Origin of the sequence: Roseibium algicola (assembly GCF_001999245.1) — a bacterium.
In the GTDB taxonomy this organism is placed as follows: domain Bacteria; phylum Pseudomonadota; class Alphaproteobacteria; order Rhizobiales; family Stappiaceae; genus Roseibium; species Roseibium algicola.
Map to the genome: position 1 here is coordinate 2,643,073 of NZ_CP019630.1, position 445,538 is coordinate 3,088,610.

At 60.2% G+C, this 445,538-nt stretch carries 435 protein-coding genes, 4 tRNA genes and 1 pseudogene (1 of these 440 running past the window's edge); 201 read left to right on the forward strand and 239 right to left on the reverse strand.

The features are described from left to right. The 5 genes from mnmE to B0E33_RS12330 form a co-directional block, all read left to right on the forward strand. On the forward strand, positions 1–1,188 hold the 3' portion of the coding sequence (gene mnmE / locus B0E33_RS12310; protein WP_077291368.1) for a tRNA uridine-5-carboxymethylaminomethyl(34) synthesis GTPase MnmE. It extends 162 nt beyond the left edge of the window; only the last 1,188 of its 1,350 coding nucleotides appear in the window; its start codon lies off the left edge, out of view; it ends in the stop codon at positions 1,186–1,188. A 298-nt stretch (positions 1,189–1,486) separates the two neighbouring features. Then, positions 1,487–3,373, forward strand: a complete 1,887-nt coding sequence (mnmG, locus tag B0E33_RS12315; protein ID WP_077291369.1) for a tRNA uridine-5-carboxymethylaminomethyl(34) synthesis enzyme MnmG — start codon at positions 1,487–1,489, stop codon at positions 3,371–3,373. 14 nt (positions 3,374–3,387) lie between these two features. After that, on the forward strand, positions 3,388–4,029 hold the full coding sequence (gene rsmG, locus B0E33_RS12320) for a 16S rRNA (guanine(527)-N(7))-methyltransferase RsmG (protein ID WP_055660551.1): 642 nt from the start codon (positions 3,388–3,390) through the stop codon (positions 4,027–4,029). 19 nt (positions 4,030–4,048) lie between these two features. After that, on the forward strand, positions 4,049–4,873 hold the full coding sequence (locus B0E33_RS12325) for a ParA family protein (RefSeq protein WP_023002468.1): 825 nt from the start codon (positions 4,049–4,051) through the stop codon (positions 4,871–4,873). A 106-nt stretch (positions 4,874–4,979) separates the two neighbouring features. Further along, positions 4,980–5,885, forward strand: coding sequence for a ParB/RepB/Spo0J family partition protein (locus tag B0E33_RS12330; RefSeq protein ID WP_077291370.1), 906 nt, complete (start codon positions 4,980–4,982; stop codon positions 5,883–5,885). 258 nt (positions 5,886–6,143) lie between these two features. Here the strand turns inward: B0E33_RS12330 and holA are convergent, their stop codons facing one another. The 4 genes from holA to B0E33_RS12350 all read right to left on the reverse strand — a co-directional run bounded on the left by holA (position 6,144) and on the right by B0E33_RS12350 (position 11,252). Beyond that, positions 6,144–7,184, reverse strand: a complete 1,041-nt coding sequence (holA, locus tag B0E33_RS12335; RefSeq protein ID WP_075282741.1) for a DNA polymerase III subunit delta — start codon at positions 7,182–7,184, stop codon at positions 6,144–6,146. A gap of 24 nt (positions 7,185–7,208) precedes the next feature. After that, entirely contained in the window at positions 7,209–7,784 is a 576-nt protein-coding gene (locus B0E33_RS12340; protein WP_031269989.1) for a hypothetical protein, read from the reverse strand. Beyond that, on the reverse strand, positions 7,771–10,392 hold the full coding sequence (leuS, locus tag B0E33_RS12345) for a leucine--tRNA ligase (RefSeq protein ID WP_055660550.1): 2,622 nt from the start codon (positions 10,390–10,392) through the stop codon (positions 7,771–7,773). The genes B0E33_RS12340 and leuS overlap by 14 nt, the downstream gene beginning before the upstream one ends. Positions 10,393–10,544: 152 nt before the next feature. Then, entirely contained in the window at positions 10,545–11,252 is a 708-nt protein-coding gene (locus B0E33_RS12350) for a substrate-binding periplasmic protein (RefSeq protein ID WP_023002473.1), read from the reverse strand. Positions 11,253–11,509: 257 nt separating this feature from the next. Here B0E33_RS12350 and B0E33_RS12355 point away from each other — a divergent pair, with 257 nt between their 5' ends. Continuing rightward, the gene (locus B0E33_RS12355; protein ID WP_077293261.1) at positions 11,510–12,181 is read left to right on the forward strand and encodes a YggS family pyridoxal phosphate-dependent enzyme; all 672 of its coding nucleotides are present in this window, start codon (positions 11,510–11,512) and stop codon (positions 12,179–12,181) included. 417 nt (positions 12,182–12,598) lie between these two features. Further along, on the forward strand, positions 12,599–12,829 hold the full coding sequence (locus B0E33_RS12360) for an EF-hand domain-containing protein (protein WP_023002475.1): 231 nt from the start codon (positions 12,599–12,601) through the stop codon (positions 12,827–12,829). Between the two features lie 159 nt (positions 12,830–12,988). Here B0E33_RS12360 and B0E33_RS12365 read toward each other — a convergent pair whose 3' ends face one another. Next, complete coding sequence (locus B0E33_RS12365) at positions 12,989–14,428, reverse strand: TrkH family potassium uptake protein (protein WP_031269993.1); 1,440 nt, start codon at positions 14,426–14,428, stop codon at positions 12,989–12,991. A 252-nt stretch (positions 14,429–14,680) separates the two neighbouring features. Here B0E33_RS12365 and B0E33_RS12370 point away from each other — a divergent pair, with 252 nt between their 5' ends. The 9 genes from B0E33_RS12370 to rimM all read left to right on the forward strand — a co-directional run bounded on the left by B0E33_RS12370 (position 14,681) and on the right by rimM (position 22,459). Further along, positions 14,681–15,673: a TRAP transporter substrate-binding protein gene (locus B0E33_RS12370; RefSeq protein WP_023002477.1), complete on the forward strand. Its 993-nt coding sequence runs from the start codon at positions 14,681–14,683 to the stop codon at positions 15,671–15,673. A 149-nt stretch (positions 15,674–15,822) separates the two neighbouring features. Next, positions 15,823–16,317, forward strand: coding sequence for a TRAP transporter small permease (locus tag B0E33_RS12375; RefSeq protein ID WP_023014458.1), 495 nt, complete (start codon positions 15,823–15,825; stop codon positions 16,315–16,317). Beyond that, a complete protein-coding gene (locus B0E33_RS12380) occupies positions 16,314–17,588 on the forward strand; it encodes a TRAP transporter large permease (protein WP_023002479.1) in 1,275 nt (424 codons plus the stop codon). The genes B0E33_RS12375 and B0E33_RS12380 overlap by 4 nt, the downstream gene beginning before the upstream one ends. Before the next feature lie 10 nt (positions 17,589–17,598). Further along, a complete protein-coding gene (locus B0E33_RS12385) occupies positions 17,599–18,471 on the forward strand; it encodes an isocitrate lyase/PEP mutase family protein (RefSeq protein ID WP_055660232.1) in 873 nt (290 codons plus the stop codon). 134 nt (positions 18,472–18,605) lie between these two features. Beyond that, positions 18,606–19,220 (forward strand): exopolysaccharide biosynthesis protein, encoded by a 615-nt coding sequence (locus B0E33_RS12390; RefSeq protein ID WP_023002481.1) that lies wholly within the window; start codon positions 18,606–18,608, stop codon positions 19,218–19,220. A 354-nt stretch (positions 19,221–19,574) separates the two neighbouring features. Continuing rightward, the gene (gene ffh / locus B0E33_RS12395; protein WP_023002482.1) at positions 19,575–21,116 is read left to right on the forward strand and encodes a signal recognition particle protein; all 1,542 of its coding nucleotides are present in this window, start codon (positions 19,575–19,577) and stop codon (positions 21,114–21,116) included. After that, the gene (locus tag B0E33_RS12400; protein WP_055660229.1) at positions 21,113–21,436 is read left to right on the forward strand and encodes a chorismate mutase; all 324 of its coding nucleotides are present in this window, start codon (positions 21,113–21,115) and stop codon (positions 21,434–21,436) included. The genes ffh and B0E33_RS12400 overlap by 4 nt, the downstream gene beginning before the upstream one ends. A gap of 19 nt (positions 21,437–21,455) precedes the next feature. After that, positions 21,456–21,854, forward strand: a complete 399-nt coding sequence (rpsP, locus tag B0E33_RS12405) for a 30S ribosomal protein S16 (protein WP_023014459.1) — start codon at positions 21,456–21,458, stop codon at positions 21,852–21,854. A gap of 50 nt (positions 21,855–21,904) precedes the next feature. Beyond that, the gene (gene rimM, locus B0E33_RS12410; RefSeq protein ID WP_077291372.1) at positions 21,905–22,459 is read left to right on the forward strand and encodes a ribosome maturation factor RimM; all 555 of its coding nucleotides are present in this window, start codon (positions 21,905–21,907) and stop codon (positions 22,457–22,459) included. Here the strand turns inward: rimM and B0E33_RS12415 are convergent. Beyond that, on the reverse strand, positions 22,408–22,941 hold the full coding sequence (locus B0E33_RS12415) for a VanZ family protein (RefSeq protein WP_077291373.1): 534 nt from the start codon (positions 22,939–22,941) through the stop codon (positions 22,408–22,410). The genes rimM and B0E33_RS12415 overlap by 52 nt on opposite strands. A gap of 181 nt (positions 22,942–23,122) precedes the next feature. Between B0E33_RS12415 and trmD the strand changes: the two genes are divergently transcribed. The 6 genes from trmD (at position 23,123) to B0E33_RS12445 (ending at position 30,408) form a co-directional block, all read left to right on the forward strand. After that, on the forward strand, positions 23,123–23,833 hold the full coding sequence (gene trmD, locus B0E33_RS12420) for a tRNA (guanosine(37)-N1)-methyltransferase TrmD (protein ID WP_077291374.1): 711 nt from the start codon (positions 23,123–23,125) through the stop codon (positions 23,831–23,833). 223 nt (positions 23,834–24,056) lie between these two features. Further along, positions 24,057–24,527 carry a 50S ribosomal protein L19 gene (gene rplS, locus B0E33_RS12425; RefSeq protein WP_023002488.1) on the forward strand — a complete coding sequence of 157 codons (471 nt, stop codon included), beginning with the start codon at positions 24,057–24,059 and terminating at the stop codon, positions 24,525–24,527. A 304-nt stretch (positions 24,528–24,831) separates the two neighbouring features. Continuing rightward, positions 24,832–26,244, forward strand: coding sequence for a 3-isopropylmalate dehydratase large subunit (gene leuC, locus B0E33_RS12430; protein WP_062486044.1), 1,413 nt, complete (start codon positions 24,832–24,834; stop codon positions 26,242–26,244). Between the two features lie 383 nt (positions 26,245–26,627). Next, positions 26,628–27,185, forward strand: a complete 558-nt coding sequence (locus B0E33_RS12435) for an HNH endonuclease (protein ID WP_006936861.1) — start codon at positions 26,628–26,630, stop codon at positions 27,183–27,185. A gap of 310 nt (positions 27,186–27,495) precedes the next feature. Beyond that, complete coding sequence (locus B0E33_RS12440) at positions 27,496–28,833, forward strand: TadE/TadG family type IV pilus assembly protein (protein WP_062486048.1); 1,338 nt, start codon at positions 27,496–27,498, stop codon at positions 28,831–28,833. Between the two features lie 150 nt (positions 28,834–28,983). After that, complete coding sequence (locus B0E33_RS12445) at positions 28,984–30,408, forward strand: TadE/TadG family type IV pilus assembly protein (protein WP_205838622.1); 1,425 nt, start codon at positions 28,984–28,986, stop codon at positions 30,406–30,408. Between the two features lie 91 nt (positions 30,409–30,499). Here the strand turns inward: B0E33_RS12445 and acs are convergent, their stop codons facing one another. Further along, positions 30,500–32,437, reverse strand: coding sequence for an acetate--CoA ligase (acs, locus tag B0E33_RS12450; protein WP_077291376.1), 1,938 nt, complete (start codon positions 32,435–32,437; stop codon positions 30,500–30,502). A gap of 205 nt (positions 32,438–32,642) precedes the next feature. Further along, positions 32,643–33,041 (reverse strand): DUF1761 domain-containing protein, encoded by a 399-nt coding sequence (locus tag B0E33_RS12455; RefSeq protein WP_075282736.1) that lies wholly within the window; start codon positions 33,039–33,041, stop codon positions 32,643–32,645. Positions 33,042–33,199: 158 nt separating this feature from the next. On the opposite strand from B0E33_RS12455, the gene B0E33_RS12460 reads away from it, so the two are divergent. Further along, the gene (locus B0E33_RS12460) at positions 33,200–35,203 is read left to right on the forward strand and encodes a vWA domain-containing protein (protein WP_077291377.1); all 2,004 of its coding nucleotides are present in this window, start codon (positions 33,200–33,202) and stop codon (positions 35,201–35,203) included. A gap of 67 nt (positions 35,204–35,270) precedes the next feature. On the opposite strand, the gene B0E33_RS12465 is transcribed toward B0E33_RS12460, so the two are convergent. From B0E33_RS12465 to B0E33_RS12515, 11 genes are read right to left on the reverse strand one after another with little or no spacing between them, the layout of a single operon-like run. Further along, complete coding sequence (locus tag B0E33_RS12465; protein ID WP_077291378.1) at positions 35,271–35,975, reverse strand: hypothetical protein; 705 nt, start codon at positions 35,973–35,975, stop codon at positions 35,271–35,273. A gap of 21 nt (positions 35,976–35,996) precedes the next feature. Beyond that, positions 35,997–36,614, reverse strand: a complete 618-nt coding sequence (ureG, locus tag B0E33_RS12470) for an urease accessory protein UreG (RefSeq protein ID WP_077291379.1) — start codon at positions 36,612–36,614, stop codon at positions 35,997–35,999. Next, positions 36,611–37,444 (reverse strand): urease accessory protein UreF, encoded by an 834-nt coding sequence (locus B0E33_RS12475; RefSeq protein ID WP_322853561.1) that lies wholly within the window; start codon positions 37,442–37,444, stop codon positions 36,611–36,613. The genes ureG and B0E33_RS12475 overlap by 4 nt, the downstream gene beginning before the upstream one ends. Next, on the reverse strand, positions 37,335–37,871 hold the full coding sequence (locus tag B0E33_RS12480; RefSeq protein WP_077291381.1) for an urease accessory protein UreE: 537 nt from the start codon (positions 37,869–37,871) through the stop codon (positions 37,335–37,337). Before B0E33_RS12480 ends, B0E33_RS12475 begins: the two co-directional genes overlap by 110 nt. Beyond that, positions 37,868–38,473, reverse strand: coding sequence for a glutathione S-transferase family protein (locus tag B0E33_RS12485; protein ID WP_077291382.1), 606 nt, complete (start codon positions 38,471–38,473; stop codon positions 37,868–37,870). Before B0E33_RS12485 ends, B0E33_RS12480 begins: the two co-directional genes overlap by 4 nt. 33 nt (positions 38,474–38,506) lie before the next feature. After that, positions 38,507–40,219, reverse strand: a complete 1,713-nt coding sequence (gene ureC, locus B0E33_RS12490) for an urease subunit alpha (protein WP_023002501.1) — start codon at positions 40,217–40,219, stop codon at positions 38,507–38,509. A 36-nt stretch (positions 40,220–40,255) separates the two neighbouring features. Further along, complete coding sequence (locus tag B0E33_RS12495) at positions 40,256–40,687, reverse strand: lysozyme inhibitor LprI family protein (protein ID WP_077291383.1); 432 nt, start codon at positions 40,685–40,687, stop codon at positions 40,256–40,258. Further along, the gene (locus B0E33_RS12500) at positions 40,687–41,109 is read right to left on the reverse strand and encodes a lysozyme inhibitor LprI family protein (protein WP_055660200.1); all 423 of its coding nucleotides are present in this window, start codon (positions 41,107–41,109) and stop codon (positions 40,687–40,689) included. Before B0E33_RS12500 ends, B0E33_RS12495 begins: the two co-directional genes overlap by 1 nt. Next, the gene (locus B0E33_RS12505) at positions 41,106–41,411 is read right to left on the reverse strand and encodes an urease subunit beta (protein ID WP_023002504.1); all 306 of its coding nucleotides are present in this window, start codon (positions 41,409–41,411) and stop codon (positions 41,106–41,108) included. Before B0E33_RS12505 ends, B0E33_RS12500 begins: the two co-directional genes overlap by 4 nt. A gap of 23 nt (positions 41,412–41,434) precedes the next feature. Then, positions 41,435–41,737 (reverse strand): urease subunit gamma, encoded by a 303-nt coding sequence (locus tag B0E33_RS12510; protein WP_006936842.1) that lies wholly within the window; start codon positions 41,735–41,737, stop codon positions 41,435–41,437. Between the two features lie 18 nt (positions 41,738–41,755). Next, positions 41,756–42,610 (reverse strand): urease accessory protein UreD, encoded by an 855-nt coding sequence (locus B0E33_RS12515; protein WP_023002505.1) that lies wholly within the window; start codon positions 42,608–42,610, stop codon positions 41,756–41,758. 446 nt (positions 42,611–43,056) lie between these two features. Here B0E33_RS12515 and B0E33_RS12520 point away from each other — a divergent pair, with 446 nt between their 5' ends. From B0E33_RS12520 to B0E33_RS12530, 3 genes are all read left to right on the forward strand, one after another. Further along, positions 43,057–44,418 carry a D-alanyl-D-alanine carboxypeptidase family protein gene (locus B0E33_RS12520; protein ID WP_208984651.1) on the forward strand — a complete coding sequence of 454 codons (1,362 nt, stop codon included), beginning with the start codon at positions 43,057–43,059 and terminating at the stop codon, positions 44,416–44,418. 182 nt (positions 44,419–44,600) lie between these two features. Then, positions 44,601–44,966 carry a hypothetical protein gene (locus B0E33_RS12525; protein WP_077291384.1) on the forward strand — a complete coding sequence of 122 codons (366 nt, stop codon included), beginning with the start codon at positions 44,601–44,603 and terminating at the stop codon, positions 44,964–44,966. A 144-nt stretch (positions 44,967–45,110) separates the two neighbouring features. Then, positions 45,111–46,328: a CobW family GTP-binding protein gene (locus B0E33_RS12530; RefSeq protein WP_077291385.1), complete on the forward strand. Its 1,218-nt coding sequence runs from the start codon at positions 45,111–45,113 to the stop codon at positions 46,326–46,328. A 199-nt stretch (positions 46,329–46,527) separates the two neighbouring features. Here B0E33_RS12530 and tesB read toward each other — a convergent pair whose 3' ends face one another. After that, the gene (gene tesB / locus B0E33_RS12535; protein WP_023002509.1) at positions 46,528–47,394 is read right to left on the reverse strand and encodes an acyl-CoA thioesterase II; all 867 of its coding nucleotides are present in this window, start codon (positions 47,392–47,394) and stop codon (positions 46,528–46,530) included. A 134-nt stretch (positions 47,395–47,528) separates the two neighbouring features. Here tesB and B0E33_RS12540 point away from each other — a divergent pair, with 134 nt between their 5' ends. Genes B0E33_RS12540 through B0E33_RS12560 form a run of 5 tightly spaced genes read left to right on the forward strand, consistent with a single transcriptional unit; the run spans position 47,529 to position 51,277 of the window. Then, positions 47,529–48,767, forward strand: a complete 1,239-nt coding sequence (locus B0E33_RS12540; RefSeq protein ID WP_077291386.1) for a ubiquinone biosynthesis hydroxylase — start codon at positions 47,529–47,531, stop codon at positions 48,765–48,767. A 46-nt stretch (positions 48,768–48,813) separates the two neighbouring features. Then, positions 48,814–49,686: an SDR family oxidoreductase gene (locus B0E33_RS12545; protein WP_077291387.1), complete on the forward strand. Its 873-nt coding sequence runs from the start codon at positions 48,814–48,816 to the stop codon at positions 49,684–49,686. Positions 49,687–49,738: 52 nt separating this feature from the next. Then, the gene (locus tag B0E33_RS12550; protein ID WP_023002512.1) at positions 49,739–49,936 is read left to right on the forward strand and encodes a twin transmembrane helix small protein; all 198 of its coding nucleotides are present in this window, start codon (positions 49,739–49,741) and stop codon (positions 49,934–49,936) included. Positions 49,937–49,976: 40 nt separating this feature from the next. Continuing rightward, the gene (locus B0E33_RS12555; RefSeq protein ID WP_023002513.1) at positions 49,977–50,552 is read left to right on the forward strand and encodes a cob(I)yrinic acid a,c-diamide adenosyltransferase; all 576 of its coding nucleotides are present in this window, start codon (positions 49,977–49,979) and stop codon (positions 50,550–50,552) included. Positions 50,553–50,584: 32 nt separating this feature from the next. Further along, positions 50,585–51,277, forward strand: a complete 693-nt coding sequence (locus tag B0E33_RS12560; protein ID WP_077291388.1) for a rhomboid family intramembrane serine protease — start codon at positions 50,585–50,587, stop codon at positions 51,275–51,277. A gap of 37 nt (positions 51,278–51,314) precedes the next feature. Here B0E33_RS12560 and B0E33_RS12565 read toward each other — a convergent pair whose 3' ends face one another. Beyond that, a complete protein-coding gene (locus B0E33_RS12565; RefSeq protein ID WP_055660543.1) occupies positions 51,315–51,647 on the reverse strand; it encodes an RT0821/Lpp0805 family surface protein in 333 nt (110 codons plus the stop codon). 99 nt (positions 51,648–51,746) lie between these two features. After that, positions 51,747–52,508 (reverse strand): hypothetical protein, encoded by a 762-nt coding sequence (locus tag B0E33_RS30905; RefSeq protein ID WP_156912394.1) that lies wholly within the window; start codon positions 52,506–52,508, stop codon positions 51,747–51,749. Positions 52,509–52,641: 133 nt separating this feature from the next. Here B0E33_RS30905 and B0E33_RS12575 point away from each other — a divergent pair, with 133 nt between their 5' ends. The 9 genes from B0E33_RS12575 to B0E33_RS12615 all read left to right on the forward strand — a co-directional run bounded on the left by B0E33_RS12575 (position 52,642) and on the right by B0E33_RS12615 (position 59,603). Next, positions 52,642–53,154, forward strand: coding sequence for an RNA polymerase sigma factor (locus tag B0E33_RS12575; protein ID WP_023002517.1), 513 nt, complete (start codon positions 52,642–52,644; stop codon positions 53,152–53,154). Next, positions 53,154–53,852, forward strand: a complete 699-nt coding sequence (locus B0E33_RS12580) for a hypothetical protein (RefSeq protein ID WP_077291389.1) — start codon at positions 53,154–53,156, stop codon at positions 53,850–53,852. Before B0E33_RS12575 ends, B0E33_RS12580 begins: the two co-directional genes overlap by 1 nt. A gap of 324 nt (positions 53,853–54,176) precedes the next feature. After that, positions 54,177–54,926, forward strand: a complete 750-nt coding sequence (locus B0E33_RS12585) for an electron transfer flavoprotein subunit beta/FixA family protein (protein ID WP_023002519.1) — start codon at positions 54,177–54,179, stop codon at positions 54,924–54,926. A gap of 23 nt (positions 54,927–54,949) precedes the next feature. Then, positions 54,950–55,882 (forward strand): electron transfer flavoprotein subunit alpha/FixB family protein, encoded by a 933-nt coding sequence (locus B0E33_RS12590; protein WP_055660182.1) that lies wholly within the window; start codon positions 54,950–54,952, stop codon positions 55,880–55,882. Between the two features lie 138 nt (positions 55,883–56,020). Further along, entirely contained in the window at positions 56,021–56,902 is an 882-nt protein-coding gene (locus B0E33_RS12595) for a 3-hydroxybutyryl-CoA dehydrogenase (RefSeq protein ID WP_023002521.1), read from the forward strand. A 35-nt stretch (positions 56,903–56,937) separates the two neighbouring features. Beyond that, a complete protein-coding gene (locus B0E33_RS12600) occupies positions 56,938–58,428 on the forward strand; it encodes a class I adenylate-forming enzyme family protein (protein ID WP_077291390.1) in 1,491 nt (496 codons plus the stop codon). A gap of 58 nt (positions 58,429–58,486) precedes the next feature. Then, on the forward strand, positions 58,487–58,693 hold the full coding sequence (locus B0E33_RS12605; protein WP_023002523.1) for a hypothetical protein: 207 nt from the start codon (positions 58,487–58,489) through the stop codon (positions 58,691–58,693). Positions 58,694–58,993: 300 nt separating this feature from the next. Continuing rightward, positions 58,994–59,254: a hypothetical protein gene (locus B0E33_RS12610; RefSeq protein ID WP_023002524.1), complete on the forward strand. Its 261-nt coding sequence runs from the start codon at positions 58,994–58,996 to the stop codon at positions 59,252–59,254. A 136-nt stretch (positions 59,255–59,390) separates the two neighbouring features. Beyond that, positions 59,391–59,603, forward strand: a complete 213-nt coding sequence (locus B0E33_RS12615; RefSeq protein WP_055660176.1) for a hypothetical protein — start codon at positions 59,391–59,393, stop codon at positions 59,601–59,603. Between the two features lie 71 nt (positions 59,604–59,674). Here the strand turns inward: B0E33_RS12615 and tlpA are convergent, their stop codons facing one another. Then, on the reverse strand, positions 59,675–60,337 hold the full coding sequence (tlpA, locus tag B0E33_RS12620) for a thiol:disulfide interchange protein TlpA (protein ID WP_062486097.1): 663 nt from the start codon (positions 60,335–60,337) through the stop codon (positions 59,675–59,677). 42 nt (positions 60,338–60,379) lie between these two features. On the opposite strand from tlpA, the gene argH reads away from it, so the two are divergent. The 4 genes from argH to B0E33_RS12640 all read left to right on the forward strand — a co-directional run bounded on the left by argH (position 60,380) and on the right by B0E33_RS12640 (position 66,281). Further along, a complete protein-coding gene (gene argH, locus B0E33_RS12625; protein WP_023002527.1) occupies positions 60,380–61,765 on the forward strand; it encodes an argininosuccinate lyase in 1,386 nt (461 codons plus the stop codon). A 163-nt stretch (positions 61,766–61,928) separates the two neighbouring features. Further along, positions 61,929–62,129 carry an LPS translocon maturation chaperone LptM gene (gene lptM, locus B0E33_RS12630; protein ID WP_156912395.1) on the forward strand — a complete coding sequence of 67 codons (201 nt, stop codon included), beginning with the start codon at positions 61,929–61,931 and terminating at the stop codon, positions 62,127–62,129. Between the two features lie 156 nt (positions 62,130–62,285). Next, positions 62,286–63,560 carry a diaminopimelate decarboxylase gene (gene lysA / locus B0E33_RS12635; RefSeq protein WP_077291392.1) on the forward strand — a complete coding sequence of 425 codons (1,275 nt, stop codon included), beginning with the start codon at positions 62,286–62,288 and terminating at the stop codon, positions 63,558–63,560. A 138-nt stretch (positions 63,561–63,698) separates the two neighbouring features. Then, positions 63,699–66,281 (forward strand): TIGR02302 family protein, encoded by a 2,583-nt coding sequence (locus tag B0E33_RS12640; protein ID WP_208997806.1) that lies wholly within the window; start codon positions 63,699–63,701, stop codon positions 66,279–66,281. Positions 66,282–66,633: 352 nt separating this feature from the next. On the opposite strand, the gene B0E33_RS12645 is transcribed toward B0E33_RS12640, so the two are convergent. Genes B0E33_RS12645 through B0E33_RS12655 form a run of 3 tightly spaced genes read right to left on the reverse strand, consistent with a single transcriptional unit; the run spans position 66,634 to position 68,539 of the window. Further along, a complete protein-coding gene (locus tag B0E33_RS12645) occupies positions 66,634–67,029 on the reverse strand; it encodes a response regulator (RefSeq protein WP_023002531.1) in 396 nt (131 codons plus the stop codon). A 2-nt stretch (positions 67,030–67,031) separates the two neighbouring features. Beyond that, complete coding sequence (gene hpt, locus B0E33_RS12650) at positions 67,032–67,595, reverse strand: hypoxanthine phosphoribosyltransferase (RefSeq protein WP_035907880.1); 564 nt, start codon at positions 67,593–67,595, stop codon at positions 67,032–67,034. A gap of 2 nt (positions 67,596–67,597) precedes the next feature. Further along, positions 67,598–68,539, reverse strand: a complete 942-nt coding sequence (locus B0E33_RS12655; RefSeq protein WP_077291393.1) for a zinc-ribbon domain-containing protein — start codon at positions 68,537–68,539, stop codon at positions 67,598–67,600. Positions 68,540–68,733: 194 nt separating this feature from the next. On the opposite strand from B0E33_RS12655, the gene ftsE reads away from it, so the two are divergent. The 4 genes from ftsE to B0E33_RS12675 are packed head-to-tail and all read left to right on the forward strand — an operon-like array spanning position 68,734 to position 72,066. Beyond that, complete coding sequence (ftsE, locus tag B0E33_RS12660; RefSeq protein WP_031270017.1) at positions 68,734–69,393, forward strand: cell division ATP-binding protein FtsE; 660 nt, start codon at positions 68,734–68,736, stop codon at positions 69,391–69,393. A gap of 8 nt (positions 69,394–69,401) precedes the next feature. Continuing rightward, positions 69,402–70,454 carry a cell division protein FtsX gene (locus B0E33_RS12665; RefSeq protein ID WP_077293267.1) on the forward strand — a complete coding sequence of 351 codons (1,053 nt, stop codon included), beginning with the start codon at positions 69,402–69,404 and terminating at the stop codon, positions 70,452–70,454. A 52-nt stretch (positions 70,455–70,506) separates the two neighbouring features. Continuing rightward, entirely contained in the window at positions 70,507–71,232 is a 726-nt protein-coding gene (locus B0E33_RS12670) for a YdcF family protein (RefSeq protein ID WP_023002536.1), read from the forward strand. 57 nt (positions 71,233–71,289) lie between these two features. Further along, on the forward strand, positions 71,290–72,066 hold the full coding sequence (locus tag B0E33_RS12675) for a lysophospholipid acyltransferase family protein (RefSeq protein ID WP_023002537.1): 777 nt from the start codon (positions 71,290–71,292) through the stop codon (positions 72,064–72,066). An 89-nt stretch (positions 72,067–72,155) separates the two neighbouring features. Here the strand turns inward: B0E33_RS12675 and B0E33_RS12680 are convergent, their stop codons facing one another. Next, positions 72,156–73,616: an NCS1 family nucleobase:cation symporter-1 gene (locus B0E33_RS12680; protein WP_088665215.1), complete on the reverse strand. Its 1,461-nt coding sequence runs from the start codon at positions 73,614–73,616 to the stop codon at positions 72,156–72,158. A gap of 199 nt (positions 73,617–73,815) precedes the next feature. Here B0E33_RS12680 and B0E33_RS12685 point away from each other — a divergent pair, with 199 nt between their 5' ends. Then, positions 73,816–74,523 carry a GntR family transcriptional regulator gene (locus B0E33_RS12685; RefSeq protein ID WP_228148090.1) on the forward strand — a complete coding sequence of 236 codons (708 nt, stop codon included), beginning with the start codon at positions 73,816–73,818 and terminating at the stop codon, positions 74,521–74,523. Between the two features lie 45 nt (positions 74,524–74,568). Here B0E33_RS12685 and B0E33_RS30910 read toward each other — a convergent pair whose 3' ends face one another. Further along, positions 74,569–75,087: a gamma-glutamylcyclotransferase gene (locus B0E33_RS30910; protein WP_023002540.1), complete on the reverse strand. Its 519-nt coding sequence runs from the start codon at positions 75,085–75,087 to the stop codon at positions 74,569–74,571. Positions 75,088–75,237: 150 nt separating this feature from the next. On the opposite strand from B0E33_RS30910, the gene B0E33_RS12690 reads away from it, so the two are divergent. After that, positions 75,238–76,287: a DUF2125 domain-containing protein gene (locus B0E33_RS12690; RefSeq protein ID WP_167579535.1), complete on the forward strand. Its 1,050-nt coding sequence runs from the start codon at positions 75,238–75,240 to the stop codon at positions 76,285–76,287. 72 nt (positions 76,288–76,359) lie between these two features. Here the strand turns inward: B0E33_RS12690 and B0E33_RS12695 are convergent, their stop codons facing one another. Next, positions 76,360–76,821: a GNAT family N-acetyltransferase gene (locus B0E33_RS12695; RefSeq protein WP_077293271.1), complete on the reverse strand. Its 462-nt coding sequence runs from the start codon at positions 76,819–76,821 to the stop codon at positions 76,360–76,362. A 203-nt stretch (positions 76,822–77,024) separates the two neighbouring features. Here B0E33_RS12695 and yddG point away from each other — a divergent pair, with 203 nt between their 5' ends. The 3 genes from yddG to B0E33_RS12710 all read left to right on the forward strand — a co-directional run bounded on the left by yddG (position 77,025) and on the right by B0E33_RS12710 (position 79,184). Continuing rightward, the gene (yddG, locus tag B0E33_RS12700; protein ID WP_077291395.1) at positions 77,025–77,942 is read left to right on the forward strand and encodes an aromatic amino acid exporter YddG; all 918 of its coding nucleotides are present in this window, start codon (positions 77,025–77,027) and stop codon (positions 77,940–77,942) included. 133 nt (positions 77,943–78,075) lie between these two features. Next, positions 78,076–78,960, forward strand: coding sequence for an HpcH/HpaI aldolase/citrate lyase family protein (locus B0E33_RS12705; RefSeq protein WP_077291396.1), 885 nt, complete (start codon positions 78,076–78,078; stop codon positions 78,958–78,960). Positions 78,961–78,977: 17 nt separating this feature from the next. Beyond that, complete coding sequence (locus B0E33_RS12710) at positions 78,978–79,184, forward strand: DUF1737 domain-containing protein (RefSeq protein WP_023002545.1); 207 nt, start codon at positions 78,978–78,980, stop codon at positions 79,182–79,184. 108 nt (positions 79,185–79,292) lie between these two features. On the opposite strand, the gene B0E33_RS12715 is transcribed toward B0E33_RS12710, so the two are convergent. The 4 genes from B0E33_RS12715 to B0E33_RS12730 all read right to left on the reverse strand — a co-directional run bounded on the left by B0E33_RS12715 (position 79,293) and on the right by B0E33_RS12730 (position 82,497). Beyond that, positions 79,293–80,879 carry an arylsulfatase gene (locus B0E33_RS12715; RefSeq protein WP_077291397.1) on the reverse strand — a complete coding sequence of 529 codons (1,587 nt, stop codon included), beginning with the start codon at positions 80,877–80,879 and terminating at the stop codon, positions 79,293–79,295. Between the two features lie 172 nt (positions 80,880–81,051). Continuing rightward, positions 81,052–81,585: a helix-turn-helix transcriptional regulator gene (locus B0E33_RS12720; RefSeq protein WP_077291398.1), complete on the reverse strand. Its 534-nt coding sequence runs from the start codon at positions 81,583–81,585 to the stop codon at positions 81,052–81,054. After that, positions 81,582–82,166 (reverse strand): cytochrome b/b6 domain-containing protein, encoded by a 585-nt coding sequence (locus tag B0E33_RS12725; protein ID WP_265733558.1) that lies wholly within the window; start codon positions 82,164–82,166, stop codon positions 81,582–81,584. Before B0E33_RS12725 ends, B0E33_RS12720 begins: the two co-directional genes overlap by 4 nt. Before the next feature lie 70 nt (positions 82,167–82,236). Beyond that, a complete protein-coding gene (locus tag B0E33_RS12730; RefSeq protein WP_208997808.1) occupies positions 82,237–82,497 on the reverse strand; it encodes a PepSY domain-containing protein in 261 nt (86 codons plus the stop codon). A gap of 279 nt (positions 82,498–82,776) precedes the next feature. Here B0E33_RS12730 and B0E33_RS12735 point away from each other — a divergent pair, with 279 nt between their 5' ends. Further along, positions 82,777–83,388: an NAD(P)H-dependent oxidoreductase gene (locus tag B0E33_RS12735; protein ID WP_228148091.1), complete on the forward strand. Its 612-nt coding sequence runs from the start codon at positions 82,777–82,779 to the stop codon at positions 83,386–83,388. Here B0E33_RS12735 and B0E33_RS12740 read toward each other — a convergent pair whose 3' ends face one another. The 5 genes from B0E33_RS12740 to B0E33_RS12760 form a co-directional block, all read right to left on the reverse strand. After that, a complete protein-coding gene (locus B0E33_RS12740) occupies positions 83,389–84,384 on the reverse strand; it encodes an LLM class flavin-dependent oxidoreductase (RefSeq protein WP_077291401.1) in 996 nt (331 codons plus the stop codon). A gap of 129 nt (positions 84,385–84,513) precedes the next feature. Next, a complete protein-coding gene (locus tag B0E33_RS12745) occupies positions 84,514–85,476 on the reverse strand; it encodes an ATP-dependent carboxylate-amine ligase (RefSeq protein WP_167579536.1) in 963 nt (320 codons plus the stop codon). A 19-nt stretch (positions 85,477–85,495) separates the two neighbouring features. After that, a complete protein-coding gene (locus B0E33_RS12750; protein WP_023002553.1) occupies positions 85,496–86,143 on the reverse strand; it encodes an outer membrane lipoprotein carrier protein LolA in 648 nt (215 codons plus the stop codon). A gap of 84 nt (positions 86,144–86,227) precedes the next feature. After that, on the reverse strand, positions 86,228–88,972 hold the full coding sequence (locus B0E33_RS12755) for a DNA translocase FtsK (protein ID WP_077291403.1): 2,745 nt from the start codon (positions 88,970–88,972) through the stop codon (positions 86,228–86,230). Next, a complete protein-coding gene (locus B0E33_RS12760) occupies positions 88,969–90,204 on the reverse strand; it encodes an aminotransferase class I/II-fold pyridoxal phosphate-dependent enzyme (protein WP_062486136.1) in 1,236 nt (411 codons plus the stop codon). The genes B0E33_RS12755 and B0E33_RS12760 overlap by 4 nt, the downstream gene beginning before the upstream one ends. Before the next feature lie 311 nt (positions 90,205–90,515). On the opposite strand from B0E33_RS12760, the gene B0E33_RS12765 reads away from it, so the two are divergent. Continuing rightward, on the forward strand, positions 90,516–91,172 hold the full coding sequence (locus B0E33_RS12765) for an SGNH/GDSL hydrolase family protein (protein WP_077291404.1): 657 nt from the start codon (positions 90,516–90,518) through the stop codon (positions 91,170–91,172). Between the two features lie 67 nt (positions 91,173–91,239). Here the strand turns inward: B0E33_RS12765 and B0E33_RS12770 are convergent, their stop codons facing one another. Beyond that, positions 91,240–91,503: a DUF1674 domain-containing protein gene (locus tag B0E33_RS12770; protein ID WP_206051434.1), complete on the reverse strand. Its 264-nt coding sequence runs from the start codon at positions 91,501–91,503 to the stop codon at positions 91,240–91,242. A gap of 156 nt (positions 91,504–91,659) precedes the next feature. Between B0E33_RS12770 and htpX the strand changes: the two genes are divergently transcribed. The 5 genes from htpX to B0E33_RS12795 all read left to right on the forward strand — a co-directional run bounded on the left by htpX (position 91,660) and on the right by B0E33_RS12795 (position 100,097). Further along, entirely contained in the window at positions 91,660–92,637 is a 978-nt protein-coding gene (gene htpX / locus B0E33_RS12775; protein WP_062491241.1) for a zinc metalloprotease HtpX, read from the forward strand. A gap of 164 nt (positions 92,638–92,801) precedes the next feature. After that, a complete protein-coding gene (locus tag B0E33_RS12780; RefSeq protein ID WP_077291405.1) occupies positions 92,802–94,178 on the forward strand; it encodes an RsmB/NOP family class I SAM-dependent RNA methyltransferase in 1,377 nt (458 codons plus the stop codon). A gap of 209 nt (positions 94,179–94,387) precedes the next feature. Continuing rightward, a complete protein-coding gene (locus tag B0E33_RS12785) occupies positions 94,388–96,064 on the forward strand; it encodes a heparinase II/III family protein (RefSeq protein WP_055660141.1) in 1,677 nt (558 codons plus the stop codon). A 75-nt stretch (positions 96,065–96,139) separates the two neighbouring features. Continuing rightward, positions 96,140–97,756: a bifunctional phosphoribosylaminoimidazolecarboxamide formyltransferase/IMP cyclohydrolase gene (gene purH / locus B0E33_RS12790; RefSeq protein WP_077291406.1), complete on the forward strand. Its 1,617-nt coding sequence runs from the start codon at positions 96,140–96,142 to the stop codon at positions 97,754–97,756. Between the two features lie 229 nt (positions 97,757–97,985). Beyond that, positions 97,986–100,097, forward strand: a complete 2,112-nt coding sequence (locus B0E33_RS12795) for a methyl-accepting chemotaxis protein (RefSeq protein WP_055660526.1) — start codon at positions 97,986–97,988, stop codon at positions 100,095–100,097. Between the two features lie 96 nt (positions 100,098–100,193). Here the strand turns inward: B0E33_RS12795 and B0E33_RS12800 are convergent, their stop codons facing one another. Together B0E33_RS12800 and B0E33_RS12805 are read right to left on the reverse strand one after the other, a co-directional pair. Beyond that, entirely contained in the window at positions 100,194–101,564 is a 1,371-nt protein-coding gene (locus tag B0E33_RS12800) for an MFS transporter (RefSeq protein ID WP_077291407.1), read from the reverse strand. Between the two features lie 427 nt (positions 101,565–101,991). Next, entirely contained in the window at positions 101,992–106,803 is a 4,812-nt protein-coding gene (locus tag B0E33_RS12805; RefSeq protein ID WP_075284645.1) for an NAD-glutamate dehydrogenase, read from the reverse strand. A gap of 107 nt (positions 106,804–106,910) precedes the next feature. Here B0E33_RS12805 and B0E33_RS12810 point away from each other — a divergent pair, with 107 nt between their 5' ends. From B0E33_RS12810 to msrQ, 4 genes are all read left to right on the forward strand, one after another. Continuing rightward, positions 106,911–107,477, forward strand: coding sequence for a peroxidase-related enzyme (locus tag B0E33_RS12810; RefSeq protein ID WP_031270047.1), 567 nt, complete (start codon positions 106,911–106,913; stop codon positions 107,475–107,477). Positions 107,478–107,616: 139 nt separating this feature from the next. Then, positions 107,617–108,567, forward strand: coding sequence for an N-acetyl-gamma-glutamyl-phosphate reductase (argC, locus tag B0E33_RS12815; protein WP_023002567.1), 951 nt, complete (start codon positions 107,617–107,619; stop codon positions 108,565–108,567). Positions 108,568–108,605: 38 nt separating this feature from the next. Continuing rightward, positions 108,606–109,211, forward strand: a complete 606-nt coding sequence (gene leuD, locus B0E33_RS12820) for a 3-isopropylmalate dehydratase small subunit (protein ID WP_023002568.1) — start codon at positions 108,606–108,608, stop codon at positions 109,209–109,211. A 1,132-nt stretch (positions 109,212–110,343) separates the two neighbouring features. Further along, positions 110,344–111,216, forward strand: a complete 873-nt coding sequence (gene msrQ, locus B0E33_RS12830; protein WP_077291409.1) for a protein-methionine-sulfoxide reductase heme-binding subunit MsrQ — start codon at positions 110,344–110,346, stop codon at positions 111,214–111,216. A gap of 243 nt (positions 111,217–111,459) precedes the next feature. On the opposite strand, the gene B0E33_RS12835 is transcribed toward msrQ, so the two are convergent. Further along, positions 111,460–111,966 (reverse strand): Crp/Fnr family transcriptional regulator, encoded by a 507-nt coding sequence (locus B0E33_RS12835; protein WP_077291410.1) that lies wholly within the window; start codon positions 111,964–111,966, stop codon positions 111,460–111,462. A gap of 25 nt (positions 111,967–111,991) precedes the next feature. Then, positions 111,992–112,675, reverse strand: coding sequence for a response regulator transcription factor (locus tag B0E33_RS12840; RefSeq protein ID WP_023002571.1), 684 nt, complete (start codon positions 112,673–112,675; stop codon positions 111,992–111,994). A 192-nt stretch (positions 112,676–112,867) separates the two neighbouring features. On the opposite strand from B0E33_RS12840, the gene B0E33_RS12845 reads away from it, so the two are divergent. Continuing rightward, positions 112,868–113,407 (forward strand): L,D-transpeptidase family protein, encoded by a 540-nt coding sequence (locus B0E33_RS12845; RefSeq protein ID WP_077291411.1) that lies wholly within the window; start codon positions 112,868–112,870, stop codon positions 113,405–113,407. Positions 113,408–113,424: 17 nt separating this feature from the next. Here the strand turns inward: B0E33_RS12845 and B0E33_RS12850 are convergent, their stop codons facing one another. Further along, positions 113,425–113,910: a hypothetical protein gene (locus B0E33_RS12850; protein ID WP_077291412.1), complete on the reverse strand. Its 486-nt coding sequence runs from the start codon at positions 113,908–113,910 to the stop codon at positions 113,425–113,427. A 221-nt stretch (positions 113,911–114,131) separates the two neighbouring features. On the opposite strand from B0E33_RS12850, the gene ypfJ reads away from it, so the two are divergent. The 5 genes from ypfJ to B0E33_RS12875 all read left to right on the forward strand — a co-directional run bounded on the left by ypfJ (position 114,132) and on the right by B0E33_RS12875 (position 120,830). Next, entirely contained in the window at positions 114,132–115,022 is an 891-nt protein-coding gene (gene ypfJ, locus B0E33_RS12855) for a KPN_02809 family neutral zinc metallopeptidase (RefSeq protein WP_077291413.1), read from the forward strand. Positions 115,023–115,309: 287 nt separating this feature from the next. Further along, complete coding sequence (gene dapF, locus B0E33_RS12860; RefSeq protein ID WP_077291414.1) at positions 115,310–116,221, forward strand: diaminopimelate epimerase; 912 nt, start codon at positions 115,310–115,312, stop codon at positions 116,219–116,221. After that, complete coding sequence (gene mtaB, locus B0E33_RS12865; RefSeq protein ID WP_023002577.1) at positions 116,218–117,486, forward strand: tRNA (N(6)-L-threonylcarbamoyladenosine(37)-C(2))-methylthiotransferase MtaB; 1,269 nt, start codon at positions 116,218–116,220, stop codon at positions 117,484–117,486. Before dapF ends, mtaB begins: the two co-directional genes overlap by 4 nt. Positions 117,487–117,936: 450 nt before the next feature. Beyond that, positions 117,937–119,274, forward strand: coding sequence for a signal recognition particle-docking protein FtsY (gene ftsY, locus B0E33_RS12870; protein WP_439126691.1), 1,338 nt, complete (start codon positions 117,937–117,939; stop codon positions 119,272–119,274). A 170-nt stretch (positions 119,275–119,444) separates the two neighbouring features. After that, the gene (locus B0E33_RS12875) at positions 119,445–120,830 is read left to right on the forward strand and encodes a mechanosensitive ion channel family protein (RefSeq protein ID WP_228148093.1); all 1,386 of its coding nucleotides are present in this window, start codon (positions 119,445–119,447) and stop codon (positions 120,828–120,830) included. Between the two features lie 44 nt (positions 120,831–120,874). Here the strand turns inward: B0E33_RS12875 and B0E33_RS12880 are convergent, their stop codons facing one another. The 4 genes from B0E33_RS12880 to gloB form a co-directional block, all read right to left on the reverse strand. Then, a complete protein-coding gene (locus tag B0E33_RS12880; protein WP_077291417.1) occupies positions 120,875–121,663 on the reverse strand; it encodes a DUF1206 domain-containing protein in 789 nt (262 codons plus the stop codon). Positions 121,664–122,174: 511 nt separating this feature from the next. Continuing rightward, positions 122,175–122,618: a cupin domain-containing protein gene (locus B0E33_RS12885; protein ID WP_077293277.1), complete on the reverse strand. Its 444-nt coding sequence runs from the start codon at positions 122,616–122,618 to the stop codon at positions 122,175–122,177. A 44-nt stretch (positions 122,619–122,662) separates the two neighbouring features. Further along, complete coding sequence (locus tag B0E33_RS12890; protein WP_023002583.1) at positions 122,663–122,878, reverse strand: hypothetical protein; 216 nt, start codon at positions 122,876–122,878, stop codon at positions 122,663–122,665. A gap of 125 nt (positions 122,879–123,003) precedes the next feature. After that, positions 123,004–123,786 (reverse strand): hydroxyacylglutathione hydrolase, encoded by a 783-nt coding sequence (gene gloB, locus B0E33_RS12895; RefSeq protein WP_062486192.1) that lies wholly within the window; start codon positions 123,784–123,786, stop codon positions 123,004–123,006. Positions 123,787–123,924: 138 nt separating this feature from the next. On the opposite strand from gloB, the gene B0E33_RS12900 reads away from it, so the two are divergent. Then, a complete protein-coding gene (locus B0E33_RS12900) occupies positions 123,925–124,707 on the forward strand; it encodes a class I SAM-dependent methyltransferase (RefSeq protein ID WP_077291418.1) in 783 nt (260 codons plus the stop codon). A gap of 295 nt (positions 124,708–125,002) precedes the next feature. Further along, positions 125,003–125,803, forward strand: a complete 801-nt coding sequence (locus B0E33_RS12905; RefSeq protein WP_077291419.1) for a DUF3800 domain-containing protein — start codon at positions 125,003–125,005, stop codon at positions 125,801–125,803. A 244-nt stretch (positions 125,804–126,047) separates the two neighbouring features. On the opposite strand, the gene B0E33_RS31390 is transcribed toward B0E33_RS12905, so the two are convergent. The 3 genes from B0E33_RS31390 to metX form a co-directional block, all read right to left on the reverse strand. Then, entirely contained in the window at positions 126,048–126,215 is a 168-nt protein-coding gene (locus tag B0E33_RS31390) for a DUF6471 domain-containing protein (protein WP_228148094.1), read from the reverse strand. A gap of 93 nt (positions 126,216–126,308) precedes the next feature. Beyond that, positions 126,309–126,941 carry a methionine biosynthesis protein MetW gene (metW, locus tag B0E33_RS12910; RefSeq protein ID WP_023002586.1) on the reverse strand — a complete coding sequence of 211 codons (633 nt, stop codon included), beginning with the start codon at positions 126,939–126,941 and terminating at the stop codon, positions 126,309–126,311. Between the two features lie 4 nt (positions 126,942–126,945). After that, positions 126,946–128,148: a homoserine O-acetyltransferase MetX gene (metX, locus tag B0E33_RS12915; protein ID WP_075282223.1), complete on the reverse strand. Its 1,203-nt coding sequence runs from the start codon at positions 128,146–128,148 to the stop codon at positions 126,946–126,948. 217 nt (positions 128,149–128,365) lie between these two features. On the opposite strand from metX, the gene B0E33_RS12920 reads away from it, so the two are divergent. The 3 genes from B0E33_RS12920 to B0E33_RS12930 are packed head-to-tail and all read left to right on the forward strand — an operon-like array spanning position 128,366 to position 131,322. Beyond that, a complete protein-coding gene (locus B0E33_RS12920; RefSeq protein ID WP_055660523.1) occupies positions 128,366–129,238 on the forward strand; it encodes a chorismate mutase in 873 nt (290 codons plus the stop codon). Beyond that, positions 129,235–130,371, forward strand: coding sequence for a histidinol-phosphate transaminase (hisC, locus tag B0E33_RS12925; RefSeq protein ID WP_077291421.1), 1,137 nt, complete (start codon positions 129,235–129,237; stop codon positions 130,369–130,371). The genes B0E33_RS12920 and hisC overlap by 4 nt, the downstream gene beginning before the upstream one ends. Before the next feature lie 6 nt (positions 130,372–130,377). Beyond that, positions 130,378–131,322: a prephenate/arogenate dehydrogenase family protein gene (locus tag B0E33_RS12930; protein WP_206051435.1), complete on the forward strand. Its 945-nt coding sequence runs from the start codon at positions 130,378–130,380 to the stop codon at positions 131,320–131,322. 107 nt (positions 131,323–131,429) lie between these two features. Here B0E33_RS12930 and B0E33_RS12935 read toward each other — a convergent pair whose 3' ends face one another. Further along, positions 131,430–132,335, reverse strand: a complete 906-nt coding sequence (locus B0E33_RS12935) for a polyprenyl synthetase family protein (RefSeq protein WP_077291422.1) — start codon at positions 132,333–132,335, stop codon at positions 131,430–131,432. A 145-nt stretch (positions 132,336–132,480) separates the two neighbouring features. On the opposite strand from B0E33_RS12935, the gene B0E33_RS12940 reads away from it, so the two are divergent. The 4 genes from B0E33_RS12940 to B0E33_RS12955 all read left to right on the forward strand — a co-directional run bounded on the left by B0E33_RS12940 (position 132,481) and on the right by B0E33_RS12955 (position 135,409). After that, the gene (locus B0E33_RS12940) at positions 132,481–133,695 is read left to right on the forward strand and encodes an SAM-dependent methyltransferase (protein ID WP_077291423.1); all 1,215 of its coding nucleotides are present in this window, start codon (positions 132,481–132,483) and stop codon (positions 133,693–133,695) included. Then, positions 133,688–134,431 carry a monofunctional biosynthetic peptidoglycan transglycosylase gene (gene mtgA / locus B0E33_RS12945; RefSeq protein WP_062486202.1) on the forward strand — a complete coding sequence of 248 codons (744 nt, stop codon included), beginning with the start codon at positions 133,688–133,690 and terminating at the stop codon, positions 134,429–134,431. The genes B0E33_RS12940 and mtgA overlap by 8 nt, the downstream gene beginning before the upstream one ends. A gap of 181 nt (positions 134,432–134,612) precedes the next feature. Next, on the forward strand, positions 134,613–134,798 hold the full coding sequence (gene rpmF, locus B0E33_RS12950; protein WP_006936667.1) for a 50S ribosomal protein L32: 186 nt from the start codon (positions 134,613–134,615) through the stop codon (positions 134,796–134,798). Between the two features lie 188 nt (positions 134,799–134,986). Then, a complete protein-coding gene (locus B0E33_RS12955; RefSeq protein WP_023002594.1) occupies positions 134,987–135,409 on the forward strand; it encodes a hypothetical protein in 423 nt (140 codons plus the stop codon). A gap of 209 nt (positions 135,410–135,618) precedes the next feature. On the opposite strand, the gene B0E33_RS12960 is transcribed toward B0E33_RS12955, so the two are convergent. Further along, complete coding sequence (locus tag B0E33_RS12960) at positions 135,619–136,260, reverse strand: septation protein A (RefSeq protein ID WP_023002595.1); 642 nt, start codon at positions 136,258–136,260, stop codon at positions 135,619–135,621. Between the two features lie 139 nt (positions 136,261–136,399). Here B0E33_RS12960 and B0E33_RS12965 point away from each other — a divergent pair, with 139 nt between their 5' ends. Next, positions 136,400–137,143, forward strand: a complete 744-nt coding sequence (locus B0E33_RS12965; RefSeq protein WP_167579537.1) for a DUF3299 domain-containing protein — start codon at positions 136,400–136,402, stop codon at positions 137,141–137,143. 47 nt (positions 137,144–137,190) lie between these two features. Here the strand turns inward: B0E33_RS12965 and phbB are convergent, their stop codons facing one another. Further along, positions 137,191–137,919 carry an acetoacetyl-CoA reductase gene (phbB, locus tag B0E33_RS12970; protein ID WP_077291425.1) on the reverse strand — a complete coding sequence of 243 codons (729 nt, stop codon included), beginning with the start codon at positions 137,917–137,919 and terminating at the stop codon, positions 137,191–137,193. A gap of 120 nt (positions 137,920–138,039) precedes the next feature. Then, positions 138,040–139,221 carry an acetyl-CoA C-acetyltransferase gene (locus B0E33_RS12975; RefSeq protein WP_077291426.1) on the reverse strand — a complete coding sequence of 394 codons (1,182 nt, stop codon included), beginning with the start codon at positions 139,219–139,221 and terminating at the stop codon, positions 138,040–138,042. A gap of 295 nt (positions 139,222–139,516) precedes the next feature. Here B0E33_RS12975 and phaR point away from each other — a divergent pair, with 295 nt between their 5' ends. Further along, complete coding sequence (phaR, locus tag B0E33_RS12980; protein ID WP_023002599.1) at positions 139,517–140,107, forward strand: polyhydroxyalkanoate synthesis repressor PhaR; 591 nt, start codon at positions 139,517–139,519, stop codon at positions 140,105–140,107. A gap of 19 nt (positions 140,108–140,126) precedes the next feature. Then, complete coding sequence (locus tag B0E33_RS12985; protein WP_077291427.1) at positions 140,127–140,627, forward strand: GNAT family N-acetyltransferase; 501 nt, start codon at positions 140,127–140,129, stop codon at positions 140,625–140,627. Between the two features lie 190 nt (positions 140,628–140,817). Here B0E33_RS12985 and B0E33_RS12990 read toward each other — a convergent pair whose 3' ends face one another. After that, the gene (locus B0E33_RS12990) at positions 140,818–141,249 is read right to left on the reverse strand and encodes a GlcG/HbpS family heme-binding protein (RefSeq protein WP_023002601.1); all 432 of its coding nucleotides are present in this window, start codon (positions 141,247–141,249) and stop codon (positions 140,818–140,820) included. Positions 141,250–141,383: 134 nt separating this feature from the next. Here B0E33_RS12990 and ggt (B0E33_RS12995) point away from each other — a divergent pair, with 134 nt between their 5' ends. Both ggt (B0E33_RS12995) and B0E33_RS13000 read left to right on the forward strand, forming a co-directional pair. Beyond that, a complete protein-coding gene (gene ggt / locus B0E33_RS12995) occupies positions 141,384–142,979 on the forward strand; it encodes a gamma-glutamyltransferase (RefSeq protein WP_077291428.1) in 1,596 nt (531 codons plus the stop codon). Between the two features lie 107 nt (positions 142,980–143,086). Beyond that, positions 143,087–144,472 carry a multicopper oxidase family protein gene (locus tag B0E33_RS13000; RefSeq protein ID WP_077291429.1) on the forward strand — a complete coding sequence of 462 codons (1,386 nt, stop codon included), beginning with the start codon at positions 143,087–143,089 and terminating at the stop codon, positions 144,470–144,472. A gap of 15 nt (positions 144,473–144,487) precedes the next feature. Here B0E33_RS13000 and B0E33_RS13005 read toward each other — a convergent pair whose 3' ends face one another. The 8 genes from B0E33_RS13005 to B0E33_RS13045 all read right to left on the reverse strand — a co-directional run bounded on the left by B0E33_RS13005 (position 144,488) and on the right by B0E33_RS13045 (position 150,226). Next, positions 144,488–144,808, reverse strand: a complete 321-nt coding sequence (locus tag B0E33_RS13005) for a hypothetical protein (protein WP_139314091.1) — start codon at positions 144,806–144,808, stop codon at positions 144,488–144,490. Positions 144,809–145,156: 348 nt separating this feature from the next. Beyond that, complete coding sequence (locus tag B0E33_RS13010) at positions 145,157–145,429, reverse strand: hypothetical protein (protein ID WP_031270062.1); 273 nt, start codon at positions 145,427–145,429, stop codon at positions 145,157–145,159. A 325-nt stretch (positions 145,430–145,754) separates the two neighbouring features. Further along, positions 145,755–146,411 carry a 3'-5' exonuclease gene (locus B0E33_RS13015; protein ID WP_077291430.1) on the reverse strand — a complete coding sequence of 219 codons (657 nt, stop codon included), beginning with the start codon at positions 146,409–146,411 and terminating at the stop codon, positions 145,755–145,757. Positions 146,412–146,430: 19 nt separating this feature from the next. Then, positions 146,431–146,958, reverse strand: a complete 528-nt coding sequence (locus B0E33_RS13020; protein WP_208997809.1) for an MAPEG family protein — start codon at positions 146,956–146,958, stop codon at positions 146,431–146,433. Between the two features lie 144 nt (positions 146,959–147,102). Next, positions 147,103–148,533 carry an alanine/glycine:cation symporter family protein gene (locus B0E33_RS13025; RefSeq protein WP_023002608.1) on the reverse strand — a complete coding sequence of 477 codons (1,431 nt, stop codon included), beginning with the start codon at positions 148,531–148,533 and terminating at the stop codon, positions 147,103–147,105. 210 nt (positions 148,534–148,743) lie between these two features. Then, on the reverse strand, positions 148,744–149,103 hold the full coding sequence (gene rplT, locus B0E33_RS13030; protein ID WP_023002609.1) for a 50S ribosomal protein L20: 360 nt from the start codon (positions 149,101–149,103) through the stop codon (positions 148,744–148,746). 26 nt (positions 149,104–149,129) lie between these two features. Next, the gene (rpmI, locus tag B0E33_RS13035; RefSeq protein ID WP_023002610.1) at positions 149,130–149,327 is read right to left on the reverse strand and encodes a 50S ribosomal protein L35; all 198 of its coding nucleotides are present in this window, start codon (positions 149,325–149,327) and stop codon (positions 149,130–149,132) included. A gap of 284 nt (positions 149,328–149,611) precedes the next feature. After that, a complete protein-coding gene (locus tag B0E33_RS13045) occupies positions 149,612–150,226 on the reverse strand; it encodes an FMN-dependent NADH-azoreductase (protein ID WP_023002612.1) in 615 nt (204 codons plus the stop codon). A 98-nt stretch (positions 150,227–150,324) separates the two neighbouring features. On the opposite strand from B0E33_RS13045, the gene B0E33_RS13050 reads away from it, so the two are divergent. Together B0E33_RS13050 and B0E33_RS13055 are read left to right on the forward strand one after the other, a co-directional pair. After that, complete coding sequence (locus B0E33_RS13050) at positions 150,325–151,230, forward strand: LysR family transcriptional regulator (protein ID WP_077291431.1); 906 nt, start codon at positions 150,325–150,327, stop codon at positions 151,228–151,230. A 520-nt stretch (positions 151,231–151,750) separates the two neighbouring features. Next, positions 151,751–152,143, forward strand: coding sequence for a hypothetical protein (locus B0E33_RS13055; protein WP_077291432.1), 393 nt, complete (start codon positions 151,751–151,753; stop codon positions 152,141–152,143). Positions 152,144–152,213: 70 nt separating this feature from the next. Here B0E33_RS13055 and acuI read toward each other — a convergent pair whose 3' ends face one another. From acuI to B0E33_RS13070, 3 genes are read right to left on the reverse strand one after another with little or no spacing between them, the layout of a single operon-like run. Then, on the reverse strand, positions 152,214–153,206 hold the full coding sequence (gene acuI / locus B0E33_RS13060) for an acryloyl-CoA reductase (protein ID WP_077291433.1): 993 nt from the start codon (positions 153,204–153,206) through the stop codon (positions 152,214–152,216). Positions 153,207–153,231: 25 nt separating this feature from the next. Continuing rightward, positions 153,232–153,858 (reverse strand): DUF1326 domain-containing protein, encoded by a 627-nt coding sequence (locus B0E33_RS13065; RefSeq protein WP_023002616.1) that lies wholly within the window; start codon positions 153,856–153,858, stop codon positions 153,232–153,234. Positions 153,859–153,868: 10 nt separating this feature from the next. Then, positions 153,869–154,684 carry a DUF2182 domain-containing protein gene (locus tag B0E33_RS13070; protein WP_208997810.1) on the reverse strand — a complete coding sequence of 272 codons (816 nt, stop codon included), beginning with the start codon at positions 154,682–154,684 and terminating at the stop codon, positions 153,869–153,871. 149 nt (positions 154,685–154,833) lie between these two features. Between B0E33_RS13070 and B0E33_RS13075 the strand changes: the two genes are divergently transcribed. After that, complete coding sequence (locus B0E33_RS13075) at positions 154,834–155,565, forward strand: FadR/GntR family transcriptional regulator (protein WP_077291434.1); 732 nt, start codon at positions 154,834–154,836, stop codon at positions 155,563–155,565. A gap of 332 nt (positions 155,566–155,897) precedes the next feature. After that, positions 155,898–156,044: a hypothetical protein gene (locus B0E33_RS30915; protein ID WP_023002620.1), complete on the forward strand. Its 147-nt coding sequence runs from the start codon at positions 155,898–155,900 to the stop codon at positions 156,042–156,044. 55 nt (positions 156,045–156,099) lie between these two features. Here the strand turns inward: B0E33_RS30915 and B0E33_RS13080 are convergent, their stop codons facing one another. Continuing rightward, complete coding sequence (locus B0E33_RS13080) at positions 156,100–156,300, reverse strand: hypothetical protein (RefSeq protein WP_062486229.1); 201 nt, start codon at positions 156,298–156,300, stop codon at positions 156,100–156,102. 167 nt (positions 156,301–156,467) lie between these two features. Then, positions 156,468–156,544: transfer RNA gene (locus B0E33_RS13085), tRNA-Arg, on the reverse strand. A 382-nt stretch (positions 156,545–156,926) separates the two neighbouring features. Between B0E33_RS13085 and B0E33_RS13090 the strand changes: the two genes are divergently transcribed. Further along, entirely contained in the window at positions 156,927–157,826 is a 900-nt protein-coding gene (locus B0E33_RS13090; RefSeq protein WP_156912397.1) for a hypothetical protein, read from the forward strand. Continuing rightward, complete coding sequence (locus B0E33_RS13095) at positions 157,786–159,312, forward strand: M48 family metalloprotease (RefSeq protein WP_208992226.1); 1,527 nt, start codon at positions 157,786–157,788, stop codon at positions 159,310–159,312. The genes B0E33_RS13090 and B0E33_RS13095 overlap by 41 nt, the downstream gene beginning before the upstream one ends. Before the next feature lie 111 nt (positions 159,313–159,423). On the opposite strand, the gene B0E33_RS13100 is transcribed toward B0E33_RS13095, so the two are convergent. From B0E33_RS13100 to B0E33_RS13120, 5 genes are all read right to left on the reverse strand, one after another. Continuing rightward, positions 159,424–160,287, reverse strand: coding sequence for an RNA polymerase factor sigma-32 (locus B0E33_RS13100; RefSeq protein WP_055660074.1), 864 nt, complete (start codon positions 160,285–160,287; stop codon positions 159,424–159,426). Between the two features lie 190 nt (positions 160,288–160,477). Further along, entirely contained in the window at positions 160,478–161,062 is a 585-nt protein-coding gene (locus tag B0E33_RS13105) for a CarD family transcriptional regulator (RefSeq protein ID WP_023002626.1), read from the reverse strand. Positions 161,063–161,518: 456 nt separating this feature from the next. After that, positions 161,519–161,851: a ferredoxin FdxA gene (gene fdxA / locus B0E33_RS13110; RefSeq protein ID WP_031270075.1), complete on the reverse strand. Its 333-nt coding sequence runs from the start codon at positions 161,849–161,851 to the stop codon at positions 161,519–161,521. Positions 161,852–162,066: 215 nt separating this feature from the next. Next, positions 162,067–162,468: an RNA-binding S4 domain-containing protein gene (locus B0E33_RS13115; RefSeq protein ID WP_055660072.1), complete on the reverse strand. Its 402-nt coding sequence runs from the start codon at positions 162,466–162,468 to the stop codon at positions 162,067–162,069. Next, entirely contained in the window at positions 162,468–165,614 is a 3,147-nt protein-coding gene (locus tag B0E33_RS13120) for a DEAD/DEAH box helicase (RefSeq protein WP_077291436.1), read from the reverse strand. Before B0E33_RS13120 ends, B0E33_RS13115 begins: the two co-directional genes overlap by 1 nt. A gap of 799 nt (positions 165,615–166,413) precedes the next feature. On the opposite strand from B0E33_RS13120, the gene pyc reads away from it, so the two are divergent. Further along, positions 166,414–169,854, forward strand: coding sequence for a pyruvate carboxylase (pyc, locus tag B0E33_RS13125; protein ID WP_031270079.1), 3,441 nt, complete (start codon positions 166,414–166,416; stop codon positions 169,852–169,854). Between the two features lie 262 nt (positions 169,855–170,116). On the opposite strand, the gene B0E33_RS13130 is transcribed toward pyc, so the two are convergent. The 3 genes from B0E33_RS13130 to B0E33_RS13140 form a co-directional block, all read right to left on the reverse strand. Further along, the gene (locus B0E33_RS13130; RefSeq protein WP_077291437.1) at positions 170,117–170,632 is read right to left on the reverse strand and encodes a DUF1697 domain-containing protein; all 516 of its coding nucleotides are present in this window, start codon (positions 170,630–170,632) and stop codon (positions 170,117–170,119) included. A gap of 340 nt (positions 170,633–170,972) precedes the next feature. Then, a complete protein-coding gene (locus tag B0E33_RS13135) occupies positions 170,973–171,728 on the reverse strand; it encodes a glutamine amidotransferase (RefSeq protein WP_077293285.1) in 756 nt (251 codons plus the stop codon). A gap of 94 nt (positions 171,729–171,822) precedes the next feature. Then, positions 171,823–172,299 (reverse strand): tellurite resistance TerB family protein, encoded by a 477-nt coding sequence (locus B0E33_RS13140; RefSeq protein WP_023002633.1) that lies wholly within the window; start codon positions 172,297–172,299, stop codon positions 171,823–171,825. A 308-nt stretch (positions 172,300–172,607) separates the two neighbouring features. On the opposite strand from B0E33_RS13140, the gene B0E33_RS13145 reads away from it, so the two are divergent. The 5 genes from B0E33_RS13145 to B0E33_RS13165 all read left to right on the forward strand — a co-directional run bounded on the left by B0E33_RS13145 (position 172,608) and on the right by B0E33_RS13165 (position 180,889). Beyond that, entirely contained in the window at positions 172,608–173,870 is a 1,263-nt protein-coding gene (locus tag B0E33_RS13145) for an imelysin family protein (protein WP_077291438.1), read from the forward strand. 82 nt (positions 173,871–173,952) lie between these two features. Then, positions 173,953–175,482: a di-heme oxidoreductase family protein gene (locus B0E33_RS13150; RefSeq protein ID WP_077291439.1), complete on the forward strand. Its 1,530-nt coding sequence runs from the start codon at positions 173,953–173,955 to the stop codon at positions 175,480–175,482. Then, positions 175,482–176,561: an imelysin family protein gene (locus tag B0E33_RS13155; RefSeq protein ID WP_077291440.1), complete on the forward strand. Its 1,080-nt coding sequence runs from the start codon at positions 175,482–175,484 to the stop codon at positions 176,559–176,561. Before B0E33_RS13150 ends, B0E33_RS13155 begins: the two co-directional genes overlap by 1 nt. After that, a complete protein-coding gene (locus B0E33_RS13160; RefSeq protein ID WP_077293287.1) occupies positions 176,551–177,693 on the forward strand; it encodes a DUF1513 domain-containing protein in 1,143 nt (380 codons plus the stop codon). Before B0E33_RS13155 ends, B0E33_RS13160 begins: the two co-directional genes overlap by 11 nt. A gap of 283 nt (positions 177,694–177,976) precedes the next feature. Beyond that, the gene (locus B0E33_RS13165; protein ID WP_077291441.1) at positions 177,977–180,889 is read left to right on the forward strand and encodes an AsmA family protein; all 2,913 of its coding nucleotides are present in this window, start codon (positions 177,977–177,979) and stop codon (positions 180,887–180,889) included. Positions 180,890–181,003: 114 nt separating this feature from the next. Here the strand turns inward: B0E33_RS13165 and B0E33_RS13170 are convergent, their stop codons facing one another. The 3 genes from B0E33_RS13170 to B0E33_RS13180 form a co-directional block, all read right to left on the reverse strand. Then, positions 181,004–182,056, reverse strand: coding sequence for an adenylate/guanylate cyclase domain-containing protein (locus B0E33_RS13170; RefSeq protein WP_075282205.1), 1,053 nt, complete (start codon positions 182,054–182,056; stop codon positions 181,004–181,006). Then, positions 182,053–182,421 (reverse strand): group I truncated hemoglobin, encoded by a 369-nt coding sequence (locus B0E33_RS13175; RefSeq protein ID WP_075282204.1) that lies wholly within the window; start codon positions 182,419–182,421, stop codon positions 182,053–182,055. Before B0E33_RS13175 ends, B0E33_RS13170 begins: the two co-directional genes overlap by 4 nt. Before the next feature lie 262 nt (positions 182,422–182,683). Beyond that, positions 182,684–183,055, reverse strand: a complete 372-nt coding sequence (locus B0E33_RS13180; RefSeq protein ID WP_077291442.1) for a VOC family protein — start codon at positions 183,053–183,055, stop codon at positions 182,684–182,686. Positions 183,056–183,101: 46 nt separating this feature from the next. Between B0E33_RS13180 and B0E33_RS13185 the strand changes: the two genes are divergently transcribed. Together B0E33_RS13185 and B0E33_RS13190 are read left to right on the forward strand one after the other, a co-directional pair. Next, on the forward strand, positions 183,102–183,635 hold the full coding sequence (locus B0E33_RS13185; protein ID WP_208992225.1) for a winged helix-turn-helix transcriptional regulator: 534 nt from the start codon (positions 183,102–183,104) through the stop codon (positions 183,633–183,635). Between the two features lie 220 nt (positions 183,636–183,855). After that, a complete protein-coding gene (locus tag B0E33_RS13190; protein ID WP_023002643.1) occupies positions 183,856–184,206 on the forward strand; it encodes a hypothetical protein in 351 nt (116 codons plus the stop codon). Between the two features lie 18 nt (positions 184,207–184,224). Here the strand turns inward: B0E33_RS13190 and phnN are convergent, their stop codons facing one another. The 10 genes from phnN to phnG all read right to left on the reverse strand — a co-directional run bounded on the left by phnN (position 184,225) and on the right by phnG (position 191,922). Continuing rightward, the gene (phnN, locus tag B0E33_RS13195; RefSeq protein WP_077291443.1) at positions 184,225–184,782 is read right to left on the reverse strand and encodes a phosphonate metabolism protein/1,5-bisphosphokinase (PRPP-forming) PhnN; all 558 of its coding nucleotides are present in this window, start codon (positions 184,780–184,782) and stop codon (positions 184,225–184,227) included. 13 nt (positions 184,783–184,795) lie between these two features. Further along, positions 184,796–185,941: an alpha-D-ribose 1-methylphosphonate 5-triphosphate diphosphatase gene (locus tag B0E33_RS13200; RefSeq protein WP_077291444.1), complete on the reverse strand. Its 1,146-nt coding sequence runs from the start codon at positions 185,939–185,941 to the stop codon at positions 184,796–184,798. Next, positions 185,938–186,687, reverse strand: a complete 750-nt coding sequence (locus B0E33_RS13205; RefSeq protein WP_077293289.1) for a DUF1045 domain-containing protein — start codon at positions 186,685–186,687, stop codon at positions 185,938–185,940. Before B0E33_RS13205 ends, B0E33_RS13200 begins: the two co-directional genes overlap by 4 nt. Positions 186,688–186,833: 146 nt before the next feature. Next, positions 186,834–187,538 carry a phosphonate C-P lyase system protein PhnL gene (phnL, locus tag B0E33_RS13210; protein WP_077291445.1) on the reverse strand — a complete coding sequence of 235 codons (705 nt, stop codon included), beginning with the start codon at positions 187,536–187,538 and terminating at the stop codon, positions 186,834–186,836. Between the two features lie 8 nt (positions 187,539–187,546). Then, positions 187,547–188,335: a phosphonate C-P lyase system protein PhnK gene (gene phnK, locus B0E33_RS13215; protein ID WP_055660045.1), complete on the reverse strand. Its 789-nt coding sequence runs from the start codon at positions 188,333–188,335 to the stop codon at positions 187,547–187,549. Then, entirely contained in the window at positions 188,332–189,261 is a 930-nt protein-coding gene (locus B0E33_RS13220) for an alpha-D-ribose 1-methylphosphonate 5-phosphate C-P-lyase PhnJ (protein WP_077291446.1), read from the reverse strand. Before B0E33_RS13220 ends, phnK begins: the two co-directional genes overlap by 4 nt. Next, positions 189,258–189,686 carry a FosX/FosE/FosI family fosfomycin resistance hydrolase gene (gene fosX / locus B0E33_RS13225; protein ID WP_077291447.1) on the reverse strand — a complete coding sequence of 143 codons (429 nt, stop codon included), beginning with the start codon at positions 189,684–189,686 and terminating at the stop codon, positions 189,258–189,260. The genes B0E33_RS13220 and fosX overlap by 4 nt, the downstream gene beginning before the upstream one ends. Further along, positions 189,683–190,807, reverse strand: a complete 1,125-nt coding sequence (locus tag B0E33_RS13230) for a carbon-phosphorus lyase complex subunit (RefSeq protein ID WP_077291448.1) — start codon at positions 190,805–190,807, stop codon at positions 189,683–189,685. The genes fosX and B0E33_RS13230 overlap by 4 nt, the downstream gene beginning before the upstream one ends. A 3-nt stretch (positions 190,808–190,810) precedes the next feature. Then, positions 190,811–191,437 carry a phosphonate C-P lyase system protein PhnH gene (gene phnH, locus B0E33_RS13235; protein ID WP_077291449.1) on the reverse strand — a complete coding sequence of 209 codons (627 nt, stop codon included), beginning with the start codon at positions 191,435–191,437 and terminating at the stop codon, positions 190,811–190,813. Further along, positions 191,437–191,922, reverse strand: a complete 486-nt coding sequence (gene phnG / locus B0E33_RS13240) for a phosphonate C-P lyase system protein PhnG (protein WP_077291450.1) — start codon at positions 191,920–191,922, stop codon at positions 191,437–191,439. Before phnG ends, phnH begins: the two co-directional genes overlap by 1 nt. Positions 191,923–192,054: 132 nt before the next feature. Here phnG and phnF point away from each other — a divergent pair, with 132 nt between their 5' ends. Next, on the forward strand, positions 192,055–192,795 hold the full coding sequence (phnF, locus tag B0E33_RS13245; protein WP_023002654.1) for a phosphonate metabolism transcriptional regulator PhnF: 741 nt from the start codon (positions 192,055–192,057) through the stop codon (positions 192,793–192,795). Between the two features lie 60 nt (positions 192,796–192,855). Here the strand turns inward: phnF and B0E33_RS13250 are convergent, their stop codons facing one another. Further along, the gene (locus B0E33_RS13250) at positions 192,856–193,911 is read right to left on the reverse strand and encodes an AraC family transcriptional regulator (protein WP_167579538.1); all 1,056 of its coding nucleotides are present in this window, start codon (positions 193,909–193,911) and stop codon (positions 192,856–192,858) included. Between the two features lie 56 nt (positions 193,912–193,967). On the opposite strand from B0E33_RS13250, the gene B0E33_RS13255 reads away from it, so the two are divergent. Beyond that, the gene (locus B0E33_RS13255) at positions 193,968–194,276 is read left to right on the forward strand and encodes a DUF1330 domain-containing protein (protein WP_023002656.1); all 309 of its coding nucleotides are present in this window, start codon (positions 193,968–193,970) and stop codon (positions 194,274–194,276) included. A 40-nt stretch (positions 194,277–194,316) separates the two neighbouring features. On the opposite strand, the gene B0E33_RS13260 is transcribed toward B0E33_RS13255, so the two are convergent. From B0E33_RS13260 to B0E33_RS13295, 8 genes are all read right to left on the reverse strand, one after another. Then, positions 194,317–194,850, reverse strand: a complete 534-nt coding sequence (locus tag B0E33_RS13260) for a hypothetical protein (RefSeq protein ID WP_077291452.1) — start codon at positions 194,848–194,850, stop codon at positions 194,317–194,319. A gap of 284 nt (positions 194,851–195,134) precedes the next feature. Further along, positions 195,135–196,058, reverse strand: a complete 924-nt coding sequence (locus tag B0E33_RS13265) for an alpha/beta fold hydrolase (RefSeq protein WP_197923177.1) — start codon at positions 196,056–196,058, stop codon at positions 195,135–195,137. Positions 196,059–196,110: 52 nt separating this feature from the next. After that, the gene (locus B0E33_RS13270; RefSeq protein ID WP_167579539.1) at positions 196,111–196,665 is read right to left on the reverse strand and encodes a TetR/AcrR family transcriptional regulator; all 555 of its coding nucleotides are present in this window, start codon (positions 196,663–196,665) and stop codon (positions 196,111–196,113) included. Positions 196,666–196,843: 178 nt separating this feature from the next. Further along, entirely contained in the window at positions 196,844–197,674 is an 831-nt protein-coding gene (locus B0E33_RS13275) for a metallophosphoesterase family protein (RefSeq protein WP_077291455.1), read from the reverse strand. Then, positions 197,671–198,039: a cupin domain-containing protein gene (locus tag B0E33_RS13280; protein ID WP_077291456.1), complete on the reverse strand. Its 369-nt coding sequence runs from the start codon at positions 198,037–198,039 to the stop codon at positions 197,671–197,673. Before B0E33_RS13280 ends, B0E33_RS13275 begins: the two co-directional genes overlap by 4 nt. Before the next feature lie 106 nt (positions 198,040–198,145). Next, the gene (locus B0E33_RS13285) at positions 198,146–199,009 is read right to left on the reverse strand and encodes an alpha/beta fold hydrolase (protein ID WP_077291457.1); all 864 of its coding nucleotides are present in this window, start codon (positions 199,007–199,009) and stop codon (positions 198,146–198,148) included. Between the two features lie 51 nt (positions 199,010–199,060). After that, entirely contained in the window at positions 199,061–199,528 is a 468-nt protein-coding gene (locus B0E33_RS13290; protein WP_062486318.1) for an SRPBCC family protein, read from the reverse strand. Then, positions 199,525–199,887: an ArsR/SmtB family transcription factor gene (locus B0E33_RS13295; protein ID WP_208993430.1), complete on the reverse strand. Its 363-nt coding sequence runs from the start codon at positions 199,885–199,887 to the stop codon at positions 199,525–199,527. Before B0E33_RS13295 ends, B0E33_RS13290 begins: the two co-directional genes overlap by 4 nt. 237 nt (positions 199,888–200,124) lie before the next feature. On the opposite strand from B0E33_RS13295, the gene B0E33_RS13300 reads away from it, so the two are divergent. Then, positions 200,125–200,859, forward strand: a complete 735-nt coding sequence (locus B0E33_RS13300; RefSeq protein ID WP_167579540.1) for a Stf0 family sulfotransferase — start codon at positions 200,125–200,127, stop codon at positions 200,857–200,859. Positions 200,860–200,973: 114 nt separating this feature from the next. Here B0E33_RS13300 and B0E33_RS13305 read toward each other — a convergent pair whose 3' ends face one another. The 4 genes from B0E33_RS13305 to B0E33_RS13320 form a co-directional block, all read right to left on the reverse strand. Beyond that, positions 200,974–202,521 carry a hypothetical protein gene (locus B0E33_RS13305; RefSeq protein ID WP_077291459.1) on the reverse strand — a complete coding sequence of 516 codons (1,548 nt, stop codon included), beginning with the start codon at positions 202,519–202,521 and terminating at the stop codon, positions 200,974–200,976. Then, positions 202,518–203,309 carry an ABC transporter ATP-binding protein gene (locus B0E33_RS13310; RefSeq protein WP_055660022.1) on the reverse strand — a complete coding sequence of 264 codons (792 nt, stop codon included), beginning with the start codon at positions 203,307–203,309 and terminating at the stop codon, positions 202,518–202,520. Before B0E33_RS13310 ends, B0E33_RS13305 begins: the two co-directional genes overlap by 4 nt. Positions 203,310–203,434: 125 nt before the next feature. Next, positions 203,435–204,262, reverse strand: a complete 828-nt coding sequence (locus tag B0E33_RS13315; protein WP_077291460.1) for a hypothetical protein — start codon at positions 204,260–204,262, stop codon at positions 203,435–203,437. A gap of 71 nt (positions 204,263–204,333) precedes the next feature. After that, positions 204,334–205,182: a hypothetical protein gene (locus tag B0E33_RS13320; RefSeq protein WP_139314088.1), complete on the reverse strand. Its 849-nt coding sequence runs from the start codon at positions 205,180–205,182 to the stop codon at positions 204,334–204,336. 454 nt (positions 205,183–205,636) lie between these two features. Between B0E33_RS13320 and B0E33_RS13325 the strand changes: the two genes are divergently transcribed. Together B0E33_RS13325 and B0E33_RS13330 are read left to right on the forward strand one after the other, a co-directional pair. Further along, the gene (locus tag B0E33_RS13325) at positions 205,637–206,410 is read left to right on the forward strand and encodes a DUF3800 domain-containing protein (protein WP_077291462.1); all 774 of its coding nucleotides are present in this window, start codon (positions 205,637–205,639) and stop codon (positions 206,408–206,410) included. Between the two features lie 263 nt (positions 206,411–206,673). Beyond that, positions 206,674–207,606, forward strand: a complete 933-nt coding sequence (locus B0E33_RS13330) for a hypothetical protein (RefSeq protein WP_156912399.1) — start codon at positions 206,674–206,676, stop codon at positions 207,604–207,606. A 103-nt stretch (positions 207,607–207,709) separates the two neighbouring features. On the opposite strand, the gene B0E33_RS13335 is transcribed toward B0E33_RS13330, so the two are convergent. From B0E33_RS13335 to B0E33_RS13350, 4 genes are all read right to left on the reverse strand, one after another. Then, positions 207,710–209,197, reverse strand: a complete 1,488-nt coding sequence (locus B0E33_RS13335) for a gamma-glutamylcyclotransferase family protein (RefSeq protein ID WP_077293293.1) — start codon at positions 209,195–209,197, stop codon at positions 207,710–207,712. 356 nt (positions 209,198–209,553) lie between these two features. Next, positions 209,554–210,621: a linear amide C-N hydrolase gene (locus B0E33_RS13340; protein ID WP_077291464.1), complete on the reverse strand. Its 1,068-nt coding sequence runs from the start codon at positions 210,619–210,621 to the stop codon at positions 209,554–209,556. A gap of 199 nt (positions 210,622–210,820) precedes the next feature. Beyond that, positions 210,821–211,201, reverse strand: coding sequence for a hypothetical protein (locus B0E33_RS13345; protein WP_077291465.1), 381 nt, complete (start codon positions 211,199–211,201; stop codon positions 210,821–210,823). Between the two features lie 140 nt (positions 211,202–211,341). Beyond that, entirely contained in the window at positions 211,342–212,505 is a 1,164-nt protein-coding gene (locus tag B0E33_RS13350) for a pyridoxal phosphate-dependent aminotransferase (RefSeq protein ID WP_077291466.1), read from the reverse strand. Positions 212,506–212,614: 109 nt separating this feature from the next. On the opposite strand from B0E33_RS13350, the gene B0E33_RS13355 reads away from it, so the two are divergent. Then, the gene (locus B0E33_RS13355) at positions 212,615–213,280 is read left to right on the forward strand and encodes a GntR family transcriptional regulator (RefSeq protein ID WP_077291467.1); all 666 of its coding nucleotides are present in this window, start codon (positions 212,615–212,617) and stop codon (positions 213,278–213,280) included. Between the two features lie 51 nt (positions 213,281–213,331). After that, positions 213,332–213,781, forward strand: a complete 450-nt coding sequence (locus B0E33_RS13360) for a GNAT family N-acetyltransferase (protein ID WP_077291468.1) — start codon at positions 213,332–213,334, stop codon at positions 213,779–213,781. Positions 213,782–213,865: 84 nt separating this feature from the next. Here B0E33_RS13360 and B0E33_RS13365 read toward each other — a convergent pair whose 3' ends face one another. Further along, positions 213,866–216,244 carry an arylsulfatase gene (locus B0E33_RS13365; RefSeq protein WP_077291469.1) on the reverse strand — a complete coding sequence of 793 codons (2,379 nt, stop codon included), beginning with the start codon at positions 216,242–216,244 and terminating at the stop codon, positions 213,866–213,868. Between the two features lie 242 nt (positions 216,245–216,486). Further along, entirely contained in the window at positions 216,487–217,347 is an 861-nt protein-coding gene (locus B0E33_RS13370; RefSeq protein ID WP_077291470.1) for a LysR family transcriptional regulator, read from the reverse strand. A gap of 111 nt (positions 217,348–217,458) precedes the next feature. Here B0E33_RS13370 and B0E33_RS13375 point away from each other — a divergent pair, with 111 nt between their 5' ends. Continuing rightward, complete coding sequence (locus B0E33_RS13375; RefSeq protein ID WP_062486380.1) at positions 217,459–218,778, forward strand: aspartate aminotransferase family protein; 1,320 nt, start codon at positions 217,459–217,461, stop codon at positions 218,776–218,778. A 92-nt stretch (positions 218,779–218,870) separates the two neighbouring features. On the opposite strand, the gene B0E33_RS13380 is transcribed toward B0E33_RS13375, so the two are convergent. After that, entirely contained in the window at positions 218,871–219,518 is a 648-nt protein-coding gene (locus B0E33_RS13380; RefSeq protein WP_077291471.1) for a pyridoxamine 5'-phosphate oxidase family protein, read from the reverse strand. A gap of 261 nt (positions 219,519–219,779) precedes the next feature. Next, positions 219,780–220,625: an NHL repeat-containing protein gene (locus B0E33_RS13385; RefSeq protein WP_077291472.1), complete on the reverse strand. Its 846-nt coding sequence runs from the start codon at positions 220,623–220,625 to the stop codon at positions 219,780–219,782. A 120-nt stretch (positions 220,626–220,745) separates the two neighbouring features. On the opposite strand from B0E33_RS13385, the gene B0E33_RS13390 reads away from it, so the two are divergent. Continuing rightward, positions 220,746–221,486: a helix-turn-helix domain-containing protein gene (locus B0E33_RS13390; protein WP_023002679.1), complete on the forward strand. Its 741-nt coding sequence runs from the start codon at positions 220,746–220,748 to the stop codon at positions 221,484–221,486. 6 nt (positions 221,487–221,492) lie between these two features. Here the strand turns inward: B0E33_RS13390 and B0E33_RS13395 are convergent, their stop codons facing one another. Then, positions 221,493–223,058, reverse strand: a complete 1,566-nt coding sequence (locus B0E33_RS13395) for a CYTH and CHAD domain-containing protein (RefSeq protein WP_077291473.1) — start codon at positions 223,056–223,058, stop codon at positions 221,493–221,495. 144 nt (positions 223,059–223,202) lie between these two features. Further along, positions 223,203–223,697: a cupin domain-containing protein gene (locus B0E33_RS13400; protein WP_055659979.1), complete on the reverse strand. Its 495-nt coding sequence runs from the start codon at positions 223,695–223,697 to the stop codon at positions 223,203–223,205. 256 nt (positions 223,698–223,953) lie between these two features. Between B0E33_RS13400 and B0E33_RS13405 the strand changes: the two genes are divergently transcribed. Beyond that, positions 223,954–224,038, forward strand: a tRNA-Leu gene (locus tag B0E33_RS13405). Positions 224,039–224,114: 76 nt separating this feature from the next. Here the strand turns inward: B0E33_RS13405 and B0E33_RS13410 are convergent. Further along, entirely contained in the window at positions 224,115–224,792 is a 678-nt protein-coding gene (locus B0E33_RS13410) for a hypothetical protein (RefSeq protein ID WP_077291474.1), read from the reverse strand. A 209-nt stretch (positions 224,793–225,001) separates the two neighbouring features. On the opposite strand from B0E33_RS13410, the gene B0E33_RS13415 reads away from it, so the two are divergent. Genes B0E33_RS13415 through B0E33_RS13430 form a run of 4 tightly spaced genes read left to right on the forward strand, consistent with a single transcriptional unit; the run spans position 225,002 to position 226,845 of the window. After that, the gene (locus B0E33_RS13415; RefSeq protein ID WP_055659975.1) at positions 225,002–225,580 is read left to right on the forward strand and encodes a YqaA family protein; all 579 of its coding nucleotides are present in this window, start codon (positions 225,002–225,004) and stop codon (positions 225,578–225,580) included. A gap of 15 nt (positions 225,581–225,595) precedes the next feature. Next, positions 225,596–226,120 (forward strand): disulfide bond formation protein B, encoded by a 525-nt coding sequence (locus tag B0E33_RS13420; RefSeq protein WP_062486397.1) that lies wholly within the window; start codon positions 225,596–225,598, stop codon positions 226,118–226,120. Next, on the forward strand, positions 226,117–226,383 hold the full coding sequence (locus B0E33_RS13425; protein WP_023002685.1) for a hypothetical protein: 267 nt from the start codon (positions 226,117–226,119) through the stop codon (positions 226,381–226,383). The genes B0E33_RS13420 and B0E33_RS13425 overlap by 4 nt, the downstream gene beginning before the upstream one ends. 27 nt (positions 226,384–226,410) lie before the next feature. Next, positions 226,411–226,845 carry a metallopeptidase family protein gene (locus B0E33_RS13430; protein ID WP_031270101.1) on the forward strand — a complete coding sequence of 145 codons (435 nt, stop codon included), beginning with the start codon at positions 226,411–226,413 and terminating at the stop codon, positions 226,843–226,845. An 80-nt stretch (positions 226,846–226,925) separates the two neighbouring features. Here the strand turns inward: B0E33_RS13430 and ppa are convergent, their stop codons facing one another. Beyond that, positions 226,926–227,465 (reverse strand): inorganic diphosphatase, encoded by a 540-nt coding sequence (gene ppa, locus B0E33_RS13435; RefSeq protein ID WP_077291475.1) that lies wholly within the window; start codon positions 227,463–227,465, stop codon positions 226,926–226,928. Positions 227,466–227,599: 134 nt separating this feature from the next. Here ppa and B0E33_RS13440 point away from each other — a divergent pair, with 134 nt between their 5' ends. After that, a complete protein-coding gene (locus B0E33_RS13440; RefSeq protein WP_077291476.1) occupies positions 227,600–228,166 on the forward strand; it encodes a hypothetical protein in 567 nt (188 codons plus the stop codon). A 16-nt stretch (positions 228,167–228,182) separates the two neighbouring features. On the opposite strand, the gene B0E33_RS13445 is transcribed toward B0E33_RS13440, so the two are convergent. From B0E33_RS13445 to dctP, 5 genes are all read right to left on the reverse strand, one after another. Next, on the reverse strand, positions 228,183–228,719 hold the full coding sequence (locus B0E33_RS13445) for a GNAT family N-acetyltransferase (RefSeq protein ID WP_208984635.1): 537 nt from the start codon (positions 228,717–228,719) through the stop codon (positions 228,183–228,185). A gap of 148 nt (positions 228,720–228,867) precedes the next feature. Beyond that, positions 228,868–230,151 carry a hydroxymethylglutaryl-CoA reductase, degradative gene (locus B0E33_RS13450; protein WP_023002690.1) on the reverse strand — a complete coding sequence of 428 codons (1,284 nt, stop codon included), beginning with the start codon at positions 230,149–230,151 and terminating at the stop codon, positions 228,868–228,870. Positions 230,152–230,168: 17 nt separating this feature from the next. Then, a complete protein-coding gene (locus tag B0E33_RS13455) occupies positions 230,169–231,482 on the reverse strand; it encodes a TRAP transporter large permease (protein ID WP_031270102.1) in 1,314 nt (437 codons plus the stop codon). Then, complete coding sequence (locus B0E33_RS13460; RefSeq protein WP_208997811.1) at positions 231,479–231,985, reverse strand: TRAP transporter small permease subunit; 507 nt, start codon at positions 231,983–231,985, stop codon at positions 231,479–231,481. The genes B0E33_RS13455 and B0E33_RS13460 overlap by 4 nt, the downstream gene beginning before the upstream one ends. An 83-nt stretch (positions 231,986–232,068) precedes the next feature. Further along, positions 232,069–233,100 carry a TRAP transporter substrate-binding protein DctP gene (gene dctP, locus B0E33_RS13465; protein ID WP_023002693.1) on the reverse strand — a complete coding sequence of 344 codons (1,032 nt, stop codon included), beginning with the start codon at positions 233,098–233,100 and terminating at the stop codon, positions 232,069–232,071. Between the two features lie 127 nt (positions 233,101–233,227). On the opposite strand from dctP, the gene B0E33_RS13470 reads away from it, so the two are divergent. Then, entirely contained in the window at positions 233,228–234,625 is a 1,398-nt protein-coding gene (locus B0E33_RS13470; protein WP_077291478.1) for an aminotransferase-like domain-containing protein, read from the forward strand. A 464-nt stretch (positions 234,626–235,089) separates the two neighbouring features. Beyond that, positions 235,090–235,479 carry a DUF2794 domain-containing protein gene (locus B0E33_RS13475; RefSeq protein WP_023002696.1) on the forward strand — a complete coding sequence of 130 codons (390 nt, stop codon included), beginning with the start codon at positions 235,090–235,092 and terminating at the stop codon, positions 235,477–235,479. 315 nt (positions 235,480–235,794) lie between these two features. Here B0E33_RS13475 and B0E33_RS13480 read toward each other — a convergent pair whose 3' ends face one another. The 4 genes from B0E33_RS13480 to B0E33_RS13495 all read right to left on the reverse strand — a co-directional run bounded on the left by B0E33_RS13480 (position 235,795) and on the right by B0E33_RS13495 (position 241,152). Continuing rightward, complete coding sequence (locus B0E33_RS13480; protein ID WP_023002698.1) at positions 235,795–236,577, reverse strand: Bax inhibitor-1/YccA family protein; 783 nt, start codon at positions 236,575–236,577, stop codon at positions 235,795–235,797. 182 nt (positions 236,578–236,759) lie between these two features. Then, positions 236,760–237,533: a hypothetical protein gene (locus B0E33_RS13485; protein WP_077291479.1), complete on the reverse strand. Its 774-nt coding sequence runs from the start codon at positions 237,531–237,533 to the stop codon at positions 236,760–236,762. A gap of 329 nt (positions 237,534–237,862) precedes the next feature. Next, positions 237,863–240,445, reverse strand: a complete 2,583-nt coding sequence (locus B0E33_RS13490; RefSeq protein ID WP_208997812.1) for an ABC transporter permease — start codon at positions 240,443–240,445, stop codon at positions 237,863–237,865. Next, on the reverse strand, positions 240,442–241,152 hold the full coding sequence (locus B0E33_RS13495; RefSeq protein ID WP_077291480.1) for an ABC transporter ATP-binding protein: 711 nt from the start codon (positions 241,150–241,152) through the stop codon (positions 240,442–240,444). The genes B0E33_RS13490 and B0E33_RS13495 overlap by 4 nt, the downstream gene beginning before the upstream one ends. A 123-nt stretch (positions 241,153–241,275) precedes the next feature. On the opposite strand from B0E33_RS13495, the gene B0E33_RS13500 reads away from it, so the two are divergent. The 4 genes from B0E33_RS13500 (at position 241,276) to B0E33_RS13515 (ending at position 246,166) form a co-directional block, all read left to right on the forward strand. Next, a complete protein-coding gene (locus tag B0E33_RS13500; RefSeq protein WP_077293297.1) occupies positions 241,276–241,902 on the forward strand; it encodes an arylesterase in 627 nt (208 codons plus the stop codon). A gap of 78 nt (positions 241,903–241,980) precedes the next feature. Continuing rightward, positions 241,981–243,033: an NADP(H)-dependent aldo-keto reductase gene (locus tag B0E33_RS13505; protein WP_077291481.1), complete on the forward strand. Its 1,053-nt coding sequence runs from the start codon at positions 241,981–241,983 to the stop codon at positions 243,031–243,033. 200 nt (positions 243,034–243,233) lie between these two features. After that, positions 243,234–243,770, forward strand: coding sequence for an RNA 2',3'-cyclic phosphodiesterase (gene thpR / locus B0E33_RS13510; protein ID WP_023002705.1), 537 nt, complete (start codon positions 243,234–243,236; stop codon positions 243,768–243,770). Between the two features lie 431 nt (positions 243,771–244,201). Continuing rightward, positions 244,202–246,166 carry a methyl-accepting chemotaxis protein gene (locus B0E33_RS13515; RefSeq protein ID WP_077291482.1) on the forward strand — a complete coding sequence of 655 codons (1,965 nt, stop codon included), beginning with the start codon at positions 244,202–244,204 and terminating at the stop codon, positions 246,164–246,166. A gap of 2 nt (positions 246,167–246,168) precedes the next feature. On the opposite strand, the gene B0E33_RS13520 is transcribed toward B0E33_RS13515, so the two are convergent. Continuing rightward, positions 246,169–247,344: a glycosyltransferase family 4 protein gene (locus B0E33_RS13520; protein ID WP_322853563.1), complete on the reverse strand. Its 1,176-nt coding sequence runs from the start codon at positions 247,342–247,344 to the stop codon at positions 246,169–246,171. An 86-nt stretch (positions 247,345–247,430) separates the two neighbouring features. On the opposite strand from B0E33_RS13520, the gene B0E33_RS13525 reads away from it, so the two are divergent. Continuing rightward, a complete protein-coding gene (locus B0E33_RS13525; RefSeq protein ID WP_077293301.1) occupies positions 247,431–248,216 on the forward strand; it encodes an alpha/beta hydrolase in 786 nt (261 codons plus the stop codon). Positions 248,217–248,224: 8 nt separating this feature from the next. Here the strand turns inward: B0E33_RS13525 and B0E33_RS13530 are convergent, their stop codons facing one another. After that, the gene (locus tag B0E33_RS13530) at positions 248,225–248,866 is read right to left on the reverse strand and encodes a DNA-3-methyladenine glycosylase family protein (protein ID WP_077291483.1); all 642 of its coding nucleotides are present in this window, start codon (positions 248,864–248,866) and stop codon (positions 248,225–248,227) included. Between the two features lie 127 nt (positions 248,867–248,993). Here B0E33_RS13530 and gluQRS point away from each other — a divergent pair, with 127 nt between their 5' ends. Next, positions 248,994–249,878, forward strand: coding sequence for a tRNA glutamyl-Q(34) synthetase GluQRS (gene gluQRS, locus B0E33_RS13535; RefSeq protein ID WP_077291484.1), 885 nt, complete (start codon positions 248,994–248,996; stop codon positions 249,876–249,878). A 12-nt stretch (positions 249,879–249,890) separates the two neighbouring features. Here the strand turns inward: gluQRS and B0E33_RS13540 are convergent, their stop codons facing one another. Further along, entirely contained in the window at positions 249,891–250,865 is a 975-nt protein-coding gene (locus tag B0E33_RS13540) for an AEC family transporter (protein ID WP_023002711.1), read from the reverse strand. A gap of 176 nt (positions 250,866–251,041) precedes the next feature. Here B0E33_RS13540 and B0E33_RS13545 point away from each other — a divergent pair, with 176 nt between their 5' ends. Beyond that, a complete protein-coding gene (locus B0E33_RS13545; protein WP_062486430.1) occupies positions 251,042–252,205 on the forward strand; it encodes a hybrid sensor histidine kinase/response regulator in 1,164 nt (387 codons plus the stop codon). Between the two features lie 19 nt (positions 252,206–252,224). Here the strand turns inward: B0E33_RS13545 and map are convergent, their stop codons facing one another. The 3 genes from map to B0E33_RS13560 all read right to left on the reverse strand — a co-directional run bounded on the left by map (position 252,225) and on the right by B0E33_RS13560 (position 253,923). Further along, the gene (gene map, locus B0E33_RS13550) at positions 252,225–252,995 is read right to left on the reverse strand and encodes a type I methionyl aminopeptidase (protein ID WP_055659942.1); all 771 of its coding nucleotides are present in this window, start codon (positions 252,993–252,995) and stop codon (positions 252,225–252,227) included. A gap of 1 nt (position 252,996) precedes the next feature. Next, complete coding sequence (locus B0E33_RS13555; RefSeq protein ID WP_055659940.1) at positions 252,997–253,203, reverse strand: ParD-like family protein; 207 nt, start codon at positions 253,201–253,203, stop codon at positions 252,997–252,999. Between the two features lie 117 nt (positions 253,204–253,320). Continuing rightward, complete coding sequence (locus B0E33_RS13560; RefSeq protein ID WP_265733562.1) at positions 253,321–253,923, reverse strand: 2-hydroxychromene-2-carboxylate isomerase; 603 nt, start codon at positions 253,921–253,923, stop codon at positions 253,321–253,323. 156 nt (positions 253,924–254,079) lie between these two features. On the opposite strand from B0E33_RS13560, the gene B0E33_RS13565 reads away from it, so the two are divergent. Further along, positions 254,080–254,940, forward strand: a complete 861-nt coding sequence (locus B0E33_RS13565) for a phosphatase PAP2 family protein (RefSeq protein WP_208997814.1) — start codon at positions 254,080–254,082, stop codon at positions 254,938–254,940. Positions 254,941–254,948: 8 nt separating this feature from the next. Here B0E33_RS13565 and B0E33_RS13570 read toward each other — a convergent pair whose 3' ends face one another. Further along, positions 254,949–255,209 (reverse strand): hypothetical protein, encoded by a 261-nt coding sequence (locus B0E33_RS13570; protein ID WP_023002717.1) that lies wholly within the window; start codon positions 255,207–255,209, stop codon positions 254,949–254,951. 120 nt (positions 255,210–255,329) lie between these two features. Next, positions 255,330–255,788, reverse strand: a complete 459-nt coding sequence (locus B0E33_RS13575) for a low molecular weight protein-tyrosine-phosphatase (RefSeq protein WP_206051438.1) — start codon at positions 255,786–255,788, stop codon at positions 255,330–255,332. A 134-nt stretch (positions 255,789–255,922) separates the two neighbouring features. Here B0E33_RS13575 and B0E33_RS13580 point away from each other — a divergent pair, with 134 nt between their 5' ends. Continuing rightward, the gene (locus B0E33_RS13580; RefSeq protein ID WP_077291487.1) at positions 255,923–256,222 is read left to right on the forward strand and encodes a 4a-hydroxytetrahydrobiopterin dehydratase; all 300 of its coding nucleotides are present in this window, start codon (positions 255,923–255,925) and stop codon (positions 256,220–256,222) included. Positions 256,223–256,254: 32 nt separating this feature from the next. On the opposite strand, the gene B0E33_RS13585 is transcribed toward B0E33_RS13580, so the two are convergent. Next, positions 256,255–256,488, reverse strand: coding sequence for a sulfurtransferase TusA family protein (locus tag B0E33_RS13585; protein WP_055660494.1), 234 nt, complete (start codon positions 256,486–256,488; stop codon positions 256,255–256,257). Positions 256,489–256,774: 286 nt separating this feature from the next. On the opposite strand from B0E33_RS13585, the gene B0E33_RS13590 reads away from it, so the two are divergent. Both B0E33_RS13590 and B0E33_RS13595 read left to right on the forward strand, forming a co-directional pair. Further along, complete coding sequence (locus B0E33_RS13590; protein ID WP_167579541.1) at positions 256,775–257,572, forward strand: substrate-binding periplasmic protein; 798 nt, start codon at positions 256,775–256,777, stop codon at positions 257,570–257,572. Positions 257,573–257,628: 56 nt separating this feature from the next. Further along, entirely contained in the window at positions 257,629–258,180 is a 552-nt protein-coding gene (locus B0E33_RS13595) for a DUF924 family protein (RefSeq protein ID WP_077291489.1), read from the forward strand. Positions 258,181–258,280: 100 nt separating this feature from the next. On the opposite strand, the gene B0E33_RS13600 is transcribed toward B0E33_RS13595, so the two are convergent. Further along, positions 258,281–260,092, reverse strand: a complete 1,812-nt coding sequence (locus B0E33_RS13600) for an amidohydrolase (protein WP_077291490.1) — start codon at positions 260,090–260,092, stop codon at positions 258,281–258,283. 677 nt (positions 260,093–260,769) lie between these two features. On the opposite strand from B0E33_RS13600, the gene B0E33_RS13605 reads away from it, so the two are divergent. The 3 genes from B0E33_RS13605 to B0E33_RS13615 all read left to right on the forward strand — a co-directional run bounded on the left by B0E33_RS13605 (position 260,770) and on the right by B0E33_RS13615 (position 264,022). Next, complete coding sequence (locus B0E33_RS13605; protein WP_006938248.1) at positions 260,770–261,108, forward strand: P-II family nitrogen regulator; 339 nt, start codon at positions 260,770–260,772, stop codon at positions 261,106–261,108. Between the two features lie 20 nt (positions 261,109–261,128). After that, complete coding sequence (locus B0E33_RS13610; protein ID WP_055659930.1) at positions 261,129–262,493, forward strand: ammonium transporter family protein; 1,365 nt, start codon at positions 261,129–261,131, stop codon at positions 262,491–262,493. Positions 262,494–262,801: 308 nt separating this feature from the next. Then, complete coding sequence (locus tag B0E33_RS13615; protein WP_055660490.1) at positions 262,802–264,022, forward strand: ammonium transporter; 1,221 nt, start codon at positions 262,802–262,804, stop codon at positions 264,020–264,022. 86 nt (positions 264,023–264,108) lie between these two features. Here B0E33_RS13615 and B0E33_RS13620 read toward each other — a convergent pair whose 3' ends face one another. Together B0E33_RS13620 and B0E33_RS13625 are read right to left on the reverse strand one after the other, a co-directional pair. Next, on the reverse strand, positions 264,109–264,792 hold the full coding sequence (locus B0E33_RS13620) for an HAD family hydrolase (protein ID WP_077291491.1): 684 nt from the start codon (positions 264,790–264,792) through the stop codon (positions 264,109–264,111). A 70-nt stretch (positions 264,793–264,862) separates the two neighbouring features. Further along, positions 264,863–265,687 carry a carbohydrate ABC transporter permease gene (locus B0E33_RS13625; RefSeq protein WP_077291492.1) on the reverse strand — a complete coding sequence of 275 codons (825 nt, stop codon included), beginning with the start codon at positions 265,685–265,687 and terminating at the stop codon, positions 264,863–264,865. A 447-nt stretch (positions 265,688–266,134) separates the two neighbouring features. Here B0E33_RS13625 and B0E33_RS13630 point away from each other — a divergent pair, with 447 nt between their 5' ends. Continuing rightward, the gene (locus B0E33_RS13630) at positions 266,135–266,620 is read left to right on the forward strand and encodes a hypothetical protein (protein WP_077291493.1); all 486 of its coding nucleotides are present in this window, start codon (positions 266,135–266,137) and stop codon (positions 266,618–266,620) included. 24 nt (positions 266,621–266,644) lie between these two features. Here B0E33_RS13630 and B0E33_RS13635 read toward each other — a convergent pair whose 3' ends face one another. Together B0E33_RS13635 and B0E33_RS13640 are read right to left on the reverse strand one after the other, a co-directional pair. Beyond that, positions 266,645–267,532, reverse strand: a complete 888-nt coding sequence (locus B0E33_RS13635; RefSeq protein WP_077293305.1) for a cation diffusion facilitator family transporter — start codon at positions 267,530–267,532, stop codon at positions 266,645–266,647. 228 nt (positions 267,533–267,760) lie between these two features. Continuing rightward, entirely contained in the window at positions 267,761–268,534 is a 774-nt protein-coding gene (locus B0E33_RS13640; RefSeq protein WP_208997817.1) for a DUF1223 domain-containing protein, read from the reverse strand. A gap of 327 nt (positions 268,535–268,861) precedes the next feature. Between B0E33_RS13640 and B0E33_RS13645 the strand changes: the two genes are divergently transcribed. Further along, the gene (locus B0E33_RS13645; protein ID WP_206051439.1) at positions 268,862–270,028 is read left to right on the forward strand and encodes a hypothetical protein; all 1,167 of its coding nucleotides are present in this window, start codon (positions 268,862–268,864) and stop codon (positions 270,026–270,028) included. A 15-nt stretch (positions 270,029–270,043) separates the two neighbouring features. On the opposite strand, the gene B0E33_RS13650 is transcribed toward B0E33_RS13645, so the two are convergent. From B0E33_RS13650 to acnA, 23 genes are all read right to left on the reverse strand, one after another. Further along, positions 270,044–270,976 carry a diacylglycerol/lipid kinase family protein gene (locus B0E33_RS13650; protein WP_077291495.1) on the reverse strand — a complete coding sequence of 311 codons (933 nt, stop codon included), beginning with the start codon at positions 270,974–270,976 and terminating at the stop codon, positions 270,044–270,046. A 3-nt stretch (positions 270,977–270,979) separates the two neighbouring features. After that, positions 270,980–272,197: a glycosyltransferase gene (locus B0E33_RS13655; RefSeq protein WP_077291496.1), complete on the reverse strand. Its 1,218-nt coding sequence runs from the start codon at positions 272,195–272,197 to the stop codon at positions 270,980–270,982. Then, positions 272,194–273,426 carry an SAM-dependent methyltransferase gene (locus tag B0E33_RS13660; protein WP_023002735.1) on the reverse strand — a complete coding sequence of 411 codons (1,233 nt, stop codon included), beginning with the start codon at positions 273,424–273,426 and terminating at the stop codon, positions 272,194–272,196. The genes B0E33_RS13655 and B0E33_RS13660 overlap by 4 nt, the downstream gene beginning before the upstream one ends. Positions 273,427–273,442: 16 nt before the next feature. Then, positions 273,443–274,378 carry a fatty acid desaturase family protein gene (locus B0E33_RS13665; RefSeq protein WP_055659916.1) on the reverse strand — a complete coding sequence of 312 codons (936 nt, stop codon included), beginning with the start codon at positions 274,376–274,378 and terminating at the stop codon, positions 273,443–273,445. 57 nt (positions 274,379–274,435) lie between these two features. Next, positions 274,436–275,575 carry a cyclic nucleotide-binding domain-containing protein gene (locus B0E33_RS13670; RefSeq protein ID WP_077291497.1) on the reverse strand — a complete coding sequence of 380 codons (1,140 nt, stop codon included), beginning with the start codon at positions 275,573–275,575 and terminating at the stop codon, positions 274,436–274,438. 9 nt (positions 275,576–275,584) lie between these two features. Further along, a complete protein-coding gene (locus B0E33_RS13675; protein WP_145915707.1) occupies positions 275,585–276,214 on the reverse strand; it encodes a DUF6962 family protein in 630 nt (209 codons plus the stop codon). Positions 276,215–276,356: 142 nt separating this feature from the next. Continuing rightward, positions 276,357–277,475, reverse strand: a complete 1,119-nt coding sequence (locus B0E33_RS13680) for an acyltransferase family protein (protein WP_077291498.1) — start codon at positions 277,473–277,475, stop codon at positions 276,357–276,359. A gap of 158 nt (positions 277,476–277,633) precedes the next feature. Continuing rightward, complete coding sequence (locus B0E33_RS13685; RefSeq protein WP_077291499.1) at positions 277,634–278,554, reverse strand: NAD-dependent epimerase/dehydratase family protein; 921 nt, start codon at positions 278,552–278,554, stop codon at positions 277,634–277,636. A gap of 163 nt (positions 278,555–278,717) precedes the next feature. Beyond that, a complete protein-coding gene (locus tag B0E33_RS13690) occupies positions 278,718–279,338 on the reverse strand; it encodes a DsbE family thiol:disulfide interchange protein (protein WP_023002741.1) in 621 nt (206 codons plus the stop codon). Further along, positions 279,335–279,517: a heme exporter protein CcmD gene (gene ccmD, locus B0E33_RS13695; protein ID WP_023002742.1), complete on the reverse strand. Its 183-nt coding sequence runs from the start codon at positions 279,515–279,517 to the stop codon at positions 279,335–279,337. Before ccmD ends, B0E33_RS13690 begins: the two co-directional genes overlap by 4 nt. Positions 279,518–279,522: 5 nt before the next feature. Beyond that, complete coding sequence (locus tag B0E33_RS13700) at positions 279,523–280,290, reverse strand: heme ABC transporter permease (RefSeq protein ID WP_023002743.1); 768 nt, start codon at positions 280,288–280,290, stop codon at positions 279,523–279,525. An 80-nt stretch (positions 280,291–280,370) separates the two neighbouring features. After that, the gene (ccmB, locus tag B0E33_RS13705) at positions 280,371–281,042 is read right to left on the reverse strand and encodes a heme exporter protein CcmB (RefSeq protein WP_023002744.1); all 672 of its coding nucleotides are present in this window, start codon (positions 281,040–281,042) and stop codon (positions 280,371–280,373) included. Next, complete coding sequence (gene ccmA, locus B0E33_RS13710) at positions 281,039–281,701, reverse strand: heme ABC exporter ATP-binding protein CcmA (RefSeq protein WP_077291500.1); 663 nt, start codon at positions 281,699–281,701, stop codon at positions 281,039–281,041. The genes ccmB and ccmA overlap by 4 nt, the downstream gene beginning before the upstream one ends. Positions 281,702–281,892: 191 nt before the next feature. Continuing rightward, positions 281,893–282,675, reverse strand: coding sequence for a hypothetical protein (locus tag B0E33_RS13715; protein WP_023002746.1), 783 nt, complete (start codon positions 282,673–282,675; stop codon positions 281,893–281,895). 267 nt (positions 282,676–282,942) lie between these two features. Continuing rightward, positions 282,943–283,833: a hypothetical protein gene (locus tag B0E33_RS13720; protein ID WP_023002747.1), complete on the reverse strand. Its 891-nt coding sequence runs from the start codon at positions 283,831–283,833 to the stop codon at positions 282,943–282,945. Between the two features lie 45 nt (positions 283,834–283,878). After that, complete coding sequence (locus tag B0E33_RS13725) at positions 283,879–284,802, reverse strand: RDD family protein (RefSeq protein ID WP_055659898.1); 924 nt, start codon at positions 284,800–284,802, stop codon at positions 283,879–283,881. Then, positions 284,799–285,794 (reverse strand): stage II sporulation protein M, encoded by a 996-nt coding sequence (locus B0E33_RS13730; RefSeq protein WP_023002749.1) that lies wholly within the window; start codon positions 285,792–285,794, stop codon positions 284,799–284,801. Before B0E33_RS13730 ends, B0E33_RS13725 begins: the two co-directional genes overlap by 4 nt. Then, positions 285,794–287,035 (reverse strand): DUF58 domain-containing protein, encoded by a 1,242-nt coding sequence (locus B0E33_RS13735; protein WP_077293307.1) that lies wholly within the window; start codon positions 287,033–287,035, stop codon positions 285,794–285,796. Before B0E33_RS13735 ends, B0E33_RS13730 begins: the two co-directional genes overlap by 1 nt. Positions 287,036–287,088: 53 nt before the next feature. Then, complete coding sequence (locus B0E33_RS13740; RefSeq protein WP_023002751.1) at positions 287,089–288,045, reverse strand: AAA family ATPase; 957 nt, start codon at positions 288,043–288,045, stop codon at positions 287,089–287,091. After that, positions 288,035–289,357: a hypothetical protein gene (locus B0E33_RS13745; RefSeq protein WP_077291501.1), complete on the reverse strand. Its 1,323-nt coding sequence runs from the start codon at positions 289,355–289,357 to the stop codon at positions 288,035–288,037. Before B0E33_RS13745 ends, B0E33_RS13740 begins: the two co-directional genes overlap by 11 nt. Then, positions 289,354–290,010, reverse strand: a complete 657-nt coding sequence (locus B0E33_RS13750) for a DUF4129 domain-containing protein (protein WP_062486494.1) — start codon at positions 290,008–290,010, stop codon at positions 289,354–289,356. Before B0E33_RS13750 ends, B0E33_RS13745 begins: the two co-directional genes overlap by 4 nt. Before the next feature lie 142 nt (positions 290,011–290,152). Beyond that, positions 290,153–290,542, reverse strand: coding sequence for a bleomycin resistance protein (locus B0E33_RS13755; RefSeq protein WP_023002754.1), 390 nt, complete (start codon positions 290,540–290,542; stop codon positions 290,153–290,155). Positions 290,543–290,907: 365 nt separating this feature from the next. Continuing rightward, positions 290,908–293,583 carry an aconitate hydratase AcnA gene (gene acnA / locus B0E33_RS13760; protein WP_023002755.1) on the reverse strand — a complete coding sequence of 892 codons (2,676 nt, stop codon included), beginning with the start codon at positions 293,581–293,583 and terminating at the stop codon, positions 290,908–290,910. A gap of 489 nt (positions 293,584–294,072) precedes the next feature. On the opposite strand from acnA, the gene B0E33_RS13765 reads away from it, so the two are divergent. Together B0E33_RS13765 and B0E33_RS13770 are read left to right on the forward strand one after the other, a co-directional pair. Then, positions 294,073–296,865 carry a bifunctional aconitate hydratase 2/2-methylisocitrate dehydratase gene (locus tag B0E33_RS13765; RefSeq protein ID WP_077291503.1) on the forward strand — a complete coding sequence of 931 codons (2,793 nt, stop codon included), beginning with the start codon at positions 294,073–294,075 and terminating at the stop codon, positions 296,863–296,865. 143 nt (positions 296,866–297,008) lie between these two features. Then, positions 297,009–297,665: a hypothetical protein gene (locus B0E33_RS13770; protein ID WP_167579542.1), complete on the forward strand. Its 657-nt coding sequence runs from the start codon at positions 297,009–297,011 to the stop codon at positions 297,663–297,665. A gap of 370 nt (positions 297,666–298,035) precedes the next feature. Here B0E33_RS13770 and queF read toward each other — a convergent pair whose 3' ends face one another. From queF to ispG, 7 genes are all read right to left on the reverse strand, one after another. Then, positions 298,036–298,503 (reverse strand): preQ(1) synthase, encoded by a 468-nt coding sequence (gene queF, locus B0E33_RS13775; RefSeq protein WP_077291505.1) that lies wholly within the window; start codon positions 298,501–298,503, stop codon positions 298,036–298,038. A 382-nt stretch (positions 298,504–298,885) separates the two neighbouring features. Next, positions 298,886–299,614 (reverse strand): 7-carboxy-7-deazaguanine synthase QueE, encoded by a 729-nt coding sequence (gene queE, locus B0E33_RS13780; protein ID WP_077291506.1) that lies wholly within the window; start codon positions 299,612–299,614, stop codon positions 298,886–298,888. Then, complete coding sequence (gene queD / locus B0E33_RS13785; RefSeq protein WP_023002759.1) at positions 299,611–299,994, reverse strand: 6-carboxytetrahydropterin synthase QueD; 384 nt, start codon at positions 299,992–299,994, stop codon at positions 299,611–299,613. The genes queE and queD overlap by 4 nt, the downstream gene beginning before the upstream one ends. Next, positions 299,987–300,676 (reverse strand): 7-cyano-7-deazaguanine synthase QueC, encoded by a 690-nt coding sequence (queC, locus tag B0E33_RS13790; protein ID WP_077291507.1) that lies wholly within the window; start codon positions 300,674–300,676, stop codon positions 299,987–299,989. Before queC ends, queD begins: the two co-directional genes overlap by 8 nt. 160 nt (positions 300,677–300,836) lie before the next feature. Continuing rightward, on the reverse strand, positions 300,837–301,574 hold the full coding sequence (locus B0E33_RS13795; protein WP_077291508.1) for a DUF429 domain-containing protein: 738 nt from the start codon (positions 301,572–301,574) through the stop codon (positions 300,837–300,839). After that, the gene (gene pdxY / locus B0E33_RS13800; protein WP_077291509.1) at positions 301,567–302,463 is read right to left on the reverse strand and encodes a pyridoxal kinase; all 897 of its coding nucleotides are present in this window, start codon (positions 302,461–302,463) and stop codon (positions 301,567–301,569) included. Before pdxY ends, B0E33_RS13795 begins: the two co-directional genes overlap by 8 nt. Before the next feature lie 21 nt (positions 302,464–302,484). Next, positions 302,485–303,744, reverse strand: coding sequence for a flavodoxin-dependent (E)-4-hydroxy-3-methylbut-2-enyl-diphosphate synthase (gene ispG / locus B0E33_RS13805; protein WP_075284112.1), 1,260 nt, complete (start codon positions 303,742–303,744; stop codon positions 302,485–302,487). Between the two features lie 223 nt (positions 303,745–303,967). On the opposite strand from ispG, the gene B0E33_RS13810 reads away from it, so the two are divergent. The 6 genes from B0E33_RS13810 (at position 303,968) to B0E33_RS13835 (ending at position 309,912) form a co-directional block, all read left to right on the forward strand. Continuing rightward, positions 303,968–304,744, forward strand: a complete 777-nt coding sequence (locus tag B0E33_RS13810; RefSeq protein WP_077291510.1) for a hypothetical protein — start codon at positions 303,968–303,970, stop codon at positions 304,742–304,744. A 426-nt stretch (positions 304,745–305,170) separates the two neighbouring features. Then, positions 305,171–305,584, forward strand: a complete 414-nt coding sequence (locus B0E33_RS13815) for a hypothetical protein (protein WP_156912403.1) — start codon at positions 305,171–305,173, stop codon at positions 305,582–305,584. A gap of 104 nt (positions 305,585–305,688) precedes the next feature. Further along, on the forward strand, positions 305,689–306,576 hold the full coding sequence (locus B0E33_RS13820; RefSeq protein WP_077291512.1) for a 4-hydroxy-3-methylbut-2-en-1-yl diphosphate synthase: 888 nt from the start codon (positions 305,689–305,691) through the stop codon (positions 306,574–306,576). Between the two features lie 198 nt (positions 306,577–306,774). Beyond that, positions 306,775–307,557, forward strand: a complete 783-nt coding sequence (locus B0E33_RS13825; RefSeq protein ID WP_023002766.1) for a 3-hydroxybutyrate dehydrogenase — start codon at positions 306,775–306,777, stop codon at positions 307,555–307,557. 72 nt (positions 307,558–307,629) lie between these two features. Further along, on the forward strand, positions 307,630–308,643 hold the full coding sequence (locus B0E33_RS13830) for a patatin-like phospholipase family protein (protein ID WP_031270129.1): 1,014 nt from the start codon (positions 307,630–307,632) through the stop codon (positions 308,641–308,643). Positions 308,644–309,081: 438 nt separating this feature from the next. Next, positions 309,082–309,912, forward strand: a complete 831-nt coding sequence (locus B0E33_RS13835; protein WP_075284116.1) for a pentapeptide repeat-containing protein — start codon at positions 309,082–309,084, stop codon at positions 309,910–309,912. 259 nt (positions 309,913–310,171) lie between these two features. Here B0E33_RS13835 and B0E33_RS13840 read toward each other — a convergent pair whose 3' ends face one another. After that, positions 310,172–310,972, reverse strand: a complete 801-nt coding sequence (locus tag B0E33_RS13840; protein WP_023002769.1) for a MipA/OmpV family protein — start codon at positions 310,970–310,972, stop codon at positions 310,172–310,174. A 228-nt stretch (positions 310,973–311,200) separates the two neighbouring features. On the opposite strand from B0E33_RS13840, the gene B0E33_RS13845 reads away from it, so the two are divergent. Continuing rightward, a complete protein-coding gene (locus tag B0E33_RS13845) occupies positions 311,201–311,497 on the forward strand; it encodes a YggT family protein (protein ID WP_023002770.1) in 297 nt (98 codons plus the stop codon). Between the two features lie 488 nt (positions 311,498–311,985). Here the strand turns inward: B0E33_RS13845 and B0E33_RS13850 are convergent, their stop codons facing one another. Then, the gene (locus tag B0E33_RS13850; RefSeq protein WP_062486532.1) at positions 311,986–312,876 is read right to left on the reverse strand and encodes a LysR family transcriptional regulator; all 891 of its coding nucleotides are present in this window, start codon (positions 312,874–312,876) and stop codon (positions 311,986–311,988) included. A gap of 89 nt (positions 312,877–312,965) precedes the next feature. Here B0E33_RS13850 and B0E33_RS13855 point away from each other — a divergent pair, with 89 nt between their 5' ends. From B0E33_RS13855 to B0E33_RS13865, 3 genes are all read left to right on the forward strand, one after another. Then, positions 312,966–313,949 carry an aldo/keto reductase gene (locus B0E33_RS13855; RefSeq protein WP_062486536.1) on the forward strand — a complete coding sequence of 328 codons (984 nt, stop codon included), beginning with the start codon at positions 312,966–312,968 and terminating at the stop codon, positions 313,947–313,949. Continuing rightward, the gene (locus B0E33_RS13860; RefSeq protein ID WP_077291513.1) at positions 313,946–314,833 is read left to right on the forward strand and encodes a DMT family transporter; all 888 of its coding nucleotides are present in this window, start codon (positions 313,946–313,948) and stop codon (positions 314,831–314,833) included. Before B0E33_RS13855 ends, B0E33_RS13860 begins: the two co-directional genes overlap by 4 nt. Positions 314,834–315,166: 333 nt before the next feature. Beyond that, on the forward strand, positions 315,167–315,754 hold the full coding sequence (locus B0E33_RS13865) for a glutathione S-transferase family protein (protein ID WP_077293309.1): 588 nt from the start codon (positions 315,167–315,169) through the stop codon (positions 315,752–315,754). Between the two features lie 231 nt (positions 315,755–315,985). On the opposite strand, the gene B0E33_RS13870 is transcribed toward B0E33_RS13865, so the two are convergent. The 5 genes from B0E33_RS13870 to B0E33_RS13890 form a co-directional block, all read right to left on the reverse strand. Further along, entirely contained in the window at positions 315,986–317,365 is a 1,380-nt protein-coding gene (locus B0E33_RS13870) for a DUF5624 domain-containing protein (RefSeq protein WP_077291514.1), read from the reverse strand. Between the two features lie 362 nt (positions 317,366–317,727). Beyond that, positions 317,728–317,919, reverse strand: coding sequence for a Trm112 family protein (locus tag B0E33_RS13875; RefSeq protein WP_031270137.1), 192 nt, complete (start codon positions 317,917–317,919; stop codon positions 317,728–317,730). A 41-nt stretch (positions 317,920–317,960) separates the two neighbouring features. Then, positions 317,961–318,638, reverse strand: a complete 678-nt coding sequence (locus B0E33_RS13880; RefSeq protein WP_023002780.1) for an LON peptidase substrate-binding domain-containing protein — start codon at positions 318,636–318,638, stop codon at positions 317,961–317,963. A gap of 84 nt (positions 318,639–318,722) precedes the next feature. Beyond that, positions 318,723–319,724 carry a thioredoxin gene (trxA, locus tag B0E33_RS13885; protein WP_023002781.1) on the reverse strand — a complete coding sequence of 334 codons (1,002 nt, stop codon included), beginning with the start codon at positions 319,722–319,724 and terminating at the stop codon, positions 318,723–318,725. A 139-nt stretch (positions 319,725–319,863) separates the two neighbouring features. Then, positions 319,864–320,385, reverse strand: a complete 522-nt coding sequence (locus tag B0E33_RS13890) for a prolyl-tRNA synthetase associated domain-containing protein (RefSeq protein WP_023002782.1) — start codon at positions 320,383–320,385, stop codon at positions 319,864–319,866. A gap of 244 nt (positions 320,386–320,629) precedes the next feature. On the opposite strand from B0E33_RS13890, the gene B0E33_RS13895 reads away from it, so the two are divergent. Both B0E33_RS13895 and B0E33_RS13905 read left to right on the forward strand, forming a co-directional pair. After that, positions 320,630–320,704: transfer RNA gene (locus tag B0E33_RS13895), tRNA-Gly, on the forward strand. A gap of 495 nt (positions 320,705–321,199) precedes the next feature. After that, positions 321,200–322,231 carry an urea transporter gene (locus B0E33_RS13905; RefSeq protein WP_077293311.1) on the forward strand — a complete coding sequence of 344 codons (1,032 nt, stop codon included), beginning with the start codon at positions 321,200–321,202 and terminating at the stop codon, positions 322,229–322,231. A 289-nt stretch (positions 322,232–322,520) separates the two neighbouring features. Here B0E33_RS13905 and B0E33_RS13910 read toward each other — a convergent pair whose 3' ends face one another. After that, positions 322,521–323,537 carry a Gfo/Idh/MocA family protein gene (locus tag B0E33_RS13910; RefSeq protein ID WP_265733573.1) on the reverse strand — a complete coding sequence of 339 codons (1,017 nt, stop codon included), beginning with the start codon at positions 323,535–323,537 and terminating at the stop codon, positions 322,521–322,523. 121 nt (positions 323,538–323,658) lie between these two features. Continuing rightward, on the reverse strand, positions 323,659–324,444 hold the full coding sequence (locus B0E33_RS13915) for a ThuA domain-containing protein (protein WP_077291517.1): 786 nt from the start codon (positions 324,442–324,444) through the stop codon (positions 323,659–323,661). Between the two features lie 366 nt (positions 324,445–324,810). Between B0E33_RS13915 and B0E33_RS13920 the strand changes: the two genes are divergently transcribed. Together B0E33_RS13920 and B0E33_RS13925 are read left to right on the forward strand one after the other, a co-directional pair. Further along, positions 324,811–325,191: a hypothetical protein gene (locus tag B0E33_RS13920; RefSeq protein ID WP_077291518.1), complete on the forward strand. Its 381-nt coding sequence runs from the start codon at positions 324,811–324,813 to the stop codon at positions 325,189–325,191. 169 nt (positions 325,192–325,360) lie between these two features. Further along, complete coding sequence (locus B0E33_RS13925; RefSeq protein ID WP_228148097.1) at positions 325,361–325,750, forward strand: hypothetical protein; 390 nt, start codon at positions 325,361–325,363, stop codon at positions 325,748–325,750. A 72-nt stretch (positions 325,751–325,822) separates the two neighbouring features. Here the strand turns inward: B0E33_RS13925 and ggt (B0E33_RS13930) are convergent, their stop codons facing one another. Beyond that, positions 325,823–327,568: a gamma-glutamyltransferase gene (ggt, locus tag B0E33_RS13930; RefSeq protein ID WP_077291520.1), complete on the reverse strand. Its 1,746-nt coding sequence runs from the start codon at positions 327,566–327,568 to the stop codon at positions 325,823–325,825. A 188-nt stretch (positions 327,569–327,756) separates the two neighbouring features. Between ggt (B0E33_RS13930) and B0E33_RS13935 the strand changes: the two genes are divergently transcribed. Continuing rightward, a complete protein-coding gene (locus B0E33_RS13935; RefSeq protein ID WP_228148098.1) occupies positions 327,757–328,122 on the forward strand; it encodes a c-type cytochrome in 366 nt (121 codons plus the stop codon). 69 nt (positions 328,123–328,191) lie between these two features. Here B0E33_RS13935 and B0E33_RS13940 read toward each other — a convergent pair whose 3' ends face one another. Next, on the reverse strand, positions 328,192–329,163 hold the full coding sequence (locus B0E33_RS13940) for an endonuclease/exonuclease/phosphatase family protein (protein ID WP_077291521.1): 972 nt from the start codon (positions 329,161–329,163) through the stop codon (positions 328,192–328,194). 109 nt (positions 329,164–329,272) lie between these two features. Between B0E33_RS13940 and B0E33_RS13945 the strand changes: the two genes are divergently transcribed. From B0E33_RS13945 to B0E33_RS13955, 3 genes are all read left to right on the forward strand, one after another. Next, positions 329,273–329,671 carry a YchJ family protein gene (locus B0E33_RS13945; RefSeq protein WP_077291522.1) on the forward strand — a complete coding sequence of 133 codons (399 nt, stop codon included), beginning with the start codon at positions 329,273–329,275 and terminating at the stop codon, positions 329,669–329,671. Positions 329,672–330,100: 429 nt separating this feature from the next. Continuing rightward, positions 330,101–331,522, forward strand: coding sequence for a lipopolysaccharide biosynthesis protein (locus B0E33_RS13950; protein WP_208997818.1), 1,422 nt, complete (start codon positions 330,101–330,103; stop codon positions 331,520–331,522). Next, complete coding sequence (locus tag B0E33_RS13955) at positions 331,512–332,630, forward strand: GNAT family N-acetyltransferase (RefSeq protein ID WP_156912404.1); 1,119 nt, start codon at positions 331,512–331,514, stop codon at positions 332,628–332,630. Before B0E33_RS13950 ends, B0E33_RS13955 begins: the two co-directional genes overlap by 11 nt. Positions 332,631–332,644: 14 nt before the next feature. Here the strand turns inward: B0E33_RS13955 and B0E33_RS13960 are convergent, their stop codons facing one another. Then, on the reverse strand, positions 332,645–334,273 hold the full coding sequence (locus tag B0E33_RS13960; protein WP_077291524.1) for an AMP-binding protein: 1,629 nt from the start codon (positions 334,271–334,273) through the stop codon (positions 332,645–332,647). Positions 334,274–334,686: 413 nt separating this feature from the next. On the opposite strand from B0E33_RS13960, the gene B0E33_RS13965 reads away from it, so the two are divergent. Then, on the forward strand, positions 334,687–336,693 hold the full coding sequence (locus B0E33_RS13965; RefSeq protein ID WP_077291525.1) for a methyl-accepting chemotaxis protein: 2,007 nt from the start codon (positions 334,687–334,689) through the stop codon (positions 336,691–336,693). 86 nt (positions 336,694–336,779) lie between these two features. Here the strand turns inward: B0E33_RS13965 and xerD are convergent, their stop codons facing one another. After that, positions 336,780–337,703, reverse strand: coding sequence for a site-specific tyrosine recombinase XerD (gene xerD / locus B0E33_RS13970; protein ID WP_055659832.1), 924 nt, complete (start codon positions 337,701–337,703; stop codon positions 336,780–336,782). 65 nt (positions 337,704–337,768) lie between these two features. Then, positions 337,769–337,912 (reverse strand): hypothetical protein, encoded by a 144-nt coding sequence (locus tag B0E33_RS31115; RefSeq protein WP_167579543.1) that lies wholly within the window; start codon positions 337,910–337,912, stop codon positions 337,769–337,771. Between the two features lie 157 nt (positions 337,913–338,069). Here B0E33_RS31115 and B0E33_RS13975 point away from each other — a divergent pair, with 157 nt between their 5' ends. From B0E33_RS13975 to B0E33_RS13985, 3 genes are read left to right on the forward strand one after another with little or no spacing between them, the layout of a single operon-like run. Further along, complete coding sequence (locus B0E33_RS13975; protein WP_206051440.1) at positions 338,070–338,717, forward strand: shikimate kinase; 648 nt, start codon at positions 338,070–338,072, stop codon at positions 338,715–338,717. Positions 338,718–338,735: 18 nt separating this feature from the next. After that, positions 338,736–339,884, forward strand: a complete 1,149-nt coding sequence (gene aroB / locus B0E33_RS13980) for a 3-dehydroquinate synthase (RefSeq protein ID WP_077291526.1) — start codon at positions 338,736–338,738, stop codon at positions 339,882–339,884. Next, the gene (locus tag B0E33_RS13985) at positions 339,881–341,221 is read left to right on the forward strand and encodes an HlyC/CorC family transporter (protein WP_055659829.1); all 1,341 of its coding nucleotides are present in this window, start codon (positions 339,881–339,883) and stop codon (positions 341,219–341,221) included. Before aroB ends, B0E33_RS13985 begins: the two co-directional genes overlap by 4 nt. A gap of 518 nt (positions 341,222–341,739) precedes the next feature. On the opposite strand, the gene B0E33_RS13995 is transcribed toward B0E33_RS13985, so the two are convergent. Beyond that, complete coding sequence (locus B0E33_RS13995; RefSeq protein ID WP_023002803.1) at positions 341,740–342,003, reverse strand: BolA family protein; 264 nt, start codon at positions 342,001–342,003, stop codon at positions 341,740–341,742. 179 nt (positions 342,004–342,182) lie between these two features. Between B0E33_RS13995 and B0E33_RS14000 the strand changes: the two genes are divergently transcribed. The 4 genes from B0E33_RS14000 (at position 342,183) to B0E33_RS14015 (ending at position 346,805) form a co-directional block, all read left to right on the forward strand. Next, positions 342,183–342,773: a DnaJ domain-containing protein gene (locus tag B0E33_RS14000; protein ID WP_023002804.1), complete on the forward strand. Its 591-nt coding sequence runs from the start codon at positions 342,183–342,185 to the stop codon at positions 342,771–342,773. A gap of 67 nt (positions 342,774–342,840) precedes the next feature. Next, complete coding sequence (cobS, locus tag B0E33_RS14005; RefSeq protein WP_023002805.1) at positions 342,841–343,827, forward strand: cobaltochelatase subunit CobS; 987 nt, start codon at positions 342,841–342,843, stop codon at positions 343,825–343,827. Positions 343,828–343,834: 7 nt separating this feature from the next. Next, positions 343,835–345,745 carry a cobaltochelatase subunit CobT gene (gene cobT, locus B0E33_RS14010; RefSeq protein ID WP_023002806.1) on the forward strand — a complete coding sequence of 637 codons (1,911 nt, stop codon included), beginning with the start codon at positions 343,835–343,837 and terminating at the stop codon, positions 345,743–345,745. Between the two features lie 19 nt (positions 345,746–345,764). Further along, a complete protein-coding gene (locus tag B0E33_RS14015) occupies positions 345,765–346,805 on the forward strand; it encodes an esterase-like activity of phytase family protein (protein WP_077293317.1) in 1,041 nt (346 codons plus the stop codon). A 70-nt stretch (positions 346,806–346,875) separates the two neighbouring features. Here B0E33_RS14015 and B0E33_RS14020 read toward each other — a convergent pair whose 3' ends face one another. Both B0E33_RS14020 and rpmB read right to left on the reverse strand, forming a co-directional pair. Further along, entirely contained in the window at positions 346,876–347,541 is a 666-nt protein-coding gene (locus B0E33_RS14020) for a VUT family protein (RefSeq protein ID WP_023002808.1), read from the reverse strand. Between the two features lie 116 nt (positions 347,542–347,657). Beyond that, positions 347,658–347,954 (reverse strand): 50S ribosomal protein L28, encoded by a 297-nt coding sequence (rpmB, locus tag B0E33_RS14025; RefSeq protein ID WP_023002809.1) that lies wholly within the window; start codon positions 347,952–347,954, stop codon positions 347,658–347,660. A 340-nt stretch (positions 347,955–348,294) separates the two neighbouring features. On the opposite strand from rpmB, the gene B0E33_RS14030 reads away from it, so the two are divergent. The 3 genes from B0E33_RS14030 to B0E33_RS14040 all read left to right on the forward strand — a co-directional run bounded on the left by B0E33_RS14030 (position 348,295) and on the right by B0E33_RS14040 (position 352,034). Next, on the forward strand, positions 348,295–349,128 hold the full coding sequence (locus tag B0E33_RS14030) for a DUF3108 domain-containing protein (RefSeq protein ID WP_208984624.1): 834 nt from the start codon (positions 348,295–348,297) through the stop codon (positions 349,126–349,128). Positions 349,129–349,458: 330 nt separating this feature from the next. Next, positions 349,459–350,418 (forward strand): acetyl-CoA carboxylase carboxyltransferase subunit alpha, encoded by a 960-nt coding sequence (locus tag B0E33_RS14035; protein WP_023002811.1) that lies wholly within the window; start codon positions 349,459–349,461, stop codon positions 350,416–350,418. A 344-nt stretch (positions 350,419–350,762) separates the two neighbouring features. Continuing rightward, positions 350,763–352,034: a L,D-transpeptidase family protein gene (locus tag B0E33_RS14040; RefSeq protein WP_077293319.1), complete on the forward strand. Its 1,272-nt coding sequence runs from the start codon at positions 350,763–350,765 to the stop codon at positions 352,032–352,034. 210 nt (positions 352,035–352,244) lie between these two features. Here B0E33_RS14040 and B0E33_RS14045 read toward each other — a convergent pair whose 3' ends face one another. The 10 genes and pseudogenes from B0E33_RS14045 to typA all read right to left on the reverse strand — a co-directional run bounded on the left by B0E33_RS14045 (position 352,245) and on the right by typA (position 362,456). After that, positions 352,245–352,829: a class I SAM-dependent methyltransferase gene (locus tag B0E33_RS14045; protein WP_077291528.1), complete on the reverse strand. Its 585-nt coding sequence runs from the start codon at positions 352,827–352,829 to the stop codon at positions 352,245–352,247. A gap of 204 nt (positions 352,830–353,033) precedes the next feature. Further along, entirely contained in the window at positions 353,034–353,465 is a 432-nt protein-coding gene (nudI, locus tag B0E33_RS14050) for a nucleoside triphosphatase NudI (protein ID WP_075284550.1), read from the reverse strand. A 195-nt stretch (positions 353,466–353,660) separates the two neighbouring features. Further along, positions 353,661–354,262 (reverse strand): annotated as a pseudogene (locus B0E33_RS14055) (HD domain-containing protein). Positions 354,263–354,351: 89 nt separating this feature from the next. Continuing rightward, a complete protein-coding gene (iaaH, locus tag B0E33_RS14060; protein WP_077291529.1) occupies positions 354,352–355,833 on the reverse strand; it encodes an indoleacetamide hydrolase in 1,482 nt (493 codons plus the stop codon). Positions 355,834–355,918: 85 nt separating this feature from the next. After that, complete coding sequence (locus B0E33_RS14065) at positions 355,919–356,692, reverse strand: helix-turn-helix transcriptional regulator (RefSeq protein WP_077291530.1); 774 nt, start codon at positions 356,690–356,692, stop codon at positions 355,919–355,921. 76 nt (positions 356,693–356,768) lie between these two features. Then, positions 356,769–357,821, reverse strand: a complete 1,053-nt coding sequence (locus B0E33_RS14070) for a MaoC family dehydratase (protein ID WP_077291531.1) — start codon at positions 357,819–357,821, stop codon at positions 356,769–356,771. A gap of 157 nt (positions 357,822–357,978) precedes the next feature. Further along, positions 357,979–358,155, reverse strand: a complete 177-nt coding sequence (locus B0E33_RS31120; protein ID WP_167579544.1) for a hypothetical protein — start codon at positions 358,153–358,155, stop codon at positions 357,979–357,981. Then, positions 358,152–359,282 (reverse strand): YeeE/YedE family protein, encoded by a 1,131-nt coding sequence (locus B0E33_RS14075; RefSeq protein WP_167579545.1) that lies wholly within the window; start codon positions 359,280–359,282, stop codon positions 358,152–358,154. Before B0E33_RS14075 ends, B0E33_RS31120 begins: the two co-directional genes overlap by 4 nt. 1 nt (position 359,283) lies before the next feature. Beyond that, positions 359,284–360,207, reverse strand: a complete 924-nt coding sequence (locus B0E33_RS14080) for a sulfurtransferase (RefSeq protein ID WP_208997819.1) — start codon at positions 360,205–360,207, stop codon at positions 359,284–359,286. Positions 360,208–360,632: 425 nt separating this feature from the next. Continuing rightward, positions 360,633–362,456 (reverse strand): translational GTPase TypA, encoded by a 1,824-nt coding sequence (typA, locus tag B0E33_RS14085; RefSeq protein WP_023002822.1) that lies wholly within the window; start codon positions 362,454–362,456, stop codon positions 360,633–360,635. A 204-nt stretch (positions 362,457–362,660) separates the two neighbouring features. Between typA and B0E33_RS14090 the strand changes: the two genes are divergently transcribed. Then, positions 362,661–363,122 carry a MarR family winged helix-turn-helix transcriptional regulator gene (locus B0E33_RS14090; RefSeq protein WP_023002823.1) on the forward strand — a complete coding sequence of 154 codons (462 nt, stop codon included), beginning with the start codon at positions 362,661–362,663 and terminating at the stop codon, positions 363,120–363,122. Further along, positions 363,119–364,330, forward strand: coding sequence for a multidrug effflux MFS transporter (locus B0E33_RS14095; RefSeq protein WP_023002824.1), 1,212 nt, complete (start codon positions 363,119–363,121; stop codon positions 364,328–364,330). Before B0E33_RS14090 ends, B0E33_RS14095 begins: the two co-directional genes overlap by 4 nt. Positions 364,331–364,530: 200 nt before the next feature. Here the strand turns inward: B0E33_RS14095 and B0E33_RS14100 are convergent, their stop codons facing one another. Next, entirely contained in the window at positions 364,531–366,105 is a 1,575-nt protein-coding gene (locus B0E33_RS14100; protein ID WP_077291533.1) for an alkaline phosphatase D family protein, read from the reverse strand. Between the two features lie 294 nt (positions 366,106–366,399). Between B0E33_RS14100 and folP the strand changes: the two genes are divergently transcribed. The 3 genes from folP to B0E33_RS14115 all read left to right on the forward strand — a co-directional run bounded on the left by folP (position 366,400) and on the right by B0E33_RS14115 (position 369,274). After that, positions 366,400–367,236 carry a dihydropteroate synthase gene (folP, locus tag B0E33_RS14105; protein WP_167579642.1) on the forward strand — a complete coding sequence of 279 codons (837 nt, stop codon included), beginning with the start codon at positions 366,400–366,402 and terminating at the stop codon, positions 367,234–367,236. Further along, positions 367,233–367,748, forward strand: a complete 516-nt coding sequence (gene folK, locus B0E33_RS14110) for a 2-amino-4-hydroxy-6-hydroxymethyldihydropteridine diphosphokinase (RefSeq protein WP_077291535.1) — start codon at positions 367,233–367,235, stop codon at positions 367,746–367,748. Before folP ends, folK begins: the two co-directional genes overlap by 4 nt. A 110-nt stretch (positions 367,749–367,858) precedes the next feature. Beyond that, positions 367,859–369,274, forward strand: a complete 1,416-nt coding sequence (locus B0E33_RS14115) for a sulfatase-like hydrolase/transferase (protein WP_077291536.1) — start codon at positions 367,859–367,861, stop codon at positions 369,272–369,274. Positions 369,275–369,337: 63 nt separating this feature from the next. On the opposite strand, the gene B0E33_RS14120 is transcribed toward B0E33_RS14115, so the two are convergent. The 3 genes from B0E33_RS14120 to B0E33_RS14130 all read right to left on the reverse strand — a co-directional run bounded on the left by B0E33_RS14120 (position 369,338) and on the right by B0E33_RS14130 (position 372,048). After that, on the reverse strand, positions 369,338–370,030 hold the full coding sequence (locus B0E33_RS14120; protein WP_077291537.1) for a hypothetical protein: 693 nt from the start codon (positions 370,028–370,030) through the stop codon (positions 369,338–369,340). Positions 370,031–370,040: 10 nt separating this feature from the next. Beyond that, a complete protein-coding gene (locus B0E33_RS14125; protein WP_023002831.1) occupies positions 370,041–371,261 on the reverse strand; it encodes an argininosuccinate synthase in 1,221 nt (406 codons plus the stop codon). Positions 371,262–371,427: 166 nt separating this feature from the next. Further along, complete coding sequence (locus tag B0E33_RS14130) at positions 371,428–372,048, reverse strand: TetR/AcrR family transcriptional regulator (RefSeq protein WP_062486631.1); 621 nt, start codon at positions 372,046–372,048, stop codon at positions 371,428–371,430. Between the two features lie 181 nt (positions 372,049–372,229). Between B0E33_RS14130 and B0E33_RS14135 the strand changes: the two genes are divergently transcribed. The 3 genes from B0E33_RS14135 to B0E33_RS14145 all read left to right on the forward strand — a co-directional run bounded on the left by B0E33_RS14135 (position 372,230) and on the right by B0E33_RS14145 (position 377,321). Beyond that, a complete protein-coding gene (locus B0E33_RS14135) occupies positions 372,230–372,691 on the forward strand; it encodes a (2Fe-2S)-binding protein (RefSeq protein ID WP_023002833.1) in 462 nt (153 codons plus the stop codon). A 3-nt stretch (positions 372,692–372,694) separates the two neighbouring features. Continuing rightward, positions 372,695–374,881: a xanthine dehydrogenase family protein molybdopterin-binding subunit gene (locus B0E33_RS14140; protein ID WP_077291538.1), complete on the forward strand. Its 2,187-nt coding sequence runs from the start codon at positions 372,695–372,697 to the stop codon at positions 374,879–374,881. 298 nt (positions 374,882–375,179) lie between these two features. After that, positions 375,180–377,321: a methyl-accepting chemotaxis protein gene (locus B0E33_RS14145; RefSeq protein ID WP_167579546.1), complete on the forward strand. Its 2,142-nt coding sequence runs from the start codon at positions 375,180–375,182 to the stop codon at positions 377,319–377,321. A gap of 72 nt (positions 377,322–377,393) precedes the next feature. Here the strand turns inward: B0E33_RS14145 and rlmN are convergent, their stop codons facing one another. Together rlmN and B0E33_RS14155 are read right to left on the reverse strand one after the other, a co-directional pair. Then, a complete protein-coding gene (rlmN, locus tag B0E33_RS14150; protein ID WP_077291540.1) occupies positions 377,394–378,611 on the reverse strand; it encodes a dual-specificity RNA methyltransferase RlmN in 1,218 nt (405 codons plus the stop codon). A gap of 304 nt (positions 378,612–378,915) precedes the next feature. Continuing rightward, complete coding sequence (locus tag B0E33_RS14155) at positions 378,916–379,425, reverse strand: invasion associated locus B family protein (RefSeq protein ID WP_023002837.1); 510 nt, start codon at positions 379,423–379,425, stop codon at positions 378,916–378,918. A gap of 253 nt (positions 379,426–379,678) precedes the next feature. On the opposite strand from B0E33_RS14155, the gene B0E33_RS14160 reads away from it, so the two are divergent. Further along, positions 379,679–380,251 (forward strand): sigma-70 family RNA polymerase sigma factor, encoded by a 573-nt coding sequence (locus tag B0E33_RS14160; RefSeq protein ID WP_035907892.1) that lies wholly within the window; start codon positions 379,679–379,681, stop codon positions 380,249–380,251. A gap of 61 nt (positions 380,252–380,312) precedes the next feature. On the opposite strand, the gene B0E33_RS14165 is transcribed toward B0E33_RS14160, so the two are convergent. After that, positions 380,313–380,858, reverse strand: a complete 546-nt coding sequence (locus tag B0E33_RS14165) for an RNA methyltransferase (protein ID WP_031270178.1) — start codon at positions 380,856–380,858, stop codon at positions 380,313–380,315. Between the two features lie 164 nt (positions 380,859–381,022). On the opposite strand from B0E33_RS14165, the gene B0E33_RS14170 reads away from it, so the two are divergent. Next, complete coding sequence (locus B0E33_RS14170; RefSeq protein ID WP_077291541.1) at positions 381,023–381,997, forward strand: NADPH:quinone oxidoreductase family protein; 975 nt, start codon at positions 381,023–381,025, stop codon at positions 381,995–381,997. Between the two features lie 185 nt (positions 381,998–382,182). On the opposite strand, the gene xth is transcribed toward B0E33_RS14170, so the two are convergent. Together xth and B0E33_RS14180 are read right to left on the reverse strand one after the other, a co-directional pair. Beyond that, positions 382,183–382,992: an exodeoxyribonuclease III gene (gene xth, locus B0E33_RS14175; RefSeq protein WP_077291542.1), complete on the reverse strand. Its 810-nt coding sequence runs from the start codon at positions 382,990–382,992 to the stop codon at positions 382,183–382,185. 70 nt (positions 382,993–383,062) lie between these two features. Then, complete coding sequence (locus B0E33_RS14180) at positions 383,063–384,256, reverse strand: cation:proton antiporter (protein WP_208997820.1); 1,194 nt, start codon at positions 384,254–384,256, stop codon at positions 383,063–383,065. Between the two features lie 186 nt (positions 384,257–384,442). On the opposite strand from B0E33_RS14180, the gene B0E33_RS14185 reads away from it, so the two are divergent. Beyond that, positions 384,443–385,174, forward strand: coding sequence for a glycoside hydrolase family 25 protein (locus B0E33_RS14185; RefSeq protein WP_062491289.1), 732 nt, complete (start codon positions 384,443–384,445; stop codon positions 385,172–385,174). Positions 385,175–385,195: 21 nt separating this feature from the next. On the opposite strand, the gene B0E33_RS14190 is transcribed toward B0E33_RS14185, so the two are convergent. Continuing rightward, positions 385,196–385,687, reverse strand: a complete 492-nt coding sequence (locus tag B0E33_RS14190) for a hypothetical protein (protein WP_208984621.1) — start codon at positions 385,685–385,687, stop codon at positions 385,196–385,198. A gap of 200 nt (positions 385,688–385,887) precedes the next feature. On the opposite strand from B0E33_RS14190, the gene B0E33_RS14195 reads away from it, so the two are divergent. Continuing rightward, entirely contained in the window at positions 385,888–386,454 is a 567-nt protein-coding gene (locus B0E33_RS14195; RefSeq protein WP_077291544.1) for an SH3 domain-containing protein, read from the forward strand. Between the two features lie 10 nt (positions 386,455–386,464). On the opposite strand, the gene B0E33_RS14200 is transcribed toward B0E33_RS14195, so the two are convergent. Continuing rightward, complete coding sequence (locus B0E33_RS14200; protein ID WP_306355459.1) at positions 386,465–387,001, reverse strand: CAP domain-containing protein; 537 nt, start codon at positions 386,999–387,001, stop codon at positions 386,465–386,467. A 280-nt stretch (positions 387,002–387,281) separates the two neighbouring features. Between B0E33_RS14200 and B0E33_RS14205 the strand changes: the two genes are divergently transcribed. Beyond that, on the forward strand, positions 387,282–387,956 hold the full coding sequence (locus B0E33_RS14205; RefSeq protein WP_077291545.1) for a class I SAM-dependent methyltransferase: 675 nt from the start codon (positions 387,282–387,284) through the stop codon (positions 387,954–387,956). 138 nt (positions 387,957–388,094) lie between these two features. On the opposite strand, the gene ccrA is transcribed toward B0E33_RS14205, so the two are convergent. Further along, positions 388,095–389,390, reverse strand: a complete 1,296-nt coding sequence (gene ccrA, locus B0E33_RS14210) for a crotonyl-CoA carboxylase/reductase (RefSeq protein WP_023002848.1) — start codon at positions 389,388–389,390, stop codon at positions 388,095–388,097. A 276-nt stretch (positions 389,391–389,666) separates the two neighbouring features. Here ccrA and B0E33_RS14215 point away from each other — a divergent pair, with 276 nt between their 5' ends. From B0E33_RS14215 to B0E33_RS14235, 5 genes are all read left to right on the forward strand, one after another. Continuing rightward, positions 389,667–391,673 carry a methylmalonyl-CoA mutase family protein gene (locus B0E33_RS14215; RefSeq protein WP_439126688.1) on the forward strand — a complete coding sequence of 669 codons (2,007 nt, stop codon included), beginning with the start codon at positions 389,667–389,669 and terminating at the stop codon, positions 391,671–391,673. Between the two features lie 200 nt (positions 391,674–391,873). Continuing rightward, entirely contained in the window at positions 391,874–393,631 is a 1,758-nt protein-coding gene (locus tag B0E33_RS14220) for a sensor domain-containing diguanylate cyclase (protein WP_077291547.1), read from the forward strand. A 119-nt stretch (positions 393,632–393,750) separates the two neighbouring features. Continuing rightward, positions 393,751–394,128 carry a hypothetical protein gene (locus B0E33_RS14225; RefSeq protein WP_077291548.1) on the forward strand — a complete coding sequence of 126 codons (378 nt, stop codon included), beginning with the start codon at positions 393,751–393,753 and terminating at the stop codon, positions 394,126–394,128. Positions 394,129–394,334: 206 nt separating this feature from the next. Next, the gene (locus B0E33_RS14230; protein WP_023002852.1) at positions 394,335–394,994 is read left to right on the forward strand and encodes a carbonic anhydrase; all 660 of its coding nucleotides are present in this window, start codon (positions 394,335–394,337) and stop codon (positions 394,992–394,994) included. 22 nt (positions 394,995–395,016) lie between these two features. After that, positions 395,017–395,520 (forward strand): DinB family protein, encoded by a 504-nt coding sequence (locus B0E33_RS14235; protein WP_023002853.1) that lies wholly within the window; start codon positions 395,017–395,019, stop codon positions 395,518–395,520. Between the two features lie 13 nt (positions 395,521–395,533). On the opposite strand, the gene B0E33_RS14240 is transcribed toward B0E33_RS14235, so the two are convergent. Genes B0E33_RS14240 through mtnK form a run of 4 tightly spaced genes read right to left on the reverse strand, consistent with a single transcriptional unit; the run spans position 395,534 to position 399,579 of the window. Then, positions 395,534–396,202: a class II aldolase/adducin family protein gene (locus B0E33_RS14240; RefSeq protein WP_075283982.1), complete on the reverse strand. Its 669-nt coding sequence runs from the start codon at positions 396,200–396,202 to the stop codon at positions 395,534–395,536. Further along, complete coding sequence (locus B0E33_RS14245; RefSeq protein ID WP_077291549.1) at positions 396,195–397,214, reverse strand: sugar-binding transcriptional regulator; 1,020 nt, start codon at positions 397,212–397,214, stop codon at positions 396,195–396,197. Before B0E33_RS14245 ends, B0E33_RS14240 begins: the two co-directional genes overlap by 8 nt. Then, positions 397,211–398,320, reverse strand: a complete 1,110-nt coding sequence (gene mtnA / locus B0E33_RS14250; RefSeq protein WP_075283981.1) for an S-methyl-5-thioribose-1-phosphate isomerase — start codon at positions 398,318–398,320, stop codon at positions 397,211–397,213. Before mtnA ends, B0E33_RS14245 begins: the two co-directional genes overlap by 4 nt. Then, the gene (gene mtnK / locus B0E33_RS14255; RefSeq protein ID WP_077291550.1) at positions 398,317–399,579 is read right to left on the reverse strand and encodes an S-methyl-5-thioribose kinase; all 1,263 of its coding nucleotides are present in this window, start codon (positions 399,577–399,579) and stop codon (positions 398,317–398,319) included. The genes mtnA and mtnK overlap by 4 nt, the downstream gene beginning before the upstream one ends. 138 nt (positions 399,580–399,717) lie before the next feature. Here mtnK and B0E33_RS14260 point away from each other — a divergent pair, with 138 nt between their 5' ends. From B0E33_RS14260 to B0E33_RS14270, 3 genes are read left to right on the forward strand one after another with little or no spacing between them, the layout of a single operon-like run. After that, positions 399,718–401,256: a sugar ABC transporter ATP-binding protein gene (locus tag B0E33_RS14260; protein WP_208997821.1), complete on the forward strand. Its 1,539-nt coding sequence runs from the start codon at positions 399,718–399,720 to the stop codon at positions 401,254–401,256. Continuing rightward, positions 401,253–402,281: an ABC transporter permease gene (locus B0E33_RS14265; RefSeq protein ID WP_023002859.1), complete on the forward strand. Its 1,029-nt coding sequence runs from the start codon at positions 401,253–401,255 to the stop codon at positions 402,279–402,281. The genes B0E33_RS14260 and B0E33_RS14265 overlap by 4 nt, the downstream gene beginning before the upstream one ends. 56 nt (positions 402,282–402,337) lie before the next feature. Further along, positions 402,338–403,360 carry a substrate-binding domain-containing protein gene (locus tag B0E33_RS14270; RefSeq protein WP_228148124.1) on the forward strand — a complete coding sequence of 341 codons (1,023 nt, stop codon included), beginning with the start codon at positions 402,338–402,340 and terminating at the stop codon, positions 403,358–403,360. A gap of 102 nt (positions 403,361–403,462) precedes the next feature. Here the strand turns inward: B0E33_RS14270 and B0E33_RS14275 are convergent, their stop codons facing one another. The 3 genes from B0E33_RS14275 to B0E33_RS14285 all read right to left on the reverse strand — a co-directional run bounded on the left by B0E33_RS14275 (position 403,463) and on the right by B0E33_RS14285 (position 408,331). Beyond that, positions 403,463–404,920: a methyl-accepting chemotaxis protein gene (locus B0E33_RS14275; RefSeq protein ID WP_077291553.1), complete on the reverse strand. Its 1,458-nt coding sequence runs from the start codon at positions 404,918–404,920 to the stop codon at positions 403,463–403,465. A 206-nt stretch (positions 404,921–405,126) separates the two neighbouring features. Then, positions 405,127–405,969, reverse strand: coding sequence for an HD-GYP domain-containing protein (locus B0E33_RS14280; RefSeq protein ID WP_161633278.1), 843 nt, complete (start codon positions 405,967–405,969; stop codon positions 405,127–405,129). Positions 405,970–406,690: 721 nt separating this feature from the next. Beyond that, complete coding sequence (locus B0E33_RS14285; RefSeq protein ID WP_023002863.1) at positions 406,691–408,331, reverse strand: methyl-accepting chemotaxis protein; 1,641 nt, start codon at positions 408,329–408,331, stop codon at positions 406,691–406,693. A gap of 342 nt (positions 408,332–408,673) precedes the next feature. Between B0E33_RS14285 and B0E33_RS14290 the strand changes: the two genes are divergently transcribed. From B0E33_RS14290 to B0E33_RS14320, 7 genes are all read left to right on the forward strand, one after another. Then, positions 408,674–409,708, forward strand: a complete 1,035-nt coding sequence (locus B0E33_RS14290) for an iron ABC transporter substrate-binding protein (RefSeq protein WP_055659755.1) — start codon at positions 408,674–408,676, stop codon at positions 409,706–409,708. Next, positions 409,684–410,727 carry a FecCD family ABC transporter permease gene (locus B0E33_RS14295; RefSeq protein ID WP_062486666.1) on the forward strand — a complete coding sequence of 348 codons (1,044 nt, stop codon included), beginning with the start codon at positions 409,684–409,686 and terminating at the stop codon, positions 410,725–410,727. Before B0E33_RS14290 ends, B0E33_RS14295 begins: the two co-directional genes overlap by 25 nt. Then, the gene (locus B0E33_RS14300) at positions 410,724–411,518 is read left to right on the forward strand and encodes an ABC transporter ATP-binding protein (RefSeq protein ID WP_077293323.1); all 795 of its coding nucleotides are present in this window, start codon (positions 410,724–410,726) and stop codon (positions 411,516–411,518) included. The genes B0E33_RS14295 and B0E33_RS14300 overlap by 4 nt, the downstream gene beginning before the upstream one ends. A gap of 66 nt (positions 411,519–411,584) precedes the next feature. After that, positions 411,585–411,911, forward strand: coding sequence for an ArsR/SmtB family transcription factor (locus B0E33_RS14305; RefSeq protein ID WP_370201296.1), 327 nt, complete (start codon positions 411,585–411,587; stop codon positions 411,909–411,911). Further along, a complete protein-coding gene (locus tag B0E33_RS14310; RefSeq protein ID WP_023002868.1) occupies positions 411,908–412,336 on the forward strand; it encodes an SRPBCC family protein in 429 nt (142 codons plus the stop codon). Before B0E33_RS14305 ends, B0E33_RS14310 begins: the two co-directional genes overlap by 4 nt. A 20-nt stretch (positions 412,337–412,356) precedes the next feature. Continuing rightward, positions 412,357–412,770, forward strand: a complete 414-nt coding sequence (locus tag B0E33_RS14315; protein ID WP_077291554.1) for a DUF1801 domain-containing protein — start codon at positions 412,357–412,359, stop codon at positions 412,768–412,770. A 109-nt stretch (positions 412,771–412,879) separates the two neighbouring features. Next, positions 412,880–413,092, forward strand: coding sequence for a hypothetical protein (locus B0E33_RS14320; protein ID WP_077291555.1), 213 nt, complete (start codon positions 412,880–412,882; stop codon positions 413,090–413,092). 77 nt (positions 413,093–413,169) lie between these two features. Here B0E33_RS14320 and B0E33_RS14325 read toward each other — a convergent pair whose 3' ends face one another. Together B0E33_RS14325 and B0E33_RS14330 are read right to left on the reverse strand one after the other, a co-directional pair. Beyond that, positions 413,170–413,670, reverse strand: a complete 501-nt coding sequence (locus tag B0E33_RS14325; RefSeq protein WP_077291556.1) for a c-type cytochrome — start codon at positions 413,668–413,670, stop codon at positions 413,170–413,172. A gap of 9 nt (positions 413,671–413,679) precedes the next feature. Continuing rightward, the gene (locus tag B0E33_RS14330) at positions 413,680–414,138 is read right to left on the reverse strand and encodes a cupin domain-containing protein (protein WP_077291557.1); all 459 of its coding nucleotides are present in this window, start codon (positions 414,136–414,138) and stop codon (positions 413,680–413,682) included. A 111-nt stretch (positions 414,139–414,249) separates the two neighbouring features. Between B0E33_RS14330 and B0E33_RS14335 the strand changes: the two genes are divergently transcribed. Next, positions 414,250–415,242 carry a LysR family transcriptional regulator gene (locus B0E33_RS14335; protein ID WP_077291558.1) on the forward strand — a complete coding sequence of 331 codons (993 nt, stop codon included), beginning with the start codon at positions 414,250–414,252 and terminating at the stop codon, positions 415,240–415,242. Positions 415,243–415,732: 490 nt separating this feature from the next. Here the strand turns inward: B0E33_RS14335 and B0E33_RS14340 are convergent, their stop codons facing one another. The 7 genes from B0E33_RS14340 to B0E33_RS14365 form a co-directional block, all read right to left on the reverse strand. Continuing rightward, a complete protein-coding gene (locus B0E33_RS14340) occupies positions 415,733–416,626 on the reverse strand; it encodes a DMT family transporter (protein WP_023002874.1) in 894 nt (297 codons plus the stop codon). Between the two features lie 4 nt (positions 416,627–416,630). After that, a complete protein-coding gene (locus B0E33_RS14345; protein ID WP_077291559.1) occupies positions 416,631–417,371 on the reverse strand; it encodes a TenA family protein in 741 nt (246 codons plus the stop codon). Between the two features lie 349 nt (positions 417,372–417,720). Then, the gene (locus tag B0E33_RS14350) at positions 417,721–418,743 is read right to left on the reverse strand and encodes an aspartate-semialdehyde dehydrogenase (RefSeq protein ID WP_077291560.1); all 1,023 of its coding nucleotides are present in this window, start codon (positions 418,741–418,743) and stop codon (positions 417,721–417,723) included. Positions 418,744–418,853: 110 nt separating this feature from the next. Next, positions 418,854–418,991 (reverse strand): hypothetical protein, encoded by a 138-nt coding sequence (locus B0E33_RS30920; protein ID WP_006937785.1) that lies wholly within the window; start codon positions 418,989–418,991, stop codon positions 418,854–418,856. A 208-nt stretch (positions 418,992–419,199) separates the two neighbouring features. After that, positions 419,200–419,943, reverse strand: a complete 744-nt coding sequence (locus tag B0E33_RS14355) for a maleate cis-trans isomerase family protein (protein WP_077291561.1) — start codon at positions 419,941–419,943, stop codon at positions 419,200–419,202. Between the two features lie 18 nt (positions 419,944–419,961). Next, positions 419,962–421,104 carry a M24 family metallopeptidase gene (locus B0E33_RS14360; RefSeq protein ID WP_077291562.1) on the reverse strand — a complete coding sequence of 381 codons (1,143 nt, stop codon included), beginning with the start codon at positions 421,102–421,104 and terminating at the stop codon, positions 419,962–419,964. Next, positions 421,097–422,182 (reverse strand): pyridoxal-phosphate dependent enzyme, encoded by a 1,086-nt coding sequence (locus B0E33_RS14365; protein WP_208997822.1) that lies wholly within the window; start codon positions 422,180–422,182, stop codon positions 421,097–421,099. The genes B0E33_RS14360 and B0E33_RS14365 overlap by 8 nt, the downstream gene beginning before the upstream one ends. A gap of 162 nt (positions 422,183–422,344) precedes the next feature. Between B0E33_RS14365 and B0E33_RS14370 the strand changes: the two genes are divergently transcribed. Both B0E33_RS14370 and B0E33_RS14375 read left to right on the forward strand, forming a co-directional pair. Then, positions 422,345–422,683, forward strand: a complete 339-nt coding sequence (locus tag B0E33_RS14370; protein WP_077291564.1) for an ArsR/SmtB family transcription factor — start codon at positions 422,345–422,347, stop codon at positions 422,681–422,683. Positions 422,684–422,699: 16 nt separating this feature from the next. Further along, positions 422,700–423,209 (forward strand): arsenate reductase ArsC, encoded by a 510-nt coding sequence (locus B0E33_RS14375; protein ID WP_077291565.1) that lies wholly within the window; start codon positions 422,700–422,702, stop codon positions 423,207–423,209. 35 nt (positions 423,210–423,244) lie between these two features. Here B0E33_RS14375 and B0E33_RS14380 read toward each other — a convergent pair whose 3' ends face one another. Continuing rightward, on the reverse strand, positions 423,245–424,444 hold the full coding sequence (locus tag B0E33_RS14380) for a multidrug effflux MFS transporter (protein ID WP_055659725.1): 1,200 nt from the start codon (positions 424,442–424,444) through the stop codon (positions 423,245–423,247). A 227-nt stretch (positions 424,445–424,671) separates the two neighbouring features. Between B0E33_RS14380 and B0E33_RS14385 the strand changes: the two genes are divergently transcribed. After that, positions 424,672–426,891: an esterase-like activity of phytase family protein gene (locus B0E33_RS14385; protein WP_077291566.1), complete on the forward strand. Its 2,220-nt coding sequence runs from the start codon at positions 424,672–424,674 to the stop codon at positions 426,889–426,891. An 88-nt stretch (positions 426,892–426,979) separates the two neighbouring features. Here the strand turns inward: B0E33_RS14385 and B0E33_RS14390 are convergent, their stop codons facing one another. Together B0E33_RS14390 and B0E33_RS14395 are read right to left on the reverse strand one after the other, a co-directional pair. After that, entirely contained in the window at positions 426,980–427,471 is a 492-nt protein-coding gene (locus B0E33_RS14390) for a cytochrome b/b6 domain-containing protein (protein WP_077291567.1), read from the reverse strand. Continuing rightward, on the reverse strand, positions 427,471–427,869 hold the full coding sequence (locus tag B0E33_RS14395; protein ID WP_077291568.1) for an antibiotic biosynthesis monooxygenase family protein: 399 nt from the start codon (positions 427,867–427,869) through the stop codon (positions 427,471–427,473). Before B0E33_RS14395 ends, B0E33_RS14390 begins: the two co-directional genes overlap by 1 nt. 60 nt (positions 427,870–427,929) lie before the next feature. Here B0E33_RS14395 and B0E33_RS14400 point away from each other — a divergent pair, with 60 nt between their 5' ends. Beyond that, entirely contained in the window at positions 427,930–428,388 is a 459-nt protein-coding gene (locus B0E33_RS14400) for a MarR family winged helix-turn-helix transcriptional regulator (protein WP_077291569.1), read from the forward strand. Further along, the gene (locus B0E33_RS14405; RefSeq protein WP_077291570.1) at positions 428,385–428,816 is read left to right on the forward strand and encodes a YqaA family protein; all 432 of its coding nucleotides are present in this window, start codon (positions 428,385–428,387) and stop codon (positions 428,814–428,816) included. Before B0E33_RS14400 ends, B0E33_RS14405 begins: the two co-directional genes overlap by 4 nt. Positions 428,817–428,864: 48 nt before the next feature. Here the strand turns inward: B0E33_RS14405 and B0E33_RS14410 are convergent, their stop codons facing one another. The 13 genes from B0E33_RS14410 to tsaD form a co-directional block, all read right to left on the reverse strand. Then, a complete protein-coding gene (locus B0E33_RS14410) occupies positions 428,865–429,260 on the reverse strand; it encodes a VOC family protein (protein ID WP_077291571.1) in 396 nt (131 codons plus the stop codon). Between the two features lie 13 nt (positions 429,261–429,273). Beyond that, positions 429,274–429,693 carry a hypothetical protein gene (locus B0E33_RS14415; protein WP_077291572.1) on the reverse strand — a complete coding sequence of 140 codons (420 nt, stop codon included), beginning with the start codon at positions 429,691–429,693 and terminating at the stop codon, positions 429,274–429,276. 80 nt (positions 429,694–429,773) lie between these two features. After that, positions 429,774–430,886: a 3-isopropylmalate dehydrogenase gene (gene leuB / locus B0E33_RS14420; RefSeq protein WP_077291573.1), complete on the reverse strand. Its 1,113-nt coding sequence runs from the start codon at positions 430,884–430,886 to the stop codon at positions 429,774–429,776. 180 nt (positions 430,887–431,066) lie between these two features. Further along, positions 431,067–431,837 (reverse strand): sulfite exporter TauE/SafE family protein, encoded by a 771-nt coding sequence (locus B0E33_RS14425; RefSeq protein ID WP_077291574.1) that lies wholly within the window; start codon positions 431,835–431,837, stop codon positions 431,067–431,069. A gap of 1 nt (position 431,838) precedes the next feature. After that, positions 431,839–432,633 carry an AlbA family DNA-binding domain-containing protein gene (locus B0E33_RS14430; RefSeq protein WP_077291575.1) on the reverse strand — a complete coding sequence of 265 codons (795 nt, stop codon included), beginning with the start codon at positions 432,631–432,633 and terminating at the stop codon, positions 431,839–431,841. A gap of 136 nt (positions 432,634–432,769) precedes the next feature. Continuing rightward, the gene (locus B0E33_RS14435; RefSeq protein ID WP_055659708.1) at positions 432,770–433,942 is read right to left on the reverse strand and encodes a M20 aminoacylase family protein; all 1,173 of its coding nucleotides are present in this window, start codon (positions 433,940–433,942) and stop codon (positions 432,770–432,772) included. A gap of 143 nt (positions 433,943–434,085) precedes the next feature. Beyond that, the gene (locus B0E33_RS14440) at positions 434,086–434,757 is read right to left on the reverse strand and encodes a class I SAM-dependent methyltransferase (protein WP_077291576.1); all 672 of its coding nucleotides are present in this window, start codon (positions 434,755–434,757) and stop codon (positions 434,086–434,088) included. A 27-nt stretch (positions 434,758–434,784) separates the two neighbouring features. Then, positions 434,785–435,210, reverse strand: coding sequence for an EVE domain-containing protein (locus tag B0E33_RS14445; RefSeq protein WP_023002897.1), 426 nt, complete (start codon positions 435,208–435,210; stop codon positions 434,785–434,787). After that, entirely contained in the window at positions 435,211–435,501 is a 291-nt protein-coding gene (locus B0E33_RS14450; RefSeq protein ID WP_055659704.1) for a YciI-like protein, read from the reverse strand. Positions 435,502–435,979: 478 nt separating this feature from the next. Beyond that, complete coding sequence (locus tag B0E33_RS14455) at positions 435,980–436,987, reverse strand: NAD(P)H-dependent glycerol-3-phosphate dehydrogenase (RefSeq protein ID WP_077291577.1); 1,008 nt, start codon at positions 436,985–436,987, stop codon at positions 435,980–435,982. After that, positions 436,974–437,450, reverse strand: coding sequence for an NUDIX hydrolase (locus tag B0E33_RS14460; RefSeq protein ID WP_055659702.1), 477 nt, complete (start codon positions 437,448–437,450; stop codon positions 436,974–436,976). Before B0E33_RS14460 ends, B0E33_RS14455 begins: the two co-directional genes overlap by 14 nt. 26 nt (positions 437,451–437,476) lie before the next feature. Beyond that, positions 437,477–437,980 carry an NUDIX hydrolase gene (locus B0E33_RS14465; RefSeq protein ID WP_077291578.1) on the reverse strand — a complete coding sequence of 168 codons (504 nt, stop codon included), beginning with the start codon at positions 437,978–437,980 and terminating at the stop codon, positions 437,477–437,479. A gap of 103 nt (positions 437,981–438,083) precedes the next feature. Beyond that, positions 438,084–439,190: a tRNA (adenosine(37)-N6)-threonylcarbamoyltransferase complex transferase subunit TsaD gene (gene tsaD / locus B0E33_RS14470; RefSeq protein ID WP_077291579.1), complete on the reverse strand. Its 1,107-nt coding sequence runs from the start codon at positions 439,188–439,190 to the stop codon at positions 438,084–438,086. A 93-nt stretch (positions 439,191–439,283) separates the two neighbouring features. On the opposite strand from tsaD, the gene hemC reads away from it, so the two are divergent. The 5 genes from hemC (at position 439,284) to B0E33_RS14505 (ending at position 445,415) form a co-directional block, all read left to right on the forward strand. Next, on the forward strand, positions 439,284–440,210 hold the full coding sequence (gene hemC, locus B0E33_RS14475) for a hydroxymethylbilane synthase (RefSeq protein WP_077291580.1): 927 nt from the start codon (positions 439,284–439,286) through the stop codon (positions 440,208–440,210). Between the two features lie 7 nt (positions 440,211–440,217). Then, positions 440,218–440,934 carry a uroporphyrinogen-III synthase gene (locus B0E33_RS14480; RefSeq protein WP_077291581.1) on the forward strand — a complete coding sequence of 239 codons (717 nt, stop codon included), beginning with the start codon at positions 440,218–440,220 and terminating at the stop codon, positions 440,932–440,934. A gap of 120 nt (positions 440,935–441,054) precedes the next feature. Then, positions 441,055–443,019 (forward strand): hypothetical protein, encoded by a 1,965-nt coding sequence (locus B0E33_RS14495; RefSeq protein WP_208997630.1) that lies wholly within the window; start codon positions 441,055–441,057, stop codon positions 443,017–443,019. 77 nt (positions 443,020–443,096) lie between these two features. Next, the gene (locus B0E33_RS14500; protein WP_077291585.1) at positions 443,097–445,139 is read left to right on the forward strand and encodes a heme biosynthesis HemY N-terminal domain-containing protein; all 2,043 of its coding nucleotides are present in this window, start codon (positions 443,097–443,099) and stop codon (positions 445,137–445,139) included. Between the two features lie 200 nt (positions 445,140–445,339). After that, positions 445,340–445,415: transfer RNA gene (locus B0E33_RS14505), tRNA-Thr, on the forward strand. Positions 445,416–445,538 lie beyond the last annotated feature (123 nt).

The following is a 445,538-nucleotide window of genomic DNA, read 5'->3' on the forward strand; positions in this document are numbered from 1 at the left end:
AAGGACGTTCTCGACGAGGCCCTGGTACTCTACTTTGAAGGACCTTCCAGCTTCACGGGAGAGGACGTTGCCGAGTTCCAATGCCATGGTGGACGTGCCGTGGTCTCAAGCCTCCTGTCCGTACTTTCCCGGTTTTCCAATTGCCGTCCGGCCGAGGCAGGGGAGTTCACGCGCCGCGCTTTCGATCGTGGCCGCATGGACCTCACGGAAGTTGAGGGCCTGGCAGATCTCATCGCCGCAGAGACCGAGAGCCAGCGCAAGCAGGCAGTCCGTCAGATGGGTGGAGCCCTCGGCAAACTCTATGACGACTGGAGAAAGCGTCTCATCCATATGCGCGCAATGATCGAGGCCGACTTCGATTTCGCCGATGAAGAGGATGTTCCTGGCAGCGTGGCCGATGAAGTCTGGGCGGAAGCAACCCAGCTCCATTACGAGATTGCAGAGCACCTTGAGAAATCCCGCAGCGGCGAGCGTCTACGGTCCGGCTTGCAGGTGGTGCTGATGGGGGCACCCAATGCCGGCAAGTCCAGTCTCCTGAATGCCATCGCAGGACGGGAGGTCGCCATCGTCACGGAAGAAGCCGGAACGACCCGGGACGTGATCGAGGTTCATCTGGATCTTTCAGGGTATCCCGTGACGCTTGTCGATACCGCCGGCCTCCGGAAGACGGAGGGTGTGGTTGAGAAGGAAGGCATACGCCGGGCAGAGGAACGGGGCCGGGGAGCGGATCTCATCCTGTGGGCGGTGGAGCCTGGTGGGGTGGAACAGGACGATGTCGCCGCCGGCCTTCCGGAAGACCTTCGCCGTAGTGTGCCTGTCTGGACCGTTCGAACGAAGGCTGATCTTGAGACTCTTCCGGAACAAGACTCTTCCGGAACGATCCAGGCAATTGCTTGTTCCAGCAAAAGCGCTGAAGGTATGAACCCGCTTTTTTCCCGGCTTACCCGTTTTGCCGAGGAAACGATATCTGTCGGCGAAGCACCACTGGCCACCCGGGAACGGCACCGTCACTATCTCAAGGATTGTCTGTCCGGCCTGAGAGCTGCCGTGGATATGGTGCACCTGCCGGCGGAATTGCGCGCGGAAGACCTTCGCCGGGCTGCGGATGCTCTCGGGCGGATCACCGGGAGGTTCGATGTCGAGGATTTGCTTGATGTGATCTTCCGGGATTTCTGTATCGGCAAGTGACCTGTTTCACGTGAATCATCTCAGGTGAACTGCGGATCGATTCTCTACCGGAACATGTTTCACGTGAATCATTTTCTCTGCCGTAAGTGCAAAATGACCAGCGCCACCAGACGATCTGTCTGCTGACCTGAATTCCGCTTTGACCTACAGCCGCGTCACACGTATAAGTCTCGGCGAACAAGTGCCGGTTTGCGCGGCCTGTGATAGTCTGGCCTAGGCTGGAGAAAGATCCCGAAAACCGAACCGGAAAAACCCGGACCCGAGGCTCTGCTGTCGGGTTTCGTGAGCGGTAGAGACTATGAACGAACTGGACCTGACCTTCGATGTGGTGGTGATTGGTGGCGGTCATGCCGGCTGTGAAGCTGCGGCGGCATCGGCACGTGCTGGTGCCGCGACTGCTCTGGTCACGCATCGCTTCGATACCATCGGTGTGATGTCCTGTAACCCGGCTATTGGTGGTCTGGGGAAGGGGCACCTCGTTCGCGAGATCGATGCGCTTGATGGATTGATGGGGCGTGTTGCCGACAAGGGCGGGATCCAGTTCCGCATGCTTAACCGGCGCAAGGGACCGGCGGTGCGTGGTCCGCGCGCGCAGGCAGATCGCAAGCTCTACCGGGAAGCGATGCAGCGTGAGATTGCCGCTGTCGAAGGTCTGAGCGTCGTTGAAGGTGAAGCCCACAAGATCCGGTTTGCGGGTGACAGCGAGAAGCGTTCTGTCTCGGGTATTCAACTGGCCGATGGCCGGGTGATCAACTGCCGCGCCATCGTGTTGACGAGCGGTACATTTCTCCGGGGCCTCATTCATATCGGCGACAAGAAGATACCCGCGGGACGCTCCGGCGAAGCGCCGGCACTCGGGCTGTCTGAATCACTGGAGGAAATCGGCTTCGATCTTGGGCGTCTCAAGACAGGTACGCCCGCACGGCTGGACGGCCGGACGATCCACTGGGACAGGCTGGAAGAGCAGCCGGGCGATGACGACCCGATTCCGTTTTCCACCCTGACGGACAGGATCGAGACACCTCAGATCCCGTGCCACATCACACGCACGACGCCCGAGACCCATCGCATCATTCGTGAGAACCTTTCTCGCTCTGCTATGTATTCAGGCGAGATCAAGGGGCGGGGGCCACGCTATTGTCCATCCATCGAAGACAAGATCGTTCGCTTCGGCGACAGGGACGGGCACCAGATTTTCCTGGAGCCGGAAGGACTGGACGATCACACCGTCTATCCGAACGGCATTTCCACATCGTTGCCGGAAGATGCGCAGATAGCGTTTCTGAAGACCATTCCGGGTCTGGAAGATGTGGTGGTGCTGCAGCCAGGTTACGCGATCGAATATGACCATGTCGACCCGCGCGAGCTGCGTCCGACACTGGAAGCCAAGCGGTGCTCGGGTCTTTACCTGGCCGGCCAGATCAACGGTACGACCGGGTATGAGGAAGCTGGGGCACAGGGTCTTGTGGCCGGGCTCAACGCCGCTCTGAAGGCTGCTGGCAAGGCGCCGTTCGTGGTTGACCGGTCCGAGGGATATATCGGTGTCATGATCGATGACCTGATCACCAGGGGCATCACCGAACCCTATCGGATGTTCACATCGCGTGCAGAGTACCGGTTGTCCCTGCGGGCGGATAATGCGGACCAGCGCCTGACTCCTTTGGGTATCGGCATCGGGTGCGTCTCCTCCACACGTAGAGAAGCCTTTGAAGACAAGATGGCCAGGATCGCCATTGCGCGGGAACTTCTGACGAGACTGACCGTGACGCCTTCCGAAGCTCAGAAGAAGGGCCTGCCTGTAAACCAGGACGGCATCCGCCGGTCTGCCTTCGATCTGCTGTCCTATCCCAATGTCACCTTCGAAGGCCTGACGGACATCTGGCCCGAACTGAAAGATATTGATCCGGCGATCGCTGAGCAGGTTGCGACAGATGCGCTTTATGCCGTTTACCTCGATCGTCAGATGGCAGATATCGAAGCCTTGAAACGCGATGAAGCCTTGTCGATTCCCGATGGTTTCGACTACGAAGCGATCATTGGTCTTTCCAATGAAGTGCGCCAGAAACTGATCGACATTCGTCCGGCCACTCTTGGCCAGGCGTCTCGCATGGATGGCATGACACCCGCCGCGCTCACGCTGATCCTGTCGCATCTGAAGCGCCAGAGCCAGAAAGGGGCTGCCTGATGGGCCGCCCGGTGATGTTGAATACCTCTGGACAGGTTGTGCATAAGTTTGGGGATGTTTCACGTGAAACGTTGGATAGACTCCAGATCTATGTCGACCTCGTTCTGAAATGGCAGCCTGCGCAAAACCTCATTGCACCGTCGACCATCCCGGATATCTGGACCCGTCACGTGGCGGATAGCCTGCAAACCCAGTGGTGTAATCCGGAAGCAAGGACCTGGGTTGATATCGGCAGCGGCGGTGGGTTTCCCGGTGTGGTGACCGCAATCCTGCTCGCCGATGAGCCGGACGCACATGTGCACATGATCGAGAGCAACCAGCGCAAGGTGGCATTTCTCAGAACGGCCTTAAGGGAGACAGGGTCCAAGGGGACAGTGCATCCTGGCCGGATCGAATCGGTTGCGAAAGATTGGAAGCACGGCCGGGTGGACGCTGTTTCTGCGCGCGCTTTGGCGTCGCTGGATCTGCTTTTTCAGCTTTCAGAGCCGTTTACGGCAGCCGGCGCAAAGGCTGTTTTCCACAAAGGTCAGGATTTTCAGCGAGAAGTTAACGAAGCTACTGCCCGTTGGCAGTTCGACATGATAGAAAAAGACAGTCTTGTTGATCCAATGAGCCGGATGCTTCTTTTCTCGAATATTTCAGCCCGGCCGGAGTAGCCAGGAAGGTGTTGTAGCAATGAGCATGCTTCCCGAAATGCCGCGCGTTCTCGCGCTAGCGAATCAGAAGGGTGGGGTGGGCAAAACCACAACCGCCATTAACCTCGGCACGGCGCTTGCGGCGATTGGCGAAAAAGTTCTGGTGATTGACCTCGACCCGCAGGGTAACGCTTCAACGGGTCTGGGTATCGAGCATCGTGATCGTGGTCTGTCGACGTATGAAGTTCTGAGCGGTGATTGCTCCCTTGCAGAGGCCGTTCGCGAAACGGCGGTGCAGCGTCTTTGGGTGGCGCCGTCCACAATGGATCTGCTGGGCCTCGAACTGGAAATCGCCTCCACGGGTGACCGGGCGTTCCGCCTGCGCAGTGCCATCGAAAACCTGACCCATTCGCGTCTGTTCCAGGAGATCGGCTTTACCTATGTGCTGGTCGACTGCCCGCCGTCACTGAACCTGCTGACGATCAATGCCTTGTCTGCGTCGCACTCCATCCTGGTGCCGTTGCAATGCGAGTTCTTCGCGCTTGAAGGTCTCAGCCAGTTGCTCAGCACGGTTGAGCAGGTCAAGAACGCGCTTAATCCTGAACTCAGCATCCATGGCATCGTTCTGACCATGTATGACAGCCGCAACAATCTCTCCAGCCAGGTGGTCGCCGATGTGCGCGAAACCATGGGTGATGCGGTTTACGAAACGATCATTCCGCGCAACGTTCGTATTTCGGAAGCTCCGTCCTATGGTAAGCCGGCGCTGCTTTACGATTTGAAATGCGCCGGCAGCCAGGCCTATCTGCGGCTTGCGTCTGAAATCATCCAGCGTGAGCGCGAACTGCGACGCGTCGCGGCATAAAGCCCGATCGATTCGGCTCCGTTTTGGCGAGCCTTGATGCATGGCGGCGAAGAGGCACAGTCGCCATGCTATATCCTATTGAAATATAAGAAGAAAAAGGTGCGGTATGGCGGAAAGAGACGTCAAGAACAAGCGTTTGGGCCGTGGTTTGGCGGCGCTGATCGGGGATTCGGCTCCCGAAGCGGCCGCACCGCCGGAAAAGATCATTCGCGACTCCCGCAGGGTGCCGATCGAACATCTGGAGCCCAACCCGCGCAACCCGCGCAAGACCTTTACCGAGAAAGACCTGGCGGATCTTTCCGAGTCCCTGAAGGCAAAAGGCATCGTCCAGCCGATCCTGGTACGTCCGGCAGCAGGGAAGGCCAATCGTTTCGAGATCATCGCCGGCGAACGCCGTTGGCGGGCCGCACAGCGGGCCGGGCTGCACGAAGCACCGATCATCATTCGGGACGTGACCGATCAGGAAGCGCTTGAGCTCGCCATTATCGAGAACGTCCAGCGTGCCGATCTCAATCCGATCGAAGAAGCGATGGGCTATGAGCAGCTCACCGCGGAGTTCAGCTACAGCCAGGGCGAACTCGCCAAGGTGATCGGCAAGAGCCGTAGCCACGTGGCCAACACCATGCGCCTGCTGAAGCTGCCGAATTCGGTAAAGGACTATCTGCACGAAGGCCTGCTCACGGCCGGCCACGCCCGGGCGCTGATCACCATCGAGGACCCGAGGGTACTTGCCGATCTGATCGTCGAAAAAGGCCTCAGCGTCCGCGAGACCGAAAAGATCGCCCAGGACCCGGATGCTCTCGCCAAACTGATGGGCCAGAAGACCCCGACCGAGAAGGCCCCGAAGGACGCCGACACCAAGGCGCTGGAAAAGCGCCTCACCGACACGCTCGGTCTGAAAGTCACCGTCGGCCACAAGCCGGGCAAGGAATCGGGCGACCTGAAGATCAAGTACACGTCGCTGGAACAGCTCGACGAGATCTGCAAGAAGCTGGGCGTTGAGACGCGCTAAGATATTGAATTTATTTTAAATTTTAGAGCCGGAGCGATTATTGCTCCGGCTTTTTTGTTTTGATTTTGCCAGCCTGTAATCCCAACATCCCTCATCCTGAGGACTGTCATCAGGCCTGTCTTGCAGAATGGCCCACATGTCCCGGTGGTTGCCGCCCATCCTTCGAGACAGCGCTTGCGCGCTTCCTCACGATGAGGGAGGTGTGTGAGCGAACGCCAAGAATACAAAGAGACTCAGGGAGAGGAGCAGGTAACCTCGTTAGCGCCTCTGTTGCCGCGCTCTGGCGGCTCTGCCGAGCTTCAGGAGGGCTTCGGAGAGGACGGGTACACCAAGGGCATCGTTGAGGCGGGAAATGCGTGTAGCCTCGCTCAAAATGTCCATGGCGCGTTCCAGATCCGTCAGGGACCAGATCCGCAGCTGCTGGGTGAATTTCGGCTTGCGGGAGAAGAAGATAGGCGGTCGCTGTCCATCGACGACGGCCTGGGCGTTTTTGCCCTGTTCGATATCGATTCGCATCCGGTGCAAATGTTGAAAATGCTTCAATGTCTGGTTGGCGATCACCGAGGCCTTGGAGCCGGCTTCCGCAAGCCGTTCCAGCCCGTGGTCCAGCAAGGCAAGGTCTCCCGATGCTGCGGCATCAATCAGCTCCGACATTTCGAAGGCGGATGCATCGCCGATGATAGCCTCGACATCCTCGCTGTCGATCCGGCCCTTGTTGAGGGCATAGAGGCAGAGTTTTTTCAGCTCACCGCGGCTGGCCATGCGATCACCGCCCAGCAGGCTGTGCAGTGCTGCCCGGGCTTCCCGGGTAACCGAAAGACCGGCTTCGCGGGTTTCCTCGTCGATCAACTGGTCGATGCCCCGGTCATTGTCGGCATAACAGGGCAGCGCAACGGCGCGTTTGTGCGATTCGATCAGCTTTCTGAGGCCGACGCCCTTTTTGATGTCGCCGCCCTCAAGGACCACCAGCGTCTGCCAGTCGTCCAGCTTCAGAACGGGTTCGACTGCAGGATTGAGATTGCGGGAGGAAGCATCCTTCACCCAGACGATCCTGCGGCCACCAAAAAGCGGAACGGTCAGAACTTCGTCGATCAGCCGATTCGGATCCGAACCGAGATCGGACGCATCAAGCTTGACCAGATTGAACGGATCGCTTTCGCCTTCGGAGGCCTTGTTGACGAGGCGGGTAGCGCGTTCCGATACGAGTCCGGTATCCGGACCGAAGATCAGGACAACGCCGCCAGCCTCCGGGGGATTGGCGACGAAACGGTCAATCTCCGCGGCTTTGAGGACGGTCACGGCCGTTTGCCTCCAGGGTCAGTGTCACGACTGGCTGGCGAAATAGCCGGCAATCCGGGCTGCGATATCGTCAGCAACTGCCTTGGCAACACGTTCCTGCGCATCACGATAGGCACGGGTGTTGGCAAAACGCTGGTTGGAGAAGTCGTAGGAAGCGGATTTGAACGCCCGGCCGGTCATCAGGGTCTCGTCGGTCGCCAGATCGCTCAGGACGAAGGTCGAGTTCATCGTGGTCGTGTAGGCGGAAGGCACGTCGGAGAACTGTTCGACACCGACTTCCGAGCTGCCGATGTCCATCAATACCTTGAGACGATATTTCTTGGCACCAGAGCCGGCCCCACGTTCGAACCGGTAGGTCAGCTCGTTGTAGAGAACACGCGATGCATCGTCGTTGGCGTACTGGCTGGAGATGGATTCCAGGTCGATCGCCGCAAGTTCCGCCGCTACGGGAGAGGGCTGGGAACCGAAGTCGCCCGTGCTGCTGCCGTAAAGCGGGCGGACCTGACATCCGCCCAGAGCCATGGCAGCTGCCAGTCCGGCGCAAAGGGCAGCGCGCCGCAACGCGCCGCTGCTCTGGAAGAGGTTGTTAAACAACGACATTCACGATCCTTTGCGGTACCACGATAATCTTCTTCGGCGCCTTGCCTTCAAGAGCCTTCTTGACTGCGTCGAGGGCCAAGGTAGCCGCTTCGACCTCGTCTTTGGAAGCCTCTTTTGCAATCGTCAGTTCACCGCGTTTCTTTCCGTTGATCTGGATCGGGTAGGTGACGGTGTCGTCGGACAGCAGGGCCTCGTCGGCCTGCGGCCAGCTTGCTTCCGAAATCAGATTGTCGTGGCCGAGTGCAGACCAGCATTCTTCTGCCAGGTGCGGCATCATCGGAGCCATCATCTGCACGAGGTAGTCGGCTGCTTCACGTACGGCATATTCGGTGCCGGCATCGGCTTCGCCCTCGTTGAAGACCTTGCTGATGGTGTTGACCAGCTCATAGAGGCGGGCCACGGCCCGGTTGAAGCCGAGGCCTTCCAGATCGGCGGAAACGGCCGCCAGGGTCTTGTGGCTGGCCCGGCGCAGATCAAGCGCCTTGCCGTCGACTTCCGGTGCCTTGCCGCCACGAGGTTCGATCTTCTCGGCAATGTCGCCAATCAGGCGCCAGACGCGCTGGACAAAACGCCAGGCACCTTGCACGCCGTCCTCGGTCCAGATCACGTCCCGCTCCGGCGGGCTGTCGGACAGCATGAACCAGCGGGCGGTATCGGCGCCGTAGGTGTCGATGATGTCGGTCGGATCGACAGTGTTCTTCTTCGACTTCGACATCTTCTCGATGGAGCCGATGGCAACGTCTTCACCGGTTTCGACAAGAACCGCGCGGCGCTTGCCGTCGACATCCTCGATACGGATTTCGGACGGGGCAATCCAGCGCCCGTTCGCACCTTCGCCGACGCGATAGGTCTCGTGGGTGACCATGCCCTGTGTAAACAGGCCCTTGAACGGCTCCTTCAGATCAAGCGCACCGACCTTCTGCATCGCCCGCGTGAAGAAACGGGAATAGAGCAGGTGCAGGATGGCATGCTCGATACCGCCGATATACTGGTCCACCGGCAGCCAGCCGTTGGCGGCTTCCGGGTCGGTCGGCTGATCGCAGTCCGGCGCCGTGAAGCGGGCGAAGTACCAGGAACTGTCCACGAAGGTGTCCATGGTATCGGATTCGCGGCGGGCAGGCTTGCCGCATTTCGGGCAGGACGTGTTGCGCCAGGTCGGGTGACGGTCGAGCGGATTACCGGGCTTGTCGAAGTTGATGTCGTCCGGCAGCTGGACCGGCAGGTTCTCGTCCTTTTCCGGAACGACGCCGCAATCGTCGCAATGAATGACCGGGATCGGGCAGCCCCAGTAGCGCTGACGCGAAATGCCCCAGTCGCGCAGGCGGTAATTCACCTGGCGTTCTGCCTGGGACGCGCCGTCGACGGTGATTTCTTCCAGCTTCTTGGCCACCGCTTCCTTGGCGTCCGGAATGGAAAGGCCGTTGAGGAAGTCGGAGTTGAAGATGGTGCCGTCGTCGGTGAAAGCCTCGTCGGCTACATCAAAGGTTGCCGGATCGGCATCCTTCGGCAGCACGACGGGCGTGACAGGCAGGCCGTATTTGCGGGCGAAGTCCAGGTCGCGCTGGTCATGTGCCGGGCAGGCAAAGATGGCGCCGGTGCCATAGTCCATCAGGATGAAGTTGGCGACATACACCGGCAGCTCGATGGAGGCATCCAGCGGGTGCTTGACGCGCAGACCGGTATCGAGGCCTTTTTTCTCTGCCTTTTCAATTGCTTCTTCGGATGTACCGACCCGGCGGCACTCTTCGATGAAGGCTTTCAGCTCCGGATTGCTTTCCGCCAGCTTGGTCGAGATTGGATGATCCGGCGACAGGCCCATGAAGGACGCACCGAACAGCGTGTCCGGACGGGTGGTGAAGATTTCCAGCGTCTTGTCGCCGGTGGGCGCAGCCTCGGTGAACTCGAAGCGCACACGCAGGCCTTCGGAGCGGCCGATCCAGTTCTTCTGCATCAGGCGCACCTTGTCCGGCCAGCGGTCGAGCGTGTCGATCGCCTCCAGCAGGTCTTCCGAGTAATCGGAAATCTTGAAGAACCATTGGGTCAACTCGCGCTGCTCAACCAGAGCGCCGGAGCGCCAGCCGCGACCGTCGATCACCTGTTCGTTGGCCAGAACCGTCATGTCGACCGGGTCCCAGTTGACCTTGGCGTTCTTGCGGTAGACGAGGCCGGCCTCCAGGAACTTCAGGAACAGCCGCTGCTGCTGGGTGTAATAGGCGACGTCGCAAGTCGCGAATTCCCGGCTCCAGTCCAGCGACAGGCCCATGATCTTGAGCTGGTCGCGCATGGTGGCGATGTTTTCGTAGGTCCAGTCCTTGGGATGAACCTTGTTCTGCATGGCCGCGTTTTCCGCCGGCATGCCGAAAGCGTCCCAGCCCATCGGGTGCAGGACGTTGAAGCCCTTGGCGCGCTTGTAACGGGCAACAACATCGCCCATGGCGTAGTTGCGCACATGGCCCATGTGGATGCGGCCGGACGGATAGGGGAACATTTCAAGGACATAGTATTTGTCGCGGGGATCGTCGTTGTGGGTGACGAAGACGTCCTTGTCGTTCCAGACCTTTTGCCAGCGCGCTTCGACTTCGCGCGCATTGTACCGTTCCGTTGCCATCAAATGTGCCGTTTGTTCTTGCCGCCGGATCCGGCGGATTTCCTGAAAGATTGACTGCCGGACTGTCACCAGAAATCGCGTCCGGGGTCAACATGTGAGAAGAGATTGATCTTGCAGATGCCTGTTTATTTCGCAACGCCGCATTCGTAAAGCTATCGGATGGCCGCTTCCGGCGTTGTTTCGGGATCAGGCGGGCTTGAAGCTTCCCAGATTTCCAACAGGCGCCGCCCGTCCGGGTGTTTCCTGCTGAACATGGGATACATGGGCACTTCGAGGAAGGTGGGGGAGTGAACGAGCAGGCTTGCTTCGTCACCCAGGAACACGGCCTTCCGGATCATGCCGACTTCCGTGCTCTCCATATAGACATCGGCCCGTTCGTGCAGAAGCATCGACCAGGCAAGCTGTTCCGTCGACACATATTCAACAGTGACACCGGCAGCCTCCAGCATGTCTTCATACCAGTAGTTTCTGACCGCAACCACGGAGAGCCCTTCCTTGCGAAGATCATCGAAGCTCAGTGGCCCGATGCCGTCCGGAAACCGGTCTTTCTTGTAAAAATGTACGTAGGTTGCCAGTCCGACGGGTCGTTCGGGAAAATAGAATTCCTCGCTTCGTTCATCCGTGTAGGACCAGGAAAAGGTTGCCGCGTAAGTCCCGTTCCTGACCATCTGGTACGATCGCTGCCAGGGGAGAAAGTCGAATTTCGCCTGATGCCCGGCTTTTTCGATTACGCGCCTGACGATCTGGGTGTGGCTTCCGAAGCCCGGTGACTTCGCGCCAATAAAAGGCGGCCATTCGCCAACCGCGAACGTGAAGGTTTCACTCCGCGATGCAGGAACGTACAGAAAGCAGAACAACATCAGTATGCAGATAAATGAACCGAGTTGCCTCACACCGGGCCCTCCATCTTCATTTGATGCAAGCTGCGAGACACTATCGGCAAACCTCTAGGAAAAGGTGAACCTGATTGAATACCTGGCGTGAAAATTCACCGGCTGTGCAGTCATGTCAGGTTGCTTGGGTCTTTGCAAAGACCACTTGAGATCAAGGGGCGACCGGGCCTATGAGAAGGAACGCGCGATCCGGCAGAGCACCTGACAATTTGAAGGACCAACTGATGACCTCCGCAGCAGACCGACTGGCAAACGTCCAGGCAGATATCAGAAGTGCCGAAGCCGAGTTCGGCAGGCCGGAAGGGTCGGTAACGTTGATTGCGGTTTCCAAGACCTTCGAAGCGGACGAGATCCGCCCGGTACTTGAGGCAGGTCAGCAGGTTTTCGGCGAAAACAGGGTGCAGGAAGCCATGCACAAGTGGCCGGGGCTTCGCGAGGACTTTGAAGGTATCGAATTGCATCTGATCGGCCCGCTGCAATCCAACAAGGCCAAGGAAGCGGTCGCGACCTTTGATGTCGTCCATACGGTTGACCGGCCGAAAATCGCAAGGGCACTGAAAGCCGAGATGGAAAAGCAGGGCAGGGATCTGCCGTGTTTCATTCAGGTGAATACGGGTGAAGAGCCCCAGAAGGCAGGCATCGCACCGAAGGATGTCGATGCCTTCGTGAAAGAGTGCAAGGAAGATGTCGGGCTCAACATTGTCGGCCTGATGTGCATTCCGCCGGTCGACGAAGCACCGGGCGAACATTTCGCGCTTCTGGAAAAAATCGCCGCCCGCAATGGCCTCGAGCAGCTATCCATGGGCATGTCTTCCGACTATCCGGTCGCGGTCGGCTTTGGGGCCACGCACGTGCGTGTCGGATCCGCCATCTTCGGCTCGCGCGACTACACCTGATCAGAGCCTGCCGTTTCACGGAACGGCAATCAGACCGGGATTGGCATTGCTTCGGTTTGCAGGACTGGTCGCGAACCGAAGCATGGATAGCCGTTTCAACCAGTTTGTTTCGAATTTATAAATAAAATCAAATAGATATTCAGACTGGTTTTTCCAGCGGAAGCCCCAGAACTGCCTAAAATCGTTAAAAATGACGGTAGTTTGACCGACCTGTGGCTGATCTCCATGGCGGAACACAACATTGCCGCGAAGGTTTCAAAGAGCTGCCCTTTGCCCGTCGCGATCGGCCCGCAGTGTTTGTCTCGTTCCGGTTCGACGGGTCGCAGGGGCCTGGCGAACGGACGGAACGACAGGTGAGCCCAAAGCCGAATGGCACACGGGACACCTGACAAGACCCAAACCATTGGAGGTCATATCATGTCCAAACGTCTTACTGCTGCTCTTCTGATCGGTGCCTTTACCGCGTCTTCCGCAGCTCTTGCCCAGGGCATGTCGTTCGAGGCGGTGGATCTCGATCAGGACGGTTATGTCAGCTTCGAGGAAATCGCGGCAGCCGTCCCGACCCTTTCCGAAGATGCATTCAACGCGGCTGACAGCAATCAGGACAGCCTTCTGGATCCGGAAGAGTTCTCCTCCGTCCAGCCGTAACCGGGCTTCGGGCAATCAAACCCCCCGTCGGCTGCGTCAGCAGCCAGATTGCCCGAACAAGACCACCGTCGGTAAGGTCACGCCGGCGGTGGTTTTCCGTTTTGAAGGGGACTTCCGAATTTTTTCCGAAGAAATGAGCCAATCCGGCCGGGCCAGGCTTCAGTCCAGCCAGAAATCCGGCGTCAGGAGCAGGATACCTGCCAGGATTTCCAATCGACCGAGGATCATCTGAACCGCCAAGAACCATTTGGCGAGATCCGGCAGGGACTGGAACGTACCGGACGGACCAATGGTATCGCCAACGCCGGGACCGACATTCGCAAGGGCTGTGATGGAGGCGCTGAGCGCCGTCTCGAGATCAAGACCGAGCATCATGTAGACCAGCGAAAACGCCGCAAAAGCGCCCGCATAAAGAACGGCGAAGACAAGCACACCTTCCAGAACCGGATTTGACACGGCCCGTCCCTGGTATTTCGGCTCGACCACCCGGTGTGGTCGGATCATCCGTCGGAACAGGCCCTGGATGTAACTGCCCAGAATTGCGATCCGGAACATCTTGAAGCCTCCGGACGTGGAGCCGCTGCAGCCGCCGAAGAACGTCAGCACGAAGAAAATCGCGATCACAGGCGGACCGAACTGCAGGTAGTCGTTGGCGGCATAGCCGGTGGTGGTGATCACCGAAACCACGTTGAAGACCGCGAATGTGAACATCTGGAAGGGCGTGTCATGTCCGATGAACCGCTCGAACAGGAACACGCTGATCGAAGCTGCGGCGACAATGGCAAGCAGCAGCATGATCTGGACGTCTTTTACCCAATGCCGTCGCTCGATACTCCGGATCAGATAGAGGAACGGCACGGCGGATCCCAGCATGAACACCGAGGCGACCCAGTAAACGGCGAGGCCGTCGAATTGGCCGAAGGACTGGTCGGACGTGGAGAAGCCTCCCGTCGAGACGGTCGTCATGGAATGGATCACCGCTTCGAAAAAGGTCATTCCACACAGCAGGTAGAGCGTGGCGCAGGCAATCGACAGTCCGGCATAAAGGGCCAGCAGCCGGTAGACGAATGGGCCGACATGGCCATAGGGCTTGCTGGTATTTTCAGACGATTCCAGCGCGAAGAGCTGGCTGCCACCAACGCGCAAACCCGGCAGAAGCCAGATCCCGATGGCAACCACGCCAATGCCGCCAACCCATTGCAGCAGCGCTCGCCACAGCAAAATGCCCGGCGGCAGAGTGTCGAGACCCGTCAGGATTGTCGAACCGGTTGTGGTCAGGCCGGAGGCGGTCTCGAAGAAGGCGTCGGTGAAGCTGATGCCGAGGCCGCTGAAGTAGAAGGGTACGGCGCCGGCGAAGGAGAAGGTGAACCAGGCGGCGTTGACGAACAGGATCGCTTCGCGAAAGTGGCTCGGCGGCTGTTCTCCCTGGAAAGCCATGGTCATGAGCAAGCCTGCGGTTCCAAGAACCAGGGCCGATACCAGAAAGACCTGCCAGTCCGAGTTTCTGGCGAACACATCCGCGATACCCGGAACGATCATCAGAACTGAAATCAGGATGAGCAATCGTCCGATTGGCAAAGCAATGGCGCGATAATTCATAGACTGGACGTCCGCAACGGTCGGCTGTCAGGACAGCAGGCGTGTGTGTCAAAAGACAGTCGTTATCTGCCTGTGCACCGCAAAAAGCAAGGCCGTCGGGTTTTAGGCCTGCCAATCGCCTGGAATGACCGGCAGGGTAGCTGACCTGCGAGCGATCGGCAAAACTGCTTCTAAAACACACCTATACGCCAGTTCATGTTGACCGGACCGGGAGGCTTTGCCAGAGTGATTTCATAAATTTGGGAGGAAAACATGAAAGTACTTTCCTGGGCGCTTGGCGCGGCAATGGCGCTTGGCCTGGCAGCCGGTTCGGCACAAGCAGCAGACACAACCTTGCGCATTTCGCTGCAATTGCCTCTGACGAGCCACCTCGGCCAGAATCTGCAGCTCTTCAAGGAAGAAGTAGAGAAAAACTCCAACGGCGACATTGCCGTGGAGATCTACGATTCCGCTCAGCTCTACAAGGACAACGAAGTTCCGGCAGCCGTCGGCAGCGGCTCCATTGAAATGGGCGTTGCGTCGCTGACGCGTTATGTCGGCGACATTCCTGCCGTCGACGTTTTCTATCAGCCGTTCCTGTTCGACACGGAAGAAAAGGTTCGTGCGGCCGTAGCCAAGGGATCTCCCGTGCGTGGACCGCTGGATGAGGCAATCGCGGAAACCGGTTCCACCGTTCTGTGGTGGCAGGCTTATGGCGGCTCCATCATGCTGTCCAATGGCGGACCGCTGAAAACCCCGGAAGATCTGAAAGGCAAGAAGGTACGCGTCTTCGGCAAGACGCTTGGCGATTTTGTCACGGTTGCCGGGGGTGCGCCGACGCTGATTTCCGGTTCTGAACAGTATCTGGCCTACCAGCGCGGCACCGTGGATATCGGCATGACCGGTGTTTCCGGCGTGAAATCCCGCAAGCTCTGGGAAGTCATGGACACGATCACCGTGACCAACAATGCGGATATCGAGTTCATCGTCGTGGTGAACACCGATTTCTGGAACGGCCTGCCGGACGAGCACAAGAAGATCATCGAGGCTGCTGCCCTCAAGGCGGAAGCCGATGTGCGGGATCGGATGTCCCAGATCGAAGCCGAAGCTTACGAGATTTCGGAACAGAACGGCATGACCATCTACACGCCGACCGCAGAAGAAATGACTGCCTGGAAAAGCGTAAGCCAGCCGGTCTACGACAACTTCGTCGAAAAAGCGGGCCCTCTCGGCAAGCAGGTACTCGAAGCCGCTCAGAAATTCTGACGGCCCACGGATCCTGAACGACGGAAGCGGCCGCGGCCATGCTGGCCGCTTCCAGTCACGGATGCCGGAGTTCCGGTGTCTTTTCGCGGCCGGTTTTCACCGGCCGTCTTTTCCCGGCCTTGCCGATTGCTCGATCGACAGATGGTTTCATGAAAGCCTTCTATTTTCTTCTTCAGGCCTTTGCCTGGATCGCCGCGCTGCTGTTCGTCGCCGTGGGCTGCATGCTCACGTATGAAGTTCTGGCCCGGTATCTTTTCGTTGCACCGACCATCTGGGCGTCGGAGTTGTCTCAGCTGTGCCTGATCTGGGGCACCATGCTTGCCATGCCATGGCTGTTGAAAGCCGGTCGGCACATTGCGGTTGATGCGCTGACAGACCAGCTAAGCCCGGGCTGGCGCCGCGCCTGCCATGTGGTTGCCATGGGCTTTGTTGCGGTGTTCAGCATCCTGGTCGCCTGGAAGGGTGGCGGGATCTTCTACGATTCCTTCGAGCGAGGCCGCACCTCGGGCTCCATGCTGGACCTTCCCATGTGGATCTCCGAACTGTCCGTTCCGGTCGGGTTTGCGCTTCTGTTCGTGCAGGCCCTTATTGAGCTGGGCCAGAAGCCCAAGTCGGGCGATCATGAAGCGGTGGTGATGGAATGACGACGGTTCTCATTCTCGCTTCGCTGTTCACCTTGTTGCTGATCCGCGTGCCGGTGGCGTTCGCGCTGGGCGGTCTCGGCCTTGGAATGCTCATTCTCGGTGGTTTCTCGCCGCTGATGGCGCCCCAAGCGATCCTGTCGACGCTGGATGGCTTCATTCTTCTAGCGGTACCGCTGTTCCTGCTGATGTCCAACATCCTGCTGAAGGGCGGGGTCGGGCGGGATCTCTTTGCCGCTGTTCATGCCTGGGTCGGTCACTGGCCGGGTGGACTGGCCGTCGCGACCATCCTGTCCTGCGCCATTTTCGCAGCCATTTCCGGATCGTCGGTGGCAACGGCCGCCACCATCGGAACAGTTGCGATCCCGGAAATGATCCAGCGCGGCTACGAGCGGAAATTCGTCTACGGCCTGCTTGCCGCCGGTGGCACGCTCGGCATTCTGATCCCGCCATCTATCCCGATGATCGTCTATGGCTTCGTTACCGAACAATCGGTGATCGCGCTGTTCCTGGCGGGTGTTGGCCCGGGCCTTATGCTTGTGGTGTTCTTCATCGTTTTTTCCATGGTCTATGCCCGCTGGTTCGGCGGTTACACGCCGGAGCCGGCATCAAGCTGGGACGAGCGCATGCGGGCAACTGTGCGGGCATTTCCCTCGATCCTGTTGGCGCTAGTTGTTATCGGTGCCATCTACAGCGGCGCGGCGACACCGACGGAAGCCGCAGCCATCGGCTTTGCCGTGGCGCTGCTGATTACCGGGCCCATCCTGCGTACGCTTACCTGGCAGGGTCTGAAGGAAGCCGCGTTCGATGCCATGGTGACGACCGTTGCCATCGTCTTGATCATTGCCGGGGCCAAGGTGTTCGGCAAGGCGATCACGCTTTACCGGATCCCGCAGGATATCTCGGTCTTCATCGGCCAGACCATCGATACGCCGCTCGCATTCATCATCGTGGTGTCGATCGTGCTTCTGATCATGGGGCTGGTGTTCGAGGCGCTGTCCATGGTGTTGATCATGACGCCGGTGCTGCTGCCGGCAGCCATGGCATTGGGCTTCGATCCGATCTGGTTCGGCGTCTATATGGTCGTTATGGTGGAATGCGCCCTGATTACACCGCCGGTCGGGCTCAATCTCTATGTCATCCAGTCGGTCGCGCGATCGAAGCTGTCCGACGTCTCCCGTGGCGTGCTGCCATTCCTGGTGATCATGTTGATTTCGGTCGCGATCCTGTATGTCTGGACCGATCTCGCGCTCTATCTGCCATTCAAGTTCTGAGGTTTTTGTCATGCCGTCACCGGCAGCTACCCTTCGCGCGCTGCTGGAGCAGCCGAAACTTCACGTCATGCCTTGCTGTTATGATGCCTTGTCCGCCAAGCTGATCGAGCAGGCAGGGTTCGATCTCACCTTCATGTCCGGCTTTGCCGCCTCTGCATCGCGGATCGGGCAGCCGGATCTGGGGCTGATGTCCTATGGCGAAGTGCTCGATCAGGCGCGTAACATCACCGATGCGGTCCGGATTCCGCTGCTGGCGGATGGCGACACTGGTTACGGAAATGCCATGAACGTGCGCCGGACCGTGACCGGCATGGCCAAGGCAGGCGCTGCGGCGGTGATGATCGAGGACCAGGTGGCTCCGAAACGCTGCGGTCACACACCGGGCAAGGCGGTCGTTTCCCGCGAGGAAGCCTTTGACCGGATCCGGGCGGCGCAGGATGCCAAGGAGGCAGGGGCCGATATCCTGATCCTTGCCCGGACCGATGCCCGTCATGAGCACGGCCTTGCCGAGGCAATTGCCCGGGCGGCAAAGTTCAAGGAACTCGGCGCTGATATCCTGTTTGTCGAAGCGCCCAAGACGGTTGCCGAAATGCAGGAAATCTGCCGGGAACTGACGGGCCCGAAGATGGCCAACATCGTGGAAGGCGGCGAAACTCCCGACCTCTCGCATGAAGAGCTTCGGGACATCGGTTACGCCATTGCCGCCTATCCGTTGACCTTGATGGCCAGCGCCATGAAGGCAATGGTGGCGACGTTGCAGCAGCTGAAGAGCGACCAGGACCGCACGCCGGATCTCATGGACTTCAAGGAGCTGCGGGACCGGATCGGCTTCAACGACTATTATGAGGTTTCGGCCAAATACGAGACGTCCAAGCGGGATTGATGCCGCCGGACTGTCCGGAACCCGGTCGCTCTGCCGAACTGCAAAATACGCCAACCCGTGCTACTCGGCGTTGGATTTATTGCAGATGGAATGTTAGACCCTGCGCGACTCAGAAGCTGTAACGGAAATCTTGAATGCAGGGCGAAAGACGCCGAAGACCTTCGCTGTCGCTGCCGATCCTGCGGACATCGCGCGACCAGCACCGGGACGGCACACTGACGCTCGGCAATTTGCTGTTGGCGCTGGGCGAGACGTCGTTCGGCTGGGCGATCGTGCTGTTTTCCCTGCTGACACTTCTTCCGTTGCCTCCCGGCTCCTCGCTCGTCACCGGTCTGCCGGTGCTCGTCACCACTTTCCAGATGGTGCTCGGCTTTCCGCATGTGAAACTGCCCAGGCCGCTTGCACGCCTGTCGCTCAATCACAACAAGCTGCGGCGAACGATGGTGCGCCTGCGTCCCGTCACAATGCGGCTGGAGCGCGTGCTGGCCCACCGGTACGAAGGTCTGTTTGCGCGAAAACATGAGCGCTTGCTCGGGCTTGCGTTGTTCGTCATTGCGTTCACATTGTTTCTGCCAGTGCCGCTCAGCGGCTGGTTTCCGGCGGTCGCGCTGTTCATCGCCGGCGTCGGCATTGTCGAGCGCGACGGACTTGTCGTCATCTTCGGTCTGCTGCTGGGTCTGGCCGCGGTGCTCCTCACCATCGCCATCCTGACGTCGATTGCGATCAGCACCCAAGCGTTCATGGCCTGAACCGAAAACCAGGTGTCCGATAAGGCGAAACGGCGTGGATCCCATGGTCGAGCCACGGGATGACGGTGTAGAGACAGAAAACCGGATCAAGGAAAACGGGAATTTCCGCCGCTTCCTTGACTCTTGCCCGGGTTTCGGGCATATCCCCGCTAACTCCATATGAGTGATTGAAATTTCGATCCGCCGACCGGGACCCGCAAAGGTGTAAAGAGTTCCCGGAGGTTAACATCCGACAGCGCGTTGCGCCCTCGGGTGTCAAACTGCTTTGCGCGGATTGATCCGGTTGGAAATGACCGGCGGTTGCCCATATGGTTCGGGAGACTTCCCGAAACCGAGACTATTCAAGGACTACTGATGTTTGAAAGCCTGTCCGATCGATTAAGCGGTATTTTCGACAAGCTCACCGGCCGCGGTGCGCTGTCGGAAAACGACGTCAACGAGGCGCTGCGCGAAATCCGCCGCGCGCTGATCGAGGCCGACGTTGCGCTGCCGATCGTACGTTCCTTCACCGACAAGGTGCGCAACCGTGCCGTCGGTGCCGAGGTGGTCAAGTCCGTGACCCCGGGCCAGATGGTCGTGAAGATCGTTCATGACCAGCTGGTCGAGATGCTCGGTGAAGAAGCCCATCCGATCGACCTGAATGCTCCGGCACCGGTGGCGATCATGATGGTCGGTCTGCAGGGCTCCGGTAAAACCACCACCACGGCCAAGATTGCCCGCCGTCTGACCCAGCGCGACAAGCGCAAGGTGCTGATGGCATCGCTCGACACCCGCCGTCCGGCTGCCCAGGAGCAGCTGAAGGTTCTGGGTGAGCAGAACGACATCGACACGCTGCCGATCGTTGCCGGCCAGGGCCCGGTCGAAATCGCCAAGCGGGCCATGTCCGCCGCCAAGCTCGGCGGTTATGACGTGGTCATGCTCGACACCGCCGGCCGTATTCACATCGACGAGCCGCTGATGGTTGAAATGGCAGAGGTGAAAGCTGCTGCCCAGCCGCATGAAATCCTGCTGGTGGCGGATAGCCTGACCGGTCAGGATGCCGTCAACCTGGCGCAGAGTTTCGATGAGCGCGTCGGCATCACCGGTATCGCCCTGACCCGTATGGACGGCGACGGCCGTGGCGGTGCGGCGCTCTCTATGCAGGCGGTTACCGGCAAGCCGGTCAAGCTGATCGGTACCGGCGAAAAATCAGACGCACTTGAAGACTTCCACCCGCGCCGGATCGCAGACCGCATCCTCGGCATGGGCGACATCGTCTCGCTGGTGGAAAAGGCTGCAGAAGCCATCGACGCGGAACAGGCCGCGAAAATGGCGAAGAAGATGCAGAAGGGTCACTTCGACCTGGAAGATCTCGCCGAGCAGCTGCGCCAGATGGAAAAGCTGGGCGGCATGTCCGGCATGATGGGCATGTTGCCGGGCATCGGCAAGATGAAGAAGCAGATCGAGGCTTCGAACATCGACGACAAGATGTTCAAGCGTCAGGTCGCCATCATCGAATCGATGACACCGGCCGAGCGTCAGAAGCCCGAACTGCTCAAGGCCAGCCGCAAGAAGCGTATTGCAGCCGGGTCGGGCATGGATGTGGCCGACGTCAACAAGCTTCTGAAAATGCACCGCCAGATGGCGGACATGATGAAGAAGATGGGCAAGGGCAAAGGCATGCTGGGCAAGCTGATGGGCGGCCTTGGCGGCGGCGGAATGCCGGATGTCGATCCCAAGCAGCTTGAGGAAATGGCCAAGTCCGGCCAGTTGCCGGGCGGCATGGAAATGCCGAAAGGCCTGCCCGGCGGGTTGGGCGGCGGTCTGCCGCCAGGCATGGGCATGCCGGGTCTTCCAGGCCTTGGCGGTCCGAAACTTCCCGGGTTTCCGGGTATGGGCAAGGGCAAGAAACGATGAGCGAAGCGGAGAACAAGCTGGGTGAAAGCCCCGCCTTGAGCGAACTGAAGGCTCTTCGGGCGTCCATCGACAACATTGATGCGGCTCTTGTTCACATGCTCGCCGAACGGTTCAAGTGCACCCAGAAAGTGGGTGTGCTGAAAGCCACCAACGACCTGCCGCCGGCTGATCCGGCGCGGGAGAAAATTCAGATCGAACGGCTGCGCCAGCTTGCGGGCGACGCCAATCTCGATCCTGACTTTGCCGAGAAATTCCTGAACTTCATCGTCAAGGAAGTGATCCGGCACCACGAAGCCATTGCCGCTGAAGCCGGCAACTGAACAAACTGGAGACATAAAAATGGCTACGAAAATTCGCCTGGCACGTGGCGGTTCTAAGAAGCGCCCGTACTACCGCATCGTTGTTGCTGACATCCGCTCCCCGCGCGATGGCCGTTTCATCGAAAAGGTCGGTTCCTACGACCCGATGCTGCCGAAGGATTCCGAAAACCGCGTGACCCTGAACGTCGAGCGTATTCAGCATTGGCTGGACAGCGGCGCAAAGCCGACCGACCGCGTTCACCGTTTCCTGGATGCTGCCGGCCTCTTGAAGCGTGAGCCGCGCAACAACCCGAAGAAAGCCGAGCTGGGTGCAAAGGCGAAGGAACGCGTTGAAGCCAAGCGTCAGGCTGAAGAAGAAGCAGCTGCTGCTGCCGCTGAAGCTGCTGCCGCTCCGGCAGAAGAAGCAGCTGCCGAATAAGCAGATGCGCCAAGCCGCACCGGAAGACATTGGCCAGGGAGCCTTTTGAGATGACGTCCAAGGACGATCAGAAGGTACTGATGGCCAAGATCGGTGCGGCGCATGGCATTCGCGGGGAAGTGCGGGTCAAGCCTTACGGCGATGACCCGCTTTCCTTTGCCGATTACGGCATTCTGACCACCCGGGACGGCAAACGTTCCTTCGAGGTGGAACGGGCGCGGGTGCAGAAGACGGTGGTGATCACCAAGTTCAAGGGGATCGCGGACCGCAACCAGGCGGAAGAGCTGAACGGTGTCGATCTCTTTATCGACCGTGACCAGCTGCCCGAACCTGAAGAAGACGAATTCTACTATTCCGACCTGACCGGCCTCGATGTGCTCGACCAGACTGGCGAGACACTCGGGAAGATCATTGCGGTGCAGGATTTCGGAGCCGGCGACCTGCTGGAAGTCCGGCCAAAACGCGGCCGCAGCTTCTATGTTCCGTTCACGAAGGAATTCGTGCCGGAGATCGATCTGGAGAACGGCCGGATCAGCGCTTCGCTGCCGGAGGATTACTTCTCCGAAGGAGTTCCTGAGCCTTCGGAAGACGAGCCGGACAGGTAACGCGTTGGCACGGGCTGCAAGCCCATCTTGCGTAGGTTGAGCTCTTCGCGCTCCTCCGCGGGAACGTCCTGGCGGACAGCCTGCCGAACCTCGGAACGCTTCAGCGCAATCAGTGCGACGACCAGTGCAACCCCGATTCCGTTGGCGAAGGCATCCTGCAACGACATTTCGTGGTGGGGAATGAAGCCCTGCACCACTTCACCCGCGAGACCCATGCCGAAGGCGACGACGGCGGAAATGCGCAGCCGGCAGCAGAACAGCGCATGGATCGACAGGGTCAGAAGTGCGAAAAAGCCGATATGGATGACCTTGTCATAGGGGTGGCCGACGCCGGTGTTGAACACAAGGCCGGCCAGCACGCCGAAGGTCATCAAGGCGAACAGGGGCAGCACGCGGCTCAGGGAAATGTCGAGATAGTGGCGGTCGACATGCACCTGAATGAAACGGGGAAGCTTGAAACGCAGGACTGGAAATTTTGCCACGGCAATAAACCCGATTGAAACGCTCTTGCCACTTTATACTGCGAGCCTTAATCAGAGCTTTCTTTCCGGCGGCTACCCTGAAGAATTCGACAGGTTTTTAGGAAAGCGGTAAACGGCTCGTTAACCAATGAGCGGTTTTGGACCCGGGCATACCGGCCAATCAGCAGAACTGACAGGCGTAATGACGTTCAAGGCAACCATTCTGACGCTCTACCCGGACATGTTTCCAGGGCCCCTGGGCCACAGCCTTTCGGGCCGGGCGCTGGACAAGGGGCTTTGGCAGTTGGAAACCAGCCAGATCCGCGACTTCGCGACGGACAAGCACCGCTCCGTTGACGATACACCGGCCGGTGGCGGTGCCGGTATGGTGCTCAGGGCCGATATCCTGGCCAGGGCCATTGATGCGGCGGCCCCCGCTGTTGACCCGCGCCCGCGGCTCCTTATGAGCCCGCGCGGGACGCCCTTTACCCAGGACCGTGCGCATGAACTTGCCGAAGGCCCTGGCGCAGTCATCGTCTGTGGTCGGTTCGAAGGGGTCGACCAGCGGGTGATCGACGCGCGCGGCCTGGAGGAAGTCTCCGTCGGCGACTACATCCTGTCCGGCGGCGAAATCGGCGCGCTGACCATGCTGGACGCTGTTGTCCGGCTCATCCCTGGCGTCATGGGCAACATGGACAGTGCGGAAACCGAAAGTTTCGAGGGTGGCCTGCTGGAACACCCGCAATACACGCGGCCGGCCGAGTTCGAAGGCCTGACCATTCCCGAGGTTCTGACCTCGGGCAATCACCGGAAGATCCACGAATGGCGCATGGCCGAAGCCGAGCGCCTGACACGCGAGCGGCGGCCGGATCTCTGGGATGCCTATATGGCGGATGAAGACGACGTGGATTGAAGAATCCGCATGACAGTGGCGCAAATTTCCTGTATACGCGCGCCGAAGCTGGGTGAAGTTGTGTCTTTTCCTTGGAAAGACCTGCGTCCTGAACCGGACCAAAAGGACCGGAAAATCAGGAAAGTCCGGCCGACAAGCAACATGGCCCAAAGTCGGTGAACCCGTTTCCGGCCAAAACCGGAAAACGCTCTGACCGCTTTGTAATTCAAAAGGGAAATATGCCATGAACATCATCGAGCAGCTCAATGCTGAGGAAATGGCGAAAATCGAAGAGCAGCGCAAGCTGCCGGAATTTTCTCCTGGTGACACCGTTCGCGTCAACGTGAAGGTCACCGAAGGTACGCGTACCCGTACCCAGGCTTACGAAGGCGTCTGCATCGCCCGTTCCGGCGGCGGCATCAACGAGAGCTTCACGGTTCGCAAGATTTCTTACGGCGAAGGCGTCGAGCGCGTTTTCCCGGTCTACTCCCCGATGCTGGAAGGCGTTGAAGTGGTTCGCCGCGGTAAAGTCCGTCGCGCGAAGCTCTACTACCTGCGCGACCGTCGCGGCAAGTCTGCCCGTATCGTGGAAAACACCAATGCTCGTTCCAAGCGCCTCAACGAAGAAGTGCGTGCGGAAGTGGCTGCTGCCAAGGCAGCTGCTGCAGAAGCCAAGGCCGCTGCCAAGGAAGCTGCAGAGAACGCAGCCGAATAAGCCGGCCCGGCAAAACGTTTCGAAAAGGCGGTCGTTCGGGCCGCCTTTTTTGCATTTGCGCCAAACCCTGGCGCAGTCCGATGCAAATCCGGGGTTTTGCGCCCCGTTCTTCCTGCGCCGGTCAATCTGAGTTGAATTCAGCTCAACTCGGAACGCTTGACCTTCAGGCGGCGCTGCGTCATTCACTAGCTACGATAAACGAGGATAGACCCTTGCGGCTGGACGCGCCGCGACGGGCATCACCGGGCATTTCGCAAACTTTAGACCGTTTGACCGTTTGCTCGGATGGACCGAGGAGAGACCCATGGCCAACGCACGGACGCTTTACGACAAGATCTGGGACGACCACGTGGTCGACATGCAGCCGGACGGAACCGGTCTGCTCTACATCGATCGCCACCTGGTGCATGAAGTTACCAGCCCGCAGGCTTTCGAAGGCCTGCGCATGGCCGGCCGCCAGGTGCGCCAGCCGGAGAAGACGCTTGCCGTGGTCGACCACAACGTTCCGACCACCGATCGCCGTCACGGCATCGATGATCCGGAATCGGCCCTGCAGGTCGACACGCTGGCCAAGAACGCGGCAGAATTCGGCATCGAGTATTATTCCGAACTCGACATGCGTCAGGGCGTCGTTCACATCGTGGGTCCCGAGCAAGGCTTCACCCTGCCCGGCATGACCATTGTGTGCGGCGACAGCCACACCTCCACCCATGGCGCTTTCGGCTCCCTCGCCCACGGCATCGGCACGTCCGAAGTGGAACACGTTCTGGCCACCCAGACGCTGATCCAGAAGAAAGCCAAGAACATGCTGGTGAAGGTCGACGGCAAGATCCCTGCCGGCGTCACCGCGAAAGACATCGTTCTGGCCATCATCGGCAAGATCGGTACCGCAGGCGGCACCGGCTACGTGATCGAGTATGCCGGCGAAGCAATCCGTGCCCTGTCAATGGAAGGCCGCATGACGGTCTGCAACATGTCCATCGAGGCCGGTGCACGTGCAGGCCTGATTGCACCGGACGAAATCACCTACAAGTACATCGAAGGCCGCCCCAAGGCGCCCAAGGGCGAAGCCTGGGACATGGCTCTCGGCTACTGGAAGACCCTGCATTCGGATGCGGACGCCTATTTCGACAAGGTCATCGAGCTGGACGCCGCCAACCTGCCGCCGATCGTTTCCTGGGGCTCGTCTCCGGAAGACGTCATCTCGGTGGAAGGTGTCGTGCCGGATCCGGCCGAAATCGCTGATGAAAACCGCCGCGAGTCCAAGAAGCGCGCCCTGGAATACATGGGCCTGCAGCCGGGCACCAGGATCACCGACATCAAGATCGACCGTGCCTTCATCGGTTCGTGCACCAACGGCCGCATTGAAGACCTGCGTGCTGCGGCGGCCGTCATCGGCAATCACAAGGTGGCAGCAGGCGTCAGCGCCATGGTTGTCCCGGGCTCTGGTCTGGTGAAGGAACAGGCCGAAGAAGAAGGTCTGGACGTCATCTTCAAGGAAGCAGGCTTCGAATGGCGTGAGCCGGGCTGCTCCATGTGCCTTGCCATGAATGCGGACAAGCTGAAGCCGGGCGAGCGCTGTGCGTCGACGTCCAACCGCAACTTCGAAGGCCGTCAGGGTCACAAGGGCCGGACCCATCTGGTTTCGCCGGCCATGGCGGCAGCGGCGGCAATCGCCGGCCATTTTGTCGATATCCGCGAGTGGACGACTAATTGATTCGACCGCATTTCGGTTCGTGAGAAAGGGCGCCGCAAGGCGCCCTTTTTGCTTCTCCCCGTAAAACAGTCACAATGACGCAGGGGATTTTGCTTTTGCGTAAATAATTCATGTAGTTAAGAAAAATCCTTTGCCGGGTCTGATCTGGCGACAACTGCACTCAGAAATGATTTTCCCGGGCTTCACAAGACTGTCACCTCGGCACTACAATACTCCGGTCACAAAAGGACTGTTCCGCTGTCCGATTGACCGGATAACGGACATTCCGACAGGTCAACGCGCTGTCAGTTGGCACCTGATTGCTGGAAGTTGATCCAACGTAAGTCGTTAGAGCAACGCATCCGCGTGTGGATTCGGCATGCTCTGGGAATGAGGAGCGGAAGGTGACGATAGCGGTTTCGTCGGGCGCCCATCCGGCGTTGGTGCTCAATGCGGATTACCGGCCTTTGAGCTACTACCCCCTGTCGCTGTGGAGTTGGCAGGATACCATCAAGGCTGTGTTCCTGGACCGGGTGAACATTGTTGCCGAATACGATGCGGCGGTTCGAAGTCCGAGCTTCGAGTTCCGATTACCCAGTGTGGTCTCTCTCAAGACCTTCGTGAAACCCAGCCGATACCCTGCCTTTACCCGATTTAACGTCTTTCTCCGCGACAAATTCCAGTGTCAGTACTGCGGCTCCAAGGATGAGCTGACCTTCGACCACCTTGTGCCGCGTTCCAAGGGTGGTCTGACGACCTGGGACAATGTCATCACCGCCTGCTCCCCCTGCAATCTGCGCAAGTCCAACAAGTCGTGCCAGCAACTGAACATGTGGCCGATGCACATGCCGTTCCAGCCGACCATCCAGGACCTGCACAACAACGGCCGCGGTTTCCCGCCCAACTATCTGCACGATAGCTGGCTGGATTTCCTCTACTGGGATACCGAGCTGGAACCGTAGTCTCCGGTTCGTATTGCGAGCCTTCAGGCGGGGTCATCAAATGCCCTTGTGACGGTGACAACGCGTCTGCGTCGGAGCGCCTATTCCACGTTGCAGGCAACTGGCAGTTGACATCCAGTGGATGTATTTATGCCGTTGAATATTTGATTTTAACGAGGCTTTAACCTCGTTCCCAAAGTTCATTCACCGTTTTTTCTTAAAGTGTGTAGTAGCTGTCTTTATCTCCCTTGAGGCGGCGCCATACATGTCTCTTCTTTTCTGGAATTTCAAAATAAACAGACGATTTCTCACGCAACGTGAAGGGGCCGTTTTGCCCATCTTTGCGTTGATGGTGATTTTTCTGATCGTCGTCATGGGCGCAGCCGTGGACGTTTCGCGCACGGTCAACGCCCGTGAGAAGCTGTCTTATGCGATCGATGCGGCCGCACTGTCCGTGGCGGCGGATCTGTCCACATCGCTCATGACGGATGAACAGATCAAGCAGGCGCTGACGGATTCCTTCAAGTCCAACCTGGACGGCGCCGAGTTTCTGACCGAAGCCATCAAGAACCTGACCTTTGTGGTCGATGCGGAAAACGGAACCATCAAGGTCTCCTCGACGGCCAGCCTGCAGAATTACTTCATCGATTTCGGTGGCTACATGATGAAGAACCTGGGTCCGGAGACCTTTGCCTTCGGAACCAGTTCACAGGTCTCTTATTCCAAGTTCAACGTGGAGCTGGCCCTTGTGGTGGACGTCACCGGCTCGATGTCCTCCAGTGACATGAACACGCTGCGCAAAGCCTCGGCGGCGGTGGTCAACATCCTGCTGCCCGAGGACGTGGAAGAAGACGATGCCAAGGTGCGCATTTCGCTGGTTCCCTACAGCCAGGGCGTCAACCTCGGCACCTATGCAAAAAAGGTGAAGGGCGGCGATTTCTACAGCGTCAGCGGCAACTGCGTCACGGAACGTCAGGATTATTCCACCTATGAGGTCATGCTCACGGACGATCCCTATAACTACTACAAGAAGTCCAGCCCTCCTCCGGCACAGACCTTTTTTGGCGGGGGCAGCAGCAGTTGCTCGTCCACGTCCAAGCTGGTGCCGTTGACCAAGAGCCGCTCCACGTTGCTGCCGGCGATTTCCGCTCTCAACAACACTGGCGGTACGGCGGGTCAGACCGGGGTTGCCTGGGGCTGGTACAGCCTGTCGCCGAACTACGCCAACGTATGGCCTGCGGACAGCGCGCCTGCGGCCTATTCAGACGGCGATACGCTCAAGTTCGCGATCATCATGACTGACGGCGACAACAACCGGTATTACCAATATATCGAACAGGAGGAGCAGTGCGGCTGGGTCAAGAAAAACGGCAAGTCGACCTGGCAATGCAGCACAGTGGCCGTGAACGCCTGGCGGGAAACAGGTGAAAGCGAAAGCTACAACAACACCTCTTCCGTCCGCTCACGAGACATCTGTGCGGCCATGAAGGCTGCCAACATCCAGGTTTTCGGAGTTTACTTCGGAACCAGCAATACATCCGCAGGGGCAAAAAACATGCAGTCCTGCGCAAGCCAGGGAAACTATTATCAGGCTGCATCGTCCGATGAACTCATAGGAGCGTTCGCAAACATCGCGCGGAAGATCCAGTCGATCTACCTGTCCAAATAAGACCTGCCGGACGACCGGCCAGCGAAAAGCGTCAGTCTCGATTCTTTCCGATTGGTTTACCAAACGGAAACAACCCCCTATTTTCTACATTCCGTTTAAGGAATTAGGTACTTTTCTAGAGTAACTGTCTCACAAAATGACGAGGCAGTAATGCAGTATTTGAAGCGTCTCATTTGCCGACCCCTGCTTGCAGAGTTTACCGGCGATCGCAAAGCATCCATTTTGCCCATTTTCGGTATGCTGGTGATCCTGATCGTCGTGATCGCGGGGATTACCATCGACGTGTCCCGAACGGTGAATGCGCGCGAAAAACTGTCCTTTGCGATTGATGCCGCGGCACTTTCGGTCGCGGCAGACCTGTCGACCAGCGTCATGAGCGACGACCAGATCAAGCAAGCTCTGGCGGATTCCTTCAAGGCCAACCTGGCCGACGTCGAATTCCTGGACGAGGCAATCGACAATCTCGACTTCGTCGTCGATCCGGACAACGGCACCATCAAGGTAACGTCCACGGCCTCTCTCAAGAACTACTTCATCGACATGGGCGGTTACGGCAAGAGTGCCCTCGGCCCGGAAACATTCAGCTTCGGAACGAGCTCACAGGTCACCTACTCACGCTTTGACGTCGAACTGGCCCTCGTCGTCGACGTTACCGGGTCCATGCGCAACGACATGGATACGCTGCGGGATGCCTCCGAAGGCCTGGTGAACATCTTGATCCCGGATGGAACCGAAGAATCCGAAAGCAAGGTCCGTATCTCGCTGGTGCCATACAGCCAGGGGGTCAACCTGGGAGCTTACGCTTCCAAGGTGAAGGGCGGCCTCTTCGGCTATGCCGACAGCAGCAAATGCGTGACGGAACGCCAGGATTACGACGACGGCGAAGATCTCTACGAAGTTCGCTACACCGACAAGACCTACAATTACTACGACAAGACCGATCCGCCGCCGAAGGCCGTGTTTTACGGCGGTGGCAGCAACAATTGTTCCAGCACGTCGAAGATGATCCCGCTGACATCCGACCGGGACGAGTTGCTCGATGCGATCGCCGACCTGGATGATAACGGCGGTACGGCAGGCCAGACCGGCGTGGTCTGGGGCTGGAACAGCATCTCGCCGAACTATTCGGACGTATGGCCCCTTGCGAGCAAGCCGGAGCCTTATGACAACGAGGATGTTCTCAAGTTCGCGATCATCATGACCGACGGGGATAACAACCGGTACTACGAATACATCGGCGAACGGGAAGAATGCGACTGGGTTTATTCCAGACGCCATGGCTGGCAGTACAAGTGTGAGACGGTGACGGTCAATCAGTGGCAGGAACGCAGCGAAAGCGAGAGCTACAGCAACAATTCCTCAACGGCTCAGCGCGCGCTTTGCCAGGCCATGAAGGACGAAGGAATTTCGATCTTCGGCGTCTATTTCGGCACCAGCAACACCTCGGCCGGGTCGAGAAACATGCAGTCCTGCGCCAGCACGGGCAATTTCTACAAGGCAACGAGTTCGGACGAGCTGATCAACGCCTTTGCCAATATCGCCAAGAAGATCCAGCAGATCTACGTTTCGAGGTAACTGAACCCTTCCGGGATCGGATCGACAAAACTGAAAAAAAGGCTCGCCGGGTGGCGAGCCTTTTTGCATTTCACAGTCCGGAGTGTGCCGGTCAGCCGCGGTTCTGGCGGTTGTCGATCAGGTCGTCGACGACGGTCGGATCGGCCAGGGTCGATGTGTCGCCCAGGCTGTCGAAGCTGTCTTCGGCGATCTTGCGCAGGATACGGCGCATGATCTTGCCCGACCGGGTCTTCGGCAGGCCGGGTGCGAACTGGATCAGGTCCGGAGAGGCAATCGGCCCGATTTCCGAGCGGACATGCTTGACCAGTTCCTTCTTCAGCTCGTCGCTCGGCTCTTCGCCTTCCATCAGCGTGACATAGGCATAGATGCCCTGTCCCTTGATGTCGTGCGGATAGCCGACCACAGCGGCCTCGGAAACCTTCGGATGCGCCACAAGTGCGCTCTCGACTTCCGCCGTGCCCATGCGGTGACCGGAAACGTTGATGACGTCATCAACGCGGCCGGTGATCCAGTAGTAGCCGTCCTCGTCACGACGGCAGCCGTCACCAGTGAAATAGAGGCCCTTGTAGGTGGCGAAATAGGTCTGGACGAAGCGCTCATGGTCGCCATAGACCGTGCGCATCTGGCCTGGCCAGCTGTCCTTGATGACAAGGTTGCCTTCCGTTGCCCCTTCCAGGAACTTGCCTTCCGCGTCGACGATCGCCGGCTGGACGCCGAAGAACGGACGTGTGGCGGAACCTGGCTTCAGGTCGGTTGCGCCCGGCAGCGGGGTGATCAGGATGCCGCCGGTTTCGGTCTGCCACCAGGTGTCGACAATCGGGCAGCGCTTGTCGCCAACCACATTGTAGTACCAGGTCCAGGCTTCCGGATTGATCGGCTCGCCCACGGACCCCAGAAGACGCAGGGACTTGCGCGAGGTTTTGGTGACGTGTTCGTCGCCGGCGCCCATCAGGGCGCGGATCGCGGTGGGTGCCGTATAGAAGATGTTGACGTTGTGCTTGTCGCAGACTTCCCAGAAGCGGCCCGGACCGGGATAGGTCGGAACACCTTCGAACATCAGCGTGGTGGCGCCGTTGGCAAGCGGGCCGTAGACGATGTAGCTGTGACCGGTGACCCAGCCCACATCCGCCGTGCACCAGTAGACGTCGCCTTCGTGATAATCGAAGACATATTCATGGGTCATGGAGGCGTAGACCAGGTAGCCGCCGGTGGTGTGCATCACACCCTTGGGTTTGCCGGTCGACCCGGAAGTGTAGAGGATGAAGAGCGGATCTTCCGCGTTCATCTCCGCCGGTGCACAATGGTCGGACACACGGTCCGCCTCGTCGTGGTACCAGACGTCTCGGCCGGCCTGCATGGCAATGTCGCCGCCGGTGCGCTTGACCACGATGACGCTCTTTACCGGCGCTTTTTCAGCAGCCTTGTCGACATTGGCCTTCAACGGCACCTTGCGGCCACCGCGCAGGCCCTCGTCTGCCGTGATCACGCATTCAGAGGCGCAATCCTCGATACGCTGGGCAAGGCTGTCCGGTGAAAATCCGCCGAAGACGATGGAATGCACAGCGCCGATGCGGGCGCAGGCAAGCATTGCATAAGCTGCTTCCGGAATCATCGGCAGATAGATGGTGACGCGGTCGCCCTTCTTGACACCCTGGCCGTGCAGCACGTTGGCGAACTTGTTCACCTCGCGGTGCAGTTCCTTGTAGGTGATGACCTTGTGCTCGTTCGGGTCGTCACCTTCCCAGATGATCGCGGGCTGGTCGCCGCGCTTTTCCAGGTGGCGGTCAACGCAGTTGGCCGAAACGTTGAGCGTGCCGTCCTCGAACCATTTGATCGAAACGTTGTGATAGTCGTAGGAAGTGTTCTTCACCTTGGTGAAAGGCTTGATCCAGTCCACCCGTTTGCCGTGCTCACCCCAGAAGCCGTCGGGGTCTTCCACGGAACGCTGATACATTTCCTGATATTTGGCATTGTCGACATGCGCCCGCGCGGCAACCTCCGCGGGAACGGGAAATACGGACTCAGTCATGTGAAACCTCCCAGAAACCACAATTGGACCTGCGGTAAGCGAGTTCTCCCTTCCGCGGCCTTGTTTTGCCGGGGCCATTATGCGTATGGCCCCTCAAAGCGTCCAGAACCTAGACTTGGTACTTTAGTCGGCGAGTCTTTGGTCTATGGCAAGGCCTAAGACCTTCAATCTCGTACGGATTTACGCGTATTTCCCGGCGATCACGTCAGCTCAGCCATCCGATCACGATACCCTGCACAAGCAGTACCCCGAGCCAGTGACCGCCGTCGATCAGCGTCAGGTTCCAGGACAGCCCTTGAAAGCGGTGGTTGACGATCTGCGTGGTCATGACGATGCCGACCCAGATCATCAGCGCGGAGATGATGCCGTTCCTGATATCGGCTCCACCGGTGTGATAGATCACGCCCGCGAAGACGAATGCCATGATGATCTGGCAGAAAAAGGCCGTTGCAAAGACAACCGGGTTTGGCCTCGTCTGCTCCTTGGTCAGACCGGCGGCGTTCATCCAGGCCTTGCCGAGGATGCCGTACCAGAGCGCGCCGAACAGGAAAGACACAATGGCGGCCGCAGCAACTGCAATCAGGTTGATACCGTCGAACATCATTGCAGGTCTCCCAACGTCATTTTTTCCTTGGCAATTCTGTCTACTTGCGACTTTTATCACACTTCGGGATTGCAAGTGTCTCTAAATTCGGCCCGTCTCGCCTATCTCCTTTCCGGATAAGGCTTTTTCGAAAATTCATTACAGGAGCCCAAGGTTTCATGCTCTTTTCAAAGCGACCTGTGTTTCGACTTATGGGAGCCGCCCTCATCGGCGGCACGATGTTCATGTCCCCTGCAGGGGCACAGACGGATACACCTTCTGATCTTTTGTTCGTCCTGGATTCTTCCAATTCCATGTGGGGCCAGATCGACGGTACCGCAAAAGCGGAAATTGCGCGGTCTGCCTTCGAAGGCTTTGTTACCGGTCTTCCGGATGGAACCAGGGCTGGCGTGATGGCCTATGGTCACCGCCGCAAGGCCGATTGCGGCGATGTGGAAACGCTGGTGCCGGTGAGTGAGCTGGATCGCTCCAAACTGGTGCAAAGCGTCAAGGCGCTTACGCCGCGCGGCAAGACGCCGATTACCGAAACACTTCGGCAGGCCGCGGAACTTCTGGCGCAGAACGACCGCCCGGGACGGCTGATCCTGATCTCAGATGGTATCGAGACCTGCGGCGGGGATCCTTGCGCCCTCGCCGAGGCACTTGCCAAGTCCGGTGTCGATTTCAAGGCCCATGTCATCGGTTTCGACATCGCTTCCAAGGCGGATCAGGCCAAGATTGCCTGTATTGCGCATCTGACAGGCGGCACTTACTGGAACGCCAAGGACGCCGACGGCCTGACCGAAGCGCTGAAGGAAAGCGTCGCCGCGGTTGAGGAAAAAGCGTCGCTGCCTGTGACAGTCCTGACAGCAGCCGACAAGGAAAGCGGCCAGCCTGTTTCAGGCCCTGTGCAATGGACAGTGGCCACCGTCGACGACGAGACCGTGGTTGCGTCCGGCATGACAGGTGGCAGCGTCGAGGTCGAGCTCGAGCCGGGATCCTACGTCGTCAGTGCAGAACTTGGTGAAAAGGCAGGCGGTGCATCGCTTGAGGTGTCCGACAAGGGCGGACAGCAGACTGTTCTTCTCGACGGCAATCTTCCCGAGGCGCGTGTCACGCCCGCCTCCCCTGATGCACCTGCAACCTCGCTGCTGGAAGTTGCCTTTGAAGGCCCGGGCCTGGATGGTGATTTCCTGCGTGTCGTCACCCCGGACGGAAACAGGCTCGAACGGGATCTCTGGGTGTATGTGCGCGACGGTAACCCCGCCAAACTGGCCCTGCCAACCCAGCCGGGCGACTATGAAATCGTCTATGTCTGGGCCGATAGCGGTGAACGTGTTCTGGCAAAGGCGCCGATCAAGGTGACCGAAGTCCATGCAATCCTGACCTACGCCCCCGAAGTTGCCGCCGGTCAGCCGGTGGAGATTGCCTTTGAAGGTCCGAACGGGCCGGAGGACTGGATCGGGATCGTTCCGAAGGACGGCACGGTTGACGATTACCAGGGCCGCTGGACAGGCACTGCCGACGGGTCTCCCGTCACCCTTCAGGCACCGAGTGAAGCCGGCACCTATGACGTCATCTATGTCACCGGCATCGACCAGACGATCCTGACGCGCCAACCGCTAACCGTTGGCGAAAGCGCAGCAACGCTTCAGGCCGACAGCATGGTTGAGGCGGCCGGCAGACTGAACGTGACCTGGAGCGGACCGAAGGCGCCCGACGACTGGATCGGCATCGCGCCGGTCGGCTCCGACCCTTCGGCCTATGTGACCTACGAACGTCCCGATGGAGACAGTGTCTCGATCATCGCGCCGTTGGCTCGGGGCGATTACGAGCTGCGTTACATTCTCTCGACGTCCGACGGATCGAAGATCCTGGCCAGCCAACCTTTGAAGATCACGGATCCGAAGGTGACGCTGGAGGGCCCGTCCGAAGTTCCGGCTGCCAGCTATGTCAGCGTAAAGGCGAGCGGCCCGGCCAACAGCAGCAACTTCATCGGTTTTGCCGAACCGTCTCAGGATGCCTGGAGTACGGCGCCGGGCGCCTGGGAGATTGCGGACAACATCTCCAACGGCGTTGTGGAGGTGCGGACACCGGAAGAGCCGGGCACTTACGAGCTGCGCTTCGTGCTGTCCGCAGGTGACGCGGAAATCGTTGCGCGGCAGACCGTGACGGTGAAATAGCGCGACCGGTCATCAACGAAAATCGAAGCCCGCAGCTGAAAAGTTGCGGGCTTCGCTCTTGCCGGAGCTACTGTTTCAGCCAGACGGAAAGCAGTCCGCAAGGCTCGAAACCGAGTTGCCGATAGACCGGTAGCACGCTTGCATCATTTTCGTAGGTGCAAATCGACCGGTTCGGAAACGGTTCCAGAAGATCATGCAGAGCACTGTAGAGCCAGGTCTTGCGGCAGAAGACGTTTGAAAGGCCAAGGATATCCTTGCCGTCAAGCTTCGGACCGGTGTTGAAGACCGCCCCTGCCTTTACTTTGCCGTTCGTGATGATGGCGGCGAAATCGATGGTTTTGCGTTCCAGCAGTCTGGACGGGAAAACGGCATGGAGGCTTTCGTTCTCGTTCCAGCCGGCCAGCCACTTCTTCAGGCTTTCCGATGTCGCCACCTTGTGCCAATCGGAGCTGATCGAGGCACGTTTGGCACTTGGCGGCGGACGAAACAGCCAGGTACCGCTAAAAAGCCTCTGAAAGCCGTAAGGTGCCAGATCCAGACTGTCGAAACTGTCCTTTACCCCGGCCCCCTTCGGCAAATCGGGCAGCGCGGCATAAAAATCAGCTCCCTGCTTCGGCGACAGGGTGACAATGTTCGGATAGAGCGGCAGGGCCTTGTCCCGAGCGCACCAGAACCCTGCATGAAATTCGGTTTTCGCACCTGCGGTTTTCAGGACCGCATCGCACCAGAGCGCATTGTTATGCGCGCAGGCATCCTGTCTGCCAGCGATCATTCGGCCATCAACATCGAAGATTTAAGCGTTCAGCCCACCCTTTTGGACGATGAAGTCTACCACGGATTCGACGCCCTCTCCCGCCTTTGTATTGGCGAAAACAAAGGGTCGTTCCTTGCGCATCTTCTTTGCATCCCGGTCCATGACCTCCAGATTGACGCCGACATAGGGCGCAAGGTCTGTCTTGTTGATGATCAGGAGATCGGAGCGCGTGATGCCCGGCCCGCCCTTGCGCGGAATTTCCTCGCCGGCGGCAACATCGATCACGTAGATCGTCAGGTCGGCGAGCTCTGGCGAGAAGGTTGCGGCCAGGTTGTCACCGCCGGATTCGATCAGGATCAGGTCGAGATCCGGGATGCTTTTGGTCAGGTCCGCCACGGCTGCCAGATTGATGGAGGCGTCTTCACGGATTGCCGTATGTGGGCAGCCGCCGGTCTCGACACCGCGAATGCGGTCACGGGTCAAGGCCTGCGAGCGCATCAGGGCTTCGGCGTCCTCGCTTGTGTAGATGTCATTGGTGATGACGGCGAGCGAGTAGCGGTCGCGCATGGCCTTGCACAGCTTGTCGGTCAGCGTGGTCTTGCCGGAACCGACGGGACCGCCGATGCCGACGCGCAAGGGACCATTTTGGGAAGTCATGAACGGAACAACCTCGAATACTGGGTTTCATGTGCCATGGAGGCGATATCTGCAAGGAAGGTGGAGGTGCCGAGATCGTCAAGACCTGCCGCCTCGGCCTCTTCTGCAATTTCGAAGATCACCGGTTCCAGACCAGCCAGCACCTTCTGGCCGTCGCTCTGGCCAAGCGGCACCACCCGCACGGCGACGGAAATCAGATTGGCCGCGAAAGCATGCAGGAAACAGTGAAGCGCGGCATCCACCGGCAAGCCGTGAGCCGCAGCTGCAAGTCCCAGCACTACCGGGTAAGGCCAGGAGGTGTTTTCCTCGCCCGCGAATTCGTGAAACAGGCGTGCGGCCTCGGTGCCCGCTTTCGGCAACCAGCTGTTGCACACGGCTCTGAAAAAGGCGCTGCCCTGGGCACTGGATTCCAGATGCCGCTCCCTGGAGGGTTGCAGGGCCAGCCCCAGGTCACGCAGCTCGTCAACGGTCGCTCGATCTCCCGCAAGAGCGGCCCGGTAGGTTTCCTTCAGCAGGATGGCGTCGCTTCGTCCAGCGCCGAAGCGGAGGATTTCACGCAGCCAGACGCCAAGTTCCGCCGCACTTGCCACCCCGCCCTGCTCGATCACCTGTTCCAGCCCGTGGCTGTAAGTAAAGGCGCCGATCGGAAAGGCCGGTGAGAGAAAGGCCTGCAGCCGGTAGAGCGCCTGCGGTGACAGGGGGAGCCGGGGTGACACTGGCTCAGTCATGGGAATGTCCGGAACCGTGGTCGTGGCCGTGATCGTGGCTATGGTCATGGCTGTGCCCATGCGAATGCCCGTGTCCATGATCATGCCCGTGGGTGCGGCCATGGCCGTAGGCGCCGCCTTCCGGATCGAAGGGGGCAGACAGTTCGGTCAGGCGGCCACCGAGCCTTTCCACCATGTCTTCAATCACGTGGTCCCGCCGGATCCGCAGGGTGTTGCCCATGAGCTGCGTCGGCAGGTGCCGGTTGCCCAGGTGCCAGGCGATCTTCACCAGGTGGGCGGTGTCGTCGGCGTGAATTTCGACCACTTCCTCAGGTTCTGCGAGAACTTCGACGATCCGACCGTCTTCAAGTTCCAGCCCGTCGCCATGGCGCAAATGGATCGCCATCGGTTCATCCAGCAGGAAGGTCAACCCGGCTGCGCCGGTCAGGACTGCCCTGCGGCGATACCGGTCTTCCCGGTCAAGCGTGACCCGGTCGGTGACATCGCCGGTCCAAGTTTCGGCCTTGTGGATTTTCGCGACGCGGATCATGCGGCTTCCATAACCTTTGCCATCATGGCCTGGAAAGCGGGACGCTCCCTGAGGCGTTTGAAATAATCGTAGACCGGACCTTCTTTGGGCAGGTCGAACTTGGCGGCCAGTGCCCAGCCGGAGCAGTGCCCGACGATGATGTCGGCAATGGTGAAGGTTTCGCCCATGGCATAGGGGCCGTCACCGATCAGCGTTTCCAGCGTTTTCAGGCCTTGCTCGAATTCGCGCCGGCAGACGTCCTTGACCGCCGGAACACGGACATTTTCGGGATGGATGAAGGTGTTCTTCGCAGCGGTCCAGAGCGCGCCTTCCAGCACATCGACACCGAACTGGGTGATGCTGTCCTGACGGGCGCGATCAAGAGTTCCGGCGGGAAAGGTAAACCGGCCGTGCTTGTCGGCCAGATAGGTACAGATTGCGACGGAATCGGTGATGGCGGCGTCACCGTCGACCAGCACGGGCACCTTGCCGCTTGGATTGAGCGCCTTGACGGTATCCGACTGCGGCAGAGCCGGGTCAACCTCGTAGGGTTCGCCCAGTTCCTCAAGCAGCCACATTACCCGCATGGCGCGGGTCCGCGGAAATCCGACGATCTTATACATGCCCTTCCTCTCCCGAACGCGTTCTTGCGGAGCTTAGAACAGGAAGTAGCGCTGGGCCATCGGCAACACTTCGGCAGGTTCGCAGGTCAGCAGTTCGCCGTCGGCGCGCACCTCGTAGGTTTCCGGATGCACTTCGATCTTTGGCATCATGTTGTTGTGAATCATCGACTTTTTGGAGATTCCACCACGGGTGTTCTTGACCGGAAGCACCAGGCTGTCGAGACCGGCCTTGTGCTTGACGCCGGTGTCATAGGCCGCCTGGGACACGAAGGTGACACGGCTGTGCGTCAGCATCTTGCCGTAGGAGGCGAACATCGGCCGGTAATGCACCGGCTGCGGTGTCGGGATGGACCCGTTCGGATCGCCCATCGGAGCGGTCGCGATGGAGCCGAGCTTCAGCACCAGCGCCGGCTTGATGCCGAAAAATTTCGGATCCCAGAGCACGAGGTCGGCCAGCTTGCCAACCTCAACCGAGCCGATGTACTCGTCCAGGCCATGAGCGATGGCCGGGTTGATGGTGGTCTTGGCCATGTAGCGCTTGACCCGGAAATTGTCGTTCTCGCCGGTTTCATCCGAGAGGCGGCCGCGTTGCACCTTCATCTTGTGCGCGGTCTGCATGGTGCGGATGATGATTTCGCCGACGCGGCCCATGGCCTGGCTGTCGGAGGAGATGATCGAGAACGCACCCATGTCATGAAGAATGTCTTCCGCCGCAATGGTTTCCTTGCGGATGCGGCTTTCGGCAAAAGCAACGTCCTCCGGAATGTCCTTGTGCAGGTGGTGACAGACCATGAGCATGTCGAGATGCTCTTCCAGCGTGTTGACCGTGTAAGGCCGTGTCGGGTTGGTGGACGACGGAATGACGTTGGGTTCGCCAACCACCTTGATGATGTCCGGTGCGTGGCCGCCGCCGGCGCCTTCGGTGTGGAAGGCGTGGATGGTGCGGTTCTTGAACGCAGCGGTGGTGTTCTCGACAAAACCGGACTCGTTCAAGGTGTCGGTGTGGATCATCACCTGGACGTCGTATTCATCGGCCACCGACAGGCAGTTGTCGATGGTCGCCGGTGTGGAGCCCCAGTCTTCGTGGATCTTGAGGGCTGCGGCCCCCGCCATCACCTGCTCTTCCAGCGCGGCAGGCAGGGAGGCGTTGCCCTTGCCGGCGAAGATGAGGTTCATCGGGAAGCTGTCGGCAGCCTGAAGCATCCGGGTGATGTGCCACGGGCCGGGCGTACAGGTGGTCGCGTTGGTGCCCGTTGCCGGACCGGTGCCACCGCCGATCATGGTGGTCACGCCGGAGCACAGGGCTTCATCGATCTGCTGCGGGCAGATGTAGTGGATATGAGCATCGATCGAACCTGCGGTGAGGATCTTGCCCTCCCCGGCGATCGCTTCCGTGCCGGGACCGACGATGATGTCGACACCGTTCTGGACATCCGGGTTGCCGGCCTTGCCGATGCCGACGATCCGGCCGTCCTTCAGCCCGACATCGGCCTTGACGATACCCCAGTGGTCGATGATCAGCACATTGGTGATGACCGTGTCGACAGCACCGGCGGAACGGGGAGCCTGGGACTGACCCATGCCGTCACGGATAACCTTGCCGCCACCGAACTTCACCTCGTCGCCATAGGTGGTGAAATCCTTTTCCACCTCGATGATGAGATCGGTATCCGCAAGGCGCAGCCTGTCGCCGGTTGTCGGTCCGAACATGTCCGCATAAGCGGCGCGGGGCATCTTGTAGGCCATATCTAGTCTCCAATCGGCGATCAGAAATCGGTGTGTTTAATTCGCGTAGTCCTCAACCGTCGCATCCAGATCCTCTGTGCGTTTCATGGTGAGGACGATCAGGCAGTTCCGGTACAGTTCGTTGCCGCGTGTGCCGCCCTTGAAGGGGAAGCTGTAGGCGGTGCAATCCTTGTCGGCGTAGGTTTTCCAGGCGGCCTGGGCATCGTCGAGGCTGGCGGGGGCGCCCTTCAGCTCCTCCGGCAATTCCGCATCGATCTCGACCAGCCTAGTTCGCAGCCGGTCAAAGGCTTCCTTCATGCGCGTGTCAGCGTCTTCCAGGGCCTTGTCGGCACAAAAGCTGCGTTCGGCTTCGGTCAGCGGATAGCCGCAGTCGATGTTGTCGTTGACCTTCTCTTCCTCAGCAATCGCTGTGCCGGCGGTGGCCAGAAACAGGGCTAAAGCAGGAAGGGTCACACCGCGCACAGGCATCAATTCCCCAGACCTTCACTGAGCTGTCTCAACTCGTCGATGCGGTTGCGGGTCAGATCTGCGCGGCAGCCGTAGACGAGCATGGGTTCCATGGTTCCGCCGCGGGCCAGAAAGCCGTAGGCGTCGCAGGCCTTGTCGCGATAGGGGATCCAGGCACGCTGGGCTTCGCGCAATGTTTCGACCGCCCCCTTCAGCCCTTCCGGCAAATAAGCGTCGGTCTCGGTCATCTTTTCCATTGCGGATCTGTAGACCGCGTTCAGCTCCGCATCCGCCTTCAGCCAGTCGATGTTGGCACACTGGGTCATCTCCGACTGCGTCATGGCATTTTCGCAGTTGGGTGTTTCCTGCGCGGCGACAGGTCCGGCGAGCAGAAGACCGAGCCCGATCAGCGAAAACGAAAGAGATGATGCGGATCTGATCACAATTCGCCCATGACCTTCTGGTTGAAGCCGTAGACCGTGCGGCTGCCGCGATAAGGCACCAGTGTCACGGATCTGGACTGGCCGGGTTCGAAGCGCACGGCTGTGCCTGCCGGAATATCCAGGCGCATGCCGCGGGTCTTTTCCCGGTCGAAAGACAGGCCTTCATTGGTTTCGAAGAAGTGATAGTGGCTGCCGACCTGGATCGGCCGATCACCCGTGTTGGCGACTTCCACCGTCACGGTCTCAAGGCCTGTGTTCAGTTCGATCTCGCCTTCGGCGGGAAACAGTTCTCCGGGGATCATGCGCGTCTCCTTGGAAATTGCGGTCAGCGGATCGGTTCGTGCACGGTCACGAGCTTGGTGCCGTCAGGAAAGGTGGCCTCGACCTGAACATCGTGAATCATCTCGGACACGCCTTCCATCACCTGGTCGCGTGTCAGTACCTTGGCGCCCGCGGACATCAGGTCGGCAACGGTGCGCCCGTCACGGGCCCCCTCGACAACGAAATCGGTGATCAGGGCGACGGCTTCCGGATGGTTCAGCTTCACGCCCCGTTCCAGGCGGCGGCGGGCGACCATCGCGGCCATGGAAATGAGCAACTTGTCCTTTTCGCGGGGCGTCAGGTTCATGAAAGAAAGTCCTCCAAATCAGCAATACCAGACGCGCGGCAGCGCCGTCATTCGGTATCCGGTGAGAAACGACATCAGGGCCGTGCGCAAGCCGCGGCCATCATTGGACACAAACCGGGTTATCAGCAAGCCGTTCCAGGCGCTGGCGGCCGCCTGGGCGGTTCCATCCGGCAATGTTTCGATCAGCTCTCTTGCCCTGGCGAGCCTGTCTTCGGCATCGGCGGAGCAATCGACAAAGGTTGCGGCGGCCAGGGCGCCGGCGGCCGTAGCCGGGCCGGTCAGCGCGTCGGCCGGGTCGCCATCCAGCCGGATGTCGTCGGCAAACACCAGCTTCCCGTCCCGGCGGATGCGCCAGCTGTCGCGGTAGAATACGGACTTGACCTGCTCGCCCATCGCCTTTCGGCCAAGGACGAAGGATTCGACCATCATCAGCCTTGCGTCACCTTCCAGGTCCGCCTGCAGCGTGCGGCGAAGGCGCGAGGCGTTGAAAAGGATGGTTTCCTGGGGCAGCCATTCCAGGGTCGCACCGGGACCGACCGTGAAATGGCCGCTCACCTGGGCGGTGCCGCCCGGGCTGCGGTAGGCACGTTCGGCCGTCTGGCTGGTCACAATTACGTGTACACCGGCGTCAGCGCCGACTTCATAGTCGAGCTGGTCACCTCCGGTGAGACCGCCGGCGGTGTTGATGAGAACGGCTGTTGCAGGGGTATCATAGACCTTCGGCAGGCGAACCTTGGCCGACCCGCTCTGATACAGATCGGTCAGACGGGTTTTGCCATCCGGCGCCGAAAAACGCACCTTGCCGATGCCTTTCACGCGCTGCAGAACTACGGCTTTCCCGCCCGTTTCTGATGCCAGACCAGCATCATACATTGCTTGACCGCCCCCCCTGCGGGCTCATTCAGTCATTGTTATTTTTCACATCTGTTCAAATTGGTCCAGACCGTCGCCGGGCCGCAATGGGCAATATGCCCTCGGCAATCTTAGCAAGAGCCGGGCCAAGGCCGGCAAGTGGAAAGGCAAGACGACACCGGCGAAAAAAGTCCCTGTTTCCCGCAGCTTATCAATGCCTGCTCGCAAAAGTTGCTCAAAAATAAGGCAATTGCAAGAAAGATTGGCGTGGAGTGGATTTGAGGAAGGGGTTGCTCTCGCGCCGATGTTCCGGTTTTTTAAGAAGACAGCAGCTATTCATACTGCCATTGCCCAATTGCGACGTGTCATCCGCTGGATGACGAGCGAGGGAAACCGTGTTTTTGAGCCCGATTGGCCGCCTGACTTCCGTTTGTCTGACCGTAACCGCTCTTGTGATGAGTCTGGCCATGAGCCAGGCACGGGCGGATATAGGTGCCTATGTCCTGATCGATGCGAGTTCCGGCGCTGTGATCGAGCAGGAAAACGCCACGCGCAAGTGGTACCCGGCCTCACTCACCAAGCTCATGACGGCCTATGTCACCTTCAAGGCGATCCGCGAAGGACGCGCCTCGCTCGACAGCGCGGTGGTGCAATCCAAGAACTCCGCGGCCGAACCACCCAGCAAGATGGGGTTCAAGGTCGGGACGCGGTTCACTGTCGACACGGCGCTGAAGATCATTCTGATCAAGTCGGCCAACGATGTTGCGGTAGCGCTCGGCGAGTCGATCGCGGGATCTGAAGCCGGCTTCATCGCCATGATGAATGCGGAAGCTCAGCGCCTGGGAATGTCCAATACCCGGTTCTACAATCCGCATGGTCTGCCAGACAACCGGCAGGTGACCACGGCGCGGGACCTTGCCATTCTGGCCCTGGCGCTGCGCCGGGACTTTCCGGAATCCCGAAACTACTATGACCACCCGGGGATCCGCTTCGGCAAGAAGACCCTGCGGTCGGCCAATCGGGAATTCCTGCTGCGCGTGCCCGGCGCCAATGGCATGAAGACCGGCTACATCTGCAATTCCGGGTACAATGTTGCCGCCTCCGCGACGCGCGGCAACAAGACCTTGATCGCGATTATCCTTGGCGCGGGTTCCGGTCTGGAGCGCACCGCCTTTGCACGCCAGCTTTTTGACGAAGGGTTCCGCAAGCGCGGCGGCCGTAGCATCACGAGTCTTTCGGGCACCAGCGGCAATCCGCCGGCCGACGGTTACTGCCGGCGCAACAAGAGCCCGGGTCCCAAGGGCTACATGGCCCGGTTCGACATGGAAAAGGAAAAGCAGGGCGGGTTCCTGTTCTTCGCCAAGGCCAACAAGTCCGATGAGGACAAGCTCGACGACAGCGGTTTCAAACTGTCCAACGGCAAACCGGACTGGGCAAAGATCCTTGACCGTACCCTCGGCCCTCGCCGGATTGCCTACCGTCCGCTGGATGTCGGCCTCGGCAACCCGAAAGGGTCGCCTTCCGTCAGCCCGGGCACCGTTCCCGCCGGTGCCGCCAGTGAAGCGGTCGCAGCCATCGCGGGCGAGGATATTGCGGCGGAAGACGTACCGCTGCCGGTCGCCAATCCCGTGCGGCGGGCAGAAAACGAAATCCGGGCGAAGATGCAGCTGACGGCCAATGCCAAAACCGCAGGCGCAATTCCGCAGGGTGGCGATACCGTGTCACGCCCGGGAGCCGCGGTTGAACTTTCGAAATCCTCACCCGGATCGATCTTCCGCAAGGGTCTGGATTTCACCGTTCCGGTTCCTTCCCCAAGTCCTCGCAAGTAATTCGATTTCCAGATCTTTGACGGTGCCGATGATGTAGCGTTGCGGTTAACGGAGTTAACCTTTTATTTACGCTACTCCTTAACACTGCAGTAAGCATTTTTCTGGCAAAGGCGTGCTCCCTGCCGGACTTCGAAATGCCACTGCGGCACAGAATATGCCGGCACAACAGGTCGAGAGATCGCATGATGATTGAACCGAGATCCACCGCCACCATCAAGGCTCTGGCCAGCCTTGCGGAACTTTCCGCCAATCAACTGGAGGAAGGGGTTTCGGTCGACCATGTGATCGCCACCTTGCGAAAGGCGGCGGAGGCTGTCCGGCTCGTGGTTGATGTCGAGGCGGAAGAGGAACTGGACGACTTCGAGTTCGAAGCTGACAGCGACACAGACGTGGAAGCCGAACGGGAAGCGTCTGAAGCGGACATCGTCCAGGATCTGACCCCGATGGATCTGTCCGAGGATGAAGCCGACAGGAAAATTGTCGCCCTCGACAAGAAGGACGCCGAAGCGGCCTCCGAAGAAGACGACATCATCCTCAACGCGGGGTGATTCGGCGTCAGCCGGACGTTTTTCCAACTGAACAAGCCGACGTGGCGGGACCAGCATTTGCGCTGACCCGCCTTTCTGCCTATGTGTCTGCGGAAAGTCCGCCGGGTCCGATCAAGGACCGGCGAATGCATCTGGAGAGATACCATGGCCTCGCCGACACCGGTTGCCGAAGGACAAAAACCCAAGGGTCCGAAGCCCCCCATTCCCCTGTCAGTCCTGACCGGGTTTCTGGGGTCAGGCAAGACAACGCTCCTCAATCGGATCCTGAAGGATCCGTCGATGGCGGACACAGCGGTCATCATCAATGAATTCGGCGAGATCGGGCTCGATCACCTGTTTGTCGATCAGGCCGGCGACGGCATCGTGGAGCTTGCCTCCGGTTGCCTGTGCTGCACCATTCGCGGCGATCTTGTCACGACGCTCGAAAACCTGTTGCGCCGACTGGATAACGGCCGCATGGACAGGCTCAACCGGGTGATCATCGAGACGACGGGTCTGGCGGATCCGGCGCCCATCCTGCACACGGTCATGCTGCATCCCTATCTGGTGATGCGCTACCGGCTCGACAGCGTGATCACGCTTGTGGACGCGGTCAACGGTTTGTCGACCCTCGACAATCACGAGGAAGCGCGCAAGCAGGCCGCTGTTGCCGACCGGCTGGTCTTCACCAAGACCGATCTCGTTCAAGACGAAGAGGCGCGGGCCTCCTTCGACGCCCTCAAGCAGCGTTTGCAACAGCTCAATCCCGGCGCCCGCCGGCTGGACGCCCAGGCGGATGATGCAACTGTGGAAAATCTTTTCAACGCCGGTCTTTATGATCCGAAGAGCAAGATCCCGGACGTGGCTGCCTGGCTGAACGCGGAAGCCTACGAAGACCAGCAGCATGGCCACCATCACGGTCACGATCATGCACATGGCCATTCGCACGGGCATCACCACGGCCACGACCATGCCCATGCTCATGACGTGAACCGGCATAGTGATGCCATCCGGGCCTTTACCCTGTCGACTGATCGACCGGTGCCGGCGTCCGCGCTGGAAATGTTCCTCGATCTGCTGCGTTCGGCGCACGGGCCTAAACTGCTTCGGGTGAAGGGTATCGTTCAGCTGGCCGAGGATCCGGAAAGGCCGGTTGTCATCCACGGTGTCCAGCATGTCTTCCATCCACCCGCGACACTAGAGGCCTGGCCGGACGCAGATCACAGAACCCGCATGGTGTTCATCACCAAGGACCTGCCGGAAGGGTTCGTCAGGCGCATGTTCGAGGCCTTTTCGGGCGCCTTGCTGCCCGATACGCCGGATCACCAGGCCCTGACCGACAATCCGTTGGCGGTGTCGGGCTTTACCAGTCCGGTGAGGTAGGCGGCAGGTCTGCAATACCCCGGCGCTCTCCAATGGGATCCCTCATCCTGAGGAGCCGCGAAGCGGCGTCTCGAAGGATGGGCGGCACCCACAGGAACAAGTGGCCCATCCTTCGAGACGGGCCTTAAGGCCCTCCTCAGGATGAGGCTCTGAGGTTTTGAGTAGCAGCCAGCGGTGACTGCACCATCGTCTCGGAAACTCAATCTTTCTTGCGCAGGCGGATCAGTCCTTCCTGGGCGGTCGAGGCGATCAGGACCCCATCCCTGGTGAACAGTGATCCGCGGTTTATCCCGCGTGAGCCGGAAGATGAGGTGCTGTCGGTGGCGTAAAGCAGCCAGTCGTCGGCGCGGAAAGGACGGTGAAACCACATGGCATGGTCCAGGCTGGCGGCCTGGATCTTCGGGCTGAAGACGGACGTGCCATGGGGAAACAGCGAGGTGTCCAGCAACGTCATGTCGGAAGCATAGGCGAGGACACACTGGTGCATGCGTTCGTCGTCCGGCAGTGGGCCTGTCGCACGTACCCAGACATACTGCTGCGGTGGCAGGGGCTTCTTGCTGAAATAATGGGTCATGTCGACCGGGCGCATCTCGATCGGCCGCTCGCGTTCCCAGTAGCGGCGGATGTTTTCCGGGGCCATCGACAGGAATTTTTCCTTCAGTTCCTGTTCGCTGGGCAGATCTTCAGGCGTCGGAACGTCCGGCATGTCGATCTGGTGCTCCAGCCCCTCTTCATGCACCTGAAAGGAGGCGGACATGGAAAAGATAGCTTCGCCGTGCTGGATCGCGACAACGCGCCGTGTGGTGAAGCTGCCACCGTCGCGGATGCGGTCGACTTCGTAGATGATGGGGACTGACGGATCGCCGGGCCTGAGGAAGTAGCCATGCAGGGAATGGACGTGACGGTCTTCCACCACGGTGCGCGAGGCGGCAACCAGCGCCTGGCCGATCACCTGCCCGCCAAATACGCGTTGCCAGCCGACCTGCGGGCTGCGACCACGGAACAGGTTGCGTTCCAGCGGTTCCAGGTCGAGAATCTGGAGAAGATTATCAATGGCCGTGTTCATCGGCGCGATCCCTGTTAGATAGACGGCAGGTGATTTGGTTCGAGGCTTGGAGCCCCGGCACCGCACTCTTGGACGGCAGTTGACGTTAAAGTCAAGATGCCTTTAGGGAAACCGAAGGCAAGGAGAAGAAGACGATGGCGAGGAAAAAAAGCGTCCCGGACATGTTCGATGTCGTGATCGCAGGCGGCGGTTATGTCGGCCTGTCTCTGGCGGTGGCGTTGAAGCAGGGCGATGCCGGCCTCACCTGTGCCGTGGTCGATCCCAAGCCGATGGAAGACCTCCACAAGGATCCTCGCGCCTCAGCCATCGCGGCAGCTGCCTCACGCATGCTGTCGCAACTCGGTATCTGGCAGAAGATTGCGGGCGTAGCCCAGCCGATCAACGAAATGATCGTCACCGACAGCAAGCTTCGCGATGCGGTTCGCCCGGTCTTCCTGACGTTCGGCGGGGAGGCGACGGAGGGTGAACCCTTTGCCCACATGATGCCGAACGGCGTGATGATGCCTGCGCTCTACAAGGCGGCCAAGGCGCTTGGCGTGAGCTTTTTCGCACCGGGCACCGGGGAAACCTTTCGCACTCATCCAGACCACGTCGAACTGGCGCTGGAAGACGGGACCCTTCTGAAAAGCCGGCTGCTCGTTGCAGCCGACGGCGTGCGCTCCCGCCTGCGCGACCTTGCCGGTATCCGGACGGTCAACTGGGACTACGGCCAGTCCGGTATCGTCACAACAGTGAAGCATGAACGGCCTCACAACGGCCGGGCGGAAGAACATTTCCTGCCTGCCGGACCATTTGCGATCCTGCCCTTGCCGGGCAACCGGTCGTCGCTGGTCTGGACGGAAAAGACAGCGGACGCCGACCGGCTTGTGCGGTCTGACGGCTTTACTTTCGAACTGGAACTGGAACGCCGTTTCGGACATCACCTCGGCACACTGGAGCTGGACGGTCCGCGCCGGGCCTATCCGCTCGGGCTGAAGCTGGCGCGTGATTTCGTCAAGCCGCGCTTCGCCCTGATCGGCGATGCCGCCCATGGCATTCATCCGATTGCGGGCCAGGGGCTCAATCTGGGCTTCAAGGATGTCGCGGCACTGGCCGAAGTGCTGGTGGATGCCCGTCGTCTGGGGCAGGATCTCGGCGGTTTCGACGTTCTGGAACGCTACCAGCGCTGGCGCCGGTTCGATACGTTCCAGATGGGCGTTGTCACCGACGTACTGAACCGCCTGTTTTCCAATGACAATGACGTGTTGCGCGCCATGCGCGATTTCGGACTTGGTATTGTGGACAGGATGCCGGGCCTGAAAACGCAGTTCATCAAGGAAGCTGCCGGTTTTGCAGGGCCGGTACCGAAATTGCTTTCCGGCGAACCTATCTGATAGGAGTTGGATCGGACCGTCTTCCACTCCGCAGGATTTCCATTTGATGATTGCCAATCCGGAGAGTTTTTCCGCGCACCGGTCGATCCTGATTACGGGCTGTTCCTCTGGCATCGGCCTTTCGGCAGCCCACATCATGCGCGGGCGCAACTGGCGTGTTTTTCCGACTGCGCGGAGCCAGGCGGATGTTGACGGGTTGAGCGATCTTGGTTTCGAAGCCTTCCGCCTGGATTATGAGGATCCGGACAGCATCGAGGCGACGGCAAGCGAAGTTCTGCAGCGCACCGATGGTGCGTTGAGCGCGGTGTTCAACAATGGCGCCTATGCGGTTCCAGGTGCGCTGGAAGACCTGCCGACGGAAGCCCTGCGGTCGCTTTTCGAGGCGAACTTCATCGGCTGGCATGATCTTACCCGCCGGTTGGTGCCTTCAATGCGCGCCAACGGTTCCGGTCGGATCGTGCAGTGTTCGTCCGTACTGGGGTTTGTGGCACTCAAGTACCGCGGAGCCTACACCGCTTCCAAATTCGCGCTTGAAGCCTATTCGGACACGCTTCGCCAGGAACTGAAAGGCACCGGCATTCACGTCAGCCTGATCGAACCCGGTCCTATCGATACCCGGTTCACGCAAAACGCACTGGCGAATTTTCAGCGCTGGATCGGCGAGGATGGTCTGCAGGCGTCACGGCATCGTAAGACCTACGAAAAGCGCCGCATCCGAATGGAGGCGGGAGAGCCCGGGCCGTTCAAGCTGCCGCCGGAGGCCGTGGTCAAACGGCTGGTGCATGCGGTGGAAGCAAATCGGCCGAAAGCGCGCTATCATGTAACAATTCCGACCACCGTCATGGCGGTGGCCAAACGGGTGCTGCCGACCAGTCTGCTCGACCGGTTCTGCATCTGGGCTGCCGACGGCGAGGAATAGCTGCCTGCCGACCGGTGGCTGCGCCGGACAGTGGTGAAACAAGGAAAACGAAATGGCAGATCTGATCAACTTTCTCATTCCCGTCGGCCTCGCCGCGGTTGCACTCGTGTTGCTGCTCGGTATCTGGAACATGTTCCGTCACGGGCCGGCCAACCGCTCGCAACTCCTGATGCGCTGGCGTGTCGGTCTTCAGTTCCTGGTGATTGTCCTGGTGATGGGCGGTCTCTACTTTTTCGGCACCGGCCACTAAGACAAGATAACCGGACACTACCGGAGGAACTGGGGGCACAATGGTTGTTCTGAACAAGATCTATACGAAGACGGGTGACGACGGCACGACCGCGCTGGGTTCCGGAGAACGGCGCCGAAAGAGCGACCTCAGGATCGAGGCATACGGGACCGTCGACGAGACCAACTCCGTGGTTGGTCTGATTCGCCTTCAGACCGGGCAGTCTGCGCCGGAGGTCGACCAGTCGCTCGGCAGGATCCAGAACGACCTGTTCGACCTGGGGGCCGATCTTGCAACACCGGAAACGGGTGAGGACCTTGGGTACGAGCCGCTTCGGATCACCGACGCCCAGGTCACGGCGATCGAACAGGCGATTGACGTCCTCAATGCGGAGCTCAAGCCGCTGCGTTCCTTCGTGCTGCCGGGTGGCAGTCCTGCCGCTGCCTACCTGCATCTGGCCCGCACGGTCTCACGCCGGGCAGAACGTCTGATGGTGGAACTGGCAGCCCGCGAGCAGATCAATCCCGCTGCCGTGCGCTACATGAACCGCCTGTCGGACTATTTCTTCGTTGCCTCGCGGTACCTGAATGAAAAGGGTGAGCAGGACGTTCTTTGGGTGCCTGGACAGAACCGTTAGGTCAGTTCCCCTTGCCGGAGGCCTGGCGCTGAATGTTCATTCCCCTTCACGATCACAATCGGCTGGTCCATGTTCCCCGCCCCTTTGTGAACCTTTTCCTGATTGCCACCAACATCCTGATCTTTCTTCTGTATCAGGGTGCAGGGTCCCAGCAGGCGGTGGCCGCGTCCTCCTATTCCTTCGGCCTTATCCCGGTTGTCCTGTTCGATATCCGGGATCTGTCGCCGGAGCTGCAGATGCTGCCCGACTGGATGTCAGTGGTCACTTATGCCTTCCTCCATGGCGGCTACATGCACCTGATCGGCAATATGCTGTTCCTGTGGGTGTTCGGCGATAATGTCGAGGATGCCATGGGGCATCTGCGATACCTGGTCTTCTATCTGCTGTGTGCGATAGCCGGCGGGTTGGCCTATGCCTCCATCGACGTCAATTCAGATGTGCCGTTGATCGGGGCGTCCGGCGCCGTTTCAGGCGTTGTTGCCGCCTATCTGATGCTGCACCCGCGGGTGAAGGTGTGGGTGCTGGCACTGGGCCGGATACCCTTGCGCCTTTCCGCCGGATGGTTGCTTGGCGGCTGGATCCTTTATCAGATCGTCAATGCCGTGATTGCGTCCGACAGCGATGTCGCCTGGATCGCGCATATTGGCGGCATGGCGGCGGGTGCCGTGCTGATCGTGTTTTTCCGGCGCAGGGGTGTGCCCCTGTTCGACCGAAACATCGCCTAGGCACAGTTTTCAAAAAGAATGCGGACCGGTCAGGAAACTAGGCTGCTTTCCAGACGGCATCAGCAGTGCGGCAGGCGACTCCCCGGCGGCTGATCATTCGACCGTCAGCCAGCTTGATCCGTTCGCGGTAGGAGCGGCAGAAGTCGCCGGACGTATTTTTCCAGGTTTTCAAAGGCGTAATTGTGCCGCTCGCCCCACTCGACGGGTTTTTCCAGCTTCGGTCCTTGCCGGAAACAGACTTCTCCAGCGCAGCTTGAAGCGTGCTTTCAGCCCGGTATTTGTCTGATGCTTGCAGCTTTGAAGCCGGTTTGCGGGTTTCCGCCGCGGCGGGTTCCTGCAGGGAGACAAGCGTGTCCTGCACTGACGCCACGGAACAGCCTGTTAGGATATTTGCCAAGAAAAACAGAAAAAACGTCCCTTTCGGAACGTGAAACCCACGAAAAATCAAGTCCGATCCCGCCTCTTGGATCTATTGCCAGCCGTTGGAGATAGCCTCCCGTTCTTCCCGCGCGCTGAGGGACCCACCAGAAGGCTCGCTATCACCATTAAACTGACGCCCGCCAAAGATGCGATCTAAAAAACCGCCTGAACCGGACTTTTGTGTGGCAGAGCTAAAAGAAGTTCGTTCTGACGAACCGCCAGACGACGAACCGCCGGATGACGATCCACCCGACGAAGAGCGGGAGGAGGAAGGAGAAGAGGAGCCTCCGCTGCGACCGGAGTTGCCTTTGCTTTCCGAGCTTCTACCGGCCGATTTGTTTCCTGCCGAACTGTTACCGGTCGAGCTTTTTCCGCTCGAACTGTTACCAGTTGAGTCGCCGCCGCCCGAACGGCTGCCACCTGTGTCGCCGCCACCGGAACTGCTGCCACCGGTGCTGTCACCGCCGGAGCTTTTGCTACCGCTGTCACCACCGGAACTCTTGCTTCCGCTGTCACCGCCGCGGTCTCCACGTTCGCTGCGGCCTCCACGGTCACCACGATCGCTGCGACTGCCGCGATCACCATGCGAATCTGCGGCCGCGGCAATGCTGTCCTTCATGTCGAACAAGGGGCTGAAGTAGACAAGAGAGAACATCATTGCCGCAGCTGCAACACCCGGCAGTATGCGAAACATCGCAGAGAGGCGGTCTTGCAATGTAATCTGGCGGGCGCGTTTCATCTGATGCGATTCAATTCGTAATAAGGGGTTTTTGGCGGTCGACGAGAGCGGTTTTACGACCTTCGCACGCATAACACCTGGGCAATCTTTGTTCTTCCCGAAGATAGTCTAAAAAAAGTCGGGATCAAAAGGTCTCCTTACGTGTTGTCTCGCTGAGAGCGGTTTTGCGGAGAACTCCTTGCCTGAAGATACGTTAAAGACGGAGATGATCCGTCTGCTCCCGAAGCTGAGGAGTTTTGCTTTAAGGCTGTGCCGGAATCCGGATCAGGCAGACGATCTGGTGCAGATGACATGCGAACGTGCAATCCGATCGCTCGACCAGTTCGATCCGGCCACCCGGCTCGACAGCTGGATGTTCCGGATTTTGCAGAATCTGTACTTCAATTCGGTTCGCGACACCGCAAACCGGGCCAGGCTTTTCGACCTTGCCATGCTGGATTTCGAGGAAAGCTACGACGGCGCGAAAGCCGCCGCCGACAGCCTGGAACTTCAGAAAGTGCAGGATTTCATTGGCGAGCTGGAAGAAGACAACCGCGAGGTGCTTCTGAAGATCGCCGTTGAGGGCAGAAGCTACAAGGATGTGGCGGATGAACTCGGCGTTCCGATTGGAACGGTAACCAGCCGGCTTGCCCGCGCAAGACTGAAACTGCGCGAGTGGCTGGACACGAACGATGCCCCGCAGGGCGTCAGGCTGCGCAGCATGCCAGGGGGTATGTGATGACATTTGACGAAAAGCGCGAACAGATCCTGCTTGCAAAGGATATCGGCAAGATCCTGGACGAGGAAGGTTCGGAAGAGGAGCGTGCAACTCTGCTTCGCCGGGTCGACGCGACTGGTGGCGGACATGATCTGCTGGAGCAGATGTCCAAGGACAATACCATTCTGCAAAAAGCGGTTGCTGCGCCGGTGCCTGACGAATCAATGGCACGGTTCGAAGCACTCATCGAAAAGGAATTCGCCAAGCGCGAAGGTCCTGCGCCCCGTCATGCGCATGCGTCCTGGACAGGCGTGCTGATCCAGATCGCCGCCGCACTTGTGATGGTTGCCGGCACATTCGGCTTTACCACCTACTGGATGCAGACGCGGATGGACAGTGCCGTGTCTTCTCTTGCCGCACATATGGAAACTGAGCGGATGCTTTTGGCACAGACCGTCCAGGAAGCGCTGGAAACGAAAGTCAGCGGCGAGCCCGTGTTCGTTGGGCAGGAAGGCGACTGGCGCGAGATCCTGACGCCGATCAAGACCTACCGCAGCAAGAGCGGGCACTGGTGCCGCGAATACCTTCGCGAGACCACCTTCAGCAGGCTGGACCTTTCCATTCGTGGCACGGCCTGCCGGGACGAGAACGGCACCTGGGTAACCGTGTTCGCCGAACCGGTGTCCGACAAGTTCTCGCCGCAGACCCCCGGCATCTGACCGGAGACCGGGCCCAGGAAAACAGAGAAGTCGCCGCGTGTTGCCGTAACAGGTGCGCGCGGTTTCCTTTTTGCGGTGAGCCCCGGTTTTCCACGCATTGTTGCGTTGCCGAACTATCATCATTGCGACGCATGTTTTTCCAAGCCCGGCAAATTGCCGCCTTAGACCTTTTACCGCAATTGACAGGTGCCGTGTCGGTCAGTACCGTCCCCCGCCATGCGCCACGATTGGCTCAATTCTGCCGTTTGTAACCTAGCGTCATGAGGGCAGAGAGCCGGAGAATGCGGTGCGGTGAAAGCCGGCCCAGCAAGAGGTTGAGACCAAATGAAGATCCTCGTACCCGTAAAACGGGTCATCGACTACAACGTGAAGGTCCGTGTGAAGGCGGATGGTTCTGGCGTCGATCTTGCCAACGTCAAGATGTCCATGAACCCGTTTGACGAAATCTCCGTCGAAGAAGCCCTTCGGCTGAAGGAAGCGGGCAAGGCGAGTGAAGTGATCGTCGTGTCCGTCGGGCCGCAACAGGCCACCGAAACGCTGCGCACCGGCCTTGCCATGGGCGCCGACCGCGGCATTCTGGTGAAAACCGACGACACCACCGAGCCGCTGGCAGTCGCGAAGATCCTGAAAGCGATCGTCGAAGCCGAAGAGCCGGGTCTCGTGATCCTCGGCAAGCAGGCGATTGACGACGACTGCAACCAGACCGGTCAGATGCTGGCAGCCCTCCTCGGTTGGAGCCAGGGCACATTTGCCTCCAAGGTTGATCTGGGCGACGGCACTGTCGATGTCACCCGTGAAGTGGATGGCGGCCTGCAGACCGTGAAGCTGAAGCTGCCGGCCATCGTGACCACGGACCTGCGCCTCAATGAGCCGCGCTATGCGTCCCTGCCGAACATCATGAAAGCGAAGAAGAAGCCGATCGACGAAAAGTCTCCGGCCGATTTTGGTGTCGACACCACGCCGCGCCTCACCGTTGTCACCACCACCGAGCCGGCGTCGCGCCAGGCCGGTATCAAGGTCGGTTCCGTTTCCGAGCTGGTCGACAAACTCAAGAACGAAGCCGGCGTCCTTTAAGACCCGTCGCAGGAGGATAAAACATGACAACACTTCTTGTGGCCGAATACGCCGGTGGCGAACTGAGCGATGCCACGGCAAAGGCCCTGACGGCTGCCGTCGCTCTTGGTGCCGACGTTCACGTCCTGGTCGCCGGCAAGGGCGTTCAGGGCGTTGCGGATGCCGCGTCCAAGCTTTCCGGCGTCGCCAAGGTTCTGCTTGCTGAAAGCGATGCGCTGGAGCACCAGCTGGCCGAGCCGACCGCCGATCTGATCGTCGGCCTTGCAGGCGATTATGACGCGATCGTTGCCCCGGCAACCGCCAACGGCAAGAACACCCTGCCGCGCGTCGCAGCCCTTCTGGACGTGATGCAGATCTCAGACGTGACGGCTGTTGTCGACGCGGATACTTTCGAGCGTCCGATCTACGCGGGCAACGCGATCCAGACCGTGAAATCCGGCGATCCCAAGAAGGTGATCACCGTGCGGACCTCCACGTTCGCGGCAGCGGAAGCAGGCGGTTCTGCCGCTGTTGAAACCGTTGCGGGAACGGACGGTTCGGGTCTTTCGGAATTCGTCGGCGAGGAGCTTTCCAAGTCCGACCGTCCGGAACTGACGTCTGCCAAGATCATCATCTCCGGCGGCCGCGCGCTCGGTTCTTCCGAGAAGTTCCAGGAAGTCATCATGCCGGTGGCCGATGCTCTCGGCGCGGCGGTTGGCGCATCGCGCGCCGCCGTCGATGCGGGCTACGCCCCGAACGACTGGCAGGTCGGCCAGACCGGCAAGGTGGTTGCTCCGGATCTCTACATTGCCTGCGGCATTTCCGGTGCCATCCAACACCTTGCCGGCATGAAGGATTCCAAGGTGATCGTCGCGATCAACAAGGACGAGGAAGCTCCGATCTTCCAGGTCGCGGACTATGGCCTCGTGGCGGATCTCTTCGACGTGCTGCCGGAATTGAAGGCTGCCGTCGAGTAACACCTGCGGCAAATTGATCACGGACCCCGGGGCGAATAACAGTTTTCGCTCCGGGGTTCTTGCTGTTCGGCGCAAGACTTGCCAAAAATAGCCGCAACCCGTCCAATCGGGATGTTTTCTAAAGATCGGATTTTCAGGATGGCAGTCGAAATCAAGAAAGTCGGCGTAATCGGCGCTGGTCAGATGGGCAGCGGCATTGCGCATGTGTGTGCACTTGCGGGCTTCGACGTGGGATTGAGCGATCTCTCCATGGAACGGATCGAATCCGGCCTGGCTTCGATCAACGGCAACCTGGCGCGCCAGGTGTCCAAGTCCATGATCACCGAGGAAGAGCGCAACGCTGCGCTGGATCGCATCAAGGCAGCCGAAGATCTCGATCTTCTGCGTGATGCAGACCTGGTGATTGAATCGGCCGTCGAGAACGAGCAGGTCAAACGCAAGATCTTTTCGCAGCTTTGCCCGATCCTGAAGCCCGAAGCGATCCTGGCGACCAACACTTCGTCGATCTCGATCACGCGTCTTGCCGCTTCGACCGATCGTCCGGAACGCTTCATCGGCATCCACTTCATGAACCCGGTTCCGGTCATGGAGCTGGTCGAGCTGGTGCGCGGAATAGCCACAGAAGACGAGACTTTCGAAGCCTCGAAAGGGTTCTGCGTCCGTCTCGGCAAGCAGATTGCCGTCGCAGAGGATTTCCCGGCCTTCATGGTCAACCGTATCCTTCTGCCGATGATCAACGAAGCAATCTACACGCTCTATGAAGGCGTCGGTTCTGTTGATTCCATCGACAAGGCCATGCGTCTCGGGGCCAACCATCCGATGGGGCCGCTGCAGCTTGCGGATTTCATCGGCCTCGATACCTGCCTGTCGATCATGCAGGTGCTTTACGAAGGTCTGGCGGACACCAAGTATCGTCCGTGCCCGCTGCTCGTGAAATATGTTGAAGCAGGCTGGCTCGGCCGCAAGACCCAACGCGGGTTCTATGATTACCGCGGCGAACACCCGGTTCCGACCCGGTAATCGGTTCGCCAGCCACCGCAGAAGCCCCGGTAACGATGAACCTAGCCCGCTATTGCCTGACCAGCGCCACCCCGGACCCGGGCAAGACGGCGCTGGAACTGGTGGGGGCCGGTGGCGCCCTTCTGGAAACATGGAGCTATGGCTCGCTGACGCGGGTCGTTCTTTCGGTTGCCGCGGGTTTGCGCGCCACGGATCTTTCGCCCGGTGACCGTATCCTTCTCAGGATCGGTCACTCCAGTGATTTTCCGCTGGCGTTCTTCGGGGCGATTGCGGGTGGTTTCGTGCCGATCCCGACGTCTTCCCAACTTACTGCATCCGAAGCTGACGCGATCCTGGCCGATAGCGGGGCCCGGATGGTGCTGCACGACGGGCATACTGTGCTGCCGAACGCGGGCAGCGCGACGTTGCTGGGTCCAGAGGCCTTGGTCGAACTGAAGCAGGCAGAGCCGGGAGACTTTGCGGAGACCCACGCTGACGACCCGGCTTTTCTTGTCTATACGTCCGGTACCAGCGGCACGCCGAAGGGCGTCCTGCATGCGCAGCGCGCCGCCAGTGCGCGCCGGCCCATGTATTCCGGCTGGTATGGCATCGGCGCTTCCGACCGGCTGCTTCATGCCGGAGCATTCAACTGGACCTATACGCTGGGTGCCGGCTTGATGGACCCCTGGGCCAATGGTGCGACCAGTGTTGTTTATGACGGGCCTCGAGACCCGGACCTCTGGCCGGAACTGATGACAGACACAAGGGCGACGCTGTTTGCGGCCGTGCCCAGTCTCTTCCGGCGTATCCTGAAGTATGGCGCTGTTACGCCCGCCTCCTTTCCCGATCTTCGCCACGGCCTGACGGCCGGAGAAGCGCTTCCGGCAAGTCTTTATCGGGAGTGGAGGGAACGCACCGGCCGCGAACTTTATGAAGCGCTCGGCATGAGCGAGATCTCCACCTATCTCTCCAGCAGCCCCAGCGTTCCGGTAAAGCCGGGTTCCCCGGGCAAACCCCAGGAATGCCGGAAGGTTTCCATTCTCAGCGAGTTGGATGACACGCCGGTGCCGGTGTCCGGAACGGAGACAGGGCTTCTGGCTGTTCACAGGGATGAACCGGGACTGATGCTGGGATACTGGAACCGTGCCGAGGAAACGGCGGCCGCATTCAGGGGCGACTGGTTCCTGACCGGCGACAGGGCGCGTACGGATGAAGACGGCTATTTCTGGTACGAAGGCCGTGCTGACGATCTGATGAACGCTTTCGGCTACAGGGTCGCTCCGGAAGAAGTGGAGCGGGTGCTGGCAGCGGACCCGCAGGTGCAGGAAGTGGCCGTGACGGCGGTGCCTGCGCGCGAAGGTGTCAGCCTGATAACGGCCTTCGTGGTGCCGGCCCTCCCCGGACAGCTGGATGCCGACAGTCTTGCCGCTCATGCGGCAGAAAACCTGGCGGAATACAAGCGTCCCAAGGTCTACAAGGTGCTGGAACAGTTGCCACGCACACCGTCCGGCAAGGTCCGGCGCAGTGTCTTGCGGGAGGGGCACTGACATTCGTTAACGCCTGATTAAGGGTAGGGGGTTAGGGTGGCCACAACCTCAGGAGTTAATGATGGACAGCGTTGGCATTGCCACGACATTCGTGGCGCAGACCCAGGCACAGACAGCCCAGACGCTTCAGACAGAGATGATGAAGATGGCCGCCCAGCAAGACGCCAATCTGGTGGCGCTGCTGCAGCAAGGGGCTGACAATCTTCAGGCTCAACAGGCCACACCACCTCCCGGTCTCGGCGGACGGGTAGACGTCAGCGCCTGATCCCGTTCCTTTGCAGTTTTGTTAACGGCCCGTGCGGATTTGCCCCGCACGGGCCGTTTTTGTTGCTCCGCCGGGTGTCTTTTTTCGGGTGAAGCCTGAAAAGCGCCTCTCGAAAGATGCTTCTGAAAGTTCCTGTCTTTCAGATACTTATCCATAATTACGTAAAGTTTTAAGAAAAATATTCTGATCAATTCAGTAATTGAGTCAGCAACTCTGAGAGTTGTTTTGGAAATTTACCTTTGAATTCAGGTATTTCATACAAGATGAAGTTTAAAATCGTATCCAAGGATTGGAACGACCATGCCTGAAGCAATAGGATATGGAGCATCCCAGGCGTATCAGCCGAACCAGGCCAACACGCGTGCGGGCCAGGTTGCAGAACAAGCCGAAGCGTTCAAGACCAAACGCTCCGAAGCTGCAGCCGTGATTGCGCAACGCCAGGCGAGTTTCAGCACGAACCGGGCAGAATTCCTGAGCCGGCAAGCTGAGCAACTGGAAAATCGCGCGGAAACGCGTCGGCTGGAAGATGGTGTCGGATTACAGGTCAACATCCTGGCCTGATGTGACGCATCTTCCGGATAAGCCGACCGGAAGCATAAGACGAACGAACAAAAAGCCGAGTTGCCCGATTGCAAGGATGACGGGTGACCAACGGCTGCGGACAAGCCTCATCACCACGGCGAAGGAGTAACCCATCATGCCGAGTGCTATCGACAGTTCCTCTTCCTCGGCCGCCTACAGCGCTGCAAGTGTTCGCAGCGAACTTGCTGCCAATGCGGTAAGGGACCAGAACCAGCAGGAACGCCAGGTTGCCGAGCGGCTGGAGCAGGCCCAGGCAACCCAGGAGGAAGACCGGCGCGAGTCGCGCCGCATTCCAGGTCTGGGCAACGCGGTCGACATCAGCGTCTGAACCGGCGGAGGGTCACCTCCACTGGCTTCGAAAGGGTTGATGATCTTGATATTTCTGGCGGCAGCCGGACGTCAGGCGTCCGGGGCCGCCATTGCGTTTTTAATAAGCGCCTTGGCCTCGCCGGAGGCCCATTCGGCGGGGCCGTACATGGTGCCGATCTCGCAGCCCTTCGGGCTAACCAGAATGGTTGTCGGCAAACCGGTTGCCCGCGCAACCTTGCGCAGGTCCTTCAGAAGATCGTTCGAGCTGTCCTGATAGAAGGCGAGATTGCCGACGCCGATCTCGTTCAAAAAGTCTTTCGGCTTTTCCGGTCCGCCCCGGTCGAGATTGACCGCAACCACCTCGAAATTGTCGTCTCCCATCTCCGCTTGCAGTTCGTCCAGCGCCGGCATTTCCTTGCGGCACGGGGCGCACCATGTTGCCCAGAGATTGAGGAGCACTGTCTTGCCGCCGAAGTCCGACAACGTCATCTGCTGGTTGTCAGGCCCCTGGAAGGTCAGGTGCTGAAGGTCCAGCGGCGCGCTTGCCGGAAGGAAGGCGGCTACTTCTCCAGTGGCAAATGGCTTGGCCGCCGCCGCAAAATCGAGCGCAGCCGAACAGCTTTGCGCACCGGCGATGTTGCCATTCGGTCCAGCGATCACGTATAGAGCCGCTACGGCGGCCACTGCACCCGCAAGCCCGGCGGCAACAATGCCGCGTCTGTTGGTTTTCGCTGGTTCGGTTGGCTTTGTCATTCGTTCACACCCCGCAAGGGGGCGCCTTCTAAGGGACAGGACATGAGCAATCGCATGTGGGGAGGCCGGTTCGCTGAGGGACCGGACGCCATCATGGAGGAGATCAACGCCTCCATCGACTTCGACCGGAAGCTATATAAGCAGGACATCGACGGCTCGAAAGCCCATGTGCGCATGCTCGCGGAAAAAGACATTGTGACGCGGGACGATGCCGACAAGATCGTTCAAGGTCTAGACACAATCCTGTCAGAGATCGAAAGCGGCAAATTCAAGTTTTCCCGCGCGCTTGAAGACATCCACATGAACATCGAGGCGCGCCTTGCCGAGCTGATCGGCCCGGCTGCCGGACGCCTGCACACGGCGCGCTCACGCAACGACCAGGTGGCGACCGATTTCCGCCTGTGGGTGCGCGACACGCTCGATACGCTCGACGACCAGCTGGGTGAGCTGATGCAGGCCCTGGCGGAAAAGGCGGAAACCCATGCCGCCGACGTCATGCCCGGGTTCACGCACCTGCAGTCGGCCCAGCCGGTGACCTTCGGGCACCACATGCTGGCCTACGTCGAAATGTTCGGCCGCGACCGGGGCCGTGTGCGCGATGCGCGCAAGCGCATGAATGAGTGCCCTCTTGGTGCAGCGGCGCTAGCCGGCACGTCCTTCCCGATCGACCGGCACATGACCGCCAAGGCGCTCGGTTTCGACCGTCCGTCTGCCAATTCGCTCGATGCCGTTTCCGACCGTGATTTCGTCATCGAGGCGCTGGCGACGGCATCTCTCACCGCCATGCATCTGTCGCGCCTTGCCGAGGAAATCGTCATCTGGTGCTCGGCGCAGTTCGGATTCGTGAAACTGTCGGACAAGTTTTCGACCGGTTCGTCGATCATGCCGCAGAAGAAGAACCCGGATGCGGCGGAACTGGTGCGTGCCAAGTCGGGCCGCATCTACGGTTCACTGCAAGCGCTTCTGGTGATGATGAAGGGCCTGCCGCTTGCCTATTCCAAGGATATGCAGGAAGACAAGGAGCAGGCTTTCGACGGACTGGCCAGCGTTTCCCTGGCTCTTGCGGCCATGACCGGCATGATCCGCGATCTGGAGCCTGTCACCAAGGCGCTGAAGAAGGCCGCAGGCTCTGGCTATTCGACTGCAACGGACCTCGCCGACTGGCTGGTTCGTGTTCTCGGTCTGCCGTTCCGCGACGCCCACCACGTGACCGGGCGCATCGTGGCGATTGCCGTCGAGAAGGGCATCGAACTGCACAAGGTTTCGCTGGAAGAGATGCAGGCGGTGGAGCCGAAGATCACCAACGAGATCTTCCAGGTGCTCTCCGTCGACAAATCCGTACGCAGCCGAACCAGCTATGGCGGCACGTCGCCGGTAAACGTACGCAAGCAGGCACGCCGCTGGCTGAAAGAGCTGGCCAAGGCCTGATGGCCCATTGAAGGTCGGCTTTCCCCGCAACACACGGCGCGAACTGGTCTTGCCGAACGCGCCGTGTCATGCGAGGAGAAGGACCGGTATGTGACTTTGTAAGAACTCCCGTGTCCGCCCGGACGCTGGGCAGTCGATCCAAAAAGGCATGATGGTGATGACAATGCGGTTCAAAACCCTGGCTCTGGTCGGTCTTTGCCTGAGCGTGACCCTGGCAGGGTGTGGCCGCAAGGGCGGGCTGGAAAACCCGGGAGTGCCTGTGCAGCAGGCGGACGCCGCGGTTGATCCCGCTGTGGCAGCACCGGTTCAGCCGGAAGCGCCGCAAAGCGACAAGCCCTTTTTCCTGGATTTCATGATCCGATAAACCATGCGCGCAGCGGCAGAGCCGGCTGCGCATCGGAGCAAGCCGGCTCTGCCGAGGCAACCGATACGCTCCATTGTTTCAATGCCGATCAGCTTCCGCACGGTCTGGTAACGCCTACCGGCCCTGAACCTGATCCAGCCGCATGAGGGCCGTCCCTTGCATCACTTCGATTACAAGAATGGCGAGCTGTTTGCCGAAGACGTGGCGATCGAGACGATCGCGCGTGAAGTCGGCACGCCGTTCTACTGCTATTCCACGGCAACGCTCACCCGTCACTACCAGGTGTTTGCCGCCGCATTCAGCGATATCCCGTCGCTGGTCTGCTATGCGATGAAGGCAAATTCCAACCAGGCGGTCCTGAAGACGCTTGCACAGTTGGGCGCCGGCATGGACGTTGTGTCGGAAGGCGAATTGCGCCGTGCACGGGCAGCGGGCGTTCCCGCGTCGAAGATCGTCTTTTCCGGGGTCGGCAAGACCGAGGCCGAACAAGCCTACGCGCTTCAGGAAGATATCTTGTGTTTCAACGTGGAGTCCGAGCCCGAGTTGCGCCAACTTTCACGGGTTGCCACTGCAATGGGCAAGACCGCACGGGTGTCCATGCGCATCAACCCGGACGTCGATGCCAAGACCCATGCCAAGATTGCGACCGGCAAGGCCGAGAACAAGTTTGGTATTCCCTGGCAGCGTGCACGTGACGTTTATGCCGAGGCAGCGGCTCTGCCCGGTATCAAGGTCACCGGCATCGACATGCACATCGGATCGCAGATTACGGAGCTGGAGCCTTTCGACAACGCATTTGCGCGGCTGGGCGAGCTGATCACGGATCTGCGCTCGCAAGGCCACACGATCGACCATGTCGATCTCGGTGGCGGACTGGGCATCCCCTATATCACCGATAACAATCCGCCGCCGCATCCGGACGCTTATGCCCAGGTGGTCAAGAAGCATGTGCGCGAACTGGACTGCATGGTCATGTTCGAGCCGGGCCGCATGATTGCCGGCAACGCCGGCATCCTGGTCACCGAAGTCGTCTATGTGAAGGAAGGCGCCGACAAGAATTTCGTCATTGTCGATGCCGCCATGAACGACCTGATCCGTCCGACGCTTTACGAGGCCTATCACGAGGTTCGCCCGGTACGCGAACCGGGGAAAGAAACAGACCGAATCAAGGCCGATATCGTCGGTCCGGTGTGCGAAACCGGTGATTTTCTGGCCCAGAACCGGGATATGCCCAGGGTAGAAGCCGGGGAAATGCTGGCGGTCTATTCGGCCGGCGCCTATGGCGCAGTCCAGTCCTGCACCTACAATTCGCGGCTTCTGGTGCCCGAAGTGCTCGTAAATGCAGACCAATTTGCCGTTATCCGGCCCCGGACCAGCTACGAAGACCTGCTCGGTCTGGACCGGATTCCGGACTGGCTCAAGGGTTCGTGAACAGATCGGCTGACAATTAGTTGAACCGACAGGTTGCCGGACAGCCCGCTATGCCTCACCTTATTGTATGGTGGGCAGGTCCAGCGGGCTGCGTTTCCGGAGAAACGGGCAGTTCGGGGGGCAAAACCGGAGGTGCCATTGAGCCCGAGCGACAGCGATCCCGATCAAGAACGGCAGATTTCTTCCGAGACCTACGGCTGGCGGGCCTTGATCCGATCCCGGCTGGACAGCTTGGTGCGCCAAAGTCGCCGTGCCTTGTTCATCGAACGCCTGTGGCGTGCTTTGCTTCCGGTGCTGGTGGTACTCGGCCTGTTTGTCGGGGTGTCCTGGCTTGGTCTGTGGCTGGTTCTTCCTGCCTGGGCAGGCCCGCTCGGGCTTCTGGTATTCGCTGCCGCCACCTTTTGGGCGGCGCGGGATCTCTTCCACCTTGCCTGGCCGACGCGCGAGGATGCGCTCTCCCGGGTCGAGAAATCCTCAGGCCGTACCCACCGTCCACTGACAACGCTTGAAGACGAATTGTCGGTCGGTGCGAGCGATCGCGAAAGCCAGGCGATCTGGGCCCTGCATCAGCGCCGCACAGCCGAAGCAGTCGCCGCGATCCGTTCGAAAGCGCCGGATCCGCAGGCCTTCCGACGCGATCCCTGGGCGCTTCGCGTCCTGGCCGCCAGTGTACTTCTGATCGGGTTTTCGACAGCAAGTGGCGATCATTTCGGCCGACTGGTCTCGGCCTTTCAGAACCCGTTCAAGACAGTGGAACCACCCAGCCGTCTCGATGCCTGGGTCACGCCGCCGCTCTATACCAGCGAGCCACCGATTTACCTGACGGGCGAAAGCGCCCAGTTGCGCGACCCGGGTGCGCCGATCTCCGTGCCGGAAGGGTCGATTCTTGTGGTCCGCACGCAAGGCGCACGTGATCTCAAGATGACCTACGCCCGTGCGGAAGACACCGAGCCTCAGGTGATCGAACCTGAACTTGGGACAGAGACGGAAGATCCGGATCTTAAAACGCTTTTGCCGGTTGAACGCAGGCTCGAGCTGGAAACCACCGGCATCGTCGAACTGCTCAACGGCGAAGAGCCGATGCTGAGCTACGTCTTCGCGGTGAAGCCGGACGATGCACCGGACATCCGGTTGACGGACGATCCTGAAGAACAGCTCAGCGGCGCGCTCAAGTTTTCCTATCTAGTGAATGACGACTATGGCGTTGTGGCCGCCGAGGCTCGCATCGCCCCCCTGCCTAATCCGGACAACAACAACCGGGCTCCGCGTCCGCTTGTGGAAGCACCCCAGTTTCCGCTTTCACTGCCGCCGCGCGCCGGCACAGCCAAGACGGCGGAAACCATCCGGGATCTGACATCGCATCCCTGGGCCGGTTCTGAAGTCAATCTGTCGCTGCTGGCACGTGACCAGGCCGGTCAGGAAGGGCAATCGCCCGCGTACCGCATTACCCTGCCCCAGAGACGCTTCGGCAAGCCTCTGGCCCGCGCTGTCGTCGAACAGCGCCGTAATCTTGCGCTTGATGCCGAAAGCCAGGGCGAGGTCATCATCGCGTTCGACGCCCTGATGCTGGCGCCGGAAATGTTCGACTTCAAGCCGCGCAACTATCTGGGCATGCGTTTTGCCTACGGCTCTCTGGTGAACGCGAGGACCGACGAAGACCTGAAGGCCCTGTTGCCGCTTTTGTGGGACCTAGCCCTGTCGATCGAGGACGGTGACCTTTCCGCAGCCGAACGCAAGCTGCGTGATGCCCAGGAGGCCCTGCGCAAGGCGTTGGAAGAAGGGGCGAGCGACGAGGAAATCGCCAAGCTGACCCAGCAGCTGCGGGAAGCCCTGAACGAATACATGCAGGCACTGGCCGAGCAGATGCGCCAGAACCCGCAGGCCATGCAGCCTTTCGACGGCAATCAGCAGACGCTTAGCGAACAGGACCTGAGCGAAATGCTGGACCGGATCGAGGAACTGGCGCGTACCGGCTCCCGTGATGCCGCGCGCGAGCTGCTGGCACAGATGCAGCAGATGCTGGAAAACCTGCAAGCAGGCCGGCCGCAGATGATGCCCAACAGCATGTCCAGCGAAATGATGGAGATGCTCAACCAGCTGGGTGAAATGATCCAGCGGCAACAGCAGCTGATGGATGAAACCCACAAGTTCAACCAGGATCAGCAGCAGCAGCGCCGCGGTCAACAGCAGCAACCCGGTCAGCAACAAGAGGGACAGGGACAACAGCTGACCCAGGAGCAACTGGAACAGATGCTTCAGCAGCTTCAGGAGGGCCAGGGGGACCTGGCGCAGCGGCTGCAGGAACTCATGGACCAGCTTAGCCAGAACGGCATGGGCCAGAACCAGGCGCTGGGTGAAGCCGGCGAGTCCATGGGCGAGGCTCAGCAGTCCCTGGGGGATGGACAGGGTCAGCAGGCGCTCGGCGAGCAGGGCGACGCCCTGGATGCCCTTCGGCGCGGCGCGCAGGGCCTGACGGAGCAGATGATGGGTCAGGGCGAAGGCCCGGGATCGCCCAACGGCGCGTCGCCGATGGACGAAGACCCTCTTGGCCGTCCGCGGCGCACCGAGGGCCCGGACTTCAACAACCGGGTGCGCATCCCTGACGAAATCGATGTTCAGCGGGCGCGCCGGATCTTGGAAGAGCTCCGCCGCCGCTTCTCCGATCCTTCCCGGCCGCAGCTGGAGCTCGATTATCTGGAACGGCTCCTGAAGCGGTACTAGGCCCGTTTCTGACAAAGGTTCATGACCCCGCTTCGGCGGGGTCAATTGTTTTGGCGGTGATGTTTGTGTTTGTGGCCCATCCTTCGAGACGCGCACACGTGCGCTCCTCAGGATGAGGTTGTTTTTTGGGGTGAGGCCTTTTGTAGCCCCGTGGAGAGCCCAGCCACGTTCGGATATCTCTTTGCCGCAAGATCACCCTCATCCTGAGGAAGCGCGAAGCGCTGTCTCGAAGGATGGTCTGCTTGCTCAATTCTCTGTGTTCTGAAGGAATACGGTGACTACCGGCGTGATCAGCCCAAACAAAAACCCCGCCGAAGCGGGGTCTTGGGTTTCGGAATTGCGGCGGCAGGCCTTACGCGTAGCGGCGGGTCTCGCTCGGCAGATCGCCGGAAATGGCGTTGCGCACGGCCTTGCGGATATCGGCCAGCGAAAACGGCTTGGTGACCACGTCATGGACCAGGGATTCCAGGCCATTGGCCCGTTCACGCTGGTCGGCAAAGCCGGTCATGAGGAGGATCGGCAGTCGTGGATAGTCGCGCGCCGTATGCAGAGCCAGGGCGATGCCGTCCATGACGGGCATCTTGATGTCGGACAGCAGCAGGTCGAAGCTGCCCTTCTCGCGGGTCAGAACCTCGACGGCTTCGCCGCCATCCTCGGCCGCTTCAACGGAATGACCGTCAAGCTCCAGGGCACGCTTTACGAAGCTGCGGACAGCTTCATCGTCTTCAGTAAGAAGAATGCGAGCCATGCTCACTCTCCTGTGTTGCCGTCAGCCGCTCCGTCGTCCGGGGCGACAACGTATCCAATATAGGGCAACTGCCGCCAAGCGTGGCCCATATCCATACCATATCCGACGACAAACTTATCAGGACAGGCAAAACCGACATAATCGGCAGATATGGCAGCTTTACGGCGCTCGGGTTTATCCAGCAGAGCTGCGATCTTCACCGAGTGCGCGCCCCTGTTCAGCAGCCGCTCCCGCGCGAAGGCGAGTGTGCGACCGGATTCCAGGATATCATCCACTAAAATAATATCGCGCTCGTTAACGTCACTTTCAACATCGCGCAAAATCCGGATGGTGTCGGAGCCTTCAGTCCCGGCGCCATAAGAGGACAGGTGCATGAACTCCATTTCCGGCTGCAGCCCTGCCCGGTGCATTGCCCGCACAAGGTCGGCCGCAAAAATGAAGCTGCCTTTCAGAACCGCGACAACCAAAAGATTTTGCGGTTTGCCTTCGGCGATTTCCTCTGCGAGCGCGCCAACACGTTGGGCAATGGCGTCTTCATCGAACAGAGTATGGATATCTGATGTCATGGTCACTCTAGAACTACCTGGCGTTGGCCGCGTTCAACAAACCGGACCTGGATATCGGACGCGGTTTTCGGAGGGTCGGCTAATATCGTCCTGAACCGGGTTTCGTCCAGTGCGTTTAGCGATTTTGTTCTGGGCTCGACAGTCCAGGCATAAACTTCCTGCAGGTCTGCACCGCGGATCGAGAGGCGCACGGCGGGCACCGAGTTCAGTTCATCAAGCAGGTTGCGGATCGAGCCCTCGACCACGAGAACCTTCTTGCCGTCCTCGACCTCGGTGAAGGTGCGCAGGTTGCGGAATTCAAGTCCGCGCAGATTGACTTCAAACCCGATCATCCGAAACAGGCTTGCCAGGTCAGGAGACTGTTTGACGAGCGAGTCTCGCATGAGGACAAACAAAACACAGGCCGCAACCGCGACGCCGAACAGGGCAACACCGCCAATGCGCCGAAAATTTCGCCGCAGAATCCAGTTGAGGATCGCACCGATCTGGTCCCGCCGGAACTTGTTCGGATTGACGATGATCTTCGGCCGCTTGGCCATGGATTCGATGTCGGCCTTGTTTTCAGGCTCACCGGTCCTGGCGTCTTCCTTCAGATCCGCAGCGAATTTTGCCTCGTCGCTGGCCGTACGGGCGGCTGCGGGTTCGGGAGCGACGGCGGCTTCGGGCTCGTCGTCCTCGTCATCCGCTTCCGCGTCGAACGTTTCTTCTTCCGCGTCGGCTGCCCAATCGGCTTCGTCCTGTGCGGGATCTTCTTCAACGGAAGGAGGTGCAATTTCGTCGACGTCGTTCTTTGCGCTTAACGCAACATCGCCTTCTTCGTCATCGTCGGGCGAAACGAACCAGCGGTTGCCGCACTTGGCGCATTTGACGCTACGCCCTTCCGGGCCAAGCGCCTCTACCTTAATCTCGTAGGACGTACTGCAGTCCGGACATTTGATCTTCATGTGCGAAGACCTTTCGCCATGGCATGCTCTAGCAGTTCACTTTGGAACCGGGGGGTCGAAATCCGGCACGAAATATTGGACAAGGGCCAAGCAAATCCTATGACGGGCTTTCAGGTCCTTAATGGACCTTTATATGATTAATGCACCGTTAACGGCCAGGCTATAGCGTTCGGGCCATCAACAGGAGTAATTTTGTGATCCGCTTCGAAAATGTCGGATTGAGATACGGAATGGGATCGGAAATCCTGCGCGACCTGACTTTTCAGATCGAGCCGCAGTCGTTTCAGTTCCTGACCGGTCCCTCGGGGGCGGGCAAGACCAGCCTGATCCGGCTCCTGTTCATGTCCCTGCGCCCGACCCGAGGCCTGATAAAGGTTTTCAACCGCGACCTGAGCGTGATCGACAAGCAGGAATTGCCGAAGCTCCGGCGCAAGATCGGCGTGGTGTTTCAGGATTTTCGCCTGCTGGACCATCTGACAACCTATGAAAACGTGGCCCTGCCACTGCGCGTGGTGGGAAAGGACGAATCCGAATACCGCTCCGATGTGATTGATCTGTTGAAATGGGTCGGACTTGGGGATCGCATGCATGTGCTGCCGCCGGTGCTGTCGGGTGGGGAAAAGCAGCGTGCGGCCATTGCGCGGGCGCTGATCACCCGGCCGGAGGTGCTGCTCGCGGACGAGCCGACCGGTAACGTGGATCCGCCACTTGCACGTCGTCTGTTGCGCCTTTTCATCGAATTGAACAAACTCGGCACCTCTGTCGTCATCGCGACCCACGATATCGCGCTGCTGGAACAGGTGGACGCCCGGCGCATGGTGCTTGCCGACGGGCGCCTCTCAATTTTCGATTAGGCGGCATGATGGCTCAGTCCGACGACACAGACAAAAAACAGGCAAGCGCCGCCAGTGTTCGCCCGCCCAAGCGAGCCGAACGACCGAAGCGTGGCCGAAAACCGGGGCGCAAGGCCGCCCCCAGGCCGAAGAACGAAGCACCCCAGGGGGACGATGCCAAGTTGCGCCCCTCCGCGGCGATCGTTCCGCCGCAGGCAGTCGCCGGGCGGGCTCTCACGCTGGTGGTGGCCATCATGAGCTTTCTGGCCTGTCTGACAGTCGGTGCGGTGTCGGTTGTGTGGGACGCTGCCGATGCGTGGCAGAACGATCTGGTGCGTGAGATCACCATTCAGATCCGCCCGGCCGAAGGCGTCGACATGCTGCGGGAGATCGACAAGGCCGTTGCGCTTGCGCAGGAGTTTCCGGGCATCGATTCCGTACGGGCCCTGTCAGATGCCGAAACCAAGTCATTGCTGGAGCCCTGGCTGGGCGAAGGCCTTCAGCTTGACGGCCTGCCGGTGCCGCGGCTCATTCAGATCACGGTCGGGGATCCGGAACTTCTGAACCTGTCGCAATTGCGCTCGATGGTCTCGCAGAACGTGACGGGCGCGAGTGTCGACGATCATTCCGTCTGGACATCTCGTCTGTCGGCCATGGCAGGCGCGGTGGTGCTGGGCGGCTTTGCGATCATGGTGCTTGTGCTCGGCTCGATGGTCTTGAGCGTCGTCTTTGCCACCCAGGCAGCCATGGCCGGCAACAAGGACGTCGTATCCGTTCTGCATTTCGTTGGAGCGGAGGACGGTTTCATCGCTCGTGAATTCCAGCGCCACTTCTTGATGCTGGGCCTGAAGGGCGGTGTTTCCGGCGGTGTTGCGGCCATCCTGGCCTTTCTGACGGTTGACATGCTGACCCGGCAGAGTTCCGGCCAGGCGGGGTCGGACCAGATGTCGGCTCTCTTCGGCGGCATCTCCGTCAGCCTGCCCGGCTACCTCGGTGTATTCGGTGTGGTGTTCCTTGTCGCGATCCTGACAGCCCTGACTTCTGGCCTTGCCGTCAAGGCCCATTTGGCAAAAGTGGATTGATTTTATCGCACAATGCCGTGAAATTGGCCGAATCACTTATCATAGTCGCGCCATGACCCATGCTGACACAGTGTTAGACCCCGTTCTGGACGACGGTTCTTCCGTCGTTGGCGATCGGCGTGTGTCCGTTTCAAAGGACAAGGGCACAGCGCGCAGGAACGCCACAAGCGGCGATGCGCGCAAGAAACGCTTCGGTCTCAGGATCCTTTTCGTTGCCGTCATCACGGCTCTTGTTGCGGGAACCGTCGGGCAGTTTGCCATGTTCGCGCAGAAGGTTGCCAATGCCAGAGTGCCGGCTTCCGCAAATGCGGATGCCATTGTCGTGCTGACAGGCGGGCATGCCCGCGTCAACGAGGCAATCCGTCTCCTGGAAGAAGGCCGTGCCAACCGGTTGCTGATTTCGGGCGTTCATCCCGGCACCACGCGTGAACAGCTTGCCGCCGTTACTGCGTCCAGCATGCCGCTGGAAAAAAACAGCGTCGATCTTGACCGGGTCGCGCTCAATACAGCGGGCAATGCGGTGGAAACCGCCAACTGGGTCAAGAAGAACGGGTTCTCGTCCCTGCTGGTCGTGACCAGTGCCTACCACCTGCCGCGTGCCAAGGTGGAACTTGCCGGCGCCCTGCCGAATGTCGCCCTGATTGCCTATCCGGTCTTTTCCAAGGACCTGAAGCTGGACAGCTGGTACAGGGAACCGGCAACGATGCGGCTTCTCATGCGCGAATATGTGAAGTATATCCTCGCCCGACTTCGGATTACCGTGCAGGGTGTGCGCTGACAGCTGTCGGACCACGGCCGAGCGGTGGCTTCACCCACGACCAGTCTTTATGGTGCCATGGTTTTTCTGCGCTCTACCCTTTTCCAGATCCTGTTCTATCTCGTCACGTTCGTGCTGATGATCCTGTTCGCGCCAGTCATGCTGCTGCCGCGGCGCTGGGGCTGGTGGGTGGTGCCGACCTGGTCACGGGTGTTGCAGCTGCTGATGCGTGTCTTTGCGGGCATCAAGGTGGAAGTCCGGGGACGTGAAAACCTGCCTGACGGCGGTTTCATCGCCGCCATGAAGCACCAGTCCGCCTGGGAGACAGTGGCGCTGATCCCCCTCTTCAGAAGCCCGACCTTCATCCTGAAGCGCGAACTGCGCTGGATACCGATTTTCGGCTGGTACACAGCCAAGTTCAAGCAGATCCCGATCAACCGGGGCAAGCGGTCCGAAGCGCTGGCGGCAATGATGCTGGCTGCAAAGGAGGCGATTGCCGAGAAGCGCCAGATCCTGATCTTTCCGGAAGGCACCCGCCGGCCGGCCGGGGCAGAACCGAAATACAAGTTCGGTATCGCGCATCTCTACCGCGACCTGAAATGTCCGGTTGTCCCGATAGCTCACAACGCCGGCCTCTATTGGCCTCGCGCCTCGTGGAAGGTCTATCCGGGCACGGTGATTGTCGAGATTCTGCCGCCGATCGAGCCGGGCCTGGCGCCCAATGCCTTTTACGAAAGAATGGTTACGGATATCGAGACGGCCAGCGATCGGCTGATCGAGGAAGCCCGCACGGCCCGCAAGCCCTCGCCGGTGCTTGCAGAAGTCGACACGCGCCGCAAGGCACAGCCGGTCTGAAAAAAAAGACCGCCCCAATGCGTTGAGACGGTCTTTCAGTTTGAACGGGTTCAGGCGATATCATCGCCTGAACCTGTCTTCAGGCTGCCTTATTGTGCTGTCTTGCCGGCTTCGGTCGTCTGCAGGCGCATCAGGCCCAGATGCAGCACACCACCCAGAACCGCGCCGATGACCCAGCCGTAGCCGGAGAGTTCCGACAGGGCCGGAACCCAAACGGTTGCCACCGAGAACAGTGCGGCGATGGCAAAGGCAAAGATCGCCTTCATGTTCCAGCCGTTGTTGTAGTGGTAGCGGGCGTCCGGATCGGAGGAAAACAGCGCCTCGACATCGATGTTCTGCTTGCGAACCAGGTAGTAGTCCGCGACCAGAATGCCGTAGAGCGGTGCCAGGAAGGCGCCAAGCGTATCGACGAATGCGGCAATGCCGATGTTCGAGATGACCGACACCCACAGCGCGCCGATGAAGAAGGCAATGACAGCGGTGATGATGCCGCCGGTCTTGGCCGAGATCTTTTCCGGGTTGAGGTTGGCAATGTCATAGGCCGGCGGAATGAAGTTTGCCACCAGGTTGATGCCGACCGTTGCCGCAAAGAAGGTGACGGCAGCGATCAGCGTCAGCAGGACGTTGTCGACACGGTCGACGATATCAGCCGGGTTCACCAGTTTTTCTCCGAACAGCACAACGGTGCCTGCCGTCACGAACAGGGCGATGAAGGAGAAGAAGGCCATGGAAACCGGCAGGCCCCAGAAGTTGCCGCGCTTCATGGCGCGTTCATCCGACACGAAGCGGGAAAAGTCGCCGAAGTTGATCACGACGGCGGCGAAATAGGCGATCATCGTGCCGACCACCGCGACAAAGGCCGCAACAGGACCGCGCGGGTCGGTTGCTTCGCTGCCTTCGAAGATGGTGCCGAGAGCCGAGAAGATGCCGTTGCCGGCCTTCCACCAGATCACCAGGCACAGCGCGATCATGACGATGTAGACGAACGGACCTGCCCAGTTCAGGAATTTGCCGACCCAGTCGATGCCTTTCATGAACAGGGCAACCTGGAAGACGCAGACGATGAGATAGGAAATCCAGCCGACCGTTGTCATGCCGAGGAATTCCGCGCCGCCCTCAGTGCCGAGCAGCGTGTTGAACAGCAAGGCAACCGCCGTGGAGGCGAAGTAGGTCTGCACGCCATACCAGAAGATGGCGACGATGCCGCGTACCAGCGCCGGGAAACGGGCGCCGTAGACGCCCATCGAGGCGCGTGCGATCACCGGATAGGGCACGCCGTGCTTTACCGACGGGCGGCCGGTGAGATTGACCAGCACCATGACGAAGAAACCGGCCAGCACGATTGCCGCGAAAACCATCCAGCCGTTGAGGCCATAGGTGATGAACAGCGATGCGGCCAGCGTATAGCCGAACAGGCTCTGGATATCGTTGTTCCAGACGTTGAAGATTTCGAAGGCGCCCCACTTGCGCTCCGAAGCCGGGATCGGCGCCAGGTCCTCGTTGTAGAGGCCTCCGTCTCGCGGACCCGATTTGCCAGATAAATTCGCCATAGTCTCCTCCATGTGGCCGCATCCCCGGCGGCCTCGGTGTTTTTCCGGACATTCGCAGGTCTTCTTGCGTTCTCCCGGACGCAGGAAGCTCTTGGCTGTGCATTGCAAAAAGTTTGTGCTTGCATCTAACATTTTACAAAGCATGTTAGGTAACAGACTATTCGGAATTTCAAGCAGGTCCTTTCGGCTTTGCTTGGAAATGCCAGTGGCGACAACCTGCGATCATCCGGACCGGATCGACGGAGCTGCAATGAAGGACGCAAACAAGGGTGAATTGCTGAACGACAAGGCTTTTCAGGCGCTTGTCGAAGCCTTGCGGAGCGGTTCGCTGCGCAATGGCCAGTTCCTGTCGATGTCGCAGCTTGTCGACCAGCTGGACTATCCGATCGCGCCCGTGCGCGAAGCCGTCAAATACGCCAGCTCGCAGGGGTTCCTGACGACAGTGCCCAAACGCGGCCTGCAGGTTATGGAAGCTAGCCCGGACAACATTCGCGAATGTCTGGACGTGCGTCTGGTGCTGGACCAGGAAGGTGCGCGCCGGCGAATATCACAGGGAAATCTGGAGGGCCTCGACGCCTTGCGCCGGCGTCACGAGACCATGCGCGACGAGGTGCGGACGGGGCCTGCGGCCAGCCTGCCGCCCAAGGCGATCGAGGTGGACCTGTCCCTGCACACGTACCTTGGCGAGGGACTTGGAAATTCGCTGCTGTCGGCTGCCTATGCCGCAAACCGTATCCGGATCGCCGTCATCCAGCATGCGCGGCCGTTTCTTGCGGATCGGATCGCCTCGGCGATGGACGAGCATCTTGCGGTCATCGAGGCGCTGGAAACCCGGAACGAGGCCGCTGCGGTGCAAGCCTTGAAATATCATTGCGAGCAGACACTGCGCTGGTGGGGTGTTCCCTGAGCGTTAGCATCCTGCAAGACCTGTACCGCCGTCCCTGAGCCTGGCTCAGGCTTTCAGGCGCTCGGCCAGCCAGGCAAGACCCGTATCGGGAATGCCCATTTCCTGGAGGTGGGCGGCGGTGTTGATGACATAGTCCGGATTGGCGCCGGACTTGCCGACAGCGCCTCTTACGATTTCCAGCTGCTCTTCAAGCGGCAAGGAACCCGCATATTGGGCATGGCCGTGATCGACCATGTAGACCAGCGCTTCCACCTTCTCGCCGCTGTCGAGCTCGACGTGATGATGGTGCTCCTTGTAGACCATCGTCGTCTGTTCCCGGGCACGCAGATATTCCAGCACCTGCGGCCAGATATCCCCGGAGACCTGATAGGCGATGCCCCGGCATGCGCCGCCGTTGTCGAGGCCGAAGACGAGACCTGGTCTCTGCTGCGTGCCCCGATGTACCCAGGAATAGACGCAAAGCGAGCGATGTGCACCACGCAGCAGCGCCGGTTCGGCGCGCTGGTGATCAAATCCTGGGTTCCACATCAAAGAACCGTAGCCAAAGACCCAAAAATCGCTCATATCGACCTGTCTTGTGTTACCGCAGCTGCGGAGATAGCAAGCTGCACCGGTCGTTTCAATGGCACTCCGGCAGCGCCTGTCCTGCAGGTGGCCCTTGTCGGCAGTGTGACCGGTCCGGAAATCGCCCGAACAAGAAGAGAGTGTCTCCCAGTGTCCGATATCAAGACCAAGCCGCCGAAACCCACCAGACGCGGATATATCCTGCTGGCCGGAGCTGTCGTTCTGGTGATTGCTGGCTGGTCGGCCGCCTGGTTTTATGGGCAATCCGTCCTGCGGGAACAACTCGACCGGCAAATTGTCCGCATGGCGGACCAGGGCCTGGATGTGAGCTGCGCGGATCTTGCCATTGCCGGCTATCCGTTCCGCTATGAGGTCTCCTGCGCGGACATGCGTTCGGCCGATCGCTGGGGAACAGCCGCATCGCTCGGCGGGCTGAATGCCGTCGCCTTGATCTATAATCCGTGGCACGTGATCTTCGAGGCAAAGTCGCCTGCGGCCATGTCGGTGCCGGTGAACGGCCTCGAGGGTGGTCTGACGTGGCAGACGGCCCGCGCCAGCGTGAAGTTCAGCGACAATGCGCTCGGCTCGTTCGATGCGGTGATCGACAAACCGGAAGTGGCGTTCGACACCGCCCTCGCCCGGGGCCTGTTTGCGGCTGAAAAGTCCGAAGTGCATCTGCGCAAGCAACCCGAGAGCGCGGCGACACTGGAAAGTTTCGTCACGGTTCAGGACCTCAGCCTCAAATCTCTGCCGGAACTTCAGCAGACGATTTCCCTGCGCAGCCATGCCCGTATCGAAGGCGGCACAGCCCTGCTTGCAGGGGCAGACCTCGTTTCGCTTGTGCGGGCGCAGGGCGGAGAACTGCCGGTCGAACTGGTGCTTACCGAGATACTGCTCGGGGCCGGCAAGGCTACGGCAAGCGGCAATCTTGTGCTTTCGGGTGACGGCACCTTGAGCGGATCACTGGAGTTGAACCTCGGCAATTCGGACGCGCTTCTGGACAGCGTGAAGCCCTTGTTCCCGCCTGAAGACCAGACGTTTGCACTGCTGCAGAATGTGGTGAAGAGCCTGGAGCCTGCCGCCAAGGAAGTCGACGGTGTGCGGACCATCACGCTGCCGGTCTCGGTCGACCGCGGCGTGGTTCGCATCGGTTTTCTGCCGCTTGGCCAGATCCCGCCGTTGTTTCCTGCGGGATCCTGATCACTTGATGGCCTCAGTCCGAACCCTGAACAGCGGCATGCGGACTGAAACCTGCCTGAAGGCGAAGCCCGGTCAGTCGCCGGCGACGCGGTCGATCGGGATCAGGTAGCTCTTGCGATGATCGGGTTCTGCGATCTTTTCGTAGAGCGCAACCGCCGGGGTGTTCTTGCCCGGTACGAGCCAGCGCAAATGCAGCCATCCGCGGCTCTGGCCTTCACTGACCAGGGTTTCGATCATCTTGCGGCCGGTGCCCTTGTTGCGGTGATCGGGATGGACATAGATGTCATCCATCTGGCCGATCCTGAGACCCGTAATGAGTTCCGGCAGGTCGAAGAAAACAGCGAAGCCGACCAGCTTGTCACCTTCGAAGGCTCCCAGAACCTCGGCGGTCTTGTCCGACAGAATGCGTTCGGCGTAATAGGCGTCGGGACGACGCGGTGCACCGCGCCGCAGCGCCTGTGCATTTTCGGCAATAAGCGGCGCAAGCTTATGAGCATCATCCAGCCGAAGGGCCCTGATTTGCGTTGTCGTCATGATTTCCCCGGAAAGCAAATCGATTAAGAGTGTGACTTTGGCCCACCATGTCCCGAAACGGGTTCGCTGATCAAGGACTTCGATCAATTAATGGCTGCGGCATTGCTGACGGTCGGCTACGCAGGCCCTGTCCGGGGTCTGCGGCCTTTCGCTTGCGGCGATTTCGTGCCATGAGCGTTGCACGGAAAAGACGGGAACAGGAAATGGCGGACAAGCAAAAGTTGAGGGCGACGCTGATCGGACTTACAGCTGTGCTGATGTGGGCGACCCTCGGCCTGTTCGGTGCCGGTTCCGGCAATGTGCCTCCGTTCCTGTTGAACACCCTGTGTTTCGGCTTCTCAGGCATCATGGCGCTGATCTGGCTGATCGCGACAGGCAGGACCCGGTTGCTCAGGCAACCGCTTGGCGTCTGGGCATTCGGCACGTTCGGCCTGTTCGGCTTTCATTTTTTCTATTTCACTGCCATCCGTAACGCGCCGCCTGTGGAAGCAAATCTGATCAACTACACTTGGCCGCTCCTGATCGTGCTGTTTTCCGCCCTGTTGCCGGGGGAACGGCTGCGTCTGCATCATGTCATTGGAACGGTTCTGGGCCTGGCCGGCGCTGTGCTTCTGATCACCGGCGGGGAAGGTGTCGGTTTTTCCTCCGGCTCGATGCTCGGCTATGGGGCGGCGGTGGCCTCGTGTCTGTTCTGGTCCAGCTATTCCGTGCTTTCGCGCAGACTGGGTGCGGTGCCGACCGAAGCCGTTGCGGGGTTCTGTGTGATGACCGCAATCCTTTCGGGTGTCTGCCATCTGGCGCTGGAGGAAACGATCCTGCCTGCATCGTCGCTGGAATGGGCATCGGTGCTGGCGCTTGCCGCTTTCCCGGTGGGACTTGCGTTTTTCACCTGGGACATCGGCGTCAAGCATGGCGATATCCAGGTTCTGGGCGCAGCGGCCTATTCGGCGCCGCTCCTGTCCACCCTGTTGCTGATTGCCTTCGGCTTCGGGGCGCTGACACCTGCCGTTGGCATCGCCTGTGTGGCGATTACGCTGGGGGCGGTGATTGCCGCAAAGGACATGATCTTCAAACGCCGGCAGAAAGCGCCGGTGAGCATGCAGGTAGACGAACTTCCGTGATCGGCGGCAACGTCTGCGTTTGGCGGTACCCCGGTGCACGAACGCGGCCGTTCCCCCTTCGGCGAATTCCCCTGGCCGCCGCGATCCACTAGGTTAACCGGAAATCTGTTTTCCCGACTTGCAGGATCGACCCATGACAACACAGCCAAGACCCCGCCGTTCCGCTCTCTATATGCCCGGCTCCAACGCCCGGGCGCTGGAAAAGGCGGCAACGCTGGATGTGGACTGCCTGCTGCTGGACCTTGAAGACGCGGTTGCTCCCGATGCCAAGGACATGGCACGCACGCAGATCGTCGAAGCCGTTTCGGCCCGTCCCTACGGCAATCGCGAGGTGGTGATCCGCATCAACGGGCTGGAGACGCCCTGGGGCGAAGACGATCTGGCGGCAGCGGTGAAGGCCAATCCGGATGCCATTCTGGTGCCCAAGGTCAACGGCCCGGCCGACCTGCAGATGGTTGCGCACAAGCTATCGCTTCTGGGGGCGTCCGCGGACCTGAAACTCTGGGCCATGATGGAAACGCCGCTCGCCATGCTGAATGCCGCCGCCATCGGCGCCTGCGGTCTGGATCCGGCCGTGCGGCTGTCCTGTTTCGTGATGGGCACCAATGATCTGGCCAAGGAAACAAGGGCACGCCTCACGCCCGGCCGCGCCGCCATGACGCCCTGGCTGATGACCTGTGTTGCGGCAGCGCGTGCCGGTGGCATCGACATTCTGGACGGTGTCTACAATGCGTTTCAGGACGAGGAAGGTTTCGCCGCCGAATGCGCCCAGGGTGTCGACATGGGCATGGACGGCAAGACGCTGATCCACCCGAAACAGATCGCCCCCTGCCACGCAGCCTTCAGTCCGTCGGAAGAGGAAGTTGCCTGGGCACGCAAGATCAATTCTCTGTTCGATGAGCCTGAAAATGCGGGCAAGGGCGCAATCCAGGTGGACGGCAAGATGGTTGAAAGGCTACATGCGGACATGGGCAAGCGGGTGATCGCCATCGCCGACGCCATCGCTGCCCGGACCTGACACACAAGAGAGCTCTCATGAAACTCTACCGCTTCATCACCGGCATCGACGACAGCGAATTCTGCCACCGGGTTACCCAGGCTCTCAACAAGGGCTGGCAGCTGTCCGGTTCTCCTTCGCTCACCTACGACGCAACGCGTGGCGCGACCATTTGCGGCCAGGCAGTGACAAAGGAAGTCGAAGGCGTTGAATACTCCCGGGACATCAAGCTCGGCGACTACTGATCGCAGTCGGTTCCATGAATCAGGTTGCTCTGAGCGAGCGCTGAAAATTCAACGGCCCCGGAAAGTTCCGGGGCCGTTTCGCTTTGTCGGGTCATGAAGTTCGGGGCGCTACTGCATCCCCTTCGACAGGAAGTCCTCGACGATGTTCGACATGTTGAACGACGCCCCGCCCTGGACCGGGGGATAGTCTGCAAGGCTCTGCAGATGCTGACCCATGAGCACGCCCATCGGCTGGATAAGCCACGATACCTTCTGCATCAGGTGTCCGTAGCCATCGGTTGAATCGTAGCTTTCAAACGGATCCGCTCGGATGTTGAACACCAAAGGTGCTGTCCGCGGAACCAGGTTGGCGTAATAATCTTCCTTGGTCGAGAAGTGGAATTTCCACGGTCCCATCCTGATCGCCGTCAGCACGCTTTCGTAATAGTGGAAGATGTGGTTGCGATTGGAATTGGCCTGTTCGCCCTTCCAGTAAGCCAGGTTGTTGACGCCGTCGATGAACTGCTGCTTCTCGGCCATCACTTCAGCCTTGACGTCTTCAATGCCGGCTGCGGCTGCCAGGGTGGTGAACATGTCCTGGTGTGCCTGAATTCCGGTTAGCGTCTTGCCGGCTTCCAGTATGTTCGGCCAGCGAACCATGGAAATGACACGGACGCCGCCTTCATAGGTGGTCATCTTTTCGCCCCGGAACGGAGTGGTTGCGCCGTGGGGCCAGGAAGAATGCTCGGGTCCGTTGTCGGTCGAATACCAGACAATGGTGTTTTCGGTCAGGCCCTGTTGGTCGAGCCAGTCCAGCACCAGGCCAATATCATGGTCGTGCTGCAGCATGCCCGAGCCGTGGTAGTCGGCTTCGGTCGTATAGGTTTCTGCGGCGTAGCGCCACTCGTCGTTCAGCCGCGTATAGAGATGCATGCGGCTGGTGTTCAGCCAGACAAAGAACGGTTCGCCCGCTTCCTGGGCGTTTTTCATGAAGTCCTTGGCCAGAGGGATGACTTCACCCTCGTCGAAGTTCTTCATCCGTTCCTGGGTGAGCGGACCGGTGTCCTCAACGGTCTGCTTGCCTATGACACCAAACCTGGGCTGTTCGGTATCGTCGAAGGTTTCCGATGCAAAACTGTGTATGACGCCACGTGTTCCGAACTGCTTCTCGTATTCCTCAAGGCTGCCTGAAAAAGCTTCACCGAACCGCTGGTAGTCGCGCTGTTCGGCTTCTTCCTGCGTATTGAGATGATAGAGATTACCGAAGAATTCGTCGAAGCCATGGACGGTGGGCAGGTGTTCGTTCCGGTCACCCAGATGGTTCTTGCCGAAATGTCCCGTGCGGTATCCGATCTGTTTCAGTTCTTCCGCAAGCGTTGGCGATTCTGCTTTCAGACCAAGCGGAGACCCAGGTTGACCCACGGTGGTCATGCCGGACCTGATCGGGTACTGACCGGTCAGGAAGGCCGCGCGGCCTGCGGTGCAGCTCGGCTGGGCGTAGTGATCGGTGAAGCGGAGGCCTTCATTCGCCAGGCGGTCGATGTTGGGCGTGGTGTAACCCATGGTGCCCATGCCGTAGGCGGAAACATTCTGCCAACCGACATCGTCGCCCCAGATGACCAATATGTTTGGTGGTTTTGACTCTTGCGCCATGGACGTTGTGCACGTCATGAGAAGTGCGATGGGCAAGCCTGCAAGCAGATGTCGAAAAGACATGATCCTCGTCTCCCTTGAACACGCTCGGTGAGTTCCTCTGGGAGAGTAGACGCAACATGGCAATTAGCCAAGCTGTGATAGTACTTACGCTTAATGCACGGAGTGGTCGTATTCGGGATATATCCGGGATTTGCCCGGGGATTTGTTCGGGTTCTGGTGTCGCCAAACAGGCTCAGGCCTCAGCGGATACCGTGGCCCTGTCCGCAAGGCCGTCCTGAAGCAGATCCTCAACAAACCAGGCCGCAAACTGGTGACGGCCCGAAACGCCGGCCTTTGCGTAGATCCTGGTCAATTGGGCGCGCACGGTTCCCTGTGCCGCGCCCCGCAGCTGGGCGATTTCGGAAAGATCCAGGCCTTTCAGGGCCAGGAGGCCGACATCGCTTTCGGCAGGCGTCAGGCCCCATTCGGCAAACTGGACGTCAATAATCCGGGCAAGATCGCCGCGGGCGGCTCCAAGGGCGCGCTCCTGATTGCGCAGTCTTTCCAGGGTGAGCCGCAGCTGCCAGCCGGCCAGGAAAATGCCGACGATCAACACGAAGGCGACAAAGAATTCGAAAATGGAATGCGGGCTGCTGACGTCGGTCACAAGATCGGTAAAGGCATCTCCGACAAAGAAGATCGCGGCAACGGACTGCAACAGCATGAACGCGGCAAGGGCGGTCGTCTCCCGCCGCCCCTGTCGAAGGTTGATCCCTGTAAAAGTCATTTGTCCTTGATCCGGCCAACCAGCATGGGTCGGACCAGATTACGCCTCGTCGCGCGACTTTCAACTGCGACACCTGCGACATGGATCAGGGCCAGCACCAGCATCAGGTTGGCTGCGATTTCATGAACTTCCTTTGCAGCTTCCCCCAGCACCTTGCTGTCTTCGCCCTTTTCATCATCGTCGTCCTTGACGAGCACCGACCAGTCTCCAGCAGCAACCGCCGCCTTTTCCTCGGCAATCGTGATGGGGCTCTTGGCGCCGGTCATGTAAAGGCCGGTTCCGGTTACCACCACAAGGCAGGCCCAGAGCGCATAGACCATGATCGCTCCGGCGGGATTATGGGAGCGGTAGTGGCGCGGGCTACCGCGAACGAGATCGATCAGGTGAGACACCGCAGCGCGCGGATCAGGTGGAAAGGCGGAGAACCTGGCTTCCGCCGGTCCGAGAAATCCCCAGACAAAACGGAGCGCAAGCAGGGCGAGAACTCCCCAGCCAATCCAGATGTGAATGGTGCCACCCGGCTTGTTGAGGAGACCGTTGGCTATCACCGCGACTGCGATCAGCCAATGGCTGATACGCACCAGCGGATCCCACAATTCGGGGGGCTTTGTGCCCCCTCGTTCGATTGCGGGTTGTTTGAGGCACCCATGATCAGTCTTCGTTCTTGACGTTGGTGACCTTGCCGGATTTCGGGTCGATGTAGACTTCCCAAAGCTTGTTTTCCGCATCGGTGCATTTCGCTTCGATCTTGCCGTCCTCGGCTTCGAATTCCTTGACGGTGCAACCGGCCTTGGCCAGGGCTGCGGTGGCCTCCTCGGGATTGGTGCCGACCATGTCACCAACGGCGGGCATGGCCTGCGCGGCGACCGGAGCAAGGCAGAGGCAAAGTACGGCGAGAGATTTCTTCAGCATGATTGTGTCCTTCATCAGGTTTCTGCGACCGTTGCGGTCTTCGTCCTGATTGGCCGCAAACTCGGCTTCGGTCGATTGACGGACTGCTGACGCCGGGCATCATAAGCAGATGCTTACGCGCGGATTTCGATCCTTCAGCAGCCGTCCAGAAGGTCAAACCAGGCAAATGGTCTTGCCAGGGTTGAAACGGCTGAAATGAATTGCGAAGTCATGGGAACAGGAATTGCTCCGGCACATTTGCGAGCCGGTATTTTCAATTTGCATCAAGGAAACAGGCCGTTGCGCATCTTTTCCCTACTGGCGCACCCCAGGGACAACAGCTTCTGCCATGCGCTGTCAAAACAGGCGCGTGATGCTCTGGAGGCCGAGGGGCACCAGATAGATCACCACGATCTTTACGCCGAAGAGTTCGATCCCTGTCTGACAGCAGAGGAAGCCTACTCGATCGGCGATACCCTGGAAGAAGTGCTGTCCCGTTCAGAGGATGCCGTTGTTGCGCGGCACAGGGAAGGTATTTTGAACGCCGATGGTCTGCTGGTCGTCCATCCGAACTGGTGGGGCAAACCGCCGGCGATCCTTGCAGGCTGGATCGACCGTGTGCTTGTGCCGGGTGGTGCCTATCGGCTGCAGACTGCCGACGGTCTGCCGGAAGGGCTGCTGTCGATCCGCAAGGCCGTCGTCTTCAACACGTCCGACACCGAGGCGGAGCGAGAGCGGCTAGATCTTGGAGACCCGCTGGAGCTGATCTGGGGCCGGTGCGTGCTGCCATATTGTGGCGCTCTGGATTACGAGCGCCACGTCTTCAGGCCCGTTGTGGGCAGCTCCTATCCCCAGCGGCAAGACTGGCTGGAAGAAACCGCCCATATTTGTCGAAGCGCCTTTGATGGTTGACTAAGCTTTCACGAGATCCTTCAGGACGTCGGCCGCGAGCTGGAAGGATTTCACGCGGGCGCCGTGATCATGGATCATGCCGGTGATCATCAGTTCGTCGGGCTGGTAGCGGGTGATGATTGCCGACAGTTGGTCGCGGATCGTCGCCGGAGATCCCGTTGCCGAGCAGGACAGGGCGTGTTCGACCTGCGCCAGAACGGCGGGCGGAATTTCGGCGGGGACATTTTCCACCGGCAGGGGCAGTTTACCGGGGTTGCCCATGCGCAACCGGGCGAAAGCGAGCAACTGGGAAGAGCGCAGGTAATCTGCCTCTTCGTCGGTGTCGGCAGCAAATACGCCAGCTGCCACCATCACATGCGGTCTGGCGAGCTGCGGCGACGGCTGGAAGGTTGCCCGGTAGATCTCCAGCGCTTCTTCCAGCATGTCCGGTGCGAAATGGGAGGCAAAGGCATAGGGCAGCCCGAAGGCCGCCGCGAGTTGCGCCCCGTAAAGGCTCGAGCCAAGGATCCAGATCGGTACCTGCGTGCCTTCGCCCGGGATCGCGCGCACCCTGCTGGTTTCAGAAGCGGTTCTGAAATAGCCCATCAGCTCCTGGACATCCTGCGGAAAACTGTCCTCACCGGCCATGTGGCGACGCAGGGCCCTGGCCGTCGCCATGTCCGTGCCCGGGGCGCGGCCCAGGCCCAGGTCGATCCGGCCCGGGTACAGCGTTGCCAGCGTGCCGAATTGCTCGGCGATGATCAGCGGCGAGTGGTTGGGCAGCATGATACCGCCCGCGCCGACGCGCATGGTGGAGGTTGCTGCCGCCACCTGGCCGATGACAAGCGATGTAGCGGCGCTGGCGATGCCCGGCATGTTGTGATGCTCGGCCAGCCAGTAGCGATGGTAGCCTGCCTGTTCCGCGGACCGCGCCAGATCGACCGTGTTTGCTAGAGCCGCGGCCGCTGTCTGGCCTTCCGGCACAGGGGACAGATCGAGAAGGGAAAAATGCTGCATGGATATCTCCGTTGGAGCTCCATGTAGGATCTGAAAACCCACCCGCCAAGGTCAAGTTTTGTCGGCAGCCTGCTTTGGCGCAGCCTTCCCAGGTGCTTAGACGCGCAGGGCTCCCGGGGTCAGCGGGATCTATTCGGCGAATGTCGCTTCGAACACACGCTCGTAGATATGCTTCACCGCTTCGGTCTCTTCAGACCCCTGCCGGGCAAGGTTGCCGAGACCTGGCGCGGCGTTGACTTCCAGGACAACAGGTTCTGCGTTGGCCGCAGTTGGCAAGATCAGGTCAACGGCGGCATAGCGCAGAGACAGGGTCTGTGCGGCCTTGCGGGCAAGGGCTGCAAGGTCCGGGGCGAGCGAGCCGGTGACAATTCTGGCCGTGCCGCCTGCGGACAGATTGACCACGGGCAGAAGCGTGACCGTCTGGCCTGGCGCGGGAACCGTTTCCGGCATCAGCCCTTGTTGCTGCAGTTCGAGGACGAGGCGGGGGTCGGCAGCGTCGAAGCGCGGATCGGCGCCGATGATCTCGGCAATGTTGCGATGACCGTCGCCCGTGATCTGAGGCGGATGGCGTTCGATGACGCACAGCACATCGTCGTCCAGAACGATAATTCTCAGTTCCTGTCCGCGGATTTCAGGTTGCACCAGCAGCTGGTCGTTGCTCTTGGCGAGGGTTTGCAGGGCCGTTTGAAGGGTGTGACTGGTGTCGACCCGCACTACGTCCCGCCCTTCCCGGCCACAGTTCGGTTTGACGTAAAGCGGGAACCCCTGGTTCCCGGCAAAATCCAGAAGGTCTTGCGGCGCAGTTCGGCTCGTGCGGATGTCGTGTGCGAAAACCAGAAGTCCGTCCGGCACTGTCAGGCCTGCGGCCTTCAGAAAGGCCGCGGCATAGGCCTTGTCGGTGGCGATTTCCGCTGCGCCGAGCGTGTTGAGGTCGAACCTTGTGCCCTTGAAGAACCAGCGCTTGCCGGACGGGCTTTCGACCATGCCGGCATGGCCATGGCCGTCGCCCGCCGTCAGGCGGTAGCCTTTGCGGGCGCAATAGACTTCAAGCAGGTCAAAGACGAGTGCGCGCCGGCCGGCCGTTTCCGTCATGCTGGGGCCAGCCGGGCTGTCAGTTGTTTTTCTGGCGGGCGTTGGCCAGATAATCGATCTTGAAAAGGTCCGGATTGGTCGGGCCATTGGACACAACGTTATAGACCGCAACGGAGGTGTCGTAGCCCTGCTGGTCGGTAACGGTCCACTGCTTCAATGCGTAGTCCTTGGCATCGAAGATCAGCGTCAGCGTACCGGAGTTGAACTTGGTCTTGTCCAGGATCGTGACGGTGATCAGGTCTTCTTCCACCAGAACGTTGGTGACGTTGGTGTCCTTCTGCAGGTCGATGTCGTCGGACAGCAGGAAGCGCAGCGGCGTCTGGCCAAGAGGCCAGATGTCCTGGGTGTTCAGCTTGCGGTCGCGCACGGACACCGACTTGCCGTCGGCCACAATGTCGAGCACGGAAGGCTTGTTGTAGTAGAAGCGCACCTTGCCCGGGCGGGCCATGTAGAACTTGCCGTCGGACTGGTTTCCGTCAGGACCGAACTGGATGAAGTCGCCATGCATGGTCTTCACCGAGTTGAAATAGGAGTTGAGATCCCTGAGGGCATTTTGTTCCTGCTCGGTCAGCGCCGCGGCGGGCAGCAGTGCCGACAGGGACAGAGCCGCAGCAATGCCAGCTGCCAGCATAGGTTTGATCAGGCGGGAAGCGAAGCGTTTCAGCATGATGCAATGTCCTAAATCGTTCTCTGTGTGACACGTTTCCCCCTAGCTAGGGAGCGTGTGTGGCAAAGCTTTGGCAGTTTACCATCAAAAATCTTCTTCCACGCCGTTCTGCACGAGAATTTCGCGTTTTCCGGCATGGTTGGCGGCGCTGATCAGGCCTTCGTTTTCCATCCGCTCAATCAGCGAAGCAGCACGGTTGTAACCGATCGAAAGGCGCCGCTGCACATAGGAGGTCGACGCCTTCTTGTCGCGCAGCACGATGGCAACCGCCTTGTCGTACAGATCGTTGCCCTCGTCGCCGCCGGCAAGTCCGCCGCCACTGTCGTAGGGGCTTTCGGCTTCGTCATCTTCCTCGGTCACGGCTTCCAGATATTGCGGCGTGCCCTGAACCTTCAGGTGCTTGACGATATCCTCGACCTCGTCGTCGGAAACGAACGGCCCGTGCACACGCTGGATGCGCCCGCCGCCGGCCATGTAGAGCATGTCGCCCATGCCCAGAAGCTGTTCGGCGCCCATTTCACCCAGAATGGTGCGGCTGTCGATCTTCGACGTCACCTGGAAGGAGATACGGGTCGGGAAGTTGGCCTTGATGGTGCCGGTAATGACATCCACCGACGGCCGCTGCGTGGCCATGATCAGGTGAATGCCGGCGGCACGGGCCATCTGTGCCAGGCGCTGGATAGCACCTTCGATGTCCTTGCCGGCCACCATCATCAGGTCGGCCATCTCGTCGACGATGACGACGATATACGGCATCGCCTCGAGCGGCAGCTGCTCTTCTTCGTAGATCGGCTGGCCGGTGTCGCGGTCGAAGCCGGTTTGAACGGTGCGGGTGAATGTTTCGTTCTTTTCCAGCGCCTGCTTGATGCGGGTGTTGTAGCCGTCGATGTTGCGGACACCCATCTTGGACATCTTCTTGTAGCGGTCTTCCATCTCGCGGACGGTCCACTTCAAGGCGACGACGGCTTTCTTCGGATCGGTCACAACCGGTGTCAGCAGATGCGGAATGCCGTCGTAGATCGACAGTTCCAGCATCTTGGGGTCGATCATGATCATCTTGCACTGCTCGGGCGTCAACCGGTAGAGCAGCGACAGGATCATGGTGTTGATCGAGACCGACTTGCCCGAGCCGGTGGTACCGGCCACAAGCAGGTGAGGCATGCGGGCCAGATCCGCGACAACGCTTTCGCCATTGATGGTCTTGCCCAGGGCAAGTGCCAGCTTGGCCTTGGACTTTTCGAAGTCCTGGGCGGCCAGCAGTTCACGCAGGTAAACCGTCTCACGGCGGGCATTCGGCAGTTCGATACCGATGGCGTTCTTGCCCGGGATCACCGCCACACGGGCGGAAATCGCGCTCATGGAGCGGGCGATATCGTCGGCAAGTCCGATGACACGCGAGGACTTGATACCAGGTGCCGGTTCCAGTTCGTACAGGGTCACGACCGGACCGGGGCGAACCTCGATGATTTCGCCGCGCACACCGAAATCCTCAAGCACGCCTTCCAGGATGCGGGCATTCTGCTCCAGCGCATCGGCGGACAGACCCGGCACCTTGCCGGCAACCTTCGGCTCGGCCAGCAGCCGCAGCGGAGGCAATTCGTAATCTTCCGGGGCTCCGAGGAAGGATGGCTGTGCTTCCTCGATCGCACGTTTGCTCTGCTTCGGACGCGGTGCCTGCGGGATGACACGGCCGTTCGTTGCCGGTTGCGCAGGTGCCTGCTGAGCCTCCGGCGCGGCAATGCCGACCGGGACCGCAGGACGACCGTTGACGGGGCCCTTGTCGATCATCAGATCGTCCGGCTCGAAGGTGTCGCCTTCCTCGTCGTAGTATTCTTCCGCGTAGGGTTCGTCTCCGTCGTCCGCATGACGGCCACGCTGGTAGAAGTCGTCCAGGCCGTCGTCATCTTGCGGCATCAGCCGGCCGGCAAGGGCCTTGCGGAATGCCTTCAGACGGCTGCCCTGGCGGGTGTCTTCCGGCTCGTAGTCGGTGTCGTCCTCATCCTCGTCCCAGTATTCTTCTTCATCCTGGGCCTGGCTGCGCTTCAGGCCGGTCAACCGGCGCAGCTGTGCAGCAGCCTGAAGACCGAAATGCTCCATCTGGCCGACGAAGGCGCTCATGAAGATACCGATACGGGACTCGCCATCGTCGTCGTCAAAGTCGAGTTCATGCTCGGCGGCCTTGCCGTGACCGACAGGGCCGGCTACAGGCTCGATCCGTTCGGACGGAGCGCCGATGCTGCCCAGCCAACCGGCAGCTGCCAGCAGGCACAGGATAGCCGGTACGCCAAGACCAAGTACGCCGACGATCGTGGCGGCGCCGCTTGTCATGTTGTCGGTAACGAGTGCAGGCAAATGGTGAACGGTGTCGCCGAAAAAGCCGCCGAGACCGGTCGGCAGCGGCCAGCTTTCGGGAACCGGCAGCGACGCCAGGGCACCTGCGGCAAGGCTTGTGCCGATCAGCCAGTAGACCAGGCGCTTGCGGCCGATGCCAAGCGCGTGGCCGGTCAGAAGCCGCCAGCCCCACAGAACCAGAGGAATCAGGAACACGGCCGTCGCCAGGCCGATGGTCTGCATCAGAATGTCTGCGAGAACAGCGCCGGGTGTTCCCAGGGCGTTGCGCACCTGGCCACCGGTGGCATGATTGAAGCTCGGGTCGCTGACGGACCAGGTAGCAAGGCTTGCCGCGAGCATTGCCGCCAGCGCAATGATACCGAGACCCGCGGCCCCGACAAGATTGCGCCGGATGAACCGCTTCAGTGGGCTCTCGGTGTCCAGAAGGTCAACCGAAGATCTGCGGCCGTTGCCGCGAACTGCGCTGGCCCGCCTCATGCCTTGTCCCCCAACCATTTTGCCAGACGCTCCAGAGCGATCTCTGTCTGCTCAAGAGGAGCCGTCAGGCTGATGCGAATATAGTTCCGCCCCGGATTGCTGCCGTCCGACTGGTCCGAGGCAAGGTAGCTGCCCGGCAGCACCTTGAGCCCGATTTCGGTCCAGAGTGCCTTCGTGACCGCAACGGCGTCGCCCCAGCGGCTGATATCCAGCCACAGGAAGAACCCAGCGTCAGGCGTGACCGGCCCAAGGATCGGGCCGAGGTGTTTTTCGGCAGCTTCGAATTTTTCGTTGTAGAGCCTGCGGTTTTCAATGACGTGGGATTCGTCCTGATAGGCCCGGACGGCAACTGCTTGTGCCGGCAGCGGCACCTGCGGTGCGGCAAGGCCTCTGAACTTCGCCCATTTTTTCAGGAACTCGGGATCGCCTGCCGCAAAGCCGCAGCGCAGGCCCGCCAGGTTGGAGCGTTTGGACAGCGAATTGAGAACGATGATGTTGGCAAAGCCACCGCCCTGCTCTTCATTCAGATCCCTGGCCGCTTCCAGAATGCCGATTGGCGGCGTCTCGCGATAGATTTCCGAGTAGCATTCGTCTGCAAAGATATAGAAGCGATGCTTGCGGGCGAGACCGATCAGGCGCTGCCAATAGGCGGTGTCGGCCACAAACCCTTCCGGATTTGTGGGCGAGGCAACATAAAAGGCGACGGTCCTTTCCAGCAGCTCCGCATCGAGGCTGTCGAGATCCGGCAGAAAATTGTTTCCCGCTACCGCGTCGAGCAGCACGGCCTCCGCATCGGCGACATGCGCTGCGGCAGCATAGGTCTGGTAGAACGGGTTGGGCAGAATCACCACAGGGTGGTCCAGGCCCTTGTTCAGCTGATCACGCGCGGCAATGGCGCCGAAGGAAAGTCCTTCGCGGGACCCGTTCAGCGGCAGCACACCATGGTCGGCGTCGATCAACCCACCCAGATTGTATCGGCGATCCAGCCAGGATGCGACGGCCGAACGGAATTCAGGCGAGCCGTCGATCGGCGGATAACGGCGGAAACCGGCCATATTTTCAGCCAGAACTTCCGCGGTAAAATCAGGAATGGCGTGTTGCGGTTCGCCAATCGTCATGACAATCGGGTCGAGCCCCGGCGTCTCGCCGCTCAGGAGTTCGGCAAGGCGTTGAAACGGATTGGAGCTCGGCAGGGACACACCGCGCTGATAGGCTTTTTTGCTGGCAAGCATGAATGATCCGGCACTCGTTACGCATAACTTTGCTCAGACCCTATAGCCGGTGTGGTAAATCCCTTATTAACCAAGCGGGGCAGGGCACAGGAAATGCTGCAAATGGTTGCGGATTTTCCCGCACTGCCTGCCCGGGCGTCTGATCTGTCCATAGGGACAATTTCACCCCTCCGTCCTTGGTTGGCGGGAATTGCCCGGAAGTCCTTGATCGTCAACGAAGACTCTGTAGAAATTGAAGGCATCGGCGCGGTCGGCAGAAATGAAATATGCCCGACCTTTTTCAAAGTGCGCCTACCTGGACAGGTTCTACGATGTCGAAAACAACAAAAAATCCGATAAGCGTCGTTTGCTTCGGCGATTCTCTCACCTGGGGATTTAATCCGGTCGACAAATCCAGGTACGGCCACGACATCCGCTGGACCCGGCTTCTGCAGAAAGAACTGGGTGACGGGTTTTATGTGGCCGAAGAAGGCGTCAACGGCCGAACAACCGTGTTCGAGGATCCGGTCAAGGGCGACAAGAACGGTCTTACGCATCTGGCGACCGTTCGCAAGACGCATATGCCGATCGACATTCTGATCATCATGCTCGGCACCAACGACCTTCAGGCCCGGTTCTGCATGAACGCTGAAACGATCGCGATTGCCATGGGGCGCCTTCTGGATTTTGCCCGCAGGCCAACCGACGATGTCGAAGGCCGGGCGCCAAAGGTGCTGCTGATGTCACCGCCGCCGCTGGCACCACTGGCAGGCACACCCTTCGTGGCGCAGTTCAGCGAACAGAGCGTCACGGAATCCCATCGCCTGGCCGCCTGCTACCGGGAGAAAGCTGTTGAATATGGTGCAGCTTTCTTCGATGCAGGAACGGTGATTTCCGCCAGCCCGGTTGATGCCGTCCATTTCGATGCGGAGCCGCAGGCCGATCTCGCCAGGGCAGTGGCAGCGGAAGTGCGCAAGCTGGCAAACTGAATTGGCAGACTGGATTGCCTGCTGCGGTTAGAGGTGCCTCCGACAGGCAGACCGGCTGAACATTCCCTCAGAAATCCGAGGTCAGTCCCTTGATCTCCCAATCGTCGTAGCGGGTGGGCTCCAGGCCGCCGCGTCCGTTGACTTCTTCGGCCATGTTCTGCTGTCTTGCGTCGATTTCCTTGCGCCGTTCTTCGGCTTCCTTGAGGGCGCGCTGGGCTGCCGGTGGCAGGTCCTCGAATTTCCGCTTCGGAGTTTCCTCGACATTGGTCTTCAGGGAGGGAGCCTCGTTCTGGCTGTAGCGGCTCGTCGGGTTGTCCGGTGTTTCTGTCATGGCTCTTCGGGTCGTTCAGTTTGCAGTCTTGTCTGGCGTATATAGGGTAATCTTGCCAAGAATGGCAGCACTCCCCATCTGTTGGACGGATACAAAGGCCATTATGCGCCTTCTTGCAAGCAGTCGAAAACAGGACAGAAACGGAAACAAGCGGCGATGAACTACATTCGCACGGCAATGCTTCTGGCGGGGATGACCGCCTTGTTCATGGGGATCGGTTTCATGATCGGCGGTCAGTCGGGCATGCTGATCGCGCTGCTTATTGCAGCCGCCATGAACCTGTTCAGTTACTGGAACGCGGACAAGATGGTCCTGCGCATGCATCATGCCAGGGAAGTGGGTGAGCGCGAAGCGCCGGAGTTCTACCGGATGATACGGCAGCTGGCGCAGAATGCCGAGTTGCCGATGCCCAAGGTCTACATCATCGACAATCCGCAGCCGAATGCCTTTGCGACCGGCCGCAACCCGCAAAACGCTGCCGTCGCGGCAACGACGGGCCTGCTCGACATGCTGACGCCCGAGGAGATTGCCGGTGTGATGGCCCATGAGCTGGCCCATGTGAAGAACCACGACACGCTGATCATGACGATCACGGCGACAATCGCCGGTGCGATTTCCATGCTGGCCAACTTTGCCTTCTTCTTCGGCGGCAACCGCAACAATCCGCTGGGCATCGTCGGGGTTATCCTGATGATGGTCGTGGCGCCGCTGGCGGCAATGGTCGTGCAGATGGCGATCTCCCGGACGCGCGAATATGCGGCCGACCGGATGGGCGCACAGATCTGCGGCGAACCCATGTGGCTGGCTTCAGCACTTGCGAAGATCTCGCGCGGGGTGGAGCACATCCATAACCCGGACGCGGAAGCGAACCCGGCAACCGCACATATGTTCATCATGAACCCGCTGTCAGGCGAGCGGATGGACAATCTGTTCTCCACTCACCCGAACACCCAGAACCGGATTGACGAACTGCGTAAGCTGTCGGATGCAGGTCTGGGCACCGGTGGCAGGGGCGGCAGAAGCGGTCCCATGTCGTTTACCCGCCAGGCTCCACAGCAGGCCGGCCCGTGGAGCGGCGCCGGTCCGACGGGGCCGTCCTCCGCGCCTCGCCGTCCAAAAGGGCCGTGGGGATAGGCCACAGTCCCCCGGAACGTCAGCTTCTTTGACAAAAACAACTTTGCCGGATGACCACCCGGCTTTAGTATGACCAGATGCGCCGCGACCGGCAGACCGGTCTGCGGCGCTTGATTTTGATACCGGCCGTAACAGCAGGGCCGGGCGCGTGAATGGATTGAGCCTTGACCAAACGGCCGAACAACAAACAGAAGCCTTCAGGCAAACCGGCACCCGAACAGGCCGAAAAGCCGGGGTTTGCCGCACGCAAGGTGGCTGCCGATATTCTTGGCAATGTCGTTCACAAGAAACGGCCTCTCGATGGCGAGCTGGATATCACGTCCGGCCACTCCGGATTTCGGGCGCTGGCCGGCAACGATCGTTCGCTGGTTCGCGCAATCATTGGCGCAGCCTTGCGCCACCGGGGTGAAATCGCTGAAATCCTGGATCGGTTGCTTGATCGGCCGATCCCGGAAAAAACGGGCCGGATCCTGGATATCCTGCATGTGGCCATTGCCCAGATGCTGTTTCTCGACATTCCGGACCGTGCTGCCGTCTCTCTTGCTGTTGATCATGCCGGTCTCGACCGCCGGGCCCGCCCTTACAAGGGTCTGGTCAACGGTGTGTTGCGCCGGCTCGGGCGCGAGCGGGACGAAGTGACCGGTGATCTCGATCCGGCGGTGCTGAACACACCGGACTGGCTGATGGAAAGCTGGCAGGCAGCCTATGGCGTGGAGACAGCGCGCGAGATCGCGCGGGCTCACGAAAGCGAAGCGGCGCTGGATCTGTCGGTGAAAGCGGATCCGGAAGAGTGGGCCCGGAAACTGGACGGCCAGATTGTGGGTGCGGGCAGCATCCGCCTCGTGCGCAAGGGCGCTGTCGATGCACTTGAAGGCTATGGCGACGGCCAGTGGTGGGTGCAGGACGCCGCCGCGGCGCTTCCCGCCCGGCTTCTTGGTGACGTGAAGGGTTTGCGTGTTGCCGATCTTTGCGCTGCACCGGGCGGCAAGACCGCACAGTTGGCGGCCGCGGGTGCAAGCGTAACCGCGGTCGATATTTCAAAGGCGCGCCTGAAACGTCTTGAAGAAAACATGACGCGGCTTGGCCTCACAGTTGAAACGGTTGCGGCGAATTTGCGGGCCTTTGAGCCGGAGGTGCTTTTTGATGCGATCCTGCTTGATGCGCCCTGCAGCGCGACAGGCACGATCCGCCGGCACCCCGATGTGCCCTGGATCAAGAAGCCATACGACATTGAAAAGCTGACGGAAATCCAGAGCGAGTTGCTGGACAGGGTGATGGGCTGGGTCAAGCCGGGTGGGCTGGTCGTCTATTGTACCTGTTCGCTGGAGGCGGCCGAAGGCGAAGCCCAGGTGGCCGGTTTTCTGGAGAGGCAGGCTGGAAAAATCGAACTGGTTCCTGTCGAGGCCACAGAGGTGGGCGGCCTTGCCGAATGTGTCACAAATGAAGGCTATCTTCGCTGTCTGCCCTGCCATAGCGCCGCCGTGAATCCGGTGAGCAAGGGCATGGACGGCTTTTTTGCCGCAAGGTTCCGCCGGTTTTAACGCGGAATAAACTGTTCACTTGCAATGATTCTTTAAATGAAATGCTAACCTTAATGGTTCGTTTCCTGAATTAGACACCGGAGATTCCCCATAAACGCGCAGAAACCATCAGTTTTGGAGATGGTTTGGTGAATACTGCAAGCCTGAGTGAAAGAAGCCGCATCTGGCGGCTTGTGGCCCTGCATATTTGGCAACGCTCCTTGAAATGGATGCATGGCGGGCCGCTGTTCCGCATGCAGCCGTTTTCGGCTGTGCCTGCGCGCCTGCTCATCGCGCCGCAGGATCTGCGCACTGCCGACGCGACCAATGCCGCCGATATCTACGGTGGCCGCTTCTTGTTCTCCGGCCATCTGGTGGAGACGCAAGGCAGATCTCCGTTCGAGCTTCAGGCCGTTCACGAAGACTGGCAGCGTGAGCTTCACAGCTTCGGCTGGATGCGGGACCTGCGCGCCGCCGACAGCCAGATTTCCCGGCAAAATGCCCGGGCGCTGGTGGAGGACTGGATCAAGTTTTGCGGTCGTTGGCACGACATCGGCTGGGAAGCGTCGGTTGTGACCCGCCGCATTCTGTCCTGGCTGGCGCATTCGCCCTTCATTCTTCAGGACGGTGATCACGAGTTCTATCGCAGTTTCGTGCGGTCACTGGCTCGCCAGGTGCGTTACCTGCGCCAGACCATCAACGAAACGGAAGACGGCGTCGAGCGCCTGCATGCAGCCCTCGCCATGGCATCCGCCTGTATTTCCATGGCCGGACAGGGCCGCTTTGCTCGCCAGAGCATCCGGCGTCTCGACCAGGAGCTGACACGCCAGATCCTACCCGATGGCGGCCATATCTCGCGCAATCCGAAAGCGCTGATCGACATTCTCGCGGACCTGCTGCCGGTTCGCCAGGCCTTCGTAGCGCAAGGCCTGGAGGTTCCGCCGGCGATGGTGCAGTCGGTGGACCGGATGATGCCACTGCTGCGCTTCTTCCGTCATGGCGACGGGGCGCTTGCCCATTTCAACGGCATGGGCTCGACGCCGAGCGACCTTGTCGCCACCATCCTTGCCTATGACGATGCACGGGGTGCCCCACCGCAGAATGCGCCGCATTCGGGCTATCAGCGCTTAACCGGTGGCAATTCCGTTGTCCTGATCGACACCGGCCCTGCCCCGGCCATCGGCGTTTCCGGCGACGCTCATGCAGGCTGTCTTTCGTTCGAATTCTCCTCCGGCAACAACCGGATCGTCGTCAATTGCGGCGTCTCGCCCAAGTCCAATCCGGCCTGGCGCAGGGTCAGCCGCTCGACGCCTGCCCATTCCACGGCGGTGATCGAGGATACGTCCTCCTGCCGGTTCCTGTCGAACCGGCCGTTCGGACATATTCTGGGTGCTCCCATCCTGTCCGGTCCGGTCAGGGTGCCGGTTGAACGGGAAGACGATGCGGCCGGCAGCCGGATCACGGCCTCCCATGATGGCTACGCCAGCGAGTTCCATGTCCTGCATGAGCGCGACATTCGCCTTGCAGGCGACGGCACGGTGCTGGACGGCATCGACACGTTCTCGGCAATCGGTCCGGTGGACAGTGAAAACCGTTACGCAATCCGCTTTCACCTGCATCCGGGCCTGCGCAGCTCGCTCATCCGCGGCGGATCAGCGGTGCTTCTGGTGTGCCGGGACGGCGAAGCCTGGGAATTCGAAGCGCCCGGCACCGAGGTCATGCTGGAAGAGAGCATCTATCTTTCGGATGTCTACGGCCATCGCAAGACCGAGCAGATCGTGATCTCCGGTGCCGTGCTCGAGGCCCCCTCCGTGGGGTGGCAGTTCCGCAAGACGGCGACGGCCAAACTCAGCCGGCGCGGCACCAGCGATTTTGACGAGCCGGACGAACTGCCACTGGAAGAATAGAGACCTTCCGCTTTTGCTGAAGACGTGATAGGGCGACGGCAACTCCCGGACCGTCCCCAATTGCGAGGCAAATTCATGGCCATTGTGTCCAAAGCCGTACCCGTTCCCGAGCTGGTTCCCGTCAAGCGCGCCCTTCTGTCCGTCTTTGACAAGACCGGTCTTGTCGAGTTTGCAAAAGCGCTGTCCGAGCGCGGTGTCGAGCTGGTCTCCACCGGCGGTTCCTACAAGGCGCTGAAGGAAGCCGGGCTTGCGGTTCTGGACATTTCGGAAGTCACGGGCTTTCCGGAAATCATGGACGGCCGCGTGAAGACGCTGCATCCGAAGGTGCACGGCGGTCTGCTGTCGATCCGTGATGATGCCGACCACCAGCAGGCGATGAGCGAGCATGACATCGTCGGCATCGATCTCTTTTGCGGCAATCTCTATCCGTTCGAGGACGTTGTCGCCTCCGGCGCCGACTACGCAACCGGCATCGAGAACATCGACATTGGTGGACCGGCGATGACCCGTGCAGCCGCCAAGAACCATGCCTATGTTACCGTGGTCACCGACCCGGCCGACTACGATGCAGTGATTTCCGAGCTTGATGCCAACGGCGGCAAGGCCCCGCTGGCTCTGCGCAAGAAGCTGGCGCAAAAGGCCTTTGCCCGCACGGCTGCCTATGATGCCGCCGTCTCCAACTGGATGGCGGATCAGCTGGACGAAGCAACGCCCGCCCACCGTGCGGTTGGCGGTTCGCTTGCCGAAGTCATGCGCTACGGCGAAAACCCGCATCAGACGGCAGGTTTCTACACCACCGGTGAGCAGCGCCCGGGTGTTGCGACAGCCAGGCAGCTTCAGGGCAAGACCCTGTCCTACAACAACATCAACGACACCGATGCCGCGTTCGAGCTGGTGAGCGAGTTCGATCCGGCCCGCACCAGCGCAGTTGCCATCATCAAGCATGCCAACCCGTGCGGCGTGGCCGAAGGCGCAAGCCTGAAGGAAGCCTACGAGCTGGCCCTGCGCTGCGATCCGGTTTCGGCCTTCGGCGGCATCGTCGCCCTGAACCAGACGCTGGATGCCGCTGCGGCCGAGGAAATCGTCAAGATCTTCACGGAAGTGATCATCGCGCCGGATGCGGACGACGCGGCACGCGAAATCATCGCGGCGAAGAAGAACCTGCGCCTTCTGGTCACCGGCGGCCTCGCCGATGCACGCGCCAAGGGTCTCTTCGTCAAGTCCGTTGCCGGCGGCCTCCTGGTCCAGTCACGCGACAACGGTGTGGTCGATGACCTTGACCTCAAGGTCGTTACCAAGCGCGCGCCGAGCGAGCAGGAACTGGCCGATCTGAAATTCGCCTTCCGGGTCGCCAAACATGTGAAGTCCAATGCCATCGTCTACGCCAAGGACGGCGCCACCGTTGGTGTCGGGGCCGGTCAGATGAGCCGGGTGGATTCCGCACGTATCGCTGCCCGCAAGGCCCTGGACGCGACCGAGGCCGCCGGTCTTTCCGAACCGCTGACGAAGGGATGCGTGGTCGCCTCCGATGCGTTCTTCCCGTTTGCCGACGGTCTTCTGTCTGCCGCCGAAGCCGGAGCAACCGCCGTTATCCAGCCGGGTGGCTCGATGCGCGATGACGACGTGATTGCGGCAGCCGACGAAGCAGGCCTTGCCATGGTCATGACCGGCATGCGTCATTTCCGGCACTGATTTCGGGTATTCGCCGATGAATTGAAGTGCCGGTTTTCATTCGAACCGGCACTTCATCTGAGCTTGCAAAACATTAGCAAGCTAACGATCCAAAATTACTGTCAAAAATGACAGGGGTCATTAAGAAAAACCCTCCCACTGAAGACCTTGTTAACGCCCAACGGGTAGTCTGCAGCAAGCTTTGGCAGGTATTCGCCTGCCGTTTTATTGCGATTCGCGGAGATTGCCGGTGTTTAGAAGAGCGAAGGTCACAACAAAGCTCATTGGGGCCAGTGCGGCGACCCTGACGGTTGCCCTTGTGGTCGGCATCAGTTTTATCGGATGGGAAGCGTCCCGCATTACGGGTGATCTTGCACGGTCCGAGGCCGAGACAGTGGCACGCGAGCAGGCGCAATTCGTCCAGCGTGGTCTTGAAAACGGCCTGAAATCCGCACAGACGCTGGCAAGTTCCCTCGGCGGCATGAAGAAGGCCGGATCGGTCGACCGTGAAGCCTGGAACGCCGTCGTTGAAAACCTTACGCTCACCAACAAGGACCTTTCGGGCACCTGGGGCGTGGTTGCCGGAGACGAGCTCGACGGCAAGGATGCCGAGTTCAAGGGCGACGAGAAATGGGCCGAAGACGGCGAATGGCAGCCCTATTACTTCCGCAAGGCGGATGGGACGCTGGCCTACCGGCCCATCGAGAAGATCGCCGTCGGTGATCTGAGTGCAACCAGCGACCTCTGGTTCAATGGTGCCTATGTGTCCGGCAAGGACTACATGACCGAACCCTACAGCTGGGAAGCCGATGGCAAGACCGTAACCGGTGTGTCGTTCTCCTCGCCGATCCGAGACGGGTCCAAGGTGATTGGTGCTGCCGGTGGCGACATCCTTCTGACACCGTTGTCCGAAGTGCTCGGCCAGCAACGGCCACTGGACACGGGATCGGTTCACCTCCTGTCGCAGAACGGCGTCTGGATTGCCCACGCCGACCCTGCCGTTCTCGGCAAGCCATGGATGGAAGGCCAGTCCGAAGCCGACCTTGCCGTGCAGGACAAGCTTCTGGCGGCGGTCAAGAACGGCGAGCCATTTGCCTATGACGGATATTCCAACACGCTTGGCACGGAAGTGCACCGCATCGTCATGCCGGTGCATGTGACCGGTACCGATGCCAAGCTTGCCGTGGTGGTCAACGTGCCGCTGGCGACCCTCAATGCGGCTTCGTCTTCGATCACGACCATGATCGTCGGCGTCGGTGTCGTGTTGCTCATCGTCGTGGCTCTTTCCATCTATCTTGTCGGTAACACGATTGTTCGCCGTCCGCTGGAGCGCGCCGTGCGCAGCATCCAGGCGCTCATCGATCGCCGTTACGACGAGCCGATCCACGATACCGACCGCCAGGACGAAATCGGCGAGATCAGCAAGGCGCTGGAAGTCTTCCGCGACAAGGCCCGGCAGGCCGAGGCACTGGCCGCCGAGCAGGAAGAAGCGCAGCGTCAGCAGCTGGCGCGCGCAGGCCGGATCAGCGAGCTTTCGCAGGATTTCGACCGCCAAATCTCAGAGCTGACCCAGACGGTGATGCACCAGGTGCAGGACCTCAACGCGGCATCGATGACGCTGACGGCGGGCGCAGACGACACCAGCGAGAAGAGCACGGCAGTGGCTGCCGCTTCCGAGGAAGCGTCGTCGAACGTGGAAACGGTTGCGTCCGCGGCTGAAGAACTGATGGCATCGGTCGGTGAAATTTCCCGCCAGATGACCCAGTCCACCGAGATTGCCTCCCACGCCGTGGAACAGGCCCAGTCGACGAACCGCAAGATCGAGGGGCTCGCGGAAGCTGCCAACCGGATCAGCGAAGTGGTCAAGCTGATCACCGACATTGCCGAACAGACCAACCTGCTGGCGCTGAACGCCACCATCGAGGCGGCACGTGCCGGCGAAGCGGGCAAGGGCTTTGCCGTTGTTGCCGCCGAGGTGAAGGAGCTTGCCAACCAGACCGCCAAGGCGACCGAGGAAATCTCCCTGCAGATCCAGTCGGTGCAGACGGAAACCGCCGGATCGGTCGATGCCATCAAGGGCATTTCCGAAACCATCGAAAAGATGAACGAGATCTCCTCGTCCATCCAGGCTTCGGTCGAACAGCAGGGCCTTGCCACCGACGAGATCGCCCGCAACATCCAGGAAGCCTCCAACGGCACCCAGGAAGTGGCGCAGAACATCGTCAAGGTGGCAGCCTCTGCCGACGACACCGGCAATGCCGCCCGCCAGGTCTCGGCCTCCGCCAACGTCCTGCAGACTGAAGCCGACCGGCTCAAGCAGGAAGTCGAAGGTTTCCTTGCCAGCGTTCGTCAGGTCGCCTGAGGCGAGACTGGCAACATCTGAACATGAAGCGCGCCGGATTTTCCGGCGCGTTTTTGTTTGGGCAATGCCCGCACCCTTTCCTGGCAAAGGCGTCTGCTAGCGCTCCCGCACCCGCAACAACAACAGGAGGCCAACTCCGAAAAAGACCAGGATGACGGACATGCCGGCGGGTTGGCTGGCAGTCAGGGCGGTTACCACGCCGACGGTAAGCGGGGCCAGGAAGCTGGTGACCTTTCCGGAGAGCGCCAGAAGGCCGAAATACTGGGTCACGTGCTGCGGCGGGGCTATGCGGACCAGTAGACTGCGGCAGGAGGCCTGCAACGGGCCGGACACCGCGCCGATGACACCGCCGAGTGCAATGAACACCTGTTCCGGCAGCGATGCGAAGAGAGCACCCTCGGGGGCAGCGGCGGTCTTGATGACAAAGAACACCGTTGTCCGGTCGATGGAGATCATGCCGAGGCCGCAGATCATCAGAACGATGAGCGAGAAGACAATCACCGGCTTGGCCCCGAAACGATCATCCATTGGCCCGCCCAGCAGCAGGCCAAGTGTTCCGGTGATGGTCAGGATGATGCCGAAAGTACCGATCTCGATGGATCCCCAGCCAAGCTGGCCGGCGGCATAAATTCCGCCGAACGCGAAGAGGGCGACAAGACCATCCTTGAAGATCATGTTGGAGAGGAGAAACAGAAAGATATTCCTGTTGGTGCGTGCCTGGGCCAGGCTCATGCGCAAGTTTGCAAGGCCGGCGCGGATGGCCGGACCGATCTTTGCCTGGTGCGGCACGTCCGGCACGAAGAGGAACATCGGCAACACGAAAACGAGATACCAGAGCGCGGAGAACGGCCCGACGGCGCGATCGCCTTCCTGTGTCGCCGCATCAAGACCCAGAACCGGCTCGAAGCCCAGCAGGGTCTTGCCTGACTCGGGGCTGGCGGCGAAAAATCCGAGGGCGATCACCAGCGTGACCAGTCCACTGGCGTAGCCGAGTGCCCAGCCGAAACTGGACAGGCGTCCGATGCGTTCCGGCGGCACCAGCGAAGGCATCATGGCGTTGTTGAAGACGGTCGCGATTTCGATGGACAGTGTGCCGATGGCAAAGGCGATGAGCGCGATGGCGATGCCATTCGGGCTTCCCGGAGCGGCGTACCAGAATGCCCAGCAACAGATGACAAACGGCAACGAGAAGAGAAGGATCCAGCGTTTTCGCCGGCCTGTTGCGTCCGCGATCGAGCCCAGTACCGGTGCTGCAAAGGCAATGCACAGTCCGGCGGCCGCAGTTGCGTATCCCCAAAGCGATTGGCCTTCGGCCGGGGTCGCGGCCAGTGTCGAGGCAAAGTAAGGCGCAAAGACGAATGTGGTGATCAGCGTGAAAAAGGGCTGTGCTGCCCAGTCGAACAGGGCCCAGGAGAGGACGGCGCGCCTGTCGGTAGATTGCAACGGGATGTCTGAAACGGTTGTCATGGAAAAGGGCAACTCGCTGCCTGGGGGATCAAGACCGGGACGAGCCCAACTCATTCATGCATATCGCTTCCCGCTCCTGAAGCCCACAGGTGTTTGCGAATATCCGGTGTCTGTTGCAAAAGAGAGTTTCGGTTGGCGTATGCGGCCCATCCTTCGAGACGCCACTTGCGCGGCTCCTCAGGATGAGGGTGTGGGAAGGTGGGCCTCTCACCAGCCTGGCAACACATATCACCTCATCCCGGACGCAGCGCAGCGAAGATCCGGGATCGGTGAGCCAAAGACCATCTTGGGAAGGTACGCTTTGCCTTGGGTGCCGCTGGCTCTCCATTCCCCGCTCGCGCATAGCGTTGCCGGGGCGACGGCAATACCGCTGAAAAGCCAAGGCCGGCAGCAGAACTGCCGGCCCCATAACGCGATTTCCGCCCGGTTACGCAGTGCCGCAAATTTCCGCGAGCAGGCTTGCCGCCACGGAGAATTTCGACACGCTGAGACCGCCATCAAGGATTTCGGAAACCGAGCGTTTGCGCCGGCCCACTTCCGCCTCGTGTTCCTCCAGCCAGCTTGTAAAACCGCCGGCGCGAACCGCCGCGATGGCCAGGGCGCGCTGCGCGGAGACCAGCATGGCCCGTGCCCGGTCGAGTGCGAGGCCGTCGTAGTAGTCCCGGACGTCGAGATCGTTGGCGAGCTCGAGCATCGCACCGAGCTGGAAATGGTGAGCAACTTCGAAATAGGCCCTTGCCGCCGTATCCAGATCAGCCCCGGTTTCTTCCGACACGATGACGATATCGGGAATGGCCCGCTCGGCCGGCAGCCAGGCAATCCGCCGGGCGAGACTTTCCGGAACACCCTGCTCCACGAAGGCTGCGGTGCGCTCCGCCAGAACCGCGGCGGGTTCTTCCGGCAAGACCGCTTCCAGGCGGTCGCGCAGCGCGGCGATACCGGCACGGAACCGCTCGACAACTGCAAACAGGCCCTTGTCGAAGGACACGTTGCGCTTGAACCAGACGACCCGTTCCAGAAGCAGCGACTGGATTTCCGAATAGAGCTCCAGCTGCAGAGCGCCGTCGATCTTCGTGTCGAGCTGGTCGATCTCCGTGTTGAGATCGGTCAGGTCGTAGCTGTTGCGCACGGCAACGAAGCCCTGAGCGATTTCGGTCGCGGTTGCGTCGGTCTGGTCACGCAGACGGGTGATGAAGGTAGCCCCGCCCCGGTTGATCATCGAGTTGGCCAGCATCGTGGCGATGATTTCACGCCGCAGGCGGTGGCCGCTGATCTCGTCCTTGTAGGTGTCGGCCATCTGGTCCGGGAAATAGCGGAACAGTTCGCGCGCCAGATAATCGTCGTCCGGAACCGAGCTTTCCAGCAGCGCGTCGTAAAGCGTGATCTTGGCATAGGCCAGCAGCACGCCCAGTTCGGCGCGGGTCAGCAGCAGCCCGGCCTTGCGCATCTCGTCGAGTGTTGCCTCGTCCGGCAGCTGTTCAACCACCCGGTCCAGAAGGCCTGCCTGTTCCAGCTGGCGCATCATGCGCACCTGGTAGCCGAAGTCTTCCATGCCGCGCAGTTCGGTCATGGAGATGGCCAGGGTCTGCAGGTAGTTGTTCCGCAACACGAGTTCGGCGACCTCGTCGGTCATTTCGGCCAGAAGTTCGTTGCGCTGCTCGATGGTCAGCTTGCCGGATTTCACCGCGGCGCCGAGGGCGATCTTGATGTTGACCTCCATGTCCGAGGAGTTCACCCCGGCGGAATTGTCGATCGCATCGGAGTTGCAGCGTCCACCCTTCTTGTTGAACTCGATACGGGCGAGCTGGGTCAGGCCGAGGTTGGCACCTTCGCCGATCACCTTTGCGCCGATTTCCGATGCGGTGATGCGGATCGGGTCATTGGCGCGATCGCCCACATCGGCGTCCGTCTCGGACTTGGCGCGAATATAAGTGCCGATACCGCCGAACCACAGCAGGTCGACTTCCATCTTCAAGATGGCGGTCATCACTTCCTGCGGCGTTGCGCTGCCCTTGTTCAGGTTGAGCAGGGACTGCATTTCCGGTGAAAGCGGAATGGACTTCAGCTGGCGCGAGAAGATGCCGCCACCCTTGGAAATCAGGTCGGTGTTGTAGTCCTTCCAGGACGAGCGGCCGAGGTCGAACATCCGCTTGCGCTCTTCCCAGGTCTTTGCCGGGTCCGGATCCGGATCAATGAAGATGTCGCGGTGATCGAAGGCGGCGATCAGTCTGGTTGCCTTCGACAGCAACATGCCGTTGCCGAAGACGTCGCCGGACATGTCGCCGACACCGGCCGCCGTGAAGGGCTGGGTCTGGATATCCCGGTTCATCTCGCGGAAGTGCCGCTTGACCGCTTCCCAGGCGCCGCGTGCGGTGATGCCCATCTTCTTGTGATCGTAGCCGGCGGACCCGCCGGAGGCGAAGGCGTCGCCCAGCCAGAAGTGCCTTCCTTCCGAAATGCCGTTGGCCGTATCGGAGAAAGTGGCCGTGCCCTTGTCGGCTGCCACCACCAGATAGGGGTCGTCACCGTCATAGCGCTGCACGCGCTCCGGCGGCAGGATGTTGTCCTCGCCGAGGTTGTCGGTCACGTCCAGAAGGGCGTTGATGAAGATCTTGTAGCTTTCCGTGCCTTCCTTGAACCAGGCATCGCGATCGCTCATCGGCGGCAGGTTCTTGGGCACGAAACCACCCTTGGCACCGACCGGGACGATCACTGCGTTCTTCACCTGCTGTGCCTTCACCAGGCCGAGGACCTCGGTACGGAAGTCCTGCGGCCGGTCAGACCAGCGCAGGCCGCCACGGGCAACCATGCCGAAACGCAGGTGAACGCCTTCCACGCGGGGGCTGTAGACGAAGATTTCCCGGAACGGACGCGGTTGCGGCAGGTCGTCGATCTGGCGGCTGTCGATCTTGAAGGCAAAGGTCGGTTTGGGCTGCCCCTTCTTGTCGAGCTGGTAGAAGTTCGTGCGCAGGATCGATTCAATCGTGTTCTGGAACCGGCGCAGGATGCGGTCGTCGTCAAGGCTGGCGACGTCCTCCAGATCGGCGGTCAGTTCGCTTTCCAGCCGTTCCGTGCCGAGGTCCCTGTCTTTTTCGGTGACATCCGGGTTGAAGCGCAGGTGGAACAGTTCCACCAGTTTGGCCGCGATCTTCGGGTAGTTGTTGAGCGTGGACCACATATAGTCTTCGGAAAAGCGGATACCGGCCTGGCGCAGGTATCTCGACAGCGCGCGGATCACTGCCACGTCGCGCCAGGCAAGCTCCGCCGTCAGCACCAGGCGGTTATAGCCGTCGTCTTCCGCCAGCCCGGTCCAGACTGCCATGAACATGCTTTCCAGCCGGGGTTGCAGCTGATCGGAAAAGACGATGTCTTCGCCGCTGCGCGATTCCAGCGTCATTTCGTGCAGGTAGGACAAGGGGGCATCGGCCGGCGTGACGCGGTAGGTCCGCTCGTTGATCACGCGGAAGCCCATGTTTTCCAGGAGCGGCACGCGCGCGGACAGCGGGATCGGCGAACCGCGGTGATAGACCTTCAGCGACAGGCGGCTGTCCCTGGTGCCTGCCTGGCGGTGGAACGTGATGGTGGTGTCGTTCTTGTCGGACAGGGTTTCCAGCTTGACGATGTCGAACAGCGCGGACTGGGCGTTGTAGACTTCCTTGTAGCCGCCATGAAACGAAAGCGCGTAGCGGTCGGCCAGCTTGCGGGCCTGCGAGGGTGCGAATTCGTCCTTGAGCGCGTCGCGCACGCTGTCGGACCAGGTGCGCACCATGTCGGCAACGGCGGCCTCCAACTCTTCCTGCTGGGGCGTCGGCGTTTCCCCGCGATCGCGGCCGATGATGTAGTGAACCCGCGCCAGCGGACCTTCTGGATAGGTAACGTACCAGGCCGACACGCGTCCTTCATAGACCGAGGCCAGATAGGTGCCGACGTTCAGGCGAACTTCGGTGGAATAGCGGTCACGCGGGACGAAGACCAGAATGGAGACATAGCGGTCGAACTTGTCCGGGCGGGACAGCACGCGAATGCGCGGGCGCTCGTCCAGCTGCAGGATGGCGATGGAAAAGTCGAACAGGCGCTCCCGTTCGATCTGGAACAGCTCGTCACGCGGGAAAGCTTCCAGAACGTTGCGGAGGGCGCGACCGGAATGGCTTTCCGACCCGTAGCCGGCGCGGGCCAGAACGCTGGCAACCTTGCGGCGCAGGAACGGGATGGTGCTGGTCGGTTCGGTATAGGCGGTCGAGGCGAACAGGCCGACAATGCGCAGCTCGCCGTTCATGTTGCCTTCGTCGTCATAAAGCTTGGCGCCGACGTAATCCATGTGCACGCGCCGGTGCACGGTGCTTTTCACGTTGGCCTTGGCAATGATCAGCGGTTCGGGTTTCTTCAGGAACTCGCGAATTTCCGGCGTGATCTGCACGAACTCCGTGCCGCGGCGGAGAACGCGCACATCCGGGTCGGACAAGAGGCCGAGACCCGTACCCTCATGGGGGGAAAGCTCGCCCTCCTCGACGCCGCCTTCGAACATGTATTCGCGCATGCCGAGGAAAATGAAGTTGTCGTTCTCCATCCACTCCAGGAAGTGGATTGCTTCCCACAACTCGTCGCTGCTGCCGGGAATTTGCGTGGTCTTGTAGGTGTCGATGGCCTCCGCCAGGCGTTCCTGCATCGGCTTGAAGTCCGATACGACGGCGCGGACATCGGACAGAACCTTGTCGAGCCGCGCCTTGAGGGCTGCGCGGGCTTCGGGCGAATCAATCCGTGTCACGTGGATATGGATGAGGCTTTCCTGCCGGTCGGTCCGCTTCGGTGGTTTCTTGCGGGCCGTGGCGCTTGTCAGTTTGCCGTTGTCATCCCGTTCCACGATGAAGATCGGGTGCAGGACCAGATGCACTTCGATCTTGCTTTCCTGCAGCTCGTCCATGACGGAATCGACCAGGAAGGGCATGTTGTCGTTGACGATCTCGATAATCGAGACGCCCTTGACCTTGCTGCCCTGGGCCTTGAACGCCGGATCGGCGATGCTGACACGATGCGTGCCGAGTTCGTGGTTCTGGAAATCCTGCCAGGCGTCCCGGGCAAAGCCGGTCAGCTCTTCCGCGGTGTAGGCCACGAGGTCTTCCGCTGCGCCCCGGTCATAAAAGGCGCGGGAAAACTCGGCGAGAGCCGGATCTTCCTGATTCAAGGTTGCTTGGACCGCGTCGATGAGTTTGAGTTTCTCGACGTCGTGTTTGTCCGGCATTTTCCATCCCCTTAGGCGATCGTATGGTTTGGCTCTGTCGCTCGCTCGTTCTAAGACTTAAGTTCATATTTCAGCGACATAAACGGTTTCATGACGGGAGGAGCAAATTGTCAAGTAAAGTCACGGCCTTGCAAATCGATTCAAATGTAACATTGAGTGAAAAGACACAGGCTTATTTCGACTTGTGCCAGGAGAAGCTGGGTCTCGTTCCCAACGTCCTCAAGGCATATGCGTTCGACGAAACGAAGCTGCGCGCCTTCACCGACATGTACAACGACCTCATGCTGGGCGAATGTACACTCTCCAAGCTCGAGAGAGAGATGATTGCCGTTGCGGTATCAGCGGTCAACCGCTGTTTTTATTGTCTGACGGCTCATGGTGCTGCGGTGCGCGAGCTTTCCGGGGACCCCGTGCTGGGGGAACTGATGGTGATGAACTACCGCGTTGCGGATCTTTCGCCAAAGCAGCGGGCGATGCTCGACTTCGCCGTCAAGTTGACGGAGAAGCCGGCGGAAATCGTGGAAAGCGACCGGCAAGCCCTGCGTGATGTCGGGTTTACGGATCGCGACATCTGGGACATCGCCTCGGTAACGGGCTTCTTCAACATGTCAAACAGGGTGGCTGCGGCGTCCGACATGCGCCCGAATGATGAGTATCACTCAAGGGCCCGTTGAGATAACGGAGCGTCGCGCGGCGGTGACAAGCCGCGCGATTGGGTGTATGACGCTTGCGATTTTGCACCGATCTGCCTGACGGCTTTCGGGCCCTGGGGTTCGAAACTGGCGGCAATCACGAGAGGGAGAGGAACGGGCGATGGTTGCGCGCGTGTTTATTGATGGTGAAGCCGGTACGACGGGTCTGCAGATCCGCGAGCGCCTTGCCATGCGCCGCGACCTTGAGCTGATTTCCATTCCGGACGAAAGCCGGAAGGATCCGGCAGCCCGGGCCGACTACCTCAACAAGGCCGATATTGCCATTCTTTGCCTGCCGGATGCGGCGGCCAAGGAAAGCGTTGCCCTGATCGAGAACGACACCACCCGTGTGATTGACGCTTCCAGCGCCCACCGGGTTGCCGAGGGCTGGGCCTACGGCTTTGCCGAAATGGACCTCGACCAGGCCGATATCATCGCCGCAGCCATGCGCGTTGCCAATCCGGGCTGCTGGCCGCAAGGCCTGATCGCCGCGGTTCGTCCGCTGATCACCGCGGAGCTGCTGCCGTCGGACTTCAACCTGACCTATTTCGGCATCTCCGGGTATTCCGGTGGTGGCAAGGGCATGATTGCCGATTACGAAGCCGCCGGAACCAGCGCAAATTCGTTTGCGCCGTACGCGCTCGGGTTCAATCACAAGCACCTTCCGGAAATGACGGAATACGGGTTGCTCGACGCAGCTCCACTGTTCACTCCGACCGTCGGCGATTTCTACAAGGGCATGCTGACGGTGGTTCCGTTGAACCTGGCAGGCCTTGCCAAGGTGCCGACGGGCGAGCAGCTGCATGCGGCGATCGCCGATCATTTCGCTTCGGCACCCGGCGGTTTTGTCGAGGTCGCACCGCTGGAAGCGCTCGAGAAATCCGACAGCCTCAACCCGCAGGCGCTCAACGACACCAACAAGCTGCATCTGCACGTCTTTGCAAATGACGCCAGGGCGCAGGCCGCGATCGTTGCCGTCTACGACAACCTGGGCAAGGGCGCGTCCGGCGCTGCCGTCCAGAACCTCAATCTGATGCTCGGTGTCGATCAGACAACCAGCCTTGCTGCGTAAGCGGCATCCGTTTTCAGGCCTTTCAGGAGAGAAGAAGAATGGAAAAATTTGAGACCCTGACCGGTGTCGCAGCGCCGTTGCCGATCGTGAACATCGACACGGACATGATCATTCCGAAGCAGTTCCTGAAGACGATCAAGCGCACGGGCCTCGGCACCGCGCTGTTCCACGAAATGCGCACCAACGACGACGGATCGGAGAACGAGAGCTTCGTTCTCAACAAGGCCGCCTACCGCAATGCCAAGATCCTGATCGCCGGTGATAACTTCGGATGCGGTTCCTCGCGCGAGCATGCGCCCTGGGCGCTGCTTGATTTCGGCATCCGCTGCGTGATCTCCACCTCGTTCGCCGACATCTTCTACAACAACTGCTTCAAGAACGGCATTCTGCCGATCCAGGTTTCCGAGGACGAGCTGGAAACCCTGATGCATGCGGCAGAGCGCGGCGCCAACTTCACGCTGACGATCGATCTGGAAAGCCAGGAAATCAAAGGTCTTGAGAGCGGCGACATCGCCTTCAAGATCGACAGTTTCCGCAAGCATTGCCTCATCAACGGCCTCGACGACATCGGCCTGACCATGGCGAAGGCCGGTGAAATCGACACCTTTGAAAGCAAGATGGGCAACGACCGTCCCTGGGTCTGAGCCGGACTGCAATGACTTTTGAAAAGCCGGGTTTCACGACCCGGCTTTTTTGTTTTGGTTGCCTCAGGTTCTTTAAGGCGCGCGACGCGTCGCCAAGACATGATCACCCACTCACAGGGGCAATCCTCCGGATTTCGATCACGGCTACCGCATTCAGCCGTCTTGTCCTGATGCCCATCAATCTTGTCATCCCTGCGAAGGCAGGGATCCAGGATTCATTGTGTTCGCGAGGTTTTCGAAGTCTGTTCCCATGGCGTACTGGATCCCGGTCTTGCCGCTGACGCGTCAAACCGGGATGACAAAGAATGTGGGAATGAGTGGTTCCAAATTGGATGCCCTGCTCCGACCGGATGCAAGCCGGCCGTGCTGAAAACTTGGTCGACAAATGGGCTAAATGAAGTTTTCTGGTGTGCCGCCCACCGCATTGGTTCGCTTCTTCACCCCTGTGACCGAACCGCCGCTGCATGATCGTGGAGCCGCATTCAGCCGTGTTGTCCTGAAGCCCATCAACCTTGTCATCCCTGCGCAGGCAGGGATCCAGTATTTATTGGGTTCGCGAGGTTTTCCGGGGCTGTTCCCATGGCGTACTGGATCCCGGTCTTGTCGCTGACGCGTCAAACCGGGATGACAAAGAATGCGGGAATGAATGGTTCCAAATTGGATGTCCTGCTCCGACCGGATACAAGTCGGGCGTGCTGAAAACTGGGTCGACAAATGGGCTAAATGGAGTTTTCCGGTGCGCCGCTCACCGCCTTGGTTCGCTTCTTCACCCCTGTGACCGAACCTTCGCTGCATGATCGCGGAACCGCATTCAGCCGTCTTGTCCTGATGCCCATCAATCTTGTCATCCCTGCGCAGGCAGGGATCCAGTATTCACTGGGTTCAAGAGGTTTTCCGCGTCTGATCTCACGGCGTACTGGATCCCGGTCTTGCCGCTGACGCGACAAACCGGGATGACAAAGAATGCGGGAATGAGTAGTTCCAAATCGGATTGAATACAAAGGGGCGGCGCCGAAAGGCGCTTGCCGGTGAAGCGGGACAGGGAAAGCTGGATAACCGCCTCTCATCTTCTTCACGCAGGCTTGAAAAGCTTTTCAGTGTCCTTGAACGTTTCGTGCGATAGTCCGAACGCATGGATATGATGACCCTGGCACCATACGCTCCCTGGACCGACCGACGCGGCAACCTTTCCGGTCTGCGATTGGCTGTATTCATTGCCGTGCTTCTTCCGGCGTTGCAGATCTTCTACAGCCTCGCCTTCGGACCGGTGCTACCGGAGCCCTTCGAGATGGAGCTTCATGCCAGTGGCGACTGGACGGTGCGCTTCCTGCTTGTGACCCTGGCGGTCACCCCGCTCCGGAGGATCTTTTCCTGGAACAGGATCGTCGGTGTCAGGCGCATGCTGGGTGTGACAGTGCTTGCCTATGCGCTCTTGCACCTGGGGCTTTACGCTGCGCAGGAAAGCTGGAACCTCGGCAAGGTCGTGTCTGAAATCGTTCTGCGTTTCTATCTGACCATCGGCTTTGTCGCGCTGTTCGGGCTGGCGGTGCTGGGTGCGACCTCCTTCGACAGAGCCATCCGCAAACTCGGGCGGAACTGGCAGCGGCTGCACACCCTGATCTATCCGATCGGCGCTCTCATGCTGTTCCACTTCTTCCTGCAGTCCAAGTCGGACGTCACGCAGGCCACCTTGATGGCAGGCCTTTTCGTGCTGCTGATGATTTACAGACTTGCTGTCAAGGCAGGCTTCAGCCTTGCCAACCCGCTGGTTCTGGCGGTTTGCGCGCTGCTGGCAGCTGCAGGGACTGCCGGGATCGAATTTGTCTGGTACGCACTTGCCACCGGCATTCCTGCCGACCGGGTGTTTCAAGCCAACTTTGCCCTTTCCGTTGCAATCCGTCCGGCTATCTGGGTCGGGATCATCGGGCTCGGGGTTGGCGTGGCGGCAATGGTTCAATGGATCGGCGGATTGCTCGGCCCTAAGCTGGGGCTGAAACGGGCATAGAATAGCGCCAGACCTTCGGTGTAGCCTTTGTCATCCCACGGTTCGACAGTGATCTCCATGTCGATCACCTCTCCTTACCGATGCGCTTGGCAGTGCGGCAAGGTCACGGCATGGATTGCCGGATCAAGTCCGGCAATGACGGTGAGAGGACTGATTTTCCCTTGAAAAGTCGAAGATTTGCACAGGGCCAAGTCTGTTTTGGCTGACTGAATTGCCCGACAGGGGAGATGGGGGACTTTCGCCCTACGACTGTTTCTCGTCGTCGCGCACGCGGCGTTCGGCGTTGATCTGCTCCAGTTCGGCCATCTTTTCGCCGATGGGGCGCAGGGCTGAAACCGTTTGGCGGAACTGGTTGGCGCGCTGGTCGAGCATGCGCTGTGCAAGTTCCGGGAATTCCTGGATCATGCGTTTGAAGAGCGCGCGGCGAATGCGGATGATGCGCACGCCGTCAACGGCTTCTGCCCGGCAAGGGCGCTTGTTTTCCGCAAGAAGAGCCGTCTCGCCCAGCAGTGTGCCCTGACCGACGCGCTCGATTTCCTCAAAGCCGTCCGTGGTCCTCGTCTGCAGGCTGACCGTGCCACTGGTGATTACCAAACCGCCATCGGCGCGGTCGCCCTGATCGAACAGGCGCTGGCCGCGGTTGTAATCCATGCTTTCGGCGCTGAAGGCGAGCAGACGCAGCTGATCGTCCTGAAAGTCCGAAAGCATCGGGATTTGTTTGAGAATCGCAATGTCTTGGGCAAGGCTCATGCCCAAGAAATACGCCGATTACCGGTTACGGCACAAGCTTATATCCACCGGCTTCTGTGACAAGAAGCTCCGCATTGGACGGGTCACGCTCGATTTTCTGCCTGAGGCGGTAGATGTGGGTTTCCAGCGTGTGGGTGGTCACCCCGGAATTGTAGCCCCAGACCTCGTGCAGCAGCACGTCGCGGGTCACGGGCTTTTCGCCGGCGCGGTAGAGGAATTTCAGGATGGAGGTTTCTTTCTCCGTCAGGCGAACCTTGGAGCCACTGTCGTCCTGCATCACCTTGGCGGCGGGCCGGAACGAATAGCGGCCGATGGCGAAGGTGGCGTCTTCGCTCTGTTCGTGCTGGCGCAAATGTGCCCGGACACGGGCTAGAAGCACGGCAAACTTGAACGGCTTGGTGACATAGTCGTTGGCACCGGCCTCAAGCCCCAGGATCGTGTCGCTGTCGCCGTCATGACCGGTCAGCATGATGATCGGTGCCTTGAAACCGCCCTTGCGCAGCAGCTTGACCGCTTCGCGCCCATCTATGTCCGGCAGGCCGACGTCCATCAGCAGCAGATCGACGTGCTCTTCCTTGGCCATGGCGATGCCGGACGTGGCCGAATCCGCCTGGATCGTCTCAAATTCATCGTAAAGCGACAGCTGCTCCACCAGCGCTTCGCGCAGTTCGGTATCATCATCGACAATCAAAATCGTGCGGGCGGTCATCGTCGCGTCCCTCGCCAGAATCCAAAATCTCTTCACGACGACTTGTGCAAAGGACACAAGCGCGTTCCTGCTTCTATGTGCGTGGGAAATTGTTCCCGCACAAGCGGTGTCCCGTCAATTCTTCTTCACGCGGGGTTTAGGGGTGGTTTATCAAGAAGACCGGCGGAGCGGACAGGCGGAACGGACAGGATCATGAAAACCTTGAAAAAATCGGCGGGAATGCTGGAAGTTCGTGCGTCGCCTCTGAACCGGACACGCGGCGTGCTCAGTCTTGGGCGGATCACGGTCCCGTGTGCGCTCGGCCGGACGGGCATCGTCATGCGCAAGCGCGAAGGCGACGGCGGCACGCCGGTGGGCCGGTTCGAATTGCTGCACGTCTACTATCGCCCGGACCGGGGCTTGCCGCCGGCAACGCTGCTGCCGACCGAGCCGCTGACACCGGCGTCCGGCTGGTGTGACGACCCTGGCCACCGTCTCTACAACAGGCCGGTGCAACTGCCTTTTGCGGCCAGCCACGAGAAGATGTGGCGCGACGACAGGCTCTACGACATCATCGTCGTGCTGGATTGCAACCTGAACCCGGCCGTGAAGGGACAAGGTAGCGCGATCTTCTTTCACATCGCGCGGCCGGGCTATTCGCCGACGGAAGGCTGCGTTGCCGTTTCGCCGGAACACATGCGCCTGATTCTTCAGAACATCGACCTTGGCGCGGAGATGGTGATCCACACCTGAGCCGGGTCCGAACAGTCTTAAGGATTGGCACTGACCTGTGGCCGGTAGATGATGAAACTGCCACTAACCGTGGTCGAGGTCCTGACACCGGCGTCATCGGTCGTCGTTGCCGTGCGAATTCCGAAACCGTTGCGCTTGACGGTCTGGTCGTCGGTGACGTTGCTTTCCAGAAAGGTCGCCCTGTTGCCGTTGACGCTTTCCAGGATCGCGGTGTGCCGCGGTTCACCGCGGGACATCGTCTGTTCCTCCCAGCTGCCGTCGAGCTGGGTTACACGAACCGTGACTTCGAAGCGGGTGAACTGGAAGACGTCACCCGGCCGGGCGTCCGACAGGTTGTTGATCACCCGTCCCCAGACATAGGTGGAGGCCGGCTTGTTGAAGCCGACGTGCCGGAAAGCGTTGTCGACCAGCGTCCAGCACTGGCCATCGCCTTCCACCCGGCCAAGTCTCTCGGTGGCGAAATTGATCAGGCGTTGCGCCTGTTGAGCGTTTACGTCGGGCATGATCGTTATCCTTCATAACTGCCCCATGGACGCAATATTAGGTCGGCATGACTGCCAACTCTGTAACCCGCATCACGATTCCGTTGGCAATGAGGGCAACCGAACGCGCCTTGCCGCGTTTTTTGAAAAGTGTCTCACAGGCAGAGACGGCGGCCAACCGCATAGGTTTCCGCGGTCTTGTCTGGTATGACGAAGTTTGGGCTCACGGAGATAATCAGGACATGCGCTGGAAAGGCCGCCGCGGCAGCAGCAACGTTGAAGACAGGCGTTCGATGGGCGGGAGACCACGCATGCGCGTCGGTGGCCGCCAGGTGAGAGGTGGTGGCCTCGGATTGACGGGCCTCCTGATAATCGTCGGCATTGCCTGGTTGACCGGTATCAACCCGCTGACACTTCTCGGCCAGCTGGATGGCGGGGGCGGTTACGATACGCAGTCCTATCAGACGCAGGCCCCTCGCAGTGCGGCCGACCAGGAAACCGCGCAATTTGTCTCCGTCGTTCTGGCCGACACGGAAAACACCTGGGGCCAGATCTTCGAAAACGGTGGTGCGACGTACCCGGAGCCGACTTTGGTGCTGTTTTCAGGGTCGGTATCATCAGCCTGCGGATATGCCAGTGCGGCCACCGGCCCATTCTACTGCGGAGCCGACAGCAAGCTTTACATCGACCTGTCCTTCTATCAGGAACTGGCAAACCAGCTGAATGCGCCGGGTGATTTCGCACAGGCCTATGTGCTGGCGCATGAAGTCGGTCACCACATCCAGAACGTGCTTGGCGTGCTGCCGGAATTCCAAAAGGCCCGGCGTACGCTCAGCAAGGCGGAAGGCAACGCTCTATCTGTACGTGTCGAGTTGCAGGCCGATTGTTATGCCGGCATCTGGGCTCATTATGCCGCCCGGCAGAAAGGGTTTGTCGAAGAAGGCGATATCGACGAGGCACTGAACGCGGCCAGCCGGATCGGCGACGATACGTTGCAGCGCCAGGCTCAGGGCTATGTCGTGCCGGAAAGCTTCAACCACGGCACTTCTGCGCAGCGGGCAAGCTGGTTCAAGAAGGGTTTCCAGTCCGGCGACCTCAATGCCTGCGACACGTTCAGCGCGGCGAGCCTGTAAGGGCACCAACACATCGCGTCATGCCATGGCACGTCCATGGCACGTACATGGCATCGATGCCGCTTGATCGGTTCTTTTCCCTACGCTTCCGGCTTTGAACGGCCACGGATGGATTGCAGGGGCATGCCCTGCAATGACGACCAAGTGATAACGGGCTGGCGCGTTTACGCATATCTGCGATGACTGCCTGCCCCACTGGTAATTTGCGGTGTTTTCCGCCATATAGGGGCAAATGTCCGCAAGATGGCGGACGCTTTTCCTTGAAGCTTTGAAGAAGTGCGACCGGTATGGCGTCTGAAACCAGACCCTTTTTGAAGATGAACGGCCTTGGCAATGATTTCGTGGTCTGGGATGCGCGTGAAAAACCGCTGCGCCTGACACCCGAAGCCATTACCGCATTGGGCGACCGCGAGACGGGCATTGGTTTCGACCAGATGATCACCGTTGAACGGTCCTCGCTGGGTGTCGATGCCTTCATGCGCATTCACAACCGCGATGGCAGTGAAGTGTCCGCCTGCGGCAACGCCACGCGCTGCATCGGCCGTCTGCTGATGGAAGAAGCCGGCAAGGAGCTTGTTACCATCGAGACCGGTGCCGGGCTGCTGCACGCGTTCGATGCCGACGGCCCGCGCAGCGTGACTGTCGACATGGGCGTACCGCGGCTTGCCTGGAACGAAATCCCGCTTGCGGAAGAGTTTGCCGACACCCGTGCGATCGAACTTCAGATCGGACCTATCGATGACCCGATCCTGCACACGCCGGCCGTCGTCAACATGGGCAATCCGCACGCGATCTTCTGGGTCGACGACGTGGAAGCCTATGAGCTTGAGCAGGTGGGTCCCTTGCTGGAACACCATCCGATCTTTCCGGAATACGCCAACATTTCGCTGGCCCATGTGTTTGATACCGACCAGATCCGGGTAAAGGTTTGGGAACGCGGCGTCGGTCTGACGCTGGCCTGTGGAACGGCTGCCTGTGCGGTTGGGGTTGCCGCCGCGCGTGATGGCCGGACCAGTCGCAAGACCACAATCCATCTGCCGGGCGGTCCCATCGGGATCGAATGGCGCGAGAGCGACAACCACGTGCTGATGACCGGTCTGACGGAAGTGGAATTCGAAGGCGAGGTCGATCTCGATACCCTGGCCTGGCGCAAGACCGCCACGGGCGACGCCCCGCTGGCGGCTGGAGCCGCGTCATGAGCATCGATGTCGTGACCTTCGGCTGCCGGCTCAATGCATATGAGTCGGAAGTGATGAAGCGCGAGGCGGAGGCTGCCGGCCTCAAGGACGCCATCCTCATCAACACCTGTGCCGTTACCGGCGAGGCGGTTCGTCAGGCCCGCCAGGCCGTGCGCAAGGCCAAGCGCGACAACCCGAACGCCAGGGTGATCGTCACCGGCTGCGCCGCGCAGACGGAAAGCGAGACCTTCTCCTCCATGGAGGAAGTGGATCTGGTGCTCGGCAACACGGAAAAGCTTGAGCGCAAGTCCTATCAGGACGTTGCCGCCTTCGGCGTTTCCGAAACCGAGAAAGTGCGCGTCAACGACATCATGAGTGTCGAGGAGACCGCAGGCCATCTGATCGACGGGCTGACGGGGCGTGCGCGTGCATTCGTGCAGGTCCAGAACGGTTGCGATCACCGCTGCACCTTCTGCATCATTCCCTATGGCCGGGGCAATTCCCGCTCCGTGCCGATGGGCGTGGTCATCGACCAGATCAAGCGCCTCGTCGACAATGGCTATAACGAGATCGTGCTGACCGGTGTCGACATCACCTCCTATGGCGCGGACCTTCCGGGGACCCCCAAGCTGGGCACGCTGTCGGCGAAGATCCTGAAAATGGTTCCGGACCTGAAGCGCCTGCGGCTGTCTTCCATCGATTCCATCGAGGCGGACGACGACCTGATGCGGGTGATCGCCGAAGACGAACGGCTGATGCCGCATCTGCACCTGTCGCTCCAGGCCGGTGACGACATGATCCTGAAACGGATGAAGCGGCGCCACCTGAGGGCCGACACGATCCGCTTCTGCGAAGAGGTTCGCCGCCTGCGGCCGGACATGGTTTTCGGTGCGGACATCATCGCCGGCTTCCCGACGGAAACCGAGGACATGTTCCAGAATTCGCTCCGGATCGTCGACGAATGCGGCCTGACGCATCTGCACGTCTTTCCGTTCTCGCCGCGCAAGGGTACGCCGGCAGCGCGCATGCCGCAGCTGCCGCGCAATGTCGTGAAGGAACGCGGCGCGCGCCTCAGGGCCAAGGGCGAGGAAGCGCTGGTCAGGCATCTTCAGGCCGAGGTCGGCAAGACCCGCCCCGTGCTGATCGAGAAGGAAGGCCTTGGCCGGACTGAACAATTCACGCAGGTCGAGTTGGGCAGCGGCAATGCCGGTGAGATTGTCGAAACCAGAATTATCGGACATACCGGCCGCCATCTTCTGGGCGAAGCCCTTTCCAGGGCTGCCTGAGGAAAGGTTCAGGGTTCGGGTGGTGACGAGCTGGCCTGTGGTGTGTGTCAGATTGGATTGAAGCCGGACAAACAGCCTCATCCTGAGGAAGCGCGCAGCGCTGTCTCGAAGGATGGGCCGCTTGCTCCGTGTATGCTGCCCATCCTTCGAGACGGTCCTGTCGGACCTCCTCAGGATGAGGCGGAATGTGTGGCCACTTCAGTTGCGACAGTTTAAGAACGCAGTAACGGGCAGATTTTTTAAGGCAGGTTCATGAGCGAGAAAAAGCGCGGCTTTCTTGGACGTCTCTTCGGCGGCAAAAGCAAACCGGAAGACGAGGCTGCTCCGGCCGCAGAGGATGCGGCACAGAAAGCAACATCCGCAGAACCGCAGGAAGATGACCCGGGACTCGACGTCGAGATGGACGTTCGGCCTGTCGCGGCAATGAACGAGCCGTTCCAGCCGATCGCAATGGATGTCAGCCCTGGTATCGTTCCAGAACTTTCGCCAATGAAGCCGGCGGTGGAGCCGGAAGACATTCTGCCAACCGACACGGGACCCGACGTCGAGCCCGAGCAGGCAGAAACACCGGAACCTGAAGCGCCCCGGCCGGAAGAGCCCGAAAGCCAAGAGCCCGCAACACCAGAACCTGCAACACAGGCGCCAGAAACACAGGCGCCAGAAACACAGGCGCCAGAAACACAGGCGCCAGAAACACAGGCGCCAGAAACACAGGCGCCAGAAACCCAGGCACCAGAACCGCAGGCACCAGAAATACATACGCCTGAAACGGCCAGCGCACCGGAACCGGTTGTCGAGCCGGCCCCCGCAGAAGCGCCCGTTGCCGCGCCAGTGCCCGCCGCACCGGTTGAATCTGTTGCCGAAGAGCCGAAACTGTCCTGGTTCCAGCGATTGAAGAACGGCCTGTCCCGGTCTTCCGCATCGCTCACCGAAGGCATCAGCTCGATCTTCACCAAGCGCAAGCTGGACGCCTCCATGCTGGAGGAGCTGGAGGATATCCTGATCCAGGCAGACCTTGGTGTCGACACGGCGATGGCGATTACCGACCGTCTGTCCGACGGGCGCTACAACAAGGAAATTTCGCCGGAGGAAGTCCGGGCGATCCTGTCCGAAGAGGTTGAGAAGGTGCTGGTTCCCGTCGCCAAGCCACTCGATCTCGAGACCGGCAAGAAGCCGCATGTGGTGCTGATGGTCGGGGTCAACGGTACGGGCAAGACCACCACCATCGGCAAGCTGTCACAGAAGCTGCGTTCCGAAGGCAAGACCGTCATGCTGGCGGCCGGCGATACCTTCCGTGCGGCCGCAGTGGAACAGCTGAAGATCTGGGGTGAGCGCACCGGGGCTGAAGTGATTGCGCGCGATACCGGCGCGGATGCCGCCGGCCTTGCCTATGATGCGATGAAGGAAGCGCAGGCGAAGGGCGTCGATGTGCTTCTGGTTGATACCGCCGGCCGGCTTCAGAACAAGGCCGAGCTGATGGATGAGCTGGAGAAGGTCATCCGCGTGATCAAGAAGCACGACCCGGAAGCTCCGCACACGGTCCTGCTGACGCTCGATGCGACGACAGGCCAGAATGCGCTCAACCAGGTCGAGATCTTCGGCAAGGTTGCCGGCGTGACCGGACTGGTGATGACGAAGCTCGACGGAACCGCTCGGGGCGGGATACTGGTCGCGATTGCCGCCAAGCACGCAATGCCGGTGCATTTCATCGGTGTTGGGGAAGGTGTGGCCGATCTCGAGCCCTTCTCGGCCAAGGATTTTGCCAGCGCGATTGCAGGCATGGCTTAACGCGAGCGTCCCGCAAGGCGCTGGACCCGTTCGTTTGGGCGCCTTGCGACATTTGCAAAGCAGCGCCGGGGAACCTCGCAGCCCGACGTGCGTTTAGTTAGCGTCGAAGTCTGGCGCGCGCGGAATCCCTTCTACTGACGGCAGCCGGGCACAAGCGCGGAAAGGCCGTCATGATTTCCAGATTGTTGCACTCGTTTGTTGTTGCTCTGCTGCTGTTTCTGCCCGGCGCACTGCCTGCATCTTCACAATCGGAAAGCCCCGCCGGAGCTATCACCGCCATGCCCGGTGCCGGCGACGATCAGGCCATCGAGCAGCGTATCAACGGCATCTATGACCAGCTCGACGGGCTTTCCGGAATTTCGGTCGTCGTAAGATCAGGTGTGGTCAACCTGAACGGAACCGTGACCGAGGCGAGCCTTGCCACAAAGGCCGAAGAGCTTGCCGGCCGTGTCGACGGCGTCGTCGCAGTACAGAACAATCTCACCGAGGAAACCGCGCTGGAGGAACGTCTCGTTCCGGTTTACGAGCGCCTGCAGGCGCGCCTGTCCCAAGGGGTGAACTATCTGCCGCTTGCCCTGGTTGCCCTGCTCGTCTGGATGCTGGCCAGTGCGGCCGGACTGCTGATCGCGCGGTTTGAATGGCCCTGGAACAGGCTCACGCCCAATGCCTTCATTGCAGATCTTGTCAGGCAGCTGATCAGGATCCTGTTCTTCACGATCGGGATCGTGCTTGCGCTTGATGTGCTGGGCGCCACTGCCGTCATCGGCACCTTGCTCGGAGCAGCCGGCATTGTGGGTCTGGCGGTCGGCTTTGCTGTCCGGGACACTGTCGAAAACTACATTGCCAGTATCATGCTCAGCATCCGGCAGCCGTTCAACCCGAAGGACTTCGTCCGGATTGAAGGCTACGAGGGCTTTGTCATCAGTCTCACGTCGCGTGCAACGATCCTGATGGAAAAGGACGGGAACCATATCCGCATCCCAAACGCCATCGTCTTCAAGAGCACCCTCGTCAACTTTTCCACCAATCCACGGCGCCGCTTCGTCTTCGAATTGGGCGTCGATGCGGAAAGCAACCTCGACAAGGCGCTGGACGTTGGCCTGATGACGCTTCGCCGCCAGGAATTCATTCTTCAGGACCCTTCTCCCGATGCCTGGATCGAAGCGTTGGGAGATTCCAACGTTGTTCTGAGTTTTGTGGGCTGGATTGACCAGACGCGGACCGATTTCCAGAAGGCGCGTTCCGAGGCGATGCGCCTCGTCAAGCTGGCGCTTGAATCAAACGGCTTCTCCCTGCCGGAGCCCATCTACCGGTTGAGGTTCGATGATGCGCCTGCGCTGGAGAGCCTCCTGCCGGACAGGCACCAGGGAGATCAGGAACGCGGGAAGATCGCCCGTAAAGAGGCGGCGTTTCCGCAATCGGCAGAAATGCCGAACGATACGGAAGCCGACCGGGATCTTGAAAAGCAGGTTGAACTGGAACGTAAAGCCGCCCAGTCGGACGACCTTCTCGATGAGCATGCGCCGAAGGAATTTGGGGCTAAATCAGCAAGGTAATCCTGACAGACAGGCGATTAATGAAGCAAATCCTGAGCAGCGTGTCAGGAAAGGCTGACCCTGCGCCACCGGGATTCGACAAAGGAGTAGATGGCAAAAACCATCAGGCCAACCGCCAACGCGAACAGCATGACCTGCCCATAAGGCAAACCCTGAATGTATTTCAGAGCATCCAGCGTGCTCGGCAGATCGCCGCCGGAGGTTGAGGCGCCCTCGATGCCAAGCCAGATCATTGCCGACAGAAGGGCGAACACGATCCCGCGTGCACCGAGGCCAAGAACCGACACGACGTGAACAATCCGCATCGGGGCTTCGTTTTCATCGAAGTGCTTGCTGTATCTGCCTGAACAGGCCTTCCACCAATGCGCAACCGCTATTCCCAGAAAGACGAGGGACAAGCCAGTCACGAATACCCGCTGGCCAAGAGCTTGCGAGAGAGCGTTCATCAGGCCCGGCAGCAGTTTGCCATCATCCGTGCCCGTAATTCCGAGCAGGCCAATGGCGTAGAGTGCGAGCGCGCTATAGGTGGCGGCGCTTGCCAGAAGGGCCAGGCGCACGACGATCCCCTGCAGGTCCCGTCCATGGTTGTCCGCGTCCAGAATGGCCTGAACCAGCCGCCAGACGACAAAACCGAACAGGCCTGTCACAAGGACAGCCACCAGAACAGAGCCGAAGGGTTGGGACAAGAGAGTGACAAGGGCACCTTTGGTGCCCTTGCTGCTGCCTGCGCCGATGGACGCGAGCATGGCAAAGAAGGATATGATGCCATAGACGATGCCGCGCGAAAGATATCCGGCACGTGCGGCAGCTTGTAACCAGTGCGAGTACTTCATTCCCCTGGTCTTTCCGCCATCCCGGCATTTTCACAATCGGTAAAGCGCTGTGCGCCGGCTCCGCCAGAACGATTGGCGGGCCGACCAGCGGGCGGCGCCAGAGGGCGTGGTTGCCAAACCTGCAATATTCGGGAGGTTACCCCGGCTCAGCCGAGGCCGAGAAACGACAGGATGGCAACAACCACGACGACAAGTCCGACGAGATAGATAATGTTGTGCATGTTCAATTCCTTGCCAGAAACGGAAAAGGGCCGAACGCTGGGTGAACGGCAGGGGGCGGCCGTTCGTGGCGGGGGCTTGCGTCCGGCCCAAACTGTTGGAGATCGTCTGCCGGGGGCGCGGCAGAGTTACCGGGGCTAGGTTAGACCAGTCCGATGAAGGACAGGATCGCGCCGACAACGACGACGAGACCGACCAGATAGATGATACCGTTCATGCCTCTCTCCTTTCGTTGGAGAGAGAACTCGTCAAACAGGAATTGGTTCCAAGGAATCGAACAGGGAGCGAAAAATCAGCTTCCCGGTTGCCAGTCTTCCGGCGCCATGACGAAGCCTTCGAACTGAAATCCGGGAGCAACCGTGCAGCCGACCAGGGTCCATGCACCGAGTGAGCGGGCCTGCTGCCAGCCGTCACGGGGAACGATGCCTTGCGGGCGCTCGCCGGCCAGAAGGTCGTTGCCCAGGGTAAGCACCTGCCGGGTGGTGCCGTCGGTGCTGATGGAAAGTTCCAGCGGGCTGCCGGCGTACCAGTGCCAGGTCTCGACCGCGTCAACCTTGTGCCAGCGGGAGAGAACGCCTTCGGGAAGCAGGAAATAGATCAGGGTAGATGCGGCCCGGCCGCCATCATCGGTGACGCTGTCGCGGAAGGTTTCGGCATAAAAGCCACCTTCCGGGTGCGGCTGCATGTCGAGAAGGTCGACGATCTTTTCGGCGGTCAGGCTGGCAGTAGAAGTCATGAAAAGTCCCGGCTGGATCAACTGGATTTCCGGGACGGGATCGCTCAGGAGGATTTCGACCCGGTGCAGAAAGCCAGATCATCAATGGTTTCGCGCAGGGCTGCAACCACTTCCTCGTAAAGGAGCTGCATGTCCAGCCTGTGTCCGCCGCCCAGATGACCCGGTATCGGTTCGGCCTGGCCGACGATGCGGCTGACCACGTCCCGTGCGCGCTGCTCCGCGGAGCGTGTCAAGTGGTCTTCGGAACTCGCAGGTGTCATGGTGTGTGCCCCTTCATGATCACGATGGCGTGCATATGGGGGCAACCAGCCGTTGTTTTAAGCCTTCCGGCCAAGAAAAACCGGAAGGCGGTGCAAGAATTCTGCTGCGGGACCTATAGGTATGATCAAGCGTTGTCCTTGCGCATGCGGATCTCGGAAAAGACTTCGGCAGCACTTTTGCCTTCCATGCCGAGTGCAGCGGCGACAGAAGCTTCACCTGCACGCAGGAACGGGTTCGTTGCTTTCTCTTTCGCCATGGTCGTCGGCAGTGTCGCGGCGCCTTTCTCGCGCAGCGCGGCAACTTCGTCTGCCCGCGCCTTCAGATCGGCGTTGTCCGGGTCGATTGTCAGGGCGAAGCGTGCGTTGGCCTGCGTGTATTCATGGCCGCAGTAGATGGTGGTGTCATCGGGCAGCTGGCGCATCAGTTTGGCAAGCGACGACCACATCATGTCCCTGTCACCCTCAAACACACGGCCGCACCCGAGCGAAAACAGAGTGTCGCCGGTGTGGGCCACCTTGATGGAGGCGATGTACCAGGAGATCTGATCCAGCGTGTGGCCCGGGGTCGAGATCGCCTTGATCTCGTAAGGTCCGCACCGGACGTCGTCGCCGTCTTCCACGGTGCGGTCGAACTCGGCAATCTTCAGGCGTGAACGCTCGGGACCGATGACGGTCGCGCCAGTTTTCCGCTTGAGTGTGCCGAGACCCTGGACATGGTCCCAATGGTGATGGGTGATCAGAATATGCGTCAACGACCAGCCGGTCTGCTCCAGCGCCTTTTCGTAGGCATCGGCGTCTGGTACGTCGACGGCAATGGTCGTTCCGCTGTCGGTGTCGTGAATCAGCACGCCGAAATTGTCGTCGAGACAGGTAAACTGGTGAATTTCGGTGGTGTCGCTCAAGGCCATGAAACGGCTCCCTGCTGAGATCTGTCGGTTGAGATGCAGACTGGCAAAGTCAGGCGCCAAGGGCAAGGCAAGAGATCTTGCGCTCTCCCGCCGTTCCATGTTCAATCGCCGCGACCCTTCTTGACCGAGCAAGGCTGAATGTATCTCGACGTCGTTCATTTGCGCGCTTTTTACGATTTGCCACTCGGCAGGCTGCTTCGCAGCCTGATCGGCGCGCCTATCCGCAAGATGTGGCCGGACCTTACCGGCCAGGCTCTGCTCGGTATCGGTTACGCGGGCCCGTTCATGCGGCCCTACCTCGACACGGTTGACCGGGCGATTGCCGCCATGCCCGCCCCTCAGGGCGCGGTTCACTGGCCGCGTGAGCGGGAAAGCGCCTGTGCGCTGGTGGAAGACCAGGACCTGCCGTTTCCCGATGCCTATTTCGACCGGGTGATGCTGGTACACGCTCTCGACCATTGTTCGGACCCTGCGGCGGTTCTCAGGGAGGCCTGGCGGGTGCTGGTGCCGGGCGGGCGACTGATCGCCGTCGTGCCGAACCGGCGCGGCCTGTGGGCACAGTCGGAACTTTCCCCCTTCGGCTATGGCCGGCCTTATTCGGGCAGCCAGCTCAAGGATCTGCTGAAGAGCTGCCAGTTCAACGTGACCGAGGACAAGGAAGCCCTCTTCATGCCGCCTTCGCGCGCCCGCACCATCCTGCGTGCGGCCCGCACCTGGGAAGGCATCGGCCGCCGCATCTGGCCCGCCTTTGGCGGTGTTCTGATCATGGAAGCGGAAAAGGTCGTGTTCCAGAGCCTGCCCGTGGACGGCAAGAAAAGCCGCTTCCGCGTGCTGCGGCCTGTCTTCATTCCCGAGGGCGTCGCGACAGGGCTGAAGCCTGTCAGGTCCGTGCATCGGCGGGTGAAGACGGGCGACTTCTAACAGCCTCTGAGCCGTCATTCCGGACTAGCGCTGCGAAGGCTGCGCGACGATCCGGAATCCAGCGCGCCAGTGTGAGCGCAGCGAACGCAATATGGTTTTATCGGTGCGCTAATAGAGCAAAATACGCGGCATTATGGAATAAACTCACCAACTATGATGATGTTTATCATTTTTTGATGTGATTAACATCGCTATTTTGTGGGGTCGTCAAAAGTTAACCATTTCTTTACACTCTACTTTGCAATCCCAGGTATGCTACGATATTAACTTAGATTCGTAGTTGCCGGACTTTTTAATGCCAAGAGTAAGCTGCCTTTATCTAGATGATTCTGGAACAAGAAATCCTAATCACGCGCCCTCCGATGGGCAATTCCGGGATTGGTTCGCCCTAGGTGGCGTATTGATTAATGAGGAAGATGAAGACGATATTCGCCGTGCTCATGAAACTTTTTGCCGGAGCTGGGGTATTACCTACCCATTGCACTCCGTAAAGATCCGTTGCCGCTCAGATGAGTTTAGTTGGCTCAACACGCTAACACCTGAAGAGTATCAGAGGTTCATGATTGAGTTGAGCGACTTTCTAACTTCTGCGCCAGTCATGGGGCATGCGTGCGTCATAGATCGACCTGGCTACGACGGTCGATACCGAGAAAGATATGGTCGGCAGCAATGGATGCTCTGCAAGACGGCTTTTTCTGTTCTGTGTGAGCGCTCGGCGAAGCTAGCTCGCAGAGATGACAGAAAGCTGCGAGTATATCCTGAAGAAGGGGACAAATCGGCAGATAACGCAGTGCGTCGATATTATCGCGAGTTACGCGAAACCGGGATGCCATTTGCCGGACCTGATTCGACAAAGTATGCCGCGCTTTCAGCGGAGGAACTCAACGAAACGCTTTACGATCTGAAATTTAAGAGAAAATCATCTCCACTGGCTCAGTTGGCAGACCTGTATTTATATCCCCAAGCAAGGGGCGGTTACGAACCAGACTATCGTCCATACCAAATTTTATTTGATGCACAGAAAATTATTGATTCTGCAATTTCTAAGGAAGAAATCCCCCATTTAGGGGTGAAATATAGCTGCTTTGACAACTAGTCGGTGAATTCTCCAAACAAAAAAACCGGAGTTTCCTCCGGTTTTTTGCAGCCCTCGTAACGAAGACCTCCTAGGCTAGGCCTGTGAATAAACATAAACCTGCTAGCGAAAATGTCAAGAGTCTCAGTGCTTTAGTGCTTTATACCGCTAACTCATTGTAAATAAATTGAATTTGAGTCTCATGGATTTTGGGTACAAATTTTATTTATGGACCTCTGGTTCAGACTTAAGTCTGAAAGTCAAGCTACGTTTCCAAACTTACGGAATTAGCCCCTATCAAATCCATGGGCATTATGAAAAAAGCTGCGGTGAAACTGCCGCGGCTTATCTTGTTCGCTATATTGCGCTCGGAATCCTTCATACCTATTGCGGTCAATTTGCACGCAAGGTCAGCGCGATATGTAAAAGTCATATTTGGTGAGTTTGCTCCATAATAGCGGAAATATGTCTGCGTTCGGCTTCGCCTTCCTTGTCCGGAATGACGGCCGAAGGTTATTGAACCAGCTTACCGCTTCAGCAGGAACACGGCCTGTTCGGCAACGATGTTCCACACCCACCACGGGGCATTGACCGGGATCTTGTTGCCTCTGCCGCTGAGGGCGATGGCCTTTTCGACATTTGCATCAAGTTCCCGGCAAAGCTCGACGAAATCGCGCAGGGAGCAGAAATGGATGTTCGGCGTGTCGTACCATTCGTAAGGCAGGTACTTGGTCACCGGCATGCGGCCGCGGAACAGGAGCTGGGCCCGGTTGCGCCAGTGGGCGAAGTTCGGGATCGAGATCACGACCTGATTGCCGATGCGCAGGAGCTCGCTGACGACCTTTTTCGGTTCGCGGGTCGCCTGCAGGGTCTGGCTCAGGATGACGACGTCGAACGCCCCGTCCGGATAGTCGGACAGGTCCTGGTCGGCATCGCCCTGGATCACCGACAGGCCACGGGCTACGCAGCGGTTGACGCCTTCCTGGGACAGTTCGATGCCGCGTCCGTCCACCTGGCGTTCACGCACCAGAAGGTCGAGCAGCTCCCCGTCGGCGGACCCGATGTCCAGCACGCGGGCATTGTGCGGTACCAGTGAGGCGACAACCTTGTGGTCGCCGCGCACGTCTCCGCTCTTGGTCTGTCTTGGAGCCAGGTTCACGGGATCAGACCTCCTCGCCGGGGGCGGGCAGGCCGCGGGCGTGTGCTGCGCCGGTGACGAAGCCGGAAATCGTCTGGAACATCTCCGGCACGTCCAGCAGGAACGAGTCGTGACCCCGGTCGCTTTCGATCTCGACGAAGGAGACGTTGGCCGCCGCCGCATTGAGCGCCTTGACCACGCGCCGGCTTTCGGACGTGGGGAACAGCCAGTCGGATGTGAACGACATGACGCAGAAACGTGTTTTCGTTCCCTTGAAGGCGTTCGCCAGAGAGCCACCGAACTGATGGGCCAGGTCGAAATAGTCCATCGCCCGGGTGACATAGAGATAGGAATTGGCGTCGAACCGGTCGACAAAGGTCATGCCCTGGTGGCGCAGATAGCTCTCGATCTGGAAATCCGCGTCGAAACCGAAGGTGACATTGTCCCGGTCCTGCAGGTTGCGGCCGAATTTCTGGTGCAGGGATTCGTCGGACATATAGGTGACATGCGCCGCCATGCGGGCAACCGCCAGGCCCTTGGTCGGCCTCTGTCCTTCCTGAAGGTAACTGCCGGCACACCAGTTCGGGTCGGCCATGATTGCCTGCCGGCCGACTTCGTGGAAGGCGATATTCTGGGACGTGTGCCGCGCTGCCGCGGCAATCGGTACGGCCGAAAACACGCGCTCGGGATAGCTGGCCGCCCACTGCAGCACCTGCATGCCGCCCATGGAACCGCCGATGACCGCAAACAGCGTGTCGATGCCAAGATGATCGACAAGGCGCGCCTGTGCCCGGACCATGTCGCGAATGGTGATGACAGGCAGTGCAAGGCCGTAGGGCTGCCCTGTCTCCGGGTTGATGGAGGCCGGTCCTGTGGTGCCGAGGCAGCCGCCGAGGACGTTGGAACAGATAACGAAATAATGATTGGTGTCGACCGGCTTGCCGGGGCCGACCATCTGGCTCCACCAGCCGGGCTTGCCGGTCACGGGATTGGTGGAGGCCACATACTGGTCGCCCGTCAGGGCGTGACACACGATGACGGCGTTGGACTTGTCCGCGTTGAGCTCGCCATAGGTTTCATACGCAATCTGCCAGGGGCCAAGCTTTACGCCGGCATCGAGCTCCAGCGGTTCTTCTGCGGGAAAGCGCGCAAGTTTGCTCGAGGGCGAAACCGCTTCGCTTGCCTTCAGATCCTCCGGGGTGGCTGGACGTGATGTGTCTGCGGACATGGCTCTAAAGAATTATCTGTTGTCCCGGGCGGGAATATTTCAGGCCGGTTGAGCGGGCCACGGTCCGCCACCGGGAAACGGCAGGCACCCGGCAGAACGGCCAGACTGGCGACCTAGCCGTGCCGGAACGCCTGAGTCAATGTTTTCTTTTGCCTTTGGGCAATCACATGCCTATGACTATGCGCCGCTTAACCCAAACGAAGGCCGGAGCCACCTCATGTCTCACTTGCCGGACAGCGGGCTGTCGCTGGACGACCTCAGGACACGGGTCGACGAGATCGATGCACGCATCCACACCGCCCTGATGGAACGCGCCCAGGCCGAAGCCGGCATCCAGGCTGCCGGCCGCGCCGCAGGAGCTGCACCCGCCCTGTTTCAACCCGAACGTGACGCCGACCTGATGCGCCAGATGGTGGAGCGCCACCAGGGCGACCTGCCGCTGGCAACCGTCGAACACATCTGGCGGGATCTCATCTGTGCCTGCACCAGCCTGCAGGCAGACACCGCCGTCCATCTGGACGGCAGCGCCGATCTGATCGAGATGCTCGACCTGGCGCGTTTCTATTTCGGTTTTTCCGTGGAGCTGGTGCCGGGAAGCGATGCGGCCGACGTGGTCGGCGCCGTGACGGCGTCAGCCGGTGACCTGGGCCTTGTGGCGCTGATCGACCGGGCGGAGCTGCCCTGGTGGCGTGGCCTCAGCGAATCCGGCGCACTGGTGCGGGCGCGGCTGCCCTTCGTCATTCTGGACGAGCGTCCCGCCGACCTGCCGGCGCTGGTGCTAGCCAAGGCCGACAGCATGATCGACAACGCCGATATTGCGGTTTATGACGCCCGCTGGTCGGATCTTCTGCCGGGCAACCTGATGGACGAAGGCATTGAAGTGCTCAGTTTCTTCCGGTCCGCCGCCGGTGTCGACGCGCTGCTTGCGATTTCCGGCGAGCTGACGGAAGAGGATGTGCGCGCCGCCTGCCTCGCCGCAGGCGCCGCCCCGGAAGTTTTGAGACGTGTCGGCGGCTACGCCGCACCGATCGACGGCAATGGCGATCCGGACGACACATTTGCTGCCGAGGACGAGGAGCCTCAGGGATGAATGAGATGACGACAGTGACTGAAGCCGGCAAGGCAACCGCAAACCGTCCGCAGCCGCGGCCGGGCGTTCTGGATATTGCGCCTTATGTTCCCGGCAAGTCCAAGGGCAGCCACGGCAAGACCGTTCACAAGCTTTCGTCCAACGAAACGCCGCTCGGCACCAGCGAAGCTGCCCGCGCGGCCATTGAAGCCGTGGCGCGGAACCTGGAACTTTATCCGGACGGATCCTCTGCCGAACTGCGTGCGGCCATCGGCGAAGTCTACGGCCTCAATCCGGACCGCATCATCTGCGGCGCCGGGTCCGACGAGGTTCTCAGCCTGATCGCCTACGGTTATCTCGGCCAGGGCGACGAGGCGATCTATTCCGAACACGGCTTCCTGGTCTACGACATTGCCATCCGCGCCGCCGGGGCAACGCCGGTGATTGCGCCTGAAAAGGACCTGACGACGGATGTCGATGCGATCCTGGCAAGGGTCACCGACAAGACGCGCATGGTCTTCATTGCCAACCCGAACAATCCGACCGGCACCTATCTGCCGTTCGAGGAGGTCAAGCGGCTGCATGAGGGCCTGCCGGCCAACGTCCTGCTGGTTCTGGATGCAGCCTATGCGGAATATGTTCGCCGCAACGACTATGAAAGCGGTCTCGAGCTGGCAGCGACGTCCGACAACGTCATCATGACGCGGACCTTCTCCAAGATTTACGGCCTTGCCAATCTGCGCCTCGGCTGGGGCTTCGGTCCGGCCCATGTGATCGATGCGCTCAACCGCATCCGGGGTCCGTTCAACGTCAACGGCATGGCGATTGCCGCCGGTATGGCCGCTGTTCGTGACCGTGATTTCGTCACGCGCTCGATCGAGCACAATGACACCTGGCTGCCCTGGGTGACGGCGGAGCTGGAAAAGCTTGGCCTGAAGGTGACGCCGAGCGTCGGCAATTTCGTGCTGGTTCACTTCCCCGACGAGGACGGCAAGCGCGCGGCGGATGCCGATGCCTATCTGCTGGAGCGCGGCTGCGTGCTGCGCATGGTCGGCAATTACGGGCTGCCGAACTCGATCCGCATGACGATCGGCTCGGAAGACGCCAACCGGGCCATCATTGGCCACCTGAAGGACTTTCTGGAACAGAAATAAGAACACATGACTGTTGCCCCCATTTTCGAGCGCATGGCCCTGATCGGCATCGGCCTGATCGGTTCCTCGCTCGCACAGGTCGCCCGCGAACGCGGCCTGATCAAGGAAATCGCGATTTCCACCCGGTCTGCGGACACCCTGCAAAGGGCGGAGGAGCTGGGCCTGGGCGACAGTTATGCGCTCGACGCCGCCGTGGCGGTGGAGGGGGCCGACCTGGTGATCCTCTGCGCGCCAGTGGGTGCCAATGAGGCCATTGCCAAGTGGATTGCGCCTGCGCTGAAAAAAGGCGCGATCCTGACCGATGTCGGTTCCACCAAGGGCTCCGTCGTCGATCAGGTCAGCCCGCATGTGCCTGAAGGCGTGCATTTCATTCCGGGTCACCCGATTGCCGGGACCGAACAGTCCGGACCCGATGCCGGGTTTCCGACGCTGTTCGACCAGCGCTGGTGCATCCTGACACCGGGAGAGGACACGGATCCCGAGGCCCTCGAAAAACTCAGCGCCTTCTGGCGCGCCTGCGGTTCCGACGTCGACACGATGGACGCCAGACACCACGATCTGGTGCTGGCCATCGTTTCGCATCTGCCGCATCTGATCGCCTACAATATCGTCGGCACTGCGGACGATCTGGAGACGGTCACCAAGTCGGAAGTTATCAAGTATTCGGCGTCCGGTTTTCGCGATTTCACGCGTCTGGCTGCGTCCGATCCGACCATGTGGCGGGACGTCTGCCTGCACAACAAGGACGCGATCCTGGAAATGCTGGCGCGGTTTTCCGAAGATCTTTCGGCCCTTCAGCGGGCAATCCGCTGGGGCGATGGCCAGATGCTGTTCGACCTCTTCACCCGCACCCGGGGTATCCGCCGCTCGATCATCGAGGCCGGTCAGGAAACCGACGCCCCCGACTTCGGCCGTCATGCCAAGGACAAGGCCGGCGCACCGGCAGAGTGACCGCTTCCATCAGGAACCGGTCTTGCCAGGGAAATTCCCGGGGGTTGAGCCCCCATTGCATTGTAGCCCGTGAGGATCGCTCGACCCTCAAGGGCTTTTTTGTCTCATCAGTTGGTCCGGTTGACGATGAAACGGGCAAGGGCGCTCAGGATCGCTGCACGGCTGCCGTAGGGCGCGAGAAGCGTTTCGGCTTCCTCCACCAGCCGGCCAAGCTCGTTGCGCGTCCTGTCGGTGCCCCAGAGGCCTACAAGCGTCGCCTTGCCGGCCTCCGCATCCTTGCCGGTGGCCTTGCCCATTGTTTCCGCGCTAGCTTCCACGTCCAGAAGGTCGTCTGCGAGCTGGAAGGCAAGGCCGATCACTTCACCGAAGCGGGTCAGCCGGTCGACATCCGCTTCCGCTGCATCCGCCAGGATGGCGCCCGCCCGGCAGGCGTAGCGCAGCAGCGCGCCGGTCTTCATGGATTGAAGCTGGCGAATCTCCGCTTCGGAGCGCTCGCGGTGTTCGGACTCCAGGTCGAGCATCTGCCCGCCCGCCATGCCGCCGATGCCCGACGCGCGGGCCAGTTCACGCGATAGCCGCAGGCGCACGGCTGCATCCGCATGCACGGCCTCGCCCGTGATCACGTCAAAGGCGAGCGTCAGCAAGGCATCGCCGGCCAGGATGGCGGTCGCCTCGTCATAGACCTTGTGCACGGTTGGCTGGCCCCGGCGAAGATCGTCGTCGTCCATGGCTGGCAGGTCGTCATGGACCAGCGAATAACAATGGATCAGTTCCAGCGCGCAGGCAGCCTGCAGAACGCCGTCATCCGCCCGCCCGAACAGATTGGCAGCCTCCATCACCAGAACCGGCCGCAGTCGCTTGCCGCCGTTCAGCGCGCCGTGGCGTATGGCGGCAAGCAGCCTTGGGGGGCGCACGGTTTCATCCGGCAGCGCCTGGGTGGCCAGAAGCGTTTCCAGCGTGGCCTCCACAAACTTGGCCTGGAATGTCAGATGCTGGTTTGGGTCAAGGGTCACGATTGGCTCCGGGACGGATCGGCAACATTTTCAAAGTCCGGGTTTCCCTGAAACCAATTCTCTGTATCGTCAAGGCTCGAATTTCAAAAAAATGCGGGAGCTACCTGCCCGATCTTTTCAAACTGACCCATTTGGAGATTTTTCCATGAAACTGCTGTCGAGCCTTCTGCGATCCTTCATCAAGCGCGGGCGCATGCGTGTGATCGACGTCGCGGGTGCCGTGCACGAATTCGGGTCGGGCGAGGACGGTCCGACAGTGACCATCCGGCTGCATGACAAAAAGCTTTACCGATCCCTTTTTCTCAATCCGGAGCTGGCCGCTGGCGAAGCTTATATGGATGGGACCCTGACGATGGAGGAAGGGTCGACCTGCTACGACTTCATGTTCCTGTTTTCCATCAACAGGGCACCGCTTGGGGCCAATCCTGTGCAGGGCCTGCTGCGGAAGGGCTGGAAGCTCTTGCGGCGGCGCCAGCAGCAGAACAGCGTCGAACGGGCAAAGTCGCAGGCGCGGCATCACTATGACCTTTCAAACGACCTCTATCGGCTGTTCATGGATGAGGGCCTCAACTACAGCTGTGCCTATTACACCTCGCCTGACGACACGCTGGAACAAGCCCAGGCGGCCAAGCTGGCCCATCTGGTCGCCAAGCTGGACCTGAAGCCTGGGATGGAAGTGCTTGAAATCGGCGGAGGCTGGGGCTCACTCGCCATTCGCATGGCTCAGGCCGGTGCAAAGGTTACCTCGCTCAACGTCTCGCCAGAGCAAGTGAAGATCGCCGAAGAACGCGTGCGCGCTGCGGGTCTTGAGGACCAGGTGACATTCGTTCTGAAGGATTACCGGGAATTCGAAGGGCAATTCGACCGGATCATCTCGGTCGGCATGATGGAACATGTCGGCATCGGCCATCTCGACGAGTATTTCGGCCAGATCCGCAGATGCCTGACCGAAAAAGGCTATGCCGTCGTGCATTCCATCGGTCGCATGACGCCTCCGGGCACCACCGGGCCTTTTATTCGCAAGTATATTTTCCCCGGGGGTTACGTTCCGGCGCTGTCGGAAGTCTTTGCGTCTACCGAACGGCTTGGGCTATGGGTCTGCGATGCGGAAATCCTGCGGCTGCACTACTACTACACCATTCGCGACTGGCGCATTCGCTTTGAAGACAAGAGGGCGATTGCCGCTGATCTTTATGACGAAACTTTCTGTCGTATGTGGGAGTTTTATCTCTGTGCGGTCGAGCTGGGTTTCCTGCACGGATCCAACATGGTCTTCCAGCTCCTCCTGTCGAAGGAGAGGGATGCCGTGCCGATTGTCCGCGACTTCATCGTCGATAACGAACGGGAACTGAATGGTTAGGGTCAAACCTGCAACGGGTGGAAAGTCAGGCTCCGGGGGCGCGCCGGGGCGCCGCCGTGGCATGATCGGCCTTGTCCGCAAGCGCTTGTTGCAGCTGCTGCTGGTTCTTATCCTGCTTCCGCCTGTTCTTACCGTTATCTATTCCGTCGTGCCGCCCATAAGCACGCTGATGATCGGGCGGTATGTCCAGTTTCTGTGGGTGGACCGGCAGTGGGTGCCGCTTGAGCAGATTTCGCCAAACCTCGTCCGGTCGGTCATCACTTCGGAAGACAGCGGCTTTTGCGAAAACGACGGCGTCGAGTGGGACGCGCTTCAGGATCAGGTCGAAGCACTGAGCGAAGGCGAAAAGCCTCGCGGCGCAAGCACCATCACGATGCAGACCGCCAAGAACCTGTTCCTGTGGGGCGAGCGGTCCTACATCCGCAAGGGGCTGGAACTGCCGCTGGCCCTGATGCTGGATGCGATGCTGACGAAGAAGCGGATCCTGGAAATCTACCTCAATATTGCCGAGTGGGGTGAGGGTATCTTCGGCGCCGAAGCGGCCGCGCAGGCCTGGTTCGGCAAGAGCGCCAAGGACCTGACACGGACCGAAGCTGCCAGATTGGCGACAGCCTTGCCAAATCCACGTGGCCGGAACCCCGCCAAACCAGGTTCCGGACACCGGAAACTGGCCGGCACGAACCTGGCCCGTGTGAAGGGCGCGGGGCCGATTTTCGGCTGTGTTCTGGGGAAATAGACGAAGGTGGATAGCGCTTCGCCACCGCCTGTTCTATCCAGACCAAGAATTTTTTCTCTATGGGGTGGCAAAACGTTGGCGTTGCCTGTATAACGCCGCGCATTCCAACACGCTGCGTGACGCCACGCCCCGGGCTAACCCGGTCCGGGCCGCGCGGTTATGGACCACGGAGAAAAACAAAATGGCCGTTCCAAAGAGAAAAACCTCGCGCTCCAAGCGCGGTTTTCGCCGTTCCGCGGACGCCCTCAAGCAGCCGACTTACGTCGAGGACAAGGATTCGGGCGAACTGCGCCGTCCGCATCACGTTGACCTGAAGACCGGCATGTACCGGGGCCGTCAGATCCTTTCCGCAAAAGACGACGCATAACACCCGTATTCTTCGTGAATGCAGGTAGCGTCCGGACCGGATCGCCGCATGGCAAATCAAGATTGAGGCTGGCCTTGTTTCGACGGGCCGGCCTTTTTCTTTTCAGCGCCTTGAATTGGCTATCAAGATCGTGTCAGCTCGCTCCGATTTCCGCCCGCTTCGGGTGTCCTTGAATTCGGGAGCCGTTCATGCGCCTTTTTTCAGCCGTTCCTTTCACGCTTTTCTCGCTGCTGATCTATAACGCCCTTGCTTTCACGGTGGGCGCGGGAGAGCCCGGCTTCTGGGCGCAGCCGATGATCACCATACAGATGGTTTCCGGCGCAACCTTCGAGCTTCTGGCGAGCGATCTGCTCATCACGGTCGGGCTGTTCTTCCTGTTCATCGAAATTCTGAAGGCGACCCGCATCGGCACGACGGCCCTGCTGGACCACATGTTCTCGGTGCTGGTGTTCGTCGCCTACCTGGTGGAGTTCCTTGTGCTGCAGCCCGCGGCGACGTCGCTGTTCTTCATCCTCATGGCGATCTCGCTGATCGACGTGATCGCCGGGTTCTCGATTTCCATCACCGGCGCACGGCGGGACGTTTCCTTCGGCCACGGGGACGTGCACTAAGACTGCTTGCCTGCCGACCGCCGCTATTCCGGACAAGGGTGACGCGGCCAAGCGCAGAGCCGGCACGCGGAATTCCTTTGCGTTTTAGCGCTGTCCACATTTGAAGAGAATGGGTTCACGTTGCTCACGCCGATATCCGGTTTCCGGATCGGCGTGCAGCGCTTCGCTGCACTTGTCCGAATTGACGGCGCAGGGCAGGATCGAAGGGATCAGGCGTCCTTGCCGTCTTCGACGATCGCGTGTTTCTGGATCAGAGGCAGCTGGGTCAGGGTGAAGACAAGGGTGATCGGCATGATGCCGAAGACCTTGAAGCTGACCCAGAAATCGGTCGAGAAGCTGCGCCAGACGATTTCGTTGATCGCGGCAAGCACGAAGAAGAACACGCCCCAGCGGAATGTCAGCTTGCGCCAGCCTTCGTCCGTCAGCCGGAAGGCGCTGTCGAAGACGTAGCCGAGCAGCGCCTTGCCGAACAGCAATCCGCCCAGCAGAACTGTGCCGAACAGGCAGTTCACGATGGTCGGCTTCAGCTTGATGAACAGTTCGTCGTGCAGCCACAGCGTCAGGGCGCCGAAAACCAGAACCACCGCGCCGGACACCAGCGGCATGATCGGCAGGCGCTTCGTCAGCCACAGTGACACGACCAGCGAGATGCTGATGGCCACCATGAAGGCGGCGGTTGCCAGGAAGATAGGCTTGCCGACCTGTTGCAGCACCGGAAAGGCCGCCGCGATCTGTTCGCCGCGGGCATTGAACAGGAAGAACACGCCGAGCGGTCCCAATTCCAGCGCCAGCTTCAGGAGCGGGGAAAGTTCCTTGCGGGTGGGGTCGTTCGGGGCGTGTTCGAATTCCATGTTTTTCCGTTATCCTGTTCAGGAAGTCTGCTTCCGGACATAGGTGATGGAGGGTGCCAGGGTCAAGGACCCCGGTCCGATTCGGAAAATAGAGCCGGAAATTTTCAGGGCCAGTAGAGAGGCGCCGGGAAGCGTGAAGATGAAACGTTGGATGCTGTGCCTCGCGGCCACCTTACTGTTTACGGTCTCTGCCTTCGCGGCGATGCCTGTTCGTTGGGACCAGCTCAAGGATCCGGAGGCCGCAGCCTATGAGGACCCCTTTGCCGCGCTCAGCGGCACAGAGCTGCGGTCGCTGGGCACGGTGCTGCGGCTTCGCCAGCAGTTGGACGAGACGGCTGAGACTGACGCGGATCGTTCAACGCTGAAACGTCGTCTTCAGCAGGAAGAAGCCCGGCTCGCAGCGGCCGGCGTGCCGACGGACAAATTGCTGTCGCAACGCTTCGAGGTTGCGAAGAAACGGGCTGCTGCGTCGCTTGCCGGCAACAAGGCTCTGGCCGGGAGGGACATCGAGATTACCGGGTATGTGATCCCCGTGCAGGAACCCGGCAGCGATGAGGTAATCGCCGGCTATCTGGTTCCCGAACAGGGCATGTGCAGCCACATGCCGGCGCCCGATCCCAACCAGATGATCCGGTACCGGCTGTCGACAGGCTGGAGGGCGGAGTATGTCTATGAACCGGTCCGGCTGACCGGGCGACTGTCCTTGAAAACAACCCGACAGGAAATCACGCTTCTGGACGGTCAGGTCGACATGATCGCGGCGTTCGAGATGGAAGTCACAGGCGCCCAAAGCCTGGGTGAGGAGACCACCCCGGACCCGATGAGCCGAATCTGGAAGTTCTTCAAGGGGCCCGTTCCGGAAAACTCCTGGAAGCACCCATAAAAAAGGCGCCACAACGGGCGCCTTTTCCTGTGATTGAGCCTTTGGGCTCAGCCGTTGGCGATGTACTGGCCGCCGTTGATGGTCATCACCGCTCCGGTCATGAAGGCGGCGGCGTCGGACGCCAGGTAGACCACCGTCTGGGCGATTTCTTCCGGATGGCCGAGGCGGCCGACCGGGATGCCCGAGATGATCGACTGCAGCACTTTTTCCGGCATGGCGGCGACCATGTCGGTGTTGATGTAGCCCGGGCAGACGCAGTTGACGGTGATGCCCTTGAAGGCGTTTTCCTGCGCCAGTGCCTTGGTGAAGCCAATCACGCCGGCCTTGGCCGCGGAATAGTTCGCCTGGCCCATCTGGCCCTTCTGGCCATTGATGGAAGAGATGTTGATGATGCGGCCCGAAGACCGTTCCCGCATACCGTTGATCACCGGCTTGGTCATGGTGAACATGGAATCGAGGTTCGTCGACAGGACTTCGCGCCACTGTTCGAAGCTCATCTTGTGGAACATGCCGTCGCGGGTGATGCCCGCATTGTTGACCAGCACTTCCACCGGACCCAGTTCGCCTTCCACCTGGGCAATGCCTGCCGCGCAGGCGTCAGGATCGGAAACGTCCCACTTGAAAACGTGGATACCGGTCTCGGCCTTGAAGGCTTCGGCCTTTTCGGTGTTGCCGGCATATGTGGCCGCCACGGTGTAGCCTGCGTCTTTCAGACCCCGCGAAATTGCTTCGCCGATACCGCGCGTACCACCCGTGACCAATGCGACCTTGCTCATTCCCCTTCCTCCTGACTTCCAGTTCCGGGCCCTTTGGGCTCTCTGACATCAATTCAGTCTTGTTTGCTGTTCCCGATCATGGCCGGAGGCCCGGCCATGATCCTTCTTTCCCTTTGCGGCTTAGCGCTCCAGGCACATGGCGACACCCATGCCGCCGCCGATGCACAGTGTTGCAAGGCCTTTCTTGGCGTCGCGGCGGTTCATTTCGTGCAGCAGGGTGGTCAGGATGCGAGCCCCGGACGCACCGATCGGGTGGCCGATGGCAATCGCGCCGCCGTTGACGTTGACGATGTCCGGGTTCCAGCCCATGTCCTTGTTGACCGCGCAAGCCTGAGCGGCGAAGGCTTCGTTGGCTTCCACGAGATCAAGGTCGGCAGCGGACCAGCCGGCTTTTTCAAGCGCCTTGCGCGATGCCGGGATCGGGCCGGAGCCCATGATTGCCGGATCGACACCCGCAGTTGCCCAGGAGGCGATGCGAGCGAGCGGCTTCAGGCCGCGCTTTTCGGCTTCGGCGGCGCTCATCACCAGAATGGCGGCTGCACCGTCGTTGATGCCAGAGGCGTTGGCGGCGGTCACGGAACCGTCCTTGGTGAAGGCCGGACGCAGCTTGGCGACGCTTTCCAGCGTGGCGCCGTGACGGATATATTCGTCATCGGCAACGACGCGCTCGCCCTTGCGTTCCTGCAGGGTTACCGCGGTGATCTCGTCCTTGAACCTGCCGGCCTTCTGGGCAGCTTCTGCCTTGTTCTGGGAAGCAACTGCGAACTCGTCCTGCTGGTCGCGGTTGATCTGCCACTTTTCGGCGACGTTCTCGGCGGTCTGGCCCATGTGGTAGCCGTTGAAGGCATCCCAAAGGCCGTCCTTGATCATGGTGTCGATCATCTTGTAGTCGCCCATCTTGTAGCCGGCGCGCATGTGGGCGCAGTGCGGCGACAGCGACATGTTTTCCTGGCCGCCTGCCATCATGATGGTGGCGTCGCCTGAAATGATCTGCTGCGCTGCAATGGCAACGGTGCGAAGACCGGAACCGCAGACCTGGTTGAGCGTCCATGCCGTCGCACTATCGGCAATGCCTGCCTTGATGGCAGCCTGACGCGCCGGGTTCTGGCCCTGACCGGCCGTCAGAACCTGACCAAACACGACTTCGTCGATGTCGCCGCCTTCGACGCCGGCCTGTTCCATGGCCGCCTTCATGACAATGGCACCGAGGTCATGCGCCGGGGTGTTGGCAAAGGCGCCATTGAACGACCCCACGGGCGTGCGGGTCGCACTGACAATGACGATATCGGTGAAAGCGCTCATCATACTCTCCAGACTTGAGGCCAATTGACCGTAGTGGACTGGTGCCGCAGGGGCACCTGTCGATGCTTATTATGCATGGACTAGAAACTGCGCTGAGATTTGTGTCAACCGTAACACTCCGTATCGAAGGCCTGTTTTCGCATTTGCGGTATAATCCTTTCGTCAGCGCACATAAAAAGGCTGGCACGATCCGATACGATTGGCTTAGTCTCTTACACGGAGGAGATGACAGGCCTGCGAAAGCCTTGTCGTCAAATGGGAAACTAGCCACAAGGCTGATAGGCGGAATTCACGGATGGCCAAGACCAACGAGCCGACAATCATCAAGAAATACGCCAACCGGCGCCTGTACAACACGGGCACCAGCACCTACGTCACGCTTGAGGACCTGGCGGTGATGGTGAAGGGGGAGGAGGACTTTGTCGTCTATGACGCGAAGTCCGGTGAGGATATTACCCGGTCGGTCCTGACCCAGATTATTTTCGAACAGGAAGGCAAGGGGCAGAATCTTCTGCCGGTCACGTTCCTGCGCCAGCTGATCCGTTTTTACGGCGACAGCATGCAGGGCCTCGTGCCGAGCTTCCTGGAATATTCCATGACCTCGCTCACCAAGGAGCAGGAAAAGCTGCGTTCGCAAATGAGCGAAGCTTTCGGCGCAACGGCGTTCGAGGCCATCGAGGACCAGGTCAAGCGCAACACGGAGATGTTCGAACGGGCCATGAAGATGTTCATGCCCTTTCCGGCCGCAGGGGGAGATCCGGCTGCGACTGCCAACCCGGCGAGCCAGGCCAAGCCTGCAAAGTCCGGCGGGAACGATCTCGACGACATGAAGCGCCAGCTGGAAGACATGCAGAAAAAGATCAACCAGCTCAGCGAAAAGTCCTGAGGCGTTTACGCGACCTGCAATGAGCCGTGATCTCGACCGCATGACCGTCGCCATCATTGCGCTTGGCGATGATCCCGTGTTGCTGAAAATCCTCGAGACGTGGTTTGTCGAGGAATGGGCCGACTGGTATGGCCCGGGGCAACCCGGCGATGCGCGGGAAGATCTGGAAAAGTGCCTTCTGCCAAATGCTCGCCTGCCGCGCTGTCTGGTCGCGCTGGACGGAGATAGCAGGCCGTTGGGAACGGTCTCCCTGCGCGATACCTCGCCGGGGTCGGACCTTTATCCCGGCGCTTGGCTAACCGCATTGCTTGTGCATCGCGATTTCCGGAAAGCAGGTATCGGCATCAAGCTGATCGCTGCCGCAGAACGGGAAGCCACCAGGATCGGATTTCCGGAAATTCTGACTGCAACGGCAACGGCCGGGTCGCTCGTCCTCAGACGGGATTGGCAGCAGGTCAAAACACTTCAATCGGCTTCGGGGCCGTTGGATATCTATCGCAAAGCCCTGGGGCCGGTCTGAACGGGCGTCAGCCCGGACCGCCGTCAAAATAAAGCCTCATCCCGAAGAGCGAGCTCACTCGAGTCTCGAAGGATGGGCCGCTTGCTCTTGTGTTTGCAGCCCATCCTTCGAGACGTGCCTATCGGCCCTCCTCAGGATGAGGTGAAGGGTAGGTGAGGCTTCTTGAGAGAAGGCAGATCCGGTCCTTCCCTCAGCCGCAGTCGGCAACCAGGCTTGCAGCGGCAATGCCGGCGACTGCGCAGGCTTCGTCATTGTCGGACGTGTCGCCGGTAATGCCGACAGCGCCAAGGGTTTCGCCTTCGTCGTTCTTCACCAGAACGCCGCCGGGCACCGGTACGATGGCCCCGCCGGAAACGCCGTTCAGAGCGTTGACGAAATGCGGACGGGACTCTGCATTGGCGTTCAGCCATCTGGTGCCGGTGCCGACAGCGAGTGCACCGATCGCTTTGCCCGTGGCGATCTGCGGACGCATGATCGAGGATCCGTCCTGCCGCTTGAGCAGGATGGCATGACCACCCGCATCGAGGACAGCAACGGTAAGCGGTTTCAGATTCAGCTCGGCTGCTTTTTCAAAAGCGGCAGAAATGATGGTCTCTGCCGTTGATAATGTCAGTTTGCGCATTTTCCCACTTCTCCTTAAGGTGCTGACCGCGATACCGATTTGCTAACAGAACATGGCATTGGCGAATAGGCGGCATTCCCGAGAAGCTATTGCTGCGATTCGGAAAGAAAGACACTTCGGCCAGGAGGAATTCAGTGAAGCGTGATTTTCAGGCCCCGGGCCGGTCCCCGGTTTTTGCACGCGAAGCAGCGGCTGCGACCTCTCATCCGCTGGCAACGAGCGCGGCTCTGGAAGTGCTTCAGGCAGGTGGCAATGCGGTTGACGCCGCGATCGCGGCAGTTGCGGTTCAATGTGTTGTCGAACCGCATATGACCGGCATCGGCGGCGACTGTTTTGCCATAGTCATGGAGCCGGATGGACGCCTGACGGGTTTCAATGGCTCAGGTGCAGCCCCGCGGGCCGCGACACCGCAAAAGCTTGCAGAGCTTGGCGTCAAGGACATCACCGACACGTCGCCGCATGCCGTGACCGTACCCGGTGCCATTCGGGCCTGGGAAACGTTGCTGAAGGCGCATGGCACCAAGAGTTTCAAGTCCCTGTTCAAGCGGGCAATTCAATATGCCCGCGACGGATTTCCGGTTGCCCCGCGTGTTGCGCGCGACTGGGCCGGGGATGTCGACAAGCTGCGCGCCGACGAGGTTTCGGCCGCGCGCTACCTGATCAAGGGCGAAGCACCCAAAACCGGCACGGTTCTGAAATATCCGCGTCTGGCAGACACTCTCTCGGCAATTGCCGAGGGCGGGGCGGATGCCTTCTATTCTGGCCCGGTTGCCGACGACATCGTGAGCGCGCTGCAGTCACGCGGCGGGCTGATGACCCAGGACGATCTGGCCGCTTGCCACACGACAGCGGTGTCACCGGTGTTGAGGGACTACAAGGGCCACACGGTGGCCGAATTGCCGCCAAACGGGCAGGGGATCGTTGCCCTGATCATGCTCGGTATTCTGGAACAGTTCGACCTGGAAAGCCTTGATCCGCTCGGTCCGGAACGTTTCCACCTGGAAATGGAAGCCGCGCGTCTGGCCTATGGCGTCCGGGAGCAGTTCATCACCGACCCGGGCTATATGGATGTCTGCCACACACGGCTGATCGGCGCGGATTATATCGACCAGCTTGCCCGGCAGGTGTCGCTGACCAAGCGGATGGACTCGGTCCCGGCAAGTGCGCTGGCTCCGCAGACGGATACGGTCTACCTGACCATCGTCGACAGGGACGGACTTGCGGTTTCCTTCATCAATTCCCTGTTCAGCGGGTTCGGCAGCGGCATTGTCGCTCCGGAAACCGGTGTGCTGCTGCATTGCCGCGGCAGTTCGTTCCGGGCCGAGCCGGGACATGCCAATTCCATCGACGGCGGCAAGCGGCCGATGCATACGATTATCCCGGCGATGGTGCTGAAAGAAGGCGCGCCGTTCCTGTCGTTCGGCGTGATGGGTGGTCACTACCAGGCTTGCGGCCATGCACATGTGCTGACCAACATCATTGACTATGGCATGGATGTTCAGGCCGCCATCGACTTCCCGCGCATGTTCTTCGACATCGCCAGCCACGAACTGCAGGCGGAACGACTGGTGCCACCGTCCACGCTGGACGGCCTTCGCGCGCTGGGCCATTCCGTCGTTCCGGCGTCCGGCCCGATCGGAGGGTCCCAGGCCATCATGATCGACAAGGCCCGGCACTTGCTGACCGCAGGCTCCGATCCACGCAAGGACGGGCATGCCGGAGGCTACTGACCAGGCTTCGGCCGGCCACCTGACCGCGTCAATTTGAACCTTGTGATCGCCGCCTCACGGGTGTTTGGTGCGGTTGGACGCGCCGATATTCATATGAGGTTTTCAATATGCCCGGATTTTCGAGGCGGGAGATCCTGCTTGGCGGCGCCGGCGCGCTGACGGCGTTTGCAGCCGGTGGACTTGGTGCCAGGCAGGCACTGGCCGCCGAGCACAGCCTGACCCTTTCAAGGCTCAATCATTCGGTGCTGCCGGAAACGGTCACGGCTGACATGATGAGCTTCAGCCCCAGTGGTCCGCCACCGGTGCTGCGGTTCCGCAAGGGACAGACCACCACGATCGACGTGAAGAACGCGCTTGATGAAGCGTCGGTGGTGCATTGGCACGGGCTCAGGATCGCCAACAACATGGATGGCGTACCCTATCTGACGCAATATCCGATTGAGGCGGGAAACGCGTTCCGCTACGAGTTCACGCCGCCTGACGCCGGCACCTTCTGGTACCACCCGCATTGCAACACGCTGGAACAGATCGCCCGGGGAATGACCGGGGTGATCGTGGTGGAAGACGAGGAAGATGCCGGCTTCGACAGCGACCTGCCACTGAACATTCGTGATTTCCGGCTTGGGGGCGACGGCCAGTTCATTGCCTTCTACAAGCCTCGCAATGCCGCGCGAGGCGGCACGCTCGGAACCGTTTCGACAGTCAACTGGCAACCACAACCCGTTTATGAACTTGCCGCGGGGTCTCTCGTGCGTCTGCGTCTGGCTGTCACCGATCTCACAAGGGTCGGCAGATATACAGTTTCGGGTGCCGAGGCGCTGGTGATCGCAATCGACAGCAACCCGTTGCCGCAGCCGGTGGCGATGGACGAAATCGTGCTTGCGCCCGGCCAGCGGGCTGATGTTGCCCTGCGTGTGCCGGACAGTGAAGACGAGGTCGCCACGCTTGTTCTGAAAAAGCCGAATGGCGACAAGGTGCTGGCGACGTTCCAGCCCAAGGGTGCGACAGCCGGCAGGGACCTGCGCGAACTGAAGCCGCTCAAGCCGAACCCTGTGCCACAGGCAGACCTTGCCAATGCCGAGGTTCTGGATTTCGTGTTCGGTTGGTCTCCGGGCGGGGATGCGCCGCAGGCCAGCATTTGTGGTTCGCTCGGCTATACCTTCTGGTCGATCAACCGGGTGGCCTGGGGCGGGGATGTGCCGGGGCCATTCGATCCGCTGGCGACCATGCGGCACGGCAAGTCCTACATCCTGCGCTTCCGAAACGAATCACCGAACGATCATCCGATCCATCTGCACGGCATGTCGTTCCAGTTGCTGCGGTCGAACAAGCGCAAGCTGCCGCCGCTGGTGACGGATACCGCGCTGCTTCTGGAAGAAGAAACCATGGAAGTGGCCCTGGTTGCCGACAACCCGGGCGACTGGGCATTCCATTGTCATGTGATCGAACACCAGAAAACCGGCCTGGCCGGTTTCCTGCGTGTAGAAGCCTGAGCGTTTTTTGACAGGTCAGGCAGACAGGGAGATTGTGTAGGAGCGTTCGTCGCCGTCTTCGGCGGCGGATGCATATTGCGCGACATGCTGCCGACGCTCCAGCCAGGTCTGCTCGTCAAACGAGTCTCCGGCCAGAAGCTGGGTGGCATATTCGGCATGGGCGCCGTAATAGGCGTCACGCTGAGAAGCCTGTGCGGCGAGATGTGCGGGGACGGCATCCAGAGCGCCAAACTGACCATTTGAGGTCGAACCGAAGCCGGTTCTTTCAGTCGGAGCGGTTACCGGCTTCTGCCGGATGCGCATGGGATGGATGGCCGATACGGGTCTTACTTGCATTTCAGTCTCCGGGTTGGGCCAGTCCGTGGCCAGTCTTTCGGAGGTCCGGGGAGTCCGGATCTGTTTTTCAATATAGGGTCTCTGACAACAGAAAAATGTGACGCGCGTCACACTTTGACGGGTGAAGGGTTTGCCCGCTGCTGTCTAGAGGTAACGGTTGTCAGCAGAATTTGTTCCCGGTGCCGTCATTTGCCACGGTGCTTCTGCCTCCAGCCTCTGCAGTCCGGCTGATATGCCCCTCCAAGATCCTCACCTGAAGCGTGTTCGGGCAAACCAAAAAAAGACCCGGAGCAATGCCCCGGGTTGAAGGTCTCCAGTGGTACTTCTGGAACTTTAAAACAGGTTGGCCTAGCGCTCGGTCTTGAGCAGTCGGCCGGCAGGGCGCTGGCGTGGCAGGGCAGCAGTTGCCCGATAGGAGTTCACGCCGGTGAGAGGCTCAGTTTGCCTGCGGAACCTTGTCTGGGGCTCTCCATCTCGCGTCGCGATCAGATGGGCGAGGAAAATAGAGTTTGGGCGGTAGCGCGCGCTGAAGGCAATCTGCTCGCGCTCAAGCTCCGGTTCCACGGGAACGGGGAGATACGTGTCAAACGTCGCCTGCCGCTCGGATTCCGTCTCTCCCACGGAGGGACGCTTCCGCCTCACATTGGCACGACCTGCAGAAGAAACCGGGTTAACTCGCACGATTTAACGCCTCATTGTTTCAGAATGGCACGCCCAAGGCTGCCTCACCTGAAACGTCGCAATCACCGTGCCACGTTAACCTCTTGTTAACTTTTTGTCCGCAGAAAACCGCCGATCCGCATTAACAATCGTTAATGCAGTGGCGCAAAACCGGACACTTTTCAGTGGGAAGTGGGGATAGCGGTGGTAACCGGAACCGGCCCGTTGCAGGCAGGGTCAAGTCCTGACGGCAAAGGGAATCAGGTTTGACCTGCGGGGGGAGGACTCAGGCTGAACGGTGTTCCGACAGTTCTGGCAGCCGGACCGCGAGTGGCAGAGCGAAGTCCTCGGCGGTCAGTTTCTCACTCCTCAGAAGATGCTGCAGGCTCACGGCAACCGACATGGCATCGTCGAGAGCGTCGTGTTGCCGCCCGTCCGGTGTCTTTAGGCCAAAATACTCCGCCAGACGACCGCTCGTCATTTTGCCCATATCCTCAACGGGGGTGCCCGCATTCAAGATCAGGCCGATGGCGTTGCCGAAGCGGCGGGCGGGGATAGGTGGTGTCAGGCCTTCGATATAGGAACTGATCGCCAGAAGGGTGAGTTCGTCCTTGCCCCAGGACCAGAAATTCGCCCCCTCTGCGAAGGCTGCGAATTTTTCCAGTGCTTCGGCGTGGGCAAGGCCTTCGCGGTCGATGTCCGCCTGGGTAATGCCGGTCAGCTCGGTGAAGAAAGGATCTACATTCGGGTGCCTGCCGAACCTGTCCCTCGGCTTGATCAGGACATTGAATGTATCGAGAATGTCATAACCGCCCCCGAGCGAGAGTTTCACCGCGCCAATCTGGGCGACATTCGGATCCGGATCCAGCGGGCCGCACCATTGCCGGCTCATGGCGCCGGGCGCGGTCAGATATTCGCAGTCGTAAATGATCACGTGATGCATGAAAAAGAGGTCCGTCCGATCAAAAGAAGGAAAAAGCGAGGGCGGCCAGAAACAGAAGAACGGTTGAATAGAATGTCAGGGCAAAGCCGAAGGCCCTGGCGGCCGCGCCTTTTTCATAACCGTTCCAGAACAGAGCGCGTCCGCACCAGAACAGGAGTGCGGCGGCAGGCAAAGCGCCGAGATACCCGGCCGGGGCAAGTGCTGCGAATGCGATGTAGGTAAGGGCGGCCAGCGTGTTCTGTTCCAGCGTGTTCTGGAGCACGGCCTGCAACAGCTTGGCCTTTTCGGTGCCTGAGGTCAGTCCGCTGCCGTCGATATCCTCCGGTGTGAAAAAGCGATGCCGCGCCAGAAGGCCTATCGACAAAAGCAGCCAGAAAGCGCCGGCCAGCAGACATTGGGCTGCCAGCGTAAGGCGCGCTTGCGGCGAGCCGTCCGGCAGCCAGTCCTGCGGATACTGAACGGCGCCAAGGCCAAGCCCGGTGGCCGCGACGATTACCGCCGCGATCATGCCCTTCATGACGCCATGTTGTTTCGCTGTCAGGGGCAACCTGCTGCCTCGCGTTTGCTGACGGAACCGACACGGGAACAGGACCACACCGGGCTTCAAAAGAAAAGTGCTGGCAGGCCCCGGCGCAGGCAGACTGGCGCGACCAAGAGGCCGCGCCAGTGCAAGTGATCGTCTTTGAGACCGTCAGTCCGGCGCCTTGCCGGTCCAGGCGCTGCGGTCGATGTCGAGATCCGCGAAGTTGTCAGGGTTCAGCACCGGTCGGGCGACACCTTCCCGAAGCTGGCTCTTGAAGTCGTCCAGGATCCGCTTTGCCGTCGGGAACAGCATCATCAGAGCCAGTAGGTTGACGACAGCCAGGACGCCCATCAGCGGATCGGAGAAGAAGAACACCGAGGTTGCATTCGGTGCCGTCGCCCCCAGGAACACGACGCCCATCACGGCGACCCTGAGAACGTGCAGGGCCATGGTGCTGGATGTCATCGAACTGAGGGCGTTTTCGCCGAGGTAGTAGTTGTAGATGATGGAGCTGAACGCGAAGAGCAGCACTGCGCCGGTCAGGAAATAGCTCGTCCAGCCACCGAGGTGGGAGGCAAGCGATTGCTGGGTCAGGACGACGCCGTCAACGCCTTCTGCACCCGGCGCATAGACATCGCCGAGCAGGATGATCAGCGCCGTACAGGTGCAGATGATCATCGTGTCGATGAAGACCGAAAAGGACTGGGTGATGCCCTGGCTGATCGGGTGCCGGACTTCCGCCGTGGCGGCAACGTTGGGAGCCGAGCCGAGGCCGGCCTCGTTGGAGAACAGCCCGCGGCGCAGGCCTTGCGCAAGGGCTGCGCCCATGCCGCCGCCGACCACCTCTTCCAGCCCGAATGCGTTGAGAACGATGGAATAGATGACGCCGGGCACCTCGGTGATGTTGAGAAGGATGATCACCAGTGCCATGCCGATATAGCCGACGGCCATGATCGGCACGATGACATCCGCTGCCTTTGCAATGCGGTGGATGCCGCCAAAGACGATCAGGCCGGTCAGCACAGTCAGGCCTATGCCCGTCCACAGACGGCCGATGCCGAGGCTTTCTTCCGCGGCGCCCGCCACGGTGTTGCCCTGGAAGGCGTTGAAGCCGAAGGCGAAGGAGGCCATGAGGCAGAGTGCATAAAGCACCGCAAGCCAGCGGTAATCGGCGCCTAGGCCATGGATGATGGTGCGGGCGGGTCCGCCACGATAGGTACCGTCACCCGTGGAGCGCTTGTAGAGTTGGGCGAGCGAACACTCGATCAGGCTGGTTGCCATGCCGACAAGGGCAACGGCCCACATCCAGAAGACCGCACCGGGACCACCGAGCGTGATTGCCACGGCGACGCCGGCGATATTGCCGCCACCAACCCGGCCGCCGACTGACAGAAGCAGGGCTTCGCGGGCAGAGATGGCGTTGGGATCACCCGACTGGTTCTTGGAAGACAATACGCGGAACATACGCAGGAAGAAGCGTAGCTGAACGAAACCGGTAACGACCGTGAAGAAGATGCCAATGACGACGAGAAACGGGATGAGTGCCCACCCCCAGGTCAGGTCGCCGATTAGGGCGAAGAACGCCTCGACAAGCTGCATGGATCCAACCCTCCTTGTTTTCCGCAAGGCTGACGAAGGGTCAGCCTCATCGGAACCGGAAGGGTAGGCTTCAATTTCCGGGGTTTGCAATAAAAAAGAGAGGTGCTTGAAAATGCAGCTTTGAATTGCCGGGTTGATAGGCAGCCACCAGACAACAAAAAACGCGGCTCGAATGAACCGCGTTTTTCAAATCGGATCGGGAAGCCTGCCTTAAGCGGCCAGGGCGCCCTGAGCCTGATCAACCAGGGCCTTGAAGGCATCCGGCTGGTTGATGGCGAGGTCGGACAGAACCTTGCGGTCGACTTCGATGCCGGCCTTGTTCAGACCGTCGATGAAGCGGCCATAGGTCATGCCGTGCTGGCGGGTTGCCGCATTAATGCGCTGGATCCAGAGCGAACGGAAGTTGCGCTTCTTGGCCTTGCGGTCGCGATAAGCGTACTGGCCGGCTTTCTCGACGGCCTGCTTGGCAACGCGGATGGTATTCTTGCGGCGGCCGTAATAGCCTTTTGCTGCCTTGATTACTTTTTTGTGGCGAGCGTGGGCGGTAACGCCCCGTTTGACGCGTGACATTTAGGTGATCTCCTTCGGGGCTGGCTTTATGCGTAGGGCAGGAACTGCTTCACGATCTTTGCATCCTGGTCGCTCAGCGTGGTGGTGCCACGGGCGTTGCGGATGAACTTGTTCGTGCGCTTGATCATGCCATGACGCTTGCCGGCCTGCGCGGTCTTCACCTTGCCGGTCGCGGTCACTTTAAAGCGCTTTTTGGCGCCGGACTTCGTTTTCAGCTTGGGCATTTTGCATCCTTTCCTTGGTGCATCCGTTCAGAACGGATACTCTTTTGTTGGTGCATTCAGAGCCGACACGGCATGCCCTCGGTTGTCGAAAACGGTCTGCGCAAGAACACAGAAAACCAGTCCACGACGAGCCGGACGACTCTGGACCGGGCGCTTATATGGGAGCTTTCCTTGGAATGCAACCGGTTTGCGCGCCTTTTTTGGCGGTTTCGGCCAGATCTGCGGCACGGTCCTCCGCGGCAAAAGCAGTGGCCGCGGAGACCGGTGTGCGCCAGCAAGGCCGATCAGGCAGCCAGATCGCATTCCTGCCGGGCGGCCAGAAGGCTGGCAGAGACCTTTTCAGGATCGGCGACGGTGCCTTGCACGGCAATGAAGCGGATATCCTCAACGCCCAGGAACGACAACAGGAACTTGAGGTAAGGCTGCACGAAGTTGGCCGCGGCAAAGGGTTGGCCGTCAAGATAGCCTTCGGCCCCATAGGCGGAAATCACCACCGCGCGCCGGGTTTTTGCAAGTCCCTGAAAGCTGTTGCCGTCAAACGAAAATGTGTGCCCGACACGAACGATCTGGTCGATCCAGGCCTTGAGAGCCGCGGGAACTGCGAAATTGTAGATCGGCGCGGCAATCAGCAGGGTGTCGGCTTCCTGAAGTTCGGCGATCAATTTGTCGGAAAGGGCTGTCGCTTCCTTCAGGTCTGCGGTCATGGAGGCGGGCTCGGTATAGAAACCTTCGATGGTCTTCTGGCCGATGATCGGGATGGAGCCATCGGCAACATTTCGCGTGATGACGCGGCAGTCGGGATGTTTGCGGCGGTAGCTTGCCTCGAAATGATCGGCAATGGCGGTGGAGTGCGAGCCGGTCTGGCGGGAACTGGAATTGATGCGCAGAAGCAGTGTCATGCGGGTATCTCCTGGTTGGATGATGACCGGAGGTTATTTCTGCGCATGTGGAGGAAAAACACTGTGGCTCGCAGGATATTCGTGCTTATTCTGCATGAATGGATCTGCAAGCCCTCAAGACAATTCTGCTCGTCCGCGACCTTGGCAGCCTGGCAGCTGCCGCGCGGGCGCTGGATCTCGATGCCTCGAATGTGTCCCGGACGGTTTCTGCAATCGAGCGGGAGCTTGGTCAGCGGCTTTTCCAGCGCAGCACACGCAAGCTGTCGCTGACGGAGGCGGGCGAAGCCTATCTCCAGCGGGTTGCGCCGCTTGTGGAGGAGATCGAGGCGGCGAACGAGGACATTGCCGCCAGAAGCCAGCAGCCACGGGGAACCTTGCGCATGACGGCGTCGGTTGCCTTCGTGCTGGAAGGAATCGTCCCGCTTCTGCCGGTGTTTCACGACCGGTACCCGGATATCTCGGTCGAGCTTTTTCCCTCCGACAGCAATCTCGATCTTCTGGCCGAAGGACTGGACCTTGCTATCCGCCTGGCTGCGGCGCCGAAAGGCGATCTCATTTCCACAAAGCTGCTGCAAACCCATTACCGGGTGGTGGCCTCGCAGGACTACCTTGAAAGGGAAGGGCGTCCGGAGGCGCCGGGTGACCTGTCTGCCCGAAATTGCCTGTGTTTTGCATTGCCGGATTTTCGCAATGCCTGGCGCTTCAGGCTTGGGGATGACGCGCCCTTCGATGTGGAAGTGTCCGGCAGAACGACAATTTCAAGCGCGCTTGCGCTACGCGAAGCAGCCAGGCTTGGCCTTGGTCCGGCATTGCTGGCCGACTGGCTGATTGCGAGCGACCTGAAGGACGGCAGGCTGGTCGATCTCTTTCCCGACCACACGTGTGCTCCGGCGAACTTTGAAACCGCCGCATGGATCCTTTATCCGAGCAGGGCCTATCTGCCACTCAAGGTGCGGGTGATGATCGATTTTCTGAAGACAGAGTTCGGACGTTCCGGGAACTGATTATACGTCAGAGGCTCCGTTCTTTTTTGGTTTATTTATTCAATTTATTGAAATGAAGAAGATTTTTCACCTCCAGGAATATTTATAAATTCAAATATTCATGATTTTTGATCGTGTTTCTGAATTTATAAACTGATGTATACGATTAAGTTTATTCATTTAAGGCTATTTCACTAAGAAAGGCGCCATATTCAATCTTTACGTGTTATTTAGTGTAAAACTTTGTCCCGTAATACATTTCTTTCTTGAGAATCAGGTCGTGAATATGTTGTTTTGAAGCTACGGAACAATAATTCGGACAACCTTGGATATGAATCCCAACATATGCCACGATCGAAAGATTGTTTTTGTACACAATCCCAAAGTAGCTGGTACGAGCCTGAGAGATTGGCTTGGCTTTGACGAAGTCTGGAATCACGGATTCCCGACGACAAATACGCCTGTAGAATGCTGGAATGACTACAGGGTTATTGTTGCTGTACGAGATCCGATCGACCGGGCCTTGTCCGGGTACAGGTTCATGACCCGGGAAAAATATGTCGGAAGCTTCCGCAGCCGGTATCCTGACCTGCCAACCTGGGACCCGCTGACCTTCTTCCGGAAAATGTTCAACGAACAGATCTTCGTGGTGCCGCCGCAGTTCAAGTACACGATGCACATGCATTCGAACAAGGCGCCGGATTATCTGATCCGGTTCGAGAACATGGATCTTTCCCAGCTCGCGCAGGATCTCGATATCCAGAAGCCGTTGCCACGGGAAAACGCGAACCCGCAAACTGAAGTGGTCGATATTGCGGAAGATCTCTATGTGGCCCTGATCGACCACTACAAGGTCGATTACCTGCTTTTCGGCTACAGGCCGGTGCCTTATCGCGACTTCATGCGCTCACAGGAAAAAGCTGCGGCTGCCTGAAGATCTGCATTCATTTCCATGACGAAATTCGCCCGGGCAGACGCATTGTCCACCCGGGCAAGGAATTGTCTCAGGCATTCACGTCGACGACGACACGGCCCTTGACCTGGCCTTTCAGGATGTCGGCACCAAGCGCCGGCAGGTCTTCAAGGGTCGCCGGGTGGATCATCGCTTCCAGCTTGTCCATCGGCAGGTCTTTCGCCAGCCGTTCCCAGGCTTTCAGGCGGCCGTCATAAGGCTTCATAACGCTGTCGATGCCCAGCAGGTTGACGCCGCGCAGCAGGAACGGGATGACGGTTGCCGGCAGATTGGCGCCGCCTGCAAGGCCGACGGCTGCAACGGATGCGCCGTATTTCATCTGGCCGAGAACCCGTGCGAGCATCGGACCGCCGACAGCATCGATACAGCCCGCCCAGGTTTCGCTTTCGAGGGGGCGCTTGACCGTTTCGGCAACGTCATCGCGGGGCACCACGCGGGCGGCGCCAAGAGACTTCAGATAATCCCAGGTGCTCTCGCGTCCGGTGACGGCGGCAACCTCGTAGCCGAGATTGGCCAGAATGGCGGTTGCGACGGAGCCGACGCCGCCAGCGGCACCGGTGACCAGCACCGGCCCGCTTTCAGGCTTCAACCCGTGCTCCTCAAGCGCCATGACCGCAAGCATGGCCGTGAAGCCGGCTGTGCCGATGGCCATGGCGTTGCGCGTGGTCAGGCCTTCCGGCAATGGGACGAGCCACTCGCCCTTTACCCGTGCCTTCTGGGCGTAGCCGCCCCACCAGGCTTCGCCGACGCGCCAGCCGGTCAGCACCACCTTGTCGCCCGGCTTGTACCAGTCGTCGGAGCTTTCTTCGACGGTTCCGGCAAAGTCGATGCCGGGCACATGCGGATAGTTTCGAACCAGTCCCCCTCCCGGGCCAAGGCACAGGCCGTCCTTGTAGTTGAGCGTGGAATATTCGACGGCAACGGTGACATCGGCTTCCGGCAACCGGCTCACGTCGATGTTCTCAATCGAGGCGTGGGTTTTGCCGTCTTCGTCCTTGTCGACAATCAGTGCCTTGAAGGTCATGAGCTGTTCCCTTTTCTCTTCGGTTTCAGGCGGCGGCTTCCGCCGCCGGGCCGGACCAGTCGATCTGGCAGATTTCAGCACTTCTGCCGTCAAAATCCCAGACCCTGCCGTAAGCGCGCACGCGGCCTTGCGTGGCGGTGGCGACCGTGATGTCCGAACCCATCCAGTATTCGGTGTTCTTGACGACGATATCCTCGTCCGGATTGGCGCCGCGCACAGGCTCCACCTCGCCCTTGATCGCCTTGCCGACGATCAGGCGGCGTTTCTTGCCTTCGTTGGTGTAGGATACGGGGGCACGTTCGGCGCCCAGAAACTCGCTGACCAAAACCCGGAACAGGCCGGTGGTGCCCTTGGCCTGGCCGGAGAAGATCTTGATCAATCCGTCATAGGCCGCTTCGCTGGCGCGCTCGTCGATATAGGCGGCGGCCTTCCAGTTGCCGCGGGCCATCAGGCCCGGAATTTCCAGGACGAGGCCGACATTGAGGCCGGAGAGGTCCTCGCCCTCATAGTGGCCTTCGTCAATGCGCACACCCGCCCAGGCCTGGCAGTAACCCTCTGTGGGCGGGTGCTTGCCGAGCGACACCACGCAGGGGCAGAAGACGGTGCAATTGCAGTTGAGGATCAGTTCTCCTCTGATGGCCCAGCCGGACATGATTTTCTCCCTATATGGTTATTAGTAATAACGGCAGAACCAGAACGACCAGTCCGGCCAGAATGAGGAAAACGCCGACCGGCGCGGTAAGTTTCGCGCCGATATCGGGAAGTTTTTCCAGTGTCATCAGCACCATGGCGCCTCCCATGAAGGCGAGATTCATGGTCCCGGCGACAAACGCGAGCAGCATCAAGGCCCAGCAGCAGCCAAGGCAGACGGCGCCAAGCCTGAGGCCAAGCGAAAGCCCGCCCCGGGCCCCCGGCTGCCAATGGCTGAAGAAAAAGGTCAACGGGTTCCGGCAGGAGCTGAGGCAGGCCTGCTTGAGGCGGCTGAACTGATAAGCCCCCGCCAGCAGCAGCAGGGCTGCGTTCAACGGGTTGGAAACAGATTTGCCGAATGGATCGAGCAGGCTTTGTTCCGCCAGCCAGACCTGAAGAGAACCGGCCAGAAGCGAAAATCCGAGCCAGACAGCCAGATACCCACCCACAAGCGCGGCCAGCGGCAAGATGCCTGCGGCGGCTGTCTGTGTCAGCTGCGCATAGGTGCGAAAAGCTGGAAAGGCTGTTGGTGCCATCATCGCCAGGGCCATCAGGGCCCACATCAGGGCGGCGACCCCGAAGCCGGCATTGGCGGCTGTTGCCGAGCACAGGGACAGGAATGCCTCCAGCGGCTGCCCCATGGGTAGCCCGGTAAGCTGCCAGTCCGTGGTTTCCCTCAGGCCGCCTGCCTGCATGGCGAACAGGATGGCCCAGGCCACCAGAATGGCGGCATAAAAGGTCAGCCAGAACGCTCTGTGGCCAGGCATGAGCCGCGCAACGGTGTCCACCCGATCCTCCCGATAAATTTTCTCCTAGGCTGCGGGGGCGGTCTCTAAAAGTCAAACATTTAATTGTCAGACATTTAAACAATTTGTTTGACCGTGTCGGGTCGTCTCTTTAGGTTTGCCGGGGTTCAGGCGAAAATTCGGAGGTTCTTTTGGCGATTGAATTCAACACGATTCAAAAAGAGGGCCTTTCGGTCCAGATCGCCAATGCCATCCGCAATGCCATTCTCGAAGGTCGCCTTGCCGGTGAGGAGCGCCTGCCGAGCGAAGCCGATCTGGCGGAGCGCTTCGGTGTGTCGCGGTCGACTGTTCGCGAGGCCTTGAAACGGCTTGCCGCCCAGAACCTTATCCGCAGCGAGCGGGGTTCTTCCGGTGGGGCTTTCGTCAATCGCATGACCTGGGCCGAAGCTCAGGACAACCTGATGACGACCACGCGGCTCCTGATCGGCATGAACGACATTCCACTGGAAGACGCCATCGAGGCCCGCTTTGCGCTGGAAGCTGCCGCGCTGCCCCTGGCGGCGGAAAAACGCACCGACGACCAGCTGGCCGAACTTGCACGCGAAATTTCCCGGCAGAGAAACCGTGACACAAGCGACGAGGACTTTTGCGCGTCGGACGTCGCCTTTCATTCGGCCGTGGCGCGGGCAACGGACAACCCGATCCTGGTTTTCCAGTTGTCGGCCGCCTTCGAGGCGATGCAGCCACTCATGAACATGCTGGTCTACCGCCTGCGCGACCGCGAACGGATCGCCGACCTGCATCAGGCCCTGGCCGATGCGCTGGCCGCGCGCGACAGCGCCGGTGCCGCTCAGCATCTGGACGCCCTGTCGGCCTATACGCGGGAACTGGCGGCGCAAAGGCGCAAGCCGCGCAGCGCATAACGCCCCTTTTCAGGGATGGCTGTCCTTATCCATGCGAAGCTGGAAGGCGATTTCCGTCGCGCCAAGCCTGAAAGCCAAGCCATGTCAAATACTTGCCGAATAAGTAACTCCACGGCATTGTTCAATCTCATCCTAAAGTCTAATATAGACGAAAGTCGAAGTTCGAATCGTGGCGAATTTGCCTCCCACGTCTGCCGAGACGGTCACCGGATGCGCCATCTGTTTGAAAAGGTCGGCTTTTGTACGCCCGGTCACCCCTGGCCGGGCGTACAGGTCTGAACAGAGCTTGCGCCTGCGTGGCAGGAGCGCTCTTCACCATAGGGAGCAGTGCCATGAAATTCTGGAGCATCGCCGTCGTCGCCATGATCCTCGCCGGTGTCGCCGCCACCAAGGCCGCCAACCCCAGCCATGCCCTGACCGACGGCTCCGTCGCCACCGGCATCCCTGTCACGACGCTGCACACGCCAGTCACGCCGTAAGGCAACCGACAAACGTTCGGCGCAGGCGCCCGTTGCCTGCGCGCTCAGACTTGTTTTATGAAACCTGCTTCGGCTGCATACCCTGCGCGTAGCTTTCTTCCGCCTTTCTGCCGAGATAGATCTGAAGGGCGCGTGCCCTGATCTCCGGATTGCTTGCGGGTTTCGTTGAGATGGCCTTTGCGATTTCTTCCGCAAGGCGTGGGGCAAGCTCTTCAAAGTCACATTCAGTAAACTCAGAGCGTTCTGTTTCGATCATCAACGCCTCAGCAGGCTAAATGGCCTGCCAATAGACCTCGCAGTCGCCAGCTTCCATACCGAGCCGAGCGCATCTTTAAGCGATGCGAGACATAATCTCGCCCATCGGAAACAGGTTCTGTTTCGAGCTTTCTGGATCTTCCAGATTTTTTGAAATGTTGAGAAAACTGGTGACCCCGGCGCGATTCGAACGCGCGACCCTCAGATTAGGAATCTGATGCTCTATCCTGCTGAGCTACGGGGCCTTTATGCGGTCGATTAGCATGATTTGACGTCCGTGGCGACCCCTGGCTGCAACAGACTGTAGCTGCCGATGGGGATTGTTTGTCGAGGACGCCGGTGCGCGGCGAGGGGGATGCTGACGCACCTTGGGGCTGCTCCCGCGTTGTCCTCATTTTTACTGCCGTTTTACTGGCGTGTCTTGGACTTGCCTTATTCGCTGCTTAGCAGTTTGGATCATCGTGACCGCTTTCTCAGCCTTGCCCGATGCCATGCATGTTGTCGGGTGACGTGTGCCTTGCGCTGCCTGCCTGCAGGAAGCGTTCCGGAAAAGGGTTGCGCAACAAGGTGAAGGAAGCGGACGTGCCACAACGGCGACAGAAAACGGGATGGAGAAAAGCCGGGCGGGTGAAAACCCTGCGCACGGCTGCCGCACCGTTGCTTGCCGGCTGCGTTGCGGTTCTGCTGACCCAGGCCGTAGCCGCTGACGAGCGCGCGCCGGTGGAGCGCCCGGAAATACCCGAGGCTGCCGATGTTTGCGCCGGGGTGCGGGAACAAACCGTTCAGGTGACCTTCGACAGCAGTGAAGCCTTGTTCGTGTCCGCCGCCGGAGACCGCTTCCTTGCGAGCGATATCGAGATGCCGGTGCAGGCGTCAGGACAGGCGGGCGGCGAAGATGCCCGCCGGAACACCTTGCAAACCTATCTGGAAAGTCGGCCTGATCTGGAGCTGGCCGCAGTCGCGGCTGGACCGGAAAACCGCTGGGGGCTAACGCCCGGCTGGGTGTTCGTTTCGGATGATGGCCATTCCGCGCTTCTGCAGGAGCAACTTTTGAAGGCAGGCGTTGCCATTTTTGCTCCGGGTCATGCCGGAGCTGAGTGTGCAGACGCCTTGCGGGCCGCGGAAACGCAGGCAAGCCTGGCACGAGCGGGCCTTTGGGGCGAGACATCGCCGCGTCTTGTCTATTCCGCAGCCGCGCCAAAGTCTTTCAGCGACGCTTCCGGGCACTATGTTATTGCAAGAGGACGTATTGTTTCCCTTGGAAAAACGCGCAGCACCCGTTATCTGAACTTCGGAAAATACTGGAAAACAGATTTCACGGTCACGCTGAAGGCTTCAGCTGAGGACGACGTCAACACGGCCCTCGGGCGATCCGGCTGGACGCTGGATGCCCTGGAAGGGCAGGTTGTCGAAATACGCGGCTCCGTTCAGGAAAGGGACGGACCGTCTATGGTGCTCCGCCATCCGGAGCAACTGGTGGTACTGAATGACAAAAGGGCAGGACGTGACGGCCAAAGCAGCAACTGATTTCCGTCAGCCGGCATGTTTGCCCGCGCGGCGCGGCCTGCGCCGGACCTGGCTGCGCAACCTTGTTGCAGGCGGTTCCGCGCTTCTGGTGGCCTCCTGCCAGCTGCTGGGTGACGGACCGACCGTTGGCACGGTAACGCCCGGTACATTGCGTCCCAACCTTGCGGCCGATATCGGCGAGCGTGAGCATCCGCGTGTGGTGGCCACCTATGGCGGTGTCTACAAGGACGCCGGGGCGGAGCGGGCTGTTGCGAGCGTTGTCGGCCGGCTGGTGGCGGCATCGGAAGACCCTTCGCAGAGCTACAAGATCACCATTTTGAATTCGCCGGCCATCAACGCTTTCGCCTTGCCGGGCGGCTATCTTTATGTCACGCGCGGCCTGCTCGCCCTTGCCAACGACACGTCGGAAGTTGCCGCCGTGCTGGCGCACGAGATGGCGCATGTGACGGCGAACCACGCAATCAAGCGCCAGCAACGCGCCGAAGCCAAGCAGCTTGCCAACAAGATCCTGACCGACGTGGTGCAGGACAGCGAGGAAGCCCGCAAGGCGATCATCTCGTCGCAGCTTTCCTTTGCCCGCTTCAGCCAGGTGCAGGAGCTTGAAGCCGACGATATCGGTGTGAAGACCCTCGCAAGGGCCGGTTTCGACCCCTATGCCGCTGCACGGTTCCTGCGGTCCATGGCAGCCTTTGCCCGCTACCAGTCCGCCGACAAGTCGGGTTCGACCGCGCCAGACTTCCTGTCTTCCCACCCTTCCACGCCGGAGCGCTTGCAGATCGCCATCCGCGCGGCCCGGCAGATCGGTGCACCGGGCATCGGCGAGCGTGACCGCACCCGCTATCTCAGCCAGATCGACGGCATGCTGTTCGGCGACGATCCGCTTGAAGGGTTCGTCCGTGGACGTTCGTTCCTGCACAAGGCGCTCGGCATCAGCTACACCGTGCCTTCCGGCTACATTCTGGAAAACACGCCCGAAGCGGTTCTGGCCAGCAATGGCGACGGCACGGCGATCCGGTTCGACGGTGCAGATGTCAGCAGCTATTCCGGCCTGCGTGATTACATGAACTCCGGCTGGATCAACGGCCTGCTGCCCGAAAGCGTCCGCGAAACGACGATCAACGGCCTGCCGGCGGTCACCGGGGCGGCCATCACCCAGGGCTGGTCCTTCCGCATTGCAGTGATCCGGATCGGCAAAACAGGGTATCGCTTCATCTTTGCCAGCCGCTCGCCCAATGAAACGTTCGACCGGGATTTCCACCAGACGGTGGAAAGCTTCCAGCAGCTGTCGCCGACCGAGCGTGCCCGCCTGCGCTCGCTCCGGATCAAGGTCGTCACCTCCAAGCCGGGCGACACACCGCGGAAACTGGCGATCGGCATGAGCGGTGTCGAGCCTTCACGGCGGCTGGAATTCTTCTCCATCCTGAACGATCTGAACGCCGATCAGGCGATCCCGACAGGCACGGCGATCAAGCTGATCGTCGACTGATGGTTTTTCTCCCGGTTCGGCTCCGGCATTTGTCTGGCTGAAAACTGACGCTGCTCAAAAAAAGGCGGACCGGAAGGTCCGCCCGTCAGAGTTACTTGGAGGAGATAGAGGTCAGGTGCTGTAGGCGGCCCTGTCCGGCTGTGCTGCCAGCAGGGCGGATTTCAGTTTTTCCATGGCCCGGCTTTCAATCTGCCGCACGCGTTCCTTGGAAATGCCGAGTTTCACGCCAAGCGATTCCAGCGTGGCGCCCTCTTCCGACAGGCGTCTTTCACGCACGATCTTCAATTCGCGCTCGCTGAGAACCTCCAGGGCGGAGGACAGCCAGCGCCGGCGGCGTTCGGCATCGATGTTGACGGTCACGATCTCGTCCGGCAACGGGGCATCGGACACAAGGAAGTCCTGACGGTCCGCGCTGGAGCCTTCGCTGTCGGTCACAGGAGCGTTCAGGGACGTATCAGGGCCGGACAGCCGCGCATTCATGAGGGCGACATCGGACTGCTTGACGCCGATTGCGTCGGCGATCTTCTGGTGAAGCTCGCTGTCGGTCAGAGGAGTCTGATTGCCGGAGAGCTTGGCGCGCAGGCGCCGAAGGTTGAAGAACAAGGCCTTCTGGGAAGAAGAGGTGCCGCCGCGAACGATCGACCAGTTGCGCAGGATATAGTCCTGGATGGAAGCGCGGATCCACCACGTCGCATAGGTGGAAAAGCGCACTTCCCGTTCCGGTTCGAACCGGGCGGCGGCCTCGAGCAGACCTACATGGCCCTCCTGGATCAGATCGCCAAGCGACAGCCCGAAGTTGCGGAAGCGTGAGGCAACGGCAATGACCAGGCGCATGTGCGAGAGCGACAATTTCTCAAGCGCTTTCTCATCCCGGTTATGTCGCCAGCGGATCGCAAGCTCCAGTTCCTCTTCGCGCGTGAGGTAGGGGGCTTTCATCGCGGCCCTTACCAGTTGACGTTTCTCGCTCTGGGACATGATCGACGCTCCGATATGTTATCGGGGGAAATACGTACCGAAGCGTAGGTTAGATCACTTATCGCTACCGTTGGGGCAGTTTTTGTGCACTTTCGCGTGAACAGCGCGCGAGGTGGTGGTGCCAAAACGAATAAGGGCCCGGATTTCTCCAGGCCCTCGTCGATTTTCGCGTTCGGAAAATCCGCTTGGATCAAGCGGCTTCTTCCTTGTCCTCGTCGTCTTCCGCTGCAGCTTCCTCAGCGGCTTTGATGCGGCTCGGAGATTTTGCCAGGTTCTGTTCGATCTGCTTGACCGCTTCGGTTTCGGAACATTTGTTCACTGCCGCGATTTCGCGGGCCATACGGTCGAGCGCAGCTTCGTAGAGCTGGCGTTCAGAGTAGGACTGTTCCGGCTGGTTTTCAGAGCGGAAAAGATCGCGAACCACTTCAGAAATCGCGATCAGGTCGCCGGAGTTGATCTTGGCTTCATATTCCTGAGCGCGGCGGCTCCACATCGTCCGCTTAACGCGCGGGCGGCCACGAACGGTCTCGAGAGCCTTCTTGACGGCCGCAGGGTCGCCAAGCTTGCGCATGCCGACGGAGGCAATCTTTGCCACCGGGACACGAAGGGTCATCTTGTCCTGTTCAAAAACGATAACGAGCAACTCCAAAGAGTGACCTGCAACGTTCTGCTCTTCAATGGCGGTAATCTGGCCGACGCCATGCGCCGGATAAACAATGTACTCGCCCGTCTTGAAACCTTGGCGCTGCGCGGTCTTTTTGGTGTTCGTTGCCATACTCGTATTCTCTCCTGCGCAGTTGGCGGTCCGGGTTCGGACCGATGACGGACCGCGGTGCGGTCCCCTGTTCTTGTGCGACACGAACCCCGCAGAGCGATCCGTAATGGAACGCCTGTTGATATGCGGCGTGTCAGGGCTGGTCAGTCGACGTTTTCCACTTTAGAACCTTGATCAGTCACATGAGCTGCCGGGAGCTTGATCTGTCCGGTTGTTGATACCCGGGACAGTTTTCAAAGACTCCGTTTTGGGGGTTGTTCTCGTGGTTGGCGACTATCTTCCATGTGTACCACACTTTTGTGGAAAATTAAAGTACTGAGCTTTAATGGTGCCAAAACACCACAAGGGCCCCGCCCGGTCGCCACGGGCAGGTACCTGAAAAAGATGGAAGAATCGCCGTTTTAAGCAGTTCTTGTTTGTCTTGCGGCAGTCTGCCGCACAAGCAGTTTTCGCGAATCAGGACGCAGGATTCGGCGAAAAATACTTTTCGAACTTGTTTTCCTTGCCGTCAAACTCTTCAGCGTCCGGCAACGGTTCTTTTTTCTCAGTGATGTTCGGCCACTTCTCAGAGTATTCGGCGTTGACCTCGATCCATTTCTCGAGGCCGGGCTCCGTGTCAGGCAAAATCGCCTCCGCCGGGCATTCCGGCTCGCAGACGCCGCAGTCGATACATTCGTCCGGATTGATGACGAGGAAATTCTCACCCTCGTAGAAACAGTCCACCGGGCAGACTTCAACACAGTCGGTGTATTTGCATTTGATGCAATTGTCCGTGACGACGTAGGTCATCGCTATCCTCATTCGGCGCCGGGCAGCCTGCAGCCGATTTGCGCAAGGCCCTGGCGGTCAGTTTCGTGCCGCTCTCGCAAAGAAGGCGCACGTATAACGTCTGGTGCAGATGTTGGGTATCGTTTTTGTCAAACGGGCGCAAGCGCTCTGGATGACGCAGTCCGGGCCTGAAAGAGAAAGTTTTTCTGTTTTCCGGGCTTTGTCAGGAAACAGCGTCAATCGCCGCCGCGGAACGCGTCGATTTTCCGCCGCTCGCGCTTGGTCGGGCGACCGGCACCAGCCTCGCGCTGTGCAGGCGCAGGTGGCGGCGGGGCATCCTTCGGCGGGGGAGGCGGCGACAGATCCTCGTAAAGCTTGCGAGCCTCTTCATAGGGACCGCGCCTGGTGCCCAGGGCAAGGATCTTGAGGACGAGGATACGGCGATCCAGGCCGATGGTCAGAACGTCGCCGGTTCGGACAGTCTTGCTGGCGGAATCGATCTTGTCCTTGTTCACCCGGACATGACCGGATGTCGCCAGCTTCTGGGCAAGAGAGCGGGATTTGGTGACCCTGGCGTACCAGAGCCACTTGTCGATGCGCAGGCTGCCGGCGGCAGCATTGTTTTCAGGCGCAGGAATTACTTCTTGTCCTTGCTGTCCATATTCGCCTTCAAGGCCATCAGGGCCGCGAAGGGCGAGTTCGGATCGATCGGCTTGTCCCTTGGGGCCTTGTCGCGACGGTTGCCGCCGTCAAAGCCCTTCTGGCCGCCATGACCACCACGGCCGCGGCCTTCGCCTTTCGGTCCGCCCTTGCCGTGACGCTTCTCGCCCTGACCACCTTTGGCACCCTGACCTTGGCCCTGGCCCCGGCGGTTGTCGCCGCCACGGCGCTGGTCCTGACGGCCGCGTGGACGGCGGTCGTGCCGGCCCGGACGCCAGATCTCGATGGTCACCGTTTCCAGTTCGGCTTCACCAGCAGTGATCTCAGCAGCAGCGGTTTCGCCTTCCGTCTGTGCATCCGGCGTTGCTTCCACGGCGGCGGTTTCAGCGGTTTCAACGGCTGCGCCTTCGGCTGATGCTGCAGCTTCGGCGGGGGCTTCCGCCGGTTCGGACACCGCTTCAGCTTCGGCAGTGGCCGGTTCAGAAGCGGCTTCGGCGGACACGGCTTCGGCCGTCTCTTCCGTAGCCGTCTCTTCCGTAGCCGGTGCTTCCGTTGCGGTTGCTTCGGCGGGAGTGTCCGCTTCGGTCGCAGCAGTTTCCGCCACCGGCGCCTCTGCCGGTGCTTCCGTTGCCGGTTTGGCCGCAACAGGGCGCTGCACTTCCTTGGTCTCGGACCGGTAGCCGAGGGATTTCAGCACGGCGGAGAAGTCCTCGCCGGCACAGCCGAGCAGCGATGTCATGGCAACGGTGACGGTGAAGCCGCCTCCGGTTGCGACCGCGCCTTCCGGCGGGCTGACTTCCGCATCAAGCGGCTTCCAGGCGATCAGCGGACGGATCAGGTCAGCCAGACGTTCCAGAATGTCGACGCGAACAGCACGCGGGCCACAGACGCGGAAACCGACAACCTTGTAAAGCGCCTTGTCGATGGTTTCATCAACCGGGATGGACGTGCGGCCGGATGCAGACAGCTGTGGCAGTTCGGCCATGCCGTTCATGTCCAGCGAGCCGTGCTTCAAGGCCCAGAGCTGTGCCAGCAGCTGGCTCGGCGCAGGCTTCAGCAGGGCGGGCACGAACACGGTGTAGGCACCAAAGCGGATGCCGTGCTTGCGCAGGCTGGCGCGCATGTCCTGGTCGAGCTGGCGGATCTCGTCTGCCGCTTCCTGGCGTTCCAGGATCCCGAGGCCTTCAACGATGCGGAACGCGATGCCGCGGGCAAGACCTTCCAGGCCTTCGCCGGCCTTCAGGTCGACAAGCGGTTTCAGCAGGGTGTCGATCTGTGCCTTGACCCACAGATCAAGCCGCGCCTGTACATTGTCGCGTGCCGGGCCGGTCAGATGTTCGTCGGCCAGCAGCAGCACGACCGGTGTCAGCACCTCTTCTCCGGCGACGAGCTTGGCCACGGGTTCCCCGCGCCAGCGGATCACGGCTTCGGATGTCAGCACGAAATCGGAGTTCTCGGACTTGCCGAGCTTGTCCGCACGGGATTCGATTTCAGTGGTCAGGGCCTTTTGGGCTGCGGCACGCACGGTCTTGCCGTCCGGTCCTTCAGCTGCCGCGTCAGGGGCAAACCGGAAGCCAAGCAGATTCCCGATGTGCTGACCTTCCACGAGCACATCGCCGCTCGATGTAATTTCCGCTTCCAGCATTGCGTTCTCTCTCAAACGTCGCATCAATACACTTGTACGCCGATCCACGAACCGCTGCGTCAGCCGCTCGTGAAGGGCGTCAGATAGTTTGTCTTCTATGTCGCGCGTCTCGCCCTGCCAGTGGGCCGGATCGGCCAGCCAGTCGGGACGGTTGGCGACATAGGTCCAGGTCCGGATATGTGCAATCCGGTTTGCGAGAGTGTCGATATCACCATCTGTCCGGTCTGCGAAGGCCAATTGACGCGAGAACCAGTCATCGGCAATCGCATTGTCCTGCATCAGGTGGGTGTAAATGGTGTTGAGCAACTCTGCGTGGTTCGCCGGGGCGATCTTACGATAGTCGGGGACCTGACACACGTCCCATAACAATTCGACCGCATTTCCGCCCTTTGCCATGCCGGATATTGCGGGATCGCGCAATAAATGTTCAAGAGCGGTGATGTCGTCGCCAATGGGTGCCCTTGCGAGACCCTCTTCGCGCGGCACCATGTCGAGGCTTGAGCGCAAGGCGTTTGCCGACGAAAAATCCAGCGCACTGTTGCGCCATTGCAGCACTTTCAGGCTGTCGAAGTGGTGGCTTTCGATCTGTTCGACCAGGTCGTCGTCCAGCGGATCGACCCGTCCGGTCACGCCAAAGGTGCCATCCTTGGTGTGGCGGCCAGCCCGTCCGGCGATCTGCCCCATCTCCGAGGCGGTCAGCTGGCGGTACTGGTAGCCGTCATATTTGCGGTTACCTGCAAAGGCGATGTGATGGACATCGAGGTTCAGCCCCATGCCGATGGCGTCGGTCGCGACCAAGTGATCGACATCGCCGTTCTGGAACAGTTCCACTTGTGCGTTGCGCGTGCGCGGGCTTAGCGAGCCGAGCACCACGGCCGCCCCGCCGCGTTGGCGACGGATGAGCTCTGCAATGGAATAAACTTCGTCTGACGAGAAGGCGACGATGGCCGAACGGGCCGGCAGGCGCGAGACCTTCTTGGAGCCCGCATATTCCAGCACGGACATGCGCGGCCGCGTGACCACATTGATGCCCGGCAGCAGTTTTTCCAGCAGCGGGCGTGCGGTCGCCGCACCCAGCAGGAGCGTTTCGGATTGACCGCGAACATTCAGGATGCGGTCGGTGAAGACATGACCGCGATCGAGGTTGCCCGCCAGCTGTACTTCGTCGATGGCGACGAAATCCGTCTTCAGGTCCAGCGGCATGGCCTCAACCGTCGAGACCCAGAACCGCGGGTTCTTCGGGACGATCTTTTCTTCGCCGGTGACCAGCGCCACCGCTTCCGGACCTGCGCGGTCGGCAACACGGTTATAGACTTCACGCGCGAGCAGGCGCAGCGGCAGCCCTATCAGCCCAGAAGGCTGGGCCAGCATGCGTTCAATGGCGAGGTGGGTCTTGCCGGTATTGGTCGGTCCGAGCACGGCCGTCACAGTGCGGGACCGGGCAGACGGCGGCAGCGGCAGGGTTTGGGGACGGGGCATGGGGAGGCTTGTGATCGGCTTTCTTCGGATCGGCGCAAACGGATGGCGCCTATATCTGGTGTCGCGTGTCTAGCACAGCCGGGGCGGGCATGTCCTTATTCTTTTGGCCAGCCGGTCAGGTTTTTGACGGTTGAAATATGTTGTGGAGAACGACTCTGGAACAAACCGAAACCGAATCGGCGACTCCGGACGATTCAGGATTTGTTCCCTACGACATGTGGTTTGCGAGGTGGGTAGAGCCACAAAATCCTGAATCTGGTCAAGAGGTTGTGTCGTTTTGCGCGGTTGTGGCTGATTTGCTCCGAATCTCTGTCAATGATTAATTTTCTATAAACGCGTATCATCGCCGGAGGGAGAATGCCGTTTACCCGGGGACACAGGGTGAACGAATCTTGGACGAATCGCTGATTCATAAAGGTTGCGGATTTGTTCTCACAAGATCTAGTGGGTTTCCGATGGAGCGGTGTCTACGCAGTTGGGCCGTCCTGAGGGTGAATTTGTCTTGCAGACAGGAATGTGTCCCGAAATGGTCAGCAGCCACGCAAGCCGGTTTTTGCGGTTTCGGTGCCTGTCCCGATCTGAAAATTGCTGCGCTGCACCTTTTTCAAAAAGTCCGGGAGGATCTGGGGTTCAATCGAATTAGTGTTCGTTTTCCTACAGTTACGGGCGCAGACGCAAAATTATTTTCCAAGTTAAAAAAAGGACATAGCTTCTGCCCCTTTTCAAGCGCCTCCGACCAAAGTAGAAATCTTGCCGAAACTGGCTTTTCGTTTTGCGTAAAATTAGGGGGAGAAGGCGTTTGGCGATAACAAAAATTCTCGTTGCTAACCGATCTGAAATCGCGATCCGGGTGTTCCGTGCCGCCAACGAGCTGGGCATGAAGACCGTTGCGATCTATGCCGAGCAGGACAAACTGGCATTGCACCGGTTCAAGTCCGACGAAGCGTATCAGGTCGGCAAGGGGCTCGGGCCGATCGAGGCGTACCTCTCCATCGACGAGATTATCCGCGTTGCCAAACTCTCCGGTGCAGACGCCATTCACCCCGGTTACGGCCTTCTGTCCGAAAGCCCGGAATTCGTGGATGCCTGCGAACAAGCCGGCATCACCTTCATTGGACCGAAGTCCGAAACCATGCGCCGCCTGGGCAACAAGGTGGCCGCGCGCAATCTGGCCATCGAGGCGGGTGTGCCGGTGATGCCGGCAACGGATCCGCTGCCGGACGACATGGACGAAATCAAGCGCCAGGCCGCCGAGATCGGCTACCCGGTCATGCTGAAGGCCTCCTGGGGCGGTGGTGGCCGCGGCATGCGCGTCATTCCGGACGAAGCGACCCTGGCCAAAGAAGTTCTGGCGGCCAAGCGCGAAGCCATGGCGGCATTCGGCAAGGACGAGATCTATCTGGAGAAACTGGTCCAGCGGGCGCGCCACGTTGAAGTTCAGATCCTGGGCGACGGCGAGAACGTGGTTCATCTGTTCGAGCGCGACTGTTCCATCCAGCGCCGCCACCAGAAGGTGGTCGAGCGCGCTCCGGCGCCGTATCTTTCGGCCGAAAAGCGGGCCGAGCTCTGTGAATATGGTCTGAAGATCGGCCGGGCCGTGAATTACCGCGGCGCCGGCACGGTCGAGTTCCTGATGGATGCCGACACCGGTGCCATCTACTTCATTGAAGTGAACCCGCGCGTCCAGGTGGAACACACGGTGACGGAAGAGGTCACCGGCATCGACATCGTCCAGGCACAGATCAAGATCTGCGAAGGCGAGAAGATCGGCACGCCGGAAAGCGGCGTTCCCTCCCAGGACAAGATCCGTCTCAACGGCCATGCCCTGCAGTGCCGCATCACGACGGAAGATCCGGAGCAGAACTTCATTCCGGATTACGGGCGCATCACCGCCTATCGCGGGGCGACGGGCTTCGGCATCCGTCTGGACGGCGGCACGGCGTATTCCGGTGCGGTCATCACCCGTTTCTACGATCCGCTTCTTGAAAAGGTCACGGCCTGGGCCCCGACGGCGGAAGACGCCCGCAAGCGCATGGACCGCGCCCTGCGCGAATTCCGTATCCGCGGTGTGGCGACAAACCTGGTGTTCCTGGAGAACATCATCAGCCATGCCGACTTCAAGGCCAACAACTACACGACCCGGTTCATCGACGAGACGCCGGCCCTGTTCGAGCAGACCAAGCGTCAGGACCGCGCAACCAAGCTCCTGACCTATATCGCCGACGTTTCGGTGAACGGTCATCCGGAAACCAAGAGCCGCGCACGTCCGCCGAAGGATGTGGCCGCGCCCGTCATCCCGAACTTCGGCGATGCCAAGCCCTCCGGCACACGCCAGTTGCTGGACGAATTGGGTCCGAAGGGTTTTGCCGACTGGATGAAGGACCAGAAGCGGACGCTGGTGACCGACACGACCATGCGCGATGCGCACCAGTCGTTGCTGGCAACCCGCATGCGGACCCACGATATCGTCAACATCGCGGATGCCTATGCAGCCGGTCTGCCGAGCCTGTTCTCGCTGGAATGCTGGGGTGGCGCGACCTTCGACGTTGCCATGCGTTTCCTGACCGAAAGCCCGTGGGAACGCCTGCACAAGATCCGCGAAAAGGCGCCGAATATCCTGTTGCAGATGCTGCTGCGCGGCTCCAACGGTGTCGGTTACACCAACTATCCGGACAATGTGGTCAAGTATTTCGTGGCGGAAGCCGCTGAAAACGGCATTGACCTCTTCCGCGTGTTCGACTGCCTCAACTGGGTGGAGAACATGCGTGTTTCCATGGACGCGGTCCAGGAAGCAGGCAAGCTGTGCGAAGGCGTGCTCTGCTATACCGGCGACATGCTGGACAGTGCCCGGCCGAAATACGACCTGAAATACTATGTCGGCCTTGCCAAGGAACTGGAAGCAGCCGGCGCACACATCCTGGGTCTCAAGGACATGGCCGGCCTGTTGAAGCCGGAAGCAGCCAAGGTCCTGATCCGGACGCTGAAACAGGAAGTCGGCCTGCCGATCCATTTCCACACGCACGACACTTCCGGCATCGCCGCGGCCACTGTTCTGGCAGCGGTCGAAGCGGGCGCCGACGCGGTGGACGCAGCCATGGACGCGCTGTCCGGCCTGACCTCCCAGCCGTGCCTTGGCTCCATCGTGGAAGCCCTGCGCGGTTCCGACCGTGATACCGGCCTCGACGCCAAGACGATCCGCCAGATCTCGTTCTACTGGGAAGCGGTGCGGACCCAATATCGTGCCTTCGAAAGCGACCTGCGCTTCGGGGCATCGGAAGTCTACCTGCACGAAATGCCGGGCGGCCAGTTCACCAACCTCAAGGAACAGGCCCGTTCGCTTGGCCTGGAAACCCGCTGGCACGAAGTGGCGCAGGCCTATGCCGACGTCAACATGATGTTTGGTGACATCGTCAAGGTGACCCCGTCTTCCAAGGTCGTCGGCGACATGGCGCTGATGATGGTCAGCCAGGGGCTGAGCGTTGCGGAGGTCGAGGATCCGGCGAAGGACGTCGCGTTCCCCGACAGCGTCGTCAAGATGCTGCACGGTGACCTCGGCCAGTCTCCGGGTGGATGGCCGGAAGCGCTTCAGAAGAAGGTTCTGAAGGGCGAAACCCCGATCACCGTGCGGCCGGGGTCGCTCCTGAAGGATGCTGATCTGGATGCGGAGCGAAAGACTGTTTCCGACAAGACCGGCCACGGCATCAGCAACACCGAGCTTGCCTCCTATCTGATGTACCCGAAGGTGTTCACCGACTTCGACAAGGCCCAGCAGCAATATGGTCCGACGTCCGTCCTGCCGACCCCGGTCTATTTCTACGGCCTGGAACCGGGTGACGAGATCTCCGTCGATCTGGAAGCCGGCAAGACGCTGGTGATCCGCTGCCAGGCGATCGGCGAGACCGACGAGAAGGGCGAGAAGAAGGTCTTCTTCGAGCTCAACGGCCAGCCGCGCAACGTCAAGGTTCCGGACCGCGCCCATGGCGCCACCGGAGCTGCCGCAATGCGCAAGGCCGAGGACGGCAACGCGGCGCATGTCGGAGCACCGATGCCGGGCGTCATTTCCACGGTGGCGATCACCGCCGGTCAGGATGTCACCGCCGGTGATGTGCTGGTCTCCATCGAAGCCATGAAAATGGAAACCGCACTCCACGCCGAACGCGACGGCAAGGTCAAGGAAGTCCTGGTCTCACCAGGTTCGCAGATCGACGCCAAGGACCTTCTGGTGGTCTTCGAAAGCTAAGATGCTGGCGACAGCATCAACCAAAGGCCGTCCGGATCCATTCCGGGCGGCCTTTTTGTGTCCACTTAGCTCGTCATTCCGGACAAGCGCGGCGGTGCCGCGTGCAGATCCAGGAGCCAGATATCATTCGCGCTTCAAGCGCGTCTTTCTTCCAGCTTGAGTGTTCGCTGCGCTCACGCTGACATCTGGTTTCCAGATCTGCGTGCAGCCTCGCTGCACTTGTCCGGAATGACGGTGGACGAGAGGCGGATTGTCTTCCTGGTCAGCCTCGTTCCCGGGCCATTTCCAGCAGCTTGCGGACAGTGTTGAGGTTTCTGGCGGTGCCGGGTTTCAGGGCCGGGAACTTCAATTTGGAGGGACCAGAGCCGTCAGGGTAACGGACGACGATTTCACGTCCAAGGACGACGGCCTCTTCGCCATCGGGTGCTACCATCGCCTCGAGGGCATCGGAGGGAGCAGCCTCCGGCAGAAAGTTCACCAGTACGCGGTTTGGCGGGGCGTCCGGAAACGGCATTTGCGCGCAAAGAGTTTCGAGTTCCGGGATGGTCCGAAGCATGACGCCCGGCGTCTTGCCGAAATAAGCCGTGAGGACTTCGGTGAGTCGGCACAGAACGTCCTCGGCTTCCAGATCTGACGTGAAGACAAGATTTCCGCTCTGTATATAGGTGGCAACAGCTTGAAGGCCGATGTCCTCAGCCATGGACCGAAGATCCGCCATCGGCAGCTTTCCGGTTCCGCCGACATTCACGGCGCGGAGCAGGGCGACAAAGACAGTCATCGTGGTGTCCCGGTGGTTTCTGTTTCGCCGCATAGACAGCCTTATTCGCAAGCGTTGCGCAATCGGCGTCATTAAAAGATTGGGTGCTTGCGACACTCATTTCAAAAGCCGTTCGGGATTATCTGGGGCGACTTTTGTTACTCTTTCGTCTGTCACCGGAGGTGAGACGCGCAAGGGGAGCCCGGTGACAATTGTTGCAGAATTCGAGGCGCCTGAGCCCCAGCCACTGTCGTTCCGGATCTGCGCACGGCTTCGCCTTGCTTGTCCGGAATGACGGTGGAGGCAGTTCAGGGTCTCGTTAAAGCAATGTCTTGCCGGGGTATCGGGTCTGATACGCCGGTTATTCCGCTGCCTTCAGCATGCCGTGGCAAACCGGGGCGGCGGCCGTGCCGATCCAGAGGTCCAGAAAACGGTCGAGCCATTTCCGAACAGCGGGATCGTAAACGAAGCGTCCGGCAAAATGGTCGCGGCGTTGCTGGGCGCCGGGCAGCTCCATGCGCGGGGCACCCTTGGTCGTCCAGCGGACCATCATCTGGTGGGTCAGTTCCGGGTGAAACTGGATGCCGTAGCCGCAAGACCCGACGCGGATCGCCTGGTTCGGATAAGTCGGTCCGGAGGCCAGCAGATCGGCGCCGCGGGGCAGGTCGAACCCTTCCCGATGCCATTGATAGACCTTTTTCGGCCAGTCCATCAGGGATTTGCCTGCCTCGGTCGGCTGCAGCGGATAATAGCCGATCTCAACCAGGCTCTCATGATGGCCCGTAACTGTGCCGCCCATATGCTTGACCATCATCTGCGCACCAAGGCAGATGCCGAGAAAGGGTTTTTCCTCGGCAAGCGGAACACCGATCCAGTCGATTTCCTTTTGAATGAAGGCATCGGGATCGTTGGTGCTCATCGGGCCGCCGAAAATGACGGCGCCGGCATGGTTTTCCATGGTGTCAGGGAGAAGGTCGCCGAACCGAGGCTTGCGGATGTCCAGCGCGAAGCCGCGCTTTACAAGCTCAAGGCCCACTCGTCCGGGCGAGGAATGCTCCTGATGCAGGACAATCAGGACTTTCGGTCGGTTCTTCACGGGATCGGACTGAAAAAGCATGGACTTAATATGAGGGAGGTCGGCACGAAAATCGAGTCCCGTTGCCACTTCATCCTGCATAAATACGCGTCCCGGCTGATTATCGCGTGGGCGATCAGTCCAGTTCGTCGGTCTCCGGGGCAGTCTGGGCAACCTTGTGGCGCAGGGTCATGCGATCGCGTGTGGAGACCCCGAGAAGTTCGGCAACCCGCCAGATTGTGTTGTCCTCGAACTCGTGCACGTGGCCGTCGGCATAGACGATTTCCCACATCATCTCGACGATCGCGAGGCGCTCTTCCTCGTCGGTTGTGCGCTTCAGCACCGATGTGAAGCCGTACAGATCGACCGCTTCCTCGTCGCGCTGCTTGGCGGCGGCGATCAGTTCGGTGGTTTCCTTGTCCGTCAGGTCATAGTGCTTGCGCAGGATTTCCCGCAGCTTCGAGCTTTCGCTTTCCTCGATCACACCGTCGATATCGATCAGGTGAAACAAGAGAGCCGCCGCAGCCAGGCGCTTGTCGTCTTCGGCGAAGGTCTTTTCTCCGCTGTCACCAAAGGTCAGCTCCCGAACAAAACTTTTCAGCGCATTGAGCATGTCTGTCGTTCCTGTTGCCTGGCCCCCCAAACAGGCCGGCTTTTATTGCTATACCATTCCCTCTTTACCATCAAAGGGTTGATGTCGGCTTTAAGACTTTGAGATGGGAATCAAATCCGGCATTTATAAGTCAACTTTTTGGAACTGTTCTAAACTATTGATTTTTTTGGAATTATAACTTGACTTCCTGCCTCATGAAATGGTTTCCCTCTCCCTGCGGCGCGTGTTTCCGCGCCACAAAATCATTCAGGTTTCGCCCAGAGACGGTCCACGCGCACTGCGGGCGACACATATTACGGGATGGATCAATGAATACTTTCAAGCTTGGCCTTCTGGCCGCTTCTGCCCTTTTCGTCACACCGGCCCTGGCTGCAGCACCTTCCGACGTTCTGTCGACCTACGGCGACATCGCCCAGGCGAAATATGCGGACTCGCTCGCAACGGCCAAGACGCTCAAGACCGCGATCGACAAGCTCGTAACTGAGCCGACCGAAGCAAACCTGGAAGCCGCGCGCACCGCCTGGAAGGAAGCACGCGACCCTTACCAGCAGACAGAGGCGTACCGTTTCGGCAACGCCATTGTCGACGATTGGGAAGGCAAGGTGAATGCATGGCCGCTCGACGAAGGCCTGATCGACTATGTTGACGCGTCCTACGGTGATGAATCGGAAGAAAACGATCTCTACGTCGCCAACGTGATCGCGAATCCGTCACTCAAGGTCGGTGGCGAAACCATCGATGCCACCGAAATCACGCCGGCCCTGCTTGCTGAATCCCTTCAGGAGGCTGGCGAAGTGGAAACAAATGTCGCCACCGGCTATCACGCCATCGAATTTCTGCTGTGGGGTCAGGACCTCAACGGCACCGAAGCCGGTGCCGGCAACCGCCCAGCCACCGACTTTGATCCGGCAAACTGCACCGGTGGCAATTGCGAGCGCCGCATTCAGTATCTGCAGGCCGCAACCGATCTTCTGATTACGGATCTTGAAGAAATGGCCAATGCCTGGGCTCCTGACGGGGCTGCGCGCGAAGAACTGGCCGGCAAGGGCGAGGCCGGTGGTCTTGCTACCATCCTGACCGGCATGGGATCTCTTTCCTATGGCGAACTGGCCGGTGAGCGCATCAAGCTTGGCCTTATGCTGCATGATCCGGAAGAAGAGCATGACTGCTTCTCCGACAACACCCACATGTCGCACTACAACGACGTGGTCGGTATCCGGAACGTCTATTTCGGGTCGTACAAGAGCCCGGTCGGCAACGATGTTTCCGGTGCTTCCCTGGCCGATCTGGTGGCGGAAAAGGACCCGGCGCTGGCAGAAGAAATGAAGACGAAGCTCGACGCCACGCTGGCGGCTTTCGAAGCCATGAAGGCCCGGGCCGAAAGCGGCGAAGCCTACGACCAGATGATCGGCGAAGGCAATGACGAGGGCAACGCCGTCGTGCAGGCCGCTGTCGATGCACTGGTTGACCAGACGGCTTCCATCGAGCGGGTCGTCAAGGTGCTTGAACTCGACGATATTGCGTTTGAAGGTTCCGACAGCCTAGACAACCCGGGCGCCGTTTTCGAATAATCGAACAGATCGTCAGGCGGCATCGGCCGCCTGACGGCTTGTCCGCGAATTGGGGCTCGCGGATTACAGTCAGGATGCGAATATGAGACTGGTCCCCAGACCGGGCGCCATGACGGGCGTCTTTTTGTGTTTCTGCCTGGCGGCAGGAACCGCTCTTTCAGATGATACGCTGTCTCACCGGGATGATCTGTCGGCCAAGGACAGGGTCAAGGCCGCGAAGGTTCTGCAGCCGCCGGCCGATTTCGAAGCCGCTGAAGCCTTTGAAATCATGCAGGGCGGGGCCGGGACGTCCCGAAAGCGGATCAACCGGGATGCCTATTCCCACTCCAATGCCAATCTGACCTTCGAAGAACAGGCCACCTTCAAGGTAGGCAACGGGCTTTTCAAGAAACTCTGGGCGTCTTCTCCCTCGTCGACACAGGCATCGGATGGCCTGGGGCCGCTCTATAACGCGCGCTCCTGTCAGGGGTGTCACTTGAAGGATGGCCGGGGCCGACCGCCGCGGGTGGGTGAAGACGCGGTTTCCATGTTCCTTCGCCTGTCCATCCCGCCTCAGTCCGAGGCGCAGCGTCAGGCACTTGCCGACAAGGATATCCTGCTGGTGCCGGAGCCGACCTACGGCGGTCAGTTCCAGACTTTTGCTGTGCCAGGTCTGCCCGGTGAAGGACGCTTCGATATCGATGTGGAGGAGATCGAGGTTCCGCTGGACGGTGGGGAAAAGGCTGTGTTGCAGAAGCCCGTCTACAGGATCCGAGATCTTGGATATGGCGACATGCACCCCGACACCATGATTTCTGCCCGCGCGGCTCCGCCCATGATCGGCCTCGGTCTGGTACAGGCCATTCATCCCGGCGACATTGAAGCGCTTGCGGACCCCGACGACATCGACAGTGATGGAATTTCCGGCAAGGTCAGCCGGGTTCGTGACCCCGCGACGGGTGCGTTAACGCTTGGCCGTTTCGGCTGGAAGGCTTCCAAACCCTCGATCCGTGCCCAGTCCGCAGCAGCGTTTGCCGGCGATATCGGCATTTCGACACCCGAGATGCCGGACAATTACGGCGACTGCACCAAGGCGCAGACAGCTTGCCGCGCCTTGCCTCATGGCGAACAGGCAAACCTTGGTGTCTCGGAAGCTCCGGACCCGGTCATGGATCTCGTCACTTTCTATTCGGAAAACCTGGCGGTGCCGATGCGCCGCGACGTGGATGATCCCGCGGTGCTGAAAGGCAAGCAGGTTTTCTACCAGTCGGGCTGTCCGGCCTGCCACCAACCGAAATTCGTGACCAGTCGAAAGGCGGAAAATCCGGCGCACAGGTTCCAGTTGATCTGGCCTTATTCGGATTTCCTGTTACATGACATGGGGGAAGCCCTTGCTGACAATCGCCCGGTGGGTGACGCCAGTGGACAGGAGTGGCGTACGCCGCCGCTATGGGGCATTGGCCTGACCGAGACTGTCAACAATCACACCCGGTTCCTGCACGACGGCCGTGCACGCAATCTGCTGGAAGCGGTCCTGTGGCACGACGGCGAAGCCCGACAGGCGCGCGACGCTGTGGTTGCGCTTCCGCCCGCCGACCGACAATCGCTTATACGTTTTCTGGAGTCCCTTTGATGCGCTGTTTGCTATTTGCCGCTCTCGTTTCCGGAGCCGTTATCGCCCAGCCCGCGTTCGCCACGGACTACGAGCCGAAACTCGACAATCTGATCGAGGCCTATATCCAACCGGCAACCGGTGCGTTTGCCGAAACCTCTGCAAATCTGCCGGACGCTGTTCGAGCGGTCTGCGCAAATGCGGACGAAGCATCGGTCGAGGGGTTCAGGACGGCCTTTTCAGACACTGTTCGGGATTTCTCCCATGTGCATTTCTTGCGGTTTGGCCCGTTGATCGACAACGATCGCCTCAGTCGGCTGGCCTTCCTGCCCGATCCGCGTGGCATCACGCAACGCCAGATCCGCAAGCTTCTCGCTTCTGAAGACAAGGACGCCTTGTCTGCGGCGACGCTCAAGGACAAGAGCGTCGCGGTTCAGGGGCTGACAGCACTGGAATTGCTTGCTTTCGACAAGGACAGTGCGGTTCGGCTTGGGCAGGCGGACGACGGCAAGGACTTCAGCTGCGGTTATGCTCTGGCAATTTCGGAAAACCTTGCGGCCATGGCCAGCGAAATCGCTACCGGCTGGCAGGATCCTGACGGATACAGCGAGGTGCTCTTGACAGCCGAAGGCGGCAACGAGCGGTTCCATACGTCGAAGGAAGCGTTGGAAAGCGTGTTCAACGCGCTGGTCACGGGGCTGATCATCGCGCGAGATCAGGATGTACTTCCGGCGTTGGGAACCGGCAAGGACAAGGCCAGGGCGACGCGCTTTCCGTTCTCGCGCTCCGGCAACAGTGTGGTCTATCTCAACGGCGAACTGCTCGGCATTCAGAAGGCCATTGCTTCCCTGGACCTGAAGGACCTGACGCCGGACGATTTCACCTGGATTTACGACACGCTCGACTTCGAGTTTGGCAATGCTGTCACTCTTTTGGGGACCCTGGATCCGCCCTTGCGCCAGTCCTTCGAAGAAGGCGATGCCTACGACAAGATGGTTGTGCTGGCGATCACGCTGAAATCGCTTCGCGACACGATTGCCCTTGAACTTGCAGGTGCCCTGGAACTTGCTGGAGGTTTTAATGCGCTCGATGGTGACTAAGCCCCTTTCCCGGCGTGGTTTTCTGGCAGCACTCGGCGGCCTTGCCGCCTTGCCGGCATTTTCCGGCTCGACGCTGGCGGCAAGCCTTCTGAACCGGGAAGCTTCCGACGGCGTGCCACTGTTCGTGAGCGCCTACAAGCTTGAAAACGGCGATTATGGAGTCGGTGTTGTCGACGACCTTGGACAGGTTCTGGCCAGGATCGGTCTGCCGGGACGGGGCCACGGCGTCGCGGTTTCTCCCGACAAGACCAGATTTGTGGCCTTCGCCCGCCGGCCCGGCACTTTCGCTGTCGTGGTTCGGCCATATCAGGATGTGGAGCCGGAGGTTCTCACGGCGGAACCTGGCCGCCATTACTATGGACATGGCTGTTTTTCCGCTGATGGCAGACTGCTCTATGCGGTCGAAAACGACTATGCCGTAGCCCGTGGCGTGATTGGTGTTTACGACATGAGTGGCCGTCAGGTTCAGCGGATCGGCGAGATCGAGACCCATGGCATCGGTCCGCATGACTTGCTGCTCGCGCCGGACGGGCGCACGCTTGTCGTTGCCAATGGCGGCATCATGACCCATCCGGACAAGGGGCGGGAAAAGCTCAATCTCGACACCATGGCGCCGACCGTGGTGTTCCTGGACCGGGAAACCGGTGATCTTCATGCCAGCCACGCTTTGGACGCTTCCCTGCACCAGCTGTCGCTCCGGCATATGGCGCTGGACGGACAAGGGCGGGCGTGGGTCGGCGGTCAGTTCGAGGGGCCGGAAACAGACCTGCCGCCTCTGGTTGGCGTGTTTTCGCGGGACGAAGCCCCCATCTTGACGGAAATTCCGACAGGTATCGCGTCAGGCCTTCAGAACTACATCGGCTCGGTGACCGCAAACGCAAGCGGTGAGGTGATTGCAACGTCCGCTCCAAGGGGTGGGCAGACGTTGTTCTGGAAGGCCGATACCGGCGCATTCCTGGGTGCCGAGGCCATTGCCGACGGATGCGGCGTTGCGCCGATCGATCAGGGCAGCTTTCTGATATCTGACGGCAACGGGGCATTGTCTCTTGTTGAGGATCCTGCCCAGCCGGCGGAAATTCTGGCTCGCCCACCGGGCATTTCCTGGGACAATCACATGTTTGCCCTGTCCTGAGACAGAGCATCGGACGGCCGGATCCTGCACCATTCAGGCTGTTTTCAGCCTGAATGGTGCCAACCGGGGGCAAATTCGGCAGACTTCCTGCTTTTGTCAAAATCGGCTGGCACAGTGATCGGGATCGTATGCCGGTCCCAGGGGCGGTATGCGGTGTTGTAGACCGATGTGCCGGTATTTGATCGTTCTGTCTCCTTTCCTGCGAAAGCGGTTGCTTCTGCTTGGGGACGTTCCGGCCCGATTGGTCTACATTGGGGACCGATTCGCGACGGGGAGACACTAAATGCGTCGGCTTTTGATCGGACTGGGCAGTCTGCTGTTCATGCTGGTAACCATCATTCTGGTGGTGCCGCTGTTCCTGCCCAAGGACGAAATCAAGCGTCAGGTAGTTGAGCAGGTGGACAAGCGCTTTGGCTGGCGCGTGCGCCTGGACGGACCTGTGTCCTTGTCGCTGTTTCCCGGATTTTCGCTGGTCGCGGAAGATATCGGCCTTGCCGGCGAGGCCGGTGCCGACGGAATCGAGTTTGCCAAGGCCGAGCGTGTCGAATTTGGGCTCGCCTGGGGTGGTCTGGTTTCCGGCAATATCCAGGTGACCGGAATTGCCCTGGACAAGCCGGACATCTATCTGGAAATCGGCCCGAACGGCACCACGAGCTGGGAGCCCCGCCGCGACATCAGCGACATTGGCGACTTGATCGAGGCTGAAACCGGCGACGCTGAAACCGATGCGGTGGCGGAAGCCACGCCAGCGCCTGCGTCTGAAGCAGAGCCGGCAGAAACAGCCGCAGCTCCCGAGGGCTATCTCAAGAGCATTGGTGTCGACAGCCTGCAGATCACTGGTGGCACGGTGACCTACAAGGCGCCGGATGCTGCCGAGCCGGTTCGTATCTCCAACCTTGATCTCAGCCTGCAGGCGCCCAGCCTGTCGGGTGAGGTGGATCTGACATCCAGTTTCACGTTCCGCGAAATGCCGGTCGCCGTCGCAGGATCCCTGACCAACCCGCTCGCTCTCATGGGCGGGGAGCAGGTTCCGGTGGACCTGAAAATTTCCAGCGGTGAAAACAGCGTCTCCGTCACCGGTCAATCCGGCCTCGATCCGATGCGCGCCGAATTGGCCCTTTCTGCAGCCGGTCCTTCCCTGAAAGCGCTTGCAGCGCTGGCCGGGCAGGACCTTGCCGCCGATCCGGGTGCTTTTGCCGTGTCGGCCAAGGTTGCAGGCACCGAGGCCATGCTGTCGCTGGCTGATCTCGACATCACGCTTGGCCAACTGTCTCTTGGCGGTGCGGCGGACGCGGATCTGTCGGGGAGCGTTCCTGAAGTCTCCGGCCGGCTGGTGCTGAAAGACGGTTCGATTGCCGATCTCCTGCAGCTGGCGGGCAGGGATTTGCCTGCAAGCGGCAAACTCAGCCTCGACCTTGCCTTTGCAACCGTTGGGCAGACAGGGGAAGAACTGCTTGCCGGTCTTGATATCACGGGGTCCGTACGTATCGCCGAGGGCGAGATTGGCGGACTTGGGCTTGCTTCGGCGGTCGGCGGCGATCCGGAAGCGGACCGCCTGACGAACCTTGCCATGGATATCGATCTGCAGGGACTGGAAAACCCGATATCGCTCAGCGGTGCCTTGTCCTGGCGCGGCGAAGCGTTCAGCCTGACCGGCGAAGGCGATACCGCTCGCCTGCTGGCGGGGGGAGCTGCGCCGGTTTCCGTGAGCGTGAAAGGCAATCGCGTGAGCGCCGGCTTCAATGGTCGGGCTTCGCGTGACGGTGCGCTTGATGGTGCGGTCAGCGTCGATACTGCCGACCTGCGCGGGCTCATGGCGTGGCTCGGCAAACCGCTTGGCAGCGGTGGCGGTCTGAAGCGCTTCAAGGCTTCGGGTATCTTCGGCGTTGCAGGCGAGACGATTTCATTCGAGGAAACACGGTTCACGCTGGACGATACGTCGGGTGAAGCCAACGGACGGATCGTCCTTGGTGGCAAGCCAAGCGTTACGGCGCGGCTGGATCTGCGGGAACTTGTGCTCGACCCCTATCTCGGCGGCGCATCGTCTTCGGGTGCAGGCAGCGGCGGTGGTGGCGGTTCTGGCCAGGCGTCCGGAAATTCCTCGGCTGGCGGCGGCAAACGCGGTGGGGCAGGTGGCTGGAGTACAGAGCCGATAGATTTCTCCGGCCTCAATGCGATCGACGCGGACTTCAAGCTGACCACCAGCGAAATCCGCTGGGACAAGATCAAGATCGACCAGAGCGCCCTGTCGACCACCATCAAGAACGGTGTGCTGACTGCGAACCTGGAAAAGCTGGCACTTTACGGCGGCTCCGGCACCGGTACGGTTACGCTCAACGGGGCGTCCGCAACACCTCAAGTTGCCGCGAAATTTGCTCTCGCCAACCTCAATGCCTATCCGTTGCTGCGTGATGCAGCCGATTTCAGCTGGATCGAAGGCAAGGCCAACATCAACCTGGATGTTACCTCCAAAGGCGGCAGCGAACAGGCATTGGTGCAGGCCCTGAACGGGACAGCCAACTACACGTTCGCCGACGGCGCGATCAAGGGCATCAACGTGCCGCAGATAGTGCGTGGCCTGTCGGTGGAGACGTTGCTCGGATGGCAGGCCAATCCGTCGGCCAAGACCGATTTCAGCTCGCTCGGGTCAACGTTCCAGATCCAGAACGGCATTGCCAAGACCGACGATCTGTCGCTGATCGGGCCGCTGGTTCGCATGACCGGCAAGGGCACGACGGACATGCCGGCGCAGCGACTTTCCTGGCGTGTGGAGCCGAAGATCGTGCCGACGCTGGAAGGCCAGGCCCCGCAGCCTCGGCGGAAGGGCGAAGACAAGAAGCTGGCCGGCCTAGGTGTGCCCATCGTGATCGAAGGTCCGTGGAACGATCCGCGGATCTATCCGGACATCAAGGGTATTCTGGAAAACCCGGAGGCAGCCTACAAGCAACTGCAGCAGACCGGCGGTGAGCTGATCTCCATTCTTCAGGGAAAGAAGGAACCGTCCCAGGAGCTGGTTGACCAGGCGAACAAGGTCATCAACCAGGCGACCGGCGGCAAGACCCAGATCGACGTTCAGAAGGTTCTGGACGGCGAGGTCGATGACGAGGAAGTTCTGAAAGCGGTAGAAGAAGGCTTCGGCCTGCCTTCCGGCCTTTTGGGCAACGTGTTCGGAAACAAGAAGAAAAACAAGAACTGACAGCACATTGGCGCAATGGTGCTGCGTTTCGGGGCCGCACCTTTGCTTTTGTCGTGGGACTGAGCGGGCAGGTTTCGGCAGTGCGAGTGATCTGGCAGCGGACTTGTTGTCCGGTCAGAACTGCCGCGCCCGATGGGCCAGTTCGACGCCGGGGCTGACCCGCATCAGCCGCATTTCTCCGAAGCTGCGGATCTCGCGTTTGCCAAGGTCTTCCAGGTGAAACTCATCCACCAGGAATTCCTTCATGGCATCCGGTGCAACGACGCACATGGGATTGGCGAATTCCTGCAGTCGTGCGGCAAGGTTCACTGCCGAGCCGAAGACGTCATAAACGTACTTCTGGATTCCGACGACGGAACCGACTGCCGATCCCGTACCCAGTCCGACACGCGCCCGCCACTTGTGTTGATGGCTCTGGTTTCGGCGCTCCAGGTAACGAATGAAGCGGACGGCGCAGTTGGCAACAGCGCGCATGTGATCCGGTGAGGGCTCGGGCATGCCTGAAACGGCAAGATAGGCATCGCCGATGGTCTTTATGCGCTCACAACCGAATTGCTCGGCGATACGGTCGAATGCGGTAAAGATGTCGTTCAGTTCTCCAAGCGTCACCGTCGGGTCGTGCTCTGCGGAGAATTTCGTGAAGTCCACGAAGTCGAGCATGACCACGGAAACGCTCTCGTAAAGCTGCGGCGTGACGACACCGAAGGTCTTGAACTCCTCGTAGACCGAACGCGGCATCAGGTTGAGCAGCAAACGCTCGACACGTTCCTTCTCGCGTTCCAGTTCGCGCGTATTCCGCTCTACCATGGAGGAGTAACTGTCGATCATCGACTCCAGTTCGCGGATCCGCGTGATGTTCTGGCACTCAACGACGAGGAAGTCCTGTTCTTCAGCTGGCGAAACGGTCAGGGCGATAACCAGGGTCCGGCGCTTGAGCTTGACGGAGACTTCTCCGGAAAAGCGTCCCTGCTCTTTGATTGCTTCACGAAGCTGTTCGATGTCGATATCCGGCAGCAGATCGGCAAGCGTGGTGACGGCTTCCGGCTTGCCGAACCAATCGGAAAACGGAGCGTTCTGGAACAGGAACTGGAGGTCCTTGCTGTTGACGACGGCAATGCCGACCCCGATCGCACGCAAGAGCTGCTGGTTGATGGCGGTGATGCTCATGTCGCACCGGTCGAAAGGATGGCGGAACGTCGCGCTTCGATTGCCGACATCACGGACTTGATGTCTGCAGGGTCGAACTTGTGTTCCACCAGCGTCTCGCGCAGGAGACGTGCAACTTCGTCAAAGTCCTCGTTTTTCAGGTCAAGGGTGGCATGGGTCCGTCTCAGCCGCTCTTCCGAGTAGCTGACCGGCCCGCCCAACAGATAGGAGATAAACTTGGTCTGATGATCGATCAGGCGGGTCATGTCGACGTCGTCGAAAAAGTCACCGATCTCGTCGGAATCGAGAACCTTGTCGTAAAAGGTCATTACGATGCGGCTCACCGACCCGAAGCCGCCGTACTTTTCAAACAATGTCGCAGGCATGCCGCAGAACTCGATTTTCAGAATGAGATCAAGAATAAGAGAGTAGTCGACTATTCTGGCAATGCAAAGATTTTGTGTCGACTATTCCTTTGCGTCATTCGTCAGCTTCCTCTGGGAAGCATGACGTATTTCTGTCGCCGGTTGCCTGTCAGATCGTAATTTCGTGCCTTGGATGTTTGCGAAAACCCGCTGCAGACAGCATCCGGTCGGTCGCCCGGCCGGATGTGCCGATGTTCTTCGGGGGGCGTTCCTTGTGAGCCGCCTATTTGGACAGGTCCTGAGCAAGCATGAGCGCGTTGCCATCCGGATCGTAGAAGGTTGCGGTGCTGACCATGCCTTCGATGGTCTCCGTCGCTCCGTCGAATTTGACACCGGCCTCTTCCAGCGCACTGCGGGCACCTGCGATATCGGCCACGCCGAAGACGGGAACCGTGTTTCCGGGCGTGGGTTCGGATTGTTCGCCCAGTCCCAGGGTCACGCCTTCGGTTCGGGTTGCCAACTCGCTCCAACCAGCTTCGTCCATATGATAGAGCAACTCGAATCCGAGTTTTTGCGCGTACCAGTCGGCACTTGCATGCCTGTCGCGAACGGAGAGGGCGAGAGTGATCGTATTATCCAGAGAAACGACAGGCATGAGACTTTCCTATGTATCAAAAGTATAGTAGCTATAAAATATGAATATGCAGCTTCTTGTCAACCTCACATCCAAAGCCTGGTCGCTGAAAATTCTGGCTCAGTTGCATGCAGGTGTTTCCGGTCGGCAAGCCCCGCTGATCGCGGCGACAGGGGCGAGTCGCAGTTCTTTTGCAGCAAGCCTTGAACATCTGTTCCAGCTTGGACTGCTGGAGCGGAACCCCGGCCACGGCCATCCCCTGCGGCCCGAGTTTCGGCTGACGGACAAAGGCAAGGCTGTTGCTGCCATGGCGAGCCGGATCGAGGAGATCGTTCCGAACGAGGATGCCTTTTCGGTACTGCGACGCAGCTGGACGGTGCCTATCCTGGCAGTAACCGGGGCGCCAAGCCGGTTTTCGGCGATCAAGTCAGACCTCGGACCGGTGACGGACCGGGCCCTGTCGAAGTCCCTTGGTGTTCTGGAAGAGCAGGAGTGGCTGAGGCGGGACATCGACCTGTCACAGCGCACACCTTTCCCGATCTATCACGCCGTGAATGCGGGTTTGAAAATCAATCAGGCGATCGCTGCGGGCGCCCGTTGACCCGGATGTGAACCAAAGTTCTACCCTGTGGTTGTATTTTCTGGCCTCAAAATGAAGGTTTTCCGGCCGCAGTCCACCGCACAAGGCTTTGTCCAAAAACAATAATTTCGAAATCAATGAATCTGGGCGTGTAATGACGCATCATGACTCTTCTGGTTCATTGCAGTTTCCGGGTGTAGCGCTACGCTTGAGTGGTCGAGGCGAATCTTGCGAGGCAAGCATGTCCCGGTCAGACGAAGAGAAATGCGGTCGCCTGATGCGCACCGCTTGCAGGAATGTCATCGGATTCTGGCAGCTTTTGCAGGAACCGGATGTTCACAGGCTCGATCATGTCAAACGCCTGCAGTATCGGGCCTACATGATCGGTTCCGCCCTCCATCTGGCAGACCTTGTGGTCAGGCACGAACACGCCCTGATCCATCTCCGCCGGGCGGTCGGGGAGCCCGAACTGGGCGAAGAAGCAAAACAGTTCCGCACCATGGTTCACGCGTTCGACGGTGATCATCAGGACGCACTGGATGCCAGGGCCCTGATTTTCAGTCAGGCCGTTCAGAGCGCGTTTGCGGATTAGAGACGGGTACGGTTGAGGTCAAAGGCCGAGTGCGGCGACCATCCTGTCGACCGCATCCTCCACCGTGCCGGTGTTTTCGATGCGGATCAGATTGGCGACGTTTTCCGGTTCAAGGTCGGCACGGCGCAGCCGTTCCTCTATTTCCTGTCTGCTTTCGCGGCCACGTGCGGCGAGGCGTTCGGCAAGGACTTCGACCGGCGCGGTGATCAGCAGAACGCTGGCGTTTCGGTACTTGTCCTCTGCGTGCTTCAATACCTTGCGCGAGCCATTGGCAATCACGGTTGCGCCCGCTTCGATTGCCCGGTCGTAGCTTTGCGGGATGACGTAGCCGAGCCCGTGGGCCTCCCAGCACAGGGCAATCTTTCCGGCAGCTTTCAGCTGATCGAATTCGGCGCGCGAAAGCGTGTCGTGATCCTCAGCCTCGACATCAGCCTGCCGGGTGATCGCTCTCCGGGCGAAGCTGACGTCCGTCCGGCCCGCCAGACGGGCCTTGAGCGCGGCCATCAATGTGTCCTTGCCGGCTCCGCTCGGGCCGACCACGAGCACCATGCGGCCGGGGCCGAGTTTTTCTGTCATGTCTGATGCAGCCTCAGGCAACCCGTTTGCCCTCGCGCCAGACGCCGCGCACGATCGGGATGTCACCAACCATTTTCACCTGGATGAGATCGGCCCTGAGGCCGGGTTCCAGGGTGCCCCGGTCTTGCAGGCCAATGGCCTTCGCGGGCGTCGCCGTGACCATGGCGACTGCCTGTGGCAGGGCAATCGCCTCGACCTCTGCTGCCAGCTGGAACGCAGCCTGCAGCAGCGAAATCGGCACATAGTCAGAGGAGAGCACATCCAGAACGCCCGCTTCGGCAAGCGCCTTCGCCGAGATATTGCCGGAATGGGATCCGCCGCGCACGACGTTCGGCGCCCCCATCAGAACAGCCATACCGGCTTCGTGAGATGCCTTGGCGGCTTCCAGCGTGGTCGGAAACTCGGCGATTTTCGTCTGCAGTGAAATCGCTTCGTCCACATGGGCGGTGGTGGCGTCGTCGTGGCTGGCGATGGCGATGCCGCGCGATTGGGCGATGGCCGAGAGATGCTTGCGGTTTTCAGGAGCAAGACTGCTGGCGCGCGCCTGGCGCTTGCGGATGAAATCGTCCATCTGGGCGTCGGTGAAGCCCTTCTTGCCCTGATAATAGATCTTGTAGGCATCCATCGACACGAACTGGCGCTGGCCGGGGGTGTGGTCCATCAGCGAGATCAGGCGGATGCTGTCGTCGTCCTCGAACACCTTGAAGGCGCTGAGCACGTCGGGTGCAGACACTTCGCAGCGCAGGTGGATGAAATGGTCTGCGCGCAGGCGGTTTTCCCGCTGGCCGGTTTCAATGGCATCCGCAAGCGCGCGCATATCCGAATAGCCAAGGTCCGCGTCTTCATCCATGCCGACGCGCAGCGCGTCGAACACGGTGGTGATGCCGGAACACGCGATCTGGGCGTCGTGGGCCTGCACGGCGGAAACCGGGCTCCAGCGCACCTTGGGACGCGGCGCATAGTGGGTTTCCAGGTGGTCGGTGTGCAGTTCGACCAGGCCTGGCAGCAGGTAGTCGCCTTCGCAATCATGCCCGTCGACCTCGGTCGGTGACCCGATGCCGGAAATCAGACCGGCATCATCGACCGTCAGGGAACCGTCGAACACTTCGCCTGCGAGAACCAGACTGGCATTCTTGAAGACTTTGGGATGCTTGCTCATGCAGATTCCTCTTGGGAAAGACGCTCGGCCTGGCTGAGCGCGTCGGCGGGAGCGACGCTGCCGGTCAGCTGAAAGACGGTATGGACCTGGAAAGGCGCGCCGCGTTCGGCTTCGGTGTAGAGCGCAACGTGGCGGCACAGCCGCTTCTTGCCGATGACATCCGCAAAGTGGTCCTGGGCGGCATTTGCCATCCGCTCCATGTCGCTGTCGTCTTCCAGTTTGTTGGAAAGGGTCAGGTGGAAGCGGAATTCATCGAAGATATAGGGATAGCCCCACCTGACGAGATAGGTGTCATGCCTTTCCGACAGTCCGCTCTTGCGGCGGCGCTCAAGATCCGCCTCGGACAGTGGTGCGCGGAACGGCTCGAAGCGACGCACGCACAGGCCGGCGAAGGCGCGCAGGGCCGGCTCTTCTGCCTCAGGGGTCAGCGCCAGAAAGCGGCCAAGCCTGTTCACGCCGAGCGCTTCTATCTCGTAAGGGGCGATTTCCGCCGCAAAGGCTGCGCAGGCGTCCAGTAGCGCTGCCTCGGTCTGATCGGCTGCAAGCGAAAACGGGGCTTTCAAAGTCCCGTGAAATCCATAGCGCCGGGGGTCGGTCGTCACCTCCTGGAAACGTGCCGATGTCATGCCGGGCAGCTCCGGTTGCGGAAGGGCCGTGCCGGAAAAGGGATCGCGCCCGAGCCAGGAATTTCCGAGCTGCATCAGGCGGTCGTCGGCATCGGCGGCGAAATAGAGGGCGTAGCGCATGAAGAAAATCGCGATTTTGAAATGTGGTTTGGCCGGGATGTGGCAGGGCCACATCCTTCAACTTTCTGAGGGAGTGACCTAAAGGCGGGCGGTGACTTTTCTGTGACAGTTTCCGCCCGTCTGCAAGCCTTTCCTCATCTCGTGGCTCAGGCGGCTGCCTCCGCGCTGAAACCGGTCACGTCGATGATGCGGTCGGCGATCTGTTCCCGGACGTCCTGGTCGTGCAGAATGCCCACCATGGCAACGCCCTGGGTTTTCTTTTCTTCCACCAGACGGACGACCACGGCCCGGTTGGCAGCGTCGAGAGAGGCGGTTGGCTCATCCAGCAGCAGGATCGGATAATGGGCAATGACCCCCCTGGCGATGTTCACGCGCTGCTGCTCGCCGCCGGAGAACGTGGCGGGCGGCAGGGTCCACAGGCGTTCGGGCACATTCAGCCGCGACAGCAGGGAGCGGGCCTTGTCGACGCCCTCCTCCTCGCTGGTGCCCTGGGCGATAAGCGGCTCGGCGACGACGTCTTCGGCCGAAACACGCGGGATGGTGCGCAGGAACTGGCTGACATAGCCGATCGTGTCTTCACGCAGGCGCAGGACCTTGCGCGGCTCGGCGCCGGCAATGTTGACGATTTCATCGCCGACGGTCACAAGGATCTGACCCTCGTCACAGCGGTAGTTGCCGTAGATCATCTTGAGGATCGAACTCTTGCCGGCACCGGAAGGGCCGCCAAGGACGACACATTCGCCGGAATTCACCGAGAATTCGACTTTCTCGACCACAGGAATGACGGTTCCGCCCTGCAGGTGCATGGTGAAGGACTTGCCGACGTTGTTGAGATAGAGGCGTACGGGCATTTCGGTCCTCATACCTGGAGAATGGAAGAAACAAGCAGCTGGGTATAGGGCTCGCGCGGATCGTCGAGCACCTGGTCCGTCAGGCCGCTTTCGATGACGTTGCCGTGGCGCATCACCATGATCCGGTGCGACAGCAGCCGGGCGACCGCAAGGTCGTGGGTGACGATGACCACGGAAAGTCCGAGATCGGCCACCAGTCGGCGCAAGAGGTCGAGAAGACGTGCCTGCACGGAAACGTCCAGACCGCCTGTTGGCTCGTCCATGAAGACCAGCCTTGGTCTCGTGACGAGGTTGCGGGCGATCTGCAGGCGCTGGCGCATGCCGCCGGAGAAGGAGCGCGGATCGTCGTCGATCCGGTCGCTGTCGATTTCCACCCGGCCCAACCAGTCGTCGGCGGTGGAGCGGATGTTGCCATAGTGGCGCTCGCCAACCGCCATCAGCCTTTCGCCGACGTTGGCGCCTGCGGAAACGTTCATGCGCAGGCCGTCCGCAGCATTCTGGTGCACGAACCCCCAGTCGGTGCGCATCAGCAGGCGGCGCTCGGCCTCGGTCAGCTGATAGAGGTTGCGCATGGTGCCGTCACGCATGCGGTATTCGATCGCTCCCGCCGTCGGCGCGAGCCGTGTCGACAGGCAGTTGAGCAATGTGGTCTTGCCGGAGCCGCTTTCGCCGACGATGGCCAGCACTTCGCCGGGCCAGAGATCGAAGGAGACATCGGCGCAGCCGATGCGGTCGCCATAGTAGCGTGTGACGTTATGAACCTGCAGCAGCGGGTCCGCGGAGGGAAAGGCGTTCATCGGGCGGCCTCCTCTGCCTGGGTGGCGCCGAACTGGTGTGCCGCCGGATCGGCCGCCATCGGGCCGAGGTGGCCGTCCGCGCGCCGTTCCTCGCAATAGTCGCTGTCGGAGCAGACGAACATGCGCCCGCCCTTGTCATCCAGGATCACCTCGTCGAGATAGACATTCTCCGCGCCGCACAGGCCGCAGGGCTTGTCGAATTTCTGCACCTCGAAAGGATAGTCCTCAAAGTCGAGGCTCTTCACCTTGGTGTAGGGCGGAATGGCGTAGATGCGTTTCTCACGCCCGGCACCGTAAAGCTGAAGCGCCGCCATCTGCTCGATCTTCGGGTTGTCGAACTTCGGCGTCGGCGAAGGATCCATCACGTAGCGGTCGTTGACCTTCACCGGATAGGCGTAGGTAGTGGCGATATGGCCGTTCTTGGCGATGTCCTCGTAAAGCTTCACATGCATGAGGCCGTAATCCTCGAGCGCATGCATCTTCCGGGTCTCGGTTTCGCGTGGCTCCAGGAAACGCAGGGGCTCGGGAATGGGCACCTGGAAGACGATGATCTGGTCTTCGCGCAGGGCCTTTTCCGGAATCCGGTGGCGGGTCTGGATGACGCTTGCCTCCGACGTCTCGTAGGTCGTGCGCACGCCGGCGGTCTTTTCGAAGAAACCGCGCAGGGAAACCGCGTTGGTGGTGTCGTCGGAGCCCTGGTCGATCATCTTCAGGCAATCGTCCTTGCCCAGAATTGCCGCCGTGACCTGCACCCCGCCGGTGCCCCAGCCATAGGGCATCGGCATTTCGCGCGAGGCGAAAGGCACCTGGTAACCCGGTATCGCGATGCCCTTCAGGATTGCCCGGCGGATCATGCGCTTGGTCTGCTCATCCAGATAGGCGAAGTTGTATTCGCCCTGTTCGAAAATCTGAGCCGTGTCGTTCATTGCGCAGCACTCCGTTCCCTGAGTATCCGGCGATAGTGGTCGAGGCGCATGTCCAGCGTTCCGGTGTGCAGCTCGAACAGGTGATTGTCGTTGTCGTAGAAGTAGATGGACCTGCCTTCACCTTCGACGCGGGCGCGCGGTGGTTTGACTTCCAGGCCAAGGCGCTCGATGTCTGCCAGCTTCGTGTCGAAGTCTTCCTCTTCGATCTTAAAAGCCACGTGATTGTAGGTGCGCTCGTTCAGGGCATCGCCCTGCATGATCGCGATCCAGACGTCACCGACCAGAAAGAACTTCTCCGGAGAAAGGGAAAAGGTGGCCTCTTCACTGGAGTAGACTTCCCGGGCCCCGAGCACTGTCGTCAGCACATTCGTCATCCTGTCCAGATCACTGACGATGAACGTCATATGACTAAGTCCGCTGCTCATTCCGCCGCCTCCTGGGTGGTGCTGCCCTCTTCTTCTTCGTGGCGGCGTTTTTCGAACCATTCGCCGCGCATCCGGCGCACCAGATCGAGTTCAGCCTGGAAATCGACGTAATGCGGCAGCTTCAAGTGTTCGACGAAACCGGTCGCCTGGATGTTGTCTGAATGGGACAGGACGAATTCGACATCCTGAGCCGGGGCGGACTGTTCCTCGCCAAGTTCCTGCCACCGCATGGAACGGTCGACCATGGCCATGGACATGGCCTTTCTCTCCACCTGCCCGAACACGAGACCGTAACCCCGGGTGAAGGTCGGGGCGGTCTTGGCCGAACCCTTGAACTGGTTGACCATCTGGCACTCGGTTACCTTGATGGCGCCGAGCGTCACGGCAAAGCCGAGTTCCTCGGCGAAGAATTCCACCTCGACCTCGCCGTAGCGGATTTCGCCGGCGAAAGGGTGTGTGCGGCCGTAGCCGCGCTGGGTGGAATAGGCCAATGCCAGCAGGAAGCCTTCGTCGCCACGAGCAAGGTTCTGCAGGCGCAGGTCCCGGTCGGCCGGGAAGGACAGGGGCTCGCGGGTCAGGTCGCCGACGGGCGCATCCTCGTCGGTTACCGGGTCCGGCTCCATCAGGCCTTCATCGCCAAGCAGGTCGGTGACGCGCGGCATGCTGCCTTCTTCAGCGGCAGCTGTTTCGACAGGCTTTTCGAGACCGTCCTCTTCGGCGGCCAACGCGAAATCCAGAAGGCGGTGGCTGTAGTCGAAGGTCGGGCCCAGCACCTGGCCGCCCGGCAGGTCCTTGTAGGTGGCTGAAACGCGCCGTTCCACCAGCATCTTTGCGGTGTCAATCGGCTGGCTGTAGCCGAACCGTGGCAGGGTCGTGCGGTAGGCACGCATCAGGAACGCGGCTTCGATCAGGTCTCCGCGCGCCTGCTTGATGGCAAGCGCGGCCAGCATCTCGTCGTAGAGCGAGCCTTCGCCCATGACACGGGCGACAGCATGGGACAGCTGCTGGGCGATCTGCTCCAGCGTCAGTGAGGGGACGGAGGTGTCGCCCCGGCGGCGCTTGGCCATGAGCTTGTGGGCGTTGCGGATGGCCTTTTCACCACCCTTTACGGCTACATACATGGTTCAGACCTCCGCTTTGAGGATGCGGGTGGAACGGGGCAGGGCAGACAGCGCATCCTGACCGGCAAAAACCAGATCGATACCCCGTGGAAACTGGCGGTTGTTGGCAATCACCTGGTCCCAGAACACCGGCGGCACCGGACCGGTGCCAAAGGCAACGGTGTCCTTGATGCCCGGACCGCTAAAGGAGACGGCCGGATGGGACCCGAAGTCCTGACCGGTCAGGATCACCGTTGTCGACCGGTCCGGATATTCGGCGGATCCCTGGTTGAAGCTCGCCAGCGGGATCATGCTCACCGGTGCACTGACCAGCGCAAAGGCCGCTTCCACCGGTTCGGTGACGATCGGGCAGCCGGTGTGGAAGCGCAGAAAGGTCTTCACGGCGTCCGACGTCATCAAAGGCTTGTCGAGCCAGATCGGCGTGTCGTAGTCGAACAGGGTCAGGGCAATGGCGGCGGCCACCTGCGTCAGCGGTGCGGGCGGCTTCAGATTGCCGGCGGAAATCGCCTGCCGCGTACCCGGCCGGGCCATGGCATTCATGATCGCGCGAAAGCAGCCCTGCGCATCGTGAACCGGGTCCTGAAATCCTGCGGCCAGCGGGGCGGCGGCGGTCTGTTGTGCTGCGGTCATCAGTTGTCTCCCCGCACCATGGTGAAGAAGTTGACCTTGGTGGCCTCGGTTTCCTTGCGAACGGTTTCCTGCGTTCCTGCCTGGGCTTCGGCCAGCGGCGCGATGATGTCCGTCTCGATGCGCTCCTGCATTGCAGGGCGTTGCCACAGGGCGTCGATCACGGCGGACTGCAGTGCTTTCTGCTTGTTGCGGCCAAGGCTGTAGGCATTGCCGGTTTCACCGGTTTCCAGGCGAACTACGCAGCGGGTGACGGTGACCTCGCCCAGGTTGAACGGACTGCCGGTGCCGCCCATGCGGCCGCGCACCATCACCAGGCCGGTTTCGGGCTGACGCACCAGCTCGTAGCTTTGCGGCGGAAGTACGTTGAATTTTTCCGCGACGGCCTCGGCGGAGGCTGCGGCCAGTGTCGCGATCACCTTCTGGCGGGCGCCCACGGATGCGCCGGGTTGGGTGTCTGGGGAGGCGGAAGAGGTAATGTCTGTCATGAAGCGCGCCTTTTGGGTTGGGCGGTTCTTCGGAAGGCGTTCGAAAACACCCTTGTCCTAGACCTGATTTGTCTATTTGTCTAGACAAATAATCCGGTTGACTCTTTGGTACCGAAATTTGATGACGGGCTCATGACGACGAACAGCACTCTCGACCGCAGCGCCGGAATTGCGGTGTGGCGCCAGATCATGGAAACGCTGAAGGCGGAAATCGTGAGCGGAGCCTTTGAAAAAGGCAGCCGCCTGCCGCCGGAATCCGAGCTTGCAAGCCGGTTCGGCGTCAACCGCCACACGGTGCGCCGGGCAATCGCCGCGCTGACGTCGGATGGTATTCTGCGGGCCGACCAGGGCCGTGGCACCTTTGTTGCCTCGGCCCCGCTCAGCTATCCTATCGGTCCGCGCACGCGCTTTTCGGAAATCGTTTCCGGCCAACTTCGGGCACCGTCCGGACGGTTGATCGGCTCGGCTGTCGAGGAAGCCGACGCCCTTCTGGCGCATCAGCTTGGCGTGCCGCTCGGAACGCTGCTCATTCGCGTGGAAACCCTGCGCGTTGCCGACGGTGTGCCGATGATCGCGGCCACAAGCTGGTTCGAACAGTCCCGCGTGCCCAATTTCGTCGCCGATTATGCCGACACCGGATCAATCACCGCGGCTTTGCAACGCGCCGGCATTTCCGATTACCGCCGCAAGGAAACGCGTATCACGGCCGAGCTGGTGGAAAACCGCGATGCCCAGCAGCTTGGTCTGGCGCTGGGCCAGCCGGTGATGGTGATGGAAAGCGTCAACCTGGATATGACCGGCAAGCCCCTGCAATACACCCGTGCCCGCGTGGCGGCCGACCGCATGCAGCTGGTGGTCAGCGGCGAGGTCTAGACGCTCGCATTGACGCGAGGTTGGTTCGTCTTATTCGCCCGGTGAGCCATGTCCGCATGATCAATCAATCCGCCGCCAGGCTCCGGGTGACACGCCCGCCATCTTCTTGAATGCGCGGGAAAACGCCGCTTCCGATCGGTAGCCTACGCTCCAGGCGATTTCCGCAATTGAAGACCTGCTGTCCCGCAATTGGCGCGCCGCGAGCTGCAGGCGCCAGGACGTCACATATTGCATCGGTCCCTGACCCATTTTTCCGGCAAACCGTTCGGTCAGCACCGTACGAGAGGTGTTGATCTGCCGGGCAAGGCGTTCCAGCGTCCAGTCCGATGCCGGGTCGGCGTGTATGGCGGTGATCGCGGCACCGGCGACCGGGTCGGTGAGGGCACCGAGCCAGCCTTCGCTCGCCGGGGCCTGCGACAGCACATGGCGACGAAGCGTTTCGATGAAGATCAGTTCGCACAGATGCAGGCGTACACTGCGGCTGCCGGGCTGGTCTGACTGTATTTCTGTCCGGGCTATGTCGATCAGCCTTTGCAGACTGTCATCAGCCCTTTCGGATGGCGAGACAAGAAGCCGGCGTTCGAGCCTTGCAAGCAGCGGGTTGAAGGGTCTTGCGTCGCAGGCGAGGAACCCGCACAGGAACAAGGCCCGCGGGTCTCCGCCACCGCCTTCCGGAACGATGCCCGGCAAGCGTCCGGCGGCAAGGTTTTCGAAAAAGTCGACGACCTCCTCCGCACTGAACTCGGGAGGCGTTCCAGCTGTGCTTTCCATCTGGTACCCATCGCCCTGCGGGAAGACGAGAACGTCACCCCGGTTGAACCGGATGGGCGCCTCGCCCGGTATGGAGGCCAAGCCTGAGCCTTCCAGGACGACATGATAGGACAGCACGTGCTGCCTGGGATCTGCAAGGATCGCGCGGTAGGCATCCGAGTGGGGAATATCGACGCACCAGGGGTCACTGGCATCCACCAGGAACATCAGCGCACCGGTCAGGCGCACGAGGTTCAGAACGTCGGCGAGTGGATCCTGTGCCGGCCCAGACCCGGCAGGGGTAGCCGTTTCCCGCGCGGATGCGGGGGCAGAACTTGCGGACGGTGGAGCATGGAGCCGGGACATGTCCAAGTTTAGCATTTCCAGCCGCAGGTAAGAAATCAACGGAAGGACACTTCGCCATGGCTGCATTCGTGTTTTTCGACGTCAGGGAAATCCACGATCCGGAACGGCTTGGTGCCTATCGCGCCAAGGTCTTTGAAACCGTGGAGCACTTTGGCGGGCGCTACCGTGTTCTCGGCGACATGGATAGCGTTCTGGAAGGTGACTGGACGCCCAATATCCCGGTGCTGATCGAGTTTCCCGACAGCCAGACTGCCCGAGCCTGGTATGAGTCCGATCTTTATGCCCCGCTTAAGAAAGACAGGATTGCCGCGGCCCGGTGTGACGGCGTTCTGTTGGGCGGGTTCGAGCATGGCCCGGGCACTTGAGGAAACAAGCGCCCGTGACGGGTGCGTGGCCGACGCTCGATCAGGATTCCGGCAAATTGGCCGGGTCGAAGTCGCACATCTCGGCGGCCTTGGCGAGGCTCTCGCTGAAGCCGGCCGGCGAGAAGCGGCCGTAGAGCCATGTTTCGCCCAGGCTTTCGCGCTCGACGGAAATGTCGATCGTTGTCTGCGCATCTGCCACCGCGGCGGCCATGTCCTTCACGAAGCCGGACGTCATCGAGATCTGGTAAGGGTCCTGCATGCCGACGGGAAACATTTCTCCTCCCAGCCAGGAATCTTCTCCGTCGATGGTGATTTCAACCAGGTCGGTCTCGGTCCAGGGGTCTTCTTCGTTTTCGGTGTAGGGCGCATATTCGTATGTGAAATCCGCATTATAGCCTTTGACGTCGAAGCTGAACTGCAACGAGCCGGAGGTGTCGCGCGCCGGGGCGTTGTTATAGACAAGGCAGGTGCTGCCGATCCTGGCGGCTTCCCAATCGCCGCTGCTGAACGGCGCGGCAGCCGCACCTGTTGCCGGCAGCAAGGCCAGCACCGAGACAAAAGCTCTGAAATTCATTCCAAAATACCTCGAATGCATATTGATATGCGGACACCGGCTCCTCGCGCGGCGGTAAGCTCTGCGCACGCTCGACCCTTTGCCGTTTCCGGCAACGCGGCGCATGCGCATTGTTGACTAGAAGCGAATTTGCTTAAGGACAGGTTCAGTAAACTGCATGTCCGGCTTCAGATCAGCCAACGATTGCTGCCAGATGGCATGCTCCATTGGCACATCGAGGAAACGGCAACTCCAATAGTGAACAGAATTAGTTCCAAAACCTTGGTAGGAATGTAGTTCTCCGCCTAACGGGCCAAGGCGAAACGTATCATTCGATCTGCAATTTCGCGGTGGTGCGACCTGGGTAATTCATGGCCGACCCCTTCGAGGATCGCAAGCTCGGCCCCTGGTATGCCTTCAGCCAGGGCTCTGCCATTTTCGACCGGCAGGATAGGGTCCTCCGATCCATGCAGGACGAAAACCGGGCAGGAAATCTCGCGGAAACGGCCAGCCCAGTTTTCCCGCGTTGTCCGGGAAGAATGGTTGAACATGCTGGCGGGGCTCTCGGTTCGATCAAGGACCTTCTCCACCCTTGCGAGTGCCGCTTCTGCATCGAAGGTGTTTGCAGTCCCGCTGCACAGCCTGTCTATTTCGACGAGGAAACGGGAAACGGTTCGCCTGTCTTGCCAGTCCAGTTCTCCGAAACCCGCAAAGTGTCGAAGAAAATCATCGGAGATTGTCGGAAGTGGAGCACCGTCCCAGCCCAAAGGTTCACTTCCGATCAGCGTGACGGAGTGAATGCGCTCCGGATGAGACAGGGCGAGCATCTGGGAGATATATCCGCCGAGGGACATGCCTGCCAGGTGTGCCGCCGGCAGTCCGTATGACTCCATTACGGCCAGGACATCCGTCGCCATGTCCTCAATTGCGTAGGTCGCTTCACCAGGCGGCACTGTTGTTGAGCATCCAGTATCACGATGGTCGAAGCGGATGACAAAAAAACCCTGTTCGGCCAAGGTGCTGCACAATTCATCCGGCCACCCGACCATGGACGCGGTCGCCCCCATTATGAGGAGGAGTGGCGTACCTTCAGGAACTCCGAAGGTCTGGGTTGCAATGCGAACGTCTCCACTGTCGACAAACATCAGGTCTCCGCTCTCTCTGGCAAGAGAGCTTCTTGCAAAGACTGCAGCTGACACGACCAACGCCATGGCATCTCGCCGATTCATTGCGCCCTCCATTTATAACCTACGCGAAGGTTATAAATGGAAGTGAGTTTTGTCAATCGATAGGCAGCCATTTGAACGCGGTTTCGAGACGTTCGAGGACAAAGGTTGGCAGTGGAACTCTTTCGTCACTTGCAACCCATTGCATGGTGGCGCCAGCGATTAGGGCATGCAGATGGACTGCAATCTCTTCCGCATGCTGATGGTCGGTGAGACGAGCCGCTATCGCGGCCTGGACAAGTTGATACCGTTCGTTTGCACAAGCCCGGAGAATGGGATCGCGCGCTTCCAGAGCCGCGATCGCAACCCGTGCGGAGAACCCCTCTCCGCTGCCCATGCTCTCGACAATCTCGACCAGAAACCGCCAGAGATTGTCTTTTCCCCGGTTGACAGGAAGTTCGGCAAGCCAGGCCCTGGTCGTGTCGACCTCATGTCTTGCCATCCTGTGGAGGATGGCGTCGCGATCACCAAATCTCTGGATGAGAGTTGCCCGGGAGAGCGCTACCCGGCTGGCAACGTCACTTAACGTGAAGCCTGCTCCTTTTTCCGTCAGGACTTCCAGAGCGGCATTGAGAACATCAAAATCCGAAACTTTCTTTGGCCGCGGCATTCTTGATCCGTCTTGTGGCTGAGCTGAAAGCCTTGTGTCGCACGTCATCAGAAATCCGCGCAAGGAAACAATGGCTACGCTGAACGAAGCAAGACATGTTGCGAGGGGATAACCGGGAGGCTGAATGTCTTAGTGGCAACCCAAAAAGCCGCTGCGTTAACCCGAATGCTTACTATAATTACGCGCGCTGCTCGAAGACGAAGGGAGCGAGAGGAGCCGGCGAGCGTTTCCGAGAGGGAGTGAGCCTCAGCTCAAACGGATCGTTCCCGAAAACTTGCCACTCAAGTTTGGAGCCGAGTTTCAGAAGACCCCAGGCGTGGGCAGGCTCTTCGCCCGTGGTGAAGCATTCGGTCAGGCTTTGCTGTGTGAGGTGTGGAATGCCGTCAATTGTTGTGACCGTGTTCCGGTGCACGTGTCCTGCGATACAGGCGAGAGGCACCCGCGCCTGGGCAATAGCTGTGCGGATGCGCTGTGATTGCGGATAGGTCGAATATTCGGCATTTCGCTCAAAATAGTAATTGCCGATCTGGCTGTGTCCTGAAAACGGGATGTGACTGGCGATCAGTGTCGGCTTGTCCGCCTGCTGGGTCATCTGAGATAACCAGCGAAGGTCGGCTTCAGGCAGAACAAACCCTGCGTTCGTTTCATGATATGTGAATTTGGTGTCGGCGCGCCACACTGCAAGTTGCCAGTCACCGAGGTCAATTACGGTGTTATCCAGCCCAGTGCGCAGGATTTCCGCGTTTTCACCAACGCTCAGGTTGTCACGATCATGGTTGCCGCACAAATGCTGGACCGGTGCGTCCAGTTCCGCGAAGATTTCTGCAACCTCTCTCTGGAGACGCATATCTGTTTGTTTGTCAACGTCGGTAATGCGATCTCCCAGATCAAGAACAATGACTGGCTTTTCGGTGTTTGCCCAGACCACGAAGTCCGCGAGAGAATGGAGAGCAGATTTTCCATGCGTTGCGTGATGATGAATATCTGTAACAACTGCAATTCTGATCATGTGATCTGATCCTGGTTCGGAGGCGCGATAGTTCTGTCACCGCGGGACGTTGGGGTCGATATGACCAGAAACGTCACTCCGGAACGTTCGTCGTTTCTTGCCTGATGGGATACAAGGGGCGGGATCTCGATGCCCTGCCGGGCCGGGACCTTATACAAATGGCCTTCTATCTCCATCGTCAACCAACCATCGAGAACATAGAAGAATTGCCTCGCGCGGGAGTGATAGTGACGCTGTTCGGCTGTGCCTGCGGGCATGAACTCCTCGATAATCAGGAGTGGGTCGCTGTTCGCCAGAACCCAGCCGTCACAGTTGTCGCCCCAATTGTAGTGTGCCGCCGTTTCGGTGCTCACGAGCGTGTACATGCCTTGACCTGTGTTGAGGTTTGATTTTGTTGTGCGTTCTGCACGAGCGGCAACACCGGTGCCTGCGTCGGAAATTGTCGATGCCGGCCAGCCCGATCTGGGAGGGTTAGTCGAACATGCCTTTCGGTGTTTCTCCCGCAAGGAAGGGGGCAATGAACGCATTAAGCAATTCCGGTTGCCGAATGATCGCGGTGTGGGAGGTTGCCGGCAAAATCGCAAGGCGCGACGCGGGCAAGGGATTTCCCAGATCGCCCATCGATCCGCCGCCCAGAAGACGGAACATTGCCACCGAGTGCTCAAGGGTCGAGACGTCGGCGTCGCCGGAAATCAGGAGCACAGGGGCCTGCAAGGTCCTGACGTCCTCTTCCCAGGATACCGGCTCATGTTCCAGACCGATCATGCGTGTAACGAAATCGTCGAACCCGTCCGGATCGGGTGCCAACCTTTCCCAGTCTTGCTCGATCGGTGTTCCGGTGAACATATCTGGCGTCATGGAGGGTACCATGGCGCGATATTCCGGCTGCATGCCCTCAATGTCGTAGGCAAGGGATGCGGCGACCAGTTGATCGACCTTCCCAGGGTGGCGCACCGCAAGCTGAAACCCGACTGCGGCGCCCATGGAATAGCCGAAAACGTCTGCTTCTGGCAGGTTCAGGGCATCCATGAATAGGGCAACATCTTCTGCCAAGGCAGGGTAAGTTATGGACCTGTCTATATCTTCCGTCCGGCCGTGCCCTTGGAGTTCGACCGCGTAAACGCGTCTGGTCTCCGCCAGCATTGGGATGATGTCACCCATAGACTGAATGTTCATGTATGCCCCATGGAGGACAACAATCGGTTCGCCTTCACCGCTAATCTCGTAATACATCCGCATGCCGTTCACCTCGGCATAGCCGTTTTGTAGTGTAGAGTCGGCAAGCGCGATGCTGGGTGACGCCAGCATCGACAAGATCAAAGCCGCACTCGTCATATGTCTTTTCATGGAAAGGTTATCCTCAGCCTTGCCTGTCGCACCTGACTGTCAAAGACTGCGCGCGAAAGCTTCGAGTTGGTCGAGGCAGGTTCCCCATCCAGAGTGGAAACCCATTTCCTCGTGCCGTTTTCTGTCTTCCGGATTTTTGTGCATCACCAATGCCCGGTAATACGTTCCGCCTTCGGTAGGGCGCATGGTGATGTCCACGCTCATGAACGTTTCGCCGTTGGGCCTGAAACCTGGCCCCATGGCATCAGTCCAGACCAGTCGCTGCTCGGGTTTTGCAAGTAGAACGCAGCCGGGAGGTTCTGCCATTTCGTTCCCTTCCGGCGACGCCATAACGACAGTGAAAATCCCGCCGGGATGCGGTTCGATAGCGGCCCGCGCCACTGTCCACGGTTTGGGGGCAAACCATTGAGCAAGCAGCTCCGGTTCTGTCCAGGCGCGCCAAAGCTGTGCGGGAGATGCGGAAACCTTCCGTTCGAGCACCAAATCAAGTTCGGGGTCGTGTGTCATTCCTTGTCCTCTGCCTCATTCATGTTGGCCAGAAATGCGTCGAGCCGATCGAGCCGCGCCTCCCAGTGGCGTCGCTGTTGTTCCAGCCAGCCTTCTGCAGCACGGACCGTTTCCGGGCGAAGGCGGCAAGTTCGGATTCGGCCGGACTTATTCGTTTCGATCCAACCGCTCTTCTCCAACACATTGATGTGTTTGAGAAAACTCGGCAGCGCCATTTCATGGGATGCCGCAAGTTCCGAAACCGGGGCTGGTCCGTTGACCAATTGTGCGATTACCGCGCGCCGGGTCGTGTCGGACAAACAGTGGAAGATCGAATCTAAGTTAGCCATATGGCTAAGTAATGATGCGGCGTCCGTCATGTCAAGAAAGTTTTCCAGTTGGCTAACTTTTAGTCGATAAGAGCCCTCTGGCTGGCGCAATCATCGACCGGAGGGGAGATCTTCTCCGTAGGGTTCTGCGTGGCAAATTGATCCACCAATCGCTCTGAAGGCGCCTGCCTGCCGTTTCAAAGCGATGTGTCGGAACGCCAGTTGACCTGCAAATCCAGGCAGCCCAAGCTTGCGGTTGCCAACATTTCTCCCGGGCGAGGTACCTTTGTGACAGCCCCACACCGCCTTGCGTGCGACACGATCGTATTTGCTTCTACCCAGAGAACGGGCAGCACGGCGCTGGCAACGACGCTGAGTGCGTCGAAGGTGACCCGGCAAAGCTACGAGTGGTTCGGGCAGGGGCATTTCGACAAGAAGATCCGGCACTTCCTGCCGGAGTTTCACGATTTGCCCGCAACGGCAGAGGAGCTGAAGCGCTATGTGCGGGCGATCCGGGATTTTGACGCCGGTTCCGGTCTGCCGGTCTCGCTGATGCTGCACAATTATCAGTTCGACCTGTTGCGGGAGCTCGGCGTGAGGAGGCTGGAGGAGCTCTTCGGCGACTGCCTCTACGTCTACAATCTCCGGGGCGATATCTACTATCAGGCCGTATCGCTTCACATTGCCATCCAGACCCAGCAATGGGTTTCCGCGCAGGAGCGCATCGCCGAGCCCAGCTACGATTTTGAAAGTATCGACAGGCTTGTGAACTGGATTTCGCAGGACTGCGAAAGCTGGCTGGCCTATTTCAGACAGAACGGCATCGTGCCGTTCCATGCCACCTATGAGCGCTTCGCCCAGGATCCCCGCGCGGCAACACAGCTCCTGCTGGACTGGCTGGGCATGCCCGGCCAGGCTATCGAAACGACTTCACTGCAACGCCAGGCGAGCGACCTGAACACGGATTTCTATCATCGATATCTTGCCGAATGCGGCACGCGCAGAGCTTTGCAGGATCCTTGAGCGAACTTGCTTGGGCGTCGTTCCGGCGGTCGATTTGCCCCTTCGCACCGCCCCATAGGCGGATTGGCTGGCGATGCTTCAGTCAACAGCCACTTGCTTGAAGTGTGGTGCCCCTCAGGCGCTTGCGCTGTGTTTCGGGCGGATGCTCCAGGAGATCCCGAGCACACTCAGGAGCAGGAAGACCGGGAGGATCGCCAGCGGGCTTGCCGCCGCGACGAGGGCCGTCCCGACCGCGCAGGCAATGGATGCGGCGGCCTCCGCAAGCGTGGAGGCCTTGGAAGCGACCTGACGGCGCCGGAAGGTTGTGCGCTTGGCCTGTGCCCGGAACCAGAGTTGAACAAGCACTGCGCTTGCTGCCGCGGTCATGGCGCCGGCGGCGGTGATGGCAGCGCCCCAGAGCGATATGAGCGCCAGACCCAGGGAGATCGGCAGCACGATTGCTGCGATAATCGTCAGCACCGACAGCACTTTCGCCCACAGGCGTGTGAACGCAGAGATGGGGGCTGTCGCAATCAGGTCGGGTGCGTCCTCACCGGAGATGGTCAGCCAGGCGAGGCCGCCGGCAAGCTGTCCAACCGCCATGACGACAACCGGCGCGACGATCACGGAAATCTCGGTTTTCTCGCCAAAGCTGACCCAGAGCATGACTGCCGGCGGAATGAGATAGAGAACCTGCATCAGCGTCTGGGATATCAGCCAGGGATCGCGGGCGATGAGCTTGAGTTCCTTCAAGACGAGCGCGCCGAGCGGCGAATAACTGCGAAAGGTCCGCTCGGAAGCGCGGCTGCGCGGGGTCTTTTCCGTAACGCCAAGTGCGAGCACGACAATGCTGCGAAACTGGACCGCGCCGCGCCAGGCCCCGACCGCAAAAAACGCGACGGAAAGCGCCAGGAACAGGAACACGGCATTGGTCTGTCCGGCCACCGTGTGGGCGAGGAACCACCACGGCGAGCCCTCCCCCGGCGCATGGCTTGCCAGAAAGGCAGGGTCGAACAGCGTGAACCGCGACATCGACCCGAAGGACAGGATCGCCACCACCTGCATCCCGATGAGGAAGGCCGCGCCAACGACCGCTGCCAGAATTTGCGCGTAAAAGCGTGTGCGCTGCGCGCCAACCGTTCGGAACAGCGCGAGCGTGATCAAAACGCCTGCCCCGGTCGCGTTCAGCGATACCGCCAGAAGAACCACATATCCCGCCAGCCAGTGCTCCCCGCCAAGCACCACCGCAACGTTGAGGAACGGTGAGATGACCAGCGCCGACATGGCCCAGCTCGTCAAGGCCATCATGACGATGCGCACGAGAAACAGGTCACGCGAGGGGGCGGGGGAAGACAGGATCAGGTCCAGGTCATCCCTTGCGTAGAACGCACGGGTTACCGACTCCATCGCCTGTGACAGCATCATGGTGAAGCTGAGCAGCACCGTGACCGAAAGCGCTGCCTGTGCTGTCTGGTCGAGTACAAACCCTGTGGCAAAGCGGGGGGAAAGCACCGCGTAGGCGATCAGGTGCATGACCGCGTAGAAGAGGCTCATGCCGATCAGGGCGCGCCGCAGGCTCGTGCTGCGCCAGCCCGAAAACATCCAGGCCCAGTCGCGCCATGCCAGCCGCAATTCATGGCGGGAGAAGCGCAACAGGGCGGAAGAAGCCACCGTCGCTCTCATGCCACCTTCTCATCAAGGAGTTCGGCCGTATTCGCATGTGCGCCGGCATCGCCGCCCACGATTTCCAGGAAAATATCCTCCAGGGAATGGCCGCCGGCGCTTGCCCGTTGGCGCAGCTCTTCCAGCGTTCCTTCGGCAACAAGCTGTCCGCGGGCGATAATGCCGATCCGGTCGGCCATGCGCTCCGCCACCTCCAGGATATGGGTCGTCATGATGATCGACACGCCCTGCGCGACAAGCCCGGTCAGCACCTTCTTCACCTGGCGGGCAGAGCCTGCATCAAGGCCGGTGAGCGGTTCGTCGAGGATGATCAGGCGCGGTTCGTGGATCAGGGCTCCGGCGAGCGCCACCTTCTGGCGCATGCCTTTCGAGAACCCGCCGCAGCGCTCATTGGCATGGGGGGCAAGTCCGAAGGCGTCCAGAAGGCTATCGGCCTTGAACCTTGCAAGGTCCGGCTGCATGCTCCAGAGGCCTGCCACGAACTCGAGATATTCAAGCGGCGTCAGCTTGTCGTAGACCATGGGTTCGTCCGGAACCCAGGCCAGAACCTGTTTGGCGGCAATCGGATCCGCAAACGCATCGATGCCGCAGACCCTGACCGCCCCCGCATCGGCCTGAAGCAGGCCGGCGACCATGCGCAGCGTGGTGGTTTTGCCGGCGCCATTGGGGCCCAGCAAGGCGTAGAATTCGCCTTTGCGCACCTTCAACGAGAGATCGTTGACCGCGGGTTCGCTGAAGCGCTTGTGAAGATTGAGAATTTCGAGAGCGGCGTTACTGGAAGACGGCATCACTTTCTCGTCTCTGGAAGGTTTTCTCCAGTTTACCGATGGGACCTTTCGTTAATGTAAAATCCGGTCATTTGTCCTGGGCAGAAGTATCAGGGGCGAAAAAGAAAGTTGGAAGACCGGTTTGCCTAGTTCGGGATGGAGCCCGTGATGAGCCTTTCGACTTCGGCCCGTTGGTCCGCCGTGTAGATGGCACCCGGCGTCACCTTGAAGCCAGGGGTGAGGTTCAGGCGCGCGACAAACGCCTCGACCGCGACGTCGGCCACCTCCCGGGCGGGTTCCGCCCCGCTGGGCAGACCGTCTGCGACGGAGGCTTTGGAGGAAAGGGTGGTTGCGGCCAGGGCATGCAGAACTTCGGGGGCATCAATCAGGGGCAAGGCCTTCAGCATGAAGACAAGACTGTCCGGCTCGGCCTCGGGGATTTGTTTCAAGAGGCTGGTTCGCGCTTCATCGTCCCCCAAGGCCGAAAGCGCCAGACGGGCTGCCAGGGCTGCGGGGGCCGTGGGCTCCTGTGGTTGTGCCTTGACCAGGCGCGTGCCGGAAAGGTGAGCTTCAAGCGCCTCTTCCGCTCCGGACGCCAGTGCCCCCAGCAGCAACACGCCGCCTTCCGCGTCTGGCGCTTCCAGCGCCGCTGTTACTTCGGCCTGAAGCTGCTCGGCGACGGGGCCCGACGGTGGGCCATTGGCCAGCACGACTTTCAGCGCTGCGGCGCTGGCGCGCGCGCGCAGGTCCGGGTCGGCATCACCGATATGGGGCAAGACGGGCGCCAGGGCGTCTGCACCGCCGACGGCGGACAGCAGATCCACCAGGGCCGATTTTTCCCCGGTGGTCTTCGCCGCGGCCAGGCGCGCGGCCAGGGGAGCGACGGCGGCCGGGCCTGCCTCCACCACAGCTTCCGGCGAGCCTCCGGCCAGCGCGGTATCGATCTCTGCCTCAAGGTTCATGTCGTCTGCCATAGTGCTTCCTGCAAGCCAGGTGAACAGAAATGCCCCAGCGATGCATCCGGCCAGGTTGCGGTGTCGAACCATTATGTGCCCGACGGATTGATGATGTTGGCCTGGGCGCGCGAAATCAGCTGCCCCGTCCGCACCGCGCCACTGGCGATCAGGTGCGTTGCGGTTCCGCTGTGCGGGCCGATGCCGCGCAGGTGAATGGTCTCGTGTGCCAGGGTTTCGGCATGGGTCGAACCGGTGATCGTGTCTTGCATCAGGCAGTTCTTCTCGGCGGCCAGAGTTCCGGCCCGGGTGTTGTTGACCGCAGGCGTCGCATCCTGCTCATACTGCCACACGAAGAAGACATTGAAATCCGCGGCAGCATCGGCAAAGGCCGTGACATCGTCCCATTCATGTTCGGCGGCCGCAACGCCCGCCAGGTGGCTGGAAAACCGCACAGTAGCGCCCAGGTTCTGTGGAACCGTTATCGTGCGTGCGCTTTTTCTGTACATCCGCACGTTGGCCTGGGTGTCCAGCAACCGGTTGACGCCTCGTATCAGGGCGTTGAGGTCGCCCATGTTGCGGTTGGTCTTGTGGCCGGCGTTGTCCTTCACATAGTGAAACGCCGTGTTGATCTTGACCTCGGTCTTGACCGAGATTTCCAGAATGTCGCTGTTGGGAACAGGCCCCGCAAACCCGGCATTCGGCACAAAGCGGACAAACCCCTTGCCGGCCTTGAGGCCCTTGAGCGTCAGATGATGTTCGGCGCCGACACGGCGATAGGTGACCCTGGCAATGTCGTTGGGGGTCAATTCGGGAATAAGGGCACCTGCCCCCCGCACCACAATCGTGCGCTCCCACCCCCTCGGCACCATTTGCCACTTGGGCGAGGCCGTGGCGTCAAAGCCGAACATGGCGATACGAGGTGCGAAGGTAATTGGCATACGTCAGGTTCCAGATCGACTGTCGCGCCTTGAATGCCTTCAGCAGGCACATCTTTCTTTTGCTTTGAAACGCACAAGAAATGGCGCGTCACAGGGCTTTGTATGACAAGTAACTGCTCTGGATAGTGAGCCGATGTGTGTGGTAATGCAAGAATTAACGTGAGGGAAGATGAGGAAATTTTATTGGTTGGTTCCAGTAAAACGGTAAGCCGAGAGACGCATTGCCGACTGGTAGATTTGGGGTCGGGAGAGGACGGTCTACTTACGTGCCTCGAACGGGTTTAGCTGACATTCGTTGGTCCAGCATGCGTTGGCAATTTCGGCACAAAGCGGCCTTTGTTGAGTGCAGGGGTGCATAGCACCACTGCATCTCAAAGCAGACGTTCACAGCCTGATCTCAATCTGCTGTGACAAAGATCTTTTAAGGCGAGCTGAGAGCACGTATTACGGCTGCATGGCATACCTTTACCTTGACGACAGCAAACATCACCGTTTTGGGTTTTCGTTGGCTGCTTTTGTAATCTGCGAAGCTGATCCGTCAGACTGTGTTGGTTCTGTCTTCCGAAGGCTGGGTTTCGATCCCAAAGAATTTGAATACAAGTCCTCGGCCAAGATGGCGGGAGACAAACGGCTTCGAGACCTACGAAATGCCATGACCTACTATATTGGCAGACATTGCAAGATTGCCGTATGCGTTGTGGATGGGGACAAAAGGCTGGGACCTGCGGCTCTCAGATTACTTAGTTCCGCTCTGTCTCACCCCAGTCTTGAAGGGCAGGATCACGATGTGTTCTTCGACGAAGGGTTGTTTCAATCGTCTAGATCAGCGGCAAACTTAGCCTCAAGTGATGCCAAACTCGCTCGTTGCAAGTTTCATTTCGAGCAAGACTCGAAAAAGTACTTGGGTATTCAACTCGCAGACCTTGTAGCCCACACTTGTAGTACGATGCTACTGGAAACGCTGGGCCATGTAACAAAAAAAGTCGTCCTCGATGCGCCTGGAGACAGCGTTTATGATGGCCTAGAGGTCGAACTCGGCTTCGAGATGTGGGCGGGTATTCGCCATGCCTTCCTGGCTAGGAACAAACAGGATATGGGGGATGACTTCGATCCAGCTATGGTAGATGTTTTTCCGTGGGGCTTGTTCATAGACGAAAGCGCAAGCGAACAGGTCTCTGCAGCTGCAATGCAACGATTCGGTGAGAATTACCTTGGATGCATTCACTAACGGCCCACAGCGACCAAATGGCATCGTCTCAATGAATGGCGGCTTTGCGTCCCCATTTCGGACGTTTACGGGTGCTCGGTCTGGTCCCTAAAACCGCCGTTAGTTACGTGTTCAGCGAAGGACTATTGAGCGCGGGGTGCGACATTAGCTCAAGAAGTGCAATCTAAGGGTAGCCGCACTTAAGCTGACATTAATTGAGATTCGAACCCAATAGCGCTGCCAACGAACTATTTTCAGTCTCCCGCTAGCGCTATGCTCAAACCGTGGCAGAAATTCTATATCTTGATCAGAATGCATGGGTGTCGCTGGCGCGAGGAGCTTGGGACAAGGCTAGTTATCCGCAGGACTATATACGGCTGGTGAAGGTCATTGAGGCTCTTCAGCAGAACCGCTTTATCGTACCATTGAGCTTCGCCAATATCTACGAAACCTCGAAGATTAACGACCCGGTCCGTCGAGCCAACATGGCACAAACTCAGGTCACAATCAGCCAGGGGCGTGTCTTTCGTGGCAGGCGTCGAATCTTGGGTGAGACGCTCACCGCATATCTGGCTGACAATTTTACGATCGCGCATGCACCGCCGGAGGAGCACTGGTTCCTGTCCGACCTATGGTTTGAAGCGGTCATCGACTATTCGCCTGAGACGTTCGGCTTCGCGTTATCGGAGGCAGCCCTCGACCATATGCGCTTCTATCCTGCAAGGGTGCTGTTCGACTATCTAACCGCCAACGATGAGGATGTGAGGCTCGAAGGTGTCAGGCGCTTTAGCGCTAGTTCGAACGATCTTGTCGCGGGAATCGAAGCACGACGGGCTATTGTCGCATCCGAGTCCTTAGCGCTGCGCAAACGCGCTTATGGCGCGCGGCTGATTATCGACGAGCTCGATTTCATCCTTGCAACTGGCCGAAGGCTTGGGTTGGATTGGAATGGTGTTAGCGATATTGGATCTTCATTAGTCCGCAGAATCGCGGTTGACGTACCGATCCTAGCTACTGAGAGGGAACTGGCTGTCCGACTCGAGGATCAGGCGAAACCCATCGCAGAAAACGACCTGCGAGACATGTCAGCCTTCGCCACAGTCTTGCCGCTTGCTGATGTCGTCATCGGCGAAAAGGCGTTTGTAAATCTCGCCCGTCAGGCCCGTTTGGACAAGACTTATGACACACGGCTTCTAACCTCTATTGACGACCTTTGATCGCGGAGCGCGTGCTGTCATCGAGAATGATAAGACAAGAAGTTCATGAATTTAACCGCCTGACCAGTCTGCTTCGTTATCTCGTACTGACTCCGCAGCCTCATCAGACAGAGTTTTCAATACTGGCCCTATTTTTCTTGTCTCTTGCTTTGTTGGGGTCTTCGATAGCTTCAACCGACTGGATATATTTGGCAATATACTCCAACGGAAGATCGTGTTCCCTGCCGCCTACGAGGACAAAGTCCTTATACCACCCGTAGGGTTTGAGACTGTCATCAATGTAGTCGGGAGAGGCCAAGTAAGTAAGAACCTTTCGTCTACGGCCCTTTTCGTTGATCACCGTGACGGTGGCGTGATCGTAGCCGTTGCCGACCCCTTCGGCTTTATCAAGGGCAGCGCGCTCGGCAGGATCAAAGCTGAAAAGGACTCCAATTACGCTTTCTTCGTCGCCGGTGGCAAATGCGTTGCACTTCCCCGAGCCGTCTACACTACGCTTATGAAAACGAAGTGCATGACCCGACAGTGTTGCGAGGCCGAGCGGCTTGCAGCTTGGCATCCGCTCCCGCAGTCGGGCGGTAGACATGTTCGACCCATAGGCAAAATAAACGGCTAGCTCTGGTGGCCCAATCTCTGTGTTCTTCAGCGACTCTACTGTGGGATCGCCCGGCTTGAGGATTTTACGCAGCGGTACCGTCATTATGCTGCACTCGTCGGTATCTTCTCCCTCGCGTGTGATGATTGGTTGCCCATCTTCGAGGTCAACGATGGGAATCGGCCTGCCGGCCCATCCGCAGTCGACGCATCGAGGTCTTTCCCATTGGACACCGGGAGCTGCGGTTTTTTCACCCTGTTCAGGCTCGAGGTGTGGCGAACCGCATTTCGGGCAATCCACAGGCACACCGCGCAGCGCACGAAGGATCAACGATGTCGCCATGCCGATGCCGTGTTGGGTCAGGGAGTAGGCCATGTCTGCATCTATCCAGGTGGCCGACTTTGAGTGCGTCAACCAGTTGGAAAACGTCCATGCGGACTCAAGCGCTCCCTTGAGGGCCCCACGACGTTCCTTATTGGTGTCGCCCGGTAGAAGATCGTTACTGATGATCTCCGCCCACTTGCGGAAGTTAGCACGCTGCGGCGGCGAGTCGGTCCAAATTGCAGCATCCTGCGCGATGCCGATCAGTTCAAGTAATGTCTCCCGGCAGCGCACGCCGACAGCCTGATAGTCGGCGAGATTGTGCGCCTGTGTCACTGCGTTGCCGGCTTCTTCAGTCTTCTCGAAGATGGCGCCGAACGGGATAATGCGGAGATCGTCTCTTTTCTGCTCCTCGGTACGCGGAATGCGGAGTATCAAGCCAATATGGAAGGTCAGAGCAAGATCCATATTGGGAAACTGCTCCTGGGAATAGAGGTTTGTGCCGCCTGTGATAACCCACCAGCGATCCTTGTTTGTGTGGATGTCCCACACGTCGTGGCGCGTATTTAGAACGGCCTCCGAGTAGACCTTCTGCAAGAAGATTACTTCGAGGTCGGGCGCCTGCCACTCAAAGTATTCGCGGACTTCCTCGATCTCCTCTTTGGTAGCTTTTAACATGACCGGCTCCAGCGATAGGCTCGACACACCATCCCACTTTAGGGGGAAAGCCTCAAATGTAGTCCAGCAAACCTGAGCTTTCAAAATCTCTTGCGGCAATGTACGAGATTTCCGGTAGGAGCTCGTTTGCGCTTTCAATCCCGGCCAAGAATGAGCGTCTGGAATTGCAGCCTCCAAATCGTAAGCTGCAAGTCCCCTAACGGCCCCTGTCCGGTCATTCGTGCGATCCGCAACGAAAGACCGCTTCCCGCCCTCTATGAACCTTCGTGCGTAGCGCAACGAACGGTGGCTTTGCAGATCGGACCGAAAACCAGTGATAGTCCGCCTTGACGACGCAAAGCAGCCCTTCCCGCGTCCTATCGCCCCAGAAACCGGAACGGTTCTGCTTCCTGGAAGTGTGCGTTGGCCATGCCGGAGTAGATGTTGGTCTGGTTGGGGCCGAGGTCGAGTTTCATGACCTTGCCGGTTTCCGGCGAAAAGTCGGCCTGGCTGAAGTCGATCCAGAAGATGTTCGGGGTCACCACGGATTCGAAGAAGTAGAGCTTGCGCTTCTGGTCGGCGACGGTGCGCCAGCGGGTGGAGGAGATGTTCGGCTGGTCGGGCGTGGTGATGCCGAGCGGCACGGAGACATTGCGGATGACGCCGAAGACGCTGGCGATCGTCTCGACCGGGCTTTCGGTTCTCGGGATGGCGTCGACATAGAATGATGCGCGGGCAAAGCGGTCCGCCGCACGGTTGGTGCCTGGCAGCATGACAGTGCCGCCGATTTCCTTCCAGTACTGGTTCAGGGCCAGCTGCTCTTCGAAGGTCGGCGAGTTGGTCATCACCTGGTAGGCGCGGCTGTGGTGGATCACCTGCTTGCCGTCGATATATTCCACGATGGCGCTGTCGCCGCTTGCATCCGACAGGGACAGGTGCAGGGTGGCGAGGCGTTCTTCGCCTGGAACATTGTCGCTGAAGAGCGTGAAGGGTTCGGCCTCCAGCGCGCGGACGGCCTCTTCAACGGTCGCGAAATTGTCGAGCACATATTGCGCCCAGGCGGCGATCGTCAGGCCGGGTTTGGAGCTGTCGTAGTCTGGATACTCGGATTCCACCAGCCACAGCACATTGGCGACAAGCCCGGCCTCGTTCATGCCGTCGGTCGTTGAAATGTCGTAGCCGGAGGCAATGACGCTGCCGTATTTCGAGGTCCATTCCAGGGAGTTTTCACCGGCCTCGCCGTTGCGCTTCATGCCGCGCGGGAACAGCCAGAGGTTCGTGCCGACATCGGTTTTCCAGTCCATCGAGCGGGCGGTGATCACCTGCTCGCTGGCACCGAGATAGACCACCCGGGTGCAGGCATCCGCAAGGCGTGGCGCCAGCAGGCCAGACGAGGCGATGGCCAATGCGCAGGCTGCCGTTACCGTGGTCTTGCCGATCTTCATGCGCCGTCTCCTTGCGGTTTGCCGATGGGGTGCCGAGTCGTCCCCGGCACAACTGGTGATATAGGGACGGCCAGCTGTGACGCTGTCAAGACAGGCCGGCGATTGTGTGCCGGTTCGTCGGCAAGCGGAAATGGCCCGCAGTGTTGCCACTGCGGGCCCCGGACACGGAACTTGGGCGAGTTGGGTGAAACCCGTCCGGTCAAAGCGTCCGGAACAGGTTGACCGTGAAAAAGGCAAGCCCGGCGGTGACCGCGATCGCACCAACCGCGATGACGGGTTCCATCGCCGTATGGCCAAGCGCATAGGCGGCCAGCGCCGCCATCATCACCGGCAGACCAAGCGCATGAAGCCAGAAGTGCAGGCGGGCAAACCTGTTGTCCGCCATGGCCGGGATCACCGTGTAGAGGAGGCCGGTCAGGGCCAGGGTTGCCCAGCCGAGAAGGTTGGTGTGCACATGAACCGGCGAGAGCGCGTGGTCATGGCTTGCCGCCATGACGATGCCGAGCACCAGTCCGATCAGCATCCAGAGAGCAGCAAGCCGGAACAGCCAGGCGGCCAGGGTTGGGATGCGGGTAGTCAAGTCATTCGTCCTTTCGAGGAAAGCTGTGCCTTTGGGCACTAGCGGGGTGATGGAAACCGGTGCGGACCGGCGGTAGAGCGTGAGAGAAGAAGAAAGCCCGGGCAGGGCTTTCCTGAGGTGTCGAGGCTGGGGAGGTGCCGTCAGACCTGCCAGGCGAGGCGCAACCGCTCGCGGATATCGCCGAGCCTTTCTGTCGGCTCGTTGGCGAAGACGAAACGCAGGTAGCGTCCGGCGATGTCCGCGCTGCCCCAGCCGGTCATCGGTGTTGCCGCGATCCGCCCCTTTTCGAACAACAACCGGGCGGCTTCCACCGGGGAGTAGCCAAGCTCGGCGGTGTCGATCAGCAGCGACCAGCCGCCATCCGGGCGCACGACGGGCAGGTCCGACAGTGCCTGCAGGATGATGTCCCGGCGGGCTTTCCAGGTTGCCGTTGCAGTGGCGATGCCGTCGTCTTTCGCGGTGATGGCGGCCGCGGCACCCGGCATTGCGATGCCGACCTGGCAGACGACGTTGGTGAGGCTGACAAGGCCGATGTCCGCCATGATCGGGGCGGGGCCGACCGTCCAGCCGACCCGCCAGCCGATCATCCGGTATTCCTTGGAAACGCAGCCCACCGTTATCGTGCGCTCCGCCATGCCATCCAGGCTGGCCGGGTGGATCACCGGCTTGCCGGTGTAAAGGAGGCGCTCCATGGCGGCGTCGTGCAGCAGGAAGGCGCCGGTGCGCATCACGACTTCCGCAATGGCGTTCCATTCCTCGGCCGTGTGGACGATACCTGTCGGCATGGACGGGCTCATGGTCAAAACGGCCCGGGTTCTGGCGCTGGCTGCGCGGCGCAGTTCTTCCAGATCAAGACGCCAGCCGCCGTCGACCACCCTTAGCGGAACCAGCTTCGGAACACCGCCGGCCAGGCGGATGCGGTTGAGCAGGCCCGCGTAGGCGGGATCGGTGATGATGACCTCGTCGCCCGGCTCCAGAATTGCCAGCAGGGCATTGAGGATGCCGGACAGGCCGCCCGCCGAAATGACGCATTGGGTATTCCAGTCGTAGGGCTGGCCGGTGGTGGCCGATATCCGGCCGGTTGCTGCCCTGCGGATGTCATTCGTGCCCAGGAACGGCAGATAGCTGTTGGCGTCATCCCGGCCGATGGCAGCCAGCGTTGCTTCCAGCGCCTCCTCCGGCGGGCGAAGGTCCGTATCCAGGTTCTCCAGCCGAAGCATGTCGGAATTTCCGGCGTCATCGGCGGCCTGTCCCATCTTGTCCACGCCAATTCCCGGAATGTCCTTCAATCGAGAGACGGTCATCTGTAATATCCTTTTTGTATCCAAATTTAAAAACTGGATACATATTTGCCGGATTGCAGTCAAGTCGCTGATTGTCTACGAAGGCGGAAGGACCCAGCCGGACGGACAGATGACAGAGCGGACAAGCGCAAAAAGAACCGGAGATCAGGCCATTCGGGTGGCCGATGCCCTGCGGGAAAAGATCGTCTCGGGCGAGCTGAAGCCGGGCGAGGCGCTGCGCCAGGAACGGCTGGCGGTATTGTTCGAGACCAGCCGGATGCCTGTTCGCGATGCGCTGCGCCTGCTGGAAGCCGAAGGGCTGGTGCAGATGCCGCCGAACAAGGGCGCCATCGTTGCCCCGCTTGATCCGGAGGAATTCAGGGAAGTTTATGAAATGCGGGCGGCGCTGGAGACACTGGCCTTGCGCCTTGCCATTCCGGAGCTGACCAACAGCCAGATCGACCGGGCCGCAGCCATTCAGGACAAGGCCGAGGCGTCGGACCTGGAAAACTTCGGCGCCTTGAACAAGGCGTTTCATTTCGCGCTGTATGAGCCCTGCGCAAGACCGCGGCTGCTGGCACAGATTGCCGCGCTCAATGAAGCTGGCGACCGGTACTTGAGGCTTGCGGCGGCGCAGCTCGACTACACCCGGCGCTCTCATCAGGAACACCGGGACCTGCTTGAAGCCTGCCGCCGCCGGGACGGGGCGGAAGCCTGCGACATCCTGAGGCGACATATCGAGGCTGCCGGAGAGGCGCTGGTCGAACGCCTGTCTGCAAGACTGCCCGCGCCGTGAGGGCGATCAGATGCGGCAGGTGTCGTCTGTCTCCCGTTGGCGAGGAAACGAATGTCTCGAAAAATCTACCGGATTGAAGCGGCAGCTGAGGCCGATGCGGAAAGGCTTGCCGACATTCGCGTCGAGGCAATGCGGCCGAGCCTCGAAGCCGTCGGGCGGTTTGACCCTCTCCGGGCCAGGGACCGTTTCCTGGGCAGCTTCGTTGCCACAGACACAAGGGTCATCCTGGTGGAAGAAGGCATAGCCGGCTTTTTCGTCGTGCGCAGGCACGCCGACCATTTCTATCTCGATCATCTCTATGTCAGCCCGGCCTTTCAGGGCCTTGGGCTTGGCCGAGATATCGTCGAGGGCCTGAAGGCTGAGGCAGAAGCGGCGGGACTGCCGATCCGGCTGATGGCCCTCAACGGCAGTCCCGCCAATGATTTTTACCTCGCCTGCGGGTTCCGGTTCGTCTCGCAGGACGCATTGGACACTATCTACGCCTGGATGCCCGGCGCTTGATCCCCGGCACTTGATCCCTGGCACTTGATCCCCGCCGGCCTGGCATCCGGATGTTGATGACAATCGGTCGGAGCCGCCGATACGCTATTTCTTCAGGTCCACGACAACCTCTTCAAGCTCTCCCTGAAAATCGAATGGCGCCTGATAGTCGGTCGTGACCGCAGTTCCGGTGTCTGTTCCCACATCCTGGTTTTCCGACAGCGAGTATTTGAACGGAGTGGTCTGTGCGATTTGACCGGAGCCGACAGGGCTGCCGTCGACGGAAAGGGTCAAGGTGCCGCTCTTGCCCATTTCTTCGCCGCCCTCATAGGTGAAGTCCATCTTCAGCTCGCGCTCGCCGGCCGGAACCGTGCCATCGCTTTCAACGGAATAGACCGCAACATCGATATAGTTGTGGGCCGCCTTCAGCTTGCCGTCCTTGAGATAAAACGCCCAGCCTCCGGTGTTCCCGCCCTGGGTGAAGATCATGCCGTTGGCGTTGTCCTCGATGTTGACGCGGGCGGTTACGGAGAAGGATTTGTTCTTCAGGTCTGGCGCCGAGGATTCCGGCAGTCCTGCAAGAACGCCCGCGTAGGTGAAGCTCGTGCGATCGCCGGCAAGGTTCGGCTTGCCGGTTTCCTCCGCGCTGAAACGTTCAGCCCCGCGCCAGTCCAGCGGCAGAGCCTTGTTGGCGGAAGCTTCCGCCCACCAGAGGGCTTTCAGCTCTTCAAGCTTGTCCGGGTTGTCCGCAGCAATGTCCCGTGCCTGGCTGAAATCTTCATCGAGATTATAAAGCTCCCATTTGGCCTTGAAGGGATCGAACGCGCCGCGCACGGGATCCCAGGGTTCGAACGCCAGGGAAGCGGCCCACCAGCCATCCTTGTAGATGCCCCGGTTCACGAACATCTCGAAATACTGGCTGGTTCGGACTTCTTCGGCCCCGGCATCGTCCAGCGTGCTCAGGAAGCTCTTGCCCTGGATGGGCGTCTGGGTTGTTCCGTTGACGCTGCGCGGCTCTGGAATGCTGGCCGCTTCAAGGATGGTCGGGGCAATGTCGATGACATGCAGGAACTGCGTCCGCGTTTCGCCTTGTCTGGAGAAGCGTGCAGGCCATTTCACGATCATCGGGTTGCGTACGCCGCCCAGGTGGCTTGCTACCTGTTTCGTCCACTGGAAGGGCGCATCCACCGCCCAGGCCCAGCCGGCCGGGAAGTGGTTGAAATGAAGTTCCGTTCCGATCTCGTCCATCCGGCTCAGCATGTCGTCGGTGGTCATCAGATAGGCGTTGAAGAAGGCATTCTCGTTCAAGGTGCCGTCAAAGCCGCCTTCCGCGGACGCCCCGTTGTCGCCGACGATGTAGATGATCATCGTGTTTTCGGCATCCGGCAATGTGGCCACATAGTCGAGCACGCGTCCGACTTCCTGGTCGACCTGCTGGCCGTAGGCGGCAAAGACCTCCATCATCCGCGTATAGAGCTTCTTCTGGTCGTCGTTCAGGCTGTCCCAGGCGGGCAGGCTGCCCGGGCGGGAGGTCAGCTCGGTGTTTTCGGGAATGATCCCCATGTCCTTCTGGCGCTGGAAGGTCTGCTCGCGATAGGCGTCCCAGCCCATGTCGAACTTGCCCTTGAAGGTGTCGATCAGCTCCTTGGGGGCCTGGTGCGGGGCATGGGTTGCAGCCGGTGCCAGATAGGCGAACCAGGGTTTGCCTGGTTGAATGGCTTCCAGCGTCTTCAGCCAGTTGATCGTCTGGTCGGCGAGATCGGTGCTGAGGTAGTAGTCGTCCCCGTCCGGTGTTCCGATCGGTGTCTGGTTCTCGAAAAGATAAGGACGGACCTGATTGGTGTCGCCAGCCATGAACCCGTAGAAATAGTCGAAGCCAAGGCCGTTCGGCCAACGGTCGAACGGGCCTGCCGCACTTGTCTCGTAGATCGGCGTGTTGTGGTTCTTGCCGATCCAGGCTGTCGCATAGCCGTTCTGGCGCAGGATCTCGGCAACCGAGGCGGTGTCTTTCGGAATGATGCCGGTATAGCCATCATAGCCTGTGGCAAGTTCGGTGATGACACCGGTGCCGGCAACGTTGTGGTTTCGCCCGGTCAAAAGTGCTGCCCGGGTGGGGGAGCAGAGCGCCGTTGTGTGAAAGCGGGTGAAGGTCAGGCCTTCCTCGGCGAGCTTGTCCATCGCCGGTGACGGCACTCCGCCGCCAGTGGCGGAGAACTGCCCGAAACCGACATCATCCAGCAGGATCAGGAGCACGTTGGGAGCTCCTTCGGGAGCTGATACGGCCGCAGGAAACTCGGCCGGTGCTGCGTTCAGATAGGTCGTGCCCACATCACCGCGAAACTTCTGCTCCGCATAGGGAAGGGTAACCTGTCCATCCTCTGCTCCAATGGGGCCGTCGGCTGCCAGGGCGTTGTCGATTGCAAGACAACCTGCGGCCATCGCCGGAAGCATCAAGAAAGTTGAATAAATGCCGGGTTTCTTCATCAGACCACTCCATGGGTTCAAGGCCGGTCAATGCAGTGAAATGGCGGGGTGCGGACCGCTGCGTAGAGGTTTCGCGACAACGGGCGACCGCAAGGCAATAAGGAACGAAACGGAATGCAATTCCACTCTAGGAAGTATATCTGAAAACCGCACGCCTTTCAGGTGGAATTGGTAAATGCGGGCGACCCGGGCCGGGAGGCCGGCCGAATGGACCGGAAATTGCCCGGTCCGGTGTTGTGATGTCAGTTCGTCGCCGGACTGCGCAGCTTGTCCGCCACGAATTCTCCGAATGCCTGCGTTGCAGCCGAGGGATTTGGCGACGCATAAGCCAGCGTGACGCCGATGCCGGGAAGTGGTGGCAGGCCGGCCTCCACGATGTGGAGATCGTGCGGCACCGCGGAGCGGGTCACCACACTGATGGCCTGGCCGGACCGGGCAATCGCCAACAGGCCCGCGAGGCCATTGCTGGCAAAGGCGATGCGATAGGGCTTGCCTGCCTGGTCCATGGCGGTGCGGGCGGCGCGATGGTCCAATGTGTCCGGCGCCGAAAGCGCAAGCGGCACAACATCCTTTTGCAGGACCTCCGGATCGGGACGATTGGCCACCCAGACAAAGCTTTCAGGCCTCAGGATGCGGGTGGACGCGTCTTCGCCGGGAACGGAAATCAGGGCAAGATCGATCCGCCTGCGCTGCAGCTGAAGGTGCAATTCCGTTGTCGGAGCACAGACCACCTCGATCTCGACATCGCCATGCCGCGCGCCAAACCCTTTCAGAAGATCGGGAAAGAAGGCGGTCAGATAGTCTTCCGGGCAGCCGAAGCTGATGAGGCCATGCAGGCCTGCCCCCGGCAGGGTGGCAAGTGCTTCGTCGTGGACGGCAAGAATGCGTTCCGCCTGAACCAGAAACCTGTCCCCTGCTGCCGTCAGTTCCACACCCCCGCGTGTGCGGCGCAGGATCTGCTGGCCGACAATCGCCTCCAGCCGGTTCATCTGCATGCTGACGGCGGATTGTGTCCGCCCGACCTGCCGCGCTGCGGTGCTGATCGAGCCGCTGCGGGCGACTTCCATGAAACTGCGCAGCAAGGCGATTTCCAGAACAGGCATGAGATATAAATCCAATTGAATATCATAATCTAAATTATGAATTTTATTGAATGCAAGGCTTCTCCTAAACTTGCTGCAGTCAATTCAGCCGGCCGGATCAGGAGACGCATCATGGCATTGGAAAGCGCCAGCAACAGCACGGATACCGGGTTCTGGTCCGACGTGTCGGATCACGTCCTGCGGTATGGCCCTGTGTTCGAACAACGTGTCATCGAACGTGCCGAAGGCAGTTATGTCTACGACAGCTCAGGCGCACCAATCCTCGATTTCACGTCCGGTCAGATGAGTTCCATCCTGGGGCATTCCCATCCGGATATCGTGCGCACCGTGCGCGAGCAGATCGGCCAGCTCGACCACCTGTTCAGCGGCATGCTGTCCCGCCCGGTCGTCGACCTTTCGAAGCGCCTCGGATCTCTTGTGCCCGGTTTGGAAAAGGTGCTGCTCCTGTCCACCGGGGCGGAATCCAACGAGGCCGCCATCCGTCTGGCAAAGCTGGTTACCGGCAAGCACGAGATCGTGGCCTTTACCAAGAGCTGGCACGGCATGACCGGGGCAGCCGCTTCCGCCACCTACAGTCACAACCGGCGGGGCTACGGGCCGGTCAATCCGGGGTCGTTCGCAATCCCCGCCCCCAATGCCTACCGGCCGCGGTTTACCGATGCGAACGGTAATCTGGACTGGAAGACCGAGCTGGACGATGCCTTCGCGCTGGTCGACAGCCAGTCCACCGGCAATCTTGCAGCGTTCATTGCAGAGCCGATCCTGTCGTCAGGCGGCATCATCGAATTGCCGGAGGGCTATCTCGCTGCACTGCGCCAGAAGTGCGACGAGCGCGGGATGCTGCTGATCCTGGACGAGGCCCAGACCGGTATCGGCCGGACGGGGCACATGTTCGCCTTCCAGCGCGACGGGGTGACACCGGACATCCTGACCTTGTCCAAGACCCTGGGTGCCGGATTGCCGCTCTCCGCCGTGCTGACGAGCCGTGCCATCGAGGAAGAAGCGCACCGGAAAGGGTTCGTGTTCCTGACCACCCACGTGTCCGATCCTCTGCCCGCTGCTGTCGGACTGGCGGTGATGGATGTGGTGGAACGGGATGGACTGATCGGCCGTGCTGTTTCGGCGGGCCAGCGGCTGCAAGCCGGGCTGGAAGGCTTGAAGCAGCGTTTTGAGAGTGTTGGCGATGTGCGCGGCCGTGGGCTGCTGCTCGGGCTGGAGATCGTGACCGACCGGGCCAGCCGCCAGCCGGATCTCGCGATGGCAGACCGGATCGGCGCCGAGGCAATGGCACGCGGGCTCAGCATGAACATCGTCAAACTGCCGGCCATGGGCGCGGTCTTCCGCATCGCCCCGCCATTGACGATCTCGGATGACGAGATCGATCAGGGGCTGGACATCATGGCGTCGGCGATTGAAGCGGCTCGGGCCTGAGATGGCCGCTTAGGGCATGAGGTGATGCAGGGGAGCGTCAGCGCTCCTCTGCGGTCTGGCTCCTGCCGGTGAAATCGCTGTGCGGGATCCGCTCAATAAAGCGTTTTCCGGTAGGTCTCCTCCAGCGCAGCATCCAGCTTCTGCATTTCCTTTTCATCCGGCGCGCCGGTCGTCTGGTCCAGAATGATCTTGGAAAGCGATGGCATTTCGCTGCGGTCCTGCTGGTGTTCGGGATCCCAGAGGTGTGAGCGCCGGAACGCCTTGGCGCAATGCAGGAAGACCTCGCTCACCTTCACGACAATGGCGAGCTTGGGCGCACGGTCCTTCACGCTCATGGTTTGAAGAAGATCCGGATCGGTTACAAGCGTTGCCCTGCCGTTGACGCGCAAGGTCTCGTCAAACCCGGGAACCAGGAACAGGAGCCCGACATTCGGGTTGGCGACAATATTGGCCAGACTGTCGAGGCGGTTGTTTCCCGGACGGTCCGGAATGGCAAGCGTTTGCGGGTCGAGAACCTTGACGAAGCCGACCGGATCGCCGCGCGGACTGACATCCGCCTTGCCGTCCGTGTTCTGCGTGCCGAGGCACAGAAACGGCGAGCGGGCGATGAAGTCCCGAGCATGCTTGTCCAGTGCGCCCAGGCACTTTTTTGCTGCCAGCGGCGATAGCTCGGAATAGTGGCTCCGGAGCGTTTCCTCATCCGAAATGACGAACTCCGGTTTGATCTTGTAGGCTTCCATCACGCTATCCCTCGACCTTGATCCCTGTGTGGCCCAGCACTGCCGGTCTTCGCCCGGCGGCTGATCCTGCGTTCGACTTGCCGAACACTGGGCCAATCTGCGTGGAAGGTAGCATAAACTGAGGTGCGTACATCAGGAATTGATGGGCTGCTCGTCGTAAGGTCGTAAGGTCGTAAGGTCGCAAGGGGCGGGCGGGGCACGTGATGCCCAACCCGTTGTTGCCGTCTGACCCGTGCGATGAAGCGTTTGCAGGGGCTGGTGCTAGTCCAGTCTGACCGCTTCGATCCTGCCTTCCAGCATATGCGGCAGGTAAAGGACGTCATCGTGGGCGGAAATATCGGCAAGGCCGGCTGGTTCGCTCATGATCTCGTTCGATTTACCGTCAGCATCAATCTTGAAGACCTTGCCGTTGATCCAGTCGTTGAGGACGAGCTTGCCGTTCAGCCGTGCGATGCCATCGATGTTGCCGATGTCCCGCGCCGCGACGCTGATAGCCTTGGTGGCAGGATCAATGGCAAGCAGGCTGCCGGGTGCTTCAGTGATGAAATCGTTCTTGAGGCCCTTGCCCCAGGCGCCGACAAGCAGGCGGCCGTTGTCCCAGTAAAGGCCATTGGGGTGATTGAGCTCAGGGCTTTCCAGCCATTTTTCAAAAGTGCCATCTGCGTAACGCCAGATGGTGTTCGTCATCATGTCGGAAACGAAGATTTCGTCGCCGCTGGTGGTCACATCGTTCAGGAAAACCGAGCCTTCTGCAGGCAATGACTGCAGCAATTTGCCGGTCTGGGCGTCGACAACGCGCAAACTGGTGAGATCGGCCGCGAAGACCTTGCCGTTCATCAGCGCCAGTCCCTTGGGAGCGTCCATTCCGGTTGCCCATTTGGCATCTATGATTTTCCCGTCCGTGGACAGAAGCGCCAGATGGCCGTTGCCGTCGACCGCATTCGGCGCGCCTTCCATGACACTGACGATGAGCCGGTTGGCCGCAGCGTCAAAGGCTACGGATTCAGGCATGTCGAAGCCGTCTGTTGACCAGAGTGAACCGGCTGATGAGGGGAGCGTTGAAAGGCCGAACAGCAGCGCTGCGGCCAGGGGTTTGAAGGTCTGCATGGGAAGTCCTTTCGCAAAGTTGAACTGGATCTCTCCTGCAGAAGGCGAACTTTTCTTGCAATTGATGATGATCTGGTATCAAAAAACGATACTCAAACTGTCGAATTCGGGATCAGGAATATGCGCGGTGATACCTTCAAGATCTTGCAGGGCGTGCTGAAGGCACGTGGCATGACCTATGCGGATCTCGCAAGCCGGATGGAAATATCGGAGCCGACGGTCAAGCGGATCTTCGCCGGGCACGATTGCAAGCTAAGCCGGTTGCTGGAGATCTGCGAAATTCTGGAGGTGCCGCTGGCGGACGTATTGCACCGGGCAGAGCGGAATTCGGAAGAGGCAAGCGTCTTGCCGGTGGCAACGGAAGCGCGCCTCGCTGCGGATCCGTCGCTGTTCTACCTCTTCATCCTGCTGCGTGAGCCGATCCCGCAACAGGAAATCGAGCGCCGTTTTGATCTCTCGGGAGAGGACATGTTCCGACTGGGCCGGGTGCTGGAGGCGCTGGGGCTGGCAGAAGTGCATCCAGGCAACCGCATCAAGATTACGCGCAAGGAGCCCTTCAGGTTCCGTCCGGACGGGCCGCTGATCCCGCTGCTGAAGGAAATCAACATGCGCTTTCTAGGGCAGGTGATAGCCAATCCGGGTGGCAACCAGTCCCTGTTCTTCACGCTCTCCCGCCGCATGCTGCCGGACACGGGGGCGTTCATCCTGCGTGAGATCGAAACCCTGAAGGAGACCATCGCCGAGCTGGCCCGTCAGGACCAGCTGGTCTCGCGCGAGGAAGACCTGACCACCTTCAAGCTGACCGGAGCCTTCGCCCCCGTTTCCTTTCCGGACATTCTGACGATCGAACCGGGCCGGTGATAAGCGTCAGGTCCAGAATTTCGGTGTTTCCCGGGTTGCTTGCCAATACCCTTTGGCGTGCTGCCACATGGCCTGGCACTGGGCCTCGTGCCAGCCGATGACAAAACCGATGGCCTGGTTGGTTGCCAGGGCATTTGCCCCGCTGACCTTGCATTTCACCGGCAGTTGTTCGGCCATGGCGACATCGTTGAGATAGCCGAAGATATCCTGCAGCTTCTTCATCCGCTTCAGGAAGGGCTTCACGGTGTCTTTCGGATAGAGGCAGCCGAAAAATTCGATGCCGTAGCGCATCTTCTTCATCGCCTTGCGCATTTCGTGGCGTTCGGGAACGGTAAGTTCTTCCAGTCGCTTGCCGTATTTCAGAACCTTCTTCCACTGCTTGGCAAGAGCTTCGCCGGCGTGAGTCTCCACGGGTTGGGCCAGAAGCTGCGTCTGGCCGAAGTTTTCCGGGTCCAGCCAGCCGCGCCCTTCCGTGTAGGCTGCAAGGTCGAGCAGGAAACCGTTGACCTCTTCCGATTTCAGGTGATCCGTCAGTGTGGTGCGGGTGTTTTCGTCCCGGAGGGCATTGAGATTTCCCAGAAGAGCGTCAAAGGACAGGGTTCCGGGCGCCTTGTCGACCAGGGGCATAACGATCTCATCTACCAGGACGTCGAGATCCCGCAGGGAACCGGCTTCGGTGGCAATGACCTTCGCCGTCCTGTCGAGCGGTGCCATGGTCGCCGGGTTCAGGATTGGCCGGAACAGGCGAAACGCACTGCGCAGGCGGCGCAGGCCCACCCGTAGCTGATGCGGGCCTTCCGGATCGTCCGACGACAGGACTGCAAGCCGGTTTTCGGAAATCTGGGTCAGGCAAGAACGCAGCACGTCGCGAAAGGCGTGCTCGGTGGTGATGCCGCTGTCGAAGGAAACATTCTCGGCAAAATAGGGTGCCCGTTCCGCAGGCGCGGTACCCTCGGCAAAACGGTACCCGCGCTCGGCCTTGCTATAGGGCGAAAAGCGGAAGGGGATGTCCTTCAAAAGAGCCTTGGCCGCCTCGAAAAGGGCAAGGCTGGGACCAGACTTCAGTTCCATTTCGAGTTCGGTCAGCGGCTGGCTGCCGCTGCCGGCCAGAATATTGCCGCTGTCGAAGGCGAGTTCGATGAAGGTGCCGTCACTGTCCCGGGTCAGATTGCGCACGGTGCGCTTCATCACCGTTTCAAAGCACTCCGACAGGGGGGCATCGCCGATGATTTCCAGAAGACGGTCGTGGACGGCGGGGTCTTCGATGACGGAAAAGTCGAGCGCACGGCCCTTGACCGGATGTTCGGCTTCCACCGGCGAGGACAGGCCGCCCATGACGCCCGTGCCGAGCTTGACGGTCTGAACCCAGCTGTTGCCGGACTTGCGTACGCGAAGGGAAATCCTGGCCTTGCGAAGCGCCTGGTCCGGCGTGTCGAAATAGATCGACTGCAACGTCTTGTTCACGGCGCGGCTGGCAGTGAATCCGTCTATGGAACCGGCGCGTTTCAAAGCGTCCTGTGCCGTCGTTTCCAGCTCGAGCTTAAGCTCGATTTCACGTCCTGATTTGCTCATGCTGAATTTCTAGCCAAGCCATTTCTGCTTGTCCAGAAAAAGCGCACAATTTGCGCCTTTGTTTGCAGGCTAACAAATTCGCCCGCCGAAAGGCGCTGGGCGCCTTTCTTTCAAGAGCTCATTCGGGAACGCGAGCCCGATATTTTAGCCGAAAAGTTTCTTCCCGACGCCTTTCAATCTCTCAAGGATGCGGGACTGATAATGCAGATACCAGGGAACCGGCTTCTGATTGAACGCAAGCTTGCGGATGTAGGTCGGCACTTCCCAAACGGCGGAGGTGCCTGCCGGAAAGAACAGGGTCACGCCGGGCTTGCCTTCATAGACATGGCCGGCATCGTCGGTGATCCGGACTCCGCCTTCCAGAAACATGACCGACTCATCCCAGCCGTAGTGCCAGCGGAACTTGCCGGCAGTGCAGGACCAGTGGCAGGCATCGCCCCAGCCGAACTTGTGCCTGGCCAGCACGGCGCACATGGCTTTCGGGTCGCCTTCAAGCACCCATTCGGGTCGGATCGGCGCTGGCATCAACTGTGATTTGTCAACGAAGGACTGTGTGAAAGCCTGCCCGTGCCGAGCGGCTTCGTTCACAGCAGAAGTTTTCGTGCGTTTCGCCTCTTGAAGGCCGCCAGCCAGTGTCATCCGTTTCTCCCAAACTTGTCTGACTGTCCACTTGCGCGAGCAGCAGTTGCAAACAGCTTAAATATGCGCCGGATTTCACCCTCTGAGGCTGTGTGGCAGGCGAATTCGCAGCCCAGGGTTAAGGGAGCGTAAAGGGAGAAGCTCAAATTCGATCAAATTCGGCGCCCGCCGCACTTGCTGGCGGAAAGCTGCGGCGCGCTGGAACCGCTTGCATCGGACAAGGCCCCATGATAGGCACCCAATCCGATACCGGATTGCCCCCCTGGCGGAACTGGTAGACGCGCCGGATTCAAAATCCGGTTCCTTCGGGAGTGCCGGTTCGATTCCGGCGGGGGGCACCATCTCCAGCGGTTTGAATTGCTGCAGGAATGCGCCGGAGTGGTTCGAGGCTTGCCTCCCACCCGCACAGGTAACCAGCTACTTCAGCGTCACCGTGTCGAAGGCCAGGGAAGCGCTGGTCTGGTAGATGTCTTCCACTTTCTTGATGCGGCCCTGACGCGGGTGGCCGATTGCAATACCGACGATGCCTCTCTGGCTGTCGGGCTTTGCCAGCGCGACCAGCCGCACGAGGAGCTGGTCACCTTCCTTGTTGATGAAGTTGCCGACGATTTCGGATGCAGGCAGATCGCCCAGTGTGATCTGGCGGCGGATATTCAGGCGTGTATCGTCTGTGGTGCCGAGCTGTTTCAAGAGCTCGATGGCAATATAGTCGCCCACCTCGAGGCGCTTTTGCGGATCATCGGTCTTCATGGTGTAGGTGACGATCTGCAGGGACGAATAGATGCGTTTGGTTTCGTCGTCGGTGGTGAAGAAGATCTTGATCGGACCGCCGCCGGCCGGTTTCGCCTGGGCCAGAATTTGCTGTGCCTCGCGCCGGGGTGCGGCAAGGCTGAACGGGACGGGGACCTCGACATCGTGTTTTGCGCCGAACGCCGCATCCACCGTGTAGATCGTCGACAGGGTTACGTCCTGTGCTTCAAAAGGCGTCAGCTTGACCGATCCTTCCAGCTCGACCTGCTGGGCAACTGCCGCAGCTGGCGCGCTCATCGCGAGAACCAGTGCCAGCCTGGAGATGCGTGAGGCCGTTCCGTTCATGTCCCCCTCCCAACGTCGTGTGAAACCTGGCGAGGTTTCAATGCTACCAGATACGGGCGAAAAGTCTGCCTAGTGTCTTGATGCGCGTTTTTGAGGTGGCTTCACATCAGGCTGGGATCGTTTGTGCCGGTGGCTACGCGACAACGTGCTGCTGGCGGTGCGCATTTCCCTAGGTGACTTTTTGCAGCGCAGCGGCTAAGGGAAGCGCCATGATCAGACGCCTCTACGACTGGACCTTGTCCCTTGCCGCCGGACCGCGTGCGCCTGCCGCACTCGGCACCGTATCCTTTGTCGAAAGCTCGGTGTTTCCGATCCCGCCGGATATCCTGCTGATCCCGATGGTGATTGCCCGGCGCGAGAAAGCCTGGTGGTACGCGCTGCTGTGCACACTGACGTCGGTCGCCGGCGGTATCCTGGGATATCTGATCGGCCTGTTCCTGTTCGAACAGGTGGCGGTGCCGATCCTGACTTTCTACGGCAAAATGGGGTTCGTCGAAGAGTTCAAGGACATCTATCATCAGTATGGCTGGTGGTTCGTCTTTATCGCCGGGTTGACGCCGTTTCCCTACAAGGTGATCACCATTGCCTCCGGTGCGCTGGGGCTCAGCCTGCCGGTGTTCATTGCCGCGAGTATCGTTTCTCGGGGGATCCGGTTCTTTGTCGTCGCCGGATTGCTCTATCTGTTCGGCCCGCCGATCCGCGATTTCATTGAAAAGCGGCTTGGTCTCATGTTCACCATATTTGTGGTGCTGCTGGTCGGCGGATTTGTTGTGCTTAGGTATATCTGACAATAAGAGGGTGAGATGACAGCCGACCGGATTTCGCGCAATCTGACGGGGCTCTTGCTGGTGGGCGGCCTGGCGGCGATCGCGACCGCCTGGGGCTTTCAGCTGATTGGCGGCTATGTGCCCTGCAAGCTGTGCCTCGAGCAACGCATTCCCTATTACGTCGGCCTTCCCCTGGCCTTGCTAGCGCTTTTCCTGATGCAGGCCAGGCGGACCGGGTTGGCGTTGGCTCTGCTTCTGGTCGTTGCGACCGTGTTTGCCTATGGTTCCGGCCTCGGTATCTATCAGTCCGGCGCCGAGTGGCAGTTCTGGGACGGCCCGAGCGATTGCGGTGGCGGTACCTCGACACCAACGTCTGCGGCCAACATGCTGCAGGCGTTGAAATCGACGCGCGTTGTCAGCTGCACCGAGGCTAGCTGGCGCATGTTCGGCCTGTCCTTTGCCGGCTGGAACGCGGTTGCGTCCGGCGGGCTTGCCCTTCTGGCGCTTTTGGCCGCTTTCGGGTTGAAACGCCGTGGCAACACGGCCAGTGTAGGTGCATGAGCGAGAACAAGCACCCGAAGGAAAAACTGCGCGATGAAGCGCTCCGCACACTCGACCGGGTGAATGCGGAGAGCGAGACCGTTGCCGGTTCAACCTTCGTCCGCATGGCCGACCGGGCAAAGGATCACCTGAGCGCCGCCGACAAGGACGAAGACGACCGGATCGAGGTTTGGGGCAGTCGGATCGGCCGAGGTCTCGGGCTTGTGTTCGCAATCGGACTGGCGATTTATCTACTGGTCACCTACGTACTGCCCAACACCTGAATGAACCGATCCGTCAAAGGAACCGATATGGCATCCGTCCGGCCGGTCAGCCACAGCAGCTGGACCGAACGCAAAGCACCTGACCTGGAAGACTTCGAGGCGATGGCGAGCGAGATCCTCTCCGGGCTTCCGGATGATCTTCTGCTGCGCTGTGGTCACCTGCAGATCAGCCTTGCGGACTATGCGCCCGACGACGTTCTGGATGAACTTCGCATCGAGGATCCGCACGACCTTCTGGGCCTGTTCGAAGGCCAGGGGCTGAGCGAAGGCGAAGAGACCGTGATGACCGGGCAGATGCCCAATCGCATCTGGCTCTTCCGCCGGCCGATCCTCGACTACTGGGCCGCGATGGACGAGACGCTGGGCGATGTGGTTGCCCATGTGCTGATCCACGAGATCGGGCATCATTTCGGCCTGTCCGACCAGGATATGGAGCGCATCGAGGCGGCAGCGGAACGCTAATTCTGACCCTTGCAACGAAAAAGGCCTCCCGCGTCTTGCGACACTCGGGAGGCCTTTTGGTTTCGTCCGTTTGGAAGCGCTTATTCAGCGGTTTCCTTCTGGGCGCGTGCGATCGATTCAACGATCAGCCGCTTTGCGGATTCGACACCTTCAACACCGGTGATCTTCACCCACTTGCCCGGCTCCAGATCCTTGTAGTGTTCAAAGAAATGCTTCACCTGGGCAACGGTGATTTCCGGAAGGTCGGTCACGTCGTTGATGTTGTCGTAGCGCTTGCTGAGCTTGTGGGACGGAACCGCGAGGATCTTTTCGTCCTGGCCGGATTCGTCTTCCATCAGCAGTACGCCGATCGGACGGCAGCTCATGATGGCGCCCGGAACGATCGGGCGCTGGTTGACCACGATCACGTCGATCGGGTCGCCATCGCCACACAGGGTGTGGGGAACGAAGCCGTAGTTGCCCGGGTACCGCATCGGAGTGTACAGGAAGCGGTCGACGTACATCGCACCGGCTTCTTTATCCATCTCGTATTTGATCGGCTCGCCGCCAACGGAGACCTCGATAATGACGTTGATGTCTTCCGGCGGATTCTTGCCAATCGGCACAGCGTCGATACGCATTTAGGAAACTCCTGTTATTCGTTGCTGCGTCTATCGCAATCCCGCCGAAGAAGTTCAAGTCCTTTATTTTTGCATTGCACCTAATTGATTAACATGCGTCTATTCGCGCGGCAGGCTCTGGAGGAGATAGATTTATGAAACGGCTTACTGTTTCCCTTTTGATGCTCGGCGGATTGCTTGTGTCTCTGCAGGCCGCAGGGGCAGCGTCGATCGACAGTGCCTATACCAAGATCCTGCTGGACAGCTGCCCGCTGATCGAAGCCGGGGACGAGGAAGAAGGCACCTTCGGCGGTGCCTGGCAGTGCCCCGGCTACAAGGGAGCAGGCGTCTATGTTGCCGAGGGCGACCTGCGCATGTTCGTCTCCTTCGGTCCCGACGCCGCCAACGAGCCCGCGGCAGGCCAGACCCTGCCCAATTTCAACACGGTCAACGAAACGCTGGAATGGCGCCTCAGGGGCGGTGTTCCGTTTGCGACCATCCTGCGCTGGTTTCCGAGCCTCGATGAGGGGTCCAAGACCGGCAGCGTGCTGATCGTGACCCAGCTGCAGCCCGGCGGCGGCACCTGCCAGATTGCCCGGATCGATGCCCAGGCCAACAAGAACGCCAACGATTTGGCGCGCCAGGCCGCTGATACCATGGCCGGTTCTTTCGATTGCACGCAGCCGCCGCAGATCATCGGCAATCCCGGAATTCTCTATTAGGCTAGCGCCCTGTGGCTCAGGTGCTGATTTGCGGCCAGGCGTAGATGCTGAGCTCCAGCCTTCGGCCGCCGATCCTGTACCAGGACTTTGCCGCGAGCTTGCCACCGACGGCCTTGTAGAAAGCGCGCGCGGGCTCGTTGGCGCTCAATACCTGCACGGCGACACCGGGCATGCTCTTCGCCGACAGCGTTTCCCGCACATTCTGGAAAAGGGCCCGGCCGAACCCGAGGCCCTGATATTCCGGCTTCAGATAAAGCTCGTAGATTTCGCCATCCATGCCGGTGTCCCTCAGCCGGCACGGCCCATAGGTCGCGTAACCGGCGGGAATTTCGGCGATGCTGAGGATCTTGATGTCGACACCCCTGGCAAGGGCACCGCGCCACCAGCTGCTGCCTCGGCGCGAAATCATCTTCTGAAGATCGACACCGTGCAAGACGCCGCGATAGGCGCCCAGCCAGGCTTCGCTATGGATGCCGGCGAGTGCCTCACAATCGGCGGTCCGGGCCGCGCGCAGATCTATCAGGTCGGTTGTCATGCTTTTAGAAAGATACAACAAGCAATCCGACGGAAAAGAGGCAATCGCGTCGTAGAAACGCCAATTATGCCGATTTCATTGCGTTCGGCATCCGGGAGTTGATCGGCCGGAGGGGCAACACGGTAATAGTGCCGAGACCTCTCCGGTCGAACCTTGTCAAAAGGCCTCAGGCGTTGGCGCCCTGCCGCAGCCGGGCGAGAATTTCCTCGGCCAGATCCTGCCGCACCTTGCCAAGCGATTTCAGCTCGTTGGCCACCAGGTCGATTTCCTCGCCGGTCGCGCCCACCATCAGGGCAACGTTCTGGGCGTGCAGGGCCATGTGGCCTTTCTGGATGCCGGTGGTGGCAAGCGCGCGCAATGCGCCGAAATTCTGCGCCAGGCCGACGGCAACGATGATCCGGGCCAGTTCGTCTGCCGTGGTCACGCCGAGTATTTTCAGGTTGGCCTGCGCGGTGGGGTGGATCTTGGTTGCGCCACCGACCAGTCCGACAGCCATCGGCAGTTCCAGGATGCCGACAAGATTGCCGTCGCCGTCCTTTTCCCAGCGGGACATCGAGCGGTAGCGGCCGTCTTTCGACGCGAACGCATGGGCACCTGCCTCCACGGCTCTGGTGTCGTTGCCGGTCGCCAGAACCACCGCGCTGATGCCGTTCATGATGCCCTTGTTATGGGTGGCTGCCCGATAGGGGTCGGCATCGGCAAAGTGATAGGCCGACAGCATGTCGTCCCGAACCTTTTCACCTCCGATTTCCTCCAGCGGCCAGACAGCCCGCACGCGTGCCACGCGGCGGTCGGCGAGGTTGGTCAGGATCCGCAGGAGACTGCGGGCGCCGGTCCATTCCTCCAGCTTGGGTGCAAGGGCCTCGGCCATACTGTTGACGGCGTTGGCGCCCATCGCGTCGCGCGTGTCGACGATGATGTGAACGATGGTCATAGGTCCTTCGGCAGTGTCGATGACCCTTATGTCGAGGTCACGGAAGCCGCCGCCAAGCTTCACCAGAAGCGGATCGATCTCTTCGCAGATGGTGCGGATGTCGTCGATGCGTTCAAAAACCTGCAGGCGGACGTTTTCAGGGTCGCTTGCGCCCAGAAGCTGGATCTGGGCTGCCATCAGGGGGCCGCTTGTGGAGGTCTTGAAGCCACCGGTCGGCCGGCAGCGCTTGGCCGAGTTGCACACGGCGGCGATGACGGAGGATTCCTCGCTGGCCATCGGCACCAGAACGTCCCGTCCGTCCACGGTCATGTTGGTCGCGATACCGACAGGAATGGACATGGAAGAAATGGCGTTTTCAACAAGGCGGTCGGCCAGTTCGATGTTTCCGGATGCCGCTTCCACAAGGTCGGAGACGGACTTGTTGTCGAGATTCGCCTGGCGCTGGACTGCCTGGAGCCGGCCGGCCGGGTCCAGCTTGTGAAAACCTTCAATACGGGACGAAGTGACGTCACTCATCGGGGGAAACCTGTCTGTCAATTGATCATGGATTGCGGCAGCCACAACACCAGCTCCGGAAACAGGGCGCAGATGAAGATACCGATGGCTTGCAGCAGGATGAAGGGAACGATGGCACGGTAGACCGTGCCCATGCCGATGCCGGCCGGCAGGACGCCCTTCATGTAGAAGAGCGTGTAGCCGAAGGGCGGGGAGATGTAGGCCATCTGCGCCGAAACGAGGAACAGGATGCCGAACCAGAGCCGGTCGAACTCGAGGAAGTCGATCACCGGCAGGAAGACGGGCACGCACAAGAGGATGATGCCCATTTCGTCCAGGAACATGCCGAGGAAGAACAGAATGCCCAGCATGATGGCGAGAACGATCCAGCGGTTGGCATCGAGATCCTGAATGAAGGACAGGAGGAAGTCCGCGCCGCCGGTGCCGGTGAAGATCGCGACGAAGGCCCGTGCACCGATGGTGATCCAGAGGATCATGGCGGTCACCTTGACCACGTCGAGGGCAACGCCGGATATGAGCTCCCAGCCGAACCGGCGCTCGATAAGCGACGACAGGAACGCCAGGAAGACGCCGACGGCGGCTGCTTCCGTGGGTGTTGCGATACCCATGTAGATCGTGCCCAGGACGCCGACGATGATCAGCAGCGGCAGGATGAGGGATTTCAGCGAGGCAATGCGCTCTTCCCAGGTGGCCGGGGCGTCGTTGTCCGGACGCGGGGCGATGGACGGGTTGAGCGCGGACCGCAGAACGATATAGCCGATATAGAGCGAGGCGAGCAGCAGGCCCGGCACCACGCCGGCGATGAACATCTGGCCGATAGAGGCCTGTGCGGTCACGGCATAGACGATGGTGATCACCGAGGGCGGGATCAGGATGCCGAGCGTTCCGCCGGCGCAGATCGTCCCGATCGCGAGCTCCGGACTATATTTGCGCTTCAGCATGGAGGGCAGGGCCAGCATGCCCATGGCAGCAACCGCGGCACCGACGATGCCCGTCATGGCGGCGATGATCGTGCAGATGGCGATGGTGCCCACCGCCAGGCCACCCGGCAACCGCCGCGACCAGAGTTCCATGGCCCGGTAAAGGCTTTCGATGACGCCGGAACGCTGAAGGATGCTGGCCATCATCACATAAAGCGGGATCGCGAGGAGCGATTCCGACGTCATGGTGGAGTAGAGGTTGAGGACGGTAACGGAGAGGGCGGCGGGGCCCCACAGCGTTAGCGTGAAAACGAGCGCAAGTGCGCCGAGCGTGAAGGCAAGCGGCAGGCCGGTGAGCAGCAGGCCCACAAGGCTGGCGAACATGATGGCAAGAACGAATTCGGAGCTCATGCGCTTGCTCCCGTCTGTTCCTGCGCCGGGCGCGTTGCGTTGTAGGCTTCAACAAGGGCCTGCAAAAACAGGAGCGCAAAGGAAAGCGGCACGACGAATTTCAGCCACCAGACAGGTGGGTTCCAGGCGGAAAAGCTGGTTTCGCCGAGGGAGTAGGCGTTGATTGCAAGCGGCCAGCTGACCCAGGCAAAAACGCCTGCAAACACAGCAATGACGGCATAGGAGAACACGTCGAGAGCCACTTTCGGCAATCCCGTCAGTTTTTCGCTGAAGATGTCGACGGCGACGTGGCCCTTCAGGTGCAGAAGGTAAGGTCCGGCCAGCATGAAATGCGGACCGAAGATCAACGTGCTGGCTTCCATGGCCCACACCGTCGGCGCATCGAACAGGTATCTTGCGACCACTTCGAACAGCAGGATCGGCACCACCGCGAAGATGAGTGCCGCCGCAAGGAGGAAGAACAACCGGTTGACGCCGGTGACGATGGAACTGACGGATTTCATGAAGCTGAGCATTTGCCGATCGAAAGGACGACCGGACGGCAGACGGCAGGGAGGTGCCGTCTACCGTCCGGTGGGAGGAAGGGTCAGATCAGCCCGAGGGCTGTCATGAACTCAATCTGGCTCGCGAGCACGCGATTCGCCAGATCGTCTTCCTTGGTAGCCTTTTTCCAGGACTCGACAGCCTTGGACCGGTTGGCCGCGACATCGGCCGGGTCGAGCTGGATGATCTCGACGCCTTGTTCGCCGTATTTCTTCAGGACATCGACATTCTGCACCATGATGTGCTGGCGCAGCGATCCGGAGATCTCCCGAGCCGCAACGGCAAGCGCTGCCTTGTAGTCGTCCGGCAGGGCGTCATAGGCGCCCTGGTTGGCGACATAGCTGGTGGCGGTGGTCGGCTGGTGCACGCCCGGCAGGATGATGAACTTGGCGACTTCGCCAAGGCCTGCTTCGTAGTTGGCGGTGAGATCGCCGCGGTCGGCAAAATCGATCAGGCCTTTTTCAAGCGCCGTATAGACTTCCGCCGTCGGCAGCGGGGTCACGGAAACGCCCTGGTCGGCCATGACCGCGGAAGCGAGCCCGACAAAGCGGCCCTTCTTGCCGGCCATGTCGGCGATGGTTTCCATCTTGACGGTCGAGTGGATCGGCTCTTCGCCATAGACGGTGGGGGCAATGTAGAAGAGACCGGCCCTTGCATAGGCTTCGCGGGCGAGATCCAGACCACCCTTTTCGTAGAACCAGGCTTCATACTGGTCGGACTCGGGGAAGCCGAACGGGATGGTGGACGTGAAGGCAAATGCCGGGATCTTGCCGGCTTCGTAGCCGTCGAAGGTCTTCATCAGCTGGAAGGCGCCGGCGCGAACGGCATCGAATGCCTGGTTGGCAGGCACGAGCTGGCCGGCGGAGAACAGCGTGATCTTGAAGTTGCCGTCGGTCAGTTCGCTGACGCGCTCGACAAACTTCTTCTCGAATTCGAAAGGTGTGGTGCCGGCGTCCCAGAGAGCCTGCATGCGCCACTCAACCGCATCCTGTGCCTTGGCCGCAATCGGTGCTGCGAGGGCGGTGCCGCCAACGGCTGCACCTGCAAGAAGGCTGCGTCTACTTACTTTGGTCATTTTTCCCTCCCAAGGAAATTGCCATTTGCTGGCGTAATGGGGCAAACTGTCATAAAAATGATTGGGACAATCAAGGGACAGTTGTTGGATTTATGGGCAGTACTGTCCCAGTAAATTTTGAGGGACAATGAGAGCTACGGGTAGCGGTCGGAAACTGTCTCGCGTCGATCAGATCGTCGAGAAAGTCGCGCTGATGCTGGAGGCAGGGGCGTACAAGACGTTTGAGCGGTTGCCTTCCATTCGTCAGGCCGCGCGGGAGAACGGCGTTTCGAAAAACACGATGGCGGAAGCTTACGACCGGCTGGTCGCCCGAGGGCTACTGGAAGCGCGGGCCGGTTCCGGATACTACATGTCACAGGTCGGGCCGGCTTCCAAGACCCCGCCTGCGCCACATGTCACGGCCGCGGTCGACGGCATGTCGTTGCTGCGGGAGCAGCTGGAACAGCATTATGAAGTGCGTCCGGGAGATGGGCGCCCGCCGCCGTCGTGGATGGAGGGGGCGGAGCTGCGCCGCCATTTCGCCAACGCCAAGACGCCTTTTCCCGAAGCGATCGAATTCGGCTACGGCAGTTCGTGGGGATATGGTCCGTTGAGGGACCGGCTGCGGATGCAGTTGCTGGAGCGGTCGATCCCGGCCGATCCGCAAGGGCTTCTTTTGACCCATGGTGTCAACCATGGCCTGGATCTGATCATCCGGCATCTGACGGAGCCTGGTGATACGGTTTTTGTCGATGAGCCGGGCTATTATCCGCTCTTTTCCAAGCTGACCTTCGCCAAGGTGCAGATTGTCGGTATCCGGCGTGACAGGGACGGTCCGGACCTGGAAGACCTGACCGCCAAACTCGCTCTTTACCGGCCGAAGATGTTTGTCACCCAGTCCCACGGCCACAATCCGACCGGCGGTTCCCTGTCCCCTTCGCGGTCATTCGGGTTGATGCAGCTTGCCGAGCGCTGGGGATTTCTCCTGGTTGAAAACGATGCGCTTGCCGACATTCTTCCGGCCACGTTGCCAAGGCTGGCGGCGCTGGACCAGCTGGAGCGGGTGCTTTATCTCGGCACCTTTTCCAAGACACTTTCGGCCAGTCTCAGATGCGGTTACGTGGCTGGAAATCCGGACATCATCCGCCAGCTTGCCGATATCAAGATGCTGACGGTGGTCAATTCATCCGACCACGTCGAACGCTTCGTGTTCAATCTGATGCAGGCCGGCCATTATCTGAGACATCTGCGGCGTCTCAGGAACCGGGTGGAAGATGCCTACAAGGCATCCTTCGGGACACTGGAGGCGATCGGGTTGTCCGTGCGTGAGTGTTCCATACCCGGGTTCTATCTCTGGGTGGAGTTTCCCGATGATGTGGATGAAAGGGAACTGTGCGCCGCTGCCAGCAAGCAAAGCATCTTCATTGCACCGGGCGCCGTCTTCTATCCGAACCGGGAGACCCGGCAGAAGCCGGCAATGCGGGTCAATGTGGCCTATGGAACCGATGCGCGGTTCCTGTCGTTCCTCAGGGATTTTATGAAGTAGTTTGAAAGCAGAAGAACAGGCAAGTTCACAAATGAAAAGGGCCGGCATAATGCCGGCCCTTCAGTTGCCCTGATGTTTGACTCACTAAATCTGGTTGGCCAGTAAAAACCCCGGGGGGCTGGGGGGCTAATGCATTCCGCGGCTTCTACGGGCCATACCCATCAGGGTATGATCATAATATGGGTGTCTAAAATGGCTGGCCAAGGGCTGGAATGCGGCAAAATCAAGGAAATTTATGCATTCTTTCTTGGCAAAGTGCCGTTGCGTTCGTTTTTGCACTTCTTCCCGTAAAACTTATTGGCAAAATTACTCTGGTTTCCGACCTCTGTCTGTCAATATGACGTTGCGGGCTTGCCAGAATGGCTAAAGAAGACGCATCATGACAGCCAGGTGACAGGCGTCTCCCGACGATTCTCTTGTCGGTTACCTGTCAGCAGCGAAACCGCGAACGGAATGGAGGCGGAATGAGCGAAGCCGACGACAGCGCGTTTCAGCGTGGTGCGGGTGCAAGCCCGTCGCCACAACATCAACCGGCTCCCCCTCCCAAACCCATTGTTGCATTCAACAGGCGCGAACTCGATGTCATTCTGAGGCTCTACGGGCGCATGGTCGCCGATGGCGAGTGGCGGGACTATGCCATCGACCTCCTGAAGGACCGGGCAATCTTCTCCGTGTTTCGCAGATCTTCCGAAATGCCGCTTTACAGGATCGAGAAGGACCCGAAGCTGGCCCGCCGCCAGGGCGCTTATTCGGTCGTGGCGACCGGGGGCATGATCCTGAAGCGTGGCCACGATCTGGCGCAGGTGCTGAGGGTTCTGGAGAAGAAAAAACATCTTCGGGTGGTCGACGCCTGACCAGGCATCCGGTCAGTCAGCTGATGGCCGGATGAGGTTCATTTCCCCTGCGTTGATCCGGTTACAGGCATTTCCTTGATGGTCGCGTCAATGACTGGCTAATGCTGGTCGGTTACCCGCCGGCCGCGGACCAGACGATTGGTTCGGCCAAGCCTGGCAGCGCAGTGTTCTGCCGCTTCATTCCATTGATTTGCGCAAGGCTGGCGTTGACGCCCATTGACGCAAGTGTAGGCAAGCGATGTGTCGGACAGTCGTGCGGCCACAAAAAAGCCCGGCACAAGGCCGGGCTTTTCCGTTTGTTCAGTTTGGCTGCGCTTAGTCGCGGTTGCCGAACAGCTGCAGCAGCATGATGAACAGGTTGATGAAGTCGAGGTACAGACGCAGCGCGCCCATGACGGACTTCTTCGTAGCGACTTCACCACTGTCGCCTTCGTAGTACATTTCCTTGATCTGCTGGGTGTCGTAGGCGGTCAGGCCGGCGAACACCAGAACACCGATCACGGAGATGGCGAACTGCAGGGCGGAAGATGCCATGAAGATGTTGACCAGCGACGCGATCACGATACCGATCAGGCCGATGAACAGGAACGAGCCCCAGCCGGAGAGGTCCTTCTTCGTGGTGTAGCCGAACAGGCTCAGCGCGCCGAAGGTACCGGCGGTGATGAAGAAGACCTGAGCGATCGAGCCCGGGGTGTAAACCAGGAAGATCGAGGACAGGGAGATACCCATTACGGATGCGTAGACCAGGAAAAGGGTCCGCGCTGCGCCGGCACTCATGGACTGAATGCGGAAGGACAGCCAGAACACCATTCCGAGCGGTGCGAGCATGACAACCCATTTCAGCGGGCTGCCGTAGATGGCAACACCCAGCTGGGTGAGCATGCGGCCGTTGCCAAGGCTGGCGACAGCAGAGTTCGGATCGGTGGTCGTTGCAAGCATGACCGTTGCCAGCGCAAGAAAGCCGGTCAGCGCAAGGCCGATGGTCATGTAGTTATAGACGCCCAGCATGTAGGAGCGCAGGCCCTGATCGATGCCGGCCTCGGCGCGTGCGCCGGCGACGGTATACGCGCCTTGAGATTGACGGTCATAGGTCGACATGGTCGTAAAAATCCCCTTCTAGATAGACGTGCGCATGCAATCGCGCATGCAACACAACTCCCTCAACATATGGGAAAAGCCTATCCCGAGCACAAGTCGAATTCGATGAAAAATTCGTAATCTTTGCGCTCAGGACGTATTATTTGAACCTATCCTTAAAAACTGGCTCAGATTCAGTCGTATTATTTCATGGCTTTCAGTCGGGATTCGATCTGCCGGTCGCAGGTGCCGCCGGGGTTGCGAACGATTTCTTCCGACGCGAAATCGAGGATTTCCTTGTCCGGATCCTGCATCTGCTCGACAGTCACACCGGGTTTGAACCACTGCAGAACCGCATAGTCGCCGCCGGCATCGGTGAGGAAAGCGATCGGCTTGCCATTTTCGGTGATGCCCATGCGGCCGACGCGGACTTCCGCAATCGATACCTTGCGCGCTTCGCCGTCGATGGTCAGCCGGTTTTTCGACACGTTCAGTTTCTTCAGCTTGGAGCCTTCAGTGCCGACCCAGTTACCGTAGAAGCGCTTGCCTTTTTTCTCGACGGAAAGGCAGGAGTTCTCGAAATTCGGGATGGAAAGACGGACGGCAGAAACCTCGATCGGATCCTCGCCCTTGGGCGCCAGCGTGTATTTCATCGCATTGTCGCCGGTGCGGTACACCCGGATGCCGACCGGCGTATAGCCGGAATCATTCATCGAACGGGTGAAGAAATCGAACTGGTTGGCGTCGTTGGTGCCGGCCCGGCGATAGAGCCAGCGCTTCGGCAAACCGTTTTCGAAGACCAGCCAGTCACTGACGACGAGGCCGCGCGGGCCTTCCGGCGTGTTCAACTGCCAGACCCCGGTGTGAAACGGGCTTTCCGCTGACGCGGCAGGGGCGAAAGCCATAACGGCAACTGCGGACAGGGCTGCAGCCCCGGCAATGGTCTTCAAACGAATTTTCGGGAGAAACTTGAACATGGAATGGCCCCTTCTTAACAAACTGCCCGGAGCTGAACCGGATAGCCAAGATCAATTCAGTATGCAAGTTGTGTGGAGCTGAAGTTTGTCGCGATTTGGTTGTATTTCAGAATTTTTTCCTGAACGAAGTTTGCCAAGAGCTGTGGGCGCCGGATCGAAATAGATCAGCGCCGGCCAAGAATTCGTTCGATCTTGTTTTCGGAAGTCTACCGGCTCGCCGGAAATAGCCTTGCTGATCAAAGGAGGTGCGACCGAAGCCGGCAAACGTCCTTTGATCAGCTTTTTCCTGTGCGCACGTTGGCCGCTACAGCAGCTGACCGCATCTTGCGCTAGAGATTCCGCAGGACAGGTGCGGGCTTTTCACCCAGCACCCGCCATGTGCCGACGAGGCCGAAACCTACCGTCAGCACCAGCGCGATCAGCGCGGCACTTGCTGCGGTCACCGGCATCATCACGAACGACCCATCCATGATCTGCGTTATCACGTACCAGGCGGCGACCCCTCCGGCCAGCAGGGCGAACACCGCCGTTGCAAGGCCCAGAATGGCGTATTCGAGTGCATAGGCGAAGATCAGGCGAGCCCGTGTCGCACCAATGGTTTTCAGAATGACCGCATCGTAGATCCGGCTGCGATGACCGGCGGCAAGTGCACCTGCCAGAACCAGAACGCTGGCGATCAGCGTTATCGAGCTTGCGCCGCGGATGGCCCAGGCAAGCTGTGCCACCAGATCGTTGACCTGAGAGATCGCGTCCTTCACCCGGATTGCCGTCACTGTCGGAAAGGCGTTCGAGACCGTCTTCAACAAGGCAAGTTCCGTCTCTTCCGGCACATCATCGTCCCAGCCAAGGGTCATCAGATGGGCATGCGGAGCACCGGCAAAAGTGTTCGGCGAAAACACCATTACGAAATTGATCGCAAGGGACTGCCATTCCACCGTACGTGTGTTGGCAATTTCCGCCGTGATTTCCCTGCCGAGCACATTGACCGTGATCCGGTCTCCGATCTTGAGGCCGAGATCGGTGGCGGCCTCTTCATCGAAGGACACCAGCGGAATGCCTGTGTAGTCCTCCGGCCACCAGGAGCCTTCTTCGAGCTTCGAGTTCTTGGGCAAGCTTGCGTCATAGGTAATGCCGCGGTCACCGCGCAGCACCCAGCCGGAGCCTTCCTGGGCGGGGACGAACTTGTCGGCAGCAATTCCGTTCAGCGAGACAATGCGTCCGCGCAGCATCGGGACGCTTTGCAGGTTGGCGTCGGATGCTTCAGCATTCAGCAAGGCCTCGAAGGCATCGCGTTCATGGCTCTGGATATCGATGAAGAAGAAACTCGGAGCCTTGTCGGCAATGGTTGCGGTCAGCTCGCGCCGCAGGTTTCCGTCGATGAGGGCAAGCGCCACCAGCAGCGACAGGCCAAGTCCCAGCGACAACACGACTGACGGGGTCAGCGCTCCGGGGCGGTGAATGTTTGCAATCGCCAGCCTGAGCTCGGTCGAGCGGACACTGGGCAGGCGCCTGGCTATGGCCATGATCGCGCGTGCGACCAGCACCAGCAAAACGAACGCACCGGCGGATGCGGCGATGTAGGTGCCGGCCATGCGCTGGTCGTGGGCAAGCAGAATGGCGATGGCGGCAAGGGCAAGCACTGTTGCCGCGGTGGCAAACAGATAGCGTTTGCGCGGCAGCTTGGCGCCGCCGGTCACGATATCCCGGAAAAGGGCCGTCGGCGGTACGTCATGAGCCCGCCCCAACGGCCAGATTGCAAAGGCGAGAGCGGTCAGGAGGCCGTAGACGAGGCCAAGGGCAAGCTCGGTCGGATAGATGCTGGCCGCGAGCTTGACCGGCAGAACCGGCGCCAGTGCGGCAGCTGCGGCAAAGGGGATCAGGGCACCCAGCACAAGGCCGACGACGATGCCGAGAAGCGCAAGCACCAGCATTTGAACCAGATAGATCTTGAAGACGAAGCCGCCCGTCGAGCCCAGGCACTTGAAGCTGGCGATAACCTCACGCTTGGTTTCCAGATAGGCGCGGATGGCATTGGCCACACCAACACCGCCAACCACCAGCGCGGTGAGGCCAACCAGTGTCAGGAATTGTGCGAAGCGATCAATGCTGCGTTGAAGGCCCGGGGACGCATTGGCGCGGGAGCGGATACGCCATCCCGCGTCCGGCTGGGCGGATTTGGCCTCTTCGACGATCCCTTCCATTGCTTCCAGGTTGGGAGCCGGGGCCATTCGAACGCGGTAATGCCAGCGCACCAGGCTGCCGGGCTGGATCAGGCCGGTTTCAGGCAGGGCGGCATCTGAAATCAGGAGGCGTGGACCGAATTCCATGCCCCCGGCCAGTTTGTCAGGTTCGTTGGCAATGGTGTCGGCAATTCGGATAGTGGCTCGCCCGAGGGAGAGCGTATCTCCGACATTCGCACCAAGCCGCGCGAGAAGAGAAGGGTCCACAACGGCGCCCCAGGTCCCGTCTTTCCGGGCCAGGGCCGTTTCCAGGGCCTCTCCGGAGGCAAGTTCAAATGTGCCGTAAAGGGGATAGGGACCGTCGACGGCTTTCAGCTCTACCAATGCCTGATCGCCGGTCTCAGGTCTTCTTGCCATTGCCCGCGTGGTCGCAACGCGGGACAGGTCACCTAGGCCGCTCAGATAGGCAAGTTGATCGGCGTCGGCCTGACGGTGGATCAGGGAAAAATCGAGATCACCGCCCAGGATGGACTGGCCTTCGCGCGAAATCCCTTCTGTCAGAGCCCGTGAGACAGACGTGACGCCTGCGATTGCCGCTACGCCGAGCGCGATACACGCGATGAAAATGTAAAAGCCCTTGAGGCCGCCGCGCAGTTCACGAAAGGCAAACCGGGCAGCAAGGCGCATCGTCTGGTGGTTTGCCGGTGCGTTGCCCGGGACAAACGCGCTCATGCAGACACCTCGCGGCGGGCGCGGTCAGACGTTTCTTCTTCGATTTCTCCGGAGCGGACGCGGATCATGCGGTCGCAGCGGGCGGCAAGGCTCGGGTCGTGGGTGACCAGAACCAGCGTCGTGCCCCGGTTCTTCTGGGCGGTGAACATCAGGTCGACAATCTGTGCGCCGGTACTTTCATCGAGGTTGCCAGTCGGTTCGTCTGCGATCAGGATCGCGGGTTCGACGACCAGTGCCCTTGCCACGGCGACACGCTGCTGTTCGCCGCCGGACAGTTGCGCCGGGTAGTGGTGCATGCGGTGGCCGAGCCCGACGGCATCCAGTTCCGCCTTGGCCTTGTCGAAGGCGGCGCTATCCCCAGCAAGTTCCAGCGGCACGGCCACGTTTTCCAAAGCGGTCATGTTGGGCACGAGGTGAAACGACTGGAAAATGATACCTACATTGCGGCCGCGGAACCGGGCCAGCTGGTCTTCGGACAGCGGGCCGAGTTCGGATCCGGCCACGTTGACCGAGCCTTCATCGGCGCGTTCCAGCCCCGCCATGACCATCAGCAATGTCGATTTTCCGGACCCTGACGGGCCGACAAGGCCGACGGAGGCCCCCTTCTCGATCTGAAGGTCGATCCCCTTCAGGATATGCACCCGCCCGGCGCCTTCGCCGAGGGTCAGGTGGACGTCTTTCAGGGCGATCGCGGGCGAATTTGTCATTCTCTGGCCTTTACAATGGGCGTGTGATCGTCTTCCTGACAGTCACAAGCCCTCGACAATTGGACGCTCTGCGACCATATGGGCCTGTTGAAGAGCGTCTTCCAGTCCCAAAAGAGTGTTCACGTGAACCGGTTTATTGCCTGCCTGACGATAATCATCCTGTCTTTCCTGCCAATGGCCGCCCAGTCGGCCGATCTGAAACTGGTGGTGCTGGGGGACAGTCTGTCCGCCGGCTATCAGCTGTCGGCAGGAGAAGGCTTCACGGATCAGCTCCAGAAAGCGCTTGATGCGAAGGGGCAATCGGTCGAGGTCGTCAATGCCGGCGTGTCTGGCGACACGTCAAGCGGTGGGCTGTCGCGGCTGGACTGGTCGGTGGGACCGGACACCAGTGCAGTCATCGTGGAGCTTGGGGCAAACGACGCGTTGCGGGGGATCTCTCCGGAGCTGACGCGCAAGAATATCGACGAAATCGTCCGACGCCTGACGAAACGCGGTGTTGCCGTGCTTGTCGCGGGCATGCTGGCTCCGCGCAATCTTGGGCCGGAATATGCCGAGGCATTCGATCCGATCTACTCCGATGTTGCCAAGGCGCACGATGCGTTGTTTTATCCCTTCTTCCTCGAGGGTGCCGCCCTCAATCCCGATCTCAACCTTTCCGACGGTATGCATCCCAACGCCAAAGGGGTGGAAGTCATCGTCGAAAACATTCTGCCGAAAGTGGAAGAGCTTTTGGCCAAAGCCCGATCCTAGGGGCTTTGCTCTGGACCTGGGGTGGAAGCCGATCCGGCTTCCGGGACGCCCCGTTTTCAAAATTTGAAGGATAGTCTTATGGAAAAGCGCCGTCTTGGCCGCACGGATATACAGGTCAGCGCCCTTTGCCTCGGTACCATGACCTTCGGGGAGCAGAACTCCGAGGCGGAAGGTCACGCCCAGATGGACCACGCCGTGGAAAAGGGCATCAATTTCTTTGACGCGGCAGAGCTCTATCCGATCCCGCCGAAGAAAGAGACCCAGGGCCGGACCGAGCGCATCGTCGGCACGTGGTTCAAGAAAACCGGCATGCGGGACAAGATCGTCATGGCCACCAAGGTGGTCGGGCGGACCGACATGGATTGGTTCCGTGAAAACGGTGCGAAGGCGAAACTGGTTCGCGAAGAGATCGAATTTGCGGTCGACCGCAGCCTGAAGAACCTGGAAACAGACTATATCGACCTCTACCAGATCCACTGGCCGGACCGGAACGTCGGCGGCTTCGGTTCAAACCCGACGCGCTGGGCGGATGTCGAACCGGCTCCGGACGAAAACAGCATCCAGTCGACGCTGGAAATCCTTGGGGATCTGGTCAAGGCCGGCAAAATCCGTCACGTCGGTGTCTCCAACGAAAGTGCCTGGGGCACGATGCGCTACGTCGCCGCGTCCGAGATGTATGACGTGCCGCGGGTGGTCTCGATCCAGAACGCCTATTCCCTGGTCAACCGGACCTTTGAAACCGGCCTTGCGGAAGTTGCCCGCCGGGAAAATGTCGGTCTTCTGGGATATTCGGCACTGGCCCAGGGATATCTGACGGGCAAATACCGCAATGGCGCCCTTCCGGCAGGTGCCCGCAAGACGCTGTTCAACCGCCTGCAGCGCTATGAGCACCCGCGCGCCATCGAGGCGGTCGATGCCTATCTGGACCTGGCGCAGGAGGCGGGACTTGATCCGTCGCAGATGGCACTTGCCTTTGCCATGTCGCGGTCTTTCATGACATCGGTCATCCTGGGTGCGACGACCATTGAGCAGCTGGATACCGACATCGGAGCTGCGGACGTTACGCTGAGTGCCGATGTTCTGGAGAAAATCGATGCGCTGCATCAGAAATTCGGCAATCCGGCGCCGTAACGGGTGTAACTTCCTGATCGATAAATCTTTTTAGAGAATCATCTGCAGATCGGAGGCCGGGCTGGTTATGAACCAGCCCGGTTTTCATTTGAGTGCGGCGCTGAATTTTTGAACGCGCTCAAAAACTTAGCTTTTTGTCTTGCGATTTTCATGAAGTTGATTCCTCATGGGATTCATCAGCGACAGCGGAGGGAACACCCATGCCGCGCCTATTTACAGGCCTTGAGATTCCGTCCCAGACGGCACTCATGCTTTCGATGCTCCGGGGAGGCCTTCGGGGCGCCCGCTGGATTGATCCGGAGAACTACCACATCACCTTGCGCTTCATTGGCGACATCGACGACCGTACGGCCGACGAGATCGCCGCCGCGCTTGATCGTGTCCGCAGGGATCCGGTGGAAATCCGCCTCAACGGTCTTGGTTCTTTCGGCAACGGCAAGCCGCATGCAGTCTGGGCCCGGGTTGAGCCAACCGCTCAACTTGCCGAATTGCAGGCCGAGCAGGAACGCATCATCCAGCGTCTGCATCTGCCGGCCGAGCGGCGCAAGTATGTTCCGCATGTCACCCTTGCCCGTTGCAGGACCTCGACCAACGAGGACGTGGCCAAGTGGCTGAGCGAGCGCGGCAACTTCCAGGCGCAGCCCTTCATTGCCGGACGTTTTGTGCTGTTCTCGGCGAAATCGAGTGTCGGTGGCGGCCCCTATCTGGTGGAAGAGGCCTATCCGCTGGCAGCGTGACGCCCGCGTTCTGATGGCGTGCAGCGAGACCACAGGATTTGCGTATCGGCAGAATGAACCCAAGCCTTTGCCGCTTTGGGGTCGTTTTTGGCTGAAACCCTGAAAAAGATTGCACCGACCCGACGCGAAAAAATGACGCACGCTGGCGTCCGCGCTCCTTTCGTGATGGTCAAAAGTGACAGGAGGGGGCCGAGAAACTGTGCGGTTTTTGGGCAGGCCGGAATTCCAGGGCAGTGAAAAAGGCTGTTTTGCCTAAATAATAAGTTGATTGAATTCTCTGAATGATTGAGTGCGTAGAAGTATAAACCTATGGTTTAGAAGATTAGTCGGCTCAGTATTCAAGTTGCGTAAAGGAAAATTAATGGCTTGAGCGTTTTCTGGGCACACTGTGCAAGGCTCGACAAGAGCTGCCCCAAAAAAACGAGACCATTATGAAGTTCTTTGCAGATCTGCCCATCGCGGTGCGTGTCGGAGCGCTGTCCGCAATCGCCGTGGTTGCCATTGGCGTATTGCTTGGCACGGCGCTTTACAGCCAGCAAATCGTGTCGCACGAAATCGACAATCTGGCTGAATATTCGCAAATGGACTTCAAGGTGTCGCAGGTTCAGGCTCATGCCCAGAACATGCAGCGCAGCCAGAAGGACTTTCTTTTGAACAAGGACCTGGCCTTTGTCGAGGAATACAAGGCCGAGTTCGAGAAAGCCCAGAGCAACCTGAACGATGTCGATACGAAGCCGCAATCGGCTTCCATCAAGAATAACATCGCCAAGCTTCGTGATGTTCTTGACCAGCACAAGGCAAAGTTCGACGCTCTGACCAGTGAGCTTACCCGAATGGGGCTTGATGAAAGCACCGGGCTGCAGGGGTCTCTTCGCACTGCCGTGCATGACGTGGAAAGCAAGCTGGATGCCGCCAATCTGGATGCCTTGACCGTCAAGATGCTGATGATGCGCCGTCATGAAAAAGATTTCATGCTGCGCGGTGACGAGAAATATATCGGCAGGATCGGCGAACGGCGGGCTGAATTCGCAGATCTGCTGCCGAAAAGCGGGTTGCCCGACGCTGAACAGGCTGAAATCGGCAAGCTGCTGGATACCTATCAGGCCTCCTTCCAGGCTTATGCCGAATTGTCCCTGAAGATTGCTGCCGACCTGGCCGAGATCGAGGCAATCTACGCCCAGGTCGCTCCGGAATGGGCGGTGATGTCTGAAGCTGCCTATGCGGGCAAGCTGGCTGCCGGGGAAACGCTGGACACTGCACAGGCCTTCTCCAAAACAACATTCCTGACCGTTTCCGCCATCGCGCTGGTGCTGTCCATCGGGCTTGGCTGGCTGATCGGCCGCAGCATTACCAGGCCGGTGAAAACGCTTACCGGAACCATGGGAACGCTCGCTGGCGGATCCATCGACATCGACGTCCAGTACACCGACCGCAAGAGCGAGATCGGCAGCATGGCCCGCGCCGTGGAAGTTTTCCGCGCCAATGCCGTCCGGACCCGCGAACTGGAAGCGGAACAGAAGGAACAGGCAGCAAGAAACGCCGCCGAGCAGAAGCGGATGATGATGGAGCTTGCCGATAGTTTCGAAAGCTCGGTTGGTGAAATCGTCCAGGCGGTATCGTCCTCGTCGTCCCAGCTGGAATCGAGCGCAAGTTCCATGAGCGCCACCGCCGAGCAGACCCAGCAACAATCTTCGAACGTTGCCGCGGCAGCCGAGCAGGCATCTGCCAACGTTCAGACCGTTGCTTCCGCAGCCGAAGAGCTGTCGTCGACGGTTTCGGAAATTTCCCGACAGGTCGCCCAGTCTTCAAATGTTGCTGCCACGGCAACGGCGGAAGCCAAGAAGACCAACGACCAGGTTCAGGGGCTCGCCGAAGCCGCTTCGCGCATCGGTGAAGTGGTGAAGCTTATTTCCGATATCGCCGAGCAGACCAATCTTCTGGCGCTCAATGCCACCATTGAAGCGGCCCGTGCGGGCGAGGCCGGCAAGGGATTTGCCGTCGTTGCGTCGGAAGTGAAGGAACTGGCCAGCCAGACGACCAAGGCGACCGAGGAAATCTCCCAGCAGATTTCCGGTGTCCAGTCGGCGACCCGTGACGCGGTCTCTGCCATCGACGGCATCACCAAGACGATCTTCGAGATCAACGAGATTGCCGGCGGGATCGCGGCGGCTGTCGAAGAGCAGGGCGCGGCAACCACCGAGATCGCGCGCAATGTGCACGAAGCTTCCACCGGTACACGCGATGTGACCCGCAACATCAGCAGCGTCAGCGAAGCAGCCACCCAGTCGGGGCATGCGGCGGAAGAGCTGCAGGCGGCCTCCGGCACACTTGCAAGCAATGCCCGGGCGCTTCAGGCCGAGGTCGACGGCTTCCTGGCACGCGTACGCGCCGGCTGAGATCAGGTGCCCAGCAGGCCGGCATAAACACCGAGCGTGCGGGCGCACATGGTTTCGACCGAGAAATTCTGGCGGACATGGGCGAGAGCCCGGTCCGCCATTTTGTTTTTCTCGTCCACGTCCTGGCCCAACACACGGACAATGGCATCCGCCAGAGCCTGAGGGTCGCCCGGTGCCACCCGCCAGCCGGTGCGTTCGCTTTCGGCCGCATCGGGCGGGGAGAGAACGGTTTCAGGTACCGCCCCGAGGTTGGAGACGATTACAGGCACCCTTGCGGCCTGTGCTTCAACTGCCGCCCGGCCGAAGGCTTCCGGTTCGACAGAAGCAACAATCGCAATATCGGCCAATGCCATGGCGGCGGGAACGTCGGCGCAGTGACCGACGATCCGGACCTTGTCCTGCAGGCCGTTGTCGGCAATCAGCTTCTTCAACTCCGCCAGATATCCGTCACGACCTTGGGCATCTCCCGCCAGAATGGCGATCGGGTCGGACGGCAACCTGTCTTGCAGAAGCGCCATCGCCTCGATCACGACACGCTGGCCCTTCCAGGCGGTCAGCCGGGCCATGTTGAGGAGTATCGGCCGTCCCATCGGGATGCCCCACTGGTCCTTCAATGCCTGCAGCCGCAGAGCGCTGACATTGTCGGGTAGCAGGCCTTTCAGATCGGATCCGCGCTGGATGACGGTGATCTTGCCTTTTGCGAACGGGTGCCGGTCTTCGATCAGACCGGATATGAAATGCGAATTGGCAATCACCGCATCCCCCCGTGCCATGACCGAATTGTACCAGCCCTTCAGCGCATTCGACTGGTTATAGGTGCCGTGGTAGGTGGTCACGAAAGGGGTTCTGGTGCGCCGTGCGGCCCAAAGGCACGACCATGCCGGAGCCCGGCTGCGAGCGTGAAGCAGACTGACCTTGCGTGTGGTCACGATCTCCGCAAGCCTGGCTGCATTCTTCCAGAGGGTCGCCGGGTTCTTCGACTTGACGGGCAGGACGATGTGTTCCGCGCCAAGGGCTTCCAGTTCCGGCACCATCTGGCCGCCCTGGCTTGCAACGAGAGCCTTTCCGCCGGCTTCCACCACCGCTTTGGCAACGTCCAGCGTCGTGCGCTCGGCGCCACCGGAGTTGAGATCCGGGATCACTTGCAAAATCGTGGTCTCAGAAGGCAGATGAACCAAATCGGATCTCCGGTGAACTGGTCAAGGCGGGGCGTCTGTGCCAAATGGCAGGGACAGAAAACATCTATCAGAACGAGAGCCTTAATATGGGTGATTCCGAACCGCAATTCATCCAGATCGGAAAAAACGACGTGAAACGCCGGATTGCCGTGCAGAACGCGCCGGGTTCCGGGGCAAGTTCGTTACCCGGCATCTTGTGGTTGTCCGGGTTCAAGTCGGACATGTCCGGCACAAAAGCCGAGGCATTGGCCGAGGAGGGGGCGCGAAACGGGCAGGGTGTGGTGCGGTTCGACTATTCCGGCCATGGCCTGTCGGGCGGCGATTTCGAAGATGCCTGTGTTTCCGACTGGCTGGAGGAGGCGCTTGCCGTTTTCGATGCTTGTTGCCCGGGCGAAACCGTATTGGTCGGCTCCTCCATGGGCGGGTGGCTCGCCTTGTTGTTGGCGCTCGCCCGCAAGAACTCTGGCCGTATCAAGGGGCTGGTTCTGATCGCTCCCGCGGTTGATTTTACCGAAGAGCTGATGTGGAAGCAGCGCTTCAGCGATGAGATCCGTGCCGCCATTCTTGCCGATGGCCGCTGGGAGCAGCCTTCCGTCTATAGCGACGCGCCCTATGTGATCACGCGCAAGCTGATCGAAGATGGCCGCAATCACCTACTTTTCGGGACGCCGCTTCATCTTGGTGCTCCCGTTACGATCCTGCAGGGCGCGCAGGACCCGGATGTGCCGGAAAGTCATGCACGCCGCCTGGTTGAGGCCTTGCCGCTGGACGATGTCACCTTTTCGCTGGTGCCGGATGGCGATCATCGTCTGTCCCGGCCGGAGGACATTGATCTTCTGTTGCGGGCCGTTGCGGACATGTCGACCCGATAGGGGGAGTTCTAGACCGGCAGGGTTTCCCGGCCCTGTTTTTTCACCTTGTACCAAGCCCAGAAGAGACGGGCGGCAACGGCGCGGTGCGGTGTCCAGGCCTCGGCGATGACGTCGAGTTCTTTTGGTGCCGGACGTTCTGCCAAGCCGAGGGACTCCTGAACCGCGACTTGCAAGGCCAGGTCGCCGCTCGGGAAGACATCAGGATGTCCCGCGCAGAACAGCAGGAAGATATCCGCGGTCCAGCGGCCAATACCCTTTATCTCGCATAATGCGCGGTGGGCTTCATCCGCCGGCGCCTGTGCCAGATGAGCCAGGTCGAGACCATTGCCGCATGCTTCTGTCAGCGCGCGCAAGGTCTGGATTTTCGGTCGGGACAGGCCGACGCCTGCCAGTTCCTCGTCGGTGAAGGTTGCCAGGTTTTCTGCCGTTAGCGGCGCAATCAGCACCTGAAGGCGCGCGAAGATGGCAGCCGCGCTGGCAACCGACACCTGCTGTCCGGTGACAATCTGTGCAAGACCTTCAAAATCGGCCGCGCGTCGGCGCAAGGGGATCGGGCCTGCTGTTCCTGCAATTTCCTGCAGGCGCGGGTCGAGACGGATCAGCGCCTTGAGACCGGCTTCGATGTCTTCTTCGGTGGTAATCGGGGTCATGTCGGCGGGGCTTGTCCGTAGATGTCTTGAACTGCCGGGCGATACTGTCTCTTGCGCGGCGGCTGGGGAATGATAGGTAGGACTTCACTCATCAGCCCGCTCCGCGTCAACAGCCTTTGCCGATCTCATGACCCAGCCCGTGTTCCGCTTTGCTCCTTCGCCCAATGGGCACTTGCATCTGGGGCATGCGCTTTCGGCTCTCCTGAATGCGCGTGCAGCCGTTGCGCTCAGTGGCCGGTTTCTCGTGCGGGTGGAAGATACCGACCAGACCCGGTGCACGCCGGACCTGGAACGGGAGATGTTCGAGGATCTCGCCTGGTTGGGCGTGCCGCTTGATGAGCCCGTGTTGCGCCAATCGGAAAATTTTCCGCAATACCGGGCAGCCCTGGAAAAGTTGCAGGACATGGGCCTGGTATATCCCGCATATCTGACCCGTGCTGAAATCAAGGCGTTCGTTTCTGCCAAGGAAGCCAATGGAGAAAACTGGCCGCGGGATCCCGACGGTGCGCCGCTTTATCCTGGCGATGCCGCGGTTCTTTCCGCGGAAGAGCTCAGGAGCCGGGCGGCCAGCGATGCGCCGTTCTCACTGCGTCTCGACATGCAGCGCGCCCTCGCGCAGATCGGAAGGGCGCTGTCGTGGCAGGAAACGGGGGCGGAAGGCGAAAGCCTGTTTGCCGAACCTGTCGCGGTGCCTGTCGAGGCGGCAGCGTGGGGTGATGTGATCCTTGCCCGCAAGGACACGCCGACGAGCTATCATCTGTCGGTGGTGGTCGATGATGCCAGGCAGGGCATCACCGATGTGCTGCGCGGACAGGACCTTTATCACGCAACCAGCGTGCACAGGGTCCTGCAGGAACTGCTCGGCCTGCCGTCACCGGTCTACCGGCATCACAGGCTCGTCCTGGGGGCGGACGGACGCAAGCTCTCGAAGTCCAGCAAGGACACCAGTCTCCGGTCGTTGCGTGAGGCCGGCATGACCCATGCCGAATTGCGCAAGAGGATCGGGCTCTAGCGCGTTCAGGGATTAGCGCAGGCTCATGCCGAACCAATGATCCAGGAACCAGATCCACAAGCTGGCTGTAACGATGGCGCAGAGCGTGGTCATGGTAATCGCATTTGCGGACATGGAATGGCCAGTGCCGTAGCGGTTGGCGAAAATATAGGCGTTTACACCCGTCGGGCAGCTGGCCGTCAAGGTCGCAACGGCTGTCCACAGAGGCGGCAGGTGGAACACGAAAGCCCCGAAACTAAAAACGACGATCGGCATCAGCAGCATCTTGATGATGCTGAGGATCAGTCCTGGCACGATATTGCCGCGCATGCCGTATTGCACGAGGCTCATGCCCAGTGACAGCAGTGACAAGGGCAGTGCCGTGGCGGCGATGCGGCTGATAACGTCGAGACCGATCTCCGGCAGCTCCAGGCCTGTCTGCCGCCAGATAAAGGCGGCGACGATGGTGACGACGAGGGGGTTCTTCACCAGGCTTTTTCCGGCTCCCATCAACAGTTGGGAAATGGGAGGGGAGGCCGTGCCGTTGTCGATTGCAGCTGCCCGCTCCATCATCACCGCCATCAGTACTGTCATCGTGGCCAGGTGGATCGAGATGATCAGCAGCAGCGGGGCCAGGCCTTCGTCGCCGTATACCGAGGCGACCAGTGGCAGGCCTACCAGAATCGTGTTGGCGAAGGCGGCGGATATCCCGCCGATTGCGCTTGCCCGGGCGTCGCGGCCGAAACCCTTGCGAATGATCAGCGATCCGAGCAACCAGGCAAAGCCGACGCCGATAAAGTAGGTTGCCCAGAGCGCCAGCGGAACACCCGCGCTGAGGTCAGCGCCGATCAGCGATCGGAAGATCAGCACCGGGATCGCCACGATATAGACGAACTGCCCGAGTGCTTCGCTGATGCTCTGGTTCAGAATGCGGGTTTTGGCGAGGCAGTAGCCAATGCCGATCAGCAGGAAAACCGGGGCGACGATCGTAAGTGTTTGAGCAAGCATCTATGCGGCAACCCAAAGGCTGTTTCCGGTTGATTTGGGACTGGGTGCAGGTGGATGCCGGTCTGGATGGACAGCGGCCACACGGCAAGGTAAGCAGAATTTCGACCAACTTGGCTTTTTGGCGCGTGTCTGGCAAGCCCGGTTGAGACCCATTCAGGCGAAGGACCTCCGGCCGCATGGCAAATCATGACGAGGACAGCGTCAAACTTGCGCTTCTGGCCCACGATCTCAGAACGCCGCTTGCCGCCATGCGCCTGACGGCGGAGCTGATCGGCACCGGTCCGCTGAACGGGACACAAAAAGATCAACTGTCGATCCTCATTCGCTCCATCGATGCACTTACGCAGATGACGGGCGAGCTTGTCACGGCTGCCGAACCGGGATCGCAAGCGGAAACAAGACCCAGTCGGATCGCCGATGTCGTTTCGGAAATCGCCGACCTCTTCCAGGTCGCGGCCGAAGCAAAAAACCTGACCTTGACGCTGAAAATAGACGACGAGGCCCGCGAGGCGGTTACATCAAGTGGTGGGACACTGCGCCGGGTGATCACGACATTGCTGGACAATGCTGTCAAATACACTGCTGAGGGCGGGGTCACGGTCGAAGTTCGCGCAGCCGGCCACAAATCGGAGGATGCCTCCGGTCAGGGCGATCCGTCCTCCATCCTGATTTCCGTTGCAGACAGCGGCCCCGGGATCGAGCCTGAAGAAGGTGCACGGCTGTTCCGGCCCTTCGTCCGGGGCCGGCACGGCCGGGAAACCGCGCCTGGAACGGGTCTCGGTCTTTGGGGGACGGCGCAGTTCGTCCGGGACATGAATGGCCGGTTGACACTGGCGCGTTCCGAGACCGGCGGCAGCCGGTTCAATGTGGAAATTCCGCTCGGCGAGGGCGATGACGGCCTGTTGCAGGCCGAGGCAGACCAGCATGGAACATCGGCAACATCCGAAGATGCGTCTGTCACCGGGCCCTTGTCGGCGCATGTGCTTATTGTTGATGACAACGAGACCAATTGCCGTCTGCTGGCAGCGCTGCTGGAATCCTTCGGCATTTCGTCGGAGGCCGCCAGATCGGGCGAGCAGGCTGTCGGTCTCGTTCAAAAGAGCGACTTCGATGCCGCGTTGCTCGATCTGCACATGCCCGGCATGAGCGGTGTCGAAACGGCCGAGGCGCTCGGATCTCTGCGCCCGGACCTGCCGCTGATCGCCGTGACGGCGGCTCTGGAGTCTGTTGGCGACACGCGTTTGCGGGATGCGGGGTTCCGGGAAATCCTGACAAAACCCCTGTCACCTGCCGCCCTTTTCGAGGCGATGAAACTGGCGAGCGGACGCAGAGCGGGCTGAGGGCCACACCTTACGGCCTCTATCCTGTCAGGGCTGTTTCATCTCGGCGCAGGGTCAGAACCTCGACACCATCGGCGGTAACGGCGACCGTGTGTTCGAACTGCGCCGACAGCTTGCCGTCTTTGGTCACAACCTTCCAGCCGTCCTCTTCGGTTGAAACCCGGCTGGTGCCCTGGTTGATCATCGGCTCGACGGTGAAGACCATGCCTTCGCGCAATCTCATGCCCGTTCCGCGCCGTCCGAAATTCAGTACGTTGGGCTCCTCGTGCATTTCACGGCCGATGCCGTGCCCGCAATAGTCGCGCACCACCGAGTAGCCGTTCTTCTTGGCGTGTTTTTCGATTGCATGGCCGATATCGCCCAGATAGGCGCCCGGCTTTACCTGCTCGATCCCTTTCCACATCGCTTTCTGGGCAACACGCACCAGCCGTCTTGCGGCCGCACTGGCGTTTCCGACCACATAGGTCTTGCTGGAATCGGCAATGAAGCCGTCCTTTTCGAGCGTGATATCCAGATTGATGATGTCGCCGTCGCGGATGATCTCGTTCCGGTCCGGAATGCCGTGGCAGACGACCTGGTTGATTGAGCAATTCAGCACAAATTCAAAGCCGTATTGCCCTTTGCTGGCCGGACGGGCGGCAAGGTCCTCGGTTATGAAACGCTCCACCATGTCGTTGACGGCGAGTGTCGACATTCCGGCAAGGTCAACGCCATCGAGCATCTCGAAGACGGAGGCGAGCAACCTGCCCGAGTTGCGCATGAGTTCCAGTTCTTCGGGGGTCTTGACCATGTCAGGCAACCGCCGCATCTGCTGAGGGAGCCTGAGCTGCGTCGAGCTGCATCTTGATGATGTCGCTGAAGGACAGGGTCGGGTTGGCCTCGGCCAGCATTCCGATCTTCATCCAGAATTCGGCCTGCGCATTGATGGAGCGGCACATGACGGTGCTGGCCCGGCGGATTTCCTCGTGCAGACCCTCGTCGATCTTGACGATGCCCATGACTGTCTCCCGAAATGGATGGATATATGAAACGTATATGTTTCGTATATAGCCTTCGATCTCGGATCCCGCAAGCCGGGTTTTGAGTTGGGATATCGGATGAACGCGATGCGGTCTTCAGGCGTCCGTTTCAACCAGGTTTCCGGCTGCCTCGAGGGCCTGTTCCAGCCGGTCGTCGCCCCAGTAGAGGTCTCCACCTGGAATGACGAAACTCGGTGCGCCGAAGATGCCGAGTTTCTCGGCTTCGGTAACGGCCGCGCGCAGGCTTATCTTGTTTTCCCGGCTTTGGGCGGTTGACAGGGCCGTCCGGGCCGGGGCGCCGATTTCCAGCAGCAGTTCGGCCATCAGGCTTTCGTCGGCGATGTTCAGCCCCTGTCCGAATTCAGCGATGAAGACCGCACGGGTAAAGGCCCCTATCCAGGGCTGGTTCTGTGCTGCGTGTGCGATCCTGGCGGCCAGCAGTGCGTCCTGGGGAAAGGGAGACGGCAATGTGAACGGCAGGCCGTATTGCCTGCAAAGCCGTTCCATGTCACGCCACATGTAGTGGCCCTTGGCGGGATACAGGTTGAAGGGAGAAGTGGGCCAGCCCTGCTTCTTGAAGATCGGACCGAGCAAAAATGGCCGCCAGGCGATCTCAACGCCATAGTCGCTTGCCAGCGTTTCGATCCGCATGGCCGAGAGATAGCTGTAGGTGGATGCAAACTCGTACCAGAATTCCACCACCGGTTTCCGGTCCTGCCGCAATGACACTATATTCGTGCCGGTAGGGGCCGCAGGCGGCTGACTGTTTTTCACATTCCGCATCTCCGCAAAATCTGAACCGGCCGGTTTCAGGAAGGGATTGGATCGGGCAATCGGATGCGTTAAAGAGCAGCCATGACGCAAACCCAGCCCCAGCAGCATAATCCCAAGACCGGACTGAGCAAACTATCCATCTGGTGCATTAACCATTCGATGGTGTGCGTTGGGCTTTATATCTGCCTTGTGTCCCTGTTCTTTCTGGCGTTTCCCGGCGTCGATCTCTGGGCGAGCGGGCTTTTCCATTTTGGCGATGAGGGCTTCAAGGCCGAGAACGTCGCGTTCTTGCGCGATGTCCGGCATCTGGGACCGTTTCTTGTCCGGGTGATTGCGATCGTCTGCGTGGCGGTTCTGCTCATCAAGCTGCTGGTGCCGGGCCGTCAGCCGCTGATGCCACTGCGTCAGCCGGTGTTCCTGCTGTCGACGCTGATCCTTGGGCCGGGGGTTCTGGTCAACCTGATCCTGAAAGACAACTGGGGCCGCCCGCGGCCCCGCAATGTCGAGATCTTCGGTGGGGATCTGCCGTACCAGCCGGTCTGGAAAATCTCGAACTATTGCGACAGCAACTGTTCGTTCGTGTCCGGGGAAGGGTCGGCTGCCATGTGGCTGGTGGCAGCAGTTACCTTGCTGGTGCCCGCAACCTGGCGCAAGGGCGCACTCGTCTTTCTGATCCCGCTCGGCCTGATCCTGTCAGCCAATCGGGTGGCTTTCGGCGGGCACTTCCTGTCCGATACGCTGTTGTCCTGGGGCGTGACGCTGTTCCTGATCCTGGCGATCCACCAACTGCTTTATCGCAAGACCCCACCGCTGGTGAGCGATCGCCAGCTTGACGAGTGGTTCACCGTGAAGGGGCGGCGCTTGCAGCGGGTGTTGCAACGGCTGGCGGTTCGGGCGCGCCGGGCACTTCGCGGCATCGGTCGCGTTTTTGCCGAACGCTGACGAACACTCTACTTCTTGCGTGGTCTTGTGCGTTTCAGGATGCGGGCAAAGCGCAATGGCGAGCGGTCTTCCACCCAGGTAATGGCATCATTGAGCGGCGGCGTCTTGCGTCTTCGGCTGCGTAGCATGCGTGCCGCGCTCCGGTTCGTGCCGACAATGACAATCATGCCGAGCGCAAGCAGGGGGACGCCGGTCGGGATCGGCAGCCAGACCGTTACCAGCCCGGCCAGGATCAGCGCAGCCGCGAGAGACCACCACAGAATTTTCATTTTGGTGCCAAGGAAGTCGTGCAGATCAGACACCCATACACCGGTGTCTGAGACGGATTTATGAACCCGTGCCCGGCAATCCCCGGCTTGTCGTGTGGTCAAGCAGCGTGCCTGGCTTTGTCAGGCGCTCGTCATCAGGTCCTTAAGGAGACGTTGACCGCCAGTCCGCACGAGCTGGTACACCTGTTCAAAGCCGTCCGGGCCGCCGTAGTAGGGATCGGGAACATCCTGCGGCGGTCCGTTCAAAAGCAATCGAAGCCGGGGGCTGCTCGCTCCGCCCATGCGCTTGAGGGCCGCGAGATTGTCCCTGTCCATGGCGACGATGGTGTCGAAGCGGCGGAAATCGTCTGCCCGTACCTGCCGTGCCCTTTGGGCGGAGATATCGACCTCATGCCGCGCGGCTATCTCGATCGAGCGTGGGTCCGGTGGATTGCCGATGTGCCAGGCACCGGTTCCCGCGCTATCGACCACGAAACTGTCTGCCAGTCCTGCCTCCTGCACGATGTCCCGGAAGACGCCTTCCGCAAGTGGCGACCGGCAGATGTTGCCAAGGCAAACGAAGAGGACGGCGTGGGGCAAGCGGGTTATCCTTGAAACAGGCGCCAAGCGGATGCTGGCAGCCCGCCATTGGGCTGACACAGAACTGGATTAGGTGCACGGCAGGCAGATGGCTCGTTTTCGAGCCCGGCCGTTACGCAAAACAGGAGGACCAGATGGTTGAACGACTGAAGCCGGAAGACCGCGCCGCCGGATTGAACGATCTGCCGGGCTGGCACATGTGCGAAGACCGGGAGGCGATATCGAAATCCTTCAAGTTTCACAATTTCCGCGAAGCCTTTGCCTTCATGACCCAGATCGCGCTGGTGGCGGAAAAGATGAACCACCATCCCGAATGGTTCAATGTCTATCGCAGTGTCGATATCACCCTGTCGACCCATGACGTTGGCGGTCTCAGCAAACTGGACCTCCAGCTTGCGGCGGATATCGACAAGATTGCCGGCAAGATTCAGTGACACTTCAAGCCGGGTGCTGATCGTTTGTTGATCTAGCCGCCCTTGGTCAGCACGAACCGGTGGCCGCCCTCTATGCGCTCTGCTTCCAGCAGGGTATGGCCCTGCTCGTTGCAGAAATGGGGAATGTCGATTTCCGCCATCGGGTCCGTGGTCAAAACGGTCAGTTGCTCGCCGCTGGATAACCGGGTGAGGGCCTTGCGGGTCTTGAGCACGGGCAGCGGGCATTTCAGGCCCTTCAGATCGAGTGTCGTTCCGGTCGTCAACAAAGTCTCCGTTTCAGGGGCGCCGGTGGTGGGTCGAATTTTCTTCCCTTTGTTGGCCATTCATACAAGATTAGGAAGTCAAAACTAGCCTGATTTGCCGGTGTCGTCGGGGTGCAGGGATGAAAACCGTCCCAGGCGGCAAGCCAGGTGGGTCCGGTTCCGGAATGACGGCTGTCGCAAAGGCGCACCCGCAATCCGCCGGCAGGGTTTAACTGCAAGAAACAGCTTCTTCAAAGGTGCGGGACGATTGCATGGTGCAGGAATGAAAGCAGGACTCCGGAGCGCAATCATGCTTGCGGCCGCGGCCCTTTCGCTTGTTGCTGGCCCAGCAAAGGCAGACCCCGCCGAAATCCAGATCGTCACCCAGAGTTTCGCACCGCTGCAATGGGACAACGCGGGCAAGCCGGACGGTTATGTCACTGCCTATATGCTTGAAGTTGCCAGGCGGGTCGGAGAAACGATCCCGTTGAAGATCGGCGCTTACGAGTTCCTGCCCTGGAAGCGGGCAATGCTCTTGGCCGAAACCATGCCGAATGTGCTTTTCTTCTCGCTGTCGCGAACACCGGAGCGGGAAGACAAATTCATCTGGCTGGGCGAGGTCTCGCCCTATGGGCAGAATTTCTATCAGCTCTCGACCAGACCGAAGATCGAAGCCGACGCGGTCGAGGACCTGCGTGATCAGAACGTGAGGATCGGCGTTCAGGACGGTTCCAATCTACTTTCCTACCTGAAACAGCTCGGGTTCGAGGAAACCGGGAACCTGGTGCCGATCACCGATTTTCACCAGGGTATCGAGATGCTCTACCTGGAGCGGATCGATGTCCTGCCGCTGACCGGGTTCCTGGCAGTGGCCAGCGCCTGCAAGCAGGGATACGACGGCGGCCTGCTGCAGCCGGTGGTCTTTGTCGAAGCACTTGCCAACCCGCTGTGGGCCGTGTTCAGCCAGGGGACGGATCCCGCGCTGGTCGAGGCGTTCAGGCAGGAAATGACCGCCCTGAAGGACAGTGGCTTTCTGGACGCCCAGACACGGCAACACCAGGTCAACTGGCAGACATTGGCCTGCGGCGCGTTGACAGCGGGCAAGTGAAGCTGGCAGGAACGGATCGCACCCCTTCCACTCCTTCATCTCCGGAAATTGCCGCCATGACAGACCAGCCGATCACCTCCCTCGACGTTCTCGATTTCTGGTGGAACGCCGGGCCGGCGAAATGGTTCGCAAAGGACGACAAGTTCGACAAGTTGTGCCGGGACAGGTTCCTGGCCGCTATCGAGGATGCGGCTGAGGGCAAGCTCGATGGCTGGGCGGATACGGCCGATGGTGCGCTCGCGCTCCTGATCCTGCTTGACCAGTTCCCGCGCAATGTCTTCCGCGGCAGCCCCAAGGCTTTCCGGGCGGACCCGAAGGCCGTAGAGGTCGCCGAAAAAGCGCTTGATCGTGGTTTTGACAGGGCGTTTCCCAAGGAGGCGCGCGGCTTTTTCTACCTGCCGTTCGAGCACGCAGAAGACATGGCGCATCAGGAAAGGTCTGTTGACCTGTGCCGCGTCCTTGGCGACACGGAACTCTATCACTACGCGCTGATCCACCTCGACGTCATCCGCCGCTTCGGCCGCTTTCCGCATCGCAATGCCGTTCTCGGCCGGCAATCGACACCGGAAGAAATCGCCTATCTGGAAAGCGGCGGCTTCTCAGCCTGAGGATCTGCCCGGGAGCTGCTTCTGCGGTTGAGGCATTGACCGAGTTGCCCTGTCTTCAGGACGGCCTTCGGAGGCCGTCCCGACGCAGCATGCGGTCTGCTTACTGATTGGAAACGCCGCTCAAGCCGTCATACATTGCATGCATCAGATGATGCGCAGCTTCCAGATTGCCAAAGACCGGAAATTGCGGGGAGAGGTCGCCCCGACGGCTGTCTTTCTGTGCGTCATAGACCAGATTTCCGTCTTTCACTGTCCCTTCGATCTTTATCCCGGCCAGCTTCTCCGGATCGATCGCCGTCGGGTCTTCGGACAGCAGAACGAAATCGGCCAGCTTGCCGACTTCGATCGACCCCTTGTCGTTTTCCTCGAATTGTTGCCACGCGGGCCAGATGGTCATGGCTTTCAAGGCGGTCATGACGTCTACCCGCTGGCTCGGGCCGAGGATGTCGCCCGAACGGGTGCGCCGTGTGACCGTCGCTGAGAGAATACGCATGCTGTCCGGGAAGGCGACGGGAGCATCGTGATGGGAGCCGAACTTCATGCCGCGTTCGCGCACCCAGCCAGTTGGCGAAATATTGTCCGCGTTCACCGGGCCAACTGTGTGGTCTCGGTGCCAATCGCCCCAGTAGAAGGTGTGCATGGGAAACAGGGACATGAAGACGCCAAGCCGCTTGTAGCTGTCCACCTGGTCTTCACGCAGAAACTGGCCGTGGATGAGCACCGGCCGGTTGCCGGGGTCTCCATATTTTTTCTGGGCCGCGCCAATGGCGGCAATCAGCATGTCGGAGGCGCCTTCGCCATTGGCATGCGTGATGATCTGGATGCCGTTTTCGTAGCACCAGTTCACGGCGTCCTGAACCTTTTCCATCGTAACCGACGCATAACCGGCATAACCGGGAGGATAATCGCCGACGGGATCGTAGTAAGGCCGGTCTCGCAAGGCGGTAAAGCCTTGTGGCGAGCCATCGATGGTCAGCTTGCATCCGCCCACGCGCACTTTGCCTTCGTAGTCGCGCGAAACATGCTGGGCGATGTAATCCTTCGCTTCGAGCACGTCGGGATAGGCGATAACGTCCACCGGAAGACCCTTGTCCGCGTCCACCGCCTTCAAGGCTTCGACCACCGCCCCGGAAGAGCGGCCATCCTGCGCGGTCGTATATCCGTAGCGCATCCAGAGGTCTGCTCCGGCTTCCGCGAAAGCAGACAGTCCTTCCGGCCCCAGAGTTCCGAGCAGCGGGATGAGCACATTGAAAAAGGCATATTCTTCAAGAACGCCATTGGGAGTTCCATCCGAAGTGCGCTGAATGACACCGCCTTCCGGATTTTCGGTCGAGGCGGTGATCCCCGCGAGTTCAAGCGCCTTGGAATTGGCAACACCGAGGTGGCCTGACTGATGCACGATCACGATCGGGACTTCCGTCGAGACCGCGTCGAGATCCTCACGCGTTGGATGGCGGAGTTCGGCCAGTTGTGCGTTGTCGTAGCCGAAGCCGATGATCATCTTTACCTTGTCGACTGTCGCAGCGTTCTTCTCCGCCCAGGCTTTCAGCGTTGCCTGCAAGCTGGCGATATCCGTGACTTTGCCGTCCGGCGGCGCAAGCAAGTTCGCCGAAAGGGCCTGAATTCCGCCCATGACCACGTGTCCGTGGCTATCTACGAACCCCGGTAGCATCGTCCGGCCGTTCAAATCGAACGCCTCCGTCGTTTCGCCTTTAAAGGCCGAAATATCGGCCAACGTTCCTGCCGCCAGTATGCGCCCGTCTTTCACCGCGACGGCTTCAACCTTCGGCTGACTGTCATTGATGGTCAGGATGGGGCCGCCGGAATAGATGGTGTCGGCCACGTCCTGCGCGCTCGCAAGACCCGGCAAGAACGAAAGGGCGATGGCCGCTAGCTTGGCACTGTGTCTCATTTCAGCCTCTGCCGGTTGGTCCGTTGGGATGGGGTCATTGAAAGACAGAGCAACTAATGGCTGCATCTGCCGGGGTTGCGTCTGAAAAGTATACTCCAGGATCCCGAACAAGCTCGAACTTATTCGATGTGGCAGCCCTTTCTCTGACGGTTTCGTAAACAGGCGTGCAGCGCCAGTCCTCCACCTGCAACTTGAGATACGGATTGTGCCTCCGCACTGAGGCGGAAGCTGCTTTCACGGCGGGCTGCCGCCGCAGTGGCGAGGCGCGGCCGTTTGCACTGCCGTAACTTTGTTGACCGGTTCAGGTGCCGCATTTTTATGCGAGGAGCGATTGCCGGTCTTTTGTGCACAATTTTTAACCTCGAAAGTGTGCCGTGTGTAAAAAATAGGCAGAAAAACTGCCTGAAAAGCCGTCATCCCATTTATGCCACAAAGTTGGCTCCGGCGTTTTTTGCACTGCAAAACCGCGGGATTCCGCGAAAGACTCTCCGAAGAAGCCAAGTTGGCACGGTCCTTGATTAGTAAGAGCCGACACCGGCCCGGGGCCACGACACGTGGTGAAGCCGAAGACCTGAGAAGATCCTTCCAGAGGGGGACAGAACCAGGCGCAGTTTCCGGGGTGGTAGGCCGAGCTTCTTCGACGGGAAGGGGCGCTAAGAAGGGGAATGGAACGAGCAATGAAAATAGTGATGGCCATCATCAAGCCGTTCAAGCTCGACGAAGTGCGCGATGCCTTGACCAGCATCGGCATCCAGGGGCTGACGGTGACTGAAGTGAAGGGCTATGGCCGCCAGAAGGGGCACACCGAAATCTATCGCGGCACCGAGTATGCCGTCAGCTTCCTGCCGAAGCTGAAGATTGAAGTCGCTGTGGATGCCGCCTCCGTCGACAAGGTCGTCGAAGTGATTTCCGGCGCTGCCAAGACCGGCCAGATCGGGGATGGGAAGATCTTCGTTCATTCGATCGATCAGGTCGTGCGCATCCGTACCGGCGAAACCGACGCCGAAGCTCTGTGATTTAGGTAAGGAAACGTATCATGAAAAAACTAGTCGCTAAGGGCGCGACGGCGCTGGCTCTGTTGAGCCTTACGGCTCTGCCGGTGCTTGCGCAGGATACCGAGGCTGCCGCTGCAGCTCCAGCCGCAGTCTCTCCCGAGGTTGCCTATATCTTCAATACGCTGCTGTTCCTCATCGGTGGTTTCCTGGTCATGTGGATGGCCGCCGGCTTTGCAATGCTTGAAGCTGGTCTCGTCCGCTCCAAGAACGTTTCGATGCAGTGCCTGAAGAACATTACGCTCTACGCCATCGCTGGCCTGATGTTCTGGATCACCGGCTACAACCTGATGTACACCGGCGTTGACGGCGGTTTCATGGGTTCCTTCGGCCCTTACGCGTTTGACGCCGTCGGCGGCGACGCACTCGACACCGGTTACTCCACGGCGTCCGACTGGTTCTTCCAGATGGTCTTCTGTGCGACCACCGCGTCGATCGTGTCCGGTACGCTCGCCGAGCGCATCAAACTGTGGCCTTTCCTGGCTTTCACCGTTGTCCTGACGGGCATCATCTACCCGATCACCGGTTCCTGGGAATGGGGCGGCGGCTGGCTCAACGGCGAAGCCGTGAAGGCTATCGGCGGCGCTGAGTTCTCCGACTTTGCCGGTTCCACTCTCGTTCACTCCGTCGGTGGCTGGGCTGCTCTGGCCGGTGCGGTTATCCTCGGTGCCCGTAAAGGCAAGTATGGTGCGGATGGCTCCGTGCACCCGTTCCCGGGTTCCTCCATGCCGCTCGCAACCCTCGGCACGTTCATCCTGTGGCTGGGTTGGTTCGGCTTCAACGGTGCGTCCCAGCTTGCCATGGGTTCCATCGGTGACGTCTCCGACATCTCCCGCATCTTCGCCAACACCAACATGGCTGCTGCTGCCGGTGTCGTCGTCGCGGTTGTTCTCACCCAGATCCTCTACAAGAAGGTCGACGTGACCATGGCTCTGAACGGCGCTCTGGCAGGTCTGGTTGCCATCACCGCAGAACCGCTTGCCCCGAGTGTGTGGGTTTCCGTCTTCGTCGGCGGTGTCGGTGGCGTGATCGTGGTCTTCGCGGTTCCGATGCTCGACAAGTTGAAAATCGACGACGTCGTCGGCGCCATCCCGGTTCACCTGCTGGCAGGTATCTGGGGCACGCTCATCGTACCACTCTCCAACTCCGACGCTTCCTACGTCACCCAGCTGATCGGTATCGTTTCCATCGGTGCGTTCACCCTGGTCGTAAGCTCGGTGATCTGGTTCGTCCTCAAGGCAACCATGGGTATCCGGGTGTCCGAGGAAGAAGAGGCCCTTGGTCTCGACAAGGTCGAAATCGGTGTGGAAGCCTATCCGGAATTCGGAACCGGCTCCGGCCGCCTCTAAGGCGGCACCGACAAAAATCTCCCAGGCGGTCTATTGGCTCAGACCGCAAACTTGGAAAGCCCGGGGGCAACCCCGGGCTCTTTTTTTGGTTGGTTGCCCTGAGTTTCTGCTTTTGCCTAAAAAAATTGCGAATGATTACAAAATAATCGATCCGCACGTTCCCTTTGGTGGGGTCTCCAAAGGTTTCGATTAATAAATCGGCTGATTTCCGGGTCTTTTTTGAGCTTTTGCCCGTTTGGCATGCAGTTTGAATGCTTTGCGCTCCGAAACGCAAAAACAAACGGCAAATTGCCTATCTGGGGGTCAATATGAATGAAACCGGGGTCGGGGCGGACGTCTTTTTCGTCCTTGTGGGAGCTATTCTCGTTTTCGCCATGCACGGCGGCTTCGCTTTTCTGGAAGTCGGCACCGTCCGGCAAAAGAACCAGGTCAACGCGCTGGTAAAAATCCTTGTCGACTTTGCCCTGTCGACAGTGGCGTATTTCTTCGTCGGATATGCGGTTGCCTACGGCACCACGTTCCTGGTGAACGCGGCGACCTTGTCAGGTGGTGGTGAAGGCTTCGAACTTCAGGGTCTGAGCCTGGTGAAGTTCTTCTTCCTCACAACATTTGCCGCCGCAATTCCGGCGATCATCTCCGGCGGCATCGCGGAACGCATGAAGTTCTGGCCGCAATGCCTGGCCACCGTTGCGCTGGTCGGCATCGTCTATCCGTTGTTCGAAGGTCTGGTCTGGAACGGCAATTTCGGATTCCAGGGCTGGCTGGAAGCAACCTTCGGCGCGCCGTTCCATGACTTTGCAGGCTCTGTGGTGGTGCATGCGGTCGGCGGCTGGATCGCGCTCGGCGCCGTTCTGCTGCTGGGTGCCCGCATGGGCCGTTACGACCGCAACGGCCGTCCCATCGGTATTCCGCCCTCATCGCTGCCCTGGCTCGCCATGGGATCCTGGATGCTTTGTGTCGGCTGGTTCGGTTTCAACGTGATGACGGCTGCCTCACTTGAGAGCATTTCCGGTCTTGTGGCGATCAACTCGTTGATGGCCATGGTTGGCGGCATTCTTGTGGCGCTGGTCGTCGGCCGGAATGATCCGGGCTTCGTGCACAACGGTGCGCTGGCCGGCCTCGTTGCCGTCTGTGCCGGTTCGGACGTCATGCACCCGATCGGCAGCCTGATTGTCGGGGGTGTCGCCGGCGGCGTCTTCGTAATCGGTTTCGAGATCTGCCAGAACAAGCTGAAAATCGACGACGTTCTGGGTGTCTGGCCGCTGCATGGCATCTGCGGAGCGTGGGGTGGTATCGCCGCTGGTTTCTTCGGGCTCGAGGCTCTGGGCGGCCTTGGCGGTGTGTCTCCCGTTTCGCAGGTTATCGGTACGGTTCTGGGGGCGGTCTACGCCCTTGGGGCGGGTCTTGCCGTCTACGGTATCCTGAAAGCGACGATGGGTCTGAGGCTGTCTCAGGAAGACGAGCACCGCGGAGCGGATCTTTCGATCCACAAGATCAGCGCAAATCCGGAACACGATCTCGGGCGCTAGAATGGCCTGCCGCGCGCCGGTAACGGCGCGCGGATCTCTCAGAAGATTCGGGTTCTGTCAGATTTTTGGATCGACCCAAAACAGCCTCAGGCTGCTGTGCTTTCACTGATCAGCAGAGCGGCCAGGTTGTCATGGCTGTCGACAACCCGATGTGCACCGGCGGCAAGCAGCTGTTCCGCGTGGCCATCGTGACAATGACCGCCGCCGACAAAACCCCATACCGTCATGCCGGCGGCAAGGCCCGCCTTCACGCCGTTGACACTGTCTTCCACGACGAGCGCGGCTTTCGGGTCCACGCCCAGCTTATCCGCCGCGAACAAAAACAGATCTGGCGCGGGTTTGCCGTTGGTTACCTGCTCGCCTGAATAGATATGCGGCTCGAAATAAGGGAAGAGCCCCGTGTGCTGAAGCTTGTGGGTCAGCCGGTGCAGGCGGGAGGAGGAGGCGACGGCACGTGGGCCGTCATGGGCTGCCAGCAGCTGTTTGATACCCTTGATTTCCGCCAGTTCGCGGTCGATTCGCGCCTGGGTGGCAGCGTCCAGATCCGGTCCGAATGTTGCTGGCAGCGGTCCCTTGCCAAGGGTCTGGTAATCCGCGTCGAGCGCCGCCCAGAAATCCGTGCTGCCCAGGCCCTGGAACCGGTCCATATACTCATGAAGCTCGTACTTCAGGCCGATCCGGGCCAGATGTTCGCGTTCGACATCGACATAGATGATTTCCGAATCCACCAGAACGCCGTCACAGTCGAACAGGATCGCTTCAAATGCCATGGATGAGGTGCCTTTCGGGTCGTTCTGGAAAAATTGGGGCAGGGACCGCCGGTTTCAATGCCGGATGTCGTCAGTGTGAGCCGTCGAACAGGCCTTTAACGACTTGTCGTTGAAACAATATGACAAGCAGGGCCGGAGGCACGAACGCGAGTACCGCCAGCATCAGTCCGCGCAGGCTGGAATTGCCGAAAAACTGCATGCCGCGCACCAAGGTGTAGGTGCTTTCCTCCGAGGTGACCATTACCGGCCACAGATACTGGTTCCAGCCGTTGACAAACATGACCAGGAACAGCGCGGCCGCTGTCGGCAGCGACAGGGGAACCAGGATGTCCTTGAAGAACTTCAGCGGACCAGCGCCGTCGATCCTGGCCGATTCCAGCAGCGCATCCGGAACCGTCATCAGGAACTGGCGGAAGAACAGCGTCCCAAGGCCGGAGGCGACCAGCGGCAGGATGAGGCCCGCACGCGTGTTGACGAGGCCAAGTTCGACGGTCACGGCATAGGTCGGCAGGAACCGGGATTCCAGAGGCAACAACAGGGTCAGCAGAAGCACGGCGAAGATGGCGCTGGCAAAGCGGGCCCGAAAATAGATCAGCGCATAGGCTGTCATGAGGGACAGAACGACCTTCAGGGTCGCAAATCCAGCGCCCAGCAGGAAGGAATTCCACATCATCGACAATGCTGTGACGTCACCGGAAAAGCCCGCGCCGGTCTGCAGAAAGTGTCCGTAGTTTTCCAGCGTGCTGCCGCCAAGGTCGAGCCGTGGCCGGACCCTTCCGCCTTCATGGGTGGTCGCAGCAAAGATCGAATAGACCGGCAGTGTCATCAGAAGGGCACCGCCAATCAGGATCAGATGATCAACAAGCTGGGCCTGCCAGCGCCGCCAGTTGGGCATATGAGACTGGTTCCTCAAATCGTTCCGAAGTAACCGGGGCGTGCTGCGGGGACGGAGCGGTGAAATCTCGACGTTGCCGGGGCAGGCGCCAAGACAGTTCCGCAGTGAGCAAATGCCCGGTTCAGACCCGTCGGTGAGACGGCGGCGAGGATCGCCGGGTGCAGAGTATTATGGATTGTGACGGGCGAGGGCAAGACGCAATTCGGTCTGCCTGCAGGTGCCGCCGGCGGGAGACAGGCTGGTTGGCCGGGCCGGAAAAGACCTCGTCCGATAACGTAGCGTTCCGAAAGTGCTGCCATTTTAGGAGTGGCCGTTCTGGAAGTAGTTTTTAACCCGATCCTGTCCCTTGAGTGACAGGGAGCAGTTCTTCAGGCAATATTTCGCGGTATTACGAGACTTTCTTCATCCTGAAAGCCATGTTGCACATTTGGTGCCGGGGGGCGCGATATGACACGGATACTTCTTTATAATGGTGAGCTTGAATTTTTGACGCGGGGCTATATGGCCGCGCATTCCGGTTACAGCTATTCCTCGACCGATGAAATTCTGGGTCATCTGGTTCAAAACGCGCCATCGGGTGGCTTCGGCGTGGTCGAGCTGGTCTTTCACAGCGGCGTTCCCGGTCAGGTGACCCTTCTGGATGCAGACTGCGTAGGCGGATTCACGGCGGCCAGTCCGGTCGGGATGGTGTCGCACAGTTCCGGGATGGAGAACTTTTGGAGAACGCTGGGCCAGTATATCCGCCCTGGCGGCGTCCTTTCCCTCAATGCCTGTTCGATCGCGGAGGGGCGCGCCGGCGGGCACCTGCTTCGGCATCTCTGCCGCGCCATCGGTGGTGGCAAGCGGGTTTGCGGTGGGCTGGGCGACCAGACCTCCGGTGTCTTCGAGTATAACAACGCCTCGCTCATGCGCGGTTATCCCTACTATTTTTAAGACCAGAGGGTTCGGGGCCACCCCCTAGAGCACCACAATGCCGGAATGCTTGGCCTTGTGTTCCGGTTCGACGTGAATGGTGATCCGGGCTCCGGGGACATCTTCGACAATGGCAATCTCGATCCGGTCGCAGATCTCATGTGCCTTGTCGACGGACATTTCGCCCGGCACCACCAGGTGAAAATCGATGAAGGTGGATTTGCCGGCAATGCGAGTGCGCAGGTCGTGTGCCTCCAGGGCGCCTTCGCCATGTTCGGAAATCAGAACACGGATCTTGTCCAATGTGTCGTGCGAGGCAGCTTCGTCCATCAGTCCGCCGACGGATTCCTTGACGAGGCCCCAGCCGGACCAGAGAACGGTGAGGCCGACAAGAACCGCAAGCGCGGGATCCATGACTTTCCAGCCGGTGAGCATCACCAGCACAACACCGCCCAGAACCCCGACGGAGCTGACCACATCGGTCATCAGGTGCTTGCCGTCCGCAACAAGCGCAGGTGATCTTGCGTGTTTGCCATATTTCATCAGGTAACGCGCCCAGGCGCCGTTGATGACGGCGGCAAGCAGGTTCATGCCGATACCGGCTGGCGAATATTCCGGACTGTCGCCACTGATGAAGCCGAGCCACGCCGCGCGGAAAATCGACAGGGCGGCAAGCACAATCATAACGCCGACGAGAACCGCCGCGAAATACTCAACCTTGTCGTGGCCGTAGGGGTGGTTGCTGTCGGCGGGTTTGGCGGCGAACCAGACGGCTGCAAGCGTTGCGATGGCGGACGCGATATTGACCGTCGTTTCCAACGCGTCGGAATAAAGCGCTATGGAGCCGGTCAGCAGGTAGGCGCCGATCTTGAGACCCAGAACGATCACACCGAAAACGATGCTCAATAAGGCTATCTGAAGCCTGCGCTTCAACTTCATGCGTTCCCCCAGGACCGATTTGCTTCACCAGACGCCGGCAAAGCAGAGAACCTGACCGGCCACTGGGTCTTGCAAACCGTGCGCCAACAAGGCGTTCACGGTTCAACGGGCGGCCGAACGGGGCAAGGGGTAGCAGTTTTCTCGGGGGTTACAACCCGGCTTTGAAGCCGGCGGGCTCGTTTTTCAGAGGGAATTGATATTTGGCCACACCACAGCGGCGGTTCACAGACCGCCGCTCTTGTTCATGGTTGCCGCACCGATGATCCGGCCGGGCCCGTCGGGATTTTCAAGCTGCACGACAACTGCGCAGCGGGCATCGCCTTTCAGCATCAGTTTGGACTTCGGCATGCGGAATGTCTCCTGGCCGCCGGACCACATCCCCATCGGCTGCAGATTGCGCACCACGTTGACGTAACGCACCTTGCGGCCCGCGTTTTCACCACGACCGATATCAACGAGGGCTTCATCTTGCATGCGCAGGAAATAGACGGTCGCCATGTTGAAGCCCTTGGGCAGGGAGCCATTCACCGTTGCCTGGACGACCATGTCGGTAATCTTCAGGTCGATTGTCGCGGTAAAGGGGTCGGTACGTGCCAATGCGGCCCTTACATCGCCTTCGCGGCTGCCGACGACGTGTTCCTCGCCGTTGATCACCATTTGCGGGGTGTAGACCGACCGGTCGCCGCGCCGCGCGGCATAGGCCCGCTGACGCTGCGAGTTGACGGGACTTGCCAGCGTGTCCTTCCAGCCGAGATAATCCCAGTAGTCGACGGGCATCACCATGGTCAGGACGTTGTTATCTTCCTGCACCAGCTTTTCCGCCAGCCGATCGGCCGGCGGGCACGAGGAGCAGCCTTGGCTGGTAAACAGTTCGATGACTTTTTCGGGTTGCGCCTGCGCGCCGTTGATTGGCGCGGCCAGGGCAACTATTCCGCCGGTTACAATAAGCGCGGTGCGGAGGGCCTTGCCGGCCTTCCGGGAAAACGATCCCACCATTTGGCTCAATTCCTTGTTCGATTGCCCCTAAAATATGCAATGGAGCACTCAACCGAAAGTCACGAGCGGGTGACTTTCGTCTTAGACGGCCTCATTCGCGCGTTTGTGACAAGGCCTCACCATTTGGCGTGCCAGGCGTCTTGTGGAAAATACAGGTCGAAACGGGCGTTAGCGTTCTGGCCTGTCTGGCTTTCGTGACCTGCGATGGTGGATTGTCTCGGGGGGAGAATCATGTGTTCTGGTGTCTCACGCCAGCCTGCTGCCTCCTTCGCTTCAGGGCGCTGGCCGATCGTTGCCCGTGGTTCTGGCTGTTGAAACTGGAGACAAGTGCCCCTGTCTGGCGAACGTACCAAAGGTCAAGAGATCCATGACTTTGCGGTTCTGACGAGTGCCGCCCTGCCGTGGATGACCGGACCGTCCTTCATCTCGCTGTGGCACGCCTGCGGGTTGGCAACGCTTGGCTATCGGGTTGTCTATGTTCTTCCCTGGCTGGATGAGGTTTCACAGCAACGGCTGTGGGGCGAGACCCGTTTCGTCGATTTTGACGAGCAGGTCGACTGGCTCCAGACGGAACTTGAAGCCTTCGGACCCTACAAATTTCCGGAATGCCGGCCTTATCGGGCAAGGTTTGTGGCAGGCATGGGGTCGATCGTGCCGATGGAAGACGTCTATCGCGCCGCGCCGCCGGCCCGGTGCCTGATCGCGAGCGAGCCGGAGCATCTGTGCTGGTATCCGGTAACGACCAGGCGCAGAGGCATCCGGGCGGACAAGACGATCGGCCTCAGCATGACGGATTATGAAACCTACATCCGCATGTCCGGGTTGCCGTTTCCAAACAGCCTCGCCCGGCTGGTATCTTATCTGCACGGCCGCGCCCTGCGGCTGCGCATCGATCTGCCCCTCAGCCTGTCGCCCGCCCTCACCCTGCCGGGCATCACAATGCCTGTGGAACGGGTGACCGGTGTCATGCCCGGTTACGCGCAGGTGCCTCTCGTTACGCAGGAAACCGAAGGGATCTATTTTCTCGGGGCTTTCCTCTGGGAGAAAGGCCTGGACGACCTCGCCCGCATCGCTGCCCGTGCAAAACGGCCCATCGATGTCATTGGCGGAGGGCGCGATGAAGCAGAGTTTCGCGCCTTCGCACGAGAGGAAGGTGCGGATTTGCGGTTCTTCGGACCGAACCGGCGGTTCTGGTCCGATATCGGACGATACCGGGTGATGGTGAACCCTTCACGCAGCGAAATCCTGTGCACGGCAACCGCCGATGCGCTGGTTGCCGGCCGGCATGTCATCCTGCCGGACTGTCCAGGCAACCTTCCCTACAGGGCCTATCCCAATGCGCATTTCTACACCGAGCTGGAAGGGGCTCTCGAGGCGCTGGAGTACGCGTTGACGACTGTGCCGGAGCCGCCCGTTGCCGCGCGCGAAGACTTCGACTGGATGAGCGCATGCCGTCGGCTGGTCCATCTTGCCGGGCTGGAAAGACGAGATTGATCCTAAAGGCTCGTGTTATCGCCGGGACACCGGGACGCACAGGCGTATCGGCTGCTCGCAAACCGAGATCTGCGCAGGGGCATGCGCGACGATATCGCCGTCGGCCTGTATCGGGTCGCCCCGGGGACCCAGGATTTCGACTGTTCTGGCCGGCTGTTGGGCAACGAGACCAAGCCGCAGGAGCAGGCCTGCCGGTATCAGCAGAAAGCGTCCGAAGACAGACAGAGCGCTGCCTGGAGGAAATATCGTTGCGCAAAAAGACGGGTTGGCGAGGTCGCATTTCGGTGCGAGGACAAATGTCCCGCCATATCGTTTGCCACGGCTGACGATCAGCGTCGCTGCCTTTTCTGGCTCATCGTCCAGCCGGACGTCCACCGGCGGGCAGGACCATCGCCGCAGTGTCCGGAAAACTTCGATCAGATAGGCGGCCTTGCCGAAGCGGGTCTTGGTGGCACGGCTGAGATCCGAAACAACCTGGGCGTCCAGCCCGATGCCGGCCATCATCATGAAGCGGTGCCCGTTGACCTGGCCCGGCCGGATCTTAAGGATGCGCGCTTCCGCAAGGCAGTTCGCGATCCGGTGTGGATCCGTGCCGATGCCGAGCTCGTGCGCCAGCACGTTCGCTGTGCCGAGCGGTATGAGCCCCAGGGGCGGCGTCTGCGGGCCGGCACCCTGGATTGCATCGTTGATCGTGCCATCGCCGCCCGCGATTGCCAGGATATCGGCGTTGTCTGATGTCGTTTCCCGAACGAAACCGGCGGCATCGCCCGCCTTCGTCGTGATCAGGATTTCGCACGTGTGACCGCGTGCCTCAAGCAGCGCCATTACCGCCTTGAAACGCTTCTCGCGCTTGCGGCCTGTGCGGGGATTGTAGACGACCCTGATCTTCAGGCCATGCTCTTGAGGGCGGCTGCCACCCGTCGCGGGGCCCTGGTCGTCCTCAGGCATCGCTCAGGCTCTGGACACGTGCCGGGCGTGCGGCAATTCACCGACCGGTTGCAAGGAGCCAGCTGCCGGAACACGGGAAGCGGCGATGCGGTCCATGATCTCAAGAATGTCGGCGGGCGATGTGTTGGCGGCAACCGGTTGCCGCGCCTGGCCGCTCTCGATGGCGGACATGGCCGCCTTGAAACTCTCGCTGAAATCGGAGGACGTCGAAAAGGCCAGTCCGGCTCCCGTCTTCGTCACGTAGCGCAGGACCGCAGCTTCCTGCGGCAGTGCCAGGCTCTTGTCGAGCAGCATGGATACGCCAAGTGCCATGGCTTCGCTGGTGCTGCCCGGACCCGGCTTGCCGATGAAGAGATCGCTGGCGGAAAGATATTGGGCGACCCTGTCGGTAAACCCGAGAACCTGGACCGGAAACGGCAGGTCCATGGCGCGCAGCTGATCGGCAAGCGCTTCGTTCCGGCCGCAAAGAAACACCACCTGGGCGTTATGCGGAATGTCGCGCATCGCGGTTGCCAGTTCGATCATGCGCATGCTGCCCTGGGCACCATAGAGCACGGTCACGACAGGCCTTGCAGGATCAAGGTTCAGCGTTTCCCGGCTGGAGCGTTGGGCGGGGTCGGTGAATTCCGGCCGGATCAGCAAGCCGCCCATCGCATGGATCTTGCCGGCAAGCTTTGGCAGTTTTTCGGCATTCCGCAGGGCGTCCTGCGTGCCGCAAATTGCGTGATAGTCCGCCCGGTTGGGAAACCAGACACCTTTCGCCAACTCTGCCCAGTCCGTGATCATCACGGCGCCTTCCGGCAGCGGGCCTTCCGTTATGCCAGCGCGGTAGCGTTTCAGCGCCTCCAGCATCACCCGGTTGCCGAGCGGCATGACCGACAGCACGATGTCCGGGCGAATATCTTCGAAATGCCGGGAAAGAATACTGATGGCCGGCGGTTCGCAGAAGACGTAGTTCAAGCGCAAGGCCGCATAAAACAGCCAGCAGGTGAGGCCGGTACGTCCCTGACGCAAAATGACCTCGTTGTAGATATTCTCCCCTGTGCGTGATCCGAAGCGGCTGAAGAGGTCGAGATGCGGGATCAGCGATGTATAGGGATTTATCAAGCTGACCCGGTATCTGCCGGACCCTTCGAGGCATGCTTTCAGGGCGAAGGCGCTGGCCCTGTGGCCACCGCCTGCGTCCGTATAGATCACTGCCACATGGACGGGTTCCGTCATGCACCACCTTCTGAAGATGTACCGGCCGGGGAAGTGCCGGACTTCGGCAGGACCAGATGCTCCCGGGTCATCGGGACATCGTTTTTCAGGCCCCTGGTCATCAGCAGATGGTACAGCCGGTTGTCGCCCCAGCTGAAGGAGGAACTTGCGACTTCCAGATACAGCCGGAAGCTTCTGACGAAGGTGTCGTCATACATTTCGCGGATACGGTCGATATTGGCGTCGAAATTGGCGAGCCAGTATTTGACCGTCGGCGGATAGTGCAGCCGGATATTCTCAAGGTCGATCATGTAGAGATCATTGTTGCCGGCAGCCTCGACCATGGTCGTCAGCGGCGATGCCTGAGTTCCCGGGAAGATGTATTTGTCGATCCAGGGGTCGATCGGCCTGGGGATTTCGTTGCCGATCGTGTGGACGAAGGCAAGGCCCTGCGGCTTGAGAATGTGTGCGATCCGTTCGAAGACCGGTGCGATCTGGGCATTGCCCATGTGTTCGACCATGCCGATCGAGGCAACCTTGTCGTAAAGGCCGTCCGCTTCGCGAGCGTCCTGCAGGCGGATCTCGATCTTGTCGGAGAGGCCGCGCTCGGCGATCTTCTGAATCGCATAGTCGCGCTGTTCTGCCGAAATGGTGAAGCCTACGCCCGTGATGCCGTAGTTTTCGGCGGCATACATCAGGAAGCCGCCCCAGCCGCAACCGAGATCGGCAACATGTTCACCCGGCTTCAGGCACAGCTTGCGGCAAACCAGTTCCAGCTTGTTGTTCTGTGCTTCATCCAGCGTATTGTCGGGCGAGGTGAAATAGGCACAGGTGTAGATCATGCCCTTTCCGAGCAGGATCTCGTAAAAATCGTTGCCGATGTCGTAGCTGAAGGAAATGTTCTCGCGCGAGCGGGCAATGGTGTTGCGTGCGCGCAAGAAGTGGAAGGCCAGTTTGATCCGCAGCATCAACGACATGGGCCGTTCCGCGAAATCGATGGCAAAGCCCAGGTAGAAGAGCTTCTTGATGTCGCCTTCCACCTCGATGTCGCCCAGCATGTAGCTCTCGCCAAAGCCCATGAAGGCATCCGAAAGCACCCTGGAGAGAGCCCGCTCGTTCTTGAAATGCAGAATGAACTCTGGCTCGGTCCCGATGGAGAAGCCGGTTCCGTCCCAGTATCGGACCTCGAACTGCGCATCGGGAGAGGCCGCAGACATGGCTTCTGCGAGCTGGCGAATAACGTCTTTCATCGGCGGGCTTTCTAAATCAATGAAGAGAATTTGCAGGACGGCGTTTGGGGCCGCTGATCGCGGTCCAAAGCGAAATGATGCTGTCCCGGTACTCGGGAATGGTGCGCTTCAGCTCCTCGTGGAGCGCGGGCAGATTGTGATAGGGCACCCCGGGATACATGTGATGTGCCGTATGAAAGCGGAAGCCAACGGGCTGCACGATCAGGGCCAGCGGAGACTCGATCGTGAAGCTGTCGATCATCTGGTCTTCCCGTCCGGAGGTTTCGGCCAGGCGTTCCAGTTCATGTTCCAGCGGGATACGCGCGGTCAAAAGCGCCCAGCCCAGAACCAGGACGGCATAATAGAAAGGCAGCGCCGCGGGGAAGAAGATGATTGCCGCAATGAAGAGCGCGAGCGTAACCCGGGCGTGCCGGGTCACTTCGGCCTGCTGTTCCGGTGTCAGGGCGGAGCTGAGCGAAAAGCCGAGCTTCTCCGTCGCCCAGCGATCGAGCGCAGCTTCGACCCGGAACGCACCGAGCGCGGCGGTCACCGTCATCAGAAGGTTGGTAAAGGGCACCACAAAGGGGATCACGAGCAGAACCATGGCCATGGCAAACGCATTGCCGCGCACCAGCGGGTATTGCGGATCCTCGGGCGTTCCGAAAATGCCGAGCCGATGATGGGCCAGATGCGGCAGTTGAAACCGCAGCGGTGGAACCATCACGATGAGCGCCACGGTCCAGGTGTAGAGCGCCCGGAAACCGCGCAGCTTGTCGTCCTTGATGTGAACGATTTCGTGGCAGAAAAGTCCTGCGCGGTGCAGGCCGAATGTCGCCAGCAGCCAGGGCAGGATAACCATCGGCCAGGAGGCGTTCAGACCCCACGCAAACCCGACGACAAAAAGCGCCAGATAAAAGCAGAAATCGCGATAGTAGATGGCTGGTCGCGGTATGAAATAGTCACGGGCAATCATGTCGTTCCAACCTTCAGCGATAGGGTCGAGCAAGCAGCACTAGCTTAGGCTTGCGTCTCAGATCAAGCCTGTATTGAAGGCCGCGACACCCATCATGTAGTGAATCAGGATCACACCGGCGATGTTCTGATGCCTGATGTAGATCCAGCCGAAGATAAATCCGGTGCCGATTGTCATCAGCACGGCCGGAATGCCGAAATGAAGGTGGAACATTCCGAACAGCACCGAGGCGAGAAGGACCGACCGCCATTTGCCCTGGTCTCCCAGGAAACGCTGGAAGGAAGACTGCAGAAAGCCCCTGGCGATGATTTCCTGTAGGGCACTGTGAAGAAAGTAGCTCAGTGTTCCCAGCAGGTTGAAGGGCAGTGGCTTGCCGGGTAGCGCGTCGAAATATTTGAGCACTGCCGCCAGTCCCCAGGCAAAGATACAAAGCCCGACCGAAATGATCGCGCCCTCGATCAGGGATTTCTTCAGGCCGACGGTTGTCAGTCCGAGCGCCGAAATCGAAATGCCCATGTGCCGGATGACAAAGAGGCTTGGCACCATCAGGATGGCGAGATACTGCCAGGCGAAGACTTCGGTATAGACGTCCACGTTGACGATCGTCCGCGCCAGGACGTTGTTCACCAGCGTGCCGATGGACATCATGATCAGCGAATAGACGAAAAACTTGCCGAACTGCTGCTGTTCGTTCCGGAGGTCCAGTTCACGCTGCAGGGCTGCGACATGCTCCTGCGTGGAGGCGCGCATGCGCCGTGTCACGAAGGATGCCAGAGCCCCCTTGAATTCTGCAAGTCTGGCTTCGCCATCGGCCAGTTCGAGGATCCGCTCCGGCTCGATTTCAAGCACGGCACCGGCTGTTTCAGCACGCACGGTTGCCGAGCGTGGTTCACCGTCGAGAAGCGCCATTTCGCCGAAAGGTTGCCCCGGCCCAATTTCCGCAACACGGTGGTCCGAGGCCGTGCCGTCACCCTTGCGATAGATGCCGAAGGTGCCTTCGAGAACGATGTAGAGCCCGTCGCTTGTCTCGCCCTCGACGATGACGTCCTGATGCGCCGCGACCGGCACCCTGCGCGAGGCCGCCCGTACCGCATCGGCGACCCGCTGCGGCATGAACTCCGTCATCCGATGAAAGATCGTTTCAAGATCTTCCGTTTCCTGGACCTTTTCTTCAACGGGGATGGAAGCCGTGCGCATGGGGTTACCCTACCTCGTGGTCCTGAACCAGCGGCCGCCGAAAAACAGAAGCACGACGATCGGCATCAGCAGGACGTGGTAGCTGCCATAGAGGCCAAGACCCCAGAACCCCGGGCTCTGCATCGGGATCATCGCTGATACGCCCAGCGTGAGAAGGATGCCGGCGATCATCGGCAGCGTTCCCCTGTTCTGGCGGAACCGGACAACGCTCAGCACCAGCAGGAATATCAGGCCAGCGGAATAATAGAGGATCACGGACAGAAAATCGTCGGAGGTCAGGATCATGAAGACTGGCCAGAGTGCGCCCAGGACGCCGGCAGCCACAAATCCCTGGCGCAGCGGCGAGGAAAGGTACTGAAAGCTGGCCGCGACGATCATGCTGAGACTGCCCAGAACGATGACGATGCGCGTTGCGATCACAAGCGGACGGTGCGCTTCGTGACCGATTGTTTCGAAAAACCCGTGGTCAATGGCACCCAGCATCGAGGCAAGCCCGATCAATGCCAGTGTCAGGCTCCAGATCCAGGCAGGTGAGAAGGTCTGAATGCCCGGACGCAGGCTCAGGCCGGCGAGAAAAAACAGCTCGCAGGCAAGGATCACATCAGTCAGGGCTGAAAGGACGAGTTCGGAAAGCAACAAGAATACTCATGGTTGGCGCCAATCTGACGGGTGGCGGCTGGCGGTATCCGGCCTGAAATTGGCCGGTTCGCCGCAATAATCCGTCGTCAGCATTGAGATTATGTTAAGCGGCTCGCCGCAGCGAGACGCGGAATTTGGTGCGTCAGGATGTTGCCTCGTTCGGTGTTTGTGCGGACCGCTTTCCCTTGACCCATGATTTCAGCGCCCGCTCCGCCGGCATCTCATAAATGCGGTAGAGGAAGATCGAAAACACTGCCGTGATGCACAGCGATACCGGAAAGAAAACGATATCCGCCGGGATGGACGGCCTGAGGAAGATGTTCATCAGGTGAAGCGACGGCTGGTGCACAAGATAGAAGGCGAAAGAGGCATTGCCGAGAAGCACGAGCGGGCGGGTTGAAAACACCCTTGTGAGTGCGGCGCCTTCCGTCAGATGTGCATAGAAGAACAGTGTGATGACCGGCAGGTAGAACAGGGAATAGCGGAAGGGATCCGGGACATCCGGTGCCAGCCACATCGCCAGGAACAGAAGAAGATAGCTGAGTGGCTGCACTGCGCCGGGCAGCCGGACGCCGCGACGCCAGACCTCATGCAGAACCATGCCGACCAGAAACTCCAGAATGCGGAAGCCGGGAAAGACATAGAACAGCCAATGCGAGAACGGATATTTGCCGAAGAAGATCACATCGCCCAGGAATACCTGAACCAGCAGGGCGGAACCGAACACCACCACACCGAGCCCCAGTGTGACCGCCACAAGCTTTCGCGGTGAAAACGCGACCAGGCCGAAGAAGCACACATAGAAGAACATTTCATCCGACAGCGACCAGGACGGTGCGTTGAGAGAGAAATAGATCGAGGAAACCGGAATCCAGCTCTGCAGGTAGGTCAAATTCAGAACCGTCTTGATGACGCTGAATTCTTCCGAGTAGATCGCCTCGACCTGCATGATCGAGAAATAGAGAAACGGCAATCCTGTGAGGAAATGCAGCGGTGTCAGACGGGCAATGCGCAGCAGGAAGTAGTCGCGAAAGGACATCGTGCCGGCAAGGATCCTCGTCTTGTAGGACTGCGTCAGCACGAAGCCGGACAGGATGAAGAAGAAAGAGACGCCGACATAGCCCTGTTCGGCGATTGTCTTGACGAAGTCGCCGCTGGTATCCCAGCGGAAATGAACGCCAAACACCAGCAAGGCTGCGAAAAAGCGCAGTCCGGTCAGTTGTTCCAGTCGAACCTTTGCCGCGCCGTCGGTCACGTTCATGCGCAATTCATCCCCTCAATTAACCCAGGGACACTAATGACCGCAGGCTTCCGGGAAATCTATGCCAGCGTCGATTTTATTATGGGTAAATGAACTGATGCGGCGGGTCCGTTTCAGTCAGTCGCCGATTTTCTGCAGGTTCCAGCGCTAACGACACATCAAGGTGCGCTGTGATGCTTCACCCATTCCCACGTTTCTCCGATGCCGCGCCGCAAGGGAACGGCAGGTTGCCAGTCGAACGTCGCCTGTGCCCTGGCAATATCCAGCACCACCCGTGGCACATCGAAGTTGCGGCCCGGCTTGTAGACCGGCTCCAGGGTGCGCCCTGTGGTCTGGCCGATGATGTCGACGATCTGGGAGATGGACGTGCCTTCGCCACTTCCGGCGTTGAAGCTGCCGGACGCGCCGGAGATCAGGGCGCGATGGCACAGGTCGGCAATGTCTTCGACGTGAACGAAGTCGCGCACGACGCTGCCGTCCCCCCAGATTTCGATGGGGGCGTCCTCCGCCACCTTGCGTAGGTAGGTTCCGATCACGCCCAGAAGGCCGATCTGTGCCTGGCGCGGTCCATAGATGTTCGCCGGACGAAGGGCGACGAACTCGAGCCCGTGGAGCTGTTGTTCCATGCGCAGGTACTGTTCGACTGCCAGCTTGACGATGCCGTAGGATGAGATCGGGTTCAGAGGATGATCTTCCGGCACCGGATCCTTTGTCGGGATGCCATAGACTGTGCCACCGGAGGAAAAGAAGACGAGTTTCCTCGTTCCGCTTGCCCGCATGGCCTCCAGAAGGCGAACCGTGGGAATAAGGTTGCCGGAGATGTCGGCGGCCGGATCGAGGTTCGAGGTCGAGGGAACGGTCGTGCTGGCCAGATGCACCACCGCATCCACACCGGACAGGGTGTCGGCAAGCCGGTGATGATCGGACAGGCTGTGAAAGACGTAGTCGACACCGGGAAGCGGCGGCCGGTACAGTTCCTGCCGGGTGTCCATGACCCGCACCGACAGGCCTTGCTGAAGGCATTTGTCCACGACATGAGACCCGATGAACCCGCAGCCACCGATCACAAGTACTTTCAAGATGGCCTTCTCCGGAATCGGCTGAAAAAGATGATCCGGACTTTAGAACGGCCCCGTGGCGATTTGTAAATGGGGCTTGGCCGGTTCGCCGTTGTCACCGCAAACAATCAGCGGGGACAATGGCCTGCGCAGGTGACAGGCAGGCACCACAAGGTTGGCAAGATCAGGATTTGTTGCCGTCCATGATCTTCTGCAGTTCCGGCAGGAAGACGTCGTAATAGCTTTCGGGGCTCAGAGGACCGATGAACTTGTACCGGATCGTGCCTTCGCCATCGACGACGAAGGTTTCCGGCACGCCGTAGACACCCCATTCGATCGCGGTGCGACCACCGGTATCTGCGCCGACGCGCTGATACGGATTGCCGAGACTGCCCAGGAAGCGGCGCGCGTTTTCCGGCTTGTCCTTGTAGTTGATACCGAGAAGCTGGATGCCCTCGACCTTTGCCAGCTCTTCCAGAAGCGGGTGCTCCTGGCGGCAGGGCACGCACCAGGATGCAAACACATTGACGACGGAAACCTTGCCGATGAGATCCTGACGGGAAAACCCGGCAACGGCGGTGTCACCATCGGTGAGGCCTTCAACCGGCGGCAGGTCGAATTCCGGCGCCGGCTTGTTGATCAGCGCAGAGGGAATTTTCTGCGGATCGCCGCCGAGGGTCAGCTGAAACAGGAACAGGGCGGCGAGCGCTGCGAACACCACCAAGGGCAGCAGCACCAGAACCGGGAAACCGCGTTTGGCAGTCTGCTGCCCGTGTCGGCCGGCACCGGTATCGTGGGACGTCATGAGCTTGCTTTTCCTTCACCGGCTGGCCGGGCGCGGGAAATGCCCCGGGCTGCCAGGTCCTTGAGGGCTTTTTCCTGTTGGGCCTTGTCGATGCGCACCCAGGCGATCAGTCCGATGACCGTGAAGAGGCAAAGGCCGTAGGACGCCCAGATGAAGCCAGCGTGAGGGCCTAGATCCATGAGAATTACTCCGCAGGCTGAGCCGTGGCTGCCGCTGTGCCCGGTTGGGCAGCGCTGGCTGCGCGCAGGCGCAGGGCACGCACGCGGCGGCGCAGGATCTCGTTACGCATTGCCATCAGATGCAACACGAAGAACAGCAGCGTAAAGGCGATCGCCATGACCAGCAGCGGCCAGAGAATGTCCGGATGAATGGTCGGGCCGTCCATGCGCATCACGCTGGCCGGCTGGTGAAGCGTATTCCACCAGTCGACCGAAAACTTGATGATCGGCAGGTTCAACGCGCCGACAAGCGTCAGCACAGCTGCCGCCTTGCCGGCCTTGATAGGATCTTCCATCGTGCGCCACAGCGTCATCAGGCCGAGATACATGATCAGGAGGACCAGGACCGACGTCAGTCGCGCGTCCCAGACCCAATAGGTGCCCCACATGGGCTTGCCCCAGAGCGAACCGGTCACGAGTGCCATGAAGGTGAAGGCCGCGCCGATGGGGGCCGCGCTCTTGGCGGAAACATCCGCCAGCGGGTGTTTCCACACAAGGGTGCCAAGTGAGGACAGCGCCATCACGGAATAGCACATCATGCTGAGCCAGGCGGCCGGCACGTGGATATACATGATCCGCACGGTGTCGCCCTGCTGATAGTCTTCAGGCGCAACGAAGAAGCTCATGTAGAGCCCGGCTGCGAACGCAATGACGCACAAGCCGATAAGCCAGGGCAGAACCACCTGGACCAGCCTCAAAAATCGCGTCGGATTTGCATAATCCCAAATTGCCATGGAACCGTTCTAATCTAGAGCGTTGTCCGCTTCAATGGACGAGTATGCCGCAGGGTGCATTGCGCGGTGTCAAATTGCCGTCAATCTCCTGCAAACCGGAGCGCCGCGGCAGCGGCAAGCGGGCCGATCACCGCCGCAATCAGCGACAGCGAACACAGGATCAGGAATGGCGTCAGAAACGGCACGGGATCATGAATAGCGGCATCCGCGGCACTGACGCCGAAAATCAGCACGGGAATGGCCAGTGGTATCACCAGCACGGCCAGTAGAAGACCGCCCCGGCGCAACGAGACGGTGAGGGCCGCGCCGATGGCGCCGATCAGCGTCAGGGCCGGTGTGCCGACCAGCAGCGTGAGCGTGACGGCTCCCGTGGCGACGGGGTCGAGATTGAGAAAGATGCCGAGCAGGGGGGCGGCGATCACCAGCGGCAGGCCCGTTGCGACCCAGTGCGCCAGGCACTTGATCAGCACAAGCAGTTCCAGCGACCGTCCGGCCATCAGCATCAGGTCAAGTGTTCCGTCCTCCCGATCAGCCTGAAACAGCCTGTCCAGTCCGAGGAGCGTTGCCAGCAGCGCGCCGATCCACAAGATGGCAGGACCAATGCGGGAAAGCAGGTTCAGATCCGGACCGACGCCGAAGGGAATGACGGTGACAACGGCCAGGAAGAACAGCACACCGACAAGCGCGCTGCCGCCGACGCGCACAGACAGCCGAAGATCCCGCCGAAACAGCACAACAGCCCAGGAACTCATGCGGGCAGATCCTCCTCGTGCAGCGAAACGGGATCAGCGGTGCGCAGATGCAGGATCTTGGTTCTGGCAAGGGCCAGATCGGTGTGGGTAGCGGTTATGATCATGCCGCCGGCGGTCAGATGTCCGTTCATCAGGTCCAGAAGCTGGCCTTCCGATGCCTTGTCCAGCGCCGACGTCGGCTCATCCATCAGCCAGATCGGCCGGGGCGTGACCAGAAGCCGGGCAAGGGCCAGGCGCCTCGTCTGACCGGCGGAGAGAAATCCTGCCGGCAGGTCTGTCGTGTGGCCTATGCCGAGGAGATCAAGCGCTTCCTCGGGAGACATTGCCGTTGCGCCAAAGACAGACGCCGAAACCGGTGAGGTGAAGCCTTGCCAGAACGTCAGGTTTTCCAGCACGGAAAGCGCTGCCTTGACTGCGTTCTGATGGCCGAAATAATGGGCGTGTTCAGCCGGTGACCGGTCGGCTTCTCCCTGTTCCAGCCGAAGCGTGCCGCCAGCCAGCGCGACAAGACCTGCCAGCGTCCGCAGCAGCGACGACTTGCCGATGCCGTTCGCGCCCGTCACGACCAGTGCCGTGCCGGAGGGAAGATCAAAGGACAGGTCCTGAAACACCCGGCGTCCGCCGCGATCGATGGTCAGGTTTTCGGCAATCAGTCTCAGGGGAATGCTCCGGCGGCAGGTTGGGTTGAACCTTGTTAGTTGGCCGCACTGTTATGATGCAAGGAAAATTCCCCGCCTTGTCTTTGCTCAAAGACAAAACACCCGGGGCTTGCCCCGGGTGCTCTGGTGTCCGGACCCGCTTGCCGGACAATTTCAAAAAAGCAGCGCTGTTTGCCCGCGTTGCTGGGCGATCAGTCGAAGACAGATGCGATCTGGTCGACGCTGACGCCTTCCTTGATTTCACGCAGGCGCGCGTAAATCAGTGCGACAAGGATACTCAGGAAACCTGCGCCGACTGTGGAAATGGCAGCGAACAGGATGATGCCGATGACCATGCCGATGCTGCCGGCCGAGGCCACGAGGCCGACGACGAACAGAGCGACGATGTTGATGATGGTGGCACAGATGATGGCCAGTACCAGCGCACCCAGGATCGGCCAGCGGTATTCCTTGGTAAGATACTTGCTGCGGCCAAGACCGCCGAAGCCGGCGCGTTCGATCACCACGGCCGGTGCCATGACGGCGAATACCGCATAGACCCAAAGGCCAGGAACGACCAACAGGACCAGGCCGATACCAACCAGGATCGAGACGACGATCGAGAGGATCGCCAGCGGCACGACAGCACTCAGGGCCGGGCCGAAGTAACGGCCAAGCTGTACCGGGCGCGACAGCTTCGCGTCATAGGCAAGCTGCACCAGAAGCGCGGTGGTGATGGAATAGACCACCATGCTGACGAGGATTGACAGCACGTTGGCAACAGCGCTGCCGGGGCCGGTGAACTCCTGCGGCTGGATGCCGAGTGCGGCGCCGAAGCCGACCAGCAGGCCGGAAATCAGGAAGCCGATCAGGTTCGGCACGAAGCCTACGATGACGACCTGAATGAAATGCTTGAGGAGGATCGAGAAGCTCTCGCCGATGATGGAGCCAACGCCAAGGGAGGCCGTGGGCTGGCTTAGGGTCGTGTCGGTCATTCAATTGCTCCGTAAAACTTCCAATAGTTTTTTCAAAAGTGGTTATCTAATTCCAGCCCACATACCGACGAACGCTGCCCGCCAAACGGGAGGAGCGACGATCATCCGCCTGAAGCCGTGGACTGTCCGAAAACCGGTAGATCCCGATCGCATGAGCATCTTGCCCGCCCTCTGCCGAAGACAGTTACTCTTGCGATTTTTCACCATAAATCCTTCTGCAGCAGGTCACAAGCGGGGCCTTGCGCGGAAGTTCAACCCTCCTGACACTCAGTCGAAAACATCGGCGACCTGGTCAACGCTGATACCTTCCTTGATTTCGCGCAGTCGCGCGTAAACCAACGTGGCAAGGATTGCCAACGGTCCGCTTGCCAGCGCGTTGGTTGCGGCAAAGACGGGCAGGGCCCAGACGTAACTTCCCTCACGGGCGAGAAGCTCCACTGGAAAGGCGCCGGCAATCGTGACGGCCAGCGAGCAAAGCCAGACCGGCAGCAGTGCGCCGGCAATCTGCCAACGATAGGTTTTCGTCAGCGCCCAGCTGCGGCTCATGCCGCTGAAGCCAACCCGTTCAATGACGACAGCGGGGGCCAAAACCGAGAAGACCGAACATCCCCACAGGGCGACAAAAGGCAGAACTGCAAGCGCCGTGATGGAAATCAGGGTCGTATTCACGAAAATTGCGATGAAGACCAGCGGCAGCGCAATGCACACGAAGATGACGACCAACAGCCCGTTTTGCAGGCAGATCGGTGCGCTGGCCTTGAGGGCCGGCAGCAAATAGCGGGCAATCGAGACCGGGCGGTTCAACCGGGCGTCATAGGTCAGCTGGGCGAGAAAGGCCGCAGTCACGGCAAAAACGATCACATCGACAAAGGCCGTCGCAAGATCGACGAGGCCGGCCAGGTCGCTGGTGTCGTCCGTTTCCAGATTGAGCGCGGCATCGACGCCGACAAGCGATCCAGCCAGCAGAGCGCCCAGGAGGCTGACTACAAAACCGATCGCAAGGACCGGCACAAGATTCCGGATCGTGATGGAAAAACTGGTTCCTATCAGCGCGCCGATCCCAAGTGACTGCCGGACATGGCGCCCCTGCGACCCCTCGGACTGGCCAACCCGATCAAGGAAATAGGCTCTGAGGCTATGATTATCCTGTTTCTGCAATCTGGCTGATCCACTTGATGACTGGAGCCGGAGAGGGCGAAAGGTCTATTTTTCCTCGCCGGATTGGGCGTAGTGCTTGTTTTCCCGCTTGTCGCCGAACAGCTGGCGTTGCTCGAGATGTTCCCGCTGGGCGTTGTAGAACGCCTGCAGGAACGGCAAACGATCCACCGGAGGAACCGGAGCGGCATAGCCGATCTTCTTGCGGATCTTTTCCACGATGGCTTCCAGGGTGGCGTTCCGCTGGTGGGCAGCTTCGGCTCCGGATGGTGTATTCTGCCCACGCAGCAGCGTTTCCAGTGTCTGCAGTTCGAAGGCGCCGTAGTGGTCGAGCTGATGGGACAGGAAGACGAATTTCTTGCGTGCTGTCCCGGTCGCGACCGTCTCGCTGGCAAGATCCTTCAAAAGCACCGGCACCGGCAGGTGGATGACATGGGTGCCTGCCATCATGTCGCCCAGCCGGCGCCGGTAGCGGTTGAACAGGGGGATCATCAGCGACATGGTAACCCAGGCAAAAGCGGCGAGCGAGGCAAGCGGCGTTGCCGAATCCAGAGTCAGCAGAAGCGTCCCGGGCAGGAAGATCTCCGCCTCCTTCATCAGGTTGCGCAGGACAAGCGCGCGGGCGGTCAGTGGCCCGCCGTCATGGGAAACCACCTTGATCTTCATCAGCCGTTTGCCGAGGGTCTGGCCGTTCCAAGCCAGTTCGGCCAGCACATAGTAGGGAACCCGGATCAGGAAGAACAAGAGGGCGGCGATGGCCATCAGTGTCTGCGGTGTCGTCAGGTTGATCAGAGCGAGCAGGATCACCAGGCAGGTCGCGGCAATCGCGGTCAGGATGATATCGATGAGCTGGGCAGAAAAGCGCACCCCAACACCCGCGATGGGCAGCGTCAGTGCAACGCCCTCCGGCGGCACAAGCGTTGAAGCCGGTGGCCGGTCGGTCTTGGTTCGTTTCCAGAAACGCACTCTCATCGCCGGCTCCGGCCTCCCAACAGGAACCAGGACAGCCAGAGCGCACCGATCCCCCAGCCGATGATCAGCCGGGCGTCAAGGCTTTGCACCAGTTGCCGGCCGAAGCCTTCCAGAAGTGCGGCTGCCACCAGCATGATGGCTGCGACAATCGCCAGTTTCACGGCATCGCGACCGGCTTCGCGCAAGGCAACGCTGCGCGATCTGTCGCCTGGAAAAAGCACCGCGGCCCCCAGTTGCAACCCGCCGCCGCAGGCAATGCAGATGGCCGAGATTTCGGTGACGCCATGGATCGACAGCCAGCCGACGAGATCGAGACCCAGACCCCGGTCGACGTGAAGGGCGAGGAAGGCACCGAGCGACAGGCCGTTATAGAATGTCAGCAAGACGGCAGGGGCGCAGGCAAAGACACCAAGACCGAAAACGAAGATCGCGATGCGGGTGTTGTGGGAAAACAGATAGGTCGCGAAGGCACCGAGCCCGCTTGCCTGGTCGGTGCCGTAGATGACCGAGCGCAGGGATTCCGTGGTCGCGTCCGGCCCACGGTTGCCGGCAAGTTCGGCCGGCATCATCACGTAGAACCAGTCGTTGTTCTCGAAATAGAGCAGATAACCCGTGAGGGCACCGAGCGCCATGCACAGGAACCCGATCAGAATGTAGAACCAGGACCGGCGCATCGCCCGAGGCGCGCCTTCCCTCAGGAAATGCTCCAGCAGGCCCCCAAGCCGTTCCTGCGGGGCATAGACGCACAGATATGCACGGGCCGTGAGCGCTTCCAGATAACCGAGCAGGGCCTTGTCGAGCGAGATTTCGCGCGCAATCGCCAGCGAGGTCGTCGCCTGCCGGTAGAGAGAGGCAAGGTCGCGGGTCTCCGCGAATTCCATATGCTGAAGGCCCTGGCCTTCGGCCTTGCGAACCAAGGTTTCCAGCCTCTGCCAGTCGGCTTCCCGCTCCTTTCGGAACCGGGCGGAGCGCATCAGATCCTGTGTGTCCATCAGATCAGCTCCCGGGCCTTGATTTCAAGATAGGCGGAAATCAGCCGCGCGGTCACGGCATTCGGTTTGGCGTCAACGATGGTAACGCCCATTCGGGACAGTTTTTCGAACACCAGGCGGCGTTCATTGAGTGCCTGGTTGGCGGCGACAAGCGTGGCCGCGCCATCGAGATCTCCCGGTGCCGTTTCCACCAGCTTCTCAAGGTCGGGATCGCGGATTGCGACGAAGATCAGCAGGTGCCGCTTGGCCAGGATGCCGATGTTCTCCACCAGCAATTCGGCCGATGTGGTGTCGACGAAATCAGTGAAGATGATCAGCAGGCTGCGTTTGGGCGTCCGGGCGTTCAACTCGGTGAGCGCGAGGGTGTGGTTGGTTTCGCGGCTGACATAGGAAAGCTCCGCCGTCCAGCTGCGCAGCCGTGCAAACGCCGTCCTGCCCGGAGCGGGTGCGGAGAAGGTGCGCGGTTTGACATCGTAGGAATAATAGCCGACCAGATCACCGCCAATGGCAGCCGCCCAGGCGGTCGCCAGCGCTGCGGTCACGGCGTGGTCGATCTTCGGCAGGCCGCCGATCTCCTCGCGCATCAGATAGCCGTTGTCGAGTGCGACAATGACATGGTGATTTCGCTCGGCGCGCAATTCCTTGGCGACCAGAGATCGCCGTCGGGCCGACCGCTTCCAGTCGATCGTCTTGATGTCCATGCCCTGGACGAAATCCCGCAGTTGCTGGAATTCCGATCCTTCACCGACAGCGCGGTTTTCCTTCACGCCGTAAAGCGTCGACAGAACGGTGGTGGTGATCTGCCCGGACTGGACCATGCGGATGTTCGGGACCACGCGGATTTCTGCCCCGACGGCCAGTTTCGGCACGAACTCCAGCAGTTTGAGGCGCGAGTGCCAGGATAGCCAGAGTTGGTCCACGCGCCAGACCCCACGCCGGATCGCCCGGCAGGCAACCTCCGCCCGCGAGCTGCCGTCCGCTGCCGGGACAAACGCGAACTCCGCGTCGCCGCCGAGGCCTTCCGGCCAGTCCAGTTTCGCTCGTAGGGCCGAGGGCGCCTGGGCAAGTTCCAGTTGAAGCTTTGCCGTCTCGCCGACAAATACCTCCGCCGGAGCCTCAAACGTCAGGTTCTGGGGTCGCCGGAGTGACATGGCCATGTCGATGACGACCAGAAGCACGAGCACGATCCAGGGAACCGCGCCGATTTCACGCGCAGCACCCCCGGTGACAACCGTGATCACCGAGATGGCCAGAGCCAATGCGCCAAAGGCGAGCAGTCGTTTGGACGGCCGGATCAGCGGGGAGCCTCGATCTGGTTGAGGATGTTTTCCAGGACCTGCGCCGGGCTGCGGCCTTCGATTTCCGCCGCCGGGCCGAGAACGATCCTGTGGCGGAGGGCCGGCACGAACAGGCGTTTGACGTCGTCGGGAATAGCGTAATCGCGTCCGTTGAGCGCTGCCGTTGCCCGTGCCGCACTTGCCAGCGCGTCGGCCGCTCGGGTCGAGGCACCGAAGGCGATTTCGGAACTTTGGCGGGTCGCGCGGATCAGGCGCAGGATATAGGCAAGGATGTCATCCTTCAGGATGATGCTGTCGACCAGCGCCCTTGTTTCTTCAAGGGTGGTGGAATCGAGCACCTTGGACAGCGTGGCGGTTTCCATGCCGGCTTCCAGTGGCTTGTCCGCGTGCTGGCGCAGGATCGCCATTTCGATGTCTTCGGGCGGGAAGTCGATCACCAGCTTGAACAGGAACCGGTCGAGTTGGGCTTCCGGCAGGGGATAGGTGCCCTGCTGCTCAATGGGGTTCTGCGTTGCCACGACAATGAATTCCCGTCCGAGGGAATGATCCGTGCCGTCAATGCTGACCATGCGTTCGCTCATGGCCTGCAGCAGGGCGGCCTGGGTCTTGGGCGGGGCGCGGTTGATTTCGTCGGCCAGCAGCACTTGCGAGAATACGGGTCCCTTGGTCAGCACGAAGGCGTTGGTGCGGAAATCGAAGATCGAGGTGCCGAGCACGTCGCCGGGCATCAGGTCCGGCGTGAACTGGATACGGCCGAAATCGAGTGCCAGAGCTGCCGAGAAACTGCGGGCGAGCAGCGTTTTGGCGGTGCCGGGAGGGCCTTCCAGCAGCACGTGGCCGCGGGCAAACAAGGCGATCAGCAACAGGTCGATGATGTCGTCCTGACCGAGTACGGTTCGGCCGATCTCCGTCCGCAAGGCATCGGTCCGTTCGCGCAGCGCTTCAAGCGTCATGGGTTATTTGCTCCAATACCTGTTCCAATTGGTCGATTTGCTGGATGGCTTCCGTGGCCGGAAGCCGGGCAGGCAGTTTTCGTATGTCGGCCAAGATCGCGCGCAGGCGTGGTGCAAGGGCCGGATGCCGGCGTTCGGTGTAGGTCAGGAAAGCGTCTTCCCCGGCATAGTGGCGCGCATGGGCCGGACCGAACAGGGCAGAGGCCGTCGCCGAAATACGGGCGGTGGCATATTCGCGAATGAGAGCGCCATCCTGCCCGGAAAGCCGCATCAGCCTTGCGCGCGCCTGGACCGCCAGATCCTTGCCGGCGCCAGGTCCCGCCTCTTCGTCGCGGATGGGGCCGTAGCGGATGAAGCTGCGCCAGAGCGCCAGCCCCAGCAACAGTGCTGTGCCGAGCCACAGGGTCAGGAAGGGCGGTCCGAAGAAACGGAGCAGATCTTCCCAGGTGCGCTCGCGCTTGGGTTCGTTCACGGGATCGCGCAGCCAAGAGGAGCGGCTGTAGTCGATGACGATATTTCGGGTGCCGGCCTTTTCGGTCAGGACATCAAGGGCAATGCCGGCATTGTCGCCCAATCGCAGGCCGTGGTTGTTGATCAGGTCCGGATCGGACAGCACCAGAATACGATCCTGTTCGCCGTCACCGGCATCGGCGAGCGGGCAATCGGCCAGCAGCATTGCGCCGGTGTCACCGACAATCGGGCGGCAGGCCTCGTTGGCGAAGGTCTGGGCGGCGTAGATCTCCGCCCGCAAGGGCTCGCCTTGCTGTGACTGGTACCGGAAGTCGGAGAAGGGCCGAGTTGCGGCGGCAATTTTCGTGACGCTGGTGCCGGTCACCTTGTTGACGATTGTCTGAAGACGGTCCGCCTCAACCTTCAGGAAAGGGTGGGCAAGGCCGGTCAGGCGCATGCCGCTGCGCCATTTCGGCAGCACAAGCAGCGTTGGAACACGCTCGGCCTTTTCCAGGACGACGGCGGTCGCCAGATCGTATTCGTCCTGCTGCAGCAGCAGTTCTTCCTTGGTACGGGGGGTGCTGCGTTCGCTGTCCGGCAGCGTATCGTAAAGCGGTACCACCAACAGGCCGACCGCCGTCTGGTCCATCAGCCAGCCGCCGGCAAAATTCTGCGCACTGGCCCCATTTGTCGCCAGCCAGACCTGCAGGCCGTCCAGCCCGGCGGGCGAGCGGCGCAAGACCTGTTGGCGCTGGGACAGGATGTACCAGCCGGCAATCAGAACCGCGACGCAGATCAGTGCGATGACGGCGGTTTCAAGGCTCGGGCCCTTCGGTCGCGTATTTGCAGCGCTCTCGCTCATGCCGCCTCCGGGCCCAGCAGGTAGCGGCAGTTCGCAACGTGGTCGTTGAACTCGTCTTCGCTGACGTTCCTGCCGCCGAATTGCACTCGTTCGGCCATGGTTACGAGCTTGCGCAGCAGTTCTCTCGCCTGGCTTTCGGGCAACTGGCGCAAGGCATCGCGTGCCGTCCAGCTGCGCTGCATCAGGATGCCGTTGGCTGCAATGGCGGTGGCCAGCACCTTTTGCGTCAGCAGAACAAGGGCCCTCTGCCGGTCTTCCATGCGCAGGATCTCGTCAAGCGGGGCGAGCTTTTCCGCCCAGATCGGGGCCTGTCCGCGGATTCGGGGGCGGGTGCTGTCGGGGTTGCCGGCCTCACGGCCTAGCGACACCGTGAACCGTCCACCGAAGCGCAGGAAGAAATAGGCAACGGCAACGAGGATGCCGCCTACGATCAGACCCGGAATCCAGCGGTTGTCGATGGTCGGGTCTGCCTGATCCGCCGCAGGTTTCGGCGGTTCCTGGGTGGTGTCCAGTTTGGGGGGCGGTGCGGAGGGGTCGAAATAGGCCACGTCCGTATCGATCCCGCGCAGACGGATTGCACGCAGGTACTCCGTGCCCGAGTCGCCGATTTCAAGCGGTTCCTGAACGGCTTCTTGTGCATATGAGGGGAGCAACGTCCCTGAAAGGATCAATAAAAAACAGACGATCAAAAATCGGCGCATGACGGGTTTATTAGCGGCTCGGTCTGAGCTTCGCAACCGACAGCTGCTGCCATGGTTCCGTTAGGGTCTCGCTCCCCGTTTTTACCCAGGGCATTCACTGCCCGATTCGCTCCAGATGCTCGCCGAAATAGAGCATGTTCCCGTCCGGGTCCCTTGCACCGAATTCGCGCATGTCCCAGGGCCGGTCGGTGATCGCCTCGGCGATATCGGCGCCCGCTTCTGTCACCGAGGTGTAATAGCCGTCGATCCCGGCCACGAAGCAATAGGCCGTCGCCGGATGCCGTCCGGCCCCGGCCGACAGATGCAATTCGACATGGTCCCGGCACAAAATGGCATAGCGGACGGGCTCGGCCTCCGTATCCGCCCATTCGAACCGGCTCTCGAACAGGAGCCTGTTCCGGTAATAGGCGACGGCGGCCTTCAGGTCGGAAACCGGAAAGACCGGCGCGATGTGGGAGAGATGCGGTGGTTTGGTATCTGGCATGAGGAAACCTCCGGAACTGCCTGAGGTTGAGCCTGACGGACTTTTCCACCAGTGGCAAATAACAAAAGCGCCCTGCAGGGTCCGCGGCCAGGCGACTAACTCTCGGCTGGTCATTCCGGACGGCCTGCTGCGCAGCTGCATGGCCCGATCCGGAATCCAGTGAATCAGCGTGAGCGAAAGCGAGCGCAAACTCAAACAAGCATCCGACACTTAAAAAAGACGCGCTCGCGGCGCGAAGCATGCGCTGGGTTCCGGATCAGCGCGCAGCTTCGCTGCACTTGTCCGGAATGACTCGCTGGGGGGTATCCAAAAAAACGGGCCCCTCAGGGCCCGCTTCGATCTCACCTGACTTGAAAAGCCGGCCCTCAGCTCGTCACGAGGTTCCTGAGCACGTAGTGCAGGATTCCACCGGCCTTGATGTATTCCAGCTCGTCCAGCGTATCGACGCGGCACAGGCACTCGATGGTCTTGGTGGTGCCGTCCTCGTAGGTGACTTCGACGTCCATCATCTGGCGTGGCTGGATGTCGGCGATGCCCTTGATGGTCACGCGTTCCTTGCCGGTGATGTTATGCGACTGCCAGCTTTCGCCTTCCTTGAAGGTGAGCGGGATGACGCCCATACCGACCAGGTTGGAGCGGTGGATACGCTCGAAGGACTGCGCGATGACCGCACGCACGCCAAGGAGGTTGGTGCCCTTCGCGGCCCAGTCACGGGACGAGCCCGTGCCGTATTCCTTGCCGGCGAAGATGACCAGCGGAACACCTGCTTCCTTGTATTCCATGCAGGCGTCGTAGATCCATTCCTTCTTGCCGTCCTTCATGGTGACGCCGCCTTCGACACCCGGAACCATCTGGTTCTTGATGCGGATGTTGGCGAAGGTGCCGCGCATCATGACTTCATGGTTGCCGCGGCGCGAGCCGTAGGAGTTGAAGTCCTTCTGGGCGACCTGGTGCTCGGACAGGTATTTGCCTGCCGGGCTGTCCAGCTTGATCGAGCCGGCCGGTGAAATGTGGTCGGTGGTGATCGAATCCAGGAACAGGCCCATGACCGCCGCATTCTCGATGTCCTGAAGCGGCTTCGGCTCCATGGTCATGCCTTCGAAGTAGGGCGGGTTCTGGACGTAGGTCGAGGACACCGGCCAGGAGTAGGTCAGGCCGCCTTCCACCTTGATGCCCTGCCAGTGCTCGTCGCCCTTGAAGACGTCGGAGTAGCGGGTGCGGAACATCTCCTCGTTGATCGAGGCGCGGATGAGGTCGGTGATCTCTTCCGTGGTTGGCCAGATGTCCTTCAGGTAGACCGGGTTGCCGTCCTGATCCTCGCCGAGAGGATCCTCGGTGATGTTGATGTTCAGGTTGCCTGCAAGGGCATAGGCGACCACCAGCGGCGGCGAGGCCAGGTAGTTGGCACGCACGTCCGGATTGACGCGACCTTCGAAGTTGCGGTTGCCGGACAGCACCGAGCAGGCAATCAGGTCGTTGTCGTTGACCGCCTTGGAGATCGCCGGGTCCAGCGGACCGGAGTTGCCGATACAGGTGGTGCAGCCGTAACCGGCCAGCGTAAAGCCGAGCGCGTCGAGATCGTCCTGAACGCCGGCCTTTTCGAGGTAGTCGGTCACGACCTGGGACCCGGGCGCCAGGGAGGTTTTCACCCATGGCTTCACCTTCAGGCCCTTCTTCAGCGCGTTGCGGGCCACGAGGCCGGCACCGATCAGAACGGACGGGTTGGAGGTGTTGGTGCAGGACGTGATGGCGGCGATCACAACGTCGCCGTTGCCGATGTCGTAGTCCTTGCCTTCAACGGCAACGCGCTTGGACAGCTCGCCTGCCTTCTTGAACTCGTCCGTCATGGTCTTGGCGAAACCGGCTGCGGCATCGGCAAGATTGATACGGTCCTGCGGGCGCTTCGGTCCGGAAATCGACGGAACGACGGTGGAAATGTCGAGTTCCAGCGTGTCGGTGAAAACCGGCTCCTCGCCGCCGGAGCGGTACATGCCCTGCGCCTTGGAGTATTCGGCAACCAGGGCGACGCGGTCCTTGTCGCGGCCGGTGGCTTCCAGGTACTTCAGGGTTTCCTTGTCGACCGGGAAGAAGCCGCAGGTCGCGCCATATTCCGGCGCCATGTTGGCGATGGTGGCCGCATCTTCAAGCGACAGGTTGTCGAGGCCGGGGCCATAGAATTCGACGAATTTGCCGACGACACCCTTCTGGCGCAGCATTTCCACGACGCGCAGCACGAGGTCGGTCGCGGTGATGCCCTCGTTCAGCTTGCCGGTCAGCTTGAAGCCGACAACTTCCGGGATCAGCATGGAGATCGGCTGGCCGAGCATGGCGGCTTCCGCCTCGATGCCGCCGACGCCCCAGCCCAGAACCGCCAGGCCGTTGACCATGGTGGTGTGGCTGTCGGTGCCGACCAGCGTGTCGGGATAGGCGACGGTTTCACCGTCTTCGTCCCTGGTCCAAACGGTCTGGGCCAGATACTCCAGGTTCACCTGGTGGCAGATGCCGGTTCCCGGGGGGACGGCACGGAAATTGTTGAAGGCGGACTGGCCCCAGCGCAGGAACTCGTAGCGCTCGCGGTTGCGCTCGTATTCCAGTTCGACGTTCTGCCTGAAGGCGTCCTTGGTGCCGAAATAGTCGATCATCACCGAGTGGTCGATGACAAGGTCGACCGGAACCAGCGGGTTGACCTTTTCCGGGTCGCCGCCGAGCTTAACGGCAGCATCGCGCATGGCGGCAAGGTCGACCACGGCCGGAACACCGGTGAAGTCCTGCATCAGCACGCGGGCCGGGCGATAGGAGATCTCGTGATCGGACTTGCGGGTCTTCAGCCATTCGGCGCAGGCAAGGATATCTGCCTTGGTCACTGTGCGGCCGTCTTCGAAGCGCAGCAGGTTCTCAAGCACCACCTTCAGCGAGAACGGCAGCCTGGAAACACCTTCGAGGCCGTTCTTCTCCGCTTCGGGAATGGAAAAATAGGTGTAGGTCTTGCCGCCGGCGGTCAGTGTTTTCTTACACTTGAAGCTGTCGAGGGACTGGGTCACGACGTGCGATCTCCTTTATTGTCCAAAAGGCCCGGGCCGTGTGTGCACCGGTGCCTGGCATACTCTCTCAAGGCTCCGGAAACGGAGCTGCAGCGCTCTGTCATCCGGCATCCTTCCGCGCGGATACGATGAGAGCCTCTCCCTCAGTCGCCGCCGCAAATTGATGCGCCGCACCTATAGCAATCTTTGGCTACAACCACCAGACACGACGCCGTCGCCGTTGTCGAGACTTCGGTTGAAGTTTCAGCCTCTTGAAACGGCATCGTCCGGAAATCGAAGCCAGAAAACACCTTCGGAAATTCGAAAATGCGATCTTGGGTGCATGCAGATGCGCCAACCGGTATATAGACATCATTTATTGGATGGGAAGATATTGCATACCATTGTATACTGAATTAAAACGCCGCTCAGCTAGCCTGTCCCGGCCCGCCAGACCTCTCGGCGATTCGGAAGCCAGGCTTCAAACAACACCAGGACGCCGGGATCATCATGAGCTTGTATGAAGACTACCTGAAAGAGATCGAAACGCGCAAAGGCCAGGGTCTGCATCCCAAGCCCATCGAAGACGCTGCTCTCGTTGAAGAGATCGTCGCGCAGATCAAGGATACCGGTAACCAGCACCGGCAAGAGTCGCTCAAGTTCTTCATCTACAACACGCTGCCGGGCACCACGAGCGCTGCCGGCGCGAAGGCGAAGTTCCTGAAGGAAATCATCCTCGGCACGTCTTTTGTTGATGAGATCACCCCGGCGTTTGCCTTCGAACTCCTGTCCCACATGAAGGGCGGCCCTTCCGTCGAGGTTCTGCTGGACCTGGCTCTTGGCGACGATGCCCAGATCGCCAGGGACGCTGCTGAAGTCCTGAAGACGCAGGTTTTCCTCTACGATGCCGATACGGACCGGTTGAAGGCCGCCTATGAGGCCGGCAACGAAATCGCCAAGGACGTTCTGGAAAGCTACGCTCAGGCCGAGTTCTTCACCAAGCTTCCGGACATCGACGAGGAAATAAAGGTCGTCACCTATGTCGCCGCCGAAGGTGACATTTCCACCGACCTTCTGTCCCCCGGCAACCAGGCGCATTCGCGTTCCGACCGCGAGCTGCATGGCAAGTGCATGATCTCCGAAGCGGCCCAGAAGGAAATCGAGGCGCTCAAGCTGCAGCATCCGGGCAAGCGCGTCATGCTGATTGCCGAAAAGGGCACCATGGGTGTGGGGTCGTCCCGCATGTCCGGCGTCAACAACGTCGCCCTGTGGACCGGCAAGCAGGCCAGCCCCTATGTTCCGTTCGTGAACATTGCCCCGGTCGTTGCCGGCACCAACGGCATTTCACCGATCTTCCTGACCACTGTCGGCGTGACCGGCGGCATCGGCATTGACCTGAAGAACTGGGTCAAGAAGCTGGACGAAAACGGCAAGCCGATCCTTAACAATGACGACAGCCCGGTTCTGGAACAGAAGTATTCCGTCGAGACCGGTACGGTGCTGACCATCAACACCAAGACCAAGAAGCTCTACAACGATGCCGGTGACGAAGAACTGGCCGATGTCGCTTCCGCGCTGACCCCGCAGAAGGTCGAGTTCATGAAGGCCGGTGGTTCCTACGCCATCGTCTTCGGCAAGAAGCTGCAGAGCTTTGCCGCGGAAACCCTCGGCATCGAGATGCCGCCGGTGTTCGCACCCAACAAGGAAGTGTCGCACGAAGGCCAGGGCCTGACGGCGGTCGAGAAGATCTTCAACCGGAACGCTGTCGGCGTTGCGGAAGGCAAGGTGCTGCATGCCGGATCCGACGTTCGTGTGAAGGTCAACATCGTCGGCTCGCAGGACACGACCGGCCTGATGACTTCCCAGGAACTGGAAGCCATGGCGGCAACGGTGATCGCACCGACCGTCGACGGCGCCTACCAGTCCGGCTGTCACACGGCTTCGGTCTGGGATCTGAAGGCACAGGCCAACATTCCGAAGCTGATGAGCTTCATGAACAAGTTCGGCCTCATCACCGCACGCGATCCCAAGGACGTCTATCACCCGCTGACGGACGTGATCCACAAGGTGCTGAACGACATTACCGTCGACGACTGGGCAATCATCATCGGCGGCGACAGCCACACCCGCATGTCCAAGGGCGTTGCCTTCGGTGCGGATTCGGGCACGGTTGCGCTGGCGCTGGCCACGGGCGAAGCAACCATGCCGATCCCGGAATCGGTGAAAGTGACCTTCAAGGGCACCATGAAGGATCACATGGACTTCCGTGACGTCGTTCATGCCACCCAGGCACAGATGCTGAAGCAGTTCGGCGACAACGTCTTCCAGGGCCGCATCATCGAAGTGCACATCGGCACGCTGCTCGCCGACCAGGCGTTCACCTTCACCGACTGGACCGCGGAAATGAAGGCCAAGGCCTCCATCTGCATCTCCAACGACGACACCCTGATCGAATCCCTGGAAATCGCCAAGAGCCGTATCCAGATCATGATCGACAAGGGCATGGACAACGCCAACAAGGTTCTGCAGGGCCTGATCGACAAGGCAGACAAGCGCATTGCCGAAATCCGCTCCGGCGAGAAGCCGGCCCTGACGCCGGACGACAGCGCGAAGTATTTCGCGGAAGTCGTGGTGGATCTGGACCTGATCGACGAGCCGATGATCGCCGACCCGGACGTGAACAACGAGGATGTCTCCAAGCGTTACACCCACGACACGATCCGCCCGGTTTCCTATTACCGCGGCGAGAAGAAGGTCGATCTGGGTTTCGTCGGTTCGTGCATGGTGCACAAGGGCGACATGAAGATCGTCGCCCAGATGCTCAAGAACCTCGAAAAGACCAACGAGAAAGTCGAGTTCAAGGCACCGCTCGTGGTGGCTGCGCCGACATACAACATCATCGACGAGCTGAAGGAAGAAGGCGACTGGAGCATTCTGCAGAAATACTCCGGTTTCGAATTCGACGACAACTCGCCGAAGAACACCGCCCGCACCGAATACGAGAACATTCTCTACCTTGAGCGTCCGGGCTGTAACCTTTGCATGGGTAACCAGGAAAAGGCCGCCAAGGGCGACACGGTTCTGGCAACCTCCACGCGCCTCTTCAAGGGCCGTGTCGTGGAAGATTCCTCCGAGAAAAAGGGCGAATCCCTGCTGGCCTCGACGCCGGTCGTGGTTCTGTCGGCCATCCTTGGCCGGACGCCGAGCCTCGACGAATACAAGGCAGCTGTCGAAGGGATTGATCTGACCAAGTTCGCTCCGCCGAACCAGAAGCCGCTCGACGCACGGTCGGTTCATTTCTAAGAGCAAGCTGCGTTCATTCAGAACACAGACGCAATCTCGGGCCGCCCGATCGATGCCGATCGGGCGGCCCTGCTGCATTTGAGGGTCAGGATGGGACGTTGAAGCCAACGAGGTGATTGTTTGGCGGCAGGAAAAAGTGTTCCATGAGAATGGCCGGTGATTTCGGCCGATTTCTTAAATTCATTTCCATGGGGGCTTTCATGAAATACCGCGTGCCCGCAGTTCTTTTTCTTCTTGCCGGCTCTATGCAGAGCGCACTGGCTGACCCGTGTCAGGATCGTTTCACGGAACTCTATCTGCAACTCGATCAGACGACGCCGACCAAGACCCAGGTGACCACCGCCTTCAAGGGCGCGCCGCCGACCACCAATGACTTTTTCTACCTGTCGCAGGATCACTATCTGACCGTGCCGACCTCACCGGAAGGCCCGTGGGTGCTTGGCTACGGCAACGTGCTCTATCAATCCGCGGACCAGGGATCGACTTGGGAAAAGATCCGCGAGATGGACACCGGCCAGAACGCGGATCAGGCACGTGCCGACAAGGAAACGAACGCAGCCAGCATCCGCAACGCGGCCTGCAGCGAGGAAGAGCTGGAGGGTGAGGCCGTGGAAGTGGTGGCAGCGGATATCACCGTCAGCCAGGGCATGGTCACGGAAAACCGCTACACCTACTATGTTCGCCGCAGTGACAATTTCATCGTCAAGGCGATCTACGACAGCAAGGCCCCGTCTTTCGAGATGGTCACCACTCAGGTGATCGAAAAAGCCCCTGGCCTGAACCTGCCGGTGCCGCAGTAAGGCAGCCAGCCAGTCGGAAGGATCGCGGGGCGGACGGCGGGTGTACCGATTGCGCGGTCTCTTGCGGGGAACAACAGGTGTTTCTGGTAAGCGGATGGCAAGCGAGGCTCGCCCCACCCTCAGATGTCATCCCGGGCTTGACCCGGGATCCAATCCCCATCACGGCGAGCTCGGAAATCTCTATTGCGTTCAGGCAGTCGCTTTGAGCCTTGTGCAAGTCTTGAGGCTCTGGAAATGAGTGGGCCCCGGGTCTCACGATGCTCGCCCGGGGTGACACTTCCGGGTGGGGTGCGGCCTGGCGTTGATCGATGGTGCCGAATTCCTGCCCGGACTTCGGGATCGTCGTATCCGCGAAGGTAGCCCGTTAGCCTTAGCCGCGTCCGCGATAGGGGGCGACGCCCTGGTCGGGGATCCAGACGCCGTCCGGCGCTGGGCCGGTCTGGTAGAAGACGTCGATCGGGATGCCGCCGCGCGGATACCAATAGCCGCCGATGCGAAGCCACTCCGGATCGAGCAGGTCGACCAGGCGCTTGCCGATGGAAACCGTGCAGTCTTCGTGGAAGGCGCCGTGATTGCGGAAGGAACCGAGGAACAGTTTCAGCGACTTGCTCTCGACCAGGTAATCGCGCGGCACATAGTCGATCACCAGATGAGCGAAGTCCGGCGCGCCGGTGATCGGGCACAGCGAGGTGAATTCCGGGGCGACGAAGCGGACCATGTAGCCCGTGCCAGCCTGCGGGTTCGGCACTTTTTCCAGAACCGCCTTGTCGGGATCATCGGGAAGTTCGGTGGAAGACCCGAGCTGGGTCAGGTTCTCGTAGATGCTCTTGTCGGACATGACTGTCTCCTGATTTTGAGCCTGTTCCGGAGACACGCTTTTGCGCTGTCGGTGGATGGGCTCCGTGTTCTTGAATGAACTCGCAAAGACCCAGAATTTGGGTTTTCGCTTCTCTGTGCCCTGATCCTGAGGAGGACCGTCAGGTCAGTCTCGAAGGATGGGCCGCTTGTTCTGTGCGTGCCGCCCATCCTTCGGGACGCCGCTGGAGCGTCTCTCCTCAGGATGAGGGAGCGGTTTTGAAAAGCTTCCTCTCCGTCGTCATCCCGGACGAAGATCCGGGATCGGAGAGGCGAAGGCCTGTCGGTTCTGCTCGCGACACCGTTGGCTTCCCGGTCCCGGCTCGCGCTACGCTTGGCCGGGTTGACGCCGGGAAGGCCGGTTCCTAAACCCCGCGCAAATTGCCCCAGATCATCGTGTGAAGCTGCGGCAGGACGGTGGCTGCGTACCATCTGTCGGAGGTAACCCGGTCCACAAGCCAGCGCATGCGCTCCATGATGCCGGCCATGTCGATGGTGGCATCGGTGTCGGCTGCCGCCGGCGGGGTGTGGTTGCCCGGCTGCAGGAAGCAGCTGAGGTGCGGGTAGCGGTCGGAAACGTCCCGCGCGAACGCATAGTCCGCCTCGTCGAAGACAACGACCTTCAGGACGGTCTGGGTCTCCGACCCTGCGGCCTCAACGCATTCCGCCAGGCGCTGCCAGTCGGTGGTCATGCCCGAGGAAGGCGGTTTCGGGCTCAGCGTCAGGACGTCGAGTTCGGCAAACCAGTCCTTGGCGAGGCTGCCCTGCGTTTCCAGCGCGAAACGGTAGCCCTCTTTCCGGCCGAGCTCGATCAGGCCACCAAGCGGCTGGATCGCCGGATTGCCGCCGGAAAGCGACACTGTCAGCGGATTGCCGCCGGACAGGATCTCGACCTGCATCAGGATGGCCTCAGGCGTCATCGGGCACCATTCGTCCCGATGAGCGCTGTCGACCGCATGCAGCGTGTCGCACCAGGAGCAGCGGTAATCGCAGCCGCCGGTGCGCACGAACACGGTGGGTTGGCCAATCAGGGCGCCTTCGCCCTGAATGGTGGGGCCAAATATTTCGCTGACCCGGATCTGTTCGATACTCATGCCGCACGCGCCCCCGGATAGACGAGGGGACGGAATTCGGCGCAGGTCTTCGGCGTTTCCTTCACGCGAACGGCCGAGGTTTCCGGCCAGCGCTGGCGGCACCAGTTGTAGAAATAGCGCGCCATGGTCTCGGCGGTCACGCAATCATCGCCCAGCACGTCATTCAGGTGCCGGTGGTCGAGCGTGTCGTCGATGAAGCGCTTGAATTCGGACAGTTCGCGGTAATCGCGCACGAAGCCGATGCCGTTCAGCTCTTCCGACATCAGCTCCACCTCGACCACATAGTTGTGGCCATGCAGGCGGGCGCAGGGGTGGTCTTCTCCCAGGCCAAGGATCTGGTGGCTGGCGGAGAAGTGGAATTCCTTGGTGATCCTAAACATTGCACGCCTCCTTCCAGAACGCTTCGTCTGCGTAGACCGTCGGGTCGATGCCACCGGCCAGGTGAAAGGCTTCGCGTCGTTCCACGCAGGTGCCGCAGCGCCCGCAGTGAACCTCGCCGCCCTTGTAGCAGGACCATGTCTTGCGATAGTCGACGCCAAGCCTCAGTCCCTCGGCGGCGATGTCCGCCTTGGAGGTGTGGACGTAAGGCGTGAAGAGGCTGATCTCACCCATGCCTTCCAGCGCGTGGCGCTGCATGGTCTCGAAGCTTTCGGTGAAGGCCGGACGGCAGTCCGGATAGATGAAGTGGTCGCCGCCATGAACGGCGGTCGCGACCGCTTCGGCACCGCGCGCGCTGGCAATGCCGAAGGCAATGGAAAGCATGATCGCGTTGCGGTTCGGCACAACGGTGATCTTCATGGTTTCTTCGGCATAATGCCCGTCCGGCACGTCCAGATCGTCGGTCAACGCCGAGCCGGTCAGCTGGCGGCCGATATTGGAAATGTCGATCAGGATATGCTCGGTGTTCAGCTCATCGGCACAGGCCTTCGCGTAGTCCAGCTCCTTCTTGTGGCGCTGGCCATAGTCGAAAGATACGAGGCCGATCAGCTCGTGTTCCCGCGCAACCTTGTGCGCAAGGGTGACGGAATCCATTCCGCCGGAACAGATGACAAGTGTTTTCAACGATGTGGTCCCTTGTTTTCGCTGGCACCGGGTAGGCTGCGACCGGTGGTTCCCTTTTGGGGAACGGCGCGCGTTTTAGCAGGTTTTGGCGAAAAGGGAAGGGTGGGGCATGCCTTGAAGGATTTTCAGGAAAAGCAGGAAAATGGACAACGCGAGCGCATTACGCCCAGATCGCCATCCTCAGGCCGCGCTCATCGCGGCGGAAGTCCTTCGGAAACGGTTCCGCTTCTCCCCGAAAGATCCGCTCGGCAATCAGGCTGTTGGCGGCGGCATCCAGAAGGTCGTCGCGTCCGCAGCCGCGCGGGGGGCTCTGGTCAAGAAACTCTCCGGGCAACCCCTTGGAGACGAGAAGGTCCCGCCGCTGGTCGAGGCCTGCCGGGTTGGCGCGGCTCTTGACCTTCTTGGGCAGGCTCATTTCCGCGTCGTCGTTGAGGCGCCAGAAGGCAAGTTCCGGGTGTACCTCGTGGACGCATGTCTCCAGCTCCGGTGACATCAGGGCGTCGATTTCCCGCATTTTCGGGAAAAGGAAGAAACACTGCTTGGAGACTTTTTTCGGCGGGTCGGACGTGGCGAGTGCCGTGTTGCAGGCCTTCAGGTAATCGTCTTCATAAACGGCGGGGCGGGCGGGCACAGAAAACACCGAGGATTGGCGCATGCCAAGGTGCTTGCGAGCAGCCTTTTCCGGGCCGCGACCGCCAGGGCCGATGCGATCCGGAAAGCCTATGGGCATGTCGACAGCGACAATGGCAAGATGCGGGGTGTGTCCGACAATATCCGCGAAGGTCGGAAAGACGATCAGATCCAGATCGGCGGGGTCTTCCAGATTGCGGATGACCGCAACCCAGCCGGCCTTGCAGCCGTCGACACCGGCAACCCTTGTGCCTGCCTTGTCAGGCACGGGCCTTTGCTTCCAGAACCCGGCGCGAGGTGACGAGAGCCATGGCCCTCACCACGGAGTTCTGTTCCTCGGCGAACAGCAATTCGTCCGCGCCCTTGCGCACGCTACGGGCAACCAGTTCAAAAACAGAGGCTGACGCACGTTTCAGGGCTTCCTCGTCGTTTTGACCGGCCAGAAGATTGGCCAGGAACAGGCCTGCGATCAGGTCTCCGGTGCCGTGCGGCGGATTGGCGATGGAAGCATGTTCGGCTGCAACGGCGCCACGCGGGCCTGCCAGAAGGTTGGCAATGGCATTGCGGCGCAGGGCTGGCGAAGAGGTCACCATCACGCGCTCGTTGCCGAGAACCCGGGCGGCGGCGAGAGCCTGCATTTCGCTGTCGATCTCGCGGCCCGTCAGCCAGCCGAGTTCAAAGGCGTTGGGCGTGACGACATCGGCCAGGGGCACCAGCTGGTCTCGGATTGCCTCGGCCGTTGCCGTGGGCACATAAAGATTGCCGCTGCCGTCGTGCTGGTCGCCCATGACCGGATCGCACAGGTATGGCGCATCCGGATTGTGGGTCTTGAGCGCCTTCACAAGTGACGCGATGGCAGCCGCCTGTTCCGGATTGCCGAGATAGCCGGAAATCACCGCGCCGACTTCGGCCAGTTTCGGGGATGCGGCAAGATCCTCAACAATGGCGGTGAAGTCTGCTGCAGGGGCAACGATGCGAGTGCCCTTGCCCTGTCCGGGATGCCAGGGCAGCAGGATGGTCGGCAGAAACCAGACATCGTGGCCGATCCGTTCCAGCGCGAAGGTCAGACCGCGACCGCTGATACCGCCACGGACCACCTGGGAGGTGATCACCAGAACCGGCTTTTTCTGTGGCTCGGGGGCGCCCGGCTGCATCATGGGATGGTGTTCCTTCCGGGGTCAGGCAGCGTCGGAAGACGACTTGCTGCCGGTGCCGTAGCGCTTTTCGATATAGTCCAGAACCATCTGCTTGAACTCGTCGGCAATGCCGGGACCACGCAGGGTCATGACCTTCTCGCCGTCGATAAAGACAGGGGCTGACGGTGTTTCTCCGGTGCCGGGCAGGGAAATGCCGATGTCGGCATGCTTGGATTCGCCCGGGCCGTTGACGATGCAGCCCATCACGGCCACGTTGAGGCTTTCAACGCCCGGATATTGTTCGCGCCACTTGGGCATGGAAACGCGGATGTGATCCTGGATGTCCTGGGCCAGTTCCTGGAAGACGGTGGACGTTGTGCGGCCACAGCCCGGGCAGGCGGCCACCACCGGCACGAAGGCGCGGAAGCCCATCACCTGCAAAAGCTCCTGCGCCACCTGCACCTCGCGGGTGCGGTCGCCGCCGGGTTCCGGCGTCAGCGACACGCGGATAGTGTCGCCAATGCCCTGCTGCAGGAGAATGCCCATGGAAGCGGCGGAGGAAACGATGCCCTTGGTGCCCATGCCGGCTTCGGTGAGGCCGAGATGCAGGGCATAGTCGCAGCGACGGGCGAGATCGGCATAAACGGCGATCAGGTCCTGCACCTGGCTGACCTTGGCCGAGAGAATGATCTTGTCACGGCCCATGCCGAGGCCTTCGGCGCGTTCGGCGGACAGAAGCCCGGACTGGATGATCGCTTCGCGCATGACAGCCGCTGCTGAAACCGGATTTGCACTTTCGGCATTCTCGTCCATCAGCTTCGTCAGAAGTTCCTGGTCGAGAGAGCCCCAGTTGACGCCGATCCGGACGGCCTTGTCGTGCTTCTGCGCAATATCGATGATCTGCGAGAATTGCGTGTCGCGCTTGGCCTTGAAGCCGACGTTGCCCGGGTTAATGCGGTACTTGTCGAGTGCTGCGGCGCAGTCGGGATAGTCGGTCAGCAGCTTGTGGCCGATGTAGTGGAAGTCGCCGACCAGCGGCACCGTGATGCCGATCCGCTCCAGCCGTTCCTTGATCCGCGGCACCTGGGCGGCCGCTTCCGCACGGTCCACGGTGATGCGGACGATTTCAGAGCCGGCGCGGGCGAGCGCGGCCACCTGCGCGACGGTTGCATCGGCATCCGCCGTGTCTGTATTGGTCATGGATTGCACCACGATGGGTGCATCGCCGCCAACCATCACATTGCCGACCTTCACACCGACGGAGGAGCGGCGGGGCAGGGCTTTCGCGAAATCATCGATCATCACAGGAACCAACGGGTTTTGAGCGTTTGCCCCTCATATGAGGGAACTGGGGCCGACTTTCCAGCGCATGATTAGGGCGTGCGGCAAAAAAGGGCAATGGCAGAGCCGCGGCAAAGGCAGGTCGATCTTCAGGCTCGCGGACGTTGCCACATGGTTTTCAGCCCGCTATGAGCTTGCATGGGCCGGCCCTAACCGTCGGCCGTCTTGTTGTGGAGGGTGCTGCATGTTGAAACGGTTGCTGTCGGACTCTGTTTCCATTGTCTTTGGCAATCTGGAAACCGTGTTCAAGGTTTGTGGTGGCTGGTTTCTCCTGCAGTTTGTGCTGTCTCTCTTCATTCTGGCAAATGGCGCGCAGATCGATGAGGCGACCGCGCCGGAAGATATTTCCGGAACGACGGTCCTACTGCTGGTAACGACCATGGTGATTGCCCTGCTGTCGTCCGCTTCCATTTCGGTCGCCTGGCACCGGTTCGGTCTGTTGAACGAGCGGCCCGGACCGCTGCACTTTCGCGTTGGCGCTGTCGAGTTCCGTTTCATCGGGCAAATGCTTTTGTTGTCGCTGGCCGCGGTCGTTGTCGTGCTGCCCGCGGGGCTGGTGATCGGTGTGCTGTCGAGCCTGTTCAAAAGCACCGCCATGACGGTGGTTTTGTGGATCGTCGCGATATTCATTCTCGCCCCGTTCCTGTTCCGCCTGAACCTCAGCCTGCCGGCCGTTGCCGTTGAGCGACCGCTCGGCTTCAGTCAGATGCTTCAGTTCGGAAAGGGCCTCGGCATGCCGATGTTCCTGGCCGCACTTATCCTGATCCTGCCGTTTGTCGTCGTTGGCGAGGGGCTGCAGTATCTTCTTGGTCTTCTGTCCGGCGGCCTGCCGGCAGCCCTCATCCAGATGAAGATCCTCGTGCTCAACGTGCTGGTGCAGATCATCGTTACCGTGCTGGGAATCTCGATCCTGACGGCAGGTTACCGGATCGCGATGGAGCGGCCGGCTGAGGCGGCTTGAATTGCCGACGGCCGCTTATGCTCCAGAATTTCGCAGAGTCAGGTCATTGATTAGGTTTATCCAATTCCGGGGCTCAAAATGATCAAAGATGTTTTTCAAGGCGCAGTTTTTTTAATTGCCAGGAATAAGCTCTTCTCTCTTGTTTTTGTTCTTTTGCTTTCGCTATTTGGCTTTCAAAGAAATGAATATGAATATTTTTCCGTTGCAACGCAAAGCATTGAACCAATTATATTCTAAAACTATTTCGACGCTTCCTTTTTTGTTGGCTGCTGCATTGTTCTTGCAGCGCTTCAATACGCCTGGTTCCGGAAAGTAGCACCAAGGCATGTTTCAAACAGTGTTGCAGGTTTTTTGGCCTGCGGTGCGGGTTCAGTAATAGCAGTGGCCATCTTGCTTCCTTACTATGATTTGGGAGGCATCCAGTTCATGGGATTTGTTTTTCCTGTGATTTTTTTGGGTTTGGTCTTGCTTTTAGTATCGCCAATCTTGCTGCGGCTCGCATTCGTCATGCCCGCATTCGTTTGGAGTGCCGAGCAGCAATCGGGTTCATTTTGGCGTCAGGGGGCAGGATTCGGCTGGCCGATGACGCTCGCAATCTGTGTATTGGCAATGCCTTACTGGCTCGTTTTTGGATTCTTTCCAGGATTGTATTATGTGGAAGTGTTTCAATTCATTGATAAATCCGAGTATGGATTTCCGGTCTTGGTCGCTTTTCTGATCGCCAAGTCGTCGCTGTTGGCTGGTCTTGTGCTCTTTACGGTGGCTGTCGTATCCGCTGCCTATAAAATCTCAGCGCTGAGAACGCCCGACGCCGCAGAAACGTCGCGTGTGTCTGGATGATGAGCTAACAGGGCTCGGAGCGGCGCCCATGGAGTGGTCGGCAGGGCTGGTGCGTCGGCCTGAATCGCGTATCCTGCGGCCGTTGCAAGCAACCGGAGCAGACCATGTTTTTCACCGTTCTGGAACGTTCGCTGTCGTTGGCGCAGCATAATTTCGGGACGCTTCTGAAAACCGGCTGGGCCTATATCCTGCTTCTGGTCGCCCTGAATTTCGCCATTGGCGGATCGCTGATGCCGGAAAGCGGCTTCAAGACCGTTTCCTACATGACCGAGCCGGTGGCCGCTGCCGATGAAGGCGCGCTCAGGGCGCTGGCAGCCATTGCCAACCTGCTGGTCGGCTTTTCCATCGCCATTGCCTATGTGCGGCGCATCTTGATCGACGCGCGGGATTTTCCGGTCACCTTCGGGGCGCGCAACATACGCGTCATTCTCAACCAGATCGTCCTCAGCCTGATCGGCGCCCTGTCACTGATACCGCTGGTGATTGTTTCCCTGCTGCTGGCCGCGGTCACGGCGGGCATCGGACTGCTGCTCCTGTTTCTGGCACCGTTCGTTGCACTGATGGTGGTGCAACGCTTTTCCGTCGTGCTGCCGGCATCGGCGGTGGACGATCCGCTGACGCTCAAGGAAAGCTGGCGGGCAACGTCCGGGCTTGGCTGGGCCATGGCCTTTGCGGCGCTGGTGATGAGCCTGCTTGCAGGTTTCCTGGTCGGCATCTGGGCGGTCGTTCTTGGCGTTAGCGATGGATTGATGCCTGCCAGCGTCTTGTGGCAGCAGATCCGTTCGGCGGTCTTTCCGATGGGCACCATGCTGATCCTGGTCTGGGCGTTTGCCAGCCTGCACGCGACCTTCTACGGCCTGATCCGCGAACGCTTTGCCGCGCAACTCGGACTTCGACAGGAAGATCTTTCCAAAGTGGAGGAAACGCGGGATGCCGCCAGGGCCCGTGCACGCAAGGCGCTTGAAGGGGCGCAGCGCATGAACCGGCGCTGATGAAGGCAACATGGATCAAATTTCATCATTCCGATGTTGCAGTGCGGCGATAACTGGTCGAATGTGTGCCTGAAATTTTCTTTTCTGACGCCTTGTTGCCTTTCGTGGAAGGCAGAACGAGGCCAAGCCTTTCAACGATCCGTTTCCGGATGGCCGGACACTCCCGGCCGATGATCCGCCGATCAAGGGAGATCCCAAATGCTTGCCAACAAAACCGCCGTCATCACCGGATCCACTTCGGGCATCGGGCTCGGCTGCGCCCGCGCCTTCGCGGAAAAAGGCGCCAATGTCGTGATCAACGGGTTGGGTGATGCCGATGAGATCGAAAAGACCCGGGCCGCCATCGAGGCGGATTTCGGGGTGCGCTGCACCTATTCGCCGGCAAACATGCTGAAAGGCGACGAGATCGCCGGCATGATCGCCGATGCGGAAAAGGAATTTGGCGGTGTCGATATCCTGGTCAACAATGCCGGCATCCAGTTCGTGTCGCCGGTCGACGAATTCCCGGTCGATAAGTGGGATGCCATCATCGCCATCAACCTGACGTCCGCCTTCCATGCGATCCGCGCCGCGTTGCCCGGCATGAAGTCCAAGGGCTGGGGACGGATCATCAACACGGCTTCCGCCCACGCGCTGGTCGCCTCGCCCTACAAGTCCGCCTATGTGGCCGCCAAGCACGGCATTGCCGGTCTCACCAAGACCGTGGCGCTGGAAGTTGCCCAGCAGGGCATCACCGTCAACGCCATCTGCCCGGGCTATGTCTGGACACCGCTGGTGGAAGCGCAGATCCCCGACACAATGAAGGCGCGCAACATGACCGAAGAGCAGGTCAAGAACGACGTCATGCTGGCCGCGCAGCCGACGAAGCAGTTCGTGACCATTGAACAGGTGGCGGGCTATGCGGTGTTCCTGTGCTCCGATACGGCATCATCGATCACCGGCTCGATCCTGCCCATCGATGGCGGCTGGACCGCACACTGATCCACGCTGCTCGCGGTGCGGGCTGATGCCTGCCCGCGACCATCGCCGAACCACCAGAACGAGGGAGCCGTCATGGCCGCGCCTAAGAAGATCAACCTTGCCCTTCAAGGTGGCGGCGCCCACGGCGCCTTCACCTGGGGCGTTCTGGACTGGTTCCTGGAAGACAAGCGGCTGAAGATCGACGCCATCAGCGGCACGTCGGCCGGTGCCATGAATGCGGTGGTGCTTGCTGGCGGCATGCAGGACGGCGGCGAAGACGGTGCGAGAGAGCGTCTTGAAGCTTTTTGGTACGAGGTCAGCCGACAGGCCAAATACAGCCCGATCCAGCGTTCGCCGCTGGACGTGTTCCTGGGGGAGTGGAGCCTTGATCATTCCCCCAGCTATCTGTTCTTCGATGTTCTGACGCGGTTTGCGTCGCCTTACGAATTCAATCCGCTCAACGCCAATCCGCTGCGCGATGTCCTGGAAAAAACCGTCGATTTCGACCGTGTTCACCAATGCGAACACATGAAAATCTTCGTTTCGGCAACTAACGTCTTCACCGGCAAGATCCGGGTGTTCAGTGAAAAGGAAGTCACGCTGGATGCAGTGATGGCATCCGCGTGTCTGCCGCAGGTGTTCCAGGCGGTGGAAATCGAGGGCGAGCCTTATTGGGATGGCGGCTACATGGGCAATCCGCCGCTCTATCCGCTGTTCTACGACACCGACACGCCGGATGTGATGCTCATCCAGATCAACCCGATCGAACGGCGCAAGGTGCCGAAGACCGCGCGGGAGATCGTCAACCGGCTCAACGAGATCACCTTCAATTCCACTCTCCTTCGCGAGCTCCGGGCCATCGACTTCGTCACGCGCCTGATCGAGGAAGGCAAGCTGTCGAGCGAGGAATACATGAAGGTCAACATGCACAGGATCTCCGCCGGGGAGCTGAAGCCGCTGCAGGCCTCGTCGAAACTCAATGCCGAATGGGCGTTTCTCACCGATCTCAAGGACCTTGGGCGCAAGACCGCGCAGGAATGGCTCGAGCGGCACTATGACGACATCGGCAAGCGCTCGACCATCGACGTCAAGGAAGAGATTTCCTGACGGGCGTCCGGCTCAATTTCTTAACCTTTTGTTAGCCGTGTTTGCAGGTGGCGTTGCAATTTGCAATGCAGCAGATGTGAAGAAAGTCTAAACGGAATCAGCATCTTGTGTCAGGCGGTTTGAACGGAACCAGATCTGGTTTGAATGGCTTTGAAAACAAATTGGCAAGGCTTTTGCGTTTTGATTGGCACGCTGATTGTCAGGTAGTGCGTCGTCAGCGCTTAGATGGACGGAAGGAGTGGGCACTCGCGACCCCGCCTGCTTCTTCCCTCCCTCCCTTGCTTCCCGGCGATGATGCCGCCCTGCGGCAAAGGATCGCCACGATGTGAAGCGGATCTGCCTCATTTTCTCACTTTTTCAATCTTCTGATCGGATACAGTCCTTCAACCGCCACAAGTGCGACCTATCTTTAGGTGGAGATTGGCAAAGGGATTCGCGATGAAAAACAGGGTGACCCGGGTTCTTGCAGGCTGCGTTGGCGCCATGGCCCTGCTGGTGGCAGCCGGTGGAGCACAGGCTGGCAGTGACGAAGAGCGCATGGCCGAGATCAAGGAAAAGGGCGGTTGCCCCGGTTGCGATCTTCGGCTGGCGGAACTTCGTGGTCTAGTTCTTGAAAACGGTGATTTCGGCCGTGCCAATCTGCGGGAAGTCGACCTCAAGGAAGCCCTGTTGAAAGACGCGAACTTCAAGGGCTCCGATTTCCGGCGGACGGAAGCCGAGCGGGCGGATTTCTCCGGTAGCGATTTTTCCGGTGCGAACATGCGCTCCGTCGATCTTGAAAAAGCCAATCTGAACAAATCGAATTTCCAGGATGCGGACCTTCGGGACGCGGACCTGAACACGGTTGAGGCAAATGGAGCCGTTTTCGACGGCGCGGACATGCGCAATGTCCTGTTGACCCGGTCGATTGCGGACGCGGCTTCCTTCAAGGGTGCCAAGATGGATGATGCCAACCTTGAGCGCGTGGACCTGAATGGCGCCAACTTCCAGGATGCCCGCATGCGCCAGGCCAAGCTCGACAGGGTCAAGGCTCATAACGCCAATTTTTCCGGGGCGGATTTCACAGGCGTGCGGCTGGTCAGTTCGGACCTGACGGGCGCAAATCTGAAGGGTGTTGATTTCGATGGCGCTCTTCTGCGCCGTACCCGTCTCGCCGGGGCGGATCTGTCGGGTGCCTATAATCTCGACCCCAGCCGCATCCTCGGTGCCTGCGGCGACGAGAACACGAAGCTGCCGAACGGCATCAAGCTCGTCCCCTGCGCCTACTAGGTGCGTCCGAGCGGTTCTCCGTCCATCCGACTTGCCACTTCGCGAAGTGAGCGTTCCGGCTTTGCCGAAACGCGTGCACGGGTTGCGCAATGATCGTGCCTGCAGGACAGGTCAAGCCGACTTGATCTGAACAACTTCCATGCGCTCCCGGGATGTATGTCCCGAACAGGCGGATCAACCGGCGTGTCGGTCGACCGGAAACAAAAAATGCTGCCACACGTGGTGCGGCAGCATCTTGAACATTGCGGAAACGGGTTTCCTAGAACAGGTCGAAGGCGAAACGGTAGGTGACGCCGGCACCGATGCTGAACTGGTTTTCGCTGCCGTTCTTGGCGATCGGGCTGTCCGCTGCGTCGCCAACCAGCCGGTCATAGCCACCTTGCAGGTGCAGGCGGACGTCGTCGTTGAAATCGTAGCTGGCACGGGCTGCCAGGCCGACGCTCTTGAAGCCGGCGCTCGGGTTGAACTTCGTCAGGCGGCCACCACTGTTGGCTGCTTCGGTCGAGCTCACGCCGAAATAGGTGTCCATGTATTCGTCAGAGGCAAAGCCCGCACGCGGACCGAAGCTGACTTCCCACTTTTCAGCGGGATAGACGATGCCGTCGAGGCCGAGCTGACCAACCTGGCCCGTGTGCCCGTTGATGCCCTGACGCAGTTCGGCGAAAGCGCGGAAATGCTCGGTGCGGAAACCACCGCCGAGACCGAGTTCAAGCGCCCAGTCGATGGTGTTGGTGCCGGTCAGATCGGTGCTGTCGCTGGCCTTGCGTTCGCCGATGAAGTTGAACGACGGGTAGAAGAACACACCGGACTTGCGGCGGCCGTCGACAACCTGGCCAAGGCCCGGGAAGTAGAAGCGGCCGACCGAAACGATCGGGAAGGGGTAGACCAGATAGGAGTCTGCAGCCTCGTAACGCGGCTGGACAATGGCGCCGACACCGAGGTCAACCACGAACTGGCGGTTCGCATCCTGCTCAGACAGGTCTCCACTCTGCGCCAGAGCGGCTCCAGACACAGCGCTTAGAGCAAGCGCCAGCGCGGCGCGCGTCATCAACTTGAACATTCAACCCCATCCGACAAGGAATTCCGTTGGCAGGAAGATAGCACGAGAAGGGCTTACACAAACCCTAAGCTGAGAGGGTTTTGCCGGACTGTTGCATTTCCGCACCGCCCTGTTGCTGGTGCGAAGCTTAAGCACAATCAAATGTCGGTGACGCTGCCGTCTTGCAGCAGGGCTGTCAGGAAGCTACATGAGGGCAAGACCAGATTTCGAACGGCAACGGACCGGACCATGACCGCACTCTTCAACGTGATACTGCTCGCCCTTGAACTCTACACGTATGTGATCATCGCCAGCGCGATCTTCTCCTGGCTCTATGCCTTCAACATCGTCAATTCGAGCAATCAGATCATCAATTCCATTGGCCGGGTTCTCTACAATCTGACGGAGCCCGCGCTCCGGCCGATCCGCCGGTTCCTGCCCGATCTCGGTGGTGTCGACATCTCTCCGGTGATCCTGCTGCTGGCGATCATCTTTGTCCGCCAGCTGATCATCCTGAACATCCTGCCGATGTTCCGAGGCTACTGACGCCCTCACCATGAAGGGCCCGGGCCGGTGTGCCGGGCTTCAATAGGTTGCTCCGGCCTCTTCGTCCCAAGTGCTTCACGCACATTTGCATCGGGATGGCGGGTCGCAACAGGTTATAAAAAAGCCCGGGTCAATCGCCGGGCCTCTAAGCCTAAGTGTGGTTGCAAGTAAAACGGCTCCAGCGTTTAGCGAAGCAGACATTCGCGCCAGATTGGCTCGCAGGCGCTTCCCGGCCCAACGGGACGTTCGATCAGTCTGCGGCGAAGGTCTGCCTGGAGCCCGTTCAAGACCTTCGGTGCTTTGCACTCAACGACTTTTAAGGGCGGGGAGCTGTCATTCGCTGCGGCGTGGTCGAACGACCGGAATTTGGCTGGAAGAACACTGGCTACTTTACTCGATGAGAGCGTTATCGTGGTCGTTCGAACAAGGGATTGCTTTTGCCACATGAGGCTCGCGACAATCTCATCGCCCTTTTTCGATTCAGACTCTCAACGCAGCCGAAGTGTTTTTACGACGGATTGCAGCGCTGCGGAGGATTGTCGCCGGTTTGGAAAATAGAGGTGGTAGCCGGCAAAGGGCGAACACCAGTCTTCAAACAAACGAACCAACCTGCCCGAGGCGATGTCTTCCTGAACGTGGTCTTCAGGCAACAGAGTGAATCCTTGTCCGGCAACGGCTGCGGCACAGCATAAACGTGGCGTGTTGAAAGCTGTTCGGCCATCGACCCTCACATTCAGCGCACGCCCCTCCTTTTCGAATTCCCAGACATAATATCCACCGAGCGTTTCGAGCCGGAGGTTGATGCAATTGTGTTCCACGAGATCCCGCGGATGTTCCGGGGGCGAGACGGCATCCAGATAGGATGGAGAGCAGACGAGTGCCATGCGAAGATCCGGACCGATGCGCACCGCGATCATGTCCCGGTCGATGCTTTCGCCAAGCCGCACTCCCGCATCGAAACGTTCCGCCACGATATCCGTCAAACGGCTTTCGACAATCAATTCGATCCGCAGGTCAGGATGTTGGACGAGAAGCGGCGAAAGTCTGGGCCAAAGAATTGTTTCCGCCGCCAGGGCAGGCGCTGCGATCCGGATCAGGCCGGAAGGTTCCTCGCGGAGCGAGCTCAAGGCGGCAATCTGGTCGTCAATTTCCTCAAGCGGCACCGCAAGGCCATCCGCGAGCCGCTCTCCCGCCTGCGTCAGAGATACTTTTCTGGTGGTCCGATTCAGCAAGCGCAGGCCCAGTGCAGCCTCCAGCCGCTTCACCGAATTGCTGACGGCCGATTGAGAAGTGCCAAGCCGTGCCGCTGCCCTGGTGAAGCCGCCCTGTTCGACCACTTCCAGAAAGACATTCAGGTCAGCCAGGTGATTGCGCCTCATTCATTCGATTCCAGTATCAGTCTAATCGAGATTATGCCCATTATCGATTTAAACTGCAGATGATACCGTGTCGATCATCGGAGGGAAAAATGCTCATACGCAAGATTGGTTCCGAAGGGCTTGAGGTTTCCGCGCTGGCACTCGGCGCCATGGGGTATGGCGAACTGCGCGACCGCCAGGGCCTGATAGAGCTCCTCAGAGCGGCAGTAGACCGGGGCATCACCCTGATTGACACCGCCGAGTCCTACGGTCCGTGGACAAACGAGGAAATCGTGGGAGAGGCACTTCGCCCGCTTCGCGGCAGGGTCCAGATAGCCACGAAGTTCGGCTGGGACATCGATCAAAAGACCGGGCGGCACAAGGGCGGCGTAAACAGCCGGCCGGAGCAGATCCGGAATGCGGTTGACGGCTCTCTGAAGCGGCTTGGCGTCGATGTCATCGATCTCATCTACCAGCACCGGGTCGACCCAAACGTGCCCATGGAAGATGTTGCCGGTACGGTCGCCGATCTCGCCGCAGCCGGCAAGGTACGCTATTTCGGCTTGTCCGAAGCGGGGCCAGCCTCCATCCATCGTGCACATGCGGTCTTTCCCGTCTCGGCGCTGCAAAGCGAATATTCGCTTTGGACTCGGGATCTGGAGCAGGACGTTTTCCAGGTGCTCGAAGACCTGGGGATCGGGCTCGTTCCCTTCAGTCCTCTTGGAAAGGGTTTTCTGACGGGCAAGATCGACCAGGATACGAAGCTCGATGGCGCGGATTTCCGGAGCAACATCCCGCGATTTGATCCTGAGGCCCGGGCTGCAAATGCTTCGCTGGTCGAAGGCCTGACCGGGATTGCAACACGTGTCGGCATCTCGACGGCGCAATTGGCACTTGCCTGGATGCTGGCCAAGAGGCCGTGGATCGTGCCTCTCTTCGGGACGCGCCGTGTCAGCCGGTTGGAGGAAAATTTGGGCGCGTTGGACGTTGAACTCTCCAGCGATGATTTCGAGGAAGTCGATCAACTCTCTGCTGGTTTCCAGGCGCAAGGCGACCGTTACCCCGAAGCCTTCCTGAAGCTTTCGGGCCAGTGAACACTTTGGAGGAACCCGGTCTTCCACTCCGTGCGGCACTTGCCGGGATCGCATTGGTACTGGCAGCGACCTTCTCCTTTGCGCTCGGAGACGTCAGCACCAAATATCTTGCTGGCCGCTATCCCGTCGAAGTCATTCTGGCAGTGCGCTACGCGCTGAACACGGCGCTTTTGCTGGCTTTCGTTTATCCGAAGCTGGGCGCCCGCCTTTGGGCAACCAACCGTGTCTGGCTTGTCATAGGCAGGGGTGGTTGCCTGGCCCTTGCTTCCCTCACGCTCGCCTTGGCCCTTCGCCTGATGCCCGTCGGTGAAACCATCGCCATAATTTACCTATCGCCCTTTGTCGTGATGCTTCTTTCCGCGCCATTTCTGGGCGAGCCTGTCCGGCGCGGGAACTGGATCTGGGCTGCCTTGGGTTTTGCCGGCGTCTTGATCATCGTAAGGCCGGGAGGTGGTCTGGATGCGTTTGGGGTTACCCTCGCCCTTATAAATGCTGGGCTTGCAACAGCCTATCACCTGCTAACCCGTTTGCTTTCGCGCACGGAAACCACAATATCCCTGTTGTTCCATACGGCTTGGGTGGGCACCGTCGTCTTTGGCTTGTGGGCAGCCCCTTCATTGTCCGGACTTGCAATCGCTGCCTTCGATCTTGTCGTCATGCTTGGGCTGGGCGTTGCCTATTCCCTGGGTCACTATCTCTTCACAGCCGCCTATCGCGCAGCGCCGCCGTCTCTTCTGGCGCCTGTCAACTACGCCCATCTGGTGTGGGCGGGAGGACTTGGATTCTTGTTCTTCGGAGATGTCCCTGGCGTGTTCAGCCTGGCCGGGATGGGGCTGATCTGTGTTTCAGGCGTTGCGATTGCCCTGTCTGCACGCCGCAAATGAACTGATCTTCAAGAATTCAATTCCGAAAAGTGCGGTGTTCGGTTTGGAAATGGGTACACATTTCGAAAGTAATGGGGGCGCAAAGCTGCCATTGAATCAATAGGTGTTGGAGGACTGCTCAGGGCCGTAAGCGGCGCCAGTGAAGTCGATTGTTCCACCCCGCGGCATGGCCGGTTTGAGCCCGCTTTGACCAATGCTGCATTTTGCAGCAAAGTCAGCTTTGTAAGAGACTTTTCTTAAACGCACCCATCCAAAATTCGCGTTGGAGAACCCGTGCCCACCATCACCGCATTCAAATCATCTCCCGACAAAGGTGTCGGCCTTGCGCGTGATATGCGTGTCCGTTGGGCGCTTGAGGAAGTCGGCCAGTCCTATGATGTGCGACTGGTGACTTTCAAAGAATTGAAGCAGCCAGCGCACCTCGCCCTCCAGCCCTTCGGTCAGATACCAACCTATGAAGACGGTGACGTGGCTTTGTTCGAATCTGGGGCCATCGTGTTCCACATCGCGGAGCGTCACGCTGGCCTGCTGCCCGGCGATGGAGCAGGACGCGCACGGGCGATAAGCTGGATGTTCGCTGCCCTGAACACGGTTGAGCCTCCGATCATCGAGCGCGACTACGTCAAGTATTTCGAGGCCGACAAGAGTTGGCAAGCGGAACGGTTCGCCATGGTCGATGACCGCATCCGAACACGGCTGGATCAACTCGCCGCCGCCTTGGGAGAGCCGACCTGGTTGGCCGGACCTTTCAGCGCAGCCGATATCCTTATGGTTCACGCGATCCGCAGGTTAGAGGGATCGGGAATACTGGAAGAGTATCCAATCTTTATGGATTACATCGCGCGTGCGGCAGAGCGACCCGCCTACAAGCGAGCATTCGACGCGCAGTACGAGGTGTTCCAGCAAGCCTCGTCGAAGTGAGAAAGCGGACGTTGCCCGCGACAATGTAGATGGCAGCTAAGTCCGCTCACTCGCCATTCAAGGCCCTCGGCTTTTATTAGTCCACGGTTCCAGCATGCTGAAACCACTCCGTACGGCAATTGGAGGATCAAGATCGGCGGCGCAGTCTGCGCGGTACTGCAGACCGATACAAAGCGACCGCAGCGATGGCGGTTATGGCATTCACCGCAGTTCCCTTGACCGCAGGATGCTCTAGCTTTTCGGCTTGGGGTATCGCTTGACACCCTTCGGGAACCCGGCGTTCACGCCGGGAATTTTCAGCGTGCTGGTGTCCCACCCGTTGGCTTTCAGCGCGCCTGGCAGCCAGAACCCAACCGAGTTTGACAGCAGCTGGTCACCGTTGATCAGCGAATACTTGAGCCGCATCATGAAGGCATCGATGTCATCCGCCGAGGTCAACGGGTAATCTCCGGGGATTTGCTTCGATAACACGGTTTCAATGTCGTCGACGTTGTAGAACGCATTCCGCGCGATCTGGGTGCGATTGTAGACACCCAGCCAAGCGGTCTGGGAATAAAAACCGTAAGTCGCGGCATTGAGATCACTGGTAAACACTTCAAGCGGGCACTGTGTGATCACCGAAACCTTCGTGCAGGGGGCCACCGCATAGGGCATGATCAGGATGTTCTCTGCCCCGATCTTGCCGTCGCTCAAGACAGGCAGGGCCGCCGCAAGCTGGTTGGTCGACAAGGTCAGCCCCGCCCCATAATTGGTGCCGATGGGCATGTGCACCACAACACGGGCGTCAGCCCAGTTGATTGTGTCGGAGTTGTTGGCGATCATCATTTGCAACTCCTGGACACTGTTGAGTGCCGCCAGCATGAAGGTGCCGATCATCACGTTGTTGAACGGCACTTCATAGCGCTTGTCACCGCCATTGTAGAAATCTTCCGCGACCGACCTGGCGTCAAAATTCTTCACCTTCCCGGTACGGACTCGTTGGACATAATCCAGCGCCATCCACATCCCATAGGTCATCATGGCGTTGATCTCGTCCGGGCGTTCCTTCCAGGAGTGCGCCTCCAGCTTGCTGATCCAGTCAGGGTTAAGCTTCAGCTGCGATGCAGCATGGGCGATGCGGGTCTCGAGGTCCGACAACAGCTTGTCAAAGAGCGGGGAGTTGTCCGCCTTCAGCGCCGCAAGATAGGCAAGGGCGGGGCCAATGTGCGACAACGCCGTCGCCTGCACGAAACCTGTGGCCGGGTCGTTGCGGGTGAGCACATGGTCCAGCAGCTTGCCAGCGGAGGCCTGTTTGCCGTCATACACAAATACACCGTAGCCATTCACAATGACCAAGGGACCATCGGAGGCAATAGGGCCTGCCCCGCCGTTCTTGGCCACCACTTGCGCCAACGCCCAGCCGATGCTGGGGTTGTCTGCACTGCCTTGGCTGCGAGGGAAGATGTTGAAAAGGCAGGTGAACGTGGAATCCACGCTTGGCGGAGCGGCACAAGGATCGGTGCTTTGCGCCCTGAGCGGCAGGGCTAGGCCAAGGATCAAAACGAGAGCGAGCACGGGAACCGAATACAGACGCATATCAAAACCCCTTTGGCTGACGATGCGCGCAATCATACACACTCAAGATTGAGTTGGCATGGGAAGACCACACAAAGTTGTCTCCGGAATGTGGTAAACCCAGTCGTTCCCTTATGTTGACTTCACATCAGGCTTGCTTGCGTTCTGACCCCAGGTCCGCTTTGTCCAGCTCTGCTGCCGTTCGTGCGCGTCGCGACGAATGTCCGGTTCCCGTGCAACGAACGGCGGTTTTCAGGGCCGGGCAAGTCGCAGTTTCCTACTTGTTTCAGATTTTCAAAGCATGTCCGAACCCTGAAAGCCCTGCTGGACCAAGGGGGTCGGCTTAATCTTTTACGCTACGCCCACAATTAGGTGTGGGACTGGGGTCAATCGCCCGGGTTTTTTGATGGCCGGTGGCTTCAGCCTTCCAGCTTGCGCGCCTCATCGGGCAGCATGATCGGGATGCCGTTGCGGATCGGGTAGGCAAGCTTGGCGGTGCGCGAAATCAGCTCCTTGGCGTCCGCGTCATATTCCAGCGTGGTCTTGGTCACGGGGCAGACCAGCAGTTCCAGCAGCTTGCGGTCAACCGGGCGTTCAGTCGGTTCTGTCATCTGGGAGTGTCTTTCAGGTTGGAGCGCCATGTTCGGAGCACTCACTGCAAGGTGGTGCCGCCGTCATTCTGCGAGCGGGCAATGTCCATTTCGGTGATGGCAATCAGGGTTTCGGCACGGGTCTTCAGGTCGCGGGCTTCCAGAAGGGCCTGCTTTTCCTGCGGGCCGTAAGGGCACATCATGCACAGGGCGTTGACCAGCACCTCGGTTTCGGCTTCCGACACGCTTTGCCAGTCGGCTTCAAGGTTGTTGGCGTCCAGATAGTCGCGCAAGGTTCTCAGAAGGCTTGTCCGGTCGACTTCCTCCTCGCCCTGGCCGCACTTGAGGTCATGTGCAAAGGCGGAGAAATCGCACTCGATCTGGCGGAACCTGCTGTAGTCCTCAAGTTCGCGCCCAACGGCAAACCTGGTGATGCCCTGCAGCGTGATCAGGTATCGCCCGTCGCCGGTTTCCTGAAAGCTGGTGAGCCTTCCGACGCAGCCGACGCTGGCAAGAGCCGGATTGTCCGGATCGTCCGAATGACGGTCGGGAGAAGGCTGCACCATGCCGATCAGGCGGTTGCCGGCCAGTGCGGCATCCACCATGTCGATATAGCGCTGCTCGAAGATGTTCAGCGGCAGCTGTGTGCGGGGCAACAGCAAAGCACCGGCAAGCGGAAACACGGGCAGGACCGGCGGCAGATCCGCGATGGTCTCGTAAATGGCATTTCCCGCCTGCATTCCAATGCCTTCTTTGTTTTCGTTATCGCAGCATGACTGCCAGCTTCGTGCTGTTTCCTAAATGTGTGTCAGTTGCGGCGGTCGTCAAGAAAACAGCACGGAGGAAAGCTTGCGACGGCCGTAGGCGCTGGCCGGATCCTTGAAACCCCAGGCTTCGAAGAACTGCAGCAACTGCTTGCGCGCGCCGTCTTCGTTCCACTCGCGGTCGCGGCGAACGATCTCGATCAGTTCGTCGACTGCGCCTTCCTTGTTGCCCTTGCCATTGAGGCCAAGAGCCAGGTCGAAGCGGGCCTGCAAATCAAGCGGATCCTTGGCAATGCGATCCTGAAGCTCGGCAAGGTCGCCGAGGGATGCTGCCTGTTCGGCCAGCTCCACCGCGGCCTTGGCGGCCACATAGGCTTCGTCGGAGTGTTTTTCTTCCGGAACCAGTTCCAATGCCTGCTTGGCCCGTTCCAGATCGTCAGCACCGATATAGCACTGTGCCAGGCCGGCAATCGCGGTCACGTTGTCCGGTTCCATCTGCATCACGGCGCCGAAAAGCTGGGCCGCCTGACCATAATCCTTGGCCAGCAGAAGCTCTGCGCCCTGCTCCAGGAAGGTGTCGGTCTGGCTGACCGGGGCAGGGCCGGCAACGCGCTCGATAAATGCCTGGATCTGGCTTTCCGGCTGTGCGCCCATGAACCCGTCAACCGGCTGGCCATCCTTGAAGGCCACCACGGCCGGGATCGACTGGATACCCATCTGGCCGGCAATTTCCGGATGGTCGTCAATGTTCATCTTGGCCAGCTTTACGCGGCCGCCAGCGGCTTTCACCGCAGCTTCGATGATCGGTGTCAGCTGCTTGCACGGACCGCACCAGGGTGCCCAGAAATCAACCAGAACCGGTTGCTGGCGGGAAGCTTCCATGACATCGGCCATGAAGGTCTGCGTCGTCACGTCGAAGATGAGGTCGCCAGAAGGGGTGTCGCCACCACCGTTGCCGCCGCCCATGCTGCCACCACCCATTTGGCCGCCATAACCGCCACCCATGCTGGCGCCAAAGCCGCCGCCGACCTGGCCGCCGATGCTGTAATTGCCGTTGCTCATGTGCCGCCTCGAATTTTCCTGCCGGTGCCTGGGGCCTGCCGGCTCAAAGTGAATGCCGTTGAAGGGTTGATTTGGCCCATAACATGGAGCCACTGCGCGCGAAATACAAACGCCTTCGCCTGCCGAAAGTGGGTGACCGTTACAGGCCGGCTGCCTTGGCCTCTTCGCTGACCGCCAGAACCTGCGCCGTGTGGCCGCAAGCAGAAGCGAATTTCAGAAGGTCGGCTGCGGAGATCGCCGTCGTCGCGTTGTTCTTCAACGGGTGATAATTCAGCACTTCATGTTGCATCATGGCTGCGTCGAACACGGGCGTGACCCTTTGGGCTTCGCGGTCGTTGATCAGCGAGAAGGGGGTCACCGAACCCGGTTCCACGCCCAGCACCTCCATCAGAAGATCGGCATTGCCGAAAGATACGCGCCCTTGAGCGCCGATGATCTGGTGCACTTTCTTCAGGTCGATTTCCGCGTCGTGCAGGGCAACGATCAGAAACAGCCGTCCCTTCTTGTCCTTCACGAACAGGTTCTTGGTGTGGCCACCGGGAATGCGGTCATGCAGGTCGCCGGACTCGGCAACCGTAAAGACGGGCTCGTGATCCACCGTCGTGACAGGGATCCCGAGTTCCTCGAAATAGGCCAGTAGGTCGTCGCGTGTCGCCGGCATGGGTTTTCCTGAGAATTTTGAGAGCTTTTGCGCTGTCTAACGCGATTTGGCTGCCGGCCACAAGAGGTGAAGGGTAGAAAAAGCGGCAGAAATCTGCGATTTTCCGGCTTTGATTTCACAGGAAATCCACAAATCGACGGCTAAAAAAATTTCTTCAATTTCGGTGTTGCAATCCGTCTCAGCATAGTTCATATACTGCGCCACCGACGCCGAGGCGGTCACCGCCACGGACCAGGGACGCTATGCGGGCGTAGCTCAGGGGTAGAGCACAACCTTGCCAAGGTTGGGGTCGTGGGTTCGAATCCCATCGCCCGCTCCAATTCGACCGAAGGGTCCAGAAAACCAGCATTCGAAAGAATGCTGGTTTTTTTGTTTTTGCTCCGGGATTGGCGGCTTGCCGCGCGCTATCGGCAGTATTTCAAGGTTCGTCTAAACATTGATACAAACCCGGCTCCCAACCTGAACGAAGTTGCAGGGGCCAGGGAGTAATGTCAGCGAGCATTATGCGGAGAAGCCGGATACCGGTTGTCTCCGTCTTTTGCTTTGCCTCAAGTACCCAACTTGGCTGCAGTGGAACCATTCGGTTCCGCTGCAGTTCCAGTGCCTGCCAGCGCTTGGCATCCTGTGTCGATCCATCCAGATCCTGCCTGGCACACCCGAAGCTTTTCGGGCCCAAAGAGACACGCCCGGAACCGGCTGTCCGGCACGTCTGGTCGCGTTTCAAAAAAATGATCGCACCGCGGTCAATAGTTCCGCGCCTTCTGCCGGGCCGTGTTACCGTGCCCGCGTGCCGCTTGCAGTCGGGGGGAAGGCATTGAACGCATTGAAGGAACATCCGGTTTTCGGTTTTGTCGACTGGTGCCTGCGTGGCATCGGGCAGGTCGTGTTTCAGAACAATCCGGTCTCGGGTCTGATCATCCTGGGCGCGCTTTTCTTCAATTCGCCGATCTATGGCGCCATTGCCGTTTTCGGAGTGGTCATCTCCACCGCGACGGCGGTTCTGCTGCAGGCGGACAAGGGGCTGATCCGCGACGGGCTGTTCGGCTTCAACGGAGCGCTTGTCGCGCTGGCGCTGATTGCGTTTACAAGCGAGGATTTTCACTACGGCGCTGTTCCGTCCGTTTATCTGACGGTCTATATCGCGTTCGGTTCCGCCATGACGGCCATGGTCTTCACCAGTCTTGCAAACCTGCTTGGCCCGCATAGGGTCGCGCCGCTGACAATGCCGTTCGTGCTGGTCGGCTGGCTGTTCCTGTTTGCCGTCCTGAAGTTCCACAGCATCGATGCCGGCCCGCTCGCCAAGCCTGTCTCGCCCACCCAGTATGACGGCACGGTCCAGTACACTCTCGCGACCTGGTACAAGGGTATCGGCAACGCCATCGGCCAGATCTTCTTTCAGGACAACTGGATCAGCGGTTACCTGATCGTGCTCGGCATTGCGGTGAATTCACGGGTCAGTGCGATCATGGCTCTGCTCGGGGCCAATGTGGCAGCCTTTGTCGCCGTTGTTTACGGCGCGCCGGAAGGGGCGATCAGTGACGGCCTGTTCGGGTATAACGCGGCCCTGACGGCGATCGCGCTCGGGGGCTTCTTCCTGGTGCTGACGCCTGCGTCTGTCCTCTACACGCTGTTTGGCGTTGTTGTGTCGACCTGGCTCTGGGCGTCCGTCGCGATCTTTCTGGAGCCGATCGGCATGCCGGTGCTCACCTCGACCTTCGTGATCGTGACCTGGCTGATGCTGATCGGCGTCAACGGATTTGCAGCCCTTGTTCCGGTTGCACCGGCTGACGCCGTCACGCCAGAGGCCAACCGCAGGCGTTATCTCAAGGCGTTGCGGGAAGGTTGAGCCGGCAGACAGGTCAGGCTCCATGCAAGCCGAGAAGGTTGGGCTTGGATAGGTTGATACCTCCGACCAGCCTGTCGTCCTTCTCCAGTCTCTCCATCGTCGTCCCGGCCAAGCGTAGCGCGAGCCGGGACCGGGGAGGAAAGAGCCTCTCCTGTTTCTTGATGCTGCCTATTTGGCGCTCTCCGATCCCGGATCTTCGCTTCGCTGCGTCCGGGATGACGTTGGAGAGGGAGGTGTGTGAGCGGGTCTTTATTGAGCGGCTCCGCTCACATTTCTCATGACGTCAGCCTCAGACTTTCAGAAAACAGCCGTTCTCCGTGTGGGAGCGTTCGGCAAGGTCGAGGGCGACCTGAAGCCGGGCGCCGTGGTCGAAATCCGGGTCGGCCGGAGCCCCGGTCAGAATAGCGGCGGCAAACCGCTGGTAGACTGTCGGAACAGAGCCAACTTCGATGTCAGTCCAGGTCGCAGAAGAAAGATCTTCGCCCTGGCAGATGCGCAGGCCTTCGATGCCCTTCTCGAAACGCACTTCCAGGCCGCCCTTGTCGCCATAAAGGCGCAGGCGCAGGTCGTTCAGGTGGCCGGAGGCAAACCTGGTGGCGCTGATCGTGCCGAGCGCGCCGTTTTCAAGCTCGGCCTGCAGGGTGGCGCTGTCGTTGGCGTTGAGCGTGTATTCGCCAATCCTGCCGCCCTCTGCCTTGTCGAAGGTCTTCAGCCGGCAGGAAAGTTCGCTCACCGGGCTGCCGGCGGCGAAGATGACGAAGTCGAGGATATGGATGCCGACATCGCCGAGAACGCCCTTGGAACCGTGCGCGGTCGACAGGCGCCAGAGCCATTGGCTCTCGGTCTTCCAGTCCCCCCACGCCGGCTGCGTCAGCCAGCTCTGCAGGTAGGAAGCCTCGAAGTGACGAAGCGCACCGATGGCACCACCCGCAACCAGTTCGGCGGCCTTTTGCAGCACGGCAACATTGCGATAGCTCAGGTTGACCATGCCGATCAGCTTCTTCGCGCGGGCGAGATCCGCCATCTCCCGGGCGTCGGCAGCGTTGGTCGCCAGCGGCTTTTCACACAGGACGTGCTTGCCCGCGGTCATCAGGGCCATCGTGGTCGGATGGTGCGCCGCGTCCGGCGTCACGTTGGCCGCAGCGTCAAATTCGCCCCAGGCAATTGCCTCTTCCAGCGTTGCGAAGCGGTTCGGAATGGCGAAGATGTCGCAGAACTGGGTGAGCACGTCCGGGCGCTGGTCGACGCCGCCGACGATTTCAACGCCGTCGATCCTTGAAAAGGCATCCGCGTGGGTACGCGCCATGTTGCCGGTGCCGACTATCAGGATCCGGAGAGGGTGTGCAGCAGAGGTCACGGGGATCTTCCTCAGCGTTTGAGAGCAGGACGGACCGGCGAAAGTCTGCCGGTCCGGAAGGGAAAGTGGATCAGCGGAAACCTTCTTCGCCGTCGGCGTGCAGCTTCGGGCCGCGTTCCTCGATCTTTTCGGGAGCCGCTTCCACCGGAACATTGGGCGCAATGTTCGGATCGGCGATCCGGGCCATCGGGTTGAACGCCCATTTGACGCCGTTCTTCAGCACCGTCTGTACATGGGTGTTGTGATAGGTCGGATAGGTTTCGTGCCCCGGGCGGAAGTAGAAGACGTTGCCCGCGCCGCGCTTGTAGGTGAGGCCCGAGCGGAAAACCTCGCCGCCCTGGAACCAGCTGATGAAGACCGTCTCCAGCGGTTCCGGCACACCGAAGGGCTCACCGTACATTTCTTCCATCTCCAGCTCGAAGCTGTCGGGAAGACCGGTGGTGATCGGATGGTTGCGGCTGGTCACCCACAGGCGCTCGCGCTCCCCGGCCTCGCGCCAGGTGAGATTGCACGGGCTGCCCATCAGGCGTTTGAACGGCTTGGCGAAATGGGCCGAATGCAGAAACACCATGCCCATGCCGGACCAGACGGCGTCGCAGACGCGTTCCACCACTTCGTCGGAAACGTCGCCATGGGCAGCGTGACCCCACCACAACAGCACATCCGTTTCGGCAAGGCGTTCCTTCGTCAAGCCGTGTTCGGGTTCCTGCAAGGTGGCGGTGGTGGCGGTGATATCGGGATCGGTGTTCAGCGTATCGGCAATGCACTGGTGCATGCCGTCCGGATAGACACCCGCGACGATCTTGTTGTGCTGTTCATGGACGTTTTCGCCCCAGACCACGGCTCTGATCGGCATTTCAGCCTCTCCCGTTCTTCAGATGTTGGCAGAATTGTTGGCGAGCTAAGCATAGAAAGCGCTTTCTTTTGAAAAGTGCCTCCAAAGCGCTTTGGATAGCGCTAGCACCGAGGTTTTGTGCTGTCAATCGGAGGGGCTGTAATATTCGATCACAGTTCTCGCCGGTTGCTTCCCGGCTGATACGCTTAACGTCGTCGACAGAAGTCCGTCGTTCAGGGCGAGGCCTCAAGGGCGGACACTGCCAAGGCGAAGAAGGGGCCGATCGGAACGAGATGGCTGGGGGCTGTGACCCACCGCCGCATTTCCAGTCAGGCCAGCTCATGAAAACATACCATATGTTATGGTTTGTTTTGGAGGAGTAGTGAAATGAATGGTCTATTGCTCGCAGCCGCGGGTCTTTCGGCTGCCGTCTGCCTGCTGCATACATTCGCAGGGGGACGGGCGATTGCCGTGCCGCTGCTGAAAGCGTCGGATCTGCACCCGGTGCCGAAATATGTCGCCTATTACTGCTGGCATATCGTGACAATCGTTCTGGCAATGATTGCCGTCATGTTTGCCGTCGCGGGTGTGCGGGCTGAAAGCCTCGATCTTGGCTTGGTGGCGACCGTGTTGACAGCTTCTTTCTGTCTGCTGGGCCTTGCGGTGCCACCGCTGAAGAAGCAGAAATACAGCCAGATGCCGCAGGGCTGGCTGTTTCTGCCGATTGTCCTGCTGGGTGGTCTTGGTATTCTGGGCGGAGTGAGTTGACCTGAGGAAGCGTTTCGGAAAATCGGACTGGCTTGATCTCGGTCTGACGCAGCTTGCAAAGGATGGGCCGGCGGGACTGACCGTCGAGGCTCTCTGCACCGCAGCAGACCGCACGCGTGGCTCGTTCTATCACCATTTTCAGGATCACGGGGCATTCGTCGAAGCCCTGATGCTTGCCTGGAAACAGCGGCACACGCTCGACATTGCCGAACAGACGATGGCCGAAAAAGGCGACCTGAGGGCGCAGAAGCTCTCGGATCTTGCCAATCGCCTGGACCACCGGCTGGAGCAGGCTGTGCGCCAATTCGCGCAATCGGACCTTCGGGCGCAGGAGATCGTCCGGGACGTCGATGATTTGCGAACCGAGTTCGTTGCGCAGCTCTACGAAGCCGAAGGGATGGAGCCTGCGCTTGCAGCAGATGTTGCCAAAATCGAATACGCGGCTTTTGTCGGCAGCCAGATTGTCTGGCCGGATATGCCGGTAGATGAGCGTGTTGCCCTCGATCGGCGCTTTGCGCAGCTGGTTGCAATGGCGACAGAAACAGGGTCGAGAAAATAACTCTCGACCAGAGAGCCAAAAAAATCCGGGCGCTCGAAGCGCGCCCGGGGTAATGCGTAGGCTGTTGGTGCCTCAGTAGCCGGCGGAAAGCGCGCCGGGGCGGCGCGGGTCGGAAGCCCCCGCCAGAATACCGTCAACGAGCATGATCGACTGGGTCGACCCCATGGCGTTCTTGACTTCCACCTTGTGCCCCCGGGCTTCCAGCAAGCGGACCGTGTCCGGAGAAAGACCTTCCTCGATGCGGATTTCATCCGGCAGCCACTGATTGTGGATGCGCGGAGCAGCCGTCGCCTCGGCGATGTTCATGCCGTGATCGACGACGTTGAGAATGATCTGCAGCGTGGTGGTGATGATACGGCTGCCGCCGGGCGAACCAGTGGCGAGGAACAGCTTGCCGTCCTTGAACACCAACGTCGGGCTCATGGACGAAAGTGGCCGCTTGCCGCCCTCAACCGCGTTGGCCGTTCCGCCGATGAGGCCATAGGCGTTGGGTACGCCGGGCTTTGCGGAAAAGTCGTCCAGTTCATTGTTGAGCAAGACACCTGTGCCGTCGGCTGTCAGGCCAACGCCGTAGGAGAAGTTCAGCGTGTAGGTGTTGGAAACCGCATTGCCGTCCTTGTCGACAACGGAATAATGCGTGGTCTGGTTGCTTTCATAGGGGAAAGGATCGCCGGGCTTCACCTCTTCGGAAGGTGTTGCCACATCCATCTTGATGGATTTCACCAGTTCAGCGGCATAAGCCGGATCGGTCAAACCCTTTACCGGAACATCGACAAAATCCGGGTCGCCCAGATACTTGGAGCGGTCCGCGTAGGCGCGCCGCATGGTTTCTGCCATCACGTGGATGCTGTCGGCGGAATTCGGACCATATTCGGCAAGTGGATAGCCCTGCAGCATGTTGAGGATCTGCACGATGTGCACGCCGCCGGAAGACGGAGGGGGCATCGATGCGATTTCATAGCCGTGGTAGCTGCCCACGACGGGGTCTCGCCAGACCGGTTTGTATCCGGCCAGGTCTTCCTTGGTCATGCCGCCTCCGGAGGCAGTTACCTTCTGTGCGATCTTTTCGGCAACTTCACCGGTGTAGAACCCGGCTGGGCCCTTGTCGGCGATCAGTTTCAGTGTTGCGGCAAGATCCGTCTGCTTGAGTGTCTCGCCCGGTACGAACGGCAGGCCGCCGGTCTTGTAGAAGATCGCGGCGGTGGCCGGGTCCTGAAGAAGGCGTTTTGCGGATGCGGTCAGCGATGCCGCGAGATCCGGTGTCACTTCGATGCCGTTTTCCGCAAGGCCAATGGCAGGTGCGACCAGCTCTGCCCAGGTCAGCTTGCCGCTGCCGTGTTTTTCAAAGGCCTCGGCAAAGCCGGCGACCGTGCCTGGCACACCGACAGCAAGACCGGAAAAGCGGGATTTCTGGTTATCGGGTTCGCCGTCTTCTCCCAGGAACATGTCCTTGAAGGCTGCGGCAGGTGCCATTTCCCGATAGTCGAGCGCCTTGGTGTCGCCGCTGTCCGCCAGGTGGATCATCATGAAACCACCGCCCCCCAGATTGCCGGCGCGCGGCAGCGTGACGGCAAGCGCGAAGCCGGTGGCAATGGCGGCATCGACTGCGTTGCCTCCTTTCTTCAGGATGTCGACACCGACGCGGCTTGCAACGGCTTCCTGGCTGGCAACCATGCCGTTCTGCGCCGTTTCCGGCTGGAAGCGGTCCTTCAGAGAATAGATCGGCGAATCCTGCGCCGAGAGAGGTGCCGCGATGCCGACAACAAGGGCGGTCGCCAGGGAGACCGCGGCAAAGCTGGATTTGAGAAGATGTTTCATGTGTCTCTCCGGTCGCCTGGATGGCGGGAGTTGGCAAGTGGTGGGCAGGACGCGCAACGGGCGTGGCGCTCTGTCCGACAACTTTAAGTCGTTCTTGATTCAGCGCAAGGCTAGATGATCAGATAGGCTGCAGTCTTGAAGGGACAAGCTGCACGAGGGCCAGAACGCGACTGGTTGAAGGAGGATTCATGAGCAGGGCTATTGCCGTTTCGAAACCGCGTCTCCATTCGGGTGTGCGATCATTCCTGGGTGGGGCCACCCTGATTGCTGTCGCCGCCCTCTCCGGTGCGAGCGCTGCCGAGGCGGGCGATGCTGCTGCCGGCAAAGCGCTGGCGCTGCAATGGTGCTCTGCCTGCCACCTCGTGTCTGAAGACCAGGATCGCGCCTCCAGTGCGTCGCTGCCAAGCTTTTACGACATTGCGAAGGATCCCGGCTGGACGGAAGAAAAACTTGCGACCTTCCTTGCCGATCCCCATCCGCAAATGCCGAACATGACCCTCGGCAACATCGAAATCGCCAATCTCGCCAGCTACATCGAATCCCTGGCACCCTGAGGTTCTTCGCTGCACGCGTGCCTGGTCAGGTCTTGGTCTAGGGGCGTCGCAAGATTTGCCACATGTGCCTTAAAACTCGAACTCGGCCAGCATCGCGGCGTGGAAGGATCCGGCATAGGCGTCTTCATCCGCGTCGAAGACTTCATCCGGCAGACCGACATTGAACACCTTGAAGTCAACCGTCCGGTGGGCGACGGATGCGCTGGCCAGAATGTGGTCCAGAGCCTGTCCCTTGCCCTTGTGAATGACGGTCTGGCGCTTTTCCGGCGGCAATGAAGCGTCAAGCTGGTAGAGGCGGCGCGCGTCAAGTTGCGGCGAGCAGGTGTCGTCCGGGTCCGCGCGCAGCAGCCTCAAGGTTCCGGTTTCCCCGGTCGCGTTGAAATCTCCCGCCAGGACGATCTGGCTATCCTCGCTTGCATCGAAAAGGTCCTCCACGGCAAGGCGCAGTTCGAGTGCCTGGGCGGTCTGTTTCAACACTGATAGCTGATACCCTTCCGCCCAAGCGGAAACGGATGTCCACGTCCGGTCCTCTGCCTTGCCGCCGCGAATCATTGCGGCGATAGGCGCCCGCAGATGAACGCAGAAGACGTGCAGGGGGCGGCCGGTGCCGATGTCGATTTCCACCTGCAGAACGGGCCGGTCGAACAGGATCGTCTGCGGGCTGTGATAGGCCGGTACAGCGGTTTTAGGCTGCCAGTGTGGCGGGTGGGCATGTGCCTGGTAGAGGCTTAAGCACCTGGTTATCGGAAAGCGAGACAGAACCACCAGATTATGGCGGTCGCCCGGACCCTTTCCGGAAGGTCGTTCGCTGGTTGCCAGGTGAAATTTCTCGTACGGCGTTCCCTCCAGAAGAAGTTCCAGCGCCTGGAACTGCCGTGCTGAGACACCTTTCCGTTTCTGCGCGTTGACTTCCTGCAGACAAAGAATGTCGGCCTCAAGCTCCAGAATCTTTGGCCGAAGCGCGTCCAGCCGGGGTGTCAGTGCGTCCGGATCATGCCGGTCCGCACCAAAGGATTCCATGTTGAAAGTGGCAAGTCTCATTCAGCAGGCCCGAAGCTGGAAAGCGTACCTGAAACCATAGCCGCGCATCGGGCCAAGTGGTAGAGAGCGCTGATGCAGGAATAGGCCGACCAAAGACGGGGAGAGGCGAATGAGCGGAGAGGAATGCCCCTGTGGCAGTGGCAAGGGATTCGATCTGTGCTGTGAACCTTATCTTGCCGGAAAGGCCCTGCCCGAAACCGCAGAGGCCTTGATGCGTTCGCGTTACAGTGCTTACGTCCGGCAACTCATTCCGTATCTGAAGGAAACACTCTGGCCGAAATATCAGCCGAGTTTCGATGCGCAAGGTACCGCGCGCTGGGCGGCGGAAAGCCACTGGACGGGCCTCAGTGTGTTGGCCACCGACAAGGGCGGGCCTGCCGACAGGGACGGCACCGTTCTTTTTGAGGCAAAATACCTGTCCGCCGGCAAGCTTCACGTGCACCGCGAACTGAGCCGTTTCCGCAAGAAAAGCGGTCGCTGGTATTATGTGGAGGCCGTGCCGGAATAGGTCGGCTGGCTGTCTTCATTTTTGACTTTGAAAAAAATCGTCCGGTCCCTGCGATTGGCGGCGGGAGCAGGGACCGGACCAATTTGCAGATAGAAGGGGAGGCAGCCCTCAACATCCGCAACAAGGAGATCGGGAAAGCCCGCGGCAGGTTCAGCCGAGGGTGGTCGACAGGGTCGAATCGAATCTCGTTCTCTATTTGTTCTCATTAGCATGATTCCCGGTGCCGATGTCAAGCAGGGAAGCTGTCTTCATGGATGTCGAACGCTGAGAACGGAATTGGCAGGATAGAAGGTAAAATCAACGTCTCGACCAACTTTCCATCGTCCTCACACATCTGTGAAACGTTGCTGGCTGCGTTTGACTGATCGCCATAGAATATTAAGTCACTCATGTCACAAATACGGAAGAGTACTCATAAGGGACCCCTACGTGCGTTTTTCCGCCAACTCCTGGACCAAGCGTTTGCAAGGCATCGCCTCGCCTCTGGGATTGGGGAAAGGTGCTGATCAGATCCTGGAGTTCCTGAAGGGAAGTGGAAGCGAACGGCACGCTGCGGGCCGGATGGCGGTTTCGACCTTTGCGGTGCGGATCGCCGGTGCAGCGCTCGCCTATCTGTCGCAAATCGTGCTCGCGCGCCTGTTGGGGGCGCATGACTATGGCCTTTATTCGGTTGCCTGGACTTTCGTTATCGTTCTGGGTGTCATGGCCTGCGGCGGCTTTTCCACCTCTGCCAGCAGGTTCATCCCGCAATATCTGCAGAACCGGGATATGGCGCGCCTGCGCGGGTTCTTGCGAACGAGCCGGCAAATGGCGTTTTTTCTCGGGGGAGCTGCGGCGGTCATCGGCATCGGCTGTCTCGCCCTGTTCCGCCCGCTTATTGATACGTCCTATTTCCAGCCCTTGTCGGTCGTCCTGCTGGCGCTGCCCTTCTTTGCCTTCGGACTGGTGCAGGACGGTATCGCGCGCAGCTACGACTGGTCGTCGCTGGCAATGCTGCCAACCTATATCTGGCGGCCGCTGGCGATCCTGTTCCTGCTGGTCGGTGCCGTTCTGGCCGGGTTTCAGCCGGATGCGCTGACAGCTGCCATCGTAGCCGTCGTGGCAACGGCGCTGGTCGCGCTTTACCAGTTCCTGCATCTTCGCAGGCGGCTGGGCCCAAGCGTTCCGAAGGGGCCGTACAAGGTCGAGTTCAGATCCTGGCTGGCGGTGTCCATGCCGATGCTGATGGTCGACGGTTTTCTGCAGCTGATCACCAGTGCTGACGTGATCATGGTGAGTTTCTTTCAGGATCCGGACGAGGTTGCGGTCTATTTCGCTGCATCCAGAACCCTGGCGCTGGTGCATTTTGTCTATTTCGCCGTAAGGGCCGCCTCGGCGCATCGCTTCTCCAGCTACACCCACAATCAGGATCTTTCGGGGCTCGCCGGTTACATGCGGCAGGCAACTCTCTGGACCTTCTGGCCGTCTGTGGCCGCGGGCGTTGGGCTGCTTCTGATCGCGCCGCTTCTGCTTGCTCTTTTCGGCAGCGACTTTGAAAGCGGCTACGAGCTGATCGCCCTCCTGATGATCGGCGTGCTTGCACGCGCATCCGTCGGTCCGGCCGACGCCCTCCTGACGATGACAGGGCACCAGAACACCTGCGCCGGCATTTATGCCGGGACGTTTGTTCTCAATGTCGTCCTCAATCTTGTTCTGATCCCGCTGCTCGGCCTTGCCGGAGCGGCCATTGCCACAAGTCTTGCGATCTTTTTTGAGGCCACTGCCCTTGCGGTTGTGGCAAAACGGAAGCTCAATATCACGACGTTCGTTTTGCCCTTGCTTTTCGCCAGGAACCGTCCGGTTGACCAATGATACGCTCTCTTCCATGCAGCTCGAGGTCTTGTCCCTCGATCCGTTGAGCGCCGCCATACCGCTTGAGGACTGGCAGACGCTTTGTGCGGCTGCCCTCAGTCCGAACCCTTTCTTTGGCCCGGATTTCCTTCGTCCGTTTCTGGAAAAGATGAGCAAACAGGCGGTACGACTTGTCGTGGTCCGGGAGCAGCCGGGTGGCCGCTGGCTGGTGGCGGCCCCCGTCGGTCGACGTTCCTTTGGATTGGTCGTTGCGGTCAACACCACCTGGGCAAGTGAATACGCGCCGCTCGGAACACCGCTGATCCACCCGGACGCAAGTGCCGAGGCAATCGCCGCATTCATCAATGCCGCCAGAGAGCCCGGGAATGCGCTCGCCATCCCTTATCTGCCGCTTCATTCCCAGTCGGCAACGCGCTTGAGGGCGGTGGGCGCGGGAAAGAAGTCGGTTCTGGCGAAGTCCTTCCGGGCGAGCCACGGCGCCGGAGCCACAGGCAAGTCACAACTTGCCGAGGCCGACAGCGGCAAGAGGCGCAAGGAAATGCGCCGGCTGATGCGCCGGCTCGGTGATCATGGCAAGACCACCTTCCGCAGTCTGTCCGGATCTGATGCCATTGCCGGGTTCGAAGCCTTTCTGGAGCTCGAGGCCTCCGGCTGGAAGGGCCGGTCCGGAACCGCGCTGGGCAGTCAGTCCAGGACGACGGACTTTGCCCGCACGGCCGTCGCCAATCTGGCAAGTCGAAACGAGGTGCGGATCGATCAGCTCTGGTCGGGACAGACACTGGTTGCCGCCCTGGTGCTGTTTCAGCAGTCCGGCAAGGTTTATTCCTGGAAGATCGCCTTTGACGAGGACTTTGCCCGCTATTCTCCCGGAGCCCAGATCGCGCTGCAAGCCTTGAAGATCAATCTCGCCATTCCTGGCTTCAGGGGAGCGGATTCCCTGGCCATTCCCGGGCATTCGATGATCGAGCCCTTGTGGCGAGGCCGGCTGGAAACCGGCACGATGCTTTTTGCCGATGGCTTGAAGCGGTCGATGTGTAAGACGGATCTGAAGCTTGAACAAGCCCTGCGCCGAGCCGCACGGGCGTTGAGAAAGCGCCTGCGCGCCTGAAAAACAGGGCAAAGCTAGCCTTCGACGCTCTCCAGGTCCCGCAATTTCCTGCGTATGATCTTGCCGGTGGTGGTCATGGGCAACGAGGTGACGAATTCGATTTCCCGCGGATATTCATGGGCCGAAAGACGTTCGCGGACGAAAGTGCGGATATCGTTTTCCAGAGCCGCGCTTTTTTCCGTGCCCGGCTTCAGGACGATGAAGGCCTTGACGATTTCCGTGCGTAGCGGATCCGGTTTGCCGACAGCCGCGGCAAGCGCGATCGACGGATGCTTCAGCAGGCAATCCTCGATCTCGCCGGGGCCGATCCGGTAGCTTGCCGAGGTGATGATGTCGTCGTCGCGGCCAACGAAATGGACATAGCCGTCCTCGTCCATCAGGCCCTGGTCGCCGGTGATCATCCAGTCTCCGATGAACTTCTCCCGCGTCGCCTCCGGCTTCTTCCAGTATTCCAGGAACATTACCGGGTCCGGCCGACGGATGGCGATCTGGCCGAGGGTTTCTGCCGGCAGCTCATTGCCGTCATCATCGACGATCGCAACCTGATGGCCAGGCGTTGCCTTGCCGATGGCGCCAGAGCGGCTGACGCCAAGGGCGGCCGCAGAACCGAGCACCGCGTTACATTCCGTCTGGCCATAGAATTCATTGACGTTGAAGCCGAATTCCGCAGCGAACCAGTCATAGGTTTCCCTACCGAGGGATTCTCCGGCAGAGCCGACGCTGCGCCAGGTGAGGTCGAAGCGCTCGGCCGGACGCTCCACAGCGCGCAGCATCTTCAAAGCCGTCGGCGGAATGAAGGCATTGCGGATCTTCTGTCTTTCAAGCAGATGGAAGGCGAATTCCGGGTCGAACTTGCGAGACGCGTGGCAGACCACCGGCACACCAAGAGACAGAGCCGGAAACAGCGCATTCAGCAAGCCGCCTGCCCAGGCCCAGTCTGCGGGCGTCCAGAGCAAGTCACCTTCACGGCCGAGGAAATTCTGCGAAAGCTCGATGCCGGGCATATGGCCGAGCAGCACCCGGTGGCCATGCAACACGCCCTTGGGCTGCCCCGTGGTGCCGGATGTGTAGATCATTAAAGCCGGATCGTCGGGTGTGGTCGCAAGGGTCCGGTAGGTGTCGGACGCCTTGTCCAGCAGATCGTCAAATCCGAACACGCCGGTTTCCGGTCCGTCGACCGAGATCACCAGATCAAGGCCGGGCAGGTCAGCCCGGATTTCCGCAAGCTTTGCCAGGCCGGCCGTGTCTGTCACCAGAACGCGGGCGCCGGAATCTGAGAGCCGGTAGCGCAGCGCCTCCAGCCCGAACAGGGCTGCCAGAGGCACTGCAATTGCGCCGGTCTTGTAGGCCGCCAGATGTGCGATGGCGGTTTGTGGGATCTGCGGCAGAAGCAGGGCAACCCGGTCGCCGCGATTTAGCCCGAGGCCTTCAAGGGCGTTGGCAAGGCGATTGGCCGCCCTGTTCAGCGCAAGATGGCTCCAGTCCCGGCAGGAGCCGTTCTCGAGAACCTGACGGATCGCGAGGCGCTCCGGGTCTCTTGCAGCCCATTCATCGCTGACGGCTGCGGCCATGTTGTAGGTTGCGGGCCGAGGCCAGCGGAATGTCTCTCTCAGCGCGTCGTAGTTGCCAGTAGGCTGCAGCATTTCAGAGCGTCCGGTGCTTCAATTTTGAGCAGCGGAGTGTAGGGCGGTCATTGCTGCAGCGCAATAGAGCCGAATTCCATCCTTTGAAAGCAGCGATGAAATCCTTAACCGGACTTCTGAAACACGCCGGCAAGTGTGGTTGGAATAAAATCTTGTACTGTCATTATTCCTTATAAATTATCGGTTGTCCGAGTGGGTCAGCCATGCGCGATGGTCCTGAAATCGTTAACGCCTGCCTGCGTGAAACAGGGGCATAACGCCACCATTCCGGTTGGCCTTTGACTGCGATTTTGTGGTGAGAAAATCAGCATCCGGTAGCAACGTATTCACTAATAAATGCGAGGTTTCCTTAACTTATGAGGATCAAAATCCCGCCAGGATAAAAAATAGTCCGGCTGGGGACCTGTAGATCCATGAAGATGTTTGGGCAGTCCGCGCTCGCTCGTGTCGGCGCGCTTTCCGTGAAACTGAAAATCCTTTCTCTAAGCCTTCTGACCGCAATCGGCATGTTGACGATCGGCGGGGTGTTCTGGTGGAGCCAGAACGAGGTGGCCGGAGCCTTCAACAAGCTTGATCAAAGCGCGGGACTGGCGCGCAGCGTTGCTGATCTTTCAGATATTGCGAACGGCATGCGCAACATCGGCAAGGGCTACCTGGCGAGGCCGGAGGAAAAGGATCACGAACTTTTCGAGGCCAAGCTCGGTGAGGCGCATGGAGTTCTGGATGACATCTCCGCCAAGCCAGTTGCTGCAGCCTTCAATGCGGAGATCGCAGACGTTCGCGACACGCTTGACGGGGCGTCGGGCGCCTTTTCGTCGCTCAATACCGTTCAGCGGGAAATCGGCTTCAATTCCGAAACAGGCCTTCGAGCAACGCTCAGCGAAAACGCCGACGAGGTGCTGAAGCGCCTGAAGAAGGAAATGCGCTTCGGTGGCGGTCCGGACTTCGAGAAGATGGTCACCACCATGCTCGATGTTCAGTTGTCGGAAAAGAAATTCATTCTCGACCGCAACGACGTTGCCCTCGGCAACTTCGAGGTGGCTTTCGGTCGGTATGAGCGCCTGTTGAAGAAGGCTTATCTACCGAACGAGATCAAGGAAGACGTCGGCACCAAGATGGCGATCTACCGGGAAGCGTTTGACGCCTATACGGCGGCTGTCGCCGAAAAGGACAAATCGATCGAACTTCTGGAAACGCTGTTCGATCTCGTGCCGCCACGCCTGGAAGCGCTCAACAACGCCGCGCGCGACGCCGAACTGGCAGCCGAGCAGGATCTTGAAACCGTCCGGGCCTACTCGACCCTCGCCGTTGTCAGCGTGATTGCCGCTTTCCTGGTGTCCGGCGTCTTGGCCGGAATGCTCATCGGCCGGTCCATCGCCAATCCGTTGTCGCGTCTCCAGAACGCCATGGAAGAACTGGCGTCCGGGCATGTAGACGTCAATCTGCCTGCCGCCAAAGGCAGTGTTGAAATCGCCGCCATGGCGCGCACCGTTTCCGTTTTTCAGGATAACGCTGTCGAACGGCAGCGCCTCGCGGCCGCATCGGAAGAAGAAAACGCGCAGCGCGATGCCCGTGTGGCCCGTCTGGAATCGCTGATCGCCAATTTCGAGGCAACGGTCGGGCAGGCTCTGGAAAGTCTCGACCGGTCGACCTCTGACCTGACGCAGACCTCTGCCGCCGTCGAAGCCGCGGCGGACGATGTTGCCCAGCAGGCTGACCGGGCCGGCAACGCCGTGCGCGTCGCTGCTGAAAACGTCAACTCGGCCGCATCGGCCAGCGAGGAACTGGCAGCGTCTATCAACGAGATCTCCAACCAGGCGTCAAACTCCACGACGGTGGCCAAGAAAGCGGTTGCCAGCGCGGAAGGCACGTCCCAGACCATGGGGCAACTGTCCCGCGCGGCCGACCGGATCGGCGAAGTCATGGGCCTGATCCGCGACATCGCCAATCAGACCAACCTCCTGGCGCTCAACGCTACCATCGAGGCTGCCCGGGCAGGCGAGGCCGGCAAGGGTTTTGCGGTCGTGGCCGCCGAAGTGAAGCAGCTTGCGGACCAGACCTCGCGTGCGACGGAAGATATCGCCAGCCAGGTGGAGGCAATCCAGATGTCGTCCAGCCATGCGCTTGATGCGATCGATGAGGTGACCGGTATCATCTCCGAAATGGAAGGCCTGGCCTCGGCCGTGGCCTCGGCCGTCATCCAGCAGGATGCCGCGGTTCAGTCCATCGCCAAGAACGTGGTCGATGCCTCGACCCGCTCGCATGAAGGGGCCGAATGCATGACCGCTGTCGGTTCTGCCACCGAACACGCCCGGGCAACCGGCGGCGAGGTCGAGCAGCTGGCAACGTCGCTGTCCGAACAGGCAGCCCTTATCCGCAGCGAGATCTCCAACTTCCTTTCCGGTGTTCGCGCGGCCTGACCGCGCGATAACACGACGAACAAGGCCAGCCTTCCCTCAGGAAGGCTGGTTTTTTGTCTTTCGCGAGGTTGTGGCTGCGGAAAGAATTACTTCTTCGCAAGGGGATGTGCACTTTCCACCAGTTCGCGCAGGCGCTCGTCCAGGACGTGGGTGTAGATCTGCGTCGTGGAAATGTCCGCATGGCCCAGCAACTGCTGCACCACTCTGAGGTCGGCACCGTTCTGCAAAAGGTGGGAAGCGAATGCGTGGCGCAGCACGTGCGGGGAAATCTTGCCGGCATCGAGACCGGCGGCGACGGCAAGGTCCTTCAGGTCTCGTGCAAAATGCTGGCGCGTCAGGTGTCCGCTGTCGCCGTGGGAGGGAAACAGCCACGGGCTTTTTTCGTATGCCCCTTCGGCAGCACGCAGACCGACGTAGTCCTTCATGGCAGCCTGGGCAGCGCGGGACAGCGGCACAAGCCGCTCCTTGCCGCCCTTGCCCCTGATTTCGATCAGGCGAGCGTCCCGGAGCGCAGCGGTAACCGGCAGGGCAACCAGTTCCGAAACGCGCAGGCCGGTCGCATAAAGCACTTCGATAAGTGTGTACATGCGCTGAGTACGCAAGCGTGCCGCCGCGCTTTTCTGAGGCTTTTCGGTTTCCGCCCTGGCGGTTTCGATCAACCTGTCGACGTCTTCCATCGACAGCACCTTGGGCAGGCTCGCGCGCTTTTTCGGGGCGGACAATGTGCGGGTCGGGTCATCTTCCCGGGAGCCTTCCGCGTAAAGGAACTTGTAGAACTGCTTCAGTGCGGACAGGCGTCTTGCCTGCGAGGTCTCGGCAAATCCGCGCCGGTTGAGATCGCCCAGGTAAGCCGAAATGTCTTCGGATTGCGCTGATGCAAGCATCTTTCGGCCGAGGAAGCCTGAAAAATCCTCCAGGTCGCGGCGGTATCCGGCCAGCGTGTTTTCTGCCGCGCCGCGTTCGGCGGCCAGCATTTCGAGGAAGTTTTCAAGATCGAAACCGGTTGCCATTGCGTATGCCTTCGCAAAGGACCTGAAACTTGTCCCGTTGATGACCCGCCATTTGAAAGCGTGTGCTAGCGGCCGAAGCCGTCTTTCTTCACCCTTACCTCGATTTCCCGTTCACGCGGATCGACAAGGTTGGCCAGGGAGTAGATCGCGCCATAACCGAGCGCGCCGAGCAGCAGCAGCACGAGCAACAGGCGGGTCAGGGTCGGCACGTCGGCTGTCTCCAGGTCAGGGCGTCGGTCCGCTCACGGGTAAGCGAATCGGATAGGCGATTGTTTCAACAAGGCGGGGGCGCATGCAAGGCAAAGCAGCAGTCCGGCAGGCGGAGTTCCCCCGTGTCTTTTTTGACGAATATGTTAAAACGCCGCCATGACAGAACACGACAAGGCGCGGTCTTCCGAAGGAGGATCCGCGGAGACAGACGTAAAACCCGTTGATCTGGCCCGCCTGGTAGCTGCCCTGGGGCATCGGTCCATCGTTCTGGTGGGAATCATGGGCTGTGGCAAGTCGACCGTCGGCAAGCGGCTGGCGCACCGGCTGGGCCTTGAATTTGTCGACGCCGATACCGAAATCGAGCGCGCGGCCAACATGAGCGTGGCGGAAATTTTCGCTGAACACGGCGAGCCTTATTTTCGCAGCGGTGAAGAACGGGTGATCGCCCGGCTTCTGCGTGAAGGACCGCAGGTGCTGGCAACGGGCGGCGGCGCTTTCATGAGCGAGGCAACTCGGGCGGAAATCGCCGAGCTTGGACTGTCCATCTGGCTGAAAGTCGATTTCGACACGGTCATGGCACGGGTCCGGCGCAGGTCCACGCGTCCGCTGCTTCAGAACCCCGATCCCGAGGGAACGATGCGCAAGCTGATGGCTGACCGCGAGCCCGTCTATGCCAAGGCGGCGCTGACGGTCACCTCCAAGGACGTTCCGCATGAGGCGGTGGTCGATCAAATCGTCGCCACCCTTGCGGATCACCTGTTCGAATGCGAGGCCACCAGTGCCGCGCAAACATCAATGACCTGAATTTAGAAGCGTGACGGCATGGTAGACACGGTAGTGGCAAAAGCATTGTTGGGCCGGGACGAGAAGATCGTCCGGGTCGATCTTGGCGCGCGCAGTTACGACATCAAGATCGGTCGGGGGCTGCTTGAAGGAGCGGGAGCGGAAATCGCCGCCGTTATGCCCGGCGCTCGTCTTGCGGTCGTTGCCGATGAAACCGTTGCGGGCCTTCATCTGAAGGCTTTTTCGCAGAGCCTCAAGGCCGCCGGTCTGGAGCACACCGCCATCACGGTGCCGGCAGGCGAAAGCACCAAATGCTTCCGCGAATTCGAGCGCCTGTGCGACGAGGTTCTGGCCGCCCGGCTGGAGCGCGGCGATGCGGTCGTCGCCCTTGGTGGTGGTGTCGTCGGTGACCTGACGGGCTTTGTCGCCTCGGCCGTGCGTCGTGGCATGGCCTTCATCCAGGTGCCGACCACGCTTCTTGCCCAGGTCGACAGTTCCGTCGGCGGCAAGACCGGCATCAACTCACGTCATGGCAAGAACCTGATCGGCGCTTTCCACCAGCCCGCCCTGGTGCTCGCCGATACTGCCATTCTGGATACGCTGCCGCTGCGCGACTTCCGCGCCGGTTATGCGGAAGTCGCCAAGTATGGGCTCCTGGGTGATGCGGATTTCTTCGCCTGGCTGGAGACCAACTGGCAGGCGGTCTTTGCAGGTGGCGCGGAGCGGGACGAGGCCGTCGCAAGGTCCTGTCAGGCAAAGGCGGATGTGGTTGCTGCCGACGAGCTGGAATCCGGCCGCAGGGCGCTGCTCAACCTGGGTCACACGTTCGGCCACGCGCTTGAATCGGCGGCCGCCTACGAGACCGAGCGTCTGGTCCATGGCGAAGGCGTTTCCATCGGCATGATGCTGGCACATGAATTTTCTCAGCGCCTCGGCCTGATCGGCGAGGACACCGTCGAACGTGTCCACAAGCATCTGAGCGATGTCGGCCTGCCAGTGCGAGTGCAGGACATCCCTGGTCAGCTACCGCCGGCTGAAACGCTCATGGATATCATCGCACAGGACAAGAAGGTCAACCGGGGGGCGCTGACCTTCATTCTGACGCGCGGTATCGGCGAAGCCTTTGTCGAAAAAGGCGTCGATCCCGCACTGGTCTCTGACTTCCTGAAGGAGAAACTCGAGGCATGACGGAAACGGCTCTCTGGCTGGCGATTGTCGCCATCTTCGTTCTCCTGTTCCTGTCCGGCTTCTTTTCCGGTTCGGAAACGGCGCTCACCGCCGCATCGCGCGCGCGCATGCACCAGATGGAAAAAACCGGCGACTGGCGCGCCCGGGTGGTCAGCCTGCTGATCGCCAACCGGGAACGTCTGATCGGCGCCTTGTTGCTGGGCAACAACCTGGTCAACATTCTGGCGTCGGCTCTGGCAACCAGTGTGTTCCTGTCCCTGTTCGGCGACGCTGGCGTTGCGCTTGCCACCCTGGTGATGACCGCCCTCGTTCTGGTTTTTGCCGAAGTGCTGCCGAAGACCTGGGCCATTTCGAATCCGGAGCGGTTTGCGCTGGCGGTGGCGCCGATCGTGCGCTTCGTGGTGGCCGTGTTCGGTCCGATCGTGGTCGGGGTGGAGTGGATTGTCCGCAACATCCTGAAGCTGGTTGGCGTCAATATCGGCGACGACACCTCGATCCTGTCGCCGCATGAGGAACTGCGCGGCGCCGTCGATCTGCAGCATATCGAAGGTGGCCTGGAAAAGGGTGAGCGCGACCGCCTCGGCGGTTTGCTCGACCTGGCGGAACTGGAAGTCTCGGACGTGATGGTTCACCGCACCAACATGGTGGCGCTGAATGCGGACGATGCGCCGGACAAGCTGGTGAACGCGGCTCTGGCATCGCCCTATACCCGCCTGCCGCTCTGGCGCGGGGAGAGCGACAATTTCGTCGGCGTGCTGCATGCCAAGGATCTGCTGCGTGCGTTGCAGGCTGCCGGTGGCGATGCTGCGAAGATCAACGTTCTGGATATCGCTGCCCCGGCCTGGTTCGTTCCCGACACGACCTCGCTTCAGGATCAGCTCAATGCATTCCTGCGCCACAAGTCCCATTTCGCGCTCGTGGTTGACGAGTATGGCGAGGTGATGGGCCTGGTCACGCTGGAAGACATTCTGGAAGAAATCGTCGGCGAGATCGCCGATGAGCACGACGTGGAGCTGGAAGGCCTGCGGCCGCAAGCTGATGGCTCGGTGATTGTCGACGGCTCGGTGCCGATTCGCGACCTCAACCGCGCTGCCGACTGGAGCCTGCCGGACGACGAGGCGACAACGATCGCCGGTCTGGTCATTCACGAAGCGCGGATGATTCCGGACGAGCGCCAGATCTTCACCTTCCACGGCTTCCGCTTCACGGTGCTGCGGCGGGAGAAGAACCGCATCACGCGGCTGCGCATCATGCCGCTTGGCCAGATACCCGGCGTCAAGATGCCGGCCGGAGCTGCCCAGGCCGTTGCGGGAGCGGCTGCGAAAGCAGGCGGTTAAGCAAGGCGCTTGATCGTTGAGCGAGTTAAGGGGCGCGTGTTGTCTTCAGCTGTGCTTGTGGATGCTTGCATCTGTTAACTTATAGAGTGCGTAAGAAAACAAATCTCAGTATTGCTCTGCTAAGTGCGGCGTATATAAGTAGAATTAAAGAAAAAAATATGCTGGCTAGAGCGATATTGGTGAACTCGAAAAGAGTAAGAAGCTCTGTTATTGCCGCCAATACGATCAGGGTAGATAGAAACAACACGCAGCAGCGCAAGAGATAGTTCCTTGAAATCGCTCTAAGGGTTGTTTTGACGATGAAATATCTTTTCACGTTTCCGAAAATCAGAAACAGGCTGAAAGTTGCGGCGAGTGATAAGCATCCGTAGTGTAAAAGTATTTCGTTAAATGTGAACGGTAGATCGTAGATCAGCATTGATGCCGAATATACTAAAAATAAACATATAACTACCGTGAGGCAGCTTATGTAATTTGCTGTTTGTCTTAGTTCATCCATCGGGAATATTAAACGAATCTCATTCTGGGCGTTGAACTTCGATCGCTAAAGCGTGCACGGTGGTCGCCAGTTCATGGGAGAGCGTCTCGTTGATCGCTCGATGTTGTGCAACCCGGTTCATGCCTTCGAAAGCGGCTGCGGCGATCTGTACCCGGAAGTGGGTTTCGCCGCCCTCGCGCCAGCCACCGTGGCCCCTGTGCTTTTCCGACTCGTCGATGACGTTCAGAAAAGACGGCGAGAAGGCTGCGGAGAGTTTGTCGGTGATCGTCTGCTTTGTGCTCATGTGTCTCACTTGGCGTAGCTGTTTTCGAAGTTCAAGTCTTTCGTGGTCCGGCCCTGCCTGATACAGTGCCGGGCTCTTCGACTTTCGAAATCCGGTGCGGGGAAATTAACTTTGGATACCGGGACAATGCAACGGCCTGCGGCTTGCCCGTCGGCCCTCACACTTCAATATTTCGGCGCATGAAACTGGACTCAAAACTCTTCGACAGCATCCGTGTGAAACCGGACAAGGAACGGGTGGAACAGGACCGCCATCCTTCGTGCGACCATCCGGGTTGCAAGCGGCCAGGCACGCACCGGGCGCCGAAAGGGCGTGACCGGGAGGGGCAGTATTTCAATTTCTGCGTCGACCATGTGCGCGAATACAACAAGTCCTACAACTATTTTACAGGTATGGGCGACGACGACGTGCGCACCTATCAGAAGGACAGTCTGACGGGGCACCGGCCGACCTGGAAAATGGGCGTAAACCGGCAGGCAGCCGAGGGGCCGGACGGGTTCGACGCCCGCTCCAGCATGCGCTCCAATGCGCAGCGGCGCACCGAGCAAGTTCGGCGTCCGCGCGAAAGAAAGCTACTAACGCTTGAAAAACGTTCCCTGGATGTGCTCAATCTGCCTTACACAGCCCGTGGCGCCGAAATCAAAGCGCGCTATAAGGAGCTTGTTAAATTGAACCATCCGGATGCCAATGGCGGTGACAGGTCTTCCGAAGACCGCCTGCGGGAAATCATTCAGGCGTATAACGTTCTGAAAAAAGCCGGTTTCCTTTAGAGCCTGCAGGGTCCTGCCGGCTTTTCCCAAACGACCCTTCCCGAACTTCCGGGACTGCGGAGGACTGATGACTGAGACGACGACTGCGGCCATGGCCATGCCGGACACTGAAATTTCCGTAGAAGAGGTTTTCGGTTTCAAGTCCGACCTCAAGGTACCTGCATTTTCCGCGCCGTCAGAACATGTGCCCGAGCGTGACGAAGACTACCTGTTCGACCGCGCGACCACGTTGGCGATCCTGGCGGGTTTTGCTCATAACCGGCGCGTGATGGTGACCGGGTATCACGGTACCGGTAAATCGACCCACATCGAGCAGGTGGCGTCGCGTCTCAACTGGCCGTGTATTCGCGTCAACCTGGACAGCCATATTTCCCGTATCGATCTGGTCGGCAAGGACGCGATCGTGATCAAGGACGGCAAGCAGGTCACCGAGTTTCGCGACGGGATCCTGCCCTGGGCCTATCAGCACAATGTCGCGCTGGTCTTCGACGAATACGACGCCGGCCGTCCGGACGTGATGTTCGTGATCCAGCGTATTCTGGAATCTTCCGGCCGCCTGACGCTGCTCGACCAGAGCCGGGTCATCCGTCCGCATGCCGCCTTCCGGCTGTTCGCCACCGCCAACACGGTTGGTCTCGGCGATACCTCAGGTCTTTATCACGGCACACAGCAGATCAACCAGGCGCAGATGGACCGTTGGTCGATCGTCACCACGCTGAACTACCTGCCGCATGACAACGAGGTGGATATCGTTCTGTCGAAGGCCAAGCACTTCCAGTCGGACGAAGGCCGCAATACCGTTTCCAAGATGGTACGCCTGGCGGACATGACCCGGAACGCCTTCATCAACGGCGACCTGTCCACGGTCATGAGCCCGCGTACGGTCATTACCTGGGCGGAAAATGCCCAGATATTCGGCGATGTCGGCTTTTCCTTCCGCCTGACCTTCCTCAACAAGTGCGACGACATGGAACAGTCCCTGGTGGCAGAGTTCTATCAGCGCTGCTTCGGTGAAGATCTGCCGGAATCCTCCGTCAACGTAGTCATGAGCTGAGGTCCCGATGGCACCGCGGCCGGGTCACAATTCCCTTCCGGGCAACAAGCCCGCACCGAGCACCGAGCCATTCAAGCAATCGGTGTCCGGTACCATGCGGGCGATTTCCGGAGAACCGGAACTGGAAGTCATCTTTTCCGGTGACCGGCCCGGTCTCAGCGGCATGTCCGCGCGCTTGCCCGAGCCTTCGCGCAAGATCAACGCGCGCGAGATCGCGATCACCCGTGGCCTGTCGGACAGCATCGCCCTGCGCATTGCCTGCCACGACAAGGCTGTTCATTCCAAGAACATGCCGCAGGGCCCGGACGCGCGGGCGATTTTCGAAGCGGTCGAACAGGCCCGCTGCGAAGCCGTTGGCGCACGTCGGATGCAAGGGGTTGCCGACAACCTGTCTGTGATGCTGGACGACCGGTTCCGCAAGTCCGGTGCGCCGGATATCTCCAGCCGGGAAGAAGCGCCGCTGCAGGATGCCCTGTCCCTGCTGGTGCGTGAACGCCTGACCGGTGCGAAGCCGCCGGAAAGCGCGACCAAGCTCGTCGACATGTGGCGTGGCTGGATCGAGGACAAGGCCGGTGCCGACCTTGACAGGCTGGAAGCCGAAGTCGAGGACCAGAATTCTTTCGCGGCCCGTCTGCGGGACGTCCTGAAATCGCTCGACATGGGCGATGAGCTTGGCGATCACGACCAGGACATGGACCCGGAAGAAAACGAGGACCAGGGCAACAACGACGAAGCTGAATCGGGCGACGACAGCGAAGAAGATTCCGGCGAACAGGAAGCCTCTCCGCAGGAGATGGAACTTTCCGGCGAAGAGCAGGAAAGCGGCGATACGGAAGCTGCCGAAGCCGATATGGAAGACTTCGCCGATCAGGACATGTCTGAGGATACCGAGGAACCGGGCGAAAGCGACCGACCCGATACGCCGTTTTCCAACCGGCCGGAATCCGACTACCGGGTGTTCACCACCCAGTTTGACGAGACGATTACCGCTGAAGAACTTTGCGACATGGCGGAGCTCGATCGTCTGCGCGGGTTCCTGGACAAGCAGTTGACCCACCTGCAAGGGGCCGTGGCGCGCCTTGCCAACCGGTTGCAGCGCAAGCTGATGGCGCAGCAGAACCGGGCCTGGGACTTCGACCTTGAAGAAGGGCTTCTGGACACCGCCAGACTGACCCGTGCCGTAACCGATCCGATGGCCCCGCTTGCCTTCAAGCAGGAGCGGGACACCAATTTCCGCGACACGGTCGTGACGCTGCTTCTGGACAACTCGGGCTCCATGCGCGGGCGTCCGATCACCGTTGCCGCCACTTGTGCCGACATTCTGGCGCGCACGCTGGAGCGCTGCGGCGTGAAGGTCGAGATCCTCGGCTTCACCACCAAGGCCTGGAAAGGCGGCCAGTCGCGGGAGAGCTGGATCGGTGCGGGCAAGCCGCCGACACCTGGCCGGCTCAACGATCTGCGCCACATCATCTACAAGTCCGCGGATGCGCCCTGGCGCCGGGCCCGGCGCAACCTCGGCCTGATGATGCGCGAGGGCCTTTTGAAGGAAAACATCGACGGCGAAGCCCTGCTGTGGGCTCATGACCGGCTGATGGCGCGGCCCGAACAACGTCGCATCCTGATGATGATTTCCGACGGCGCGCCGGTGGACGACACCACGCTTTCGGTCAACCCGGGCAACTATCTGGAGCGCCACCTGCGCTACGTCATCGAGGAAATCGAGACCCGGTCACCGGTCGAGCTGATCGCCATCGGTATCGGACACGACGTCACGCGCTACTACCGACGGGCGGTCACCATTGTCGATGCCGAAGAACTTGCGGGTGCCATGACAGACCAGCTTGCCAACCTTTTCGACGACGAGGTGGACACCTCCTTCAACACGCGTGGCCGCCGTCGCCGCGCGGGTCATCGTTAGTCGGCAGGATCTGGAAAACATGGGAGCAGAAAGGCGTCTTTCGGCAGGCAGCTTCGCGCTGGCTGCCGTCTTTCTCTCCACTTTCTGGTTTGCTGCGCCCGCCGCCGCCGGGGCGCCGGAGCTGCTTTCGGACGCACAGCCGGTCAAGGCCCGTACCCGGTCCATCGACACATTCCGCATAGGGCTTGCCGATACGACCTTCGGCAAGCTGACTTTTCTTGGCGGTCTGGAGCTGATAGCCGCGGACCGCAAGGTCGGCGGGCTTTCCGGTCTGATCAGTCTGGACGGGGGAAGCGCGTTTCTGGCGGTCACCGACAACGGGCATTGGGTCAGTGGCCGAATCGTGCAGACAGCGGATGGCAAGCCGACGGAGATCGAAGACTTGCGGTTCGCGCCGCTTTTGGGTGCCGATGGCAAAACGCTCGATGCACGCTGGGGTCATGATACCGAGGCACTGACGCTGTCGGGCTCCGGTCTTTATGTCACTGCTGAAACCCGCAACGCCATCTACCGATATCCGTGGCCGATTTCGACCGGCAAGGAAAGGATGATCGGTGAAGTCGCGCTGCCGCAGGATATTCGCGATCTGCCGCGCAACACCGGTCTGGAAGCTCTGGCGGCCGGGCCGGAGGACGGCCCGTTGGCCGGCAAGCTCGTGGCTGTCGCGGAATCAGCGCCAAGCGACCTGCATGATCTGTCTGGCTTCATCATCGGTCCGGACGGCACGGAACGTTTCACCATCCGCCGGTATGAGCGCTTCGATGCGACGGATGCGGCGTTTCTGCCCGGCGGCGACATGATTCTGGTGGAGCGCCGCTTCAGCCTGCGTGATCTGATCGGCCTGCGGCTGCGGCGGTTCAAAGGAGCCGACATTGCTGCCGGAGCCGTTCTGGAAGGCGAGTTGCTGCTGGAGGCCGACTTCAACTCCCAGATCGACAACATGGAAGCTCTGGGTATTCACACCAATGAAAACGGTGAAACAATCCTGACGCTTGTCTCCGACAACAACCGTTCGATCCTGCAGAGGACCTTGTTCCTGAGGTTTCGGCTGGAAGATTGAGGCGCGGGAGCACTTCTGCCCGGCAAGTCGATCCCCGGACGACCAACCCCGCCTTTGTCGCGCCTGATGCCTAGGCGGCAGTTCCCTTCGGCATGGCCTGAAACAGGCCGAGCACGATGCGGTAAGGGGCGAGCAGGGCGACGGCAACCAGCATCTTGACCAGGAAGTCTCCCACGGCCAGCGACACCCACAGCAGCGCCTGGGTATCGTCGCTGATGCCCAGGAAGGGCACCGGGAAGGCGAGCGAGCTGTCGTCCATCCCGAACAGGCCGTCGATGAAGGCGAAGCTGGCGGAAAAGGCGATGCCGAAGAACAGGAGCGTGTCGATTACCGAGCCGATGAAGGAAGAGGTGATCGGCGCTTTCCACCAGGCCAGCTTTCGCATGCGGTCGAATATCGTCACGTCCAGCAATTGCGCGACCAGGAACGCGGTGCCGGAGGCGATGGCAATGCGGGGCGTCGCCAGCCAGATTGACAGGACCACGGCAATCAGGAAGCCGGCAATCACAACCTTACGTGCGGCGGTCGGGCCGAAGCGGCGGTTGGTGAGATCGGTCACCAGGAAGGCGACCGGGTAGGTGAACGCACCCCAGGTGAGCGTATCGGCAAGATTGACACCGCCGATGAAATGCTCGACCGGGAACTGGACCAGAAAGTTGGATGCAACGACAACGGCCGCCATCGCCAGAATGGCGACAACGTGATGGCTCGCGGAGAAGGTCCGGGTTTCGGTCATGTGTTCACCTCATAACGACAGACGCCCAACCGATATCGATTGGGCGTCCTGAAAAGGTTCTTTGCAAGTATGCGAGCTGCCTGCTGCCGGAGCGAGCCGTGCAGGCGCTTCAGGCCTTAAGCGGCAGCGGCTTCAGCCTGCTTGCGCTTGATGTCGACCTTGATCTTGCGAGCAGCGTCGGACAGGTCCGCGTCGCTTGCCTTCATCAGGTATGCGTCCAGACCACCGCGGTGTTCGACGGAGCGCAGTGCGTGTGCGCAGACCTTCAGCTTGAAGGTTTCGCCGAGCGTGTCGCTGATGAGGGACACGTTGCACAGGTTCGGCAGGAACCGGCGGCGGGACTTGTTGTTAGCGTGGGAGACGTTGTTGCCCGTCATCACATCTTTGCCGGAGAGTTCGCAACGGCGTGCCATGATATCACCTTTTGTTTTCGTGGCTGGGCCGTTACTTTGAACCCAGCAAGTCCAACCGGAACCGGCGCGGACCTGAGGCCCGGCGACATCGTCTCCGGCATTTCTCGGAAAAAGTTGCCCCGCTATAATGGGAGTGAAGGCCAACGTCAAGACATCTCCGCCGCTTTGCGGAGATTCACTGCTTTTATTTGCAGGACGCCCGGCTGTTAACCAGTGAGTTACCATAATTTAGAATGATTGGGGTCGTTCATCGAGCGGGATTTATGGTATCTTTCCGTCGCGGAACACTCATGGCGCGGGGGCGCAATTCGCTGCCAGACGGCAGTCCGGAGGTTTTGAAGTGTTTGGTTTGATGTCTCTCGGGCGGCTGGTCGCCCTGCCAATGCTTGCTGCGGCGCTGCTGACGACACCGGCGGAAGCCAAGAAAAACAGCGTCGGCGGCCTTTACAATATTTCGATTGCCGGCTTCAAGGTCGGGCGCGGAACGCTGTCGCTCGTCATGCAGGGCAATGCCTATTCGGCCAAGGTCAGTCTGGAGCCGGCAGGTATCGGCACGCTGTTCACCACCGGCAAGGGTGGGGCGGAAGCATCCGGCTGGATGGTCGGATCGCGCGTCGTGCCGTCGAAATACAGGATGGCGTCGCACGCCTCCAATCTCGATTTCTACGTCAACCTGAGCCAGGGCTCCGGGTCCATCCGTTCAATGGAAGTCGCGCCGCAGTTCAAGCCTAATCCGGAGCGGATCAAGGTGACGGATCGGCATACGCGCAATGCGATCGATCCGCTGAGCGCCGCTCTGATGCCGGTCGGCCGTGCCAAGGACAGTCTCGGGCCGAAGGCCTGTTCGCGTCGTCTGCCGGTGTTCGACGGCTGGACACGGTTCGATATCAAGCTGAGCTATTCCGGCACGAAGGAAGTCTCGGGCCACGGCTATGACGGCCAGGTCGTTGTTTGCAAGGCCCGCTGGGTACCTGTCGCCGGGCACCGCCCGTCCAAGGATTCGGTCAAATACATGGCTCAGGCCAACATGGAAGTGTGGGTTGCGCCGATGGGCCGTGACAACGTGCTCGTCCCCTACCGGATTTCCATAGACACCAAGAACGGCCGCCTGATCGTGGAAGCAGACAAGCTCAAGATCGACGGTGCCGGCAGCGATCAGGCATCCGTCGACTGATCACCGACCCTTCTTCGGCCCTTTCCGGCAAAAATCCGGGAAGGGTTTCCCAGGCGCGACAGGCTTTCAATCCCTGTTTGCCGGCACACCGAGACTTGCGCCCACTTGCGTCTCTTGATACAGCCCTCCAACTATGCGTTCAGGCACGCTTGCGTTGCCTGGAGCATCTTGCGTTGTTCAGACGCGGCAAAGATGCTTGAACGTCTTTGAAATGATCGACATTCGGGTGGCTGGTCGCTTTCGGCTGGTAATCCTTCGATCTTGTGACAGAATTTCCGGAGCGGCCGCCGGACGTAAGGCGGTGCCGGCTTGTTTCAGGTAACCGAGTAAATGCACAGCTATTTGGAATTCGAAAAGCCCGTTGCAGACATTGAAGGCAAGATCCAGGAGCTGCGCGCTCTGGCCGGGGAAGATGGCGAAGCCGTCAATGTCGACAGTGAAATCGACCGGCTGAAAACGAAATCCTCGCAAACGCTGCAGGACCTCTACGCCAAACTGACGCCCTGGCAGAAAACGCTCGTTGCCCGCCATCCCGATCGCCCGCATGCCGTTGCTTATATCGCCGGTCTGATCGAAGATTTCACGCCGCTTGCCGGTGACAGGAAGTTTGCCGAAGATGCAGCGCTGATCGCCGGTATCGGTCGTTTTCGCGGTCAGTCGGTGGCTGTTCTGGCTCAGGAAAAAGGCCACGACACCGAAACGCGTCTGAAGCACAACTTCGGCATGGTCCGTCCGGAAGGTTACCGCAAGGCGGTCAGGGTCATGGAAATGGCCGAACGTTTTGGCCTGCCGCTGATCACCTTTGTCGACACCTCCGGCGCCTATCCGGGACGCGGGGCTGAAGAGCGCGGCCAGTCCGAAGCCATCGCCCGCTCGACGGATGTCGGCCTCGGCCTTGGAACGCCGTCCGTTTCCGTCGTCATTGGCGAAGGCGGCTCCGGTGGCGCGATCGCGATCGCGACCGCCAACAAGGTTCTCATGATGGAACACGCGATCTATTCGGTGATTTCACCGGAAGGCGCCGCCTCCATCCTGTGGCGCGACAGCGCCAAGGCGCAGGACGCTGCGACAGCACTGAAGATCACCGCACAGGATCTCAAGCAGCTCGGTGTCATCGACGACATCATCAAGGAGCCTGTCGGCGGTGCGCACCGTGCACGTGAAATCGTTATCGACAACGCGGGCAAGGCGATCGAATCTGCGCTGAAAGAGTTGGCGGGCCTGTCGCCGGATGAAATACGCAAGCAGCGGCGCGAAAAATTCATCGCTATCGGCAGAACCCTGAGCTAGGTCTTCCGGTTGCCGGGTTCGGCAATATCGCCACGCTGGTAACCGCGCTGTTCACCAAACTGCTGTATTTCGGAAAAAAACGATGCAAGGCCGCCGTAAAAGCGGCCTTTTTGCCATCCTGTGGCCAGAATTTGCCGTCATTCAGGCGAAGTTGGGACGCGCAAGATGACGCTTGGGCAAGTTTTTGTTCCTATCACCATAATTTTGGTCGCAGGCACAATCCGGTTTCAGTAACTTATCGTCAACCATCATTCCCTAGCCTTTGCGCGGGGGCGAGGACGCAGGAAATGCGGCAAGGCAGTTCGTTCGCCTTTGTCGGTTTCCGCTTAGTTTGGGACAGTATCATGGTCTTTCGGCGCCTTATGAACACGCCAGCCGGCCTTCTTCTTGGCAACAGCGGCCTGAGTGGCCGCAAGGCAGCCCGTCTTGGTGCGGCGCTGATGATTGCCGGTGTGCTGGCGGCTTGCCAGGCAGACGAATTTACTGCAGGCCCCAACAAGGCGCAGCAGCCTGTCAGCGCGTCGATCAAGCGCAAGATGAACGATCTCAACATGAGCTCGACCTCGCCGATCATGATCCGGATCTTCAAGGAAGAAAGTGCTCTGGAAGTCTGGAAACAGACCCGCACGGGCAAATACCAGCTTCTGGACGAGTTCGAGATCTGCAAATGGTCCGGCAAGCTCGGCCCGAAGTTCAAGGAAGGCGACCGTCAGGCCCCGGAAGGCTTCTACGAGATCACGCCTGCCCTGATGAACCCGAATTCCAGTTATCACCTGGCTTTCAACCTCGGTTACCCGAATTCCTATGACCGCTCCCACGGCCGCACCGGCTCGCATCTGATGGTGCATGGCGCCTGTTCGTCCCGTGGCTGCTACGCGATGACGGACGAGCAGGTCCAGGACATCTACGCGCTTGCCCGCGACAGCTTCAAGGGTGGTCAGCGCTCCTTCCAGGTCCAGGCCTTTCCCTTCCGCATGACGCCGGAAAACATGGCTCGCCACCGCGACAGCGAGCACATGGAATTCTGGAAAATGCTGAAGACCGGCTACGACCATTTCGAGATCACGCAGACCCCGCCGCAGATTTCCGTCTGCGAGAAGAAATACGTGTTCGATGCCACCACGCTGGTGGAAGGCGTACCCTTCCGGGCCAGCGCCAAATGCCCCGACTATCAGGTGAGCCCGAGCATCGCGACGGCAGTTGCCTCCAAGCAGCGCCGCGACAACGAGAAATACCAGCAGCTTGCTGCCCGCTTCGATGCTCGTGACGAGCGCCAGAAGCGCTGGGAAGAGCGCTCCAACCGGCTTGCCGAAGCGCTTGGCGGTGGTGAGGACGACACCAACCCGGCTGTTGCCACGGCCGAGACGGCTGCGCCTGACGTACAGCCCGCCGCCGAAACGGCGACGCCTGCAGTTCCTGCAGAAGCGGCTCCGGCAGCACAGCGGCGTCCGGGCTCGGCGGTCGAGACCGCCTTTGCCCCGCAGGACCAGTCGGGCGGCGGCTCTGTCGGAAGCTTCTTCAAGCGTTGGGTACCCTTCGGTCCGAAAGCTTCGGAAGAAGGCGCTGGTGTTGGTCCGATCGAAACCGAAGTGGTTCCGGATACCAAGCCGAACTGATCGGGCCCTGTCCCGGCTTCAGCCTCATACCCGGTCTTCAGCTCCATGGAGATCCCGCCCCCCGGATGATGTCCACATCCAGAGGATTGCAAAGTCCTCAGGATGTGGAGGGAAGGCGATCCGAACTGCGTGACGGTGGAGTGAGCAGATCTTGCGTGATGTGGGAAGCTCGCGGCGCAAGCCCGCCGGCACAGCCTGCCTCAACGGACGTTATTTGATCGCGGTGATGGCGGCCCATTGGGTCGGTTTGCGGTCATAGCCACTTCCCAACCAGGTTTCTGTTTCCAGGATGCGCCAGGTTGCCGCTTCTCGCCAGATCGCAGTCAGTTCGTCCTGAGGCAGAAGATTGTAGTAGCGACCAAACGCGTCTGTGCCTTCGTTGGTGCCAACCTTGAAACTGGCCCAAACGACCCCGTTCTCGTGTAGCGCCCGATGAATTCTCTCAACCACATCGCCGAGGTCGGCTCTTGGAGCGTGTGTCAGTGCGGCGCAGGCATAGACGCCGTCATAAACCTCAACCGCATCAAGCTCGTTAAACAACATGGTCCGAACCGGCTGGCCTAACCGTTGCGCAGCTATCGCAGCGAGTTCGGACGAGCCATCCGTGGCATCCAGGACGAAGCCGGACTTGAGTATGGCCTCGGCGTCCACACCGCCTCCGGTTCCCAGTTCCAGAATTCTGCCCTTTGCTTTGCATCGCTCCAGGAAGGCAGGCAATCTGGGATTAGGCGTCTCCTTGTCGGCAACATATTCCTTGGCAGTGGTGTTGTAAAAATTCACTGTTTCGCTGGTCATTGATGACGCTCGCCCCTCCCCATTGGGTTCAATTTCAAATTCGCATAACTTGAAGTTGTGGCGGCTGTTTGCGGCGCAAAGTTGGCCTGAAAGGGCTGTCGTTGAAGAAGGAACCTATCGTGCCGGGATTTGAGCGGAGCATTCCTGGCGGGAGCGCTTGCTCTGGTCGAGAAGGTGGGCAGATCTCGGGATCCTCGACACCTGTCAGGACGGCAGCAAGCCCTTTGCTTCAAGCGTCATTCTTGTGGCTTCGTTGAGATCATATTTGCCGAGATCTTCGGGAAGGACCCATGCGAAGTCCTCGAACTCTTCGTTGATGGAAACGTTGCGGTTCGCCGCCTTGCAATCAAATATGAGATAAATCATGTAAATCTGCTCGGACGTGCCGTCCGGGTAGGTCTTTGTCCGGACATCGTCGCGAAACGTCCAGGGTTGGACGTCCTCAATCGTCAGGTCGGATCCCAGTTCTTCCGAGATTTCTCGAAGCAGCCCTTCTGTCATCCGCTCACCCTGTTCCAGACCGCCACCCGAAAGTGCCCATTGTCCGGGAAAGACACCCCGGTCGCTTGGCATCTTGCACAGAAGGTACGCGCCTTCGTTTTCGATCAAAGGGCAAACAATAATTCTCTGACGCATGTCTTTCTCGATCTAACTGATTTTACGAGGAAACTTCCGGCTACGATCCGCGGCAACGGCGGCATTCGTCGCAACAAGGTGGCAGTCTCCTGAACCCTTGAAAGGTTCAGGGGGCGATGGACGGGTTGTTTGCGATGGAGTGTCGATCGGTGTTTTGAAAGACAAAAGCTACCGCGTCGATCACGTGCTTGTCTTTTACTGCAGCGGCGGCAATCCCCTTGAAATGCCTTCCTGCAGCACGGCCGGGTCGTAGGCCTTTCGCGAGAAAACCTCGCGCACCAGAGGTTCGAAGCTTTCCAGCGTGTCCATTTCAAAATCGGGATCGAAGGAGGACTGGTCCCAGCGCTCGCAGAAATCGGCGCAGGCCTGGAAGTGCATGTGATCCTTGAACTGGTCGCGGGCGTTTTCGTCCCAGCCATAGTGACGGCCGTAATAGAGCATCTGGAAGATGCCGTGATGTTCCACCACCCAGGCAACCTCGTCCCGCACGAAGGGCGGATGACTTCGGCCGAGAATCGGTCGTGGTTCTGCGGGGCCAGCCCGTCGCCGATATCATGCAGAAGCGCGCCGACGATCCAGTCGATGTCCGCTTCTTCCCGACGCGCCCTTGTGGCCGCCTGCAGGCCATGCTGCATGCGGGTGATCTTGTAGCCGGACAGCGTGTCCTCGTTCTGGCGCTTCAGCTCGGACAGGATCCGTTCCGGTGTAAGGGCGTGATAGGGCCGCTCCGCTTCCGCCAGCAGATCGTAGTCTTCCTTGGTGCCGTCTTTCATCTGGGTGAAGGACACGGTTTTCATGGCGCACACTCCTGTTTTGCGGGAGTGTGCGCCAGGACTTCCGATAAAGTCCAGACAGGAAACACCCTGCTTCTGTGAAGGCCTTCTGCCTAGTTTGACGCTGGCGCCGGCAGGTGTGGCAGAACCGCTTCGACAGCCAGGCCGAGTGCCAGCAGGTGCCGGTCGGAATAGGCAGGGCCATCAAGCTCCAGGCCGACAGGCAGGCCGTCCGATGTCAGCCCCGCGGGCAAGGACAGGCCCGGAATTCCGGCGACGGAACCCGGATCGGTGTTGTGGATGAACGTGGGGAAGGTCGGTACGTCTTCTCCGTTCAGCGACACGGTTTCATCGGATCCGGTGATGGGCTGTGCCGGCAGCGGGGTCGTCGGGAAAACCAGCGCGTCCAGCTTGTTGGCTGCAAAGACTTCAGCATATCCGGCCTGGATCAATGGCCGCATGTCGTCCATTGCCTCCCGGTAAACTGCATCCGGGATCGCCTGGTTGCCCAGCACCAGATTGTCGAAGACGAATTTGACGTCGGGGCTGGCGACTTCATCGGCTATGTCCTGCAGCCCGAGCCCGGTTTCATGCGTCTCCAGAAAGGCGGCAAGATCCCGTTTCACTTCCCACAGGGCGATCGGGAAACCGGCTTTTCCGGCAAGTTCAAGCTCCGTGCTGATATCGACGGGAACAAGGGTCACGCCGGCGGCCTGCAGCTTGTCCAGGGCTTCCTTGAAGAGACGATCCGTTTCCGGTGAGAGGTTGTCCGTCAGCACGCCTGGAACACCCAGACGGACGGTGCCGAGGTCTGCAGGGTCGAGTGTCGCAGTGCTACCCGTGATCACCGCATCGAGGAGGACCAGGTCGGAAACCGTTCTTGCAATCGGACCAGGTGTGTCGCGTGTCGCGGAAATCGGCACGATACCTTCTGCCGGGTAGCGGCCTGTGGTCGGGCGCAGACCGGAAACACCGTTGAGTGCCGAGGGAATACGCACCGAGCCGCCTGTATCGGTTCCAAGGCCGGCGGGCGCCAGCCTGGCGCCGATCGCAGCGCCGGTGCCGCCACTCGAACCGCCGGCAAAGCGGTCCGGATCATAGGCGTTGGCAACCGCGCCGAAGGCGGCGTTGTTCGAGGTGATGCCGAAAGCAAGTTCGTGAAGATTGGTCTTGCCGAGCAGGATCGCGCCCGCATCGCGCAGTTTCTTCAAGACAGGCGCGTCTTCTGCGGGGACCCATCCTTTCAGGGCAGGCGTCCCACCGGTGGTTGGCAGGCCAGCGGAGGCAATGTTGTCCTTCACGACAATCGGCACGCCGTGCAGCGGTCCGAGGGGGGCACCTGCCTTCACGCTTTCATCGGCGGCAGCAGCGGCTGCAAGCGCGCCTTCGCTGTCGAACGTTATGTAGACATTACCCGGGTCATCGCCGGTTCTGGCGATGAGGGCGTTGACGAGATCCGTGGCTGTCAGCGTCTGCCCGGCTATGGCGCTCGCCGTTTCCGCCGCACTCATGGTGGTGATGTCGTCGGCGGCAAGAGCCGGACCGGCAAAGACGGCTGCGATCGCAGTCAGTCCTGCTGTGAGATGCACTTTCATGTTTGTTCCCCTTCTTGTGCATGAGGGAAACAGCAAACGCCTGTGCCTTTTCCGGCGCATCCTCGAAAATGAGGAGGCGCTTCGTTTATTGGAGAGAAAGTCGCGTGTTGACGCTGGCGAGTAGTTCCGCCCGGCTGGTCACCCCCGATTTTTGAAACACCGCCTTGAGGTGGGAGCGAACGGTCGTGACGGAGATTTCAAGATCGGCCGCAATCTCGCGGTCGCGCTTGCCTTCACTCACCAGGCAAAGCACGTCCTGTTCCCGGCTGGTGAGCCCGTGGTGGCCCGCCCAGGCCGTCAAGCGCAATCGGGGGTCGGCATCGCGCTGTTTGCGTTCTTGTGCCTGCATGTTCGCAAGGGCATGTCCGAAGGACGTGCCGATCGCGTTCAGTATTTCCAGATCGCGCTGCTGGAAGGTTTCCTTGCCGGCACCACGCCAGATGCGCAGGTCGCCCAGATGGCCGGTCGCCGCATAGGCATGGAAGTTCATGCCCTGATGCAGGCCGTCCCGTGCCAGAAAGTCGTTGTAGAATTCGGTGCGCAGGAAGTTTTCCCGGGAAATGACCTGGTCGAGGTGGGTGGCGCGCCGGCACATGCGGAATCTGGGTGTAATCGGATCGCAGTGCTGGAAATGGTGTTGGTAGGCGGCAAGATTGCTCTCGTCCATGTTCAGGAACACGCCGTCCGTGTCGCCGTCGGTCCTTGTCCAGACGTAGGAGGCAAAGTAGTCCGCCTCCAGAAGGTCCAGCAAGCGGGTGCCAAGCTGCAGTCTGAGTTGCCGTGCGTCCTGAATGGCGATCATGTCCTGCATGATCGCGAAGATCAGATTTGTTTCCCGGCCCGAAAGCGTTGTCAGCATGCCAGACCTCCTCTTGCGTCATGGTAGCGAGGAAGAGGAGATCCGTCATCCAAAAGGATCGGGCCGGGTGTCATGCCTATTTCGGCATCAGGGCCCAGTAGTCGAAATCGAGAACCACTTCGGGCAGGTAGTTGTCCTCATGGTCCTGTCCGGGGAAGTCATGGCAGGTCCGGTTCTTGGTGGCGACAAGCCGCAGACGCAGCGCGCCGACGTCCGAGCGGCCGTCGATGTCCGCCTTGTCCAGAACTTCCGACCAGGCATAAACCGTGTCGCCTGCCGCCAGCGGGCCGACGTGGCGGCCGCCGTTGATACCGGCAATATGAAACGCGTTGGCCAGCCCGTTGAACGACAGCGCACGGGCAATGGAGATCACGTGGCCGCCATAGACCAGGCGGTGGCCGAAACGGTTGTGAGCTTCCGTGTGCTGGTTGAAATGCACCTTGGCGGTGTTCTGGTAAAGACGGGTTGCCAGCTGATGCTCGGCTTCCTCCACCGTCATTCCGTCGACATGGTCGATCTTCTCGCCAATCTTGTAATCGTCGAAACGGTACTCGGATCCGGCCAGGTCATTGTCCCAATTGGCGGTGTCGAGCAATGGCACGGCGGTGCCGAGTGACTGCGGGTCGAGCGCTGAGGGAAGTTCCGGCACCACCGGTTCCGGCGCCGGATTGGCGGCAACACGCTTGTTGACCATCACCCAGCGGACATAATCCAGCACCTCGGTGCCGTTTTCGGTGTAGCCGGTCGAGCGCACATAGACGACGCCGGTCTTGCCGTTGGAGTTCTCCTTCTTGCCGATCACCTCGGAGACGGTGGAAATGGTATCACCCGGGAAAACCGGTGCTAGGAACCGGCCGCCCGCATAGCCCAGATTGGCGACGGCATTCAGCGAGATGTCCGGGACTGTCTTGCCGAAGACGATATGAAAGGTCAGCAGGTCGTCGACCGGGGCGTGGGAATAACCCAGGGATTTTGCGAAAGCGTCTGACGACTGAACCGCAAAGCGAGAGCCGTAAAGCGCGGTGTAAAGCGCCTGGTCACCGCTGGTGACGGTGCGCGGCGTTGCGTGGCGGATGACCTGTCCCACCTTGAAGTCTTCGAAGAAATTGCCGCGATTGGTCTTGCTCACCTGTGCCTCCCGGTTCTGATTTGTCGGAGAGGATTAAGCCCGCTGCGGTGCACACAAGCAAGTCAGACGTTTTGCCGATGACCTTGTGAAAGCAAGTCGAGGCTTTGGCATCCCGTGGCAACCCGGGAGCGGTTGCCGGTTGGCAGGGATCGCTCGGCTATTTGCCGGCCGGGTCGGGCAGCGCACCGCAAAAGCCGCCGCTCGGGGCGGTGCCGGAGCCCAGAGCCAGAAGTTTCGGGGCCTTGTAGGGATTGGGCGGTGTCGCAGATGCATCGAGCGCAATCATTGCCGCAAGTCCGGCAAGGGCGATAAAGGCTGTTACCAACCGGGTCATGATCTTGCCTCCAGCTTTAGAAGCGGGCGCAGTTTCACGCCGTAGATCGATCCGGCAAAGGCGGCCGCGAACCAGACCCAGCCGTGCAGGCTGCCGGTCGAGATGCCGGAAAAGAACGCACCGACATTGCAGCCGAAGGCAAGGCGTGAGGAATAGCCCAGCAGAAAGCCCGCGACCATTGCGGCGAGCCAGGCCTGGGCCGACAGCGACTGGATTTTCTGCGACAGGCCGCCGGTGCGCCAGCTGGCGACCAGAAAGGCACCCAGGATGATGCCGATATTGGTGAGGGATGTGTAATCCGTCAGCAGGCTATGGGTCAGGCGCTCGACGGAGGCAGGTGCACTCCAGAAGGCGGATCCGGAAAGATCCGCCCCTGCTGCAGATGCCGCCTTTGCAGCCCAAAGGCCAAGGCCATAGACAACGCCCCAGGGTTGGCCGGCCACGATCAGGTTCAGGATGGCAAGGGCGGCCAGCAGCACAGCTGCAACTATCAGCCGGCGAGGCAGGCGCCGGTTTTCGGGAGCTGCCAGTTTCCAGAGCACTGCGGCGATTGCCGAAAGTCCGAGGAGGGTAATCGCTGAGCCTTGCCAGCCGGACAGGGTCAGAACGGGCAATGCCCCAAGATCTGTCCACCAGATCAGGTGATAGGCCCCGGCAAAGCTGCCGATGGCAAAGAAAGGCAGGGCGACAAGGGAAACCGCGTTGCCGGACCCGGCATTGACCAGGGTGCCGGACCCGCATCCGAGCACGACCTGCATGGCAGCGCCGAAGACGAAGGCTCCCGCGATCATGGCAAAGCCGATTGGGCCCTGTGCGCCGCTCAGCTCGCCCTGGTTTGCGGCAAGCAGGGGAAAGGCCACCAGTGAGACAAGGGCGATCGACAGAAGCTGCGCCCAAAGGCCACCCGGGTCCCGGCGCAGGATCATCGCACGCCAGGGGCCGGCAAAACCGAAGCGCAGGCCTTCCAGCACGATGCCGAAGCCAAGGCCGACAGCAAGCAACAGGCCATACCGGCCACCAACCAGAAGGGCGGTGGCCAGAACGGCTGCAAGGGCGGCCAAAACAAGACCGCCGCGGCGCCAGATTGGCGTCGCAGCGGCGGTATGAATGTCTGCGGCTGTGGTCACGTCAGTTCAGTATCTGGTTTATCAGGTTCTGTACGAGACCCGGTGTGTTGGCCATCTCGTTTCCGGACTGGGAATATTCGACCATGGAGCCCGCGTAAAGCTTTGCGTTTTCCACTCCGGCGACTTCGGACACCGCAAACCAGTGAGCTGCGGCCCAGTGGCCGGTGTTGCAGAAGGAAACCGTATCCTTGCCGTCTTCGACACCAAGCGATGCTTTCAGCGCCGCAAGATCGATGGCGGTGGACATGGCCGGCGAGCCTTCCTTGAAGAACGCTGTGTAGGTGTGGTTGATGGCGGTCGGCAGGGTTCCCGGACGCGAGGCAGCTTCATGCGCTTTCTTGCCATTGAAGAAATCCGCCGGGCGAGCATCTACCAGAAGCGCATTCGACTCGCCTGCAGCGACGGCGGAAACGTCTGCCGTGGTGGCCAGCCAGGTGTCGTCAAAGGTCAGTTCCAGCTCGCTCGGAAAGGCGGATTCGGCCGTTGCGTTGACCGGAAGGCCGGCGGCTTTCCAGGACTCCAGGCCACCGTTCAGGATCGACAGGTCGGTGAAGCCGGTGGATTTCAAGGTCCAGTAGACACGCGCGGCGGAACCGAAGTCCGTATCGGTCTTGCCTTCGGACAGGATCACGATTGGCGTATCCTGCTCCAGGCCGAGTTCTTCCAGTTCGGCTTCCAGCTTTTCAACATCCACAAGGCCACCGGGGTTTTCCGCCGGTCCGCGGAACATGCGATAGGGCGCAAACAGCGCGCCGTCTGCATGGCCTTTCTCATATCCCTCGTTGCGGATGTCCAGAAGCACCGGCTCCACGGTGTCCAGCGACGCGGACAGCTCGGCAGCTTCCACCAGCGGGCCGAAGCTTGCGGCGGTGGCGGATGTGGCGAGGCTTGCGGTCATCGCCAGTGCGAGAGCGAAATGTTTCATTGGTTCAGCCTTCCTTGTGCGCGGTTGCCCTGAGGCCAGGCGCTTCAATTCTCAGGCGGAATTGTAAGGAATTCCCGGTCGGGAGGCGTGGGATGGCGTTTCAATTTCCGTCACCGGACTGACAATTTAAACCAAGGCGGACATGCGCCGTGGCAATTGGTTGCGGCAAAGGTTTGAAGACGGCCTCAAGCCTTTGGGTCTGCCGGCGAAACAGATGGGCCCTGAAAACCGGAGAAGGGAAACCAAAACCTCATTCTGAGGAAGCGCGAAGCGCTGTCTCGAAGAATGGGCGGCAGTTTTCGGAGCAAGTACCCATCCTTCGAGACGCCGCTGACGCGGTTCCTCAGGACGAGGTGCAATGGATACTGGCCCTCAGTAAAAAGCCCGGGACATTGCCCGGGCTTTTCTGGTTCGTTTAATCGGGCTTATGCCGATTCCTTGTTCGCCGCACGTTCCGCGCGCTTGCGCTCATGCGGGTCGAGGACGGCCTTGCGCAGGCGGATGGAGTCCGGTGTGACTTCCACCAGCTCGTCGTCTGCGATGTAGGAAAGCGCTGCTTCCAGCGTCAGCTTCTTCGGCGTGGTCAGCTTGACAGCGTCGTCCTTGCCGGCGGAGCGGATGTTGGTGAGCTGCTTGCCCTTCAGCACGTTCACTTCCAGGTCGTTGCCGCGGGTGTGTTCGCCGATGATCATGCCCGGATAAACCTTGGTGCCCGGATCGATCATCATCGGGCCGCGGTCTTCCAGGTTGAACAGGGCATAGGCAACTGCTTCACCGGTGCCGTTGGACAGCAGCACGCCGGTGTGACGGCCCTGGATCGGACCCCGGTGCGGCTCATAGCCATGGAACAGACGGTTGAAGATCGCCGTGCCGCGGGTGTCGGACAGCAGTTCGGACTGGTAACCGATGAGGCCGCGGGTCGGAGCGTGGAACACCAGACGGGTGCGGCCACCGCCGGACGGCTTCATTTCCAGAAGGTCGGCCTTGCGTTCCTGCAGCTTCTGAACCACGACGCCGGAATGTTCTTCATCAACGTCGATGATGACTTCCTCGATCGGCTCCAGGCGGTTGCCGGCATCGTCATACTGATAGACGACGCGCGGGCGGCCAACACCAAGCTCGAAGCCTTCACGGCGCATGTTCTCGATCAGGATCGCCAGAAGAAGTTCGCCGCGACCGGAGACGACAAATGCGTCCGGCTCGTCGGTGTCTTCCACCTTCAGGGCGACGTTGCCTTCTGCTTCCTTCTTCAGGCGGTCGCGAATGACGCGGGACTGAACCTTGGAGCCTTCGGTGCCGGCCAGCGGGCTGTCGTTGACGCGGAAGGTCATGGACAGCGTCGGCGGATCGATCGGCTGAGCCTGCAGGGATTCATTGACCGACGGGGCGCACAGCGTGTCGGCAACGGTTGCCTTGGTCAGGCCCGCGATGGCGACGATGTCGCCCGCTTCACCCTTTTCGATCGGCTGACGTTCCAGGCCACGGAAAGCAAGGATCTTGGAGATACGGCCGTTTTCAACCACGCTGCCGTCACGGGAGAGCGCCTTGATCGGCATGTTCGGCAAAGCGGTGCCCGACACGATACGGCCGGTCAGGATGCGGCCCAGGAACGGGTCGGATTCGATGGTGGTTGCCAGGATGCGGAAATCGCCCGGCTGGGCTTCCGGCGGTGACACCTTGTCGAGGACCATGTCGAAGAGCGGGTCCATGCTGTCCTGCGGGCCGTTCGGCTCCAGAGCCATCCATTCCTGCTTGGCCGAACCGTAGAGCACCGGGAAGTCGAGCTGGTCTTCATTGGCGTCGAGGGCTGCGAACAGGTCGAAGACCTCGTCCAGCACTTCATCGGCACGCTGTTCCGGCTTGTCGATCTTGTTGATGGCGACGATCGGCTTCAGGCCGAGCTTGAGGGCCTTGCCGAGCACGAACTTGGTCTGCGGCATCGGGCCTTCAGCAGCGTCCACCAGTAGGATCACGCCGTCGACCATGTGCAGGATACGCTCGACTTCCCCGCCGAAGTCGGCGTGGCCCGGTGTGTCCACGATGTTGATGCGGGTGTCTTTCCAGACCAGCGAAGTGACCTTGGCCAGAATGGTGATGCCGCGCTCACGCTCGATATCGTTGGAGTCCATCATCCGTTCTTCGGTGCGCTGGTTGTCGCGGAAGGCACCGGATTGCTTCAGAAGAACGTCGATGAGTGTGGTTTTGCCATGGTCAACGTGCGCGATAATGGCAATATTACGAAGGTTCATGAGTGGCTCCAAAAGACAGAACGGGCCCTTGGGGACCCGCAGCTTGTCTGGAAGTTGATTATGCTATGGATCGGCATCCGCGCCGAATTTGGCGCCTTTATACGTGGCGCGAGGGAATTGTGCAACGCAATGTCACATCTACGCATTGACAGTGCTTCCTGAAGCGCCGTATTCGTAAGGTAACCTTACTAAAATGGGGTGGCGATGGGAGTTCCAACTCCGAATGTCGGTGTCACCATGCTGGTCGTTGATCTGGCACGGTTGCTGCGGCGAAACTTCGAGGCGGAGTTATCCAAGGTCGACACTGGTCTGACTGCCGGAGAAGCGCGTACGCTGTTTTATGTCTGGCGACTTCCGGGTCAAAGGCAGGCTGTTCTGGCAGATGCGATGTATGTCGAGCCTATGACCTTGGTCGGGTACCTCGACACGCTCGAAAAGGCCGGATTGATCCGCCGCTGCCAGGACCCGAACGACCGCCGGGCCAAGATAATCGAGCTGACGCCGTCGGCCGATCCATTGCTTGAGAAAATTGGGACTGCCCTGCAAGAGGTGCGCTCCAGGGCGCTTGAGGACATTCCCGCCGACCAACGGCAGATACTGGAATCGCTTCTGCAGACCATGAAGGACAGCCTGCTGCAGGAGGTTTCCAAAGGGAAACAGAAATGACCGCCGACAGCTCAATCATGAGCGCAAGACGTACATCGCTTCTCGGGGCCGGGCTTGTCGCTATCGGCCCCATTTCGATGGCGCTTTATACCCCGGCCATGCCGGCCCTGGTCGAAGCCTTCGGGACCACCGATTCAGCGGTCAAGCTAACCCTGACGGCGTATTTCGCCGGTTTTGCCGTCACGCAGCTGGTTTGCGGCCCTTTGACGGACGCCTTTGGGCGCAAGCCGGTCACGATCGCCTTCCTGGTCCTCTATCTCGTCTCAAGCGTGCTGGCGACCTTCGCGCCGACTGTCGAGTTCATGGTCTTTGCCCGAGCCCTTCAAGGTGTGGGGGCCGCGGTCGGCATCGCGGTGTCGCGCGCCATCGTCCGCGACCAGTTTACCGGCCAGGCCTCTGCCAGGATCATGAATACGATCGCGATGATGCTGGCCCTTGGTCCGGCGATCTCGCCCACCATCGGCGGGATCGTGCTGGAACTGTTCGGCTGGCAGGAAGTGTTCTGGTGCATGGTGATCTACGGTGCGTTGCTGATGGTTGCGGTGCTCGTGTTTCAGGTTGAAACCAACCCGCAGCCCGGCAAGCATCACCTCAATCCGCGGCAACTTGCGATCAACTACGGCACCTTGCTGAAGGACCCGAGGTTTCTGGCGCCAAGTCTTCTCATCGGTTTCGGGCTTGGCAACCTTTATGCCCTGGCGACCGTCCTGCCTTTCATCCTGATCTATGAAGTCGGTCTCACGCCGTCCGCCTTCGGGCTGACCATGATCATCCAGTCGGGTTCCTTCATTTCGGGAACCATCCTGACCGGGCGTCTGCTTCGCTTCTTCGAAGCCCGCAAGCTGGTGCCCTACGGGCTTAGCCTCTGGGTCGTTGCGTCAACGCTGATGTGCTATGTCACGCTCACCCATGAACCGACGATCCTGACGGTCATGGGGCCGGTGGCGCTGTTCACCTTCGCGCTGGCGCTGGTTCTGCCGGCAAGCTTCACCGAATCCATGGCACCGTTCCCGCATATCGCCGGTTCGGCAAGTTCCATGCTCGGCTTTCTGCAGTTCGGCGGCGGCATTGTCGCCAGCCTCGCGATCGCCGCACTCGGAGAGCCGATCCTCGGTCTCGCTTTCATTCTGCCGGGTATGCCCATCGCCGGAATCATTCTGTTCCTGATCCTGCGCAGCCAGATCCGTCAGCCGGCGGCGGCGGAGTAGGCGCACATTATCCGCCTCTCCGTCGTCAGCCCGGCCAAGCGCAGCGCGAGCCGGGACCGGGGAGGCACAGCGCCGACTGATAAGTCTCCATCGGAAACACCTCGGCTCTCCGCTTCGCTGCGTCCGGGATGACGAAGGTAGGTTTTTTTAAAAACAAACGGGCCGGTTTCCCGGCCCGCTCTTTTTTCTGGAAACTCTGATCAGGCCTTGCGAACTGGGTCCAGCGTGACGGTGTGCAGTTCGACGTCGTCACGGTCCATCAGGCGGACGGTGAGCTGCTCGCTCTGGCCGTCGATGTCGACCAGGCCGAAGAACTGAAGTCCCATGGACGGGGGCAGGTTGGCCCCCTGTTCGGCGGTCGGGGCCTTGATGTACTTAAGCTCCGGGCCGAAGGTCATGTCGAGATCGTTCGGGCCGAAGGTGCCGGCATGGATCGGGCCGGAGACGAATTCCCAGAACGGTTTGAAGTCCTGGAACTGGGCCTTGTCCGGATTGTAGTAATGCGCGGCGGTGTAGTGCACATCGGCGGTCAGCCAGACGATGTTGTCGATGTCTGCCGTCTTGATGAAGCGCAGCAGATCGGCGAATTCCAGTTCTCGGCCCTTTGGTGCGCCGTGATCGCCGTTGGCAACCGCTTCGGCGCCAGCCTGGTCTTTCCAGTTGTCCCAGACGATCAGGCCGATAGGCATGTCGCAGGCGATGACCTTCCAGGTGGCGTTGGAATTCAGAAGTTCACGCTTCAGCCAGGCAAGCTGCTCGGCGCCGAGGATGCGCGAAGCCGGTGTCATGGTGTCTTCCATCGAGGCGCCGTTCGGCCCGCGATAGGAGCGCAGGTCCAGGAAAAATACGTCCAGCAGCGGACCATAGGCGATCTTGCGGTAGACGCGGCCCGGCTCGGCCGGGGTGTAGCGGATGGGAGCCAGCTCGTGGAAAGCCCGGCCGGCGCGAGCGGCCAGAAGGTGGATGTTCTTCTCGCTGTAGCGATCGTCGGACAGGAGATCCTTGGAGGACGACCAGTTGTTGACGACTTCATGATCGTCCCACTGGAAGAAGGTCGGGACTTCCGCGTTGAACGCCTTGAGGTTCTCGTCCATGAGGTTGTATTTCCACTGGCCGCGATATTCGTCCAGCGTTTCGGCAACCTTGGATTTTTCTTCCGTGACGATGTTCTTCCAGACGGTGCCGTCCTTGAGCTCGACGGTTTCCTTCATCGGGCCATCGGCATAAATCGTGTCGCCGGAGTGGATGAAGAAGTCCGGCTGATGTTTTGCCATGGTGGCGTAGGTTTTCATGCCGCCGCGGTCGGTATCGATCCCCCAGCCCTGGCCGGCGGTATCGCCCGACCAGGCGAAACGAATGTTGCGGCGGGACGCCGGGGCAGTGCGGAAGCGGCCGGTCATCGGCTCGGATACGGCATTGACGTCGTTCAGGTCGGCAAAGGCGACGCGATAGAAGACATCCTGATCGGACGGCAGGTTCTCAAGCAGTCGCTTGACGGCAAAATCCGAGTCGGGAAGCGCATTGATCGGGGCAAGGCGCCGCGGCGTTTCGAACGTGCCGGTGGTGTCGATTTCCACCAGCATTTGCGCCGGACGGTCCGAGCGGGCCCAGATCATGCCGGAATTGGCATCAACGTCGCCGGACTGAAGACCGTGCGTGATCTGCGGGCGCGAGGCCGCACGCGACAGGCCCGGCATGGCTAGCGGTGAGGCCAGTACCAGACCGGTAGCAACCGATGATTTCAGAAAATTGCGTCGAGAAACGTTTGAAGACATTTTCAAGCTCCGTGGCTGGGGACCGCAGGGGCGAGTCCCTTGGCAAAAACATCAGGTGCTGAAGCTCCGTGACAGACGGATGTCCGTTCCAAGACCGTTTCCCGAATTTTTGATGACGGCGTGTACAGATTGCCGGAAAACCGCCGCCGAACGATTGAACCTCCAAATTGCTTCCAAATCGTGATCGTCCACAGCCTTGGAGCGGGGTCAAGCAGGGCGAAGTCGCATTGGTGCCGCTTGACCGTCGGTGTCAGACGGGCCAAACACGTGCCTGACCGTCAAAAGGACGCAATGATGCCGACCCCGACAGCCTACGAGCCGCCGCGTTTCGACGCCGGACACCAACGCCCCCACGTGATGGGGATCCTGAACGTGACCCCGGATTCCTTTTCCGATGGCGGGCGCCACGCCAATGCGGATGCCGCCTTGCGGCGTGCACAGGAAATGATTCTGGAAGGGGCCGATATTCTGGATGTCGGCGGCGAAAGCACGCGGCCGGGGTCCGAACCGGTGCCGCTGGACCTGGAATGGTCGCGGCTCGATCCGATCCTCGATCAGGTGATCGACATGGGGACGCCCGTATCGATCGATACCTACAAGGCGGAGATCGCGCGCCGTGCCTGCGCGGCAGGGGCGGTCATCGTCAATGATGTGTGGGGTCTGCAAAAGGATCCGGCCATGGCTGACGTCGTTGCCGAGGCCGGCGTGCATGTGGTTATGATGCATAACCGTCTTGCCGCCGATGCCGGACTGGACATTCTTTCGGACATCGACCGGTTCTTCGAAATCTCGATGGAACTGGCGGAAAAGGCAGGGATCGCCAGGGAAAAGCAGATCCTTGATCCGGGCTTTGGCTTCGGCAAGACCATCAACCAGAATTTCATCGTTCTGAACCGTTTCGAAACGCTGAAGAAACACGGCCTGCCGCTGTTGGCCGGTGCGTCGCGCAAGCGCATGATCGGAGCCGTGCTGGAAGCGGAAACGGAAGACCGGCTGTTCGGATCCGTTGCCGTTCACATGACGGCCATGCTGAAAGGGGCCGCGATTGTGCGGGCGCATGACGTAAGTCCACATGCCGATTGCGTGCGTATGATCGAGGCAACCCGCCTGGAACGGAACCCTGTCGAATGAATGCCGAAAATGCGATGGCTGACGCCCCGACCCGCTGTGCGCTCGGGCTCGGATCCAACCTTGGAGACCCGAAAGCCAATCTGGATGAGGCCATCCGCCGGCTGGAGGAAACGCCCGGCGTCATGCTGGTGTCCAGGTCCTCCGATTACCGGACGCCGCCCTGGGGGCCGGTGCCGCAGGACGATTTCCGCAATTGCTGCGTGGTGATCGATACCACCATGAGCCCGCAGGCGCTGTTGAAGCGCTGTCTTGAAATCGAGACCGAACTCGGACGTGTACGCGACGTGCGCTGGGGACCGAGAACACTGGACATCGACGTTCTGATCTACGGTCTGCAAAAGGTTGCCGAAAACGACCTCGAAATCCCGCACCCGCGCATGGGCGACCGGGCCTTCGTTCTGATCCCGCTCGCCGAAATCTGGCCCGACGCTCCACTGGGCGACGGCCGCACCGCGATGGAAGCATTGGAAACCTGCCCGGACCAGGATGGCGTGGTGAAGCTGGACGGGTGAAGTTTTGAACCGAGCGGCGATAGCGCCGGGGCGGCGAAGCCGACAGTTGGAACGTTAATTTAAACATTCTTGGACAGGATCCGGCTGGAGATTATCCAGGTCCCGTATTCATGTCAGTTGTTCAAAGTCTGAAAAATGCTCTTGAGAAGCGGCATCTCCTGTCGGCTGATACGCTCATGTTTGCCTTTGGGTCTATCCTGATCCCGAACGCCGTCTTCATTTTTCTCAGCTTGTTCTACTGCCCTTTCCGGACGTTCTTCGTTCTGCTGTTGTCCTTGATCTGCCTGCTGGGTCTCTACCTGCATCGGTCTGTCTTCTTTGTTCTGCTTCTTGCGGTGATGACCGTTGACGTTCTTGTCCTGATTTCCAACTTTTTCCAGATGCCGTTGCCAATGCTGATCGACTCCCTGCGTTACGCCGGCAATCTCAGCCTGATGAATTCGGCAGTCTACCTTGCGGCCGCCGTTGTTCTGCTGGTGTCCTTTGCCCTGACGTACAAAGTCGTGGTTCGCACCCGTCAGAACCGCCAGACAGTGAACCTGGCGCCTTTTTTCGTGGTGCTCGCGATATACGCCGGTATCGACTGGTGGGCGAACTCCCTGCCTCAGGAATATGCGCTGGCAGCCACGAGCGTTGAGGAAAGCTATGTGCCGACCGGCGATGCGGCCAGTCTCTACAGCGGCCTGGAAGATCATCTGGACGATGCACAAAAGCGCAATGTACTTGTGGTGATGGTGGAAGGCCTGGGTGCGTTTGCCTCGCAGGAACTGCGAGACCTGATCTGGCAGCCTCTGTTGGAACGCGATGTTGCCGAGCACTATGTCGTTGAACAAGGCGACGCGGTGTATTTCGGGTCGACGACCTCCGGCGAGGTTCGCGAGCTTTGCAATCTCAAGGCGGATTACCGGGATTTTCGCGATCGGGAGAGTGGTGAGTGTCTGCCGCTGAAAGCCGTCAAGGCGGGATACCGTACGGCCGCGTTTCATGCCTTTACGGGTAATTTCTTCGAACGGTTCGATTGGTATCCGAAGATCGGCTTCCAGGACCTCTTCTTCATGGAAAACAAACTTGGGTTTGGCGCTGACCGAACCCTGCCCCTGTGCGGGATCGCTTTCCAGGGATATTGCGACGAAGACGCTGCCGAAGCCGTTGGGAAATTTCTGTTGGAAGCTGACGGTGACCGCAAGTTCGCCTATTGGCTTACGCTGAATTCCCACAAGCCGGTCAATCCCGGTGAAGTGCCGCCGAGATTTTCCTGTGACGATGGCGGCAGTGTTTTTGGAGATGTCGAACTTTGCCGGATGGCAGAGCAGTGGGTGAATGTCTCACATCTGGTCAAGGCCATCGCGCTTGATGAAAGTCTCGCGGAAACCGAAATTGTGCTTGTCGGCGATCACCATCCGCCTCTTTTTTCGCGGAGCGCACGCAACAAGTTTGCTCCAGGAAGAGTTGCCTGGCTTCACCTTAAGCCCAAAAGAGACGAGCAACAGACACTTGCGGCAAAGTTGCCAGATGCCCAGGACTAGTCTGGCTGTTCTGGGAGCAAGATCTGAGTTGGGTGTTAATCTGTTCCAGTTTGGACGGTCGTTTCAGAGCGTTGCCAGTCCAACAAAACTCTCCATGTGAAACCCGGCCGTTGCCTGGCTTTGCCGGTGTTCCTGGCCAAAGGGGCAGGCCCGTCTTGCCAGGCAGCCGGACCAGCAATCCAGGTCGCGGCTGGTCGCCAGATGGTTTCGGCAGTCAGTGACCTTGTAGCCTTCGTGCACCGTAACGGCACCCACCGGGCAAACCGTTAGGCAAGGTGCGTCGGTGCAGGTCGGGCAGGGGCCGTCCATCGTGACCGGCTTCGGTCCCTCAAAGAGTTCCGCACTCAGAAACGCTGCGCGGAAGCCGGCCCAGGGGCCGTAGTCGTGATGCGCTAGAACGCCGAGCGGGCTTTGGGAGAAGCCGCCGCATTTCATCGCCCATTGCTGGAACGGATAATAGGGCGGGCCTTCGAAGGGAAACACCGGTTCGTAGCCGGATGTCTCGGCAAGGTCCAAAAGGCTGCGCCGCGTATATCGGTCGAGAGGATCCGGGTGGCCGTTTTTGTATTCCGGACTTGCCGTCAGGTGCGGCCAGATCGACGGACCGGTGCTGCCGATCAACAGAAGGCTTCGGGCCTGCTTGCCGCAGGCAAGAGCTGGAACGGCAACGGTGCCATCAGGAGCAAAGCCGCCGAGCAACAAAAAACCGGCGGCAGCAAGGTTCTGTTCGAGCTTTGCTGCCGCCGGTCTTGTCATGTCAGAGATCTCAGCCGATCCGGTCGCGCTTGGCGAGGGTGCGCAGGCGCAGGGCATTCAGCTTGATGAAGCCGGCGGCGTCCTTCTGGTCGTAAGCACCCTGGTCGTCCTCGAAGGTGACCAGCTCTTCGGAATAGAGCGAATAGGGCGAGGACCGGCCGACGAGGATGACGTTGCCCTTGTAGAGCTTCAGCTTGACGGAGCCGGTGACATGCTCCTGGCTCTTGTCGATCAGGGCCTGCAGCATCTCGCGCTCCGGCGAGAACCAGAACCCGTTGTAGATCAGCTCGGCGTAACGCGGCATCAGTTCGTCCTTCAGGTGCGAGGCACCGCGGTCGAGCGTGATGGATTCCATGGCGCGGTGCGCCGTCAGGAGGATGGTGCCGCCCGGCGTTTCGTAGATGCCGCGGCTCTTCATGCCGACGAAGCGGTTCTCGACCATGTCGAGACGGCCGATGCCGTTGTCGCGGCCATAGTCGTTGAGTTTGGCGAAGAGCGTTGCCGGCGACATCTTCTCGCCGTTGAGGGAGACGGCGTCGCCCTTCTCAAAACCGATCTCGATGTAGGTGACTTCGTCCGGAGCTTCGGTCGGGTCAACCGTGCGCTGGAAAACGTAGTTCGGTGCTTCCTCGGCCGGGTCTTCCAGCACTTTGCCTTCCGAAGAGGAGTGCAGCATGTTGGCGTCGACAGAGAACGGAGCTTCACCGCGCTTGTCTTTCGGCACCGGGATCTGGTGCTGTTCGGCGAACTCCAGAAGGTCGGTCCGGGACTTGAACGTCCAGTCGCGCCACGGCGCGATCACTTTGATGTCCGGGTTGAGGGCATAGGCGGACAGTTCGAAACGAACCTGGTCGTTGCCCTTGCCGGTCGCGCCATGGGCAATCGCGTCGGCGCCGGTTTCTTCGGCAATCTCGATCAGGCGCTTGGAAATCAGCGGCCGGGCGATGGAAGTGCCGAGCAGGTAGACGCCTTCATAGACAGCGTTGGCGCGGAACATCGGGAAGACGAAGTCGCGGATGAATTCCTCGCGCAGGTCGTCGATGTAGATTTCCTTGATGCCGAGCATTTCGGCTTTCTTGCGCGCCGGCTCCAGTTCCTCGCCCTGGCCGAGATCGGCGGTGAAGGTCACCACTTCGCAGCCCAGTTCGGTCTGCAGCCATTTCAGGATGATGGAGGTGTCGAGGCCGCCGGAATAGGCCAGCACGACTTTTTTGATGTCACCATGCGCCATTTTGGGAAAAATCCAGTTCGATGTTCCTGGCGGTTTCCCGCCGATGAAAATTTGCGGCAATTTAGCCGGTTCTATGCATGGCGCAAGCCCCGCGATGCACTCATTTCGTCGCGTTTCGATCTACACGGGTCGATCTGCCATGTCGGGAAATTTTGGCGGGCGCCCGTTACTGCGCCGCCACCGTTTGCGCGGTTGCCTTGGCGCCGTATCGGGCCAGGAACATGTCGACGCTTTCCTCGATGATCCGTTCCATCTCGGGGCGGGTCGTCACGCGGCCGCTGTGGATGTTCGGGTAGAAGGATCGGGCCTTGATCAGGCCGAGAAATTGCGTGGCCGCCAGGGACGGGTCGTCGGCCGTGAGCTTGCCTTCACGCGTGGCGCGATCCATGAACTCGGTAAAGACGGAGATCTTGGTCATGCGGCTGTCCATATCGGCTGCAAGGGCCGGGTCGCGGATCGTTTCGCTCATGACCATGCGGGCCAGGCTCATGAAGCACGGGTTGATCATGAGCTCGCCTTCGGCCCAGCCGAGACGCACCAGGGCATCGCGAATGGGCGCCGCCGGGTCGTAGGCGACTTCAAGCGCCGAGTTGATCTGATCGGCAAGGCACTGGTTGATCTCCTTGAAAAGCACGTCCTTGCTTTCAAAGTGATTGTAGACCGTGCGCTTGGAAACCTGGGCTCGCTCGGAAATCCGGTCCATGCTGGCTCCGGCATAACCCTTTTCCTGAAACTCGGCGATTGCAGCCTCGACGATCTGCTTCTTTTTCTGATCCGATACGGACATTACCTACTCATATATACCCCGTTGCATTATCTGTCAGACGACAGGACCCCCGCCTCTTTAATCCCAAAAATCGCGCCCTATGTAAACTCTGGCGTTTACAGGTGTGCAGTTACGAACTAAACTGCACGGTGTAGTTTACATCCTTTAGCCAGAATTGGCCAGCCAAAGGAGACGCCTCCTCATGTCAGTGACATTAAAAATCAACGGGGAAACGCGTACGCTCGACGCGGATCCCGAGAGCCCCCTGCTGTGGGCTCTGCGCGACGAGCTGGGAATGACGGGGACAAAGTTCGGTTGCGGCATTGCTTCCTGCGGTGCCTGCACGGTTCACATGGACGGTATTCCGGTCCGGTCCTGCCAGACGTTCGTTGGCGACCTCGAAGGTGCTGAAATCACAACGATCGAAGGTATCGACGGCAAGGCGGCTGCCGCTGTCCAGGCCGCCTGGAACGAGCTGGACGTGCCGCAGTGCGGGTATTGCCAGTCCGGCCAGATCATGGCCGCAACTGCCTTGCTTGCCGAAACGCCCAAGCCGACCGACGAGGACATCGACGCAGCCATGGACGGCAATGTCTGCCGCTGCGCCACCTACGCCCGGATCCGCAAGGCCATCCACCTTGCTTCAGACAAGATGGAGGCCTGAACCATGCTGCATCTCCTGAAACAACCGCTGGCAGCCGCAATGCCGACACGGCGCACCTTCCTGAAGGTGTCCGCCGGTACCGTTGGGGGCCTGGTGCTTGCCATGAACCTGCCGCGTTCGACTGCCTCGGCCGCCGAAGGCGAGTTCATCCAGCCCTTCGTTCACATCCGTCCGGACAACACGGTGGTGGTGCTGTCCAAGCACTTCGACATGGGGCAGGGAACGGCCAGTGGTCTGTGCAGTCTGGTCGCCGACGAACTCGACGCTTCCTGGGAGCAGGTCAGTGTCGAATTCGCACCGTCAAATCCGCAGGTCTATGCCAACTCGCTGTTCGGCGTGCAGGGCACCGGCGGGTCCACGGCCATGGCGAACTCGTTCATGCAGTACCGCCAGGCCGGTGCCGCGGCAAAGGCGATGATCGTTGCCGCCGCGGCAAAGGAATGGGGCGTGCCAGCGGATGAAATCACCGTGTCGGGCGGCGTGGTCTCTCATGGTGTGGACAAGACCGCGACCCTGGGTGACCTTGCCGGTCTTGCCGCCAACGAGGACGTTCCGGCAGAGCCGACACTGAAGACACCGGACCAGTGGGTCTACATCGGCAAGTCCTTCCCGCGTCTCGACGTCAAGAACAAGACCGTCGGCGCGCCGAGAACCTACACGATGGACTTCCAGCGTGACGACCTGCTGGTTGCCGTCGTTGCCCGCTCTCCCCGTTTTGGCGGCAAGGTGAAGTCGTTTGACGCCACCGAAGCCAAGAAGGTGCCGGGCGTCGTCAATGTGCTGCAGATCCCCAACGGGGTAGCGGTGATTGCAAAGTCCACCTGGCCGGCAATCAACGGCCGGTCCCTGCTCGAAATCGAGTGGGACGATGCCGAGGCGGAAACCCGGTCAAGCGATGCGATGATCGCCGAACTGAAGGACATGACCACCAAGCCGGGTGTGAAGGTTCGCGAAGACGGTGATGTCGATGCGGCGCTGGAAGCTTCGGCCAAGGTCATCGAAGCCGACTATGACTTCCCGTTCCTGGCCCATGGCGCCATGGAACCGCTGGACATCGCCATGATGTTCGACGGTGAAACCGCGGAATTCTGGTTCGCTTCCCAGATCCCGACCATCGATCACAACGTGGCGGCCACCGTACTCGGCATTCCGTTCGAGAACGTCAAGATCAACACCCTGTGGGCAGGCGGCTCCTTCGGGCGCCGTGCCCAGGCCGATGCGCATCCGGTCGTGGAAATCACCACCCTGGCCAAGGCGATGCAGGCCGCCGGCATGGCGCCGGCTCCGGTGAAGATCGTCTGGACCCGTGAGGACGACATGGCCGGAGGGTACTACCGTCCGATGTCGGCTCACCGGCTGCGGGTCGGTCTTGATGACCAGGGCAACGTGACGGCGTTCAAGTACAACATCGCCGCCAAGTCCATCGTCAAGGGCACGCCTTTCGAAGCCATGCTGATGAAGGACGGTGTCGACCACAACATGACCGAAGGCGCGCATGACACCACTTATGCGTTTCCGCTGATGAACATGGACCAGTCCTTCCAGGAGACGAAGGTCCCGGTTCTGTGGTGGCGTTCGGTGGGTCACACCCACACGGCCTACGTCATGGAAACCATGATCGATCGTCTGGCCAAGGAAGCCGGCAAGGATCCGGTTGCCTATCGCCTCGAGATGATCAAGGACGATCCGCGCAAGGTGGGCGTGTTGAAGCTAGCGGCTGAAAAGGCGGGCTGGGACACACCTTTGCCTGAAGGGCGCCACCGCGGTGTCGCCGTGCACAAGTCCTTCGGTTCCTTTGTGGCGGAAGTGGCGGAAATCTCCTTCCGCGACGACGGCACTGTGAAGGTGGAAAAGGTGACGGCAGCGGTCGACTGCGGCACGCCGATCAACCCGGACAATATCCGGGCACAGGTCGAAGGCGGCATCGGCTACGGCCTTGGTGCGATCCTGCGGAACCAGGTGACGCTCGCCGACGGTGTTGTCGAGGAAACCAACTTCGACACCTACGAACCGATCCGGATGTCCGACATGCCGGAAATCGAGGTCCATATCGTTCCCTCGAATGAAGCACCGACCGGTATCGGTGAGCCCGGTACTCCGCCAATCGGCCCGGCTGTCGCCAACGCGATTGCCGCTGCCAAAGGCGAGTGGTCAACCAGCCTGCCGCTGGCAAAGTCCGGTCTCGTCTGAGCCTCGCCGAAGAATACAAAAAGGCCGCCTCCGGGCGGCCTTTTTCATGAGGGCGTAGCCTTTGCCGAAGGCGCCAAGCCCCGAACTAGGGGCAAATGTGCGGTCTATCTATGGTGGTATTATTTGAAGATGAATCCTTAGGTATAAGAATTTTTGTAGAAAGTAATTATCTTTTCTACCGATAGTTATGTTGTGTTTTCTTTCAACTTTTCAATTTTCTCTAATTGTAGAGAAATTAACCAACATTAAATTGCTGATATCTAGCCTTCTCGTAATAAATCTACTTCGGGAGGGTGCCTTGGGAACCCGAATCTCAAAACTCAGTTTTCGTCTGCCGGCCATCATCTCCGGTTGTTCGGTTGTGGCCGCGCTGTTTGTCGGCGCCCTTGCCTATTGGGTCAGTTCAACGGATCTGGAAGAGCAGGCGGAAGAGCGGCTTTCGGCTCTTGCAAGTGCGCGCGCCGGAGATCTTTCGCACTATCTGGACTCCATCGTGCAGGATCTGCAGGTCACCGCCGCAAGTCCGTTCGTGAAATCCGCACTGGCGGATTTCAAGGAAGGGTGGGCAAGCCAGGAGGGCGATGCCACGGCGAGCCTGCAGAAAGCCTACATTCACGACAATCCGCATCCGACGGGCCAGAAAGACGCGCTGATGCGCGCTGGCGACACCGCCTACGACGAGGCGCATGAACAGTATCATCCGTGGTTCAGCAAGATGCTGAAGACCCGCGGTTACTACGACATCTTCCTGTTCGCGGAGGACGGCTCGCTTGTCTACACGGTGTTCAAGGAACTCGACTACGCAACCAACCTGACCACCGGCAAATACAAGGATACGGATCTGGGCAATGCCTTCCGGGCGGCGTTGAACGGTGGGCAGGACGAAGTTCGCTTCTTCGATTTCAAACCCTATGCTCCGAGCGCGGATGCACCGGCAAGCTTCATTGCGACACCGGTTTTTGAAGGCGGCAAGCGTGTTGGCGTGCTGGCCTTCCAGATGCCCATCGACAACATCAACAGCGTGATGAGCAGCGCGGCGGGTCTCGGAGAAACAGGGGAGGCCATTCTTGTCGGCGCAGACAAGCTGTTCCGGAACGATTCGTCCAAGACACCCGGACAGAACGATATCCTGACCGCAAGCCTCGATTCGTCTCTGGTGGATCAAGCCCTTGGCGGCAAGCCGGCTTCCGGAAACCTGGAAGGGTTCCGCGACACGGACTATCTGGCCGCTGCAGTGCCTCTGACGTTTTTTGGAGCCAATCTCGCGGTTGTCACGGTCGAGGCACGCGATGAAATTCTCGCGCCGGTGCGGGCGCTGCGCAATCAGATCGCACTGATTTGCCTCGGGATCTTCGGCATCATGATGGCAATCGGCTGGCTGGCTGCACGCTCGATCGTTGCCCCGATCAAAAGCCTTGTCGCCAATGCGGCTCGCCTCGCCGGTGGTGATGTATCCGTCGTCTTTGCGGAAGCAGACCGAAAGGATGAGGTTGGAGAAATCGCGGCCGCCATTGCAGGCTTCAGAGATGGCGTCGCCGAGCAGGCGCGCCTGGAAGAAGCACGAAAGGTTGAAGAACAGGCTCGTACGGACCGTCAGCTCCGTATCGAGGCGCTGATCGAGGGTTTCCGCACGCAGTCGTCCGAAATGCTCGGTTCCGTCGATGCTGCCATGTCTGAAATGCAAGCCAATGCAAGTTCCATGATGGAAACGGCCTCAGGGGCTTCTGAAGAGGTGAGCAGCGCTGCTGCGGCAACAACCCAGGCATCGGGCAACGTGCAGCTTGTTGCGGCCGCCACTGAGGAGCTGTCGTCGTCGATCTCGGAAATCGGTCAACGTGTGGAGGAAACCACGCGGGTGATTGCCGATGCGACCAGCCAGACCCAGGCAAGCACCCAGAAAATGGAAATGCTGTCGTCGGGTTCTGCCAGGATCGGCGAAGTGATCGGCCTTATCCAAGCAATCGCTGAGCAGACCAACCTTCTGGCGCTCAATGCAACAATTGAAGCGGCACGGGCCGGCGAAGCCGGCAAGGGCTTTGCGGTGGTGGCTGCCGAAGTGAAAGAGCTGGCCACCCAGACCTCCAGGGCGACCGAGGAAATTTCCAACCAGATCGCGGAAATCCAGTCTGCCACCGAGCAGGCAGTGACCGCGATTGAAGGCATCGCTTCCATCATGGTTCGGGCGAACGAGAACACCACCTCGATTGCCGCTGCCGTTCAGGAACAGGATGCGGCCACCGGCGAGATCAGCCGCAGTGCTTCGGAAGCTTCCTCGGGCACACGCGCGGCCAGCGACAACATGTCGAATGTCAGCACTGCCGTGGAAACGACGGCCAATTCGGCGCAGTCGGTGGATCAGGCGACGCAGGTCGCCTCCGAGAAACTGCGTTCGCTGAATACGGCCGTAAACGACTTCCTGCGCGAGGTCGCTGCGGCCTGACGGATCAGAATCTGAAAACAGGTACGGCGGCTCCAGCGAGCCGCCGTTTTTCGTTCAGCAGATGATGTTGCCTCAGGAGGCTGCCAGGGCCTCACGGTCCTTCTTTCGCATGCGCTCGGACGCGGATTTCAGCTGTCCGCAGGCGGCGAAGATGTCGCGGCCGCGTGGTGTGCGGATCGGAGAGGCATAGCCGGCCCGGTTGACGATGTCGGCAAATTCCTCGATCCGCTCCCAGTCGGAGCATTCGTAATCGGTGCCCGGCCACGGGTTGAAGGGAATCAGGTTGATTTTGGCCGGAATGCCCTTCAGCAGGCGGACCAGTTCAAGCGCGTCCTGATTGCTGTCGTTGACGCCCTTCAGCATCACATATTCGAAGGTGATGCGCTTGGCGTTGGACAGGCCCGGATACTGCCTGCAAGCGTCCAGCAGTTCCTTGATGTTCCATTTCTTGTTGATCGGCACCAGCACGTCGCGCAGCTCGTCACGAACCGCGTGGAGCGAAATGGCCAGCATGCAGCCGATTTCTTCACCGGTGCGGAAGATTTCCGGCACGACACCGGAGGTCGACAGGGTGATGCGGCGCTTGGAGAGCGACAGGCCGTCACCATCGGACGCGATCAGAAGCGCCTTCTTGACGTTGTCGAAATTGTAGAGGGGCTCACCCATGCCCATCATGACGATGTTGGTCACCAGACGGCCTTCGGACGGCACGATGGCGCCCTGCGGGGTGTCCGCATGCGGGAAATCGCCCAGCCGGTCGCGCGCAATCAGGATCTGCGACAGAATTTCTTCGGCCGTCAGATTGCGGACCATCTTCTGGGTGCCCGTGTGGCAGAAAGTGCAGGTGAGGGTGCAGCCGACCTGGGAAGAAACGCAGAGCGTGCCGCGGCCTTCTTCAGGAATATAGACGGTTTCAACCTCGACCGGGCGGCCGGCGCCGCGCGCGGGAAAGCGGAACAGCCACTTGCGGGTACCGTCGACGGAGATCTGCTCGGACACAATTTCCGGACGGGCGATCGTGAAGGCTTCGTCCAGCTTCTGACGCAGGTCCTTCGCGATATTCGTCATATGCGCAAAGTCGGACACGCCGCGCACATAAAGCCAGTGCCAGAGCTGGGAGGCACGCATGCGCCATTGCTTCTGCGGCACGCCGATTGTACCGAGCGCTTCACCCAGTTCCTCGCGCGACAGACCGATCAGCGTCGGCTTGTCTTCGCCGGGCAGGACGGCTTCGGCTGAAACGGTGTGCGCGTTCGGATTGTCCCGCGCGATGTCGAGCGTAATTGCCATGTCGTGATCCGTAATCTCTTCCGGCAGGGTCTTCAGGCGTCTTGGAACAAGACTACGCGGTCGCCGGGCACCTGACTTGCAGGTCTGATTTCAAGGGCTCCCAAAACCACAAAAAGCGCCGAAAATCAAGTTTGCTGACGTGCAGGGGAGCTATGCAGAGCTGTTTTTACGCAACGACAACGACCCGGATAGGCCGTTTGGCCCGTCCAGGGTGACGTCGAGACTGAAAGGAAACCACCGGCCGACTTCGGCTTTTCGCCCTGCGGATGCAGGGGAAAGCCGGAGAAGCTGCTGCCTGAACGCGTTAGCGGCAGGCAGCGTTGGAGTCGTCGATCGCGGCTGTGACGCCGGACAGCGAGAACTTGTAGGTGGTGCGGGTGCCGCGGCTGGATTCGCCGGTCACCGTCATTTCCCGGCCTGCCCTCATGGCAGAAACGAGTTGCGCTTCGGTTGCAGCATTTTCGACCCAGGCACCGTCATTGTTGGTGAAGAGCGTGAAGCCCTTGCCGTCAATGTCTACGCTGACCGAGGATTTGTCCTTGAAAGGATAACCGACCAGCAGGCTCGGCTCGGACGAGACGCCTTCCGCCGGGCGGGTGGTCACGAAAAAGAATACGTCCCCGTGATTTCGATCTCCCGGAAGCAACGTCGTCGGTTTGGTAAGCGCGTAGCAAACCTTGCCGCCGCCACTGGTCAGCGCATAGGCCGCCCAGTCCTTGTGCTGCTTCAGAAGTGTCGGGGTTTGTGCGAAAGCCGCTGCACTCGAAACGGCAAGACCTGCTATGGCCAGAACCAGCGATTTTGCTTTCATCATCTCCACACCGTTGGATTTGAGTTTCCGTCAAATTTAGTTCAACTGCCGTCTGACATATAAACCTTGCTTTAATGATAACTTAAAGCGGGTTACGAAAGGGTTGAAGATCGACAATTGTATTTTCTGTTTTTCGGTGCGTGCACCAACCTAATCGCTTTGCGGTTAAACGCGGCAACAGTGTGGCAGACCTGCTTGACCCCCCTTTCGAATTATGCCGAACCTGATAAAGAAGATGGATCGGCAGGGGGATTGATTGTCTTTGACGCAGGTGCAGTATTTTTCCGATCTCATTGTCAAAGTGGCGGAAGACCGGGACAAGGCGGCTTTCATCGAGCTGTTCGATCACTTTGCGCCGCGCCTGAAGGGCTACCTGATGAAGCAGGGCGCCGATGAGGCCCTTGCCGAAGAAGTCGCGCAGGACGTCATGATGACGCTGTGGCGCAAGGCCGATTTGTTCGATCCGAAAAAATCCAATGCCAGCACCTGGCTGTTCCGGGTTGCCCGGAACCGGCGTATCGACAGGATCCGCCGCCAGAAGTCTGCCGCGCTCGATCCCGAAGATCCGTCTCTGCACCCGACGCCCCTGCCGGACATTGCCGAAGAGATGGATGCGAAGCTGCGGGAAAAACGCGTGCGTGCTGCTTTGTCGCAGTTGCCTGAAGAGCAGCGGAATGTGGTTCGGCTGGCTTTTTTTGCAGGACAGTCGCACAGCGAGATCGCCGAACACACGGGTTTGCCGCTTGGCACGGTCAAATCCCGTATCCGGCTTGCCTTCGGACGGTTGCGTCAGCTTCTGGAAACCGACACGTCCGTGGATGTGGACTAATTGGGGCCCCGGGCAAGAGACACCCAAAATTCTGGTGGCCTGAAGTTCAGGCACAACTCATTCAGGTTCCTGGCACTTTCCGTCCCGTGCGCATCACCGGACCGCCGCTGACATGTTTCGGACGTTCGATCCTGGGGGCGCCGGCTGTGGTTGAGCGGTCCGCGTAGCGACCCAGCGCCCTGTGACGGTCGTACATGACGATCGCACCGGCCATGGCGACATTGATGCAGAACTTTGTCGGGATCTTCACCACGTGGTCGCAGCGCGCCAGCATCTGCGGTGAAAGCGAGCCTCTTTCAGGACCAAGAACGTAGGCCGCCTGAAGGGGATGTCCGAAGCTTGGCAGCTCGATCGATTCGTCCGTGAGTTCGATGCCCACAAGCTGGCAGCCTCTGGGCAGGTCCATCGTGTCTACGCTGTCCCAGGTGAAGACAGGCAGGTGGCCGGGGCTCTTGGAGGTGTCGGAGGGCGGCGCCTTGCGCAGCTTCTGGTCGGCATCCACCGTGAAGAAGAAGTTGGCGCCGAAGGCATGGGCAGAGCGCATCAAGGTGCCCAGGTTCATCCGTTTCGAGAGGCCTTCGGCCCCGATTGCAAAATATCCGCGCATCAGTTTGTCCGATTTCGATTTGGCTGCCTCATAGCCGACTTTCGCCATGGCCGAAAGTTTTCAGCTTATCCGGAAAGCCAATTCCCGCCTCGGACAGGGCTTGCTAACGTCTCACCCGGCGCAGCGCGAGCGGCGCTTTGCCCGTAGAATGTCATGAGGATGCCGTGAAAGCCTGTCTCTGCAAAACCTTCGGTCCGCCTTCCAGCCTGGTTGTCGAGGAGATTGCCGATCCGGTTGCCGGGCCGGGGGAGGTCGTGGTGCGGGTGAAGGCCTGTGCGCTCAATTTCTTCGATACGCTGATCATCAGGGGCAAGTACCAGTACAAGCCGGAAATGCCGTTTTCGCCGAGTGCCGAATTCGCCGGTGTGGTCGATCAGGTGGGCTCCGGCGTCGAAGGGGTTTCGCCCGGCGACAGGGTCATGGGCTACATGCGCTGGGGTGCCGCGCGGGAAAAAGTGGTGGTCGCAGCTGGCGATCTCGTCTCGCTGCCGGACGATATTCCCTTTGAAGTCGCGGCAGGTTTGACCGTGACCTACGGCACCACGCTGCATGCCTATCGCGACCGGGCCGGGTTGAAGCCCGGCGAGACTGTTGCCGTTCTGGGCGCATCGGGCGGCGTCGGCCAGGCTGCAGTGGAAATTGCCGCGATCATGGGGGCAAAGGTGATTGCCTGCGCCTCATCTGAGGAAAAACTCGCCTTCGCCCGCTCGCTCGGCGCTGACATGACGGTCGATTACTCGGTTGAGCCGCTCAAGGAAACCTTGAAGGAGCTGACCGGTGGAAAGGGTGTGGATGTTGTCTACGACCCGGTTGGCGGAGAGCTGTCGGAACAGGCCATCCGGGCAACGGCCTGGGAGGGGCGGTTCCTGGTGATCGGGTTTGCCGCGGGCGACATACCGAAAATTCCGCTGAATATCGTGATGCTGAAAGGTTGCGACATTCGCGGTGTCTTCTGGGGCGCAGCACTCGACCGGGATCCGGAAGGCCATCGCCGCAACATGAAGGAACTTTTGTCCTGGGTGTCTGAAGGCAAGTTGAAGCCGCACATCCACGGCGTTTACAAGTTGGAAGAAACGGCAACCGCGCTTGAGGAAATCGCTGCGCGCCGGGTGCAGGGCAAGGTGATTGTGACGCCTTGATGCTTGCGGAAGTATGCGCGGCGCGGCCTTCCGGGGGGGTGGCCCATCCTTCGAGACAGCGCTTTGCGCTTCCTCAGGATGAGGTCGTCCCTGTTGCACCTTTCCGAGCTGTCCAAATTACAGCCTCATCCTGAGGAGGACCGCAAGGTCCGTCTCGAAGGATGGGCCGCTTGTTCGAATTGACCTCAGATCGCGAATTCGGCGATCACCGGCGCGTGGTCCGACGGTTTTTCCCAGCCGCGTGCGTCGCGCAGGACCGTGGTGCCCTTCACATACGGTGCGAGCGGCTGAGACACCCAGACGTGGTCAAGACGGCGGCCCTTGTCGGCGGCAGACCAGTCCTTGGCGCGGTAGCTCCACCAGGTGTAGAGCTTTTCGTCCAGCGGGGTGAACTGGCGCATGGCGTCCAGCCAGCCGCCTGCCTCGCGCACCTGCTTGAACAGTTCCGTTTCGACCGGGGTATGTGAGACCACCTTCAGGAGCTTCTTGTGGGACCAGACGTCGTGCTCGTAAGGCGCGACGTTGAGGTCGCCGACCAGAATGGCGGGTTTCGAGGTTTCCTCGCCTTTCAGCCATCCCAGCATCTCTGCCATGAAGTCGAGCTTGTGGCCGAATTTCGGGTTGATCGTGCGATCCGGCTCGTCACCACCTGCCGGCACATAGAAATTGTGCAGCCGGATGCTGGAGCCGTTGAAAGGCACGTCCGCCGCCACGTGACGGCTGTCACCCACCTGGCAGAAGTCGCGTTTCTCGATGTTGCTCAGCGGCAGCTTGGAAAGCGTTGCGACGCCGTGGTAGCCCTTCTGGCCGTGGATGGCCATGTGTTCGTATCCCGCCTTGCGGAAGGCGTTTTCCGGGAAATTAGCGTCCGGGCACTTGGTTTCCTGCAGGCAGATCACGTCCGGTGCGACTTCCTCGATCAACTGTTCCACAATCGGCATGCGCAGGCGCACGGAATTGATGTTCCAGGTGACGAGTTTGATCCGGTCTGTCATGGGAAATTTGCCAAGGCTTGTTGCGGGAATAGCCAAGTCATACGGATTCGGCCACCGAGTGCAAACGAATTCAGGTCTCGGGATCGTCTTCCCCGGCCTTGCTGGTTTCGCCGACCCGTTTCAGGGCGAGCTGAGTGGCCGCGGGGCCGAGCAGTTCGAAGACGATGGTTGATCCGATGGCGACGGTCAGAATTTCGTCCCGGTACTGCGGCAGCACTTCGGCAGCGACCAGGGCCATGCCAAGCGCGACGCCCGCCTGGGGCAGAAGCGAGAGGCCGAAGAGATAGCTTCGGTCGGTTCCGGCCCCGCCGCTGAGCTTGCCGCCCAGCCAGCCTCCTGCCAGACGCCCGGCGAGCCGCAGCAGAACATATGCCGCGCCAAGGAGACCAAGCTTCAAAAGCAGGTCCGGCTGCAGCGCTGCACCGGCCAGCACGAAAAAGAAGATCATGAACGGCCATTCGATATGTTCGATCTCATAGAACGGCCGGGTATGGTGACGCCCGGTGTTGACCACCATGGCCCCGCAGGCAATGCCGGCAAGCAGGAACGAGAGGTCGAGCCAGATGGCCAGACCCGCCGTCAGGAACACGATGCCAAGCGCCTCGGCAAGGGTCGGGTCGCCGGGTTGGAGGCGGCCTGACAGGTAGCCTGCCGGGAGGCCGACAATCGCGCCAAGCAGGAGCGATCCGGCAATTTCCCAAACCGCATGCAGCAGGGCGCCCGAACCATCGCCGCCCATGAGCGCCTGTGCTCCCATGAGACAGAACGCGAAGACCAGAATGCCCCAGATATCGTCCAGCGCAACGATGCCGGACAGGATGGTTGTGAAGGGCCCCTTGGCGCGGTACTGGCGGATGACATCGCTGGTGGCCGCCGGGTCGGTGGCGGTGGCCAGGGCTGCCAGAATCAGTGCCAGTTCCAACGGAAAGCCGAGCAGGGCGAGACCTGCAAAAACGACGATCGCGGTTGACACGACCGCTGAAGCCGAAACGACCGTTACGGCCTTGCCGCTGTTCTGCAGATGGACCCTGGAGAGTTTGCCGCCCAGAACGAAGGCGACCATCGACAGGGCCAGAACGGCGAGGGTTTCGTAAAGCTGGGTCAGGTTTTCAGGCAGAAGATCCAGAAAGGCGGGGCCGGCGGCCAGTCCGCACAGGATCAGCAGCGTCACGCGGGGCATCTGCGTCCGGTGGCCGATTTCGTCGGCCAGCATACCGAGCAGCAGCAGGGCGCCAATGGCGATCAGGGTGGTCGCGATTTCCATGCTCATACATTGAGGGAAAGAGACCAGGCGTCTTTGATCCGCCGCAATCCCGCCCTATTCGATTGCCCGCACGATAACAGATACGTGTTTATGCGGAGAAATCGTGATTTCGTCTACGCTCCGTTAGGAAATCCCGCGCATTTTGTGCGGTGAGTGAAAGCCTTTCTTAACCCTGCCGAGGACGCTGTGCTGGCAATCGTAAAATCGTTTTGTTCCATTTTCGGGTTCATCTTTTTAAGCTCGTGCGCGGCTTACGACTTTCCGGATCCAACGCCAGAAGACTACGCGGTACACGGCATCGACGTGTCCCGATGGCAGGGCGATATCGATTGGGCGGCCGCAAAACAGGGCGGTGTCGCCTTTGCCTGGATCAAGGCGACCGAAGGCGGCGACCACGTCGACCCGCGCTTTGTCGAGAACTGGGTGGCAGCGCGCCAGGCGGGCATGCCGCGCGGGGCCTATCACTTCTATTATTTCTGCCGTCCGGTTGAAGAGCAGATTTCGTGGGTGAAGGAAATCGTTCCAGTTGACCCGCAAGCCCTGCCGCTTGTTCTCGACATGGAATGGAATGCGCATTCCAAGACCTGCCGGGAACGGCCGGAACGACCGCAGATCCTGCGGGACATGAAGATCTTCCTCGACGAAATGGAAAAGCACTACGGCAAGCGCCCGGTGATCTATTCCTCGGTCGATTTTCACCGAGACAGGCTGGTCGGTGCGCTCAGGAACGAGCAATTCTGGCTGCGCTCGGTCGCCAGCTTCCCGAACAACATCTATGAACAGCGCGACGACTGGGTGTTCTGGCAGTATACGGCCGAGGGCCGGGTGCCGGGCGTCAAAGGCGACGTCGACCGGAATGCGTTCTTCGGAACCAAGTCGCAATACCGCGACTGGCTGAACGGCAAGCTGAGGCGCTGACCGTTCCCAGGGCCAATACCGCTAGCGCACCTTGATCTGGTGCGTGACGTCCTTGCCGTTGCTGACTGTGACCTGGGTGAAGCCGATCATCTTGCAAAGATCGAGGAAGTTCAGGTCTTGCGGCTGGTTTGACCGCGCGAAGAGTTCCGTCGTGCGGGCCATCGAGGTCAGCGAGGCAAGCAGGGCCCGCAGCCTGAACAGCGTGTCATAGCGCCCGTCGCCGGTTGCCACCACAATCAGTTTTTCCAGTTCGGTGCCCTTGGCAAAAAGGTGATATCCGGGCGGATACCCCAGTTTTGCGTTCTGGGATGCAAGGCCGCTGACGAAGGCTGCCCGCGACCGCTTGCCGGTGTCAGGTGCAAGGCCCAGTTCTGAGACATAAACCTCCTGGGTCTGCACCTCCGGGTAATAATAGCCGGCATGCGCATCGAAGGCCGACACCGGTGCAATGGATGCAGCAAACCAGAGCGCCGCCAGCGCCATGGCAGACGCAACAGATTGAATTCGTTTCACTTCACAAAGCCCCCCGGCTGTTCGTGCGCCTATCAAGCCCGAAATGCAGGCCGAACGCAAATCGGACGCAAGCTGGGCGCAAGCTGGGGCGGGCAGCCTTTGGCGTGAGAAGGACTAGAGACGCCTGCAGCGCTATACTTTTGCCATGATGCTAGCCGCTTCTTGAAAGCGTCAGGGCGCAGAACTTTGGAGTTTTGAACATGTTGATCCGCTTTTCGCTGGCATTTGCCGCGATCGTGATGATGGTGTTGCCAGCAAGCGCACAATCACGGCCGGCCATTGCCTTCACGACGGCCAACCTCAACATGCGCGCCGGACCGGGAACCAATTATCCCGTGATGGCCACCGTGCCGCGCGGGGGCGGGGTAACCATTTTCGGGTGTACGGCCGACTTCGGCTGGTGCGATGCCGCCTTCACCAATGTGAAAGGATGGGTGTCCGGCCAATACCTCAGCTACGGCGGTGAAGGCATCTATTATGGCCGGTCGATCCCCAGCGCGGGCATCAACCTGGGTGTGCAGCGCTACTACCGGGATTACCCGATCTATGCGGAGGCGCCTGCGCCTGCCTATCGCGGCGGGCCGGTCTACAAGGGCGATCCTCCCTATGATCCGCCGCCGGTTGAGCCGGGCCCAGTCTATGCACCGGAACCGCTTTACGAAGCGCCGCCTGTCGTGGTCGCGCCGCCGCAGCCGATCATTATCCGGCCCTATTGGGATTCATTTCCCGGCTATCCGCAAAGGTATTTCGAGCCGCGTATCTATTGAAGCGGGCTTGTTACCGGGCCGGTTTCGGTCCGGCCATGACCAGCGACCAGAAAACCTTGTGCTTGGCATTGGGCGCGTAAGCCGTCGCGATGCCAAGCCGGGTCGCGTCTTTCGTCAGCAACACCTGGTTATGCTTCGGGCTTTCCCGCCAGCCTGAAAAAGCTTCGGCAAAGGTTCTGTATCCGGCGCTGACGTTTTCGGCAGCAGCCGTCTTCGGCTCGCCGATGGAGGCCATGCGGGTTGCCAGCTGCTGGTTCGGGGCGAGCGATGCCTGAACGTTTCCGGCCGCGGCCATCGCGTCGGCCTGCGATTTTGCAATGGATGTCAGCTGCGGATCGGCAATCACGGGCGACAGTCCGTTGTTGATCCGGTATTGCGAGATCATCTGAGCGGCCGTTGCAGCATCCACCACACCGTCGACACGCGCCATGTCCTCGTAGAAGGGCGGCGTCTGCATGCGGTCGCCCATGCAGGCGGCAACCGAGAGCAGCAGCGCTCCGGCGAGGGCGAGTTTCAGGGATCGATGGACCATCGGATTGTCAGCCACGCTGTTGAAGCTCCCGCTCAGGATCAATGAGATTTAGTGAGGCACATGATTCGCCTCACTTTGGAAGGTGATGGGACGACAGTTGAGCAGAATTGCGGCGCAAGGCTCCTGAAACCGGTGCACAAGCCTTTCAGCTGGGGTGAGCGCGCAATGGGTTGGAAAAAATGGAACAGGTTTCTTGAATGGCAATTTTCAAGTTACATATAAAGTAACATGATGGTGCCGAGCGTCTTGGTATGGATCGGAGCACCAAGCCACGCATTGCTTGAGGACCTTTTCCATGTCCCTGTTTTCCGGAGCCGCATCAACCACCGGATATGCGGAAAGAACGGCGAGGCTCGTTCCCGGGCTTGCAGACATGCACAAGATGACCGGCCTGCTGCTGGCGGAGCGGGCGCCATCGGACGGAACAATCCTGGTGCTTGGTGCCGGTGGCGGTGTTGAACTGAAGGCCTTTGCCCGCATGCAGCCGGACTGGCGTTTCCTTGGTGTCGACCCGTCCGCAGACATGCTGGAAAAGGCGCATGAGCATCTTGGTCCCCTCGGGGCAAGAGTGAGCCTGGTGGAGGGATACATCCATGATGCCCCCGAGAGACAATTTGATGGCGCCGCTTGCCTGCTGACGCTTCATTTTCTGGATCGGGAGGAGAGGTTGAAGACGCTTTCCGGACTGCGGCAACGGTTGAAGCCTGGAGTGGCCTTCGTTTCGGTTCATCACAGCTTTCCGACCGACCCTGCGGGCAAGGACAGGTGGCTGGCAAGATATGCGGCGTTTTCCACCGAATCCGGTACTTCCCGCTCGCTTACCGAAAACGGCATGGCCGCGATGAAGGAGCGATTGCCGGTGCTGACGCCCGAACAGGATGCGGATCTGTTGAGGCAGGCCGGATTTGTCGACGTCGAGACCTTTTACACGGCCTTCACCTTCAGAGGCTGGGTCGCCACCGCCGGGTAAACAATAAGAAAAGACCAGCCCGTGAGACACGGGCTGGTCAGGCTGCATGAGGCTAACGGGGCTTGAGGCCCCCAGCCTTTCAGGGAGCTTGTTGAGCCCGCCGCCTGCAGGTGGTTGCCCTGAAGGCGGCGTGCCGGATCAGCGGGTGGAGGCTTCCAGAACGTCCTCATAGGTCCGAAGACCGGTGGTCGGCGCGCAGACCAGGACGGACATGTTTCCCGGTGCGTGCTGGTTCTTCCACATTTTGGTATGGGCCTTCGGGATCTGATCCCAGGGGAAGACCTCGGACATGTAAGGGTCGATGCGCCGTTCGATCATCAGCTTGTTGGCGGCCGAGGCCTGCTTCAGATGGGCGAAGTGTGACCCTTGAAGGCGCTTCTGGTGCATCCACATGTAGCGGACATCGAAGGTGCAGTTGAAGCCTGACGTGCCTGCGCAAATGACGACCATGCCGCCCTTCTTGCAGACCAGGGTGGAGACCGGGAAGGTTGCTTCACCCGGATGTTCGAAGACGATATCGACGTTGTTGCCCTTGCCGGTGATATCCCAGATCGCCTTGCCGAACTTGCGCGCTTCCGCGAACCATTCCGCATATTCGGGCGAGCCGACCGTCGGCAATTGACCCCAGCACTTGAAGTCCTTGCGGTTGATCACGCCCTTGGCACCGAGATCCAGCACGAACTGGCGCTTGTCCTCGTCAGAGATGACGCCGATGGCATTGGCGCCTGCTGCCGTAATCAACTGGATGGCGTAGGAGCCCAGGCCACCCGAGGCGCCCCAGACAAGCACGTTCTGACCCGGCTTCAGCTCATGCGGGTGATGGCCGAACAGCATGCGATAGGCGGTCGCGAGCGTCAGCGTGTAGCAGGCACTTTCTTCCCAGGTCAGGTGGCGCGGCCGGGGCATAAGCTGCTGGGCTTGCACGCGGGTGAACTGCGAGAACGATCCGTCCGGTGTCTCGTAGCCCCAGATCCGCTGGGAGGTGGAGAACATCGGGTCTCCGCCGTTGCACTCCTCGTCGTCGCCATCATCCTGGTTACAATGAACCACGACCTCGTCGCCCACTTTCCAGCGCTTGACCTTGTCACCAACGGCCCAGACGATGCCCGAGGCATCGGAGCCGGCAATGTGGTAGGCGGCGCCGTGACCGTCGAACGGGCTGATCGGCTGGCCGAGGCCTGCCCAGATGCCGTTGTAGTTGACGCCGGCGGCCATCACCAGAACCAGAACCTCGTGGCTGTCGAGTTCCCAGGTCGGCACGACTTCCAGTTTCATGGCGTCTTCCGGCGGTCCGTGGCGTTCACGGCGGATGGTCCAGGCATACATGTTTTTGGGAACGTGTCCGAGCGGCGGGATCTCTCCGATTTCATAAAGATCTTTCACCGGCGCGCCCTCTCGCGTTTGGTTGTCATTGGCTTCCGCGGTCGCTGTCATTCTCCCCTCCCAGGGCTTCTTTTGGGCCTCAGAATTTCGCATTTGCACAAGTCGTAATCGGGCAAATACCCAATTTTGCGCAACTATTGTTCAAAAACGATCACCGTTCTATACGACTATTGCTTAACTTGCGTTTTGATGCCAACCATATTTTGCATTGCACATTGGGGTTTCGCAGTCGCGTAAACTCCGGCACACTGCTGACTGTTCGGGAGAAACAGGCTGACGCGGTGCTGCCAAATCAAGAAAAAACAGGCAGCAGAACGCCTTAGGAGGATGAGTGGCATGAGTGCATCGGGTGAGAGCCGGCCGGAGAAAGATCGTCCGTGGATTTTCCGGACCTACGCGGGCCACTCGACGGCGGCCGAATCGAACAAGCTCTACCGTGGCAATCTTGCCAAGGGTCAGACCGGCCTGTCCGTTGCGTTCGATCTGCCGACTCAGACCGGCTACGATCCGGATGACGCCCTGGCGCGCGGCGAAGTGGGCAAGGTCGGTGTTCCGGTGGCACATCTCGGCGACATGCGCACCCTGTTCCAGGACATACCGCTGGAGCGGATGAACACCTCCATGACGATTAATGCGACCGCACCCTGGCTGCTGTCGCTCTATATAGCGGCTGCCGACGAACAGGGCGCCGACCGCAAACTGCTGTCGGGCACGACCCAGAACGACATCATCAAGGAATATCTGTCCCGGGGCACCTATGTGTTTCCGCCGGCGCCTTCGCTCAGGCTGACGACCGATGTCATCGCCTGGACCTATTCCAACATGCCCAAATGGAACCCGATGAACGTCTGCTCCTATCATTTGCAGGAAGCAGGTGCGACACCGGTTCAGGAGTTGTCCTTCGCGCTGGCAACGGCGGTTGCCATTCTGGATTCCATCAAGGCGAGCGGGGCCATTCCCGATGAAGACTTCCCGAAGGCTGTCGGCCGGATTTCCTTCTTCGTCAATGCGGGCATGCGGTTCATTACCGAGATGTGCAAGATGCGCGCCTTCACCGAATTGTGGGACGAGATCTGCCTGGAGCGCTATGGCGTTGAGGACGAGCGCTATCGCCGCTTCCGCTATGGGGTTCAGGTGAACAGCCTCGGGCTGACCGAGCCGCAGCCGGAAAACAACGTCTACCGTATCCTCATCGAGATGCTGGCAGTGGTCTTGTCCAAGAATGCGCGCGCCCGCGCCGTGCAGCTGCCGGCATGGAACGAAGCGCTGGGCCTGCCGCGACCGTTCGACCAGCAGTGGTCGCTGCGGATGCAGCAGATCGTCGCCTATGAGACCGACCTTCTGGATTATGCGGACATTTTTGACGGCTCGGCCGAAATTACCCGCAAGGTGGAAGAGCTGAAGGCGCAAGCCCGCGAGGAACTTGCCCGGATTGATGCCATGGGTGGTGCGGTCGCCGCGGTCGATAGCAGCTACATGAAGCGCCAGCTTGTGGAAGCCAATTCCGCACGCCTTGCCGCGATCGAAGGCGGCGACCAGGTGGTGGTCGGCGTCAACCGCTGGACAGACAGCGAGCCTTCACCTCTGGCCGCCGGGGAAGATGGCGGCATTCTCACCGTTTCCGAGCATGTCGAGGAAGAAGCGGTCGAGAAGGTCAAGGCCTGGCGCGATGCACGCGATCAAGCCGCGGTCGAAACCGCGCTGGCGGACCTGAAAGCCGCCGCCCAGGAAGGCCGCAACATCATGGAGCCCTCGATTGCCGCAGCCAAGGCCGGAGCGACCACAGGCGAATGGGGCCGGACACTGCGCGAGGTCTTTGGCGAGTACCGTGCACCGACCGGTGTCGGCCAGGCCGTGCGGGACAATGCCGGCACTTTGGCAGACATCCGCTCGGACGTGGAGGCGGTATCAAAGAAACTAGGCCGCCGACTGAAGTTCCTGGTCGGCAAACCGGGTCTCGACGGGCATTCGAACGGTGCGGAACAGATTGCCGTCAGGGCGCGCGACTGCGGCATGGAAGTGGTCTATGAGGGAATCCGGCTGACGCCGGCGCAGATCGTCAACGCCGCGGTGGAAGAAGACGTTCACGTGATCGGTCTGTCGATCCTGTCCGGCTCGCACCTGGCCCTGGTGCGTGACGTAATGGACCGCCTGCGGGCAGCCGGTGCGGACGATATCCCGGTCGTGGTTGGCGGGATTATCCCTGACGAAGACGCCGCACAGCTCAAGGCGCAAGGCATTGCGGCGGTCTATACGCCCAAGGATTTCCAGCTCACCGATATCATGGCTGATGTGGTGAAGATTGTCGGCAACCGTGCAGAACAGGCTGCTTGAACCGGCCTTCGTCGAAAGTGACAACAATGCCGATTGAAGTATTTATTGGCGAAAATTATTCGCTCTTCTAGTCTCGGATAAACTTTCAGTTGCAACTGGCGCAGTCGTGGCTGCGTCGGTTTCGCTGGCGGGTTCAAGATTTATTTATACTTGGCCATTAGTAGTTTCCCTTAGCGCGGGTCTAAGCAGGAAACGATCCGATGATACGTAAGCCAATTTCCAGAATAACTTCAGTCCTCATCGGATTGCGGGACGGGACCAGTCTGCGCCAGCAGATTGCCCTTCTGGCGGCTTCGCTTTGCATCCTTTCGATCGCGGTGGCCGCATTCGGTGCGGCCCTGATTGCACGCGGCGAAGCCATCCGGGAAAACCGGTGGGACCTGACCCTGGTTGCGCGCAGCATGGCGCAGCGGCTGGACCAGACGATGTTCGACCGTTACCGCGAAGTGCGCAACGTCGCAGACATGGAACTGCTGAAGCCTGTCTGGACCCGCAATCCCGACATCATCCGTGAAACGCTTGACCAGCTGCAGCGCAGCCTGCCGCAATATGCCTGGATCGGATTTGCATCTGTCGACGGCACGGTCGTGGCGGCAACCAAGGGCATGCTGGAGGGCGTATCCGTCGCCGAGCGGCCCTGGTTCGTCAGTGGTCTGAAAGGGCCTGCGGTCGAGGATGTGCATCTTGCCAAGTTGCTTGACCACCTGCTGCGGACAAGCCCCGACGAAGCGCCGTTTCGTTTCGTTGACGTGGCAATGCCGGTAAAAGACGAAAACGGAAAACTGGCGGGCGTACTCGGTGCGCACATGAGCTGGAGCTGGGCGGAAGAAACCCGGCGCGATGTTCTGGAAAACAATCTCGGCAAGGAAGGGCTCGATCTCTTCGTGCTTGCGCGCGACGGCACGGTGCTTGTCGGGGAAGACGCCGAGGGCGCGAGCCTCTCTCGGGAAGCTGCAGCCTACGATCCCGGCAATCCCGACATGGTGGTCGCGGAGGTCGAAACCTCGGGCCTTGGCGATTATCCGGGGCTGGGCTGGAAAGTTGCCGTGCAGCAGCCGGTCAGCGTCGTGTCGGCTCGGGTGGCGGCTCTGGTTCGCAATATCTTTCTGATCGGATTTGCGGTCGCCTGTCTTTCCGCGCTGCTGGCATGGCTTGCGTCTCGCACCATCTCGCAGCCGCTTCTCGGCCTGGTCACAGCACTGGACAGGATCGGGCGTGACGAAAAGGAAACGACAGTTCCGCGCTTGCACGGGTTCCGGGAGCTTTCGCAGGTGTCTGCCTCCGTCAGATCGCTGTTGCGCCGGCTCGGTGCGGTGGAAGAAAGCGCAAGAACAGCCCGGGACATGCTGGCGGTTCTGAAGGACGAATACAGCCGCAACATACGGTCCAGTGAGGAACGGAACCGGCAACTGGGAGCCGACATCCGCTCCTTGAGAACGCTGGCGGAACACGATTCCCTGTCGGGCCTCCTGAACCGGCGTGCGTTCCAGCCATTTGCGGAAGATGCCTTTGCGACCTTCCAGCGTCACGACCGGCTGTTCAGCGTGCTGATGATCGATGCGGACCACTTCAAGACCGTCAATGACCAATTCGGGCACCGGGCCGGTGACGACGTCATCCGGGCCATCGGGGATGCCATCGTTGAAGAAATCCGTTCGACCGACAAGGCTGCCCGGTTCGGCGGGGAAGAATTCGTTCTCCTCCTGAGGGAAAACGACGCAAACGGGGCCTGGGTTCTGGCCGAGCGCATCAGGTTGAGAATTGCAGCCCTCACCGTGGATGCCGGCGTTGGCAATATCTCCGTCACGGTCAGCATTGGTCTGGCGGAAGTCACGGCTGATGATCGTGATGTCGAAGACACGATCGCCCGGGCGGATCAGGCGCTTTACATCGCCAAATCGTCGGGCCGCAACCGGGTCTGTGTCGACTATCCGACCCCTCGGTCCCAGTCGGCCTGAGACAGTTGCCTTTGACAATACCGAGGGTTAACTTAACGTAAAGTTTTGTTAACCCTTTGTTGAAACAATTGGCGGGTTCCGCCAGAAGGCGGCAATTCTCTGAGGGCCAGGAGGCCGGAATGGCGACGATCGAAAGGCCGCAATCGGCCCAGGTCGTGGCGCATGCGACAGAGTACCCCGCGGACCGTGACGGTGACGGCACCGGTTACGACCGCAGAAAGAAGCGTGACACCGCAGAGCGCCATGAAAATGAAACCGGGATGTCCGAGGACACTCCGGCAGTTCTTGTTGACGATCACCACACCGTAAATCATGTGCTGGATGGCGTTGCCGCCTATCGGGCTGTCGCGTTGCAGGTCATGGAACCGGGCATCGATCACGGGCCGGTACACCCCTTGCGGGGACCTGTGGACAGGATGCCCGCGGACAACCTCCGTCATGCCTATGAGGATCACGAGGACGGTGAGCCGCCCCATGAGGTGAATGTCGCGACCTGACGGGCGAAGTCGTCCAAAAGGTTGAAGTCACTTGGCTCGTTACGTATTAACCCGTATCTATGGCCGGCAGGGGAGATCCCCTATCGTTCGTGCACAGGTGCGCGTCCTTCGGGATGCAGTGCCAGGTGCCGCCATTCCGGTTGGCAGGCCTGCCCATATCTGGCGCAGGTGGCTGATCCCGGGTGACAAGAGCTGGAGACTTGAGTTTGACTTTCCCCGCACATCTTCTCGAAGGCTACGGCCGTTACCTCAACAAGGGGTTCGTCAGATACAAGGAAACCCATGAACGCCTGGCGGTCTATGGTCAGACGCCGGATGTGATGGTGATTTCCTGCTGCGACAGCCGGGTTACGCCGGAAGGCATCTTCAATGTCGGTCCGGGCGAATTGTTCGTGGTGCGCAACGTTGCCAACCTGGTGCCGCCTTACGAGGATACGGAAGGCCAGCACGGCACAAGCGCCGCGATCGAATTCGCGGTCAACGGGCTCAAGGTCAAGCACATTGTGATCATGGGACACGGCCAGTGCGGCGGCGTGAAGGCGTTCCGGGAAAACGCGAATGCGCCGATGGCGACAGGTCAGTTCATTGGTCGGTGGATCAAGCTGCTGGAGCCGGCGGCAATCGCGATGGCCTGCATGCCGGTGGACAAGGCTGACGATCCTCAGCTTGCCATGGAATATGCCGGTATCCGCCAGTCGCTGAAGAACCTGATGACCTTCCCGTTCATCGAGGCGGCCGTTTCGGCGGGGTCACTCAGCCTGCACGGGTCCTGGTTCGACATCGGGTCCGGCGAATTGCGGGTCATGGACGCCGAAACACAGAGATTCTCCACGACAGCCCCGGAAGTTCTCGCCACCGCGGGATAAGCGCTGCAAGGAAAGGGACGTCATGCTCGTCGATCCGGTGCTCTATCGCCGAATGGCCAAATACAACAGCTGGATGACCGAAAAGGTCTATGCGGCAGCGGATCTCATGAGCGATGAAGACCGCAAGGCCGACCGGGGCGCCTTCTTCCGGTCCGTGCATTCCACGCTTAACCACATCCTGTTTGCCGACAGGGCCTGGATGAGCCGCTTCACCGGCCGCAAATACGAAATCAAGGGCATGGGCGTCGATCTCTTCGAGAATTTCGATGAGTTGAAAGCCGCCCATTTCGACATGTGCCTGCAGATTTCCGACTTTGCCGAGTGGCTGACCATCGACTGGCTGGCGGAGGATCTGGAATGGACAAGCGGCCAGGACGGTATTCCCCGGTCCCGGCCGCGCTGGATGCTTGTCACCCACATGTTCAATCACCAGACCCATCATCGCGGCCAGGTGTCGACACTGCTGACACAGGCCGGGCATGACATCGGCGTAACCGATCTGCCGTTCATGCCCGATCTGGTGTGACGGGGAAGCCTGTTCAGACTTCCGTCTTCATTCCGTAGTTCTTCACCGCGCCAAGCACCGCGTCGATCTCGGATTTCGAAAGAATGTGCGGCGAGCCGATCGTCCGGCTGAGGATATAGGCCTTGGCCAGGACTTCCAGTTCCTCAAGACGCCAGAGGCCCTTTTCAAGGGTCTCGCCGACAACCACGGCACCGTGGTTGGCCATCAGGCAGCCTTGCCGGTCTTTCATGACGTCTGTCACTTCCCGCGCAAGTTCGTCGCTGCCGAAGAGGGCGTAGCCCGCCAGGGGAACCGTGTCACCACCGAAGAGCGCGATCATGTAATGGCAGGAGGGGATCTCCATCCGGTTGATCGCCAGCGCGGTGCAGTGGACCGGGTGGGCGTGCACGACTGCGTGCATGTCCGGCTTTGCCCGCAGCAGCGCAAGGTGGAACTGCCATTCGGTTGAAGGCGGCAGGGGCCCTTCGAAAGCGCTGTCGCCGTCCAGCGGGATGGAGGCCAGCATCTCCGGGGTCATGCGGTCATAGGGCACGCCGGAGGGCGTGATGATCATCCGGTCGCCTGCGCGCGCGGAAATATTGCCCGATGTGCCCTGGTTGATACCGCGGCTGTTCATCTCCTTGCAGGAATCGATGATGGCCTGGCGAAGTTCGGGAGTGTCCTGATAAGGCGTCTTAAGCATTGTTTTCCGTCAGATAGAGCATTTCCGTCGCCGTTTCCGAGCAGGTGGCGATGTGGGTGGCGTAGCCGCCGCGCAGGGCGGCCAGCATCGGTCTGGCACGGTCCGGGCCGGAGCCGACCAGCAGGCCCATGTCCTTGCCGCGCATCTGGTCCAGCGTCACGGCAATCATCCGGTCCTCGATTTCCCGGTTGAGACCGTTGCCGTCGTGGTCGATCAGGCGGCCGCAGATCACGCCGATGGCACCACGTTCCGCACATGGGTCAACGTCGGCGGGGTCAAGCAGGCCGGTATGGACGACGTGGCTGTCTGCGGTGCAGGTGCCGCAGGCGAAGATGGTCTTGTTGCAGTCGGCCACTGCATCAAGCTGCATGCGGATCACCGGTTCCCGCTTCAGTTCTTCCACCAGCGCCCGGTTGGACAAGAGCAGCGGCACATGAAGGTTGACGCAGTGCGCGCCATAGCGGCGGGCGAGCGTTGCCGAGCAGGTTTCCGCGGCAAAGCCGAGAGCTGCCGGACGCGAACCGACCAGCTGAACCACGGTAAGGTCCGGAACCGTCACCCGCGGCGCGGCCTCCGCCACCCGGTAGACCGTTTCGCCCCAGGCAACGCCAAGCCGGTCGCCCGGTTCCAGCAGGCCTGGCAGCCAGTCGGCAACCACCCGGGTTACTCGGTCAAGGGACTGATCGGCTCCGGCGGGGGATGTCGGAACGACGATGGCGTCCTGCAGACCGAACCGGTCGACGAGACGGCGCGCCAGGTCGTGATCGCGGAAGATGTCCGTGTCCAGTGTGATGCGGACATAGTCGCGCTTTCGCGCTTCGGACAGATAGTTGACGACCGTCGCCCGCGAAATGCCGAGGCGCTCGGCGATCTCGTTCTGGTTCATGCCTTCCTGGTAGTAGCACCAGGTGACCTCGATGATGGCATCGTCCTGGCTGCGCGCCCTGGTGGCCGCGGAGGGTGCCGCGGCCTTGGTGCCGGTTGGCCGGGAACTGGTCGGGCCAGGGCTCATGCGCTCTTGGCGATCCTGCTGAGATCCGGGAAGAGGGCGGCAAGGCCTTCGGCGCTGGCCTCGCAGACACCGCGTTCGGTAATCAGGCCGGTGACGAGGTGGTTCGGCGTGACATCGAAGGCAGGATTGCCGCCGGGCGTGCCGACCGGTGTCACCTGCACGACGCCGATCTTGCCGTCGTCCGTCAGGCCCTGGATGTGCGTGACTTCGCGTTCCTGGCGTTCCTCGATCGGAATTTCGGCAACGCCGTCATCTACCGTCCAGTCGATGGTCGGTGAAGGCAGGGCAACGTAGAACGGCACGTTGTTGGCCTTGGCGGCGAGTGCCTTCAGATAGGTGCCGATCTTGTTGCAGACGTCGCCGCGGCGTGTGGTGCGGTCGGTTCCGACGATGACCATGTCGACAAGGCCGTGCTGCATCAGGTGGCCGCCGGCATTGTCGGTGATGTAGGTGTGGGGAATGCCGTGGCTGCCCAGTTCCCAGGAGGTGAGGGCGCCCTGGTTGCGCGGGCGGGTTTCATCCACCCAGACATGGATCGGAATGCCGGCGTCATGGGCCTGGTACATCGGGCTCGTCGCCGTGCCCCAGTCCACGGTCGCAATCCAGCCGGCGTTGCAATGGGTCAGGATGCGGACAGGCTCTCCGTCCTTCTTGCCCGCTGCGATCTTGCGGATGATCTCAAGACCATTCTGGCCGATGCTGTGGTTGATGCCGACATCCTCGTCGGAAATCTCGTGCGCGAGCTTCAGCGCTGCGGCGGGACGGTCGGCTTCCGGCAGCGGGAGCAGGTGTGCACGGCAGCGGTTGAGCGCCCAACGCAGGTTGATGGCCGTCGGCCGGGTCTTGTCGAGAAACTCCCAGGCCGTGTCCAGATGCGCATTGGACGGGTCGATCTTTGCGGCCAGTGCCATGCCGTAGGCAGCGGTTGCGCCAATGAGCGGCGCGCCGCGCACGCGCATCTCAACGATCGCGTCGGCGAAGTCCTGAAGTGTGTCGACCTGCTGGATGCGGAATTCGTGCGGCAGCCAGCGCTGATCGATGATCTGCAGGGCAGCCTTGTCGTCATCCCACCAGAGCGAGCGGTAATGAGTGCCGTTGACCTTCATGGGATGTCCTTTTTGTTGAATTGGCGCGCAAGCTTCACGAGCGCATCGGTCGAGCCGTAACTTTCTGGCGACAGGATGAGGTCGGCCCCCATCAGCAGGTTGCGCGTTTCCAGACGGCGCTTCAGCTGCTTGTCCTCGATTTCCTCGAAGTCGGCATTGTGGGCGAGCGACAGGGTGCGGCGGTGCATCTCGATACCGCAATAGCCCATGGCCTCGTTGCGGATTTCCTGCAGGAGGCCCGCACATGCGAAGTCCGATGCCTGCCCCTGATCCTCGAACAGGGAAGCCGGATAAAGCATGCCGGTGCGCTCGGTGTTCCAGAGGCGGGTGAACTCGGCCTCGAACGATGAGAAGGTTTCGGCGATGACCGACAGAACCCATTCCTGGAAATCGTCGAGTGTTTCCGCGCTACGATGGGCCGGCTGGCTGAAATAGGCCATCAGGAAGTTGGCCGTCAGCATGCCGATGTCGAAGCCGAGCGGGCCGTATTGCACGAATTCGGGATCGATGACGCGGCTGTCGCTGTCCGTGGACATGATCGAGCCACTGTGCAGGTCGCCGTGCACCATTGTTTCGGTGTTGGAGGCAAATTTCATCAGGAACCGCTGCACCTTTGCCTTCAGTTCGGCATTGGCGCGCAGGTCTGCCACAACGGGGTCGAGACCTTCCGTGTGGTGGTTCATTTCAGCAGCAAAATAAGGATCGGTGAAAACCAGCGCTTCGGTGATTGCAGGGATTTCCACGTTGCCGGCGAACAGGCTGACATCGGCCTTCTTGTCCACGCTCTTCATGGACAGTTCCGAGCCGCGAAACGCGGTGCGGGCGCAGAAGGTGCCAAGGAAAGTACCGAGCCCTGCAACCTTTTCACCATCGATCAGCTTGCGCCGCAGGATCTTGTGCGGCGAGAGGAATTCCATGACGATCAGCGCCTGGTCCTCATCGAAGTGGTAGACCTCCGGCACTGCGCCCGGATCACGGGCGGCCTGTCGCACAAGCGCATGGTTCTCGTAAAGCGCGCGATAAAGCGGTAGCGGCCAGCTGTCGCCCACCAGGCGCACATAGGGCAGTGCCTGCTTGACGATGATCGTGCCTTTGGGGCCCTCGACAATGAAGACGAGGTTCAGGTTGCCGTCGCCAACTTCGCGAACGGTCCAGTCAGACGGGTCTGCTCCGATCCTGTCCGCAACGGCGGAAATGCCGGAAAGTCTTTCGCCGAGCGTTTCCGGCGTGAGGGGCCGATAGAGGTCTGGCGTGTCCATCTTGGGTCTTGTTCCTCCCTATTTTGCCCCGATAATGGTCAAGATTATTCAAAAGTCAACACAGTTGACAAATGCCTATTTAGCGTGTTGTAACGATGAGAAGCGGGGGAGGAACTCGCAAAAATATCGGGAGGAAAGGTGCCAGACGTCACCTGTAAATTGAGCGGCTTGGAAAAGTCCTTCGGGCGCAACCACGTGCTTCGGGGGATCGATCTGGAGCTGCGCGCCGGCGAAGTCACGGCGCTGATGGGAGCCAACGGTGCCGGCAAGTCGACGCTGGTGAAGGTCCTGTGCGGCTATCATTTTGCCGATGCCGGCGAGATCGAGCTGGCCGGTGCGCCCTTCAAGCCGCTTGATGCGGCCGATGCTATCTCAAAGGGTGTCGTGACCGTTCACCAGTCCATTGATGACGGTGTCATTCCGGATCTCGATGTTGCCACCAACCTGACGCTGGACCTCCTGACCGAACCGGGCGCCGATTTCTTCGTCAACGACAGGAAACTTCGGCGGCAGGCCCGCAAGGTTGCCGAAAGCATGGGGCTGACGATGGACGTGCGCACCCGTGTTGCGGATCTGGAGGTTGCCGACCGCCAGATGATCGCGATCGCACGTGCCATGGCCCGCGCGCCGAAATTGCTCATTCTGGACGAGCCGACCTCATCACTGTCCGCTTCCGAAGCCGACCGCCTGTTCGCGCTGATTGACCGGCTGCGTGCGGAAGGTGTCGCCATTCTCTATATTTCCCACCGCATGTCGGACATCCGCCGCGTGGCCGACCGGATCGTTTCCATGCGCGACGGGGCGATTTCCGGCCTGTTCGAGGCAGAGCCGCTGGACTATGTCGGCGCGGTCAACGCCATGCTTGGCCACCAGATGACCGAGGTCGATATCGATCCGGTTGCCGGCGGCGATCCGATCCTGGAAGTCGATGGTGTGCGCCTACACGAAAATGGCCCGCAGATCGATCTGACTGCTCGCGAAGGCGAAGTGGTAGCCCTGACGGGTCTGCTCGGCAGCGGCACCACGGAACTGGCGGAAGTGCTGTTTGGCCTTGCGAAACCGGCTGGCGGCACCTTGCGCCTGGACGGCAAGGCCTACACTCCGAAGAGTGCGGAAGACGCCGTCGCCAAGGGTGTGTTCATGTCGCCCAAGGACCGCAGCGTGAACGCCGTGGTGCCGGACTTCGACATCGCCAACAACATGACACTGCCTTTCCTGGGGGCATTCAGCCGGTTCTCTTTCCTGAGCGAACGCGGACAGCGCCGGGCTGCTGACGACATGATCGGCAAGATCGGGATCGTCTGTCAGGGCAACGGCGACGGCATCAACACCCTGTCGGGTGGCAACCAGCAGAAGGTCATGATCGGCCGCTGGCTGTTGCAGGCAAGCCGCGTGCTGTTGCTGGACGAACCTTTCCAGGGTGTCGACATCGGCGCCCGGCGGGACATCGGTCACTACATCCGGCAGACCGCAAAAGGGCGCACGACGCTCGTCTTCGTCGCGGAAATCGACGAGGCCCTGGAAATCGCCGACCGCATCGTCGTCATGCACGAGGCCGCCATCGTCGGCGAATACATCAACAAGAACGTCGACCTGAACCGTCTGGTCGCGGATGTCTCGGGGCCCGCAGGCGGGCAGGGGCAGAGCGAGCCAGCAACGCAGGCAATGGCAGGATGAATACCGGAACAATGAACAAGAACCCGCTCGAACTTGCCATCCGCTACGGCTTCCTCGTCCTACTCGGCGGACTGGCCCTTTTCTTCAGCCTCTATGCCAGCGGCTTTGCCAGCCCGCGTTCGGCAGTCTTCATCCTGCAGTCGGTGGCCATTACCGGCATTCTCGCACTCGGTGTCACCTGTACGCTGGTGGTGGGCGGGTTCGACCTGTCCATCGGCTCTGTCGCAACCTCGGCGCTGATGCTGTCCGCCTATTCCATGGTGGTGCTGGAGCAATCCGCCTTTGTCGCGGTTGCACTCTGCCTGGTGATGGGTGCGGTCGTCGGGCTGATCAACGGGTTCCTGATCGTGAAGATGCGGGTGCCGGACCTTTTGGCGACGCTCGGCATGATGTTCCTTCTCATCGGTTTGCAGCGCATTCCGACCCAGGGCAATTCGATTGCGACCGGGATGAGCCTGGGCGAGGGCGTCGTTGCGGAGGGAACGTTCTCCGCGGCCTTCCTTTGGCTCGGCCGGCATCGGTTCGACCTGTTCCTGGACCGGTTGCTGCCGGTGCCGGTGGTGGTGTTCCTTTTGATCGCGCTGCTGATCTGGCTGTTCCTGGGGTACACCCGCCATGGCCGCCTGATGTATGCCATCGGCTCCAACGAACGGGCTGCCGAACTGGTCGGCACAAACGTGCAGCGCTACAAGATCGTGGCCTACATGATTTCCGGCATGCTGGCATCGGTTGGCGGCATTCTGCTGGCTGCCCGCCTTGGCCGCGGTGACATCGCCTCCGGCAACAACCTTCTGCTCGACAGCGTGGCCGCAGCCCTCATCGGCTTCGCGGTACTGGGCGCTGCCCGCCCGAACGCCTTCGGCACGGCGGCAGGGGCACTGTTCGTCGGTATTCTTCTTCAGGGGCTGACGATGATGAACGCTCCTTACTACATGCAAGATTTCGTCAAGGGCGCCGTGTTGGTCGCCGCCCTTGTCTTCACATTCTACCTGTCCTCGCGACGTGGGGGCCGGAGAACAGCGTGACGCCCTGAATGGCGCCGTTTCCATTGGGAGGAAAACAAATGCTGAGACGTGAATTCATGAAGCTGGCGGTTGCCGCCGGGATCGGGCTTTCCGGCGGAGCGGCTTTTGCAGCCGACATGCCGGCGCCGTTCGACAAGCCGGAAGAGGTCAAGATCGCGCTGGTGCGTTATCTGTCCACCGGTGACTTCTTCCAGTCCTATCTTTCGGGTGTTGAAAAGCAGTCAGCTGCCCTTGGCGTTGATCTGCGTGTTCTCGACAGCCGTCAGGATGCCGCCCTTCAGGCCGACATGGTCGACCAGGCCATTGCGCTTGGTGTCGACGGCATCATCATCCAGCACGGCCTGACCGAATCCATGAAGGCCGCTGCACAGCGCGCTGTCGATGCGGGCATCAAGGTTGTCGCCTTCGACGTCAACGTTGAAAACGATGCGATCCCGCAGATCGAACAGTCCGACTACCTGCTCGGCAAGCTGGCCCTGGAACAGGCGATCAAGGACAATGGCGACAGCTTTACCGCCGGCTATGTCTATGTGCCGGGCATCGCGCCGCTTGACCGCCGCGACGTCGCCTGGAAGGAAGTCAAGGAAGCCAATCCGGGGATCACGGAAGCGGCCATGTTCGGCACGCTTGATAACCCGATTGCCAACTCCGTTGCCAACCAGGCCCGTTCGGTGCTGCAGGCCAACCCGAACATCAGCGTCGTCTTTGCCCCTTACGATGAATTTGCCAAAGGCGTGAAGATCGCGGTCGATGAAGCCGGTCTCAGCCAGGACATCGCCATTTATTCCGCAGACGTTTCCACGGCCGATATCTCTGCCATGCGCGAGCCGGATTCCGCTTGGGCGGCAACGGTCGCGACCAACCCGGCGGTTGTCGGTGAAGTCAGCGTGCGCACGCTGGCGCTGATGCTGGCAGGTGAAGACCCGGGCAAGCAGGTTGTCGTGCCGCCGACCCTGATTACCCAGGACTTCCTCAATGAGCAGGACGTCAAGAACATGGAAGAGCTGGGCCAGAAGATGCCGCAGTTCCAGCATGCCGATGTTTCTGTTGCCGAATGGATCCCGCTTCCGGCGCGCTAAGGCCAGGTTCAATAACCCGTCAAAAGAAAACCCGGTGCCTTGGCACCGGGTTTTTTTTGTCTGGCAGGGACTGGGCGTGATGTCAGATCGCGCGTCCCGTGTTCACATCAGGGATTGCGAGGCCTGCTTAACGTTCTTGGTCGCGGCGTCTATCTGGGCAGTTGCCGAGGAGATCGACTGCATGTTGGAGGTGATCCGTTCCACGCCCTGGGCGGCCGAATGCATGTTGGAGGATATGTCATTCGTAACCGCCGACTGCTCCTCGACCGAGGATGCGATGCTGGCGGCGATGTCTCCGACATTCTTGATGACAGCAAGGATCGATTCGATTGCGGCGACTGCCTGACCGGTCGTCTCCTGCATGGAGCCGATCTGGTTGGAGATCTCTTCGGTTGCCTTGCTTGTCTGCGCGGCGAGGCTCTTCACTTCGGAGGCAACAACGGCAAAGCCCTTGCCGGCTTCCCCAGCTCTTGCGGCCTCGATGGTCGCGTTCAGGGCCAGGAGATTGGTCTGGTCGGCGATGCCGTCGATCAGTTCGATTACCGAACCGATCGTCTTTGCATCCTCAGAAAGCCCGCTCATGATGTCACTGGATCGCTCGGCCTCGGTCGCAGCGCTTTGCGAAACTTCAAGCGCGGTCTGGACCTGGCGGCTGATTTCCTGAATCGAAGCAACAAGTTCTTCTGCCGCAGCGGCAACTGTCTGCACGCTGGAATAGGTCTGTTCGGACGCTGATGCGGACGTTGTTGCCTGTTCCGTCGTGTTGGAAATGGCCGTTGCGATTTCGGAAAGATCCTGGTCGATGCCGTGTTGAACGGTGGCGCGGCGACGTCTTTCGACAACCTGTGGCGTGCGGTCAGTCGCGAACTTCACGACCTTGAAGGGACGGCCGGCGGAATCGAATATCGGATTGTAGGTTGCCTGGATCCAGACTTCGCGCCCACCCTTGCCGATGCGCTTGAACTCACCCGCCTGAAATTTGCCTTCGGCGAGATTCTTCCAGAACTGCCGGTACTCCGTGCTCGCCGCATGGTCCTTTTCGACGAACATGCCGTGTTTACGGCCCTTGATTTCATCGAGGGAGTAACCCATCGCGGACAGGAAATTTTCGTTTGCGTCGAGGATCGTGCCGTCGAGGTCGAAATGGATCACGGCCTGCGACCGATTCATCGCTTCAACCTGACCTTCAAAATCGGCGCTCTTTTGCTTGCGCTCGGTGATGTCCGAGGCGATCTTGACTACCTTGACCACCTTGCCGGCGGTGTTGAGGATCGGGTTGTACGAAGCCTGGATCCAGACTTCCCGGCCACCCTTGCCGTAGCGCAGATATTCGGCGGTCTGAAATTCGCCTTGCGCCAGCTTTTTCCAGAAGGCCTTGTATTCTGCCGATGCCGCGTAGGCGGGGTCGACAAACATGCTGTGAGGTTTTCCCTGAACTTCATTGAGGGCGTAGCCCATCGCTTTCAGGAAATTGGGATTGGCAGTCAGGATCGTGCCTTCGGGTGTAAACTCGATGATGGCCTGCGAGCGGTTTAGCGCATCAAAGGCGGCTTTCCACATGTTCGACCCTGAAAACAGCACCTTGTTTACTCCCGGTTTTTGCCTCTGTAGGGGGAGATATTGTCGTAGGGGAAACTAAAGAAAGAGTTTCAATGACCCTTTCTAGTAGGACGATATAGCTATTTTTGACAACACAAATAGGTGATCGCGCAATCCTGGGGCGGTGTTGAATTTAGCGCTACAGTCTTGGGGTGTTTTCCCAGGTCTCAGGCCCTGGCCTGCCGCCGGACACGGCCGAATTCCGAGCTCAGCACCTGGGTTCTAAATTTTCGCAACAGGTCCATGTCGAGCTTGCCCTTCATCTCGAACATGATCGCAAAGGCCTGGCGCGGACTGAGGCTGTCCTTGTAGGCTCGTTTTTCGGTGAGGGCGGAATAGATGTCGCTGATCGTCAGAAGCCTGACCCTTTGCGAGATCTGATTGCCTTTGAGGCCATCCGGATACCCGGTTCCGTCCAGAAACTCATGGTGACACAGCGCCATCTCGACAACCTGCTTTGGAACTTCCTGGCGCGTTGCCAGCATCTCCCGGCTAAAGAGCGGATGTTTGTTGACAAGCTCACGTTCTTCCAGGGTCAGCCTGCCAGGCTTGTCCAGGATGGAAAGCGGGATCTTGACCTTGCCCAGGTCGTGCACCAGTGCACCCAGGCCGAGAATTGTCTGCTCCGCTTCGGAATGGCCGAGTGCACGCGAAAACGAAACGGTGTGCCCGGCGACCATCATCGTGTGGCAGAAGGTGTGGCTGTGGTGGCATTGAACCGCACTCAACCAACTGTCGAGACCGTCCGTCATGATGACCGAGGTGATGTCCTGGGCGTTGGTAGCCAGGAATTGCATGGGCAGGGGAGCGCCGGAAAGGGCTGCGGCCGACATCAGGTTCAAGCCCATGCTGGTGGTTTCAACCGACTTGACGATTTTCTCCGAGTACCGGCTGGGCAGCGTCGGTTTGGAATAGTCGCCCACCACTTCGCGTATTTTTTCGAACAGTGTCGCGAATTTTTCCTCGCGATCTATCAGATTGTAGAAGCCAAGCTCGCGCGCCTGCAGCACGCTCTGTCTGCTTTTTGTGTCAACGATGCCGAGCGCCGGCACGGATTGGCCGCTTCTCGAAAAATCTCGAAGTATTTTGATGTGGTCAGTGCCAAGGTCCAGAAAGTCGACAAGAAGCAGCGAGCGGGGCTTGATGTCCCTCAGGTTGGGGCGGGAGAAGGCAATTCGTTTTGTCGGGTAGAGGGTCGCGATTCTGGCGAAACGCGATGGAAAATTTCCGAAATCCACTGCCGCAACTAAAATTTGAACCATGATCAATTGGCATCTGAAACAATTTTGGTTGAAATCAAGGATTGTAGAAAAAACCTAAAAAAGGTTTAGTAAATCTGCCAAGTAAAAATACGCAGGATGCTGAGTAATTTTTGCTTCGGACACTTCCCTTTAACCGCCTGTGTGAATTGGCCTGCCTGTAAACGTTAAAGGCACTTGGTGAATAATCGAGTGCAGTGCAGCAAAGTTTTGGCTACGCGAAAAGTGCTGCGTGACGGTTGCAGGGCTGAAAGTCTCGCCTTTTCAGGTGCTCGACGTTTCCTGCGCTCACCAACGTGCCGGGCGAGCTGGCCTGTGCGGTCTCTGGATGAACGTGGTTGGAGGCTGATTGCCGTGACGCGGGGCTCTGATGCCGGGTGTGTTCTGAGCGAAAACCGGATGCCGAAAACGAAAGAGGCGCGGACGATGTCCGCGCCTTCCTGACAAGATAATTTGTCGTTGGTTGGTTGCCTCAGGCGGCGGCCACACCGTTCAGGAATGTTTCCACTTCCTGTTTCAGCTCTTCCGTGCGCGAAGACAGCATTTCCGATGCGTCCAGAACCGATTGGGAAGCCTGCGACGTCTGATTGACCGCACTGGAAAGGTCGGACATGCAGGACGACACGAAGGTGGTGCCTTCGGCGGCATTCTGGGCGTTCTGCGAAATCTCGCCGGTGGCCGAGCCCTGCTGGCTCACGGCTGCCGCGATGGTGCTGGTGTAGGAATTCACCTCTTCCATGATCTTGGTGATTTCCGCGATCGCACCGACCGAGTCCTTGGTCGCATCCTGAATGGCGGTGATCTGGGCGCTGATTTCCTCGGTTGCCTTGGAGGTCTGGGTGGCCAGTTCCTTCACTTCCGCTGCGACGACCGCGAAGCCCTTGCCGGCTTCCCCGGCGCGTGCCGCTTCGATGGTGGCATTGAGGGCCAGCAGGTTGGTCTGCTCGGCGATCGCCTGGATAAGGGTTACCACTTCGCCGATCTTGGAGGCGGAGGCTGCAAGGCCTTCCACCTTTTCGTTGGTCATGCGGGTGCCTTCGGTTGCCCGGCCAACAACTTCCGTCGTCTGGGCCACCTGGCGGGAAATTTCGCTGATGGACGCAGAGAGTTCTTCCGCGGCACTGGCCACGGTCTGAACGCTCGATGTTGCTTCATCGGCGGAGTTCAAGGTTTCCGTCGCGCTTGAGGCGCTCTGGCCGGACAGGTCGGAGAGGTGTCCCGCGGTGCCTTCCAGGCCATGAACGGTTTCGTTGACCGAGTTGAGCACGTTGGAGACATTGGTCCGGAAGGTTTCGATCAGACCCTGAACACGGTTCTGGCGGTCGATCGCAGCGGCTTCGGACGTGCGCTGGTGCTCGGTCAGTTCGATCCGCTCGACGGCCCTGTCACGCAGGGTGCTGACGGCCTGGGCAAGCGTGCCGATCTGGTCGGAGCGTTCCTTGAAGGGGACTTCGTCTGCGAGATTGTCCTGCGCAATCTGGTCCGTGATTTCCGCGAGGCGTGTAATCGGACGCAGCTGGCGGCGAATTGCGAGGATCAGGAGGACCACCGAAACGGCGACGACCGGCAGCACCAGCATCGCGTAGCGGCTGGTCAGTTCCCATGCGTTGGCTTCGACTGCAGCCTTTTCCACGCCGGCATAAAGGATGCCGAGAATATCGCCCTTGGACGAGAAAATCGGCTGGTAAACAGTGAAGTAGTCCTTGCCGAGAATGGTGGCCTGCCCGTGGAAGGTCTTGCCCTGGGTAACGACAGGATAAACCGCGCCGTTCTGGCCGAGCTGGGTTCCGACGGCACGCTTGCCGTCACCCTTGATGATGTTGGTGGTCTTGCGCCAGAAATCCTTCGTTTCCGGATCCCAGGCAAAAACAGTCGCGGTTTCACCTGTCATGCGCCCGACGGCGTCGATCATGTCATGGTTTTCGAACACCGGCATTTCGGCCAGTTCGATCCGCTTGACGTTGTTGTTCGCGTCCCAGCTGACCTTTGCACCGTCGATGCGATCCTGAAACAGCGTCGCTGCCACGCGAAGGTTGATATCCTGTTTGACGAGGGCACGGTCCTCAGCCTGGCCAAGGGCGACCTGATACAGGATAAAGCCCACAACAATCATCGATATTCCAAGCACGCTGGCAGAAATAATTGCGAGCGTCGAAGTCACGCTTAATCGGGACAAGAACTTCTTCATCATTTCCCCCAAGGTCATAATTGGGATCATCTTTGTTGATTTGCGTAAATTAAGAATGAAAGAAAATTCGCGTAAAAATAGCAGTGATAATCACAGTTTAGTGAGCGTTTCATAGTTCCGTGAAAGAGCTGCAGTTTATGTTGTTTTTGTGTATTTTCTCCGCATGATCCATCTCTGTACCGATGGAGTTTCTGTCTTGTCGCTTTCCTGAAGCTGAACTGAAATGAGCAGAAACCCTCGGTCAGTTAAAAGAATGCTGGAGGAAACATGACGCGCCTGGCCGCCATTTGCCTTTTCCTGCTTTGCATTTCGGGGACGTCCGTCCTGGCGCGAAGCGTTACCGATTCCGCGGGTCGTACGGTCGAGATCCCGGATACGGTGACCCGGGTGTTTGCTGCCGGGCCTCCGGCGTCCATTCTCGTCTACGCGCTCAAACCGGAAGCGCTGCTCGGCTGGCCGAGAGCGCTTCGGGACTACGAGAAGCCATTCATCGCCGAAGCCTTTCGGGACCTGCCCGAGACCGGCCGCCTGACCGGACGCGGCGGGGAGGCAAACCTGGAGCGGGTTCTTGCCCTGAAACCCGATCTGATCATCGATTTCGGGTCCGTCCGCGATACCTATATCGATCTTGCCGACCGTGTGCAGGAACAGACAGGGATTCCCTATCTCCTGGTCAACGGCCGGTTCGATGAAACCGCCGGCGCGTTGCGTCTTGTGGGCGAGGCGCTTGGCGTTCCGGAGCGTGGAGATCTTCTGGCCGCAGATGTCGAGGCAACCTTCACCGCGCTGACGTCGGCACTCGGTGCCGTACCCGAGGCGGACAGGCCGCGTGTCTACCTCGCCCGTGGGGCGGATGGACTTGAAACAGGCCTGAAAGGCTCGATCAACACCGAAATCATCGAAAAGGCCGGTGGGCGCAACGTTGCCGATGTGCCCGGGCAATACGGACTGGTGCAGGCAAGTCCCGAGCAGATTATCGTTGCCAACCCGGACACAATCGTAACGTGGGATCGTAGCTTCTATGAAGCTGTCTGGCAGGATCCCCTGTGGCAAGGCATTGCCGCGGTGCGTGAAGGCCGGGTTTTCCTGTCGCCAACGGCCCCTTTCGGCTGGATCGACAGGCCGCCGTCCGTCAATCGGATGATGGGTCTGAAATGGCTTGCAGGTCTATTCTATCCCGAACTCTGGGATGGGGAGCTGCGTCAGGAAACCGCCGACTTCTATAAGTTGTGGTATCATGTGGACCTGAGTGAAGCAGAGCTCGACACTCTGCTGGAATGGGCAAAGGGGCGGGCTCCCTGACCGGCAAATCTACTTCTTTCGCGCGTTCCGGCTTGTTCGTATGGCTCGGCCTCGCGCTTGTTCTTGGCAGTTTCGCGGCTCTTCTGATCGGTCCGTTTCCGCTTACGCCGTCCGAGGCCGTCGGTGTGCTGGCGCGCGTCGTATCCGGCGCACAGCCTTCGGGAACGCAGGACACGGTGCTGCTCTCGATCCGTCTGCCAAGGGTGGTTGCCGCGCTGCTGGTCGGTGCTTCGCTTGCTGCCGCCGGTGCATGTTACCAGACACTTTTCCGCAATCCGCTGGTGTCACCGGATATTCTCGGTGTTTCTGCCGGCGCGGGGCTCGGGGCCGTGCTCGGCATCTTCCTGTCGCTTCCTGTCGCGGCAATCCAGCTGATGGGTTTTGCCGGTGGTCTTGCCGCTGTTGCTCTTGTCGGTTTTGTTGCCGCGACGGTGCGCGGAGGAGACAGCACGCTGGTCCTTGTGCTTGCAGGCGTCGTCGTCGGCGCTCTGGCGGGGGCGGCGACATCCTTGCTGAAAGTGCTGGCAGATCCTTACGACCAGCTTCCGGCGATCACTTTCTGGTTGCTGGGCAGTCTGGCAGGCGTGAAGGCCGGCGATATCCTGCCGGCGGTACCTGCAGTTCTGTTCGGGCTTGTCCCTCTGTTCCTGTTGCGCTGGCGGATCAACGTCCTGTCTCTGGGGGATGAAGAAGCGAAGGCGCTTGGTGTGGAGGCCGGTCGGCTGCGGCTTGTTGTCATTTTCTGCGCGACCTTGATCACCGCAAGCGTCGTCGCCATTGCCGGTGTCGTGGGCTGGGTGGGGCTGGTGATACCGCATATCGCCCGGATGATCGTTGGCCCTGGTTTCGGGCGCCTGTTGCCGGCAGCAGCGTTGCTTGGTGCGGGATACCTTCTTGCAGTCGACACGCTGGCACGCACGCTCTCGGGAACCGAAGTCCCGCTCGGCATTCTGACCGCCGTTGTCGGTGCGCCATTTTTCCTGTGGCTGCTTGCCAGGGGGAGGCGGGCATGGGCGTGAAGCTCAGGGCTGAAAACCTGTCCATCGGCTATCCGGGCCACGATGTCGGGAGCGAGTTGAACCTGACAGCTTCCACTGGCGACGTCTATTGCCTGCTTGGGCCCAACGGGTCCGGCAAGACCACTCTTTTCAAGACGCTTCTGGGGCTGCTGCCGGCGCGTGGCGGCACGGTGCTTGTGGAAGGACGGCCGCTGAAGTCGCTGTCCCGTGCGGATATCGCGACGCGGATCGCCTACGTTCCACAGGCACACGCCGCGCCCTTTGCCTTTCCGGTTCTGGAAGTCGTGCTGATGGGCCGAACCGCAAAACTGCGTGCCTTTCAGCAGCCCGGCCCGCGTGACAGGGACGTCGCGTTGGCGGCGCTGGAAAGGCTCGGTATCGGGGAACTCGCCGGTGCAGACTATACGCGGCTTTCCGGTGGACAGAGGCAACTGGTGCTGATCGCCAGGGCACTTGCGCAGGAAACACGTGTCCTCGTGATGGATGAGCCGACAGCCAGTCTCGATTTCGGGAATCAGGCGCTGGTGCTTTCCGAAGTTGCGGGTCTTGCGGCGGACGGCCTGACTGTTGTCCTGTCGACCCACGACCCTGATCACGCCTTTGCAATCGGAACCAGGGTGGCTTTGCTTCACGATGGTCGCATCAAGACGGATGGCCCCCCAAAGGAAGTGCTGACAAGCGCTGCTCTTTGCAAAGTCTATGGTGTCGATGTGCGGATCGAACAATTCGCCGATGGCCGCACCGTCTGCCTGCCGTCACTTGCGCGCAAGCGGGAAGCGGTGCAGGTCTGAATTGTGCCTTGACTCATTCATAACTCCGAGGTTATCAATCAAATCAATAACCGTGGAGTTATGAATTTGAGTGAGCCAACACCTGACCTTCTGTTTCGGACGCTGGCCGACCCGACCCGGCGGGCGTTGTTCGAGCGGCTTTGCCGCGAAGGCGAGCTGACAGTGCGAGTGTTGACCGACCAGGCCGGTGTCTCCCAGCCCGCAGTTTCCAAACATCTTGGCGTCCTGAAGGAGGCCGGGCTTGTCACGGACCGCCAGGAGGGCAGGCAGTCGCACTATAGCGCCAGGCCCGGAGCGCTCGCACCACTGGTCGACTGGACTCAGCGCATGAACGTGTTCTGGGAACGCCGGTTCGACGATCTGGAAGACCTTTTGAGAAGAATGGACCAATGAGTTTCTCGGACGAAGATACCCTTGCTGTTGTCGTGGAACGGGAAATTCCCTTTCCCGCGGAAAAGATCTGGCGTGCTTTGACCCAGCCCCACCTGATCGAGGAATGGCTCATGAAAAATGCCTTCAAACCGGTTGTCGGTCACCGCTTCGACCTGAGTGCCGACTGGGGAATGGTCGATTGCGAAGTCCAGTCGATCGAGCCGCATAAAGCGCTGGCCTACAGCTGGAACACCAAGGATCTTCGAAGCACCGTGACCTGGACATTGACCCCGACGGATAACGGCACCCTTCTGCGGATGGAGCAAATCGGCTTCACGCAGGAACAACTGCCCTACTATCGCGGTGCAAGCGCCGCCTGGCCCCGCTTCATGGAGGCGCTGGAAAGCGTTGTTGCGCGGCTGGACGATGCCGGCAAAGACGCCTGATAACCGCAAGGAAGACGACCATGGACAATCAAATGTCCCCCGCGCAGCAGATTGACGCCAGGATCGCAGAACTTGACGACTGGCGTGGACGCACACTGGCGCGGATGCGCGCCCTCATTCACGAAGCGGTTCCCGAAGTCGAGGAAGCCTGGAAATGGCGCGGTGTTCCCGTCTGGGAAAAGGACGGCATCATCTGCACCGGCGAGACTTACAAGAAAGCCGTGAAGCTGACGTTCGCAAAAGGCGCGTCACTTGATGATCCGGCTGGTCTCTTCAATTCCAGCCTGGACGGCAACGTGCGCCGGGCAATCGACCTGTTCGAGGATGCAGACATCGATGAAGCGGCGCTGAAAGCCCTCGTTTGTGCAGCCGCCGAGCAGAATGCCGCTGCCTCGGCCGCCAGGAAAACGCGCAGGAAATCAGCCAAGGTCTGACAGTCCGCCACGCGGCGGCCTGAGCGCGCACCCCCAACTCTCAAGAACCCTTTGCTGACGGACCTTTCCGGCAGACGGGATCTTGCGTCGTGATCACCAGGAGCAAATCATGAATTGGACCAAGATCATCCGTCAGCTGCACCGCTGGCTGTCCATAGCCTTTACGCTGGCCGTGGTTGTCAATCTGGCTGCCATGGGGCAATCCGAGCCGGCACTCTGGGTCGGTTTACTGGCGTTGGTGCCATTGATCTTCTTGCTGGTATCGGGACTTTACCTTTTTGCCCTGCCTTATGCCGAAAGGTGGCGTCGGCAGGCACGGTAACGGGCAGTCGATCGGAGGTTAGACCGAATTCGGCTTCCAGGCGCCGTTGGCCGTAAGGCCAACGGCATTGGTGTGCCCTATCCTGGAAACTTTATCGTGAAATAGGGGGCAGGGGCGTTTTCCCCCGGCGCAATCATCCCTGGAACGGGATTGTCATCCGGTGTCAGGGACTGCAGGTAGCTCGCAAGAGCTTCTGCGTCCTGTGTGGTCAGTCCGGCGTAGGCAGGCCAGGGCATAACGGGAATGAGCAACCGTCCGTCTGGTCGAACGCCGGTCGTCAGGGCCGTTACGATTTCTTCCGTACTCCAGGATCCCGCACCGCCATTGGCGGGCGTGAGGTTCGGGCCCCAGACAATACCTGCCTGCGGAATTTCAAAGCCGACATTGCCGCCGATGAGCCCGGCTTCGGGCATCGGTGCGCCGTTCGCTCCGCGCGGACTGTGACAATCGGCGCAAGCCATTATCCGGGCAAGGTAGGCTCCACGTGCAGCCTTGTTCTCATCCGCGGACACGGATCCTGAAAAGGCCGCGAGCACGGCGAAAGCCAGAATGGTTCTCTGGAAGACTAAGCAGATCATTGCCGCCTCCTAAGCCGCAGCCTGACCTGGAAGCATTTCCAGGCCGTAGTCGGGAGCAAGTTCCATGAAACGTTCTGCACCTTGCGTGCCAGCTTCGGCAGCGCGTGCGAACATTGTTTCGAACCCGCCGGGCGTAACGGTCACATCGAGCCAACCCTCGACATCGCCGACGTTGTGAAACGCATGCGGGACACCACGCGGCAGGACGACGACATCACCTGGATGGACGTCGAAGACTTCATCGGCGCACCAGATGCGGAAATGACCTTCGCGGACATTGAACATCTCGTCTTCCTTGTGATGGATGTGCAGGGGGACACCTTCTCCGGGCGGAACGATTTCCTCAAAAAATCCAAGCCGTCCGCCGGTATCGGCACTCCGCACCCTTAAGCGGCGGAAGCCGAGTATTTCGTTTTCGCAAGCGTCCCGGTGCGCCGCGATTGCGGCTGCATTAAAAATTGCTGTCATAATGGGTCTCCTCAAGCCGCAAACTGCGGCGAGGGCAAAAAATACGACTTTCCCGAAATTGCGGAAGTGGTGATACTCCGGACAGTTTGTCCGGTTTCACAGGACGTTCGCATGGCACTCTTTGATGCAATCGAGATCTTCGCCCGGGTGGTTGAAGCCGGAAACATTACCCGGGCCGCCGAGCAGCTCGGCTTGTCCAAATCCCGTGTCAGCGAATGTGTCATTGCCCTGGAAAAACGTCTGGGAGTACGCCTTCTCGACCGGACCACCCGTCACGTTTCTCCAACCGAAGCCGGGTTGATCTTCTACCAGCGCTGTACCCGTGCACTGGAAGAGGCACACGCAGGCGTAACTGAAGTGATGGCGTATCAGGAAACCCCAGTTGGCCATATGCGGATCGGTGCGCCTGAAGCTTTTTCTGACCGGTTTATCATTCCGGCACTCGGGTCTTTTCTTGCAGAGAATCCGCAAGTGACAGCTGAAATCGTCGAAGATATGCGCATGGTCAACCTCGTTGAGCAGCGTCTCGACCTGTCGATAAGGATCGTGCGTGAACCGGAGCCTGCGACGATTGTCCGTAAACTCGGCATGTCTGAGATCCTCGTCTGTGCCGCACCGGACTACATCGCAAGGCATGGGGTGCCGCAACATCCCGTCGACATTCCGGACCACAAGTGCATCGGCTTCGCTGCGCTCTACTGGGCACGCGAATGGCCGTTCTTGTCGCCACAGAAACACACCGTTTCACTGTCTCCCGTGATGATTTGTAACAGCACGGCATCGCTACGGGCAGCGGTCGTGTCGGGTATCGGCCTGGCGGCACTTCCCCGTTGGGCGGTTGCCACTGAGCTGAATGAGGGGGCCCTGGTCAGGGTGATGCGGGACTGGACGCTACCTGAAAGCGGCATCTATGCCGTCTATCCTTCAAACCGACTGGTGACGGCGAAGGTGCGCCGCTTTGTCGATCACCTGGCGCCGATCCTGCGCCAAAGTCTAAGCGACATGCCGGACATGGACGTAGCGCAAGATGGATATCCCGCAGATGGCGTAAATGTGATTTCGGATGGTTCGCGCCCCGACGAACAGGCCGCCAGTTTGCGTTGATCTGCGCTCATTACCGTTCGGTTTTGGCGGCTGAAAGGCGCTGCTTGGCCGTAAATCGATGCTGACAACCGTTCCTGTCATCGAGGTGTTTGTTGCAAAAATACACCCAGTAGTAGTAATTCAGGCGAGGTTGAGAAACGGGTTTAAGTAAATTTTTCGAAAAAAGTACCGATATATTCCCCAGATGGGGAATAGGAGATATGCCGTAGGGGCATAAGATCTTCCTGGCTGCGTCGGGGCGGTATGGCTGTTTAAGCTGGAACGTCTTGTTTGGTGTCAGCTGTGTTTTTGCCGGTTGCTTACTCGAGGGGCGGTCGGTCCTCGAAATTCGTTTCGGGTGTTTTTTAAACTATCGATACTGGCGTTAGGGAGCCGGGTGAGGTCGGAACTACCCGCTTGCAGCCCGCTGCAAAGTACCGGTTCGAATCCGGCTCCCATATTCCTCTCACACTTGTAGATCCATTGTTCCGATCTGCCAACTTCCTTTTGCCTAGCTGGCAAAGAGCAGCGCACTGCCTGCCACAACACCTGCCGCGCCTACCCAGGCGCCGAGTGCCGGTGCTTCCCCGGTTCGCCACCACATCATCGGTAGCATGAGGACGGGTGTCGTTGCCGACAGAGTTGCGATGATGCCGACTTCTCCGCCGGACAGCGCGAACAGGATCAGCGTCATGCCGAGACCCATGCCGAGCAAGCCGGAAATGGCGATCAGGCCGACGACCGGAAGCGTAAAGTTTCCCGCCGGCTTGACCCAGCTGACCGGAAGGCGTGTCAGGAGCAGCAGCCCCACAGCTGCAACACCGACGCGTATGCTGGAGGCTGCGACCGGGTCAGCGCCGGTTTCCATGATCGGACGGGCAATGAGGGAGCCGACTGACTGGGACAGTGCTGCGGCAAGGCCGAGAAGCACGCCAATCCACACCGGACCCTTAATGTTTTCCCATTTGTGAAGCTGGGACTTGCGCTTGCCGAAACGGATGGCCAGCAGGACCCCCAGAAAGGTAAGGCCGATACCGACCATCTGCGTGGGGCTGAGGTCTTCGTTCAAGAGCAGCCAGCCGAGGATCGCCGACATGGGGGCATTCAGAGAGAACAGCATTGCAGTCCGGCGTGGACCCATGCGGTTCAACGTCAGGAAAAGCGCGGTGTCGCCAAGAAAGATGCCGACGAAACCGGACAGGACTAGAGGCAGCATCTGGGCATCGCCGATGGAGCTCCACCCGGTGGTCAGGAACACCCAGGCGCACAGCATCAATGCCACAAGCACCATGCGGGTACAGTTGAAGGCAATCGCTCCGAGATGCTGAGCGGGGCCGGTGGACAACAGGCCCGTCAGCGCCCACAGGGCAGCCGCGCCGAGGGCTGCGGCTTCATAGAGAAACATCGGGTCAGGTCCGTAACAGATCGTCCTCCGGACCGGGCACTTTGCCGGTCCAGGCGGCTTCGAAGAAGGCGACTTCCAGTTTGCTCATCTGGCGGAAAAGGCCCGCAACGCGGGCTTGCTCGGGTTCCGGCAGAGTGGGGCCGATCCGATCCATTTCCGCCCGGATCCAGGTCACGAAGGCCTCGAAGCCAGGCACGGCGTGCAGGTCAATCCATTCGGCGAGATAAAACGCATCCGGGCGCGGTTTTCCCGCTTCGCGCTGGCCCCAGGACAGGTAGCACCATTCCGCGCAGAGAAGGCATGCAAGCCCTTCGGCGTAACTGCCTTGTCCGGACGATTTCAGCAGGAGCTGCGAGAAAGCGCGGGTCACGGGGCCCTGTGCTGCGGTCTCATAAACTTGCGATTCCACGCCGAGCGCCTCGAACGAGCGCAGGAAGTAGTCGTTTTCCTCCGAGGTCAGCAGAGCCAGGAAACCGGAGAGCCGCGACTTGGCGGGCATCCCGGGGGCTTTGGCGACGAGATATCCCAGAGTGGAAGCGAGATCCGTGACGAAGGTGTAATCCTCGATCAGATAACGCGCATAGGCCTCCTCCGGCATGGTGCCATCGCCGATCGCAACGGTGAAGGGATGGCTGCACGCATCGCTCCAGTAGGGCTCGGCGCAAGCTGCCAGCCAGTCGTTGAAGCGTCCGCCGGGAGTGCTTTCAAGGAAGTCGGTGAACGACCCGTCAAATTCAGAGGGCATGGGAGAAAACTCGTTGGCGGCCTTTGCGAACGCCGGGAACAGGGGATGACAGAGGTGATGCTGTTTTCGCAGCCTGTCAACATCAAAACCTGTCGGTCGCCGGCAATGCTCGGGTTTGTGGCGTTGAGCTGAGTGTTGTCGCTTCAACGCTCGACATAGCGCGTCGAGCTTCCCCGCAAAGAGGAAATCCGGGGCCTGGATCGATGGCTTGGGGGGCTGCCCGGTAGGGTGTCGGGAACGCGGTTCCCGCTTCAGGACCTTCGCAGCGCCGTCGACCGGATGGCAGCCGGCAGGCCACAAGAAAACGGGCGCCCGAGGCGCCCGTTTGAACTGTCGATCAGGCTGCTGCCTATTTCGGCGTGATCAGGCCGCGGTTGACGAGAACCTCGGCGATCTGGACGGCGTTGAGCGCCGCACCCTTGCGCAGGTTGTCCGAAACGACCCAGATGTTGAGGCCGTTTTCAACGGTTGCGTCCTCGCGGATGCGGGAGATGTAGGTCGCATCTTCGCCGGCACTTTCGTATGGCGTGATGTAGCCGCCATCTTCCTGCTTGTCGATGACGAGGCAGCCCGGAGCTTCGCGCAGGATGTTGCGGGCTTCTTCAGCGGTGATCTCGTTTTCGAATTCGATGTTGACGCTTTCCGAATGGCCGATGAACACCGGTACGCGAACGGCGGTGCAGGTCACCTTGATGGCCGGGTCGAGCATCTTCTTGGTTTCCGCCAACACCTTCCATTCTTCCTTGGTGTAGCCGTCTTCCATGAAGCTGTCGATGTGCGGGATCACGTTGAAGGCGATGCGCTTGGTGAACTTGCTCGGCTCGATCGGATCGTTCACGAAAACCGCACGGGTCTGGTTGAACAGCTCTTCCATCGCTTCCTTGCCGCCACCGGAAACCGACTGGTAGGTGGAAACGACGACGCGCTTGATCTTTGCGTGATCATGCAGCGGCTTCAGCGCCACGACCAGCTGGGCGGTGGAGCAGTTCGGATTGGCAATGATGTTCTTTTTCGTGAAACCGGCAACGGCGTCGGCATTCACTTCCGGCACGATCAGCGGCACATCCGCGTCGTAGCGCCATGCGGAAGAGTTATCGATGACAATGCAGCCCTTGGCAGCGATCTTCGGCGACCATTCCTTGGAAACGGTGCCACCGGCGGACATCAGGCAGATGTCGGTGTCGGAGAAATCGTAGTTCTCCATGGCCTGAACCTTCAGCGTCTTGTCGCCGAAGGAGACTTCGGTGCCCTGGGAACGGCGGGAAGCGAGGGCGACGACTTCGTCTGCCGGAAAGCCGCGCTCAGCGAGAATGTCCAGCATCTCGCGTCCGACATTGCCGGTAGCGCCTGCAATTGCGATCTTGAAACCCATCTTTGACTAGTCCTTGTCCGTCTCCCCGCTTCGCCAGCCGCCCGGTTCTGGATGGGCGTGGCCGGCTCCCGGCGCCTCCCATCCCCGGGGAGGCGGGATGAGCGGCACCGTCAAGCGGTGGTCTTGGTGGTCTTGGTAGTGCGTTTAAGAGCGGTTGCGGCAGCCGTCCGGGGCTCGCCGCGCATGAAGGTAGCGCTGGCAAGGGCCTGGGACATCATATCCAGAATGTCGGCTTTCAGCCGGGTCATCGGGGCTCGCAATCGTCAAAACTTGAGACGGCGGTGTTTTTGCCCGGAAATCCCCGCGAGTCAACAAGGAATAGGCGGGTGTTGCCAGCTAAGTGAACGAATTGATGCCGTCCGGGAACAGTCGAATAGCTGCAGCCTCGGCAATTTCACCGAAAGAAGACCTTCGCCAGCCTTGTGTTCTGGCGTGGATCTTTCCGTTTTTTGCCGGTCAGGTGGCAAAGAGCCGTCCCGGTCCACGGTCCGTCGTCGGCAGGTCCGCCAGATGCATCATGTGCCATGCGAGTGCCAGGTTGGAGCTGATGACGGGTTTGGAAAGACGTTTCTCGCAGGCTTCAATGACAGGCAGCGTGCGCAAGTTGGTGCAGGAGGCAAAGACGGCTTCTATCTCCGGATCCTTCCCCACCTCGCAGATTGCCTCTTCCACGGACCGCAGGCTGATCCTTGCAACCACGGCTTCTTCCGCTTGCCCGAAAGAACCGACACTCAAGGGCGTTATGCCGTTTTCTTCCAGGAGACGGCAGAGTGCGTCGGAGACTTCCTCCACATAGGGCGAGACGATGGCGATCCGCGAGACACCTAGGTGTGCAAGGGCTGCAACGACTGCGCGGGCGGGGTCGGTCACGCGTGCGCCAGGATGAGTTGCCTGGATCGCACAGGCAACCTGATCCGATCCGATCACCGTTGCGCCGGACGTGCAGGCATAGGCAATGACGTCGAGTGGGCGCGTTCCCGGCAATAGGGCTGCGGTGTCCGTCAGCCGGGCTTTCATCTGCATGAGTTTTTCGGAGGTGACTTCGGAAGCGCTCTCGATTCTAGCGTGAAGCAGCGAGACGCCTTCCTGATCAAAGAGAGGCCGGAACTCGCTCTCGATGGTTTCGTCAACCGATAGCAAGATCAGGCCGAAAGCCGCTTTGGTTGCCGATCCCCTGTCGCAGTCGAAGGAAAGTTTCATGCCGCGGTTCCAGGTGTTCTAGCGGGTGATAACAGGAATGTCCGGCCCTGCCGGCACGGTCAGGAATTCGGGCGATCCGTCTCGAATGACGATGTTTTCCTCGTGAACCATCATCCTGCCGGGTCCAAGCGAGAGGCTCGGCTCCAGTGTCAGCACCATGTTTTCTCGAAGTGGGGTCTCGTCGAAGCCGGTCAGGCTGGGCGCTTCGGTAAGTTGCATGCCAAGCCCGTGGCCGAGCCGGCCGACGTCACCTTCGCCCTGGTCCAGCACCTTGGCCATGGACTGGAATAGATCGGCACAGGTGCGGCCCGGGCGGGCAATTTCGGCAGCTGCCTCAACGGCCCGGACAAGTGTTTCATGGGCGGACCTGACGGCATCACTGGCCTGGCCGATCGCGAAGTTGCGGTCAAAGTCGCAGAAATAGCCGTTTTTGGTTGCACCCGTATCCAGCATCAGGACGTCCCCTTCCTGTAGGGGTCGGGTCGACGGGGGAGAAATGACATCGCCGTAGCCGTCCTGTCCGGCTCCGCCGACCAGATAAGGCACGTCGTCCGCACCTTGCTTCAGAAGTTCGATCCGGAAGGACCGGAATACCTCGTTGAGCGGTTGGCCGGTGTGGAAAAACTCCGGTGCCCTGGCAAATGCTGCCGAACCGATACCGCAAATCTCGCGCAGGAGAGCAATTTCACGTTCAGATTTCACCATCCTGAGGCTCTGGATCAGACCGGTTCCGTCCAGATATTCAGCGTCGTTTGTGAGATCTCGAAGGCGCTGAAAGTCGCGAAGTGGCATGCGAAGCACGCTTTCCCGCCCCATCGGCATGGCGATTTTCGTGAAGTCCTTGAGGGTGTCCGCGAGCAGGGCGATGCCGTCATCGACGGGGTGCGGGGCGGAAAACACCCGGATATCGTCAATCCAGGTGCTCGCCATCAGGTGCGCGCCGATCTGCGGAATGACCGCAATCGGCTTGCCGTTTACCGGCACCACGAGGAACCAGGGCCGCGTGGGGCTCTGCCAGAACAGGGTCCGGAACCCGGTGAAATAACGCATTTCGGCTTCGGTCGTGAAAAACAGCGCGTCGATGCCCTGGGAATGCATGGCTTTTTGGGCTGCTTGCGTGCGCGCGGCAAATTCGTCTTCAGGAAAATCCTGTTCAGACATCTTCCGGTCCTTCGGAAAGATAGCAGAGCACCCGGGCTTCCGGTCCGAGGCCGAGGGTCGATGCCCCGCCACCTGCGTGTCGAACGGCTGTGATACCGCCCGCACCGGATGGCGTCGTCGCAATGCCGTTGTTGCCCAGCCAGTCGACCGTTTCAGCCGCTTCGCTGTCGGAAACGGTCACGAAGAAATCGGCTTCCCTGGCCAGGTACTTCAGCGCCAGATGCGAGGGTTCCTTGCAGTCTAACCGGCCCATGTTCGACACCGGACCGGGCGCCGTGACGGGCTTTCCGGCTTCGATGCTGGCCATAAGGGCGGGTGCGTATTCTGGCTCCACCACGACGATGGTGACATCGCGGCCCCAGGTCAGGCGCGCGCCGACGGCACAGGCGGCGGCAAGTCCGCCGACACCCGCCTGCAGGAAGACATGCGTGGGCGGTGTCTTGATCTGCCGGGCAATTTCCGCGGCCATCACAAGATAGCCCTCCATGACGTCGTGTCCGGCGGCGGTCATGCCCGGCAAGGTGCTGTCCGGCAGCAAGGTCCAGCCTTCGGCCTCGGCGCGCCTCTGGGCTTCCGTCATGCTGTCTTCATAGGTGGCTCCGGCCCGGGCAACATCAGCGCCCCGGGCCTTGAGGCGGGCCTCAAAGGCGCTTGGTACAGTTTCGGCAACGAAGACGACAGCCCTTGCCCCAAACAGCGGAGCGCCCGCGGCAAGGGACATGCCGTGGTTCCCGGCACTCGCACAGACAAAGGTTCTGCCGGTCAGCGCGGAAGCGTGAGACTGGGTCAGTCCGCCCCGAACGCGGCTGTCCGCCAGTTTGGCAATCGCATAGGCCGCGCCAAGTGCCTTGAAGCTTCCAAGACCCATGCGTTGCCGTTCGTCCTTGAGGGCAAGGTTGCCGATAGCAAGACCGACCGCGAGGTCATTCGCAATCAGCAGCGGGGTTTCATCCGCACGCGGGCATTTCCGAAAAAGGTTCTCTGCTCCGGCGACGTCCTGTGAGACGGATCCATCCGCAAGCCCGCTTTGCTCGGGAAGGCCTTTGCCGAGGAACGGATTCTTCAGTGTTTTCATCATCTGCCCCGCGCGGTTTCCCAGGCAGGTCAGCAGCTCTGAAGGCCGGTTGCAAGCGACTTGCTGAAAATGACGGTTACGAACCAGATCGGGCCGTGTCCGAGATGTTGCGCCTGGTTGCGAAAAAGACTTGCCTGTTTCTGATGAATCGAAATATCATGAATTATGGATATGAAAGATGCACTGAGCGCCTTTGGGGCGCTCAGCCAGAAAACCAGACTGGAAGTCTTCCGGTTGTTGATCCGGGCTGGTGACGCAGGAATGACCGCCGGCGAGATCGGTGAGGCTCTGGACGTTCGGCAGAACACCATGTCGGCGAACCTTGCTGTTCTGCTTCAGTCCGGGCTGGTCCGAAATGAACGCGAGGGGCGGTCGATTCGCTACTTCGCGGATCATGACGGCATACGCGAGTTGCTGACGTTTCTGATGGCCGATTGCTGTGGTGGTCATCCGGAACTTTGTGCGCAGGTCATCGAGACGATTGCCTGCGGAGAGACCTGTTGAGGTTAAGGGGGATCAAATGTCCGGCGATGTCTACAACGTGCTTTTCCTGTGCACTGGCAATTCCGCCCGGTCGATCATGGCGGAGGCGATCCTGAGCCGGGAGGGGCAGGGCCGCTTCAGGGCGTTTTCTGCCGGGTCACAACCGGCTGGAGCGGTGCGTCCGGAAGCACTTGCCTTGCTCAGCAAGCTCAATTTCAAGACGGATGAGCTGCGCTCGAAGGACTGGGCCGAATTCGCTGAGCCGGATGCCCCGGTCATGGATTTCGTCTTTACCGTTTGCGACAATGCGGCGAAGGAAACCTGCCCTGTCTGGCCTGGCCAGCCGATGTCAGCCCATTGGGGCCTGCCGGATCCGGCAGCCGTTTCCGGAAGCGACAGCGAAAGGGCTGTCGCATTCAACGAGGCCTTCCGGATGCTCAGCAACCGGATCTCGGTGTTCGTGAACCTGCCGATGTCTTCGCTTGACCGTTTGTCCCTGCAGAAGAAACTCGATCAAATCGGTCAGTCTGCCGAAGAGCCCGTGTAAGGCTGCTCCGGCGTACCTGTTTCGGGAATATTGCCTCAGGCGACTGCCTGGCCTTCGCGCGACGTGCGCAGGGTCAGCAGTGCGATGACCAGGGCGATGAGCGCACAGGCGGCAACCGCGCCAACCAATGGCAAAGCTGTCCGGTCGAAGAACGGGCTGCAGACGAGGATCATCACGCCACCGGCAACCATCTGGAAGGTGCCACCGAGGGAGGATGCCATGCCGGCATGTTCGCCATGTTCTTCCAGCGCCATGACCATCACCGGAGCAATGACCTGTCCGAGGCAGGTGTTGCCGATGAAGAAGAGCGCCATCAGAACCGGCAGGTCGTCTATGCCGCTCCACACAAGAATGACCAGCAGGACGTTGGCTGCCGCAAATCCGCTGACGGCCCTCAATGCCACTCTGCCCATGCCGAAGCGCTCACCAAGCGAGGCGGCAAACTGGGAAGACGCAAAGAAGCCGATCGCGTTCAGCGCGAAAACAAGGCTGAAGGCTGTCGGCGTCAACTGGTACTGGGTCATGTAGACCAGCGGCGCTGCGGCGATGAAGACGAAGAAACTCGCCAGCGAGAAGCCACCGATCAGCGTCAGACCCATGAACCTGCTGTCACGCATCAGGTAGATGGCGCTGCGCAGCATTGCTGTCGGGTCGATCTTGCCCCGGCGCTCGGCCGGTAGCGTTTCGGGCAGCAAGAAGGCCATTTGCAGCATGGCGAGAAGGGAAATAACGCCCAGGGCCACAAAGATCAGGCGCCAACTGCCGAACTGGATGATCAAGCTGCCGGCGAGCGGTGCAAGCATCGGCGAAACGCTGAAGACCAGCATCACCAGAGCCATCAGCCTGGTCGCCTTTGGTCCGGTGTGGAGGTCGCGGACCACGGCCCGCACGATGACCATCGGCGCGCCGGCACCAAGCGCCTGCACGAAACGGCCGAATGTCAGGGCTGAAACGTCGACCGCGGTCGCGCACATGACCGATCCGATGAGGAAGACGATCAGGCCCAGGAAGGCGGGCAGCTTGCGTCCAAACCGGTCTGCCAGCGGACCGTAGATCAACTGGGCCAGCCCGAAAGCGATGAAATAGACCGTGAAGGTCATATGAACCGCAGCGTCGTCCGTCTGCAATGCCTGCACGATTTCCGGCATGGCGGGCAGATAGAGGTCGATGGCAAATGGACCGACAGCAGCGAGAAGCCCCAGCACAATGGCGGAGCGGACAAAACCGATCTGCATTGGAAAATCCGATGAAAAATGCGCCGGAGGCACAAATGCGGGAAAGTCTGGAAGATGGAGGTGGCGGAGATCACCGCCCGGCCTTGATATGATGTAAGTGCTCGAAATGCAAATTCAAGGCTTGCTGGGTGTTGTCATGAAAGCTTCATGCAACTGTCACCGATATTGTAATCAGGGCCACTAGCTTGCGCGCACCATCAACCCGATATTTTGTGGGAGCGAGTGCAATGGCGGACCTTCGTGGGCGCTTTTTAAAAGGTGTCAGCCTTTCAGTCCTGTTCGGCCTTGGCGCCGTGTCGGCAGCACAGGCAGAGTATTTCGAGCGTATCAACACATTCCCGGTCTACAAGACCCTGCCGGAAGGCGTGGATCAGGCCACCGAAACCGTTGCCGAAATCATCTACGCCACGAAGGACGGCCGCACGCTCGTCTTCACCGACAGCCCGGGCGAAGCCATTGTTTTCGTGAATGCGGCCAACCCGCTGAACCTGCAGCCGATGGGCCGCACCGCCCTTGGTGGTGAGCCTACTTCGGTCGCCGTCGGCGAAACATTCGCCTATGCCGGCGTCAACACGTCCGAAGACTACGTCAATGCGTCCGGCCATCTGGCCGTGATCGCTCTCGATGGTCTTGGCATCACCGCGAAGTGCGATGCCAAGGGTCAGCCGGACAGCGTTGCCATCTCTCCGGACGGCAAGTTCGTTGCGATCGCCATCGAGAACGAGCGCGACGAAGATCTGAACGACGGCGTGATCCCGCAAATGCCGGCCGGCCATCTCGCGATCTTCGATCTGGACGAAACCGGCACGCCGACCAACTGTGACGCGGTCCGCATTGTTGACCTGACGGGTCTTGCAGAAGTCGCGCCGACCGATCCGGAGCCGGAGTTCGTTTCGATCAACTCCCAGAACCAGGTTGTCGTCACGCTGCAGGAAAACAACCATATCGCCGTGGTTGATCTGGCCTCCGGTGAAGTTGTCAGCCATTTCTCCGCCGGTACGGCTTCGGCTGAAAACATTCCGGTTTCCAAGGCGCGCATGAGTGATGCCTCCGGTTCGACCGAAAACGTCAAGCGTGAGCCGGATGCGGTTGCCTGGATTGATGACGAGCGTTTCGTGACCGCCAACGAAGGTGACTACGAAGGCGGTTCGCGCGGCTTCACCATCTGGAACACCAAGGGCGAGGTCCTGTTCGACAGCGGTAACCAGATGGAACACCTTGGCATGGCCAACGGCCACTATCCGGCCAAGCGCGCGTCCAAGAAGGGCACCGAGCCGGAAGGTGTGACGGTTGGTGAATTCGGCGGTGAAAAGCTGATCTTCGTCAATTCAGAACGCGGCAACTTCGTTGCTGTCTACAAGGACACCGGCGCCGAGCCGGAATTCGTCCAGTTCCTGCCGACCCATGTCGGTCCGGAAGGCTCACTTGCGATCCCGAGCCGTGACCTGTTTGTGGTTGCCAACGAGGTCGACAGTGCGGAAGACAACGTTCGTGCGCAGGTCTCCCTCTACAAGTTTGGTGTGGAAGCTCCGTCCTACCCGATGGTCGTGTCCGAAACCGACCCGGAAAAAGGCGCGCCGATCGGCTGGGGCGCACTGTCCGCACTGGCTGCAGACCCGGAAGACGGCAACAAGCTCTACGCCGTCAGCGACAGCTTCTATGACGACGCCCGCATCTACACGCTGGACATCTCTTCCAAACCGGCAAAAATCGTTGCCTATGCAACCGTTCAGGGTGGCAAGCAGGCAAAACTGGACCTGGAAGGCATCTCTGTTTCCAAGGATGGCGGCTTCTGGCTGGCTTCCGAGGGCAATCCGGACAAGGAACTGCAGCACCTGCTGCTGAAAGTCGGCACCGACGGTCAGGTTCAGGAAGAAATCACGCTTCCGGAAGAGCTGAACGCCCAGTCCGCGCGTTTCTCCTTTGAAGGCGTTGCCGAGTTCGAAATGGACGGCAAGACGCTGGTGGCCGTCGCCGTTCAGCGTGAATGGAAAGACGACCCGAAGGGCATGGTGAAGCTGGCCATCTACAACCCGGCCGACAAGTCCTGGGGCTTCGTTCACTATCCGCTCGACAAGCCGAAGAGCGCAGCCGGCGGCTGGGTCGGCCTGTCGGAAATCGTCTCCATGGGCGACGGCAAGTTCGCCATTCTGGAGCGCGACAACAAGGGTGGTGAAGACGCAGCCATCAAGCAGATCACCACGATCTCCCTGGAGGGTGTGACCCCGGCTGCCTACGGATCTGAGCTCCCGGTGGTCCAGAAGCGCTACGCCATGGATATCCTGCCGGCTCTGGCCGAAGGCAAGGGCTGGGTTCTCGACAAGCCGGAAGGCTTGACGATCACGGCCGACGGCCGTCTGATCCTGGTCACCGACAATGACGGTGTCGACGATGCACCGGGTGAAACCCAGTTGATCGACCTCGGCCCGGCAAGCCGCCTGAACTAAGGCACTTCAGACAAAGGTCCTCCCAAGACCTGAGCGAAGGTCCGGCCGCTTTATGCAGCCGGGCCTTTCCTTTTTTGCATTGCCATTTTCAAGCCGTGAAACTTCGTCTTTGCCAGTGCCACAGGGCGGCAAGGCTGTGCAGTCCGATGAGTGCTGCAAGCAAAAGCGCCGCGGCATGGTGCAGGCCTGCCGGTGGCAATCCGGCGAAAGCCGCAAGTCCCGGCAATGTGCCACTCGCAATCTTTTCAAGGCTACCGGATATGACGATCATGCCGATACCGCTGACGAGGAGCAGAAGCGGTACGAGGCGCAAGGCGGCGTGGACGCCCTTGCCGATAGCTTGCTGCAACCCGGAATGAACGGCGAACACCGGCTGAGGGGCACCCTTTGCCAGCCAAAAGATCGTGCGGACAAGAGCGAGCAGGCCGGCAGACAAGCCAAGTCCCAGATGGGTTCTCAAAAGGTTTGGAGAAAACGGTTCGTCGTTCGTCAGGGCATAGCCGGTAGCCAGCGCGCTGATGGTAAGAGCGGCAATCGTCCAGTGCAGCAGCCTGTTTCCGGTTACGGGCAAGGCCGCCATCACTCATCCTCCCGAATGACGGTGTAGAGTGCGGCATGAAAGTCGATGCCCTTGAATTCCGCGACAATGCCGCTTTTGCCGAGTTTCTGGATGGCGGCCTGGTAGGCATCGGGACTTTCCCAAAGCGCGATGTTGACCAGCTGGAACTTCGCCTGCGGAGACAGGGACTGGTGCAGGCGCGTGGTGATGTAGCCGGGCTGCTCTTTCAGGAAGTCGCGCGCCTGTTCCCAGCTGCGAACTGCGTCGGCAAGACGGTCTTCGGGAACTTCGAAGGAATTGATCAGCGTTACCGGGGCGTTGGTGTTGATTTCACTCGCCATGGCGGAGACTCCCAGGTTGGCGGTCAGGAAGGAAAGTGCTGCCAGATGAATGGCACGACGTGTCCAGAGTGATGTCATTTCGAACTCCTAATTATATAGCAAGCTATGTTTATTTATATAGGGTGCTATCTATCGTATATGCAAGGGATGACCTTCGAAAAAGATTCCTCCGCCGGGTATCTGGCAAACCACATGGCACGGCTGTTTGCCGCCGGTCTCCATCGCCGCATCCGGCCGCTAGGCCTTTCACCGGGCCAATTTCCGGCACTGGTCGCCCTTTGGGCAAAGGAAGGACGCACGCAAAAGGAACTCGTGCAGTTGCTTGATATCGAACAGGCAACGCTGGCAAACACCCTGGCCCGGATGGAGCGGGACGGCTTGATCACCCGCCGGGCGAGTGAAGAAGACGGCCGGGTTCAGGAAATATTCCTGACCGACAAGGCCAAGGTTTTGGAAAAGGAAGCCATCGCGTCTGCGATTGCCCAGAACGGAGAGGCGCTGGAGGGGTTTTCGGAACGGGAAAAGGCGCAGTTCCTGGATTTCATGCACAGAGCCATTTCAGCCATGCAGAAAGCCCAGACCGGCAGTTCCCGATGAGTGCCAGCTTGCTGGGCCTGTTCGGCGTCTCCTTTCTGGCTGCCACCCTGCTGCCCGCCCAATCCGAACTTGGCCTTTCCGGCCTGATTGCGCTTGGAACGGAACCTGTCGTTCTGCTGGTTGTGGCGGCAAGCCTTGGCAACACGCTCGGATCAATGGTCAATTGGGGCCTCGGCAGGGCCGCAACCGCCTGGTCGACCGCTTCCTGGTTTCCGGTCAAGCCTGACAAGCTCGCCAAGGCAACGGGCTGGTATCACCGCTACGGACGATGGAGCCTGCTGCTCAGCTGGGCGCCGATTATCGGCGATCCCCTGACATTGGCGGCAGGTGTGCTCAAGGAGCCCTTCTGGAGCTTCACCCTGCTGGTCGCAATTGCAAAGACAGCACGCTATGTCGCTGTCGCGTTGATCACGTTGCAGGTTATCTGAGACTGCGGGCCAGCCGGGGGAATGCGAAACCTTCGCTGCGCGGGACGCTTAACCCTCAAAACGCTCGATCAGATCCCACTTGTTGCCGAAGGGGTCCTGGAAGACGGCAACTTTGCCATAAGCCTCGTGGCGTGGTGTTTCCAGAAAAGTGACGCCCGTCGAAAGCATCGCCTGATGATCGCGATCGAAGTTGTCGGTGTGCAGGAACAGGAACACACGGCCGCCGGTCTGGTTGCCAATGGCGGCGTGCTGATCGTCACCGTCGGCTTGCGCCAGCAGGAGGCGTGTCTCGGAGCTGCCCTTGGGCGCGACCAGTACCCAGCGCTTGCCGCCGCCAAGGTGTGTGTCTTCGACCAGGTCGAAGCCAAGCTTGCCGACATAAAAGTCGATGCCCTGGTCATAATCCGGCACGATGAGGGCGATCGCTCCAATCATCTGTTTCATGGCAGGCCGTTTCCTACTGCGCGCGCCGGTAGACGGACACGTTCGTGTAGCTTGCAACGTCGACCAGGTGGACGGTTTGGGTCACGGTCAGCGTTCTGCCGTCGTCGGACAGTTCCCGGTCGGCTTTCATGATCGTCAACCCTCCGCGGCGGGCTTCCGAAATGAGGTTGCGATCTCCCTGGAACACGAGACGCATGGCGTCGACCAGGCCGCTTTTGCCAAGACGCACTTCCGGACCGTCCGGCATTGCCTCGAAAGTGTCGTTGGTGACTTCGCCGTCGAAGGCCACCTGGTTCATCGTGAAGACGGCAACGCCGAAGTTCTCATCGATCTTGAGCGTGGCGCTGCGTGGCGGTTCGCCTTGTTCGAAGTCGCTTTCCTCCGTGTCGAGGATCCAGGTGCCGAGAAAGGGGGCGAGTTTGTCTTCGATCATGGGACCAGCGGAATCTTGAAAAGGGAAAGCCGCCACCGGGATAACCGGTGACGGCTCTGCTTGCAAATGGCGATTGCCTGTCAGGCGCTCAAGGCGTCCAGTTCGGCGATGATGGCGTCGCCCATTTCCACGGTGGAAACGGTGGCCTGGCCAGGCGCTGCGATATCTTTCGTCCGCAGGCCCTTGTCGAGAGCGTTGGCGATGGCCTTGTCCAGTTTGTCGGCGGCTGCAACTTCCTCGAAGGAGTAACGCAGCGCCATGCCGAAGCTGGCAATCATGGCGATCGGGTTGGCAGCGCCCGTGCCGGCAATGTCCGGAGCCGAGCCGTGGACGGGCTCGTAAAGCGCCTTGCGCTTGCCGGTAACACCATCCGGTGCGCCGAGGGATGCGGACGGGAGCATGCCGAGCGAACCGGTCAGCATGGCGGCAACGTCGGACAGCATGTCGCCGAAGAGGTTGTCCGTCACAATGACGTCGAACTGCTTGGGCCAGCGGACAAGCTGCATGCCGCCGGCGTCAGCCAGCATGTGCTCCAGCTGAACATCCTCGTAGCCGTTCTTGTGCGTCTGGGTAACGACTTCGTTCCACAGTACGCCGGACTTCATCACGTTCCGCTTTTCCATGGACGTGACCTTGTTGCCGCGCGTGCGCGCCAGCTCAAAGGCGACACCGGAAATGCGCTCGATCTCGTAAGTGTCGTAGACTTGCGTGTCGATACCGCGTTTCTGGCCGTTGCCGAGGTCGATGATTTCTTTCGGTTCGCCGAAGTAGACGCCGCCGGTCAGCTCGCGCACGATCAGGATGTCGAGACCTTCGATCACGTCCTTCTTCAGCGAGGATGCATCGGCAAGCGCCGGGTAGCAGATGGCCGGGCGCAGGTTGGCGAACAGCTGCATGTCCTTGCGCAGGCGCAAAAGGCCGGCTTCCGGGCGAACTTCGTAAGGAACGTCGTCCCACTTGGGCCCGCCGACGGCACCGAAGATGACCGCGTCGGCAGCCATGGCCTTCGCCATGTCTTCTTCGGAGATCGACTGACCATGCGCGTCATAGGCGGAACCACCCACCAGGCCTTCGTCGGTTTCAAAGGACATGCCGCCCTTTTCGTTGAACCAGGCAATGACCTTTTTCACTTCCTGCATGATTTCCGGGCCAATGCCGTCACCCGGCAGAAGCAGAAGTTTTTGTGAAGCCATGGGTGTTCCATCCCGCATTTTGAGAAATCTGATGGCGATGGGTTAGCGCGTCGGCCGTTGTCTTTCAAGATGAAGCCAGTTGCGAAGAACTCAAGCAAGCCGTGGGGAAAGGTCAAGAACGGCTGAAGGGCCCGGAGAGCTGCGGGATTGAAGCCGGTTTCAGGACTGCTCCTGCAAGGATCAGCCGAGCCAGCCCCGCACTGCCTGGAACAGGAGGTTCAGCGCCAGCGCGGTCATTACCCATCTGAAGCCGGTCTTGAAGCTATTCTCGTCCATTCGGCCGAGCAGGCGGCTGCCGGCGAGTGTGCCGAGAAAGCCGCTGGCGATCATCAGGACAATCAGTCCCAGCCAGGGCGCAAAGGCGAAGCCGAGCGCGCCGAACGCAATGATCTTGAAGACGTGCATGATCAGCGCGGTGATTGCCTGGTTGGCGACGAACCCGTGGCGCGGCAGGCCGAGGGTCGACAAGACGGCACCGCCGATGGGGCCGGCCGCACCGAAGAACATGGACAGGAACGTGGAGGCAAAACCCGCCGCCGCCATGACCCGTTTCGGTGCCTTGCCGAAGTGAGGCGCCTTGCCCCAGACGACCCAAAGCACGAACAGGCCGATGCCCGCCTTTAGAACCGCCGGTGGCAATTCCACCGCGATGGCGCCGCCGACGGCCGCGCCAATTGCCGCCCCGACTGCGAACCAGAGCGCAATCAGCCAGTCGACATGTTTCAGTTGCACCAGCGCACGCCCGGCGTTCGATCCGAGCTGAACGACACCGTGGACCGGCACCAGGGCACTGGCCGGCATGACGGTTGCCATGATCGCGATCAGCGCGACCCCGCCGCCAAGGCCGACGGCCGCTGTCAGGGCCGAGGTGAAGAAACTGGTGACGATCAGTGTCAGCGATGCAGCAAGGTGCAGCTGATCGGGAAAGAAGAAGCCGGCGATGTCCGACATGTCACGACCATCTCTTGTTGGCGTAGTTGACCGCTTCGCGGACATCCAGTGCGCGGGTGGAATTGCCGCTGCGCAGATAGAAGACCGAGGCCTTGTTTTCTTCCAGATAGACGGCGCGGGGTGCCGGGCTGACGATGACCATGGCGACGTCCTTGCCGTCCACCCTGGAAAACACCGTGTGGATGTAAGGGCAGAGATCTCCGCCGAGTGTCTTGGAAACGATGTCGTTGACAGTGCGCTCGAACGAATCGAGGTCCGGGCTTTTCAGCGTTGCCAGGTCCTTGTCGAGACCAAGCGGTGTGCCGTTGTCGTCAACACCGATCAGAAGATGGCCGCCATCGGCATTGAAGAAGCCGGCAAGGGTCTTGGCGATGACCTTTTCCAGGGACCGGTTGGTCCGGTTTTCCTTCAGGTCCCAGCGCAGCGACGACTTGAACTCCACGCGCCGGTTCTCGCCCTGTTTCAGAAGATCGGGAATGAGCGCGGTCTGCTCTTCACGCAGGGACCGGTAGGCTTCGGACGTTCGCATGTAGTTGCGGGTGAACATGCCGAAGGCGAGGCCGACAACTGCGCCGAGGCCGGTATAGGCAACCGCAACATCCAGATGCCGGGGAAGCAGCACCAGCCACAGGCGCGCTGTCAGAAATTCAAGGAGGTTCGGAGCCGTTTCCGAAAAACGTGCCAGTTCCCACCAGACCACCACAAGGTTCAGCGGGTGGATGACCAGGACACCGACAATGGCCCCGACCACGACATAGGCTGCCAGAAAGGGAAGCTTGAACGGGGAAAGAGCCATATTTGAAAATCCAAATGAAAACGCCGGTCGGAACCGGCGTCACTCTTAATCCAAAACCTTCCCGCCGTCATCCCGGCCCGTCGTCCCGGGTCGGCATCGTGCGAACCGGAATGACGATGAAGGTTCTCACAGGCGGTCAGGCCGCCGCGGGCAGGGCCGTTTCGACCAGTTTCACCCAGTAGGAACAGCCGACCGGGATCAGGTCGTCGTTGAAGTCATAGGCCGGATGATGCAGGCCCGCGCTGTCGCCGTTGCCGGCGAAGATGAACGCGCCCGGGCGTTCTTCCAGCATGTAGGAGAAATCCTCCCCGCCCATCATCGGCTCGATCTCGCGATTGACCTTGCCGACCCCGGCAATGCCTTCGGCGACGGCCGCCGCGAAATCCGTCTGCTCGTCGTGGTTCGCCGTGACCGGATACCCGCGAGTGAACTGCAGAACTGCCTTTGCGCCAAACGCATCGCCAACAGAGCTGACGATGGATTCCATCCGTGCCTGGGCGAGATCCCGCATTTCCGGGCTCAGCGTGCGTACGGTGCCGCGCAGCAGCACTTCCTGCGGAATGACGTTGAAGGCGTTGCCACCCTGGAAAACGGTCACCGACACAACAACCGAATCGAGCGGATTGGCATTGCGGCTGGCGATGGTCTGCAGCGCGGACACCAGTTGCGAGCCGATCACGATCGGATCGATGGTCTCATGCGGCTTGGCGGCATGGCCGCCCCGGCCGGTGATGGTGATGCGGAATTCGTCGGTCGCGGCCATAATCGGGCCCTTGCGGATGGCGAATTCGCCCACCGGCATGCCCGGGAAGTTGTGCATGCCGTAGACTTCCTCGATCGGCCAGCGGGTCAGAAGACCATCGTCGATCATCGCCTTCGCGCCTGCGCCACCTTCTTCGGCGGGCTGGAAGATGACGACGACGGTGCCGTCGAAGTTGCGGGTCTCGGCGAGATATTTTGCAGCGCCCAGCAACATGGCGGTGTGGCCGTCATGGCCGCAGGCATGCATCTTGCCCGGGATCTTGGAGGCATAGTCCTTGCCGGTGATTTCCTCGATCGGCAGCGCGTCCATGTCGGCACGCAGGCCGATGGTCTTGCCGGCACCGCCGTTGCGGCCCTTGATCACGCCAACGACGCCCGTCTTGCCGACACCCGTTGCGATTTCATCGACACCGAAGCTCTGCAGCAGCTCGGACACCTTTTCGGCAGTCCGCACCGTTTCGTAGAGAATTTCGGGATTTTCGTGAATGTCGCGGCGCCAGGCGGTGATCTCGTCGGCCAGATCCGCGAGGCGATTAACGATGGGCATGAAGGACTCCTAGAAACACATCGGAACAGGAAAGCGCTTTAAGCTTGAACGGCTAACCTATCGCAAGCTGCAAAAAGAGGAAGTGGGATTGCGGAAAAAGTTATGTGCAAGGCGATGGTCCGCAAGACTGATCCGCCACCAGGTCATTCTCCGGATGATTTTTCCTGCAACCGGAAAACACGGGTGCGTTTGATCTCGTTGTCTTCCAGCGCACCGACCACCGGAACGCTGTAGGCCGCCAGTTCAACCAAGCGTGACGAGGGCAGATAGGACCGGCCAGGGTCGCCGACATAGACCTCGATGTTGTTCGTCAGCAACATGTCGAGAAATGCCAGCACCTTGTCGGCCATGGGCTTGTCGTAGAAAACGTCACCACAGAAGACAAGGTCCGCTTGCGGCGGTTCTCCGGTGGTGATGTCTGCTGTCTCGGTGGTGATCTCCACCTCGTTGAGCGCGGCGTTGAGGCGTGTTGCGGTCAGGGCGTAGGGGTCGATGTCGACCGCGTGGCAGGACGCTGCGCCGGCCTTCATGGCAGCTATACCGACCAGACCAGAGCCGCAGGCAAAGTCGACAACGCGTTTTCCCGCGACCAGCTCCGGCGTGTCGAGCACGTAGCGGGCAAGTCCCTGGCCGCCTGCCCAGGCAAAGGCCCAGAATGGCGGCGGCAGGCCTAGCTCGCCCAATTCGTCTTCGGTCTTTTGCCACAGATCCATGGCCTCATCGGCCACATGCAGAAGGATTTCCTCCGCATGCGGCACAGGTTTGACCTTGGTCTCCTTCCGGATGAAGGCTGCCGGATCCTTGATAAGGGCCATTCAGGGCGGATCTCTCAGGAGAGGACGTTAGGCAGGCTCTTTCAGGCCGCCCATTTCACAGACGATTTTCCATTCCTCTTCCGTGACCGGCTGAACCGACAGGCGCATGGAAGTGACCAGCGACATCTTGGCAAGGCGCGGTTCGGCCTTGACGTCGGCCAGGGTCACCGGCTTGGGCATGTCACGGACGGCCTTGAAGTCCACGCATTCCCAGCGGGGATCATCGATGGTGGTGTCCGGATGGATGTCGCTGCAGACTTCAACGATGCCGACGACTTCCTTGCCGATGTTGGAATGGTAGAAGAACGCCTTGTCGCCGATTTCCATGGCCCGCATGTTGTTGCGTGCCTGGTAGTTCCGGATACCGTCCCACTGCTCACCCTTGTCGCCACGGGCCTTCTGCTGTTCCCAGGACCATTTGTCGGGCTCGGACTTGATCAGCCAGTATTGCACTCAGTTTGCCTCCGGGTTCTTGATTGCCCAGTTCCAGGGGCGGATCTCGACGCTTTCGAACAAACCGGCACGGGCGTAGGGATCTTCCTGGGAGATCGCCAGGATCTCGTCGCGGTTGGAGGCTTCGATCACCACCAGCGAGCCGGTCATGTTGCCGTCGTCGTCAAGAAACGGGCCGGCTGCCTTGAGGCTGTCGCCGAGGCCTTTCAGGAAGTCGAGATGGGCGGCGCGGTTGTCGAGGCGCGTCTGCAGGGCACCGGGCTTGTCGGTGCAGATCAGGGCATAAAGCATGAAGAATTCCCCGGGTTGGTCGAATCTGCGTCGAACCTAGGGCCGGGGCGGGGGAAACTCAATGGGGGAAAGTCGGGGAGGTGCATCACACCCTATGCAAGCGGCCCATCCATCGAGACGCCTGGCGTTGCCCGGCTCCTCAGGATGAGGACGTGGGGGAGCTGTTCTCCCCTTCGTGGCAGGGCAACTGACTTTGGACTAAAGACAGGCAGCAAGCACAAGTGTCACCCCGGGCGAGCAACGCGAGACCCGGGGGCTACTCGTTTCCAGAGAGCTGGAATGGGTTGTGCCTCTTCAGGGCACCTTGTCTGCTTCGGCAAGCGGCGCGGCGAGTGGGCCCCGGATCTGCGCTTCGCTTGTCCGGGGTGACGCCGTGGGGATGAGGATATCGCTCATATGCCAATCCCCTATCACAAGCGGAAAGAGAGCCAGGTGCCGGCTTGTGCCTATGTCGAAGGCCGGTTTCGTCGAGACGGGGTCAAAGCCCTGCCGTTTCCGATTTCAGTGGGCGTGCCATCAGGGTGTTGAGGGCGTCATCGATGGTCAGGTCCTCGTCGATCATCCTGGCCACCGTCTCGCAGATCGGCACTTCGACATCGTATTTGCGGGCCAGCTTGACTGCGACGCGGGCGGAATAGGCGCCTTCCGCGAGCTTGCCGCCTGCCGAAATCAGCTCGGAAGCCATGAAACCTTCGCCGAGCCGCAGCCCGAAGGAAAAGTTGCGCGACTGGCTGGACGAACAGGTGAGCACAAGGTCTCCCAGACCGGAAAGGCCTGTCAGCGTTTCACCCTGTGCGCCCATGGCAGTGCCGAGGCGTGACAGTTCGGCAAAGCCGCGGGCGGTCAGCGCTGCCTGGGCACTGGCTCCGAGCTTTCGGCCGACCACGGCCCCGCAGGCGATCGCGAGTACGTTCTTGAGGGCGCCGCCGATCTGGGCACCGAGAATGTCGATCGAGGCATAGGGCCGGAAACAGGGCGATTGCATTGCTTCGCACAGGCTGAGCGCGGTCTTGGCCGAATTGGCGGCAACGGTGACGGCAGTCGGCAGGCCCTTGGCGACGTCGTCGGCAAAGCTCGGGCCGGACAGGACGCCGGGTTCGACGCCGGGCAGTTCCTCGCTCATGACCTTCGACAAGAGCTTGCCGGAGGATTGTTCGATGCCCTTGGCGCACAGCACGACGGGGCCGCGTACCTTGCCGGTCTGTTTCAGGGCAGCCAGCATCGCACGAGTTGTCTGGGCGGGTGTCACCAGCAAGATGGCATCGGCGTCGGCGACCACTTCCAGCGAAGATGTCGCTTCCAGTTCCTCGTCAAAGGTGATTCCCGGCAGATACCTCGGGTTCTGCCGACGGGACCTGATATCGGAGACCGTACCGGGATCACGCGCCCAAAGGCGCACTTCCCGTCCGGCACGGGCTGCGGTCAGGGCCAGGGCCGTGCCCCAGGCGCCGCCGCCAACGACGCCGATAGACCTAATGGCGCCCATTGCTCTGCCTTTCCACGCGCGTCCGTAATGTTTCAAGTTGCGCTCCAAACCCTTCAAAAAAGCGGGCCTCGGTCGGCGCATCCATGGTGAACAGGTCAATCCAGAACAGACGGAACCTTATCGGGGGGCCGCCTGCGTTCGGTGACATTTCGAAATGTTCCCATTCTGTCGCGGGCTTTTCACGAATTCGGCCGTGAAAATGCCGCCGGCGATGCAAGCCGTCGAGACAACGGGGAACATCTTTGAAGATATGGTCCTGGTCGGCGAACGATTCGAGCGCGATATCCAACGAAAGTCCGGTCTCCTCGGCAAATTCTCTCCTGGCAGCCTGCAGATAGCTTTCGCCGGGATCGACCGTGCCTCCGGGAACCTGGAGGCCGGCGTTCGGGAAATCGGGTTCCACAAACACGAGAAGCTCTGTTCCACAGGTCAGGTAGACATAGGCCTTTTGGTAGATCAGCACGGGCAGATCCTTGAAAGAACTGTTGTTTATGCCGCGTTGGCGAGGTGTGTCACACGTTTGCGCAGGGCGTCGAGGGGCGCGCCGAAGGCTGCGAAGAAGTTTTCCTCGTCGCTTGCCCGTTCGCCAAAGAGGTCAACCCAGAAGAAACGGTAGCGAATCGGTTCGCCGCCGCTGCTGGGATGCATTTCGTAATGCTCCCACTCGCTCTTCGGCCGGGCACCAAGGCGGACATGGTAGTTGCGGCGGATGTGTCGGCCAAGCAGCGGACGGTTGGGTGCGGGCCGGTACTGGCCGACGGGAGGGATCGTTTCGAACGGGATATCCTGACTGGAAAAATGATCAAAGGCCACGTCCAGTTCGAGGCCGGTTTCCTCGGCAAATTCCCGCATGGCGCCATGCAGAAAGCTTTCGCCCGGATCGATGGTGCCACCCGGAACCTGCAGGCCCAGATGAGGCGTGTCCGGTTCGTCGAAGACCAGAAGGTCCGTGCCGCAGGTCAGGTAGACATAGGCCTTGTGGTAGACGCGCATTTCTCAGAACAGTCCTTGTTGGAAGGCTGAAGTTTCCTAACAGGGTCTTTGATCGCGCAAAAGGGTCGGTGGGAAATTGAGTGATGATTTACAGGTCCACACCCTAGACCTTGGCGCCTTTCTTGCCCGCGCCGAGCACACCGGCATTGGCTGAATCCAGCGGCCAGCGAGGCCTGGGTGACAGGCTCATGTCGTCCACGGGGCCAAGTCGAAGCCGCTCGATACCGGCCCAGGCGATCATTGCTGCATTGTCGGTGCAAAGGCGCATGGGCGGCGCGATGAAACGGGCATCTGCCTCTTCTGCCGCAGCCAGAAGACTGTTGCGGATTTCCTGGTTCGCCGCGACACCGCCAGCCACAACGATTGCCGGTTTGACACCCGGGTGGCGTGTCCGGAAGAGATCGAGTGCGGAGCGGGTGCGGGCTGCCAAAACGTCGGACACAGATCGCTGAAAGGCCGCGCAGAGGTCGGCAATCGTCTGTTCATCGACAGGTTCAAGCTTTTTCGCCTGGGTGCGAAGGGCCGTCTTCAGTCCGGCGAAGGACATGTCGAGGCCCGGGCGATCCAGAAGCGGACGCGGCAGGCGGAAGCGGCTGACGTCGCCCTTGGCTGCCATTTTTTCTACATGCGGGCCGCCGGGATAGGGCAGGCCCAGCAGTTTGGCAGTCTTGTCGAAAGCTTCGCCAATGGCATCGTCGATGGTCGTGCCGAGACGTTCATAGTCCCCGACGCCGCGCACCAGCAGGAACTGGCTGTGGCCGCCGGAGACGAGCAGCAAGAGGAACGGAAACTCGAGATCGTCGGTCAGGCGCGCGGTCAGGGCGTGGCCTTCCAGGTGATTGACGCCGACGATCGGCTTTCCCGCTGCCATGGCGATGGCCTTGGCGGTCATGAAGCCGACGATGACACCACCGATGAGGCCGGGACCGGCAGTTGCGGCAATCGCGTCGATATCGTCCCAGCCGCAACCGGCCTCGTTCATGGCTTCGGCAACGATCCGGTCGAGGATTTCGATGTGGGCACGGGCGGCAATTTCCGGCACCACGCCACCGAATTCTGTATGCTCGTCGATCTGCGATCGGATTGTATTGGAGAGGATCTTCTTGTGCGCAGGGCCGCACACAACCGCTGCTGCGGTTTCGTCGCAGCTGGTTTCAATGCCCAGGACCGTCAGATTGGTCGCATTGTCATCTGTTTTGACTGAGGTCATTGGTCTAAGTGCGGTGGCCTGTGTTAGGACATCCGAAAAGACATAAATCGGTGCCCGTCATTTCTGCCGGGCGTAGCATCTGGACGGTAAACCTTGCAATCAAATCCTTTGCGTATCGGAACAAGGGGCAGCGCGCTGGCGCTGGCACAGGCCAACGAAACCCGCGACCGGCTGATGGCGGCCCATGATCTGGCCGAAGACGCGTTCGAGATCGTGGTCATCAAGACCTCCGGCGACAGGATCCAGGACAGGCCGCTGTCGGAAGTCGGTGGCAAGGGGCTGTTCACGAAGGAAATCGAGGAAGCGCTTCTGGACGGACGGATCGATCTTGCCGTTCATTCGTCCAAGGACATGCCGACGGTCCTGCCGGATGGTCTGGCTTTGACGGCCTTCCTGCCGCGGGAAGATGTGCGCGATGCGTTCCTGTCGCCCAAGGCAAAGACCCTGACCGATCTGCCGCAGGGCGCTGTCGTCGGGTCCAGTTCGCTGCGTCGCCAGGCGATGATCAAGCGGCTGCGCCCGGATATCGAAGTGGTGATGTACCGCGGCAACCTGCAGACACGCCTGCGCAAGCTGGCAGAGGGCGAGGTGGACGCAACACTTCTGGCGGCTGCCGGTCTGCGCCGGTTGGGCCTGGAAGCGGAAATCACCAGCCTTCTGGAAACCGACCAGTTTCTGCCGGCTGTCGGCCAAGGTGCGATCTGCATCGAAAGCCGGGCGGACGACAAGGCTACCCTTGAAATGCTGGCGGCAATTCACGACGCGGCAACGCAGATCCGCCTTGATGCGGAGCGCGCCTTCCTTGCTGTTCTGGACGGGTCTTGCCGCACGCCCATCGGCGGTCTGGCAACGCTCGAAGGTGATACGATGCACTTCCGAGGGATTGTGCTGAAGCCGGACGGATCGGCCGCGCATGAGGCATCGGGCAGTGGGCCTGCGGCAGAGGCCGCGCGGATTGGCCGGTCTGTCGGGGAAGATCTGAAAACCCGGATGGGACCGGACTTTCTGGCAGGAACCTGACCCGGTCATGCGCTTTCTGGTGACACGCCCCCAGCCGGATTGCCGGCGGACCGCTGAAAAACTGCGGGCGTTGGGGCATGTTGCCGATGAAGCTCCCGTTCTGAAAACCGTTGAGGTGCGGTCTGCACAATTCGGGCTGGATGGCGTGTCGGCGCTGGCGTTTTCCAGCCGGCGGTCGGTCGCCGTCCTGTCGGCAAAGGGCCGGATCGATGCCTTGCGGAGCTTGCCGGTTTTCACGGTGGGCGACGCGACCGCACTCGCCTGCCGGGAAGCGGGCTTTTCAAGTGTAATTTCGGCCAGCGGTGATATCGCTGCGCTGGCTCAGCTGATTCTCGATAATCGGAGCGGGTTGCCCTCAGGGGTCGTCCTTTATCCTGCTGCCGAGGATCGGGCGGGGGATCTGGAGGGACTTCTCGCCGCAGGGGGCATTTCCTGTCGCACCGTCGTGCTTTACCGCATGGAGCCGGCGGAAAGCCTGCCTTCTGCCGTGGTTGACGGCCTTCGCCAGAATGCCTTTGATGGTGTCTTCATTTATTCCAAACGCACGGCCGAAGCTTTTCTGGCGCTGGTTCGCAGGCACGGTCTCGACCATATTTTTTCCAGGTTGCCTGTCTATGCCCTTTCGCGGCAGTCGGCCGAGCCCCTATTTGAGGTAAGCCAGGTGCGTATTGCAGCTGCGCCGAACGAAAGCGCCTTGATGGATCTGGCTTTAACACAGTGTTAACCAGATCCGGGGGAGTCGTTCTTTTGCAGCGCGCAAAAGTCTTTGCTGCGGCGGTACCGCTTCGCAAAGAGGTGTGTATAGTGAAGGTCTTGGGACCGGCAGGGTTCAGGAGGAGATGAGATGACGACGGACAAGAAATCCCCGGGCGGGACATCTTCATCGGGCGGCAGCGGCACCGGCGGCAAGGACAAGCCGGGCAGCAGCACTGCGTCTTCCTCCGGCAGCAGCAAGCGGCCGGTAACGATCGATCTGACCGCAGAGAAGGTCGGTGCCAAGCCGACAGACACGAAGCCAGCCTCTGGTACGAGCTCAACGACGAGCGCCACGACGGGGGCTGGCGGCACGACTGCAGGTGCAGCCAAGACAGGCGGTATCGGCAGCACGACTGCGTCCGGCAGCTCAACGTCAGCCGGAAATACAACGTCTTCCGGCAGCACTGGCAGTTCGGGCAGCACATCGTCGCCCTCTTCGTCTGCATCGACCTCGTCCTCGACCGGATCAGGCTATTCTTCTTCGTCGTCTACCGCTGCCGGGTCTTCCACAGCCGGAAAGCCCGCAGGAACGAGCACAACCGGGTCGTCATCTGCGACCGGCAAGCCGGCGTCTCCGGCAAGCTCATCTACGTCTGCCACCAGCCAGCCTGGAACCTCCTCGACAAGCAGCAGCTCCCGTCCAGGGGGATCAACCAGCTTTTCCAATCCGCCTGCCGCTGAAGACCGCGGCGGTGTCGGGGCATTCGGCGTTCTGATCGCGGCCGTTATCGGCGGTATCCTGGTGCTTGGCGGCGGCTTCGGCCTTTATCAGGCCGGGCTCGTCAAACTGTCGCCCGAGCCGAACCAGCAGCTCACCAGCGCGCTCAATGCCGCCGAACGCAAGATCTCCGATCTGGAGAAAAAACTCGGCGACGTGACGTCTTCGGTCTCCAGCCAGGGCAGTTCCGGTGCTGTTTCTGCTCTGGAAAGCAAGGTCACCGCGCTTGAAGCCAAACTGCAGGATGCGTCGTCGTCCGATCTGAGTGCCGCGGTCGATGCCCTGAAGCAGGATGTCGAAGGACTGCGCAGCACCGTTGCTTCGGCTGGGGCCGGCACCGGCGAAGGAACCCCAGCCGATCTCCAGCCGCTTGAAAGCCGTCTGGCCGCGCTGGAAGAGGAAGTGAAGGGCGACAGCCAGGTGGATCTGGCGCCGCTTGAAAGCCGCCTGGCCAAGCTGGAAACCGACACGACATCGACATCTTCCGAAGCCGACAAGCTTTCGGGTTCCGTAACCGGGCTCGAGGGCCAGCTTTCGGACCTGAAGACGACCCTTTCCGAGGTGGAAACCAGACTTTCCAATACCGAAACGACCGCGAAGGCAGCACAGACAGCCGTATCGACGTCGGACGTTTCCCTGAAGACCCTTGCCGACAGCCAGGCACGGGCAACCGAGACCCTGTCTTCGCTGGCTGCCGACATCAAGTCTGTCGGCGCGGCCAACACGGCAGCGCTGGAAGGTTTGCGCTCTGAACTGGACGCGCTTTCAACGCGCCTTGCCGCGGTTGAGGCAACGATGGGCGATGCGACGGCGCGTGAAGTTGCTGCAAGGGCTCTGTCCGTTTCCGCGCTGAAGTCGGCCGTTGATTCCGGCCGCCCATATGAAACCGAGCTGGCCGCCGTCAAGGCGGGGCTGCCGGGCGGGCTCGACCTGTCTGCACTGGAGGCCAACGCCAAGACCGGTGTCGAGCCGGTGCCCGTGCTGATCGCCCAGTTCCCACCGGTTGCGCGCTCTGTCTACCAGACGTTTTCCGAACCGGACCGGTCCGGTGATGTACTCGACAGCCTGATGACCAGTGCACAGTCGCTGTTCACCGTTCGCCGTTCGGGCTCGGGTGAAGGCGACGGGCCGGCCGCTGCCCTGCAGCGCATGGAAAACGCCGTCCGGAAGGGAGACCTCAAGTCGGCACTTGCCGCCTACAAGGATCTGCCAGAACAGGGACAGGCTGCTGCTGCCGACTGGGCAACGCGCGCCGAAGCCCGCGTCGAGGTTGATGACCTGACGGACAAGGCCTCGCAGGAAGTGCTCAACGCGCTTGCTGCGAAGGATAGCTGAATGCAGGCCGGCCACTCGCCCGCCCGTCAATGGAATTATGTGCCGGCAGGAGCCGGCCGTCGCAGGGAGCGAACTGAATGATCCGCGTTCTGTTCTTTTTCGCGCTGTTGTTTGCCGTTGCCATGGGCTTTGCCTGGATGGCGGACCTGCCGGGAACGATCCAGATTTCCTGGCCGGTTTATGAAGGTGGCCAGCAGGTCGGGACGGATATCTGGGAGCAGTCGCCTGCGATTGTTGCCCTTGCCGCAGCCATTTTCCTGGCGATCTTCCTGGCGATTGTCTGGGTGATCCGCGTCGTCTTGAAATCACCGCAGATTGCCAGCCGCTTCTTTCGGCGCCGCCGGAAAGACAAGGGCTACAATGCGCTGTCACAAGGCTTGATCGCTCTGGGCACGGGCAACGCCAAACTGGCGCGCCGCTACGCGCTGGACGCCGACAAGCTGCTGGATGATGAACCCGCGGCAAAGCTGCTGCTTGCACAGACGGCCCAGCTTGCCGGCAAGGACGACGAAGCGCGTCAGCGTTTCGAGGCGATGCTGGAAGATCCGGCCACCAAGGCGCTTGGTCTGCACGGCCTCTTCATCGAGGCCGAGCGGCACAGGGAACCGGTGGCAGCACGCCACTACGCGGAGGAAGCCGCCAAGACATCGCCGGGTCTGGAGTGGGCCGGCAAGGCCGTGCTCGGCTACCAGGCGGTTGCCCACCATTGGGACGAAGCGCTCAAGACCCTGGAGCGCAACTACGCCGCAAAGATGCTGGACAAGAAAACCTATCGGCGTCAGCGCGCCGTCATCCTGACGGCCCTTGCGACAAAGCTGGAGGACGGCGAGCCGGAACGGGCCTATTCGCTGGCCAAGGAAGCTCATGGCCTGGCACTCGACCTTGTACCGGCCGCCGTGCTGACGTCTCGTCTGGCAACGCGCCGGGGCGACATTCGCAAGGCCTCCAAAGTGTTGGAGGCGACCTGGCGTTTGTTCCCGCATCCGGAGTTGGCTGAAACCTATGCCCATGTGCGTACCGGCGATTCGGCTGTCGATCGTTTGAAGCGGGTGAAATCGCTTTCCGCACAACGTGCAAACACTCCCGAAGGTGCGCTGGCCATCGCCCGCGCAGCCATGGAGGCGCGCGAGTTCGAAGAAGCGCGCAAGCAGCTGAAAAAGGTCCTGCAGTCCGAACCTACCCGTCAGGCGTTTCTGCTGATGGCGGAAGTGGAGGAAGCCGAACACGGTGACCGGGGCCGCACACGCGACTGGCTGGCCCGTGCCGTCAGTGCGCCGCTCGACAAGGTCTGGATGGCCGACGGCATCATTTCCGCCGAATGGCAGCCGGTGTCACCGGTCACCGGCAAGCTCGATGCGTTCCAGTGGGCAACGCCGGGCAGTCTGTCGGACGAGGACGGTCCTCTGCTTGAGGACAGCCTGTTCGAGGCGCCGGCCCTGCCGTCCGCCACTCCAGCCGAGCCGGTTCGCCCGGTTGCAGATGTGGATGACGACGCGATGGTGCTGGAAGCCGAACCCGTCACCAGGCCTGCCACTGCCAAGCCTGCGGGACCCGAGACGGGTGACGCCACATCCGGCAGCGCCAAGTCAGCCGCCGCGGAACCTTCCACAGCCTCTGTACCACTGGAAAAGCAGGGTTACGAAGGGACGACGGACGATGTCAAATACAGCCCTGCGCTGAAGGACCTGCCCGACGCCGAGGCTACCAAGGCACCTTCGGACAAGGCTGCGACCGTTGAGAAGACGGCAGCCAAGGAAACCGCGGTAAAAGCCGAAGCCGGGGCAGACGACAAACCTGCCGTGGTGACAGGCAAAGACGCCGGGACAGCGAAAGCTGGTGTGACCGGCAAGACCGACACCCGGAACGGTTCCGAGACGCCTTCCAAGCCAGAGGCAGCATCTGAGGCCAAGGTTGAGGAAACCTCGAAATCGGCGGATGCAAAGCCATCGGCTGCCAAACCCGGGGAGGCCAGGACAGGCGAAACAAAATCCGGCAGTTCCAAAGAGGATCTCAACCGGCCAATCGAATTTCCCCTGTCGCGGATGCCGGACGATCCGGGCCCGGATGAGGACGACGAGGACGAGACCGCCAAGACGCCACGACCGCGCTTTTTCAACTGAAGCGCTGCTGCGGCGATAGTCGGAATGTGCTGACGAGCATGTGTTTGCCTGGCTTGCGGAAAAGGGAAGATGTGATCTTCCTGAAAGAACCGGTTTTAGGCTCTTGCATCTGACGCCAAGCTCCGGTAATTAGCGGCGCACTCGGGCTTGACCTGAGTGTCCGCGCCAAATCGCGCGATGCCCGGCATCTGCCGGAGAACGCCGCTGTAGCTCAGATGGTAGAGCACGTCATTCGTAATGATGGGGTCGGGGGTTCGAGTCCCTTCAGCGGCACCACTTTCCAGGCCCAGGTTCCTTTCTTCAGGTGCGCCCGACAGGGCTATCCCTTCTCTGATGCTTTCCTCCGGATTGAGCAAGCTGTCACGAGACTTCAGAAACAGCTTTGCGATCGTTGGCCTG

What these genes read in the sequence shown, in the direction of transcription:
- B0E33_RS13670 (WP_077291497.1), bottom strand. Translation starts at nt 275,575, where the DNA reads ATGCGCACGGCTTCCATCCCCGTTGAAGAAAAGGTCCAGGAAACGGAA.
- B0E33_RS14395 (WP_077291568.1), bottom strand. Translation starts at nt 427,869, where the DNA reads ATGACATCACTCTGGACACGTCGTGCCATTCATCTGGCAGCACTTTCC.
- B0E33_RS13285 (WP_077291457.1), bottom strand. Translation starts at nt 199,009, where the DNA reads ATGACGAGTGCGGCTTTGATCTTGTCGATGCTGGCGTCACCCAGCATC.
- B0E33_RS12760 (WP_062486136.1), bottom strand. Translation starts at nt 90,204, where the DNA reads ATGCTTGCCAGCAAAAAAGCCTATCAGCGCGGTGTGTCCCTGCCGAGC.
- ppa (WP_077291475.1), bottom strand. Translation starts at nt 227,465, where the DNA reads ATGCGTATCGACGCTGTGCCGATTGGCAAGAATCCGCCGGAAGACATC.
- B0E33_RS14330 (WP_077291557.1), bottom strand. Translation starts at nt 414,138, where the DNA reads ATGACAGCAATTTTTAATGCAGCCGCAATCGCGGCGCACCGGGACGCT.
- B0E33_RS13080 (WP_062486229.1), bottom strand. Translation starts at nt 156,300, where the DNA reads ATGATCGAAACAGAACGCTCTGAGTTTACTGAATGTGACTTTGAAGAG.
- B0E33_RS12340 (WP_031269989.1), bottom strand. Translation starts at nt 7,784, where the DNA reads ATGTCGTTGTTTAACAACCTCTTCCAGAGCAGCGGCGCGTTGCGGCGC.
- B0E33_RS13820 (WP_077291512.1), top strand. Translation starts at nt 305,689, where the DNA reads ATGTTTTTCACCGTTCTGGAACGTTCGCTGTCGTTGGCGCAGCATAAT.
- phnN (WP_077291443.1), bottom strand. Translation starts at nt 184,782, where the DNA reads ATGACAGAAAAACTCGGCCCCGGCCGCATGGTGCTCGTGGTCGGCCCG.
- B0E33_RS12685 (WP_228148090.1), top strand. Translation starts at nt 73,816, where the DNA reads ATGCCAGTGGCGACAACCTGCGATCATCCGGACCGGATCGACGGAGCT.
- B0E33_RS12400 (WP_055660229.1), top strand. Translation starts at nt 21,113, where the DNA reads ATGAGCGAAGCGGAGAACAAGCTGGGTGAAAGCCCCGCCTTGAGCGAA.
- B0E33_RS13155 (WP_077291440.1), top strand. Translation starts at nt 175,482, where the DNA reads ATGCGCTGTTTGCTATTTGCCGCTCTCGTTTCCGGAGCCGTTATCGCC.
- B0E33_RS13945 (WP_077291522.1), top strand. Translation starts at nt 329,273, where the DNA reads ATGAGCGGAGAGGAATGCCCCTGTGGCAGTGGCAAGGGATTCGATCTG.
- mtaB (WP_023002577.1), top strand. Translation starts at nt 116,218, where the DNA reads ATGAGCATCGATGTCGTGACCTTCGGCTGCCGGCTCAATGCATATGAG.
- B0E33_RS13850 (WP_062486532.1), bottom strand. Translation starts at nt 312,876, where the DNA reads ATGAGGCGCAATCACCTGGCTGACCTGAATGTCTTTCTGGAAGTGGTC.
- B0E33_RS12720 (WP_077291398.1), bottom strand. Translation starts at nt 81,585, where the DNA reads ATGACTTTTACAGGGATCAACCTTCGACAGGGGCGGCGGGAGACGACC.
- B0E33_RS13135 (WP_077293285.1), bottom strand. Translation starts at nt 171,728, where the DNA reads ATGCTTTTTCAGTCCGATCCCGTGAAGAACCGACCGAAAGTCCTGATT.
- B0E33_RS12580 (WP_077291389.1), top strand. Translation starts at nt 53,154, where the DNA reads ATGACATTTGACGAAAAGCGCGAACAGATCCTGCTTGCAAAGGATATC.
- B0E33_RS14415 (WP_077291572.1), bottom strand. Translation starts at nt 429,693, where the DNA reads ATGATCGAAGACAAACTCGCCCCCTTTCTCGGCACCTGGATCCTCGAC.
- B0E33_RS14100 (WP_077291533.1), bottom strand. Translation starts at nt 366,105, where the DNA reads ATGTCTTCAAACGTTTCTCGACGCAATTTTCTGAAATCATCGGTTGCT.
- B0E33_RS13845 (WP_023002770.1), top strand. Translation starts at nt 311,201, where the DNA reads ATGACCGCACTCTTCAACGTGATACTGCTCGCCCTTGAACTCTACACG.
- B0E33_RS13565 (WP_208997814.1), top strand. Translation starts at nt 254,080, where the DNA reads ATGACGCAAACCCAGCCCCAGCAGCATAATCCCAAGACCGGACTGAGC.
- B0E33_RS12670 (WP_023002536.1), top strand. Translation starts at nt 70,507, where the DNA reads ATGACCCATGCTGACACAGTGTTAGACCCCGTTCTGGACGACGGTTCT.
- queF (WP_077291505.1), bottom strand. Translation starts at nt 298,503, where the DNA reads ATGTCCGACAAGAGCATCTACGAGAACCTGACCCAGCTCGGGTCTTCC.
- ypfJ (WP_077291413.1), top strand. Translation starts at nt 114,132, where the DNA reads ATGCGCTGGAAAGGCCGCCGCGGCAGCAGCAACGTTGAAGACAGGCGT.
- htpX (WP_062491241.1), top strand. Translation starts at nt 91,660, where the DNA reads ATGAACTACATTCGCACGGCAATGCTTCTGGCGGGGATGACCGCCTTG.
- B0E33_RS12880 (WP_077291417.1), bottom strand. Translation starts at nt 121,663, where the DNA reads ATGAAGTACTCGCACTGGTTACAAGCTGCCGCACGTGCCGGATATCTT.
- B0E33_RS14065 (WP_077291530.1), bottom strand. Translation starts at nt 356,692, where the DNA reads ATGCTGACAACGCTTTCGGGCCGGGAAACAAATCTGATCTTCGCGATC.
- leuC (WP_062486044.1), top strand. Translation starts at nt 24,832, where the DNA reads ATGGCCAACGCACGGACGCTTTACGACAAGATCTGGGACGACCACGTG.
- B0E33_RS14130 (WP_062486631.1), bottom strand. Translation starts at nt 372,048, where the DNA reads ATGTCCGTATCGGATCAGAAAAAGAAGCAGATCGTCGAGGCTGCAATC.
- B0E33_RS12525 (WP_077291384.1), top strand. Translation starts at nt 44,601, where the DNA reads ATGATGATTGAACCGAGATCCACCGCCACCATCAAGGCTCTGGCCAGC.
- B0E33_RS12600 (WP_077291390.1), top strand. Translation starts at nt 56,938, where the DNA reads ATGAACCTAGCCCGCTATTGCCTGACCAGCGCCACCCCGGACCCGGGC.
- mtnK (WP_077291550.1), bottom strand. Translation starts at nt 399,579, where the DNA reads ATGGACACGCCAGACCTCTATCGGCCCCTCACGCCGGAAACGCTCGGC.
- B0E33_RS13630 (WP_077291493.1), top strand. Translation starts at nt 266,135, where the DNA reads ATGACACGGATACTTCTTTATAATGGTGAGCTTGAATTTTTGACGCGG.
- B0E33_RS13700 (WP_023002743.1), bottom strand. Translation starts at nt 280,290, where the DNA reads ATGGCAATTTGGGATTATGCAAATCCGACGCGATTTTTGAGGCTGGTC.
- trxA (WP_023002781.1), bottom strand. Translation starts at nt 319,724, where the DNA reads ATGAGCAACGGCAATTACAGCATCGGCGGCCAGGTCGGCGGCGGCTTT.
- ccmB (WP_023002744.1), bottom strand. Translation starts at nt 281,042, where the DNA reads ATGAGTTCCTGGGCTGTTGTGCTGTTTCGGCGGGATCTTCGGCTGTCT.
- B0E33_RS13145 (WP_077291438.1), top strand. Translation starts at nt 172,608, where the DNA reads ATGAATACTTTCAAGCTTGGCCTTCTGGCCGCTTCTGCCCTTTTCGTC.
- B0E33_RS13250 (WP_167579538.1), bottom strand. Translation starts at nt 193,911, where the DNA reads ATGTCCCGGCTCCATGCTCCACCGTCCGCAAGTTCTGCCCCCGCATCC.
- B0E33_RS14405 (WP_077291570.1), top strand. Translation starts at nt 428,385, where the DNA reads ATGAGTGCCAGCTTGCTGGGCCTGTTCGGCGTCTCCTTTCTGGCTGCC.
- B0E33_RS12370 (WP_023002477.1), top strand. Translation starts at nt 14,681, where the DNA reads ATGAAAGTACTTTCCTGGGCGCTTGGCGCGGCAATGGCGCTTGGCCTG.
- B0E33_RS12665 (WP_077293267.1), top strand. Translation starts at nt 69,402, where the DNA reads ATGGCTCAGTCCGACGACACAGACAAAAAACAGGCAAGCGCCGCCAGT.
- B0E33_RS13965 (WP_077291525.1), top strand. Translation starts at nt 334,687, where the DNA reads ATGAAGATGTTTGGGCAGTCCGCGCTCGCTCGTGTCGGCGCGCTTTCC.
- B0E33_RS14495 (WP_208997630.1), top strand. Translation starts at nt 441,055, where the DNA reads ATGACGACGGACAAGAAATCCCCGGGCGGGACATCTTCATCGGGCGGC.
- argH (WP_023002527.1), top strand. Translation starts at nt 60,380, where the DNA reads ATGAGCAATCGCATGTGGGGAGGCCGGTTCGCTGAGGGACCGGACGCC.
- B0E33_RS12645 (WP_023002531.1), bottom strand. Translation starts at nt 67,029, where the DNA reads ATGGCTCGCATTCTTCTTACTGAAGACGATGAAGCTGTCCGCAGCTTC.
- ispG (WP_075284112.1), bottom strand. Translation starts at nt 303,744, where the DNA reads ATGATCGATGATTTCGCGAAAGCCCTGCCCCGCCGCTCCTCCGTCGGT.
- B0E33_RS12350 (WP_023002473.1), bottom strand. Translation starts at nt 11,252, where the DNA reads ATGTTGTTCTGCTTTCTGTACGTTCCTGCATCGCGGAGTGAAACCTTC.
- folK (WP_077291535.1), top strand. Translation starts at nt 367,233, where the DNA reads ATGAATGCCGAAAATGCGATGGCTGACGCCCCGACCCGCTGTGCGCTC.
- B0E33_RS12505 (WP_023002504.1), bottom strand. Translation starts at nt 41,411, where the DNA reads ATGATCCCCGGAGAACTGTTTCCCGCCGAAGGCGAGATCGAACTGAAC.
- B0E33_RS13745 (WP_077291501.1), bottom strand. Translation starts at nt 289,357, where the DNA reads ATGAGCGAGAGCGCTGCAAATACGCGACCGAAGGGCCCGAGCCTTGAA.
- B0E33_RS13545 (WP_062486430.1), top strand. Translation starts at nt 251,042, where the DNA reads ATGGCAAATCATGACGAGGACAGCGTCAAACTTGCGCTTCTGGCCCAC.
- B0E33_RS13600 (WP_077291490.1), bottom strand. Translation starts at nt 260,092, where the DNA reads ATGAGACACAGTGCCAAGCTAGCGGCCATCGCCCTTTCGTTCTTGCCG.
- B0E33_RS13390 (WP_023002679.1), top strand. Translation starts at nt 220,746, where the DNA reads ATGCGCGGTGATACCTTCAAGATCTTGCAGGGCGTGCTGAAGGCACGT.
- B0E33_RS13920 (WP_077291518.1), top strand. Translation starts at nt 324,811, where the DNA reads ATGAATGGTCTATTGCTCGCAGCCGCGGGTCTTTCGGCTGCCGTCTGC.
- B0E33_RS14115 (WP_077291536.1), top strand. Translation starts at nt 367,859, where the DNA reads ATGTCAGTTGTTCAAAGTCTGAAAAATGCTCTTGAGAAGCGGCATCTC.
- B0E33_RS13165 (WP_077291441.1), top strand. Translation starts at nt 177,977, where the DNA reads ATGCGTCGGCTTTTGATCGGACTGGGCAGTCTGCTGTTCATGCTGGTA.
- B0E33_RS12920 (WP_055660523.1), top strand. Translation starts at nt 128,366, where the DNA reads ATGTCTCACTTGCCGGACAGCGGGCTGTCGCTGGACGACCTCAGGACA.
- B0E33_RS12385 (WP_055660232.1), top strand. Translation starts at nt 17,599, where the DNA reads ATGCCGTCACCGGCAGCTACCCTTCGCGCGCTGCTGGAGCAGCCGAAA.
- B0E33_RS13870 (WP_077291514.1), bottom strand. Translation starts at nt 317,365, where the DNA reads ATGATTGCGCGCATCGTCAGCCAAAGGGGTTTTGATATGCGTCTGTAT.
- acs (WP_077291376.1), bottom strand. Translation starts at nt 32,437, where the DNA reads ATGACTGAGTCCGTATTTCCCGTTCCCGCGGAGGTTGCCGCGCGGGCG.
- B0E33_RS12955 (WP_023002594.1), top strand. Translation starts at nt 134,987, where the DNA reads ATGCGCCTTTTTTCAGCCGTTCCTTTCACGCTTTTCTCGCTGCTGATC.
- B0E33_RS13270 (WP_167579539.1), bottom strand. Translation starts at nt 196,665, where the DNA reads ATGCCGCGGCCAAAGAAAGTTTCGGATTTTGATGTTCTCAATGCCGCT.
- B0E33_RS12445 (WP_205838622.1), top strand. Translation starts at nt 28,984, where the DNA reads ATGCAGTATTTGAAGCGTCTCATTTGCCGACCCCTGCTTGCAGAGTTT.
- B0E33_RS13910 (WP_265733573.1), bottom strand. Translation starts at nt 323,537, where the DNA reads ATGGCGCGTACCCACGCGGATGCCTTTTCAAGGATCGACGGCGTTGAA.
- B0E33_RS13725 (WP_055659898.1), bottom strand. Translation starts at nt 284,802, where the DNA reads ATGAGAGTGCGTTTCTGGAAACGAACCAAGACCGACCGGCCACCGGCT.
- xth (WP_077291542.1), bottom strand. Translation starts at nt 382,992, where the DNA reads ATGACAGACCGGATCAAACTCGTCACCTGGAACATCAATTCCGTGCGC.
- B0E33_RS13420 (WP_062486397.1), top strand. Translation starts at nt 225,596, where the DNA reads ATGACAGCCGACCGGATTTCGCGCAATCTGACGGGGCTCTTGCTGGTG.
- B0E33_RS14045 (WP_077291528.1), bottom strand. Translation starts at nt 352,829, where the DNA reads ATGACCAGCGAAACAGTGAATTTTTACAACACCACTGCCAAGGAATAT.
- B0E33_RS12495 (WP_077291383.1), bottom strand. Translation starts at nt 40,687, where the DNA reads ATGCCTGTGCGCGGTGTGACCCTTCCTGCTTTAGCCCTGTTTCTGGCC.
- B0E33_RS14035 (WP_023002811.1), top strand. Translation starts at nt 349,459, where the DNA reads ATGCACAGCTATTTGGAATTCGAAAAGCCCGTTGCAGACATTGAAGGC.
- B0E33_RS30920 (WP_006937785.1), bottom strand. Translation starts at nt 418,991, where the DNA reads ATGACCCGGCTGAAAGCCGACATTCTGGATATGATGTCCCAGGCCCTT.
- B0E33_RS14455 (WP_077291577.1), bottom strand. Translation starts at nt 436,987, where the DNA reads ATGGGCGCCATTAGGTCTATCGGCGTCGTTGGCGGCGGCGCCTGGGGC.
- B0E33_RS14440 (WP_077291576.1), bottom strand. Translation starts at nt 434,757, where the DNA reads ATGGCCCTTATCAAGGATCCGGCAGCCTTCATCCGGAAGGAGACCAAG.
- B0E33_RS12940 (WP_077291423.1), top strand. Translation starts at nt 132,481, where the DNA reads ATGAAACTGCTGTCGAGCCTTCTGCGATCCTTCATCAAGCGCGGGCGC.
- B0E33_RS13640 (WP_208997817.1), bottom strand. Translation starts at nt 268,534, where the DNA reads ATGGTGGGATCGTTTTCCCGGAAGGCCGGCAAGGCCCTCCGCACCGCG.
- B0E33_RS12990 (WP_023002601.1), bottom strand. Translation starts at nt 141,249, where the DNA reads ATGCGCAAACTGACATTATCAACGGCAGAGACCATCATTTCTGCCGCT.
- B0E33_RS12560 (WP_077291388.1), top strand. Translation starts at nt 50,585, where the DNA reads ATGTTCATTCCCCTTCACGATCACAATCGGCTGGTCCATGTTCCCCGC.
- B0E33_RS13525 (WP_077293301.1), top strand. Translation starts at nt 247,431, where the DNA reads ATGGGTGATTCCGAACCGCAATTCATCCAGATCGGAAAAAACGACGTG.
- B0E33_RS13590 (WP_167579541.1), top strand. Translation starts at nt 256,775, where the DNA reads ATGCTTGCGGCCGCGGCCCTTTCGCTTGTTGCTGGCCCAGCAAAGGCA.
- B0E33_RS12610 (WP_023002524.1), top strand. Translation starts at nt 58,994, where the DNA reads ATGCCTGAAGCAATAGGATATGGAGCATCCCAGGCGTATCAGCCGAAC.
- B0E33_RS14480 (WP_077291581.1), top strand. Translation starts at nt 440,218, where the DNA reads ATGCGCTTTCTGGTGACACGCCCCCAGCCGGATTGCCGGCGGACCGCT.
- B0E33_RS13475 (WP_023002696.1), top strand. Translation starts at nt 235,090, where the DNA reads ATGAGCGAAGCCGACGACAGCGCGTTTCAGCGTGGTGCGGGTGCAAGC.
- B0E33_RS12930 (WP_206051435.1), top strand. Translation starts at nt 130,378, where the DNA reads ATGACTGTTGCCCCCATTTTCGAGCGCATGGCCCTGATCGGCATCGGC.
- B0E33_RS13450 (WP_023002690.1), bottom strand. Translation starts at nt 230,151, where the DNA reads ATGAGTGACGTCACTTCGTCCCGTATTGAAGGTTTTCACAAGCTGGAC.
- B0E33_RS13205 (WP_077293289.1), bottom strand. Translation starts at nt 186,687, where the DNA reads ATGCGCTACGCCCTCTATTTCGCCGCCGATGCCGACGACCGCCTGATG.
- B0E33_RS13370 (WP_077291470.1), bottom strand. Translation starts at nt 217,347, where the DNA reads ATGCCTGTTCTGGAAATCGCCTTGCTGCGCAGTTTCATGGAAGTCGCC.
- B0E33_RS12695 (WP_077293271.1), bottom strand. Translation starts at nt 76,821, where the DNA reads ATGACGACAACGCAAATCAGGGCCCTTCGGCTGGATGATGCTCATAAG.
- B0E33_RS13055 (WP_077291432.1), top strand. Translation starts at nt 151,751, where the DNA reads ATGACCCGGGAAAAATATGTCGGAAGCTTCCGCAGCCGGTATCCTGAC.
- B0E33_RS13715 (WP_023002746.1), bottom strand. Translation starts at nt 282,675, where the DNA reads ATGACCGACACGACCCTAAGCCAGCCCACGGCCTCCCTTGGCGTTGGC.
- B0E33_RS30910 (WP_023002540.1), bottom strand. Translation starts at nt 75,087, where the DNA reads ATGAGCGATTTTTGGGTCTTTGGCTACGGTTCTTTGATGTGGAACCCA.
- B0E33_RS13595 (WP_077291489.1), top strand. Translation starts at nt 257,629, where the DNA reads ATGACAGACCAGCCGATCACCTCCCTCGACGTTCTCGATTTCTGGTGG.
- B0E33_RS13995 (WP_023002803.1), bottom strand. Translation starts at nt 342,003, where the DNA reads ATGAGCACAAAGCAGACGATCACCGACAAACTCTCCGCAGCCTTCTCG.
- B0E33_RS14155 (WP_023002837.1), bottom strand. Translation starts at nt 379,425, where the DNA reads ATGATGAAAGCAAAATCGCTGGTTCTGGCCATAGCAGGTCTTGCCGTT.
- nudI (WP_075284550.1), bottom strand. Translation starts at nt 353,465, where the DNA reads ATGCGTCAGAGAATTATTGTTTGCCCTTTGATCGAAAACGAAGGCGCG.
- cobS (WP_023002805.1), top strand. Translation starts at nt 342,841, where the DNA reads ATGACTGAGACGACGACTGCGGCCATGGCCATGCCGGACACTGAAATT.
- B0E33_RS14195 (WP_077291544.1), top strand. Translation starts at nt 385,888, where the DNA reads ATGTTGATCCGCTTTTCGCTGGCATTTGCCGCGATCGTGATGATGGTG.
- B0E33_RS14325 (WP_077291556.1), bottom strand. Translation starts at nt 413,670, where the DNA reads ATGATCTGCTTAGTCTTCCAGAGAACCATTCTGGCTTTCGCCGTGCTC.
- B0E33_RS14290 (WP_055659755.1), top strand. Translation starts at nt 408,674, where the DNA reads ATGACGCGCCTGGCCGCCATTTGCCTTTTCCTGCTTTGCATTTCGGGG.
- B0E33_RS13395 (WP_077291473.1), bottom strand. Translation starts at nt 223,058, where the DNA reads ATGAGCAAATCAGGACGTGAAATCGAGCTTAAGCTCGAGCTGGAAACG.
- B0E33_RS13765 (WP_077291503.1), top strand. Translation starts at nt 294,073, where the DNA reads ATGAGCTTGTATGAAGACTACCTGAAAGAGATCGAAACGCGCAAAGGC.
- B0E33_RS14450 (WP_055659704.1), bottom strand. Translation starts at nt 435,501, where the DNA reads ATGCTTTATGCCCTGATCTGCACCGACAAGCCCGGTGCCCTGCAGACG.
- B0E33_RS12850 (WP_077291412.1), bottom strand. Translation starts at nt 113,910, where the DNA reads ATGCCCGACGTAAACGCTCAACAGGCGCAACGCCTGATCAATTTCGCC.
- B0E33_RS13175 (WP_075282204.1), bottom strand. Translation starts at nt 182,421, where the DNA reads ATGCCTGCGACATTGTTTGAAAAGTACGGCGGCTTCGGGTCGGTGAGC.
- B0E33_RS13875 (WP_031270137.1), bottom strand. Translation starts at nt 317,919, where the DNA reads ATGACAGAACCGACTGAACGCCCGGTTGACCGCAAGCTGCTGGAACTG.
- mtgA (WP_062486202.1), top strand. Translation starts at nt 133,688, where the DNA reads ATGGTTAGGGTCAAACCTGCAACGGGTGGAAAGTCAGGCTCCGGGGGC.
- B0E33_RS13530 (WP_077291483.1), bottom strand. Translation starts at nt 248,866, where the DNA reads ATGACCCCGATTACCACCGAAGAAGACATCGAAGCCGGTCTCAAGGCG.
- trmD (WP_077291374.1), top strand. Translation starts at nt 23,123, where the DNA reads ATGACGTTCAAGGCAACCATTCTGACGCTCTACCCGGACATGTTTCCA.
- ccrA (WP_023002848.1), bottom strand. Translation starts at nt 389,390, where the DNA reads ATGACAGCGACCGCGGAAGCCAATGACAACCAAACGCGAGAGGGCGCG.
- B0E33_RS13690 (WP_023002741.1), bottom strand. Translation starts at nt 279,338, where the DNA reads ATGACGTCCCACGATACCGGTGCCGGCCGACACGGGCAGCAGACTGCC.
- B0E33_RS13610 (WP_055659930.1), top strand. Translation starts at nt 261,129, where the DNA reads ATGAAAAAACTAGTCGCTAAGGGCGCGACGGCGCTGGCTCTGTTGAGC.
- B0E33_RS13335 (WP_077293293.1), bottom strand. Translation starts at nt 209,197, where the DNA reads ATGTTAAAAGCTACCAAAGAGGAGATCGAGGAAGTCCGCGAATACTTT.
- hpt (WP_035907880.1), bottom strand. Translation starts at nt 67,595, where the DNA reads ATGACATCAGATATCCATACTCTGTTCGATGAAGACGCCATTGCCCAA.
- B0E33_RS13150 (WP_077291439.1), top strand. Translation starts at nt 173,953, where the DNA reads ATGAGACTGGTCCCCAGACCGGGCGCCATGACGGGCGTCTTTTTGTGT.
- B0E33_RS14435 (WP_055659708.1), bottom strand. Translation starts at nt 433,942, where the DNA reads ATGCCCATCGTTAATCGCCTCGCGGATCTGGCCGACGAGATCACCGCC.
- B0E33_RS13740 (WP_023002751.1), bottom strand. Translation starts at nt 288,045, where the DNA reads ATGACGCTTGAAGCGCTGCGCGAACGGACCGATGCCTTGCGGACGGAG.
- B0E33_RS14425 (WP_077291574.1), bottom strand. Translation starts at nt 431,837, where the DNA reads ATGTCGGACATCGCCGGCTTCTTCTTTCCCGATCAGCTGCACCTTGCT.
- B0E33_RS14410 (WP_077291571.1), bottom strand. Translation starts at nt 429,260, where the DNA reads ATGAAACAGATGATTGGAGCGATCGCCCTCATCGTGCCGGATTATGAC.
- B0E33_RS13105 (WP_023002626.1), bottom strand. Translation starts at nt 161,062, where the DNA reads ATGGCAACGAACACCAAAAAGACCGCGCAGCGCCAAGGTTTCAAGACG.
- B0E33_RS13430 (WP_031270101.1), top strand. Translation starts at nt 226,411, where the DNA reads ATGGCATCCGTCCGGCCGGTCAGCCACAGCAGCTGGACCGAACGCAAA.
- phnH (WP_077291449.1), bottom strand. Translation starts at nt 191,437, where the DNA reads ATGACCGCAGCACAACAGACCGCCGCCGCCCCGCTGGCCGCAGGATTT.
- B0E33_RS13810 (WP_077291510.1), top strand. Translation starts at nt 303,968, where the DNA reads ATGTTGAAACGGTTGCTGTCGGACTCTGTTTCCATTGTCTTTGGCAAT.
- B0E33_RS14000 (WP_023002804.1), top strand. Translation starts at nt 342,183, where the DNA reads ATGAAACTGGACTCAAAACTCTTCGACAGCATCCGTGTGAAACCGGAC.
- B0E33_RS12480 (WP_077291381.1), bottom strand. Translation starts at nt 37,871, where the DNA reads ATGATCCGCGTCGCGAAAATCCACAAGGCCGAAACTTGGACCGGCGAT.
- phnL (WP_077291445.1), bottom strand. Translation starts at nt 187,538, where the DNA reads ATGCCCGTACGCCTCTATCTCAACAACGTCGGCAAGTCCTTCACCATG.
- B0E33_RS12745 (WP_167579536.1), bottom strand. Translation starts at nt 85,476, where the DNA reads ATGACGGAAACGGCCGGCCGGCGCGCACTCGTCTTTGACCTGCTTGAA.
- B0E33_RS12750 (WP_023002553.1), bottom strand. Translation starts at nt 86,143, where the DNA reads ATGCTGAAACGCTTCGCTTCCCGCCTGATCAAACCTATGCTGGCAGCT.
- folP (WP_167579642.1), top strand. Translation starts at nt 366,400, where the DNA reads ATGCCGACCCCGACAGCCTACGAGCCGCCGCGTTTCGACGCCGGACAC.
- B0E33_RS13315 (WP_077291460.1), bottom strand. Translation starts at nt 204,262, where the DNA reads ATGGCAGACGACATGAACCTTGAGGCAGAGATCGATACCGCGCTGGCC.
- B0E33_RS14350 (WP_077291560.1), bottom strand. Translation starts at nt 418,743, where the DNA reads ATGGGTTTCAAGATCGCAATTGCAGGCGCTACCGGCAATGTCGGACGC.
- B0E33_RS13400 (WP_055659979.1), bottom strand. Translation starts at nt 223,697, where the DNA reads ATGACACTGGCTGGCGGCCTTCAAGAGGCGAAACGCACGAAAACTTCT.
- B0E33_RS14135 (WP_023002833.1), top strand. Translation starts at nt 372,230, where the DNA reads ATGTCAGTGACATTAAAAATCAACGGGGAAACGCGTACGCTCGACGCG.
- B0E33_RS12840 (WP_023002571.1), bottom strand. Translation starts at nt 112,675, where the DNA reads ATGACCGCCCGCACGATTTTGATTGTCGATGATGATACCGAACTGCGC.
- B0E33_RS14220 (WP_077291547.1), top strand. Translation starts at nt 391,874, where the DNA reads ATGATACGTAAGCCAATTTCCAGAATAACTTCAGTCCTCATCGGATTG.
- B0E33_RS13975 (WP_206051440.1), top strand. Translation starts at nt 338,070, where the DNA reads ATGACAGAACACGACAAGGCGCGGTCTTCCGAAGGAGGATCCGCGGAG.
- B0E33_RS12540 (WP_077291386.1), top strand. Translation starts at nt 47,529, where the DNA reads ATGGCGAGGAAAAAAAGCGTCCCGGACATGTTCGATGTCGTGATCGCA.
- B0E33_RS12785 (WP_055660141.1), top strand. Translation starts at nt 94,388, where the DNA reads ATGCATGGCGGGCCGCTGTTCCGCATGCAGCCGTTTTCGGCTGTGCCT.
- B0E33_RS12585 (WP_023002519.1), top strand. Translation starts at nt 54,177, where the DNA reads ATGAAGATCCTCGTACCCGTAAAACGGGTCATCGACTACAACGTGAAG.
- B0E33_RS13515 (WP_077291482.1), top strand. Translation starts at nt 244,202, where the DNA reads ATGAAGTTCTTTGCAGATCTGCCCATCGCGGTGCGTGTCGGAGCGCTG.
- B0E33_RS12975 (WP_077291426.1), bottom strand. Translation starts at nt 139,221, where the DNA reads ATGAGCGCTTTCACCGATATCGTCATTGTCAGTGCGACCCGCACGCCC.
- iaaH (WP_077291529.1), bottom strand. Translation starts at nt 355,833, where the DNA reads ATGAAAGTGCATCTCACAGCAGGACTGACTGCGATCGCAGCCGTCTTT.
- B0E33_RS13605 (WP_006938248.1), top strand. Translation starts at nt 260,770, where the DNA reads ATGAAAATAGTGATGGCCATCATCAAGCCGTTCAAGCTCGACGAAGTG.
- B0E33_RS12905 (WP_077291419.1), top strand. Translation starts at nt 125,003, where the DNA reads ATGCCAAGAGTAAGCTGCCTTTATCTAGATGATTCTGGAACAAGAAAT.
- B0E33_RS13755 (WP_023002754.1), bottom strand. Translation starts at nt 290,542, where the DNA reads ATGCCAGATACCAAACCACCGCATCTCTCCCACATCGCGCCGGTCTTT.
- queD (WP_023002759.1), bottom strand. Translation starts at nt 299,994, where the DNA reads ATGTTTAGGATCACCAAGGAATTCCACTTCTCCGCCAGCCACCAGATC.
- B0E33_RS31390 (WP_228148094.1), bottom strand. Translation starts at nt 126,215, where the DNA reads ATGACTTTTACATATCGCGCTGACCTTGCGTGCAAATTGACCGCAATA.
- B0E33_RS12510 (WP_006936842.1), bottom strand. Translation starts at nt 41,737, where the DNA reads ATGAACCTGACGCCCCGCGAAAAGGACAAGTTGCTCATTTCCATGGCC.
- ccmD (WP_023002742.1), bottom strand. Translation starts at nt 279,517, where the DNA reads ATGGATCTAGGCCCTCACGCTGGCTTCATCTGGGCGTCCTACGGCCTT.
- xerD (WP_055659832.1), bottom strand. Translation starts at nt 337,703, where the DNA reads ATGGCAACCGGTTTCGATCTTGAAAACTTCCTCGAAATGCTGGCCGCC.
- B0E33_RS12845 (WP_077291411.1), top strand. Translation starts at nt 112,868, where the DNA reads ATGAAAACCTTGAAAAAATCGGCGGGAATGCTGGAAGTTCGTGCGTCG.
- B0E33_RS12615 (WP_055660176.1), top strand. Translation starts at nt 59,391, where the DNA reads ATGCCGAGTGCTATCGACAGTTCCTCTTCCTCGGCCGCCTACAGCGCT.
- ftsY (WP_439126691.1), top strand. Translation starts at nt 117,937, where the DNA reads ATGGATGTCAGCCCTGGTATCGTTCCAGAACTTTCGCCAATGAAGCCG.
- B0E33_RS13655 (WP_077291496.1), bottom strand. Translation starts at nt 272,197, where the DNA reads ATGACGGAACCCGTCCATGTGGCAGTGATCTATACGGACGCAGGCGGT.
- B0E33_RS14095 (WP_023002824.1), top strand. Translation starts at nt 363,119, where the DNA reads ATGACCGCCGACAGCTCAATCATGAGCGCAAGACGTACATCGCTTCTC.
- B0E33_RS13855 (WP_062486536.1), top strand. Translation starts at nt 312,966, where the DNA reads ATGCTCATACGCAAGATTGGTTCCGAAGGGCTTGAGGTTTCCGCGCTG.
- B0E33_RS13865 (WP_077293309.1), top strand. Translation starts at nt 315,167, where the DNA reads ATGCGTGTCCGTTGGGCGCTTGAGGAAGTCGGCCAGTCCTATGATGTG.
- B0E33_RS13480 (WP_023002698.1), bottom strand. Translation starts at nt 236,577, where the DNA reads ATGTCGACCTATGACCGTCAATCTCAAGGCGCGTATACCGTCGCCGGC.
- B0E33_RS13830 (WP_031270129.1), top strand. Translation starts at nt 307,630, where the DNA reads ATGGCCGCGCCTAAGAAGATCAACCTTGCCCTTCAAGGTGGCGGCGCC.
- B0E33_RS13615 (WP_055660490.1), top strand. Translation starts at nt 262,802, where the DNA reads ATGAATGAAACCGGGGTCGGGGCGGACGTCTTTTTCGTCCTTGTGGGA.
- B0E33_RS14320 (WP_077291555.1), top strand. Translation starts at nt 412,880, where the DNA reads ATGAATTGGACCAAGATCATCCGTCAGCTGCACCGCTGGCTGTCCATA.
- map (WP_055659942.1), bottom strand. Translation starts at nt 252,995, where the DNA reads ATGGTCAAGACCCCCGAAGAACTGGAACTCATGCGCAACTCGGGCAGG.
- B0E33_RS12730 (WP_208997808.1), bottom strand. Translation starts at nt 82,497, where the DNA reads ATGCTGAAGAAATCTCTCGCCGTACTTTGCCTCTGCCTTGCTCCGGTC.
- B0E33_RS14345 (WP_077291559.1), bottom strand. Translation starts at nt 417,371, where the DNA reads ATGCCCTCTGAATTTGACGGGTCGTTCACCGACTTCCTTGAAAGCACT.
- B0E33_RS13890 (WP_023002782.1), bottom strand. Translation starts at nt 320,385, where the DNA reads ATGCCGGCGACACGCGACGACCTACTGGCCTATTTCGAGGAACTCGGG.
- leuB (WP_077291573.1), bottom strand. Translation starts at nt 430,886, where the DNA reads ATGGCTTCACAAAAACTTCTGCTTCTGCCGGGTGACGGCATTGGCCCG.
- acuI (WP_077291433.1), bottom strand. Translation starts at nt 153,206, where the DNA reads ATGACCTTCAAGGCACTGATTGTCGACAAGGACGAAGACGGCAAAACC.
- B0E33_RS13255 (WP_023002656.1), top strand. Translation starts at nt 193,968, where the DNA reads ATGGCTGCATTCGTGTTTTTCGACGTCAGGGAAATCCACGATCCGGAA.
- B0E33_RS13490 (WP_208997812.1), bottom strand. Translation starts at nt 240,445, where the DNA reads ATGAGCGCGTTTGTCCCGGGCAACGCACCGGCAAACCACCAGACGATG.
- B0E33_RS14335 (WP_077291558.1), top strand. Translation starts at nt 414,250, where the DNA reads ATGGCACTCTTTGATGCAATCGAGATCTTCGCCCGGGTGGTTGAAGCC.
- B0E33_RS13770 (WP_167579542.1), top strand. Translation starts at nt 297,009, where the DNA reads ATGAGAATGGCCGGTGATTTCGGCCGATTTCTTAAATTCATTTCCATG.
- gloB (WP_062486192.1), bottom strand. Translation starts at nt 123,786, where the DNA reads ATGGCCTTGAGCGACACCACCGAAATTCACCAGTTTACCTGTCTCGAC.
- B0E33_RS13340 (WP_077291464.1), bottom strand. Translation starts at nt 210,621, where the DNA reads ATGAAGATCGGCAAGACCACGGTAACGGCAGCCTGCGCATTGGCCATC.
- ureC (WP_023002501.1), bottom strand. Translation starts at nt 40,219, where the DNA reads ATGGCCTACAAGATGCCCCGCGCCGCTTATGCGGACATGTTCGGACCG.
- B0E33_RS13985 (WP_055659829.1), top strand. Translation starts at nt 339,881, where the DNA reads ATGACGGAAACGGCTCTCTGGCTGGCGATTGTCGCCATCTTCGTTCTC.
- B0E33_RS12365 (WP_031269993.1), bottom strand. Translation starts at nt 14,428, where the DNA reads ATGAATTATCGCGCCATTGCTTTGCCAATCGGACGATTGCTCATCCTG.
- B0E33_RS13385 (WP_077291472.1), bottom strand. Translation starts at nt 220,625, where the DNA reads ATGCAGACCTTCAAACCCCTGGCCGCAGCGCTGCTGTTCGGCCTTTCA.
- B0E33_RS13230 (WP_077291448.1), bottom strand. Translation starts at nt 190,807, where the DNA reads ATGTATGTAGCCGTAAAGGGTGGTGAAAAGGCCATCCGCAACGCCCAC.
- B0E33_RS14355 (WP_077291561.1), bottom strand. Translation starts at nt 419,943, where the DNA reads ATGAAACTTTCCTTCGACTGCGACAGGGGATCGGCAACCAAAGCGGCT.
- B0E33_RS13200 (WP_077291444.1), bottom strand. Translation starts at nt 185,941, where the DNA reads ATGAGCAAGCATCCCAAAGTCTTCAAGAATGCCAGTCTGGTTCTCGCA.
- B0E33_RS14020 (WP_023002808.1), bottom strand. Translation starts at nt 347,541, where the DNA reads ATGACCGAAACCCGGACCTTCTCCGCGAGCCATCACGTTGTCGCCATT.
- B0E33_RS13220 (WP_077291446.1), bottom strand. Translation starts at nt 189,261, where the DNA reads ATGAACGACACGGCTCAGATTTTCGAACAGGGCGAATACAACTTCGCC.
- rpmF (WP_006936667.1), top strand. Translation starts at nt 134,613, where the DNA reads ATGGCCGTTCCAAAGAGAAAAACCTCGCGCTCCAAGCGCGGTTTTCGC.
- B0E33_RS12710 (WP_023002545.1), top strand. Translation starts at nt 78,978, where the DNA reads ATGAAACTCTACCGCTTCATCACCGGCATCGACGACAGCGAATTCTGC.
- ureG (WP_077291379.1), bottom strand. Translation starts at nt 36,614, where the DNA reads ATGACTTCCCAAAATGGTCCCTTGCGCGTCGGCATCGGCGGTCCCGTC.
- B0E33_RS30915 (WP_023002620.1), top strand. Translation starts at nt 155,898, where the DNA reads ATGAAATTCTGGAGCATCGCCGTCGTCGCCATGATCCTCGCCGGTGTC.
- B0E33_RS14215 (WP_439126688.1), top strand. Translation starts at nt 389,667, where the DNA reads ATGAGTGGCATGAGTGCATCGGGTGAGAGCCGGCCGGAGAAAGATCGT.
- B0E33_RS14235 (WP_023002853.1), top strand. Translation starts at nt 395,017, where the DNA reads ATGCTCGTCGATCCGGTGCTCTATCGCCGAATGGCCAAATACAACAGC.
- B0E33_RS13650 (WP_077291495.1), bottom strand. Translation starts at nt 270,976, where the DNA reads ATGCCTGAGGACGACCAGGGCCCCGCGACGGGTGGCAGCCGCCCTCAA.
- B0E33_RS13815 (WP_156912403.1), top strand. Translation starts at nt 305,171, where the DNA reads ATGGGATTTGTTTTTCCTGTGATTTTTTTGGGTTTGGTCTTGCTTTTA.
- B0E33_RS13375 (WP_062486380.1), top strand. Translation starts at nt 217,459, where the DNA reads ATGGCATTGGAAAGCGCCAGCAACAGCACGGATACCGGGTTCTGGTCC.
- B0E33_RS13360 (WP_077291468.1), top strand. Translation starts at nt 213,332, where the DNA reads ATGTCTCGAAAAATCTACCGGATTGAAGCGGCAGCTGAGGCCGATGCG.
- B0E33_RS13045 (WP_023002612.1), bottom strand. Translation starts at nt 150,226, where the DNA reads ATGACACTGCTTCTGCGCATCAATTCCAGTTCCCGCCAGACCGGCTCG.
- B0E33_RS14285 (WP_023002863.1), bottom strand. Translation starts at nt 408,331, where the DNA reads ATGATTGTTGTGGGCTTTATCCTGTATCAGGTCGCCCTTGGCCAGGCT.
- B0E33_RS13380 (WP_077291471.1), bottom strand. Translation starts at nt 219,518, where the DNA reads ATGGAAGCCTACAAGATCAAACCGGAGTTCGTCATTTCGGATGAGGAA.
- B0E33_RS12520 (WP_208984651.1), top strand. Translation starts at nt 43,057, where the DNA reads ATGAGCCAGGCACGGGCGGATATAGGTGCCTATGTCCTGATCGATGCG.
- typA (WP_023002822.1), bottom strand. Translation starts at nt 362,456, where the DNA reads ATGAACCTTCGTAATATTGCCATTATCGCGCACGTTGACCATGGCAAA.
- B0E33_RS13185 (WP_208992225.1), top strand. Translation starts at nt 183,102, where the DNA reads ATGCAGCTTCTTGTCAACCTCACATCCAAAGCCTGGTCGCTGAAAATT.
- B0E33_RS13505 (WP_077291481.1), top strand. Translation starts at nt 241,981, where the DNA reads ATGGAAAAGCGCCGTCTTGGCCGCACGGATATACAGGTCAGCGCCCTT.
- B0E33_RS12885 (WP_077293277.1), bottom strand. Translation starts at nt 122,618, where the DNA reads ATGACTTCTACTGCCAGCCTGACCGCCGAAAAGATCGTCGACCTTCTC.
- B0E33_RS13065 (WP_023002616.1), bottom strand. Translation starts at nt 153,858, where the DNA reads ATGTCCGGCTGGGCCATCAGAGGAGAACTGATCCTCAACTGCAATTGC.
- rplS (WP_023002488.1), top strand. Translation starts at nt 24,057, where the DNA reads ATGAACATCATCGAGCAGCTCAATGCTGAGGAAATGGCGAAAATCGAA.
- B0E33_RS13840 (WP_023002769.1), bottom strand. Translation starts at nt 310,972, where the DNA reads ATGTTCAAGTTGATGACGCGCGCCGCGCTGGCGCTTGCTCTAAGCGCT.
- B0E33_RS14400 (WP_077291569.1), top strand. Translation starts at nt 427,930, where the DNA reads ATGCAAGGGATGACCTTCGAAAAAGATTCCTCCGCCGGGTATCTGGCA.
- B0E33_RS14270 (WP_228148124.1), top strand. Translation starts at nt 402,338, where the DNA reads ATGAAGCTGGCGGTTGCCGCCGGGATCGGGCTTTCCGGCGGAGCGGCT.
- B0E33_RS12330 (WP_077291370.1), top strand. Translation starts at nt 4,980, where the DNA reads ATGGCGGAAAGAGACGTCAAGAACAAGCGTTTGGGCCGTGGTTTGGCG.
- B0E33_RS31120 (WP_167579544.1), bottom strand. Translation starts at nt 358,155, where the DNA reads ATGACCCGGTTGGTAACAGCCTTTATCGCCCTTGCCGGACTTGCGGCA.
- B0E33_RS13100 (WP_055660074.1), bottom strand. Translation starts at nt 160,287, where the DNA reads ATGTCCCAGAGCGAGAAACGTCAACTGGTAAGGGCCGCGATGAAAGCC.
- B0E33_RS13280 (WP_077291456.1), bottom strand. Translation starts at nt 198,039, where the DNA reads ATGTACACGCTCGTGAGCACCGAAACGGCGGCACACTACAATTGGGGC.
- B0E33_RS13935 (WP_228148098.1), top strand. Translation starts at nt 327,757, where the DNA reads ATGAGCAGGGCTATTGCCGTTTCGAAACCGCGTCTCCATTCGGGTGTG.
- hisC (WP_077291421.1), top strand. Translation starts at nt 129,235, where the DNA reads ATGAATGAGATGACGACAGTGACTGAAGCCGGCAAGGCAACCGCAAAC.
- B0E33_RS13260 (WP_077291452.1), bottom strand. Translation starts at nt 194,850, where the DNA reads ATGAATTTCAGAGCTTTTGTCTCGGTGCTGGCCTTGCTGCCGGCAACA.
- B0E33_RS14380 (WP_055659725.1), bottom strand. Translation starts at nt 424,444, where the DNA reads ATGCAGATCGGTTTTGTCCGCTCCGCCATTGTGCTGGGGCTTCTCGCT.
- B0E33_RS13365 (WP_077291469.1), bottom strand. Translation starts at nt 216,244, where the DNA reads ATGAAGAAACCCGGCATTTATTCAACTTTCTTGATGCTTCCGGCGATG.
- tsaD (WP_077291579.1), bottom strand. Translation starts at nt 439,190, where the DNA reads ATGACCTCAGTCAAAACAGATGACAATGCGACCAATCTGACGGTCCTG.
- B0E33_RS13835 (WP_075284116.1), top strand. Translation starts at nt 309,082, where the DNA reads ATGAAAAACAGGGTGACCCGGGTTCTTGCAGGCTGCGTTGGCGCCATG.
- B0E33_RS12555 (WP_023002513.1), top strand. Translation starts at nt 49,977, where the DNA reads ATGGTTGTTCTGAACAAGATCTATACGAAGACGGGTGACGACGGCACG.
- B0E33_RS12655 (WP_077291393.1), bottom strand. Translation starts at nt 68,539, where the DNA reads ATGAAGATCAAATGTCCGGACTGCAGTACGTCCTACGAGATTAAGGTA.
- B0E33_RS14375 (WP_077291565.1), top strand. Translation starts at nt 422,700, where the DNA reads ATGTCCGGCGATGTCTACAACGTGCTTTTCCTGTGCACTGGCAATTCC.
- B0E33_RS14310 (WP_023002868.1), top strand. Translation starts at nt 411,908, where the DNA reads ATGAGTTTCTCGGACGAAGATACCCTTGCTGTTGTCGTGGAACGGGAA.
- B0E33_RS12770 (WP_206051434.1), bottom strand. Translation starts at nt 91,503, where the DNA reads ATGACAGAAACACCGGACAACCCGACGAGCCGCTACAGCCAGAACGAG.
- B0E33_RS12890 (WP_023002583.1), bottom strand. Translation starts at nt 122,878, where the DNA reads ATGACACCTGCGAGTTCCGAAGACCACTTGACACGCTCCGCGGAGCAG.
- B0E33_RS14205 (WP_077291545.1), top strand. Translation starts at nt 387,282, where the DNA reads ATGTCCCTGTTTTCCGGAGCCGCATCAACCACCGGATATGCGGAAAGA.
- B0E33_RS12805 (WP_075284645.1), bottom strand. Translation starts at nt 106,803, where the DNA reads ATGCCGGACAAACACGACGTCGAGAAACTCAAACTCATCGACGCGGTC.
- B0E33_RS12530 (WP_077291385.1), top strand. Translation starts at nt 45,111, where the DNA reads ATGGCCTCGCCGACACCGGTTGCCGAAGGACAAAAACCCAAGGGTCCG.
- B0E33_RS14390 (WP_077291567.1), bottom strand. Translation starts at nt 427,471, where the DNA reads ATGGCGGCCTTGCCCGTAACCGGAAACAGGCTGCTGCACTGGACGATT.
- B0E33_RS13425 (WP_023002685.1), top strand. Translation starts at nt 226,117, where the DNA reads ATGAGCGAGAACAAGCACCCGAAGGAAAAACTGCGCGATGAAGCGCTC.
- leuS (WP_055660550.1), bottom strand. Translation starts at nt 10,392, where the DNA reads ATGGCAACGGAACGGTACAATGCGCGCGAAGTCGAAGCGCGCTGGCAA.
- B0E33_RS12960 (WP_023002595.1), bottom strand. Translation starts at nt 136,260, where the DNA reads ATGGAATTCGAACACGCCCCGAACGACCCCACCCGCAAGGAACTTTCC.
- B0E33_RS12715 (WP_077291397.1), bottom strand. Translation starts at nt 80,879, where the DNA reads ATGTCTTTTCGACATCTGCTTGCAGGCTTGCCCATCGCACTTCTCATG.
- tesB (WP_023002509.1), bottom strand. Translation starts at nt 47,394, where the DNA reads ATGAACACGGCCATTGATAATCTTCTCCAGATTCTCGACCTGGAACCG.
- B0E33_RS12705 (WP_077291396.1), top strand. Translation starts at nt 78,076, where the DNA reads ATGACAACACAGCCAAGACCCCGCCGTTCCGCTCTCTATATGCCCGGC.
- B0E33_RS13460 (WP_208997811.1), bottom strand. Translation starts at nt 231,985, where the DNA reads ATGAAATCCGTCAGTTCCATCGTCACCGGCGTCAACCGGTTGTTCTTC.
- B0E33_RS13160 (WP_077293287.1), top strand. Translation starts at nt 176,551, where the DNA reads ATGGTGACTAAGCCCCTTTCCCGGCGTGGTTTTCTGGCAGCACTCGGC.
- B0E33_RS12985 (WP_077291427.1), top strand. Translation starts at nt 140,127, where the DNA reads ATGAGCCGTGATCTCGACCGCATGACCGTCGCCATCATTGCGCTTGGC.
- B0E33_RS12390 (WP_023002481.1), top strand. Translation starts at nt 18,606, where the DNA reads ATGCAGGGCGAAAGACGCCGAAGACCTTCGCTGTCGCTGCCGATCCTG.
- mnmG (WP_077291369.1), top strand. Translation starts at nt 1,487, where the DNA reads ATGAACGAACTGGACCTGACCTTCGATGTGGTGGTGATTGGTGGCGGT.
- B0E33_RS14265 (WP_023002859.1), top strand. Translation starts at nt 401,253, where the DNA reads ATGAATACCGGAACAATGAACAAGAACCCGCTCGAACTTGCCATCCGC.
- B0E33_RS13485 (WP_077291479.1), bottom strand. Translation starts at nt 237,533, where the DNA reads ATGTTCAAGTTTCTCCCGAAAATTCGTTTGAAGACCATTGCCGGGGCT.
- B0E33_RS12835 (WP_077291410.1), bottom strand. Translation starts at nt 111,966, where the DNA reads ATGAGCCTTGCCCAAGACATTGCGATTCTCAAACAAATCCCGATGCTT.
- B0E33_RS13050 (WP_077291431.1), top strand. Translation starts at nt 150,325, where the DNA reads ATGGATCTGCAAGCCCTCAAGACAATTCTGCTCGTCCGCGACCTTGGC.
- B0E33_RS13440 (WP_077291476.1), top strand. Translation starts at nt 227,600, where the DNA reads ATGAAACGGCTTACTGTTTCCCTTTTGATGCTCGGCGGATTGCTTGTG.
- argC (WP_023002567.1), top strand. Translation starts at nt 107,617, where the DNA reads ATGGTTGCGCGCGTGTTTATTGATGGTGAAGCCGGTACGACGGGTCTG.
- B0E33_RS12360 (WP_023002475.1), top strand. Translation starts at nt 12,599, where the DNA reads ATGTCCAAACGTCTTACTGCTGCTCTTCTGATCGGTGCCTTTACCGCG.
- B0E33_RS12325 (WP_023002468.1), top strand. Translation starts at nt 4,049, where the DNA reads ATGAGCATGCTTCCCGAAATGCCGCGCGTTCTCGCGCTAGCGAATCAG.
- phnG (WP_077291450.1), bottom strand. Translation starts at nt 191,922, where the DNA reads ATGACAGACATTACCTCTTCCGCCTCCCCAGACACCCAACCCGGCGCA.
- dapF (WP_077291414.1), top strand. Translation starts at nt 115,310, where the DNA reads ATGGCGTCTGAAACCAGACCCTTTTTGAAGATGAACGGCCTTGGCAAT.
- phnF (WP_023002654.1), top strand. Translation starts at nt 192,055, where the DNA reads ATGACGACGAACAGCACTCTCGACCGCAGCGCCGGAATTGCGGTGTGG.
- B0E33_RS13625 (WP_077291492.1), bottom strand. Translation starts at nt 265,687, where the DNA reads ATGCCCAACTGGCGGCGCTGGCAGGCCCAGCTTGTTGATCATCTGATC.
- B0E33_RS12680 (WP_088665215.1), bottom strand. Translation starts at nt 73,616, where the DNA reads ATGGCGAATTTATCTGGCAAATCGGGTCCGCGAGACGGAGGCCTCTAC.
- B0E33_RS14040 (WP_077293319.1), top strand. Translation starts at nt 350,763, where the DNA reads ATGGTCTTTCGGCGCCTTATGAACACGCCAGCCGGCCTTCTTCTTGGC.
- rlmN (WP_077291540.1), bottom strand. Translation starts at nt 378,611, where the DNA reads ATGGCAATTACGCTCGACATCGCGCGGGACAATCCGAACGCGCACACC.
- purH (WP_077291406.1), top strand. Translation starts at nt 96,140, where the DNA reads ATGGCCATTGTGTCCAAAGCCGTACCCGTTCCCGAGCTGGTTCCCGTC.
- B0E33_RS14225 (WP_077291548.1), top strand. Translation starts at nt 393,751, where the DNA reads ATGGCGACGATCGAAAGGCCGCAATCGGCCCAGGTCGTGGCGCATGCG.
- rimM (WP_077291372.1), top strand. Translation starts at nt 21,905, where the DNA reads ATGACGTCCAAGGACGATCAGAAGGTACTGATGGCCAAGATCGGTGCG.
- B0E33_RS14240 (WP_075283982.1), bottom strand. Translation starts at nt 396,202, where the DNA reads ATGCTTAAGACGCCTTATCAGGACACTCCCGAACTTCGCCAGGCCATC.
- B0E33_RS13665 (WP_055659916.1), bottom strand. Translation starts at nt 274,378, where the DNA reads ATGATTGCCCGTGACTATTTCATACCGCGACCAGCCATCTACTATCGC.
- B0E33_RS13925 (WP_228148097.1), top strand. Translation starts at nt 325,361, where the DNA reads ATGCTTGCCTGGAAACAGCGGCACACGCTCGACATTGCCGAACAGACG.
- B0E33_RS12605 (WP_023002523.1), top strand. Translation starts at nt 58,487, where the DNA reads ATGATGGACAGCGTTGGCATTGCCACGACATTCGTGGCGCAGACCCAG.
- B0E33_RS14140 (WP_077291538.1), top strand. Translation starts at nt 372,695, where the DNA reads ATGCTGCATCTCCTGAAACAACCGCTGGCAGCCGCAATGCCGACACGG.
- fosX (WP_077291447.1), bottom strand. Translation starts at nt 189,686, where the DNA reads ATGAGCAGCGGACTTAGTCATATGACGTTCATCGTCAGTGATCTGGAC.
- gluQRS (WP_077291484.1), top strand. Translation starts at nt 248,994, where the DNA reads ATGACCCAGCCCGTGTTCCGCTTTGCTCCTTCGCCCAATGGGCACTTG.
- B0E33_RS13355 (WP_077291467.1), top strand. Translation starts at nt 212,615, where the DNA reads ATGACAGAGCGGACAAGCGCAAAAAGAACCGGAGATCAGGCCATTCGG.
- B0E33_RS13540 (WP_023002711.1), bottom strand. Translation starts at nt 250,865, where the DNA reads ATGCTTGCTCAAACACTTACGATCGTCGCCCCGGTTTTCCTGCTGATC.
- rpmB (WP_023002809.1), bottom strand. Translation starts at nt 347,954, where the DNA reads ATGGCACGCCGTTGCGAACTCTCCGGCAAAGATGTGATGACGGGCAAC.
- B0E33_RS14015 (WP_077293317.1), top strand. Translation starts at nt 345,765, where the DNA reads ATGGGAGCAGAAAGGCGTCTTTCGGCAGGCAGCTTCGCGCTGGCTGCC.
- B0E33_RS13570 (WP_023002717.1), bottom strand. Translation starts at nt 255,209, where the DNA reads ATGAAAATTCTGTGGTGGTCTCTCGCGGCTGCGCTGATCCTGGCCGGG.
- yddG (WP_077291395.1), top strand. Translation starts at nt 77,025, where the DNA reads ATGGCGGACAAGCAAAAGTTGAGGGCGACGCTGATCGGACTTACAGCT.
- B0E33_RS13350 (WP_077291466.1), bottom strand. Translation starts at nt 212,505, where the DNA reads ATGACCGTCTCTCGATTGAAGGACATTCCGGGAATTGGCGTGGACAAG.
- B0E33_RS12455 (WP_075282736.1), bottom strand. Translation starts at nt 33,041, where the DNA reads ATGATGTTCGACGGTATCAACCTGATTGCAGTTGCTGCGGCCGCCATT.
- B0E33_RS14315 (WP_077291554.1), top strand. Translation starts at nt 412,357, where the DNA reads ATGGACAATCAAATGTCCCCCGCGCAGCAGATTGACGCCAGGATCGCA.
- B0E33_RS14165 (WP_031270178.1), bottom strand. Translation starts at nt 380,858, where the DNA reads ATGCGCGGATATTTTGCAATCGGGGCCGAAGGCCTCTCGAAACGGATG.
- B0E33_RS14340 (WP_023002874.1), bottom strand. Translation starts at nt 416,626, where the DNA reads ATGTTTCTCTATGAAGCCGCAGCCCTCGGCGCGGCTGCCCTGTGGGCG.
- B0E33_RS12900 (WP_077291418.1), top strand. Translation starts at nt 123,925, where the DNA reads ATGTATCTCGACGTCGTTCATTTGCGCGCTTTTTACGATTTGCCACTC.
- dctP (WP_023002693.1), bottom strand. Translation starts at nt 233,100, where the DNA reads ATGACCAAAGTAAGTAGACGCAGCCTTCTTGCAGGTGCAGCCGTTGGC.
- B0E33_RS14120 (WP_077291537.1), bottom strand. Translation starts at nt 370,030, where the DNA reads ATGACAAGACCGGCGGCAGCAAAGCTCGAACAGAACCTTGCTGCCGCC.
- B0E33_RS13180 (WP_077291442.1), bottom strand. Translation starts at nt 183,055, where the DNA reads ATGCCTGTCGTTTCTCTGGATAATACGATCACTCTCGCCCTCTCCGTT.
- aroB (WP_077291526.1), top strand. Translation starts at nt 338,736, where the DNA reads ATGGTAGACACGGTAGTGGCAAAAGCATTGTTGGGCCGGGACGAGAAG.
- B0E33_RS12355 (WP_077293261.1), top strand. Translation starts at nt 11,510, where the DNA reads ATGACCTCCGCAGCAGACCGACTGGCAAACGTCCAGGCAGATATCAGA.
- B0E33_RS14125 (WP_023002831.1), bottom strand. Translation starts at nt 371,261, where the DNA reads ATGGCGCATGGTGACATCAAAAAAGTCGTGCTGGCCTATTCCGGCGGC.
- ggt (WP_077291520.1), bottom strand. Translation starts at nt 327,568, where the DNA reads ATGAAACATCTTCTCAAATCCAGCTTTGCCGCGGTCTCCCTGGCGACC.
- metX (WP_075282223.1), bottom strand. Translation starts at nt 128,148, where the DNA reads ATGTCCGCAGACACATCACGTCCAGCCACCCCGGAGGATCTGAAGGCA.
- lptM (WP_156912395.1), top strand. Translation starts at nt 61,929, where the DNA reads ATGCGGTTCAAAACCCTGGCTCTGGTCGGTCTTTGCCTGAGCGTGACC.
- B0E33_RS12800 (WP_077291407.1), bottom strand. Translation starts at nt 101,564, where the DNA reads ATGACAACCGTTTCAGACATCCCGTTGCAATCTACCGACAGGCGCGCC.
- B0E33_RS13960 (WP_077291524.1), bottom strand. Translation starts at nt 334,273, where the DNA reads ATGCTGCAGCCTACTGGCAACTACGACGCGCTGAGAGAGACATTCCGC.
- cobT (WP_023002806.1), top strand. Translation starts at nt 343,835, where the DNA reads ATGGCACCGCGGCCGGGTCACAATTCCCTTCCGGGCAACAAGCCCGCA.
- B0E33_RS13660 (WP_023002735.1), bottom strand. Translation starts at nt 273,426, where the DNA reads ATGAAAGACGTTATTCGCCAGCTCGCAGAAGCCATGTCTGCGGCCTCT.
- B0E33_RS13190 (WP_023002643.1), top strand. Translation starts at nt 183,856, where the DNA reads ATGTCCCGGTCAGACGAAGAGAAATGCGGTCGCCTGATGCGCACCGCT.
- B0E33_RS13620 (WP_077291491.1), bottom strand. Translation starts at nt 264,792, where the DNA reads ATGGCATTTGAAGCGATCCTGTTCGACTGTGACGGCGTTCTGGTGGAT.
- B0E33_RS12380 (WP_023002479.1), top strand. Translation starts at nt 16,314, where the DNA reads ATGACGACGGTTCTCATTCTCGCTTCGCTGTTCACCTTGTTGCTGATC.
- B0E33_RS13580 (WP_077291487.1), top strand. Translation starts at nt 255,923, where the DNA reads ATGGTTGAACGACTGAAGCCGGAAGACCGCGCCGCCGGATTGAACGAT.
- B0E33_RS13880 (WP_023002780.1), bottom strand. Translation starts at nt 318,638, where the DNA reads ATGCAGGCGGGAAATGCCATTTACGAGACCATCGCGGATCTGCCGCCG.
- msrQ (WP_077291409.1), top strand. Translation starts at nt 110,344, where the DNA reads ATGGATATGATGACCCTGGCACCATACGCTCCCTGGACCGACCGACGC.
- queE (WP_077291506.1), bottom strand. Translation starts at nt 299,614, where the DNA reads ATGAGTATCGAACAGATCCGGGTCAGCGAAATATTTGGCCCCACCATT.
- mtnA (WP_075283981.1), bottom strand. Translation starts at nt 398,320, where the DNA reads ATGAAGGTCAACGGCACTCATTACCGCTCGCTCTGGTGGGATGACGAC.
- thpR (WP_023002705.1), top strand. Translation starts at nt 243,234, where the DNA reads ATGCCGCGCCTATTTACAGGCCTTGAGATTCCGTCCCAGACGGCACTC.
- B0E33_RS14360 (WP_077291562.1), bottom strand. Translation starts at nt 421,104, where the DNA reads ATGTCTGAACAGGATTTTCCTGAAGACGAATTTGCCGCGCGCACGCAA.
- B0E33_RS13455 (WP_031270102.1), bottom strand. Translation starts at nt 231,482, where the DNA reads ATGAGCTCCGAATTCGTTCTTGCCATCATGTTCGCCAGCCTTGTGGGC.
- B0E33_RS14180 (WP_208997820.1), bottom strand. Translation starts at nt 384,256, where the DNA reads ATGGAAATCGCGACCACCCTGATCGCCATTGGCGCCCTGCTGCTGCTC.
- B0E33_RS13495 (WP_077291480.1), bottom strand. Translation starts at nt 241,152, where the DNA reads ATGACAAATTCGCCCGCGATCGCCCTGAAAGACGTCCACCTGACCCTC.
- pdxY (WP_077291509.1), bottom strand. Translation starts at nt 302,463, where the DNA reads ATGATGCAGCCGGGCGCCCCCGAGCCACAGAAAAAGCCGGTTCTGGTG.
- B0E33_RS14465 (WP_077291578.1), bottom strand. Translation starts at nt 437,980, where the DNA reads ATGCGCGTCTACCACAAGGCCTATGTCTACCTGACCTGCGGCACGGAC.
- B0E33_RS14370 (WP_077291564.1), top strand. Translation starts at nt 422,345, where the DNA reads ATGGATATGAAAGATGCACTGAGCGCCTTTGGGGCGCTCAGCCAGAAA.
- B0E33_RS13310 (WP_055660022.1), bottom strand. Translation starts at nt 203,309, where the DNA reads ATGCCGTCTTCCAGTAACGCCGCTCTCGAAATTCTCAATCTTCACAAG.
- B0E33_RS13120 (WP_077291436.1), bottom strand. Translation starts at nt 165,614, where the DNA reads ATGCCCCGTCCCCAAACCCTGCCGCTGCCGCCGTCTGCCCGGTCCCGC.
- B0E33_RS14080 (WP_208997819.1), bottom strand. Translation starts at nt 360,207, where the DNA reads ATGAAACATTTCGCTCTCGCACTGGCGATGACCGCAAGCCTCGCCACA.
- B0E33_RS13415 (WP_055659975.1), top strand. Translation starts at nt 225,002, where the DNA reads ATGATCAGACGCCTCTACGACTGGACCTTGTCCCTTGCCGCCGGACCG.
- B0E33_RS12550 (WP_023002512.1), top strand. Translation starts at nt 49,739, where the DNA reads ATGGCAGATCTGATCAACTTTCTCATTCCCGTCGGCCTCGCCGCGGTT.
- ffh (WP_023002482.1), top strand. Translation starts at nt 19,575, where the DNA reads ATGTTTGAAAGCCTGTCCGATCGATTAAGCGGTATTTTCGACAAGCTC.
- B0E33_RS13325 (WP_077291462.1), top strand. Translation starts at nt 205,637, where the DNA reads ATGGCATACCTTTACCTTGACGACAGCAAACATCACCGTTTTGGGTTT.
- B0E33_RS13015 (WP_077291430.1), bottom strand. Translation starts at nt 146,411, where the DNA reads ATGCATCACGTGATCATTTACGACTGCGAATATCTGACCGCGCCCGGC.
- rplT (WP_023002609.1), bottom strand. Translation starts at nt 149,103, where the DNA reads ATGTCACGCGTCAAACGGGGCGTTACCGCCCACGCTCGCCACAAAAAA.
- B0E33_RS14500 (WP_077291585.1), top strand. Translation starts at nt 443,097, where the DNA reads ATGATCCGCGTTCTGTTCTTTTTCGCGCTGTTGTTTGCCGTTGCCATG.
- B0E33_RS13730 (WP_023002749.1), bottom strand. Translation starts at nt 285,794, where the DNA reads ATGGACACACAGGATCTGATGCGCTCCGCCCGGTTCCGAAAGGAGCGG.
- B0E33_RS12765 (WP_077291404.1), top strand. Translation starts at nt 90,516, where the DNA reads ATGTCGAAAACAACAAAAAATCCGATAAGCGTCGTTTGCTTCGGCGAT.
- B0E33_RS12485 (WP_077291382.1), bottom strand. Translation starts at nt 38,473, where the DNA reads ATGTATAAGATCGTCGGATTTCCGCGGACCCGCGCCATGCGGGTAATG.
- B0E33_RS13470 (WP_077291478.1), top strand. Translation starts at nt 233,228, where the DNA reads ATGAGAGCTACGGGTAGCGGTCGGAAACTGTCTCGCGTCGATCAGATC.
- B0E33_RS12375 (WP_023014458.1), top strand. Translation starts at nt 15,823, where the DNA reads ATGAAAGCCTTCTATTTTCTTCTTCAGGCCTTTGCCTGGATCGCCGCG.
- B0E33_RS14275 (WP_077291553.1), bottom strand. Translation starts at nt 404,920, where the DNA reads ATGTGGAAAGCCGCCTTTGATGCGCTAAACCGCTCGCAGGCCATCATC.
- B0E33_RS14430 (WP_077291575.1), bottom strand. Translation starts at nt 432,633, where the DNA reads ATGGCTCTTTCCCCGTTCAAGCTTCCCTTTCTGGCAGCCTATGTCGTG.
- B0E33_RS13940 (WP_077291521.1), bottom strand. Translation starts at nt 329,163, where the DNA reads ATGAGACTTGCCACTTTCAACATGGAATCCTTTGGTGCGGACCGGCAT.
- B0E33_RS13320 (WP_139314088.1), bottom strand. Translation starts at nt 205,182, where the DNA reads ATGCCAATTACCTTCGCACCTCGTATCGCCATGTTCGGCTTTGACGCC.
- B0E33_RS13915 (WP_077291517.1), bottom strand. Translation starts at nt 324,444, where the DNA reads ATGCCGATCAGAGCCGTGGTCTGGGGCGAAAACGTCCATGAACAGCAC.
- B0E33_RS13680 (WP_077291498.1), bottom strand. Translation starts at nt 277,475, where the DNA reads ATGAACGTGACCGACGGCGCGGCAAAGGTTCGACTGGAACAACTGACC.
- B0E33_RS13555 (WP_055659940.1), bottom strand. Translation starts at nt 253,203, where the DNA reads ATGGGCATCGTCAAGATCGACGAGGGTCTGCACGAGGAAATCCGCCGG.
- rsmG (WP_055660551.1), top strand. Translation starts at nt 3,388, where the DNA reads ATGTTGAATACCTCTGGACAGGTTGTGCATAAGTTTGGGGATGTTTCA.
- B0E33_RS12460 (WP_077291377.1), top strand. Translation starts at nt 33,200, where the DNA reads ATGCTCTTTTCAAAGCGACCTGTGTTTCGACTTATGGGAGCCGCCCTC.
- B0E33_RS13305 (WP_077291459.1), bottom strand. Translation starts at nt 202,521, where the DNA reads ATGAGAGCGACGGTGGCTTCTTCCGCCCTGTTGCGCTTCTCCCGCCAT.
- phaR (WP_023002599.1), top strand. Translation starts at nt 139,517, where the DNA reads ATGGCCAAGACCAACGAGCCGACAATCATCAAGAAATACGCCAACCGG.
- fdxA (WP_031270075.1), bottom strand. Translation starts at nt 161,851, where the DNA reads ATGACCTACGTCGTCACGGACAATTGCATCAAATGCAAATACACCGAC.
- B0E33_RS14090 (WP_023002823.1), top strand. Translation starts at nt 362,661, where the DNA reads ATGGGAGTTCCAACTCCGAATGTCGGTGTCACCATGCTGGTCGTTGAT.
- B0E33_RS12675 (WP_023002537.1), top strand. Translation starts at nt 71,290, where the DNA reads ATGGTTTTTCTGCGCTCTACCCTTTTCCAGATCCTGTTCTATCTCGTC.
- phnK (WP_055660045.1), bottom strand. Translation starts at nt 188,335, where the DNA reads ATGAACGCCTTTCCCTCCGCGGACCCGCTGCTGCAGGTTCATAACGTC.
- leuD (WP_023002568.1), top strand. Translation starts at nt 108,606, where the DNA reads ATGGAAAAATTTGAGACCCTGACCGGTGTCGCAGCGCCGTTGCCGATC.
- B0E33_RS12875 (WP_228148093.1), top strand. Translation starts at nt 119,445, where the DNA reads ATGATTTCCAGATTGTTGCACTCGTTTGTTGTTGCTCTGCTGCTGTTT.
- phbB (WP_077291425.1), bottom strand. Translation starts at nt 137,919, where the DNA reads ATGAGCAAGGTCGCATTGGTCACGGGTGGTACGCGCGGTATCGGCGAA.
- B0E33_RS12755 (WP_077291403.1), bottom strand. Translation starts at nt 88,972, where the DNA reads ATGAGGCGGGCCAGCGCAGTTCGCGGCAACGGCCGCAGATCTTCGGTT.
- tlpA (WP_062486097.1), bottom strand. Translation starts at nt 60,337, where the DNA reads ATGACAAAGCCAACCGAACCAGCGAAAACCAACAGACGCGGCATTGTT.
- B0E33_RS12475 (WP_322853561.1), bottom strand. Translation starts at nt 37,444, where the DNA reads ATGGCCGCACCCACGGGCATGATCATGGACACGGGCATTCGCATGGGC.
- B0E33_RS13295 (WP_208993430.1), bottom strand. Translation starts at nt 199,887, where the DNA reads ATGACGGACGCCGCATCATTACTTAGCCATATGGCTAACTTAGATTCG.
- B0E33_RS14365 (WP_208997822.1), bottom strand. Translation starts at nt 422,182, where the DNA reads ATGATGAAAACACTGAAGAATCCGTTCCTCGGCAAAGGCCTTCCCGAG.
- B0E33_RS13170 (WP_075282205.1), bottom strand. Translation starts at nt 182,056, where the DNA reads ATGAGCATCACCGCCATCAACCAGCAGCTCTTGCGTGCGATCGGGGTC.
- B0E33_RS14245 (WP_077291549.1), bottom strand. Translation starts at nt 397,214, where the DNA reads ATGAGCCCTGGCCCGACCAGTTCCCGGCCAACCGGCACCAAGGCCGCG.
- B0E33_RS14295 (WP_062486666.1), top strand. Translation starts at nt 409,684, where the DNA reads ATGGGCAAAGGGGCGGGCTCCCTGACCGGCAAATCTACTTCTTTCGCG.
- B0E33_RS13265 (WP_197923177.1), bottom strand. Translation starts at nt 196,058, where the DNA reads ATGAATCGGCGAGATGCCATGGCGTTGGTCGTGTCAGCTGCAGTCTTT.
- B0E33_RS12515 (WP_023002505.1), bottom strand. Translation starts at nt 42,610, where the DNA reads ATGTATGATGCTGGTCTGGCATCAGAAACGGGCGGGAAAGCCGTAGTT.
- B0E33_RS13130 (WP_077291437.1), bottom strand. Translation starts at nt 170,632, where the DNA reads ATGACTGTCTTTGTCGCCCTGCTCCGCGCCGTGAATGTCGGCGGAACC.
- B0E33_RS13410 (WP_077291474.1), bottom strand. Translation starts at nt 224,792, where the DNA reads ATGAACGGAACGGCCTCACGCATCTCCAGGCTGGCACTGGTTCTCGCG.
- B0E33_RS13095 (WP_208992226.1), top strand. Translation starts at nt 157,786, where the DNA reads ATGACAAAAGGGCAGGACGTGACGGCCAAAGCAGCAACTGATTTCCGT.
- B0E33_RS13000 (WP_077291429.1), top strand. Translation starts at nt 143,087, where the DNA reads ATGCCCGGATTTTCGAGGCGGGAGATCCTGCTTGGCGGCGCCGGCGCG.
- B0E33_RS13290 (WP_062486318.1), bottom strand. Translation starts at nt 199,528, where the DNA reads ATGACACACGACCCCGAACTTGATTTGGTGCTCGAACGGAAGGTTTCC.
- B0E33_RS12595 (WP_023002521.1), top strand. Translation starts at nt 56,021, where the DNA reads ATGGCAGTCGAAATCAAGAAAGTCGGCGTAATCGGCGCTGGTCAGATG.
- B0E33_RS13005 (WP_139314091.1), bottom strand. Translation starts at nt 144,808, where the DNA reads ATGCAAGTAAGACCCGTATCGGCCATCCATCCCATGCGCATCCGGCAG.
- B0E33_RS12465 (WP_077291378.1), bottom strand. Translation starts at nt 35,975, where the DNA reads ATGATCGCTGGCAGACAGGATGCCTGCGCGCATAACAATGCGCTCTGG.
- B0E33_RS13025 (WP_023002608.1), bottom strand. Translation starts at nt 148,533, where the DNA reads ATGCAGCTTGTCGAGGCGTTCTTCGCCCTAATCGGCGACCTGACCTGG.
- rpsP (WP_023014459.1), top strand. Translation starts at nt 21,456, where the DNA reads ATGGCTACGAAAATTCGCCTGGCACGTGGCGGTTCTAAGAAGCGCCCG.
- B0E33_RS13140 (WP_023002633.1), bottom strand. Translation starts at nt 172,299, where the DNA reads ATGCTCAATGCGCTGAAAAGTTTTGTTCGGGAGCTGACCTTTGGTGAC.
- B0E33_RS13275 (WP_077291455.1), bottom strand. Translation starts at nt 197,674, where the DNA reads ATGATCAGAATTGCAGTTGTTACAGATATTCATCATCACGCAACGCAT.
- B0E33_RS12965 (WP_167579537.1), top strand. Translation starts at nt 136,400, where the DNA reads ATGAAACGTTGGATGCTGTGCCTCGCGGCCACCTTACTGTTTACGGTC.
- B0E33_RS14385 (WP_077291566.1), top strand. Translation starts at nt 424,672, where the DNA reads ATGGCGGACCTTCGTGGGCGCTTTTTAAAAGGTGTCAGCCTTTCAGTC.
- B0E33_RS12545 (WP_077291387.1), top strand. Translation starts at nt 48,814, where the DNA reads ATGATTGCCAATCCGGAGAGTTTTTCCGCGCACCGGTCGATCCTGATT.
- B0E33_RS12740 (WP_077291401.1), bottom strand. Translation starts at nt 84,384, where the DNA reads ATGCAGCATTTTTCCCTTCTCGATCTGTCCCCTGTGCCGGAAGGCCAG.
- B0E33_RS12575 (WP_023002517.1), top strand. Translation starts at nt 52,642, where the DNA reads ATGATCCGTCTGCTCCCGAAGCTGAGGAGTTTTGCTTTAAGGCTGTGC.
- B0E33_RS13825 (WP_023002766.1), top strand. Translation starts at nt 306,775, where the DNA reads ATGCTTGCCAACAAAACCGCCGTCATCACCGGATCCACTTCGGGCATC.
- rpmI (WP_023002610.1), bottom strand. Translation starts at nt 149,327, where the DNA reads ATGCCCAAGCTGAAAACGAAGTCCGGCGCCAAAAAGCGCTTTAAAGTG.
- B0E33_RS12590 (WP_055660182.1), top strand. Translation starts at nt 54,950, where the DNA reads ATGACAACACTTCTTGTGGCCGAATACGCCGGTGGCGAACTGAGCGAT.
- B0E33_RS30905 (WP_156912394.1), bottom strand. Translation starts at nt 52,508, where the DNA reads ATGCGTGCGAAGGTCGTAAAACCGCTCTCGTCGACCGCCAAAAACCCC.